At 70.2% G+C, this 459,304-nt stretch carries 398 protein-coding genes, 7 tRNA genes, 3 rRNA genes, 9 pseudogenes and 1 riboswitch (2 of these 418 running past the window's edge); of the genes and pseudogenes, 195 read left to right on the top strand and 222 right to left on the bottom strand.

The features are described from left to right. The 4 genes from ACN26Z_RS02925 to ACN26Z_RS02910 all read right to left on the bottom strand — a co-directional run. Window positions 1-980, bottom strand: partial view of a hypothetical protein gene (locus tag ACN26Z_RS02925; protein WP_421459800.1) — the 5' portion only. The gene continues 148 nt to the left of window position 1, outside the view; the window shows 980 of its 1,128 coding nt (coding positions 1-980); its start codon is at window positions 978-980; its stop codon lies off the left edge, out of view. Between the two features lie 70 nt (window positions 981-1,050). Next, window positions 1,051-1,431 carry a hypothetical protein gene (locus tag ACN26Z_RS02920; RefSeq protein ID WP_282240459.1) on the bottom strand — a complete coding sequence of 127 codons (381 nt, stop codon included), beginning with the start codon at window positions 1,429-1,431 and terminating at the stop codon, window positions 1,051-1,053. A gap of 62 nt (window positions 1,432-1,493) precedes the next feature. Next, window positions 1,494-4,085 (bottom strand): ATP-dependent chaperone ClpB, encoded by a 2,592-nt coding sequence (gene clpB / locus ACN26Z_RS02915; protein ID WP_093403761.1) that lies wholly within the window; start codon window positions 4,083-4,085, stop codon window positions 1,494-1,496. Between the two features lie 90 nt (window positions 4,086-4,175). Continuing rightward, window positions 4,176-5,291, bottom strand: coding sequence for a hypothetical protein (locus tag ACN26Z_RS02910; protein WP_282240461.1), 1,116 nt, complete (start codon window positions 5,289-5,291; stop codon window positions 4,176-4,178). A 31-nt stretch (window positions 5,292-5,322) separates the two neighbouring features. On the opposite strand from ACN26Z_RS02910, the gene ACN26Z_RS02905 reads away from it, so the two are divergent. The 3 genes from ACN26Z_RS02905 to ACN26Z_RS02895 all read left to right on the top strand — a co-directional run bounded on the left by ACN26Z_RS02905 (window position 5,323) and on the right by ACN26Z_RS02895 (window position 7,641). Next, window positions 5,323-5,823 carry a cation:proton antiporter regulatory subunit gene (locus tag ACN26Z_RS02905; protein WP_093403757.1) on the top strand — a complete coding sequence of 167 codons (501 nt, stop codon included), beginning with the start codon at window positions 5,323-5,325 and terminating at the stop codon, window positions 5,821-5,823. 6 nt (window positions 5,824-5,829) lie between these two features. Further along, window positions 5,830-7,041: a cation:proton antiporter gene (locus ACN26Z_RS02900; RefSeq protein WP_282240462.1), complete on the top strand. Its 1,212-nt coding sequence runs from the start codon at window positions 5,830-5,832 to the stop codon at window positions 7,039-7,041. A gap of 171 nt (window positions 7,042-7,212) precedes the next feature. After that, window positions 7,213-7,641 (top strand): hypothetical protein, encoded by a 429-nt coding sequence (locus ACN26Z_RS02895; protein ID WP_282240463.1) that lies wholly within the window; start codon window positions 7,213-7,215, stop codon window positions 7,639-7,641. A 54-nt stretch (window positions 7,642-7,695) separates the two neighbouring features. Here ACN26Z_RS02895 and ACN26Z_RS02890 read toward each other — a convergent pair whose 3' ends face one another. From ACN26Z_RS02890 to dnaK, 5 genes are all read right to left on the bottom strand, one after another. Further along, the gene (locus tag ACN26Z_RS02890) at window positions 7,696-7,932 is read right to left on the bottom strand and encodes a hypothetical protein (RefSeq protein ID WP_093403752.1); all 237 of its coding nucleotides are present in this window, start codon (window positions 7,930-7,932) and stop codon (window positions 7,696-7,698) included. Window positions 7,933-8,114: 182 nt separating this feature from the next. Beyond that, complete coding sequence (locus tag ACN26Z_RS02885; RefSeq protein ID WP_093403750.1) at window positions 8,115-8,552, bottom strand: heat shock protein transcriptional repressor HspR; 438 nt, start codon at window positions 8,550-8,552, stop codon at window positions 8,115-8,117. A 28-nt stretch (window positions 8,553-8,580) separates the two neighbouring features. Continuing rightward, the gene (gene dnaJ / locus ACN26Z_RS02880) at window positions 8,581-9,756 is read right to left on the bottom strand and encodes a molecular chaperone DnaJ (RefSeq protein WP_282240464.1); all 1,176 of its coding nucleotides are present in this window, start codon (window positions 9,754-9,756) and stop codon (window positions 8,581-8,583) included. Window positions 9,757-9,841: 85 nt separating this feature from the next. Further along, the gene (grpE, locus tag ACN26Z_RS02875) at window positions 9,842-10,603 is read right to left on the bottom strand and encodes a nucleotide exchange factor GrpE (RefSeq protein ID WP_093403746.1); all 762 of its coding nucleotides are present in this window, start codon (window positions 10,601-10,603) and stop codon (window positions 9,842-9,844) included. A 46-nt stretch (window positions 10,604-10,649) separates the two neighbouring features. Continuing rightward, entirely contained in the window at window positions 10,650-12,527 is a 1,878-nt protein-coding gene (gene dnaK / locus ACN26Z_RS02870; RefSeq protein WP_282240465.1) for a molecular chaperone DnaK, read from the bottom strand. 220 nt (window positions 12,528-12,747) lie between these two features. Here dnaK and ACN26Z_RS02865 point away from each other — a divergent pair, with 220 nt between their 5' ends. The 10 genes from ACN26Z_RS02865 to ACN26Z_RS02820 all read left to right on the top strand — a co-directional run bounded on the left by ACN26Z_RS02865 (window position 12,748) and on the right by ACN26Z_RS02820 (window position 27,922). Further along, a complete protein-coding gene (locus ACN26Z_RS02865; protein ID WP_421459799.1) occupies window positions 12,748-14,613 on the top strand; it encodes an ABC transporter in 1,866 nt (621 codons plus the stop codon). 5 nt (window positions 14,614-14,618) lie between these two features. Then, entirely contained in the window at window positions 14,619-16,295 is a 1,677-nt protein-coding gene (locus tag ACN26Z_RS02860; RefSeq protein ID WP_282240639.1) for a GTPase, read from the top strand. Window positions 16,296-16,346: 51 nt separating this feature from the next. Then, entirely contained in the window at window positions 16,347-17,567 is a 1,221-nt protein-coding gene (locus tag ACN26Z_RS02855; RefSeq protein ID WP_093409105.1) for a hypothetical protein, read from the top strand. A 103-nt stretch (window positions 17,568-17,670) separates the two neighbouring features. Further along, the gene (locus tag ACN26Z_RS02850) at window positions 17,671-18,507 is read left to right on the top strand and encodes a hypothetical protein (RefSeq protein ID WP_421459798.1); all 837 of its coding nucleotides are present in this window, start codon (window positions 17,671-17,673) and stop codon (window positions 18,505-18,507) included. Window positions 18,508-19,140: 633 nt separating this feature from the next. Further along, window positions 19,141-20,316, top strand: coding sequence for a pyruvate dehydrogenase (acetyl-transferring) E1 component subunit alpha (gene pdhA, locus ACN26Z_RS02845; RefSeq protein ID WP_093409114.1), 1,176 nt, complete (start codon window positions 19,141-19,143; stop codon window positions 20,314-20,316). Then, on the top strand, window positions 20,316-21,305 hold the full coding sequence (locus ACN26Z_RS02840; RefSeq protein WP_421459797.1) for an alpha-ketoacid dehydrogenase subunit beta: 990 nt from the start codon (window positions 20,316-20,318) through the stop codon (window positions 21,303-21,305). The genes pdhA and ACN26Z_RS02840 overlap by 1 nt, the downstream gene beginning before the upstream one ends. Window positions 21,306-21,310: 5 nt before the next feature. After that, complete coding sequence (locus tag ACN26Z_RS02835) at window positions 21,311-22,780, top strand: dihydrolipoamide acetyltransferase family protein (protein WP_421464502.1); 1,470 nt, start codon at window positions 21,311-21,313, stop codon at window positions 22,778-22,780. 218 nt (window positions 22,781-22,998) lie between these two features. Then, a complete protein-coding gene (locus ACN26Z_RS02830; protein ID WP_165437957.1) occupies window positions 22,999-23,136 on the top strand; it encodes a hypothetical protein in 138 nt (45 codons plus the stop codon). A gap of 342 nt (window positions 23,137-23,478) precedes the next feature. Further along, a complete protein-coding gene (locus tag ACN26Z_RS02825) occupies window positions 23,479-25,953 on the top strand; it encodes an LppU/SCO3897 family protein (protein WP_421459796.1) in 2,475 nt (824 codons plus the stop codon). Window positions 25,954-26,086: 133 nt separating this feature from the next. Beyond that, window positions 26,087-27,922 (top strand): NHL domain-containing thioredoxin family protein, encoded by a 1,836-nt coding sequence (locus tag ACN26Z_RS02820; protein WP_282240470.1) that lies wholly within the window; start codon window positions 26,087-26,089, stop codon window positions 27,920-27,922. A 29-nt stretch (window positions 27,923-27,951) separates the two neighbouring features. Here the strand turns inward: ACN26Z_RS02820 and ACN26Z_RS02815 are convergent, their stop codons facing one another. The 3 genes from ACN26Z_RS02815 to ACN26Z_RS02805 are packed head-to-tail and all read right to left on the bottom strand — an operon-like array spanning window position 27,952 to window position 30,222. After that, window positions 27,952-28,701 carry a LamB/YcsF family protein gene (locus ACN26Z_RS02815; RefSeq protein ID WP_282240471.1) on the bottom strand — a complete coding sequence of 250 codons (750 nt, stop codon included), beginning with the start codon at window positions 28,699-28,701 and terminating at the stop codon, window positions 27,952-27,954. Beyond that, complete coding sequence (locus tag ACN26Z_RS02810; protein WP_421459795.1) at window positions 28,685-29,542, bottom strand: biotin-dependent carboxyltransferase family protein; 858 nt, start codon at window positions 29,540-29,542, stop codon at window positions 28,685-28,687. Before ACN26Z_RS02810 ends, ACN26Z_RS02815 begins: the two co-directional genes overlap by 17 nt. After that, a complete protein-coding gene (locus ACN26Z_RS02805; protein WP_421459794.1) occupies window positions 29,539-30,222 on the bottom strand; it encodes a 5-oxoprolinase subunit B family protein in 684 nt (227 codons plus the stop codon). Before ACN26Z_RS02805 ends, ACN26Z_RS02810 begins: the two co-directional genes overlap by 4 nt. A 106-nt stretch (window positions 30,223-30,328) precedes the next feature. On the opposite strand from ACN26Z_RS02805, the gene trhA reads away from it, so the two are divergent. Beyond that, window positions 30,329-31,006 carry a PAQR family membrane homeostasis protein TrhA gene (gene trhA / locus ACN26Z_RS02800; protein WP_093409137.1) on the top strand — a complete coding sequence of 226 codons (678 nt, stop codon included), beginning with the start codon at window positions 30,329-30,331 and terminating at the stop codon, window positions 31,004-31,006. Window positions 31,007-31,085: 79 nt separating this feature from the next. Here trhA and ACN26Z_RS02795 read toward each other — a convergent pair whose 3' ends face one another. Then, window positions 31,086-31,370 carry a DUF6458 family protein gene (locus ACN26Z_RS02795; RefSeq protein WP_093409140.1) on the bottom strand — a complete coding sequence of 95 codons (285 nt, stop codon included), beginning with the start codon at window positions 31,368-31,370 and terminating at the stop codon, window positions 31,086-31,088. A 117-nt stretch (window positions 31,371-31,487) separates the two neighbouring features. On the opposite strand from ACN26Z_RS02795, the gene ACN26Z_RS02790 reads away from it, so the two are divergent. Next, a complete protein-coding gene (locus tag ACN26Z_RS02790) occupies window positions 31,488-32,027 on the top strand; it encodes a SixA phosphatase family protein (RefSeq protein WP_282240474.1) in 540 nt (179 codons plus the stop codon). Window positions 32,028-32,058: 31 nt separating this feature from the next. Here the strand turns inward: ACN26Z_RS02790 and ACN26Z_RS02785 are convergent, their stop codons facing one another. The 4 genes from ACN26Z_RS02785 to ACN26Z_RS02770 all read right to left on the bottom strand — a co-directional run bounded on the left by ACN26Z_RS02785 (window position 32,059) and on the right by ACN26Z_RS02770 (window position 36,377). Continuing rightward, a complete protein-coding gene (locus tag ACN26Z_RS02785) occupies window positions 32,059-32,328 on the bottom strand; it encodes a DUF6458 family protein (protein ID WP_043961115.1) in 270 nt (89 codons plus the stop codon). 184 nt (window positions 32,329-32,512) lie between these two features. Continuing rightward, window positions 32,513-34,369: an acyl-CoA dehydrogenase gene (locus ACN26Z_RS02780; protein ID WP_421459793.1), complete on the bottom strand. Its 1,857-nt coding sequence runs from the start codon at window positions 34,367-34,369 to the stop codon at window positions 32,513-32,515. A 144-nt stretch (window positions 34,370-34,513) separates the two neighbouring features. Then, window positions 34,514-35,641, bottom strand: coding sequence for a PP2C family protein-serine/threonine phosphatase (locus tag ACN26Z_RS02775; RefSeq protein WP_282240476.1), 1,128 nt, complete (start codon window positions 35,639-35,641; stop codon window positions 34,514-34,516). A gap of 100 nt (window positions 35,642-35,741) precedes the next feature. Continuing rightward, window positions 35,742-36,377 (bottom strand): septal ring lytic transglycosylase RlpA family protein, encoded by a 636-nt coding sequence (locus tag ACN26Z_RS02770; protein WP_421459792.1) that lies wholly within the window; start codon window positions 36,375-36,377, stop codon window positions 35,742-35,744. Between the two features lie 179 nt (window positions 36,378-36,556). On the opposite strand from ACN26Z_RS02770, the gene ACN26Z_RS02765 reads away from it, so the two are divergent. Next, window positions 36,557-37,108 (top strand): phosphoribosyltransferase family protein, encoded by a 552-nt coding sequence (locus ACN26Z_RS02765; protein ID WP_282240478.1) that lies wholly within the window; start codon window positions 36,557-36,559, stop codon window positions 37,106-37,108. Window positions 37,109-37,186: 78 nt separating this feature from the next. On the opposite strand, the gene ACN26Z_RS02760 is transcribed toward ACN26Z_RS02765, so the two are convergent. Continuing rightward, on the bottom strand, window positions 37,187-37,702 hold the full coding sequence (locus tag ACN26Z_RS02760) for an alpha/beta hydrolase (protein ID WP_093409425.1): 516 nt from the start codon (window positions 37,700-37,702) through the stop codon (window positions 37,187-37,189). A 108-nt stretch (window positions 37,703-37,810) separates the two neighbouring features. Between ACN26Z_RS02760 and ACN26Z_RS02755 the strand changes: the two genes are divergently transcribed. After that, window positions 37,811-38,242, top strand: coding sequence for an ASCH domain-containing protein (locus ACN26Z_RS02755; RefSeq protein WP_282240479.1), 432 nt, complete (start codon window positions 37,811-37,813; stop codon window positions 38,240-38,242). Between the two features lie 59 nt (window positions 38,243-38,301). Here ACN26Z_RS02755 and ACN26Z_RS02750 read toward each other — a convergent pair whose 3' ends face one another. The 4 genes from ACN26Z_RS02750 to ACN26Z_RS02735 all read right to left on the bottom strand — a co-directional run bounded on the left by ACN26Z_RS02750 (window position 38,302) and on the right by ACN26Z_RS02735 (window position 41,170). Continuing rightward, window positions 38,302-39,180, bottom strand: coding sequence for an LLM class flavin-dependent oxidoreductase (locus tag ACN26Z_RS02750; RefSeq protein ID WP_421459791.1), 879 nt, complete (start codon window positions 39,178-39,180; stop codon window positions 38,302-38,304). Window positions 39,181-39,286: 106 nt separating this feature from the next. After that, window positions 39,287-40,207 carry a hypothetical protein gene (locus ACN26Z_RS02745; RefSeq protein ID WP_421459790.1) on the bottom strand — a complete coding sequence of 307 codons (921 nt, stop codon included), beginning with the start codon at window positions 40,205-40,207 and terminating at the stop codon, window positions 39,287-39,289. Window positions 40,208-40,350: 143 nt separating this feature from the next. Next, window positions 40,351-40,887, bottom strand: coding sequence for a phosphoribosyltransferase family protein (locus ACN26Z_RS02740; RefSeq protein WP_421459789.1), 537 nt, complete (start codon window positions 40,885-40,887; stop codon window positions 40,351-40,353). Between the two features lie 209 nt (window positions 40,888-41,096). Continuing rightward, window positions 41,097-41,170: transfer RNA gene (locus tag ACN26Z_RS02735), tRNA-Gly, on the bottom strand. 360 nt (window positions 41,171-41,530) lie between these two features. Between ACN26Z_RS02735 and ACN26Z_RS02730 the strand changes: the two genes are divergently transcribed. Further along, window positions 41,531-42,535 carry a zinc metalloprotease gene (locus ACN26Z_RS02730; RefSeq protein ID WP_170863580.1) on the top strand — a complete coding sequence of 335 codons (1,005 nt, stop codon included), beginning with the start codon at window positions 41,531-41,533 and terminating at the stop codon, window positions 42,533-42,535. Between the two features lie 68 nt (window positions 42,536-42,603). On the opposite strand, the gene ACN26Z_RS02725 is transcribed toward ACN26Z_RS02730, so the two are convergent. Beyond that, the gene (locus tag ACN26Z_RS02725) at window positions 42,604-43,140 is read right to left on the bottom strand and encodes a pyridoxamine 5'-phosphate oxidase family protein (protein ID WP_093409162.1); all 537 of its coding nucleotides are present in this window, start codon (window positions 43,138-43,140) and stop codon (window positions 42,604-42,606) included. A gap of 77 nt (window positions 43,141-43,217) precedes the next feature. On the opposite strand from ACN26Z_RS02725, the gene dcd reads away from it, so the two are divergent. Continuing rightward, on the top strand, window positions 43,218-43,796 hold the full coding sequence (gene dcd / locus ACN26Z_RS02720; protein ID WP_093409429.1) for a dCTP deaminase: 579 nt from the start codon (window positions 43,218-43,220) through the stop codon (window positions 43,794-43,796). Window positions 43,797-43,883: 87 nt separating this feature from the next. Here the strand turns inward: dcd and ACN26Z_RS02715 are convergent, their stop codons facing one another. The 4 genes from ACN26Z_RS02715 to ACN26Z_RS02700 all read right to left on the bottom strand — a co-directional run bounded on the left by ACN26Z_RS02715 (window position 43,884) and on the right by ACN26Z_RS02700 (window position 49,317). Next, window positions 43,884-44,918: an NlpC/P60 family protein gene (locus tag ACN26Z_RS02715; RefSeq protein ID WP_421459788.1), complete on the bottom strand. Its 1,035-nt coding sequence runs from the start codon at window positions 44,916-44,918 to the stop codon at window positions 43,884-43,886. A 73-nt stretch (window positions 44,919-44,991) separates the two neighbouring features. Continuing rightward, a riboswitch (cyclic di-AMP (ydaO/yuaA leader) is annotated at window positions 44,992-45,125 on the bottom strand. A gap of 192 nt (window positions 45,126-45,317) precedes the next feature. Next, window positions 45,318-46,328 carry an NlpC/P60 family protein gene (locus ACN26Z_RS02710; protein WP_170863586.1) on the bottom strand — a complete coding sequence of 337 codons (1,011 nt, stop codon included), beginning with the start codon at window positions 46,326-46,328 and terminating at the stop codon, window positions 45,318-45,320. Window positions 46,329-46,578: 250 nt separating this feature from the next. Next, window positions 46,579-48,774 (bottom strand): (Fe-S)-binding protein, encoded by a 2,196-nt coding sequence (locus tag ACN26Z_RS02705; protein ID WP_421459787.1) that lies wholly within the window; start codon window positions 48,772-48,774, stop codon window positions 46,579-46,581. Between the two features lie 276 nt (window positions 48,775-49,050). Continuing rightward, entirely contained in the window at window positions 49,051-49,317 is a 267-nt protein-coding gene (locus tag ACN26Z_RS02700; protein ID WP_093409169.1) for a cell division protein CrgA, read from the bottom strand. Window positions 49,318-49,540: 223 nt separating this feature from the next. On the opposite strand from ACN26Z_RS02700, the gene ACN26Z_RS02695 reads away from it, so the two are divergent. From ACN26Z_RS02695 to ACN26Z_RS02680, 4 genes are read left to right on the top strand one after another with little or no spacing between them, the layout of a single operon-like run. Further along, the gene (locus ACN26Z_RS02695) at window positions 49,541-50,350 is read left to right on the top strand and encodes a DUF881 domain-containing protein (protein WP_282240491.1); all 810 of its coding nucleotides are present in this window, start codon (window positions 49,541-49,543) and stop codon (window positions 50,348-50,350) included. 7 nt (window positions 50,351-50,357) lie between these two features. Beyond that, window positions 50,358-52,961: a class E sortase gene (locus tag ACN26Z_RS02690; protein ID WP_421459786.1), complete on the top strand. Its 2,604-nt coding sequence runs from the start codon at window positions 50,358-50,360 to the stop codon at window positions 52,959-52,961. A gap of 2 nt (window positions 52,962-52,963) precedes the next feature. Further along, window positions 52,964-53,266: a hypothetical protein gene (locus tag ACN26Z_RS02685; protein ID WP_421459785.1), complete on the top strand. Its 303-nt coding sequence runs from the start codon at window positions 52,964-52,966 to the stop codon at window positions 53,264-53,266. Between the two features lie 5 nt (window positions 53,267-53,271). Then, window positions 53,272-53,922: an aminodeoxychorismate/anthranilate synthase component II gene (locus ACN26Z_RS02680; protein ID WP_421464499.1), complete on the top strand. Its 651-nt coding sequence runs from the start codon at window positions 53,272-53,274 to the stop codon at window positions 53,920-53,922. Between the two features lie 276 nt (window positions 53,923-54,198). On the opposite strand, the gene ACN26Z_RS02675 is transcribed toward ACN26Z_RS02680, so the two are convergent. The 8 genes from ACN26Z_RS02675 to ACN26Z_RS02640 all read right to left on the bottom strand — a co-directional run bounded on the left by ACN26Z_RS02675 (window position 54,199) and on the right by ACN26Z_RS02640 (window position 63,986). Further along, window positions 54,199-54,870: a DUF2690 domain-containing protein gene (locus ACN26Z_RS02675; protein WP_282240495.1), complete on the bottom strand. Its 672-nt coding sequence runs from the start codon at window positions 54,868-54,870 to the stop codon at window positions 54,199-54,201. A 125-nt stretch (window positions 54,871-54,995) separates the two neighbouring features. Beyond that, window positions 54,996-56,822 carry a Stk1 family PASTA domain-containing Ser/Thr kinase gene (pknB, locus tag ACN26Z_RS02670; RefSeq protein ID WP_421459784.1) on the bottom strand — a complete coding sequence of 609 codons (1,827 nt, stop codon included), beginning with the start codon at window positions 56,820-56,822 and terminating at the stop codon, window positions 54,996-54,998. Further along, window positions 56,819-58,195: a protein kinase domain-containing protein gene (locus ACN26Z_RS02665; RefSeq protein WP_421459783.1), complete on the bottom strand. Its 1,377-nt coding sequence runs from the start codon at window positions 58,193-58,195 to the stop codon at window positions 56,819-56,821. Before ACN26Z_RS02665 ends, pknB begins: the two co-directional genes overlap by 4 nt. A 1-nt stretch (window position 58,196) precedes the next feature. Beyond that, on the bottom strand, window positions 58,197-59,702 hold the full coding sequence (locus ACN26Z_RS02660; protein WP_421459782.1) for a peptidoglycan D,D-transpeptidase FtsI family protein: 1,506 nt from the start codon (window positions 59,700-59,702) through the stop codon (window positions 58,197-58,199). Next, a complete protein-coding gene (locus tag ACN26Z_RS02655; RefSeq protein WP_093409185.1) occupies window positions 59,699-61,186 on the bottom strand; it encodes an FtsW/RodA/SpoVE family cell cycle protein in 1,488 nt (495 codons plus the stop codon). The genes ACN26Z_RS02660 and ACN26Z_RS02655 overlap by 4 nt, the downstream gene beginning before the upstream one ends. Before the next feature lie 26 nt (window positions 61,187-61,212). Further along, window positions 61,213-62,685, bottom strand: coding sequence for a protein phosphatase 2C domain-containing protein (locus ACN26Z_RS02650; protein WP_282240499.1), 1,473 nt, complete (start codon window positions 62,683-62,685; stop codon window positions 61,213-61,215). Next, window positions 62,682-63,170 (bottom strand): FHA domain-containing protein FhaB/FipA, encoded by a 489-nt coding sequence (locus ACN26Z_RS02645; RefSeq protein WP_093409190.1) that lies wholly within the window; start codon window positions 63,168-63,170, stop codon window positions 62,682-62,684. Before ACN26Z_RS02645 ends, ACN26Z_RS02650 begins: the two co-directional genes overlap by 4 nt. Window positions 63,171-63,176: 6 nt before the next feature. Then, window positions 63,177-63,986 (bottom strand): FhaA domain-containing protein, encoded by an 810-nt coding sequence (locus tag ACN26Z_RS02640; RefSeq protein ID WP_093409193.1) that lies wholly within the window; start codon window positions 63,984-63,986, stop codon window positions 63,177-63,179. 229 nt (window positions 63,987-64,215) lie between these two features. Between ACN26Z_RS02640 and ACN26Z_RS02635 the strand changes: the two genes are divergently transcribed. From ACN26Z_RS02635 to ACN26Z_RS02625, 3 genes are all read left to right on the top strand, one after another. Further along, window positions 64,216-64,301, top strand: a tRNA-Leu gene (locus ACN26Z_RS02635). 63 nt (window positions 64,302-64,364) lie between these two features. Next, window positions 64,365-65,480, top strand: coding sequence for an NAD-dependent epimerase/dehydratase family protein (locus tag ACN26Z_RS02630; RefSeq protein ID WP_421459781.1), 1,116 nt, complete (start codon window positions 64,365-64,367; stop codon window positions 65,478-65,480). Then, entirely contained in the window at window positions 65,477-66,274 is a 798-nt protein-coding gene (locus ACN26Z_RS02625; RefSeq protein WP_282236276.1) for a WecB/TagA/CpsF family glycosyltransferase, read from the top strand. Before ACN26Z_RS02630 ends, ACN26Z_RS02625 begins: the two co-directional genes overlap by 4 nt. 56 nt (window positions 66,275-66,330) lie before the next feature. On the opposite strand, the gene ACN26Z_RS02620 is transcribed toward ACN26Z_RS02625, so the two are convergent. Further along, entirely contained in the window at window positions 66,331-68,205 is a 1,875-nt protein-coding gene (locus tag ACN26Z_RS02620) for a S8 family peptidase (RefSeq protein WP_282236277.1), read from the bottom strand. A 220-nt stretch (window positions 68,206-68,425) separates the two neighbouring features. Here ACN26Z_RS02620 and ACN26Z_RS02615 point away from each other — a divergent pair, with 220 nt between their 5' ends. Beyond that, entirely contained in the window at window positions 68,426-69,028 is a 603-nt protein-coding gene (locus ACN26Z_RS02615) for a hypothetical protein (protein ID WP_421459780.1), read from the top strand. Here ACN26Z_RS02615 and ACN26Z_RS02610 read toward each other — a convergent pair. The 3 genes from ACN26Z_RS02610 to ACN26Z_RS02600 form a co-directional block, all read right to left on the bottom strand. After that, entirely contained in the window at window positions 68,993-69,397 is a 405-nt protein-coding gene (locus ACN26Z_RS02610) for a hypothetical protein (RefSeq protein WP_282236279.1), read from the bottom strand. The genes ACN26Z_RS02615 and ACN26Z_RS02610 overlap by 36 nt on opposite strands. 251 nt (window positions 69,398-69,648) lie before the next feature. Beyond that, the gene (locus ACN26Z_RS02605) at window positions 69,649-69,870 is read right to left on the bottom strand and encodes a DUF397 domain-containing protein (protein WP_093409203.1); all 222 of its coding nucleotides are present in this window, start codon (window positions 69,868-69,870) and stop codon (window positions 69,649-69,651) included. Continuing rightward, window positions 69,846-70,721, bottom strand: coding sequence for a helix-turn-helix domain-containing protein (locus ACN26Z_RS02600; RefSeq protein ID WP_093409207.1), 876 nt, complete (start codon window positions 70,719-70,721; stop codon window positions 69,846-69,848). Before ACN26Z_RS02600 ends, ACN26Z_RS02605 begins: the two co-directional genes overlap by 25 nt. A 458-nt stretch (window positions 70,722-71,179) precedes the next feature. Between ACN26Z_RS02600 and ACN26Z_RS02595 the strand changes: the two genes are divergently transcribed. Both ACN26Z_RS02595 and ACN26Z_RS02590 read left to right on the top strand, forming a co-directional pair. Next, window positions 71,180-71,467 carry a hypothetical protein gene (locus ACN26Z_RS02595; RefSeq protein ID WP_421459779.1) on the top strand — a complete coding sequence of 96 codons (288 nt, stop codon included), beginning with the start codon at window positions 71,180-71,182 and terminating at the stop codon, window positions 71,465-71,467. Between the two features lie 110 nt (window positions 71,468-71,577). Next, window positions 71,578-72,027 (top strand): hypothetical protein, encoded by a 450-nt coding sequence (locus ACN26Z_RS02590; protein WP_170863583.1) that lies wholly within the window; start codon window positions 71,578-71,580, stop codon window positions 72,025-72,027. Between the two features lie 9 nt (window positions 72,028-72,036). On the opposite strand, the gene ACN26Z_RS02585 is transcribed toward ACN26Z_RS02590, so the two are convergent. Then, the gene (locus ACN26Z_RS02585) at window positions 72,037-72,954 is read right to left on the bottom strand and encodes a PASTA domain-containing protein (protein WP_421459778.1); all 918 of its coding nucleotides are present in this window, start codon (window positions 72,952-72,954) and stop codon (window positions 72,037-72,039) included. A gap of 99 nt (window positions 72,955-73,053) precedes the next feature. After that, a complete protein-coding gene (locus tag ACN26Z_RS02580; protein ID WP_421459777.1) occupies window positions 73,054-73,743 on the bottom strand; it encodes a PASTA domain-containing protein in 690 nt (229 codons plus the stop codon). A gap of 120 nt (window positions 73,744-73,863) precedes the next feature. On the opposite strand from ACN26Z_RS02580, the gene ACN26Z_RS02575 reads away from it, so the two are divergent. Next, window positions 73,864-75,402, top strand: a complete 1,539-nt coding sequence (locus ACN26Z_RS02575) for a hypothetical protein (protein WP_421459776.1) — start codon at window positions 73,864-73,866, stop codon at window positions 75,400-75,402. Window positions 75,403-75,475: 73 nt separating this feature from the next. Here ACN26Z_RS02575 and ACN26Z_RS02570 read toward each other — a convergent pair whose 3' ends face one another. Together ACN26Z_RS02570 and ACN26Z_RS02565 are read right to left on the bottom strand one after the other, a co-directional pair. Next, on the bottom strand, window positions 75,476-76,954 hold the full coding sequence (locus tag ACN26Z_RS02570) for a glutamate--cysteine ligase (RefSeq protein WP_282236283.1): 1,479 nt from the start codon (window positions 76,952-76,954) through the stop codon (window positions 75,476-75,478). 319 nt (window positions 76,955-77,273) lie between these two features. Beyond that, a complete protein-coding gene (locus ACN26Z_RS02565) occupies window positions 77,274-77,855 on the bottom strand; it encodes a YceI family protein (protein WP_282236284.1) in 582 nt (193 codons plus the stop codon). A 103-nt stretch (window positions 77,856-77,958) separates the two neighbouring features. On the opposite strand from ACN26Z_RS02565, the gene ACN26Z_RS02560 reads away from it, so the two are divergent. Further along, window positions 77,959-78,510 (top strand): MarR family winged helix-turn-helix transcriptional regulator, encoded by a 552-nt coding sequence (locus tag ACN26Z_RS02560; RefSeq protein ID WP_421459775.1) that lies wholly within the window; start codon window positions 77,959-77,961, stop codon window positions 78,508-78,510. Between the two features lie 312 nt (window positions 78,511-78,822). Here ACN26Z_RS02560 and ACN26Z_RS02555 read toward each other — a convergent pair whose 3' ends face one another. The 7 genes from ACN26Z_RS02555 to ACN26Z_RS02525 all read right to left on the bottom strand — a co-directional run bounded on the left by ACN26Z_RS02555 (window position 78,823) and on the right by ACN26Z_RS02525 (window position 89,002). Beyond that, window positions 78,823-81,306, bottom strand: a complete 2,484-nt coding sequence (locus ACN26Z_RS02555) for an ATP-binding protein (RefSeq protein WP_421459774.1) — start codon at window positions 81,304-81,306, stop codon at window positions 78,823-78,825. A 169-nt stretch (window positions 81,307-81,475) separates the two neighbouring features. Then, complete coding sequence (locus ACN26Z_RS02550; RefSeq protein ID WP_093409226.1) at window positions 81,476-82,630, bottom strand: acyl-CoA dehydrogenase family protein; 1,155 nt, start codon at window positions 82,628-82,630, stop codon at window positions 81,476-81,478. Window positions 82,631-82,703: 73 nt separating this feature from the next. Then, window positions 82,704-84,236, bottom strand: a complete 1,533-nt coding sequence (locus ACN26Z_RS02545; RefSeq protein ID WP_421459773.1) for an acyl-CoA carboxylase subunit beta — start codon at window positions 84,234-84,236, stop codon at window positions 82,704-82,706. A gap of 179 nt (window positions 84,237-84,415) precedes the next feature. Next, window positions 84,416-85,327, bottom strand: a complete 912-nt coding sequence (locus tag ACN26Z_RS02540) for a hydroxymethylglutaryl-CoA lyase (RefSeq protein WP_421459772.1) — start codon at window positions 85,325-85,327, stop codon at window positions 84,416-84,418. Between the two features lie 220 nt (window positions 85,328-85,547). Continuing rightward, a complete protein-coding gene (locus ACN26Z_RS02535; protein ID WP_421459771.1) occupies window positions 85,548-86,885 on the bottom strand; it encodes an acetyl-CoA carboxylase biotin carboxylase subunit in 1,338 nt (445 codons plus the stop codon). 263 nt (window positions 86,886-87,148) lie between these two features. Then, complete coding sequence (locus ACN26Z_RS02530; protein ID WP_093409235.1) at window positions 87,149-87,775, bottom strand: TetR/AcrR family transcriptional regulator; 627 nt, start codon at window positions 87,773-87,775, stop codon at window positions 87,149-87,151. A gap of 75 nt (window positions 87,776-87,850) precedes the next feature. Next, window positions 87,851-89,002: an FAD-dependent oxidoreductase gene (locus ACN26Z_RS02525; RefSeq protein WP_421459770.1), complete on the bottom strand. Its 1,152-nt coding sequence runs from the start codon at window positions 89,000-89,002 to the stop codon at window positions 87,851-87,853. A gap of 346 nt (window positions 89,003-89,348) precedes the next feature. On the opposite strand from ACN26Z_RS02525, the gene ACN26Z_RS02520 reads away from it, so the two are divergent. After that, a complete protein-coding gene (locus tag ACN26Z_RS02520) occupies window positions 89,349-89,888 on the top strand; it encodes a TetR family transcriptional regulator (RefSeq protein WP_232511402.1) in 540 nt (179 codons plus the stop codon). Between the two features lie 91 nt (window positions 89,889-89,979). Here the strand turns inward: ACN26Z_RS02520 and ACN26Z_RS02515 are convergent, their stop codons facing one another. Beyond that, window positions 89,980-90,870 (bottom strand): sulfurtransferase, encoded by an 891-nt coding sequence (locus ACN26Z_RS02515; protein ID WP_282236294.1) that lies wholly within the window; start codon window positions 90,868-90,870, stop codon window positions 89,980-89,982. A gap of 106 nt (window positions 90,871-90,976) precedes the next feature. On the opposite strand from ACN26Z_RS02515, the gene ACN26Z_RS02510 reads away from it, so the two are divergent. Next, window positions 90,977-91,492 (top strand): SigE family RNA polymerase sigma factor, encoded by a 516-nt coding sequence (locus ACN26Z_RS02510; RefSeq protein WP_093409244.1) that lies wholly within the window; start codon window positions 90,977-90,979, stop codon window positions 91,490-91,492. Further along, on the top strand, window positions 91,485-92,750 hold the full coding sequence (locus tag ACN26Z_RS02505) for a hypothetical protein (protein ID WP_421459769.1): 1,266 nt from the start codon (window positions 91,485-91,487) through the stop codon (window positions 92,748-92,750). Before ACN26Z_RS02510 ends, ACN26Z_RS02505 begins: the two co-directional genes overlap by 8 nt. A 108-nt stretch (window positions 92,751-92,858) precedes the next feature. On the opposite strand, the gene ACN26Z_RS02500 is transcribed toward ACN26Z_RS02505, so the two are convergent. After that, window positions 92,859-93,641: an SGNH/GDSL hydrolase family protein gene (locus ACN26Z_RS02500; protein WP_421459768.1), complete on the bottom strand. Its 783-nt coding sequence runs from the start codon at window positions 93,639-93,641 to the stop codon at window positions 92,859-92,861. 128 nt (window positions 93,642-93,769) lie between these two features. Here ACN26Z_RS02500 and ACN26Z_RS02495 point away from each other — a divergent pair, with 128 nt between their 5' ends. The 3 genes from ACN26Z_RS02495 to ACN26Z_RS02485 all read left to right on the top strand — a co-directional run bounded on the left by ACN26Z_RS02495 (window position 93,770) and on the right by ACN26Z_RS02485 (window position 95,396). After that, entirely contained in the window at window positions 93,770-94,408 is a 639-nt protein-coding gene (locus ACN26Z_RS02495; protein WP_421464498.1) for a formylglycine-generating enzyme family protein, read from the top strand. A 227-nt stretch (window positions 94,409-94,635) separates the two neighbouring features. Next, entirely contained in the window at window positions 94,636-95,223 is a 588-nt protein-coding gene (locus ACN26Z_RS02490; RefSeq protein ID WP_421459767.1) for a DUF5753 domain-containing protein, read from the top strand. Beyond that, on the top strand, window positions 95,208-95,396 hold the full coding sequence (locus tag ACN26Z_RS02485) for a DUF397 domain-containing protein (RefSeq protein ID WP_421459766.1): 189 nt from the start codon (window positions 95,208-95,210) through the stop codon (window positions 95,394-95,396). The genes ACN26Z_RS02490 and ACN26Z_RS02485 overlap by 16 nt, the downstream gene beginning before the upstream one ends. 33 nt (window positions 95,397-95,429) lie before the next feature. On the opposite strand, the gene ACN26Z_RS02480 is transcribed toward ACN26Z_RS02485, so the two are convergent. Next, window positions 95,430-96,359, bottom strand: coding sequence for an alpha/beta fold hydrolase (locus ACN26Z_RS02480; protein WP_421459765.1), 930 nt, complete (start codon window positions 96,357-96,359; stop codon window positions 95,430-95,432). A 102-nt stretch (window positions 96,360-96,461) separates the two neighbouring features. Further along, window positions 96,462-96,899 carry a hypothetical protein gene (locus ACN26Z_RS02475; RefSeq protein ID WP_421459764.1) on the bottom strand — a complete coding sequence of 146 codons (438 nt, stop codon included), beginning with the start codon at window positions 96,897-96,899 and terminating at the stop codon, window positions 96,462-96,464. Between ACN26Z_RS02475 and ACN26Z_RS02470 the strand changes: the two genes are divergently transcribed. The 7 genes from ACN26Z_RS02470 to ACN26Z_RS02440 all read left to right on the top strand — a co-directional run bounded on the left by ACN26Z_RS02470 (window position 96,898) and on the right by ACN26Z_RS02440 (window position 102,628). After that, a complete protein-coding gene (locus tag ACN26Z_RS02470) occupies window positions 96,898-97,026 on the top strand; it encodes a hypothetical protein (protein WP_282236301.1) in 129 nt (42 codons plus the stop codon). The two genes, ACN26Z_RS02475 and ACN26Z_RS02470, sit on opposite strands and share 2 nt — an antisense overlap. Window positions 97,027-97,030: 4 nt before the next feature. Beyond that, window positions 97,031-98,266 carry a sensor histidine kinase gene (locus tag ACN26Z_RS02465; protein ID WP_282236302.1) on the top strand — a complete coding sequence of 412 codons (1,236 nt, stop codon included), beginning with the start codon at window positions 97,031-97,033 and terminating at the stop codon, window positions 98,264-98,266. Next, a complete protein-coding gene (locus ACN26Z_RS02460) occupies window positions 98,263-98,925 on the top strand; it encodes a response regulator (protein WP_093409263.1) in 663 nt (220 codons plus the stop codon). The genes ACN26Z_RS02465 and ACN26Z_RS02460 overlap by 4 nt, the downstream gene beginning before the upstream one ends. 248 nt (window positions 98,926-99,173) lie before the next feature. Next, a complete protein-coding gene (locus ACN26Z_RS02455) occupies window positions 99,174-100,916 on the top strand; it encodes a proline--tRNA ligase (protein ID WP_421459763.1) in 1,743 nt (580 codons plus the stop codon). Between the two features lie 75 nt (window positions 100,917-100,991). After that, the gene (locus ACN26Z_RS02450; protein WP_093409265.1) at window positions 100,992-101,417 is read left to right on the top strand and encodes a CBS domain-containing protein; all 426 of its coding nucleotides are present in this window, start codon (window positions 100,992-100,994) and stop codon (window positions 101,415-101,417) included. 36 nt (window positions 101,418-101,453) lie between these two features. Next, window positions 101,454-101,882: a SufE family protein gene (locus ACN26Z_RS02445; RefSeq protein ID WP_093409268.1), complete on the top strand. Its 429-nt coding sequence runs from the start codon at window positions 101,454-101,456 to the stop codon at window positions 101,880-101,882. A 110-nt stretch (window positions 101,883-101,992) separates the two neighbouring features. Next, the gene (locus ACN26Z_RS02440) at window positions 101,993-102,628 is read left to right on the top strand and encodes a DsbA family oxidoreductase (RefSeq protein WP_282236304.1); all 636 of its coding nucleotides are present in this window, start codon (window positions 101,993-101,995) and stop codon (window positions 102,626-102,628) included. Window positions 102,629-102,682: 54 nt separating this feature from the next. On the opposite strand, the gene ACN26Z_RS02435 is transcribed toward ACN26Z_RS02440, so the two are convergent. The 6 genes from ACN26Z_RS02435 to ACN26Z_RS02410 all read right to left on the bottom strand — a co-directional run bounded on the left by ACN26Z_RS02435 (window position 102,683) and on the right by ACN26Z_RS02410 (window position 106,871). Next, on the bottom strand, window positions 102,683-103,231 hold the full coding sequence (locus ACN26Z_RS02435) for a YbaK/EbsC family protein (protein ID WP_421464496.1): 549 nt from the start codon (window positions 103,229-103,231) through the stop codon (window positions 102,683-102,685). Window positions 103,232-103,337: 106 nt separating this feature from the next. Continuing rightward, window positions 103,338-103,535 (bottom strand): hypothetical protein, encoded by a 198-nt coding sequence (locus tag ACN26Z_RS02430; RefSeq protein WP_093409275.1) that lies wholly within the window; start codon window positions 103,533-103,535, stop codon window positions 103,338-103,340. Between the two features lie 37 nt (window positions 103,536-103,572). Continuing rightward, entirely contained in the window at window positions 103,573-104,352 is a 780-nt protein-coding gene (locus ACN26Z_RS02425) for an SDR family oxidoreductase (RefSeq protein ID WP_421459762.1), read from the bottom strand. Window positions 104,353-104,422: 70 nt separating this feature from the next. Continuing rightward, window positions 104,423-105,055, bottom strand: coding sequence for a GAP family protein (locus tag ACN26Z_RS02420; RefSeq protein WP_421459761.1), 633 nt, complete (start codon window positions 105,053-105,055; stop codon window positions 104,423-104,425). A gap of 95 nt (window positions 105,056-105,150) precedes the next feature. Beyond that, the gene (locus ACN26Z_RS02415) at window positions 105,151-106,530 is read right to left on the bottom strand and encodes an MFS transporter (RefSeq protein WP_421459760.1); all 1,380 of its coding nucleotides are present in this window, start codon (window positions 106,528-106,530) and stop codon (window positions 105,151-105,153) included. 80 nt (window positions 106,531-106,610) lie between these two features. Next, entirely contained in the window at window positions 106,611-106,871 is a 261-nt protein-coding gene (locus ACN26Z_RS02410; protein WP_210936332.1) for a hypothetical protein, read from the bottom strand. A 151-nt stretch (window positions 106,872-107,022) separates the two neighbouring features. Here ACN26Z_RS02410 and ACN26Z_RS02405 point away from each other — a divergent pair, with 151 nt between their 5' ends. Then, the gene (locus tag ACN26Z_RS02405; RefSeq protein ID WP_421459759.1) at window positions 107,023-111,546 is read left to right on the top strand and encodes an HAD-IC family P-type ATPase; all 4,524 of its coding nucleotides are present in this window, start codon (window positions 107,023-107,025) and stop codon (window positions 111,544-111,546) included. Between the two features lie 15 nt (window positions 111,547-111,561). Here ACN26Z_RS02405 and ACN26Z_RS02400 read toward each other — a convergent pair whose 3' ends face one another. From ACN26Z_RS02400 to gyrB, 9 genes and pseudogenes are all read right to left on the bottom strand, one after another. Next, window positions 111,562-112,524, bottom strand: a complete 963-nt coding sequence (locus ACN26Z_RS02400) for an L-threonylcarbamoyladenylate synthase (protein WP_282240644.1) — start codon at window positions 112,522-112,524, stop codon at window positions 111,562-111,564. 155 nt (window positions 112,525-112,679) lie between these two features. Further along, window positions 112,680-113,129, bottom strand: a complete 450-nt coding sequence (locus ACN26Z_RS02395; RefSeq protein ID WP_421459758.1) for a hypothetical protein — start codon at window positions 113,127-113,129, stop codon at window positions 112,680-112,682. 565 nt (window positions 113,130-113,694) lie between these two features. Further along, a tRNA-Ala gene (locus ACN26Z_RS02390) sits at window positions 113,695-113,767 on the bottom strand. Between the two features lie 37 nt (window positions 113,768-113,804). Then, window positions 113,805-113,933 carry a DLW-39 family protein gene (locus ACN26Z_RS02385; RefSeq protein WP_210936323.1) on the bottom strand — a complete coding sequence of 43 codons (129 nt, stop codon included), beginning with the start codon at window positions 113,931-113,933 and terminating at the stop codon, window positions 113,805-113,807. 44 nt (window positions 113,934-113,977) lie between these two features. Then, window positions 113,978-114,051 (bottom strand) — tRNA-Ile (locus tag ACN26Z_RS02380). 549 nt (window positions 114,052-114,600) lie between these two features. Next, window positions 114,601-115,227 (bottom strand): annotated as a pseudogene (locus ACN26Z_RS02375) (DUF3566 domain-containing protein); the annotation flags it as partial. A gap of 68 nt (window positions 115,228-115,295) precedes the next feature. Beyond that, window positions 115,296-115,512, bottom strand: a pseudogene (locus ACN26Z_RS02370) (DUF3566 domain-containing protein); the annotation flags it as partial. 4 nt (window positions 115,513-115,516) lie between these two features. After that, the gene (gyrA, locus tag ACN26Z_RS02365) at window positions 115,517-119,293 is read right to left on the bottom strand and encodes an intein-containing DNA gyrase subunit A (RefSeq protein WP_421459757.1); all 3,777 of its coding nucleotides are present in this window, start codon (window positions 119,291-119,293) and stop codon (window positions 115,517-115,519) included. Between the two features lie 127 nt (window positions 119,294-119,420). After that, on the bottom strand, window positions 119,421-121,367 hold the full coding sequence (gyrB, locus tag ACN26Z_RS02360) for a DNA topoisomerase (ATP-hydrolyzing) subunit B (RefSeq protein ID WP_282236328.1): 1,947 nt from the start codon (window positions 121,365-121,367) through the stop codon (window positions 119,421-119,423). Window positions 121,368-121,905: 538 nt separating this feature from the next. On the opposite strand from gyrB, the gene ACN26Z_RS02355 reads away from it, so the two are divergent. Further along, complete coding sequence (locus tag ACN26Z_RS02355; RefSeq protein WP_421459756.1) at window positions 121,906-122,487, top strand: hypothetical protein; 582 nt, start codon at window positions 121,906-121,908, stop codon at window positions 122,485-122,487. 28 nt (window positions 122,488-122,515) lie between these two features. On the opposite strand, the gene ACN26Z_RS02350 is transcribed toward ACN26Z_RS02355, so the two are convergent. The 5 genes from ACN26Z_RS02350 to dnaA all read right to left on the bottom strand — a co-directional run bounded on the left by ACN26Z_RS02350 (window position 122,516) and on the right by dnaA (window position 128,996). Next, window positions 122,516-123,043 carry a DciA family protein gene (locus ACN26Z_RS02350; protein ID WP_232511406.1) on the bottom strand — a complete coding sequence of 176 codons (528 nt, stop codon included), beginning with the start codon at window positions 123,041-123,043 and terminating at the stop codon, window positions 122,516-122,518. 172 nt (window positions 123,044-123,215) lie between these two features. Next, complete coding sequence (gene recF / locus ACN26Z_RS02345; protein WP_282236329.1) at window positions 123,216-124,349, bottom strand: DNA replication/repair protein RecF; 1,134 nt, start codon at window positions 124,347-124,349, stop codon at window positions 123,216-123,218. A 16-nt stretch (window positions 124,350-124,365) separates the two neighbouring features. Next, window positions 124,366-125,238, bottom strand: coding sequence for a phosphogluconate dehydrogenase (NAD(+)-dependent, decarboxylating) (gene gnd / locus ACN26Z_RS02340; RefSeq protein WP_282236330.1), 873 nt, complete (start codon window positions 125,236-125,238; stop codon window positions 124,366-124,368). A 38-nt stretch (window positions 125,239-125,276) separates the two neighbouring features. Continuing rightward, window positions 125,277-126,410 carry a DNA polymerase III subunit beta gene (gene dnaN, locus ACN26Z_RS02335; RefSeq protein ID WP_282240646.1) on the bottom strand — a complete coding sequence of 378 codons (1,134 nt, stop codon included), beginning with the start codon at window positions 126,408-126,410 and terminating at the stop codon, window positions 125,277-125,279. Window positions 126,411-127,187: 777 nt separating this feature from the next. Further along, on the bottom strand, window positions 127,188-128,996 hold the full coding sequence (gene dnaA, locus ACN26Z_RS02330; protein WP_421459755.1) for a chromosomal replication initiator protein DnaA: 1,809 nt from the start codon (window positions 128,994-128,996) through the stop codon (window positions 127,188-127,190). 617 nt (window positions 128,997-129,613) lie between these two features. Between dnaA and rpmH the strand changes: the two genes are divergently transcribed. The 9 genes from rpmH (at window position 129,614) to ACN26Z_RS02285 (ending at window position 138,274) form a co-directional block, all read left to right on the top strand. After that, window positions 129,614-129,751, top strand: coding sequence for a 50S ribosomal protein L34 (gene rpmH / locus ACN26Z_RS02325; RefSeq protein ID WP_013736606.1), 138 nt, complete (start codon window positions 129,614-129,616; stop codon window positions 129,749-129,751). A 35-nt stretch (window positions 129,752-129,786) separates the two neighbouring features. Then, the gene (gene rnpA / locus ACN26Z_RS02320) at window positions 129,787-130,200 is read left to right on the top strand and encodes a ribonuclease P protein component (RefSeq protein ID WP_282240647.1); all 414 of its coding nucleotides are present in this window, start codon (window positions 129,787-129,789) and stop codon (window positions 130,198-130,200) included. After that, complete coding sequence (gene yidD / locus ACN26Z_RS02315; RefSeq protein WP_421459754.1) at window positions 130,197-130,484, top strand: membrane protein insertion efficiency factor YidD; 288 nt, start codon at window positions 130,197-130,199, stop codon at window positions 130,482-130,484. The genes rnpA and yidD overlap by 4 nt, the downstream gene beginning before the upstream one ends. A 3-nt stretch (window positions 130,485-130,487) precedes the next feature. Further along, entirely contained in the window at window positions 130,488-131,477 is a 990-nt protein-coding gene (gene yidC, locus ACN26Z_RS02310) for a membrane protein insertase YidC (protein WP_093409316.1), read from the top strand. A gap of 212 nt (window positions 131,478-131,689) precedes the next feature. Continuing rightward, entirely contained in the window at window positions 131,690-132,277 is a 588-nt protein-coding gene (locus tag ACN26Z_RS02305; protein ID WP_421459753.1) for a protein jag, read from the top strand. A gap of 111 nt (window positions 132,278-132,388) precedes the next feature. Then, window positions 132,389-133,069, top strand: coding sequence for a 16S rRNA (guanine(527)-N(7))-methyltransferase RsmG (rsmG, locus tag ACN26Z_RS02300; protein WP_421464493.1), 681 nt, complete (start codon window positions 132,389-132,391; stop codon window positions 133,067-133,069). Window positions 133,070-133,383: 314 nt separating this feature from the next. Then, window positions 133,384-134,676, top strand: a complete 1,293-nt coding sequence (locus ACN26Z_RS02295; RefSeq protein ID WP_421459752.1) for an AAA family ATPase — start codon at window positions 133,384-133,386, stop codon at window positions 134,674-134,676. Between the two features lie 27 nt (window positions 134,677-134,703). Next, complete coding sequence (locus ACN26Z_RS02290) at window positions 134,704-135,714, top strand: ParB/RepB/Spo0J family partition protein (protein WP_093409326.1); 1,011 nt, start codon at window positions 134,704-134,706, stop codon at window positions 135,712-135,714. 1,489 nt (window positions 135,715-137,203) lie between these two features. Then, window positions 137,204-138,274, top strand: a complete 1,071-nt coding sequence (locus ACN26Z_RS02285) for a hypothetical protein (RefSeq protein WP_421464491.1) — start codon at window positions 137,204-137,206, stop codon at window positions 138,272-138,274. Window positions 138,275-138,488: 214 nt separating this feature from the next. Here ACN26Z_RS02285 and ACN26Z_RS02280 read toward each other — a convergent pair whose 3' ends face one another. Beyond that, window positions 138,489-139,478 carry a D-alanine--D-alanine ligase family protein gene (locus tag ACN26Z_RS02280; protein ID WP_282236334.1) on the bottom strand — a complete coding sequence of 330 codons (990 nt, stop codon included), beginning with the start codon at window positions 139,476-139,478 and terminating at the stop codon, window positions 138,489-138,491. A gap of 8 nt (window positions 139,479-139,486) precedes the next feature. Then, complete coding sequence (locus tag ACN26Z_RS02275; protein WP_093409468.1) at window positions 139,487-140,800, bottom strand: PLP-dependent aminotransferase family protein; 1,314 nt, start codon at window positions 140,798-140,800, stop codon at window positions 139,487-139,489. A 318-nt stretch (window positions 140,801-141,118) separates the two neighbouring features. Here ACN26Z_RS02275 and ACN26Z_RS02270 point away from each other — a divergent pair, with 318 nt between their 5' ends. Continuing rightward, the gene (locus ACN26Z_RS02270) at window positions 141,119-141,784 is read left to right on the top strand and encodes a GNAT family N-acetyltransferase (protein ID WP_093409328.1); all 666 of its coding nucleotides are present in this window, start codon (window positions 141,119-141,121) and stop codon (window positions 141,782-141,784) included. 50 nt (window positions 141,785-141,834) lie between these two features. On the opposite strand, the gene ACN26Z_RS02265 is transcribed toward ACN26Z_RS02270, so the two are convergent. The 7 genes from ACN26Z_RS02265 to murJ form a co-directional block, all read right to left on the bottom strand. After that, window positions 141,835-143,001: an N-acetylmuramoyl-L-alanine amidase gene (locus ACN26Z_RS02265; protein ID WP_093409330.1), complete on the bottom strand. Its 1,167-nt coding sequence runs from the start codon at window positions 142,999-143,001 to the stop codon at window positions 141,835-141,837. A 210-nt stretch (window positions 143,002-143,211) separates the two neighbouring features. After that, on the bottom strand, window positions 143,212-143,535 hold the full coding sequence (gene trxA, locus ACN26Z_RS02260; RefSeq protein ID WP_093409332.1) for a thioredoxin: 324 nt from the start codon (window positions 143,533-143,535) through the stop codon (window positions 143,212-143,214). Between the two features lie 30 nt (window positions 143,536-143,565). Next, window positions 143,566-144,516, bottom strand: coding sequence for a thioredoxin-disulfide reductase (gene trxB, locus ACN26Z_RS02255; protein ID WP_093409470.1), 951 nt, complete (start codon window positions 144,514-144,516; stop codon window positions 143,566-143,568). 174 nt (window positions 144,517-144,690) lie between these two features. Then, entirely contained in the window at window positions 144,691-145,788 is a 1,098-nt protein-coding gene (locus ACN26Z_RS02250) for a hypothetical protein (RefSeq protein ID WP_421459751.1), read from the bottom strand. After that, window positions 145,785-146,525, bottom strand: a complete 741-nt coding sequence (sigM, locus tag ACN26Z_RS02245) for an RNA polymerase sigma factor SigM (RefSeq protein ID WP_093409336.1) — start codon at window positions 146,523-146,525, stop codon at window positions 145,785-145,787. Before sigM ends, ACN26Z_RS02250 begins: the two co-directional genes overlap by 4 nt. Before the next feature lie 34 nt (window positions 146,526-146,559). Continuing rightward, window positions 146,560-148,158: a protein kinase family protein gene (locus tag ACN26Z_RS02240; RefSeq protein WP_093409339.1), complete on the bottom strand. Its 1,599-nt coding sequence runs from the start codon at window positions 148,156-148,158 to the stop codon at window positions 146,560-146,562. Between the two features lie 442 nt (window positions 148,159-148,600). Continuing rightward, window positions 148,601-150,352 (bottom strand): murein biosynthesis integral membrane protein MurJ, encoded by a 1,752-nt coding sequence (murJ, locus tag ACN26Z_RS02235; RefSeq protein WP_421459750.1) that lies wholly within the window; start codon window positions 150,350-150,352, stop codon window positions 148,601-148,603. Window positions 150,353-150,477: 125 nt separating this feature from the next. On the opposite strand from murJ, the gene ACN26Z_RS02230 reads away from it, so the two are divergent. The 3 genes from ACN26Z_RS02230 (at window position 150,478) to ACN26Z_RS02220 (ending at window position 154,789) form a co-directional block, all read left to right on the top strand. Then, window positions 150,478-151,938: a CCA tRNA nucleotidyltransferase gene (locus tag ACN26Z_RS02230; protein ID WP_421459749.1), complete on the top strand. Its 1,461-nt coding sequence runs from the start codon at window positions 150,478-150,480 to the stop codon at window positions 151,936-151,938. A gap of 232 nt (window positions 151,939-152,170) precedes the next feature. Then, window positions 152,171-154,207 (top strand): S8 family serine peptidase, encoded by a 2,037-nt coding sequence (locus ACN26Z_RS02225; protein ID WP_421459748.1) that lies wholly within the window; start codon window positions 152,171-152,173, stop codon window positions 154,205-154,207. A 102-nt stretch (window positions 154,208-154,309) separates the two neighbouring features. Next, window positions 154,310-154,789 (top strand): methylated-DNA--[protein]-cysteine S-methyltransferase, encoded by a 480-nt coding sequence (locus tag ACN26Z_RS02220; protein WP_421459747.1) that lies wholly within the window; start codon window positions 154,310-154,312, stop codon window positions 154,787-154,789. Here ACN26Z_RS02220 and ACN26Z_RS02215 read toward each other — a convergent pair whose 3' ends face one another. The 4 genes from ACN26Z_RS02215 to ACN26Z_RS02200 all read right to left on the bottom strand — a co-directional run bounded on the left by ACN26Z_RS02215 (window position 154,790) and on the right by ACN26Z_RS02200 (window position 157,965). After that, on the bottom strand, window positions 154,790-155,296 hold the full coding sequence (locus ACN26Z_RS02215) for a hypothetical protein (protein WP_421459746.1): 507 nt from the start codon (window positions 155,294-155,296) through the stop codon (window positions 154,790-154,792). 364 nt (window positions 155,297-155,660) lie between these two features. Then, on the bottom strand, window positions 155,661-156,011 hold the full coding sequence (locus tag ACN26Z_RS02210) for a peptidase inhibitor family I36 protein (RefSeq protein WP_421464489.1): 351 nt from the start codon (window positions 156,009-156,011) through the stop codon (window positions 155,661-155,663). 212 nt (window positions 156,012-156,223) lie between these two features. Then, a complete protein-coding gene (locus tag ACN26Z_RS02205) occupies window positions 156,224-157,303 on the bottom strand; it encodes an inositol-3-phosphate synthase (protein WP_093409473.1) in 1,080 nt (359 codons plus the stop codon). A gap of 23 nt (window positions 157,304-157,326) precedes the next feature. Next, on the bottom strand, window positions 157,327-157,965 hold the full coding sequence (locus ACN26Z_RS02200) for a PadR family transcriptional regulator (RefSeq protein WP_093409356.1): 639 nt from the start codon (window positions 157,963-157,965) through the stop codon (window positions 157,327-157,329). Window positions 157,966-158,139: 174 nt separating this feature from the next. Between ACN26Z_RS02200 and ACN26Z_RS02195 the strand changes: the two genes are divergently transcribed. The 3 genes from ACN26Z_RS02195 to ACN26Z_RS02185 all read left to right on the top strand — a co-directional run bounded on the left by ACN26Z_RS02195 (window position 158,140) and on the right by ACN26Z_RS02185 (window position 163,452). Further along, window positions 158,140-158,601: a DUF5318 domain-containing protein gene (locus ACN26Z_RS02195; protein WP_164448785.1), complete on the top strand. Its 462-nt coding sequence runs from the start codon at window positions 158,140-158,142 to the stop codon at window positions 158,599-158,601. 196 nt (window positions 158,602-158,797) lie between these two features. Next, entirely contained in the window at window positions 158,798-161,656 is a 2,859-nt protein-coding gene (locus tag ACN26Z_RS02190) for a transglycosylase domain-containing protein (RefSeq protein ID WP_282236345.1), read from the top strand. Between the two features lie 266 nt (window positions 161,657-161,922). Then, complete coding sequence (locus ACN26Z_RS02185; protein WP_396887079.1) at window positions 161,923-163,452, top strand: glycosyltransferase family 87 protein; 1,530 nt, start codon at window positions 161,923-161,925, stop codon at window positions 163,450-163,452. Between the two features lie 18 nt (window positions 163,453-163,470). On the opposite strand, the gene ACN26Z_RS02180 is transcribed toward ACN26Z_RS02185, so the two are convergent. Beyond that, entirely contained in the window at window positions 163,471-165,816 is a 2,346-nt protein-coding gene (locus ACN26Z_RS02180; RefSeq protein WP_421459745.1) for a hypothetical protein, read from the bottom strand. Next, on the bottom strand, window positions 165,813-166,604 hold the full coding sequence (locus ACN26Z_RS02175) for a deoxyribonuclease IV (protein WP_282236348.1): 792 nt from the start codon (window positions 166,602-166,604) through the stop codon (window positions 165,813-165,815). Before ACN26Z_RS02175 ends, ACN26Z_RS02180 begins: the two co-directional genes overlap by 4 nt. A 510-nt stretch (window positions 166,605-167,114) precedes the next feature. Between ACN26Z_RS02175 and rpsF the strand changes: the two genes are divergently transcribed. The 4 genes from rpsF (at window position 167,115) to rplI (ending at window position 168,755) form a co-directional block, all read left to right on the top strand. Then, on the top strand, window positions 167,115-167,405 hold the full coding sequence (gene rpsF, locus ACN26Z_RS02170; protein WP_093409369.1) for a 30S ribosomal protein S6: 291 nt from the start codon (window positions 167,115-167,117) through the stop codon (window positions 167,403-167,405). Between the two features lie 99 nt (window positions 167,406-167,504). Beyond that, entirely contained in the window at window positions 167,505-168,014 is a 510-nt protein-coding gene (locus ACN26Z_RS02165) for a single-stranded DNA-binding protein (RefSeq protein WP_093409371.1), read from the top strand. 41 nt (window positions 168,015-168,055) lie between these two features. Beyond that, window positions 168,056-168,295 carry a 30S ribosomal protein S18 gene (gene rpsR / locus ACN26Z_RS02160; RefSeq protein ID WP_007073789.1) on the top strand — a complete coding sequence of 80 codons (240 nt, stop codon included), beginning with the start codon at window positions 168,056-168,058 and terminating at the stop codon, window positions 168,293-168,295. Window positions 168,296-168,308: 13 nt separating this feature from the next. After that, window positions 168,309-168,755, top strand: coding sequence for a 50S ribosomal protein L9 (gene rplI / locus ACN26Z_RS02155; protein ID WP_093409374.1), 447 nt, complete (start codon window positions 168,309-168,311; stop codon window positions 168,753-168,755). 78 nt (window positions 168,756-168,833) lie between these two features. On the opposite strand, the gene ACN26Z_RS02150 is transcribed toward rplI, so the two are convergent. Beyond that, entirely contained in the window at window positions 168,834-170,498 is a 1,665-nt protein-coding gene (locus ACN26Z_RS02150; RefSeq protein ID WP_421459744.1) for a hypothetical protein, read from the bottom strand. 391 nt (window positions 170,499-170,889) lie between these two features. On the opposite strand from ACN26Z_RS02150, the gene dnaB reads away from it, so the two are divergent. Continuing rightward, window positions 170,890-172,299 carry a replicative DNA helicase gene (dnaB, locus tag ACN26Z_RS02145; RefSeq protein WP_421459743.1) on the top strand — a complete coding sequence of 470 codons (1,410 nt, stop codon included), beginning with the start codon at window positions 170,890-170,892 and terminating at the stop codon, window positions 172,297-172,299. Window positions 172,300-172,303: 4 nt separating this feature from the next. Here dnaB and ACN26Z_RS02140 read toward each other — a convergent pair whose 3' ends face one another. From ACN26Z_RS02140 to ACN26Z_RS02120, 5 genes are all read right to left on the bottom strand, one after another. Beyond that, window positions 172,304-172,978, bottom strand: a complete 675-nt coding sequence (locus ACN26Z_RS02140) for a maleylpyruvate isomerase N-terminal domain-containing protein (RefSeq protein ID WP_282236351.1) — start codon at window positions 172,976-172,978, stop codon at window positions 172,304-172,306. 148 nt (window positions 172,979-173,126) lie between these two features. Further along, window positions 173,127-173,522, bottom strand: coding sequence for a zf-TFIIB domain-containing protein (locus ACN26Z_RS02135; protein ID WP_282236352.1), 396 nt, complete (start codon window positions 173,520-173,522; stop codon window positions 173,127-173,129). Window positions 173,523-173,541: 19 nt separating this feature from the next. Continuing rightward, on the bottom strand, window positions 173,542-174,174 hold the full coding sequence (locus ACN26Z_RS02130; RefSeq protein ID WP_282236353.1) for a phosphoribosyltransferase: 633 nt from the start codon (window positions 174,172-174,174) through the stop codon (window positions 173,542-173,544). Window positions 174,175-174,191: 17 nt separating this feature from the next. Continuing rightward, on the bottom strand, window positions 174,192-175,496 hold the full coding sequence (locus tag ACN26Z_RS02125; protein ID WP_282236354.1) for a glycosyltransferase 87 family protein: 1,305 nt from the start codon (window positions 175,494-175,496) through the stop codon (window positions 174,192-174,194). Between the two features lie 13 nt (window positions 175,497-175,509). After that, on the bottom strand, window positions 175,510-178,020 hold the full coding sequence (locus ACN26Z_RS02120) for a putative bifunctional diguanylate cyclase/phosphodiesterase (protein ID WP_421459742.1): 2,511 nt from the start codon (window positions 178,018-178,020) through the stop codon (window positions 175,510-175,512). A gap of 689 nt (window positions 178,021-178,709) precedes the next feature. Here ACN26Z_RS02120 and ACN26Z_RS02115 point away from each other — a divergent pair. The 6 genes from ACN26Z_RS02115 (at window position 178,710) to ACN26Z_RS02090 (ending at window position 187,970) form a co-directional block, all read left to right on the top strand. After that, a complete protein-coding gene (locus tag ACN26Z_RS02115; protein ID WP_421459741.1) occupies window positions 178,710-181,814 on the top strand; it encodes an AfsR/SARP family transcriptional regulator in 3,105 nt (1,034 codons plus the stop codon). 199 nt (window positions 181,815-182,013) lie between these two features. Beyond that, entirely contained in the window at window positions 182,014-185,085 is a 3,072-nt protein-coding gene (locus ACN26Z_RS02110) for an AfsR/SARP family transcriptional regulator (protein WP_421459740.1), read from the top strand. Window positions 185,086-185,320: 235 nt separating this feature from the next. Continuing rightward, the gene (gene moaC / locus ACN26Z_RS02105; protein WP_093409398.1) at window positions 185,321-185,812 is read left to right on the top strand and encodes a cyclic pyranopterin monophosphate synthase MoaC; all 492 of its coding nucleotides are present in this window, start codon (window positions 185,321-185,323) and stop codon (window positions 185,810-185,812) included. Beyond that, window positions 185,809-186,291, top strand: coding sequence for a MogA/MoaB family molybdenum cofactor biosynthesis protein (locus ACN26Z_RS02100; protein ID WP_421459739.1), 483 nt, complete (start codon window positions 185,809-185,811; stop codon window positions 186,289-186,291). Before moaC ends, ACN26Z_RS02100 begins: the two co-directional genes overlap by 4 nt. 9 nt (window positions 186,292-186,300) lie before the next feature. After that, window positions 186,301-187,557 (top strand): molybdopterin molybdotransferase MoeA, encoded by a 1,257-nt coding sequence (locus ACN26Z_RS02095; RefSeq protein WP_421459738.1) that lies wholly within the window; start codon window positions 186,301-186,303, stop codon window positions 187,555-187,557. Beyond that, window positions 187,551-187,970: a molybdenum cofactor biosynthesis protein MoaE gene (locus ACN26Z_RS02090; RefSeq protein WP_282236360.1), complete on the top strand. Its 420-nt coding sequence runs from the start codon at window positions 187,551-187,553 to the stop codon at window positions 187,968-187,970. Before ACN26Z_RS02095 ends, ACN26Z_RS02090 begins: the two co-directional genes overlap by 7 nt. A gap of 8 nt (window positions 187,971-187,978) precedes the next feature. On the opposite strand, the gene ACN26Z_RS02085 is transcribed toward ACN26Z_RS02090, so the two are convergent. After that, window positions 187,979-189,421: a glycosyltransferase 87 family protein gene (locus ACN26Z_RS02085; protein WP_282236361.1), complete on the bottom strand. Its 1,443-nt coding sequence runs from the start codon at window positions 189,419-189,421 to the stop codon at window positions 187,979-187,981. A 234-nt stretch (window positions 189,422-189,655) separates the two neighbouring features. After that, the gene (locus tag ACN26Z_RS02080) at window positions 189,656-190,201 is read right to left on the bottom strand and encodes a DoxX family protein (RefSeq protein ID WP_093409410.1); all 546 of its coding nucleotides are present in this window, start codon (window positions 190,199-190,201) and stop codon (window positions 189,656-189,658) included. Between the two features lie 137 nt (window positions 190,202-190,338). Here ACN26Z_RS02080 and ACN26Z_RS02075 point away from each other — a divergent pair, with 137 nt between their 5' ends. From ACN26Z_RS02075 to ACN26Z_RS02055, 5 genes are all read left to right on the top strand, one after another. Next, window positions 190,339-190,884 (top strand): GNAT family N-acetyltransferase, encoded by a 546-nt coding sequence (locus ACN26Z_RS02075; RefSeq protein WP_210936253.1) that lies wholly within the window; start codon window positions 190,339-190,341, stop codon window positions 190,882-190,884. Between the two features lie 107 nt (window positions 190,885-190,991). After that, window positions 190,992-192,446: a polysaccharide pyruvyl transferase family protein gene (locus ACN26Z_RS02070; protein ID WP_421459737.1), complete on the top strand. Its 1,455-nt coding sequence runs from the start codon at window positions 190,992-190,994 to the stop codon at window positions 192,444-192,446. 148 nt (window positions 192,447-192,594) lie between these two features. Beyond that, window positions 192,595-194,049 carry a polysaccharide pyruvyl transferase family protein gene (locus ACN26Z_RS02065; RefSeq protein ID WP_282236363.1) on the top strand — a complete coding sequence of 485 codons (1,455 nt, stop codon included), beginning with the start codon at window positions 192,595-192,597 and terminating at the stop codon, window positions 194,047-194,049. A gap of 472 nt (window positions 194,050-194,521) precedes the next feature. Then, entirely contained in the window at window positions 194,522-195,289 is a 768-nt protein-coding gene (locus ACN26Z_RS02060; RefSeq protein WP_421459736.1) for a Scr1 family TA system antitoxin-like transcriptional regulator, read from the top strand. Next, window positions 195,280-195,480, top strand: a complete 201-nt coding sequence (locus tag ACN26Z_RS02055; protein WP_093410878.1) for a DUF397 domain-containing protein — start codon at window positions 195,280-195,282, stop codon at window positions 195,478-195,480. Before ACN26Z_RS02060 ends, ACN26Z_RS02055 begins: the two co-directional genes overlap by 10 nt. Window positions 195,481-195,540: 60 nt before the next feature. Here ACN26Z_RS02055 and ACN26Z_RS02050 read toward each other — a convergent pair whose 3' ends face one another. From ACN26Z_RS02050 to ACN26Z_RS02020, 7 genes and pseudogenes are all read right to left on the bottom strand, one after another. Further along, window positions 195,541-196,782, bottom strand: coding sequence for an ATP-binding protein (locus ACN26Z_RS02050; protein WP_282236366.1), 1,242 nt, complete (start codon window positions 196,780-196,782; stop codon window positions 195,541-195,543). 134 nt (window positions 196,783-196,916) lie between these two features. Then, a pseudogene (locus tag ACN26Z_RS02045) lies at window positions 196,917-197,171 on the bottom strand (LppU/SCO3897 family protein); the annotation flags it as partial. A gap of 648 nt (window positions 197,172-197,819) precedes the next feature. Continuing rightward, complete coding sequence (locus ACN26Z_RS02040; protein ID WP_421459735.1) at window positions 197,820-201,038, bottom strand: UvrD-helicase domain-containing protein; 3,219 nt, start codon at window positions 201,036-201,038, stop codon at window positions 197,820-197,822. Window positions 201,039-201,099: 61 nt separating this feature from the next. Next, window positions 201,100-202,416, bottom strand: a complete 1,317-nt coding sequence (locus tag ACN26Z_RS02035; RefSeq protein ID WP_421459734.1) for a metallophosphoesterase — start codon at window positions 202,414-202,416, stop codon at window positions 201,100-201,102. A 12-nt stretch (window positions 202,417-202,428) separates the two neighbouring features. Next, window positions 202,429-202,677, bottom strand: coding sequence for a MoaD/ThiS family protein (locus ACN26Z_RS02030; RefSeq protein ID WP_396887393.1), 249 nt, complete (start codon window positions 202,675-202,677; stop codon window positions 202,429-202,431). Window positions 202,678-202,679: 2 nt separating this feature from the next. Continuing rightward, window positions 202,680-203,687, bottom strand: a complete 1,008-nt coding sequence (gene moaA / locus ACN26Z_RS02025) for a GTP 3',8-cyclase MoaA (RefSeq protein ID WP_282236369.1) — start codon at window positions 203,685-203,687, stop codon at window positions 202,680-202,682. Continuing rightward, complete coding sequence (locus ACN26Z_RS02020; protein WP_421459733.1) at window positions 203,684-204,598, bottom strand: fructosamine kinase family protein; 915 nt, start codon at window positions 204,596-204,598, stop codon at window positions 203,684-203,686. The genes moaA and ACN26Z_RS02020 overlap by 4 nt, the downstream gene beginning before the upstream one ends. Window positions 204,599-204,791: 193 nt before the next feature. Between ACN26Z_RS02020 and ACN26Z_RS02015 the strand changes: the two genes are divergently transcribed. Further along, window positions 204,792-205,829, top strand: coding sequence for a DUF4192 domain-containing protein (locus ACN26Z_RS02015; RefSeq protein ID WP_421459732.1), 1,038 nt, complete (start codon window positions 204,792-204,794; stop codon window positions 205,827-205,829). A 78-nt stretch (window positions 205,830-205,907) separates the two neighbouring features. Beyond that, window positions 205,908-206,618 carry a GAP family protein gene (locus tag ACN26Z_RS02010; RefSeq protein WP_093410859.1) on the top strand — a complete coding sequence of 237 codons (711 nt, stop codon included), beginning with the start codon at window positions 205,908-205,910 and terminating at the stop codon, window positions 206,616-206,618. Between the two features lie 21 nt (window positions 206,619-206,639). On the opposite strand, the gene fdhD is transcribed toward ACN26Z_RS02010, so the two are convergent. Then, entirely contained in the window at window positions 206,640-207,494 is an 855-nt protein-coding gene (gene fdhD, locus ACN26Z_RS02005) for a formate dehydrogenase accessory sulfurtransferase FdhD (RefSeq protein WP_421459731.1), read from the bottom strand. A gap of 106 nt (window positions 207,495-207,600) precedes the next feature. Here fdhD and mobA point away from each other — a divergent pair, with 106 nt between their 5' ends. The 3 genes from mobA to ACN26Z_RS01990 all read left to right on the top strand — a co-directional run bounded on the left by mobA (window position 207,601) and on the right by ACN26Z_RS01990 (window position 209,703). Then, entirely contained in the window at window positions 207,601-208,254 is a 654-nt protein-coding gene (mobA, locus tag ACN26Z_RS02000) for a molybdenum cofactor guanylyltransferase (protein WP_421459730.1), read from the top strand. Beyond that, window positions 208,251-208,535, top strand: a complete 285-nt coding sequence (locus tag ACN26Z_RS01995) for a DUF6457 domain-containing protein (RefSeq protein ID WP_421459729.1) — start codon at window positions 208,251-208,253, stop codon at window positions 208,533-208,535. Before mobA ends, ACN26Z_RS01995 begins: the two co-directional genes overlap by 4 nt. Before the next feature lie 88 nt (window positions 208,536-208,623). After that, a complete protein-coding gene (locus tag ACN26Z_RS01990) occupies window positions 208,624-209,703 on the top strand; it encodes a T3SS (YopN, CesT) and YbjN peptide-binding chaperone 1 (RefSeq protein WP_421459728.1) in 1,080 nt (359 codons plus the stop codon). Between the two features lie 6 nt (window positions 209,704-209,709). Here the strand turns inward: ACN26Z_RS01990 and ACN26Z_RS01985 are convergent, their stop codons facing one another. The 3 genes from ACN26Z_RS01985 to ACN26Z_RS01975 all read right to left on the bottom strand — a co-directional run bounded on the left by ACN26Z_RS01985 (window position 209,710) and on the right by ACN26Z_RS01975 (window position 213,221). Further along, complete coding sequence (locus tag ACN26Z_RS01985) at window positions 209,710-210,666, bottom strand: zinc-binding dehydrogenase (RefSeq protein WP_421459727.1); 957 nt, start codon at window positions 210,664-210,666, stop codon at window positions 209,710-209,712. 117 nt (window positions 210,667-210,783) lie between these two features. Next, window positions 210,784-212,703, bottom strand: coding sequence for a beta-propeller domain-containing protein (locus ACN26Z_RS01980; RefSeq protein ID WP_421459726.1), 1,920 nt, complete (start codon window positions 212,701-212,703; stop codon window positions 210,784-210,786). Between the two features lie 59 nt (window positions 212,704-212,762). Further along, entirely contained in the window at window positions 212,763-213,221 is a 459-nt protein-coding gene (locus ACN26Z_RS01975) for an Lrp/AsnC family transcriptional regulator (protein WP_093410847.1), read from the bottom strand. A gap of 59 nt (window positions 213,222-213,280) precedes the next feature. Between ACN26Z_RS01975 and ddaH the strand changes: the two genes are divergently transcribed. Further along, window positions 213,281-214,114 carry a dimethylargininase gene (ddaH, locus tag ACN26Z_RS01970; RefSeq protein ID WP_421459725.1) on the top strand — a complete coding sequence of 278 codons (834 nt, stop codon included), beginning with the start codon at window positions 213,281-213,283 and terminating at the stop codon, window positions 214,112-214,114. Between the two features lie 58 nt (window positions 214,115-214,172). On the opposite strand, the gene ACN26Z_RS01965 is transcribed toward ddaH, so the two are convergent. Next, on the bottom strand, window positions 214,173-215,372 hold the full coding sequence (locus tag ACN26Z_RS01965) for an ABC transporter substrate-binding protein (protein ID WP_282236377.1): 1,200 nt from the start codon (window positions 215,370-215,372) through the stop codon (window positions 214,173-214,175). Between the two features lie 79 nt (window positions 215,373-215,451). After that, on the bottom strand, window positions 215,452-216,249 hold the full coding sequence (locus ACN26Z_RS01960; protein WP_421464487.1) for an alpha/beta hydrolase family protein: 798 nt from the start codon (window positions 216,247-216,249) through the stop codon (window positions 215,452-215,454). 100 nt (window positions 216,250-216,349) lie between these two features. Here ACN26Z_RS01960 and ACN26Z_RS01955 point away from each other — a divergent pair, with 100 nt between their 5' ends. Continuing rightward, a complete protein-coding gene (locus ACN26Z_RS01955; protein ID WP_282236378.1) occupies window positions 216,350-216,955 on the top strand; it encodes a bacterial proteasome activator family protein in 606 nt (201 codons plus the stop codon). Window positions 216,956-217,002: 47 nt separating this feature from the next. Here the strand turns inward: ACN26Z_RS01955 and ACN26Z_RS01950 are convergent, their stop codons facing one another. From ACN26Z_RS01950 to ACN26Z_RS01940, 3 genes are all read right to left on the bottom strand, one after another. Continuing rightward, window positions 217,003-217,815: an HAD family hydrolase gene (locus ACN26Z_RS01950; RefSeq protein ID WP_421459724.1), complete on the bottom strand. Its 813-nt coding sequence runs from the start codon at window positions 217,813-217,815 to the stop codon at window positions 217,003-217,005. Further along, window positions 217,815-218,636, bottom strand: a complete 822-nt coding sequence (locus ACN26Z_RS01945; protein WP_282236380.1) for an HAD family hydrolase — start codon at window positions 218,634-218,636, stop codon at window positions 217,815-217,817. The genes ACN26Z_RS01950 and ACN26Z_RS01945 overlap by 1 nt, the downstream gene beginning before the upstream one ends. 175 nt (window positions 218,637-218,811) lie before the next feature. After that, window positions 218,812-219,525, bottom strand: coding sequence for a hypothetical protein (locus ACN26Z_RS01940; protein ID WP_282236381.1), 714 nt, complete (start codon window positions 219,523-219,525; stop codon window positions 218,812-218,814). 153 nt (window positions 219,526-219,678) lie between these two features. Here ACN26Z_RS01940 and ACN26Z_RS01935 point away from each other — a divergent pair, with 153 nt between their 5' ends. From ACN26Z_RS01935 to ACN26Z_RS01925, 3 genes are all read left to right on the top strand, one after another. Next, a complete protein-coding gene (locus ACN26Z_RS01935; protein WP_093410831.1) occupies window positions 219,679-220,110 on the top strand; it encodes an OsmC family protein in 432 nt (143 codons plus the stop codon). A 142-nt stretch (window positions 220,111-220,252) separates the two neighbouring features. After that, the gene (locus ACN26Z_RS01930; protein ID WP_170863629.1) at window positions 220,253-220,591 is read left to right on the top strand and encodes a metallopeptidase family protein; all 339 of its coding nucleotides are present in this window, start codon (window positions 220,253-220,255) and stop codon (window positions 220,589-220,591) included. Between the two features lie 67 nt (window positions 220,592-220,658). Continuing rightward, window positions 220,659-221,375, top strand: coding sequence for an AIM24 family protein (locus ACN26Z_RS01925; protein WP_093410827.1), 717 nt, complete (start codon window positions 220,659-220,661; stop codon window positions 221,373-221,375). Between the two features lie 66 nt (window positions 221,376-221,441). Here the strand turns inward: ACN26Z_RS01925 and pheA are convergent, their stop codons facing one another. The 4 genes from pheA to ACN26Z_RS01905 form a co-directional block, all read right to left on the bottom strand. Next, complete coding sequence (gene pheA / locus ACN26Z_RS01920; protein WP_093410825.1) at window positions 221,442-222,398, bottom strand: prephenate dehydratase; 957 nt, start codon at window positions 222,396-222,398, stop codon at window positions 221,442-221,444. 9 nt (window positions 222,399-222,407) lie between these two features. After that, window positions 222,408-222,914, bottom strand: coding sequence for a hypothetical protein (locus tag ACN26Z_RS01915; protein WP_232511463.1), 507 nt, complete (start codon window positions 222,912-222,914; stop codon window positions 222,408-222,410). A gap of 178 nt (window positions 222,915-223,092) precedes the next feature. Next, the gene (locus ACN26Z_RS01910) at window positions 223,093-223,551 is read right to left on the bottom strand and encodes a PAS domain-containing protein (RefSeq protein WP_093410823.1); all 459 of its coding nucleotides are present in this window, start codon (window positions 223,549-223,551) and stop codon (window positions 223,093-223,095) included. Between the two features lie 167 nt (window positions 223,552-223,718). Then, window positions 223,719-224,459, bottom strand: a complete 741-nt coding sequence (locus tag ACN26Z_RS01905) for a hypothetical protein (protein ID WP_093410820.1) — start codon at window positions 224,457-224,459, stop codon at window positions 223,719-223,721. Between the two features lie 163 nt (window positions 224,460-224,622). Between ACN26Z_RS01905 and ACN26Z_RS01900 the strand changes: the two genes are divergently transcribed. Beyond that, window positions 224,623-225,840 carry an arginine deiminase gene (locus tag ACN26Z_RS01900; RefSeq protein WP_396887407.1) on the top strand — a complete coding sequence of 406 codons (1,218 nt, stop codon included), beginning with the start codon at window positions 224,623-224,625 and terminating at the stop codon, window positions 225,838-225,840. A 51-nt stretch (window positions 225,841-225,891) separates the two neighbouring features. Here ACN26Z_RS01900 and ACN26Z_RS01895 read toward each other — a convergent pair whose 3' ends face one another. The 19 genes and pseudogenes from ACN26Z_RS01895 to ACN26Z_RS01805 all read right to left on the bottom strand — a co-directional run bounded on the left by ACN26Z_RS01895 (window position 225,892) and on the right by ACN26Z_RS01805 (window position 246,674). Beyond that, on the bottom strand, window positions 225,892-226,776 hold the full coding sequence (locus ACN26Z_RS01895; protein ID WP_421459721.1) for a DUF5926 family protein: 885 nt from the start codon (window positions 226,774-226,776) through the stop codon (window positions 225,892-225,894). A gap of 86 nt (window positions 226,777-226,862) precedes the next feature. Beyond that, on the bottom strand, window positions 226,863-227,309 hold the full coding sequence (locus ACN26Z_RS01890; protein ID WP_093410814.1) for an ATP-binding protein: 447 nt from the start codon (window positions 227,307-227,309) through the stop codon (window positions 226,863-226,865). A gap of 33 nt (window positions 227,310-227,342) precedes the next feature. Beyond that, window positions 227,343-228,800: an ATP-binding protein gene (locus ACN26Z_RS01885; protein WP_421459719.1), complete on the bottom strand. Its 1,458-nt coding sequence runs from the start codon at window positions 228,798-228,800 to the stop codon at window positions 227,343-227,345. Between the two features lie 60 nt (window positions 228,801-228,860). Next, window positions 228,861-229,652 carry a glycerophosphodiester phosphodiesterase gene (locus ACN26Z_RS01880; protein WP_282236386.1) on the bottom strand — a complete coding sequence of 264 codons (792 nt, stop codon included), beginning with the start codon at window positions 229,650-229,652 and terminating at the stop codon, window positions 228,861-228,863. Window positions 229,653-229,662: 10 nt separating this feature from the next. Beyond that, a complete protein-coding gene (locus tag ACN26Z_RS01875) occupies window positions 229,663-229,998 on the bottom strand; it encodes a rhodanese-like domain-containing protein (RefSeq protein WP_093410808.1) in 336 nt (111 codons plus the stop codon). 80 nt (window positions 229,999-230,078) lie between these two features. Beyond that, window positions 230,079-231,017, bottom strand: a complete 939-nt coding sequence (locus ACN26Z_RS01870; RefSeq protein ID WP_421459717.1) for an LCP family protein — start codon at window positions 231,015-231,017, stop codon at window positions 230,079-230,081. 196 nt (window positions 231,018-231,213) lie between these two features. Further along, window positions 231,214-232,401: an LCP family protein gene (locus tag ACN26Z_RS01865; protein WP_421459715.1), complete on the bottom strand. Its 1,188-nt coding sequence runs from the start codon at window positions 232,399-232,401 to the stop codon at window positions 231,214-231,216. A 171-nt stretch (window positions 232,402-232,572) separates the two neighbouring features. Further along, complete coding sequence (locus ACN26Z_RS01860; protein ID WP_421459713.1) at window positions 232,573-233,796, bottom strand: LCP family protein; 1,224 nt, start codon at window positions 233,794-233,796, stop codon at window positions 232,573-232,575. 64 nt (window positions 233,797-233,860) lie between these two features. Next, complete coding sequence (locus tag ACN26Z_RS01855) at window positions 233,861-234,835, bottom strand: NAD-dependent epimerase/dehydratase family protein (protein ID WP_421459711.1); 975 nt, start codon at window positions 234,833-234,835, stop codon at window positions 233,861-233,863. Window positions 234,836-234,879: 44 nt separating this feature from the next. Further along, window positions 234,880-235,416: pseudogene (locus tag ACN26Z_RS01850) on the bottom strand (flavin reductase family protein); the annotation flags it as partial. A 101-nt stretch (window positions 235,417-235,517) separates the two neighbouring features. Beyond that, window positions 235,518-236,660 (bottom strand): hypothetical protein, encoded by a 1,143-nt coding sequence (locus tag ACN26Z_RS01845; protein ID WP_421459710.1) that lies wholly within the window; start codon window positions 236,658-236,660, stop codon window positions 235,518-235,520. A gap of 474 nt (window positions 236,661-237,134) precedes the next feature. After that, the gene (locus ACN26Z_RS01840) at window positions 237,135-238,826 is read right to left on the bottom strand and encodes an ABC transporter permease (protein WP_421459708.1); all 1,692 of its coding nucleotides are present in this window, start codon (window positions 238,824-238,826) and stop codon (window positions 237,135-237,137) included. After that, window positions 238,811-239,575 carry an ABC transporter ATP-binding protein gene (locus ACN26Z_RS01835; protein ID WP_421459707.1) on the bottom strand — a complete coding sequence of 255 codons (765 nt, stop codon included), beginning with the start codon at window positions 239,573-239,575 and terminating at the stop codon, window positions 238,811-238,813. Before ACN26Z_RS01835 ends, ACN26Z_RS01840 begins: the two co-directional genes overlap by 16 nt. Before the next feature lie 156 nt (window positions 239,576-239,731). Continuing rightward, window positions 239,732-241,372, bottom strand: coding sequence for a cation acetate symporter (locus tag ACN26Z_RS01830; RefSeq protein WP_282236393.1), 1,641 nt, complete (start codon window positions 241,370-241,372; stop codon window positions 239,732-239,734). A gap of 1 nt (window position 241,373) precedes the next feature. After that, window positions 241,374-241,820 carry a hypothetical protein gene (locus tag ACN26Z_RS01825; RefSeq protein ID WP_232511461.1) on the bottom strand — a complete coding sequence of 149 codons (447 nt, stop codon included), beginning with the start codon at window positions 241,818-241,820 and terminating at the stop codon, window positions 241,374-241,376. A gap of 102 nt (window positions 241,821-241,922) precedes the next feature. Next, window positions 241,923-242,702: a LytR/AlgR family response regulator transcription factor gene (locus tag ACN26Z_RS01820; protein ID WP_282236394.1), complete on the bottom strand. Its 780-nt coding sequence runs from the start codon at window positions 242,700-242,702 to the stop codon at window positions 241,923-241,925. Further along, complete coding sequence (locus ACN26Z_RS01815) at window positions 242,699-243,925, bottom strand: sensor histidine kinase (RefSeq protein WP_093410790.1); 1,227 nt, start codon at window positions 243,923-243,925, stop codon at window positions 242,699-242,701. Before ACN26Z_RS01815 ends, ACN26Z_RS01820 begins: the two co-directional genes overlap by 4 nt. A 50-nt stretch (window positions 243,926-243,975) precedes the next feature. Then, on the bottom strand, window positions 243,976-245,547 hold the full coding sequence (locus ACN26Z_RS01810) for a sugar transferase (RefSeq protein WP_421459705.1): 1,572 nt from the start codon (window positions 245,545-245,547) through the stop codon (window positions 243,976-243,978). 266 nt (window positions 245,548-245,813) lie between these two features. Further along, window positions 245,814-246,674 carry an Fpg/Nei family DNA glycosylase gene (locus ACN26Z_RS01805; protein WP_093410788.1) on the bottom strand — a complete coding sequence of 287 codons (861 nt, stop codon included), beginning with the start codon at window positions 246,672-246,674 and terminating at the stop codon, window positions 245,814-245,816. A 24-nt stretch (window positions 246,675-246,698) separates the two neighbouring features. Between ACN26Z_RS01805 and ACN26Z_RS01800 the strand changes: the two genes are divergently transcribed. Further along, window positions 246,699-248,003 carry a glycosyltransferase family 4 protein gene (locus tag ACN26Z_RS01800; RefSeq protein WP_421459702.1) on the top strand — a complete coding sequence of 435 codons (1,305 nt, stop codon included), beginning with the start codon at window positions 246,699-246,701 and terminating at the stop codon, window positions 248,001-248,003. A 91-nt stretch (window positions 248,004-248,094) separates the two neighbouring features. On the opposite strand, the gene ACN26Z_RS01795 is transcribed toward ACN26Z_RS01800, so the two are convergent. The 5 genes from ACN26Z_RS01795 to ACN26Z_RS01775 form a co-directional block, all read right to left on the bottom strand. Further along, a complete protein-coding gene (locus tag ACN26Z_RS01795) occupies window positions 248,095-248,811 on the bottom strand; it encodes a CDP-alcohol phosphatidyltransferase family protein (protein ID WP_282236397.1) in 717 nt (238 codons plus the stop codon). Next, entirely contained in the window at window positions 248,795-249,862 is a 1,068-nt protein-coding gene (locus tag ACN26Z_RS01790; RefSeq protein WP_093410782.1) for an iron-containing alcohol dehydrogenase family protein, read from the bottom strand. The genes ACN26Z_RS01795 and ACN26Z_RS01790 overlap by 17 nt, the downstream gene beginning before the upstream one ends. Further along, window positions 249,850-250,581, bottom strand: a complete 732-nt coding sequence (locus ACN26Z_RS01785; protein WP_093410780.1) for a sugar phosphate nucleotidyltransferase — start codon at window positions 250,579-250,581, stop codon at window positions 249,850-249,852. Before ACN26Z_RS01785 ends, ACN26Z_RS01790 begins: the two co-directional genes overlap by 13 nt. 103 nt (window positions 250,582-250,684) lie before the next feature. Further along, entirely contained in the window at window positions 250,685-251,428 is a 744-nt protein-coding gene (locus ACN26Z_RS01780; RefSeq protein ID WP_282236398.1) for a hypothetical protein, read from the bottom strand. Beyond that, on the bottom strand, window positions 251,425-251,874 hold the full coding sequence (locus ACN26Z_RS01775) for an NUDIX domain-containing protein (protein ID WP_282236399.1): 450 nt from the start codon (window positions 251,872-251,874) through the stop codon (window positions 251,425-251,427). The genes ACN26Z_RS01780 and ACN26Z_RS01775 overlap by 4 nt, the downstream gene beginning before the upstream one ends. Window positions 251,875-251,991: 117 nt before the next feature. On the opposite strand from ACN26Z_RS01775, the gene ACN26Z_RS01770 reads away from it, so the two are divergent. The 4 genes from ACN26Z_RS01770 (at window position 251,992) to corA (ending at window position 255,613) form a co-directional block, all read left to right on the top strand. After that, window positions 251,992-252,384, top strand: coding sequence for a cyclic nucleotide-binding/CBS domain-containing protein (locus ACN26Z_RS01770; RefSeq protein ID WP_093410774.1), 393 nt, complete (start codon window positions 251,992-251,994; stop codon window positions 252,382-252,384). A 110-nt stretch (window positions 252,385-252,494) separates the two neighbouring features. Next, a complete protein-coding gene (locus tag ACN26Z_RS01765) occupies window positions 252,495-252,953 on the top strand; it encodes an ester cyclase (protein WP_093410771.1) in 459 nt (152 codons plus the stop codon). A gap of 128 nt (window positions 252,954-253,081) precedes the next feature. Then, the gene (locus ACN26Z_RS01760; RefSeq protein ID WP_093410768.1) at window positions 253,082-254,176 is read left to right on the top strand and encodes a PLP-dependent aminotransferase family protein; all 1,095 of its coding nucleotides are present in this window, start codon (window positions 253,082-253,084) and stop codon (window positions 254,174-254,176) included. A gap of 252 nt (window positions 254,177-254,428) precedes the next feature. After that, the gene (gene corA / locus ACN26Z_RS01755; RefSeq protein WP_421459698.1) at window positions 254,429-255,613 is read left to right on the top strand and encodes a magnesium/cobalt transporter CorA; all 1,185 of its coding nucleotides are present in this window, start codon (window positions 254,429-254,431) and stop codon (window positions 255,611-255,613) included. A 134-nt stretch (window positions 255,614-255,747) separates the two neighbouring features. Here corA and ACN26Z_RS01750 read toward each other — a convergent pair whose 3' ends face one another. Next, window positions 255,748-256,545: a hypothetical protein gene (locus tag ACN26Z_RS01750; protein WP_282236400.1), complete on the bottom strand. Its 798-nt coding sequence runs from the start codon at window positions 256,543-256,545 to the stop codon at window positions 255,748-255,750. A 59-nt stretch (window positions 256,546-256,604) separates the two neighbouring features. On the opposite strand from ACN26Z_RS01750, the gene ACN26Z_RS01745 reads away from it, so the two are divergent. Together ACN26Z_RS01745 and ACN26Z_RS01740 are read left to right on the top strand one after the other, a co-directional pair. Beyond that, entirely contained in the window at window positions 256,605-257,132 is a 528-nt protein-coding gene (locus ACN26Z_RS01745; protein WP_093410764.1) for a peptidylprolyl isomerase, read from the top strand. A 263-nt stretch (window positions 257,133-257,395) separates the two neighbouring features. Then, a complete protein-coding gene (locus ACN26Z_RS01740) occupies window positions 257,396-258,307 on the top strand; it encodes a rhomboid family intramembrane serine protease (RefSeq protein WP_421459696.1) in 912 nt (303 codons plus the stop codon). A gap of 55 nt (window positions 258,308-258,362) precedes the next feature. On the opposite strand, the gene ACN26Z_RS01735 is transcribed toward ACN26Z_RS01740, so the two are convergent. Then, on the bottom strand, window positions 258,363-258,806 hold the full coding sequence (locus tag ACN26Z_RS01735) for a PH domain-containing protein (RefSeq protein ID WP_232511459.1): 444 nt from the start codon (window positions 258,804-258,806) through the stop codon (window positions 258,363-258,365). A 135-nt stretch (window positions 258,807-258,941) separates the two neighbouring features. Between ACN26Z_RS01735 and ACN26Z_RS01730 the strand changes: the two genes are divergently transcribed. The 5 genes and pseudogenes from ACN26Z_RS01730 (at window position 258,942) to ACN26Z_RS01710 (ending at window position 263,636) form a co-directional block, all read left to right on the top strand. Next, window positions 258,942-260,114, top strand: coding sequence for a thiolase family protein (locus tag ACN26Z_RS01730; protein WP_421459694.1), 1,173 nt, complete (start codon window positions 258,942-258,944; stop codon window positions 260,112-260,114). Between the two features lie 175 nt (window positions 260,115-260,289). After that, window positions 260,290-260,799, top strand: a complete 510-nt coding sequence (locus tag ACN26Z_RS01725) for a hypothetical protein (RefSeq protein ID WP_421459692.1) — start codon at window positions 260,290-260,292, stop codon at window positions 260,797-260,799. 70 nt (window positions 260,800-260,869) lie between these two features. Beyond that, window positions 260,870-261,562, top strand: a complete 693-nt coding sequence (locus tag ACN26Z_RS01720) for a response regulator (RefSeq protein ID WP_421459690.1) — start codon at window positions 260,870-260,872, stop codon at window positions 261,560-261,562. Between the two features lies 1 nt (window position 261,563). Beyond that, a pseudogene (locus ACN26Z_RS01715) lies at window positions 261,564-262,942 on the top strand (sensor histidine kinase); the annotation flags it as partial. 103 nt (window positions 262,943-263,045) lie between these two features. Beyond that, window positions 263,046-263,636: a hypothetical protein gene (locus ACN26Z_RS01710; RefSeq protein WP_093410754.1), complete on the top strand. Its 591-nt coding sequence runs from the start codon at window positions 263,046-263,048 to the stop codon at window positions 263,634-263,636. An 80-nt stretch (window positions 263,637-263,716) separates the two neighbouring features. On the opposite strand, the gene ACN26Z_RS01705 is transcribed toward ACN26Z_RS01710, so the two are convergent. Then, window positions 263,717-265,315 (bottom strand): ricin-type beta-trefoil lectin domain protein, encoded by a 1,599-nt coding sequence (locus tag ACN26Z_RS01705; RefSeq protein ID WP_282236404.1) that lies wholly within the window; start codon window positions 265,313-265,315, stop codon window positions 263,717-263,719. Window positions 265,316-265,514: 199 nt separating this feature from the next. Continuing rightward, a complete protein-coding gene (locus ACN26Z_RS01700; protein ID WP_421459688.1) occupies window positions 265,515-267,767 on the bottom strand; it encodes a hypothetical protein in 2,253 nt (750 codons plus the stop codon). 124 nt (window positions 267,768-267,891) lie between these two features. Here ACN26Z_RS01700 and ACN26Z_RS01695 point away from each other — a divergent pair, with 124 nt between their 5' ends. Continuing rightward, entirely contained in the window at window positions 267,892-268,596 is a 705-nt protein-coding gene (locus tag ACN26Z_RS01695; RefSeq protein ID WP_421459686.1) for a glycosyltransferase family 2 protein, read from the top strand. A gap of 96 nt (window positions 268,597-268,692) precedes the next feature. Here ACN26Z_RS01695 and ACN26Z_RS01690 read toward each other — a convergent pair whose 3' ends face one another. Both ACN26Z_RS01690 and ACN26Z_RS01685 read right to left on the bottom strand, forming a co-directional pair. Next, window positions 268,693-269,580, bottom strand: a complete 888-nt coding sequence (locus ACN26Z_RS01690) for a transketolase family protein (protein WP_421464484.1) — start codon at window positions 269,578-269,580, stop codon at window positions 268,693-268,695. A 2-nt stretch (window positions 269,581-269,582) separates the two neighbouring features. Then, complete coding sequence (locus tag ACN26Z_RS01685; protein ID WP_421459684.1) at window positions 269,583-270,308, bottom strand: transketolase; 726 nt, start codon at window positions 270,306-270,308, stop codon at window positions 269,583-269,585. Between the two features lie 46 nt (window positions 270,309-270,354). Between ACN26Z_RS01685 and soxR the strand changes: the two genes are divergently transcribed. Next, on the top strand, window positions 270,355-270,792 hold the full coding sequence (gene soxR / locus ACN26Z_RS01680; RefSeq protein ID WP_421459683.1) for a redox-sensitive transcriptional activator SoxR: 438 nt from the start codon (window positions 270,355-270,357) through the stop codon (window positions 270,790-270,792). Window positions 270,793-270,838: 46 nt separating this feature from the next. On the opposite strand, the gene ACN26Z_RS01675 is transcribed toward soxR, so the two are convergent. Then, entirely contained in the window at window positions 270,839-271,816 is a 978-nt protein-coding gene (locus tag ACN26Z_RS01675) for an NAD(P)H-quinone oxidoreductase (RefSeq protein WP_421459681.1), read from the bottom strand. A 150-nt stretch (window positions 271,817-271,966) separates the two neighbouring features. On the opposite strand from ACN26Z_RS01675, the gene ACN26Z_RS01670 reads away from it, so the two are divergent. Further along, window positions 271,967-272,053 (top strand) — tRNA-Ser (locus ACN26Z_RS01670). A gap of 58 nt (window positions 272,054-272,111) precedes the next feature. On the opposite strand, the gene ACN26Z_RS01665 is transcribed toward ACN26Z_RS01670, so the two are convergent. Further along, on the bottom strand, window positions 272,112-272,840 hold the full coding sequence (locus ACN26Z_RS01665; protein WP_421459680.1) for an SDR family oxidoreductase: 729 nt from the start codon (window positions 272,838-272,840) through the stop codon (window positions 272,112-272,114). A 75-nt stretch (window positions 272,841-272,915) separates the two neighbouring features. Here ACN26Z_RS01665 and ACN26Z_RS01660 point away from each other — a divergent pair, with 75 nt between their 5' ends. After that, window positions 272,916-273,293: a MerR family transcriptional regulator gene (locus tag ACN26Z_RS01660; RefSeq protein WP_421459678.1), complete on the top strand. Its 378-nt coding sequence runs from the start codon at window positions 272,916-272,918 to the stop codon at window positions 273,291-273,293. A gap of 53 nt (window positions 273,294-273,346) precedes the next feature. Here ACN26Z_RS01660 and ACN26Z_RS01655 read toward each other — a convergent pair whose 3' ends face one another. Then, entirely contained in the window at window positions 273,347-273,514 is a 168-nt protein-coding gene (locus ACN26Z_RS01655) for a hypothetical protein (protein ID WP_421459676.1), read from the bottom strand. Between the two features lie 149 nt (window positions 273,515-273,663). On the opposite strand from ACN26Z_RS01655, the gene ACN26Z_RS01650 reads away from it, so the two are divergent. Further along, window positions 273,664-274,197, top strand: coding sequence for a YbhB/YbcL family Raf kinase inhibitor-like protein (locus ACN26Z_RS01650; protein WP_282236412.1), 534 nt, complete (start codon window positions 273,664-273,666; stop codon window positions 274,195-274,197). Window positions 274,198-274,296: 99 nt separating this feature from the next. Here ACN26Z_RS01650 and ACN26Z_RS01645 read toward each other — a convergent pair whose 3' ends face one another. Beyond that, window positions 274,297-275,007 (bottom strand): class I SAM-dependent methyltransferase, encoded by a 711-nt coding sequence (locus tag ACN26Z_RS01645; RefSeq protein ID WP_282236413.1) that lies wholly within the window; start codon window positions 275,005-275,007, stop codon window positions 274,297-274,299. 214 nt (window positions 275,008-275,221) lie between these two features. Between ACN26Z_RS01645 and ACN26Z_RS01640 the strand changes: the two genes are divergently transcribed. Beyond that, window positions 275,222-277,048, top strand: coding sequence for a hypothetical protein (locus tag ACN26Z_RS01640; RefSeq protein ID WP_421459674.1), 1,827 nt, complete (start codon window positions 275,222-275,224; stop codon window positions 277,046-277,048). A 13-nt stretch (window positions 277,049-277,061) separates the two neighbouring features. Here ACN26Z_RS01640 and ACN26Z_RS01635 read toward each other — a convergent pair whose 3' ends face one another. Next, window positions 277,062-277,778, bottom strand: coding sequence for a hypothetical protein (locus tag ACN26Z_RS01635; RefSeq protein ID WP_282240656.1), 717 nt, complete (start codon window positions 277,776-277,778; stop codon window positions 277,062-277,064). A 356-nt stretch (window positions 277,779-278,134) separates the two neighbouring features. Between ACN26Z_RS01635 and ACN26Z_RS01630 the strand changes: the two genes are divergently transcribed. Continuing rightward, on the top strand, window positions 278,135-279,649 hold the full coding sequence (locus tag ACN26Z_RS01630) for a peptide deformylase (protein ID WP_282236415.1): 1,515 nt from the start codon (window positions 278,135-278,137) through the stop codon (window positions 279,647-279,649). 157 nt (window positions 279,650-279,806) lie between these two features. Here ACN26Z_RS01630 and ACN26Z_RS01625 read toward each other — a convergent pair whose 3' ends face one another. Further along, window positions 279,807-280,928, bottom strand: coding sequence for a globin domain-containing protein (locus tag ACN26Z_RS01625; protein WP_421459673.1), 1,122 nt, complete (start codon window positions 280,926-280,928; stop codon window positions 279,807-279,809). Between the two features lie 155 nt (window positions 280,929-281,083). Between ACN26Z_RS01625 and ACN26Z_RS01620 the strand changes: the two genes are divergently transcribed. Continuing rightward, on the top strand, window positions 281,084-281,854 hold the full coding sequence (locus ACN26Z_RS01620; protein WP_093410728.1) for a CPBP family intramembrane glutamic endopeptidase: 771 nt from the start codon (window positions 281,084-281,086) through the stop codon (window positions 281,852-281,854). Window positions 281,855-281,947: 93 nt separating this feature from the next. On the opposite strand, the gene ACN26Z_RS01615 is transcribed toward ACN26Z_RS01620, so the two are convergent. After that, window positions 281,948-282,571, bottom strand: coding sequence for a hypothetical protein (locus ACN26Z_RS01615; RefSeq protein ID WP_421459672.1), 624 nt, complete (start codon window positions 282,569-282,571; stop codon window positions 281,948-281,950). Window positions 282,572-282,701: 130 nt separating this feature from the next. On the opposite strand from ACN26Z_RS01615, the gene ACN26Z_RS01610 reads away from it, so the two are divergent. From ACN26Z_RS01610 to ACN26Z_RS01600, 3 genes are all read left to right on the top strand, one after another. Then, a complete protein-coding gene (locus ACN26Z_RS01610; RefSeq protein ID WP_421459671.1) occupies window positions 282,702-283,601 on the top strand; it encodes a hypothetical protein in 900 nt (299 codons plus the stop codon). Window positions 283,602-283,923: 322 nt separating this feature from the next. After that, window positions 283,924-284,014, top strand: a tRNA-Ser gene (locus ACN26Z_RS01605). A gap of 35 nt (window positions 284,015-284,049) precedes the next feature. Continuing rightward, window positions 284,050-284,122, top strand: a tRNA-Arg gene (locus tag ACN26Z_RS01600). Here the strand turns inward: ACN26Z_RS01600 and ACN26Z_RS01595 are convergent. After that, complete coding sequence (locus tag ACN26Z_RS01595) at window positions 284,096-285,265, bottom strand: tyrosine-type recombinase/integrase (RefSeq protein WP_421459670.1); 1,170 nt, start codon at window positions 285,263-285,265, stop codon at window positions 284,096-284,098. The two genes, ACN26Z_RS01600 and ACN26Z_RS01595, sit on opposite strands and share 27 nt — an antisense overlap. A 606-nt stretch (window positions 285,266-285,871) precedes the next feature. Here ACN26Z_RS01595 and ACN26Z_RS01590 point away from each other — a divergent pair. The 3 genes from ACN26Z_RS01590 (at window position 285,872) to ACN26Z_RS01580 (ending at window position 289,794) form a co-directional block, all read left to right on the top strand. After that, a complete protein-coding gene (locus ACN26Z_RS01590; RefSeq protein ID WP_421459669.1) occupies window positions 285,872-286,015 on the top strand; it encodes a hypothetical protein in 144 nt (47 codons plus the stop codon). A gap of 690 nt (window positions 286,016-286,705) precedes the next feature. Beyond that, window positions 286,706-288,274, top strand: coding sequence for an ISL3 family transposase (locus ACN26Z_RS01585; RefSeq protein ID WP_421459668.1), 1,569 nt, complete (start codon window positions 286,706-286,708; stop codon window positions 288,272-288,274). A gap of 273 nt (window positions 288,275-288,547) precedes the next feature. Beyond that, window positions 288,548-289,794, top strand: a protein-coding gene (locus ACN26Z_RS01580) for an IS3 family transposase (protein WP_421459667.1) whose coding sequence is annotated in 2 segments (ribosomal slippage) — window positions 288,548-288,830 and window positions 288,830-289,794 — 1,248 coding nt in all. Because the reading frame shifts where the segments join, the coding sequence is not laid out codon by codon here. 354 nt (window positions 289,795-290,148) lie between these two features. On the opposite strand, the gene ACN26Z_RS01575 is transcribed toward ACN26Z_RS01580, so the two are convergent. After that, on the bottom strand, window positions 290,149-290,937 hold the full coding sequence (locus ACN26Z_RS01575; protein ID WP_421459666.1) for a group II intron maturase-specific domain-containing protein: 789 nt from the start codon (window positions 290,935-290,937) through the stop codon (window positions 290,149-290,151). A gap of 258 nt (window positions 290,938-291,195) precedes the next feature. Here ACN26Z_RS01575 and ACN26Z_RS01570 point away from each other — a divergent pair, with 258 nt between their 5' ends. The 6 genes from ACN26Z_RS01570 to ACN26Z_RS01545 all read left to right on the top strand — a co-directional run bounded on the left by ACN26Z_RS01570 (window position 291,196) and on the right by ACN26Z_RS01545 (window position 297,757). Continuing rightward, window positions 291,196-292,095, top strand: coding sequence for an ABC transporter ATP-binding protein (locus ACN26Z_RS01570; protein ID WP_421459665.1), 900 nt, complete (start codon window positions 291,196-291,198; stop codon window positions 292,093-292,095). After that, entirely contained in the window at window positions 292,095-292,889 is a 795-nt protein-coding gene (locus tag ACN26Z_RS01565) for an ABC transporter permease subunit (protein ID WP_421459664.1), read from the top strand. The genes ACN26Z_RS01570 and ACN26Z_RS01565 overlap by 1 nt, the downstream gene beginning before the upstream one ends. Before the next feature lie 87 nt (window positions 292,890-292,976). Then, window positions 292,977-294,104: a PucR family transcriptional regulator gene (locus ACN26Z_RS01560; protein ID WP_421459663.1), complete on the top strand. Its 1,128-nt coding sequence runs from the start codon at window positions 292,977-292,979 to the stop codon at window positions 294,102-294,104. A gap of 302 nt (window positions 294,105-294,406) precedes the next feature. After that, complete coding sequence (locus ACN26Z_RS01555) at window positions 294,407-296,158, top strand: carboxylesterase/lipase family protein (RefSeq protein WP_421459662.1); 1,752 nt, start codon at window positions 294,407-294,409, stop codon at window positions 296,156-296,158. Between the two features lie 670 nt (window positions 296,159-296,828). Then, on the top strand, window positions 296,829-297,212 hold the full coding sequence (locus tag ACN26Z_RS01550; RefSeq protein WP_421459661.1) for a DoxX family protein: 384 nt from the start codon (window positions 296,829-296,831) through the stop codon (window positions 297,210-297,212). A gap of 221 nt (window positions 297,213-297,433) precedes the next feature. Then, window positions 297,434-297,757 (top strand): hypothetical protein, encoded by a 324-nt coding sequence (locus ACN26Z_RS01545; RefSeq protein WP_421459660.1) that lies wholly within the window; start codon window positions 297,434-297,436, stop codon window positions 297,755-297,757. A gap of 275 nt (window positions 297,758-298,032) precedes the next feature. Here the strand turns inward: ACN26Z_RS01545 and ACN26Z_RS01540 are convergent, their stop codons facing one another. Beyond that, window positions 298,033-299,295, bottom strand: coding sequence for an MFS transporter (locus ACN26Z_RS01540; protein ID WP_421459659.1), 1,263 nt, complete (start codon window positions 299,293-299,295; stop codon window positions 298,033-298,035). Window positions 299,296-299,397: 102 nt separating this feature from the next. Between ACN26Z_RS01540 and ACN26Z_RS01535 the strand changes: the two genes are divergently transcribed. Further along, window positions 299,398-299,808, top strand: coding sequence for a MerR family transcriptional regulator (locus ACN26Z_RS01535; protein WP_421459658.1), 411 nt, complete (start codon window positions 299,398-299,400; stop codon window positions 299,806-299,808). Between the two features lie 52 nt (window positions 299,809-299,860). Here the strand turns inward: ACN26Z_RS01535 and ACN26Z_RS01530 are convergent, their stop codons facing one another. Continuing rightward, complete coding sequence (locus ACN26Z_RS01530; RefSeq protein ID WP_421459657.1) at window positions 299,861-300,835, bottom strand: LysR family transcriptional regulator; 975 nt, start codon at window positions 300,833-300,835, stop codon at window positions 299,861-299,863. A gap of 32 nt (window positions 300,836-300,867) precedes the next feature. Between ACN26Z_RS01530 and ACN26Z_RS01525 the strand changes: the two genes are divergently transcribed. The 3 genes from ACN26Z_RS01525 to ACN26Z_RS01515 all read left to right on the top strand — a co-directional run bounded on the left by ACN26Z_RS01525 (window position 300,868) and on the right by ACN26Z_RS01515 (window position 303,254). Next, window positions 300,868-301,737, top strand: a complete 870-nt coding sequence (locus ACN26Z_RS01525; protein WP_421459656.1) for a serine hydrolase — start codon at window positions 300,868-300,870, stop codon at window positions 301,735-301,737. Window positions 301,738-301,855: 118 nt separating this feature from the next. Beyond that, window positions 301,856-302,821, top strand: a complete 966-nt coding sequence (locus ACN26Z_RS01520; RefSeq protein WP_421459655.1) for an MBL fold metallo-hydrolase — start codon at window positions 301,856-301,858, stop codon at window positions 302,819-302,821. Window positions 302,822-302,831: 10 nt separating this feature from the next. Beyond that, window positions 302,832-303,254 (top strand): hypothetical protein, encoded by a 423-nt coding sequence (locus tag ACN26Z_RS01515; protein ID WP_421459654.1) that lies wholly within the window; start codon window positions 302,832-302,834, stop codon window positions 303,252-303,254. Between the two features lie 75 nt (window positions 303,255-303,329). Here the strand turns inward: ACN26Z_RS01515 and ACN26Z_RS01510 are convergent, their stop codons facing one another. Beyond that, window positions 303,330-303,575, bottom strand: a complete 246-nt coding sequence (locus ACN26Z_RS01510) for a hypothetical protein (RefSeq protein ID WP_421459653.1) — start codon at window positions 303,573-303,575, stop codon at window positions 303,330-303,332. Window positions 303,576-303,842: 267 nt separating this feature from the next. Continuing rightward, window positions 303,843-304,223: a nuclear transport factor 2 family protein gene (locus ACN26Z_RS01505; RefSeq protein ID WP_421459652.1), complete on the bottom strand. Its 381-nt coding sequence runs from the start codon at window positions 304,221-304,223 to the stop codon at window positions 303,843-303,845. Window positions 304,224-304,274: 51 nt separating this feature from the next. Here ACN26Z_RS01505 and ACN26Z_RS01500 point away from each other — a divergent pair, with 51 nt between their 5' ends. Beyond that, window positions 304,275-305,114, top strand: coding sequence for a helix-turn-helix domain-containing protein (locus ACN26Z_RS01500; protein ID WP_421459651.1), 840 nt, complete (start codon window positions 304,275-304,277; stop codon window positions 305,112-305,114). 588 nt (window positions 305,115-305,702) lie between these two features. On the opposite strand, the gene ACN26Z_RS01495 is transcribed toward ACN26Z_RS01500, so the two are convergent. Further along, the gene (locus ACN26Z_RS01495; protein WP_231928809.1) at window positions 305,703-305,855 is read right to left on the bottom strand and encodes a hypothetical protein; all 153 of its coding nucleotides are present in this window, start codon (window positions 305,853-305,855) and stop codon (window positions 305,703-305,705) included. Window positions 305,856-306,029: 174 nt separating this feature from the next. On the opposite strand from ACN26Z_RS01495, the pseudogene ACN26Z_RS01490 reads away from it, so the two are divergent. From ACN26Z_RS01490 to ACN26Z_RS01465, 6 genes and pseudogenes are all read left to right on the top strand, one after another. Further along, a pseudogene (locus ACN26Z_RS01490) lies at window positions 306,030-306,284 on the top strand (cyclic GMP-AMP synthase DncV-like nucleotidyltransferase); the annotation flags it as partial. An 80-nt stretch (window positions 306,285-306,364) separates the two neighbouring features. After that, complete coding sequence (locus ACN26Z_RS01485; protein ID WP_421459650.1) at window positions 306,365-307,036, top strand: hypothetical protein; 672 nt, start codon at window positions 306,365-306,367, stop codon at window positions 307,034-307,036. Further along, complete coding sequence (locus ACN26Z_RS01480; protein WP_421459649.1) at window positions 307,008-307,454, top strand: hypothetical protein; 447 nt, start codon at window positions 307,008-307,010, stop codon at window positions 307,452-307,454. Before ACN26Z_RS01485 ends, ACN26Z_RS01480 begins: the two co-directional genes overlap by 29 nt. Before the next feature lie 10 nt (window positions 307,455-307,464). After that, window positions 307,465-307,596, top strand: coding sequence for a hypothetical protein (locus tag ACN26Z_RS01475; protein WP_421459648.1), 132 nt, complete (start codon window positions 307,465-307,467; stop codon window positions 307,594-307,596). A gap of 254 nt (window positions 307,597-307,850) precedes the next feature. After that, the gene (locus ACN26Z_RS01470; protein WP_421459647.1) at window positions 307,851-308,231 is read left to right on the top strand and encodes a hypothetical protein; all 381 of its coding nucleotides are present in this window, start codon (window positions 307,851-307,853) and stop codon (window positions 308,229-308,231) included. A 98-nt stretch (window positions 308,232-308,329) separates the two neighbouring features. Next, on the top strand, window positions 308,330-308,833 hold the full coding sequence (locus tag ACN26Z_RS01465; protein ID WP_421459646.1) for a hypothetical protein: 504 nt from the start codon (window positions 308,330-308,332) through the stop codon (window positions 308,831-308,833). Window positions 308,834-309,577: 744 nt separating this feature from the next. Here the strand turns inward: ACN26Z_RS01465 and ACN26Z_RS01460 are convergent. Then, entirely contained in the window at window positions 309,578-310,243 is a 666-nt protein-coding gene (locus tag ACN26Z_RS01460) for a site-specific integrase (protein WP_282236438.1), read from the bottom strand. Window positions 310,244-310,375: 132 nt separating this feature from the next. On the opposite strand from ACN26Z_RS01460, the pseudogene ACN26Z_RS01455 reads away from it, so the two are divergent. Continuing rightward, window positions 310,376-311,415 (top strand): annotated as a pseudogene (locus ACN26Z_RS01455) (sodium:calcium antiporter). Between the two features lie 153 nt (window positions 311,416-311,568). Here the strand turns inward: ACN26Z_RS01455 and ACN26Z_RS01450 are convergent. The 3 genes from ACN26Z_RS01450 to ACN26Z_RS01440 all read right to left on the bottom strand — a co-directional run bounded on the left by ACN26Z_RS01450 (window position 311,569) and on the right by ACN26Z_RS01440 (window position 314,555). Then, entirely contained in the window at window positions 311,569-311,790 is a 222-nt protein-coding gene (locus ACN26Z_RS01450) for a hypothetical protein (RefSeq protein WP_282236439.1), read from the bottom strand. A gap of 105 nt (window positions 311,791-311,895) precedes the next feature. Continuing rightward, a complete protein-coding gene (locus ACN26Z_RS01445; RefSeq protein WP_421459645.1) occupies window positions 311,896-312,975 on the bottom strand; it encodes a sporulation protein in 1,080 nt (359 codons plus the stop codon). A 263-nt stretch (window positions 312,976-313,238) separates the two neighbouring features. Next, window positions 313,239-314,555 (bottom strand): hemolysin family protein, encoded by a 1,317-nt coding sequence (locus ACN26Z_RS01440; RefSeq protein WP_421459644.1) that lies wholly within the window; start codon window positions 314,553-314,555, stop codon window positions 313,239-313,241. 166 nt (window positions 314,556-314,721) lie between these two features. On the opposite strand from ACN26Z_RS01440, the gene ACN26Z_RS01435 reads away from it, so the two are divergent. After that, window positions 314,722-315,180 (top strand): hypothetical protein, encoded by a 459-nt coding sequence (locus ACN26Z_RS01435; RefSeq protein ID WP_421459643.1) that lies wholly within the window; start codon window positions 314,722-314,724, stop codon window positions 315,178-315,180. A 191-nt stretch (window positions 315,181-315,371) separates the two neighbouring features. Here the strand turns inward: ACN26Z_RS01435 and ACN26Z_RS01430 are convergent, their stop codons facing one another. Then, complete coding sequence (locus ACN26Z_RS01430; protein ID WP_396887438.1) at window positions 315,372-316,085, bottom strand: hypothetical protein; 714 nt, start codon at window positions 316,083-316,085, stop codon at window positions 315,372-315,374. Between the two features lie 225 nt (window positions 316,086-316,310). Between ACN26Z_RS01430 and ACN26Z_RS01425 the strand changes: the two genes are divergently transcribed. Then, window positions 316,311-317,003, top strand: a complete 693-nt coding sequence (locus ACN26Z_RS01425; protein ID WP_282236443.1) for a hypothetical protein — start codon at window positions 316,311-316,313, stop codon at window positions 317,001-317,003. 66 nt (window positions 317,004-317,069) lie between these two features. Here the strand turns inward: ACN26Z_RS01425 and ACN26Z_RS01420 are convergent, their stop codons facing one another. The 9 genes from ACN26Z_RS01420 to ACN26Z_RS01380 form a co-directional block, all read right to left on the bottom strand. Beyond that, on the bottom strand, window positions 317,070-317,678 hold the full coding sequence (locus ACN26Z_RS01420; RefSeq protein ID WP_093410709.1) for a GTP-binding protein: 609 nt from the start codon (window positions 317,676-317,678) through the stop codon (window positions 317,070-317,072). Further along, window positions 317,659-318,036 carry a DUF742 domain-containing protein gene (locus ACN26Z_RS01415; RefSeq protein WP_093410706.1) on the bottom strand — a complete coding sequence of 126 codons (378 nt, stop codon included), beginning with the start codon at window positions 318,034-318,036 and terminating at the stop codon, window positions 317,659-317,661. The genes ACN26Z_RS01420 and ACN26Z_RS01415 overlap by 20 nt, the downstream gene beginning before the upstream one ends. Window positions 318,037-318,044: 8 nt before the next feature. Then, complete coding sequence (locus ACN26Z_RS01410; RefSeq protein WP_093410703.1) at window positions 318,045-318,455, bottom strand: roadblock/LC7 domain-containing protein; 411 nt, start codon at window positions 318,453-318,455, stop codon at window positions 318,045-318,047. 17 nt (window positions 318,456-318,472) lie between these two features. Continuing rightward, window positions 318,473-320,863, bottom strand: a complete 2,391-nt coding sequence (locus tag ACN26Z_RS01405) for a nitrate- and nitrite sensing domain-containing protein (RefSeq protein ID WP_421459642.1) — start codon at window positions 320,861-320,863, stop codon at window positions 318,473-318,475. A gap of 185 nt (window positions 320,864-321,048) precedes the next feature. Next, on the bottom strand, window positions 321,049-322,644 hold the full coding sequence (locus tag ACN26Z_RS01400) for a prenyltransferase/squalene oxidase repeat-containing protein (RefSeq protein ID WP_282236445.1): 1,596 nt from the start codon (window positions 322,642-322,644) through the stop codon (window positions 321,049-321,051). After that, complete coding sequence (locus ACN26Z_RS01395) at window positions 322,641-323,540, bottom strand: terpene synthase family protein (protein ID WP_421459641.1); 900 nt, start codon at window positions 323,538-323,540, stop codon at window positions 322,641-322,643. The genes ACN26Z_RS01400 and ACN26Z_RS01395 overlap by 4 nt, the downstream gene beginning before the upstream one ends. Then, window positions 323,540-324,892 carry a cytochrome P450 gene (locus ACN26Z_RS01390; RefSeq protein ID WP_421464481.1) on the bottom strand — a complete coding sequence of 451 codons (1,353 nt, stop codon included), beginning with the start codon at window positions 324,890-324,892 and terminating at the stop codon, window positions 323,540-323,542. Before ACN26Z_RS01390 ends, ACN26Z_RS01395 begins: the two co-directional genes overlap by 1 nt. Before the next feature lie 241 nt (window positions 324,893-325,133). Further along, window positions 325,134-325,394, bottom strand: coding sequence for a type B 50S ribosomal protein L31 (locus tag ACN26Z_RS01385; RefSeq protein ID WP_093410695.1), 261 nt, complete (start codon window positions 325,392-325,394; stop codon window positions 325,134-325,136). Then, on the bottom strand, window positions 325,391-326,680 hold the full coding sequence (locus tag ACN26Z_RS01380; protein ID WP_282236447.1) for a CobW family GTP-binding protein: 1,290 nt from the start codon (window positions 326,678-326,680) through the stop codon (window positions 325,391-325,393). Before ACN26Z_RS01380 ends, ACN26Z_RS01385 begins: the two co-directional genes overlap by 4 nt. Window positions 326,681-326,725: 45 nt before the next feature. On the opposite strand from ACN26Z_RS01380, the gene ACN26Z_RS01375 reads away from it, so the two are divergent. Genes ACN26Z_RS01375 through rpsN form a run of 4 tightly spaced genes read left to right on the top strand, consistent with a single transcriptional unit; the run spans window position 326,726 to window position 328,000 of the window. Further along, window positions 326,726-327,247 carry a winged helix-turn-helix domain-containing protein gene (locus tag ACN26Z_RS01375; protein ID WP_282236448.1) on the top strand — a complete coding sequence of 174 codons (522 nt, stop codon included), beginning with the start codon at window positions 326,726-326,728 and terminating at the stop codon, window positions 327,245-327,247. A 44-nt stretch (window positions 327,248-327,291) separates the two neighbouring features. After that, window positions 327,292-327,528, top strand: a complete 237-nt coding sequence (gene rpmB, locus ACN26Z_RS01370) for a 50S ribosomal protein L28 (RefSeq protein ID WP_093410688.1) — start codon at window positions 327,292-327,294, stop codon at window positions 327,526-327,528. Beyond that, the gene (gene rpmG, locus ACN26Z_RS01365; RefSeq protein WP_093410686.1) at window positions 327,528-327,695 is read left to right on the top strand and encodes a 50S ribosomal protein L33; all 168 of its coding nucleotides are present in this window, start codon (window positions 327,528-327,530) and stop codon (window positions 327,693-327,695) included. Before rpmB ends, rpmG begins: the two co-directional genes overlap by 1 nt. Continuing rightward, window positions 327,695-328,000, top strand: a complete 306-nt coding sequence (gene rpsN / locus ACN26Z_RS01360) for a 30S ribosomal protein S14 (RefSeq protein ID WP_421459640.1) — start codon at window positions 327,695-327,697, stop codon at window positions 327,998-328,000. Before rpmG ends, rpsN begins: the two co-directional genes overlap by 1 nt. Before the next feature lie 144 nt (window positions 328,001-328,144). On the opposite strand, the gene ACN26Z_RS01355 is transcribed toward rpsN, so the two are convergent. Continuing rightward, a complete protein-coding gene (locus ACN26Z_RS01355; RefSeq protein ID WP_421459639.1) occupies window positions 328,145-328,348 on the bottom strand; it encodes a PDZ domain-containing protein in 204 nt (67 codons plus the stop codon). Between the two features lie 165 nt (window positions 328,349-328,513). Here ACN26Z_RS01355 and ACN26Z_RS01350 point away from each other — a divergent pair, with 165 nt between their 5' ends. Both ACN26Z_RS01350 and ACN26Z_RS01345 read left to right on the top strand, forming a co-directional pair. Next, window positions 328,514-329,047 (top strand): redoxin domain-containing protein, encoded by a 534-nt coding sequence (locus ACN26Z_RS01350; RefSeq protein WP_282236450.1) that lies wholly within the window; start codon window positions 328,514-328,516, stop codon window positions 329,045-329,047. Between the two features lies 1 nt (window position 329,048). Next, window positions 329,049-329,945 carry a cytochrome c biogenesis CcdA family protein gene (locus tag ACN26Z_RS01345; RefSeq protein ID WP_282236451.1) on the top strand — a complete coding sequence of 299 codons (897 nt, stop codon included), beginning with the start codon at window positions 329,049-329,051 and terminating at the stop codon, window positions 329,943-329,945. An 86-nt stretch (window positions 329,946-330,031) separates the two neighbouring features. On the opposite strand, the gene ACN26Z_RS01340 is transcribed toward ACN26Z_RS01345, so the two are convergent. The 8 genes from ACN26Z_RS01340 to ACN26Z_RS01305 all read right to left on the bottom strand — a co-directional run bounded on the left by ACN26Z_RS01340 (window position 330,032) and on the right by ACN26Z_RS01305 (window position 339,895). Beyond that, window positions 330,032-331,420 carry a PHB depolymerase family esterase gene (locus ACN26Z_RS01340; protein WP_421459638.1) on the bottom strand — a complete coding sequence of 463 codons (1,389 nt, stop codon included), beginning with the start codon at window positions 331,418-331,420 and terminating at the stop codon, window positions 330,032-330,034. 236 nt (window positions 331,421-331,656) lie between these two features. Then, window positions 331,657-333,027, bottom strand: a complete 1,371-nt coding sequence (locus ACN26Z_RS01335; protein ID WP_421459637.1) for a ricin-type beta-trefoil lectin domain protein — start codon at window positions 333,025-333,027, stop codon at window positions 331,657-331,659. 160 nt (window positions 333,028-333,187) lie between these two features. Continuing rightward, window positions 333,188-335,638, bottom strand: coding sequence for a non-reducing end alpha-L-arabinofuranosidase family hydrolase (locus ACN26Z_RS01330; protein ID WP_421459636.1), 2,451 nt, complete (start codon window positions 335,636-335,638; stop codon window positions 333,188-333,190). 459 nt (window positions 335,639-336,097) lie between these two features. Continuing rightward, a complete protein-coding gene (locus ACN26Z_RS01325; RefSeq protein WP_421459635.1) occupies window positions 336,098-336,643 on the bottom strand; it encodes a peroxiredoxin-like family protein in 546 nt (181 codons plus the stop codon). A 26-nt stretch (window positions 336,644-336,669) separates the two neighbouring features. Then, complete coding sequence (locus ACN26Z_RS01320; protein ID WP_421459634.1) at window positions 336,670-337,704, bottom strand: NAD-dependent epimerase/dehydratase family protein; 1,035 nt, start codon at window positions 337,702-337,704, stop codon at window positions 336,670-336,672. Window positions 337,705-337,838: 134 nt separating this feature from the next. Further along, a complete protein-coding gene (locus ACN26Z_RS01315) occupies window positions 337,839-338,399 on the bottom strand; it encodes a TetR/AcrR family transcriptional regulator (protein ID WP_282236457.1) in 561 nt (186 codons plus the stop codon). Between the two features lie 72 nt (window positions 338,400-338,471). After that, the gene (locus ACN26Z_RS01310; RefSeq protein WP_282236458.1) at window positions 338,472-338,693 is read right to left on the bottom strand and encodes a ferredoxin; all 222 of its coding nucleotides are present in this window, start codon (window positions 338,691-338,693) and stop codon (window positions 338,472-338,474) included. After that, window positions 338,690-339,895 (bottom strand): cytochrome P450, encoded by a 1,206-nt coding sequence (locus ACN26Z_RS01305; protein WP_421459633.1) that lies wholly within the window; start codon window positions 339,893-339,895, stop codon window positions 338,690-338,692. The genes ACN26Z_RS01310 and ACN26Z_RS01305 overlap by 4 nt, the downstream gene beginning before the upstream one ends. A 188-nt stretch (window positions 339,896-340,083) precedes the next feature. On the opposite strand from ACN26Z_RS01305, the gene ACN26Z_RS01300 reads away from it, so the two are divergent. From ACN26Z_RS01300 to ACN26Z_RS01265, 8 genes are all read left to right on the top strand, one after another. Beyond that, a complete protein-coding gene (locus tag ACN26Z_RS01300; protein WP_421459632.1) occupies window positions 340,084-340,863 on the top strand; it encodes a spermidine synthase in 780 nt (259 codons plus the stop codon). A 162-nt stretch (window positions 340,864-341,025) separates the two neighbouring features. After that, window positions 341,026-341,736, top strand: coding sequence for an alpha/beta fold hydrolase (locus ACN26Z_RS01295; RefSeq protein ID WP_421459631.1), 711 nt, complete (start codon window positions 341,026-341,028; stop codon window positions 341,734-341,736). Between the two features lie 199 nt (window positions 341,737-341,935). Further along, on the top strand, window positions 341,936-342,832 hold the full coding sequence (locus ACN26Z_RS01290; RefSeq protein WP_421459630.1) for a hypothetical protein: 897 nt from the start codon (window positions 341,936-341,938) through the stop codon (window positions 342,830-342,832). 121 nt (window positions 342,833-342,953) lie between these two features. Next, window positions 342,954-343,505, top strand: a complete 552-nt coding sequence (locus tag ACN26Z_RS01285) for a hypothetical protein (RefSeq protein ID WP_282236462.1) — start codon at window positions 342,954-342,956, stop codon at window positions 343,503-343,505. A 439-nt stretch (window positions 343,506-343,944) separates the two neighbouring features. Beyond that, window positions 343,945-345,732, top strand: a complete 1,788-nt coding sequence (locus ACN26Z_RS01280) for a glycoside hydrolase family 15 protein (protein ID WP_421459629.1) — start codon at window positions 343,945-343,947, stop codon at window positions 345,730-345,732. 114 nt (window positions 345,733-345,846) lie between these two features. Next, a complete protein-coding gene (locus ACN26Z_RS01275; protein WP_282236464.1) occupies window positions 345,847-346,626 on the top strand; it encodes an SDR family oxidoreductase in 780 nt (259 codons plus the stop codon). Window positions 346,627-346,690: 64 nt separating this feature from the next. Then, a complete protein-coding gene (locus ACN26Z_RS01270; RefSeq protein WP_421459628.1) occupies window positions 346,691-347,662 on the top strand; it encodes a PaaX family transcriptional regulator C-terminal domain-containing protein in 972 nt (323 codons plus the stop codon). A gap of 229 nt (window positions 347,663-347,891) precedes the next feature. After that, window positions 347,892-349,112, top strand: a complete 1,221-nt coding sequence (locus tag ACN26Z_RS01265; RefSeq protein ID WP_421459627.1) for a cellulose binding domain-containing protein — start codon at window positions 347,892-347,894, stop codon at window positions 349,110-349,112. Between the two features lie 135 nt (window positions 349,113-349,247). Here ACN26Z_RS01265 and ACN26Z_RS01260 read toward each other — a convergent pair whose 3' ends face one another. The 6 genes from ACN26Z_RS01260 to stsA all read right to left on the bottom strand — a co-directional run bounded on the left by ACN26Z_RS01260 (window position 349,248) and on the right by stsA (window position 353,639). Continuing rightward, entirely contained in the window at window positions 349,248-350,048 is an 801-nt protein-coding gene (locus ACN26Z_RS01260) for an ABC transporter permease (protein ID WP_421459626.1), read from the bottom strand. Next, window positions 350,045-350,986: an ABC transporter ATP-binding protein gene (locus ACN26Z_RS01255; protein WP_421459625.1), complete on the bottom strand. Its 942-nt coding sequence runs from the start codon at window positions 350,984-350,986 to the stop codon at window positions 350,045-350,047. Before ACN26Z_RS01255 ends, ACN26Z_RS01260 begins: the two co-directional genes overlap by 4 nt. After that, on the bottom strand, window positions 350,983-351,720 hold the full coding sequence (locus ACN26Z_RS01250; RefSeq protein WP_421459624.1) for a signal peptidase I: 738 nt from the start codon (window positions 351,718-351,720) through the stop codon (window positions 350,983-350,985). Before ACN26Z_RS01250 ends, ACN26Z_RS01255 begins: the two co-directional genes overlap by 4 nt. Then, window positions 351,717-351,998, bottom strand: a complete 282-nt coding sequence (locus tag ACN26Z_RS01245) for a PqqD family protein (RefSeq protein WP_282236470.1) — start codon at window positions 351,996-351,998, stop codon at window positions 351,717-351,719. The genes ACN26Z_RS01250 and ACN26Z_RS01245 overlap by 4 nt, the downstream gene beginning before the upstream one ends. Next, on the bottom strand, window positions 351,995-353,455 hold the full coding sequence (gene stsB / locus ACN26Z_RS01240; protein ID WP_421459623.1) for a StsB family radical SAM/SPASM domain sactipeptide maturase: 1,461 nt from the start codon (window positions 353,453-353,455) through the stop codon (window positions 351,995-351,997). Before stsB ends, ACN26Z_RS01245 begins: the two co-directional genes overlap by 4 nt. Window positions 353,456-353,528: 73 nt before the next feature. Further along, window positions 353,529-353,639 (bottom strand): StsA family sactipeptide RiPP, encoded by a 111-nt coding sequence (stsA, locus tag ACN26Z_RS01235; protein WP_348774953.1) that lies wholly within the window; start codon window positions 353,637-353,639, stop codon window positions 353,529-353,531. Between the two features lie 154 nt (window positions 353,640-353,793). On the opposite strand from stsA, the gene ACN26Z_RS01230 reads away from it, so the two are divergent. Continuing rightward, entirely contained in the window at window positions 353,794-354,429 is a 636-nt protein-coding gene (locus tag ACN26Z_RS01230; protein ID WP_282236472.1) for a DNA-binding response regulator, read from the top strand. A gap of 4 nt (window positions 354,430-354,433) precedes the next feature. Here the strand turns inward: ACN26Z_RS01230 and ACN26Z_RS01225 are convergent, their stop codons facing one another. The 3 genes from ACN26Z_RS01225 to ACN26Z_RS01215 all read right to left on the bottom strand — a co-directional run bounded on the left by ACN26Z_RS01225 (window position 354,434) and on the right by ACN26Z_RS01215 (window position 357,692). Further along, complete coding sequence (locus tag ACN26Z_RS01225; RefSeq protein WP_421459622.1) at window positions 354,434-355,774, bottom strand: sensor histidine kinase; 1,341 nt, start codon at window positions 355,772-355,774, stop codon at window positions 354,434-354,436. An 80-nt stretch (window positions 355,775-355,854) separates the two neighbouring features. Then, window positions 355,855-356,520: a response regulator gene (locus ACN26Z_RS01220; RefSeq protein WP_282236474.1), complete on the bottom strand. Its 666-nt coding sequence runs from the start codon at window positions 356,518-356,520 to the stop codon at window positions 355,855-355,857. Beyond that, window positions 356,517-357,692 (bottom strand): sensor histidine kinase, encoded by a 1,176-nt coding sequence (locus ACN26Z_RS01215; RefSeq protein ID WP_421459621.1) that lies wholly within the window; start codon window positions 357,690-357,692, stop codon window positions 356,517-356,519. The genes ACN26Z_RS01220 and ACN26Z_RS01215 overlap by 4 nt, the downstream gene beginning before the upstream one ends. 198 nt (window positions 357,693-357,890) lie before the next feature. On the opposite strand from ACN26Z_RS01215, the gene ACN26Z_RS01210 reads away from it, so the two are divergent. The 5 genes from ACN26Z_RS01210 (at window position 357,891) to ACN26Z_RS01190 (ending at window position 363,102) form a co-directional block, all read left to right on the top strand. Further along, window positions 357,891-358,907, top strand: coding sequence for an NAD(P)-dependent alcohol dehydrogenase (locus tag ACN26Z_RS01210; RefSeq protein WP_282236476.1), 1,017 nt, complete (start codon window positions 357,891-357,893; stop codon window positions 358,905-358,907). Window positions 358,908-358,951: 44 nt separating this feature from the next. After that, window positions 358,952-359,323, top strand: a complete 372-nt coding sequence (locus ACN26Z_RS01205; RefSeq protein ID WP_093411352.1) for an ArsR/SmtB family transcription factor — start codon at window positions 358,952-358,954, stop codon at window positions 359,321-359,323. 223 nt (window positions 359,324-359,546) lie between these two features. Then, window positions 359,547-361,364, top strand: a complete 1,818-nt coding sequence (locus tag ACN26Z_RS01200) for a carbohydrate-binding domain-containing protein (protein ID WP_421459620.1) — start codon at window positions 359,547-359,549, stop codon at window positions 361,362-361,364. 80 nt (window positions 361,365-361,444) lie between these two features. Next, window positions 361,445-361,717 carry a hypothetical protein gene (locus ACN26Z_RS01195; protein WP_282236477.1) on the top strand — a complete coding sequence of 91 codons (273 nt, stop codon included), beginning with the start codon at window positions 361,445-361,447 and terminating at the stop codon, window positions 361,715-361,717. A gap of 191 nt (window positions 361,718-361,908) precedes the next feature. Continuing rightward, window positions 361,909-363,102 (top strand): CehA/McbA family metallohydrolase, encoded by a 1,194-nt coding sequence (locus ACN26Z_RS01190; RefSeq protein ID WP_421459619.1) that lies wholly within the window; start codon window positions 361,909-361,911, stop codon window positions 363,100-363,102. 81 nt (window positions 363,103-363,183) lie between these two features. Here the strand turns inward: ACN26Z_RS01190 and ACN26Z_RS01185 are convergent, their stop codons facing one another. Next, window positions 363,184-364,812, bottom strand: coding sequence for an alpha/beta hydrolase-fold protein (locus ACN26Z_RS01185; RefSeq protein ID WP_282236479.1), 1,629 nt, complete (start codon window positions 364,810-364,812; stop codon window positions 363,184-363,186). Between the two features lie 518 nt (window positions 364,813-365,330). Between ACN26Z_RS01185 and ACN26Z_RS01180 the strand changes: the two genes are divergently transcribed. The 4 genes from ACN26Z_RS01180 to ACN26Z_RS01165 all read left to right on the top strand — a co-directional run bounded on the left by ACN26Z_RS01180 (window position 365,331) and on the right by ACN26Z_RS01165 (window position 369,160). Next, the gene (locus tag ACN26Z_RS01180) at window positions 365,331-366,704 is read left to right on the top strand and encodes a hemolysin family protein (RefSeq protein WP_421459618.1); all 1,374 of its coding nucleotides are present in this window, start codon (window positions 365,331-365,333) and stop codon (window positions 366,702-366,704) included. Continuing rightward, on the top strand, window positions 366,701-367,762 hold the full coding sequence (locus tag ACN26Z_RS01175) for a hemolysin family protein (protein WP_421459617.1): 1,062 nt from the start codon (window positions 366,701-366,703) through the stop codon (window positions 367,760-367,762). The genes ACN26Z_RS01180 and ACN26Z_RS01175 overlap by 4 nt, the downstream gene beginning before the upstream one ends. Window positions 367,763-368,095: 333 nt before the next feature. Next, window positions 368,096-368,677, top strand: a complete 582-nt coding sequence (locus ACN26Z_RS01170) for a lytic polysaccharide monooxygenase auxiliary activity family 9 protein (RefSeq protein ID WP_093411412.1) — start codon at window positions 368,096-368,098, stop codon at window positions 368,675-368,677. 150 nt (window positions 368,678-368,827) lie between these two features. Then, entirely contained in the window at window positions 368,828-369,160 is a 333-nt protein-coding gene (locus tag ACN26Z_RS01165) for a hypothetical protein (protein WP_093411342.1), read from the top strand. 38 nt (window positions 369,161-369,198) lie between these two features. Here ACN26Z_RS01165 and ACN26Z_RS01160 read toward each other — a convergent pair whose 3' ends face one another. Next, complete coding sequence (locus ACN26Z_RS01160; RefSeq protein WP_282236481.1) at window positions 369,199-369,714, bottom strand: DUF421 domain-containing protein; 516 nt, start codon at window positions 369,712-369,714, stop codon at window positions 369,199-369,201. Next, window positions 369,707-369,982, bottom strand: coding sequence for a BON domain-containing protein (locus ACN26Z_RS01155; protein ID WP_093411338.1), 276 nt, complete (start codon window positions 369,980-369,982; stop codon window positions 369,707-369,709). The genes ACN26Z_RS01160 and ACN26Z_RS01155 overlap by 8 nt, the downstream gene beginning before the upstream one ends. A 266-nt stretch (window positions 369,983-370,248) precedes the next feature. Between ACN26Z_RS01155 and ACN26Z_RS01150 the strand changes: the two genes are divergently transcribed. After that, a complete protein-coding gene (locus tag ACN26Z_RS01150) occupies window positions 370,249-370,917 on the top strand; it encodes a hypothetical protein (protein ID WP_282236482.1) in 669 nt (222 codons plus the stop codon). Further along, window positions 370,914-372,104 carry a DUF2254 domain-containing protein gene (locus ACN26Z_RS01145; RefSeq protein WP_421459616.1) on the top strand — a complete coding sequence of 397 codons (1,191 nt, stop codon included), beginning with the start codon at window positions 370,914-370,916 and terminating at the stop codon, window positions 372,102-372,104. The genes ACN26Z_RS01150 and ACN26Z_RS01145 overlap by 4 nt, the downstream gene beginning before the upstream one ends. 68 nt (window positions 372,105-372,172) lie before the next feature. Here ACN26Z_RS01145 and ACN26Z_RS01140 read toward each other — a convergent pair whose 3' ends face one another. Then, complete coding sequence (locus ACN26Z_RS01140; protein ID WP_421459615.1) at window positions 372,173-373,042, bottom strand: hypothetical protein; 870 nt, start codon at window positions 373,040-373,042, stop codon at window positions 372,173-372,175. An 84-nt stretch (window positions 373,043-373,126) separates the two neighbouring features. Between ACN26Z_RS01140 and ACN26Z_RS01135 the strand changes: the two genes are divergently transcribed. From ACN26Z_RS01135 to ACN26Z_RS01125, 3 genes are all read left to right on the top strand, one after another. Beyond that, a complete protein-coding gene (locus ACN26Z_RS01135) occupies window positions 373,127-373,543 on the top strand; it encodes a MarR family winged helix-turn-helix transcriptional regulator (protein WP_282236485.1) in 417 nt (138 codons plus the stop codon). A gap of 550 nt (window positions 373,544-374,093) precedes the next feature. After that, complete coding sequence (locus ACN26Z_RS01130) at window positions 374,094-375,623, top strand: non-reducing end alpha-L-arabinofuranosidase family hydrolase (RefSeq protein WP_396887478.1); 1,530 nt, start codon at window positions 374,094-374,096, stop codon at window positions 375,621-375,623. A 234-nt stretch (window positions 375,624-375,857) separates the two neighbouring features. Then, complete coding sequence (locus ACN26Z_RS01125; RefSeq protein WP_093411224.1) at window positions 375,858-377,003, top strand: carboxylate-amine ligase; 1,146 nt, start codon at window positions 375,858-375,860, stop codon at window positions 377,001-377,003. 17 nt (window positions 377,004-377,020) lie between these two features. On the opposite strand, the gene ACN26Z_RS01120 is transcribed toward ACN26Z_RS01125, so the two are convergent. From ACN26Z_RS01120 to ACN26Z_RS01110, 3 genes are all read right to left on the bottom strand, one after another. Then, window positions 377,021-378,805, bottom strand: coding sequence for an N-acetylglutaminylglutamine amidotransferase (locus ACN26Z_RS01120; protein WP_421459614.1), 1,785 nt, complete (start codon window positions 378,803-378,805; stop codon window positions 377,021-377,023). A 277-nt stretch (window positions 378,806-379,082) separates the two neighbouring features. Next, window positions 379,083-380,150: a lytic polysaccharide monooxygenase gene (locus ACN26Z_RS01115; protein ID WP_396887480.1), complete on the bottom strand. Its 1,068-nt coding sequence runs from the start codon at window positions 380,148-380,150 to the stop codon at window positions 379,083-379,085. A 197-nt stretch (window positions 380,151-380,347) separates the two neighbouring features. Then, entirely contained in the window at window positions 380,348-381,133 is a 786-nt protein-coding gene (locus tag ACN26Z_RS01110) for a pyridoxamine 5'-phosphate oxidase family protein (RefSeq protein WP_421459613.1), read from the bottom strand. 110 nt (window positions 381,134-381,243) lie between these two features. Between ACN26Z_RS01110 and ACN26Z_RS01105 the strand changes: the two genes are divergently transcribed. Further along, window positions 381,244-383,064: a carbon starvation protein A gene (locus ACN26Z_RS01105; RefSeq protein ID WP_421459612.1), complete on the top strand. Its 1,821-nt coding sequence runs from the start codon at window positions 381,244-381,246 to the stop codon at window positions 383,062-383,064. Further along, on the top strand, window positions 383,064-383,516 hold the full coding sequence (locus ACN26Z_RS01100) for a hypothetical protein (RefSeq protein ID WP_421459611.1): 453 nt from the start codon (window positions 383,064-383,066) through the stop codon (window positions 383,514-383,516). The genes ACN26Z_RS01105 and ACN26Z_RS01100 overlap by 1 nt, the downstream gene beginning before the upstream one ends. Here the strand turns inward: ACN26Z_RS01100 and ACN26Z_RS01095 are convergent. Further along, the gene (locus ACN26Z_RS01095; protein WP_421459610.1) at window positions 383,482-384,891 is read right to left on the bottom strand and encodes an NAD(P)-binding domain-containing protein; all 1,410 of its coding nucleotides are present in this window, start codon (window positions 384,889-384,891) and stop codon (window positions 383,482-383,484) included. The genes ACN26Z_RS01100 and ACN26Z_RS01095 overlap by 35 nt on opposite strands. Before the next feature lie 144 nt (window positions 384,892-385,035). Between ACN26Z_RS01095 and ACN26Z_RS01090 the strand changes: the two genes are divergently transcribed. Together ACN26Z_RS01090 and ACN26Z_RS01085 are read left to right on the top strand one after the other, a co-directional pair. After that, a complete protein-coding gene (locus tag ACN26Z_RS01090; protein ID WP_093411189.1) occupies window positions 385,036-385,413 on the top strand; it encodes an ArsR/SmtB family transcription factor in 378 nt (125 codons plus the stop codon). A 125-nt stretch (window positions 385,414-385,538) separates the two neighbouring features. Continuing rightward, window positions 385,539-385,661, top strand: coding sequence for a 50S ribosomal protein L36 (locus ACN26Z_RS01085; protein ID WP_210938615.1), 123 nt, complete (start codon window positions 385,539-385,541; stop codon window positions 385,659-385,661). Here ACN26Z_RS01085 and ACN26Z_RS01080 read toward each other — a convergent pair. Beyond that, on the bottom strand, window positions 385,621-386,625 hold the full coding sequence (locus ACN26Z_RS01080) for a DUF817 domain-containing protein (RefSeq protein WP_093411184.1): 1,005 nt from the start codon (window positions 386,623-386,625) through the stop codon (window positions 385,621-385,623). The two genes, ACN26Z_RS01085 and ACN26Z_RS01080, sit on opposite strands and share 41 nt — an antisense overlap. 138 nt (window positions 386,626-386,763) lie before the next feature. Here ACN26Z_RS01080 and ACN26Z_RS01075 point away from each other — a divergent pair, with 138 nt between their 5' ends. The 5 genes from ACN26Z_RS01075 (at window position 386,764) to ACN26Z_RS01055 (ending at window position 390,395) form a co-directional block, all read left to right on the top strand. Beyond that, window positions 386,764-387,930: a low temperature requirement protein A gene (locus tag ACN26Z_RS01075; protein ID WP_093411181.1), complete on the top strand. Its 1,167-nt coding sequence runs from the start codon at window positions 386,764-386,766 to the stop codon at window positions 387,928-387,930. Between the two features lie 153 nt (window positions 387,931-388,083). After that, window positions 388,084-388,419 (top strand): YciI family protein, encoded by a 336-nt coding sequence (locus ACN26Z_RS01070; RefSeq protein WP_282236493.1) that lies wholly within the window; start codon window positions 388,084-388,086, stop codon window positions 388,417-388,419. Beyond that, the gene (locus tag ACN26Z_RS01065) at window positions 388,416-389,741 is read left to right on the top strand and encodes an RNA polymerase sigma factor (RefSeq protein WP_421459609.1); all 1,326 of its coding nucleotides are present in this window, start codon (window positions 388,416-388,418) and stop codon (window positions 389,739-389,741) included. Before ACN26Z_RS01070 ends, ACN26Z_RS01065 begins: the two co-directional genes overlap by 4 nt. An 87-nt stretch (window positions 389,742-389,828) precedes the next feature. Beyond that, the gene (locus ACN26Z_RS01060) at window positions 389,829-390,236 is read left to right on the top strand and encodes a hypothetical protein (RefSeq protein WP_421459608.1); all 408 of its coding nucleotides are present in this window, start codon (window positions 389,829-389,831) and stop codon (window positions 390,234-390,236) included. A gap of 27 nt (window positions 390,237-390,263) precedes the next feature. Beyond that, window positions 390,264-390,395, top strand: a complete 132-nt coding sequence (locus tag ACN26Z_RS01055; protein ID WP_421459607.1) for a hypothetical protein — start codon at window positions 390,264-390,266, stop codon at window positions 390,393-390,395. Between the two features lie 44 nt (window positions 390,396-390,439). On the opposite strand, the gene ACN26Z_RS01050 is transcribed toward ACN26Z_RS01055, so the two are convergent. After that, complete coding sequence (locus ACN26Z_RS01050) at window positions 390,440-391,366, bottom strand: SDR family NAD(P)-dependent oxidoreductase (RefSeq protein WP_421459606.1); 927 nt, start codon at window positions 391,364-391,366, stop codon at window positions 390,440-390,442. A gap of 112 nt (window positions 391,367-391,478) precedes the next feature. Between ACN26Z_RS01050 and ACN26Z_RS01045 the strand changes: the two genes are divergently transcribed. The 3 genes from ACN26Z_RS01045 to ACN26Z_RS01035 all read left to right on the top strand — a co-directional run bounded on the left by ACN26Z_RS01045 (window position 391,479) and on the right by ACN26Z_RS01035 (window position 395,252). Further along, window positions 391,479-392,042 (top strand): TetR/AcrR family transcriptional regulator, encoded by a 564-nt coding sequence (locus ACN26Z_RS01045; RefSeq protein WP_198413271.1) that lies wholly within the window; start codon window positions 391,479-391,481, stop codon window positions 392,040-392,042. A gap of 103 nt (window positions 392,043-392,145) precedes the next feature. Further along, window positions 392,146-393,804 carry an FAD-dependent oxidoreductase gene (locus ACN26Z_RS01040; RefSeq protein WP_421459605.1) on the top strand — a complete coding sequence of 553 codons (1,659 nt, stop codon included), beginning with the start codon at window positions 392,146-392,148 and terminating at the stop codon, window positions 393,802-393,804. Beyond that, a complete protein-coding gene (locus tag ACN26Z_RS01035) occupies window positions 393,801-395,252 on the top strand; it encodes an ATP-binding protein (RefSeq protein WP_421459604.1) in 1,452 nt (483 codons plus the stop codon). Before ACN26Z_RS01040 ends, ACN26Z_RS01035 begins: the two co-directional genes overlap by 4 nt. 39 nt (window positions 395,253-395,291) lie before the next feature. Here the strand turns inward: ACN26Z_RS01035 and ACN26Z_RS01030 are convergent, their stop codons facing one another. The 5 genes from ACN26Z_RS01030 to ACN26Z_RS01010 all read right to left on the bottom strand — a co-directional run bounded on the left by ACN26Z_RS01030 (window position 395,292) and on the right by ACN26Z_RS01010 (window position 405,298). Continuing rightward, window positions 395,292-396,692, bottom strand: coding sequence for an MBL fold metallo-hydrolase (locus tag ACN26Z_RS01030; RefSeq protein ID WP_421459603.1), 1,401 nt, complete (start codon window positions 396,690-396,692; stop codon window positions 395,292-395,294). Between the two features lie 223 nt (window positions 396,693-396,915). Further along, window positions 396,916-401,283 (bottom strand): ExeM/NucH family extracellular endonuclease, encoded by a 4,368-nt coding sequence (locus tag ACN26Z_RS01025; RefSeq protein WP_421459602.1) that lies wholly within the window; start codon window positions 401,281-401,283, stop codon window positions 396,916-396,918. 130 nt (window positions 401,284-401,413) lie between these two features. After that, window positions 401,414-402,106 carry a hypothetical protein gene (locus ACN26Z_RS01020; RefSeq protein WP_093411163.1) on the bottom strand — a complete coding sequence of 231 codons (693 nt, stop codon included), beginning with the start codon at window positions 402,104-402,106 and terminating at the stop codon, window positions 401,414-401,416. Then, window positions 402,103-403,587, bottom strand: coding sequence for a type VII secretion protein EccE (eccE, locus tag ACN26Z_RS01015; RefSeq protein ID WP_421459601.1), 1,485 nt, complete (start codon window positions 403,585-403,587; stop codon window positions 402,103-402,105). The genes ACN26Z_RS01020 and eccE overlap by 4 nt, the downstream gene beginning before the upstream one ends. 31 nt (window positions 403,588-403,618) lie before the next feature. Continuing rightward, window positions 403,619-405,298 carry a right-handed parallel beta-helix repeat-containing protein gene (locus ACN26Z_RS01010; protein WP_421459600.1) on the bottom strand — a complete coding sequence of 560 codons (1,680 nt, stop codon included), beginning with the start codon at window positions 405,296-405,298 and terminating at the stop codon, window positions 403,619-403,621. A 187-nt stretch (window positions 405,299-405,485) separates the two neighbouring features. Between ACN26Z_RS01010 and ACN26Z_RS01005 the strand changes: the two genes are divergently transcribed. Genes ACN26Z_RS01005 through ACN26Z_RS00995 form a run of 3 tightly spaced genes read left to right on the top strand, consistent with a single transcriptional unit; the run spans window position 405,486 to window position 407,604 of the window. Further along, window positions 405,486-405,869 carry a YwqJ-related putative deaminase gene (locus ACN26Z_RS01005; protein ID WP_093411155.1) on the top strand — a complete coding sequence of 128 codons (384 nt, stop codon included), beginning with the start codon at window positions 405,486-405,488 and terminating at the stop codon, window positions 405,867-405,869. Continuing rightward, window positions 405,866-406,351 (top strand): SUKH-3 domain-containing protein, encoded by a 486-nt coding sequence (locus ACN26Z_RS01000; protein WP_421459599.1) that lies wholly within the window; start codon window positions 405,866-405,868, stop codon window positions 406,349-406,351. Before ACN26Z_RS01005 ends, ACN26Z_RS01000 begins: the two co-directional genes overlap by 4 nt. Further along, window positions 406,345-407,604 carry an SseB family protein gene (locus tag ACN26Z_RS00995; RefSeq protein ID WP_421464478.1) on the top strand — a complete coding sequence of 420 codons (1,260 nt, stop codon included), beginning with the start codon at window positions 406,345-406,347 and terminating at the stop codon, window positions 407,602-407,604. The genes ACN26Z_RS01000 and ACN26Z_RS00995 overlap by 7 nt, the downstream gene beginning before the upstream one ends. Here ACN26Z_RS00995 and ACN26Z_RS00990 read toward each other — a convergent pair. The 5 genes from ACN26Z_RS00990 to eccCa form a co-directional block, all read right to left on the bottom strand. After that, complete coding sequence (locus ACN26Z_RS00990) at window positions 407,601-408,074, bottom strand: hypothetical protein (RefSeq protein ID WP_282236503.1); 474 nt, start codon at window positions 408,072-408,074, stop codon at window positions 407,601-407,603. The two genes, ACN26Z_RS00995 and ACN26Z_RS00990, sit on opposite strands and share 4 nt — an antisense overlap. 12 nt (window positions 408,075-408,086) lie before the next feature. After that, on the bottom strand, window positions 408,087-409,385 hold the full coding sequence (gene mycP, locus ACN26Z_RS00985; protein WP_282236504.1) for a type VII secretion-associated serine protease mycosin: 1,299 nt from the start codon (window positions 409,383-409,385) through the stop codon (window positions 408,087-408,089). A gap of 105 nt (window positions 409,386-409,490) precedes the next feature. Further along, window positions 409,491-411,236, bottom strand: a complete 1,746-nt coding sequence (locus ACN26Z_RS00980) for a hypothetical protein (RefSeq protein WP_421459598.1) — start codon at window positions 411,234-411,236, stop codon at window positions 409,491-409,493. A gap of 31 nt (window positions 411,237-411,267) precedes the next feature. Beyond that, window positions 411,268-411,888, bottom strand: a complete 621-nt coding sequence (locus ACN26Z_RS00975; RefSeq protein WP_093411143.1) for a hypothetical protein — start codon at window positions 411,886-411,888, stop codon at window positions 411,268-411,270. Window positions 411,889-412,008: 120 nt separating this feature from the next. Beyond that, the gene (eccCa, locus tag ACN26Z_RS00970; protein WP_421459597.1) at window positions 412,009-415,971 is read right to left on the bottom strand and encodes a type VII secretion protein EccCa; all 3,963 of its coding nucleotides are present in this window, start codon (window positions 415,969-415,971) and stop codon (window positions 412,009-412,011) included. A gap of 141 nt (window positions 415,972-416,112) precedes the next feature. On the opposite strand from eccCa, the gene eccD reads away from it, so the two are divergent. Continuing rightward, window positions 416,113-417,501 carry a type VII secretion integral membrane protein EccD gene (gene eccD, locus ACN26Z_RS00965; protein ID WP_282236507.1) on the top strand — a complete coding sequence of 463 codons (1,389 nt, stop codon included), beginning with the start codon at window positions 416,113-416,115 and terminating at the stop codon, window positions 417,499-417,501. An 8-nt stretch (window positions 417,502-417,509) separates the two neighbouring features. Here eccD and ACN26Z_RS00960 read toward each other — a convergent pair whose 3' ends face one another. Continuing rightward, a complete protein-coding gene (locus ACN26Z_RS00960; protein WP_421459596.1) occupies window positions 417,510-418,250 on the bottom strand; it encodes an SUKH-3 domain-containing protein in 741 nt (246 codons plus the stop codon). Between the two features lie 73 nt (window positions 418,251-418,323). Continuing rightward, the gene (locus ACN26Z_RS00955) at window positions 418,324-419,064 is read right to left on the bottom strand and encodes an SUKH-3 domain-containing protein (protein ID WP_282236509.1); all 741 of its coding nucleotides are present in this window, start codon (window positions 419,062-419,064) and stop codon (window positions 418,324-418,326) included. 141 nt (window positions 419,065-419,205) lie between these two features. Between ACN26Z_RS00955 and eccB the strand changes: the two genes are divergently transcribed. From eccB to ACN26Z_RS00940, 3 genes are all read left to right on the top strand, one after another. Further along, complete coding sequence (eccB, locus tag ACN26Z_RS00950) at window positions 419,206-420,633, top strand: type VII secretion protein EccB (RefSeq protein ID WP_421459595.1); 1,428 nt, start codon at window positions 419,206-419,208, stop codon at window positions 420,631-420,633. A gap of 156 nt (window positions 420,634-420,789) precedes the next feature. Next, window positions 420,790-421,119: a WXG100 family type VII secretion target gene (locus ACN26Z_RS00945; protein WP_093411131.1), complete on the top strand. Its 330-nt coding sequence runs from the start codon at window positions 420,790-420,792 to the stop codon at window positions 421,117-421,119. A 15-nt stretch (window positions 421,120-421,134) separates the two neighbouring features. Continuing rightward, window positions 421,135-421,425 (top strand): WXG100 family type VII secretion target, encoded by a 291-nt coding sequence (locus ACN26Z_RS00940; RefSeq protein WP_093411129.1) that lies wholly within the window; start codon window positions 421,135-421,137, stop codon window positions 421,423-421,425. 97 nt (window positions 421,426-421,522) lie between these two features. Here ACN26Z_RS00940 and mycP (ACN26Z_RS00935) read toward each other — a convergent pair whose 3' ends face one another. Next, window positions 421,523-422,785, bottom strand: coding sequence for a type VII secretion-associated serine protease mycosin (gene mycP, locus ACN26Z_RS00935; protein WP_421459594.1), 1,263 nt, complete (start codon window positions 422,783-422,785; stop codon window positions 421,523-421,525). A 187-nt stretch (window positions 422,786-422,972) separates the two neighbouring features. Here mycP (ACN26Z_RS00935) and ACN26Z_RS00930 point away from each other — a divergent pair, with 187 nt between their 5' ends. From ACN26Z_RS00930 to ACN26Z_RS00920, 3 genes and pseudogenes are all read left to right on the top strand, one after another. Further along, a complete protein-coding gene (locus ACN26Z_RS00930; RefSeq protein ID WP_093411219.1) occupies window positions 422,973-423,365 on the top strand; it encodes a YbaB/EbfC family nucleoid-associated protein in 393 nt (130 codons plus the stop codon). Beyond that, window positions 423,362-423,709, top strand: coding sequence for a hypothetical protein (locus tag ACN26Z_RS00925; RefSeq protein ID WP_093411127.1), 348 nt, complete (start codon window positions 423,362-423,364; stop codon window positions 423,707-423,709). The genes ACN26Z_RS00930 and ACN26Z_RS00925 overlap by 4 nt, the downstream gene beginning before the upstream one ends. Window positions 423,710-423,862: 153 nt before the next feature. Further along, window positions 423,863-430,945, top strand: a pseudogene (locus tag ACN26Z_RS00920) (toxin glutamine deamidase domain-containing protein); the annotation flags it as partial. A 2,943-nt stretch (window positions 430,946-433,888) separates the two neighbouring features. Here ACN26Z_RS00920 and ACN26Z_RS00915 read toward each other — a convergent pair. After that, window positions 433,889-434,281, bottom strand: coding sequence for a hypothetical protein (locus ACN26Z_RS00915; protein ID WP_421464476.1), 393 nt, complete (start codon window positions 434,279-434,281; stop codon window positions 433,889-433,891). A 27-nt stretch (window positions 434,282-434,308) separates the two neighbouring features. On the opposite strand from ACN26Z_RS00915, the pseudogene ACN26Z_RS00910 reads away from it, so the two are divergent. Further along, window positions 434,309-435,274: pseudogene (locus ACN26Z_RS00910) on the top strand (toxin glutamine deamidase domain-containing protein); the annotation flags it as partial. A gap of 2,931 nt (window positions 435,275-438,205) precedes the next feature. Here ACN26Z_RS00910 and ACN26Z_RS00905 read toward each other — a convergent pair. Continuing rightward, entirely contained in the window at window positions 438,206-438,601 is a 396-nt protein-coding gene (locus tag ACN26Z_RS00905; protein ID WP_421464474.1) for a hypothetical protein, read from the bottom strand. Between ACN26Z_RS00905 and ACN26Z_RS00900 the strand changes: the two genes are divergently transcribed. Genes ACN26Z_RS00900 through ACN26Z_RS00890 form a run of 3 tightly spaced genes read left to right on the top strand, consistent with a single transcriptional unit; the run spans window position 438,494 to window position 445,520 of the window. After that, complete coding sequence (locus ACN26Z_RS00900) at window positions 438,494-443,746, top strand: C2 family cysteine protease (protein ID WP_421464472.1); 5,253 nt, start codon at window positions 438,494-438,496, stop codon at window positions 443,744-443,746. The genes ACN26Z_RS00905 and ACN26Z_RS00900 overlap by 108 nt on opposite strands. 27 nt (window positions 443,747-443,773) lie before the next feature. Then, the gene (locus ACN26Z_RS00895) at window positions 443,774-444,616 is read left to right on the top strand and encodes a DUF6406 domain-containing protein (RefSeq protein ID WP_093411125.1); all 843 of its coding nucleotides are present in this window, start codon (window positions 443,774-443,776) and stop codon (window positions 444,614-444,616) included. A 58-nt stretch (window positions 444,617-444,674) separates the two neighbouring features. Further along, entirely contained in the window at window positions 444,675-445,520 is an 846-nt protein-coding gene (locus tag ACN26Z_RS00890; RefSeq protein WP_421459593.1) for a DUF6406 domain-containing protein, read from the top strand. Window positions 445,521-445,537: 17 nt separating this feature from the next. On the opposite strand, the gene ACN26Z_RS00885 is transcribed toward ACN26Z_RS00890, so the two are convergent. Beyond that, complete coding sequence (locus ACN26Z_RS00885; RefSeq protein WP_421459592.1) at window positions 445,538-446,080, bottom strand: hypothetical protein; 543 nt, start codon at window positions 446,078-446,080, stop codon at window positions 445,538-445,540. 68 nt (window positions 446,081-446,148) lie between these two features. On the opposite strand from ACN26Z_RS00885, the gene ACN26Z_RS00880 reads away from it, so the two are divergent. From ACN26Z_RS00880 to rrf, 4 genes are all read left to right on the top strand, one after another. After that, window positions 446,149-446,400 (top strand): SCO4848 family membrane protein, encoded by a 252-nt coding sequence (locus ACN26Z_RS00880; protein WP_421459591.1) that lies wholly within the window; start codon window positions 446,149-446,151, stop codon window positions 446,398-446,400. Window positions 446,401-447,101: 701 nt separating this feature from the next. Next, window positions 447,102-448,616: ribosomal RNA gene (locus ACN26Z_RS00875) — 16S ribosomal RNA — on the top strand. Window positions 448,617-448,989: 373 nt separating this feature from the next. After that, window positions 448,990-452,101, top strand: a 23S ribosomal RNA gene (locus ACN26Z_RS00870). Window positions 452,102-452,196: 95 nt separating this feature from the next. Next, window positions 452,197-452,313, top strand: a 5S ribosomal RNA gene (gene rrf / locus ACN26Z_RS00865). Together the 16S, 23S and 5S rRNA genes form the textbook arrangement of a ribosomal RNA operon. A gap of 448 nt (window positions 452,314-452,761) precedes the next feature. Here the strand turns inward: rrf and ACN26Z_RS00860 are convergent. Together ACN26Z_RS00860 and ACN26Z_RS00855 are read right to left on the bottom strand one after the other, a co-directional pair. Beyond that, window positions 452,762-454,576 carry a VanW family protein gene (locus ACN26Z_RS00860; protein WP_282236517.1) on the bottom strand — a complete coding sequence of 605 codons (1,815 nt, stop codon included), beginning with the start codon at window positions 454,574-454,576 and terminating at the stop codon, window positions 452,762-452,764. Window positions 454,577-454,755: 179 nt separating this feature from the next. Next, the gene (locus ACN26Z_RS00855) at window positions 454,756-456,015 is read right to left on the bottom strand and encodes a polysaccharide biosynthesis protein (protein WP_421459590.1); all 1,260 of its coding nucleotides are present in this window, start codon (window positions 456,013-456,015) and stop codon (window positions 454,756-454,758) included. Window positions 456,016-456,186: 171 nt separating this feature from the next. Between ACN26Z_RS00855 and ACN26Z_RS00850 the strand changes: the two genes are divergently transcribed. Continuing rightward, window positions 456,187-456,942, top strand: coding sequence for an FkbM family methyltransferase (locus tag ACN26Z_RS00850; protein ID WP_282236519.1), 756 nt, complete (start codon window positions 456,187-456,189; stop codon window positions 456,940-456,942). 94 nt (window positions 456,943-457,036) lie between these two features. On the opposite strand, the gene ACN26Z_RS00845 is transcribed toward ACN26Z_RS00850, so the two are convergent. Next, window positions 457,037-459,304: the 3' portion of a hypothetical protein gene (locus tag ACN26Z_RS00845; RefSeq protein WP_421459589.1), read on the bottom strand. Its footprint extends 78 nt past the window's final position; 2,268 of the gene's 2,346 nt are visible here — the last part of the coding sequence; its start codon lies off the right edge, out of view; the stop codon is at window positions 457,037-457,039.

Below are 459,304 nucleotides of genomic sequence, written 5' to 3'. Positions count from 1 at the left end.
GAGGTCGCGTGGTGCGGGGGATGCCCGGCCGGACCCGGGCCGCCCTCCGCACCGGGTACGGCGTACCCGGGATGTCCGGGCACCGCATACCCCGCACCGGGCACCCCATACCCCGGTGGCACCGGATACCCAGGCGGCGGATAGCCCGGCGGATACCCCGGCTGCGGTGGATAGCCCAGCGGAAAACCGGGCTGCGGTGGGTAACCGGGCGGGGGCGGATAGCCCGGCGGCGCAGGAAAGGCGGGATAGCCCGTCGGCAAGGCATAGCCGACCAGGTGGGCGTTCGGGATGTTGCGCCCGGCGGGTGGCCAGGTGGCGGCCGGTTCGGCGCGGGGCACGAACCAGCGATGGGCCGGCGGCAGCGCCAGCAGCAGCACTACCGCCGCCGTGAGCAGGAACACCAGCAGCACCCCGAGGCCCGCCAGCGGGAAGAACATCTCGAACGGATTCGGCTGGTCGTACAGCGCCTCGATGAAGTCCGACTCCTGCCAGAATTCGTCGTCCGGCGGCGGCACGTCCTCCGGGTACGACTCATCGATATAAGGCCCCTCGGCCATCGCGAACGCCAGACCGAACGGAATCAGGAACGCGCCGGCACAGCCCTGGGCGACGCAGAGCAGCAGTTGCACGCCACCGGCGACGAAGACCATGACCCGGGCGGTGTTGCTGCCCGCGCGTACCCGGGGCGCGGTCAGGCCCAGCCAGAGCGCCAGCAGCAGGGCGGGAACGCCGAACACCGCCGCCATCATGACGCTGTTCCAGCGCTCCGCGCGTACCTGGTCCGGGTCCGCGTTCGGCACCTGCCGCACCGCCTGGTCAACTGCCTGGTTCCAGTCGATCGCCGCCAACACCAGCAGCGTGACGAGGCCGAGCAGGATCACCACGGTGGCGAGTTGCAGCCAGAAGGCCACCGTGACGGTGCCGGGACGCGGCGGACGGGGTGGGGGTACGCCTGCCGGAGCTTCGGCGGTCGCGGTCATGTCGCGGACGGTACGGCCCGATCGCAAGCCTCGGCAGCGCCGTTCGGGCGGACTCGTCCCGGCGGACGGATCAAGCTCCGTTGAGTCGCTCGACCGCGTACCCGCCGACCGTGGTGCTTCCCATCACGCAGCCGGTCATGGTGTTCAGCTCCGCCGGGTCTCCGCGCAGCGCCGTCCAGGCCGCCCGCCCGGCCGCCGGGTCGAGCCGTTCCAGCAGGGTGGCGGCGTACACGCGGCCCGCGGAGGTGCCCCCGGTGAGCAGCCGGTCGAGCAGGTCGCGTACCTCCTCCGGGTGGTCGGTCATCGCCGCCGCGACGCGCTGGTACGCCTCGGTCTCGGGCAGCAGCGTGCCCGCGATGCCGACCCCGCCGAACGCCAACGTGCTGGCGTGGCCGAGTTCCGCGACGGCCCTCGCCAACTCCGATTCCTTCTTGCGCCGCATCCCGAACATGTCTCCATCCTCGCCCCGGGAGCCCGCCTCCGCCCGTCGGAGGCGGGCCCGGTGCGACGGGTTCAGCTGGACGTGACCGACAGGCCGTCCTTGCTGTCCCGGAGGTCGACCCGCACCGCGTCGCCGTCGCGGACCTCACCGGCGAGCAGGGCTCTGGCGAGCTGGTCGCCGATCGCCGACTGGACCAGCCGACGCAGCGGCCGGGCACCGTAGATCGGGTCGTACCCGTGCTCGGCGAGCCAGCCGCGGGCGTCGTCGGTGACGTCCAACGTCAACCGGCGGTCGGCGAGACGCCGACCCAGCCGCGCCAGTTGGATGTCCACGATGGCCCGGAGGTCGTCACCGTGCAGGGCGGCGAAGACCACGATGTCGTCGAGTCGGTTGAGGAACTCCGGCTTGAAATGCGACCGGACCGTCGCCAGGACGCCCTCGCGGCGCTGCTCCTCGGCCAGCGTCAGGTCGCTGATCACCGCCGAGCCGAGGTTGGAGGTGAGGATCAGGATGGCGTTGCGGAAGTCGACCGTACGCCCCTGGCCGTCGGTGAGCCGACCGTCGTCGAGCACCTGGAGCAGGATGTCGAAGACGTCCGGGTGGGCCTTCTCCACCTCGTCCAGCAGGATCACCGAGTACGGCCGGCGGCGCACCGCCTCGGTGAGCTGGCCGCCCTCCTCGTAGCCGACGTAGCCGGGCGGCGCGCCGACCAGGCGGGCCACGGAGTGCTTCTCGCCGTACTCGCTCATGTCGATGCGGACCATGGCCCGCTCGTCGTCGAAGAGGAACTCGGCGAGCGCCTTGGCCAACTCGGTCTTTCCGACACCGGTCGGGCCGAGGAAGAGGAAACTGCCGGTCGGGCGGTCCGGGTCGGCGACTCCGGCCCGCGCGCGTCGGACGGCATCGGAGACCGCGGCGACCGCCTCGGTCTGGCCGACCACGCGCCCGCGCAGCGACTCCTCCATCCGCAGCAGCTTGGCGGTCTCGCCCTCCAGCAGCCGGCCGGCGGGAATGCCGGTCCAGGAGGCGACGACCGCGGCGATGTCGTCCGCGCCGACCTCCTCCTTGAGCATCGCACCGGCGGACTGGAGTCGCGCCAACTCCTCCTCGGCGGTGGCCAGTTCGGCCTGGAGGGCGGGGATCCGGCCGTACCGCAGTTCGGCGGCGCGTTCCAGCTCGCCGTCGCGCTCGGCCCGTTCGGCCTCGCCACCGAGCCGCTCCAGCTCCTCCTTGGCGGTGGAGAGCTTGGTGATGTGACTCTTCTCCAGTTGCCACCGCTCGGAGAGGGCGGTGAGCTGCTCGCGCTTGTCGGCCAGCTCCTTGCGTAGCCGCTCCAGCCGCTCGGCGGACGCCGCGTCCGGCTCCTTGGCCAGCGCCATCTCCTCGATTTCCAGCCGGCGCACCGCTCGCTCGATCTCGTCCACCTCGACCGGACGCGAGTCGATCTCCATCCGGAGCCGGGACGCGGACTCGTCGACCAGGTCGATCGCCTTGTCCGGCAGGAACCGGTCGGTGATGTACCGGTCGGAGAGGGCGGCGGCGGCGACCAGGGCGGCGTCGGTGATGCGTACGCCGTGGTGCACCTCGTAGCGCTCCTTGAGCCCGCGCAGGATGCCGATGGTGTCCTCCACTGTGGGCTCACCGACCAGCACCGGCTGGAAGCGGCGCTCCAGGGCCGGATCCTTCTCGATGTGCTCGCGGTACTCGTCGAGCGTGGTCGCGCCGACCATACGCAGCTCACCACGGGCCAGCATCGGCTTGAGCATGTTGCCGGCGTCCATCGAGCCCTCGCCCTTGCCGGCGCCCACGACGGTGTGCAACTCGTCGAGGAAGGTGATGACCTGCCCGTCAGAGTTCTTGATCTCCTCCAGGACGGACTTCAGCCGCTCCTCGAACTGGCCCCGGTACTGTGCGCCCGCCACCATGGCGCCGAGGTCGAGCGAGACGAGTTTCTTGTCGCGCAGCGACTCCGGCACGTCGCCGGCCACGATCCGCTGTGCCAGGCCCTCGACGATCGCGGTCTTGCCGACACCGGGCTCGCCGATCAGCACCGGGTTGTTCTTGGTACGCCGGGACAGCACCTGGATCACCCGGCGGATCTCGGAGTCCCGGCCGATCACCGGGTCGATCTTGCCGTCCCGTGCGCTCGCGGTCAGGTCCACGCCGTACTTGGTAAGCGCCTGGTAGGTCTGCTCCGGATCGGCGGTGGTCACCCGGCGGTCTCCGCCGCGCACCGTCGGGAAGGCGGCCACCAGGCTCTCCTCGGTGGCACCGGCGGCCTTCAGCGCGGCGGACACGGCCCCGCCGACCCGGGACAGCCCGGCCAGCAGGTGCTCGGTGGAGGTGTACTCGTCGCCCAGCGGGCGGGCGATCTGCTCGGCGGCGCCGATGGCGTTGACGAACTCGCGGGCCAGGGTCGGCTCGGCGATGCTGGAGCCGCGGGCGGCGGGCAGCGCGTCGACGGCCCGCTGGGTGGCCCGGCGCAGCTCGGTCGGGTCGGCCCCGACGGCGCGCAGCAGGCCGGCAGCGGTCGAGCCCTCGGTGTCCAGCAGCGACAACAACAGGTGCCACGGCTCCACCGTGGCGTGCCCGCGCTGGTTGGCCAGGGCGACGGCACCGGTGATGGTCTCGCGGCTCTTGGTGGTGAGGCGTTCGGTGTTCATGGGCTCCCCTGGATCGGCGTGTCCACTGGTACCGACAGAACCAGAGTTGAGTCTATTCCGCTCAACCTAGGGGGCGTGACCTGAGTCACATCAGTCGCTCACCAGGTTGATCGCGACCCAGCTTCGTTCGGCGTACTGGCCGGCGCCGAGCAGGACACCCTGCGGCCCCGCCGCGAAGAGCGTGCCGTCGGGCAGCAGTCGGAGGGAGTGCTCGGCCGTGACCGGCCAGGGCAGGTCCAGGTACCGACCGCCGACGACGGCACCCGCGCCGCGTGGGCTGATCACCGCCGCCGTGCTGCCACCCAGCGGCACCACCCGCCCGGTTTCCGGGCCACCGTCGACCGACACCGGCAACCAGCCCGGACCCCGCGAGACCCAGAGCGCCGGAAGGGCCGTCCGTTCGGGTCGCTCACCGACCAGCCACCGCTCGTCCTGCGTCATCGCCACGCGCAGCACGCTCACCTGCCCCTCAGGTGGCGGCAGCGGGTCCAACTCCCAGCTCCGGCCATCGTCCCAGGACGTCGCGACGGACGGCCTGCCGTTCTCGGTGAGCCCCGCGACAGTCGGCGGGTGATAGGACCCGGCAAACAGTTGCCCGCCGCCGCCGATCGTCTGCACCACCGGCACTGGCGGCTGGGTACGCAGCGCGCGCAGCCTTCGACCGTCCCAGCGACCGATCTTGCCCGAGCCCTCGATGACCTGAAACTGCCCCTGAGCCTGCCGCCAGCTGGCCGGAGCCGCCTCTCCCGGGCTGTGTCGGAAGGTCTCGCCGCCGTCGGTCGAGGTCCACCAACCGTGCGGCTCGGCCCAGAGGGCGAGCACCTCGACGGTGGCGTACATCTGTTGGTTGCCTGCCACCGGTCTCGGGTGGCGCAGCGACTGCCAGGACCGGCCGCCGTCGCGGGTCGACCAGAGCAGGGCGGGGCACTCCGGGCCACCGGGCGGGCGGCCGTCGCAGGCAGCGAAGAGGGCGTACCCGCGCTGGGCGTCGACAAATTCGACGTACGGCTGGTCGTACCGCTCGGAGACCGCGAGGCGGGTGGTGCGGGTCTCCGCGACGGGCCTCGGTGCCGGCGGCGCGGAGGCGCTGTCCGACAGCGTCGGCTCGGGTGCCGGAGCGGTACGACGCACGTCACCGATCGAACAGCCGGCAAGTGTCATCACCAGCGCGGACAGGAGCAGTAGGCGGGCCTGACGCGAGGTCATTCGGCCTCCGACGCGAGAGTAGCCTGGGCGCGTGCGAGTACGTGTCGAACAGACTGCCTTACCGGGGATCGGCGTACGTCATGACATGATGACGGAATCCGGCCGGCGGTTGGGGGTCGTCTCTCACCGCAGCGGTCGCCGCGACCTCGTCCTGTACGACCCGGACGACCCGGACGGCTGCTCGGCGGACATCCCACTCACCGACGACGAGGCGGGGGCGCTGGCCGACATCCTGGGTGCGTCGCTGATCCTCGGGCAGCTCTCCGGGCTGCGCGAACAGGCCGCCGGCCTGCTCACCGAACAGATCGCCGTCCCGGCCTCCTCCACCTATGTCAACCGGCCCCTCGGTGACGCGAAGGTGCGCACCCGCACGGGAGCCTCGATCGTGGCGATCCTGCGCGCCGGCGAGGTGATCGTTTCGCCGAGTCCGACCTTCCGCCTCGCCGCCGGCGACGTGCTCGTCATCGTCGGCAACCGGCAGGGCCTGGACGGGGCGAGCGCGATCTTCGCCGCCGACGATCCCGCCGGCTGAGCCCCGATGCACGACTTCAGCACCCTGCTCATCGAGGTCGGCGGGCTGCTGTTCCTGCTCGGGCTGCTCGGCCGGCTGGGCCGCCGGGTCGGGCTCTCGCCGATTCCGTTCTATCTGCTGGCGGGGCTGGCCTTCGGTCACGGCGGCGTGCTGGAGTTGAGCGCCAGCGAGGAGTTCTTCGCGATCGGCGCCGAGATCGGTGTGATCCTGCTGCTGGTGATGCTCGGACTGGAGTACTCCGCCGACGAACTCGTCGGCAGCCTGCGGTCGGCCGCGCCGGCAGGACTGCTCGACGCGCTGTTGAACGCGCTGCCCGGTGCGGCATTCGCGCTGCTGCTCGGTTGGGGTTGGGTGGCTGCGGTGGTGCTCGGCGGGATCACCTGGGTCTCGTCCTCGGGGGTGATCGCCAAGGTGCTGGCCGACCTGGGCCGACTCGGTAACCGGGAGACCCCCGTGATCCTCTCCGTGCTGGTGGTCGAGGACCTCGCGATGGCCTTCTACCTGCCGCTGCTGACCGCTCTGCTGGCCGGAGTCGGATTCGTCAAGGGCGGTGTCTCCCTCGCCGTCGCGGTGCTGACCGTGATCGCGGTGCTGGTGATGGCCCTTCGTTATGGGAACGTCCTCTCCCGGGCGTTGTCGGCCGGCAGCGCCGAGGCACTGCTGCTCGGGGTACTCGGACTGACCCTGCTGGTGGCCGGAGTAGCCGCGAAGTTGCAGGTGTCGGCGGCGGTGGGCGCGTTCCTGGTCGGCATTGCGCTCTCCGGGCCGGTCGCCCACCATGCCACCGAGCTGCTGACTCCGCTGCGGGACCTCTTCGCCGCCGTGTTCTTCGTCTTCTTCGGCCTCGCCACCGATCCACGGCACATCCCACCGGTGCTGCTACCGGCGCTGCTGCTCGCGCTGGCCACCATGGGAACCAAGACGCTGACCGGCTACCTGGCCGCCCGGCGGGCGGGCATCGCCGAACCGGGCCGCTGGCGTGCCGGCCTGGCGCTGGTACCCCGGGGCGAGTTCTCCATCGTCATCGCCGGAATCGCGGTGGCCTCCGGCACCGTCTCACCGAAGCTGGCGGCACTGGCGGCGACGTACGTGCTGATCACGGTCGTCACCGGGCCGGTGCTGGCCCGGCTGCCCGACCTCGCCTGGTTCAAGGGTTGGCTACGGGCCCGGGCTGCGGCGCAGCGGGTCCGGGCTGCGACCGCGTCGAACCGGGCGTGAGCGTCGGACCAGCCGATTTCACCGTCCGGAGGGCCCGTGTCGACCAAGAGATGCCGAATTGCTTCCCGTAGGGGCTACCGGTACTCACCGGTACCGCGTTAACGTGTCGCCCCAGCAGCCAGGGTTCGCGGTGGGCGGACGCCCCCGCGGGCGAGAGCGGAAGGTTGGCCGGTGAGCGTGCAGGAGTCAGCGTTCCACGGCTTCGCCAACCCCGTCGATCCAACCCCGGCGGAGTTGCGAGCGTGGGCTTACCACCCCGATTCCGTCCCGTTGACGTCGATGCCGCCGGACTGGGACCTGCTGGTCTCCGGTGACCGGTTGGTGATGACGCTGTTCGACCTCGCCATGGACACCCGCTGTCCGGCGCGCCGGTTCGCGCTGCACTGTCTCTACATCTACGCCGCCGACGGGATCCGGACGAACTTCCGGGCACATCCGAAGCGTCGCTTCCGGAAGCTGGTCGACCAGGCCGAGCGCAACGGCGACGAGATGATGCGCAACTGGGCGCACAACAGTCGGGTACTGCTGACCCGACCGGAGCTTTTCGTGTACCGGGAGTGGTGCGAGGGCGGGCTGGTGCGGGAGAATCGCCGACTCTGAACGCCGAACGGGCCGGGACCCCCCGTGGCTCCCGGCCCGCACGTCGGCGGATCGTCAGCGCGACCCGCCCCGCTCGCGACGGTGCTGATCGCTGCGTGCCTGGCCGGCGCCATGGCCGACCCGGCCGCTGTCCGCGGCGACCCGATCGCCCCGGCCGCTGAACCTGCCGGCCTGGATCTGGTCGGAGAAGCGTCCCTTGGTGATCCGGTCGAACCGGTGCTGGACGTTCTCAGCCAGGTCGTCGAGGCGTTGCTCCGTCTCCTCGGCCACCTTCCTCGCCGATTCCGTCATGGCTCCCCCCGCCAGATCGGAGTCCGGATTGAGATGGTTTAGACCTGATTTCTGAAGACTAGTCGAGACAACCTGTCTCTCGCTCGGGTTTGCGGAAACACGAGCGGCGCGGCGGCTGCGGACAAGCGAAAAGGGGGGTGTGGCCCACTCGGAGCCACACCCCCCTTTCGCCGTGGCGGGCGTCAGCGCCCGGAACTGCGTCGGGGACGCCAGACCACCAGGGCGGTCGAGGTCTGGTTGGTGGGGACGAGATCCCGACCGGGAAAGCGGGCCAGCGACTCCAGCTCGGCCATCCGGCGGTACGCGGCGTCGAGTTCCGCCTCCAGCTGGGCGACCCGCTGCTGTGCCTGCTCCAGCAGTCGCTCCAGCCCGATGATCCGCTTGATCCCGGCGAGGTTGACGCCGTCGTCCTGGCTGAGCCGCTGCACCTCGCGCAGCAGCACCACGTCCCGGACGCTGTACCGCCGCCCACCACCGGCCGCCCGGCCGGCCTGCACCAGGCCGAGCCGGTCGTACTGGCGCAGCGTCTGCGGGTGCATGCCCGCCATCCGCGCCGCAACCGAGATCATCAGCACCTTGGCCTCGTATGCCGGGTCATCCGAGCCGACGAACCCGTCCATCCCGCTCACCTCCGCACCGCTTCACCGATCAACCGAACCGACGCACCCGCGCGTCGAGATGTTCCCGCGCCGCCGGCGGAGTCTGCTCGGCGAACGTCTCCAACGCGGCCCGCGCCTCGTCCGAGATCCGCGCCGGCACCACGACGTCCAGGGTGACCAGCAGATCGCCCTGCTGACCGTCCCGGCGGCTGACCCCCTTGCCCCTGGCCCGCAGGATGCGACCGCTCGGCGTACCCGGCGGCACCCGCAGGGTCACCGGACCATCGAGCGTCGGCACCCGCAGGTCGGTGCCGAGGACGGCCTCCGCGAACGTGATCGGCACGGTCAGGGTGAGGTCGTCGCCGGTACGCCCGAAGACCTCGTCCGGGCGAACCTTCACGTGCACGAACAGGTCACCCGCCGGACCGCCGCGCTCACCCGGCTCGCCTCGGCCGGCCAGCCGGATCCGCTGGCCGTCGGCCACCCCGGTGGGAAAGCGGACGTTGAGCGTACGGGTCTTGGTGACCCCGCCGGTGCCCTGGCACTCCGGGCACTTCTCGTCCACCACCGTGCCCACGCCCTGACAGTTGCGGCAGGGCTCGGAAAAACTGAACGCACCCTGGTTCCGGTTGGTGACCCCGGCACCGTGGCAGACCGGGCAGGTGCGCGGCGCGGTGCCAGGCTTGGCACCGTTGCCGTGGCAGGTGTCGCAGACACCGGGCGCGCGCAGCGTCAGCGGCAGGGTCACGCCGCGCACCGCGTCGTCGAAGTCGAGCGCCACCTCGGTCTCGATGTCCCGCCCTCGGGCCGGACCCGGCGCGCCCGCACCCCCGCCACCACCGGAGAAGATCGAGCTGAACAGGTCGGAGATGTTGCCACCGGCGAACCGGCCACCACCCGGCTGCGCGCCACCGAACAGGTCGGAGACGTCGAACGGCGCACCACCCGGCTGGCCGCCCTGGCGGGCACCACGCCGGAACGCGCCCGAGCCGAAGAGCGAGCGCATCTCGTCGTACTCGCGGCGCTTGGCGTCGTCGCCGAGCACCGCGTACGCCTCGGACACCGCTTTGAAGCGTTCCTCGGCCTTGGCGTCGCCGGGGTTGTGGTCCGGGTGCGACTCGCGGGCCAGCTTGCGGTACGCCTTCTTGATCTCATCAGAGGGAGCGGTTTTCGCCACGCCCAGGACCGCGTAGTAGTCCTTCTCGATCCAGTCCTTCGAACTCACCCGTTCACCTCCTCCCCACCTCCGGGCCCGGTCCGCCCCGCCCACCGGGTTTCGGCGAGCGGGGCGGCCGGATCACCGTCGCGCACTATTCCGGGTCGGCGACCGCGACCAGCGCGGGCCGCAGCAGTCGCTCGCCGACCTGGTAGCCCCGGCGCATCACCTGCACGCAGGTCGGCTCGGTGACGTCGGACGAGGTCTGGTGGGCCACCGCCTCGTGCCGCGTCGGGTCGAACGGATCGCCCTGCTCACCGAACGGGGTCAGCCCGAACTTGCCCAGCGCGGTGATGAGCTGCTCGGCCACCGAACCGAACGGGCCGACCAGATCGCCATGCTCCCGGGCCCGGTCGAGATCGTCCAGGATCGGCAGCAGCGCGGCGAGCACGGACCCGGTGGCCTGCTCGGTGACCAGGCCACGGTCGCGCTCGACCCGCTTGCGGTAGTTGGCGTACTCGGCCGACACCCGCTGCACGTCGCGGGTGCGTTCGTCCAGCTCGGCGCGGAGCGCCTCCAGCTCGGCGCCCAGCCCACCTGCGGTCGGCTCGGTCGGCTCCCCGACCGGCTGTGCCGGCGCGTCCACGACCGGCGGACCCTCGGTGGACGCGTCGCTGAGCGCGCTCGCCTCGACCTCGATCGAGTCGACCACGACCTCGGCCTCCTCGACCAGGCCCTCCGCTGGCACGTCCGGTCCGGCGTCCGCCGCCGTACCGTCGGGTTCGCGGATCTGACTGATCTTGCGGTTGTTGCGGATGACGACCCGCGGCGCGTCGCCGGTGGCCGGCTCGGACGCCGAGCCACCCGGCGCCGACCCGGTGTCACCCGGGTCGGCGGCTCGTGGCTTCTCCGTCATACGACTACCTCATCCCTCTGCCCGTGCGTTCGGGTGGCCAGGACCGTCACTTCTTGTCCTCGTCCACGATCTCCGCGTCGACCACGTCGTCCGCACCGGGACGGGCGCCGCCGGCCTGCGCGCCACCGGTCGCGTCGGCGCCACCGGCCGCACCGGGACCGGCCTCGCCGCCGGCCTGGGACTGCTCGGCCTGCTGGGCGTAGAGCAGCGAGCCCGCCTCCTGGGAGACCTGCGCGAGCCGCTCGTGCGCCGACTTGATCTTCTCCATGTCGCTGCCACCGAGAGCGCCACGCAGTTCGCCGAGGGCCTCGTTGAGCTTCTCGCGGTTCTCGGCGGGGAGCTTCTCACCGTTCTCGGCGAGGAACTTCTCGGTCTGCCACTGCAGGGCCTCGGCCACGTTGCGGGTCTCGGCCTCCTCGCGGCGGCGCTTGTCCTCCTCGGCGTGCTCCTCGGCGTCCCGGCGCATCCGCTCGATGTCGTCCTTCGGCAGCGAGGAGCCGCCGGTGATCGTCATCTTCTGTTCCTTGCCGGTGCCCAGGTCCTTGGCGTGGACGTTGACGATGCCGTTGGCGTCGATGTCGAAGGTGACCTCGATCTGCGGCACGCCACGCGGGGCCGGCGGAAGGCCGGTCAGCTCGAAGGTGCCGAGCTTCTTGTTGTACGCGGCGATCTCACGCTCGCCCTGGAAGACCTGGATCAGCACCGACGGCTGGTTGTCGTCGGCGGTGGTGAACACCTCGGAGCGCTTGGTCGGGATGGTGGTGTTGCGCTCGATGAGCTTGGTGAAGATGCCACCCTTGGTCTCGATGCCCAGGCTCAGCGGCGTCACGTCGAGCAGCAGGACGTCCTTGACCTCGCCCTTGAGCACGCCGGCCTGAAGTGCGGCGCCCACGGCGACGACCTCGTCCGGGTTGACGCCCTTGTTGGGCTCCTTGCCGGTGAGCTGCTTGACCAGGTCGGTCACGGCCGGCATCCGGGTCGAGCCACCGACGAGGATCACGTGGTCGACGTCGGAGACCTTGATCCCGGCGTCCTTCACGGCCTGCTCGAACGGGCCCTTGCAGCGGTCCAGCAGATCCTGCGTCATCCGCTGGAACTCAGCCCGGCTGAGGGTCACGTCCAGGTGCAGCGGGCCGGCGGCACCGGCGGTGATGTACGGCAGGTTGATGTTGGTGGTGGTGGCGGCGGAAAGCTCGATCTTGGCCTTCTCGGCGGCCTCCTTGAGCCGCTGCATCGCCATCTTGTCCTGCGACAGGTCGATGCCGTGCTCACCCCGGAAGGTCTTCACCAGGTGGTCCATGATCCGCTGGTCCCAGTCGTCACCACCGAGGAGGTTGTCACCGCTTGTCGACTTGACCTCGATGACGCCCTCGGCCAACTCCAACAGCGACACGTCGAAGGTGCCGCCACCGAGGTCGAAGACCAGGACGGTCTGCTCCTTGGAGCCCTTGTCCAGCCCGTACGCCAGGGCGGCCGCGGTCGGCTCGTTCACGATCCGCAGCACGTTGAAGCCGGCGATCTCGCCAGCCTCCTTGGTGGCCTGCCGCTGGCCGTCGTTGAAGTAGGCCGGGACGGTGATCACCGCGTCGGTGATCTGCTCGCCCAGGTAGGCCTCGGCGTCCCGCTTGAGCTTCATCAGCGTCCGGGCCGAGATCTCCTGCGGGGTGTACTTCTTGCCGTCGATGTCGACGGACCAGTTGGTGCCGATCTCCCGCTTGACCGAGCGGATCGTCCGGTCCGGGTTCGTCACCGCCTGGCGCTTGGCGACCTCACCGACGAGCACCTCGCCGTTACGGGCGAACGCGACGATCGACGGGGTCGTCCGCGAGCCCTCAGCGTTGGCGATGACGGTGGGCTCACCGCCCTCCAGAACGCTGACGCAGGAGTTCGTCGTGCCGAGGTCGATACCGACCGCACGTGCCATCTTCGCTTCCTCGCTTCGTTACGTTGAGCAGGTGACGGGCCCTCCCGTCCCGCTGCGCGGCACCTGCCGTCCGCAGCGACCCCACCTCAAGTTGAGTGAACTTGACTCAATAGTGCCACGCCCCCGGAAATCGTCAAGTCAGGGTTGAGTCGGATCGGCGCAACTCGGCAGTCCTACCGACCGGTTGTCTTACCTTGTGTCGGTCGGGCACGCTTTAGCGGTGACGACGCATGGCGATTCCGCCTCACCGTCCGGCGCGCCCGCCGTCGCAGCCCGCACCGGGTCCACCGGCGCCGGCGAGGACCGACCCGCGCCCACCGGGGACGACACCCTGCCAGACGCCCTGACCAGCCTGCGCGCCGCGATCGGGGCGGCCCGATTCCCGCTGGCCCTGCCCTCGGCCGAGCTGGCCGCGCGCACCGTCGCCGCCCTCGCCGACCAGCTCGACGACTACCTGCTGCCCCGCCTGACCCGCCTCGACGCTCCGCTGCTTGTGGTGGTCGGCGGATCCACCGGCGCCGGCAAGTCGACCCTGGTCAACAGCCTGGTGCAGGCCCGGGTCAGCGCCGCCGGGGTGTTGCGGCCGACCACCCGGTCTCCGGTACTGGTCTGCAACCCGGCCGACTCGGCCTGGTTCCGCCGGGGGGAGCTGCTGCCCGGGCTGACCCGCACCAACCAGCCCAGCGACGATCCCCGCACCCTGCATCTGGTCACCGCCCCGGCGCTCCCGCCGGGGCTGGCATTCCTGGACGCCCCCGACATCGACTCGGTGGTCGACGCCAACCGGGCCCTGGCCAACCAGCTGCTCGCCGCCGCCGACCTCTGGCTCTTCGTCACCACCGCCGCCCGGTACGCCGACGCCGTCCCCTGGGAGCTGCTGCACAACGCCCGGGCCAGGGGCGCGGTACTCGCCCTGGTGCTCAACCGGGTGCCGGCGGAGGCGACCGACGAGGTGTCCGCCCATCTCGCCGAGATGCTCGCCGAGCAGGGTCTCGACGCCGCGCCGCTGTTCGTGCTCCCGGAGACCTGGGTCGACGGGCAGGGGCTGCTACCGGGCCGCAGCACCGCGCCGCTGGCCGACTGGTTCGCCCGGCTCGCCGCCGACGCGGAGGCTCGCTCGGCAGTGGTCCGGCAGACGCTGGGCGGCGCGCTGGCCCTGCTGCAACCGACCGTCGAGAGCCTGGCGCTCGCCGTTGACGAGCAGGTCGCCGCCGCCGACGCGCTGGACGACCGGGTACGTGCGGCGTACCGGGCCGCGAACCGGACCGTCGACCAGGGGCTGCGCGACGGTCGACTGCTCCGTGGCGAGGTGCTCGCCCGTTGGCAGGAGTTCATCGGCACCAGCGACCTCTTCCGCACCCTTGAGGCACGGATCGGCCGGCTGCGGGACCGCGTCATGGCCGCCTTCTCCCGACGCCCGGTCCCCGCCGTCGAGCTGCGGGACGCGATCGAGTCGCAGCTTGTCACCCTGCTACGGGGGGTGGCCGCCGAGGCGGCCGAGCACGCGTACACCGGATGGAAGGCGCACCCGGCCGGCGCGGCCCTGCTCGAACCCGACCTCGCCCACCATGCCACCGACCTGCCGCAGCGCGCCGAGCGCCTGGTCCGTGACTGGCAGCGCGGCGTGCTGGAACTGGTCCGGGCCGAAGGTGGCGACCGGCGCTTCGTGGCGCGGACCGCGGCGTACGCGGTGAACGCCACCGGGCTGGCCGTGATGATCGCTGTCTTCGCCTCCACCGCCTTCATCCCGACCGGGCTGGAGGTCGCCACCGGCGCCGGCACCACCCTCGCCGGTCAGGCGGTCCTTCAGGCGATCTTCGGTGATCAGGCCGTGCGTACGTTGGCCAGAAAGGCCCGGGAGGACCTGCTGGAGCGGGTGACGGTGCTGCTGGACGACGAGGCCACCCGCTATCTCGCCCGGACCAGGCAGGCCCGACCGCCGGCCCGGAACGCGACGGCGCTGCGTCAGGCGGCCGAACGGGTGGAGGCGGCCCGGTTGGGCAGCGGCTTCGCCGACGCCGCACCCGTGCTCAGCGCCCAGACGACGGGCGTCGACGCCCAGCTGACCGATGGGGAGCGGCCGTGACCGGCATGGGCGGACGCCTCCGCGAGGCGTTGCGAATCGCCGACGGGCGGGTGGACGCCGACCAACTTGTCGCCCGGCTGGAGGCGGTACGGCGGTTCCTCGGCATCGTCGACGGCCACCTGCCGGACACTCCGTTGGTGCCGGCCCGCACCCTTGTCGAACGTGCGGGGACCCGGCTGGCGCTCTCCCGCGACCACACCGTGGTGGCACTGGCCGGAGCCACGGGCAGCGGCAAGTCGAGCCTGTTCAACGCGATGGCCCGGATGGACCTCTCACCCGTCGGGGTACGCCGGCCCACCACCGGTGTCACGCACGCCTGCGTGTGGGGCCCGCTCGACGGGGGCACCCGGCTGCTCGACTGGCTCGGCGTGCTGCCCCGCCACCGCTTCGTCCGGGAGAGCCTGCTCGACGGCGAAGACGAGTCCACGTTGCATGGGCTGATCCTGCTCGACCTGCCGGACTTCGATTCCGTCGACCACTCGCACCGGCTTGAGGTGGACCGGCTGCTCGGCCTGGTGGACCTGGTGGTCTGGGTGGTCGACCCGCAGAAGTACGCCGACCGGGTGATGCACCGAAGCTACCTCCGCGAGTTCCACCGGCACCGGGACGTGACAGTGGTCGTGCTCAACCAGACCGACCGGCTGCCGCCCGCCGAGGTGCCCCGGGTCCTGGCCGACCTGCGCCGCCTGCTCGACGCGGACGGGCTGGACGGGGTACCGCTGCTGGCCACCACCGTCGCCGACCCGGAGGGCCCGGAGCGGCTGCGGGCGGCGCTGGAGCGCACCGTCGCCGAACGCCAGGCCGCGCTGCGTCGTCTCTCCGGTGACGTGGACACCGTCGTCGCCGCGCTGGACGACATGGTCGGCGCGCCCCGCACCGCACTCGCCGCCGACGATCCCGCGGTCACCGCGCTGGACCGTGCCCTGTGCCGGGCAGCCGGAGTGCCGACCGTCGTGGCGGCGGTCGAGCAGGCGTACCGGCATCGCGCCGCAGCAGCCACCGGCTGGCCGTTGCTGCGGCTCTGGCGGCGACTGCGGGCCGATCCGCTGCGCCGGCTGCACCTGCCCGACCGGCGGACCGGTGGTGACCCGGCGGAGAGCCTGGTGGCCGCCACCTCCGTACCCGAGCCCAACGCGGCCGACAAGTCCGCACTGGCCCTGGCCCTGCGGACGGTGGCCGAGCGGGCCGGGGACGGGCTGCCGAACGCCTGGCCTGACGCGATGGCCGCAGCTGCCCGGTCCCGCCTCGGTGACCTGCCGGACGCCTTGGACGGCGCGCTCGCCAGCACCGACCTCGGCGTCGACCGTCCTCGTGCGTGGTGGCGACTTGTGGGTGGGGTGCAGTGGCTGGTGACGTTCGCCGCGGTGGCCGGGCTGGGCTGGCTGGTCCTCGGCTACGCGGTGCGGGCTCTCGGGTTGCCGGAGTTGCGGCACCCGATGGTAGGTGAGGTACCGGTGCCGACCCTGCTGCTGCTCGGCGGGTTGCTGACCGGGTTGGTCGTGGCGGCCCTGACCCGCCCGCTGGTCAGGTGGGCCGCCCGGCAGGCCCGTCACCGGGCGGAGGCGCAGCTGACCCGGGCCGTCGCCAGCGTCGGCGAACAGCAGGTGCTGGCCCCGGTGCGGGCCGTCATCGCCGCGCACGCCGACGCACGCACCGTCCTCGAGGTTGCCCGACACCGCTGACCCGGCCGCTGAACGTTCCTGGACACCGCGCGATCGGCGTAGGGTCGGGTCATGGCCACGCCACAGACCCCCTACGACGCGGTGCTGCACGCCGCACGCGACGTGACCAAGCTCGACTCGGCCCTCGACGCGGAGATGCTCGGTGCGGCCCTGCTCGGCAGCGTGTACGAGGTCGCCGAGACGGACCGGGAGGCGGCGGTACGCGACTTCGTGGGCGACTTCCTCGCCGCCACCTCCAGACGACGGGCGGTCGCGGCGACGACGGTCCGGGCCGTCTTCGCGGCCCTGGTGCCGGACGCGGCCGGCGCGGACCGGGTCCGTCCCGGCGCGACGGCACCGGCCTGGTCCGGGCAGCTCGGCAAGGTGCACGTCACCGGCACCTGGTCGTACGGCGACGTGTACGGCGACCAGACCTCCTACCTGGCGACGTTCGCCTACGACGACGCGACCGGGGGGCCGGAACACGCCCTGGTCGCCCTGATCGACCACAACATCGGCATCACCAAGGACGTGTTCGTCGGCGGGCCGGCGGGCCGGATCCTGGAGCAGGTCCGACAGTTGTGCGCCGAAGACGAGTTGACCTGGTTCCGGGAGGAGAGCCCGACCCGGATGCGCGACGAGGTGAGCCGGCATCTGGCCGTCACCGACCATCTGGGTCAGCTACCCGGTGCCGCCTCGCTCGCCACCGACCGGGCGCTGGTCGGGGCTCGGCTGGCGGTCCTGCCGGCCACGACCGCACCACCGCCCCGGCAGGCCGACGACCCGTTGCCCGATGCCGAGCGGGCCGCGGAGATCCGCCGGTTCCTGGGCTCGCCGGACGCCGCCCGGGCCGGACTGGACGCGGTCGACGACGCCGAACTGGCCTCACTGCACTTCTGCCTGGGGCTGCTGCTCGACCACGCGGCCACCTTCCCCGACGCCGACCCGCTGCGGTGGAGCCCGACCGTCGCCGGGCTCTTCCTGCTCGACTGGGTGCACCGTCGGGCCGTGCTCGACATGGACGACGCGGCGATGCTGCCCCGGGTGCTGCGCGCCTGGGCCGGATACGCGGCGCACCGGCGTGGGCTGCCCGATTCGGCAGCCGCCGCCACGGACGCCGCGATCGAGGAGATGGTGCCGGAGTTCGTCCGGCTCTACGCGACCGGCGAGCGTCGCAGCCCGGCCACTGCCGCGGTGGCCCAGTTGATGGCCGACGGCATCGACCCGGATGACCCGGCGGCCCTGGACGCCTGGATCGAGGCCAACCGACACCGCCTCGCCGACGACGGCTGACCCGCACCCAACGCTCACCGAACCGTCCGCGTCCGGCACCGCCCGTCGAGCCGGCACCGCCCGTCGAGCCGGCACCGCCCTTGGAGCCGGCGGCGGGCCGGCAGTGCCCTCGCAGGCGGAACGCGCCCGGGCGCGGGGCGCTGCCGGTGCGCTCGGATGTGCCGGAGAACAGCAGCTCCATCACGAGGTGGTCGGCGGGGGCTCCGGCGCGGACCCACCGCCGCCCGGGGTGGCCGGCGGACCGCCCGGCGCGGTCGGATCGGCGGACGCGGAAGGGCCGCTGGACGTACTCGGGTCGGTCGTCGGCGACGGGTCACTCGACGTGGTCGGTTCGGCGGACGCGGTAGGACCGTCCGAGGGGCCCGGGTCGGCGGACGCCGATGGATCACTCGACGCGGTCGGACCGGCGGACGCGGAGGGATCGGTCGACGGGACCGGGCCCGCGGTAGGCGGGTCGTTGGACGCGGTCGGTTCGACCGGATCGCTCGGGGCAGCCGAGGCGGTCGGCGGGTCCGGATCGGCGGTCGGCGTGGGCGAACCGCTCGTCGGGTTCGGCGACGGTGACCGGGTCGGGGTGGGCGCCGGGCGAGGGGCCGGGGTGCTGGTGGGCGGCCGGGGAGCCGGAGCGGTGGCCGGCGCCTCGGGGCGACGGGACGGCGGGTGCTCGACCGGGGTGCCGACGATCGTCAGTCGTGGCGTCGGCACCACTGGGTTGACCGGCGGTGCCGCCGGCTCGACCGAGGGCACCGCGGTCGCGGTGGCCGTCGGCGAACCGGTGGGCGGCGGCGGGACCACCACCGGACCGATGGAGGGCGTCGGGATGAACGGCGTACTGCCGTCCGGCAGTGCCGTGCTGCCGACCGTCGCGGAGCCGGTGCTGATCGCGGCGAGGACCGGCATCGAGGCCGTGCCGGCGAGCAGCGCCACCGTCAGCAGATAGCCCCGGCTGGGGCCTGCGGTACGCACGGCGCGGTGCGCACCCACGACGGGGCGATAGCCGGACGCCCGGTGCCGGCCGAGGATCGGCGTCCCGGGACCTTCACCTGGTTCGGACACCACGCGCTCCTCGTCGTCGCCCCTGGTCAGAGCCGCCCGATGGGTACCCTGGCGAGCCGCCGAAGTTGGATCCGGCCCGCGCGATCAGCCTGGGGCAGTGACTCTGCGTCAGCCAACCCCCTACCGCGTGTCGACATGCTTATCTGGCCGAATGGTGACGAACCATCACCGGAACGGTCGCGCGTCGATCGGCCGGACACTCCGGCGCTTCAGGTAACGAAGCGGGCCGGCCACCGGATGCGGGGCGGGCGGGGTGTGGGACGCCTCACCTCTGATGCGAAACTGGAGGCACGGCGGCAGCGCAGCCGCGACCTCCGCGCACCCACGCGGTAGGCGCGACTGGGCACCGGCGCTCCCGAACCGGGTTCGGCCAGAATCCGGCTCATGCCGCGCGGCAGCCCCTACCGGGGTCAGGCGCGGCCGCCAGGAACCATCCCGGCACCAGCCGGGACGGGCGCACGAGTCGCGCGGCCGGGTGACCCCCCGGTGCCGACGCAGACACGACAGGGAGAGACGGATGGCAAAGGGCGACCCCGGGGCCCCGGCCCGCGGCCGGCGAGCCGCACCCCGATCCAGGAAGGCCACCACCGGCGATCCGGAGCTGGTGCAGTTGCTCACGCCCTCCGGCGAGCGGATCGAGAGCGTGACCGGCCCGGACGGCACCGAGTACCGCGTCGACTTCACCGACGAGGAGTACCGCGGCCTCTACCGCGACCTGGTGCTCGTCCGGAAGCTGGACGCCGAGGCGACGGCCCTGCAACGGCAGGGCGAGCTGGGCATCTGGGCGAGCCTGCTCGGCCAGGAGGCGGCGCAGGTCGGTTCCGGCCGGGCGCTGCGTACGCAGGACATGGCGTTCCCCACCTACCGCGAGCACGGCGTGCTCTACTGCCGTGGCATCGACCCGATCATGCCGCTGGGCCTGTTCCGCGGGGTCGACCAGGGTGGCTGGGACCCGAACGAGTTCAAGTTCAACATGTACACGATCGTGATCGGGGCGCAGACCCTGCACGCCACCGGTTACGCCATGGGCGTCGCGATGGACGGCAAGACCGGCACCGACGACGGCGAGGCGGTGATCGCCTACTTCGGCGACGGCGCCACCAGCCAGGGTGACGTCAACGAGGCGTTCGTCTGGGCCGGCGTGTTCAACTCCCCCCTGGTGTTCTTCTGCCAGAACAACCAGTACGCCATCTCCGAGCCGCTGGAGCGGCAGACCCGCATCCCCCTCTACCGGCGGGCCGCCGGTTTCGGGTTCCCCGGCGTCCGGGTCGACGGCAACGACGTGCTGGCCACGTACGCGGTGACGCGGCACGCGCTGGACAACGCCCGGCACGGGCAGGGCCCGAGCCTGATCGAGGCGTACACCTATCGGATGGGCGCACACACCACCTCCGACGACCCGACCCGCTACCGGATCGCCAGCGAGGTCGAGGCGTGGCAGGCCAAGGACCCGATCGCCCGGATGAAGGCGTTCCTGGAGCGGGAGAAGATCGCCGACGCCGGGTTCTTCACGGAGGTCGACGAGCAGGCCCGCCGGGAGGCGGTGGACCTGCGTGAGCGGGTGCTCGCCATGCCGAACCCGGAACCGGACACCATGTTCGACCACGTCTACCCCAACGGGTCGCCGCTGCTCGACGAGCAGCGCGCACAGTTCAGCCGGTACCTGGAGTCGTTCGAGGGGAGCGCGCACTGATGGCCACGGAGACGCTCACCCTCGGCAAGGCCCTCAACGCCGGCCTGCGCAAGGCACTGGAGAACGACCCGAAGGTCGTCATCATGGGCGAGGACGTCGGCAAGCTCGGCGGCGTCTTCCGGATCACCGACGGGTTGCAGAAGGACTTCGGCGACCAGCGGGTGATCGACACTCCGCTCGCCGAGTCGGGCATCATCGGCACCGCGGTCGGCCTGGCCATCCGCGGCTACCGCCCGGTCTGCGAGATCCAGTTCGACGGATTCGTCTACCCCGCGTACGACCAGATCGTGTCGCAGGTCGCGAAGATGCACTACCGCTCGCGGGGCAAGCTCAACATCCCGATGGTGATCCGGATCCCGTTCGGCGGCGGCATCGGCGCGGTGGAGCACCACTCCGAGTCGCCCGAGGCGTACTTCGCGCACACCGCCGGGTTGAAGGTGGTCTCCTGCGCCAGTCCGCAGGACGCCTACGTGATGATCCAGCAGGCCATCGCCTCGGACGACCCGATCGTGTTCCTGGAGCCGAAGCGGCGTTACTGGGAGAAGGGGCAGGTCGAGCTGGACGCTCCGCTGGCCGCGGCGTACCCGCTGCACGCCTCCCGGGTCGCCCGGGCCGGCACCGACGCCACCCTGCTCGCGTACGGTCCGATGGTGCGTACCTGCCTCGACGCGGCGACCGCCGCCGCGGAGGACGGGCGGAACCTGGAGGTCATCGACCTGCGCACGCTCTCCCCGCTGGATCTCGGCGTGGTGTACGAGTCGGTGCGGCGTACCGGCCGCGCGGTGGTGGTGCACGAGGCACCGTCCAACCTGGGCATGGGTGCGGAGATCGCGGCCCGGATCACCGAGGAGTGCTTCTACTCGCTGGAGTCGCCGGTGCTGCGGGTGGCCGGCTTCGACACTCCCTACCCGGCAGCCCGGGTGGAGGAGGAGTACCTTCCCGACCTCGACCGGGTGCTCGACGCCGTCGACCGCACCTTCGGCTGGTGAGCGGCATGTCACGGATCAAGGAATTCAACCTGCCCGACCTGGGCGAGGGCCTGACCGAGGGTGAGATCCTCGCCTGGCTGGTCAAGGTGGGCGACACGATCGAGCTGAACCAGCCGATCGTCGAGGTGGAGACGGCCAAGGCGGCCGTGGAGATTCCGGCGAAGTGGGCCGGCCAGGTCCAGGCGATCTTCCACCCGGAGGGCTCCACGGTCGAGGTCGGCACCCCGATCATCGCGATCGACACCGACCCGGGCGCCGGTCCGGTGGAGCAGTCCACCACTGGTGCGCCCACCACCGACCTGCCCGCCCCGTCGGCGGCGTCGTTGGCCGCCGTCGAGGTCGCGCCGACCGAGGGTGCGGTCGAGCCGGGCCTGATCGGCGGTCCCGCCCCCGGGGGCCGTACCGCCGTTCTCGTCGGTTACGGTCCGCGCACCACGGCGGCGAAGCGCCGCCCCCGCAAGGACACGACCCCGGCCGCGTCCGCACCGGCGCCGGCCGCACCGGTCCAGGTCGGCCCCGCGCGGGTCAGTCCGGCACCGGTCCAGCCCACGTCCGTGCCAACGGTCAACGGTAATGGTCGGAGCGGCGGACCGGTGCTGGCCAAGCCGCCGGTCCGCAAGCTCGCCAAGGACCTGGGGGTCGACCTGGCCACGCTGACCGGGTCCGGTCCGTCGGGCTCGATCACGCGGGAGGACGTACAGCGGGCGGCGGCCCCGGCGGCGGCCGAACCGCCGACGGTCACCACCTCGGCCAGCTCGGCCGCGAGCTTCGGCGCGGACCGCGAGCAGCGCATTCCGGTCAAGGGCGTACGCAAGCTCACCGCCGAGAACATGTCCCGCTCGGCCTTCACCGCTCCGCACGTCACCGAGTTCCTGACCGTGGACGTGACCCGAGCCATGAAGGCGCTGGACCGGCTGCGCGGGCGACGGGAGTGGCGTGACGTGCGGGTCTCGCCGCTGCTGCTGGTCGCGAAGGCGGTGCTGCTGGCGGTCCGGCGGCATCCGCTGGTCAACTCCAGTTGGGCCGGCGACGAGATCGTCGTCAAGGAGTACGTCAACCTCGGCATCGCGGCGGCCACCGAGCGCGGTCTGATCGTGCCGAACATCAAAGACGCCGGCCGGTTGACCCTGCGCGAACTCGCCGACGCGATGACCGACCTGGTGCAGACCGCCAAGGCCGGTAAGACCTCGCCGGCCGACATGTCCGGCGGCACTCTGACGATCACCAACGTCGGGGTGTTCGGGGTGGACACCGGTACGCCGATCCTGCCTCCGGGCGAGTCGGCGATCCTGGCCTTCGGTGCGGTTCGCGAACAGCCCTGGGTCCACAAGGGCAAGGTCAAGCCGCGCCTGGTCACCACGCTCGGCCTCTCCTTCGACCACCGGATCATCGATGGTGAGCTGGGTTCGAAGTTCCTCCGCGACGTGGGCGACTTCCTCGCCGATCCGGAGGCGGCCCTGCTCGCCTGGACCTGACGCGCGACGACGGCGACGGCCGGTGTGCCACGGGTTGACGCCCGGCACACCGGCCGTAATCGTTTGGCGAAGAAAGAGTTGCCATTAGGTATTGCTTACCTAAGATTCTTAGGCTGGTGGCTCAGCTCACCTAATAATCGCTGGCAAAGCGGGGCGCGGTGCGCTTCAATGGAGGGGACGACGGGACGACAACCGAATAGCCCAGGAGGAGAGACACCATGAGCATGATCGAGCGAATCCGCAACCGCCGCGACGCCAGCCGCCGCGCCCGCGCCATCGAGCGGGCCCTGCGCTCCGCCAGTTCGCCCGCGGTTCGCGACGAGATCCTCGCCATCGCCCAGCGTCACATGCACTGACGCCACACGACGTTATCCGCCTCCTCCAGATCGACGACCCGCCCGGGCGAACCGGGCGGGTCGTCGGCGTTGCGACCGCCGCTGACACCGGGATACCGCCCCGACGCAGCGCCCGGTACGGTGGGGCTCGGTCGTCGTCCGCACTCGGGGACAGGTCGAGGCGATAGAAGCACCTCGACACCGCCCGGCGACGGACAGTGATGGCCGAAGCTCCCCGGAAGCCCACCGGCGGCGACCGGGATACGGTGCGGGGAGCCGGCACAGCCGGTACGCCGGCACCGCCGGCTGCCCTGCCGAGACCATCGGCGACGGCGGCCGACATGTGATGAGGGAGGCGCACGCATGACGTCCGAGGGCCCGCACCGCCCCGGCCAGGAGCCGGACGAGGTGCCGCCGGGCGGCGGCGGATCGGCGCCGTACGGCGACCGACCGGCTCAGCAGGACAACGGGTACGGCGCATCCGCACCCGACCTCGGTTGGGCGCCGCCACCACCCGCCCGCCCGGACACGTCCGCACCAGCCTGGGTCAACCAGCAGGGCAACGCGTGGGGCAGCGCCCAGGCGACCCGGCAGGCGGAAGCCACACCCGGCAGTTGGGACCAGCCCGCCGGCAACCAGCCGGACTGGGCGTCCCAGGGAGACCAGCCGCAGCAGCCCGCCCCCGGCTGGGCACCGGCCACACCGCCCACATCGGATCGGCCGGCCTGGGCAAACGGCGCCCAGGCCGGACCCGCCTGGGCCACGGATCCCGCCACTGGGGACACCGCGCACCCCGCCGAATGGACGCCGAACCAACCGGCCACGAGTCAGCCCGACTGGGCTGCCAACCAACCGGCCACGAGTCAGCCGGGCTGGGCCGGCGAGCAGCCCGCCCCGGGCCAGTCCCACCCGGCAGCGGCCACCGGGTGGGCCGGTGGCCAGCAGCCTGACTGGGCCGCCGCGCCGAGTGCCGACGACCAGACTCCCGGCTGGGCCTCGACCGCAGGTCAGCCCCAGCCGACCCAGCCGACCTGGGCGCAGGCCGACCAGCCGCCCCCCGCCCGCGAGCCGGCAGCCCGGGCCAGCGCCCAGGTACCGGCCCCGGACGCGGGCCAGCAGCAGCGGCCCACCGACGGGTCGTCACGCGCCGAGGCATGGCCGCCCGAGCAGCCGGAGCAGTCCGGTTGGGCGACCGGCCAGCGAGGGGAGCCGGCCGGGGGCGGTTGGGCCGAGCAGCCGGCCGAGGGCTGGCACCCAGGCGGTGACCGGCCGGCGCAGCCCGACTGGGCCACGCCCGCACGGGAGGAGTCGACCGGCTGGGCCGGAGGCAATCCGGCTGCCGGCCCGCCACCGTCCTGGAGCCCGTCCGCCGAGCCGCTGCCGTCCCGCACCGCCGCCGATCGGTCCGCCGTGCCGGACGTCGAGCCGTGGGCACCCGGTGAGGCATGGGGTCAGGCGGCGGAGCCTGCCGCACCCCGAACCACCTCCGAACCCGACGCAGGCCGGTCCGAGGACGCGGTCTACCAGCCCGCGCCCGGCCCGGGTATCTCCCCCGCCAACATGGTGCCGTTGCCTCCGCAGGAGCAGCGGGTGCCGGGGGCCAGCCTGGCCGCCACACCGCCTGCGGACTTCGCTCAGCCCACGCCGTTCACCGACGACCCGGCCGGACCGCCTGGCCGCCCGGTCGCCGACCAGCCGGCCGGCGGCCCGGCCTGGGGTCACCCCGAGCCCCGGCACGACGAGCCGCAGTCGCCGGTCATCCCGGCGCCGCGTACCTCTCCGGAGGCCGAGGGCCGCGCCGCGCCGCCAGCCGGCGGCGGTGTCGCGGCGAGCGCCTCCGTGCCACTGTCCAGCCGGGTCATGCCCCCGGCCGACCACGCGGTTCGCCCGACCGGTTCGCCCGCGCCACAACCACGGGTGTACGGCCGGCCAGCCCGTCCCGAGCACACCGAGGAACCGGCCCAGGAGCACGGCGAGCAACCCCTGGTGCCCCGCTTCGACCAGAGCCCGGGGCGGTTCGACGTCGACCAGGCTGGGGCGCGCGGCGATCAGGGCCCGGATCGGTTCGAGCAGACCCCGGAGCCCCGCTTCGCCGACCGGGAGCCGCCGATGGGCGGGCCGAACGCCTTCGCCGGACCGGCCGCCCCGGCTTCGCCAGCTGCTCCACCCGCCTTCCCGCCGGGGATACCGTCCTTCATCGACGCGCCTCCGGCGAACCGGCCGGTCAACGGCGTACGGCCGCACGCCGAGCCGGAGCGTCCGGCCGACCCGTTCGGCGGCGCACCGCGTGACCCGTTCGGCGGGCCGGGCAACGATCCGTTCGGTGGGCCGTCCGAGCGCCCGGGCGGCGCCTACGGCTCTCCCGTCCGGTCCGAGCCGGGCGGCGAGCACAACTCGGCGTTCCCCCCGCCGCCGCAGTCCGCACCCCCGTGGAGCCCGGGTCCGGGCGAGGCCGAGCAGGGTCGCTTCGACGCGTTCAAGCCGGTCGCTGAGCCGGCGCCGGAAACCCCGGCACCGAAGGTACGCAACGGGCGGGTACTCGCCGCGGTGCTGGTCGCCGCCGTGCTCATCCTGGCCATTCCGCTCGGCCTGCTGATGCTCCTCGGCATGGTCGGTGGATCGGACGACTCGAATGCCTTCGACCCGCCGGTCGGCTCGTGCGTCAAGCGTTCCGGCGACACCGCCGTGGCGGTCGACTGCGCCGATCCGGAAGCCTTCAGCGTGGTGTCCAAGGTCGAGTCGAAGGACAAGTGCCCTGACCCGGCCATGCCCTACGTGGACCTCCGCGGCGCCACCGCCAACCCGGTGCTCTGCCTGAAGGAGGCAACCGGCAGCTGATCCGGCGCACACTCGACGGCGGGGTCACGGGCAACCGTGACCCCGCCTCTTTCCTGCCCGGCGCACCTCGGCCGGGCCCGGCTCGCCTCCCCTTCGAGCCGGCTGGCCTCCGCCGGTAGGGCACGATGGGGGCATGAGTGCACGCGTGCGGGCGCCCGAGCTTCGAGGTCGGGCCTGGTTGAACACCGGCGGGCGGCAGCTGACGCTCGCCGACCTTCGAGGTCGGATAACCGTCCTGGATTTCTGGACCTTCTGTTGCATCAACTGCCTGCACGTGCTGGACGAGTTGCGCCCCCTTGAGCAGAAGTACGCCGACGTTCTCGTGGTGATCGGGGTGCACTCGCCGAAGTTCGAGCACGAGAAGGACGCCGACGCGCTGGCCGCCGCCGTCGAGCGGTACGGCGTGCACCACCCCGTCCTCGACGATCCTGAGCTGGACATGTGGCAGCAGTACGCGGCCCGTGCCTGGCCGACCCTCGCGGTGATCGACCCGGAGGGATACGTGGTGGCCACCATGGCGGGTGAGGGCCACGCGGACGGGCTGGCCCGGCTGATCGACGACCTGATCGCCACCCACGAGGTCAAGGGCACGCTGCACCGGGGCGACGGTCCGTACGTCCCGGTCGCCGAGCCGGAGACCACCCTCCGCTTCCCGGGCAAGGCGGTGGCCCTGCCCGAGGGTGGCCTGCTGGTCTCCGACTCGGCGCGGCACCGCCTGGTCGAGCTGGCCGCCGACGCTGAGACCGTCGTCCGTACCGTCGGCACCGGCGAGCGGGGCCGGACCGACGGTTCCGCCGGTGCCGCAACCTTCTCCGAGCCGCAGGGGCTATGTCTGCTGCCGCCACACGTCGCCGAGGTCGCCGGCTACGACCTGGTGGTCGCCGACACCGTCAACCACCTGCTGCGGGGCGTACGACTGGCCACCGGCGAGGTGCTCACCGTGGCCGGCACCGGGCGGCAGTGGCGGTCGACGGTCGACGACCACGCGCACGACGCCCGATCGGTCGACCTCTCCTCACCCTGGGATCTCGCCTGGTACGACGACAAGATCGTCGTCGCCATGGCCGGCATCCACCAGCTCTGGTGGTTCGACCCGATCAAGCGCACCGCCGGCATGTACGCCGGCACCACGGTGGAGGCGCTGCGCGACGGGCCGCTGGCCGAAGCATGGCTGGCCCAGCCGTCCGGGCTTGCCGTCTCCACCGACGGCGACCGGCTCTGGGTGGCCGACAGTGAGACGAGCGCCATCCGCTACGTGCAGAACGGCGTGCTGGGCACCGCCGTGGGTCAGGGCCTGTTCGACTTCGGGCACGTGGACGGGCCGGCAGCGGAGGCCCTGCTTCAGCACCCGCTCGGCGTCTGTGCCCTGCCCGACGGCTCGGTCCTGATCGCCGACACCTACAACGGCGCGGTACGCCGGTACGACCCGGCCAGCGATCGGGTCGCCACCGTCGCCAGCGGCCTGGCCGAGCCCAGCGACCTGGTGCTCACCGCCGACGGCGCGGTGTTGGTGGTGGAGTCGGCGGCGCACCGGATCACCCGGCTGGCGCCCGGTGCGCTCTCGGCGGCCGGCGCGGAAACCGTCGACGGTCCACGGCACCGCACCGAGCGCCAGCCGACGGAACTGGCCTCGGGCGAGGTCGTGCTGGATGTCGTCTTCACCCCGGCCCCCGGGCAGAAGCTGGACGACACCTTCGGACCGTCCACCCGGCTCGTCGTCTCCGCGTCGCCGCCGGAGTTGCTGGTCGAGGGGGCAGGCACCGGCACCGACCTGTCCCGGCGTCTGGTGATCGACGGTACGGTGCCCGACGGGGTGCTTCAGGTGACCGCCCAGGCGGCCACCTGTGACGCCGACGTGGAGCACGCGGCCTGCCACCTGACCCGGCAGGACTGGGGCGTACCGGTGCGGGTGGTCGACGGCGGCGCCCGCCGGCTGCCGTTGGTCCTGCGCGGCATGGACGCCGGCTGACGCCCGGCCACGGTGCCCTGCCTCGCACCTCAGGCGAACGAGGCGGGGGTGACCCCGGCGTCGACGAGGGCGGCACGGACGAGTTCCGCGGCGGCCACCGCGCCGGGGCTGTCGCCGTGCAGGCAGACCGACTCCACCACGCACGGGACCGTACCGCCGTCGACGGTGACCACGACCCGCTCGGTGGCCATCCGTACCGCCCGGCGGGCGACCTCCTGCGGGTCGGTGACCAACGCGTCCGGCGACGTGCGCGGGACCAGACGACCGTTGGGCAGGTAGTTCCGGTCGGCGAAGCCCTCTGCCACCACCCGGACACCGGCACCTTGGGCGAGTTGGGCGAGCACCGATCCGGGCGGGCAGAGGACAGGCAGCTCCGGGTCGAAGTCTTCGAGGGCGGCCAGCAGGGCCGCCGCCGGCAGTTCCTCGCTGGCCGCCGCGTGGTAGAGCGCGCCGTGTGGCTTGAGGTAGCGGACCCGGGTGCGGTACGCCCGGCAGAACGCGTTGAGCGCGCCGAGTTGGTAGAGCACCTCGTCGCGCAGCTCCGCGAACTCGTACTCGATGTGCCGTCGGCCGAAGCCGGCGAGGTCCCGGTACCCGACCTGGGCTCCGACGGCGACTCCCCGTTCTGCGGCGGCGGCGCAGACCCGGCGCATGGTGGCCGGGTCCCCGGCGTGGAAGCCGCAGGCGACGTTGGCGGAGGTGACCAGGTTCAGCAGGGCCTGGTCGTCGCCGAGACGCCAGATGCCGAAGCCCTCGCCGAGGTCAGCGTTGAGGTCCATGAAATCTCACCGTAGTGCCTGGGCGGGCCTGCGCGAGCGGGGTCACGTCGTCCACCACCGCGATGACCGGGTATCCGCCGGTGGTGGGGTGGTCGGCGAGGAAGACCAGTGGTTGACCGTCCGCCGGCACCTGTACCGCGCCGAGGACGAGTCCTTCGCTGGGCAGTTCCCCGGCCACCGCGCGGGGCAGCGGCGCGCCGCTGAGGCGCGCGCCGACCCGGTTGCTCAGCGGACTCACCTGGTACGCCGTGCCGAGCAGCCGGTCCAGTGCCGCCGGGGTGAACCAGGCGTGCCGAGGACCGAGCCGCACGGTCAGCCGCAACTCCGTCGGGGACGCCACCGGCATGGTTACGTCGACCGGGGCGGGCGGGTTGGCGGGGGTGCCCAGCGGCAGCAGGTCGCCGTCGCGCAGCGGGGCCGGTCCGAGCCCGGCGAGGGTGTCGGTCGAGCGGCTGCCCAGCACCGGTGTGACGGCGATGCCACCGGCCACCGCGAGCCAGCAGCGCAGGCCCTGTCGGGCGGGGCCGATGCGCAGCGGGGCACCCCCCGGTACGGCCAGCGGGCGGCCGGTGTCACCGGGGCGCTGGCCGACCCGAACGTCCGCCTCGGCACCGACGACGGCGACGGTGGTGGCCCGGGTGGGTCGCAGCTCGCAGCCGGTCAGGGTGATCTCCAGCCCGGCCGCGTGCTCCGGATTGCCGACCAGGCGGTTGGCAAGGCGCAGCGCCGCCGGGTCGAGGGCACCGGAACGGGGTACGCCGAGGTGCGCCCAGCCGGGCCGACCGAGGTCCTGCACGGTGGTCAACGCCCCGGCCCGGAGCACTTCGAGGGTGCTGCTCACCGCTCCACCAGCCGGACGCGGGTGCCGGGGCTGAGCAGGGCCGGCGGGTCCGCCGTCACGTCGAAGAGGGGCACCTCGGTCCGCCCGACCAGCAGCCAACCTCCCGGGGACGCGGTGGGGTAGATGCCCGCGTACCGGCCGGCCAGGGCGACCGAACCGGCCGGCACCCGTTGCCGGGGCGTCGGCAGCCGGGGCACCGCCAGCTCGGCGGGTAGCCCGGTGAGGTACCCGAAGCCGGGCGCGAAGCCGCAGAATGCGACCTGGAACTCGGTGTCCCGCAGGCGACGCACCACGCCCGGCACGTCCGTGCGCCAGTGATCGGCCACCTGGGAGAGGTCTGCTCCGTCGTAGCTGACGGGTACCTCGACGAGAGGGGCGGATGCGACGGTGGGCACCGCCGTCATCGTTCCGTCGAGCGGCGCGGAGGCGGTCCAGGTGGCGATCAGGGCGGCGGTGGCCGGTGGATCGGGTACGCCGTCGAGCAACACGGTGGTGGCGGCCGGCACGATCTCGACGGCGACCAGTTCGCCCAGCTCGCGGCGGTGCCACAGCTCCGCCCGCCACGCCTCGACGGCGGCGGCCACCTCGGTGTCCCGACTCGGCGGCGCGGCGGGATCGATGTCCTCCGGTGGCGCGAGGTCGAGCAGGAGGGCGTGCGTGCCGACCGGTCTGATCCGCATTCCGCCATCCTCCCGGAAGAGTGGATGCTTTCGGGTCGGCCACTGGTCGGACAGCGTGACCAGTTGCACTACCCGAAAGTAACCTACGCTGCCGTAACCTAAGGGCGTGACCACCTCAGCACGCCCCCGGCTCAAGCCGGTCGACATCGGGAAACCCCGGATGCGCGGCTGGCTGCACACGTACGCGTTCTTCGTCGCCCTGGTCTGCGGCATCGTGCTCTGTTCGATCGCCGCCACCCGCCCGGGCTGGACCCCCCTGGTCAGCTCCGCCGTCTACAGCTTCACCGTCTGCGGCCTCTTCGGCACCAGCGCGTTGTACCACCGTCGGGTGTGGTCGACCCGCGGCTACGCGGTCATGCGCCGGATGGACCACTCGATGATCTTCCTGTTCATCGCCGGCACGTACACCCCGTTCTGCCTGCTGCTGCTGGAGACCCGGGCCGCCGTCATGATGCTGTCGATCGTCTGGGGCGGCGCCTTGGGCGGTGTGGCGCTCAAGCTGATCTGGCCGCACGCCAACCGGTGGATCTCCGCGCCGCTCTACCTCGCCCTCGGCTGGGTGTCCGTGGCGATGCTGCCCGACATCCTCCACCAGGGTGGAGTCACGGCCCTGGTGCTGCTCGCCGTGGGCGGCGGGATCTACACCGTGGGCGCGGTCTTCTACGCGCTGCGCCGCCCCAACCCGTGGCCCACCGTCTTCGGCCACCACGAGTTCTTCCACGCCTGCACGTTGGTCGCCGCGATCTGCCACCACATCGCCATCTACTTCGCACTGTTCGCCTGAGCCGACACCCGACGACAGCGGGGGTGGTGAGCCTCGTCGCTCACCACCCCCGCTGAGTCCGTCGGGCTGGGCCCTGAGGTCAGATCGTGGGACCGGGCCGGCGCACCTCGCGGTACTCCTGGACCACCCGGTCGTCCCGGACCGGCACGGCGCGCTCGGCCACCACCCGTTCCTCGCGTACCGGCGCGACGACCGTACGCCGACGCGAGTTCCAGTAGTAGAGGGTCACGATCAGCCCGGCGACGCCCGCGAACATCAGCACCCAGCCGACAACGCTCAGGTTGAGCCAGCCCAGGTCCGCCTCCACGGCGAACGCGAAGATCGCGCCCAGCGCGATCAGGAAAATACTGCCACCGATGCCCATCTGGTCGTCTCCTTGGCTATCGAAGCTGGCATTCCACTCCGCCGCGGCCACGGATGAGGTTGCGGCATCGACCGACTTACCCCGGCACGGAGATCGCCAATCCGGCAAGCTGGAGACATGACGGACAGCCCGCACGACGAGCGGACACTTGTGCTGCTGCGGCATGCCAAGGCCGAACAGCCCACCACGGACGGTCCCGACGTCGAACGTCCGCTGGCCGCTCGCGGCCGGGCGGACGCTGCGGCGGCCGGGGCGTGGCTGGCTCGACACGGGCTGCTGCCGGACGTGGTGCTCTGCTCGGCGGCCGTACGAACCAGACAGACGTGGCACGCCGTCCAGTTGGGGATCACCGGCTCACCGCCGGAGAGCGGTCCCGCAGGTCCGGCTCCGGTGATCCGCTACGAACCGGACGCCTACGAGGCACATCCGGAAGACCTGCTGCACCTGATCCGGCAGGTGTCACCGACCGCGGCCACGGTCCTGTTGATTGCCCACAATCCCGGCATATCCCTACTGTCCGAACTGCTCGATCCGGTGCGGGCCGATCCGGAAGGGCTGCGTACCGGCGGTCTCGTGGTGCACCGGACGGCCCTGCCCTGGGCGGAGCTGAGCCGCGGCGGGGCCCGGATCGAGACACGGCACACCGCACGCGGCTAGCCCGCGTGCGGTGTGCCGTGGAGGTGCTCGCTCAGCTCGGTGGCGCGGTCGGTGGCGGTGGATCGGGCGGCGGCGGCATCATCGCGGTCGGGTGCGAGAGCCGGTTCTCCTCCACGATCAAGGTCCGGGCCCGCTTGCGGCGGTCCTGCCAGAACCAGAGCGTGGTGAGCAGCACGGCCAGCCCGGCCAGGATGAAGACCCAACCGACCGCCCGCAGGTCGACCCACCAGACGTTGGCCCGGATGGCGAAGGTCAGGATCGCGCCGATCGCGATCAGGAAGATCCCACTACCAATGCCCATGTGCGCGGCACTCCCCCGTGCGGTTGCTCTGGGCGTACTCGGACTGGCCCACACCGCATACCCACCCACCCCCCAGTTACCCACCCCCGCACCCCCACGAACAAGGGGTTGATCATGAGGTGAGCGGCGATGTTGCTCTTGAACCGCCGCCCAACCTCATGATCAACGAGACCGGGTGGGTGGGTTAGAAGGCTTCTTCGGGGAGGTCCATGACGTCGAGGTCGGCGCCCTCGATGATGCGGCGGTCGGCGCCGATGCGGGGCAGCACCTCGCGGGCGAAGAACCGGGCGGCAGCCACCTTTCCGGTGTAGAACGCCTTGTCTGCCGCCGTCACCTCAGCGGCGAGAGCCTTCAGCGCCACGTCGGCCTGCTTCTGAAGCAACCAGCCGACGACCAGGTCACCGAGGGCCAGCAGGAACCGCCGGCTGCTCAGCCCGACCTTGTACAGCGCCCGGGTGTCCCCGCCCTGCGCCTCACCCAACCAGCCGGTCATCACGCCGAGCATGTTCTGGATCTCGGCGAGCGCCTTGCCGAGCGCCTGGCGCTCCTCCTTGAGCTGGCCGTTGCCCGCCTCGGTGGCGATGAACTCCTGGATCTCGCCGGCCACGGCCAGCAGTGCCTTGCCGTTGTCCCGGACGATCTTCCGGAAGATCAGGTCGAGGCTCTGGATGGCCGTGGTGCCCTCGTACAGGGTGTCGATCTTGGCGTCCCGGACGTACTGCTCCAGCGGGTAGTCCTGGAGGAATCCGGAGCCGCCGAAGGTCTGCAGCGACTCGTGTCCGAGCAGCTCGTACGCCCGCTCCGAGCCGACGCCCTTGACCAGCGGGAGGAGCAGGTCGTTCACCCGCTTGGCCAGCTTGATGGCCTTCTCGTCGCCAGCCGCCTCCGCCATGGCGACCTTGTCCTGCCAGGTGGCGGTGTAGAGGACCAGGGCTCGCAGACCCTCGGCGTACGACTTCTGCAGCAGCAACGAGCGACGCACGTCGGGGTGCGCGGTGATGGCCACCCGGGGGGCCGTCTTGTCCGCCATCTGGGTCAGGTCGGCGCCCTGCACCCGGTTCTTGGCGTACTCCAACGCGTTGAGGTAACCGGTGGACAGGGTGGCGATGGCCTTCGTGCCGACCATCATCCGGGCGTACTCGATGATCATGAACATCTGCCGAATGCCGTCGTGCTTCTCGCCCAGCAACCAGCCCTTGGCCGGTACGCCGTGTTCGCCGAAGGTGATCTCGCAGGTGTTGGAGACCTTCAGGCCCATCTTGTGCTCGACGTTGGTGGCGAAGACGCCGTTGCGCTCGCCCAGCTCGCCGGTGTTCTCGTCGAAGTGGTACTTCGGGACGACGAACAGCGACAGGCCCTTGGTGCCGGGGCCACCCACGCCCTCCACCCCGACCGGGCGGGCGAGTACGTAGTGGACGATGTTGTCGCTCAGGTCGTGCTCACCGGAGGTGATGAAGCGCTTGACGCCCTCGATGTGCCACGAGCCGTCCGGCTGCGGGATCGCCCGCGCCCGGCCAGCGCCCACGTCCGAGCCGGCGTCCGGCTCGGTGAGCACCATCGTGGAGCCCCACTGCCGGTCGATGAAGAGCTTGGCCCAGTTCTTCTGCTGCTCGGTGCCCTCCACGTGCAGCACGTGCGCGAAGGACGGACCGGAGGCGTACATCCAGACCGGCGCGTTCGAGCCGAGCACCAGCTCGGCGAGCGCCCACCACAGCGCCCGGGGGGCGTTGGTGCCGTCCAGCTCCGAGGGCAGGTCCAGGCGCCAGAACTCGGACTCCATGAAGGCCCGGTACGACTTCTTGAACGACTCCGGCAGCGGCGCGGTGTGCGTGGCCGGGTCGAAGACCGGCGGGTTGCGGTCGCTGTCCTGGTAACTGGTGGCCAGGTCCTGCCGAGCCAGCCGGTCGACCTCGGCGAGGAAGCTCCGCGCGGTGTCGACGTCGAGGTCGGAGTACGGCTCCTGGCCGAACGCCCGGTCCGCTCCGAACACCTCGAACAGGTTGAATTCGAGGTCCCGAAGGTTGCTCTTGTAGTGGGTCACGTTGCTGGCCCCGCTTCCGGACAGGTGTTACCGATCAGTAACCCTGACTCTATTACTCACGGGTAGGCAGCGACAAGCCGATCCTGATAGTGACAGGCATTACACACCTGTCGTTCAGGTCACCAACCCGGGCCCTCAGGGTCCTCACCCCTCGGCCGCACCGACCTCCCAGCTCGGCACCGCCGCCGTCGCATTGCCCGGCGAGCCCGTGTACTCCATCAGGACCAACGCGATGTCGTCGTCGAGCCGGCCGTGCACCCATTCGACCAGAGCGGTCTCCAGGGAGGCGAGGCCGTCACCGACCGTACCGTGCCCGAGCAGCCGCCAGGCCCGGTCCGCGGTGGGAAAGAACTCGCCGTCCCGCCGCGCCTCGCCGAGCCCATCGGTGAACAGCAGCAACCGGTCGCCCGGCTCCAGCCGTTCCACCCGTGGCCGGACCACAGGCATGAAGCCGAGCGGGGGCGCCGGTGCCGGCGGCTCAAGAGAGATCACCGCGCCACGCCGCAGCAGCAGCGGCGCGGGATGTCCACAGTTGACGATGGTGAGCGTGCCACCGCGCTCCTCGACCAACGCGGCCGTGACGAAGTCCTCGTCACCGACGTTGCGCGCCACTGCCCGGTCCAGATCCGTCACCACGGCCCGCAGATCGGCCCGCTCGTAGGCCACGTGCCGGTACGAGCCGAGGACGATGCTCGCCAGCCGGACCGCCTCCAGTCCCTTGCCGCGTACGTCCCCGATGATCATACGAACGCCGTACGGAGTTTCGATCGCCTCGTAGAGGTCCCCGCCGATCTCGGCCGTGGCGGTCGACGAGATGTACCTGCCGGCCACGGAAAGAGCACCCACCCGAGGACCGAGCGGGCGCAGCACCGCCTGTTGAGCCACCATGGCCAGCTTCGACAGCTCGGCGATCTGCTCCGCCTGCCGCTGCCGTACCGCCGCCACCGCCCCCGCGATACCCGTACCCAACGCGATGCCGGCCACGGCGACGGCCGTGGCGACCGACACCGTCCGCTCGGCCAGGGCGAAGGTCGCCCCCAGCACGGAGGCGGCGGCACCGACGCCGAGCACGATCCGCCAGGAGGCGAGCGCGGCGGCCAGGAACGGCGCGGCAACCATCAGCGCGATGTAGTTCGCCGTACGGCCGTCCGCCAACTCGACCGCGGACACGATTGCGAGCAGGACGAGGGCCGCGCCGAGGCCGGCGCGGGATCCGGGGCTCAGCGGGCCGCGGCCCGGCTGGAGGAGTTGCGTGCGTACATCCGACAGCATGCCCGATGTAGGTGAGCGAAAGAATGAGCCTGGCCCCTCGGACGAGACGGATCTGGCCGCGAGGATCCGGGGCCGGAGCCGATCGCGACGCTCCACCGGGTCAGCCGAGCACCTCGTAGCGGACCTCGATGTGACCCAGATCGAGTGACGCGATCTCGGCGAACGCTGCCCGGGCCAGGTCCAGGCAACGCCCCTCGATGAACGGACCACGATCGTTGATCCGGACGGTGACCGACTTGCCGTTGGCTGGGTTGGTCACCCGCACCTTCGTGTCGAAGGGCAGGGTCTTGTGGGCGGCCGTCATTCCCTCCGGATCGAACGTCTCGCCGTTGGCGGTCATCTGACCCTGCCAGTAGAAGGACGCACCGCAGGAGCCGGTGTCGACCACCGGGCGGGCCGTCGTCTTCTTGGCCGTCGGCTTCGGCTTCGGGCTGGCCGTACGCTGCTTGCTCCGCGACGGCGCCTGGACGGTACGACTCGGCGTCGGGCTCACCGTCGGGCTCGGCGAGGCACTGGCGCTGGCGGTCGGCGACGCGGTCGGCGAGCCGGTCGTGGGGACGCTCGTTCCCAGGGTGGGCGACAGGTCGATCGCGGCCGGTCGAGCCGGCTCCGCGTCGGCGGTCAGTCGTACGGCGCCGACAGTGCCTCCGACGGCGAGTGCGACCGCCACCACAGCGCTGGCCGTCAGACCGGCCGGCGAGGTGAACCTGCGGGTACGGGAGTGCTTACCAGCCACCGGCCCGGTCCTTTCTCAGCGGGTCAAACCGGGTCGGACCATAACGAGAGAAGCACTTCCGAAGTCAACGTGATCATGGCGTTATGACTGCAATTGCGGTGATACGTGCAGCCGATCATCCGAGTCGTGGTGGGCCGGGAGGGCCGGTGTTCGACTGTCGGGTGACGCAGGATGGTGACATGCCCGTTGAGCTGAGCAGACGCCTCGTCGAGCTGTTCGGGTGGGTCGACCCCGGTCCGGGCGCGAGCCACCTGGTCAGCGACACCTCCGGGTGGTGGCGGGATCCGGCGACGCTCGCCGAGCTGGGGCCGGCGCTTGTCGCGCCGTTCCGGGCAGCTCGACCCACGGTGGTCGTGTCCCCGGCGGTCACCGGGTTCCTGCTCGGGCCGCTGGCGGCCACCGCGCTCGGCGTGGGATTCGTGGCGGCGCACAAGCCGGGGGACGGACGCTTGCCTGCCGGCTCGCTGACCTGGGCGCAGAGTCCCCCCGACTTTCGCGGTCGACGGGTGGACCTCGCGGTGCGTGACCGGCACCTGGGTCCGGGCGACCGGGTGCTGGTGGTTGACGACTGGGTGGACACCGCCGCCCAGGTACGCGCGATCTACGAGATCTGTACGGCCCGGGGCGCCGACCCGGTCGGCACCGCCGCCGTGGTCGCCACCTGTCCACCAACCCTGGCGGCCACCCTACGAATCACCGCACTCCTCACCACCCCCGACCTCCCCGGCTGAAAACCCGTTTCATCGCGTTGATCATGATGTTGCTGCCCCTCGCTCCGGCGTGGCGCGACAACAACGTCATGAACGGGGTCAGCGGACGAAGTCTTCGACGACGGTGCAGACCTGGCCGAGCGCCTCGGCGGAGCGGGCCAGCGGGCCGGGCACCATCAGCGCATGGTCGGCGCCGGGGATCTCCAACACGTGCGGAGTGAGCCGCCGGGCGGCTCCGCCGTCCCAGGACGAGTCGGCGGTGCCGCCGACCAGGATGAACGGGGCGGTGGCCCGGCGCAGCGCGTCGACAACGTCGCCGCGGTGCAGCAACGGGGTGAGCCAGACCGCGGGCAGCCCCCGGCCGGCCGCGAGCGGCGCGGCGAGGGTGCCGAGTGACTTGCCGACCAGCAGGTCCGTTCGCTCGTTCAGGGCCGGGGAGACCTGGTCACACACCCATCTGCCGATGGTGTCGATGTCGAAGTGCTCCGGCACCTGCCAGGAGATCCCGTGCAGCCCGAAACCGACCCGGCGCAGCGCCTCGCCCAGGTAGAGAAAGAGGGGGTACCGGGTGTCGTACCCGCGTCCCGGGATGAGCACCGCACGTCGGTCCGCCATGGACATCTCCTTGTCGTCGGCCATCGACCGTACTCCCATTCGCACCCTTCCGGGACGACTCACTCAGGCTCCACCGGATGCCGGCGATCGGGCGGTAGCCTCGACCCGATGTGGCCACGGATCGGCGGACTCCGCGCGCTGGCTCTCGGCACCCCCGGTGAGCTACGGGCGCGCCTCAACACCCTCGTGCTGGCCGGCGTGAAGACCGCCACCGCCGGCCTGCTCAACGAGTACGCCGATGAGGGCGAGGAACTTGAGCACGTCGGAGAGCGGCTGGCCCTCGTCGACGACGCCGACGCGTTGGTGGCCGTCGTCCAGGTGACCGGCATCGAGGTGACCCGGTTCGCCGAGGTGCCGTGGGACTTCGCCCGCGCCGAGGGGGAGGGCGACCGCTCGATCGAGGAATGGCGGGCCGGACACGCCGCGTACTGGGCCCGCGTCGGCACCCCGGTCACCGACGACAGCGAGATCGTCTGCGTACGCTTCCGCCTGGTGTCCGCCGGAGCTGGCGGCATCGCCACCGGCGACCTCGGCACCTGAGCCGTCGTCCGGCTCGCAGCCCGCGCCACCCTGCGCCGACCTGGCGGCAGCGTGCAGTTTCAGCGACGCAGCTCGGGCAAGAGGCGGGTGGCGACATCCACCAGGACCGCCTCGTCACCGGCGTACCAACTGCTCTCCCGCGGCCAGTGCGTGATCACATCGGTGAAGCCGAGCTTCGCCGCCCGCTCCACCTGATCGGCGAAGAACTGCGCGCTACGCAACGAGAAGACCGGTGCCGAGTCCAGCGAAAGGTAACGGTCCAGGCTGGCCGGGTCACGCCCCTGCGCTGCCATGGTCGCGTCGCGGCGGGTGGTCAGCTCGGCCACCCCGGTCCACCAGTCGTCCAGATCGTCGGCGGCGGGCCCGGTGGTCACCCAGCCCTGCCCGAAGCGGGCCGCGACGCGCATCGACCGGGGGCCGTTGGCGGCCACCACGAACGGCACCCGGGGCTCCTGAACGCAGCCCGGATTGCTCCGGGCGTCGACCGCCGCGAACCATTCGCCCCGCCAGGTGGTGCCGTCCTGTCGCAGAATGGCGTCGAGCAACTCGGTGAACTCGGCGAACCGATCCACCCGCTGCCGTGGGGGCAGCGTCTCACCGCCGAGAACGGCCGCGTCGAACCCGATGCCGCCCGCGCCGAGGCCGAGCAGCGCCCGGCCGTCGGAGACGTCGTCCAACGCGGTCACCTGCCGGGCGAAGGCCGCCGGATGCCGGAAGTTCGGAGAGGCGACGAGCGTGCCGAGACGGATCCGGGTGGTAACCGTCGCGGCGGCGGTCAAGGTGGTCATCGAGTCGAACCAGGGCCCGTCCACCAGGTCGCGCCAGCCCAGATGATCGTACGTCCAGGCGTGGTCGAAGCCCCACTCGTCGGCTCGCCGCCAGCGGTGCCGCGCCACCGACCAGCGCTGGTCGGGCAGGATCACGATGCCAACCCTCATGATCACGATGGTACGCGGGTACGGGTCACACCGCTGGGGCACGGCGAGGGGCCCGGCCCCAGGGTCTCCCCTGGGACCGGGCCCCTCGTGCTGCCTAGACCAGCCCTCACATGAGAGCTTCGACCGCTGCCGGTGCCCGGGTCAGCGTCACCGTGGTCGGCGCGAGTTCGACCTGCACGGTCTCACCCTGGTAGTTCGGGTCGTTCGCCCAGGCGCTGCCGGTGACCTCGACCTTTCCCCGCTGGAACGGCGTGGTGCCGGTCGGGTCCGCCGTCGCGGACCACTGCGCCGTCTCACCCTCGACGCAGTCGACCCGGCCAGTGAAGGGACCACGGATGATGACCTTCTTCTTGACCTGGGTGACCAGGCCACTGAGCTGCACCGTCGCGTCCGCGTTGCAGACCACGGTGCCGTGCACCGTGGCCTTGCCGTTCAGCTTGCTGAAGACGCCGTCCGCCGCCGGCGTGACGGTGAACTCCAGCGGGGCCGGCGGCGGCGGATTGCCGATCACGACCCGGCCTCGCAGGGCCGGCTCGCCGCCCTCGCAATGCTGCTCGAAGGTGGCGTCGAGGCGCTCCACGTACCCGTGCGGGCCGAACGCCACGTCGGCGACCACGAACGAGCCGGTAATCGTGTTGCAGCCCCGGCCGTTGCCACTGATGTCGATGCCGGCGCCCGCACCGCTGAACGGCGCGCGGGTGGCGTCGGGGTACTCGCCGACGGCGAGCTGCTGGCCGGCCGGTGCCTTGAGCTCCATCGACCACCAGTCACCGTTGCTACCGTTGATCGACAGATAGACACCGCGAAGCTGGTCGTCGGCGCGGATCGACAGCTGGTCTCCCGCCCCGGCGTCGTAGCTGTAGGTGGCACCGCCGGTGACCCAGTCGCCAGGGTCACCGGTCATCGTGAAGGTGCCGGCCGTCACCGGCTCGGCCTGGGCTGCGGCCGCCCCCGTGAGCAGGCCGGTCGCGGTGACGACGCCCGCAAGGAGCGTCGCCGCGATGGCCCGACTGGTGCGCATGGTCATGGATGCCTCGTCTCCCCGAATTAGGCGCTTCTCGCCTCGCCGGGGAGAGCCCTCGCCGGGGAGAGCCTAGGAACGACGAGCCGGGCGCGTAGCCCCACCGGTCAAAGTGGACACTTCAGCCCACGCGCGAGCGGTCGGGCCCTCTAGCCGGGCCACACCGGCAACTCATCGGCCCGCACCAGGCTCATCACAGTGCCGAGTGCCGCCCGCCGATCATCACAGAGCTGATCGACCAGAACGCTGCACCCTACCCAGCTGCTGCCGCACCGCTCGACCATCTGTCTGGTGGTGAGCGCCTGGCTGCCGGTCTCGATCCAGTCGTCCACGAGCAGAACCCGGTCGTGTGATCCGAGTGAGGATCGCTGCAAGCGCAGGGTGTGCGACCGTTGGCGGTAGTCCCGATCGGCTGCCGCAATGATCTTGTCGCCGGGAAACAGCCCGTCACGCTTGCGCACCGGTATGAACCCGACGCCCAACTCCACGGCCGCAGCGCCCCCGAGAAGGAACCCCCGGGACTCGATCCCGCAGATGGCGGTGACGTCCGAGTTCTTGAACGGCTCGACCAGACCTGCGACGACATGACGGAGTGCCTTGGCGTCGCGGAATACCGCCCACACGTCAGCGTGCCCCTCGATCCATCGGAAGTGCTTCAGGAGCAGACCACGTGCGGAGTCGGACATGGTGGGATTGTGGCTGCCCAGCCTCGCGACGATCAACGCGATAGCGTCGATGCGGACCGGTGTGTCGGGAGGCGGAGACCCGCTGCCCCTGCCTTGTACAGGTCAAGACTGCTGTCCGCCGATGACCGCCGTGGCCCGTCGGCCGCTCGTGGCCCAGGAAGGGTCGAAGGCCCTGGTTGGGACTTGCGTCCTGACCAGGGCCGTTCGCATGGAGCGGGTGACGGGAATCGAACCCGCACTGTCAGCTTGGGAAGCTGATGTTCTGCCATTGAACTACACCCGCAAGCGGCATCACTCTACCCGAGTCACCCGGGCCGTCGCACCCAGGGCTCCACCCCGTCTACGAGTCACCCGCAGAACGTCTCGTCCTCGCAACTTCACCGAACCTGCTGCATGAGGGCGGTTCGGAGAGAGCGATATCCCCGAAAGTGCACGGATCTTGGCGACCTTCGACGTGCAGGCCCGGGGCGGGGCGGGGCCGGCGCGGGGCGGGCGGGTAGGCCCGGGGGTGGGGTGGGGAAGAAGTTTCACCATCGCAACATATGGCCATGTTCAAATCTGTCTATCGGTTGTAACGTCTGCCCCACGTTTTCCACACGACGCGACACAACCCCCGGTCGCGTCGCCAGAAAGAGGTGGGCATATGGGACTGCGTCCCGTCCTGCTGAACCGGCGCATGGCCGGCATCGCATCGACGTCACTCGCGCTGGCGCTCGGCGTGGCCACGGTCGGCCTACTGCCGGCCGCGACCACGACCGCGAGCCCGGCTGCGGCCGCCGTCACCGCCGACGAGGTGTGTGAGGATCCGACGGGCACCCTGGCCCGGGCCAAGGCTGGCGGTGCCGCCGGGCACGATCCGAACCAGCTGACCCTCGCCCAGGTGCATCAGCGCGAGGCCGAGTTCGCCGACATCCTGCAGGAGCGAGCCAAGCGAGTCGGCCAACGTACGCTGAACGCCCAGGCCGCTGCGGCCTCGGTAACCATCCCGGTGGTGGTGCACGTGATCCGCCGGGACACGACCCGGGCCGGCGGGAACATCCCCGACTCGATGATCCAGTCCCAGATCAACGTGCTCAACCAGTCGTTCAGCGGCGCGACCGGTGGTGCCGCGACCGCCTTCGCGTTTCAGTTGCAGAGCATCAACCGGGTGACCAACTCGTCGTGGTACCCGATCCGGCAGGGCTCGTCGGCCGAGCGGCAGATGAAGACCCAACTGCGTCAGGGCAGCAAGTCGACGCTCAACATCTACCTTGGCGCGCTCAGCAACAACCTGCTCGGCTGGGCGACCTTCCCGCAGCGCAACCTGAACGTCATGGACGGCGTGGTCGTGCTCAGCGAATCCCTGCCCGGTGGCACCGCCACCAACTACAACCAGGGTGACACCGGCACCCACGAGGTCGGCCACTGGCTGAACCTCTACCACACGTTCCAGGGTGGCTGCTCGGGCAGCGGTGACCAGGTCGGGGACACCCCGGCCGAAGCCTCGCCGGCAAGCGGCTGCCCGACCGGCCGGGACACCTGCTCCAGCCAGGGCCTCGACCCGATCACCAACTTCATGGACTACTCGTACGACGGCTGTATGTACCAGTTCACCCCCGGCCAGGCCACCCGCATGATCAACGCCTGGAACTCCTACCGCGCGGCATAGCACCAGCGCAGCACCGCGTACCACAGGTGCCGGCTCCGTCGGACGGGGCCGGCACCTGCGCATGTGGGTCAGGCGGCGCGGCGGTGATGCCTCCCGGAGTGGGCCGGCACCGGGCGTACGGCCTGAGGCGCGACACCGGCCGGGTCCAGCCAGACCTGGACCGCCGGGCTGGACGCCAACTCGCTCGGCCCGCCCACCGACTGCTCGCGCCGGGCCAGCATTGCCACGTCGACCGTGAACTCGAAGAGGCGCCAGTCGGCGTGCGGGGCGGCCCGCGCGGCGAGCGCCAACCGGGCGACCGTGGCGTCGTCGGTGACTGGCCGGGCGCGTCCGGCGACGTACGCCTCGTCGTCGCTCTCCTCCGGCGGAAACGAGTGCAGCGCGTAACGACCGTCGCGTTCCAGGTCGCGCCGCTTCGGTGAGTCGATCACGAAGCAGTAGAGACCGTCGTCGGTGATCACCGGAGAAACCGGGTGCACCCGGGGCCCGCCGTCGGCACGAACCGTGGCCAGGTAGCCGAAGCCGGGGCCGTACTGCTGCATGAGAAGGCGGATCCCGTCGGCGAGTCGAGGCTCGTCAGCGGCGAATTCGGTCCAGGAAGCCATGCCGACATCTTATCGAACACACGTTCGAAGCGGGTAGTCCGACACGCGTGTCACATACCGGCAGCTATGGTGTGGCGATGCTGCTCTCCGACCGTGACCTGGTGTCCGAGATCAAGGCGGGCACCCTGGCGCTCGAACCGTTCGAGCCCACGCTGGTGCAGCCCTCCAGCATCGACGTACGACTGGACAAACTGTTCCGGGTCTTCAACAACCACCTCTACACCCACATCGACCCGGCGACCCGACAGGACGACCTCACCTCCGCCGTCGAGGTGCCCGACGGCCAAGCGTTCGTGCTGCACCCGGGCGAGTTCGTGCTCGCCTCGACGCTTGAGGTCATCTCGCTGGGCGACCAGCTCGCCGGCCGCCTCGAAGGCAAGTCCAGCCTGGGAAGACTCGGCCTGCTCACTCACTCGACCGCCGGCTTCATCGATCCCGGCTTCTCCGGTCACGTCACCCTGGAGCTGTCCAACGTGGCCAACCTGCCGATCACCCTCTGGCCGGGCATGAAGATCGGGCAGCTCTGTATCTTCCGGCTCTCCTCGCCGGCCGAGCACCCGTACGGCTCGGCCGTCTACGGTTCCCGTTACCAGGGCCAGCGCGGCCCGACGCCGAGTCGCGCCTGGCAGAGCTGGCGCACCTGGCCCACCCGCTGACACCGCAGGGTCGCTGCGGGCGATGATTCACTGCCCGTGCCGCGACCGCCGCACCCGTAAGGGCCCGACGTCGTACGCTCCGAAGCCTCAGCCCGGCCGGCCGAAGCTGTGCACCGGGCCGCTGTCCAGTCGCTTCATCTTGACCGGCTGACCCGCCCGGGAGGCGTGCACCACCCAGCCACCACCGACGTACATGCCGACGTGGTGCAGGTCCCGGTAGTAGAAGACGAGGTCGCCGGGGCGCAGTGCGCCGCGACTGACCGACGCGGTGACCCGGCGCTGCCTGGCCGCGTTGTGCGGCAGTGCGACACCGGCCCGCGACCATGCGGCCAGCGTCAGCCCGGAGCAGTCGTACGCGTTCGGGCCTTCGGCGCCCCAGGAGTACGGCTTGCCGATCTGGGCGCAGGCGAAGGTGACCGCCTCACCGGCCGGTCCGCCGGGGTAGCTGGCCGGACAGGGTGCCGGCCGCAGCGGGCCACCGCCACCCTTGCCGTACGCCCGTAGCCGGAGCCGCTGCAACCGGTCGATTTCGGCGTCGATCCGTCGCCGCTTGTCGGCGAGGTCGGCCTCGGTGTGGGCGAGCTGATCGATGGTGTGGTCCAGCCCGGCCTTGGCCGCGGCGAGTTCGTCGCGCAGTTCACTCGCGTGCCGGACGTCCTGCTGCTGCACGCGCGCATACCGGTCGAGCAGGCCGAGCTGCTCGACGACTTCGCCCGGCGACCGGCTGCCCAGCAGCGCGTTGACGGCCCGCACCTGCTCGCCCTTGTACGCGCCGGCAGCGAGCTTGCCGACCCTGTCCATCGCCTGGTCCACCTGGCGTTGCAGCGGCGCGATCCGAGCGGCCAGCGCGTCCGCCTCCCGCCGCTTGCCGGCCAGGTCCTGCCGGGTGGCGTTGTGCTGTTCGATGACGGGTTCGAGCCGGTTCCAGTCCTCGTCGATCCGGCGCTCGATGTCGGCGACCGTGGGGTCGGCCCAGGCCGCCGCCGCACCGCCGGTCAACATCACGGCGGTCGCGGCCAGGGCGGCGGGGATGCAGCGGTACCAGCGGAAACGCGGCGCTGCCGTCGGCCGGCCGGGCAATTCCGGACGCGGTGACGGCGGCCGCGGGGCATGGTCTGCCACCGGGCTCAGCACTCCTTCTTCCCATACCGCCTACCGGGTCAGGCCCTGTGTCGGAGTCTGGACTCCGCCTCGGCTCGACCGAGGACTTCGACACAGGGCCTAGCTGACGGGTTCGGGCGAGAAGGGGCGCCCTACCGTGCCCCGCACGGATTCACCCCGGGTACCTGGTTCCCGGCTCGCTCACGAGCGATTCGGCGGTGTCGGACCGTTACCGCCCCGGATGGACGGACCTGCCAGCGGTCGACGATTACCCAGCGTAGGGACGATCAGCGTCGATACGCAACACAACCACACCGTCACTGTGGGTGCTGACATCCGACAATGGCGAGGGCCCCCGTCGACTTGACCGGGGACCCTCGGGAGATCCTGTGCGACCGCTCAGCGGGCGCTGGTGGCGGCTCAGCCGGGTCGGCGGAAACCGGCGAGCGGCATGGTCGTGATCGGCGAGACGTTTACCGGCTTACCGGCTCGGGCCGCATGCACCATCTGGTTGTTGCCCAGGTAGAGCCCCACGTGGTGCAGGTCGCTGAAGAAGAAGACCAGGTCACCCGGACGGGCGTCGGACCGCGAGATTGCCTTGCCCTCGTTCCACTGTGCGCCGGTGAAGTGGGTGAGCGAGATGCCGGCAGCCCGGTAGGCGTACTGGGTCAGACCCGAGCAGTCGAACGAGTTCGGGCCGGTGGCGCCCCACACGTACGGCTTGCCGACCTGGGCGCATGCCGTACGGATGGCGGTGCGAGCGGCATCGCTGACCACACCGTTGATGGTCGGGCAGTTGGTGGTCTTCACCGTGGTCACCGGCAGCGACCGTTCGAGCCGCTTGATCTCGGCGTCGATCTGCTTCTTCTTCGCCGCCAGCTGCTTCGCCTTCGTCTCCTGGTCGGCGATCAGGGCGTCGAGCTTGGCCTTCTGGTCGTCGTACTTCTTGCGGATCTTCATGACGCCTTCGAGCTCGCGGCGCTCCTGCGACGCGAGTCGGTCAAGGAAGGCCATCTGCTCGCCGAGCTCGTTCGGCTTGGAGTTGAGCAGCACAACACCGATCTCTTTGGACGGGCCGGTGATGTAGTACCGGGAGGCGAGATCGGCGACCCGGTTCATCGCCAGCTCGGTCTCCAGAGCCAGCGGCTGGATCTTCTTCTCCAGGCTCTTCGACTTCTGCTTGTTGACCCGCAGCTGGGAGCGCACCTTGTTGTACTGCTCGATTGTGGGTTCCAGCTTCTCCCACTGCTTGTCGATCTGGGCCTCGATCTCGTCGACCGAGGGTTCGGCGTACGCGGGGGCGGCGAGCAGGCCGGCACCGACCGCGGCGGCGGCGACGAGGACGACCAGCCCACGGGCGGCCCTACGCAGGCCACCCGGACGAGATCGCCCTGGCGCACGACGATGGAGGGGCATGGTTGCCACCGGCAGCGTCTCCTTTGCAGCCGACCACCGGGCGTCCCGCGAGCGGTAAGGGGCGGGGACAGACGACCCATGGCGGTCGGTGCCCAACATTAGGGAACGGTAGGTGGGGAATCAAGGCGACCAACGGCTCATTCACCTTTGCGCGACGGTACGCATACAAAGGGTGTCGACCAATTCGTTACAGTTACGCATGTCAATTAAAAACCGGGCGGGCGGCACTGGTTGAGGTGCCGCCCGCCCGGTGCGTTGAAGGCGGTCAACCGGCCACCGGCGTGCTGTCCCCGGTGCCGCCGACCCGCTCGGGCTTGACCGACCGGAGCAGGACGCTGGCCACGTCGATCACCTCGACCTGCTCGCCGGCACCCTTGCCGTTGACACCGTCGCTGAGCATTGTCGAGCAGAACGGACAGCCGACGGCGACCGTCCTCGCTCCGGTGGACATGGCCTCCTCGACCCGGTCCACGTTGATCCGCTTGCCGATGCGCTCCTCCATCCACATGCGGGCGCCACCGGCACCACAGCAGAAGGAGCGCTCGCTGTTACGCGGCATTTCGGTCAGCTCACCCTCGATGGCGCTGCCGAGCACCTCGCGCGGCGGGGTGAAGACCCGGTTGTGCCGCCCCAGGTAACACGGGTCGTGGTAGGTCACACCGCCGTCGACCGGCTGCACCGGGGTGAGCCTGCCGGTGGCGACCAGGTGGGCCAGCAACTGGGTGTGGTGCACCACCTCGAACTCACCGCCCAGTTGGCCGTACTCATTGCCCAGCGTGTTGAAACAGTGCGGGCAGGTTGCGACGATCTTGCGCTTGGTCTTCTCCCGACCCTCGAACGCTTCGTTCAGCGTCTCGACATTCTGTTGCGCGAGCATCTGGAAGACGAACTCGTTGCCGATCCGTCGGGCCGGGTCGCCGGTGCAGGTCTCCCCCTCGCCGAGGATGGCGAAGGAGACCCCCGCCTCGTTCAGCAGGGTCGCGACGGCCCGGGTGGTCTTCTTCGCCCGGTCCTCGAACGCGCCGGCGCAGCCCACCCAGAAGAGGTACTCGAAGTCCTCGACCTCGCCGACCCGGGGCACCTCGAAGTCGAGCCCCTTGGTCCAGTCCTCACGGGTGTTCTGCGGCGCACCCCACGGGTTGCCCTTGTTCTCCAGGTTGCGCAGCATCACGCCCGCCTCGGAGGGGAAGCTGGACTCGATGAGGACCTGGTAGCGACGCATGTCGACGATGTGGTCGACATGCTCGATGTCCACCGGGCACTGCTCGACGCAGGCGCCGCAGGTGGTGCAGGACCAGAGCACGTCGGGGTCGATCACGCCGCCGGCCTCGGCATCGCCGATCAGCGGCTTCGCCGCCTCGGCGAGGGCCAGCACGTCGACATGGGCGAGCTGCGCGGCGGTGGCCTTCTCCTCACCGGTGAGGTCCTTGCCACCGCCGGCCAGCAGGTAGGGCGCCTTGGCGTACGCATGATCCCGCAGGCTGAGCACGAGCAGCTTCGGCGACAGCGGCTTGCCGGTGTTCCACGCCGGGCACTGCGACTGGCAGCGGCCACACTCGGTGCAGGTGCTGAAGTCCAGCAGACCCTTCCAGGTGAACTGCTCGACCTGGGCGACGCCGAACTGGTCGGACTCCGGGTCGGCCTCCTCGAAGTCGAGCGGCTTGCCGTCGCTCATCATCGGCCGCAGCGCGCCGAGGCCGGAGCCGGCCGAACCCGGCTTGCGCTTGAAGAAGATGTTGGGGAAGGCCAGGAAGCGGTGCCAGGCCACACCCATGGTCACGTTCAACGAGATCACGATGACCCAGGCCATCGAGATCGAGATCTTGACGAGCGCGGCGACGCTGACGCCGGAGTCCCAGGCTGGCAGCAGGGCACCGACCGCGTGACTGAGCGGGGTGGCCCAGGTGGGGTACTCGAAGTGGTCGGTGGCCACCTTGAAGCCGCGGATCAAAAAGCCCATGACCAGTACGGCGAGGACGACCGCCTCGACGAAGTAGCCCTGCCACATGGTGGAGCCGGTGAACCGCGACCGACGTCCCGCCCGACTCGGCCGGTTCGCCAGCCGGATCCCGATCAGGACGCCGATGCCGACAACGCCCAGAATTCCGATCCACTCGGTGACCAGCCCGTAGAGGGTCCAGCCACCGATCAGCGGCAGCCCACCGGTCGGCGAGACCACCTCGAAGTACGCCTCGAGCACCAGCAGCGACAGCACGATGAAGCCGACCATCACGAACCAGTGCGCCGCGCCCACCACGCTCCAGCGGAGCATCCGGGTGTGCCCGGCGGTCTCCGCCAGCATCGTCCTGGTGCGGCTGACCTTGTCGCCGGAGCGGGTCGGATCGGGCTGACCCAGCCGGATGACGGCCACCATCTTCGAGACCGCGCGTACCGCAAGCCACACCGCGACAGCGGTGATGGCGGCCGCGAGGATCGTGGTGACGATCTGGACGCTGCCCATTCGAGTTGGCCTCCCGGTCTGCTGCCTGTCGAGCGGCTCGGCGACCGGGGCGTCGGTGCGATCGTCGACCCACGCCGCCGCACCTCAACCTGATCGGTCGATGACCTCGCTCCGCTCGGTCATGCAGTGCAGCCTACGCGCAAGGTTACCCAGCAGTAACGTGAGTCATCTCGCACCGGGGGCCACGCTGCCCTGCGCACACCTTAGGAGGCCGACGGCACCGCCGCTCGGGCGGGCCGCCGGTGGCGCCGGACAGTCAGGGCGTTGAGCTGCGGTTCAGCGCCAGCGGGAAAGCACGATCAGGGAGGCGACCATCGCGCCGAACCCGACCGCCAGGTTCCAGTACCCCAGCTCCATGACCGGGTACTCCTGCTCGGAGAGGTAGTAGACCACCAGCCAGCCGATGCCGAAGACGATCAGCGACACCGCCAGGACCGGCAGCCACACCGGGCTGGGCTTGTTGGTGGCCGCGGTCGTCGCCGTCGGGCGGACGTCCGTAGGCGGGGTGTACACCTTCTTCTTGCGGACCTGAGACTTGGGCACGGCGCTCTCCAGAGGGGTTACGACCTCGTCCGGCCTGACAACCGGGCGCGAGGGCGACGGTCCATGGCCAATAATGTTCGACAGCTAGCGTAGTCCGGAAGACCCGTCCGATCCACGAATGAGGTGAGACCGGTACCGGGCAGCACCGGAAAACCGGGCAGCACGGCCGGCGCCCCGCCCACACCGGGTGGCGTCGGAGCGCGATGACGAGGGAGACTGACCCGTGGAGTACACATCCGGCGCAGCGTCGTGGCAGAAGGCGCTGCGACGACTCGTCGCCGGGTTGCTGCCTCGACGGCCACGTCAACGCCGGCCGTTCTGGTCGGTAGGCGTACCGCTGATCGCCCTGGCGGCCGGCCTGCTCTTCACCACGACGGCCACGACGGCGGGCGGCACCGCTCTGCGCGAGGACCGCCGACCCCAACTGACCGAGCTGATCGAGGACCGCCGGGCACAGGTGGCGGCGAACGAGGAGCGGGCCGCCACGCTGCGCGGGGAGTTGGAGAACCGGACGGCCGTCCTGGCCAACTCCGACGGCCCGATCAGGGAACAGCAGCAGCGGGCCAACGCCAGTCGGGCCGCCGCCGGCTTCACCGCCCTCACCGGTACCGGCCTGACCGTCGAGCTCAATGACGCACCGCAGCTCAGCAACCTGCCCGAAGGGGCCTCCAACGACGACCTGGTCGTCCATCAGGGCGATGTGCAGGCGGTGGTCAACGCGCTCTGGGCCGGCGGTGCCGAGGCGATGTCAATCATGAACGTGCGCGTGCTGGCGACCAGCGCGGTACGCTGCGTGGGTAACACCCTGCTGTTGCACGGCCGGGTGTACTCCCCACCTTTCAAGATCGTAGCAATTGGCGACCCCGCCGCACTCCGGCAGGCCCTCGCCGCTTCCGAGGGAGTCCGGTGGTTCAGGGACGCGGTCGACAACTACCAACTCGGTTACTCAGAGACCCCAGGCACCGTCACGGTGCCCGCCTTCGAGGACTCCACCACCCTGCGATCGGCGACGGTGCCGGCGGTGCCGCAGTGAGCGCGCGGTGAGCCCGCAGTCCGACGGTCGGCACCGCGACCAGACCGACGAGCCCACCGCCTTCATCCCCAAGGTCGAGCGGGGTGGGTCCACCGACGCCCGCACGACGGGGTCCTGGCCCGACCCGGTGCTACCCACCCGGTCCGGGCCGTCCCAGGCACCGCACGATCCGCGGCCGACCGCAGCTCCGCGTCCGACCGATCAGGCTTCGGCCGAGGGTCGACCGCCGGACGGCCAGCGGCCGACCAACTCCGGCCGCTTCGACGGTGCCGCCGAGACCACCTCGCCCGTCGGCGGCCGGTGGGACGCACCAGCGCCGACGGACCCACCTGCCCGGACCGCTACCACGCCCGGCGTTCCGACCGGCTGGAGCACACCTGCGGGGCCGGAGCGGACCACCGCGCCGACGGCCGACCGTCGGGGTGCCGGCCCCCGCCAGGAGCAGCCGACCGCACCCGGACGTTGGGACACCGCCCCGGCCACCGACCGCCGGGCGAACCAGTGGGACGCTGCGGCGGCCACCGGGCGTAGCGCCAACCAGTGGGACCCGGCACCGAGCGGGCAGCGTGCGGTGGATCCCGACCGTACGGCGAACCAGTGGGACGCAGCGCCGGGTCCGGCTCCTGAGGCCGCCGGCCGGCAGCCGGACGCGACAACCAACGACCAGTGGCAGGGCGTACCCCTGCCGTCGGGTCAGCCGGACATTCCGGTGGGGCCCACGCCGTGGCGCGGAGCCTTCCAGCCGTCCCGGAGCGCGGGCGACCCGGAGCAGCGAAGCAGCACCCGCCCGGCAGGCACGGACGCCGGTCACGCCGGAACCGGTCACCCGAGTGTCACCGGCACCGCCGGCCGGCCGGGGTGGACGGGCCCGGCCGACACCGCCGCCCGACCGGGCGTCGGTCAGACCGCCGGCACCCCGCCGCCCTGGCCCGGTGCCCGAGCCCAGGAGCCCGGTCCGAACGGGCCCGGCACCGGAACGGCGCAGCCCAACGGCGGCCCGACCTGGCCCAACGGCGAGCAGCCGAGACAGTCCGCCGGGACCACGCAATCTGCCACTGTGCGGCCGGCCACGCCCCCGGCACCGCACGCGCCGCGTCCCGGTGCCGGGCAGCCTGCCGGTGCAGCGCCGGCACTGCACCCGCCGTACGCCGCCGGACCGGCGAGCAACAGCGGCCCGGCGCGGCCGACTGATCCCGGACAGCCGGGCCCGTACATCCCCGCGACGCAGCCGGCGCAGGCTGGCCAGAACAGCGCGGCACCGCAATTGTCACGCCCTGAGCCGACGGGCCAGGACCGGCCCGCTGGCAGCGGGCCGGCGTACCCGGTGCCTGGTCAGCCGCCGGCCACACCGTCCCGGTCGGCTGAGGGGCGACGCTCGCCCGGTGTCGAGCCGCCACGGCAGTCGGACCATGTACCCGGCCAGAGTGACTGGTCCGGTGAGGGGCCGACCGCGTTGATGCCCAAGGTCCGCGACAGCGCCGGCTCGGCGAACGGCGGCCCGGGGACGGTGCCGACCAGGGGGACCCAGGCGACGAACGGCCAGCCCGCCGCCGCGACCGTCCCGGGCAGCCCGGCGGCCACAGACCGAGCGGTCAACTCCACCTCCGGTCAGCAGGCCCGTTCGGCGGCACCGGGGCAAGCTTCCGCACCCGGCCAACCATCCGCACCGAGCCGATCGGCCGACCCGGCGGCGACCGCCCTCATCCCGGCGGTCACCGGGGCGCGGCCGAACGCCGCACCCGCACTGGACTCGACCGCCCTGATGGGTGCCGTACCCCGGCCGCCCAAGAGCGAGGAACCGTCCGACGGTGGCGACCAGCCCGCCGAGGCACCGAAGCCGCGGCGCGGTGACCGGGTGGTGCAACTTCGCCCCCACCAGACGGGCGAGGGCTACAAGAGCGTCTACTCGGAGCTGACCCGCCCGTCGTTGTGGTCGAGGGTGCGTACCGGTCTGCGGTTCAGCGGCGAGCTGCTGATCACCTTCGGCCTGGTGGTGCTGCTCTTCGCCGGCTACGAGATCTGGGGCAAGTCGGCGATCGTCGACGCCCACCAGGGCGAGCTGAGCGAGCAACTGGCCCAGGCGTGGGCACCCGAACCGGTGACGGACCCGACGGTGTCGGCGTCGGCCAGCCCGTCCGCCAAGCCGAAGCCGGCGGTGCAGGGCACGCCGATCGCCGGCCTCTACATTCCGAAGTTCGACAAGGAATGGATCGTGGTCGAGGGCGTCGGCCAGCAGGACATCCGGTATGCGCCGGGCCACTACCCGGACAGCGCCATGCCGGGCCAGGTGGGCAACTTCTCGGTGGCCGGGCACCGGAACCGGGCCACCTTCTGGCGGCTTGACGAGTTGCGCGAGGGCGACCCGATCCTGGTCGAAGGCCGCAACGAGTGGTATGTCTACCAGGTGACCGAGAGCCTGATCGTCAAGCCGACGCAGGTCGAGGTGGTGGCGCCGGTGCCGGGTCGGCCGGGTGAGAAGCCGACCAAGCGAATGCTGACCCTGACCACCTGCAACCCGAAGTTCGACAACTACGAGCGGCTGATCATTCACGCCGAATTGACGCGTACCCAGCCCAAGGCCGAGGGACGCCCGGCGGAGCTGGGGACCTGACCATGTACGCCTGGATCTGGCGCAAACTGCCCTTCGGGCTGCCCGGCAAGCTCGCCGGCAGCCTGCTGCTCGCCACCACGATGGTGGCGCTGCTGTGGTACGTGGTGTTTCCCTGGGCGGAGCCGCTGCTGCCCTTCGACGACGTGCAGGTCACCCAGGACGACTCCGGCGTACCGAGTGCGCCGGAGGGCGACGTCGGGCCCGGGGACGACGGCGCGGTCGACGACGCGCCACCGGGCGACGAGCACGATCTGCCGTACGACACCGACCGGAACAACAGCCCACCGCCGGACGAGGACGAGTGAGCCCGATGCGCGTCCTGGTGATCGACAATTACGACTCGTTCGTCTTCAACCTCGTGCAGTACCTCGGCCAGCTCGGTGTGGAGTGCGAGGTACGACGTAACGACGAGATCGAGGTGGCCGAGGTCGGCCGGGTCGGCGCGGCCGGCGTCCTGCTCTCCCCGGGTCCAGGTACGCCCGACCGGGCCGGCATCTGCCTCGACGTGATCCGGGAGTACGCCGGCAAGCTGCCGATCTTCGGAGTGTGCCTGGGTCATCAGGCCATCGGCGAGGCGTTCGGCGCGACTGTCGCCCGCGCCCCGGAGCTGCTGCACGGCAAGACCTCGGAGGTCCGGCACGACGGCACCGGTGTCCTCGCCGGTCTGCCCGACCCCTTCACGGCGACCCGTTACCACTCCCTCGCCGTGCTGCGGGAGACCCTGCCAGCGGAGCTGGAGGTGACCGGCTGGACGGCCTCCGGGATCGTGATGGCGATGCGGCACCGCACCCTGCCGATCGAGGGCGTCCAGTTCCACCCCGAGTCGGTGCTCACCGAGGGCGGTCACCTGATGCTGGCCAACTGGCTCGCCGCCTGCGGCCACCCTGACGCCCTGGAGCGCGCCCCGGAACTGGCCGCCGAGGTCGACGCCCGCCGCCGGGCCGCCTTCGCCACCACCTGAGGGTCAGGTCGACCACCTTCCCATCCGGGCGACGACATCCGGGACCGCCGCGGGGATCGCGGCGGTCCCGGATGTGACCGGCAAGTCGCCTGGCTGCTGGTGCCGTGGGCCTAGTGCGGTGGCCAGCAACGTTCACCGGGCCGCGCCGGGTCCAGACAACGGCCGGCGGCGTTGGAGTCGGGCCTGGATACAACACCGGTATCCGGACCCGACTCCGCCTTGCCGGATCGCCGCCTGGACCTCGCCGCGACGCCGCCAACGTTCCTGGACACCGCACTAGTAACGACTCGTGCAGGACCAGATCGACGGGCCACCGATCTGCGTGTCATAGCAGGCCTTGTAGGTGTAGCCCGCGTCGTCGAGCATGGCGGTCCAGACGTTGGTGCCGTTGAACCGGCCGTCGTAGTTGTAGACCGAGAGGCGGAGATTCCCGTTGGCGTAGTACCCGAAGCCAGCGATTGAGGTGTAGCAGCAGCCGCGGCTCCACGCCGTTCGGCAGGTCGGGCTGTATCGCAGCTCGACTCGCGAGTCGTAACCGTTGTACTTGCTGTAGATGGTGACGGCGTCGGTGCTGCAGTAGGCGTAGTTTGACGGGCCTCCCGGCATCGGTGCCAGGAACGACGCGGGATCCTTGCCGTCGCAGGCCGAGCCGCAGGCGTCGCCGACGGCGAGCGTGGAGCGGAGCGCCCGGACGGCGGCCGGGTCCGCGATGGTCTCGACGCTTCCGTCGGCGTGCCGGACGGTGCGGCTGGGCAGGCTGACCTCCGCCCGGCCGTCCCGCTCCTTGGCGATGGCTTCCTCCCGGGTCGGCTTGGCGGGTTCGGCTGGCGCGACGACAGGAGAGGCCGCCGCGTCCGACGGCCCAGCCGCCAATGACTGCCCAGGTGCGACAAAGAGGAGCGGGATCAGGGCGGCGAGCAGTAGGGATGCGCGGACAGGTTTACGCATGAATGGAACCCCCGTGCTGTGATGCGGTCGCCACGATTTGTGACGGGCCAATATCATCACGACAGGGAGCATCCGTCAAGATACTTAAATATTCGGATGGAGCCGCGTCCCGAGGCTCTACCCCGTCACTCTTCGAACAGGCGGAACGGGCTGAAGGTGGGCAGGAGCCCGCCGCCGCCACCCTCGTCGTCATCGTCCGGCGGGGGCGTGGTGGGAGCACCGGTGGTCGGCGGGGTCTGGCTCGGCGGGTCCGGGTCCTCCTCCGGCTCCGGCACCGACACGATGATCTTCACCGTGCTGCCCTTGGTGCGCTCGGCGTTGCCGTTCGGGCTCTGGTCGACCACCCGTCCGGCCTCATCCGCGGGGCGCTCCGGACCCAGCTCGGTCTCGACGTCGAAGCCGGCGCGTTCCAGGGTCCGCTCCGCCTCCGCCTGGGACAGGCCGACCACCGACGGCACCGTCGCCACGTTGCCCTTCGACACGGTGAGGATGACCTCGGTGCCCTCCGCGACCTTCTCACCCGAGGGCGGGTCGACCCTCAACACCTGCCCCTTGGACGCCGCGTTGTCATCCTCCTCGACCTTCACCTTGAGGTTGAGGTTCTCGAGCTGCGTCTTGGCGGCCTCCTGCGTACTGCCGACGAGGCCGTTCGGAATTGTCACCTCGGGCTTGCCGCCGCAGATGCGTACGGTCACCGTGCTGTTCGGTTCCGCCCGCTCGCCGGGGGGCGGGGACTGGTTGGTGACCGTCCCCTCCTTGCAGTCCGAGGTGAACTCCGGCTCGCCGCGCGCCGGCACGAAGCCGTCCCGCTGGATCTGGGCGAACGCTTCGGCCTGGGTCAGCCCGGTGACCGTCGGCACCGCGACGTCCTGGGGCTCGTCACGCTGGTTCAGCAGCAGCGCGGCGACCAGGGCGATCACCGCGAGCACGCCGAGCGCGGCGAACGTGGCAATCAGCCAGGACGACGCCTTGCGCTGGCGCGGATCACCCACCCGGGCGGGAATCTGCCGGGTCTGCGTCGCGCCCCCCGTCGGGTAGCCGGGGTGGCCGGCCGCGGCCATCGCCACGGTCTCGTCCTCGCGCATCACCGGGGTCGCCAGCACCGGCCGGCCGGCTGCCGCGCGGAGCAGATCCGCCCGCATCTCCCCGGCGCTCTGGTAGCGGTTCAACGGGTTCTTCGACAGTGCCTTGAGCACGATCGCGTCGACCGCCGGGTTGACGTCCGGGTTGAGATCGCTCGGGGTCGGCGGAGCCTCCCGCACGTGCTGGTACGCCACACTGACCGGGCTGTCGCCGACGAACGGCGGATGCCCGCAGAGCAACTCGAAGAGCACGCAGCCGGCTGCGTACACGTCGGAACGGGCGTCGACCGCCTCGCCGCGCGCCTGTTCCGGGGAGAGGTACTGCGCGGTGCCGATGACCGCGCTGGTCTGCGTCATCGTGGTGGCGCCGCTGGCCAACGCCCGGGCGATGCCGAAGTCCATCACCTTGACCTGGCCGGTCTGGGTGAGCATCACGTTGCCCGGCTTGATGTCGCGGTGGATGATGCCGTGCCGGTGGCTGAAGTCAAGCGCGGCGCAGATGTCGGCGGAGATCTCCAGCGCCCGCCGGGGCTGCAACCGACCCTCGGCGCCGAGCACCTCCTTCAGCGTGCGCCCGTTGACGAACTCCATCACGATGAACGGCAGCGTCTCGCCGGTCGGCGCCTGCTCCTCGCCGGTGTCGTAGACCGCGACGATGGCCGGGTGGTTGAGCGAGGCGGCGTTCTGCGCCTCCCGCCGGAAACGCATCTGGAAGGTGGCGTCGCGGGCCAGGTCGGCGCGGAGCATCTTGATCGCGACGTCCCGGCCGAGCCGCAGGTCACGACCGCGATGCACCTCGGCCATGCCGCCGTACCCGAGCAGCTCGCCGACCTGGTACCTGCCACCGAGCAGGCGGGCCTGCGCTGTCATCGCGTCTGTCGTCCTTCGCTCGTCGTCGTCACGTCGCCGCCCATCCGGGGCTGATCCAGTCGACGGTACGCCGTATCGACCAGATCGTCTCGCCCGTCAGGCCGCAGCGCGTCGGACGTCACCGTTGGCACGGAAACCCCATCCGGCGTGCCCGCGCCGATGTTGTTCCGCAGTTGGTAGGAAATCACGCCGGAGCAGATGAGGACCAGTGCGCCCAACATGATGGCCAGGAAGACCATGCCGGATCGTGACCGTCGGGGCACCGGTCGTGACGGTCCGGGCTGCGGAGCGTACCCGGGCGGGACCGTGGCCGCGCCACGCGGGTAGCCGGCGGCGGCCGGTGCCACCGTCGTGGGACGGTGCGGGGCCGCCGGCGGACGGGCCTGCGGATGAGCCGGCGGCGGTCGGTGCCCGACGGCCGGCGGGTGCGCCGGGGCCGGGGAGTGTGGGGCCGCGACCGGACGCGGCGGCTGCGGAACCTGCGCGCGGCCCGGTGCCGGCGAGGCCGGCGCGGCGGAGATCGGTGCGGCCTGCCCACCGGCTCGGGCCTGCCGGGACAGCGCGGTCTTCAACTGCCGGGCCACTCCGGCCAGCGCGGCGGCGCTCGGCCAACGCTCCTTCGGGTCCTTCGCCAACGCCCGCTCCACAAGCGCGCGGACCTGGGGCGGGATGTCGGAGGGCAGCGGCCGGGGCGTCTCCCGGACGTGCCGCATCGCGATGTCGAGCGGATTGTCACCCTCGAACGGCCGCCGTCCGGCGAGGCACTGGTAGGCGACCACGCCGAGCGCGTAGACGTCGGAGGCGGGGGTGGCGACCTGGCCGGTGGCCTGCTCCGGCGAGATGTACGAGGCGGTGCCGAGCACCGAACCGGCCGCGGTGAGCTGCCCGACCAGGTCCGACCGGGCGATGCCGAAGTCGGTGAGCACAAGCGTGCCGTTGGGGCGGACCAGCAGGTTGCCGGGCTTCACGTCCCGGTGCACGATGCCCTTCACGTGCGCGGCGTGCAGCGCGTCCGCCGCCTGGGCGACGAGCGCCATGGTCCGCGCCGGGGTGAGCCGACCGACCCGGCTCAGCGTGGCCGAGAGGGGGTCACCCTCCACGTACTCCATCACCAGGAAGGCGATGTGCTGGTCGTTGCCGAAGTCGTAGACGTCGACCACACCCGGGTGGTTGATCGTGGCCATGGTGCGGGCCTCACCGCGGAACCGCTCGGCGAACCCGGGCTCGTCCAACAACGCCGGGAGCAGGCTCTTGACCGCCACCGTACGACCGAGCACCTGGTCGGTGCCGCGCCAGACGTCACCCATGCCGCCGCTGGCGATCCGCTCGTCGAGGCGGTAGCGGTTACCGAGTTGTACACCCGGACTGAGCATGTCAGCGCCCCCCGGGCTCGGCGATGGCGGCCCGCATGATCTGACCGGCGATCCGGGCGGCCTCGGCGCTGCCGCCGCTGCCGGCCTCCTCCAGGACGACGCAAACGGCGGAGATCGGCTTGCCCTCGGAGTCGAGGACGAAGCCGATGAACCAACCGTGGTCGGGGCGGTCCGGCGCGGACTGTGCGGTGCCGGTCTTGCCGCCGACGGTGTAGCCGTTGATCCGGGAGTTCCGGCCGGTGCCGTTCTCCACCACGCTGACCATCATGTCTCGCAGGTCGGCGGCGACCTGACCACTCACCGGCCGGCGCAGCTCGCGCGGGTTGGCGGTGTCGTAGACGGTGGTGCGGTCCGGTGCCAGCAGCTGACGCACCAGGTACGGCCGCATCTGGCTGCCGCCGTTGGCCACCGCTGCGGCGATCATGGCGCCCTGCAACGGGGTCATCCGCACGTCACGCTGCCCGATGGAGGACTGCGCCAGCGCCGCCGGGTCGGGACTACCGTCCGGGTTCTCCATGCTGCCCGTCCGGCTGGCCGCCACGCTCAGGCCGCCCTCGCCGAGCCGGCCGACGGTCAGGTCCTCCTGCTCGAAGCCGAACTGCCGGGCCTTCTCCTTGAGCACGTCGGGACCGAGCTGGCCGCCGAGCTTGGCGAACCCGGTGTTGCAGGATTCGGTGACCGCGCTCATCAGGGTCACCTGCGACTCGGGGCAGATCGACGGCGCGGCGTTGCCGATCGGCTCGCTGGAGGTGGGCGGGGTGTAGCTCGACCCGGCCGGGATGTTTGTCTCCTTGGTGATCCCGTTCTCCAGCGCGGCCGCGGCGACCACGATCTTGAAGGTGGAGCCCGGCGGCAGCACCTCGCCGATCGCCCGGTTCCGCAGCGGGCGTCCCGCCTCCTGTTCGAGCCGGTTGTACGCGGCCGTCGCGTCGTCGGTGTCGTGGCTGGCCAGCGGGTTCGGATCGAAGCTGGGGATGGAGACCAGCGCCTGCACCGCCCCGGTGGCCGGGTCGATGGCGATCGCCGCGCCCTTGTTTGCGCCGACGTTGTTGCCCCGCAGCTCGTCGTACGCGGTGTCCTGGGCCCGCTTCGACAGGGTCAGCAGCACGTTGCCGCCGGCGGTGGTGTCACCGGTCACCATGTCCCGCAGCCGGTTGACGATGAGCTGGTCGCTGGTGCCGGCGAGGAAGTCGTTCTCGGCGCGTTCCAGACCGGTCGCGGAGCCGTTGACCGGCTCGTACCCCAGCACGTGGGCGTACTTTTCCCCGCCCGGGTAGGTGCGCAGGTACTTCAGCTCGCCGTCGGTCTCCTTGCTGACCGCCAGGGCGGTGCCGCCGGCCTCGATGTTGCCCCGCTTCCGGTCGTACTTGGCGACCTGGACCCGACCGTTGTAGTCGCTGGTGCGGTACTCGTCGGCCTTGTACGCCTGGATCCAGTTCAGGTTGGCGAAGAGCAGGCCGAACAGGACGATGACGACGACGCCGACCCGACGCAGGGGTGCGTTCACGGCTTGATCACCTCCGTGGGGGCACCGTGCAGCTGCTCGGGCGGGCCGGAGGGACGGGTCACCTTGCCACCGGCACCGTCGACCGGCCGGCGGCCGGCGTCGGAGACGCGCAGCAGCACCGCGATGAGCAGCCAGTTCGCCATCAGCGAGGAGCCACCGGCGGAGAGGAACGGCGTGGTCTGACCGGTCAGCGGGATGAGCTTGCTGATCCCGCCGACGATCACGAAGACCTGGAGCGCGAGGGTGAAGGCCAGGCCACCGGCGAGCAGCTTGCCGAACGAGTCCCGGACCGCCAGGGCTGCCCGCAGACCGCGCTCGACGATGAGCAGGTAGATCACCAGTAGCGCGGAGAGGCCGAAGAGACCGATCTCCTCACCGATGCCGGCGAAGATGAAGTCGTTGCGTACCTCCGGTAGTAGCAGCGGCTGACCGCCGCCCGGACCGGCGCCGAACAACCCGCCGGAGCCGAGCGCTAGCAGCCCCTGCACCAGCTGGTAGCCGTCGTCGTACGGCTGGGCGAAGGGGTCGAGCCAGATCTGTGCCCGCAGGTAGAAGTTCGCGAACGGACCACCCACCGCCTCGCCGAGCACGTACGCGAGGTAGGCGCCGCCGAAGAAGAGGACCAGGCCGATGAGCAACCAGCTGACCCGCTCGGTGGCGATGTAGACAGTGGCCACGAACATGCCGAAGTAGAGCAGCGAGGTGCCCAGGTCCTTCTCGAAGACGAGGACCAGCAGGCTGATCACCCAGACGACGAGCACCGGGCCGAGGTCGCGCCCCCGCGGGAAGTCGATGCCGAGAAACCGGTGACTCGCCAGCGACAGCACCTCGCGCTTGCGCACCAGGTAGTAGGCGAAGAAGACCAGCAGGGCCAGCTTGGCGAACTCGCCGGGCTGGATCGAGAAACTGCCGATGCGTACCCAGAGCTTCGCACCGTTGATCTCGGAGATGCTGGCCGGCAGCACCGCCGGCAGCATGACCAGCACGATGCCCGCCAGACCCAGGGTGTACGCGTACCGGGAGATCGACCGGTGGTCGCGCATCAACGCCAGCAGCCCGGCGGCGAGCATCACCGAGATCAGCGTCCAGGCGAGCTGCCGCCCGCCGATGCCGGCGAAGATGGCCAGGTCGGCTCGTTCCTCAGGGGCCGCATTGGCCAGGTCGAGCCGGCGGAGGAAGCCGACTCCCAACCCGTTGAGCAGGGCCACCGCCGGTAGCAGCGCCGGATCGGCGAAGGGCGCCAGGAACCGGATCACCAGATGCATGCCCAGGAACACCGCGGTGAGCGTGGCGGCCGGCACCCAGAAGCCTGGCGTGACCGTGTCGAGCACGTTCGCCTCGACCATCGCGCCGTACGCGGCGACCAGCGCCATCGCCAGCAGGAGCAGCGACAGCTCGGCGTTGCGGCGGGACCGCGCCATGCGTACGCCGGGTCGCTCGCCCGTGGTCGCGGGCGAGGATGCCGGGGTGGCCGCTGCGGTCACGATCGTCCTCGGGTGGGAGCCGGCGCCTACTCGGGCGACCGGCAGGCCGCCGGATCGACCGTGGGCGTGAAGGTGTCGACGGGGGGCGCGTCGGGGGTGCTGTCGGGTGCGGCGGCGGAGGCACCGGTCGGCGTGACCGTGGCTCCGGCCGGGGGTGATGCCGAGATGCTGCCGACCTGACTCGGTGAGCCGGCCGGACCGCTCGGCGATCCCGCCGGCGCGCTCGGCGTCGGGGACGGCGAACCCACAAGCGAGGGCGTGGGGCTCGGTGTCGGCGGACAGATCGGCTTCAGGTTCACGTTTGTCGGGCTGTCCATCGTCAGCTCGGCCAGCCGTCGTTCCGCGTCCGGCTCACTCTTGGCCGGAATGCCCTGCTTGACCTGCTCCTGCGCGGCCAGGGTGAGGTCGTCCAACTGGGCGCTGCTCTCGGAGTGCACGCTGGAGAGATCCATGCCGGCGATCTGGCCCTGGATGCCACGGAACACGGCCACCTGGCCGTTCTCGGTCGCGCCCACGTAGTACTGGCGCTGGGTGTAGCTCCAACCGGCGAACACCCCACCGCCCACGATCACCAGCAGTGCGGTCGTCATCGCGAGCGCACGCAGCGGACGTCGGCGGGCCTCGGGTTCGTCGTCGTTGTTGGCGGACTCGTCAGGCGTCGCCGGCCGGGGCGCGGAGAGCGCCGAGGCACGAGCGGCCGGAGTGGAGACGTCCGCCGAGGTGGCCATCCCCCGGTCCCGGGCCGCCGCACCGCCGACTATCGGCGCCGCCTCGACGATGTCCCGGTCGGTGGCGTCGGCGATGATCACGGTGATGTTGTCCGGACCGCCACCGCGCAGGGCGAGCTGGACGAGCCGTTCGACGCACTGCTGCGGGTCGGCGTACTCCCGCATGGTCTCGGCGATGGTCTCCGCGCTGACCACGCCGGAGAGCCCGTCGGAACAGATCAGGTACCGGTCGCCGGGCAACACCTGCCGGACCGAGTACTCCGGATCGATGTCGCGGCCGTCCAGCGCCCGGGTGAGCAACGAGCGCTGGGGGTGGCTGCTCGCCTCCTCCGGGCTGATCCGGCCTTCGTCGACGAGCATCTGTACGTAGGTGTCGTCCTTGGTGATCTGCGCGAACTCTCCGCCGCGCAGCAGGTAGGCGCGCGAGTCGCCGATGTGGACCATGCCCAGCTTGCTGCCGGAGAACAGGGTCGCGGTGAGCGTGGTGCCCATCCCCTCCAACTGGGGATTGGCCTCCACCGTCTCGCGGAGTTGCTGGTTGGCGGTGCCCACCGCGGAGCGGAGCGCGTCGACCAGGGCGTCGCCGGGGACGTCCTCGTCCAGTGGCGCCATGGCACCGATGACAATGTTGCTGGCGACGTCACCGGCGGCCATACCGCCCATGCCGTCGGCAACGGCGAGTAGCCGCGGCCCGGCGTAGACGGAGTCTTGATTACCGTCTCGGATCAGACCGCGGTCGCTGTGGGCCGCATAGCGCAGGGTCAGAGTCATGGCCGTAATTCGAGAGAGGTGCGGCCGATCCGGATCGGCACGCCGAGGGGGACGGGGGTCGGTCCGGTGACCTTAGCGCGATCCAGGTACGTCCCGTTAGTCGAACCCAGGTCCTCGACGAACCATTGCCCGTCGCGCGGCACGAGCCGGGCGTGTCGCGCGGACGCGTAGTCGTCGGTGATGACGAGGGTGGAGTCCTCGGCACGACCGATCGTTATCTGCGCCTCACCCAACGTGATCCGCGTTCCGGCCAGCTGACCTGCGGTCACCACCAACTGGTGCGCCGCCCGCCCCCGCTTCACCTTCGCCGGCTTCGCCGACGCCTGCCCCGTCGACGCGCCCACCGTCCGGGGCGCGGCTACCAGTCGACCCGAGCGGGCCCCCGCGAAGAGGTCCCGGCGGATGACGCCGACCACCGTGAACACGAAGATCCACAGCAGGACGAGGAATCCGAACCGGGCAACGGTGATAACGAGTTCCGGCAAGGCGGATCAGCCGTCCACGCGGAAGGTCAGAGTGGTCGTACCGAGCTGGATCATGTCACCGGGGTTCAACGCCACGGCGGAGACCCGCTGGCCGTTGACCATGGTGCCGTTGGTCGAGCCGAGATCGGTCAGCACGACCTGCCCACCGTCGAAGTCCAGCCGGGCGTGTCGCCGGGAGATGCCGACGTCCGGCAGGCGCAGGTTGGCCTGGTCGCCACGACCGATCACGGTCGAGCCCATCTGTAGCGGGTAGGTGCGGCCGTCGCCGGAGACCAGCCGGATGTTGCGCCCACCGCCGTGACCCGGCGGCGGGCCGTAGCCACCACCCTGGTCGTAGGACGGGTAGCCGGGCGGGCCGGCGTCGTATCCGGGCGGACCGGCGTCATAGCCGGGCGCCGAAACCGGGGCGACCTCGCCACCGGTGTAGACCTCCGCGGTGACCCGGAACATACCGGTGTCCAGTCCTTCACCGCGCTCGATCTCGACGATCACGTCCCCGTAGACCGTCCAGGCCTGCTCGCCGATGAACTCCGCCTGCGACTGGGCCAACTCCTGGGCCAGCGCGGCGGCGTACGGCGCCAGCCGACTGTGGTCGTACGGGGAGAGATCGATCACGTAGCGGTTGGGCACCAACGTGCGCCCACCAGCCAGGATGGCCTTGTGTGCCTCGGCCTCCCGCTGCATGGCGTTGAGGATCTCCACGGGGTGGACCACCCCTTTGAAGACCTTGGCGAAAGCCCCTTCGACCAGGCCTTCCAGACGCTTCTCGAAGCGTTGCAGCACGCTCACCGGCTCCTCCTCGGGTCCCGAGGACATGATGGTATCCGTCCAGAGCGCACGCAGCTCACACGCCGCTCGGCCGGCAGGCCGCGGCCCGTTCGGACGGCTTCTGATTGTCGTGCTACTCTTTCGTCCGCCACGAACGGTAACCGCTGCGAGCAGCGAAAGCCATTCGTGGCAGCAGACCAAGGTCACGTAGCATGACCGAGGCCCGCCGGTCATCGGCGGTGTCCGGCCCAGGCGACGTTGACTGAGGTCAGGCCACGGGGAAGTGGCGGAATGGCAGACGCGCACGGTTCAGGTCCGTGTGTCCGAAAGGACGTGGGGGTTCAACTCCCCCCTTCCCCACCACAGATGAGGGCTCCGCGAGTGCGGGGCCCTCGCTCCGTATCCGGGCGTGCCGGACGTCACGCTATGCTCCGATGGTTTCTGGCTCCGACGCACCAGGAGTGGCGTGTGACTGTCGCATTCGTGACCGGGTCGGGCGGGCTGATCGGCTCCGAGGCGGTCCGGCATTTCGCCGGCCTCGGTCTCGACGTCGTCGGCATCGACAACGACATGCGGCAGGAATTCTTCGGCGAGGAGGCGTCCACCGCCTGGAATGTCCGCCGGCTGACCGACGAGCTTGGTGAGGCGTACTCCCACCACAGCATCGACATCCGGGACCGGGCGGCGCTCGGCGCGCTGTTCGGCCGGTACGGCCGGGACGTGGCCGTGGTGATCCACACCGCCGCCCAGCCCTCCCACGACTGGGCGGTGCGTGACCCGTTCACCGACTTCGACGTCAACGCCGCCGGCACGCTCAACGTCCTGCAGAACGTCCGGGAACACTGCATCGACGCCCCGGTCATCCACTGCTCCACCAACAAGGTCTACGGCGACCGGCCGAACAGCCTGCCCCTGGTGGAGCTGGAGACCCGCTGGGAGATCGAGCCGGGTCACCCGTACGAGCAGGGCATCCGGGAGGACATGTCGATCGACGCGTGCCTGCACTCGATCTTCGGTGCCTCGAAGGTGGCGGCGGACGTCATGGTGCAGGAGTACGGCCGCTACTTCGGCATGAAGACGGCCTGCTTCCGGGGCGGGACGCTCACCGGTCCGGCGCACTCGGCGACCGAGTTGCACGGCTTCCTCGGCTACGTGATGCGGGCGAACATGGAGCGCCGCACCTACAAGATCTTCGGCTACCAGGGCAAGCAGGTCCGCGACGCCATCCACAGTTCGGACGTGGTCTCCGCGTTCGAAGCCTTCTTCCGCAATCCCCGCTCGGCCGCCGTCTACAACCTCGGCGGCGGCCGGCACTCGAACACCTCCAACCGGGAGGCGTTCCTGCTGGCCGAGCAGATCACCGGCCAAGAGATGATCACCGAGTACGTCGAGGCCAACCGGATCGGCGACCACAAGTGGTGGATCGGCTCCAACGAGGCTTTCCAGGCCGACTACCCGGACTGGAAGCAGGTGTACGACGTACCAATGATCATGCGAGAGATCTACGAGGCCAACGTGGACAAGTGGGTGCCGGGAGCATGACCAAGAAGAACGTGCTCGGTGTCCTGGTCGATGCGACCGACTACGCCGAGGCCACCGAGCAGGTGGTGGCCGCCGCGCAGGAACGCCGGCCGCTGGCGCTTACCGCGCTGGCCGTGCACGGCGTGATGACCGGAGTGCTGGACCGGGCGCACAACGCCCGGCTCAACTCCTTCGACGTGGTGACCCCGGACGGTCAGCCGGTTCGCTGGGCGCTGAACCTGCTGCACGGCGCCCAGCTCACCGATCGGGTCTACGGGCCGACGCTGACTCTGCACGTGCTGTCCCGCTTCGCCGACGAAGGGCTGCCGGTCTACCTGTACGGCTCGACCGAGGAGACCCTCACCCGGCTGATCCCGGCGCTGGAGCGGATGTTCCCGGCGCTCAAGATCGCCGGAGTTGAGGCGTCCAAGTTCCGCGGCGTACAGCCGGGCGAGGACGTCGAGATCGCCGACCGGATCAAGGCCAGCGGTGCCCGGCTGGTCCTGGTCGGGCTCGGCTGCCCCCGGCAGGAGATCTTCGCGTACGCGATGCGCCCGCTGCTGGACATGCCGCTGATGGCGGTCGGCGCGGCCTTCGACTACCACGCCGGGTTGTTGCGCCAGCCGCCGCCGTGGATGCAGCGTGCCGGGTTGGAGTGGTTCTGGCGCCTCGGCCTGGAACCCAAGCGCCTGTGGCGGCGCTACGTGATCCTGAACCCCGCGTACCTGGGTCGCCTGTTCGCGCAGAAGACCGGGCTGTGGAAGGCCCGGCCGCCCGCTCCGGCCACCGAACGGCCGACCACGTTCGCGGTCTGAACCGGCACAGCTGACGGGCCCCGGCGCTACGCCGGGGCCCGTTGCCGTACCGGACGTCAGAGAGTCAGCGTCCAGGTGTTGATGTAGCCGGTGTCACCGCCGTAGACGTCGCGGACCTGGAGACGCCAGGTGCCGTTCGCCGCCTCGCTGGACAGGTTCACCGTGTAGGTGGTGTTCACGTTGTCCGTGCCGTCGAAGATGCTGCTGTTCTTCAGCCGGTAGGACGAACCGTCCGGGGCAAGCAGGTCGATGACCAGGTCGCCGCGGTAGGTGTGCACGATGTTCACCGCGACGGTCGAGCTCGACGAGGCGTTCCGGTTGCAGCCGGAGATGGTGATCGAGCTGGTCACCGCCGAGCCCGAGTCCGGGATCGGCACGTCGCTGCCGTTGGTCCCGGAGCAGCCGCCGCCGCTGCCACCGGTGACCGTCAGCGAGTACGTCGCGCTCCTGGTGCCGGAGGCCGCGGTGCCGGTGACGGTCACGGGGTACGTGCCGGCCGGCGTGCTGGCCGACGTGCTGATGGTCAGCGTGGACGATCCGCCGGAGGTGACGGTGGCCGGGCTGAACGAGGCGGTCGCCCCGGACGGCAGGCCGCTGGCCGAGAGGCTGACCGACTGGGCGGAGCCGTTTGTGGTCGCCGTGGACACGGTGGCGCTCGCCGAGCTACCCGCCGTGACCGAACCGGAGGTCGGCGACACCGAGACCGAGAAGTCGTTGGCCGGCGGCGGGGTGTCACCGTTGACCACGTAGAGCAACCGGTTGGGGGTGCCGCTGCCCACGTTCGAGACCACGTTCGGGGTGGCGTTGTTGACCAGGTAGTCCCGGACCTGCTGGGGCGTCCAGGACGGGTTGGCCGAGAGGACCAGCGCCGCCGCGCCGGCCACGTGGGGCGAGGCCATCGAGGTGCCGCTGATGGTGTTCGTCGCGGTGTTGCTGGTGTGCCAGGCGGAGGTGATGCTCACCCCCGGGGCGAGGATGTCCACGCAGGTGCCGTAGTTGGAGAAGCTGGCAGCGGCGTCGTTGCTCTGGGTGGCACCGACGGTGATCGCCGCTGCGGCCCGGGCCGGCGAGTAGTTGCAGGCGTTCTGCCGCTGGCCGAAAGCGTTGCCGTTGCCGGCGGCCACCGCGTACGTGACACCGGAGTTGATGGAGTTGATGACCGCGTTGTCGACCGAGGTGTTCGCCCCGCCGCCGAGGCTCATGTTGGCCACGGCCGGCTTCACCGCGTTGGCGGTGACCCAGTCGATGCCGGCGATGACACCGGCGTTGGTGCCGCTGCCGGAGCAGTTGAGCACCTTGACCGCCACCAGGCGGGTCGCCTTGGCCACGCCGTACGCCGAGCCACCAACCGTACCCGCCACGTGCGTGCCGTGGCCGTTGCAGTCGGTGTTGTTGGAGTCGACCGTGTTGGTGCCCCAGGTCGCCCGGCCGCCGAAGTCGGAGTGGGTGGTCCGGATGCCGGTGTCGATGACGTACGAGGTCACGTTCGTGGCGGTGTTGGGATAGGTGTACGAGCTGTTGAGCGGCAGGTTCCGCTGGTCGATCCGGTCCAGGCCCCAGGACGGGGGGTTCGTCTGGGTACCCGCGAGAGACACGACGTGGTTCTGTTCGACGTACGCGACAGCGGGGTCCGCCGCGATCCGCGCCGCGGCCCGCGCGCTGACCCGCACCTCGGCGCCCCGGACGGCCGCGCTGTAGGTCCGGGCCGTGGCACCGCCGTGCCGGCGTAGCAGCCGGTCCACGGAGGAGCCGACGGCCGTACGACTGACTTCGCTGTCCTTGAACACGACGATGTAGCTGTCCTTGACGGCGGTTGCGCCGCCGGCGCTTCGGACGGTGCCGACCGGCTCGGCCGCCATGGCCGGCGTGGCCGCCGCCATCATGGCCAGCGTGGCCAGCCCGACAAGCAGCGATCTCTGTGGAAGAACCATCTTCCTACCTCCCTCCGACCGGCATCGAGCGTCCATCTGCTCGTGGCAGATTGATCGATGAATGCCGATCACGGTGAGGGTAGTCGGATGTGTGCGGACAGTTAAACATGTCGGATCCCCCATAACACTGAAGAGATGGTTCCCCTACGGGGACGAGTACGGGACGAACGGGGGGTGGGCCCGGATTCGACGAGCCCGAATTCGGGCAAGGCTGATGGACATGCAGAGCCATCTCGCCCTCCTGCTTCCGGTCGCGGCCGTCTGGTGGACCGTCGGCTACCTCGCGGACGGGTTGCCCCGCCTGAAGCACGCTCGCGAGCTGCGCCAGCACTCGGGCCGGCTGCTCGCGCTGACGTTGACCGCGCTCGGTCTGACGATGGCTCTGCCGATCGCCGGGCTGGTCACCGTCGGACCGACCCTGGCGGACCGGGCCGCCGACGGGCTGACGCTCGCCGCCGTACCCGCACTGCTGGTGGCCGGCTGCACCGTGCGCCGGTTGCGCCGGTTGTGGGCCGGGGCCGGCGCGCTGGCCGTCGCCGCCGGCACACCGGCCCCGCACGGACTGCGGGCCGCTGCTGCCCACCCGCTGATCGGGCTGCCGTTGCAGGTGACAGGTTTGGCGCTGCTGCCGGCCGTCATCGTGGCGAGCGGCGCCGGCCAGTATCTCGGGCCCTCGGCAACCGGGCCGGCGATCACCATCGCGGCACTGGCCGTCGCTTCGATCGGCGTACGCCACGCGTTGCGGCACAACCGGTTCGCCGAGCGGGCCATGCCCGAGCGGGTGTCGTCACCGCGCCCGACCGCCGGTGCCCTGCACGTATAGCAGTTCCAGGATCGCCCTGGTCGCCTCGAACCAGCGGTCGAGCCAGCCGGGTGGCGGCACGCTGCCCTTCGGTGGCAGCTCCATCAACAGGCCACGCAGCAGCGGATGGTCCACGAGGGAAGCGTCGTCGACCGTCGACCAGCCACCGGCCGGAAAGGACGGCTCGGTCAGCGGATTCGGATCCAGCGACGGCAGGGTGAGCGGCGACGGCGACTCCGTCGCCGCCGGGGTCTCCCGGCTGGCGTGCTCGGTTTCCGCCGACACCACCTCGGTCAGCACGGTGTCCCGCCGGGCCCCGCGATACTTGCCGCCGAACCGTTCCGGCTTTCCCGGTCCGTTGGTGAGGTTCTCCGACCCGATACTCGTCATCCGTCTCGCCTGCCTCGCTCGGTTACCCGCCCTGCCGGGGGGATGTCGACCAGCGCGTACCGAGAGGTACAACGACACGGGCAGGATGTGGCGACGGCAGCCGGCGGAGCACGCGTCTGCGGGCCGCACCGCAGACGCTGTTCGACGCCCGACGCCCGACGCCCGACGCCCGACGCCGGGGCCGGGTCACAACAGCGAATCCCCGCTCGGCCACCGGCCGAACGGGGATTCGTCGTCACCGCCCCCGGGCGTCAGGCCCGAGGGAACGCGCCGTCCCTGGTACTGGCGACGAAAGCGTGCCAGTCACCCGGTGCGAAGACCAGGGCCGGTCCGGCCTTGTCCTTCGAGTCCCGGACGCCGACCGCCCCGGTCACGTACGCCACCTCGACGCAGTTGTCACAGTTCGGCCCGCTCTTCGAGCTCTTGAACCATGTCGCCTGCGCCAGGTTCACGGAGAATCCTTGCGTCGCCACTTCCACAACGGCTCCTCTGCCAGTCTCGCGATGTACTCGACGGACTCCTCCGGACGCTTGGCCGCTGCTCGAATGTGATCGAAGATGAAGCTGTACTTCTGTAGTTCGTCGCTCTTCTCAAGGAAGAGCCCACCCGTGGCGTTCTCCGCGTACACGACATCCGGATCACCGGGTTCGGGGAAGCTGAGGATCGTGAAGGTGCCGTCCATGCCGGCGTGCGCCCCGACCTCGAACGGCAGGACCTGAAGCGTCACGTTCGGCAGCTGTGCCACCTCCACCAACCGGTTGAGCTGGTCACGCATGACCTTGTCCCCGCCCACCGGACGGCTCAACACCGCTTCATCGAGCACCACCCACAGATCGACCGGATCATCCTGGGTCAACAACGACTGACGGCCGAGTCGGACACGCACCCGTTGCTGTACCTGTTCCGGACTGAAGTCGGGGCGGGCCGCACGGATCATCGCGCTGGCGTAGTCCTCGGTCTCCAGCAGCCCCGGCACCACCTGCTGCTCGTACGCGCGAATCGAACTGGCCGCCGCCTCCAGGCCCACGTACGCCCCGACCAGCACCGTGCTGTAGGGATGCCACCAGCCCTTCTGCCGCGCCTCACGGGCGATCTGCACCAGCTCGTCGCTCTCGGCACCGACCACTCCGTAGATCCGGAGCATGTCCCGCACGTCCCGGGGAGTCGCGGTGGTGTGACCTGTCTCGATACGCGAAATCTTGGAAGCCGAGCATTCCAACTGCTCCGCCACGGCCTCTATGGTGATTCCGGCGGCCTCGCGCTGCCGGCGCAGTTCTGCGCCAAGCCGGCGCCGCCGGATGGTCGGGCTGCGCCGCTCGCTCACCGTGCCACCTCTCCGCTTCGACGCGCCGCGCTGACCGCCCGCCCACGGCGCGATTCTTCCGGCGAGCGTTCGCGGCGTGGAGTGTCCCGGTCCTCGGCCGGCCGCGGCGGGCGAAACCGGCTCTCAGTGTGCCGCCCGGGTGGCAGCCCGTTCAAGCGCCGTTTCGCGCGAGCCGCTCACGTATCGGCAAAAGTCGACGTGCAACTTGCATGAAGCACACTCCTCATGCACTCTGTCCGTATGACCCGGGTTACTGACCGTCTCCGATCCGTCTCCACGAGTGATCAACCTCGTGGAGAGGTGGGTCGCCGGGGAGGAGCTTCGCCACCAGCCGCTCCACGCTGACCGACCACGACACCGGCTCCGGTCCCCCGAGACACGACCTCGTCGCTGGAGCCAGCAACCCCCCATCCTCCAGCCGGCACCTTCCCCGCCGGCCGACCATTTCAGGAGCCCATGTGCTTCCCCGCTCCGGTGACGTACTGCACGTGACACGCGCGGCGAGTGTCCAGTTCCTCAGGCCCATCCTGTTCCGGGTGATCCGGGTGCTCGACCGGCCCACCTACGACGGTTGGCTCTGGCTCGAAGGCTACGAGTTGAACGCGGCGGGGGACGCGGTCAACCGTCGGTCGATCTTCGTCCAGCGGGCCGGGCTGCGGCAGGTCCAGGCGGCCCCGCAGCCGCGTCCACACACCGTACGCTCGGCCCGCCGGCAGGCCGTACGGACGCCGGTTCGGGTGCACTGAGCATCACCGACGTCAGGTGAAAAGGATTCGGGGGGCATGCCGCCGACATAGAATCGGTATGCCCACCCCGGCATGTTTCCACCCCGCGCCTCCCGGACCCCGAACCTGGGATGGCCATGGTCAACTTGTCCGCGCGGGAGCCACGCCGGTCCCGCATCGCCCACACCTTCGGACTCCTGGCGCTTCTCGGTGCCGTCACCACCCTGGTGGTGCTGGGCCGGGATCCGGCACTGTCGTCCACCCGGCTGGCCGAGCCCGTACCGGCCCCGGAGATCACTGTCGTGGAGAGCGAGCCGGTCGAGCCGGACGTCACCACCGACGACGTCTGGGACGCCTTCGCCCGCGACGGCTTCTTCGACCAGACGGCCGACGACCCGGCGGAGTCCGACGGCGTCTCCGGTCAGCCCTCATACCCGGCTGACCAGAAAGCGCCAGCCAGGGCCACGGGTGGTCACACCCGGGAGGAACTCAGCCGCTCGCTGTTCTGGTCCGGGGTGTTCGGACTGGCGATCTCCCTCGCCGGTCTCGGACTGGTCGGCACCAGACGCCGGATGTGGTGACTCTGGCGGTCACTCCGTGGGGCTCGCCGTGACGGTTGGCTCGGTGGTCGGCTCGCCCGTGCTCGGTTCCGGACTCGGACTGGCCGCAGCGACCACCAGCCGAACCTCATCGCCCACCTCCACCGACTCACCGGCCTGCGGGTCGGTGGCGATGACGGTCCCCTCCGGCTGGTCCGACGGGCGGTACTCCACCCGATAGTCGAGGTCGAGCCCGTCCAGCGCGGCCCGTGCCGCGGCTTCCGGCAGACCCACCAGCGGCGGTACCGGTACCTCGGCCGGCGCGGCGCTCGTGGTCGGTGCCGGTGACGGGGACTCGGTGGTCGGCGACGCCGACGCCGTGGTCGGCGGGGCCTGGGTGGTCGGTGAGGGCGACTCCGGTGCCGGGCCGTCGTCGTTCAGCCCCTGGCCGGCCAGCCAGAACCCACCCCCGATCAGGCCGAGCAGGAGCAGCAGCAGGACGCCCCAGAGGATCGGCAGCCACCACGGTCGGCCCGGCTGCTCGTCGGCGTACCAGTCGCCGCCGGCCAGCTCGCGGTCCACACCCGGCCGAACCGACGGCACCTCCGCGCGCCCCGACCAGGCCACCGACCCGGAACGCTGGTTCGGCGGCAGCGGCGCGGTCGCGTCCGCCGGCTCGGCGACGGCCCGGTCCAGCGGCGCGGTCTCGTCCGGCGTACGCCCCATCGGCGCGGTCTCGTCCGGCGGTCCCGCCGGCTCTACGGTCGCGCGATCCATCGGTGCGGTCTCGTCGGTAGCGCGCCCCATCGGCGCCGTCTCGTCCGGCGCACGCGGCGCGGTCGCGTCCGCCGGCTCGGCGGCGGCCAGGTCCAGCGGCGCGGTCTCGTCCGGGTTGTCTCCGGACGGCGGGATCGGACGGGTCCGGTCGTCCGGTTGCCCGTCGGTCGGCTCCTGGCGGTCGTCGCTCACGGCACGTCCTTTCCGCCGACCGGGCGGGCACCAGGCCCCTCGACGGTCAACCTAGCGGTTTCGCCGGTCATCGGTCGGCATCAGCGTGTCGGGTGCGCGTCACGGCGCCGGAGTGCTCGCATCCGCACTCGGCGGCGTGCCGCACCAGATCTGGACCACGTCGTTCCACCTGCCGACCGTGCCGCCCGGCGGTTGCTGCGACGTGACCGTGCCGGAGCGTCCGTTGGGATAGCGGGGAGAGAAGCCGTCGTCGACGAGTTCGTCCCTCGCCTCGTTGCACGTCTCACCGGTCAGGTCGGGCACCTCGTTCGGTGGGGCGGCCCCGGCCACATTGATCTTGACCGTGACACCACGCCGCACCGGTGTCCCCGGAGCCGGGTCGGTGCTTCGTACGCTGGAACTGTCACCCGTGCCGAAGACGAGCTGCCAGCCCAGGCCCAGATCCCGCAGCTCCTCCCTGGCCTCCTCGAAGTCTGCGCCGACCAGGTCCGGGACGGTGAGTCCGGTAGGCCGCGACGGGCTGGGGCTGTTGCTCGGCGTGGTCGCGGTGTTCGGTGTCGGCCGCTCCCGCGGCGGCGAGGTCCGCGCCGTTGGGCTGGAAGTGGGAGTGCCGGTGGCGGCGGAGGACACCGGGCCGGGTCTTACCTGATCGCCGGCGAGCACCCAGCCACCGGCGGCACCGATGATCGCGAGCAGGATGGCAGCAGCCCCGCCACCGATGATCAACCTCGTTCGGTCCGGGCCGGTTTCACCGCGCCCCGGCCGCCCGCCCGTGGTCCCGTCCGTCATCCCGCCCACCGCCTTATCACCCACGACCGTAGCGACCGGGCCAAGCACTTTCCGTAACCGTCGCCGGTCGGTGCCGCGCACGACTCGCCGCACCGACCACAGGACGTTACGCTGCCCGGCATGGCCAGACAGGGCTGGGGAGGATCGATCGCCACCGCGGCCGGCGTGGCAGCCGGTGCCGGTGCCGCCCAACTGGGCTTCGGATACGGCCTGGGCATTCTCAATTGGGCGCCCCCTGAGGCGACCGCCGGCACGGCGGCCTGGGTGGCGAGCCTGATCTGGGCGACCTGGATCGCGGCTACGTCGACCATCTTCGGTGCGGTCTGCGCCCAGCGGCTGCACGACCGTCGCCGGGCCGCATCCCCGTCCGACCCGATGACGGTGGTCGGTGGGCCGCCCGCCGCCGATTCCCCGGCTCCGCCGACCGGCACCGCAGCGTCGCCCATCTCCGCGACGGCGGGCAGCGGGCCGGCGACGTCCGGCAGCCCGGTTCCGCCCTCCGGTGAACTTCCGTCCGCCACCGTCAAGCAGGACGGTGGCGGACTGTGGGGAATCGCGCTGGCCGTGGCCGCCGGCCTGGGCGCGCTGATCACGGTGTTGCTGGTCGCCGTGCCGGCCCGGGTCGCGGTGGTGCCGGACACGCCGTCCCCCCGCGATATGGCCGCCGGGTACGCGGCGGTCGGCGTACTTATCGGAACGCTCGTGGCGGTCTGGGCGCTGCGTTGTCGCGCCGCCGCCACCAATGTCATCGCCACCGCTGGCTGGCTCTGGCTGCTCGCGGTCATCGCCGTGGTGGACTCGGTGCTCGCCGGTCGCGGGCTCACCACCGCGCAGCTCGGGATCTGGCAACTCAGCTCGGACAACGACCAGTTCTGGATCCGGGACTACTTCTACTGGCCCGGCGCGGTCCTGTCACTCGGTTCAGCACTGGTTATCGGTGCGCTGGCCGCCCGCCGCGGGGTCCGGGCGACCGGGCGGCGGGTCGGTGCCACCGCATCCGGTGCCGCCGGTCCGCTGTTGGTGGCCATCGCCTACTTCCTGGCCGTGCCGAGGCTCACCGCGATCAGCCCGGAACAGGTTTCCGCTCATCTCACCGCCCCGTACGCGGTGATCGTCGGCATCGGCGGGTCGGTCCTGGTGGCGGCGCTGGCCCAGCGATCGGCCCGGCTGGCGGCGCGCCGGTCGAGCGGCCCCGACGCGGCCCCGCTGGTGCCCCGGCAGCGAGTCGGTGACTCCGACCGGCACACGCCCGGGTCCGGGCCGGATGCCGCCACCCAGCCCGCGCCGGACGCCGAGCCGTCCGAGCCGTCCGCGCCGGACGTCGAGCGGTCCGGGGCGGGTGCCCCCCTGTCCCCGGCGGGTGCCACGCGGTCCTCGGCGGCCGCCGACCGGCTCGACCAGCCGGTGGCCGGCGAGGTTCCGGCGACCCGGAAGAAAGCCGCATCGGCGGGAACCCCACCGCGACCGGCAGCGGTCAAGCCAGCGACGGTCAAGCCGGCAGCACCGCAACCGGCAGCACCGCCCTCGGCAGCGCAGCCGGAAAGGCCGGCGGAGGCGGGTGGGAAATCCGGGTCGTCGCCGTCCGAGGCGTCATTCGGCAGCGAAGAGACACCCGAGAGCGGCAACCGCCGCGGCCGTCCCCGGCAGCGCGGCCGCTAGTCTGGATCTTGGCGCAAAACGGCCCACCGGGAGGGCGATTCCGCACCAAGATCCGGTGAGGTTGCCGCTTCGCTCAGTCGAGCGGCCAGGTGTGCACCGGCTCGTTTGTGTACTGCAACTCCGCGTAGCGCTGGAGCATGTGGTGCAGCGCGGCCCGGCGCTCCAGACCCAGATGCCGCTCGGCGGCCCACACGGTTGCGGTCTGCCAGACCGCGCCGTTGCGTCCGGTACGACAGCGTTGCTCGATGATGCCGAGCAACCGGTCCCGGTCGGCGGCGGCGACGCCGAAGCCGTCGAGGCCGGCGGCGGCGAGCGGCAGCAGTGTGTCGAGCACCAGCGTGGTCACCGGCACATCGCCCAGCCGCGGCCAGTGCAGGACCGCGTCCATGCCGCGGCGGGCAGCCGCGTGGAAGTTCTCCTCGGCCGAGCTGAAGGTGAGCTGGCTCCAGATCGGCCGATCGGCCTCCGCCATGCCCCGGACCAGCCCGAAGTAGAAGGCGGCGTTGGCCAGCATGTCGACCACGGTCGGTCCGGCCGGTAGCACGCGGTTCTCCACCCGCAGGTGCGGACGGCCGTTCATGATGTCGTACACGGGCCGGTTCCACCGGTAGACGGTGCCGTTGTGCAGCCGCAACTCGGCCAGCTCGGGAACGCCGCCGGCATGCAGGACCTCCACCGGGTCCTCGCTCTCGCAGATCGGCAGCAGGGGCGGGAAGTAGCGGACGTTCTCCTCGAACAGGTCGAAGATCGAGGTGATCCACCGCTCGCCGAACCAGACCCGGGGCCGTACGCCCTGGGCCTTCAGCTCGTCCGGCCGGGTGTCGGTGGCCTGCTCGAACAGGGCGATGCGGGTCTCCGCCCAGAGCTGCCGATCGTAGAGGAACGGGGAGTTGGCACCCACCGCCACCTGGGCGGCGGCGATCGCCTGGGAGGCGTTCCAGTAGTCGGCGAAGCTGTCCGGCGCCACCTGGAGGTGGAACTGGAGGCTGGTGCAGGCCGCCTCCGGCGCGATGGAGTCGTTGTGCGTACGCAGTCGCTCGACGCCCCGGATGTCGAGCTCGATGTCCTCGCCCCGGGCTCCGACGATCTGGTCGTTCAGCACCCGGTAACGCTCGTTCGTGGAGAGGTTGTCCGCCACCAGGTGTCGCTCGTTCAACGTGGGCAGGATGCCGACCAGCACGATCCGGGTGTCCGACCGAGAGGCGCGTTCGTTGGCCCGGTCGAGGCTGGCGCAGAGGTCACGCTCGTAGTCGGCGAACCCGGTGCCGGAGATCAGCCGCGGGTTGGCGTTCAGTTCGAGGTTGAACTGCCCGAGCTCGGTCTGGAACAACGGGTCGGCTATCGCGGCGAGGATCTCTTCGTTGCGCATGGCCGGTTCGGCGGCCGGGTCGACCAGGTTGAGCTCGATCTCCAACCCGGTCATCGGCCGGTCGGCGTCGAAGCCGAAGTCGTCCAACATGAGCGCGAACACGTCCAGGCAGCGCCGGACCTTCTGCCGGTACCGGACTCGATCCTCACGGGAGAAGGCGGCTCGATCGACGTCCCTGCCCATGCTTCCTCCCGGCGCGCGACGCCACGGAACGGTGCCGCTCCGCAGCGCACTGTGAACCATACTCGCTGGGAGCGCTGCGCCCAGCCGCCCCGAAGATCGGTCCATTGCCGCAGTCCACCCGTTGTAGCGGCCGATGGCGTCACCCCCCGACCAGGTTGCTAGCTCCCGCTGAAGTAGGTACCCAGTCGCACCGTCGGACCCTTGCTGCACGCGAAGAACAAGTTGTGACAATTCGCACCGGCGTCCGGGTACGAGTGAAGGTCCCCGGACAGCCGACAGGCCCGCGCGGTGCGGGCGCGGGCCTGTCGGAGCGTACGGATCAGGACTGCCGGATGGCCTCGCCCTCGATCTCGATCTTGACCTTCTTGCCGACCAGGACGCCACCGGACTCCAGGGCGACGTTCCAGGTCAGGCCGAAGTCCTCACGGTCGATCTCGGTGGTCGCCGAGAAACCGAAGATGTCCTGGCCGAAGGGGCTGCGGCCGACACCCTCGAACTCAACCTTGAGGTCGACCGGACGGGTCACGTCCTTGATGGTCAACTCGCCGGTCAGGACGAACTCGTTGCCCTCGTGCGACTTCACGCCGGTGCTGCGGTACTCCAGCGTGGCGAACTTCTCCGCGTCGAGGAACTCGGGGCTGCGCAGGTGCGCGTCCCGATCCGCCTGGGCGGTGTTGATGCTGGCGGCCTGGATGGTGGCGGAGACCGTGGACTCCAGCGGATCCTCGGCGATGGTGATGGTGGCGCTCGCGTCAGCGAACTCGCCGCGAACCTTGCTCACCATCATGTGCCGGGCAACGAAGCCGACCCGCTTGTGCGCCACATCCAGCAGGTAGGTGCCGGCCGCCGGGATGGTGAGGCCGTTCCACTCGCGGGTAACCGGCTCGGTGCTGCTGGTCATGAGAGACTGCCCTCCGGGAGATATTGTTTAGTAGCCCAACGTCTGCGTCAGCAACTATAGCCATGGCAATATTCCTGCTGTCAAGTATTGGTACGATGGTCTGGTGGAAGCGAACACGTTCGACGACCCTCGAATCACGGCCGTCGGCCTGCTCTTCGAGGTGCACGCCGGGCTGGCCGCCCGATTCGCCGCCCAGCTGGAGGAGCACGGCCTGTCATCGGTCGAGTTCGAGGTGCTGACCAGACTCACCCGGTCACCCGCCAACCAGCTGCGGATGACCGATCTCGCCGCCCAGACCTCACTGTCAACCAGCGGCGTGACCCGGGTGGTGGACCGGATGGAACGCGACGGTTTGATCACCCGCCGCGCCTGCCCCTCCGACCGACGAAGCTCGTACGCGGTGGTGACGCCGGCCGGCCTGCGCCGGCTCGACGAGAGCCTGCCCGGGCACCTTCAGCTCATCGAGGACTGGTTCACCGGGCAACTCGACCCGGCTGCGCTGGCCGCTCTGCTCGACGGCCTGCGCCGGGTACGCGACGCCGTACATCCCTGCGCGACCGCCGGCAGCCGTTCCGCCGCACCGGGCGAGCCTTCGGCCGAGTGCGACGAGAAGGAGGGCAGGCCACCTGCACCGGGCGGCCATCCGGGCCGCTGAGGCATCCCGCTGTCGCCTGCGCCGGCGGTTGCCGTCGTCCTCGACCGCCTGCGGACCCTAAGTGTGCGAACGACCAGCCGAGCGTGACGGGACCGGCAGAACCACCGGCAGAACCACCGGTTCAATAGGTGATAGCCCCCCAAACCCGACAGACGGGCCGACTGTGCCTCGCTAGTCTCGCAGCGGCGGGGGCAGCGGGGGGCACCGGCGCGGGCGATGAGCGAGGGGTGGCAACAGGGGGCTTCCTCGCCCGCGCCGACCCCGTCCCCGCCACCGGCGGACCGGTCGGCGACCGCACCGCCGTCGCCGACCTCACCGCCCCGGTTTCGTCGGGCCGTTCCGGGCCACCGACAGGACGTAGAGCAGTTCCTCCTCGTGCTCCAGCAACCGGATGCCGCCCTCCCGGCAGGCCACGTCCAGCCGATCGAGCACACTCGCGTCCAAGGTGCTCGCCGCCAAGCCCACCAGAGCCTCCACGACCGTCCGTCGGTCCCGACCGGTCTCATCCGGCTCCGCTGCGGCCGCGAACCACTCCGCCGCGACCTCCCGGTCCCCACGATGCAGCGCCAGATGCCCCTCGATCAGTGCGCCGGTGCCGTCGAGCGGACGCAGCTCGGCGAGCACCTCGGCGGCCTCGGCCGCCCGACCGTCCTGGGCGAGCGCCAGACCCAGCGTCCCAAGCACCTGTCGCCGACCGCGCGGGGTGCCCAGGTCGCCGAGGGCCGTCAACACCCGGCGAGCCTCGTCGGCGGCGTCGGCGTACCGGCCCGCCAGGCGGAACACCTCCGCGACGGTGCCCCGAGCCAGCACCCGCAGCCGCTGCTCCGCGCACTGGCCACCGAGCCGGTCCACCACCGCCAGCCGGCGACGAGCCGTGGTCAGGTCACCGAGCCTGATCTCGTGCCACGCCAGCTGATGCTGCGCTACCGCCATCTGGCGGGTCAGGCCATGCTCGGTGGCCAGGGCCAGTACCGCCTCCGCCTGCTCCCGTGCCTGACCCGGCCGACCGGTCGCGGCCAGCAGGACGCCGAGGACCGCCCGCGCCTCCAACTCGCCCGGCACGTCACCGAGCCGACGGAACTCCGCAAGCGCCGCGCGGGCCGTGGACAGCTCCGTTGCGCCCGCACCGTGCTCGCCGGCTAGCATCGCCACACCGACCGAGGCCCACGCGCGCAGGGCCGGGTCGGCATCGGCGGTACGCGGATCGGCCAGCAGGCGCAGCAGCCACTGCCGGCCGACAACGTCCCGCCCACGTAACCGCCACCACCGGGGCAGGTTCACCGCGAGACGTAACGCCGTCAAGGGGTCGTCGACCGCCGCGTACGTCAACGCGGAGCTGATGTCGCCGGTGACCTCGTCGAGACGGTGCGCGGCGGCACCGGCCCCGGCACCTGTCAACCCCGACGCGGTCCGCTCCACCAGCCGGGTCACCACCCGAGCGTGCCGACGGCGGATCACCGTCGACTCGCCGGCGCCGGACGCCTGCTCGACGGCGTAGTCCCGGACGGCGTCGACGAACCGGAACCGGAACGAGCCGCCACCTCGTACGCTCAGCAGCCCGAGATCGAGGAAGCGGTTGAGCAGCGGCACCGGATCGACGCCGGTGCCGGCGAGCATCTCCTCGGCCAACTCCACCGACCACCGGTTGCCGAAGGCGGCGAGCTGCCGCAACGCCGCCCGGTCCCCGACGGCGAGCAGCCGGTAACTGGTGGCCACCGCGTCGCGCAGGGTCTCCGCCACCGCCGTGCGGGCATCGTCACCCCGTGGCCGCGTCTCCCAACCGCTGTGCGTGGCGGCAGAGGTGTCCAGATCCAGCACCCGGTCGCCGTACCGGTCGAGCAGTTCGGTGAGATCGAGGAGCCGGCCGCGCGCCGCCATCAGTTCGATCGCCAGCGGCAGCCCGCCCAGCCGGCGTACCAGGGCAGCCAGCGCGGGCAACTCGGCGTCGGCCGGCGGTTCCCGGCGGACCTGAGCCAGTCGCGAGGTGAACAGGGTGACCGCCGGATATCCGACGAGGGTCGCCGGGTCGGTGTCGCCCGGTGGCGGCACCTCCAACGGCGAAACGGGGCGCACCCACTCGCTCGGTAGCCCGACCGGATGTCGGCCGGTGACCAGCACCCGCAGCGACGGCACCGCACCGACGAGCCGCCGCAGCGTGCCGGCCACCGGATCGGGCGCCCGCTCCACCGCGTCCACCAGCAGCAGCGCCCGCCGGTCACCGAGCCGCGCGGCCAACTCGGTGTCCCGGGCCACGCCGAAGACCGTCATGACGGCGGCGTGCACGTCGGCCGCGTCCGACCCGGCGCCGATCAGCACCCCGGCGACACCGCCGGGATGAGTGGGCGCGGCCGCGTGGACCGCCGCCAACGCCAGGGCGGTCTTGCCGACGCCGGCCAACCCCACCAGGCTCACCACCCGGGGACCACGTGGATCGTCCAACAGGGTGGCCAGCTCGGTGATGTCGCGCTCCCGGCCGATCAGTTCCGGTGGCGGCGGCAGGCCCAGCGGCGTACCGACCTCGGGCTGGACGGCCGCCGGGCTGGTGCCCCGGGCGGCGGCCAGAAACGCCGCGCGGGCGGAGCCGGTCAGCCCGAGCGCCCCGGCGAGCAGCTCGACGGTGGTGCGTTGTGGCCGGGTGGAGCGGCCCCGTTCCAGGTCACGGACCGTCCGTACCCCGACGCCGGCACGGGCCGCCAGCTCAGCCTGGGTCGCGCCAGCAGCCTGCCGGTGCGCCCGCAGCAGCTCCGGCAGACCGGCGTGCGGCGGACCGGATTGACGATCATGACCGGGAGCCATGGGCACGGACAATACGGCGCAGGCCCGACATCGGACACGGGATCGTCGGCCACCCGACGATGCCGTGCCGAAACCTGACAACCACCGATCGGCAGCCGACCTGCACCGAACCGGCATCGATGTGCGACGGCCGGCTGGCCGCCCGACGTGTCCGGCCGATCCGGCCGGTTCACATCCCCAGGTCGCGGGCGATGATCATGCGCTGCACCTCGGAGGTACCCTCGCCGATCTCCAGGATCTTGGAGTCCCGCCAAAACCGGGCCACCGGGTACTCGTTCATGAAGCCGTACCCGCCATGGATCTGCGTCGCCTCCCGGGCGTTGTCCACCGCGATCGTGCTCGCGTGCAGCTTGGCGATCGCCGCCTGCCGCTTGAACGGCTCGCCGGCCAGCATTCGGGCGGCGGCGTCGTAGTAGGCGAGCCGGGCGGTGTACGCCTTCGCCTCCATGTCGGCGATCTTGAATTGGATCGCCTGGTAGTTGCCGATCGGTTGCCCGAAGGCGTGCCGCTCCTTCGCGTACTTGATCGACTCGTCGACACAGCCCTGGGCGAGACCGACGGCCAGCGCGGCAATGGCGATCCGGCCCTCGTCGAGGATGCGCAGGAACTGGGCGAAGCCACGACCCCGCTCGCCGAGCAGGTTCTCCGCCGGCACCCGGCAGTCGTCGAAGTTCAGCTCATGGGTGTCCGAGGCGGTCCAACCGACCTTGGAGTAGCCGGGCGCGACGGTGAAGCCGGGCGTCCCGCTGGGCACGATGATGGAGGACAACTCCTTCGTGCCGTCCGGCCGGATGCCGGTGACCGCGGTGACGGTGACCAGGGCGGTGATGTCGGTGCCGGAGTTGGTGATGAACGCCTTCGAGCCGTTGATGACCCATTCGCCGGTCGCCTCGTCCAGCACCGCCCGGGTCTCGGTGCCCCCCGCGTCCGAGCCGAAGCCCGGCTCGGTCAGCCCGAACCCGGCCAGCGCCTCGCCGCTGAGCAGCCGGGGCAGCCACCGCGACTTCTGCTCGTCGGTGCCGAACCGGTAGATCGGCATCGCGCCCAACGAGACCGCCGCTTCCAGGGTGATGGCCACGCTGGAGTCGACCCGGGCCAGTTCCTCCAGAGCCAGGCAGAGGGCGAAGTAGTCGCCGCCCATACCACCGTGCTCCTCGGCGAAGGGCAGGCCGAACAGGCCCATCTTGCCCATCTGGCGAATGATCTCGTACGGGAAGGTGTGCTGCTCGTAGTGCTCGGCAATGACCGGCGCGACCACCTCGCGGGCGAAGTCCCGCACGCTGTCGCGAAGCGCCTCGTGCTCCTCGGTGAGCCGGAAGTCCATCGGGTTCCTCCTATGTGGACGGCCCGCCGGGCGCTCGTGACGCCGGGACGGGATCGTGCTGGTGCCGGACGGCTCAGACCGGGGTGACGCCGTGCCATCGCCGGGAGAAGTGCCGCTGCTTGCCCCGGGCGGCGGCGAACCGGCGCACCAGCTCGGCACGCAGTTCCTGCGGCTCCACGATCGCGTCGACCACCAGCTCGCTGGCGAGCCGGACGATGTCGATGTCCCGCTCGTACTCCTCGCGGCGGGCGGCGACGAAGGCCGCCCGCTCGGCTTCGTCCTCGATGGCCGCGATCTTGTTTGCGTACACGGCGTTGACCGCGGCCTCCGCACCCATCACCGCGATCTTGGCGGTGGGCAGCGCGATCGTGGCATCCGGCTCGAAGCCCGGCCCCGCCATGGCGTACAGGCCGGCACCGTACGCCTTGCGCACCACCACACAGATCTTGGGTACGGTCGCCTCGGAGATCGCGGTGATCATTTTTGCGCCGTGCCGGATGATGCCCTGCTTCTCCACCGCGCTGCCGACCATGAACCCGGGCACGTCGCTCAGGAACAGCAGCGGCACGTTGAACGCGTCGCAGAGCTGCACGAACCGGGTCGCCTTGTCGGCCGAGTCGACGAAGAGCACCCCGCCCTTGAACATCGAGTTGTTGCCGACCACGCCGACGACCTCGCCGTTCAGTCGGCCGAAGCCGATGGTCAACTCCTTGGCCCAGAGGGCCTGGATCTCGAAGAAGGAGTCCTCGTCGAGCAGGCCCTTGACGTACCGGCGCATGTCGAACGCCTGCCGCTCGCTCGCCGGCACCAGCGCGGCGAGGTCGGCCTTGGTCGGCGCCTCGACGGCGAGCGCGGTCGGTGGCTGCTGGGTCCAGTTCGCCGGAAGGTACGACAGGTAGCGCTTCACCACGTCGAGCGCATCGGCCTCGGTCTTGCAGAGGAAGTGCCCGACACCGGACTCGGCGCAGTGCACCCGCGCCCCACCCATCGCTTCGAGGGTGGTCTTCTCCCCGGTGACCATCTCGACCATCCGGTCCGATCCCAGGTACATGCTGGCGTTGCCGTCGACCATGGCGACCACGTCGCAGAACGCCGGAATGTACGCTCCGCCGGCCGCGCTGGGCCCGAACAGCGCGCAGACCTGGGGGATCGAGCCGGAGGCGCGGACCTGGTTCCAGAAGATCTTTCCGGCGCCACGACGCCCGGGAAACAGCTCGACCTGGTCGGTGATCCGGGCCCCGGCCGAGTCGACCAGGTAGACCATCGGGACACCGGTGTCGTACGCCCGCTCGATGATCCGGATGATCTTCTCGACGGTGCGGGCACCCCAGCTGCCGGCCTTGACCGTGGAGTCGTTTGCCATCAGGCAGACCTGACGACCGTCGATGGTGGCGGTGCCGGTTACCACGCCGTCGGCGGGCAGTCCCTCGGCGAGCGCGTTGGCGTAGAGGCCGTCCTCGACGAAGCTGCCCTCGTCGACCAGCAGCGCGACCCGCTCCCGGGCGAACAGCTTGCCCTTCGCGGCGTTGGCCGCGTGGTACTTCTCCGCGCCGCCGGCCCGAACCCGCTTGCGCAGCTGCTCCAGCGCCTCACCGTCAACCGTCACCACGGCCCCCAAACCAAGCAACCTGAACGATCGTTAGGCTACCCCACCCACACCCATCCCCGCACCACCCCGAGATCCCCAGCGTTGATCATGAGGTTAGCGGCAGTTCTAGAGATCAACTCTGCCGCTAACCTCATGATCAACCGCCGCTGGGCGGGGGTGGGTGGGTTAGTGCGGGGTCAGGTGGGCAGGGGGGTGAGGCGGGTGCGGGGGCCGGCGCGGAGGACGCCGGAGGGGAGAGTACGAGCGGTCAGGTGCTCGGCCAGCTCGGCGACCTCGATCAGGGCGTCCAGGTCGATCCCGGTGTCGATGCCCATGTCGTGCAGCATGTGCACCGCCTCCTCGGTGGCCAGGTTCCCGCTGGCCCCGGGCGCGTACGGACAGCCACCCAGCCCGCCGACACTGGCGTCGAACTCGGTGACGCCGAGCTCCAGGGCGGTCAGCAGATTGGCCAACGCGGTGCCCCGGGTGTTGTGGAAGTGCAGCAGCACCGGAACGTCGGCGTTGCGATCGCGTACGGCGGTGAGCAGGTCACGGACGCGTCGGGGCGTACCCATGCCGGTGGTGTCGCCGAACGCGACGCGGTCGGCGCCGTCGCGGACCACCCGGTCCACGATGGCGGCCACCCGCGCCGGATCGATGTCGCCCTCGTACGGGCAGCCGAAGCTGGTCGCCACGATCACCTCGGCGCGGGCACCGGCACCGTGCAGCAGGTCGATCAGCTCGGCGATGTCGTCAAGCGACTCGTCGGTGGAACGGTTGACGTTGCGCCGGTTGTGCGTGTCGCTTGCCGAGACGACCACCTCGATCTCGGTGAAGCCGGCGGCGAGGGCGCGCTGCGCGCCGCGCGTGTTCGGCACCAACGCGGAGTAACGCACCCCGTCGACCCGCTGCGCCCGTCGCCACACCTCGTCGGCGTCGGCCATCTGCGGGATCGCCCTGGGGTGCACGAACGAGACCGCCTCGATCCGCCGTACCCCCGTCTGCGAGAGCGCGTCGAGCAGCCGCACCTTGGCGTCGGTGGGGATCGGTGCCTCGTTCTGCAACCCGTCACGTGGCCCGACCTCACGAATGGACACGTAATCCGGCATCTCCACCACCCACCCACCTAGCTGTGACACTCACTGCCCCAACCCTCCCCAGCATGTCACACCCCCACCCACACCCCACCCCGCCCGACCCCACCCGACCCCACCCCGCGTGACCCCGCGTTGATCAAGAAGTTTTGGTCGGCTGCGGGCACGGATCCCGACCAAAACTTCTTGATCAACCGGCCAGGGGCGGGGGCGGGGGCGGGGCGGGGGCGGGGGGTTAGCGGAGGTGGGAGACGATGCTGGTGTCGTAGTCGCCGGAGAGGAACTCCTGGTTTTCGAGCAGCTCGGCGAAGAAGGGGAGGTTGTGCTTGGGGCCGGACAGGTCGAAGGCGGCCACTGCCGCGCGGGCGCGGGCGATGGCCTCGGCCCGGTCCTGGCCGTGCACGATCAGCTTCGCCATCAGGCTGTCGTAGAACGGGGTGACGGTGTTCCCCTCGGCGTAGCCGGAGTCGACGCGTACGCCCTCGCCGGTCGGCTCGACCCAGGTCTTGATCGTCCCGGGGCCGGGCAGGAACCGTTTCGGATCCTCGGCGTTGACTCGCAGCTCGATGGCGTGCCCGCGCACGGTCAGCGCGTCCGGGTCGAAGGTCGGCGGCAGGCCGGCCGCCACCCGCAGCTGCTCCTCCACCAGGTCGATGCCGTGCACCAGCTCGGTCACCGGGTGCTCCACCTGAAGCCGGGTGTTCATCTCCAGGAAGAAGAACTCCCCGGTCGTCGGATCGAGCAGGCACTCGACGGTGCCGGCGTTGCGGTAGTCGACCGCCGCACCCGCCCGCACCGCCGCGGCCAGGAGGCGGGACCGTAGCTCCGGCGAGACCGCCGGGGAGGGCGACTCCTCCACCAGCTTCTGGTTGCGCCGCTGCACCGAGCACTCCCGCTCGCCCAGCGCCAGCACCCGGCCGTCGGCCAGGCCGAGGATCTGCACCTCGACGTGCCGCACCCGGGGGAAGTACCGCTCCAGCAGCACCGAGCCGTCGCCGAACATCCGCTCCGCGAAGGCCCGGACCTTGTCGTACTCGGTGCGCAGCGCAGCCTCGTCGACCGCCACCCCCATGCCCATGCCGCCGCCACCGGCAGCGGCCTTCACCATCACCGGGTAGCCGATCTCTGCCGCCGCCGCGACCGCCGCCGCCACGTCGGCCGCCGGCTCGGTGGTCCCCGCCGCCACCGGCACGCCGGCCGCCGCCATCAGGTTCCGCGCATTGATCTTGTCGCCCATCGCGCTTATCGCGTCCCCGCCGGGTCCGACCCAGATCAGGCCGCTGGCCTCGACGGTACGGGCGAAGTCGGCGTTCTCCGACAGGAAGCCGTAACCGGGGTGGATCGCCTGCGCCCCTGTCGACCGGGCGGCGGCGAGGATCGCCTCGGTGTTGCGGTAGCTCTGCGCCGGGTTGGCCGGCCCGACGCAGACGGCCTCGTCGGCCTCGGCGACGAACGGCAGGTCGGCGTCGGCCTCCGAGTGGACCGCGATCGCCCGCACCCCGAGCCGCCTGGCGGTACGGATGATCCGGCGGGCGATCTCGCCCCGGTTGGCGACCAGCAGCGACTCGATCATGCTTCCTCCGCGTCCAGATGGTGGGATCGCGTGCAAGGGAACCACGCCGCCCCGGGTGCGAGGAAGGGCCCCCTCTCAACGCCTGCGGCAGAGGGGCCCTGGTGCGGTGTCCGAGCGACGCCGACGAGGGCGTACCGGGGTCGGCTCCTCGGTCGATGGCGGCCGGCGGGGATGTGATGAAGCGCACTGGTCCTGTCCGGCGAGCCGCACGCGCGACGGCCAAGCGCTAGCGGGTCAGCCCAGGACGGCCGGACGGCGACGGGTCAGGCGGGCTCGGTGGGGGCGAGCAGCGCGGCCAGCGTGGCGGCGCGCAGCAGCTCGGACCGACGCCGATGGTCGACCTCGCCGCCGAGGAACGGGGTGGAGTTCATCAGGCCGAACGCGGCGTGTGCCAACACCCGCGCCTCACCGTCCGGCAGCCCCGGGTGCAGGGCGGTCAGCACGGTGACCCACTCCTCGACGTAGAGCCGTTGGAGTCGGCGGATGTGCCGTCTGGGCTCCTCCGGCAGCCGATCCAGCTCGTGCAGGTGCAGCGCGATGACGGCCGGATTGGCGAGCGCGAAGTCGACGTGGAAGTCGATAAGCGACTCCAGCGAGGCGCGCGGGTCGCCGGGATGGGCGGCGGAGCGCTGCCGTCCGCCGTCGAGCAGCCCTTCGCTGACCGGCGTCAGCGCGGCGACCAGCATCGCCTCCTTGCCGGCGAAGTGGTGGTAGAGCGCCGGGCCGGTCACGCCGGCAGCCGCGCCGATGTCGTCCATCGACACACCGTGGTAGCCCCGCGAGGCGAACAGACCCACCGCGATCTCAAGAATCTCGTCCTTGCGGGATCGGCGTCGTCCCGCCCCCGTGGCCCCGCCGTTCGCCCCCCGGGCCTGCTGCTCCACCGTCACCGGGCCAGCGTAGACCCGACTGTCGACAGCGTGGGGCCGTGGTTACCCGCCAGTCCGATTGCCGGGAACGTCGACTCACGTCGGGCGTTGGTTGAGGCCGGAGAGCCGGAGCGCGATCCGGTGTCGCACCGGCGGCAGCACCGAGATCAGGCGTAGCAGCAGGTCCCGGGCCGGTCGGGCGGCGGGCGGCACGGTGGCGAGGCGGGTCAGTCGGTCGGCGAATCCGGCCACCTCGTGTGCGAGCGGCCGACGTCTGGCCGCGTACTCGTCCAGCCGGGTCTCGGCGGCTCCGGCGAGCACGTCGGCCAGGGTCTCGCCGAGGTCGACGGCATCGCTGATGCCGAGGTTCATGCCCTGCCCGCCGGCCGGGCTGTGCACGTGTCCGGCGTCGCCGGCCAGCAGCACCGGCCCGGAGCGGAACGTCCCGGCGACCCGTCGGTGCAGTCGGAAGCGCGAGGACCAGAGCACCTCGCGTACCTGGTCCGGCCGTTGTCGGAGACCACGCTCGTCGAGCAGGCGTTGCAGATAGGCCGCGTCCGGCTCGGCGGGCGGATCGGTGACGGTGGCGACCAGGCGTACCCGCCCGTCGGGCAGCGGCGCCCAGACCAGTGGCCCGCCCCGGGCAAGGAAGATCGACGCGCCGTCGCGGGGCAGGCCGCTGTCGACGCGTACGTCGGCAAGCACGAACGACTCCTCGGAGCCGGCCGGCCCGGTGAACGTGATGCCGGCCAGCTCACGGACAGTGCTGTTGATGCCGTCGGCCCCGATCACCCATCGGGCGCGCAGGCTCGTGCCGTCGAAGTCGGCAACCGCGCCGTCGCCGTCGCGGCGCAGGCCGGTGAGCCGGTACGGGCGCAGCACCCGTACACCGGCCTCGGCCAGTTGGTCGGTGAGCACCTCCTCGGTCACCGACTGGGACACCATCAGCGCGTACCGGTGCCGGCCGGGCAACCCGCCGAACGGCACGGTGACCAGCACCCGGTCCCGGTCGCGGACGCTGAACCGGGCCGACCGCAGCCCTCGGGCCACAAGCGTCTCGCCGGCGCCGATCCGGTCGAGCACCTCCAGGGTGTACGCGTGCACGACCGCGGCCCGCGAGGTCACCGCCGGCTTCTCCCGCTGGTCTACGACGGTCACCTCGACCCCTCGGCGGGCCAGGGTGAGTGCGGCGGTGAGCCCGGTGGGGCCCGCGCCGACGACCAGGACGTCCGTTCGTTCGGGCAGCATGGCGACCTCCTCGGCCGGATGCCAACAACTGTTGGCCAACACTTGTTGGCAACGTTAGGCCGCCCCGGAATGAGAAGTCAACAGCCGTTGGCATACCGTCGGTCACATGACGGAGGGCGTACCCGGAAGGGCTTCGAAACCTGTCGCGGAGTCGTCAGCCGACGGCGGACGCCGAAGCGCGGCGTGGGGCGGCAGCCGGCGCGACGCGGGGCCGGCGGCGTCGGGCGGCGGACGCCATGGCGGGGAGCCCGCGGCGGACGGCGAAGGCCGCAGCTCGGAAACGCCGTCCGGCGGCGTACGCCGCAGCTCGGAAACGCCGTCGGGCGGCGGACGCCGCAGCTCGGAGGTGACCCGGGCGGCCATCCTGCGGGCCGCCCGCGACCGCTTCGCCGCCGACGGGTACGACCGGGCGACGATCCGAGCCATCGCCGCGGACGCGCGGATCGACCCGTCGATGGTGATGCGGTACTTCGGCAGCAAGGAGAACCTGTTCGCCACGGCGGCCGAGTTCGACCTACGACTGCCCGACCTGAGCGGCGTGCCGGCCGATCGACTCGGCACGGCGCTGGTCAGCTACTTTTTCACCCGGTGGGAGGGCGACTCGACGCTGCCGGCGCTGCTGCGCACGGCGAGCACCAACCCGAGCGGGGCGGAGCGGGTACGCGCCATCTTCGCCACCCAGCTCGGCGTGGCGGTCGGCCGGGTGGTCGCCGACCCCGACGAGGCCCCACGGCGCGCCGGACTGGTCGCCAGCCAACTGCTCGGCGTCGCCCTGACCCGATACGTCCTGCGCCTACCCCCGATGGTCGACATCTCCCCGGCCGAGTTGATCACCTGGCTCGCCCCCACCGTCCAGCGTTACCTACGCGACCCGGATCCGCGCTGACCCCCTGCGCTACCGACCCGCCTCGTTGATCATGAGGTTAGCGGCATGGTTGATCCTGTTTCTGCCGCCAACCTCATGATCAACAAGCGAATCACTTCGGGTTGGGACCCTTGACGACGGGGGCGCGGACGAGGTTGCCCCACTCGGTCCAGGAGCCGTCGTAGTTGCGTACCTTCGGGTAGCCGAGCAGGTGCCGGAGTACGAACCAGGTGTGGCTGGACCGCTCGCCGATCCGGCAGTACGCGATCACGTCGTCATCCGGCGTCAGGCCGAGCTGGTCGGCGTAGATGCCACGCAGCTCGTCGGCCGACTTGAAGGTGCCGTCGTCGTTGGCGGCGGACTTCCATGGCTTGCTCACCGCGCCCGGGATGTGACCGCCGCGCAGCGCGCCCTCCTGCGGGTAGTCCGGCATGTGCAGCATCTCGCCGGTGTACTCGCCCGGCGAGCGCACGTCGACAAGCGGCCGGCCGGCGTCGACGTGCGCCGACACCTCCTCGCGGAACGCCCGCACCGGCGCGTCGTCGCGCTGCGGCACCGGATAGTTCGCCCGGGGCCGGGTCGGCTTGTCGCGGGTCAGCTCCCGTCCCTCGGCGATCCACTTCTGCCGGCCGCCGTCGAGCAGCCGCACGTCCCGGTGGCCGAAGAGAGTGAAGACCCAGAGGGCGTACGCGGCCCACCAGTTGAAGTTGTCGCCGTAGAAGACAACCGTGTCGTCACGGCCGATGCCCTTGGCGGCGCAGAGTTCGGCGAACCGTTCGGCGTCCAGGTAGTCCCGGGTCACCTGGTCGTTCAGCTCCAGATGCCAGTCGACCTTGACGGCACCCGGGATGTGACCGCTGTCATAGAGCAGTACGTCCTCGTCGGACTCGACGACCACGAGACCGTCGTCGCCCAGATGCTCGGCCAGCCAGTCGGTGGTGACCAGTCGCTGCGGGTCCGCGTACGACTGAAGTCGGGGATCGGGATCGTTCGGCACAGACATGGTCCCCAAAGTACGCCGCGCTTCGGCCGGCCAACGGAATTCGGGTGCAGCGGATGTGGTCCGCCAGGCGTGACACTCCTGACTGCCGCCGAACACGAGGACCGCCATGACCGCAGCGCCACCAGGTGCCGACCCACCGCCGGTGGACTTCACCGAGTTCTACCAGGCGCACTTCCAGCGGGTGGCGGTGCAGCTCTACGCGTACCTCGGCGATCACGCCGAGGCGCAGGACCTCACCCAGGAGGCGTTCTGCCGGACCCTTGAGCGTTGGGACCGGATCAGCGCGTACGACGACCCGTCGGCGTTCGTCCGCCGGGTGGCCTGGAACCTGGCCACCAGCCGGCTCCGTCGGGTCCGTACCGCCGTCCGGTACCTGGCTCGGCAGCGGGAGGAGCACGTACCGGGCCCGAACCCGGACCGGGTGGTGCTGTTGGAGGCGCTCACCATCCTGCCCGCCGCCCAACGCCGGGCGATCGTCCTGCACCACCTGGCCCAGCTCACCGTCGCGGAGATCTCCGACCAGCTCGGCGTACCCGAGGGGACCGTCAAGTCCTGGCTGTCGCGAGCCCGCACGGCCCTGGCCCGCCACCTCACCGAACGGCAGGAGGCCGGCCGTGCGTGAGATCAACCTGGACCAGTTGTTCGCCGAGTTCGAGGCGACCGCCGCGCCGACCTTCCGTCCGCCGGGCGTGGACGCCGCCCGACGCCGGGTGAACCGCCGTCGGCGTCGCCGCCGCGGCCTGCTGGCCGGGCTGGTCGCGCTGCTACTCACCGGGCCGGGCGTGTACGCCACCGCCGGTCGGGACGCCGACCGTGACCCACCCGATCCGACCCCGTCACCGGCGACCCCGTCACCGGCCCCGGACGGTCAGGTGATCGAGCGGAAGGTGAACCCGGTGGGGGTCGCCGGCAGGTTGGCCGGTTTACGCTTCGTCGACGCCCGGCACGGCTGGGCCCTCTTCGACACCTGCGGTCCCGACGACAGCGACCGGACCGGCTGCCGGCTCGACCTCGCGCGTACCGCCGATGGGGGCGCGACCTGGCAGCGGACGCCGCTGCCGGACACGGCGAACAACCCCCGGTGGGCCGGACCGTACTACCTGCTACCGCTGGACGGCCGGAACCTGACCGTGGGCGTGCCCGACGGCTACCTGGTCACCACCGACGGCGGTGCCTCCTTCACCGAGCATCCTCGGGAGTCGCCGCCCGAGGTCACCCGGCTCGCTGCGGCCACCCGGCGCGGGTACCTGCTCCAATGCCCGGGAAGCGGCGCGCTGATCAAACTGAACTGTGCCGAATTGGAACTCGCCCGGATCGACGCGGCGAAAGTGCGGACCCAGCCCCCGATGTTCCTGAGCGGTGCGGCCAGCAACGATCTGATCGACGGCGGCGACGGTCGGATCTGGGTGACGACCCGAAACGGTGACTGGCTGACCGTCGCGGTAAGCGACGACGACGGCGGGACCTGGCAGGAGCTGCCTGACGTTGCCGGTGCCGCTCGACTGCTGGTCTCACCCGACGGCAGTGACGCGTGGCTGGTCAACATCAATGAGGGTTTCGACGCCCAGACCCATAAGCGAGTGTGGCGGTTGGCTGGCGACCGGTGGCAGGAGCGGACGCAACTGCCGCCCGACACGAACTCCGCCGCCGCGGTGAACGGTGGCCTGCTGGCGGTGACCAACCCGTGGGGCAACGTGGGCTACTGGACGGACGACCGCTATCTCGACGTCCCGGAACTCCGGCGTCGCCTCACCGGCGGCGAGCACCCTCCGACGGTGCAGGTGCTCCCGGACGACACCATCGTCATCACCACCCCGACCGACACCACCCTCGGCACCGGCCCCACCCGGACAAGAACCTGGACCCGCCACCTCCACTGACACCCCACCCACCCCAACCCACCCAGCCCACCCACCCACCCACGCCCGGCCGCGTTGATCAAGAAGTTTTGGTCTAGGCAGGCGGAAAACCAGACCAAAACTTCTTGATCAAGGCGGTGGTTGGAGGGGGTGGAAGGGGGTGAGGGTGGGGCGCTTGGCGGTGCGGGTGTCGCCGGAGGAGCGGCCGGTCAGGCGGCGCTTGAGCCAGGGGGCCAGGTGTTGACCGGCCCAGCGGAGGTCGGCGGTGCGGGCGGACAGCCAGGGGGTGGGCTCCGGGTTCGGCGGGACCAGCAGCCACTCCTCGTCGCAGCCGACACCGAGGGCGGTCAGCACCTGACCGGCCACGCGGCGGTGCCCGGCCGGAGACAGGTGCAGCCGGTCGGTGCTCCAGAGCATCGGGTTCAGGTACGTGTCGTCGGCGTACAGGTCGACCAGGATGGCGCCGTGCCGCTCGGCGGTCTCCCCGACCGCACGGTTGAGCAGAGCGACCCGGGGTGCGATCAGCCGTTGGCCGGGCAGCCGCGCCATCACGTCGGCGAACCGGAACAGCAGTACGTCGGCGCCGCGGCTGCGCAGCCGGCCGACCACCTCGTCAAAGCGCGAGACCAGGGTGTCCGGGTCGAAGCTGCGCCGCAGCACGTCGTTGCCGCCCGCCGCGAAGCTGATCAGGTCGGGCTTCATCGCCAGCGCCGCCGGCACCTGCTCGGCCACCACGCCCGGGAAGGTCCGCCCCCGGATGGCCAGGTTGGCGTACGCGAAGTCAGGGCCCGCCTCGGCGGCGAGCCGGGTGGCCACCAGATCCGCCCAGCCCCGGAAACTGCCGTCCGGGTAGGCGTCGTCCAGGCCCTCGGTGAAGCTGTCCCCGACCGCGACGTAACTGCGCCAGCGCACCTGCTCACTCCTCCGACGTGCGAGTAGGAAGGAACTCCTGCCTACCACCGGAAGTTTTGCATCGGCCACCCTCGTGGTGGTGCCCCGTGCGGGGGAACGTGGCGGACGTCATCGACACTTCACGGGTGATGGTCTCCATCTCCGCCGGGCGGGTGCAGCTGACCGATCGACGGACCGAGCGTCGGTGGTCGGTTGAGGTCGAGGCGTACCGACTCGCCGCCTTTCCGGTCACCCAGGCCGAGTACGCCCAGGTCACCGGCGAGCGTCCGAGCGCCTCCACCGGTGACCGTCGGCCGGTCGAGAGCGTCTCCTGGTGGGACGCGATCCGGTTCTGCAACGCGCGCTCGGCGCAGGAAGGGCTGCGGCCGGCGTACCGGGTCGACGGCGAGCACGTCGACTGGGACGTCGCCGCCGACGGCTACCGGCTGCCGACCGAGGCCGAGTGGGAGTACGCCTGCCGGGCCGGCACGACCGGCCCCCGGTACGGGCCACTCGACGACATCGCCTGGTACCGCGACAACTCCGGCGGACACGTCCACGAGGTCGGCGGCCGACAACCCAACGCCTGGGGCCTGTACGACATGCTGGGCAACGTGTGGGACTGGTGCTGGGACGTCTACGACGCGCAGGTCTACGGCAGCTACCGGGTGCTCCGTGGCGGCGGATGGTTCGACGAGCACTGGAGCTGTCGCGCCTCGGTACGCCGCCGCAGCCACCCGACCTTCACCGTCGACGACGTGGGCTTCCGGCTGGCGCGCTCGGGCTGAACAGGGTCTGCGGTCACCGGGCCGCCGGCCGGTCCCCGGGCCCGCCGACCTCATTCGGTCGGCCCTGAACCCCGTCGGTGTCAGGCCATGCGGCAGCGGCCGGTGCAGGCCGGGGGCAGGGCGATCGAGCTGGGGCAGCGCCCGTTCGACAGGCTCTTCCTCAAGCGGGCCGACGAGGTGCTGAACAGCGACGGCGCCTGCTGCTGGGGCTGCTGCGCATCGCCGAGTTGCACGGCCAGCCCGGTTGGCTGCGGCCGTGGCTGGACGCCGAGCGCACTGCCACCCAGTTGCGCTGCTACCACCCGACGCTGATCCCGGGGCTGCTCCAGACCGAGCACTACGCCCGCGCGGTGATCCGCGCCGATGACATGCTCAGCGACGACGAGGTGGAGCGGCGGGTGGCGATCCGGATGGACCGGCAGGCGATCCTGACCCGACCGGACAACCCACCGATCCTCTTCGCGGTGATCGAGGAGGCTACGCTGCGCCGGGTCGACGAGAGCTTCCGGGGCATCATGACGCAGCAGATCGGCCACCTGCTCGACTGCGTGCAACGAGGTGGCGTGCTGATCCTCGTCATCCCGGCCGAGGTGAGCGTGCATGTGGGCCACGCCGGTCCGTTCACCCTGGCTTGTGGAGCCGACGGCGACTGGGTCGGCCACCTGGAGAACCATCTCGGTGGCGCGACCATCGACAGGGCCGAGGAACTCGCTACCCTGCACGCCAGATGGGACGGCATCCGCAGCGTCGCCCTCCCCAAGGGACACTCCGAGCTGCTGATGAAGGAAGTGATGGAGTCGTGGTCCACGATCTGACCGGCGCGACCTGGCGCAAGTCCACCCGCAGCGCGGGCGGAGAGTGTGTCGAGGTGGCCGACAACCTGCCCGGCATCGTCGGCGTACGCGACAGCAAGGACTCAACCGGCCCGGTCCTCACCTTCGCCCCGACCGCCTGGCGTCGCTTCGTCGTCCACACCAAGCTCGGCTGACCCGCCGACAAGCTGGTCCGCCGACACGCCGATTCAGCGGGAGGCGACCGCCAGCACCGCGTCGGCGAAAGCCTGCGGCGCCTCCTGCGGCAGGTTGTGCCCAACGCCACCGCCGACCGTGCGGTGCTCGTACGGCCCGGTGAACTGCTTCGCATACGCCTCGGGTGGTAGGTGGGGCGCACCGTTGGCGTCGCCTTCCAGGCTGATCGTCGACACGGTGATCGGCGGTTTGCCGGCCAGCCGTTCCTCCAGGTCTGCGTACTGCGGCTCGCCGTCGGCGAGGCCCAGCCGCCACCTGTAGTTGTGGATGACGACGTCGACGTGGTCCGGGTTGTCGAGCGCCGCCGCGCTGCGGTCGAAGGTGGCGTCGTCAAAGTCCCACCTCGGCGAGGCGGTCTGCCAGATCAGCTTGGCGAAGTCGCGGGTGTTCCGCGCGTACCCCTCCCGGCCGCGTTCGGTGGCGAAGTAGTACTGGTACCACCAGGCGTGCTCGGCCGCCGGGGGCAGCGGCACCCGACCCGACGCCTGACCGTCGATCAGGTAACCGCTCACCGCGACCAGGCCCCGACAGCGCTCCGGCCAGAGCGCGGCCACGATGCCGGCGGTGCGGGCGCCCCAGTCGAACCCGGCCAGGGTCGCCCGCTCGATCTCCAGCGCGTCGAGGAAAGCGACGGTGTCGACCGCGAGGGCGGCCGGCTGGCCGTTTCGTACCGCATCGGCGGACCGGAACCGGGTGGTGCCGTGGCCACGCGCGTAGGGCAGAAGCACCCGGTGGCCGGCGCTGGTCAGCAGGGGCACCACCTCGGCGAAGCTGTGGATGTCGTACGGCCAGCCGTGCAGCAGGAGCACCACCGGCCCGTCCGGCGGGCCGGCATCGACGAAACCGACATCGAGTACGCCGGCCTCGACCTTCCGCACGTCAGTGAACAACGCCCCCACCCCCGCCCGCTCAACGGCACCCACCCCGTCACCGAACCTAGGACGTCGCGTCGGTCACCAAGCCCACTTCCGCAGATCTTGGTCCGGGAACGCCCCTGGAAGGGCGCTGCTGGACCAAGATCCGCCTCAGGGACGCTGGCGGGAGAGGGCCCAGGCGATCACGCCCGCGACGACGCCGACGATGACGCCGGTGAAGAGGCTGCTGATCGCAGCGAAGAACCGCACGATGACGGCCTGCGCTCCCGGCGCGAGATCGGTCAGGTTGCCGCCGAGGGTCGGTTGCTCGTCGAAGGCCACGTGCCAGAGCAACTGATGGGTCAGGGCCAGCAGGACGCCGTACAGCAGACCGACTACGAGCAGGGTCAGGAACGGGTTGGGCACCCGCCGCACCAGCGCCACGGTGATCCACACGATCGGCGGTACGACCACCAGCAGCAGGTTGACGAAGGTGCGCTCGTGCACCAGACCCAGGTCGTGCAACACCACCCGGGGAAGGCCGAGCAGCGCCAACCCGAGCAGGGCGGGCAACGGAAGCCCGAGAGCCGGGCGAGGTGACATGGTCATGCCGGCAACGCTAGGAACGATCGGTGGCCGCGCCATCCGCCTGCGGACCCGCCCGGAGTACGTCGGCGGGCGACCCCGGATGTCGCCTTCCGACGACTCCGAGCGCCCCGACCTCGCCGTACGCTGAGATCGTGGCCGGCCAGTCGACGCAGCGGAGGGTACGTCCCTGGGTCGCCGACGTGCTTCTCGGCGCGGGCGTCGCCGTGACCGTGTCGATCGTCATCACCGCGAACGAGGGTGGCCGGCACGGGCCGGACCAGGTCGCGTACCTCTGGGCGGTCGGCCTGGGCGCGCTGATGCTGGTCCGGCGGCGCTACCCGGTGGTGGTGCTGGCCGTCAGCGTGCTCGGCCTGTTCGCCTACTACGCCGCCGGTTACCCGGCCATCGGGCTGGCCGTGCCGGTGGCCGCCGCCCTGTTCTCCGCGGCCGAACACGGCCGGATCGCCGCCTCCGTCGCCGCCGCCGTGCTGGTGATCGTGGTCTCGGTGGTCTTCCGGCTCGCCGAGGGGCAGGATTTCTCCTTCGTCGTCGGCTACGAGCTGGCCGGGCACGTACTGCTGATGGGTGCGGCGATCGCCCTCGGCGACAGCCTGCGGTCCCGGCGCGCCGCGCAGGCGGACGCCCGCCGGATCGCCGAACTGACCGAGGCCCGGTACCGGCATGAGGCGCAGGCCCGCCTGCGGGACGAGCGGATGGCCATCGCCCGCGACCTGCACGACTCCCTCGGCCACACCACCTCGGTGATCGCGCTGCACGCCGACGTCGCCCGGGAGGCGCTGGGCCGGGACGAGACCGCCGCCCGATCGGCGTTGGAGCTGATCCGGTCCACCGCCCGCCGCAGCATGGACGACCTACGACGGACGGTGACGCTGCTGCGGTCACCCGGCGACCCGCCGCGCACGGTCGTCTCGCTGACCAACCTCGACGCGGTCACCCGGGCCGCCTCGGCCGCCGGGTTCGACGTCGACGTGCGGGTGGCCGTCGACACGCCGCTGCCGGCGCCGGTGGAGGCGGCGGCGTTCCGGATCGTGCAGGAGGCGGTCACCAACGTGGTCCGGCACTCCGCCGGCAGCCGCGTCCAGATCCGCGCCGAGCAGCACGACGATCAGCTCACCGTCACCGTCAGCGACACCGGCTCCGATCCGGCCCCCGGTACAGAGCCGACGCGCGACGCAGGGTCAACCAGGCCGCCGACCTACCCCGAAGCCGCGAACGGCCGGGTCGAGCCGCCAGCGGTCGTCCGGTCCGGGCACGGCATCGCCGGGATGCGAGAACGGGCCGAGAGTCTCGGCGGCACACTCACCGCCGGGCACCGGCAGACGGGATTCGAGGTACGCGCGATGCTGCCCCTGCGGGAGCCGACGTGACCAGCGTGCTGGTGGTCGACGACCAGGATCTCGTGCGCGCGGGGATACGCACCCTGCTGGCGGCCGACCCGCAGCTCACCGTGGTCGGGGAGGCCGCCGACGGCCGCTCCGGTCTGCGCCTGGCCCGCCAGTTGCGGCCGGACGTCGTACTCATGGACATCCGGATGCCGGTGATGGACGGCCTGGCCGCCACCGCGGCGATCCGCGCCGACGACACGCTGGCGGCCACCCGGGTGCTGATCCTCACCACCTTCGACGACGACGAGGACATCATCGAGGCGGTCGGCCTCGGTGCCGCCGGCTACCTGCTGAAGGACACGCCCTCGGACGATCTGCGGCGGGCGGTGCACACGGCCGCGGCCGGCGGGAACCTGCTCTCGCCCACGGTCGCCCGCCGGGTCATGGAACGGCTCGCCGCCACGCCGAGACAGCCGCCGCCCGACCCTCGACTCTCCGTACTCACCGACCGGGAGCGTGCCGTGCTGGCCCGGGTCGGCCTGGGTGAGACGAACGACGAGATCGGCCGCGCCCTGTTCATCAGCCCAGCGACCGCCCGCACCTACGTCAGCCGCCTGCTGGCCAAGCTGAACGCCCGCGACCGCACCGCCCTCGCCGTAATCGCCCACCGAGCCGGGCTAACCACCCCCAACCCCACCTAACCCCCCACCCACCCCACCCACCCCACCCCCGCCCCCGCCTGGTTGATCAAGAGGTTTTGGTCGCGGATCCACCGAATCCCCGACGCATTCTTCTTGGTCAACTCCGCGTGCCGCTGATCAAGAAGTTTTGGTCGCGGATCCGCTGGCGCTGGGGCGAAAATCTCTTGGTCAACTCCGCGGAGGGCGAGGGGCGCGGGGGTGGGGGAAATGGGTGGGTGGGGTGGGGGGTGGGGTTTTAGGGTGCGGTGGTGATGCTGCGGATGTCGACGTCGCTGATTCGGACCCTGCGGGAAGATCCGGCGGACGCGGAGGTGCCGAGCCATCGGCTGCTGCTGCGGGCCGGATACATCCGGCGGGCGGCACCGGGCGGCTACACCTGGCTGCCGCTGGGCAGGCTGGTGCTGGAGCGGGTCACCGAGATCGTGCGGGCCGAGATGACCGCGATCGGCGACCAGGAGGTGCACTTTCCGGCCCTGCTGCCCGCCGAGCCGTACCGCACCAGCGGGCGGTGGACGGAGTACGGCGACGACATCTTCACCCTGGCCGATCGGCGCGGTGCCGAGCACCTGCTGGCACCGACCCACGAGGAGTTGGCCGCGCTGCTGGTCAAGGAGCTGTTCACCTCGTACCGCGATCTGCCGGTGACGCTGTTCCAGATCCAGAGCAAGTATCGCGACGAGGCCCGCCCCCGCGCCGGTCTGCTGCGCGGGCGCGAGTTCCTGATGAAGGACGCGTACTCCTTCGACCTGGACGACGCGGGTCTGCGGGCCGCGTACGGCCGGCACCGCGCGGCGTACCAGCGGATCTTCGACCGGCTCGGCCTCGACTACACGGTGGTGCACGCGATGTCGGGCGCGATGGGTGGCTCCGCGTCCGAGGAGTTCCTCGCCGCCACGCCGGCCGGCGAAGACACCTATGTGGGCTGCACCGACTGTCACTTCGCGGCCAACACCGAGGCGGTGACCACACCCGCCCCGGTGGCCGGCGACCCGCAGGCGCAGCCGGCGATCGAGGTGCACGACACCCCCGAGACGCCGACAATCGCCAGCCTGGTCGCGCTCGCCAACGACCGCAGGCTGGCCGGCCGGGACAACTGGTCGGCCGCCGACACCCTGAAGAACGTGGTGCTGACGGTACGCCGGCCGGGTGCCGAAGCGCCGGAGTTGCTGGTGGTGGGGTTGCCCGGCGACCGCGAGGTCGACCTGAAACGGCTGGCCGCCGCGCTGTCACCCGCCACCGTGGACGTCTTCGACGCCTGGGACGAGCATCCCGAACTGGTGCGGGGGTACCTCGGGCCGCAGGTCTTCGACAAGCTCGGCGTCCGCTACCTGGTCGACCCCCGGGTGGTGCCGGGTACCGCCTGGCTGACCGGGGCCAACGAGCCGGGCCGGCACGCCACAAACGCGGTGTGCGGTCGGGACTTCACCCCCGAGGGCACGGTCGAGGCCGCCGAGGTACGCCCCGGCGACCCCTGTCCGGCCTGTGCCACCGGCCGGTTGACCATGCGCCGGGGCATCGAGGTCGGGCACATCTTCCAACTGGGTCGCCGCTACACCGACGCCTTCGCGGTGGACGTGCTCGGTCCGCAGGGCAAGCCGGTCCGGCCCACCATGGGCTGTTACGGCATCGGGGTGTCCCGCGCGGTGGCAGCCATCGCCGAGCAGCACCACGACGATCGGGGACTGGTGTGGCCGACGTCTGTCGCGCCGTGCGACGTACACCTGGTGGCGGCCGGCAAGGGCCCGCAGCTCGACGCGGCGCTCGACCTCGGCGCCCGGCTCGCCGACGCGGGCCTGCGGGTGCTTGTCGACGACCGGACCGTCGTCTCCGCCGGGGTGAAGTTCACCGACGCCGAGCTGATCGGCATTCCGCGCACCGTCGTGGTCGGACGCCGCCTGACCGACGGGTACGTCGAGCTGCGCGACCGGGCGACCGGGGAGCGCACCGAGCTACCCGTGGCGGACCTGCTGGAGAAACTGTTGAACGGGTAGACGGAAACCTGGTGTAGCCGTCAGGTGACGGGGTACCGCATCCTGATCGGCTCAACTTGCTCTGGAGGGGCTCTCATGACCGGTTACCGGGTCGCTGACGTGATGACCAAGCAGGTCATCTACCTGCCGGCGGAGACCACCCTCGATGAGGCGGCCAGGGTGATGAAGGAGGCCGACATCGGCGACGTCGTCGTCACCGACGGCGCGAACCTGGCCGGCATCCTGACCGACCGTGACATCGTGGTGCGCGCGGTGGCGGAGAACGCCAACGCCAACACCACCACCATCGGTTCGATAGTCACCCGCGAGGTCGTGATGATCGAGCAGTTCTGCACCGCGGGTGAGGCCGCGTCGCTGATGCGTGAGCGCGGCATCCGGCGCGTTCTCGTCTGCGACAACGAGCGCAAGCTGGTAGGCATCGTCTCCCTCGGCGACCTCGCCATGCAGCTCGACCCCACCTCGGCGCTCAGCGAGATCAGCGAGCAGTCGCCCACGGTGTGAGGGAGGACGGCCGGCCGGCGGCGGTAGCCTGGCGGGATGCCCGAGATGCCGAGCAAGCTGGCCGAGATCGTCGACGAGTTCGCCGGGGCACCGCGTGACCTGGTGCTGGAGATGCTGCTGGAGTACTCCGACGCCGTGCCGCCGCTGCCCGCTGGGCACCCCGGCCACGAGGGCATGGAGCAGGTCGTGGAGTGCCAGACCCCGTTCTTCCTGCGCGCCGAGGTGACGCCCGAGGGCACCGTCGACACCCTGTTCGACTGCCCGCCGGAGTCACCCACCACCCGGGCGTTCGCCGGCATTCTCGCCGAAGGGCTGGCCGGTGCCACCCCGGAACAGGTTCTCGCCGTCCCGGACGACCTTTACCAGCGGATGGGCCTGGCGCAGGCGATCAGCCCGCTGCGGGTACGCGGCGGCACCGCCATCCTCGCCCGGCTCAAGCGGCAGGTCCGCGAACGGACGGCGTGACCTGGGCGCGGTCCCGCTGCCGCCGACACCGGCGGCCGAGCCACCCGGGCTCACCGTGACCTGGGCGGCAGTCGGGAACAGACCTGCCGGCCAGCGAGTTGTCTCCGGTCATGGAGATCGACATCTACGCCGACGTGGTCTGCCCCTGGTGCTGGATCGGCCGCCGCCGACTGGCGCAGGCGCTCGCGTCGTACGACGGCAAGGTGACCGTCCGGCACCGGCCCTTCCAGCTGGACCCGTCACCGGTTCCGTCCCCGCGCCCGATTCTCGACGCGCTGGCTGAGAAGTTCGGTGGCCACGAGCAGGCCCGGCAGATGGTCGCCCGGGTCGTCGAGGTGGGCGCGAGCGTCGGCTTGGAGCTGCGCTACGACCGGGCGATCGCGGCCAACACCTTCGACGCGCACCGGCTGACCAACTGGGCCGGCCGACAGGACCGCGACGGGGAGATGGTCGAGGCCCTGCACCGGGCCCACTTCGTCGACGGCGTCGACCTCGGCTCCCGGGAGGCGCTGGCCGGGGTGGCCGCCACCGTCGGGCTGGACGGCGACGACGCCCGCTACTTCCTCGACTCCGAGGAGGGCGTGGCCGAGCTGAGGGCCGAGCTGGCCGCCGCTCGGCAGCTCGGGGTGACAAGCGTGCCCACCTTCGTGCTCGCCGGCAGGTACGGGGTCACCGGGGCGCAGGAACCAGCCACCCTGCTCGCCGCCCTCGCCGAGGTGGAGCAGCGCGAGGCCGCCGCGCACTGACGGCATCGACGTCGTTGATGTTTCACGTGCAACGACATCGACACCAGTCGACGGTCAGATGGGCCTGGCCAGGTCTTCCACCACCCGCGCACCGGGCAACGCGGCCAGCGCCGCGCCGGGCAGCGCAATCTTGCTGTGCCGTACGCCCGACCCGATCACCACGTACGGCATGGCCACCACCCGCGTGTCGACCAGGATCGGCCACTGCAACGGCAACCCGATCGGCGTGATCCCGCCGTACTCCATCCCGGTCAACTCCACCGCGTCGTCCATCGGCGCGAAACTCGCCTTCCGTACGTCCAGCGCCCGGCGGGCCACCCCGTTCACGTCCGCGCGGGTGGTGGCGAGCACCAGGCAGGCGGCGTACCGGGTCACCCCCTCGCGCTTTCCGGCCACGACCACGCAGTTGGCCGACTCGTCGAGCCCGACGTCGTACGCCGCGCAGAACGCCGCGGTGTCGGCGAGCTCGGCATCGATCGGCGCGACCTGCACCGCGTCGACGTCCACCGGCGAGTCGGCCGGCCACTGCGCGAGCGCGGCGGCGACCGGCGCGGCCAACAGGTCGGTACGGTTGCGAGCGAGCTCGGTCTTCAGCGTTCCCATCACGTGTTCGATGGTCGCATCCGGAGCCGGCGACGCGGACCGGGACCAGCTTCCGGACCGGTGCGCGGGCCGACACCAGGCTGAAGCCGGGACCGGCGTCCCACGGTCAGCCCTCGTTGGTCAGGAAGCCGTGCCGTTCCAGCATCGCCCGGTCCCGGGAGGCGGCCATCTCCTCTGCCCGCGCGGCCTGTACGCGGCGCACCTCGATGTCCTCCATCGCGTGCCGCACCGCGAGTCGGATCACTCCGTAGAGGAAGACGAACCCGCAGACGTACAGGAGGCTGGTGATGACGAACGTGAGCATGGCTCGACGGTAGGGCGAACGTGAACCCGAGCAGGTGTCATCGCGTCGCTGTTCGCCCGTACGTGTCCGACAGGTAGTCGACCCAGGTCCGCCGCCCCGTCGGTTGGGCGTCGGTGACCAGTCCACCGCCGCGCAACTCCCGGCCGAGGCGACCGGGAAAACGGATCGGCAGCAGCGGGCGACGGGAGCCACGCGCCTGCCGCCAGGCCCGCACCGCCTCGTCGAAGCGCTGCACCTCAGGGCCGCCGTACTCCACGATGCCGCCGCGCGCTCCGGCCCGGAGCAGCTCGACCAGCTTGTCGGCAACCTCGCCCGGGTCGACCGGCTGGGCCAGCACCGCCCGATCGCCGATGACCGGGCCGATCTTGCTGGACAGGCGCAGCATCTCATCGATGAACGGGAAGAACTGGGTGGCCCGCAGCACCGTCCACGGCACCTTCCCGTCGGCGATGACCTGCTCGGCAGCCAGCTTGTGCCGGTAGTACGAGTAGGGCACCCGGTCCACGCCCACGATCGAGACGTACACCAGGTGCTGCACCCCGGCACCGGCGGCAGCGTCGACCAGCCGGCGGGTGCCGAGCACGTCGATCTGGTGGGTCTGCCGGGTCGGCGAGGACGCCAGGTGCAGCACCGCGTCCACGTCGGTCACCGCTGCGGCGATCCCTTCGCCGGTGGTCAGGTCCGCCACCACCCACCGGACCCCCGATCCGGTACGCGGCCGGCGGCTGGTGGCCCGCACCTCGAACCCCGCGTCGACCAGCCGGGGCAGCGCCTCCCGGCCCAGCCTGCCGCCCGCACCAGTGACCAGAACCCGCATGTCAACCTCCCTCGTCGCCTGCCCGCTCGACGGATCGGACCGTCACCGGCGTGACCAGCTGTGAGCGGCCTCACTTCATCAAATCGAGGGCGGTGATCACCACGAAGAGCACGATGACCGCCTCACTGACCAGCCAGGAGTGGCTGTTAGCCCAGTCCCGGATGCGCGGCAGCACCACCGCCGCCCGGCGGCCGAGCAGCAGCAGAGCGAACAGCGGGAGGGCGAGCAGGGTCAGGGTGAGCAGCACGAAGGGCAGCAGATGCCACCACGGCAGGTCGTGCCGTGCCGCGCTGGCCCCGACCGTGGCCATGGTCAGGTCATCGGACGGCATACCCAGGAACAGCAGCAGACCCACCTTCGCCGCGTACCCGGGGCCGGCGTGCTGGAGTTCACCCATCCATCGCGGCGGCCCCGAGTGCCGGCGCAGGAACAGGACAACCGCCAGCACCGCGAGCAGCGCCAGCACGAACCAGTCGATCCACCGTTCGACAGTGCCCCGACCCGCACCGGTGAAGTTGATTTTGAACAGGTGAACCACCAGCCAGGCCAGTGTCGTACCACCGAGGACGACGAGCGCCGCACCCGCCAGATAGCCAAGCGAGGCGGCCCGTGGCCGGTCGGACGAGGCGAAGAAGACCGCCGCCACCAGTTGCGTGCCGGCGACCATCACCACGGCCAACGGCAGCAGCGTCAGGAAGGTCATCGCCAGCTCATCCTGCCGGCTGCCACGACCGCACACGGCCGCTTTCGGGCCAATCCACCCGCCACCCGACTCCGCGCAGCGGGCCGCCGGGCCGGTCAGGCCGACGCCACTCGCGGCGAAGCCACGACCCGACCGGCGAGCAGGGCCCCGAGCAGCGCCAGCCCGGCCGCCACGGCGAGGGTGACGCCGTAGTCGAACCGCCCAGGTGCCGCCCCGGCGGCGAGCACCGCACCGGTAAGCGCCAACACCGTCGCCGACGCGAGCGAGTCGCACAGTTGCAGGGACGAGCTGTTGCGGCCCTGCTCGCCGGGGGCCGACAGCTCCAGGGTGAGCGCCGACAGCGACGGATAGAGCAGACCCATGCCGAGCCCGGCGACCGCCCAACCGAGAATCCCCACCCACACCGGCACCGCCGGGACCACGCAGCTGCCCACCACCGCGGTACCGACCGTGATGCAGGTGAGGCCGGCCCTCGGCAGGGTGCCCCGGGACCGGGGCGACCGGATCCGCGCCTGCAACCACGAGCCGAGCGACCAGGAGAGCGCGCCGGTGGTCAGCACCAGCCCCGCCGCCGTCGGCGTGAACCCCCGCTCCCGCGACAGCATCAACGGGATCACCACCTCGGCGCCGACGAACGCGGCCGAGGCCAGCCCCCGCAGGCCCACCACGGTGGGCAGGCCGCGACCGGCCCGCAGGAATCCGGCCGGCAACAGTCGCGGAACGCAACTCAGCAGGCCGGCCAGGGCGATCCCGACCAGCGGCACGGCGGCGGCGCCACGCTGCTGACCCCCGATGTGCAACAGTGCGGCGCTCACCCCCGCCCCGCAGGCCCAACCGATCCGCGCCAGCGCCCCGGCGGAGCGGCGGACCGGACCGGCCACGCCGATCGACCGCAGCCCCGGGTGGATCAAGAGCACCGCCGGCACCGCCACCGCCGGCACCGCCAGGAACACCCACCGCCAGCCGACGTGCTCCACGACCAACCCCGCCACCACGGGCCCGACCAGCGACGGCACCACCCAGGCCGCGGCGAACGCGGCGAAGATGCGCCGGTGCAACTGCTCCGGGTACGCCTGCGCGACGATCACGTACAGCGCCACCGACAGCAGACCCGAGCCGAAACCCTGCACGATCCGGCCCACCACAAGCGTCGCCATGTCGGTGGCGGCACCGGCGAGCAGCAGCCCGGCGACGAACCCGGCGAGACCGGACCACATCGACGCCCGCGGCCCTCGTGCGTCACACCAGATGCCGGAGAGCACCATCGCCACCACGCCGGCCGCGAACGGGCCGCCGAAGGCGATCCCGTACAGCGCCAGCCCGTCCAGGGCCCGGGCGACAGTGGGCATGGCGGTGCCGACCGCCAACGCCTCGAACGCCAGCAACGAGACAAGCGCCACGCTGCCCACCGTCATGGCGCGCAGTCGAGGGGCGAAAAGCGACTCGGCGCGTACCGGAGACGGGGCGATCAGCATGCGGCAAGCCTCGGACCTCAACCTGCCTTCAGGTCAAGGGTGACGCGGCTTACCCTCAGGCAGCCTCCAGCGCCTCACCCTCAGGCGGACTCCAGCGCCTCGCCTAGCCCTTTGGCCAGCCCGGACAGGTGCTGGTCGGCAAGCAGGTGCCCGGCGGTGATCACCAGCGCCAAGGGCCACTCGATCACCTGGAACACGGTCAGCACCCCGATGCCGGCGTAGTAGGTCAGCTTGTCCGGCGGCGGCACCGCCACCTCCCCCAGCCACGGCACGTTCACCCGGCGGGTGAACATCTGCAACGACTCCCGGGTCCCACTGAGCTGTCGTGTCAGCGCACTCATCTCGCCTCCCCGTAGCGATGACGCCCACCTCGGATTCCTCCGCCACGGCCGTCCATGCCCGGCCGAGCAGGAAACTTTTCCCAGCTCGGCTGGGCATAAGGGACGTCCGGCCGGGAAGCCAGGCCGCCGGGCACGAACGGTGGGAGGCAAAATGCGGTTTGGCGCCGTCGGAGTACCTCCGGTGGTGGAAGCCGCCTCCCGTCGCGTCGGTGCCACCGCGACCCGGCTCGCCCGGGCGGCCGGGCTGACCAGCCGACGGGTGTGGTCCCGCCCCGGCCGGCACCACATCGAGGTTCACGGCGTCTGCCAGGACGGCGGCGACACCCTCGCCCGCCAGGTCGAGACGGCGCTGGAACGAATGCCGGGGGTCAACTGGGCACGGGTCAACGCGCCCTCCGGACGGGTGGTCGTCGCGGTCGACACACCGGGACCCAAGGTACGCGAACTTGTCGCCACCATCGCCCGGGTCGAACGCACCTGCCCGCACGAACCGGATCCGGAGATCCCGCCGCCGCACCCACCCGAGGAAGGACCACGCACCCCGCGTACCCTCGGCGCGCTCGCCTCCGACGCGCTCGGCCTGACCATCTCCGCCGCCACCCGGATCCTGCCCGTGACCCCGGTTCCCGGTGAGGTCTCCGGACTGCTCAGCGCCATCGACCTGCACCCGAAGCTGCACGCCCTCGCCGGGCTGGGACTACGCCGCGACCCACGCGCCGAGGTTCTCTTCCCACTCGCCGAGGCGGTGGTGCAGGGCCTCACCGGCGGCTGGACGGGGATAGTGCTCGACGGCGCTCAGCGGATAGTCCAGTGGGGCGAAGGGTTGGCCCAGCTGCGAGCCTGGGAGAAGGCCGAACCCCGGCTCACCGGCGACCCGGATCGCGCCGTCGCCCGTACTCCCGCCTTCGAGCGGCCCTGCCCGAAACCCGACGGCTCCGTCGAGCGGTACATCAACCGGATGCTCGCCGGTGGCGCTGCGGCCTTCGCCGCGGCGACGCCCGTGGTCGGCCCGAAACGGGCCGCCGCCCTGGGCCTGTCCGCGCTGCCCAAGGCGCCGGGCAGCGGGCGCGAGGGGTACGCGGCCCAACTCGGCCGGATCCTGGCCCGACGCGGCGTCATCGCCATGGACCGCAGCGTGCTCCGCGAACTCGACCGCATCGACACGCTTGTGCTGGACGCTCGGATCCTCGGCTCCGACCGGGGTGTCCTGGCCGACCTGGCCCCGCTGCCCGGCCTCGACACGTCACGGGTGGCCGCCCAGGCGTTCACCCTCTTCGAACCGACCGCACCCAACGACGTACGCCACCTCGACGGATGGCGGCTCGGCCCGCTTGACCGCCTCGACGTGCGGGACCCTGGCGACACCGACGACAGCCGGCGGCTGCGCGAACGCGGCGGCACCCTGCTCGGTCTGGCCCAGGCCAACGCGCTCGCGGCCGTACTGCGGGTCGAACCCGAGCCGGCCCCCGGCGTCGAAGCCCTGCCTGCCGTCGCCCGGCAAGCCGGCCTGCGGCTCGTCGTGGCCGGCGGCGACCCGCAGCGGCACGCCTCCGCCGACGCGCTGATGCCCGGCGACGACCAGCTCACCGAGTCGGTACGCACCCTGCAACGGGAGGGTGCGGTGGTGATGCTCGTCTCCGGCGACCGCACCGCCCTCGCCGCCTCGGACTGCGGACTGGGCCTCGCCGACCCCGACGATCCGCCGCCGTGGGGGGCACACCTGCTGGTCGGCACCGATCTGCGGGTCGTCGCCCTGATCATCGAGGCGGCCGGGGTGGCCCGGCGGATGACCGCGCAGAACCTGCGCATCGGACTGGCCGGCACCGGCCTCGGCGCGCTAGGTGCCTTCACCGCCGACCCGGCCCTGCTACCGGGCCGTACGCTCGCCTCGGTCAACGGCGCGGCGGCGCTGGCCTTCGCCCACGGCGTCTGGCGGGCCGGCCGGCTGACCGAAGCGACCACTGCACCCGCGCCCGCGATCACCGCCTGGCATCTGATGCCGGTGCCCACCGTCATCGACCAGCTCGGCACGAACCACAGTGGGCTGACCGAGGTCGAGGCCCAGCGACGACAGGCCAACCGCGCAGGTGAGACCGCCGGCCCGGGCGGGCTGCTCCGCGCCTTCGTCGACGAACTCGCCAACCCGCTCACCCCGGTGCTCGCCGCCGGGGCGGTGCTCTCCGCCAGCTTCGGTTCGCTCGTCGACGCCGCCCTGGTCGGCGGCGTCGTCGGAGCTTCCGCCCTGGTCGGCGCGGTACACCAGCGCAACACCGAGAAGTCGCTGGCCCAGCTGCTGTCCCGCTCGGCGGTGACCGCCCGGGTCCGCCGCGACGGCGTCGAACGGGTGGTACCCGCCGACGACCTCGTCCCCGGAGACGTGATCGTGCTCGAATCCGGCGACGCGGTACCTGCCGACTGCCGGGTCCTGACCTCCGTCGGCCTGGAAGCCGACGAGTCCGCCCTGACCGGCGAGTCGCTGCCGGTCAGCAAGACCGACCAGCCGGTGGTCGCCGCCGCCGTGGCCGAACGCTGCTCCATGGTCTACGAGGGCACCAGCATCGCCGCCGGCCGTGGCGACGCCGTGGTCGTGGCCACCGGCGCCGACACCGAGGCCGGACGCAGTCTCGCCCTTGCCCGGCAGGCACCGCCGGTCAGCGGGGTCGAGGCCCGGCTGGGCAAGCTGACCCGCACCGCGGTCCCGATGGCCGCCGGGTCGGCGGTCGCGGTGGCCGGTGCCGGGCTGCTGCGAGGCGTACCGCTGGCCCAGACGGCCGCGACCGCCGCGAACCTGGCCGTCGCCTCGGTGCCCGAGGGACTGCCGTTCCTGGTCAGCGCCGCCCAACTGGCCGCCGCCCGACGACTCGCCGAGCACGGTGCACTGGTCCGTAACCCGCGCACCATCGAGGCCCTGGGCCGGGTCGACGTGCTCTGCTTCGACAAGACCGGCACCCTCACCGAGGGGCATCTGATGCTGGCCGGGGTCGGCGACGCCGACGCGTACGCCCCCGTGGAGCACCTCGACGACCGACTGCGACGCACCCTGGCGGCGGCGCTGCGGGCCACCCCGGCCGCCGACGACCCCGAGGAACTCTCCATGCAGACCGACCGGGCGGTGCTGCGAGGTGCCCGCGCCGCCGGTGTCACCGAGCCGGACGGCGCGCCCGGCTGGCAGGCCGCAGGTGGTCTGCCGTTCGAGCCGTCGCGCGGGTACCACGCCAGCGTCGGCGAGACCGACAGCGGGTTGCTGCTCAGCGTGAAGGGCGCACCGGAGGCGGTCCTACCCCGCTGCACGGCGAACCGGGTCGCCGGACGCGACGAACCGCTCGACGACGCGGGCCGGGCCGAACTGCACCGGCTGCTCGGCGAACGGGCCGGCGCGGGACACCGCATCCTCGCCGTCGCCGAGTGCACAGTCGCCGACCCAGACATCACCGACGAGGGTGTACGCGGCCTGGTCTTCACCGGCTTCCTGGCGATCGCCGACGGGGTACGCGCCAGCGCCGCGCCGGCCGTCCGCCGGATCCGCCAGGCGGGCGTGCACACCATCATGATCACTGGCGACCATCCGGCGACCGCCGAGGCGATCGCCGCCACCATCAGCGCCGGAGACGCCCAGCGGGTGGTCACCGCCACCGAACTCGACCAACTCGACGACACCGCCCTCGCCGAACGGCTGGCCGCCACCGACGTGGTGGCCCGCTGCACCCCGGCCCACAAGGTCCGCATCATCCAGGCCCTGCAAAAATGCGGGCGTACCGTCGCGATGACCGGTGACGGCGCCAACGACGCCCCCGCCATCCGGCTGGCCGACGTGGGCATCGCCCTCGGTCAACGGGGCACCCCGGCGGCGCGCGCCGCCGCCGACCTGGTGGTCACCGACGACCGGCTGGAAACCATAATCGCCACCCTGGTCGAAGGTCGGGCGATGTGGTCCTCGGTCCGTCACGCGCTGAGCATCCTCGTCGGCGGCAACCTCGGCGAGATCGCCTTCAGCGTGCTTACCGCCGCCGCAACCGGCCGCGCCGCGCTCAACGGACGCCAACTGCTGCTGGTCAACCTGCTCACCGACATGGCACCCGCGCTGGCCATCGCCGTGCGGCCACCCGGCGGCGACCACGCCGACGGGCTGCTCCGCGAGGGCCCGGACAGCTCACTAGGCCAGACCATGACCCGGGAGATCGGCCTGCGCGCCGCCGCCACCACCCTCGGTGCGACCACCGGCTGGACACTTGCCCGCTACACCGGCACCCGGCGGCGCGCCGGCACCGTCGCGCTGGTCTCCCTGGTCGGTACCCAGCTCGGCCAGACCGTGCTGGCCGGCGGCACCAGCCCGACCGTGCTCGCCTCCACCGCCGCGTCCTTCGGCGTGCTGGCCGCGGTCGTACAGACCCCCGGACTCAGTCAGTTCTTCGGCTGCACCCCGCTGGGCCCGGTGGGCTGGACCATCGCCACCGGATCGGCGCTCGGCGCCACCCTCGCCAACGGTGCCCTCACCCGGCTCGTCGCACGATTCCCGCAGGTCGAAGGCGAGCAGGCGACCGAGCAGGCGGACGGTGATCAGGCGACCGGGCAGCGGGTCGACGGCGGCCGAGCGGTCGAACACGCCGACAGCGAGCAGGAACCAACTGGCCTGGGCATACCCGCCCCAGCCGCACCCGGCCGACCGCCGCGGTGAGTGCCATCATCGGCGTCAGGGGGCGGGACGCCAGGTCGCGGCGGCGCGGCGCAGCCGGTCGTTGACAGCCCGCCCCACCCCGGTGTCCGGCACCGGCTCCGCGACGATCTCGGTAACCCCGACGGCGTCAAGTCGGTGCAGCGTGTCGAAGAGGCGAGCTGCCGCCTCGGTCAGATCACCGGAGGCGGAGAGCACCTCCACCGCCGCCCAGCCGCCCGCCGGCCGGTCCCGGAACGCCAGATACCCACACCCCGCACCGCCGGCCCCCGCCGACTCCGCGCCGGACACCAACCGCAACGGCGTACGCGGCGCGTAGTGCGCGGCCAACGTCCCCGGCGCGACCGGCTGCCCCGAGCTACCCGGCCGCACCGTCACCGGCCCGGCGATCTTCTCCAACTCCTCGACCGGCAACGCACCGAGCCGCAGCACCACCGGCAGGTCCCCTCGGGCGTCCACGATCGTCGACTCGATCCCACACCGGGTCGGCCCGCCGTCGAGCACCACGTCCACAGCTGCCCCCAGCCCGCGCACCACGTGCTCGGCACGGGTCGGACTGAGCTGGCCGAACCGGTTCGCGCTCGGCGCGGCCACCGGAACCCCGGCAGCGGCGATCAACCGCCGAGCGTGCTCGTGGTCCGGCACCCGCACCGCCATGCTGTCCAACCCGGAGGTCACGATCGGTGGGATTTCCTCCGGCCGGTCCACAATCAGCGTCAACGGCCCCGGCCAGAACCGGGCCGCAAGCGCCGCCACGGCCGGCGAAACCGACCCCACAAGCGGTTCCAGGTCCGCCACGTCGGCGAGATGGGTGATCAGCGGATCGAAACTCGGCCGCTGCTTCGCCTCGAAGATCCGGGCCGCCGCCCGCGCGTCCAACGCGTTCGCCCCCAGCCCGTAGACGGTCTCCGTCGGAAAGGCCACCAACCCACCCGTACGCAGCACGGCGGCCGCCTCGCCGAGGTCACCGTCGGCAGGCAGGACGCGGGGAGATCCGTTGCTCACCCCTGCGACGCTAGCCTGCCGCCGACCACCTGCCCTGCGTCACCCCGGACCACCGCTCGCTGATTTCAGCGCTGACAACGTCGGCTCCTCCGGCGGAGAGGTGAAACCCTCATCGCAGCGGTTGTTGGTCATCAGCTCGCGGAATCCGGAAACAGGAGCAGGTCGAACCACAGTCCCTGACCGTCGAGTTCCAACGGCTGGCTGCTGCCCGAGAGGCTGGGCGGGCCGGCATAGGTGCCGGTGAGGGTGTAGAGGCCCGGGTCGACGGCCACTTGGAAGATGCCGTCCGGGCCGGTGACAACCTCTACCCCAGCCGGCTCCAGTCGGATCGTCGCCCCCTCCACCGGCAACCAGGTGTTCGCGTCAATGGCTCGGCCCTGGAGACTCCAGACGGCGTAGACCGTGAAGGCGTCCTGCGTCATGGAGCTGATCCGACCTCTGCGGTCGACCGACACCGCGTACACCGGACGCTCACCGGTCACGGTGCCTACGTCGATCGTCACAGTGGCCGTTCCGTCCTGCGCAGCCGGCACCTCGCTGCCCAGGGTGGTGTTGCCGACGCTGTACCGAAACCGGGTCACCGTGGTGTCACCGCTCGCGCCGAACCGGATGGCAAGCTGTCCACCTGCAGAAACGCTGTTCCCGTTTGGGAAGTCGATTACTGGCGGACCGGGCACCTTCGCCTCAACAGCCGCCGACGCCGGCGACGCCATCAGAGTCGAGCCAGTGGCGAGCAGGAGCAGTGAGGCGGCCATCCCAACGAGCCTGCGGCGAGTTGAACGGGTGCGTGCACCCAACGTTGAATCGACAGACATCCGAGCCCCCGCGTCAGTACGTCATGGAAAGATCAACTTAGCCAAGGGAATGCCATCCGTCAATGCTTTTGGAAGGCGCCGCCGCTCGAACCGCACCTCGCCCGAGCTACTGGCGGCGGAGGGCTCAGCAGCCGAGGCGCGACGGGCGCGAATGGTCTCTGCTACCCAGCGGACACCTCTACACCTCGGGCCAGGTCCTCCACCGAAACCAGGCGGACGGAGGCCGTGGCCGTCACCCGCTCGTGGTCGTGTACCCGCCCCACCAGCTCGGAAAGCCCGATGGTTCACATGAGACCAAATATCGCAACAAACAGCGGGTCAGAAAGATGCGTGGAGCCCAGGGGACTCGAACCCCTAACCCCTGCCTTGCAAAGGCAGTGCTCTGCCAGTTGAGCTAGGGCCCCGTCACGGCGCTGCGGCCGCAGGTCGGAGCGGACGGCGTCAACGCAGGTCCGGCGAGGTGGTCGCCTCGTGCCAGAGAGCGCGCTCGTCGTTGGCTTCCTTGACCTTCTTGGCCACCACCGCGGCCACGCCGACGACACCGACCAGGATCAACAGCTTCTTGAACATCGGGGCTGCCCCTCACGCTCGACGTGCCGTCGGACCATGTGCGGTGGGGCTAGCTGGAATCGAACCAGCGACCTCAGAGTTATCAGCTCTGCGCTCTAACCGACTGAGCTATAGCCCCGCGTAGCGACGAGCAAGGTTAACCCATCCGCCCAGCGCCCCCCAAATCGGGGCCAGGCTCGCCAGCCATCCCCACGTCGCCCTCTGAACCTACCCGAGTACCGGAGGCGGGTACACCGGGTTACCGCCCCGACGGACCTCCCGCATGATGCGGCATCCCGGGCCGACCCAGCCGCCGGAGGCCCCCACATTCGGCATCCCGCGCGGACCTGACCGCCGGCCCCCGGACCTGGACGCCAACCCGCGCGGACCTGACCACCGGCCCCCGGACCTGGACGCCAACCCGCGTGCGGACCTGTCCGCCGCACGGACCTGGCCGCTCGCCCACGTGCGGCATTCCGGGCTAACTGAGCCGCCGGAAGCGCCGGCATGCGGCATCCCGCGCGGGCCTGGCCGCAGAGACGCCAGCATGCGGCATCCCGCGCGGACCGAACCGCCGCCCCGCGCGAAACCGGCCGCTGACCCCGCGCCGGCAGAGCAGCGGCTACGGGTACGGAAACGCCGGCCCGCACCACCGCGAAGGGCGGCACGGACCGGCGTCGAAGAACTGTCAGTCCCGCTCGGCGAGGGTCAGCTCGATGCCGCCGACCAGGTCGGCGCAGACGTTGTAGACGAACGCCCCGAGGGTGGCCAGCGCGGTGAACAGCACGACGTTGACCAGGCCGATCAACGCCGAGCTGAAGATCACCCCGCGTGCGGTGATCTGGAAGCCCTCCGTGCTCTGACCACCACCCGCGTTCACCAGGTCGCCGAGGCTGTCGTTCACGCTGCTGAACACGCCCATCGCGTCCAACGCCAGGTACAGCACCGAGGTCGCCACGACGATGACGATGAACAGCACCACCGACACCGCGAAGGCGAACTTCATCACCGACCACGGGTCGATCCGCTTGAGGTTCAGCCGGGCCCGGCGCGGCCCGCGTGAGGCAGCCGAGCTGACCGAGGTACGCGCGGCGCGTACCGCCTCACCGACCCGTGCGGCACCCACCGCCGTGCTCACCCCCGGGGGCAGGCCACCACCGTTCGCCGGGCGGCCGAGCCCGAACGACCGGGTCGCGTCCGGCTTCGGACCGACCCCGGTCACCCGGGGCTGGGTACCGGTAGTGCTGGTGCTGGCCGCCGGCAGGACCCCGGTCGTCCCCGGAGAGGGCTTGCCCGCTGAGGCGACCGTCGGCTGGACAGGGGACGGCTTGCCGACCGAGGTCGCGGTGGCCTCCGTGGTGCCGCCGCTCTCGGCCGACTTCTCCTCGGCGGCGTCGCCCTCCGGTGCGTCTGTCGGCTTGTCCGGGGGTGGGGCCATACCGGGAGCCCGGGTGAATTTCGGGGCAGGCGCGTCGGCAGGGACGGTGGCCCGGCCCACGGCCGCGCGGCCGGTCGCTGGCGTGCCGCTCTTCGCGGCCTCCTCGTCGACCGGGTTGGCCGAGGTCCCCGCGTTCCCCGACTTCGCCTGTGTCTCCGTCATTCAACTAGTCCTGTTCGTCAGGCTCGTCGGCATTGCGAGCAATCGCCACGATAGTCACGCCGTCCGGAAGGTCCATCAGCTTGACCCCCATTGTGTTCCGGTCACGCGTACGGCGTACAGGCTTCACCGGAGTCCGGATGACGCCACCGTTGCTGGTGATAGCGAACAGCTCATCGTCCGGGTCGATCACGACAGCGCCGACCAGACCACCGCGTCGCTCGGTGATCTTCGCAGTCAGCACACCCTTACCTCCCCGGCCCTGCACCGGGTATTCCTCGATCGGGGTACGTTTCGCGTATCCGCCGTTCGTGGCCACCAGAACGTCCAGACCCTCCCGGACGACCTCCATGGCCAACAGTTCATCTTCCTCGCTGAAGCGCATGCCGATCACACCGGAGGTCGCCCGACCCATCGGGCGCAGTGCCTCGTCCGTGGCGTTGAACCGGATCGCCTGGGCGTTCTTCGAGACCAGCAGCAGGTCGTCGCTGGGAGCGACGAGCGCAGCACCGACCAGCTCGTCCTCATCGCGCAGGTTGATCGCGATGATGCCGCCGGACCGGTTGGAGTCGAACTCCTCAAGCCGCGTCTTCTTCACCAGGCCGTTCTTCGTCGCCAGGACCAGGTAGGGCGCCACCTGGTAATTCGGGATTTCGATGATCTGTGCGATCTGCTCGTCCGGTTGGAAGGCGAGCAGGTTGGCCACGTGCTGGCCCTTGGCCACCCTACTGGCCTCCGGAAGCTCGTACGCCTTGGCCCGGTACACCCGCCCCTTGTTCGTGAAGAACAGCATCCAGTCGTGCGTCGAGCAGACGAAGAAGTGGCTGACGATGTCGTCCTGCCGCAGCGTGGCGCCACTGACGCCCTTGCCGCCCCGCCGCTGCGATCGGTAGAGATCAACCTTGGTCCGCTTGGCGTACCCGGTCCGGGTGATCGTCACGACTACGTCCTCGCGCGCGATGAGGTCCTCCATCGAGACCTCACCGTCGAACGGAATGATTTTGGTGCGTCGGTCGTCGCCCCACTTGGCGACGATCTCCCCCAGCTCCTCCGAGACGATCCGACGCTGCCGCTCCGGCTTGGCCAGGATGTCCTTGAGGTCGGCGATCTCCACCTCCAGCTTGGCCAGGTCGTCGAGGATCCGCTGCCGCTCCAACGCGGCGAGCCGGCGCAGCTGCATGTCCAGGATCGCGGTGGCCTGGATCTCGTCGATCTCCAGCAGCCGGATCAGACCCTGCCGGGCGTCCTCCACCGTCGGCGAGCGCCGGATCAGCGCGATCACCTCGTCAAGCGCGTCCAGCGCCTTGGCCAGACCGCGCAGGATGTGCGCCCGCTCCTCCGCCTTACGCAGCCGGAACGCCGTCCGCCGTCGGATCACCTCGATCTGGTGCTCGACGTAGTAGCGGATGAACTGCGCCAGGTTCAGCGTGCGCGGCACCCCGTCGACAAGCGCCAGCATGTTCGCGCCGAAGGTCTCCTGAAGCTGCGTGTGCTTGTAGAGGTTGTTCAGCACCACCTTCGCGACCGCGTCACGCTTGAGCACCAGCACGATCCGCATACCGGTACGCCCGGAGGACTCGTCGCGGATGTCGGCGATCCCGCCGAGCTTGCCCTCCTTGATCAGCTCGGCGATCCGCTCGGCCAGGTTGTCCGGGTTCACCTGGTACGGCAGCTCACTGACCACCAGCGCCGGCCGGCCCCGCTTGTCCTCCTCCACCTCCACCACGGCCCGCATCCGGATCGAGCCACGACCCGTGCGGTACGCGTCCTGGATGCCGGACTGACCGACGATCAGACCGTGGGTGGGGAAGTCCGGGCCCTTGACGATCTCCAACAGCGCTTCGAGGGTGTCGGCCTCGTCGGCCTCGGGGTGCTCCAGGCACCACTGCACCGCCGCGCCGATCTCGCGCAGGTTGTGCGGCGGGATCTTGGTGGCCATGCCGACCGCGATGCCCTCGGAGCCGTTGATCAGCAGGTTCGGAATCCGCGACGGCAGGATGGTGGGCTCCTTGGCCCGACCGTCGTAGTTGTCCTGCAGGTCGACGGTGTCCTCGTCGATGTCCCGCAGCATCTCCATGGCCAGCGGGTCGAGCTTGCACTCGGTGTTGTGACTGACGAACCCGTCGGAGACGAACGAGTGATCGTCGGTGTCGACCCGAATGCTGTAGACCGGCTGCACCCCGGCGTCCGCGACCTCGGCCACCTCGGCGTAGTAGAAGCGCCCGTCGACAAGCGGCTCGACCACGTCGAGCACCTCGGTGTTGGTGATCCGAGCGGCGATCTCGTCGCGGTCCCGCTCCCACCGCTCGACCCGGTCCACGTTGTGCCGGCGAAGCCAGTCCCGCTCGGTCCAGCGGCTCGCGCCGTGCTCCCGGATGAAGTCACCGACCAGCGGCACGTGGTCGCTGGAGAGCGCGGTGCTGCTCGCCGGCACCGACGCCAGCTCCGACTCCAGCTTGGCCTGCTTGCGGCCGAGGAAACCGACGTGAGCGGCGAAGATCCGGGCGTCGCGACGATTGGTGACGACGACCTTGATCTCGCCGCTGTCGTACCGGCACTGCTTGCTGATCACGCCGAACTCCAGCAGCAGTTGCTGCACCTCGCGGGCCAGGCGCTTGCTGCGGGTGGAGTAGCTGATCTGGATGGTGTTGCGCGGCAGCAGCGAAGAGGAGCCGTCGCCCTCGAAGATCGCCTGGAGGAAGGCCCGTTTGATGGCGGCCGGCCCCTGCCAGACGAACTCCGGCACGAACTTCGCCGCGCTCCGCGCACCAACCAAGTCACCGAGGATCGATCCCGAGAAATCGGTAGTCCAGCCGCGTAGCTTGTGCAGCGTCTTGCCGGTGATGGTCGTTTCGGTTCCGACCCAACGTCGACCACCTACGGCGAGGTCGTAAGCGGCTAGGACGCGGACAAAGAACTCCCGATCGCAGTTGTCGAAGCCGACGCGGTCAGCAGATGTCCAGCCCTCACTGACATAAGCGCCCGCGAGGACTGCGGCCTCGACGTGCTCCAGCATCGGGTAGCCGATCTCGTCCGGCACGCTGCGCTGGAGGACCACCCGGTCACCGGGGGAGATCTCGGCGAGCAGCTTCCAGAGCAGGGTCGGCACGCCTGCCACGTCCACCAGGCAGAGCACGGGGTGGTTGTGGGTGCCGGTCAGTTCGTACCCCTCGCGGGTGCGCAGCCGCAGCGTCGGGTGCTCACCTGAGTGGAAGAACTTCGAGGCGTGGACCAGGTCGCCGTTGCGGTCGCGGACCTTGAGGTCGATGTCGGTCTCGCTGCTCGACACGGCGCCGGGCACCACGTCGCCGATCCGCACGCTTCCGACAGCGGTGCGAATACGGGCATTTGCCGTAACGCAATATCTCATCGCCGCAGCCGGATCGTTTCCGGGCGAACCGAAGTTGCCGTTGCCGTCGACCAAGGGGTAGCGCAGCGACCAGGGCTGGGCCATCCGGACCAGGGCGTCGTAGATGGCCGAGTCGCCGTGCGGGTGGAACTGGCCCATCACGTCGCCGACGACCCGGGAGCACTTCACGTAGCCGCGGTCCGGCCGGTAGCCGGAGTCGAACATGGCGTACAGGATCTTGCGGTGGACCGGCTTGAGCCCGTCCCGGACGTCCGGCAGCGCCCGCCCGACGATGACGCTCATCGCGTAGTCGAGGTAGGAGCGCTGCATCTCCACCTCGAGCCCGACCGGCTCGATCCGGTCGTGCGAGACGACGGCGGCCAGCGCCTCGGGGACCTCGGGCTCGTTAGGTGTGGACTCGGGGGAATCGGTCACTGTTAACCCTTATCAGACTTGGTGTCGCTTTTGCGCTGTGGATAACGGCTGTGGATACCGGCCAAGCTGTGGATAACTCTGTGGACCCGTACCGGGCCGGTGCGCTCCGACCCGGTACGGCGATCCGTCAGATGTCCAGGAAGCGAACGTCCTTGGCGTTGCGCTGGATGAACGAGCGGCGCGCCTCCACGTCCTCGCCCATCAACACGCTGAACAGCTCGTCGGCGGTTGCCGCGTCGTCCAGGGTCACCTGGCGCAGCGTACGGGTGGCCGGGTTCATCGTGGTCTCCCACAGCTCCGGGTAGTTCATCTCGCCGAGACCCTTGAACCGCTGGATGTCGTCCGGCTTGGCGTTCGGCTTCTTCTGCTGACGCAGGGCGATCAGCCCGTCGCGCTCCCGGTCGGAGTACGCGTACTGCGCGTCGTCACCCTTCCGGTTCCACTTGATCTTGTAGAGCGGTGGGGCGGCCAGGTAGACGTGACCCAGTTCCACGAGCGGCCGCATGAAGCGGAACAACAGGGTGAGCAGCAGCGTCTGGATGTGCTGGCCGTCGACGTCGGCGTCGGCCATCAGCACGATCTTGTGGTACCGCAGTTTCTCGATGTCGAAGTCGTCGTGGATGCCGGTGCCGAGCGCGGTGATCAGCGCCTGCACCTCGTTGTTCTTCAGCACCCGGTCGATCCGGGCCTTCTCCACGTTGAGGATCTTGCCGCGAATCGGCAGGATCGCCTGGGTACGCGGATCCCGTCCCTGCTTGGCCGAACCGCCGGCCGAGTCACCCTCGACGATGAACACCTCGGACTCGCGCGGGTCGGTGGACTGGCAGTCGGCCAGCTTGCCCGGCATCGAGCCGGACTCCAGCAGCGACTTGCGCCGGGCCAGCTTGCGGGCCTGCTGGGCGGCGATCCGGGCGCGGGCCGCCTGGGAAGCCTTGGTAATGATGATCTTTGCCTCGGCGGGGTTGCGGTCCAGCCAGTCGACCAGCCGGTCGTTGCAGACCCGCTGCACGAAGCTCTTGACCGGCGTGTTGCCGAGCTTGGTCTTGGTCTGACCCTCGAACTGCGGGTTTGTCAGCTTGACCGAGATGATCGCGGCCAGGCCCTCGCGGATGTCCTCACCGGAGAGCTTCTCGTCACCCTTGAGCAGCTTCTTGTCCGTGCCGTACCGGTTGACGACGCTTGTCAACGCGGCCCGGAAGCCCTCCTCGTGGGTGCCGCCCTCGTGCGTGTTGATGTTGTTGGCGAAGGTGTAGACCGACTCGCCGTACGACTCGTTCCACTGCATGGCGATCTCGAGCGACATGCCCTCTTCTTCGGCGCCGTACTCGATCACCGTCTTGTGGATCGGGGTCTTCGAGGCGTTGAGGTGGCGGACGAAGTCGGCGATACCGCCGTCGTACTTGAAGGTGACCTCGCGGAGCTTGCCCTCCTCACCCTCCGCGACCCGCTCGTCGAGCAGGTGGATGGTGAGGCCACGGGTCAGGAACGCCATCTCCTGGAGCCGGCGGTAGATCGTCTGGAGGTCGAAGTCGACGGTCTCGAAGACGTCCGGGTCCGGCCAGAAGGAGACCGCTGAGCCGGTGCGGTCGGTCGGCTCGCCCTTCTCCAGGGCGGTCGGCTTGGAGTGGTGGTACTGCTGCCGCCAGACGAAGCCGTCCTTGTGGATCTCCACGGCCATCCTGGTGGAGAGGGCGTTTACCACGCTGACGCCGACGCCGTGCAGGCCGCCGGAGACCGCGTACGCCTTGCCGTCGAACTTGCCGCCCGCGTGCAGCACGGTCAGTGCCACCTCGACGCCCGGCTTCTTGAGCTTGGGATGCAGGTCGACCGGGAAGCCCCGGCCGTTGTCGGTGACCCGGACGCCGCCGTCGGCGAGCAGCACCACGTCGATGGTGTCGCAGTAGCCGGCCAGCGCCTCGTCCACCGCGTTGTCGACGACCTCCCACACGAGGTGGTGCAGACCGCGTTCGCCGGTGGACCCGATGTACATGCCGGGCCGCTTGCGGACCGCCTCCAGCCCTTCGAGAACGGTGATCGACTCGGCGCCGTACTGCTGATTTTCCTGCGCTGCCACCCTCGGCCACTTTCTCGCGCCCGGCGCGCCACAGGGCACGTCGAAACGCGGGTTCGGCGGACAGGCGCGACGTCGGCACGCGGACCGATACCGGGGACAATTCCGGGGTACGGGTCGAACGCGCCGGTCGCCGCGGTTGCCCGCGGATCGCGATCGGCTCGACCCGAGTCGGACGGATGATCGCGGGCCCGCACCGGACCCGTGACCCGTCACTCCGCACCGGGTCTTCGTCTCACGCCAATCTTACTGTGCGCGGGCGACAGAACCACCACTCGGCACCCCTTCGCAGCGGCTCAGATCTCCGTAGCGGGCCGAATCGCGCTGTCCGCGACTCCCCCTACACGCCATGGCATGATCAACGGATCTGTCGCGTGACGGCGCTGCCGGGTCCGGCGGTGAGAGGTGGGCGGTACCGGTTGGTACGACCCGGGACGGGCGATCCGTGACCCTCGGGTTGCCGCAGCGGCCTTGATCTTTCAACGTTGGAACCGGACGATCGACCCGATCCACTCGCCCGTGCCTTGAGAGGTGACACCAGATGGGGCTGGACAACGTCGCGGTTCAGTGGCCGCGGACCGGCCGCTTCTACGACCCGGTCGCACCGGCCGAGTTCGTCGATTTCGGCGACATCGTGGACGTGCCGGGGATTTCGGCGCCGACCGCCGCGCTCGCTGAGCTGATCGCGAAGACAGGCACGGTCCGGGCCACCGCGTACACCGAAGTGGTGGATCTGATCCTCGGACTCGATGGTGTGCTCTACGCCACAGACGCCGCCGCCGAGGACGAGGATCCGGTCATCGACCCGGACGGGTGCGGCTGGATCGCGGGCGGCATCGAACGCTTTGTCGCCACGCACCGTCCGTACGGTGAGGCGGTCACCTTCGACTCGGTGGGTACGGTGCTGCGCTCGCTGCTGGCCGACGGCCGCCTGGCCGAGCAGCAGCTACGGTGGCTGGACAGCCGGTTGGACGCGCTGCGCGACGACAGCGGTGCCGCGCCGCAGTGGACCTTCACCTGCGCTGAGCTGAGCGTGCTCGCCGCCTTCTACCGGCGCTGCGCCGACAACGGCTTCGCCGTCTACGCCGAGTCGGCGGCACCTCGCCGGGCGGCCCAGACGTAGCCACGGTCCCCGGACGCCGCCGCGACGGTCAGCCGTAGGTGTCGCGGGGTCCCCGGCCGCGCACCCGTCGTGGGCCGCGTGACCAGGATGGGGCGGCCGGGCCGTGGATGTGCAGTTTGCGGACCACGTTGTGGCCGACCTCGCGAGCGATCTGCTGCAACAGCGAGCCGGCAAGCAGCCGCAGCTGCGTCGCCCAGGCCGTGGAGCGGGCCTCCACGGTCAGTTCCCCGTTCTCCAGCTTCACCGGACGGCTGTGCTGGGCGACCTCCGCGCCGACCACCCGTTCCCAGGCGCCGAAGACGGTGGCCTCGGCGGCCGGCTGTTGCCAACCCCGGGCCTTCACCAGCCGGTTGAGCACCGCGCCGAGTGGCTGCGGGTCACGCGGGTCCGGTCCGGGCCCGGAGTAGCCGCGCAGCCGGCGCTCGCCGTCGCCGCTCCCGGTCGTGGTGCGACGGCGGGGACGGCCGGCGGCTTCCCGCCGCGCCTTCGCCGCATCCAGGACCGCACGTGCCAGCTGCGGACCGGAGACGCCCTCGCCGTCGCCGGTCACCGGCAGGGTGCCGCCGGCCTCCGCCGTGGGCGTTGCGGCTGGCGGCTCCGCCGGGCGGCTGGCGGGCTTGTCGGTTCGGCCGCCGTCACCGGTGCCGCCCTTCCTGGCGGTACGCGCACCGCGTCCCGCAGCCGAGCCACCCGGCTGCCCCTGGGGCGCGCTGTCCGGCGGCTGTGGCTCAGTCGGCACGACGCACCGCCCCCTCCGTCACCTCGTACCGGGCGCCCCGCAGTGCGGCTGGCACGTCGTCGGCGACCGCGCAGGTCACCAGCAGTTGACTGGCCCCGCCGACCAGTTCGGCGAGTCGGTCCCGCCGGCCCGCGTCCAGTTCGGCGAAGACGTCGTCGAGCACCAGCACCGGTTCGATGCCGTCGTTGCGCAGCAGGTCGTAGCCGGCCAGCCGCAACGCGAGCGCGTACGACCATGATTCGCCGTGGCTGGCGTAGCCCTTGGCCGGCAGGGGGCCGAGGGTGAGGGTGAGTTCGTCTCGGTGCGGGCCGACCAGGGTGGTGCCGCGTTCGATCTCGGCGGAGCGGGACTCCTCAAGTGCGGTGGTGAGTGCCGCCGCAAGGACCTCCCGGTCCGTGGTGGGTTCGGCGAGGTCCACCGAGGGTCGGTAGCTGATTCCCGCCGCGCCGCGGCCGGCGGCCACCGCGTCGTACGCCTTGGTGACGTGCGGGGCCAGGGCGGCGACCAGTTCCAGCCGCCCGGCGAGCAGTTCGGCGCCGTGCCGGGCCAGGTGCGTGTCCCAGACGGCGAGGGTGGACAGGTCACCGCCGCGCGACCCGCCGGTCTTGCGGGCGAGGTACGCGGTGCGCAGCAGCGCGTTGCGTTGTTTGACCACCCGCTCGTAGTCGGCGCGTACGCCGGCGTAGCGGGGTTGGCGCAGCACCAGCAGGTCGTCGAGGTAGCGGCGGCGTTCAGCCGGGTCGCCCCGGACCAGTTCGAGGTCTTCCGGGGCGAAGAGCACCAGCCGCAGTGCGCCCAGCACGTCGCGGGCCCGGCGGGCCGGGGAGCGGCCGAGGCGGGCCCGGTTGGCCTTGCCCGGGACGATCTCCAACTCCACCAGGAGTTCACGGCCGTCGTGCACCACCGCGCAGCGGATCACCGCGGCGGTGGCGCCCATCCGCACCAGCGGGGCATCGGTGGCGACCCGGTGTGAGTCGAGGGTCGCGACGTAGCCCAACGCCTCGACCAGGTTCGTCTTGCCGACGCCGTTGGCGCCGATCAGGACGTTCGGGCCCGGTTCGAGGTCGACGCCGATCCGCTCGTACGAGCGGAAGTCGACAAGTTCGAGCCGGCGGACGTACACGGGGTCGCGGTGCCGGTCAGGGCTTGCGTACGGCGTGCCCGCCGAACTGCTGCCGCAGTGCGGAGACGGCCTTCAGCGCCGGTGAGTCGTCCTGCCGGGAGGAGAACCGGGCGAACAACGAGGCGGTGATGACGTTGAGCGGTACCGCGAGCCGGACCGCCTCGTCCACCGTCCAGCGACCCTCGCCGGTGTCCTCGGTGTAGTCGCTGAGCTGGGTCAGCTCGGGGTCTTCGTCGAGGGCCCGGTCGAGCAGGTCCAGCAGCCAGGAACGGACCACGGTGCCCTCGCGCCAGGACTTGATCACGCCGGGCACGTTGGTCACCAGTTCGGAGGCGGCCATCAGCTCGTAGCCCTCGGCGTAGGCGTGCATCAGGCCGTACTCGATGCCGTTGTGCACCATCTTGGCGTAGTGGCCGGCACCGACCGGCCCGGCGTGCACGAAACCGTACTCGCCGTCGGGCTTGAGCGCGTCGAAGATCGGCATGAGCCGGTCGACGTGTTCCTGCGCGCCGCCGACCATCAGGCCGTAGCCGTTCTGCCGGCCCCACACCCCGCCGGAGACGCCCACGTCGACGTAGCCGATGCCACGTTCGTGCAGCCGCTCCGCGCGGGGGGCGTCCTCGCTGAACCGCGAGTTGCCGCCGTCGATGATGAGGTCGCCCTCGTCGAGCACGGCGGCCACCTCGTCGATGGTGGCGTCGGTGACGGCGGCGGGCACCATCACCCATACCGCGCGCGGCGCGTCCAGCTTCTCGGCCAGTTCAGCCATGCTGGCTACATCGCTGCGCTCCAGGTTGTGGTCGAGACCGACCACCTCGTGACCGGCGGTGCGCAGCCGTTCGCGCATGTTGCCGCCCATCCGGCCGAGTCCTACCAGGCCGAGCTGCATCTCTGGTGACCTTTCGTGGGTGCGGTTGGCTCTGCCGGTCAGCGGGACACGCGGATCGGCATGATGAGGTACCGGTACCCACCGATGAGCTCGCCATCCTCGCCAGCGGGGGAAATGACCGCGGGCTTGAAGGCGTCCACGAAGTGCAGCACGGCGAACTGGGTGCCGAGGTTGGACAACCCGTCGATGAGGTACTGCGGGTTGAAACCGATGGTCAGCGGTTCGCCGGTGAAGTTGGCCTCCATGGCCTCGCTGGCCCGGGCCTCCTCGGTGCCGCCGGCCTCCACCACCAGCCCGTCGGCGCTGAAGCTGAGCAGCACGGGGGTGGCGCGCTCGGCCACCAGGGCGACCCGCTTGACCACCTCGATGAGGGCGCTGACCGGCACCTGTGCCTCGGCGTTGTGGCTGGCGGGGAAGAGCGAGCGGACCGGCGGGTAGTTGGCGCCGTCGAGCAGTCGGCTGGTGGTGCGGCGGGTGCCACCGGAGAAGCCGATCATGCCTTCGCCGGCGGCGCCCTGGGACAGGGCCAGCACCACCTGGCCGCCGAGTGGGCCGAGGGTCTTGGCGGTGTCGTTGAGCGTCCGGGCAGGTACCAGCGCGTTGAGGCTGATCTCCGGGTCGTCCGGGTTCCACTCCATCTCGCGCAGGGCCAGCCGGTACCGGTCGGTGGCAAGCATGGCCAGATTGCCGCCGGAGAGCTCGATGCGTACCCCGGTCATCATCGGCAGCGTCTCGTCCCGGCTGGCGGCGATCGCCACCTGTGCCACCGCTGCGGCGAACGCGGCGGCATCGACTGTGCCGGCGCTGGCCGGCATCTCGGGCAGGGTGGGGTAGTCCTCCACCGGCATGGTGGGCAGGGTGAACCGGGCGCTGCCGCAGACCAGTTCGAGGTGCGCCCCGACGGCGGCGATGTCTACGGGCTTGGCCGGCAACGCCTTGGTGATCTCGGCGAGCAGCCGCCCGGAGACCAGCGCAGCGCCGTCGGCGTCGCCCTGCACCTCCACGGTGACCTGGCTGCTGACCTCGTAGTCGAAGCCGGAGACCTGCAAGCTGCCATCGGTGACGCGCAGCAGCACCCCGGCCAGTACCGGTACGGATGGCCGGTTGGGCAGGCTCTTCGCGGTCCAGGCCACGGCCTCGGCGAGCGCGTCGCGCTCCACTCGGAACTTCATTAATGCCTCCGCGTCGACGTCGACGTCGTCAACTCTCTCATGCCGGACGCTGCCCACCGACCCGCCTGGCGTGCGGGTACCCCTCGCACCTTAGGGCGCGAGGGTATCGGCTGTGTGCCCGACCCCGTGGATCGTGTCGCTGCTGACGGGTCTGGCCCGGCGGCTGTCGACCGATCCACAGGAAGTCCAACGGTGATGATTGGTTTTTGTTCTCTTAGAAGAGATAACTCATCGTCTTCATCGCACCTGTGCAAACTGTGGAGAACCCGAGTATGGGCAGGTCAGACAGGTTATACACAGGTGGTTTCGCTGTGGATGGGCGGGGGAAAAACCCGGTCGGCGATCCACAGGCGCTCTCCGTGCACACGGTTGTCCACCGTCGTCCACCGGTTGTCCACCGGTAATCCACCGACTTTCTCCCCAGACCTGTGGATCGTCGCGGGCGTCTCGTCCACCGTCATCCCCAGAACCTTCAACAGCTTTCCCACAGGCAGCCGTCCGTCGGTGGACAGCGCCGGTGGTTGTCCCCAGGCGTCCACAGCGGTCCACAGCGTTGTCCCCAGGGTTTCTCCACAGGCTGTGGGTAACTGGGCGCTGACGGCACGTGTTCATCCACTGCCCGTGGATAACGAGCTGTGGACAACGAGTGGCAGGCGGTGTGGACACGCCTTCAATGGTGTGGCCTGAACCTCGTTGAGGGTCAACCGATGAGCGCGAAAAAGGGTCCGACCGGAACCGGCCAGACCCTTCGCCGTGAACGTACGACGGGCGTACCCCTCAGGTGTTCTGCTTGATCCGGTTGGTCAGCTCGGCGATCTGGTTGTAGAGCGAACGCCGCTCGGCCATCTGCTGACGGATCTTGCGGTCGGCGTGCATGACGGTGGTGTGGTCCCGCCCGCCGAACGCCTGGCCGATCCGGGGCAGTGACAGGTCGGTGAGCTCGCGACACAGGTACATGGCGACCTGACGGGCGTTCACCAGTACCCGCGAGCGGGAGTGCCCACGCAGGTCCTCCAGGCTGACCCCGAAGTAGTCAGCGGTGGAGACCATGATCTGGTCAGCGGTGATCTCCGGCCCGGCGCCGTCCGGGATGAAGTCCCGCAGCACCTCCTCGGCCAGCGACAGCTCCACGTTCGACCGGGTGAGACTGGCGAACGCGGTGACCCGGATCAGTGCCCCCTCCAGTTCCCGGATCGAGTTGGACACCCGGGAGGCGATGAACTCCAGCACGTCCGGCGGGGCGTAGAGCCGCTCCTGGGCTGCCTTCTTCTGCAGGATCGCGATCCGGGTTTCCAGGTCCGGCGGCTGGATGTCGGCGAGCAGGCCCCATTCGAAGCGGGTACGCAGCCGATCCTCCAGCGTCGCCAGCTGCTTGGGCGAGCGGTCGGAGGTGATCACGATCTGCTTGTTCGCGTTGTGCAGCGTGTTGAAGGTGTGGAAGAACTCCTCCTGGGTCCGCTCGCGGTTCTCCAGGAACTGGATGTCGTCGATCAGCAGGATGTCGACGTCGCGGTAGCGGCGTTGGAAGGCGCTGGTCTTGTCGTCCCGCAGCGAGTTGATGAAGTCGTTTGTGAACTCCTCGGTCGAGACGTACCGGACCGAGCGGGCGTTGCCCAACGTCGTGGCGTAGTGGCCGATGGCATGCAGCAGGTGGGTCTTGCCCAACCCGGAGCTGCCGTAGATGAACAGCGGGTTGTACGCCTTCGCCGGTGACTCGGCCACCGCTACCGACGCGGCGTGCGCGAACCGGTTGGACGAGCCGATGACGAACGTCTCGAACATGTACTTCGGGTTGAGCCGGTTACCGCCGCTGTCCGCGCCGGTGGGTAGCCGTCGGTCGTCCCGGCCGACCGGCCGCTGATCCGGGCCACTGCGGCCCGGCCCGCTGTCGGTGCCTCCGTCGGCGGGTATCGCCCGGATCACGTGCTGGTCGCGGGGCGAGACGCCGGACCCGTCGCCGTACCGGGGCGCGAAGCCGCCCGCGCCGGTGGGCGCTCGGTCCAGATGCCCGCCCTGCTCGGTGAAGCTCAACCGCTCCGGCGCCCGCCGTCCGGTGTTCTCCGCCGGCCGGACGGGCTCGCCGAACCCGGCACCGAAGAGAGTTTCCTGACCGTCGGGGGCTGAGGTGTGGGGATCGTCCTCGACGCGCGTGGCGTCCGGCAGCGGCGGCCGGTCGAAACGGCCGGGGTGCGGCTGCTCGGGAATCAGCGGCAGTTGCCGCCCGCCGTCGAGACCTGTCGACCGGTCGTCGGCCTCGCCGGGACCGTGGTCCACCGGCTCCGATTCGGGGGTGCTGCGGTAGACGGTGCCGATGGCCCGCCCGTCCTCCGGTACCCGGACGGTGACGGCGACCTGGATCGGCCGGCCCAGCCGGCGGGTGAGCGCCTCGGTGATGGCCGGGCGCAGCCGGGACTCGATCACGTCCCGGGTGAAGGCATCCGGGACGGAGAGCAGGACGGTGTCCTCGACGATCGCCCGCAGCCGGGTCAGCCGCAGGTAGGCCCGCTGCTGCGCGGAAATGATCTCGTCAGCGAGTTCGTCGGTCGTCGCCGTCCACACCGCGGCAAGGTCGGTCGTACCGGCCACCGTCGTGCCACCCCCTCGCCTCTGCTCCCGGACGCCGCCGTCTCCCGGTGGCCCGTACCGGCGGGCGAGATCACGCCACCCACCCGGTCGCCGCACCCGGTCGTTCTCCACAAGTTATCCACAGCCTGTGTACCGACCGATTGTGGCCGCCCGCCGGGCTCGGGTCGGACCTGCCCCCTGCCGTGGCCGGGCACTGAAGCGGGGTTCACCGTGCCGAACGATTCACTACCGTGTCCGGTCTTGCCTGCCGGCGACATCGGCGCAACTCCGACGCTGACCGCAATCGGGCACGGTAACAGCGTTGTCGCTGCGTCTTCAACCGCCGACGCGGCTCACCCCTGTCGGCATTCGTGAAAACCACCGCTTCGGTCGTCTTCCGTCGCAGCTCACCGTCGGAGTGGCCAGGTTTGACGCTGATTATCCCCCGACCTAGGCTGGAGGGGCTGCTCTCACGCCCTCTGCTAGGGTGATGGGTGCTCGCTGCCTGCGGTCGCTCACCGCGCAACCGGGGTCACGCACCGACGGGCAGCACCGATCGGGGCCACCACAGCGGCGGCCCGGACCACCACGACCCGGCGATCCACTCGTCCGGGGCGTCCGACAACGGAGAGCCTGACGTGAGCAAGCGCACCTACCAGCCGAACAACCGCCGGCGCGCGAAGACCCACGGCTTCCGGCTGCGCATGCGCACCCGGGCCGGCCGCGCCATCATCTCGACCCGTCGCGCCAAGGGTCGCGCCCGCCTGTCGGCCTGAGGCCGGTCAGGTCCGCTCCGGAGGACGTGGCAGTCGTGCTGGCGGCCGCCCAACGACTGCGGCGCAGCAGCGACTTCGCCGCAGCGGTTCGCGGTGGCCGGCGAGCCGGCCGCGGCGCTCTGGTCGTTCATCTGACCGTGCCGAACGCAGCCGGATCCGACAATGCAGCGCCGAAGCCGGCGCGGGACAACGCGGAGACAGACTCCCCGCCGGTGTCCCGCGCCGGCTTCGTGGTTTCCAAGGCGGTCGGGCCGGCAGTGGTCCGTAATCGGGTGCGCCGCCGGTTGCGGCAGCTGACCCGGGAACGCCTTATCGACCTGCCGGCCGGAAGCACCCTCGTGGTACGCGCCCTGCCGGCTGCGGCGGACGCCACGTATCAACGGCTCGGCGCCGACCTGGATGCGGCGCTCGTCGCCGCTCGGTCCGGCCGGGGGCGGCGGCCTCGATGAGCGCCGAGCAGACGACGTCGCGCCCGGCTACCCCGGGTGCCCGGGTGCTGACCCTGCCCATCATCGCGTACCGTCGGTGGATAAGTCCGGCGTTGCCGGCCCGCTGTCGGTTCTACCCGTCGTGCAGCGCCTACGCCCTGGAGGCGGTGGCCCGGCACGGCGCGCTCCGGGGAGCCGGCCTGACGGTCCGGCGACTGTCGCGCTGCCACCCATTCCATCCTGGTGGATACGACCCGGTTCCGGAGCCGGGCGGCCGCCGACCTGCCGACGTGACTGGAGCCTGAGAATTGAGTCTCGACTGGATCTACTACGCGATCTCGTGGATCCTGCTGGCCTGGCACTCGGCCTGGGACGCCATCGGCATTCCGGACACTGCGGTCCTCGGCACCAACTGGGCGTGGATCCTCGCCATCGTCTTCCTGGTGGTCACCGTCCGGGTCATCCTGTTCCCGGTCTTCGTCAAGCAGATCAAGTCGCAGCGGGCGATGCAGGCGCTTCAGCCGCAGGTGAAGGCCCTCCAGGAGAAGCACAAGGGTGACCGGGAGACGCTCCAGAAGGAGATGATGGAGCTCTACCGGAAGGAAAAGGCCAACCCGCTCATGGGCTGCCTTCCGATGTTCCTCCAGATCCCGGTCTTCCTCGGCCTCTTCCACGTCCTGCGCCGCCTCAACCCGGACCCGGCGAAGAACAACAAGGACATCTACGGCTGGACCGTCGACCAGTTCAACAGCGCCTCTGACGCGACTCTGTTCACCGCCCCGATCGCCAGCAAGTTCGGCTCGACCGCGGCGGAACTGGCGCAGCTCGGCGCCAACGGCACCGTCGTGAAGATCATGGCCGGCGTTCTGGTGCTGGTGATGATGGGTACCACCTACCTCACCAGCCGCCAGATGATCCTCAAGACGGGCTGGGCGGAGGACCCGCAGCAGCGCATGATCCAGCGCCTGATGCTCTACGGCATCCCGCTGTCCCTGCTCGTCTCCGGCGCCATCTTCCCGATCGGTGTGATCATCTACTGGGTCACCAACAACCTGTTCACCCTCGGGCAGCAGCAGTGGGTGCTGCGCAAGTTCCCGCCGCCGGTGACCGCGACCAGCGGCAAGCCGGGCACCTCGGCGCGTAACGGGGCGCAGCCCGCGAAGACCGGTGGGCTGTTCGGCCGGAGCAAGCCGGCTGCCGTGCCGCCGCCCCCCGCCGCGCCGAAGATCGCCGGGCCGAAGCCGGGCGCCAAGCCGGCCAACCCGAAGAAGGGCCGCCCCGCCAAGCGGCAGGGCTGAATCGTCCGGGCCGCTGCCGGGAGACCGGCGGCGGCCCGTTGCGCGCCGTGCCGCCGCCGTCAGGCCGGCGCCGGAACGCGAAGCGCCACGCGCGCCGTGGCGGACGGGCGAGACTGCCCCTACAGACGTGCCCGTGGGCACCGGCGACGTCCCGCCGGCCGCGGGGAACCAGCGGACCCGAGGTCCGGCCGAGCGAGTACGGAGATGACACCGTGACCGACACCAGCATCCCCCGCGCCGAACAGCCCCTGGACGACGAGGAGCCGACCGCGGCGGCTCCGGTCGAGGGCGAGCCGGAGGAGACCGACGCCGAAGCGGCGCCGAGCAAGGCCCCCGGCGAGAGCGACCTGTTCCGGCAGAGCGAGATCGCGGCCGACTACGTGGAGGGGCTGCTCGACATCCTCGATTACGACGGCGACATCGACGAGCTGGTGTCGGGTGGCCGCCCGGTGGTCGAGGTCGTCGGTGGCCGCCTGCAGAACCTCGTCGGCGAGCGCGGCGCGACCCTCGAAGCGCTGCAGGAGCTGGCCCGGCTCGCGGTGTTCCGGCAGACCGGCTCGCCGAGCCGCCTGCTGCTCGACGTCGGCGGATACCGGGCCAACCGGCGTAAGGAACTGGCTGCGGTCGCCCGCAACGCCGTCGAGAAGGTCAAGGAGCACGGCGAGCCGGTGCGGCTGGAGCCGATGTCCGCCTTCGAGCGCAAGTGCGTCCACGACGTGGTCAACGCCATCGACGGGGTGGAGAGCGAGTCCGAGGGCGTCGAGCCCAGCCGGCGCATCGTCGTCCGTCCCGCGGACTGACAGGTGCGGCAAGACGACGCCAGCGGCGTAGCCGCGTCCGGCCCGGGTGGTACGCCGCCCGGGCCGGCGGCTGTCCCACCTCAGCCCGCCACCGCTGCCCTGCCGCCCGAACTGGCCGGAGCGGCGAGCAGGCTCTTCGGCGTACGCCTCGATGTCGCTGCGGCCTACGCCGAACTGCTTGCCACCGACGGGGTGGTACGGGGGCTGATCGGTCCACGCGAGGCCCCCCGGATCTGGGATCGTCACCTGCTGAACTGCGCGGCGGTGGCCGAGCTGATCCCACCGGGTGCCTCCGTGCTGGACGTGGGATCGGGTGCCGGCCTTCCCGGCCTGGTGCTCGCCATCGCCCGGCCCGACCTGGCGATGACGCTCATCGAGCCGCTGGCCCGCCGTACCGCCTTCCTCAACGAGACGGTGGAGGCGCTCGGCCTGACCAACTCCGTACGGGTGTTCCGCGGTCGAGCCGAGGAAGCGGTCGCGGTGTCGGAGGTTGGGCCTGGGGACGTGGTCACCGCTCGGGCGGTGGCACCACTGGACCGGCTGGCGGGCTGGTGTTTACCCCTCACCGGAGTCGGCGGCCGACTACTCGCCCTGAAGGGTGCCTCGGCGGCGGAGGAGATCTCCGAGCATGCCGAGGCGGTGCACCGCCTTGGTGGCGGTCAACCTGCACTGCATCGGTGTGGTGAAGGCGTCGTGGAGCCGCCGACCACGGTGGTTGAGATCGTCCGGGAGAGACTGGTCGGTCCGGCGGCCCGGACGTCGTCCAGAAAGTCGCGGTCGCGTCGACGGTAGTCGGAGCGCTCCGCTCTTGGGGTCTTCGCACGGATGACCTGGGACCGTACGCCGCAGGCAGCCGCGAATTGCAGCGTTCCGAGGCGGGTTACGCGTGCCGCTGCGCGCGGCGCGACCGGCGGGTTACGAACCCGACGTGGACCGGCCGCGCCCGTGCGCCGTAGGCTGGCCGCGCGTCGATAGTGTGGAGCGGGCGGCGATGGATCTCCCTCCGGGGCCCGTCCGCTCCCGCCGGGCGGTACCTCTGCGGAGAGCACGCGAGTGGCCCGGTTGACGGGTGCGGACCGACCATCCGAAGCGGGCAGGGATGACAGGTGCATGACGACGGCAGGTACGACGATCCGCGCGTGACCGGGTCAGCGGGTGACCCTGTTTCACGTGAAACCGAATATCCGAACTGGCGGCCCTCCGAGGTGCCGCAGAGCCCACCGGAACCCGGTCGGAACGCGCCGACGTCGGGTGTTCCGTGGTCGGGGCCCGGCGACGGACGCGACGGTACGGATACGAGTGGCCGCCCGGTCAACGCGTCTCCCGACGCGCGGGTGATCCCGATCCGCCGGAACACCTCCGCCTCTGCTCGGTTCGAGGTGGCGGCAGCACACCCCCCGACAGCCGCGGTGGTGCCGGATCCTCGACCGGCTTCCGACACGCCCGCACCGGCGGACGGGTCCTACCCGTCCGCCGCGCCCGAGGCCGCGTACGTTTCACGTGAAACCCCGACGCGCGAAGAGGATGACCCACCGTTGGCAATGGAGGCGATGCGCGCCGTGCAGATCCTGAATCCCAGTGGCGAGGTGACCATGCCTCGGCCCGACCGGACCCGGGTCATGTGCGTCGCGAACCAGAAGGGCGGTGTGGGTAAGACCACGACCACGGTCAACCTCGCGGTGGCGCTGGCCCTGCACGGCAACCGGGTGCTCGTGGTTGACCTCGATCCGCAGGGCAACGCCTCGACCGGCCTCAACGTGCCACACCACACCGGCGTGCCGGACGTCTACGACTGTCTGATCAACAGTGTGCCGCTGGAGGACGTGACCCAGGCGGTGGAGGGCATCCCCAACCTCTGGTGTGTGCCGGCCACCATCGATCTCGCCGGTGCCGAGATCGAGCTGGTGTCAGTGGTGGCCCGCGAGTCGCGTCTCGACCGCGCCATCACCGCCTACCCGGGGCACTTCGACTACGTGTTCATCGACTGCCCGCCCTCGCTCGGTCTGTTGACGGTCAACGCGTTGGTCGCCGCGCAGGAGGTGCTCATCCCCATCCAGTGTGAGTACTACGCGCTTGAGGGGCTGAACCAGCTGATCAACAACATCAACCTGGTTCGTCAGCACCTCAACCCGCAGCTTGAGGTCTCCACGATTCTGCTCACCATGTACGACCGTCGTACCCGGCTCGCCGACGCGGTCGAGCAGGACGTCCGGAACCACTTCGGCGACAAGGTGCTCCAGGCGGTGATTCCGCGTAACGTGCGGGTCTCCGAGGCGCCCAGCTACGGCCAGTCGGTGATGACCTACGATCCCGGTTCGCGGGGCGCGACGAGCTACTTCGAGGCCGCGCAGGAGATCGCCGAGCGGGGCGTCAAGGAGCCGGTGAGCCGGAATGCGTAGTGCGGACGAGGCGCTGGGAGGCGTGGCATGAAGAACCGTCCACGGGGCGGTCTGGGGCGGGGCCTGGGGGCGCTGATTCCGACCGGGCCGGCACCCAACGCCGGTGCTGCCGTCGGCGCGCCGACAGCGGGAGTGAGCGGCTCGACGGCCGTGGCGACACCGGCCCCGATGCCGGTGCCGTCCCCGACCATCGAGCCTGACGAGACGCTGAGCCCGGTGCCGGGTGCGCGCTTCGCGGAGATCCCGGTCGACTCGATCGTGCCCAACCCGAAACAGCCTCGCCAGGTCTTCGACGAGGAGGCCCTGGAGGAGCTGAAGACCTCCATCCAGGAGGTCGGCTTTCTCCAGCCGATCGTGGTGCGGCAACTCGACGGCGAGAAGTTCGAGCTCGTCATGGGCGAGCGTCGGTGGCGTGCCGCGCAGGCGGTCGGTCGGGAGAACATTCCGGCGATCGTCCGAGACACCCGAGATGACGCCATGCTGCGGGACGCGCTGCTGGAGAACATCCACCGGGCGAACCTCAACCCGCTGGAAGAGGCGGCTGCCTATCAGCAGTTGCTGGAGGAGTTCGGCGCCACCCACGAGGAACTCGCCAGGCGCATCGGTCGCAGCCGGCCGCAGATCTCGAACACCATTCGGCTGATGAACCTGCCGGCACCAGTGCAGCGGCGGGTGGCGGCCGGTGTCCTCTCCGCCGGGCACGCCCGGGCGCTGCTCAGCCTCGAGGATCCGGAGACCCAGGAGCAACTGGCACTGCGAATCGTCGCCGAGGGACTGTCGGTCCGTGCGACCGAGGAAATCGTCGCGCTCGCCCTCAATGACGGACCGGGCAAGAAGGAGTCGGCGAAGCGTCGGCCGAAGCCGCACGCACCGGCGCTGACCGACCTCGCCGACCGCCTCTCCGACCGGTTCGACACCCGGGTGAAGGTCGACATCGGGCGGAGCAAGGGCAAGATCACGATTGAGTTCGCGACGGTCGACGACCTTGAGCGGATCGTCGGCATCATCGGAGTAGAGCCCGAAGAACCGGAGAACTGAACAACCGGAACCACTAGGCCGCCTCGTCCCAATGCGACGAGGCGGCCTTGTCGTCTTCCGGGTAGTCCGCAGCGGGCCGCAGACCGGGCCCAGCCGCCACGAGCGGCCTCCGCGGGCAGACGACCATGGCACTCGGGGCGTTCCGCTGCATGGCCACGCAGACGCCGAGGGCAGCCAGCTCGACTCCCGACTTGCGGCATGTCGGGCCCTCAGGCCAGAGCTATGGCGCGACATACCGCAACCCGGGACCGTCGAGTCCGGCACCGAACGGAGATGGTCTCGGCGGGCCCTGGGGTCGCGGCTGTCGTGGGGCAGTGCCAGGGCGTCGGTGACGACACCGAGGGACGCACAGGGCGGCCGACCGACGGAAGCTCGCCCAGACAGCTCGCCCAGCCGGAGGCCGCCGGAGACGGACCTCGGCCCTGGGTCGGACCGACAGGGCAGCAGCCCGCCGGCGAGTGGGACCGGACGCAGCCCTGTCGGAGCGACCCATCAGAGAGCCGCTGAGAAGGAGGCGACCCAGTAGGGAGCGGGCTAATGGCCGCACGGCTCGTAGCTGCGCGGCTCAGAAAGGTCGGCTCAGAAGGTCCGCGGAGAAGAACTAGAGCGCACGTGCAGAAGGGGTGGGCCTAGCAGCGTCCGGTCCGAAGGCGTCGGCGCAAAGGAACCCAGAGCGCACGGCCCAGGCGAGCGGACGGGGTGGCCGTTTCACGTGAAACACGGGTGTGGGTAGAGCGACCGCTGGGCCTCCGCTCCTGGCGCGGCGGGACTGGTCGGGTTCGCCGGTGATGTGTAGCGCAGTGCCGGGCGCGGGACAGACGCCGGGTTGCCTTCCTCAAGTGGTGGCGGGCGGGGTGGCGCAGGGCCAAGGTTCGACCGGTCAAGCGATGACAGCTTCCACAGCCAGACTCGAAAGGTGGCGTTCCATTCACCCGAGCACGTCGGACCCTCCGGTCGGACCGCGCGGTGGTGCGGGGTCTGGATGAGGACCGGGCCGACCGATGATCGAACAGCGCCTCTCGGGGATCACACCGGTCGAAGAGGCGACAAGCTGAGTCCATCGGCCAGCAGGCCGGTGGCGCTCGGCCCCAGCTCTGGTCGCCATGCGCCGGGTCGTGGTTTCACGTGAAACGACGGTGTTGGGTGCGGGCGTTGAGCGGAGTGCCCAGTACTCGCCGGAGCGCGCCTCGCTCCGTTACGCCCGCGTCGGCACGTCTGCCGGGCGAGGCCGTTGGTGCGCTGACGTTATCCACATCAGTTGTCCACAGGCTCACGCCGTTTCACGTGAAACATGACCCGAAACCCCTTGTCGAAGCGCGACAGCGGTGAGAATTCGGCGACCGGCTGGCCTGTGGATAACCCTGGGGAGAACTATCTGGCGCCCCCTGTCCCGACATTCGAGCGCTGCGGAAAGTCGAAGACGTTTCGAGTAGGGACAGTGGTCGCGGACTCGGTTAGGGTCAGCGTCGTGCACGACACCCCTCCCTCAATCCCGGACTTCACCCAGTGGCCGTCCTTCCCCTTCGAGGGCGACCTCCGAGTCAAGCCACTCGCCGATCCGGTCCCTGTCGAGCCGCCCCGCAAGGGTGAGGCTCACCGAGAATGCACCGCCTGCCTGGCGCCCGACGAGGCCTACATCTGGGTCGGCGAACGCTGGCGCGTACGAGCCATGGACCGGCCGACCGGCCTGCCGATGGTCCTCATCCTGGAGTCGCGGTCGCACCTCGATCTCGGGGATCTGCCGAATCTTCTCGCCGCCGAGTTGGGCGTGATGACGGTACGGCTGGAACGCGCCATCCGCTCGCTCGACGGGGTGGCCCGGGTACACGTCAACCGCTGGGGCGACGGGTCCGCCCATCTCCACATGTGGTTCCTCGCCCGGCCGTACGGTCGGCTCCAACTCCGCGGCACCTTCCTGTCGCTCTGGGACTCGATCCTGCCGCCGATCTCGGAGGAACAGTGGCGGGAGAACCTCGCCCTCGTTGCGGCCTGGCTGGCCGAGTTCGGTGGGCGGCCGCTCGCCGAACCACCCCGCATCCAGTGGCAGGCGCCGTCCAGCCTGGCTGCGCAGTCAGCCGCTCCCGAGACGAAGCCGGTTGAGGGAGGGTCGCTCCTGGACGCTATCGGCGAGACAGCTGAACCACCTGACACCCCGGGCGCCGGTATCGATTCGGGGGCGTCGAACGCCGCGGCTTCGGGGCCGACTGAGGACCCGGCAGCGGGGCCGAATGGGGACCCGGCAGCGGGGCGAGCAAGGGACGTAGCTCAGCCTCAAGAGGAAGCAGCGGTCGTGGCCGCCAGCGAGGCGGCTGGTGCTGTGCCGACGCGACAGCCGTCCGCCGATACGGACGGCCCGCCGCAGGCCGAGGGCGGCCCACCGGCCCATAGCGATGCGCAGGGCGAGGGCGGCCCACAGAGCGAGGGCGGCCCACAGAGCGAGGCCTCCGCCAATACGCGGGGAGCGGAGACGGCCGAGACGGAGAGGGAGCAAGCGGAGACGCCTACTGCGGATCGAGCGACGCCGGCCGGCGAATCGGGCCCTCAGAGCGACCGGCAATAGGACCGCCCAGACGGGCAGCCCTGCCGAGACGGCTGGCGGAGCTACGGCGTGCCCGGCGCTTCGGCTGGCGGTGTTGTCGCGGTCGGCCGCGCGGCCAACTCGTCGCGCACCGCATGCGGTCGGGTGCTGGTGACGGTGGTGGCGGTGCCCGTGTGGCCGGCGGCGAGAGTCCGAGCAGCGGGTACCGCCGAATTCAGTGCCGGGTGGAGGAAGGTCAGCGGCCTGCGGCGCGGGCGACCAGATTTCCGATCACGCGTCCGAAATCGAGACCGGCAGCCTGTACGGCGAGCGGCAACAGCGACGTCTCGGTCATCCCCGGCGAGACGTTGACTTCGAGTACGTGTGGCTGACCGGTCGAGTCGACGATCAGATCGACCCGGCTGAGGTCACGCAGGCCGAGGGCGGCGTGGGCGGCCAGGGCGACCTGGGCCACCGATTCGGCGACGGCGGGTTCCAGGCGGGCCGGGGTGTGCCAGGTGGTGCGTCCGGCGGTGTAGCGGGCCGCGTAGTCGTACACCCCGTTGCGAGGCACGATCTCCACCGCCGGTAGCGCCTGCGGACCGTCGCCCAGGTCGACTACGGAGACCGCCACGTCCATGCCGGGAACGTACCGTTCGACGAGCGCCGTCGAGTCGTACGCGAAACAACCCACCATGGCAGCCGGCAGCGACGCCGCGTCCCGGACCACGGCGGCGCCCAGGCCGGAACCGCCCTGGGCGGGCTTCACCATGAGCGGCAGCCCCAACCGGTCGACGATGCGGTCCAGCACGGCCACCGCGCCGAGTTCGCTGAACCTGTCGTGTGGCAGGGCGACCCAGTCGGGGGTGGCGATGCCGGCCTCGCGCAGCACGGCCTTCGCCGACGGTTTGTCCCAGGCGAGGCGGGAAGCCCGAGCGTCACATCCGACGTACGGCACGCCACACAGGTCCAGGACGCCGCGCAGCGAACCGTCCTCGCCGGTGGCGCCGTGCAGGGCGATCACCACGGCGTCGGGTGGGTCCGCCGTCAGGGCGGGCAGCAGGGCCACGTCGGCATCGCGCAGCTCGGCCTGCATTCCGACGGCACGCAGCGCGTCGAGCACCCGGCGGCCGGAGCGCAGCGACACGTCACGCTCGTACGACAGACCGCCGGCGAGCACGAGCACGTGGAGATCGGTGGTCTCGGGGCCCGACACGGCGGGTTCTTCGGCAGCGGTGACACCCATGCCGGGCATCATGCCAAGTCTGGTCCTGGCGCGTCCCAGCCGGTCCGGCCTCGCCGGGCGCCGGGCTCGCCGACCGCACCGAACACCCGCCGCATGGCGATGTCCTGTTCCATCACGCTGGCCAACCGGCGCACGCCCTCCCTGATCCGCTCCGGCGGCGGGAACGAGAAGTTGAGCCGCATGTGACCGTTGCCGCTGCCGTCGGCGTAGAAACCGGTGCCGGGCACGTACGCCACCCGTGCGGCGATGGCCCGGGGCATCATCGCCTTCGAGTCCAGCCCGTCGGGCAGCGTCGCCCAGACGAAGAGCCCGCCGCCGGGTACCGTCCAGCGGGTGTCGGCGGGCATCAGGTCCTCCAGCGCGGTGAGCATCGCGTCCCGCCGCTCCCGGTAGACCTCCCGGTAGACCTTCAGCTGCTGACGCCAGGGCATGGTGCCGAGGTAGGTGCTGACGGCCGCCTGCGCGTACGCGCTGGGGCAGAGGATCTGTGCCTCGCTGGCGATCACCAGCTTGTCCCGTACCGCGTGTGGCGCGAGGATCCAGCCGACCCGCAGCCCCGGCGCGAACGTCTTGGAGAAGGTGCTGAGGTAGAAGACGCCGTCCCGCCGCCGCGCCCGCAGCGGCGCGGGTGCCTCGCTCTCGAAGCCCAACTGGCCGTACGGGTCGTCCTCGACCACCAGCAGCCCGGCGCGTTCGCAGATGTCGAGAACCTGTTCCCGTCGCTGCTCGGTCAGCGTCACGCCGGTCGGGTTCTGGAAGGTGGGGATGGTGTAGAGGAACTTGACCCGGCGTCCGGCCCGGGCCTGCTCCGCGATGGCGAGCTCCAGCGCTGCCGGGATGAGACCCTCGTCGTCCATGGGCACGTGTACGACCTGGGCCTGGGCGGCCTGGAACACGCCGAGTGCACCGACGTAGGTCGGCCCTTCGGCGAGCACCACGTCACCCGGGTCCAGGAAGAGGCGGGCCACCAGGTCGAGCGCCTGCTGCCCGCCCACCGTCACCACCACGTCCTCCGGGGAGGCCCCACAGGCGGCGTCAATGCCGGAGAGCGCCATTACCTCGCAGATCCGCTCCCGCAGCTCCAGGGTGCCCTGACCGATGCCGTACTGCAGGGTGGTGCTGCCGTGCTCGGCACCGAGCCGACCGAGCATCTCGCCGACGGCGTCCAGCGGCAACGCGGCGATGTACGGCGCGCCACCGGCGAGGGAGACGACCTCCGGTCGACTGGCCACCGCGAACAGCGCCCTGATCTCCGAGGCGGTCATTCCCCGGACCCGCCGGGCGTACCGGTCGGTGTAGTCGTCGAGTGTCGTGCCGGTCATCACATCACCCCGATGGCTGCTCGGACGGCTCCGGTCCCGGATACCCAGGACACCGGCGACCATGGCGGTACGGCGCGCCGGATGTCGATCCTAGCCGCCCTGCACCGTCCGATGCGTCTTCGATTATTCGTGCGTCCACATGCCGGACCGGCGGCAGACACCCCTGAGGTGGACGTTCATGCATGGTCTCCCCTGCCGCCGATCGGCGGCGTACGATCGCTCGTCGGGGGCAGGAACACGGCGGTGCCGTCTGGGCCGCTGCGGCGGCGGTGCCGCTCGGGCCGGTCCCACCTCCGAGCCTAGTGTGGGGAAGCGCCAATGTCGCGACGTCTGGTCAGCCTGACCCTGGACACCCTGGAGGACCTGCCCCTTCCCTGCCGGCAGTGTGTCTACTGGGAGCTTGATCCGGTTTCCGCGGACCGCGCCTGCGCTGCCGGCGACCCTGGGCTGGAGAAAGAGGCGTGGGTGTCGCAGACCCTGCTCGAATGGGGTTCCTGCGGCAAGCTGGTGTACGTCGACGGCATGCCGGCCGGCTTCGTGATGTACGCCCCGCCGGCGTACGTGCCCCGGTCGATGGCCTTCCCGACCTCTCCGGTCTCCGCCGACGCGGCGTTGCTGATGACCGCGAACGTGGTGCCCGCGTTCTCCGGCGGTGGCCTCGGCCGGATGTTGGTGCAGGGGGTGGCCCGCGATCTGACCAAGCGCGGGATCAAGGCGATCGAGGCGTTCGGCGACGCGAAGTTCGGTGACTCCGCCGATCCGGGCGGGGCGTGCGTGGCACCCGCCGATTTCTTCCTCTCGGTGGGCTTCAAGACGGTTCGCCCGCATCCGCGGTTTCCCCGGCTGCGACTGGAACTGCGGACGGCGTTGAGTTGGAAGTCCGACGTCGAGTACGCGCTGGAGAAGCTGCTCGGCTCGATGAGCCCGGAGTCGCTGCTACGCCCGGTCCGACCGACGCCGGCCACCCGTTCGACGGCCGGCTGACCACCACCCGACGTCGCGACGGGCTGACGGCCACCCAGGGTTGGGCCGACTCAGTCCACCACGGTGCCGGCGGCGACCGCCGCCCGCAGCTCGCTGACGTCGATCGAGCCGGTCGGGACGTCGCGTTCGATCGGCAGGTACATCCGCTGCACCGCAGCCACCATCGCCTCGACCAGCTTGTCGCGGAACCGGGGAGCGATCAGCCGTTCCCGGTCGGTCGGCGAGGTGAGGTAGCCGACCTCGACGCGGACCGCCGGCATCCGGGTGATCCGGAGCAGGTCCCACGCCTTGGCATGGGTGTGACAGTCCCGCAGCCCGGTACGGGCCACGATCTCCCGCTGGACCAGCCCGGCCAGCCGTTCGCCGGTCGCCGAGCTCACCCCGTTGTCGGTGCCGTAGTGGTACGTGGCGACACCCTCGGCCATCGGGTTGGCGTGGCCGTCGGTGTGCAACGAGATGAACACGTCGGCGCCGAGCGAGTTGGCCAGTTGTGCCCGGTCGATGTCGGGCAGGCAGGTCTCCGGCGACGGTCCTCGGGTGAGCTGTACCCGTACCCCGGACGCGGCGAGGCGCCCCTCCAGCCGGCTGGCCAGGTCGTGCATCAGATCCGCTTCGGTCCAGCGCAGCGGGCCGTCCGCCACCACCACGCCCGGGTCGGTTCCGCCGTGCCCCGGGTCGATCACCACGGTCCGGCCGACCAGGGTCGGGCCGGACTGTCGGATGGCGTCGGACTCACGCAACCACTGCGGCCGTCCGCCGACCACCTTGCGGCCCAGTCGGCGCAGCGCACCCATGGTGTGCGGGCCGCAGGTGCCGTCGGGGACGAGCCCCACCTCACGCTGGAACTGCGCCACCGCCCGGGATGTGCGGATGCCGTAGATGGCGTCGGCCCGTCCGGTGTCGTAGCCCATCTCCAGCAGCCGCTCCTGGAGCGACCGGACATCCTCGCCGGTGAGGGGGACCGGCACCGCGTGGTAGAGGGTGCGGGCGCCCAGCCGCCAGCGGGCGGCGTCCAGGGCCCGCCAGGTCTCGGCACCGACCCGGCCGTCGACGCTGAGACCCCGCGACTGCTGGAACGCGCGAACCGCCCGTTCGGTCGCCGGGTCGAACTCGTCGCTGTGTGGGCCGGTCGCCTTCGACAGCAGGTCGAGGCCGGTCAACACCGCACGGATCTCGGTCACTGCGGGTCCCCGGTCACCGGGACGGATCGGACGCACGCACGACCCCCTCTGCACGGTCGGTGGCTGCCAGGCCCCGCCACCGACGAGCGGGTGCCGTTGGCGGGGACCAGGTGCTCACCGGCGTCCGGCGGCCCCGGTTCGAGGTTATGCGCTAGGCGATCCGCTGGGGTGGTGGGCGGCGAAAAACGCGTCGACCCCGTGCCGGGCTCACCGGCACGGGGTCGACGGCGACGTCGTCGTTGGGGGTCAGAGCGCCGATTCGATCAGCTTGACCAGTTCGCCCTTGGGCTTGGCGCCGGCGATCGACTGCACCGGCTCACCGTTCTTGAAAACGGTGAGGGTCGGCACCGACATCACGCGGTATGTCCGGGCGGTTTCCGGGTTTTCGTCGATGTTGAGCTTGACGATGCTGACCTGGTCGCCCATCTCGCCGGCGATCTCCTCCAGCAGCGGCGACACCTTGCGGCACGGCCCGCACCACTCGGCCCAGAAATCCACCAGGACCGGCTTGTCGGACTTCAGCACGTCTGCGGTGAAACTCGCGTCGGTGACCGACTTGGTTGCTCCCACTGTTGACCCTCCTCCTGCGTTGTGTCTGGTTCAGCTCTTGGGCAGCGTGGCGATGAAGCGTTCGGCGTCCAGGGCGGCCGCGCAGCCGGTCCCGGCTGCGGTGATCGCCTGCCGGTACGTGTGGTCGACCAGGTCCCCGGCGGCGAAGACGCCGGGGATGCTGGTCCGGGTGCTGGGGGCCTGCACCTTCACGTACCCCTCGTCGTCCATCTCCACCTGCCCGCGGAACAGCTCGCTGCGTGGGTCGTGGCCGATCGCCACGAACACACCGGTGACGTCGAGCACCTTGGCCTCGCCGGTGTGGACGTTGCGCACCCGTACGCCGGAGACCTTGCCGTCCGCGCCGAGCACCTCCTCCACAACGGTGTTCCACTCGACCTTGATCTTGTCGTTGCCGAGCGCCCGCTCGGCCATGATCTTGCTTGCCCGGAACGAGTCGCGGCGGTGCAGGATCGTCACCGATTCGGCGAAGCGGGTCAGGAAGCTGGCCTCCTCCATCGCCGAGTCGCCACCACCGACGACCACGATGTGCTGGTTGCGGAAGAAGAAGCCGTCACAGGTGGCGCAGGAGGAGACACCGTGGCCGAGGTACTCCTGCTCGCCGGGTACGCCGAGCGGGCGCCAGGCGGAACCCGTGGCGAGGATCACGGCGCGGGCGCGGTACGCGGTCTCCCCGACCCAGACGGTGCTCACCGCGCCGGGGTGACCGGTGTCGGTCAGCTCGACCCGGGTGACGTCGTCGGTCAGGAACTCGGCACCGAACCGCTCGGCCTGCTTACGCATGTTGTCCATCAGCTCGGGGCCGAGGATGCCGTCGGCGAAACCGGGGAAGTTCTCCACCTCGGTGGTGGTCATCAGCGCGCCGCCGGACTGCACGCCCTCGATCACCAGCGGCTTGAGGTTGGCACGCGCCGCGTAGACCGCCGCCGTGTAGCCGGCCGGCCCGGAGCCGATGATGACCAGGTTGCGGACCTCGTCCACTGCCGTCTCCCAATCGTGTTGACTGTCGTCACCGGCGTACGGGCCGATGCCGATCCGAGTGCCGACGCGGCGGCAACTGATGTGCAGAACGTCATCGTACGAAGCGGGAATTCCCGAGCCGGTCACCCGGTGGGTCAGGTCACGTGGACGGTCAAAAGTCCGGCGACCGCTGGCTCACCCTACCCGCGTACGGTAACGGGCGTCCGAGCCGGACCCGGGTACACCGCACTCCGGGCCGCTGACCCACGCCCAGTTCGTGCCGGAGGCGTCGGTGAACCGAAGGATCAGCGCCGGCAGCCCCTGGAAGCGGGCGTAGTCGATGACCTCGAAGGTCAGCGGTCCCCCGCGGTGCTCAGCACCGATCTCGGCGAGGCAGGCGCTCAATGCGGTCTGGTCGCCGAGCCGGGTCAGATCGCCCGGGGCGGGGAGGCGCTCCTGGTTCTCCGCGCCGAGCCCCGGATCACCGTCGGTGGAGAACTGCCTGACGCTCGGGGTCAGGCCGGCCAGTGCCTCCGGCGTGTAGTCGGTGTCGCTGCGCTGGGGAGGGCCGACGACGCGGTACGGAGCGCCGGATGCGACCGCGGCACGCTCGGGCGCCGATTTGGTGCCGGGCTGCCCCGCGGAATCCTGCGGGTAGGCGTGCGGCACCGCAGGGCTGACGGCCCGCTCGTTCAGGGCGGTGTCGGTGGCGACGTCGTCCCCGCCGCCCGGCTGGAACAGCTGGAGCGCACCCAACCCGACCACCGCGGCGGCGGCGAGGGCAACCGGCCCGGCCACGCGGGCCCAGCGGCGACGTCGCCGACCCGGCCGCGACGACGAGGACCGGTCCTGGCCCGGCCGCAGCGGGCCGCCGGGCCGACGGGGACCGCCCAGCGGCTGGGTCGGTACGATCGTCAGCTTTCCGCCGGTCGGCTCCGAGCCGGGGCCCTCGACGGCCGCAATCCCGTCCCCGGTGGCCAATTCCTGCTCGGAAGCCGCGGTCGTCGGCGCGGCCTCGGTGGTGGGCGCGGTGAGCGGATCAGCCGCGGCGAGAGCGGCGCTGATCCGGTCGCTGATCTCCGGCGGAAGCTCCAGCGTCGGCTCGCCCCACCCGGCCAGCTCGGCGCGGACGTTGTCGACGGCCGGGCCCAGGAGAGCATGAGCATCGGCCCAGGCCGGGTCCTGTGTCACCAGCCGGGTGATCTCAGCGTGCTCGGGGGTGCCGTCCAGCGCGCCACCGAGGTAGTCGGCGAGCAGGTCGTGGTCGACCTCGCTGAACTCCCCGGTGCTCACGCTTCCTCCTGCTGGTTGGCGGCCGGCCGGGACCGCCCCGACCCCGATCGGACGCCCGATGGTTCCTTCGGGTTCCCGTCGGTGACCTCCGGCACGTCCGGGCGGGCGGTGGTCGCCGGCCGGGTGCCGGGTCGCAGGTGCCCAAGCGTGACCGCGAGCCGGGCTCGGCCCCGGGCGCAGCGACTCTTCACCGTCCCCTCGGCGACGCCGAGGATCCGCGCGACCTCGGCCACCGGGTAGCCCTGCACGTCCACCAGCACGAGGGCGGCCCGCTGTTCCAGCGGCAGCGCGGCCAGGGCGTCCCGGACGACCATGGCGGTGTCGTGGTCGGGTACCGGTGCGGCCGGCTCCACGCCGCCGGTGCCCGGCCCGTCCTCCGGGCCGTGCGTTCCGTCGGGCAACGGCACCGTCGGGTGGGCCCGCCGACGGCGGATCCGGTCGAGACAGGCGTTGACCACGATCCGGTGCAACCAGGTGGTGACCGCCGAGTCACCGCGGAACCGGCCGGCCGCGCGATGGGCGGACAGCAGCGCGTCCTGGAGGGCGTCCGCGGCCTCCTCACGGTCGCCGAGCGTACGCAGGGCGACCGCCCAGAGCCGGTCCCGGTGCCGGCGGAACAACTCACCGAAGGCGTCCCGGTCACCGGCGACGTGGGCGCGCAGCAGATCGAGGTCACTCACCGTGTCGTCCACGGAAGCGGTGCCCGTGTGGTTGCCTCCGGCGTCGCGTACCTCCATCACCCGACCCGGTGGTTGTCGCCGTGGCGACCTCTCATGACCCCTGGACCGTGATCTCCTGCACCCCGATCTTGAAACCGCCTCCGTTCGGCGGCAGCTCGGTGATCCAGAAAAGCAGGTAGCGGTACTTCTTGTCGGCGTCGAAGCCGTCAAAGGTCATCGTGGTGCCGTCGTGTTCCTCGAAGGGCTGCCCGATCTTGTTCTTCAGGTACGCCGTGAGGACCTCGTCGTCGCCCGAACTGGACGACGGAGCGTTTGTCGTGCCGGTGAGCAGTTCCGCCGAGGCACCCCGGTCGGAGAGGTTGACCTGTACCGACTTGACGGTCCGCTCGGCGCCGAGGTCGATCCAGACGCCCATGCCCCGCTTGAGGTTGCCGAAGTTGCTGCGGTTGTAGGTCTCGGTGGACCAGCCCTCGTCCTGGTCGCCGTCGAAGACCTTCTCGGCGTCGCGCACCTCGGTCCGGTTGTTGCTGTCCGGGTCGATGATCCGGGCGTCGCTGATCTTGAGGTTCCGGACTGCGGGTGTTGCTGGCTCCTCGCTCACCGGCGCGCTCGATGTCGGCGCCGCGACCGGGTTGGTCTCCGGGTCACCGTTGCCGTCGCCGAGGGTGCTGATCCCGATCAGCAGCCCGATCAGGGCAACCGCCAGCAACCCGGCGATGCCCAGAGCGACCTTCCGCCCGCCGGCCGCGGCCAACGGAGACGGCTCCTCGCCGGTCTCGCCGGCGAACCGCAGCGGGCCGTTGTTGTCGAGGTAGTCGTCGTCCGGCACGTCGAGCCGGGCCAGCTCCGCCGTCAGCACGTCCGACGGCGGCGGGGCGATCTCGGCGTCGAGCAGATCCATGGTCAGGTCGTCCAGGTAGGCCGGCACGCCGGCGCGGACCTGACGGGGTGCCGCGACGGCCCCGTTCGCATCGCGTACCGCGTCGGGAATGGCCGCCCGACCATGCCCGGCGGTGGCACCGCGCAGCGGCGCCTCGGCGTGCGGCCAGTAGCCGGTCATCGCGAAGTAGAGGATGCCCCCGACGGCCCGGACGTCGCTCTCCTGGCTGTCGTCACCGTCGGTGCGGGCGTCCGCGAGCACCACCCGGCCGTCATCGCTGATCATCACCGTGCCGGGGTGCACGTTTCCGTGCACCATGCCGGTGGCGTGGACGGCCGCCAGGGCGCTGGCGACGGAGTTACCGACGGCGGTCGCGCGGGCGGCGTCCAACGGCCCGCTCGCGACCAGGTCCCGCAGGGACTGACCGTCGACCCACTCGCGTACCACGTAGGCCCGCTCGGCTTCGTCGATGGCGTCGTACACGCCGACGAGGTTGGGGTGGACGACCCGGCTGGCGGCAACGGCGGCCTGGAGCATCTCGGTGGCGGAGTCGCCACCCGGGTAGCGCATGACGACCGCGACGGGTCGGCGCAGCACGACGTCGACCCCGCGCCAGACCAGACGGCCCGCGCTGTCGTTGTTGATGTGCTCGACCAGTTCGTAACGTTCGGCGAGGATCTCACCGGCCGTCGGAGCACCGAAGGTCATGACCGGCGGAGTGGTCTCGTCCGCGTCCTGACCCTCGCCGACCTGGGTCACCCGTCCTCCCTCGGTGATCGTGTCGATCGATGGACCCGCGCTGCTGGGCATCTGCTTCCCGCTCCGCCTTCGTCTGGTACCGGCCGGCCGGTCGCAGCACGGTGCCGCGCGCCGGTGTCTGCCGTACCCGTCGAGTGCGACCTTACCCGGGATGGCCCGGTCCCCGACATGTCATCTTCCCGCCGTCCGGTGACGACAGCGTCAGCAGTCGGTGGACTCGTCCCGTTACCACCGTTGTCGGCCACGTTGCTGGTACCTGTACCAGCCAATCTAGAGGTTGACCTCAACCAGTTCCGGCCGGGGCGGAGCCGGTCGCATCGGCGGGTTCGGCAGCGCCGGATTCCCGTCAATCGGCCGGGCATACTCGGCCGTACGGTTGGTTATCCACAGGCTGATCCGTCAGGTGAGCGGCGGCGCGCGGAGTTATCCACAGGGACATCCCCAGCCTGGTGATCCGCGGTCACGCTGGGTGCACGCCGAGCCGGTGGAGGGTTCAGCGGCCGAGTCGGCGGCGGACCATCCCGACCACCTCGGTGATCTCGGAGATCCGCAGCACCGTCGCCAGGCCGAGGTAGGTACCGCCGATGACCGCACCACCGACCAGCAGCTGCGCGATCGCCTCCAACCGCGTCGGCGTGTCGCCGCCCGGGAGCAGGGCCACCACCACCAGGCCGGCCAGGGCCGCGCCCAGCGCCGCGACGGCAACCCGGCCGAGAGTACGCAGGATCGCGCCCAGCCCGATACGGCCGACCCGGGGGCGCAGCAGCCAGGCGGAGGCGATTGCGGCGGCCAGGTACGAGATGGCGTTACCGATCATCATCCCCGCGCCGACGAAGCTCGCCGAGAAGATTGCGAACAGGGCGATCTGCACCCCGATCCGGAGCGCCACGATCGGGATGTTGATCAGTGCCGGAGTGCGGGTGTCCGGCAGTGCGTAGAAGGCGAAGGTGAACAGCTGGCTGATCGCGAAGGGCACCAGCGCGAGTGCGGCGGCCAGCAGCACCAGGGATGTCGCGGTGGCGTTGTCGGCGGTGAAGGCTCCCCACCGGAACAGCGTGAACGCGATCGGGGTGGCCAGCACGGCGTAGCAGACCGCGATCGGGGCAAGCACGGCCGACACGGTCCGGGTGCCCCGGGACAGGTCGGCGGCGAGATCAGCGTACCGGCCGTCGGCAGCGGCGGCGCTCATCCGAGGCATGAGCGCGGTAATGATCGACACGGCGATGATGCCGTGCGCGGTCATCAGCAGCAGGAAGACGTTGTTGTAGATAAGCGGACCGGCGGCGTTCTCCTTGCCAGCCCGGTTCAGCAGGTTGAACAGCACGATGAGGCCGACCTGGCTGACCGCGACGTAGCAGATCATCCAGGCGCCGAGCCGCCCCAGCTCGGCCAGACCGAGCTTGCGGAAGTCGAAGCGGAGCTTCCACCGGAAGCCGACCTTGCGAAGCGCCGGCAACAGACCGGCGACCTGGATGGCCACGCCGATCAGGGTGCCGCCGCCGATGAGCAGGACCCGCCCGGTCGTCATGTCATCGGGCCCGACGATGTCAGCACCGAAGATTGCGATGTAGAGCCCGGCGGTACCGATGACGACCAGGTTGTTCAGGATCGGTGCCCACATCGGCGCGGCGAAGTGGCCCCGGGTGTTGAGCACCGCGCTGATCAGCGCGCTCAATCCGGAGAAGAAGATCATCGGCAGCATTAGCCGGGCCAGGGCGGTGACCAGTCCGGAGTAGCCGTCAGCGGACTCGTCCGCGCCGTAGAGCCAGGTCAGCGGCGTGGCGAGAGCGACCGCGAGCACGGCGGCGGCGCCGAGCGCGAGCACCGCCAGGGTCAGCAACCGCTGCGCGTACGCCTGACCGCCGTCGGCGTCCGCCTTTCGCCGACGCACCAGCACCGGGATCAGCACGCTGGTGAGGATGCCGCCGAGCAGGAACTCGTAGACCATCCCCGGCAGGATCTGGGCGGTGGTGTAGGCGTCGCCGACCAACGCACCACCGAGGGCGGCGCCGATGACCAGATTGCGGAGGAAGCCGGTACCCCGGCTGACCAGGCTGCCCAGGGCCATGATCGCGCTGTTGGTGGCGGCGCTGCCCTCCGCCACCTGCTCCTGTGGGGGCGCGGTCGACTCCATCGCCGGCTGGTTGAGCGGCTCGGCGGAGATGAACGTGGCTCCGTCACCGGGCCAGCCGCCGGGCGCGCCGCCCTGCTGGGCGTTCGCGCTGCGGTAGAGCCCGCCGCTCATCTGTGCCTCCAAGGGGTACGCCGGAGCCGGCACCGGCCCACACGTCACAGACCTTAGTCAACCCCGGCCCGTTACCCGCGCCCGGCGGAGGCGATGCCGGTCAGGACCGATAGGCTGCGGATCCGATGTCCGAAACCGCCGCATCCCACGCCACCGACCGCCGCGATCTCACCGCCGCGCAGCGCAACGCCGTCGCCGAACTGCTCCGGGTCTCCCCGGTGGCCGACGAGTTGGGTCGCCGGTTCGCCGCCGCCGGTCACGAACTGCACCTCGTGGGCGGTTCGGTACGCGACGCCCTGCTCGGCCGGCTCGGCGAGGATCTCGACTTCTGCACCGACGCGCACCCCGACCAGACACTGGACATCGTGCGGGGCTGGGCCGAGGCGATCTGGGAGACCGGCCGCGAGTTCGGCACCATCGGCTGCCAGCGCGGCGGTCTGCGACTGGAGATCACCACGTTCCGCGCCGAATCGTACGACCAGGTCAGTCGCAACCCGGTTGTCGCCTACGGCACCAGTCTCATCGAGGACCTGCGACGGCGGGACTTCACAGTGAACGCGATGGCGGTAAGCGTCCCCGAACATCGGTTCACCGACCCGTACGGCGGCCTGACCGACCTGGCCGCGAAGATCGTGCGTACCCCGGGCACGCCCGCCGAGTCGTTCGGCGACGACCCGCTGCGGATGCTGCGGGCCGCCCGCTTCGCCGCGCAGCTGCGCTTCGCGGTCCACCCGGACGTGCGGGCGGCGATGACCAGGATGGCGACCGACCTGGACCGGATCACCGCCGAGCGGATCCGCGACGAGTTCACCAAGCTGCTCTGCGGCGCAGACCCGATCTCCGGCCTGCGGCTGCTGGTCGACACCGGGTTGGCCGAGCGGTTCCTGCCCGAGTTGACCGGGCTCAAGCTGGAGATCGACGAGCACGCCCAGCACAAGGACGTCTACGAGCACACGCTGACCGTGGTCAGCAACGCAGTCTCGTACGAGGAGGACGGACCGGACTTCATCCTCCGGATGGCCGCGCTGATGCACGACGTGGGCAAGCCGGCGACGAAGGCGATCGGCCCGGACGGGCGGGTCAGCTTCCACCACCACGAGGTGGTCGGTGCCCGGCTGACCAAGGTGCGGATGAAGGCGCTGCGCTACCCCAAGGACGTCACGACGAAGGTGACCGCGTTGGTCGCGCTGCACCTGCGCTTCTACGGGTACGGCCGGGGCGAGTGGACGGATTCGGCGGTACGCCGCTACGTCACCGACGCCGGTGACCTGCTGCCCCGGCTGCACAAGTTGACCCGCTCGGACTGCACCACCCGCAACCGGCGGAAGGCGGCCCAACTGGCGGCGGACTACGACGCGTTGGAGGAGCGGATCGCCCGGATCGCCGCCGAGGAAGATCTGGCCCGGGTCCGGCCCGACCTCGACGGAAACGCAATCATGGAGCTGCTGGGCGTGCCGCCCGGGCCGGTGGTGGGACGGGCCTGGAAGCACCTGAAGGACCTGCGGCTGGAGCGTGGGCCGTTGGATCGCGACACGGCCGAGGCGGAGTTGCTGCGCTGGGCCCGCGACGAGGGCATCCACGACTGACCAGCGACGCGAGTTGATCGCGCCGACCGCCGTCCACTGTGGCCCGTTTCGGGACGACAGCCGCACGTCGAAACGCTCACGTCTCGACCAAACGGTGGACGCGGTGCCAGCGAGGTTCGTCCATGATGTGTTCACGTCCATCAGCCCGCTGCTTTGCAGCTGGAGGCGGGACGATCCAGTATCGATCCGACCGCCCATCGGGCCTGGTCGACGACCGACGGGGGCACATCCAGTGAAACGCCGTGGCGCACTGCGCCGCTCGGCGGCGGCAGGGCTTGCCCTCGCCACCGCTTCGTCCATTCTCACCGTGACCGGCGGTGCCGCGATGGCTGCTCCGGCCGACCAGCCCCGCGTCGAGGTGCTCGGCAGCACGGGCGTCGGTGCCGTGCCGGACCGCTACATCGTCGTCCTCAAGGAACGAGGGACGACAAACAGATCCGTCCGGGCCGCCGCCTCGGCGCTCACCGGCGCGAACGGTGGCACGATCCGCCGGGTGTTCGGCCACGCCCTCAACGGTTACTCGGCCACCATGAGCCAGCGGCAGGCGGACAAGTTGGCCAGCCACCCCGACGTGGCCTACGTGGAGCAGGTCCGGCGGCTGTCGGCGAACAGCGGCACGCAGAGCAGCCCGCCGTCCTGGGGCCTCGACCGCATCGATCAGGCCTCGCCGAAACTGAACGGCAGCTACAAGTACCCGAACACCGGCAGCTCGGTCACCGCGTACATCCTGGACACCGGAATCAACATCGCCCACCAGGACTTCGGCGGTCGGGCGAGTCACGGTTACGACGCCATCGACTCCGACGAGGTCGCCCAGGACTGCAACGGCCACGGTACGCACGTCGCCGGGACCGTCGGCGGCACCAAGTACGGCGTGGCCAAGGGCGTGAAGCTCGTGGGCGTACGGGTGCTCGACTGCGACGGTTTCGGCACCACCGAACAGGTCATCGCCGGTGTCGACTGGGTGACCGAGCACGCCCAGAAGCCGGCCGTGGCCAACATGAGCCTCGGTGACGTCGTCGCCGTCCCGTCCCTCGACGAGGCGGTGAACCGATCCATCGCGTCCGGAGTCACCTACTCGATCGCGGCCGGTAACAGCTGGATGGACGCCTGCAAGGCGTCTCCGGCCCGGGTACCGGAGGCGATCACGGTGGGCGCGACGGACCGGATCAACATGCGGGCGTGGTTCTCGAACTACGGCAAATGCCTGGACGTCTTCGCGCCGGGCGCGAGCATCGTCTCGGCGCGGCACAACAGCAACACCAGCAGCGCGGTGTTCAGCGGCACCTCGATGGCCGCTCCGCACGTGGCAGGCGCCGCGGCGCTGCTGCTGAGCACCAATCCGGGCTGGTCGCCGAGGCAGGTCCGGGACCGGATCGTCACCACCGGACTCGCCGGCGGGGTGTACGACACGAAGGGTTCGATCGACCGGCTGCTGACCGTCGGCTCGGTCACGCCGACCCGCTACTCGCACGGCTTCAAGGCCCGTTCCAACGGCAAGTTCGTCACCGCCGCCAGCAGCACCAAGCCGCTGGTGAACAACGGGACGAGCATGGGCACGGCGCAGCGGTTCGACTTCGTCGACGCCGGTAGCGGCCTGGTCGCGCTGCGCTCCAGGGCCACTGGGCGGTACGTGGTGGCGCCGAGCAACGGCACCAAGCCGCTGATCGCGAGTCACAAGACGATCGTCACGTCGGCCAAGTACACAATCGTCAACCACACCGACGGCACGGTCAGCCTCAAGTCCAAGATCAATGGAAAATACGTCACGGCGTCGACCTCCGGCAGCTCGTCGATGATGGCGAGCAAGACCTCCATCGGCACCAACGAGAAGTTCACAATCGACGCAGCGCCGCCGATCGTCAGCCTCAGGTCGAAGGCCAGCGGCAAGTACGTGGTGGCGGCCAGCAGCACCAAGCCGCTGGTCCCCAGCAGCACGACCGTCACCAAGGCGGCGAGGTTCGACGTCATCAACGTGGGTGACGGCTTCTTCAGTCTGCGGGCCCACGCCAACGGCAGGTACGTGACCGCGGCGAGCAAGGGCACCAAGCCGCTGGTCGCCAGCAGCACGGGGCGGGGCCTCTACGAGACGTTCGACTTCGCCAACTACAACATCGACGGAACGATCTTCCTCAGGGCGGGCGACGGCCAGGCGGTCTCCGCCGGGTCGTCCGGCACCAGCCAGCTGATCTCGAACAAGACCATCAAGTGGTCGTCCTCCGGTCTGGGGCTGGGCAACGGCGAGAGATTCACCGTCTCCACCGCCTGACCAGTCGCGCACGGCCGGCGCTCGCCGGAGCTCCCGGAGACCCGGGAGGCTCCGGCGGGCGCTCGCCGTTGCGGCCCCTGCACACGAGTGGAGAATGGCGGGATGCGTTGGACCGTGCTCGACTCACCGATCGGGGAGTTCTCCGTGGCCACCGACGGGGGCAGCGTCTGCGGGGCGCGTTTCGGTCCGGTCGGTGACGGGACGACCGAGCCGGCTGACGAGACCTCCCGACGGGCGGTGGCGCAACTGCGCGCGTACTTCGCCGGCGAGCTGACCGACTTCGGGGTGCCGGTGACCGTGCCGCGTGGCTCCGATTTCGAGCGGGCGGTGTGGCGGGAGATGACCCGCATTCCGTACGGCGAGACACTTACCTACGGCGAGGTGGCCCGGCGGGTCGGTGACCCGGGAGCGGCCCGAGCGGTCGGTGTGGCCTGCAACCGCAACCCCATCCCGGTGATCGTGCCGTGTCACCGCATCATCGGTGCGGGCGGAAAGCTGGTCGGCTTCGGTGGTGGCCTGGACCGCAAGGTCAAACTGCTGGAGCTGGAGGCCCGGGTGGCCCTGCAACGCGCCTGGTCCTGATCAGTCCGGCGCGGGCAGGCAACCACCGTCGGCGATCCGGGTGCCGATCTCCACCGTGATCTCGTCCCGGACGCTGCCGAAGACGCACGCCCGGCCGGTCCACCCCGCAAAGATCAGCCCGTCGCCGGGGCCCAGATCGAGCCGCCCGGGCGGCCTGACGACCACGTCGGTGAGGCCGGTGGCGGTCACCGCCCGCCGTACTGCCTTCTCGTCGGGCTCGTCCCGGCCGCCGGCGGTCAGCAGATTCAGGCCCTTGAGCACCTCGGTGGCACAAGCCCGAGCGCCGGCAGCCGTGTCGGGTTCGAGCGTGCCGCGCTGCCGGAAGGCGTCGTTGGCGGCCTGCTGACGGCGGAGCATCTCCTCACGTACCCGTTCATCGGCCATCGGATATCCGGTGCCCAGCGGTACCGGTGCGGTCGACACGCCGGACGGGGCGGCGGGTTTCGTCACGATCTCCGGCAGTGCGGACGCCGCGGCGGCACAGCGGGCCTCGGCCACCGACGGCATCTTGGTGCTTATATTTGATCTGGATGACGGACCACTGCTCGGGGGCGCGCATGCGAAGAGGCAGAAGCATAGGGCCGCACCCATGAGAGCCACTAATGTCGGCGGCCACGACCTGTGATTATAGGCGGTGGCTGGTCCACTCAAGGGCACAGCGAACCAGCATAAACGACCTTCGGCCCGGCGAGAGGTCAAAGCTCGCGATTCCGCCATCGAATGCCTGTGGGGCCGGCTACGTGGAGCCCGACCCCAAGGCACTGGTGGCGTCAATTTCAGGCTGGCATGTAGTAGCCATACGCCATTTCAATGTCAAACCGGCACGCACAACTGGCGCTCGCTACTAACCGGGGGTCTTGATCCAAGTGTCTCACCAGCAGGCATTGGTCCGCCACCGATGCGACCGCGCGTACCCTTCGCTGGCAGAATGCCGATCGCCTTGTGGGATGCAATCGTAACTACCGGTGTAGTTAGCGCCGCCGTAGATCCATACGCCAAAGTAACTGCTACTGGTACCTCGATTCCAGACGGACCGGTAAGGCCGACTGCTTGCCCATGAACAGGCAACCGAGCCGCCGTACCAATCGTTGTCTGCGTTCGACCATGCGCACCGGGAACCCGTTCCATAGGTGCCTGTCCAGATGCAGAGACTTCCCGAGGGGCAATCCCAGGCGGCAGCCTGGGCTGCGGTAGGTGGGGACGCGAGCACGAGTGTGGACATCAGCATAGTCATGGCAATCAACTTACGTCGAATGTGCATGGACCACCTTCTCTTGTAGATCCGTTTCCCCAGCCTCCTGAAAGTGCATCATACTCGGTCAATGCATGGTCGTGTTGCCCCGTGTGTAATAAACTTCGAGGGCCGAGTCCTAGCGGACCCGGCCCTCGAGTGCTATTAGCTACATCGTCAATCCGTTGCTGGTGGTCGGCGCGTCAGCGCTCGACCTCGCCGGCGATGAACGCCTCGACGGCGGCGTGCGCGTCGTGGTCGGCGTACTGCACGGGCGGGGACTTCATGAAGTACGACGAGGCCGACAGGATCGGGCCGCCGATCTTCCGGTCCAGCGCGATCTTCGCGGCCCGGACGGCGTCGATGATGACACCGGCCGAGTTGGGCGAATCCCACACCTCGAGCTTCAGCTCCGCGTTGAGCGGCGTGTCACCGAACGAGCGGCCCTCCAGGCGGATGTACGCCCACTTGCGGTCGTCCAGCCACGGCACGTGGTCGGACGGGCCGATGTGCACGTCGCTCTTGGCCATCTCGTGCGGCACCTGGGAGGTCACCGACTGGGTCTTCGAGATCTTCTTCGAGACCAGGCGGTTGCGCTCCAGCATGTTCATGAAGTCCATGTTGCCGCCGAAGTTGAGCTGGTACGTACGCAGCAGCTCGACGCCCCGGTCCTCGAAGAGCTTCGCCAGGGCGCGGTGCACGATGGTGGCGCCGACCTGGCTCTTGATGTCGTCGCCGACGATCGGCAGGCCCGCGTCGGTGAACTTCTGCGCCCACTCGGGGTCGGAGGCGATGAAGACCGGCAGAGCGTTGACGAACGCGCAGCCGGCGTCGATCGCGGCCTGGGCGTAGAACTTGTCGGCCTGCTCCGAGCCGACCGGCAGGTACGAGACGACCACGTCGACCTGCGCGTCGCGCAGCGCCTTGGCCACGTCGACCGGCGTGGCGTCCGACTCCTCGACGATCTCGCGGTAGTACTGGCCGAGGCCGTCGAAGGTCGGGCCGCGCTGCACGGTGACGCCGGTCGGCGGCACGTCGCAGAGCTTGATGGTGTTGTTCTCGCTGGCGACGATCGCCTCCGCGAGGTCCATGCCCACCTTCTTGGCGTCGACATCGAACGCCGCGACGAACTGCACGTCAGAGACGTGGTAGTCGCCGAAGGTGACGTGCATGAGACCCGGGACGCGGTCGTTGGGGTCGGCATTCCGGTAGTACTCGACGCCCTGTACCAGGGACGAGGCGCAGTTACCCACACCGACGATGGCGACGCGGACGGAGCCCATCGCGTGTGCCTCCTTCTTCATTGTCACGGCCGCTCTGTCCTGGTCTCACCAGGCGGAGGCGGGCTGTTGTCTTGTCGTGGGCCGCCGGCCGTCCCGTCGTGCGGGACCGTCGGGGCACGGCCGGAGCGCTCGTTGGCGATGAGCTCCTCCAGCCAGCGGACCTCACGCTCACAGGCCTCCAGGCCGTGGCGCTGCAGCTCCAGGGTGTACGCGTCGAGGCGCTCGGCCGCCCGGCCCAGCATGTCGCGAAGGCCCTCGCGACGTTCCTCGATCGTGCGGCGGCGACCTTCCAGGATGCGAAGTCGGGTCGCCTGGTCGGTTCGGGAAAAGAACGCGAAGTGCACACCGAAACCGGTGTCGCCGTACGTCTCCGGCCCGGTCTGTGCGATGAGCTGGGCGAAGCGTTCCTTTCCTTCCGCGGTGATTTCGTAGACCACCCGACCTCGTCGGCTGGTCAGCGCGGGAACCTCCTCGGCGGTGGCGGGTGTCTCGTCGGCCTCGGTGATCCATCCCGCCGCCTGCAGCCGGCGCAGGGTCGGATAGAGCGAGCCGTAACTTATGGCGGCGCGGATCGCCCCGAGCTTGGCGGTGAGCTCCTTGCGCAGCTCGTAGCCGTGCATCGGGGCCTCCTGCAACAGGCCGAGGATGGCGAGTTCGAGCACCGGCCACCCTCCCTTTACCCTGTGCGTGAAGCGCTAACCGCCACGATGTATCGGACCGATACATCGCACCGTAGCCTCTCGTTCCGGTCTGGGCAAACCCCCGTTCTGATGTCCTCCGGTCACGGATCGTCACGGTGGTCGCCTCGTCAGAAGAGACCGCGTACCCTTTCCCGCATGCGTACGCAGCGCCAGGTCGTCGACTACTCGCTCCGAAAGCGAGCGGCGCTGCGTGAGCTCCTCGCCGGCCGCGTCGGCACCTATGACCTGTGCGACGCGTCGCCCTACCTGAAGAACGCGGCTCGGTTCCACGGCGAGTCCACCGACGAGCGGTGCCCGATCTGCCGCAGCGAGAACCTGACCCTGGTCCACTACATTTACGGGGACGAACTCAAGCAATCGGCCGGCCAAGCCCGTAATGTGGCTGAGCTGACCGTGCTGGCGATGACGCTGCGTGAGTTCCAGGTCTTCGTGGTGGAGGTGTGCCTCGGCTGTGACTGGAACCATCTCGTCGAGCAGTACCTGCTCGGGCGGGACGGTCTGACCGGCGTCGCCGACGGCGACCCGGAGCACGGTGAGGCGAGCGGCATGACCGCTGACGGAACGGGTGTGCGGCGAAGGCGAGAGGCGCAACGGTGATTCGAGCTCGATCGGCTGACCCCGGTCGCGTGCGACGCGGCTGGGGTGACCGACGGCTTGTAGGTCTGAATGGTCCGATTGATGCGGATCTGACGCCGGAACCGCGGCACCCCCGTGCCGGGCTCGCAGGTGTCACAACTCACGGCAAACCGGTGGCGGTGCGACTGCGCCCCACCGCGACGGCAGGGTGTGAGGAATGAACTCGTACGGCGATCCCAGCTCCTCGCGCGGCCGGGCCTGGATTCCGGGCCAGGACGACTCGGGGCAGGCGGACGACGCGTACCGCCGCCCGGGTGGTGAACCGCGCGGAGTCAACTGGTCGACCGGGCCGGAGACATCCGGCCCGTCGGCCCGTGCCTCGGTCGGCGGACGCGCCTCGGTCGGCGGCTCGGCGAGCGTTCCCCCGCGGGGCGGTTCCGCCGGCGCGGCGTCGGTCGGCCGGGCCGGCCCCGGCCGCGCCTCCGTGCCGGTCTCGCCAGCAGTCCCCGGCCGTGCCTCGGTGCCCGTGTCGCCGGCTGGTCCCGGTCGGGCCTCGGTGCCGGTCTCGCCCGCGCCGGGCCGCGCCGGCCGTGCCTCGGTGCCGGTGTCCCCGGCCGGTCCTGGTCGTGCCTCGGTCGGCGCCGCCGCTGTCGGTGCGGCATCGGCCGGTCGGGCGAGCGTCGGGTCGGCGTCCGTGGGTGGCGTCGGCGGTCGGGCCGCGGTGGCCCGGGCCAGCGTCGGTGGCCCCGGTGGGCCGGGCGGGCCGGGTGGACCGACCCGGCCCGGTCGCGGTGGCCGTGATCCGGGTGCGGTGGCCCGCGCCCGCAAGCGCAAGCGGATGAACATGCTGATCGCCGGCTTCGCGGTCTTCATCATGCTGGCCGGCATCGGCGTGGTCGGGTTCACCTACTACTCGACGAACGTGGTGCTGCCCAAGGAGATCCCGCTGCCGCTGTCCACCACCGTCTACGCCAAGGACGGCAAGACGCTTGTCGCCAAGCTCGGCAACGAGAACCGCACCTTCGTCACCATCGACCAAATCCCCCAGCATGTGCGGGACGCCGTGGCCGCCGCCGAGGACCGGAACTTCTACCGGCACTCGGGCGTCGACTACAAGGGCATCGCCCGGGCCGCGTGGAACAACCTCTCCGGCGGCGACAAGCAGGGCGCCTCGACCATCACCCAGCAGTACGCCCGCAACGCCTACGAGAACCTCCAGGACGACAGCTACGCGCGGAAGGTGAAGGAGGCGATCCTCGCCTCCAAGCTGAACGACAACTACACCAAAGACCAGATCATGGAGAACTACCTCAACGTGATCTACTTCGGTCGTGGTGCGTACGGCATCGAGGCGGCGGCCCAGACGTACTTCGACACCAGCGCGAAGAAGCTGACGGTGGCGCAGGGCGCGGTGCTGGCCGCGCTGATCAAGCAGCCGGTCGCCAGCGCCACCCACAAGGGCTTCGACCCGGAGACCAACGAGGTCGACGCGAAGTCCCGGTGGGAGTACGTCGTCAACGGGATGGTCGAGGAGGGCTGGCTCAACGCCCCGGGCAAGCCGGAGCGGCCCACCGAGTACCCGAAGGTCGAGAAGTCGAAGAAGGACAACGGCTTCGGGGTCGCCACTCCGCGCGGCAACGTCATCAACTACGTCCGCAAGGAGATGGAGGAGTGGGGCCTCTGCTCCAACTCCGGTGCCGAGGGCATGCCCAGCTGCGTGGACGAGCTGCGCGAGGGCGGTTACCGGATCACCACCACCATCGATCCGAAGATGCAGAAGGCGCTGGAGGCGGCGGCCCAGCCGGATCGCAAGGGCTCGGTGCTCAAGGGGCAGCCGAAGAACCTGATGGCGGCGGTGGTCTCCGTCGACCCGAAGACCGGCCGCGTGCTCGCCTACTACGGTGGTGACAGTGGTGCCGACTTCGACTACGCCGGCCTCAACACGGATCAGAACGGCAACCTCGTCGGTGGTCACCCGCCGGGCTCGTCGTTCAAGGTCTACACCCTGGCCGCGGCAATTGACGCGGAAATCTCGGTCAAGTCGCACTGGGACGCCACCCCGTTCAAGCCAGAGGGCTTTGACGATCCGATCGTGAACGCTGGCCGGAACGCCGGCTGCAAGAAGTGGTGCACCCTGCAGGAGTCGACGGTGCAGTCGTACAACGTGCCGTTCTTCCACGTGACCGAGGACATCGGCCCCGACAAGGTCCTCGACATGGCCCGCCGCGCCGGCATCCGCACCATGTGGGACGACAAGCAGAAGGTCTACGACCTGACGAAGGAGAAGCCCGAAGAACTCGCACCGAGCAAGTTCGACCGGGTAATTGGCTACGGCCAGTATCCGGTCACGGTTCTGGACCACGCCAACGGCCTGGCCACCCTCGCGAACAAGGGCAAGTACAACAAGGCGCACTTCGTCCGGATGGTGGAGAAGCAGAACAAGGCCACCGGCAAGTGGGACAAGGTGCGCGGCGCCGGCGAGAAGCTCAAGCCGCAGCAGGTGATCCGGCCGGAGGTCGCCGACGAGGTGACCGCGGTGCTCAAGGAGATCCCCGGTAAGAACAATGCCAGCCTGGTGAACCGCGAAGCCGCCGGCAAGACCGGCACCTGGCAGCACGGCAAGACCGACAAGAACGCGCACGCCTGGATGGTCGGTTACGACGAGAACGTGGCCACCGCGGTGTGGATCGGCAGCCGCGACCCGAAGAAGCCGGCGATCGTCGACCGCAACGGCAGCAACGTCGGCGGTGGCAACATCCCCGCCGCGCTGTGGAAGCGGTACATGGACGACGCGCTGAAGGGCTACGACCCGTCCGACCTGCCCGACGTGACCGGGGTGGGCGATCAGGACGCCGGAAACGGCGAGGAGCCCGCCCCACCACCGCCCCCGCCGGGCGGCAACCAGCAGAACTGCAATCCCATTGACTTCCTCTGCCAGCTCAATGGTGGGAACAATGGCGGCCCCGGCGGTGGGGACAACGGTGGCAACAACCCCGGCGGCCCGCCCGATCGTGATCAAGAGCAGGGCGGCGGCGGTGGCGGTCTGCTACCACCCAGGACGACGAGCCGGGAGTAGCTCCCGCTGACGCCACGGGCGGCCGGAGAACCATTCCGGCCGCCCGCAGCGCTGTACTGGCTCGTCAGATGCGGCATGTCGGGGTTTCCGGTGTCCGGGATACCGCGACATGCCGCAGACCGCGAGCGCCGAGGGTCGATTGCCGAGCGTCGGTCGCCGGTGCCCAGGTGACTGAAGTGCCCATCCCTCGGCAGGCGGCAGTGCCTCGGGGATTCGCTGTGGTTTCGGCTTCAACGCGGTCGCCGGATACGGCAGGATGCACGGTCATGAGCACGAAGTCGACGCCAGGCATCGATGAATCGGGTGCCTCCGATCACCCGTCCCGCTCCGACGGCTTCGTCCGGGGGCTCTCCGGGCTGATCGGCGGCCCGCTCGGTGACCACGCGGTCGCCCGCGACCGGCCCGTCGGCGCGGAGAATCGGTTCTGGACGGCGGTACGGATCGTCCTGGCGCTGACCTGCCTGACGCTGGCCCTGCACTGGGTGCAGAAGTCGCCCTGTCAGGATGGCGCCTGGGTGAACAACGAGCAGTACACCCGCTTCTGCTACACCGACGTGTTGGCGCTCTACTACGCCGAACGGCTCAATGAGGGGGCGGTGCCCTACCGGGACCACCCGGTCGAGTACCCGGTGCTGACCGGGTACTTCATGGGGGCGCTCGGGTTGCCGGTCCACTCGGCCGGCGACGGCAACCCCGACATGAACCAGGGCCAGTGGTTCTACAACCTGAACGCCCTGGTGCTCGGTGCGCTCGCGGTGGTCACCGTGGCGGTGATCCTGGCGCTGCGCCGTCGCCGCCCCTGGGATGCCGCGCTCTTTGCGCTCGCCCCGGCGCTGCTGCTCACCGCCACCGTCAACTGGGACTTTCTCGCCATCGGGCTCGCCGCGTTGGGCCTGCTGGCCTGGGCGCGCTCCGGGCCGGGCCCGAAGGGGACGATGCTTGTGGCACTCTCCGGAGTGCTGCTCGGGCTCGGTGGCGCGGCGAAGATGTGGCCGTTGTTCATTCTCGGGCCGATCCTGGTGCTCGCGTTACGCGCCAACCGGATCCGGGCCGCGCTGCTGTCCATCGCCACCGCCGCGGTGACGGTGGTGCTGGTGAACCTACCGGCGGCGATCCCGTACCGGGACAACTGGGACCGCTTCTTCGAGCTGAACACCACGCGTCCGATCGACTGGGGCACCTTCTGGTACATCGGTCGCTACCTGGACGGGAAGTTCGGCGACCCCGCCAGCATCGGGCCCTTCCAGTGGCTGGACGCCAACATCCCCACGCTCAACTACCTGTCGTACGCCCTGTTCGGGCTGGCCTGCCTCGGCATCGGCGCACTGGCGTTGCTGGCACCGCGACGTCCCCGACTCGCCCAGCTCGCCTTCCTGGTGGTCGCCGCCTTCCTGATCTTCAGCAAGGTCTGGTCGCAGCAGTTCGTGCTCTGGCTGCTGCCGCTGGTGGTGCTCGCCCGGCCCAGGTGGGGAGCGTTCCTCGTCTGGCAGGCCGCCGAGGTCTGCTACTTCATCGCCTTCTACGGCCAGCTGCTCGGCGCGTCGACCGGCACACCGGTCTTCCCGGAGGGCGTCTTCGTGCTGGCCGCGAGCCTGCGCCTCGCCGCCGTGGTGGCCCTGGTCTTCCTGGTCGTACGCGAGATCCTGCACCCGGAGCAGGACGCGGTACGTCGCACCTACGCCGACGACCCGGACGGCGGCCTGCTCGACGGCACCCCCGACGCCCCCTGGCTCGACCGATGGCGAAGCCGCCGGGCCGCCGACCCGACGCCGACGCCCGTGGCCGCCACCACGTGACCCGGTGACGCTTGACGTTCAGAGGCGGAAGACGACGACGTCGTCGATCTCCTCGCGGGTGATGCCCAGCCCGTCGACGGGTGCGTCGACGCTGACCTCCCACGGGGTGCCGGCGATCTCGTCGCGCAGCACCAGCACGTTGTGCACGCCCAGCGTGCGCAGGTAGTCGACGCTGGTCTGGTCGGGAAAGGTCATGGTGACCCGGCGTACGTCATCGAGCTGACGTGGGGTGAAACCACTGCCGCCATTGACGATGTCCTGGAATCGCGTGGTCGACCACAGCATCACCGGTTGGTCGTGGTTCTGCCCGCTGGGCAGCACGAGCAGCGGGCCGTCGACCGAACGCATCGCCGCTGGCTGCGCCGGCACCACCGGATGAGGTGTGGTGTTGGTGCCCTCGGCGATCACCAACAGCAGCGGCACCAGGGTCGCCAGGCGCAGCCAGGGGCTCGGCCATGAGGGGATCCGTTCGGCGGAAATCTCCCGGACCCGCTCGGCGAACGCGCTGACCGCCCCCGCCGCGAGCAGCCCGAGCAGCAACGTTGCCCAGAGCATCAACCGGCCCGGCGTCCGGATGCCGCTCCAGCCGGGCAGATGGTCGAAGAGCGGTACGTAGGTGAAGCGACCGCCGAACAGTTCGGTACCCATCGACAGAGCCATCGCGACAAGCACCCCGGCGAGCAGCAGGAGCCGTTGGCGGACCTTCCAGATGGAGAAGAACAGCCCGCCGAGGGCCAGCGCGTACAGCACGAAGCCGGGCAGCAATGTCATCTCCGGGTGCCACGGCAGTAGCGACCGGGCACCTTCGTGCAGCCCACCCCAAAGGCGGGACTCGGCCGGGGCGGTGACGAAACCGGTCGCGGGTGGCGAGAAGATGGCGATGTCGCCGATCGTCCGTTCCGCGTTGGGGTGCAGCTGCGTGACGGTGAAGTACGGGATGGCCATCAGGACGCCCACCCCTGCGAAGATCAGCCCGCCGATCAGGTCGGCGACGAACAACCGCTGGCCGAAGGGGCGCTTGAGCCGCCAGAAGATTCGTTTCGCGTACCAGATGACGGCGGCCACCAGCACGGTGCCGGCGAGGACGTACGCGAACGGCAGGCCGATCCCGAACCCGAGGCTGAGCTGCCAGGCGGCCACCAGCCAGCCGGCGTACACCCAGCCCTCGTGCCGTCGCTCCGGTCGGTAGCCGTGCCGCAGCGACCAGCCGTGGCCCCGGGCCAGCATGGCCAGCGCCAGCGGAATACCGCCGTTGGAGACCACGTGCAGGTGGCCGGCCTGGGACAGCAGCCACGGCGCGTAGGTGTAGGCCGCACCGACCACCGCGGAGCCCGTCCGGCTCGCACCGAGCTGCCGGGCCAGCACGTACGCGCCGAAGGTGGCGAGGGCGTGCGCCAGCACGAACATGATGTTGTAGCGAACGAGGGCGGCCTCGGGGCCGCTGCCGATCATGCCGGCCGGCGCGTACCCGAGCAGGGTGTCCGAGAAGGCGAAACTCCACCGTTCCGGGAAGAACGCGTTTGCGTGCCAGAGCTGGGCCGGTTCGGTCAGCAGGATGTGCCCGGACCAGGCCATCTGCCAGGCCTGGAGGCTCGGGTCCCAGTAGTCCTGCGGCAGCGTGTGTGCCGGGTAACGCATCGTCGGCCAGGTCATCAGCACGGCCAGCGCCAGCGACGCGATGGCGGCCAGCGTCCACTCGTGGATCAGCAGCCGGCCGGCCCACCGGCCCAGCCGCCCGTACCAGGTGGGCACCGGCTCGGGTGCGGGCCCGAAAGCGGCCCACGGGTCCGGCTTGCTTTCACCCTCCGCCGGAGTGCCGTCGGGCTTGCTTCCGTCCGTTGCCGGTTTGCCATCGGGCGTGCCGCTGTCGCCCGCGCCGGCCCCACCACCGCTCGCCTTCTTCCTGCCCCTGTCCTTCTTTCCAGCCTCGTCCTGCTGCCCTGTCCCGTCCTCGTCGCCGACCTTGCTCTTGGCTTCGGCCTCGCTCCCGGCCTCGGCCTTGTCCTGGTCGGTGGTCTTCCCCAGGGCGACCTCGTCCTGGTCGGCAACCTTGCCTGTGGCGGCGGCCTTGCCCGCGGCAACCCCACCCTGGTCGGCGGCCTTGCCAGCGGGGGCCTTCTCGGCAGCATTCTTGCCCGGAGCATCGTCGGCGCTGGTGCGCTTCCGTGTCGTGCGATCCGCGTCGGCCGGGCCGCTCCCGGTGGCCTTGCCCTGGCCAGCCTCGTCGGAGGCGCTCGCCCGGACCTCGTCGCCCGGGTCGCGCCGGTACCGCTGGTCGGTGCCGCCGGGCGCCGGACCTCCGGTGGCCCGAGCGTTGCGCGAGGTCGGCCTGGGGCCGCCGGGGGCGGACTGGTCCGTGGTCATCGTGCTCCGGTCTCCCCGTCGAGTTGCCGACGCAGGAAGGCGATGTCGTTGCCCTGCCCCTCGACGCCTCCCGGCGTCTCCACGATGACCGGCGCGTCCGCCGCGCGGATCACCGCAACCAGGAGCTCCGGGTCGATCGTGCCGCCCGACAGGTTGTCGTGGCGATCCCGCCCCGACCCGAACCCGTCCTTGGAATTGTTGGCGTGTACCAGGTCGATCCGGCCGGTGATCGCCTTCACCCGATCGACCAGGCCGAGCAGTTCCTCCCCGCCGGCATGGGCGTGGCAGGTGTCGAGGCAGAAACCGACCTCCTGGTCACCGACGGCGTCCCAGAGCCGGGCGAGCGCATCGAGCCGCCGGGCGCAGGCGTTCTCGCCACCGGCGGTGTTCTCGATCAGCACCGGAAGCCCGAAGCCGCCCGACTCGGCCGCGTACGACAGCGCCTTGCGCCAGTTGTCGAACCCGGTCGCCGGGTCGTCACCGGCGTTCACGTGCCCGCCATGCACCACCAGGCCCTTGGCGCCGATCGCTGCGGCCGCTTTCGCGTGCGCGAGCAGCAGCTTGCGGCTGGGGATGCGGATGCGGTTGTTGCCGGTGGCGACATTGATGACGTACGGCGCGTGCACGTAGACGTCGACATCGGCATCGATCAGCGCTGCCGCGTCGGAGCGGGGCTGCGGCGACTTCCAGCCCTGAGGGTCGGAGAGAAAGAACTGTACGGCGTCCGCTGCTCGGGCGGTCGCCTCCGCCAGCGGGTCGGTCGGATCGACGTGGGCTCCGATACGCATGCAGGCGAGCCTACGTCCCGCCACCGACGGGCGGGCCGACCGCCCGCTACCTGGCCGCGTCACCGGCACCCGGTGGCAGTCGTTGATGCCAATGGATCCTCAGGTCAAGACGACACAACAGCGCTCGGGACAAAAATGTCGGCAATTCTGGTATTTGCCCCATGAAGCACCGGCTGCCACGATAACGTCAGGTAACAACGTGATAAAGCTCCGCGGGGCGTCTCCGGTCCAACCTCATCGGTGTGGTCGTTCCTCCCCAGGTCCCACCCAAGGAATGCGGACCAGGCGCCCCGCGGCCCCGTGGCCGGGGGTCCGTGCCGACAGCGACGTCGGCACGGACCCCCGGTTCGCTCTGCCCGTCACCTCGGTGATGGTGATCGTCAGGGCCGGGTATCCTGGTCCGGTTGTCCGTCCCCGGTCGGGTTCCCCCGATACCGGAACGGGCCACGACGCACGACCTCCTGCCACGGAAGGACCGTGGCCGCCTAGCCCACAGGAGGTGAGCACGTCTTGCGTCATTACGAAATCATGGTGATCCTCGACCCCAGCCTCGAGGAGCGCACCGTCGCCCCGTCGCTCGACACGTACCTGAACGTGATCAGGACCGCGGGTGGCTCGGTGGAGAAGACCGATGTGTGGGGCCGCCGGCGCCTCGCCTACGAGATCAACAAGAAGGCCGAGGGCATCTACGCCGTCATCGACCTCCAGGCGACGCCGGAGGCGGTGGCCGAGCTGGACCGCCAGCTGCGGCTCAACGAGTCCGTGCTGCGTACGAAGGTCCTCCGGCCGGAAATGCGCTAGCAAACCCACCCCGGCCCCATCCGGAACAGCCTCACCGTCACTGTCGGAGGGTTCTGAGAACCTGTACGGCGGAACGGATGAGCGCGCGAGGAGTTGGTCATGGCAGGAGACACCACCATCACGGTCATCGGCAACCTGACCGATGACCCCGAGTTGCGGTTCACCCCCTCCGGTGCCGCGGTCGCCAAGTTCCGGGTCGCCTCGACGCCCCGGTTCATGGACAAGGCCTCCGGCGAGTGGAAGGACGGCGAGCCGTTGTTCCTCTCGTGCACCGTCTGGCGGCAGGCCGCCGAGCACGTGGCGGAGTCGCTACAGCGCGGCGCCCGCGTGATCGTCTCGGGTCGGCTGCGTCAGCGGTCCTACGAGACCCGCGAGGGTGAGAAGCGCACCGTCATCGAGCTGGAGGTCGACGAGATCGGCCCGTCACTGCGCTACGCCACGGCGAAGGTGCAGAAGATGTCCCGGTCCGGTGGCGGTGGCGGCGGCTTCGGTAGTGGTGGCGGTGGTGGCCAGGGCGGCGGAGGCAACTTCGACGACCCCTGGGCTTCGGCCGCACCGGCCCCCTCACGTTCGGGTGGCGGCAACTTCGACGAGGAGCCTCCGTTCTAATGGCGCCGAGCGCCCGTGATCGTAAACCAGGAGCAAGAGCAATGGCGAAGGCTGCGGCACTGCGCAAGCCGAAGAAGAAGGTGAACCCGCTCGACAAGGACGGGATCACGTACATCGACTACAAGGACACCGCGCTGCTGCGCAAGTTCATCTCCGACCGCGGCAAGATCCGCGCTCGGCGGGTGACCGGCGTCACCTCGCAGCAGCAGCGGCAGATCGCCCGTGCGGTCAAGAACGCCCGTGAGATGGCGCTCCTGCCGTACACCGCGACGGCCCGCTGAGAGAGGCACCGACATGAAGATCATCCTGACTCAGGAGGTGTCCGGGCTCGGTGCCCCGGGCGACATCGTGGAGGTCAAGAACGGCTACGGCCGTAACTACCTGCTCCCGCAGGGCTTCGCGATCGCCTGGACCAAGGGCGCGGAAAAGCAGGTCACCCTCATCAAGCGGGCCCGTTCGGCCCGCGAGATCCGCGACCTGGACCACGCCAACGAGGTGAAGGCACAGCTCGAGGCCCTCAAGGTGACCCTGAAGGCCCGCGCCGGTGAAGGTGGCCGACTCTTCGGCTCGGTCACCCCGGCCGAGATCGTCGATGCGGTCAAGGCGGCCGGTGGTCCGGCCCTCGACCGGCGGCGGCTGGAGGTTTCCGGCCACGTCAAGTCGATCGGGTCGCACCCGGTGCGGATCAAGCTGCACCCCGAGGTGACCGCCACGTTCAACCTCAACGTCGTGCAGGGCTGAATCCCGGCCGGCGAATGACGCAGGGCCCGCACCGTCCACCGGTGCGGGCCCTGCGTCGTCGTTCGTCCAAGTGAGCGATCAACCGATGGGTTGACCGGTCACCGCGCTGATCATCACCGTCGAGAGACCGCCACCCACCACGGCGGCGGCGAGCGCCACAGTGGTCGGACGCCAGGTCGTACCCACCCGACGCAGCAGCGTCGCGATCGCCAGGCTGCTGGCCAGGGCCAGGCCGAAGCGCGGCAGCCCGCCCACCATCGCCCCGAACGCCCGCGCCCGGGGCGACTCGCAGCCACCGCCGCTGATGTCGGTCACACAGCCCACGGGTGGGGCACCGTCCAGGGTCAGCAGCCAGACGAAGACCACGACCGCCGGAAGGACGTAGCAGGCCGCGGTGTAGAGCAGCGGCAGCCAGGGGCCACCCGGATCGGGATCAAGCAGGTCGTCTTCCAGCCGGCGGTTCCAACTGGCGTTGCCCACCGACTCGATCCGACGCCGTACCGCCGCCATACCCACCGGCCGAGCCGGCGGGACCGCAGCGGTACGCCGCCGTGACACCGGGCGGGGACGCGGTGCGGTGTAGCCCACCACCGGCGACCGGGGGGCCGAAGCGGGCGCGTCCACCCAACGCGGATCGTCACCGGCCAACCTGGTACCCGGCCAGAAGGTCTCCTGCGGCGGCTCCGGCTCGGGTCGACTGCTCCAAGACCACTGCTGCGCACCGGGTGCACCATCCGACCGGGGACGCTCCGTACGATCCCAACGGTCCGGCTCGGAGTAGTCCTCCCACCTGTTGCGGTCCCGCTGCCGTTCCCGTCGATCAAGCGCGGGATCGCGGTCCCACTGACCCGTGCTGTCCGGCTCCAGCCACTGCTCCGACGGCGACGACTGAAGCCACTGGCTCGTACTGTCGGCGTCCCAGGGATCGACCGGGCCGGAATCGGCACGACGATCCCGGCCGGCGGGCTGCTCCCAGGCGTGCAGACCTGAGGCATCCCACGGATCCACCGCAGGTCGGGGCGGTGCTGGCTCCGCCGTCCGCTCCCACGGTTCCGCCGTCCGCTCCCACGGGTCCACTGCGGGACCGGGCGTCGGCTCCACCGCCCGCCGCCGACGTCGAGGCGTCGGGTCGGCGGCCGGCTCCGAGTCGGAGGTCTGCTGACCCTCGTCCTCCAGGCCGGACCAGGTCACCTGGCGTTGGCGGGACTGTGCGCGGCGAGGCCGACTCTGTGGCGCCACACCCGAGACCGGATCGTCCTCCTCGGCTCGGCGGCTGCCGACGTACCCCTCCTCCTGTGGACGGTCGAAGGTCCACTCACGGGTGTGGTCGGACTGCGGCGCCACCGCTGGCGACGAGGCGATGGCGCGGGGTGGCGGATCACGCCAGTCAGCTTCAGGGGAGCGCCGGCTCCGGCTGGCCCGGGAAGCGGAAGCCCCCGATGCTCGCCAGCCGCCATCGCCGTAGCGCGGCCGGTCGTCATCGTCATCGTCGTCCGGCGCGGCATGCCGACCGCCACCGTCGACGCTGCTGACTCCCGACTCCAGCGCCCAGCGCGGCAGATACGGCTCGGCTGGCTCCTCCTGGCCGCGCTCGACGGCTCGCCGACGGCTCGGGGTGCGGTAGCGCTCGACCGCCGAGCCGTAACGGTCGGCCCGTGAATCCTCGACGGGCTCGGCCCACGAAGCGGTCGGTCGCCGCTCGCGCGGACCGTCCTCCCCGCGTGCCCAGTCCCGGTAACTCACGGCCGGAGCGTGACCCTTCTCAACCGAAGATGCAATCCGCTGTCCAGGTGTAGCCGTAGGGCACCGATCTTACGGGAGGTTCAGGACAAAGCCCTACCCGGAAAATCCCTCCACAGGCTGGGGAAAATGTTTCCGCAGGTCACTGGCTTGGCGGGGAGAATTCCCCATCCGTTATCCACACCCTGTGCACACGCTGCGCACATGGTTGTCCACCTGAGTCCACAGGTTGTCCCGAGGCTCGTCCACCGCCACGGTTGAGCGGCTGACCTCGGAGTCCGTATGGTTGCCACCGACCTGCCGACCCGATGGCCCCCGATCGAAGCGGCCGGTCGACGATGTCGCACCCGGGCGGTAAGCCTGGAACCGATCCGACGCAGTGGAGGGGGGCCCGGTGTCGGTCACCGACGACAGGCGGACGGAGTCGTTCCCGGGCGGCGGGCAGCAGTCCGGTGACGGGCCGCGCGCCGGTCAGTTCGACAAGACGCCGCCGCAGGATGTCGCCGCGGAGCAGTGCGTCCTGGGCGGCATGCTGCTCTCCAAGGACGCCATCGCCGACGTCGTCGAGATCCTCAAGACCAACGACTTCTACCGGCCGGTGCACGCCACCATCTTCGACACCATCCTGGAGATCTACGGCAGGGGCGAGCCGGCCGACGCCATCACCGTCGCGGCGGCGCTGGCCGACTCCGGCGACCTGGCCCGCGTGGGTGGCGCCCCGTACCTGCACACGTTGATCGCGAGCGTGCCGACCGCCGCGAACGCCGCCTACTACGCGCGCATCGTCAGCGAGCGCGCGGTTCTCCGGCGTCTGGTCGAGGCCGGCACCCGGATCGTCCAACTCGGCTACGGCACCGCGAGCGGTGGTAGCCGGGACGTCGACGACATCGTCGACCTGGCTCAGCAGGCCGTCTACGACGTCACGGAACGCCGGGTCAGCGAGGACTTCGCGGTCCTGGCCGACATGCTGCAACCGACACTCGACGAGATCGAGGCGGTCGGTGCCCAGGGCGGCGTGATGACCGGTGTGCCGACCGGCTTCACCGACCTGGACCGCCTGCTCAACGGCCTGCACGCCGGTCAGTTGATCATTGTGGCGGGGCGACCTGGCCTCGGAAAATCCACTGCCAGTATGGACTTCGCCAGAAACGCGGCTATCCGGGCAAATCAGGCGTCGGCGATCTTCTCGCTGGAAATGAGCAAGGTCGAGATCGTGATGCGGCTGCTCTCGGCCGAGGCCCGAGTGCCGCTGCACGTGCTGCGGAGCGGGCAACTGTCCGATGACGACTGGACGAAGCTGGCCCGATGCATGGGTGAGATCAGCGAGGCGCCGCTGTTCGTCGACGACACGCCCAGCATGAACCTGATGGAGATCCGGGCGAAGGCCCGTCGGCTCAAGCAGCGGCATGACCTCAGGTTGATTGTGGTCGACTATCTCCAGCTGATGACCTCGCCTAAGCGTACCGAGAGCCGGCAGCAGGAGGTCGCGGACCTGTCGCGTGGCCTGAAGCTGCTGGCCAAGGAGGTCGAGTGTCCGGTCATCGCGGTCAGCCAGCTGAATCGTGGCCCGGAGCAGCGCACCGACAAGCGTCCTCAACTCTCTGATCTGCGGGAATCTGGGTCTATTGAACAAGATGCGGACGTTGTCATACTTCTGCATCGCGACGACTACTACGACAAGGAGTCACCCCGCGCCGGAGAGGCGGACTTCATCGTTGCCAAGCACCGGAATGGTCCGACCGACACGGTGACCGTCGCCGCCCAGCTGCACCTGTCGCGCTTCGTCGACATGGCGATCGTCTGACCGGTCACCCGAGCACCGGGAAGCGGGCGGCCGATGCACCGAGATCGCCTCGCTCCGGTTCGGTGAGCGGCAGCCGCCCGGTCGCCTTGAGCAGGTAGTCGTGGTCGTTCCAGCCGTCCGGTCGGGTAACGGTGCCGCCGAGCAGGGCGTCCACGGTGGCCACCGCGACCCGGGTCGCGGCCGGTCCGGGTACGGGCGCATCCGGTAGGTCCAGCACCAGGTCAAGGTGGTGGATCACGGCTTCGGTGGTGAGGGTGTCCAGCAGGTCGGCCACCCGCAACACGTGCCCCTGGGTGGTGACGAAGCCAGCCGGATCCGCGTTGCCGGCGGCGCGTACGGCGGCCGGCGCGGTGTCGGCCCAGAGCCGGACCACTCCGGACGGGCTGTCGAACGCCGCAGCGGAGCGGCGGGCCCACCAGGCGTGCCGGACGTTCCCGTCGCCGCCCGGAAACGAGTGCCAGTAGCTGACGGAGTCGACGGTGGCCGGTGGTTCGGCGGGGCTGGCCAGTGCGACGAGTGCCCGCTGGGCGTCGCAGAGCACGTGAAAGAGGAGGTCAGCGACCAGCCACCCCCGACACCGGGTGGGTCGTTGCAGATCGACGTCGTCCAGGTCGGCGACGGCCGAGGTGATTCCGTCGTACGCATTGGCCAGTGCGATGTGCGCAGCTCGCGACCCCATGTGGGCAGCTTCCCACAGCTGAAGTCGGCCGGCGCGTTCAGCAGCGGCGGGCACGGCGACGCCAGCGCGGCCGGTCACGCTCGGTCTGGTGCAGCGCAGCGGACCGGGCCGGCCGGTCGGACGGCCCGGTCGCTCAGGGGCGTGCTGCTCAGCCGAACATGTCGTCGAGGAAGCTCTTGCGCTTCTTCCGGCGGTAGTGCCCGTGGTAGCCGTAGTGCTGCTGGCTGTGGCCGTAAGCAGGGGCCGGGGCCGGGTAGCCGTGCTGCGGTGGCGGTGGCGGCGGCACGGCGCCGTAACCCGGCTGGTGCGGCGCAGGCGGCGGAGGCGGAGGCTGGTAGCCGCCCGGCTGCGGCGCGTGCTGGGTCGGCTGCGGTGCGGGGGGTACCTGCTGCGCGCTCCAGTTGGCCTCCGCCTCGAACAGCTTCTCCAACTCACCGCGGTCGAGGAAGATCCCCCGGCACTCGCCGCACTGGTCGATGACCACGCCACTGCGCTCGTACTGACGCATTTCTCCGTGACACTTGGGACAGGTCAGGCTCATCACCCGACGGTACCTGGTCGACTCACGGGGTAGCGGTCAGCGCCTCCGTCACCTCGTCGTCGGACACCTCGTGGAAGTCGTCGTAATACGCCCCGACGGCGGTGAAGGCATCCGGCCGCTGCGCACAGATGACCTGGTCGGCCTCGGCGGCGAGCATCTCGTACGCCTGCTGGGCCCCGACCGGTACGGCGACCACCACCCGCCGGGCACCGAGATGACGGGCCACCTGCACGGCGGCTCGGGCGGTGGCCCCGGTCGCCAGGCCGTCATCGACGATGACGGCGGTACGCCCGGTCAGCTCCAGCGGCGGCCGGCCGGCCCGGTATAGCTGTTCGCGTCGATCCAGCTCCGCCTGTTCCCGGCGCTGCACGTCGGCGATGTCGTCGGGGCCGAGCTGCCCGGCCACCACGTCGTTCACCACGCGTACGCCGGCCGGACCGAGCGCACCGAAGGCGACCTCGGGGGCCCACGGCATGCCCAGCTTGCGTACCACCAGCACGTCCAGTGGCGCGCCGAGGCGTTCGGCGACTACCTGGGCGACCGGCACGCCGCCGCGTACCAGGCCCAGCACGACGACGTCCGGTTCGCCGATCAGGGCGGTGAGTCGGTCGGCGAGCACCCGGCCCGCCTCGCTGCGGTCGCGGTAGGTGGTCATGCCCTCAGGTCTACGCCCTACCGGCCGTCTTCGCTCGCCGGTTGCCGGATCCCGGGAACGTCAAGTGCGGCTGCCCAGACGAGGAACGCCGCCGGATAGAGCAGATAGCCGAACCTAGTGCTGGGCATCAGCAGGATCGCGACGAGCAGCCCGTACCCGCAGACGAGCGCCGCGGCGCGGGCGGTGCGGGGCGGGTGGCGGACGAGTCGGACGGCGATCGCCGCTGCGGCGGCGACCAGCAGCGCCGCCGCCACACCCCGGCCGGCCGGCAGCGCGTTCGCGATCAGGTAGCCGGGAAACGGGGACTGCGCCGGGCTGGAGACCAGGCCGTGGCCGAGGGGGAACCGCAGTACGTTCTCCACCAGGGCGTCCCGGTCCACCAGCAGGGTGGGTAGTAGCGCGGCGGCGGGTAGGCCGAGCGCGCCGGCGGCGACGCGCAGGCCGGCCCGCCGGGAGATGCCCCAGACGACCAGGACCGCGGCGACCGGCCAGGCAAAGAGTTTGAGTGCCCCGGCGAGTCCGACGGCGACGCCGGCCCAACCGGGTCGGGCGGTGGCGGCGAGCGCGAGGGCCAGCAGGCAGAGCGCGAGTACGGGGAGGTCGTCGCCGCCGGTGGCGAGGGTCAGCGCACAGATCGGCAGGACGGTGGCCGCCTGCACCCCGCGCAGCACGGCGGCGTCGTGCCCGACGGCTGCGCCCACACCCTCCGGTCGGCGCAGGACGCGGACGGCGAGGAGGAGAGCGAGGGCGGTGCCGATCGCGAACCAGACCCGCGCGTCGCTCCACCAACCGTCGGTGGCCGCGCGGGGCAGCCCGAACAGCGCCATTGCCGGTTGGTACGGCGTGTAGCCGAGCAGTTGTTCGCCGGGCGGCAGCGCGGCGATGGCGTCCGGTCCCAGGTAGGGCGTGCCGGTCTCCACCAGCCGCCGCCCGGAATCCTCGACGACGAGCACCTCTTCCTGGGCCCGGTCGGTGCGTCCCGCCGCGCGCTGCGCGCTCTGCCAGAGCAGCGGTAGCAGGGCGACGGCGATCCAGGTGAGGACGGTGACCAGCCAGCGTGCGGGAAGTCCGGCCAGCGCCGAGCCGGGCCGGTGCCGCCGCAACAGGAGTTGACCGAGCGCGACGATCGCCGCGCCGAGGTAGCCGAGTGCGGCGATGCCGCCCCAGGCGCGGTGTGGCAGGAGGGTGGAGGTGGCTGCGGTGACCGCGGCGAAGGCGGCGGATACCGCGTAGAGGCCGAGGTCGAGAGCGAGCCCTCCGGCGGCCGTGTCGATCCGGAGCCACCACCCGGTACGGCGGCTGGTCGGGGTGGTGGTGCTCACCCGGGCAAGTGTGTCAGGCCGGCTGGTGGCGACCCCGGCCGCCCTGTCGACGCCCCTGCGGCAGCCGAACCACCGCGCCGGCGTCGTGCAGAGCGACCGCCAGGCAGCCGGCCCGGTCGCCGGTGCCGCGCTGGAGTGCGGCGAGCAGCGTTCCGGCGGGCAGTGGACGGGCGAAGAGATGACCCTGGCCAGCGGTGCAGCCCAGTTCCCAGAGCGTACGTCGCTGCGCCTCCCGCTCGACGCCCTCGGCCACCACGGCGAGGTCGAGGCTGCGACCGAGATCGAGGGTGGAGCGGATGATCGCGGCGGCTTCGGTGGAGGATTCCATGGCGGTGACGAAGCTTCGGTCGATCTTCAGCTGATGCACCGGAATCCGGGAGAGCAGGGAGAGCGAGGAGTAGCCGGTGCCGAAGTCGTCCAGGGCCAGCCGGACGCCGGCGTCGCGCAGTCGGGTGAGCACCTGGTCGACGACGTCGAGCTGACTGAGGGTGAGGGTCTCGGTCAGTTCCAGGATCAGCCGGTCGGGTGGCAGGTCGTGGGCGCGCAGGCGGGCCAGCACCGAACCGGGGAACCGGGCGTCGAGCAGGCTGCGGGGGGAGACGTTCACCGCCACGGGCACGTCGAAGCCGGCGTCCCGCCAGGTGCCGGCGGCGATCAGGGCCTGGTCGAGGATGGCTTCGGCGAAGGCCGGTAGCAGTCCCGACCGCTCGACGGTCTCCAGGAAGCGCAGCGGGTCGATCATGCCGTGGGTGGGGTGACGCCATCTGGCCAGCGCTTCGGCGGCGATGACCGCACCGCTGCCGAGCTCGACGATCGGCTGGAACTTGACGGTGAACTCGTGGTCGGCCACGGCTCGGGTCAGGTCTCCGCCGAGCGTGAGGCGACCCAGGTCGGCGGTGTCCCGGGCGGACGCGTAGCTGGCCAGCCGCTGCCCGGCCCGCTTGGCCTGGTACATGGCGACGTCGGCGCGGCGTAGCAGTTCGACCATGCCGCCGGTGGCGGGAGCGGCGGCGATACCGCCGCTGGCCTCCACGTTGAGCCGCATGCCGTCGATGTCGAAGGGTTCGTGCAGCGCCGCCAGCAGCGTCTCGGCGCGGTGTGCGGCGACCGCGGGCGCGGGCAGGGCACGCAGGAGTACGGCGAACTCGTCGCCGCCGAGCCGGGCGACCAGGTCCTCGGCGTGGGCGGCGGCGCGCAGCCGTTCGGCGACGGCGGCCAGCATCTGGTCACCGGCGGTGTGGCCGAGGGTGTCGTTGACCTCCTTGAAGTGGTTCAGGTCGATCAGGACCAGGGCGGTCACCCCGTCGGCGTGCCGTTGGTTCAAGTGGTCGTTGCCCGCGTCGAGCAGGTGACGCCGGTTCGGCAGACCGGTAAGCGCGTCGTGCGTCGCGTCGTGCGCGTGGGCCTGGGCCACCCGAGCCAGTTCGGCGTACGCCTGGGCGTTGCGGATGGCGGTGCACAGCGCCGAGGCGAAGGTGTAGAGGGTGTAGTGCTCCCGCTCGGAGAGTTTCACCGGTCCGCGGAAGCGCAGCCGCAGCATGCCCACGTCGACCGTCTTGTCGTGCCCTTCCAGGCGGGCAGGGACCACCGCGCCCTGGACGGTGGTGGGCTCGGCTGCCGGACCGTCATATGTGACGCCGTCGGCGCCACCGCGTACCACCCGGTCGTCGTCGCGCAGCTCGACCTCCACCTCGTCGGCGGAGAAGAGTTCCGCCGCCCGGGTGACCGCAGTGGTGAGGACGTCGTCCAGTTCGACCACGTTGAGCGCGTCGGTGGTCTGAGCGAGCCGCTGCCACACCTGCTGCTCGGTGCGCTGCCGAATCCGGCCGGAGTACGCCAGATGCAGGCTCAGCACGAGCGGCGGAACGGCGAGTAGCAACCGAGTGTCGATCTCTAGCAGTAGGAGAGTGCAAAGGGCAACGGCGAAACGTACGCAAAAGCCGCCAACGCGGAGATCGAGGTTATTCCGGAACTGTCGCGCGATCCTGGTTCCGGTGGCGAGGGCGATGACCGGGATGGCTAGGAAATCATCGACAAGCGCGGCGGCGAGGTAGGCCAGCGCCAACGTCAGCGACATGCGGATCAGGTCGTCCGCTGGCCGGGACCAGTCCAAGAGAGCCAGCGTCGCTCCGGCAGCCCCCGCAACGAGGATGTTCTTGCCAACGCTGAAAGCCATCTTGATGACTGGCAGCCGGAACGATGCGATCGCGACACCAAGTCCGGTACACAGCACTACCCAGGTGGTCGGAGCGACGGCCACGCCGATCACGATGGCCATCTCGTTCCAGTTGATCTGGTGGGTGGTCGACCGGATGCGAATCCGCGCCTTGACCGACGTGCCCACCGCGATCATGAAGACCACCGTCGCGATGGTTGCGAAGTCGTCTAGAGACGTCGGTGTGGTAGAGGTCAGGACGAGTCTTGTCGATGCGAGGACGACGATCCCCGCAGATACGACGACGAGACCGACGAGCAGCCGTAGCCGCCGATCGGTCTCAGTGCCGCCTTGCCCGAAAAGTGTCATGACACCTTAGGTCGCGCCTTACCTCAGGTCACCCTACCTTGGTAAGGCCGGTCGGGAAGTTTGTTAGAGCCTCAGGCCCACTCGCTGCCTTTCACGCCCTGCTCCTCACTCGATAGGAAGCGGGAATCTGATGAACTGCCCGCCTCGTGGCTTCTGATGGAGGAGCTTAAGTAGAGAACGTGACGTTTAGCGATATTAAATGTCGCTATGCTCTCTATCAGCCAATACCGTCCTGATTCGTGACGTTCTGTCTATGATGTCCATGCGCAGCGTTCGATCAGAGCCGCGCATACAGGCTGTTTCGGTGTTGGCTGAACGCAAAGAAGATCCTGCTACCCGTCAGTGTGACGCGTCAAACAGGCGTCGTGCACCGGCGATGCGGGTCGCGTCAATGTCGGTACGGCCACTGCTTGGTGTCGGCGGTAACGATCTATGTGCGCGCCGTTCAGTCGCTGCCTTCGGGCCGCCCCCCACTATTGTCCGCTGCGGCGCGACGAGAGGGCATGTGAGGATTAGAGGTACCTGCGGTCTTCAAGTGTTCGCTACGGCGTAACCCGTTTTTCTGCCCAGAGGGCCTTGCTCCGTTCCTCGTCGCTTCTGTTGACCAAGCAGCGACCGAGTGTGACGTACTGGTGTCGGCATCGCTAAGCTGCATACAGTGATCCTTTGAATGCGGTCAGAGGAGCCGGGTGCAGATTCAGGTTCTCGGCGGTCTCGCGGTGCGCCTGGGCTCACAGGCGCTACCGCCTGGAACGCCCAAGCAGCAGACCGTCCTGGCCATGCTCGTGTGCAACGCCGGGCAGTTGGTGTCGGTCGAACAACTCGTCGATGAACTGTGGCTCGAAGACCCACCTCCCTCGGCTATACCGAATGTCCGTACTTATGCGGCTAATTTGCGACGGAGCCTGGAGGCGATGCTTCCCGATCGGGAAGTGCTGATCCGCAGTCGTGACGGTTACCGGCTCGATGTCGAGTGCTCGGACGTGGACCTTTGTGCCTTTCGAGCAGAGGTGGCCGAGGCTCGGCAACTCCTCGGAGCCGACGAGCGGGAGGCGGTGCGACTGGTGTCCCGAGCGCTGGCCCGCTGGCGTGGGCCGATGCTCACCGGGATCGCCCTGGGGCCCCGGCTCTCCGCCCAGGTGGCCGCCGCGACCGAGGATCGGCTGCTGGCCACCGAGCTGTACGCCGAGTTGCAGATCCGGCTCGGCCGCTACGACGAGGCCCTGCCGGTACTGCGGGAGTTGCTTATCAGACATCCGCTGCGGGAACCGGCCCACCTGTTGCTCATGCAGGCCCTCCACGTAGGAGGAGATTCCGCCGGTGCCGTGGCGGCCTATACCGCAGCTCGTCGAACCCTGCGTCAGCAACTGAACGTCGAGCCGGGGGAGGAACTGCAACGGTTGTATCGCCGTATCGCCCGGCCCGACGGCCAGTCTCGCCGAGTCGACACCGCCGGAGCGCCGGGTACGGAGCCATCCGTTGCCGTCGACCAGGAGCAACGACTGCTCTCGCACCTCCCGCGGACGGTCCCGGACTTCGTGGGCCGTGCCGACGCCGTTGAGCACCTACTGTCCACGACTCAGCGGGCCGGCGAGCACAACTGCGCAGTCCACCTAGTCGATGGCATGGCTGGCAGCGGCAAGACGACACTTGCGGTACACGTCGCCAACCGGCTTACCGACCGATTTCCGGACGCCCAGCTGTTCATCGACCTCAAGGGCCACGAACCTGCCGAGAAGCTGGACAGCGCGACGGCTCTGGCGACCTTGCTGCGGCAACTGGGCACACCCGCCGGCCGGATACCGTCGGACCCCGGAGACCGGCTCGACCGGTGGCGCCGCGACCTGGCTGGTCGCAGGGTGATCATCGTGCTGGACAATGCGGCCGACGCCGCGCAGATCCGGCCGCTGCTGCCCACGGTGCCGGGAAGCCTGGTGATCGTGACCTCGCGCCGGCGGATCAACGGGCTGGATGTCGATCCGCCGGTGTCCCTGCCGCTGCTCAAGCCGGCGGAGGGCGTCGCCCTACTGGCCTCAACGGCAGGGGCGGAGCGGGTGGCTGCGGAGCCCGAGGCGGCAGTGGCCGTGGTGGAGAGCTGCGGTCACCTGCCGTTGGCCATCCGGCTGGCCGGTTCGCGGCTCGCGCATCGTCCCAACTGGCAGGTGGCGGATCTGGCGAAGTTGCTGGCAACCAAGGCCCGCCGGCTGGACCACCTCACCTCAGGTGACCGGAGTGTGGCCGGTGCGTTCGCCGCTTCGTACGCCTTGCTGAACGAGCCCGCGCAGCGACTGTTCCGACTGCTCAGCCTGCATCCGGGAGACGAGTTCGGCGTGCTGGCCGCCAGCGCGCTGTCGGGCCTGCCGCTCGACGGCACCGCCGACCTGATCGACGCCCTTCTGGACTCCCACCTGATCGAAGAGTTGACGGCGGGGCGTTATCGGATGCACGACCTCATCCGGCACTACGCCCACGATCTGTCGAATCGCGTAGACCAGGTGAATGAGCGAATGCTGGCGGTGGCGGGCCTTCTCGATCTGATGCTGCATCTCTCTTTTTCGGTGGCCGATATCCTTGAACTGGGCCGCATTCGCCTTCACGTCTCTCTCGATGCTCCGCGTCGACCCGACCTGATTGAGATGGAGAGCGACTCTGCCGAGAAGTGGATGGAGGTCGAACGGGCCAACCTCGTGTTGCTCGTCGATAGAGCCCACGAGTTGGGATTTCGCCAGGAAGCGTGGCGGCTGGCGCGGATTCTGTGGCGGTTTTTGTACACTCGGGGCTGCTACGACGATATCGTCGTGACCAGCCTTCAAGGGCTTGCGGCTGCTGAAGAGATTGGTGACGAGCGGGCCGTGGCCGTGATGCACAACTATCTTGCCTCCGCCTATTTGCGGACCGGAAGCTATCCAGGCGCATTAACGCATCTGAAGAAGGCTGTCGAGATTTGTGAGCGCTGTGGTGATCGATTTAACCTTGCGCGTTATCAGGCTAACCTCGTGGCGGTATATTGGATTCTCGGTGAACCCGAGAAGGCGGTTGCCGTGGCGTTGGAGCGAATGCGGAACCAGATCGTTCCGGACGCTCATGAGACCGCTACCCACCTGCCGAACCTCGGTCTCGCGATGGCACTGCTCGGGAGATACGACGAGGCCCTGCGCGCGCACCGCCTCCACCTGTACCTCGGACGCCAACTTGGTAGCCAGTTCCATATTCTCAACGCGCTCGGTCACATCGGTGCGGTGAAGTGTCGCATGGGGCAGTATGACGTGGCCGCGCGAGCGTTGCGGACGGCCCTCGTCATGCGGCAACGCACCGGACACCGTTACGCGGAACCTGAGGTCCGGAACGACCTTGGGATCGCCCTACGTGGTCTCGGACGCATTACGGAAGCGGTGCTTGAGCATGAAGCCGCCCGGAAAATGGCAGTCGATGCCGGCGAACCTCACGTGGAGGCGGCGGCTTTGAACGATCTCGCGTTGACTCTCGGCGGTTCGGCCGGGGCCGCGAGGTTGATCGAATTGCACCGCGAGGCGCTGCGGGTGGCCACCCGGATAGCTCATCCCTATGAACAAGGGCGAGCCCTGACCGGATTGGCCGAGCACATGTGGTCCATTGATCCGGCGGAGGCACGCCGTCACTGGACACGGGCGTTGGCGATCTTCCGGCGGATGGGGGTGCCAGAGCGGTTTGACGTCGCTCGGCGCTTAGCCGAGGCCGAAGCTCAGGATCCGCCGGGGAAAGAGCCGTCAACTCCGGGTCCGCGAGCCGTCCCCAGCCCGGCGCATCGCTCCTAGACCTTGTCCGAGTGGCTTGTCCGCTGCCGCCTGCCGGCTTGCCAATTCGGCATGGCTAGTTCGCCGCCATTTCGGGCTGTGGCCACGCATTGCCGATGTTGCTGCTGACGTGACCGAGTGTTTGATGCGGCTCGCCTGATCCGATGCGGATTGTTAAGGTGCGCTCACGCGAATGCCCGCCTCACAAGGGGTTCGAGAAGTGAAGATTGAGGTGCTTGGCGGCTTTCGGGTCTCGTTTGGTGCCTCCGAGGTGCACCTCGGTACGCCGAAGCAACGAACCGTCCTGGCCAAGCTGGTGATGAGCCCGAGCCGGACGGTTTCCCTGGAGGAACTGATCGATGAGATCTGGCCCGACGACCCACCGCGTTCGGCCGTACCGAACGTTCGGACCTATGCCGCCAACCTGCGGCGCACCTTCGGGGCGCACGATGCCGGCCAGGGGGTGCTGGTACGTCAGCGCGGCGGGTACCGATTGGAGGTCGCGGCCGACGACGTGGATCTGTTCCACTTCCTTGACCGGGTCGAGCGGGCTCGTCAGCTCAACCACCGCGACGACCCGGGGACCGCGCGGTCGTTGCTGAGCGGTGTGATGCCGCTCTGGTGCGGGCCACCTCTGCTGGGTGTGCCTCTCGGGGCTTCGCTGGCTGCTCACGTGGCGGCCGCCCAGGAACAGCACCTTCTCGCCGTCGAACTCCTCGCGGACCTTCACCTCGCAGCGGACCGCGTCGAGGATGCCGTACCGCTGCTGTGGCGAACGGTTGCGGCCCATCCGACCCGTGAGCCGGCGCTGCTACTGCTGATGAGGGCGCTGCATCGGCGCGGCGACGTAGCCGGCGCGATCTCGGTGTTTCGATCCGCTGCCCGAGTCATGCGGGCCGAACTCGGCGTCGAGCCGGGATCCGATCTTCGGCGACTGCATCAGGAAATGGTCGGGCATCGAGCGGCCCCGGTGTCGGTCTCACCCGGGGCGGGATCCGGAGGCAGCGACGATTCGAGCGCTAGGACCTCGACGACACCTGAGATCGATGGGACGGACTGGGACTGGCTACCGAGACCGGTAGCTCACTTTGTTGGCCGGGAGGCCCTCGTCGAGCGAATGATCGGCCGGAGCCGAGCCGCCGCAGGCCCGGCACCGGTCGTTCACCTGATCGACGGGATGGCGGGAAGCGGTAAGACGACGCTCGCGGTGCAGGTCGCCAGACGCCTGGCCGCTACGTACCCGGATGGTCGACTCTTCATCGACCTGCGCGGTCACGATGAGGGCAACGCGATGGATTCCGCCACGGCCCTCGTGGTGCTTCTCCGCCAGTTGGGTGTGCCGGCCCCCCGAATTCCAGTGGATGTCGATGAACGACGAGGGTTGTGGCGCAGAGAACTGTCCGCCCGCAGTGCGGTCGTCGTGCTCGACAATGCGGCTGACAGTGACCAGGTTGCTCCGCTACTGCCGGTCACCGCCTCGTCGGTCATCCTGGTCACTTCCCGTCGGCGACTTCTCGACCTGGATGTCGGGCCTCCCGAGTCCCTGTCCGTGCTGTCGCCAGAGGAAGGGCTCCGCCTGCTGGCGATCAGCGCTGGAAAAGAGCGGGTGCACGCCGACCCTGAATCCGCCGCAGAGATAGTCCGCAACTGTGGTTATCTGCCGCTGGCGATCCGGTTGGTCGGGTCGCGGCTCGCTCACCGGCGCAATCGCCGGCTTGTCGACCTGGCCGGTCGTCTGGCCGCGAACGAGTCAGGGCTGGCCAGCTTCGGCACGGGTGAACGCAGCGTCGCCGCCGCCTTCACCGCCTCGTACGAGCCGTTGAACGAGGTGAGTAAACGGGTTTTCCGCCTACTGGGTCTCCATACCGGGCACTACTGCATCAGCATGGTCGCGGCGATGTCCGGTCTGTCCTACGCGAAAGCCGGGCAGATCCTCGACGATCTGGTCGACCGTCACCTGCTGGAAGAATCGGATAGTAGTCGCTTTCGAATGCACGACCTGGTTCGACAGTTCGCTCGCGAGAAGTGCCTGGAGACAGATTCAGAGGAGATGCGAAGGGCTGCACTCGCCAGTCTGCTTGATCAGGTCATGCAACTGTCGATCGCCGCCACGAAGTCATTGAACAGTATCATGGACATTTACGCGGACATCGGCGACGTGGTGCCGGAGCGCCCCGATCTCTCACCCGGATCCGAGACGGTCGATATCAACTGGGTCGAGCGGGAGCGAAGTAATCTGAATCTCCTCATCGAGCTGGCGGCGAAAAATTCCTTCCATGGTTATGCTTGGAAGATAGCGCGAGTGCTGTGGCGCTTCTACTATGTGCGCGGGTACTTCGAAGATATTCGGCGAACGCATGAACTGGGGCTCGCCGCCGCAGAGCAATTGGGGGACAGTCGGGCAGTAGGCATCATGAACAACTATCTCGCCTCGGCGCTGACCAAAACCGGTTTCTATCACCCGGCGATTAAGTGTTTGGAAAGAGCGTTGGTGGCGGCTGAAGCGGCAGGCCGCCGTGAAGACATCGCCCGGATCCGGGGAAACCTGAGCGTGGCACACTGCATGATGGGTGATTTCCAGGTGTCCGCCGATCTCGCACTGGCAGCACTGCGCGACCTTCCGATGCGGCAGATCGGTCGGGTTCGGACACATCTGCCGAACGTCGGTATCGCCCTCACCTGCTTGGGGCGCTATGAGGAAGCGCTGCGGGTACATCGCCTTCATCTGCTCTTGGCGCGGGTGGAAGGCGACCGCTACCAGATCGCCAACACGTTGAGCCACATCGCCGCCGTTCGGACCCGAAAGGGCGAGCACGTTCAGGCGCTACGGTTGCTGCGATCCGCCATGATCCTCTACGCCGAGACGGGCCATCGATACGGAGAGGCCGACGCGCGCAACGTGATGGGTGTGGCTTATCGCGGCGTGGGCCGGCTCGCGGAGGCCCGGCGGCAGCACGAACTGGCGCTGGAACTCACCGGCCATTCGGCCGAGCGGCAGGCGGAGTGCACTGCGTTGAACGAGTTCGGCCTGACGCTGGCGGCCGACGGCGACATCGACGGCGCCTTGCGGGCACACCGGCGAGCGCTTGATCTGGCGGTGCGGATCGACAACCGTTACGAGCAGGCCCGGGCGTTGGCCGGTCTGGCCGAGCACCTGTTGAGCGTGGACCCGACCGAAGCCCGGCGACATCTGGAACGGGCACTGGTGCTCATCGTGGCGACCGGAGCACCGGAGCGGTTCGAGATCGAGCGCCGTCTCGCCGCGCTGAAGCAGGGCACACCGATCTGCTGATCGCCGGATCTCGCTGGCCATCGTCCTTATCGATTTCTTATCGCCGAGGTCGCTAGCCTCCCGGATGTTCGCCGACGGGGGGAGATCCGACAGTTGCCGGATCTCGTCGCGACCCCTGCCGCCGGGTGTTCCCCAGCAGCCCGAGGCAGGCTGGTGAGGAAGGGGCGGCGTCCCCGCGCCGCTCCTTCCGAGCCACGGAACCGTCCTGTCACACGACGGGGATAGGCTCGCGACCGTGACCGAACCCGCCCAGCTCACCCACGTCGACACCACCGGCGCGGCGCGCATGGTCGATGTCTCCGCGAAACAGGTCACCGGCCGGGTGGCGACGGCCGCCGGCCGGCTGCGGACCACCCCTGAGGTGATCGACCTGCTCCGTGGGGAGGGGCTGCCCAAGGGCGACGCCCTGGCGGTCGGGCGGCTGGCCGGGATCATGGGGGCGAAGCGCACTCCCGACCTGATCCCGCTCTGCCACCCGATCGCGCTCCACGGAGTCACCGTCGACCTGGCGCTTACCGACGACAGCGTAGAGATCACCGCCACCGCCCGCACCGCCGACCGCACCGGCGTGGAGATGGAGGCGCTGACCGCGGTCGCGGTCGCCGGGCTGGCTCTCGTCGACATGGTCAAGGCCGTTGATCCGGCAGCCAGCGTCGACGCGGTCCGGGTGCTACGCAAGGAGGGCGGGAAGACCGGTCTGTGGGAGCGCCCGGAGGACCGGTCGTGATCCGCGCCCGGGTGGTGGTTGCCTCCAACCGCGCCGCCGCCGGTGTCTACGCCGACACCAGTGGTCCGCTCCTCGTCGCCGGTCTGCGGGAGTTGGGCTGCACGGTGAGCGAACCGGTGGTCGTGCCGGACGGCGAGCCGGTCGGCCAGGCAGTCCGGGCGGCCGTGGTGGACGGCTTCGACGTGGTGCTGACCAGTGGTGGCACCGGGATCACCCCCACCGACCGCACCCCCGACGTGACCCGGGCCCTGCTCGACTACGAGATTCCCGGCATCGCCGAGGCGATCCGAGCGTACAGCCGCGACAAGGTGCCCACCGCCGCGCTGTCCCGCGGGGTGGCCGGCGTGGCCGGTCGCACGCTCGTGGTCAACCTGCCCGGGTCGACCGGCGGAGCGCGGGACGGTCTCGCCGTACTGGGGCCGATTCTGGCCCACGCCATCGACCAGTTGCGTGGTGGCGACCACTTGGCGGCCGGTTAGGCTCGGCCGGTGAGAACGGAAGCCGCCTCCACCGACGAGGTCTCCGCGCCACCACCGGCAGACTGGGCGCAGGCCCGATCCCTGGTGTACGCGGCCGGCCTGGCCGCCGCGCTGCCCGCCGTCGAGCGTCTGCTCGCCGGGACTGACGGGCACACCCTCGCCGAACCGCTCACCCCGCGGACCGACCTGCCGGCGTTTCCGACGTCGAGCGTGGACGGCTGGGCGGTGCGTGGTGCCGGCCCGTGGCGGGTCGTCGGGCGCGTCCTGGCGGGTGGTGCGCCTGCCCCGTTGACCGAGGACGGGACGACTGTCGAGATCGCCACCGGGGCGATGGTGCCGGCGGGTGCCTCCGCAGTGCTCCGGGTGGAGGAGTCGAGGCGTACGCCGGAGGGGTTGGTCGACGGCGTGCCACGCGCCACGCCGGAGTGGCGGCAGCCCGGCGAAGAGGCCACCGCCGGTGAGGAACTGCTGCCGGCCGGGACACCGGTCGACCCGGCGGTGATCGGCCTGGCCGCCTCCTGCGGCCACGACACGCTGCGGGTACGCCGGCAGCCCCGGGCCGCGCTGCTGGTCTTCGGCGACGAGTTGCTCACGGCAGGACAGCCGGGTGCCGGGCGGGTCCGTGACGCGCTGGGCCCGGCGGTGCCGGGTTGGCTCCGCCGGTACGGCTGCCAGGTGGATCCGAACAGCGTGGTCGGCCCCGTCGCGGACACGCTCCCCGCCCACGTGGCGGCGCTGCGTGCCGCCCTGGACAACGCCGATCTGGTCTGCACCACCGGCGGCACCATGCACGGTCCGGTCGATCACCTGCACCCGGCGTTGGCGTCGTTGGGCGCCGACTACGTGGTCAACACGGTCGCGGTGCGTCCCGGCTTCCCGATGCTGCTGGCCCGGTTGGTCGGTGCCGACGGGCAGGTCCGGTTCGTGGCCGGGCTGCCGGGCAATCCGCAGTCCGCCGTCATCGCGGTGGTGTCGCTTGTCGCCCCGCTGCTGGCCGGGCTCGCGGGTCGGTCGTTGCCGACGCTTCCGCACGCCGTCCTCGCCGAGCCCGTAGCCGGTCGTGGCGACCACACCCACCTGGCGCTGGTCCGACTCGACCGGGCCGCCGGGACAGCCCATCCGGTCCGGCACGTCGGTTCGGCCATGTTGCGTGGGCTCGCCAGCGCCGACGGGTTCGCGGTGATCGACCCCGGCACCACCGGCTCGGTGGGTGACCGGGTTCCGATCGTGCCGTTGCCACTGCTACCCGGGGAGCGGGCATGGTGACCGTCATCAGCAGCGTCACCGACCAGCCACTGGATCTCGCCGCGCACGAGGCGGCGGTCGCCGACCGTCGGGCCGGTGCGGTGGTGTCGTTCGTCGGGGTGGTACGCGATCACGACCACGGACGGTCGGTGGACAGTCTGGAGTACGAAGGCCACCCGAACGCCGAGAAGGTGCTCCAGGAGGTTGCCGACGAGGTCGCCGCCGACCCCGACGTGTACGCCGTGGCGATCTCACACCGGATCGGCCCCCTGGCCATCGGCGACGTGGCCCTGGCGGCGGCGGTCAGCACCGCCCACCGGGCCGCCGCGTTCGCTGCCTGCGCCCGGTTGGTGGACGAGGCGAAGGCCCGGCTGCCGATCTGGAAGCGGCAGGTCTTCACCGACGGCACCGAGGAATGGGTCAACTGCCCCTGACGGGTGGGCTACCGCCGTCCGTACAGCATCGACGCACGTGCCGCCCGGTCGGTGTGGAACGCCGGTTCCGCGCCGGGCCGCCAGGGCAGTGCGGCGACCAGCAGGATCAGCGCCAGCGCCAGAGAGTTCTCCATCAACGCGCCGAACAGACCGTCCTGGTAGTGGGAGACCTCCGGCAGCTGGTGTTCGTACGGCCAGATCGGGGAGATCAGGAAAAGCAGGTAGAGCCCGATCGCGGCGAAGCCGTGGCGGAACCCGGTAAGCGTCGGGTACCAGATCGGTGGACGGAGAGTGGACACTCCCGGCGGACCGCCGTACGGCGCTGACGTGGATCGCGCAACCGGTGCTCGGCTGGCTTCGTGCCGACGGATCGCGGCGTCGGCCAGGACGATGATTGCCGGGATCACCCAGACGAGGTGGTGCGTCCAGGAGATCGGGCTGATCACGTTGGCGGTCAGGCCCACAAGCGTGAAGGCGGTCAGTTCGTCGCCGTCGGAGTGGGCGTTTGAGGCCCGGGACAGGCCGAGCGCCAGCACCAGCACGGAGAAGGCGAGCCAGAGCAGGCCGGGGGTCTCGATCGAGTCGTAGAGCCGGGCCAGCAGGCCGGCCAGCGACTGATTGGGCGTCATGTCGGCGGCGCCCACCCGCTCGGTCTGCCACAGCACGCTGCCGAAGTAGTCCCGGGACTCGGCGCCGACGATGCCGAAGCTGCCGATGGTCACCCCGACGGCGGTGCCGATGGCCGTCCAGGCCACCCGCCACTGTCGAGTGATCATCAAGTAGAAGATGAAGAGGGCCGGGGTCAGCTTGACGGCGGTGGCGAGGCCGATGCCCACGCCGGCCCACGCGCCGCCGTAGATGAACCGCAGCAGCGGGCCGTCACCCTCGGCCTGGTGGGTGCCCCGGCGCGACCGCCAGCGCAGGGCGATCAGGTCGGCCAGGATCAGGGCGAACAACAGCAGGTTGACCTGCCCGTAGCCGAGGGTCTCCCGGGTGGGTTCGATGGCAGCGGCCAACGGCGTCGCGATGGCCACCGTGTACCACAGTGGCCAGCCCAGCCGGTCGACGATCGGGCGTAGCAGCGCGGCCAGCACCACGGCCAGCGCGGCGATGCTCACCGCGGCGTTCACCAGACCGGCCAGGGTGACCGGCAGGTGCGCCATCGGCAGCATGGCCAGCCCGGCGAAGGGTGGGTAGGTGAACCCCAGGGTTGTGTCGGGCGCGACGAACTCGTACAGCTCGTGACCGCTCGCCCACCAGACCACCGCGCCGTGGTAGATCTTCATGTCGAAGAAGTTGTACGGACGCCCGAAAGCGCCGATGGCAAGCCATGCGGCGTAGGCGACGGCGGCCACGATGCCCGCCCGTACGACTGTCCTACGATCGATCCCACGCGTTACGCGACGGACTGTGGCGAGGCGGTCCAGCCCTCTACCGACGATCGTCGGCATGGCGTGGCCACCCCCGTACCAAGGTCGTCCTACCCGTCCAGGTCCAGTACGGAGCCTAGAACGGCGCCTCACGTCAGTGCCTCCCGCGTTATGCGACCGTGTCCGATCCCACACATTCTTTTGACATTTCCACCGCGTTAACGCCTACCGGGCGGTTCAGGTGATTCGCGGCCTTAGCCCAGGTGGGGGTGGTTGGATCGCAGCTCAGCGGGGGTGGGGTGGCACGCGTACGGCTCAGCCGGGGAGTCGCCGGGCGGCGGAGGCCGATCGCACGGCGATCCGGGCCTCCCGGCGGGCGGTCCGGACCGCGCGGCGTACCGACCGTCGTGAGTGGCCGATGCGGTGACCGGCCCGCCAGCGTAGCCCGGGCTTACCCTCCGTGTCCGCCGCAGCGAGCAACAACCCACCGAAGAGACCGAGGTTCTTCAGGAAGTGGATCTGGTTGTTGTTCTTCGCGATCGGGTCGTCGTTGCGCCAGAAGGGGTGCCCGGCGAGGGTGACCGGGATCAGCGTGCCGGCCAGCACCAGGGCCGCCGGCCGGGTGAACCGCCCGGTGGCCAGCATCAGCCCGGCGCCGAACTGCACGGCCGAGTTGGCGCGGATCAGGGTTTCAGTATCCGTGGGGAGCTGCGGATGCACCCGTTCCAGCAGCGGTGTCACCCGATCGGTGACCGGTTTCGCGGTGGGTGCCAGGCGGCCGGGGTTGGCGAAGTTGCGGGCGCCGCTGACCACGAAGATGCCGCTCAACATGGCGCGGGCGAGGGATCGTACGGGCGTCATGGAACAGTCATACCCTGTCCAGGGTGTTGCTACGCCCCGCAACGGGGTATGTCGATCGATCGAGTGCGTTGGTGACGGCGCGCCCGGGTTCGAGGACCGTCGCGGATGGACGCGTCCTCCGGGGTACCCTACGCCGCGTGACGACCCTGCGGCTGCGACCCGAGGACCCGGCCGACACCGGCGCGATCCGTCGGGTGCTGGCCGCGGCCTTCGCCCGGCCCGACGTGGCCGTCCCGCCGGAGGTACGCCTCGTCGATGAGTTGCGCGGCAGCGACGCGTGGCTGCCGGAGCTGGCGATGGTCGCCGAGTACGGCGGGGAGATCGTCGGTTGTGCCCTGCTCACCCGGGTGGTGGTCAACTCGGGCACGGCCAGCACGCCAGCGCTCGCGATGGGTCCGGTTGCGGTGGCGCCGCACCGGCAGCGGATCGGGCTCGGCACGTCGGTGGTGCAGGCCGCCCTGGAAGCGGCGACCGAACTCGGCGAGCGGCTGGTGGTGGTGCTCGGCGATCCGGCCTACTACCGGCGCTTCGGCTTCAGCCGCGCGGACCAGTTGGGCCTGACCAGTCCCTGGTCCGGCCTTGGTGAGCCGTGGCAGGCGTTGATCTTGCCGCCGGCGACCAGCGGCGAGCCGTCGCCTCCCCGGGGCGAGGTCATCTTCCCGCCGCCGTGGTCGAAGGTCTGACCTCTTCCTTCTCACCGGCAGCAGGTGGCGGGCGACGACGGGGTTGGCTAGCATCGAGCATCTTTCGGCTACCCCCCTCGTACCCCGCACCCGGAGGCTCCGACCCGATGACCCGTGTCCTGCTGCGCTCTGCCAAGGACCCCTTCACCCCGGTCAGCCCGGAGCACTCCCTCGCGCTCTACAAGCAGGGCATTTTCGGGCGGAACGTGGGCAACCTCGTCTTCACCGAGGCGGTGCACAAGCTGATCAGCGTGCCGGGGACGGAGGTCGTGTCCAACTCCTTCCTCAGCGAACGGCCCGGCGTGGACCAGGCGTACGTGGACCGGATCAACGAGCAGTTCGACATGTTCGTGGTGCCCCTGGCAAATGCCTTCCGGCCGACCTTCCTGGAAAACCTCAAGCGCCTCACCTGGGTGATCGAGAACCTGCGGATTCCGGTCGCGGTGGTGGGCGTCGGCGTCGCGGGTGCCGGAGGGAGCCTCGACAACCCGTTCCCGCCGGCTACCGACGAGATGAGCGGGGCGGTGCGCCGATTCGTGCGCGCGGTGCTCGCCAGGTCGGCGACGATCGGCGTACGTGGCGAGATCACCGCCGCCTACCTTGCCGAGCTGGGGTTCGGTGACGACGTGGTCGAGGTCGTGGGCTGTCCGTCGCTGTTCCGGGACGGCCCGAACCTGAGGATCACCAAGCGGGTGGCCGAGCTGACGCCGCAGAGCAGCTTCACGATCAACATCTCCCCGTACGTGCTGCTGATGGACGAGGTCGCGACCCGACACGCCAAGCGCTACCCGAACATGGTCTACCTGCCGCAGGACGACACCGACCTCAGGCTGTTGCTGTGGGGGGTCGAGCCGGACAACGTCCGCCCGGGGATGCCGCACCACACCGCCCACCAGCTCTACCGGGAGGACCGCATCCGGTTCTTCGTCGATGCCTCGACCTGGATGCGCTACCTGTCGGAGCGGGAGTTCTCCTTCGGCACCCGGATCCACGGCAACATCGTGGCGCTGGCCGCCGGGACGCCGGCCCACGTCCTCGTGCACGACAGCCGGACCCTGGAACTGGCCCGGTACCACGACATTCCGCACACCATGGTCCCCGGCCTGAGTCCGGAGGTCGACGCCGCGGACCTCTACGCGCAGTCCGACTACACCGCGTTCAATGCCGGGCACACGCAGCGCTGGGACCGCTTTGCCGGCTTCCTGGAGCGCAACGGCATCGAGCACATCTTCCAGCCCGGAAGGGCCAACCCGGATTACGACAAGCGGCTGGACGCCGTTGGGCTGGCGCCGCCGGTGACCACGCTGATGACCACCGATCCCGAAGCCCGGGAACGGATCACCGCCCGGGTTGCGGAACTCTACGCGCTGGGTGGCCTCCGCTCGCTGCGCAAGGCACACAAGCCGCATATCCCGTTCCCACACACCGCTGCGCCGAAGGAGGCGGTGGCGTCCGGCGAGCGGCGGCCCGTACCGTCCGCAGTGCGGCACCTGCCGGCACCTGTGCGGTCCGCGCTGCGCCGCAGTCGCGCGCTCGCTGGTCGGCTCCGCCGCCAGTCCTGAAGGCACCGCGCGCCCTGGGCCCGCGACACTGACGCGTGCCCAGGGACTCGGGATGGTCTCATCTGCGCGCTCAACGGGCAGGATCGCCGGTGCGTTGTTAACGTCGAATGCCTCGCCCGACCCACACCCCTCGGCGTGGAGATGACCAATGCCTCGTGTTCTGCTGCGTTCCGCCAAGGATCCCTTCACCCCGGTGAGCCCGGAGCTCTCCCTCGCGCTCTACAAGCAGGGCATCTTCGGGCGCAACGTCGGCAACCTCGTCTTCGCCGATGCGGTGCACAAGCTGATCAGCGTTCCGGGGACCGAGGTGGTGTCCAACTCGTTCCTGAGCGAACGGCCCGGCGTGGACCGCGCGTACGTGGATCGGGTCAACGAGCAGTTCGACATGTTCGTGGTGCCGCTGGCCAACGCCTTCCGGCTGAGCTTTCTGGAGAATCTCAAGCGCCTCACCTGGGTGATCGAGCGGTTGCGGATCCCGGTCGTGGTGATCGGCGTCGGCGTCGCGGGCGGCGCGGGCAGCCTCGACGATCCGTTTCCGCCGCCGACCGACGAGCTGCGTGTGGCGGTGCGCCGGTTTGTCCGCGCGGTGCTCGACAAGTCGGCGACGATCGGCGTACGCGGTGAGTTCACCCGCGCCTACCTCGCCGAGCTGGGCTTCGGTGACGACGTGGTCGACGTCGTGGGCTGTCCGTCGCTGTTCCGCGACGGCCCGAATCTCCGGATCACCAAGCGGGCGCCCGAGATCACCCCGGAGAGCCGTTTCACGATCAACATCTCGCCCTACGTGAAGCTGATGGACCGGATCGGTACCCGGCACGCCAAGCGCTACCCGAACATGGTCTACGTGCCGCAGGGCGACGAGGTGCTCGAACTGCTCCTGTGGGGGGTCCACCCGGGCAACGTGCGCCGAGGGCTGCCGCACCACCCCGGTCACCAGCTCTACCGGGAGGACCGCATCCGGTTCTTCGTCGACACCTCGACCTGGATGCGCTACCTCGCGGAGCGCGACTTCTCCTTCGGCACCCGGATCCACGGCAACATCGCGGCGCTGTCCGCCGGCACGCCCGCATACGTGCTGGCGCACGACAGCCGGACCCTGGAGCTGGCCCGATACCACGACATCCCGCACAGCCTGGTCCCCAGCCTGACTCCGGAGGCCGACGCCGCCGATCTTTACGCCGCGGCCGACTACACCGCCTTCAACGCCGGGCAGGCGCAGCGCTGGGACCGCTTTGCCGACTTCCTTGAGCGCAACGGCATCGAACACATCTTCCAGCCCGGCAAGGCCGACCCCGGATACGAGGCCCGGCTGGCTGCTGCGGACCTGCCGCCGCCGGTGACCACGCTGATGACCACCGATCCGGAGGCCAGAGAGCGGATCGTCGCCCGGGTGGCGGAGCTTTACTCGCTCGGCGGCGTCCAGGCGTTGCGCGAGGCGCATCAGCCGCAGATCCCCTTTCCGCACACCAAAGCGCTGCGCAAGGGGCAGGCACCGGGTGAACGGTTGCCCGCTGGCACCGCCGTGCGGCATCTACCGGTCCCGGTGCGGTCCGCGCTGCACCGCAGCCGTACGCTCACCGATCGAATTCGCCGCATGCCCTGAGGAAGCGCGTACGCGCTCCGAGACGGACCTCCGGGCGGCTCACCGGGTTGATCTCGCCGCCGGGCGTCGGGCGGCGTACGGGACCGGTGGCACGTTGACCTGGCGCATCCCCGCCGGCATGACGAACAACTGGCGCTTCTCGATCGCGTCGCCGTGCCGGTCGAGCTGGTAGCAGTCGATCCACGCCGGGCGGGACGGTCGGAGTGCCGTCCTCCCGCCGGCCGGTCACCGGCCATCGCGGTGGGGCTGTCGTGCGGGCACGCGTGCCTCCTCGTCGCCAGGAGATCTGGGAGGGGCCGCCCCGGGAGGTGCTCGCCCGGCGGGGCGGCCCCGACAAGCACGTCCAGCGGGTTCGGGGGAGTCCACTGGCTCGTGCCGTCCTGGTTTCCACCTTTCCGGCGTGTGTCTGCCGCATACACCGCGTATCGGAGTGGATGCTGAGTGTCCCCGGACGTGCAGGAAGGAATGCGGAATGAATCGTGCCGTCGTCGCCGCCATGACCGAGGCGGGCGAGACCGCCGACACCCTCGCGGAGCGGGTCGGTGTCGACCCGAAGACCGCCGCGCGGTGGGCCAGCCATGGACGCATTCCGCGCCCGCAGACCCGTAGGCGGGTCGCCGAGGCGCTCGGCCGAGAGGTGACCGAGCTGTGGCCGGACGTCCTCAAGCGGCGCGAGCCGGCGTGGTTCCGGCGGTGGGTGGACATCGAGCGCGAGGCGGTCGCGCTGCGCTGGTTCGAGCTGGCCTGGGTGCCCGGGCTGCTCCAGACCGAGGCGTACGCGCGGGCGACGCTGGCCGGGGAGACGCTTACCGCCGACGACGTCGGGCGGCTGGTGGAGGCACGCCTCCAGCGGCAGGCCATCCTGCGCCGGGACAACCCGCCGATGCTTGTGGTGGTGCTGGACGAGTTGGTGCTGCGTCGGTCCGCGTACGGCGACCGGGCCCTGATGCGGGAGCAGTGCGAGCATCTGGTGGCGTGCGGCGCGCAGCCCACCACGGCGATCCATGTCGTGCCCGCGTCGGTCGGCATGTACGCCGGGCTGGGCGGGCCCCTCATCCTCGCCGAGCTGGACGACGGCAGCGTGCTCGGGCACGCCGACAGCCAGACCGAGGCGAAGATCGTCGATCAGTCCGCCGACATTGCTACCCTGGGCCGCAGGTGGGAACGCATCCGTGGCGAGGCGCTGTCACGGACGCAGTCCCTGACACTCCTCAGGGAAGCGGCAGCATCATGGACATGACCGGCGCGCAGTGGCGTAAGAGCAGCAAGAGCGGCAACAACGGCGGCGCTTGTGTCGAGGTCGCCGACAACCTTCCCGGCGTCGTCCTGGTCCGGGACACCAAGGACCGGGCCGGCGGCACGCTCAGCTTCCGACCGGCGGCGTGGCGCGGCTTCGTCGAGCTGGCGAAGGCCGCCCGCCCGACCGCCTGACGCACCTCACACGAAGCCCTCGGCCACCGGCCGAGGGCTTCCGGCTGGGTCGGACAGCGGTCAAGCGGGTTGGGTGCGCAGGTAGCGGCCGAAGTGCGGGACGGTGAAGGCGACCGTGCCGCGCTCCCCGGAGTAGATCAGCCCCTTCTTGATCAACGCATCCCGGGCTGGGGAGAGGCTTGCGGGTTTGCGGCCGAGGGCCCGGGCGATCTCCGAGGTCGGCACCGCCGCGTCCATGTCGTCCCGGCCGCCGCCGTCGGTCTCTGCTTCGACGAGCGAGAGCGTCGCCATCGCGCGCATGTACTCGCGCTCGGCGGGAGTGGCCCGCTCGAAGCGGGAGCCGAAGAAGCCGACGGCCAGCTCCGCCTCGGCCTCCGGCGCGGCGACGCGTACGTCGGCCGGGGTGATCGGTGACCGGGGCGCATGATCCCAGGTGGCCTTCCCGTACGCCTGCACGAAGTACGGATACCCGCCGGACTTCTCGTAGAGCAGGTCGAGGGCCTTCGCCTCGTACTCGACGTCCTCCCGCTCGGCCGGCGCGCAGAGCGCGTGGTCGGCGGCGATCCGGTCGAGACGGTCGATGCGTTGGTAGCGGAACAACCGCTCGGAGTACGACTTCGCCGCGCTCAGCACCGCCGGCAGGTGCGGCAGGCCGGCGCCGACCACGATCAGGGGCGCGCCGAGCTGCGAAAGCTCATGGCAGGCGGCGCAGAGCGCGGAGACGTCCTCCGGGCCGAGGTCCTGCATCTCGTCGATGAAGATGGCGACGCCGGTGCCGACGTCGCTGGCGACTGAGGCGGCATCGGTGAGCAGCTCCACCAGGTCGATCTCGATGTCGCCCGAATCGGCCCGGCCGCTGGCCGCCGGTACGTCGATGCCGGGCTGCCAACGGTCGCGCAGTTTCGGAGCGGCCCCGCCGCGACCGGTCGGAGCGCCCCGTTGGGCGAAGGCCTTGAGCACCCCGAGGAAGGCGTCGATCCGCTCCGGTGCCCGGTGCCTCGGTGCCAACTCCCGGACTGCCATGTGCAGCGCGGCGGCGATGGGTCGGCGCAGCGACTGATCCGGCCGTGCCTCGATCTTGCCGCTGCCCCAGAGCCGGTTGATGGCCTGGGAGCGCAACGTGTTGAGCAGGACGGTCTTGCCGACGCCGCGTAGCCCGGTGAGCATCAGGCTGCGTTCCGGCCGGCCCCGTGCGATGCGTTCCAGCACGATGTCGAAGACGTCCAGTTCCCGCCCCCGCCCGGCGAGTTCGGGCGGACGCTGGCCGGCGCCCGGCGCGTACGGGTTGCGGACCGGATCCACGCATCGCAGAGTATCGGGCCGTCTAGAGGAGAGGCTAGACATGGATAGACGGCGGTACCGGCGTGTTGCCCTCGACCAAAAACTAGTGCCGTCTAGCCTCCAAGCTAGACAGCACTAGTTTTGGCAATCGGTAGTCAGTCGCGCTGTTTGAGGCAGAGCACGAAGTCGAGCGAGTCCAACTCGCTGTCGTAGAAGTACCAGTTGGTGTAGCCGTCGACCCCCGCGCACTTCTCCTCGGCGTCACGCTCGCCGCCGGTCTTACCGTCGAACCGCCGCAGCACCTCGTACGACCTCGGCGCGCACTCACTGAGCAGCAGCCTGGGCTTGCCGCCAGCTGCGGCGTCGTTGCGTACGCACTGCCCGGCCTGCACGAAGCGGGGGTCGGCGGACGGTGCGGTGGCCGGATCGTCGGGCGGGGCTTCCTCGCCCTGCGGGCCCGGCGTGGACGCCACCTCCTCGGTCGGTGCGGCCACCGGAGTCGGTGTCTGGTCGTCCCGCCCGACCAGATACAACGCCGTCGCACCGCCCAGCACCAGCACCAGGACGGCCGCCAGCACGACGAGCATCCGCCCGCGCCGACGCTGCGGCGGCGGTGTGGGTGCGCCGGCGTACCCGGTTTCCGCATCGTGCTGGTAGGCGGACTGCGCCCAGGCATCCGGCGGAAGGTGTCCCGACCCGGTCGTGCCGTACCGGCCGCCGCCGTGCCCCCCGGCGTCGTGGGACTCGCCGGACCGGTAGCCCTGGCCGCCTCCGTACACCTGGCCGTAGCCCTGATCCTGGCCGTACCCCTGGTCCTGGCCGTACCACTGGCCGGGCTGTGGCTCGGGCCATGGCTGCTCGCCGGGCTGCGGCTCGTGCCACGGCTGCGGGCCTGGGCCCGGTGGTCCGTAGTTCGCCATGCGCACGCCCTCCTGAGCCGTCCCGTGAAGCCGGTGGGTGGCCGGTCGACCACCGGCACCGCCAACCGTCACCGTAGTGCCTACGGCAGGTCACCGGTGCCACACTGCCCGGCCGGTCGGCAACCCGATCGCCCTCCGTCAGATCAGGCGTAGCTGGCGGTCCTTGGGTCGCCGGGGGCCCTCGCTGTCGCCGAGGCGTTCGAACAGGCCCGGGTCCACCACGTCGAGGAACGGCGACGGGCGGCAGTCCCGCTCCGATCCGTGCCGGAATCGGCGGGCGGCGTGGCTGACGTAGAGCCGGTCCTGGGCACGGGTCAGCCCGACGAAGAAGAGTCGCCGTTCCTCGGCCACCGCGGCCTCGTCGGGCGTGGTCCCGGGCCAGCGCAGCGGCAGCAGTCCGTCCTCGGCACCGACCAGGAAGACCACCGGAAACTCCAGACCCTTCGCGGCGTGCAGGGTCAGCAGGGTGACCGCCTCGGCGCGTGGGTCGAGCGCGTCCACCTCGGCGCCGGTGGCGAGCTGGGACAGGAACATCTCCAGGTCGTCACCGCAGCGACGGGCCAGCGGTGTCAGCAGGTCGACGGCGGTCCGGACATCCTCCGGGCGTACCCCGCCGGACCCGTCCAGGGTCGGGGCGGCGAACCGGTCCGCGAGCACCTGGCCGGTGAGGCGTACCCGCGCGGGCAGGGCACCCTCGACACCGGGGGCGTGCCGCAGCTCACGAGCGATGGCGGCCACCCCGGGACGGTCCCGCAGCCGGTCGTGCGAGCGCTTCTGCACCGGGATGTTGGCCCGGGCCAGGGCGTCCACGATCGGCGCGGCCTGCGAGTCGGTGCGGTACAGCACCGCGATGTCCGAGAAGGACAGCGCGGTCGACCGTCCGTCGATCCGGCCGGAGTCCAGCGACCGGTGGGACAGGCCGCCGACCAGCTCGTCCACGGTGCGTACCACGAAATCGGCCTCGTCGGCGACGGAGGCCGCGGCGTACCGGCCGACAAGCGGCGCCTCCGGGTCGAGCCGGGCCGGATCCAACCGGCGACCCCGCACCAGCGATGACGGCGCGATGGCCTGCACCGCGGCGGCCAGGATCGGCGCGGAGGACCGGTAGTTGCGGTTGAGCCGGACGAGGCGGGCGTCGGTGAAGTCCTGCGAGAAACGCAGGAAGTACCCGACGTCGGCGCCCCGGAAGGAGTAGATGGCCTGGTCCGGGTCGCCGATCGCGCACAGGTTCCCGTCGGCCGGACTGAGCAGGCGCAACAGCTCGTACTGCACCGCGTCGACGTCCTGGTATTCGTCCACGAAGATCCACTGCCATCGCTGCCGGTAGCTGTCGACCAGCCGCCGGTCCTCCCGCAGCAGCGCCACCGGCAGGGTGAGCAGCTCGTCCAGGTCCACCAGGCCCTGCTTGCGCAGCAGCGCGGTGAAGCGGGCCGGGTCGTCTCCGGCCTCGGTCCGCGCGGCCGTCCGCTCCGCGTCGTCGGCGATCCGGAAGTCGTCGGGCAGGCCGGCGGCTTCGGCGTGCTCGCGCAGAATGGTCAGCCCGAGCGAGTGGAAGGTGCCGACTGTGACGTCCTCGGCGACCGGGCCGAGCAGGCCGTCGAGGCGGTGTCGCAACTCCTCCGCGGCCCGCCGGGTGAACGTGATGGCCAGGCATCGCTCGGGGAAGACGTTCAGCTCAGCGCAGAGATACGCGATGCGGTGGGTGAGCGTCCGCGTCTTGCCGGTGCCCGGACCGGCGACGATCAGCAGCGGACCCCCGGGTGCCGATGCGGCCACCCGCTGCATCGCGTCGAGCCGGTCGAGCAGGCCGGTGCCCACCTCCTCCATGCCGGCGAGCATCGGTTCGAACGGTTCGTGCGGGGAGGGCGCCGGCGCGATCGGCGGTGCCGGGGCCGCCGGCTTCCGCTTCGGCTCGGGCTTAGCCGACGGACGCTTGACACCGGCCGCCGTCCTCGCCGCAGCGCCCGCCTTGGCCGTGGTCTCCGAAGGCCGCCGTTGGGCGGGCACCGGCACGTCGAACAGCGTCTCCTGCCCGGCGGACACGCCAGCCCCGCCGCTCAGCTCGGCCGGGTCGAACAGGGTGATCACGCCGTACTCGCCGTCGTACCCCGGCACCCGGCGGACCTCGCCGCGACGGAGCCGGCCGATCGCCTCGGTGAGCAGTTCGCCGCCGACCCGGCCGATCTCGTCCAGCGGAACGCGCGTCAGGATCTCCAGCTCGGGGCCGAGCGCGGCGACCAGCTCGGTCAGCTTCCCCTCGACCCGCTTGGAGCGCGGACCGACCTTGTTGATCTCGCCGAGGATCTCGGCGAGCTGGATCAGGTGGGTCACCTCGGGGGCGTGCTGCGGCCGGTACCCCTCGGGCCGGTCGGCCAGATCCTCGACCCGGCTGAGTACGCCCACTGTCAGCGGTTTGCCGCACTCCGGGCAGCGTCCGCCGGCCTCCCGGGTCCGCTCCGGTGCCCAGTTCACCCCGCACAGCCGGTGGCCGTCGGCGTGGTACTTGCCCTCCTCCGGGAAGAACTCGATCGTCCCGGCCAGCCCGGCACCGGTACGCAGCGCCTCCCGGATGCCGAAGTAGTCCCGGGCCGAGGCGAAGACGGTGGCCTCGCGGGCGAGCGCGGGCGGCGAATGGGCATCGGAGTTGGAGACCAGCCGGTAGCGGTCCAGGCTGCCCACCCGCCAGTTCATCTCCGGGTCCGAGGAGAGACCGGTCTCCACCGCGAAGATGTGGTCGGCCAGGTCGGCGTAGCAGTCGGCGATCGCGTCGAAGCCGGACTTCGAGCCGAGGGCCGAGAACCACGGGGTCCAGATGTGCGCCGGTACGAGATACCCGTCCTCGCTCGCCTCCAGCGTGATCTCCAGCAGATCGCGCGAGTCCAGACCGAGGATGGGTCGACCGTCCGAGCCGAGGTTGCCGATCCGGCCGAGCGCGGCGTTGAACCGGCCCACCGCGTCCAGGTCCGGCAGATAGATCAGGTGGTGGACCTTGCGGGTCCGGTCGTCCCGCTTGTAGATCGTGGAGATTTCCACGCTGAGCATGAACCGGACCTGGTCACCCTCTGCCTCGCTGGCCAGCCGGGGCGGTAGCCGACGGGCGATGTCCCGCTCCGCTTCCGGTGACAGCCGGTGCAGGCCCGGCTCGGCGGGATGCAAGGTCTCCCGTAGGTGGTCGTACCAGGCGGGATGGGTGAAGTCGCCGGTGCCGAGGACGGCGATGCCCTTGCGGCGCGCCCACCAGCCGAGGTTCGGCAGGGTCAGGTCACGGCTACAGGCCCGCGAGTATTTCGAGTGGATGTGCAGGTCCGCGACGAAGGGCGAAAGGCCACCGGGGGGTACGGCGCTGAACGGGGGCACGCCGCATCCTGTCACGATCGGCCGCGCTCCCGCGCGTCGCCACGCGTGAAGGTGAGCTGCGCTATGCCGAACGAAGCTCGACCAGGGTGACCTGAGGCTCCGCGCCGACCCGTACCGGCGGCCCCCAGAAGCCGGCGCCGTTTGTCACGTAGACCTTCGTCCCGTCCACCTCGCCGAGCCCGGAGACGACCGGCTGTTCGAGCCGGACCAGCAGGTTGAAGGGAACGATCTGGCCGCCATGGGTGTGGCCGGACAGTTGCAGGTCGACCCCGTACCTGGCCGCCTCCAACGCGGCCACCGGCTGGTGCGCCAGCAGCACCACCGGTCGGGACGGGTCACGGTCGCCCAACGCCGCGTCGTAGTCCGGTGGCGCGGAGACGCCGTCGCCGACGGCGGAGACGTCGTTGACCCCGGCCAGGTCGAGCATTCCGCCACGGGTGGCGATCTCCAGCCGCCGATTCTGGAGCACTCGCAGCCCGAGCCGGTCCACCTCGGCCACCCACTCCTCCACCCCGGAGTAGTACTCGTGGTTGCCGGTGACGAAGTAGCTGCCATGGCGTGCTCGCAGGTCGCGCAGTGGTGCGGCGTCGTCGCCCAGCTCGGCGACCGTGCCGTCGACGAGATCGCCGACCACGGCGACGATGTCGGCGTCCAGCCGGTTGATCGCGGCCACGATCCGCTCGGTGTGCGCCCGGCCGGTCAGCGGGCCGATGTGGATGTCCGAGACGGTGGCGATGCGCAGACCGTCCATGCTGCGGGGCAGCTTGGCCAGCGGGATCTGCACCCGGTCCAGCCGGGGCGGCCCCAGCGCGGTGCGTACGCCGTAGCCGACCAGGCCGGTGGCGGTGAGCCCGGCGAAGATCGCGGCACCACGGGCGAGCAGCAGGCGGCGGCCCGGATCGTGGTCGGGGCCGACGGCGCCGGCGGCCGGTCGCTCCGTCGTGCCGTCGGCGGTCGGCTGGGCCGGTGCGCTCGGCGCGGCCGGCTCCTCGGCCGCGGTCGCTTCGTCGGCGGACGGCCCAGCAAAGGGCGTGGCGGCAGGGCCGACCAGGACCGGCTCCGGGGCGGCCAGGGTCGACCGGCGGCGCAGCGCCAGCCGCGTCACCAGCATCGGAACTTCCAGCACGACGAGCAGCACCAGCAGGTAGAACATCAGCGCGAGCCAGAGGTAGCCCGGCCAGGCGAGCCAGTACATCCCGGCCCGGGTGCCGAGCATCGTCGCTGGCACCAGCAGGGCCAGCACCACGGCGGTGACCGTGCCGGCCCGCCGCCAGCGCCCGGCGGTGGTGGTGTCCTTCACCAGGCGTTTCCACAGGTAGAGATGGATCAGCCCGGTGATCACGGCCAGGGTGGTGACGAAGCCGAGTACCGCGAACACGTGGGATCCCCCTCAGCCGCCGGCGAAGGGAGGCAGGACGTCGATCGTCGCCCCGGCCGGCAGCGGCTGCTGCCGATCATGACAGGTCACGCCGTCGATCAAGAAACTCGACACCGCCAGTACGGATACCAACCGTCCGCCGTGCCGCTCGGCCAGCTCCGCCAGCAATTCGTCGAGCGACCGACCCGCGGCGGTGGTCTCCTCAGCGCGGCCGGCCGCAGCCCGAGCCCCAGCGAAGTAACGGACGGTGACGCTGGCCATGGTCAGCCTCCGATGGCCGACATCGGCCGGGTCGGTTGCAGGAAGGACGGGTCGTCGATGCCGTGCCCGGCCCGCTTGGTCAGCGTCGCCGCCCGCCAGCGGCGGGCAAGCTCCTCGTCGTCGGCTCCGGCCCGCAACGCGCCGCGCAGGTCCGACTCGTCGGTGGCGAACAGGCAGTTGCGGATCTGCCCGTCGGCGGTGAGCCGGGTCCGGTCGCAGTCGCCGCAGAAGGGCCGGGTCACCGTGCCGATCACGCCGACCCGGGCCGGACCACCGTCGACCAGCCAGGTCTCGGCGGGGGCGGTGCCGCGTTCGGTCGGGTCCGGGTCGAGGTCGTACGCGGCCCGCAGCGTGGCCAGGATCTCGTCTGCGGTCACCATGGCCGCCCGGTCCCAGCCGTGCTGGGCGTCCAGCGGCATCTGCTCGATGAACCGCAACTCGTAGCCGTGGTCGAGGGCGAAGCGCAGCAGCGCCGGCGCCTCGTCGTCGTTGACGCCGCGCATCAGCACCGCGTTGATCTTGACTGGGGTTAGCCCGGCGGTGGCCGCGCCGGCCAGGCCGGCCAGCACGTCGGCCAACCGGTCCCGGCGGGTGAGCCGGGTGAAGCGTTCCCGGTCCAGCGTGTCGAGTGAGACGTTCACCCGGTCCAGACCGGCGGTACGCAGCGCGGGGGCGAGCCGGTCAAGGCCGATGCCGTTCGTGGTCAGGGATATCCGGGGTCGCGGTTCGAGGGCCGCGACGGCTTCGACGATGCCGACCAGACCGGGGCGGATGAGCGGTTCACCACCGGTGAACCGCACCTCGTCGACCCCGAGCCGGCACACCGCGACCCGGATCAGCCGGACCACCTCGTCGTCGGTGAGCAGCTGCGGTCCGGCCAGCCAGGGCAGACCCTCGGCGGGCATGCAGTAGGTGCAGCGCAGGTTGCACTTGTCGGTCAGCGACACCCGCAGGTCCCGGGCGACGCGGCCGTACCGGTCGACGAGGCCGGTGGGCGGGGGCAGGCTCACCGGTCGACGGTAGCGCGACCCGCCCCGCTCAGGGCGTCCCGGGCGCTCCTGGTTACCGAATCGCGGTACGCCGCACCGAACAGCGCGGTGTGCACGAGCAGCAGATGCAGTTGATGCAGTGGCACCCGGGCCCGCCACCCGTCGGCCAGCGGCCAGCTCTCCTGGTACGCCGCCATGATCCGGTCGTGGTGCGGAGGGCCGCCGAAGAGCGCCAACTGGGCCAGGTCGGTTTCCCGGTGCCCGCCGTGCGCCGCCGGGTCGACCAGCCAGACCCGGTCGTCATCGCCCCAGAGCAGATTGCCCGGCCAGAGGTCACCGTGGATGCGGGCGGGCGGCTCGTCAGCGCCGAACTCGCCAATCCGGGTGATGACCTGCTCGACCAGGGTGGCGTCGGCGCTGGTCAACGCACCCCCGTCGACCGATCGGCGCAGGTAGGGCAGCAGTCTGGTCCGGGCGAACCACTCCGTCCACGGGCCGTCGTGGGGCGTGTTGTCCGCCGGCAGGGCACCGATGAACCCCGGCCACCGCGCGCCGAACGCATCAGCGCCGGTCCGGTGCAACTCAGCCAGCTCCCGCCCGAAACGGTCGGCCGCCTCCGGAGTCGGCTCACCCGGGTCGACCCACTCCAACGCCAGCATTTCCGGCAACGTGACAAGTACCTCCGGTACGGCGACGGCATCGGCCTCGCGCAGCCACCGCAGACCGGCCGCCTCCGCGGCGAAGAAACCCTCCGGCACCGGCCGCTCCGCAGCTTCCGGCCAGGTTTTGGCGAACACCGAGTGACCGTCGTCAAGGGTCAGCCGGGCAGCCGCACAGATGTCGCCGCCGGACACCGGCGTCTCCCGGATCCGCTGATGGGTCAGGAAGGTGGGCAACTGCTCCGGATGCGCCCGCAGGTACGCCAGATCCATCCCCGCAACGTATCGCTAACCGACGGCGATCACGTGCATCGCGTACCCCTCGTACTGTTTTGGCTCGGTCGGCGCTCAGACAAGTGACGGTCGATCGGGCGTGAGCTGCGAAACTACGTTGTGTAGCTGTGGATAATCGGCGTGTCGTCCACAGGGGCAGCGCCGCCCGATCCCTGGCTCGCAGGCTGCCTGCATGAACTCGACCGAGCTGCCCCGACTGTCCGTACGCTCTCCCGCCGACCTCATCGCCGCCGTGCCGTATCTGCTCGGCTTCCATCCCGCCGACAGCATCGTGGTGGTGGCGCTGTCCGGTAAGCGGATCGTCTTCGCCGCGCGCGGCGATCTGCCCGGCGACGCCGACCCCTACGAGCCCGGTCAGCACATCGCCGCGGTGACCGCCCGACAGGGTGCCGACTCGGCCACCGTCGTCGGTTACGGCCCGGCCGCCCGGGTGACCCCGGCGGTGGACGCCGTCCGGGCCGCGCTGGCCGAGGCCGGGCTGGCCGTGCTCGACGCGCTCCGGGTCACCGACGGGCGGTGGTGGTCCTACCTCTGCGAGGAGCCGGAGTGCTGCCCGCCGGAGGGCACCCGGTACGACCCGCAGGCCAGCGCCGTCCCGGCGGCGGCGGTCTTCGCCGGGCAGGTGGCCCTACCGGACCGGGCGGCACTCGCCGCGCAGGTGGCTCCGGCCGGCGGGGAGGAGATGCGGCACGCGGTCGACCGGGCGCAGCAGCGGCTCACCGACCTGTTGGCCGCCGCCCCCGCCACCGACCTGCTCGGCGCTCGGGCGCTCCGGGCGGCCGGCACGGCGGCGCTGCGGGCCACGGTCCGGCGGCACCGCGCTGGCGAACGGCTGACCGACGACGAGGTGGCCTGGCTCTGCCTGCTCCTGACCCACCTGCCGGTACGCGACCACGCGTGGGAACGCACCGACGGCCGGGACGAGGACGTCGCCTTCTGGGCCGAGGTGCTGCGCCGGGCCGACCCGGAGCTGATCGCCGCTCCGGGTGCGCTGCTCGCGTTCGCCGCCTGGCGCGACGGGCAGGGCGCGTTGGCGGCGGTGGCGTTGGAACGCGTGCTGGCCGAGCATCCCGACTACTCGCTCGCCGTGCTGCTGGACGATCTGCTCCGCCGGGGAGTGCCGCCGTCCCGGCTGGACGGCTGGCCGGCGACAGGTCTGCCGAGAGCGCGGCGCCGGGCGAGGCGACGCGCCCGACGGCGCCCTCGATGACCGTCTCTGCACCGGGGTCACCGCCCCGGCGGTGGTGCCGGATAATCGCCGCATGTCCGAGCTTGCCGCCGGTACGGCATGAGCGTTGCCCTGCTGCTGTCCCTCGTCGGCCTGGCGCTGGTGGACAGCACCAGCATCGGCACCCTGTTCATTCCGGTGTGGCTGCTGCTCGCTCCGGGGCCGGTGAGCGTCCGGCGGGTGATGATCTACCTCGGCACCATCGCCGGCTTCTATTTCGTGGTCGGGTTGCTGCTGTACTTCGGTGGCAGCGGCTTGGCCGAGCTGCTGGGCGGTGCGCTGGACAACCGGCCGGTGCTCTGGGGTCAGCTGGTGCTCGGGGTCGGCCTGTTCGTGCTGAGCTTTCGTTACGACGGCAAGCGTGGCACCGGTACGGGTCGGGTGTTGCGCTGGCGTGACCGGGTGACCGCCGGTGACTCGTCGGCTCGTTGGCTGGTGGGGCTGGCGCTGTTCGCGGCGCTGGCCGAGGTGGCGACGATGCTGCCGTACCTCGGCGCTCTGGGCCTGCTCACCACCTCCGGCCTGGCCGTGCCCACCAGCGTGGCGCTGCTCGGCGGCTACTGCCTGGTCATGGTGGTGCCGGCGATGCTGTTGCTCGGTGCTCGGGTGGTCTGGCCGAGTTGGGTGGAGCCGGTGCTGGCCCGGCTCAACGCGTGGATCGTCCGCACCTCGGGCAGCATGCTCGGCTGGGTTCTGGGCATCGCCGGCTTCCTGATCGCCCGCGACGCCGCGGCCCGGCTGGAGCTGTTCGAGATGCTGGCCAACCGCTGACGGTGGCCGCCAGGAGCGGAATCAGGCGACGACCCGGTGGCCGCAGGTGTAGACGTTCATCGTCCGATCCCGTAGGAACCCGACCAGGGTCATTCCCGCCTCGGTGGCCACGTCGACCGCGAGCGTGCTCGGTGCTGAAACAGCGGCGAGCAGAGGAACACCGGCCATCCAGGCCTTCTGGGTCAGCTCGAAACTGGCCCGGCCCGACACGAGCAGCACCTGACCGCTCAGCGGCAGCCGGTGTTCGCGTACCGCCCAGCCCACCACCTTGTCGACCGCGTTGTGCCGACCCACGTCCTCGCGCAGCACCACCAGCTCGCCGTCCGTGGAGAACAGGCCCGCGGCGTGCAGCCCGCCGGTGCGATCGAACCCCCGCTGCCCGGCCCGCAGCCGCTGCGGCAACTCGGCCAGCAGCTCCGCCGGCACGCTGAGCGGGTCGTCGCTGACGTCGAAGATCGACCGGGTACGCACCGCGTCGATGCTCGTCTTGCCGCACACCCCGCAGGCGCTTGTGGTGTGGAAGTGCCGGGTCGCATCGGCGACCGGGTCCGGTACCCCGGGAGCGAGGGTCACGTCGACCACGTTGTAGGTGTTCGGGGTGTCGGTGCCGGCACACAACTGCGCGGTGGACACGTCGTCCGCGGAGCGGATCAGCCCCTCGTTGAACAGGAAGCCGACGGCCAGGTCGAGGTCGGCACCCGGGGTACGCATGGTGACGGTCAGCGGCGGACGTCGCCCAGGTCCGGCGGGACCGACCCGGATCTCGAGCGGCTCCTCGGCGGCGATCGTGTCCGGCCGCCGCACCCGGCGCCGGCCGGCGTCCGTCGCGTCCAGATCCACCCGCACCACACCACGCCGATCCGAAGCCCGTCCCACGTCCCCCATCCTGCCCCGCATCGCCGGACGTCCTCCACGCCGCCCTCGATCCGTGCCCGGCCACCACGACTGCCGCCGGGGCCGGGCCGGCGGCTAGCGTGGCGCCATGACGGCGTACGCGGCGGTGGTGCTCGCGGGTGGTGCGGGGCGTCGGATGGGCGGGCGGGACAAGCCGGCGTTACCGGTCGGCGGGGTGCCGATGCGTGAGCGGGTGCTGTCCGCGGTGGCCGATGCGTCGCCCCGGATCCTGGTCGGCCCCGGACCGGCGATCACCGGAGTGCGGCTGACCCGGGAGGTGCCGCCTGGCGGCGGGCCGGTGACCGCCGTCGCGGCCGGGCTGGCCCTGGTCGACACCGAGGTACCGGCCGTCGCCCTGCTCGCCGCCGACCTGCCCCTGCTGACCCGGTCGGCTGTCGGCGGCCTGCTGGACCACCTGCACGGCACCGGCTACGACCGCTCCCGGTCCGCCGGAACGGCGAGCATGGAAAGGCCGGGTTCGGCGGCGTTCGACGGGGCCTGTTACGTGGACCGGTCGGGGCGGCGGCAGACGCTGTGCGGGGTGTGGCGGCCGGCCGCGCTGCGGGCCGCCCTGGATCGACTGAGGGTTCGGCGCGGCGGCGACGTGACCGGTGCACCCCTGCGGGAACTGCTTGCCGGCCTGATCGTGTGCGAGGTGAGGTGGCACGGTGACGGCCCGGAGCCCTGGTTCGACTGCGACACTGAGCGTGACCTACACCGGGCGGAGGAGTGGACGCGATGACGGTGCTGGACGACTGGGTCACGGCCGCCTGTGCGGAGCTGGGTCTCGATCCGACGCAGGTGCCGGTGCCGACCGTGCTGGATCTGGCCCGGGACGTGGCGCATCAGGTGCTGCGGCCCGGTGCGCCGGTCACCGCGTACCTGCTCGGTCTGGCCGTCGGGCGGGGCGCGGATCCGGCCGTGGCCGTGGCCCGGCTCTCCGGGCTGGCCGCCACCTGGCCGGTGGAACTGGGTGGCGAACCGCACTCCCGCGCCGACCCGGCCGGACCCGACCACGGCTGACCGCCCCCGGGGGTTGTCCGATCACGGTCCGCGCTGATCCGTGCCGGCAGCCTGCTGGGTAGGGTGACCGGAACGGACGGAGGCGATCATGACGGCTGACCACCCCTCGGCGCCGCCCGGCACGCCGGTGCACCACGAGTCGATCCTGCTCGACGAGCCGAGCACGGCCGACCTGCGGGCGAAGGTGACCCAGGCGTGGCGGGATTTCGCCCGGGCGCTGGCGGAGCGGCTGACCACGCTGCCGCCGGGCGCGGAGGTGGCGTTGACCCTCGACCCGACCGCCTCCGGCACCGACGACGCCGTCTACTCCGTCTATGTCGAGGTGAGCAGCGACGGCCGGTTCGCCGCCCGGGCGGTGGGCAACGCCACCCTGCCCCAGGGATACCGGCTGGACCGTGCGGCGGTCGCCGACATGATCGCGTTGGGCTGGTCACCGCCGGGCGTGGTCGCCGGTTCGGGGGACCAGTTCGGCTTGGACTATTCGGCGGACGAGGCCACCCGGCTGGCCGCGCTGCTCTCCCGCACACTGCGCGACATCTACGGTGCCCCACATCCGGCTTTTCTGGTCTACGCGATCGAGGACGGCGAGGGTGAGCCGATCCCCGGAGAGGCGCTGGGTACCGCCCGCAGCGCGGCGAACCTGGCGCGGGAGATCGGCACCGAGCTTGAGAAGGCGCTGGCCGCAACCGACGAGGCCGATGCCGACACCGAGGTGCTGGATCTGGCCGACCGGGTCCGCACGGTCGTCTCGACCATGCTCAAATCGGACTCCGACCGGCTCCAGGTCGACTCCGACGGTGACATCAACATCCGCGCCGGCTCAGCCATGGTCTTCGTCCGGGTGCGGGACAATCCGCCGCTTGTCGACGTCTTCTCTCCGGTGCTGACCGAGGTCGAGCCGACCGAGCGGCTTTACGTCAAGCTCTCCGAGCTGACCAACCGCATGCCGATCGGCCGGCTCTACTGCGCCGACGACACCGTGTGGGCGTCGATCCCGGTCTTCGGTCGCAACTTCCAGCCGACCCACCTGATGCTGGCGGTACAGGTGATGACCGGGCTCGCGGACGAACTGGACGACCGTCTGCACGGCGAGTTCGGCGGCAAGCGGTTCTTCGGCGAGGGAGACAAGCCGGGACGCGGCGAGCATCGCACCGGCATGTACCTCTGAGGGCGGTCAGCGCACGTCGAGTAGGGTCTTACCGACCGTCGAGCGGGCCTCGATCGCCGCGTGCGCCTCGGCCGCCCGTGCCAGCGGGAAACGCTGGCCGATCACCGCGCGCAGCCGCCCGGCCGCCCCCTCCGCCAGCGCCCGTTCGGTGTACGCCCGCAGCTGGGCGGGGGTCGGCGTCGGCCGGACCAGGGTCACGCCCCGCTCGGCGGCGGACTCCGCCTCGATGCCCGCCCACTCGCCGCTGGCCAGGCCGAAGCTGAGCATCCGACCACCCGGGTCGAGCAGCTCGAACGCGTCCCGCCCGATCGGGCCCCCGACCCCGTCGAAGACCACGTCCACGGCACCGGTCGCCGACCGTACCCGGCCAACCCAGTCCGGTGCCCGGTAGTCCACGGCGATCTCGGCGCCCAGCGGGGGTAGCAGCTCGACCTTGCGCGTACCGCCGGCAAGCCCGACCACCCGTGCTCCGGCACCGGCCGCGAGCTGGACGAGCAGGCTGCCCACCCCACCGGCGGCGGCCTCGACCAGCACCCGGTCACCTGGTTTGAGCTCGGCCGCCTCCGCCAGCAGCAACGCCGTACGTCCGTCGGCGAGCAGGGCCACCGCCTGATCGAGCGGCATCCCGTCCGGTACCGCCACCGGCAGCGCCGCGTCGACGACGACCCGCTCGGCGTACGCGCCGGAGCCGCCGGTGCTGCTGACCACCCGCCGACCGACCAGTCCCGGGTCGACGCCCGGCCCGACGTCGCTGATCACACCGCCGACCCCGTTACCCGGAATCACCGGCAGCCGCGCGCCGGATGGGCCGAAGCCGGTCGCCCGGAACTGGGTCTCCACGAAGGTGATGTTCGCGTGCACCACGTCGATCAGCACCTGTCCCGGCTCGGGTACGGGATCGGGTGCGGTGCCGGGCACCAGCTTCTCCGGCCCGCCGAACTCGTGAAGCCACACCGCGCGCATGTCTCCCCCTCACCGCCGCTTCCCCCGGGAGTCGATCAGTTGAAGCGTGGTTGAGGTCAAGGCGGGTGGGGCCCGGAAACCCCGAGAAACCGGACCCCACCCGCGCGGGAGGAAGGTTCAGGTGGCGGCGATCCAGGCCAGGCTCCGGGCCGAGGCGGGGTCGGTGGCGCGCAGGCCCGCCTCGGAGACCGTCCAGAGCACGTCGCCGACCACGAGTGACCGCCGTACCGGCTGTCCCCACTGCCGTCGGCCGCTGTCGCCGCCGACCGGGTGGGTCACCTCGCCGATCTCGCTTATGGTGTCGCCGCTGACGCGCAACAGCCGGACACCGGCGTCGACGGGCAGCGCCACCAGGCCGGTGTCCGGGCGGTACAGGAAGGCGTGCGGGTCGTGCTCGGCATGGGACCATCCGCCGGGCAGGTGCCACTGGTCCAGCCGGTCCGGCCGGCCGGGATCACGGACGTCGAAGAGTGACACCTGTACGCCCTTGGTCCGTCCCTGGCGGTCGGCCTCCTGACCGACACCGAGCAGGCGTTCGTCGGGCAGCGGATGCAGGTACGCGGAGTAGCCGGTGATCTTCAGCTCGCCGGTGACCCTGGGCGCGGCCGGATCGGCGAGGTTGAGCGCGTAGAGCGGATCGGTCTGCCGGAAGGTCACGACGTACGCGACCGGGCCGAGGTAGCGCACCGAGTAGATGCGTTCACCCCGCCCGAGGCCGCCGACAATGCCGACCGGTACCAGCGCCCCGTCGTCGTGACGCAGCACGCGAACCGCCGACTCGGAGGTGGAGCCGTCGTCCCGGAATTCGCCGGTGGTGGTGGCCACCCGCAGGTGCCCCGCCCACTCGGAGAGCGCGTACTGGTTGATCAACCGGCCGGGCACCGAGCCGGTGGCCAGGAAGCGGGGACGCCCGGGCGCGGCGGTGTCGAACTGGTAGATGTCGGTGATCGGCTCGGCCGGCGAGGGCCGCCAGCGGGGTAGGCCGGTGATCGGTGTCGGACGCTGACCCGCCAGGTACAGGCTGGTCGCCGTGCCGTAGACGGTGTCGGCGTCGGCGGCCACCGCCACCGGGTCACCATCACCCAGCCGGTCGCTGGTGAGGTCGAAGCTGAGCACGGTGAGGGTGGCCGCGCCGGTCATCCGGTCGGGCCGGCTGAGTCGGTCGCAGCCGACCCGACCGGTGTGCAGCTCCGGCCCGGCGGTCCACTCGTACTCCGGCAGCCATGCCTCGACACCGGCCCGGGCGATCACCTTGCGGTTCCGTTCGGTGCGGACCTGGTCGGTGCCCTCGGACGCCAGCGGAAACTCCAGTCGGGCCGGTGCCCGGACCGCCACCCGGGCCGTGTCACCGGTCAACCGGGCGTCGACCGTGCTGCCCTGGATGCGGTACGTGCCGAGCACCAGGGGACGGCCGGCCAGGTCGATCAACAGTAGGCGGGTACCACCGGGACGCCTGATCGAGCGCAGCGCGTCGGCCGGGCGCGGCGGATCCTCGCCGAGTACCAGCGCGTGGTCGCCGAGCAACAGCAGGCGGTGCTGCTGCCAGCGCAGTTCCTCCCGGCCGTCGGCCAGGTCGAGTCGCCCGGTGACGCGGCGGCTCACCGGATCGACCACCCGCAGCACCCCGCCGGTGACGGTGACGATCCGTCGGCCGTCGGTCTTCACCAGGTCGGGTTCGTCCGCGCCGGCCTCGTGGTTGTTGGTCGTCGAGTAATCCGTCCCGGCATCTTGGCCAGCGGCGTCGCCCGGCGCTCCGGCGAAGGTGCGGGCCATCGACTCCGCGCCGCCGATGGCCGCCGTCTTCAGCCCCCAGTCCTCGGCGAGACCGTACGGGCCGACCGAGGCGTTGGCCGCCGCCCGCAGCTCCGTGAGGGCGTCGGCGCAGGAGTCGAAGGAGACCAGGCCGACCGGCACCATCGGTGTTTCGGCGGTGTCGGGCCCGGTCGGCGGAGGCTGTGACACGGCCATGTTGCCGGCGAGCAGCGCGAGCGCGACCAGCGAACCGCCGGCCGTGGCGAACTTGGTGCCCCGTCTCATGGCCGGTTCGACGTGGCGAATTCGGGTTCGGTTCCAGCCGGAGACCGGCCGTTACGGCTTCAGGCGGTGGAGGGGCCGACGCCGGGGGACTCGACCAGCCGGGAGAGCACGATGGTGCTGCGGCTGGAGGTCACGAACGTCTCGGCCCGCAGCCGCTCCAGCGCCTCCTCCAGGTGGGCGATGTCGGCTGCACGCAGGTGCACCAGCGCATCGGCCTCGCCGGAGACGGTGTACGCGCCGACCACCTCGGGGTGGCGGCGCACGGCGGCGCCGATCTGGGCCGGGGTGGTCCGGCCCGCGCAGAACAACTCCACGAACGCCTCCGTGGTCCAGCCGACCGAGGCCGGGTCCACGATGGCCGTGAATCCCCGGATCACCCCGGCGGACCGCAGTCGATCGACCCGCCGCTTGACCGCCGGAGCGGAGAGCGACACGCGGGCGCCGATGTCGGCGTACGAGGCCCGGGCGTCGGCCACAAGCAGCGCAATGATTCGCTGGTCAACGGCGTCGATCTGCAATGTTCCGCCTCTGGGAAGCAATGTTTGCGGCTGTTACCAAAGTTCTACCGTACCTACCCTTGGTCACCGTGAACCAGCAGCGAGTGCCGCGAAAGCGGACATATCTCATGTGCTCCCCCGAGCACTTCGCGGTCGAGTACGCGATCAATCCGTGGATGGACGTGACCGCCCCGGTCGACGCGGAGCTGGCGGTCAAGCAGTGGGACCGCCTGCGGGAGACGCTGGTCGGCCTCGGCCACGAGGTGCACCTGCTGGTACCCGAGCCCGGCCTGCCCGACATGGTCTATGCGGCCAACGGCGCGTTCATGGTCGACGGCACGGTCTACGGGGCGCAGTTCAAGCACCAGCAGCGGGCCGCCGAGGCGGCCACGCACCGGGCCTTCTACGAGTCGCAGGGCTGGCGGTTCATCGCGCCGAACGAGACCAACGAGGGCGAGGGGGACTTCGCGTACCTGCCGGAGGCGCACGGCGGGCTGATCCTCGCCGGGCACGGCTTCCGTACCGAGTTGCCGGCGCATGCCGAGGCGCAGGAGGCGCTTGGCCGGCCGGTGGTCTCGCTGCGGCTGGTCGACCCGCGCTTCTACCACCTGGATGTGGCGCTCGCCTCGATCGACGACGGCAACATCGTCTACTACCCCGGTGCCTTCTCCGCGGCCAGTCAGCGGGTGCTCGCCCAACTCTTCCCGGACGCGGTGCTGGCGGACGACGAGGATGCCCTCGCCTTCGGGCTGAACCTGGTCAGCGACGGGGCCAACGTGATGCTCAACAGCGAGGCCACCCGGCTCGCCGGTCGGCTCAAGGCGGGCGGCTACACGCCGGTGCCGGTGGAGTTGGCCGAGCTGAAGAAGGGCGGTGGCAGCGTGAAGTGCTGCATCGCCGAACTACGATACTGAGCCCGGATCGAGCGACGAGGCCGTCCCTGTCCGGGGACGGCCTCGTTTCGTCGCACCCTCAGCCGAGCGTGGCCAACTCGTTGACCAGCACGTTCGACACCACCTGGCCGTCGCGCTGCACCTCACGCAGGTACCACTTCTGCTGTGGCGTACGCGGCTGGTTGAACTGCCAGGCGCCGCGTGGGCTGTCGATCTGCCCGATCCGGCCCAGCGCGAGGTTGACCTGCTGCGGGGTGGGTGCCGGGCCGGCGAGCCGGATCGCCTGGTCGAGCACCTTGGCCGCGTCGTACGAGGCCATCGCGTACGTGGTCGGGGAGGTGTTGTGCTTCTTGCGGTACGCCGAGGCGAACCGGCGGTTTGCCGCGTTGTTCAGGTCGGCGGAGTAGTTCAGGGCGGTACGGATGCCGAGGGCGTCGCTCGCCGGCCGGATGTTCTCCAGCACCGAACCCTCGGTGAGGAAGCCGGGGGCGTAGATCCGGCCCCGGAATCCGGCGTCGCGCAGCTGCATGATGAACTCCACGGCCGCCGTGCCGGAGTAGAAGCAGAAGACGACCGAGGGGTTGCCGGCCAGCGCGCGGTTGATGTCCGAGACGTAGGCGGTCCGGCTGGGGCTGCTGCTGCCGGAGGTCCAGACCACCTCGGAGGCGAGCCGCGGGTCGGACGCGCCGAACTCCTCGCGGAAGCCACGAAGCACATCCTCGACGCCGACGACCCCTTCCGGCAGGATCGTCGCGATCCGGTCGGAGGCGGCGAGCTCGTCCTTCAGGTAGCGGCCGAGCGCCCGGCCCGCCTCGTCGAGCACGTACGAGGTACGCCAGATGTAGACGACGCTCTGCAGGTTCGCAGGCGAGGCGTTGGAGCCGATCAACGGCACCCGGGCCTGCTCCACGATGTCCTTGATGCCGAACATGACCGACGAGCTGGCGACCCCGGTCAGGGCGAGCACACCCTGCTTGAGCAGTCCCTCGACGGCACCCTGACCGGACTTGACGTTGTCACCCTCGTCGGCCGTGACCACGTCGACCGGGTGGCCACCGAGTCGCCGGTCGTTGAGGTCCAGGTACAGCTCGAAGCCGTTGCTGAGTTCGTCGCCGACCGCCTTGCTCGGGCCGGACTGTGGCGCGATGAGCCCGATCTTGATCGGGCTCTCTGTGCCGGCCACCTCCGGCTCGGCGTCGGAGCCGCATGCGGCGACGAGCCCGCCCGTACCGAGCGCGGCCAGCAGCTGGAGTGCCCGCCTGCGGTTCATCTGCGACACCGAGTTTCCCTTCGAATGTGTTGCCGGGGCGCATCCGCCCCTTCGGCGTTCTACCTGCTCGGCGACGCTGCGTCAATGGCTAATGATCTTCGTGCAGAGACCGCAACGCGTCGGTAACCTGCGGCCATGCTGGCGAGTCCGGAGCGATAAGCCCGAAATGCTCGCAATCTGGTAGCTCAATCAGGCGGATTTCGGTGCCGGCGGCGCGGGCGGCAGCCACGTAATTTCGAGAGAGGTCGATGGGTACCTGCTGATCGAGCGTGCCGTGTATCACTACCGTGCGTGGCCGGAGGGGAACCAGAGCCCGAGGATCCGTCGTCGCGTAACGCTCCGGCACATCGGCCGGTCCGCCGCCGAGCAGCGCGGCCACGGCACCGGCGTCGAGATCCAGCCGGTACGCCTCGGCCAGGTCGGCGACCGGTGCGAGGGCCAGCACCCCGGCGACGGCACCGGGTGCGTGGGCCGCCGCGTACAGCGCGAGGTGCCCGCCGGCCGAGTGGCCGACCAGCACCGGTGGCGTGGCGGTGACCCGCCCCGGCAGCGCGACCTCGGCCAACCCGGGCAGCGCGGAGACTCCGCCCAGCACGTCGGTCAGGGTGCCGGGCCAGCCGCCGCCGGGCTGACCGGTCCGCCGGTACTCCAACTGGGCGACCGGGTACCCGAGCGCGGCCAGTGCGGTCGCCAGTGGCCCGGTGTGCCGCCGGTCGTACTCCGCGCGCCAGAAACCACCGTGCACCACCACCACCAGCGGACGGGGCGGTCCGGAGCCGGCCGGGCGGCGCAGGTCGGCGATCTGGTCCGGGTGTTCGCCGTAGGCGACGGTCGCGTCCGGTTCGGGCGCGGGGCGGGTCAGCACCGTACGGGGATCGGAGTGCATCGGGCGACGGTAGCGCGGCTCACCGGCCACCGTCAGATAGGTGCCGCCCGGGTAACAGGGCAGCGGGCCGCCGGACGCTGACGGGTACCGCTGGGTAAAGATGGAGGGCATGACCGAAGCGCGCTCCGCTGGACAGAACGACGAGCCCGACCGGGACGGTACCGGGCACTCCGGAACCGTGGTGGTGGTCGGACCGGACGGCCGGCCCGTCGGCACCGTGCAGACCGACGAAGGATCTGGTGAGGATCCGTCGCGCCTGGTCGAACAGCCGGCCAAGGTGATGCGGATCGGCAGCATGATCAAACAGCTGTTGGAGGAGGTCAAGGCCGCTCCGCTGGACGATGCCAGTCGGCACCGGATGCGGGAGATCCACCAACGGTCGATCGTCGAGCTGAAGGAAGGGCTCGCCCCCGAGCTGCGGGAGGAGCTGGAACGGATCTCGCTGCCCTTCTCCGAGGACCAGGCACCGAGCGAGGGCGAGCTGCGCATCGCCCACGCCCAGCTGGTCGGCTGGCTGGAAGGGCTGTTCCACGGCATCCAGGCAGCTCTGGTCGCGCAACAGATGGCGGCCCGGGTGCAGCTGGAGCAGATGCGTTCCGGTCGGCAGGCGCTGCCCAGCGGACCGGCCGGGGCGATGCTGCCGGGCATGCCCGGCATGGGTCAGCCGGGCGGCGGTGAGGGACACAGCACCGGCCAGTACCTCTGACCATGAGTCCGGCTGCGGCGCGCTCGTCGCGCGTCGCAGCCGACGGCTCAGTCCGCCCCGAAAACCTTCTCCAGGTACGCGGCCACCCCGTCGGACGAGTTCGCCGGGGCGACCTCGTCGGCGACCGCCAGCACCTCCGGATGCGCGTTGGCGACCGCCACCGCCCGCCCTGCCCAGGTGAGCATCGGCAGGTCGTTGGGCATGTCACCGAAGGCCAGCACGTCCGGCGCGGCGACACCGAGGCGGTGGCAGTACCAGGCCAGGCCCGCCGCCTTCGTCACCCCGGCGGCCGAGATCTCCACCAGCCCGGAGTGTGAGGAATGGGTGGCCTCCGCGAGCCCGGTGAGGGCGGCGGCGACCAGTCGGGTGAACCGGTCGGGGTCCTGCTCACCGGCCCGCGCCAGCAGCTTCACCGCGGGGGCCGACAGCAGTTCCTCGGCGGTCTGCACCGCCCGGATCGCCTCGTCGTCGGCGTCCCACCGCAACGGGTAGTGCGCCTCGTGACGCATCTCGCGGCCATCGACGATCTCCACGGCGAGGCTCACCTCGGGTACCTCGGCACGCAGGCGTCGGACCACCTCGGCGAGCAGTTCCGGAGCCAGCGGGTCGGCCCGCAGTACCTCGTCGGTGCTCGGGTCGTAGACCACCGCGCCGTTGGCGCAGACCGCCGGCAGCGGCTCGGCCAGCTGGTCGTACACCAACCGGAGCCAGCGGATCGGCCGGCCGGTGACCAGGACGACCGGCGTGCCCTGGGCGGAGATCCGGGCCAGCACGTCGGTGGTGCGGGCGCTGAGGGTGCGGTCGTCGCGCAGCAGTGTCCCGTCGATGTCGCTGGCGACCAGGTGCGGCGTGGAATCCATCACCGGGACAGTAGCCGGTCGAGATAGATCGCCACCCCGTCGTCGTCGTTGCGCAAGGTGACCTCGTCGGCGACCGCGCGCAGGCTCGGGTGGGCGTTGGCGACGGCCACCCGACCCCAGCCGGCCCACTCGAACATCGGCAGGTCGTTGGGCATGTCACCGAAGACCAGCACGTCCGCCGGGTCCACCCCGAGGGTCTGTGCGATGACGCTGAGCCCGGAGGCCTTGTCCACGCCGGGCGGGCAGATCTCGATGAAGCCCAGGCCCGCCTGGGTGAGGGTGGCCAGATGCGGCGGCACGATCTCCCGGGCGACGGCCAGCAACTCGTCCACGTGGTGATCGGCGGTACGCGCGAATGCCTTGATCACATCGTCGGCGAGGCACTCCGTGCGGCTGCGCACCTCGAACGCGTCCTGATAGGGCCACGCGGGGTGGTAGTCGCCCCAGAGCGGCGCCTCATGCTCATCCGACGCCTCCACCATGACCGTCAGCGGGCCGACCGCGGCCTCCAGTTCAGCCAGCAGGACGGCTAGCACCTCGCTGGAGAGGCGCTCGTCCCGCAGCACCACCGGCCCCTCCGGGTCGCTCTGGTCGACCACCCGGCCGCCGCCGGCCAGCACGAGGAAATCGGCGGCGCGGATGTCGTTGCGGGTCAGTTCGGTCAGCCGAGGGCCGCGACCGGTGGCGCCGACCACCGGGATACCAGCGGCGCGTACCCGGTCGAGCACCTCGTGGGTGAAGGCCGACACGGTGTCGTCGCTGCGGACGAGCGTCCCGTCGAGGTCGGTGGCGATCAGCTTGGGCAGTCCCGGGCGGGTCATGGTTCCTCCTTCGCCCGCCGCCGTCGCGACCAGCCGTTCACCTCGTCGATCGGCGACCCGGCGTGACGGCGGGCAGCAACCGTACCTCGCACAACCGGTCGCAACCATGGCTTCCAGGCGAATCGGGTGCCAACGGGCGACACACCGGAGGTGACCTAGTCACCGGGTTCGGTGTTCAGTCGGTCGGTGCCTCCCGGGCGAAGGGCACCGTCGGTGTGACGGTTATGTCCGCAGGTGGGCGTTCCCCCTCCGGCTCCGCGTCCATCGACGGCCGTCGGCCGCGCCGTCGCGGGCCGTCCGACCCCGGCCGGGCGTCAGCCGGTCCGGGAGAGGTCCGGAGGAGCGCAGCGGCGAACAGCCCGACGGCGACGAAGCCGGTGATCAGACCGCGCCCGTACTCGACGTCGAAGGTCAGTTCCGGGTTCAAGTACATTCCCCGGCCCAGGGTGTCGTCGAGTGCCGTCGCGGTCGTCGCCAGCAGCGCGAGCACACCCGCGGCGAGTGCCAATCCGGCCACCCGGGCATTCGCCCGGACCGCGTCCGTACCGCGCACCGCGAGCGCCACCGTGGCACCGAGCGCGAGCAGCCCGACCAGGTATGCCGAGCCCAGCCCGAGGTCGGAGATGCCGCTGGTCACCTGTAGCGGGGTGTCCGGATCCGGCCCGCCGTTGGGGATCGTGATCGTCGACCACTCGCCGAGCAGCGACGCCAGAGCCGCCACCGCGCCGAGCCCGGCCAGCAGCACCGGCACCCGGTGGTCACCGCCGAGGCCACCGAGAGCCCGCCGGAACCGGCCGGTTGCCGGCGACTCGTCCTCCGCCCCCCACTCGATGACGCTGGCACCGTCGGTGCGGTCGTCCTGACGGGGAATGGGGAGGTCGTGGGTCATCACTCACCCTCTCCTGATGGCCGGGACGCGCGTCCGCCGCGCCACGAGGTCCGGGTCGCATCATGACACAGCCGGGTCGCGACGCCGGGGAACAGCCACGCGGCCGGGGGCGGTCGGTCGCCTGCCGGCCCTCGGTGGACTAGCGTCAGGTGCATGCCTATCCGTACCGCTTCCGCACGCTGGCAGGGCAACCTCACCGAGGGGTCCGGCACCATCCGCACCGGCAAGGGCGGGCTGGAGGGGAACTACTCCTTCAAGTCCCGTTTCGAAGAGGGTGAGGGCACCAATCCCGAGGAACTGATCGGTGCCGCGCACGCCGGCTGCTTCTCGATGGCCTTCTCCAAGGCGCTCGCCGACGCCGGCACGACGCCCACCTCCGTGGAGACCACCGCCAAGGTGCACCTCGACAAGACCGACGCCGGGATGACCGTGACCCGGATCGAGCTGGACACCGTCGGTGCGGTGCCCGGCATCGACGAGGCGCAGTTCGCCAAGCTGGCCGAGGCCGCCAAGCAGAACTGCCCGATCTCGCGCCTGCTCTCCCCCGGCGCCGAGATCACCCTCACCGCTCGCCTCACCTCCTGACCTACGCCCAGCCCACTCCACTCCCATTTCGCGCCGATCTTGCACTTTCGGTCTCCGTTACGCGGCTTCTGTGCCGGTTTGCGGCGACCGGAAGTGCAAGATCGCGGATGGGGTGGGGGAGAATGGGAGCGTGGCGGTCGAGATGGAGCGGGAGCGGTTCGAGGAACTGGTCGGGGAGGCGCTCGACGAGGTTCCGGAGGAACTGCTGGCGCTGATGAGCAACGTGGTGATCCTGGTCGAGGACGACCCGCCGCCCGGCGAGGATCTGCTCGGCCTGTACGAGGGGCACGCGCTGACCGAACGCGGCTGGGACTACGCAGGCGTACTGCCCGACCGGATCCTCATCTACCGCAACCCCATCCTGCGCATCTGCCACAGCGACGAGGACGTCGTCGACGAGGTGGCCGTGACCGTGGTGCACGAGATCGCCCACCACTTCGGCATCGACGACGCGCGCCTACACGAGCTGGGCTGGGGTTGACGTCTGCGTCCGGGGTTGCGGGCTGGCCCTACCGTCTCGGCCAGGTACGGCGAGTACGGGAGGAACCATGCGCAGCGAGCTGTTCTCGGCGGCGAATCTGGAGCAGGAGTCGACGCAACCCGGCATGCGGTTGCAGAACTCCAAGATGTTGAAGATCGAACTCGACGGTGAGGCGATGGCCCGGGTCGGTTCGATGGTGGCGTACCAGGGGCAGGTGCAGTTCCAGGCGCTCGGCTCCGGTGGGCTGGGCAACTTCCTCAAGCAGAAGCTCACCGGCGAGGGTGTGCCGCTGATGAAGCTCACCGGACGCGGCGACGTGTTCCTGGCCGACTTCGCCAAGGACGTGCACGTCATCGACCTGGAGCCGGGCGACGCCCTCTCCATCAACGGCTCCAGCGTGCTGGCCTTCGACGCCACGCTGCGCTACGACATCAAGATGGTCGGCGGGGCGGGCATGGCCTCGTCCGGCCTGTTCAACTGCGTCTTCACCGGGCACGGCAGGATCGCCGTCACCACCCGGGGAACGCCGGTCGTGCTCAACGTCGACGCGCCCACCTACGTGGACCCACAGGCCGCCGTCTGCTGGTCGGCGAGCCTACAGACCGGCTACCACCGGGCCGACCAGATCGGGCTCGGCACGCTGCTGGGCCGCACCACCGGTGAGGCGTACACGATGAGCTTCGCCGGCCACGGCTTCGTCGTCGTCCAGCCCTCCGAGGAGCCACCGATCATGGGCAGCGGCCAGCAGGACCAGGGCGGTGTGCTCGGCGGCCTGTTCCGGTAGGCCGCGGCGCGCCGGGCTCGCGCGCAGTCGGGGCCCGGCTACGCCGGCCGGCGGCACCCGGGTCGCTCAGGTCAGCTCGCCCGCGCGTAGGCGGGCGAGCCAGGCGGCAGCATCCGTGTAGTCGGCGTCGGAGAGGCCCGCCGGGGCGGTCACCGGCCGTACCGGCGCCGATCCGTCCCATCGGTGCCGGGGGTACGAGCCGAGGAAGCGTACGTCGGCGCAGACCCGACGTAACCCCTGCAACGCCTCACCCAGCCGGACGTCCGCGACGTGACCGGTGCAGTCGAGGAAGAAGACGTAGCGGCCGAGGGCCTCGCCCGTTGGTCGGGACTCGATCCTGGTCAGGTTGACGCCCCGGACCGCCAGTTCCATAAGCACGGACAGCAGCGCGCCCACCCGGTCGTGCGCGATGTAGACGGCGAGCGACGTCACGTCGTCGCCGGTGGGCGGCGGAGGCGGACCGGGCCGCGACAGCAGCGCGAAGCGGGTCACCGCGTCGGGATGATCGGCGATCTTGTCGGCCAGGACGGCGAGCCGGTGCCGGGTAGCGCCGATGGGTGCGCAGATGGCCGCGTCGTACTCACCGTTTGCCGCGCCGGCCGCCGCCGCTCCGTTGGACAGCACGTCCACCACGACCGCGTCGGGCAGGTGGGTACGCAGCCAGCCCCGGCACTGGGTGGACGCCTGCGGGTGTGCGGCGATGCTGCGCACCGACGGCAGCAGGGTTCCCGCCCGTGCCCCGAGCACGAACTCCACCGGCAGGATCACCTCCCGGGTGATCACCAGCGGCTCTCCCTCGGCCAACTCGTCGAGGGTGACCCCGACCGCGCCCCCGATCGAGTTCTCCAATGGCACCAGAGCCGCGTCGGCCTCGGCGGCGCGGACGGCCTCCAGCGCCTCGCCGACGCTGCGGGCCGGCGTGCGGCTGCCCCGCTCGGCAGCGGGCACGGTGCGTAGTGCCTGCTCGGCGAAGGTGCCCTCGGGCCCGAGGTAGACGAAACGGGTCGGCGGCGTTCCCGGCATGCCTTCAGCCTACGCACCCGGAGTCGGCGACGGGCCCGACGGACCGCCACCGTCACTGCCACAGGCCAGGGTCTGGATGCCGGCCGGGCTGGCGACCCGCACCTCGGCCGTGCACACGTCGGTACCGGCGGTCACCAGGCGCAAAGATCCGGACCGGTCCCGGCTGACCACCTGGAGCGGTTCGTATCCGGAGACGTCGAGGGTGGTCAGGTGCCAGTCGGCGGCACACAACGGACCGTTGCGGACGCTGACCCGAGCGCTGCCGGGCAGCAGCCCACGACGGCCACGTACCAGCTCGATGATCTGCTTCCCGGACGGCTCGCCGGGGCAGGCCACCGCGACCAGTCCCGGGTCGGCCGACGGCGTGGTCGGCACGGCACCCGGAAGTGCACCGAAAGACGGCGTGGCGGAACTGGTGGGGCTGCTCGTCGCCCGGCTGGGCGGCAGGGTCGGCAGACCGCCGCTGTCCCGTACCTCCGGGGGTGCGCCACATCCGACGGCCAACACGATCAGCACGGCAAAACCGATCAGCCGGCCGTGCCGCCGGCACGGTCGGAGGAAGACCCCGGCAGGGGACCGGAAGCCAGCGGTGGGCCGATCGGGGTCCACGGGGAACGGCGAGGTGGGCGGCACGGGGTGGTCCTCAGGGCGGGAACTCTGGATGGCAGGTGGCCGAGCCCATGGTAGGAGGAAGTCAGACCTCGGAGAAGAAGGTGAGGGAGCCGGCCACTGTGCCGTCGGCGACCACGGGAGTGGAGATGGCGTCCACCGTCGCATCGGCCGCGTCCTCCGTGGCCGCCTCGATGCGTAGCAGGCCCCGGGCCAGTCGGCCGGAGGTGAGCGCCAGCAGCGGGGGGATCTTGTCGATCTCGGGCTCGGCCAACTCGCCCCGGTAGGCGGTGAAGTCGAGCAGTCGCAGCCCTCCGTCGAGCAGCGGCAGGCCGATCACGTCTTCCGGCGCACCCAGTTGGAGCAGCTCGCAAGCGGCGGTGGAGACGGCCAGCACCCGGGTCTCGGCGTCGATCAGCAGGCAGGGTTCGTCGGCGCTGGAGACCGTCGCCGACCACCGGCCGATGTTGTCGCACTCCGGCTCTGGCGGTGTCTCCCCGGAGGGCGCGAACACTTCCGAGAGCGAGAGTTCGACGTGGGCCACCGAGCCTCCTATGCACACCGACGGTACGTCCACGCTAGCCGGTCGCGGCAGCGACCGCCGACCGCGTTGGGCGTACGGTGCCGTCGGTGTTGATCAGTGCCCGGTCGGCGACGGCGCGGGCCGGCGGGAGCTGAGCCGTGCCCGGCCGCGTGGCGTCGCCGCTGACGTTACCGGCGGCCGGTCGGCTTGTCAGCGGCCATTCGGCCGTCCTCGTACCACCGGTAGTCCGCAGCCGGCGGGTAACCGCTGTCGCCCCAGGTGCCTGGGTGCTGCGCGACCCGGGACAGCTTCTCGGCGGTGGCCGGGCTGATCCGGTTTCCGCCGGCCACGAGGAGCCGGTCCAGCTCCCGGTGGGTCGCCATGAGGCAGTCCTTCGGCAGACCGTAGACGCTGATCACCCCGGAGCCCACGAAGGTGAGCACCGGGGTCACCGGGATCGGGTGGCCGACGGCCGCGGTCAGCGCCTTGCTCGCCCGTCGGGCGTCGCGACGTGCCTCGGCCACGTAGGGCGGGCGCTTGCCGTTGATCTGCACCACGTCACCGGCGACCAGGACGCGGGCCCGGCCGTGGTCGGCGATGGTGACGGCGAAGAGCCCGCTCGGGCCGATGGCCAGGAACCCGGCCCGGTTGTCCGCATGGTCGTCGAGGAGGGCATCGGCCACGTCGGTGCGGGGCCAGTCGATGACGTGCCAGGCCGGCCCGAGATGGTCGAGTTGACCGAGAGCGCGGGCACCGGCCGCTTCCAGCCGTCGCGCCCCCCGCTCCGCCCGGCGGCGGCGGGCCCACTCCAACGGAGACGGGCGAGGAGCTGCGACCACCCCGGGAGACTCGACCCGGGGGTGCGGTACCGCCACTGGCGGCAGCGCCCTGGCGGACGGTACGGCTCGACGTGCGGGGAAGACAGTCATCGCGACCTCCGGCAAAAGGTCCCTCGAAGTTACGTTCTCACTACCCTACGTTGCCAGTCCCGGTGGTCGGCAAGCCGGAGCGCCGGAATGACTGTGGATGAATGCCATATTCACCCACGGTTGTTTTACCGGATGCCGCCAAACCCTGCCCTACGCTGCGGGGGTGAGCCACCACGTGGACAGTGAGGTCGGCCGGCTCGGCACCGTCCTTTTGCACCGGCCGGGGCCGGAACTCGCCCGGCTGACCCCGCGCAACAACGATTCGCTGCTCTTCGACGCGATCCCGTGGGTGGGTCGGGCGCAGGAGGAGCACGACGCCTTCGCGGGAGCCCTGCGGGAACGCGGTGTCGAGGTGCTCTACCTGACCGACCTGCTCACCGAGACGCTGGCCGTGGCGGAGGCCCGGACGGAGCTGACCGACGAGGTGCTCAACTCGCCCCGGCTCGGCGACACCCTGCGCGCGCGGGTCGCCGCACATCTGGCGTACCTCGACCCGGCCGCGTTGGCCAGTGTCCTCGTCGCCGGCCTGGCCCACGAGGAGTTGCGGCTCGGCCGGGACCGCCGGGGTGGGCTCGTCTACACCCTGATGGACCGCCACGACTTCATCATCGACCCGCTGCCCAACCTGCTGTTCACCCGCGACTCGTCACTGTGGATCGGCGACCGGGTGGGTGTGACGAGTCTGGCGATGCCCGCCCGGCGGCGGGAGACCACACTTACCGACGCGATCTACCGTCACCATCCCCGGTTCGCCGGCACCGAGTTCGTCTACCGCCCGGGCCTGGAGCCCCTGGAAGGTGGGGACGTGCTGCTGCTGGCACCCGGCGTGCTGGCCGTCGGGGTCGGCGAGCGGACGACACCCGCCGGCGCCGAGCGGCTCGCGCGTCGGGTCTTCGCGGCCGGGCTGGCGCACACCATCCTCGTCGTACCGATCGCCCAGGAACGGGCCACCATGCACCTGGACACGATCTGCACGATGGTCGACGTCGACGCGGTGCTGATGTACCCGAACGTGGCCAGCAGCCTGTCGGCGTACACCGTCATCGCCGGTGCCGACGGTGCGGACCCGCGGGTCGACGGGCCGGCGCCGTTCCTGCGGGCCGCTGCCGACGCGATGGACCTGGACCGGCTACGGGTGATCGACACCGGGCTCGACCCGGTGACCGCCGAGCGGGAGCAGTGGGACGACGGCAACAACACCTTGGCGCTCGCGCCCCGACTCTGCGTCGGCTACGAGCGCAACGTCGAGACCAACGCCCAGTTGGAGCGGGCCGGCATCGAACTCATTCCGATTGCCGGCTCGGAGCTGGGCTCGGGGCGCGGCGGCCCCCGCTGCATGTCCTGCCCGCTGCTGCGGGAGCCGGGCAGGGCACCTTCCTGACGGCCGGGTGGAGCAGGTGCCCGGCGGGCGAATCAACAGTCGGGGTCGCGGTCAGCGCAGGGTGAGCTGGCGGCCGAGCAGCCCCTGGCGGGACCGGCGGGCGTCGGCGTCGAGCGGGCCGGTCTCGGCCAGGGCGTCGGCGTACCGCTTGGCGAAGTCGGCGACCGGCTGCTCCCAGTCACCGGCCGGGATCTCCTCGGGCAGGTCCCAGACCGGCACCAGCCGCCCGTGGGCGCGGAACATGCCGGCGAACCGGGTCTGGTCGCCGAGGGTGAGCGAGCCGGCCGCGCCGAGCCGGGCCAGCGCGTCCAGGGCGGCCTCCTCGGCCTCGGGCAGCACCCAGCGGACGTGGGCCTTGTCCGTCACCTGGCACCAGTACGCGGCACGCGCGGCGGTCAGTCGCACGGTGGGATAGATCGCCGCGTTGGCCCGCTCCAGGGAAGCCCGCACGGTCGGGTCCTCGGCGGCCGCCGGGGCCAGCCAGAACTCGAAGCCCTCGTGCAGGCTGATCTCCAACGGCCCGTCGACCAGGATGTCCTGCAACCGGGAACCGGGGCCGGGCAGCGGCGGCACCGCGACCTGGGCACCGGGGGCGGTACGCAGTGCGCAGAGCAGCGATTCGGCCAGGTCACGGGAGACGTCACCGGACTGGAGATGACGCTGGAGCCCGATGAAGATGTGGCCGTCCTCCCGGCTCATCGCGGGGGCGGCCATCGGCAGCACGGTGGCCAGCGTCACCGGCCGGTCGCCGTGCTCCTCGACGAGCGCCGGGGCGAGCCGCAGCGGCGCGGAAGCGGCTGGCACCAGCTCCCGCAGGGCGATCCACTCGGGCTCGTCCACCAGCCCCTCGAAGGGCCGGGGCACGAAGACGTCCCGGACCCGTTCCCGCTTGCCGGACGCAGCGGCGGCCCGCTGGTTCTTTCGACGCTTGCTCACGGCGACACAGCCTAGCGGGTGACACAGGCGCCGGAGCCCTCTGGTGGAGGGTGGGGCCGGACCCGACAACCGGTCGACCGACCGGCTCAGCCGGAGGTCACCAACGCCGTCTGGTCGGCGACCGGTTCGAAGTCGGCCCAGACGCTCTGACCGAGACCGTCGCGCTCCACGCCCCAACTGGTCGCCAGGCCGGAGACGATGTGCAGGCCCCGACCGTCGGCCGCGTTCGGGTCCGGCGGGCGGATCCGCGGGCCACCCGACGCGCCGCCGTCGGTGACCCGCAGCCGGAGCTGCGGCCCCTCGGGAGCGTGGCGCAGCCGCCAGGCGACCCGGACCACGCCGCCCGGCAGCGGGTCGGCATGCCGGACCGCGTTACCCACCAGCTCGGCCAGGACCGCTACCAGATCCGCCAGCATCGCCGGGGAGACGCTGCCGGCCAGCTCGGCGGCGAGCCGGTGCCGGGCGATCCGCGCCCCACTGGCATGGTGCGGCACCACCACGCACCACGCCCGTTCGACAGCTGTCGTCGCCACCTCTGCCCCTCTTTCGCCCCGTGACCCCCACTGTCACCTGCGGGGCAGCCGCACCTCTGCGACCGTACCCCCACCATTTCTCGGGCGAAGGAATACCCACCCATTCTGTTGTTCAACGATCCGGCGCACGAGATAGAGGCCGAGACCGGTGCCGGGATAGCGACGTCGGTCGCCGGAGTCGCCCTGCCAGAACCGGTCGAAGGCCCGTTCCACGTGCTCCGGGCGTACGCCGATGCCCCGGTCGCTGACCCGGAAGCAGACGGTCTGGCCGTCGGCACCGGCGGCGACGTCGATCGGCGAGTCGGGCGGGGAGTACTTTCCGGCGTTTGTGACGAGTTCGGTGAGCACGGTGGCCAGGCTCTGCCGATGGCCGATCGCCCTGGGCAACTCGGCCGGCACTTCAAGGGTGATCCGCCGCCGCAGGTCCGTGGGCAGGTCGGCGATCGCGACCCGGAGCGTCTCGGTGAGGTCGAAGGGCGCTGGCGGCCCGTCGCCCGGCCACGCCTCGGCCGCTGAGGCGAGCAGCCGGTCGAGCAGCCGGGCCAGTTCGTTGGCCCGCTGGCCGATCACCCGGGCGGCCTGCCGCCGGTCGGTATCGCTCAGCGACTCCCAGTGGTCGGTGAGGGTGTCCGCGTAGCCCTTGATGACCGTGACCGGGGTACGCAACTCGTGGCTGGTGACCGCGACGAAGAGATCCCGCTCGTGGTCGTGCCGCTGCTGGTCGGTGGTGTCCCGGAAGCTCACCACCCGCAGGGCGCCGGGGCCCGGCAGCTCACCCGAGGTGATCCGCAGCCAGCGCCCGCTCGGCAGGCGATGATCGAGGACCTGCCCGGAGGGCGGGAGCGGAAAGGGCAGCGGCTGGTTGATCGCCTCCGCGGTGGACCGGCCGGTCACCTGCGCGGCGGCCGGATTCCAGAGCCGGACCGTGGCGTCCCGGTCCACCACGGCCAGACCGTCGGCGAGCGCCGCGACCACCGGACCGTCGCCGTGCACCGGCAGGCCGCTCTGATCGCCGTACATGTGGGCGATGCAGGAGCCGAGGTAACCGACCACGCCACGGTGCTCGGCTGTGGGTTCCTCGTCGCCAGCGAGGTAGAGGGCGTGCAGGCTGCCGACGGTGTGGCCAGCGATCTCGGCCCGGGAGACGACCATCCGCCGCAGGCCGCGCTGGGCCAGCTCGCTGGTGAGCGGGTTGGTGAACTGGTCGGTTCGGACGCACTGCACCCGGGGGCCGGCGAGCAGGCAGCTGGTGACCGGATCGTTGGCCGGCAGCGGCCGGCCGACGGTCCACTCGGCGGCGCCGGTGGCGGCGATCACCCGGCCGCCGCTGGGCGCGAACTCCACGAACGCCATCCCGGCGGCACCGAGTGCCGGCTGGGCCACCCGGAGCAGCTGGGTCAGCACCGGCAGACCCGCGTCACCGGAGTTGATCATCTCGATGACGGCTGTGTGCCCGGCGATGAGAGCGGAGTAGTCGGTGCGGTCCGGCATGACCCCGAGTCTGCCTGCCGTCCGCGTTCCCGGGCACCCCCGAGCGGCCTCAGGCTCTGACTACCTGTGCAACCGGGCGAGAGTCTGCGCCGGGCGGTCGGTGATCACGCCGTCCACCCCCGCCGCCAGCACGAGGTCGAGATCGGCCGGCTCGTTCACGGTCCAGACGTAGACCTGGTTGCCGGCTGCCCGCAGCGCCGGCACCAGGGCGGGACGGGCGCGGACCAGCGCGATCCCCGGTCCGGCGATGCCGGCACCGAACGGCAGCCGCCCCATGGGCAACCAGCGAGGCAGCACCTCCAGCAGGAGCACGGTCGGTAGCGCGGGGGCCAGTGCCCGGATCCGGCGTACCGCCAGCGGGGAGAACGACATCACGGTGACCCGTACGAGTGCGTCCGGGTGCGGGTCGACCAGACCGTACCGGCGCAGCAGGGCGACCAGCCGCCGCTCCACGTTGCCGCCGTAGCGGGACGGATGTTTGGTCTCCACCAGCAGCCGGACGGGCCGACCGGCGGCCAGCACCGCCGTCAGCAGCCGTTCGAGGGTGAGCAGTCGGGTGTGCGAATCGTCGAGCACCTCGTCGCCGTTGGCCGGAACACCTCCTGGATGCCAGGAACCGAAATCCAACTGCTCCAACTCGGCGAGCGTCCGGGCACTGACCAGACCCCGGCCGTTGCTGGTCCGGTCCAGCCGCCGGTCGTGTACGCAGACCAGGTGCCCGTCGCGGGTCAACCGGACGTCGCACTCCAGCCCGTCGGCACCCTCGTCGAGAGCGCGCAGATAGGCGGCGAGGGTGTGCTCGGGCAGGTCGTACGAGGCGCCACGGTGGGCGAAGACGAGGGGTCCGTCCACGGCTCGCTTCCTACAGGACCCGGCCCGGCTGCCCGTCCGAGCCGACCACCGGTCGACCGGCCGCCGCCCAGTCGTCCATCCCGCCGGCGACGTTGCTCACCTGCTCCCAGCCGTTACGCAGCAGATACGCGACGACCTGAGCGGAGCGACCGCCGGAGCGGCAGATGACGGCCACGTCCCGGTCGGTCGGCACCTCGGCCAGCCGGGCCGGTAGTTCCATCATCGGCAGGTGGTGGGCGCCCGGGGCGTGACCAGCGCGCCACTCGTCGTCCTCCCGGACATCGAGCAGGTACGTCTGATCGTTGATCTCGGGAACGGTCACGGTGGGTATCTGAGGTCCGAACACGGGTACCAAGCCTAGAACCTCGTGGGGCGGCGGCCCGCGACCGGACGGCGTTGCCCCGGCGGGCCCGGTCCCCGGGCCGGTCAGAGCCGGGTCACCCAGCGCGGATGCGCACCGGCCCACTCCGACATCCGGCTGCCGCGCACCGCCTCGAACAGCCCGTCACCCTCGTCGTCGAGCCGGACGTAGGACACCTGGTCGATCATCTGGGGGTAGGACGGTACCTGCACGCCCCGTAGCCCGTCGGTGGCCAGTCCGTGCAGCGCGAGCAGCAGGTCCTCCACCGGCACGCCGTTGGTGTCCAGGGTCAGGGAGCCGCCGACGGCCCCGATCAGCCGGTGCAGCCGTACCGGGTCGGTGCGGAGTCGGGTCTCACCGGCCTGCGCCAGCATCGCCCCCAACAGCTGTTGCTGGTGGGTCTGCCGGTCGTAGTCGCCGCCCGGCAGGTCGTAGCGCTGGCGCACGTAGTCAAGCGCCTGGTCGCCGTCCATCCGCTGGCAGCCGGGACGGAAGACCCGGTCGGTGTGGATCGACTTCACCTCGTCGCGTACGCACATGTCGACCCCGCCGAGCAGGTCGATCACGTTCCGGAGACCGGCGAAGTCGACGAGTGCGGCGCCGTCGAAGCGGATGCCGGTGAGCCGGGTCAGGGTGGCCGAGAGCAGGTGCGCACCGGGCCGGCCGCCGCCACCGTACTCGTACGCCGTATTGATCTTGTCCTCACCGCCGGGGTAGCCGCCGCCCGGCGGGATCGTCACCAGCAGGTCGCGCGGCACGGAGACCAGATAGCCCTCGCGTAGCCCGGGCGGCACGTGCACGATCAGGATGGTGTCGGTGCGCTGCTCGGATCCGGCGTCACCGGGCCGGCGGTCCGAGCCGACGAGCAGGTAGTTGAGCGGGCCGTCCAGGTCGGTACGGTCGGCGCGGGCGCTCGGGTCGAGCAGCTCCGCCCGGGTCATGGTGCTCTCGTACCGGTCGGTCAGCATCCGGAGCCCGACCACCGCGACCGTGGCCAGCAGCATCGCCGCCAGCCCGATACCGAGCAGTACGCGAGGCCACCGCGGTCGCCGGGTACGCGCGCCCGGTGCCCGCTCTCCGCTCGTACGCCTCCTGGCCGTGACGTTCCTCCCGCGAACCTGACGTGAATCTGACTCACATCAGGCTACGGAAGTGTCACGAAGAGTGACGGTGGTTTCGGCTATCGCGCTGCCCCACCCGTCACTTCCGTGAAGAGATCACCTCGGGGTTGTAGAAGACGAACTCGGCGAGCTTGTCCTTCCGGACCGCCTGGAACATGTCCAGGGTCTGCTCGCTGAGCGCCTCGGTGCCGTTGCCCTTGGCGTTGTACGTGCCGCCGTTGGTCTTCAGCATGATCAGCTCGTTGCCGGTCACTCCGCGCATGGTGAAGACGAAATCCTCCACCGGCACGCCACCGGTGTCCAGGATGAACGCCTTGCCGGCCGCCTTGATCAGCTCGTTCAGCTTGACCGGGTTGGTCAGGCTCCCGTTCTGGGTGGCCTTCTTGGCCATCGCCTTGATCAGCTGCTGCTGGTTCTGCTGGCGGTCGTAGTCGCTGTTCTTGAGGCCGTACCGCTGGCGGGAGAAGTCCAGGGCCGCCCAGCCCTCCATCTCCTGGCAGCCCTTCTTGTGCACCACCGGGGTACGCGACTTGCCGGTCTTCTTGGCGTCCGCGTTCCACATCGGCTTGCCGTCGACGTACGACATGTGGATCGAGGTGACCTCCTGCTTCGGGCAGATGCGCACCGAGCCGAGGGCGTCGATGACGTTCTTGAAGCCGCCGAAGTTGATGATCGCCGCACCGTCGAAGCTGACCCCGGTCATGCCCTTGATGGTCTGCGCCATCAACTGGGCGCCGCCCTCCCAGCCGCCGCCGTTCTGGGCACCGGCCTGGAACGCGCCGTTGATCTTGCCGACGCCGCCCGGGTAACCGGTCTTCTCGAACGCCGGGATCCGCGCCTCGGTGTCCCGCGGGATCGAGATCAGGTACGCCTGGTCGTGGGTGGCCGGGATGTGCAGCACGATGATGCTGTCCGCGCGTACGTCGTCCGCCGCCCACCGCTCCCGGGCGTCGACCCCCAGCAGCAGCATGTCGATCGGACCCTTGAGATCGGCCCCACCCTCCGCGGAGGTCTTACCGGCCTCACCGAGCAGGTTGCGCTGGGAAATGCTGCCGGTGGCCTGACTGATCAGCGCCTTGCTGCCGACGATCGCCACACCGCTGGTCATCATCAGCGCGGCACCGAAGATCACGGTGAGCCGGGCCCAGAGCGGATCCTTGCGCCGGCTGCGCTTCTTGCCGGACTTGCCGGGACCCTCGTTCGTGCGGGTCGGCGGGGCGGCGGACGCACGCGGCGGCTCAAGCAGGGAGGGGCTGTGAACCGGCATGCGTGCTCCAGCTCGTGTACGCAGAAGGGGGCGGGAACACTTTACGTTCGCATTCCGGTGCTGGCGAGTTCGTGTGGTGTCCAGTTCACGTTCTCCGCCGCGTCATCCTGCTGGTTTGGCCGATCGTCCACAACTAAGTGGACGATCGGCCGTTCCGGTGGTCGCTGGTGCTCAGCCGTTGCCGTTCGTCGGCTGCTTGTTGGCCTGCATCCAGTCGGCCATCGTGTCCGCAGCCATCGCCCGGTACATGGTCAACGCCTTCTCCCGGTCCGAGACGACCACCGACTCGCCGTTGATGGTCTGGCTGCCCAGGTGCGGGCTGGTGACGAAGGTCAGGTTCTCGCCCCGCAGGTTGCGGAACTGCACCGCCATGTCGGTGAGCGAGAAGCCCTGGTCGACGGTGACCGCTTCGGTGACCGACTGGAGGAAGGCGTTGAGCTTCTTCGGGTTGGTAAGCGTGCCCGAGCTGGCCGCCTTGTCCATCAGCGCCCGCAGGAAATCCTGCTGGTGGCGCATCCGGGCGAAGTCGCCGTCCGGGAACTGCTTGCGCTGGCGGATCCAGTCCAGGGCCTCGGTGCCGTTCATGTGGTTGGTGCCCTTGGTGAACTTCCGGTACGGCTTGTGGATCGAGGTGATGGTCCGCTCCACCTCCAGGTCCACCCCGCCGAGGGCGTCGGTGACCTGCTTGAACCCGGCGAAGTCGATGGCCATCACGTGATCGATGTGCACGTCGGTGAAGCACTCGACAGTGCGTACCGCCAGGGGCAGTCCGCCGAACGCGAAGGCGGCGTTGATCTTGCGTCGTTGGCCCGTCTCACATCCGGCCCCGGCGCTCTCCGGAATCGGCACGTAGAGATCCCGCGGGATGGAGACGAGGTACGCCTGCTTGTGGTCGGCGGGGATGTGCATGACGATGATCGTGTCGGCCCGCCACTCGCCGGCCCGGTCCATCGGCGCGTCCGGATCCCGTGAGTCGGTGCCCACCATCAGGATGTTCAGCGCGCCGTTGACCGCCTTCGGCGGCCGGTCACCGGTGATCTCCGAGAATGGGTCGGTCCGCGCCATGTTGTTGTCGAGGCTGCGGGCGTAGAACCAGGCTCCCGCGCCGCCGATCAGGGCCAGCACCAGCACGGCGACCCCGGCCACCAGCGCGATGCGACGCCAGTGCGGTCGGCGCCGCGGTGACGGACCGCCGCCCGACCCGCCCGGACCCAGCGGACCGCGTGGTCCTCCCGCGCCGCCGGCCGGACTCGGCTCATCGTCGTACGCCGGGTGCCACCGGGTGTCGGCCGGCGGGTTGGCTCGGCTTCCGCGTCCCGGGCCCGGCACCGCTGCCCGGCCGGCGCTGCGGTGCAGGCGGAGGGCCGGTAGCGCGGCGGGAATGGCTGCTGACATGTAACTCAATGTACGCAGCACGAGCCAGTCCCGCCCCTACCGAGCGGTGCGCGGTCGGTGTCGACTACCCCAGCCGCTGGCGGAAGTGGTCGATGGTGCGCCGCAGTCCCTCCTCGGGAGCGACGGTGGGCTCGTAGCCGAGTGCTTCGCGGGCGAGGGTGAGGTCCGGACGGCGCATCTCCGGGTCGTCGGCACTGCGCGTGACGTAGGTCACCTCGGACCGGCTGCCGCAGAGTGACACGATCGTCTCGGCCAGCTCCCGCATGCTCATCTCGTGCTCGGTGCCGCAGTTCACCGGCCCGCTCTCGGTGGAGTCCAGCAGCAGCAGGATGCCCCGGACCAGGTCGGCGACATAGCAGATGGAACGGGTCTGGTTGCCGGTCCCGTGCACGGTGATCGGCTCGTTGCGTAGCGCCTGGGAGATGAAGGTCGGGATGGCCCGCCCGTCGTCCGGCCGCATTCTCGGCCCGTAGGTGTTGAAGATCCGCACGATCGCGGTGTCCACCCCGCGACTGCGGCGGTACGCCATCGTCGCGGCCTCCGAGAACCGCTTCGCCTCGTCGTAGACGCTGCGAATGCCGATCGGGTTGACGTTGCCCCAGTACGTCTCCCGCTGCGGGTGTTCCTTCGGGTCGCCGTACGCCTCGGAGGTGGAGGCCATCAGGAACCGGGCGCCGTCGGCGGCGGCCCGCTCCAGCAGGTGCAGGGTGGCCACCGAGCCGACCCGAAGGATCTCCACCGGCAGCTTCTCGAAGTCGGTCGGGCTGGCCGGTGAGGCCATGTGCAGGATGGCGTCGAATCGTTCCGCCAACGCCGGATGGCTGGGCAGGCCGTCGGCGATGTCGGCTTCCACCAGGGTGAAGTTCGGCGTGTCGAGCAGGTGCGCGACGTTTTCCTTGGACCCGGTGACGAAGTTGTCGAGGACGACGACTGTGCAGCCGCGTTCGATCAGGGAATCCACCAGGTGCGACGGAACAAAACCGGCGCCGCCGGTGACCAGGATCCGATGACCGGGACCGAAGCGCTGCTCAACCTTCATGACTGGTCAGCCTAAAGCAGCGGGTGGTGGGCCCGTCGTGACGGTCAGGCCAGTTCCCGGTAACGGCCCCGGTGGTGCAGCAGCGGCTCGGCGTCGTCGGTCAGCTCCACGCGCTCGATGGTCGCCTCCACCAGCAGGCCCCAGCCGTACTCCCGGCTGCCGTCGAGGCGGCAACCGGCCCAGCCACCCGCGTCGCCCGGCACCGGACCGTACGGCGTGTCGAGCCAGGTGCCGGTGGCGAAAAGGCCACCCGGGGACGGGAACAGACCGGCGAACCGGTCGGCGAGCTGCCGATGTGGTGGACCGAGCGGGGTCACCGCGAACCGGCCCGTCTCCTCGACCGCCGCCCACAGCTCCGACTCGGCGTCGACCAGTCCGAGCAGCCGTCCCGGCTCACCCTCGGCGACCAGGGTCGACGACACCGTCAGCCCGGCCGGCCCGGGTGCCGTCCAGAGGGTCACCGGCGCGGCGAGCCGCCCCCGCAGCCGGCGTACGGGCGAACGTTGGTCAGCCGGCGCGGCGAACGGGTCGGTGTGGTGGATCCGGGCACCCGGCTCATGATTCACGTGAAACATTGTGACCCGTCTGCCCGGTTCTCGGCCTCGGCTACCGCTGGCGAGATGCGGCATGTTGGGGTATCTCCCGGTAGGGATGCCGCGACATGCCGCATCTGGCGCGACGGTCAGCGGCGGCGGGTGAACGCGCGTGCGGCGAGGGGGAACAACGACAGGCTGATTCCCGCGACGAACACGCGCACGGTCGGGTCGAAGCTCAGCGCCGAGCCGAGTTCGGGTGAGACGTGCGTGCCGATGAAGGGCGGCACCGCGGGCCACACCGTGACCGCGAGTAGGAGCAACGCGGTGATCGCGATGAGGCCGGCGAGCGCGCACCGAAGTACGTACCGAGCGAACTGTCTGCCGCCGACCCACAGCCGACCGATTGTGGATGTCGGTGGCCGTCGCCAACTGCCGTGTCGGGTCCACGCCTCCTCGTGGCTGGTGAGCGGATAGCGGTTGACGATCGCCTGGATCAGTTCGTAGGTGGACATCAGCAGGGGAACCGTCTGCGGGACGCCGAAGGCGAACAGGCGCTGTAGCTCTCGTGTCTCGGCGCGGATCCGGCCGGCCCACGCACGCAACTGCCGGTCGGTGATGTCGACGCCGGTACGGTTCACACGCGGCCACGACAGCTCGAATCGCTGCGCGGCACGGTCGAGTTCCGCCACCGCCCGGCGTCGGTCCGGCGGGGTGGGATCCGACTCGACACGGTCACCGAACTTCAGGAGTGCGGCGACCAGAGCCAATTCGGGATCTTTCCATCGGAGCCGCTCGGCCCACCAGGACCGCGCGTAGGGCCACAGTGCTGCGGCGACCAGACCGGCACCGGCGAAGGCGACTCCCACCAGGAGGTCGTACCACCGCGTTTCGCGGACCATCGGCACGGTCGACACCGCGACGCACGCCACGGCCGGGACCGCGGCGCTGAGGGCCGTGGTGCGGGACGAGAGGGCGAAGTGCAGGACGAGCACGACGAACATGACCCCGAAGACCAGGCTCGTGGCGGAGGCCACCAGCCCGGCGACGGAGGGCCCACCGACAGTGCCGAACGCGGCTGCGGCGGCCACCACCACGCCGAGCTCCAGCGGACGTACCCACGGTTCGTTCAGTCGCTGAGACTCGCGGTCCCGCCAGAGCAGAATCGCGGTCCGGACGGTTGGCAGCACCGACACTGGTTCGGCGGCCACGAGGCCCCAGAAGGTGTCGTAACCTGCCGGCCCACCGAGCCGCCTGACCCGCTCACGCAGATTCCCCTGGTTCTCCAGCACGATTCCGTCGATCTCCTCGCCGCGCTTGATCCACCAGGGGACCAGATCCGGAGGGACGAAAAGCTCCTCGTGGGTCAGCGGCTCGTCTGCGTCGAACAGGTCGTCGTCGTGCCGGGGGACGAACTCGTCATCCAGAAACGGTGCCCGGCCGTCGGCCGCCCGGTCCAGTCGATCGAGTCCGGTTCGGGTTCGGGAGCTGCGGCCGTCCAGGAGCGAGGTCGAGGTCGAGGTCCTGCGTCGTCCACGCGATCACCACCAGGTCGCGGTTGTGCCTTCACCTGGTAGCACGACATGGCAAGTCCGAGGCCACCGCCCGCTGCCGCTTCGAGTCGGCGAGCCCGGCGTCACGCGGCCTGTTGCTCGCAAGATGCGGCATGTTGGGGTGTCTCTCGGAAGGGATGCCGCGACATGCCGCATCTGGCGCGACAGTCAGCGACAGTCAGCGACGGTCAGCGGCGGTCCAGCAGCCGGCGGTCAGCGGCGCGGGGTGACCAGGGCGAGCAGTTCGGGTTGGCGACGGTCCAGCACGTCGCCGGCCAGGTAGGCGCCGAGCAGCGCCGCGCCGACGCCGTAGGCGACGCCCAACGGCAGGCCCAGCCAGAGCCAGGCGTCGCCGAGCAGTGCCGCGGCGAGCACCATCGGTGCGGCGAGCGCGCTGGTGGCCACCATGGCCAGCAGCGTCAGCATGCCCTTCACCACCCCGGCCCCGCTGTTCATCGCGAACGGGTTGCTCATCTCCGGCAGCGAGTAGGCGCCCAGCACGGAGACGAACGAGTTGACCGCCAGCCCGGCACCGTAGGTGGCGACCAGCGCACCCGCCATGAATCCGATCCAGGTCGGCTCGCCGAGCACCAGCGCGATCACCACGGCGACCACAGCCAGCATCGGCAGCACGTAGAGCGAGAACCCGGTGATCCGGGCGCGCAACTCCAGTCGACCCGGTACGCCGGCCACCACGTTCGCCGCGTACGCGCTGCCGTCGAAGCCGAACTGGTTCGCCAGGGTCACGGCGGCGAGCAGCCCGACGAAGAGCATCGAGAGGCTGACCAGCACCGGCGAGGATTCCCCCGCGGCGCTGAAACCCTGGTCGCTGTCGAACGTGAAACCCTGTCCACCGAAGTTGACGATCACCGGTACGAAGAGACCGACCACCGCGATGGTGATCAGGTTGGCGCGTCGCCGGGCGTCCCGCCACCAGTAGCGGGCCTCCCGGGCGACCAGGGCACCGAAGCGATCCCGGCGCAGCCAGCCGGCGGCCCGGGGAAAGAGCTGGGCCACCACGCCGCCGGTGACTCCGGGCCGCGCCCGGGTGGGTCCGGCACTCGCCGCGCCCACCATCGCCGACTCCAGAGAGCGTGACCACCAGGCCAGCAGCGCGACGATCGTCACCACGGTGATCAGCAGCTTCACGGGTGCGGCCCAGGCCCGGCCCTGCGCCACGTCGATGCCCGCCGTCCACGGGGCACCGAAGGGGGTCCAGCCGATCACCGTCGCCACGCCGGTCAGCCGGTCCCAGTCGGTGTCCTGGATCGCCGCCACGCCGGCGAGTTGCAACGGGCCGAGCGACGCGGCGAGCACCGCGAGCAGGACGGCGGCCAGGTCGCGTACCCGGCGGGAGCGCAGCATGGAGGCGAATGCGCTGGTCACCGCTCGGGCACCGGCGACGCAGAGGAGCAGCCCGCAGACCACCCCGACGGCGCTGACCAGGGCAGCCGACCAGCCGCCGAACACCCCGGCGGTGACCACCAGGCCGGAGAGGCCCAGCAGCACGGCGACAGTGGGTACGCTCACCAGCGCCGCCGCGAACAGCCCGGTCACCAGGGTGCGTCGGGACAGCGGCAGCAGCGCGAACCGGGCCGGGTCGAGTGTCTCGTCGACGCCGAAGAAGACAAGCGGCAGCAGCAGCCAACCGAGCACCGTCAGCCCACCGGCGAACGCGGCGACCAGCAGGGCATACCGGTCGTCGCCAACCAGCCCGGGAGCCGCCAGGCCGAAGAAGGCACCGACCGCGAACCAGAGCCCGATCAGCGAGCCGACCAGGAACAGCGCCACCCGCCAGCCCTGACCGCGGAAGTTGTTGCCCATCACCCGCAGCTTGAGCCGGACGAAGTGACGCGCCGAGACCGGCCGCACCCGGTTCGCCGGTGCGGTCACCGGGACAGCCACGCCAGCTCCTCACCGGTGGCGGTACGCCCGCCGACCACCTCGACGAAGACGTCTTCCAGCGAACGGTCGCCGCGTACCTGCTCCAGGGTGCCGACCCGCTTGATGGTCCCCTCGGCGAGGATCGCCACGTGTGAGCAGAGCCGTTGCACGACCTCCATGACGTGGCTGGAGAAGACCACCGTCCCGCCGCCGGCCACGTACCGCTTGAGGATGTCCCGGATCAGCGCCGCCGAGACCGGGTCGACCGCCTCGAACGGTTCGTCAAGCACGAGCAGCCGGGGCCCGTGCAACAACGCACAGGCCAGCCCGATCTTCTTCTTCATGCCGGCGGAGTAGTCGACCACCAGCGTCCGACCGGCGTCGGCGAGGGCCAGCACGTCGAGCAGCTCGGCCGCCCGCTGGTCGACCACGGCAGGCTCCATGCCGCGCAGCAGACCGTGGTACGCGAGCAGCTCGGCTCCGCTGAGTCGGTCGAACAGGCGTACCCCGTCCGGCAGGACGCCGAGCAGTTGCTTCGCGGTGACCGGGTCGGCCCACACGTCATGGCCCAGCACCCAGGCGCCGCCGGCGTCGGGCCGGAGCAGCCCGACCGCCATGGACAGGGTGGTGGTCTTACCGGCGCCGTTCGGGCCGAGCAGCCCGTAGAACGAGCCGGCCGGGACGTCGAGATCCACGCCGGCCACCGCGACCTTGCCGTCGAAGCTCTTGGCCAGGCCGCGTAGCGCCAGCGCCGGGTGCTCACCAGTCATGCGCCCGACCGTATCCCGTGCCGACCAGCCCGCCGCCCGACCGGAGGAGGATCCGCAGCTCATCCCCGAGTCGGACCAGCATGGAAGCCCGGGCCACCGCGCGGGCAGCCGGTCGGCCACCTGCCGCAGCAGGGCCTGCTCCGGAAGGGTGCTTCCTCACGAGCGGAGGGCGTCGGGGGCGTGCAGGCGGAGCATGGTGCGGCCGATGTCGGCCGGGGCACGGCGGCGGGTGGCCAGCGAGACCGCGATCATCACCGTGAAGGCCAGCGGCACCGTCCAGGCGGCCGGCTGGGCGATGAGGGTGGCCGGCCAGCCGGTCATGGCCGGACCGAGGACGGTGATCAGGACCGAGGTCACGGCGGCGCCGCCGCCGACCAGAATGCCGGCGGCGGCACCCGCGTCGGTGAGGCCCCGCCACCAGATGCCGAGCACCAGCAGCGGGCAGAAACTGGACGCGGCGACCGCGAACGCCAGGCCCACCACCTGCGAGACGTCCAGGCCGGAGACGTTGAGGGCGAGGACCGTCGGCACCACCCCGGCGATCACCGTCGCCAGCCGGAAGCCGCGCACCGAACCTCGACCGAGCACGTCGGTGGAGATCACCCCGGCGACGCTTGTGAGCAGCCCGGACGAGGTGGACAGGAAGGCCGCGAACGCCCCGGCGGCGACCAGCGCGGCCAGTAGGCGACCGGTGGTCCCGGCACCGAGTGCCGCCTCGGGCAGCAGCACCACCACCGCGTCGGTCTGACCGGTGATCAGCAGTTGCGGTGTGTAGATCCGGCCCAGCACGCCATAGATGGTGGGCAGCAGGTAGAAGACGCCGACCAGAGCCAGCACCACCAGGGTGGTCCGGCGGGCGGCGGCTCCGTCGGGATTGGTGTAGAAGCGCACCAGGACGTGCGGCAGCCCCATGGTGCCCAGGAAGGTGGCCAGGATCAGCGAGTACGTGCCGAACAGTCCCCGATCGTCGGAACCGGCGTCACTGGGCAGCAACCAGTCGGTGGCCCCGTTGGCCACCCCGGAGACCTTCGGCACCGGTTCGCCCTGGGCGAAGCTCAGCTCGTCGCCGGGGCGTACCTCCAGGGTCTGGCCGTCGGCGAGGGTGAGCACGGCCTGCTGCTCGACCACGACTGTGGTTGCCGTCCGGAACGTGGCCCCGTCCGGCGGGGTCACCGCCGGACGGCCGTCGGACTGCCACTGCAGGGCCAGGAAGATCGCCGGTACGGCGAGCGCGGTCAGCTTGAGCCAGTACTGGAACGCCTGCACGAAGGTGACCGCCCGCATCCCACCCAGGGCCACGTTCGCGGTCACGACGGCGGCCACCACAAGCGCACCGACCGGGTACGGCGAGCCGGCCAGCGTGGCCAGCGTCAGGCCGGCGCCCTGAAGCTGCGGCACCAGGTAGAGCCAGCCGATGAAGATCACGAAGACGGTGGCCAGCGTCCGTAGCCGGCGGGATCCGAGCCGCAGCTCGCAGAAGTCGGGCAGGGTGAACGCGCCGGACCGGCGCAGCGGCGCGGCCACGAACAGCAGCAGGGCCAGGTATCCGGCGGCGAACCCGACCGGGTACCAGAGCACGTCCACGCCGTACTTGAGGATCAGCCCGGCGACGCCGAGGAAACTCGCCGCCGACAGGTACTCGCCGCCGATCGCGGCAGCGTTCCAGGTGGGGCTGACCACCCGGGAGGCGACCAGGAAGTCGGAGGTGGTGCGGGCCAGCCGCAGCCCGTAGAAGCCGATGGCGACGGTGACCAGGGTGACCGCCACGATCGCCGGTACGACGAGATCGTTGCCCACGTCAGCGCTCCGGCCGCTGGACCAGGTCGGTGAAGTCCTGCTCGTTGCGCTCGGCCAGTCGGACGTACGTCCAGCCGACGGCCACCAGGAACGGGAAGGAGAGCACCCCGAGCAGCAGCCACGGCAGGTTGACGCCGAGCACTGTCATCCGGCCGACCGAGGGGGCGATGGCGAACAGCCAGGGCAGCCCGCCCAGCCCGACCAGCACCACCGCCGACAGTTGCAGGGCCAGGGCCAGTTGCGCGCGGACCAGACCGCGGACGAGCGCCTCACCGACCCGGGTCTGCTGGGTCAGCTCGGTGTGGGTACCCGCCGGCCAGTGCGGCCGGCGGGACACCTCGGCCAACACCACCCGGGTACGCGCGGGCGGCCCGGACCCGACGCCCTCGTCGATGGTTCCGGGCGGATCGGGTCGGCGGGGTGCCGGCAGTGCATCCTCGGCGGCCATCCCGGCAGTCTCGTCCGCCCGGCGGGATTGTCAAGCGGCCTGTGGACAACGGTGTGGACAACGAGTCGGGCCTGTGGACAACCCGGTGGACAACGCCGCCGATCAGCGGCTCCACTCCTGCTTGGCGGCCCGGACCAGCTTGTCCTTCAGCTCCCGGGTGTGCCGGCGGCTCACCGGCAGCTCGGTACCGTCGATGACCACCACGTAGCCGGAGTTGACCAGGCGGAGTTCGGCGATCAGCCGGAGCTGCACCAGGTACGACCGGTGGATCCGGACGAACCCGGCGTCGGCCCACCGTTCAGCGAGTGTGGCCAGCGACACCCGCACCAGGTGTGACCCGTCCGCCGTGTGCAGCCGGGCGTAGTCGCCCTGTGCCTCGACCCACCGCACGGCGGACCGGGGCAGCATCCGGGTGGTGCCGGCCAGTTCGACCGGGATGGTGGGATCCTCCTCGGCCCGGGCCAGCGCGGCGGGATGGGTGGGCACCACCCGCGAGCCGACCACCCGGCGCAGCGCCTCGGCCAGCCGCTCGGCGCGTACCGGCTTGCGCACGTAGTCGGTGGCGCCCACGTCGAAGGCGTCCGCGGCACCGTCGTCGTACGCGGTGACGAAGACGATCGCCGGAGGGCGGGCGAAGCGGCGCAGCACCCGGGCCAGCTCCATGCCGTCCAGGCCGGGCATCCGGATGTCCAGGAAGACCACGTCCACGTCGTCGTCGCGGAGCACCCGCAGCGCCTCGGTGGCGTCGCCGGCCGTGTACAGCCGGGCCACCCGGGGATCGGCCCGCAGGTGGTACGCCAGCTCGTCAAGCGCCGGTGGCTCGTCGTCGACCGCCAGCACCCGCAGGAAGCCGGTGGGGGCGGCCGGGCCGGAGCCGGTCACGAACCCGCCCGTACGCCGGGGTGGAACTTCGGCACCCGCATGCTCACCTTCGTACCCGAGCCGACACCGGTCTCGACGACCAGGCCGAAACCGTCACCGAAGACCGAGCGCAGGCGCTCGTCGACGTTCGACAACCCGACGTGCTGGCCCGGATCGTCCCCCGGGTCGCCGGTCGACCCGGCCAGCTCGGCGATTCCCGCGGTCAGCGTGGCCGGATCCATCCCCACTCCGTCGTCCTCCACCGTTATGTGGCATTCAGCGCCCGCATCCCGAGCCTCGATGCTCACCATGCCCGTGCCCGGCTTGCGCGACAACCCGTGGCGAACCGCGTTCTCGACAAGTGGTTGCAGGCACAGGAACGGCAGGGTCACCGGCAGCACCTCGGGGGCGATCTGGAGCCGCACCTGAAGCCGGTCGCCGAACCTGGCCCGCTCAATGGTCAGGTAGCGGTCGATCGAGCGCAGCTCCTCAGCCAGCGTGGTGAACTCGCCGTGCGCCCGGAACGAGTACCGGGTGAACTCGGCGAACTCCAGGATCAGCTCCCGGGCCCGTTCCGGATCGGTGCGGACGAAGGAACCGATCGCGGTCAGCGCGTTGTAGATGAAGTGCGGGCTGATCTGGGCGCGCAGGGCGCGTACCTCGGCCCGGGCCAACCGCTCCCGGGACGAGTCCAGCTCCGCCAGGGCCAGTTGGCTGCCGGCCCAGTGGGCGGTCTCCAGGGTGGCCTGGACCAGACCGGGCGCCGGAGCGCCGTCGGTGACGGCGACAAGCGCGCCGGTGATCCGGCCGGACGCCCCACCGAGCGGGGCCACCACCGCGCCCCGGACCGGGCAGTCGATCCGGTCGCAGGTCAGCTCCGCCTCGCCCAGCACGGTGGAGCGCTCGGATGCGATCACCCGCCGGGCGGCGGTCCGCAGCTGGTCCCGGTGGTGTGCGCCGCGTCCGTCGAGCGCGAGCAGGTCGTCGGTGTCGGTCAACGCCAGCCCTTCCGCGCCGACCAGGGTGCGCAGGTGGCGGGCGGCCTTTGCCGCGCCGGCCGGGTTCAGCCCGGCCCGCAGGGGTTCGGCCGCCAGCCCGGCGGTGTGCAGTACCTCGTAGGTGGCCCGTTGTCCGGGCGTGGCGATGCCGCGCCGCCCGCGTAGCCGGCCGACCGCGAACAGCGCCCCGGCCAGCACACTGACCAGGGAGAAGACGCCGATCACGGCGGATATGTTGCCACCCACGTCGACGATCCTGCTGGTTGCGGACGCTGCGGGAAAGGGGTGGGCACCGGTCAGTACGCGCCCTTGCGCGCCACCACCACGCCGACCGTGCGCCACAGGATGCTCAGGTCGTACGCCAGCGACCAGTTGTCGACGTAGTACAGGTCCAACCGGACGGCCTCGTCCCAGGAGAGATCGGAGCGGCCAGACACCTGCCACAACCCGGTCATACCCGGGCGGACCAGCAGCCGGCGTCGCACATCACCCAGGAAGTCGCCATCGTCGGCGGGCAGCGGACGCGGCCCGACCAGCGACATCTCACCCTTGAGCACGTTGATCAGCTGCGGCAGTTCGTCCAGCGACGAGGCGCGCAGGAAGCGGCCCACCGGGAAGACCCGGGGATCCTGCTTCATCTTGAACAGCATGCCGTCGGTCTCGTTCTGGTCGACCAGGCTGGCCAGCCGGTCCTCCGCGTCGACGTACATGGTCCGGAACTTCCACACCCGGAACGTGCGCCCCTCGTGCCCCACCCGGGGTTGGCGGAAGAAGACCGGACCCGGATCGGAGATCCGGATGGCGATGGCGATGGCGATGAAGACCGGGATCAGCGCGAGCAGGCCGAGCCCGGCGGCGACGCGGTCCATCATGTTCTTGGCCAGCAGCGCCGGCCCGGACAGGGTGGGTTCCTCGACGTGCAGCAGCGGCAGGCCCTCGATCGGGCGGATGTGCACCCGGGGGCCGGCGATGTCGGTCAGTTGCGGCGCCACCACCAGATCGACGCCGGAGCCCTCCAACTGCCAGGCCAGGCGACGTAGCTCACCGGGCTCAGCGCTGGCCGAGCCGCAGACCGCGATGGTGTCCGCGCCGACCTCGCGTACCAGGGCCAGCACGTCGCGGCCCGCGTACACCGGAACCGGGGTCTGCACGCCCTTGGCCGCCGCGTAACCGTCGGTGATGTGGATGGCGACCGGAACCAACCCGGCGGCCGGGGTGCGGGTGACCGCCGTGTACACCTCCAGGCACTCCGGCAGGGTACCGACCAGCACCATCCGGTGCGCCGCCTGCTGGATGTTGCGCCGGACGGTGTGCAGCACGAAACGGGTCAGGATCCGTCCCAGCAGGATCAGCAGCAACGCCAGCAGCAACGCCGTGCCGACGGTGAACCGGGACAGGTCGGTCTTGGTGGCGAAGGCGAGGAACGACACCGCCGCGCAGACGGTCACCCCGGCCCGGATCACCCGCTTGAACTCGTCCGGCCCGAGCCCGAGACAGCGTCGGTCGTAGGCGCCGTTGAACCAGAGGATGACCAGCCAGCCGAGTGGCAGCAGCAGGAACGCGACGGTGTAGAACCAGGTCGGGTCGTTCTGCGCCTGATGGAAACCTGCGGTGGCCTGGTCGAAGGTGCGGATCGCGGTGTAGCTGGCGAAGGCCGCCGCGGCGAAGTCGAGTAGCAGCAGGATCGCCGTGTAGGGCCGGTGCCAGCGCGACACGCGCCGCCGGGCCCGGGCCCACGCCGATCGGGGTACGCCGTTCGGGGATGGCGGGTTCGGCGGCTGGATCTCGAAGCTGTCGACGTGCCGCACGAGTCTGCTCCGGCCTTCGTTGGTCACCGGGCGCTGGAGGCTGGTCGTCACCTCACTCATGTCCTCCCGCATGCCCCGCCGCGTTCACTCGCCGTGACCGCCCGGGTCGCCCACCGTTCCAGTTTCCCACGCGAGTTCCGTTCCGTTGCCGACCCGAGGGACTTTGCGCGGCGGCCACCTACCGCCTGGGATCTGGCCGGCCCCACGCCTTTCTTAGGCCGGGGACCGGGCCACTATACCGATGGATGACGGCCCGGGTAGAGCGCCGGACCGGTGGTTGCGCACCGCGCGTCCGATTCCGCTCCGTAATCAGCGAGTGGTGTTACTCACCGTACAAGTCGGGACAACCTTCGGTCAGCAAGGGGCTTGCCGCCGGTCTGGCAGGTCGGGCAGTACTGGAGGCTGGAGTCGGCGAACGAGACCTCCCGGACGGTGTCTCCGCAGACCGGACAGGGCAGCCCGGTGCGGGCGTGCACCTTGAGGCCGGACCGCTTCTCGCCCTTCAACTCCGCGGCCCGCTGCCCCAGCGACCGGGTCACCGCGTCGCCGAGCACCCGGCGGGTCGCCGCGTGCAGGGTCGCCATCTGGTCGTCGGTCAGCCGGTCGGTCAACGCGAACGGCGACAGCTTCGCGGCGTGCAGGATCTCGTCGGAGTACGCGTTGCCGACCCCGCCGAGCACCGCCTGGTCGGTGAGGACCCCCTTGACCTGGCCCCGGCGGCCACGCAGCGCACCGGCGAAAGTGGCGAGGTCGGCCGAGAGCGCGTCCGGCCCGAGCTTGGCCACCCCGGGCACCGCCTGTGGATCCGTCACCAGGTAGGCGGCGAGTTTCTTCTGCGTACCGGCCTCGGTCAGGTCGAAGCCGGAGCCGTCGTCGAGGCGTACCCGGATCGCGATCGGCCCTTTGCCGGGTCGCAACGGAACGGCCGAGGCGAACGCCTCCCGATAGTGCAGCCAGCCGGCGCGGGCCAGGTGGACCACCAGGTGCAGCCCGCCGTCGAAGACCACGTCGAGGAACTTGCCGTACCGTCGCGCGTCGGTCACCGCCCGGCCCGCGACGGCGGTCGGCGGCGGGTCGTACGTCTTCAGGGCGCTGATCGCGGCGACCTCCAGGCGGTCGACCCGCCGGCCCACCGCGCGCTGTCGCAGGTAACCGGCGAGCGCCTCCACCTCCGGTAGTTCGGGCATCGTCCAACGGTAGCCTTCTTTCCCGTGAGAATCGTGGTGGCGCACAACCGGTACCGGGAAGCTCAGCCCTCCGGTGAGAACACCATCGTCGACGCCGAGATCACCCAGCTCGCCGCCGCCGGGGTGGAGGTGCTGCCGTTCCTGCGCAGTTCCGACGAGATTCCGGCGATGCCGAAGACGGCGAAGGCGCTGCTCCCGATCTCCCCGATCTATGCGCCCCGCGCCCAGCAGGAACTGGGTCGGCTGCTCACCGAGCACCGACCGGACGTGCTCCACCTGCACAACCCGTACCCCCTGCTGTCGCCCTGGGTGGTGCGGACCGCGCACCGGCACGGGGTGCCGGTGGTGCAGACGGTGCACAACTACCGGCAGGTCTGCTCATCGGGGCTGTACTTCCGGGACGGCGTGATCTGTCAGGACTGCCGGGGTCGGGCCCTGGGCGTGCCAGCGGTGGTGCACCGCTGCTACCGGGGGTCCCGGGCGCAGAGCGCGCTGATGGCCACCACCCTGGCCGTGCACCGGGGCACCTGGAAGTCGGTGGACCGGTTCATCGCCCTGACCACGGCGGTCGCCGATCACCTGCGGGACTACGGCATTCCCGATTCGCGGATCGTCGTGAAACCGAACGGGATTCCCGACCCGGGCACGCCCGCACCGCTCGGCCAGGGTTTCCTGTTCCTCGGCCGGCTCTCTCCCGAGAAGGGTCTCGACCTGCTCGTGGAGGCCTGGCGTCGGCACCCCGACGGCACGCTCGGGCCGCTGCGGATCGCCGGTGACGGTGAGTTGCGTCCACTCGTCGAAGCGGTGGCGGCAGAGCGCTCCGACGTCACCTACCTCGGCCCGCTGGACCGGGCGGGCGTCCGGCAGGCGCTGGCCGCCAGTGCCGTGGTGCTGGCGACATCCACCTGGCACGACGTGCTGCCTACCGTGATCATCGAGGCGCTGGCCAGTGGTCGGCCGGTGCTCGGCACCGCGCTCGGCGGCATCCCGTACCTGGTCGGCGCGGACACCCCCCGGGAACCCGCCGGCACCGGCCCGGCCGCCGTCGCCTCAGCCTCCGCCCCCGTCGTCTCTGGTTCCGTGGCCGGCTCATCGGCTCCCTCCCGCGATGGTCTTGACACCGGGTCAGCGGTGCCGGCCGGTGTGGTGACCGGCGAGGCGGGCTGGGTCGTGCCACCGGATCCGGCCGCCCTGGCCGCCGCCCTGCCGATGGCCGCCGCCGGCGCCTCGGCGCTCTCGGCTACCGCCCGGCTGCGCTACGAGCGCAATTTCCACCCGGACGCCGTGACCAAACGCCTGATCGACATCTACGCCGACCTGTGCCGCTGACGGCGGGCACAGTTTGCGGGATGTCGCGGTTTCCCGGCGATGGGAAGCCGCGACATCCCGCATCTCGCGCATCGGGTGCCGCGACCCTCGGTCAGCGGAGGCTGGCGCGGGCGGAGAAGGCGATGCTGGCCAGCAGGAAACCGCCGTTGACGGCGGTGAAGGCGATCATGACCCAGAGGGTGAGCGCCGGGGCGAGCGCCAGCACCAGGGCGGCCACGAAGATCACCGCGCCGTAGTCGCGGACCAGCTTGACCAGGCGTACCGGCAGGCTGGTGGAGGTGACCATGCTGGCCGCGTTCGGGCCGGACTGCATCACCGAGGTGACCAGGTTGACCATCCAGGTACCGGCGAAGGCCGCCACCAGCCAGGTCGGCGTTGCCGGCTGCTGCGCCACGGCGGTGGCGGACAGGGCGGCGACCAGGGCGATCTGGGCGGCCACGTCACAGAGCACGTCGACCCGGGCGCCCGCCGCGCTGCCCTGCCCGGTCACCCGGGCCAACTGACCGTCGGCGCAGTCCAGGGCGTACGCGATCTGCCAGCCGAAGAGCGCGACCAGCCCGACCACCGGAGCCGGCACGTCCCCGGCGGCGACCGGGCCGGCGAGGGCAACCACGGTGACCGAGGTGGCCAGCCCGAGCAGCAGGTTGGTGATGGTCAGCGCGGTCGGCCGGAGCCCGAGACGCTGGGCGACAAGCGCGAAGACCGCGCCGATCCACTGGCTGACCGACTCGCTGAACAGGCCACCGCCCCGGTTCACCCGGTGGAAGTCGGCGACCGTGGGGTGGGACGGCTCAGCCAAGGTGCTCACGGAGGGCGTCAACGTAGTCTCCCAGCCGGGTACGAAGGTCGTCGGCGGACAGCGCCAGGTGTTCGAGGATCGTGTAACGGTCGGGCCGGGTGTGCGGGGCGAAGGCCACCGCCTCGACGAACTGCTCGTCGGTGAGCCCGAGGTCGGCGGGTCGGGTGGACAGCCCGTGCCGGTGCAGGCAGCGGGCGAGCTGACCGAACCGTTCCAGGTCGCCCCGGAGGAAGGTGCAGAACAACGCGCCGAGCCCGGCCTGCTCCCCGTGCGAGGCGGTGCTCGGGAAGAGGTGGTCGATGGCGTGCGAGATCTCGTGGTCACCGCCGCTGGCCGGCCGGCTGGAACCGCAGATCGACATCGAGATGCCGCCCAGGATCAGCGCCTCGGCCAGCGTGGTGAGGAACCCGTCATCGGTGATCTTGCCGGGATGGTTGACCAGGGCCTCCGCCCCGGTGCGGGCCAGCGTCACGGCCAGCCCGTCGATCGGCTCACCGCGCACCTGGTGGGCCAGTTCCCAGTCGGCGCAGGCGCTGAGATTGCTCACCGCGTCGCCGATGCCGGCCTGGGTCTGCCGGTCCGGCCCGTTCTCCACGAAGTCGAGATCGACAAGCACGGCGATCGGGATGTGCACCCCGTACGAACCCTTGCCGCCCTCGTGGGCCAGCGACGCCACCGGAGAGGCGATCCCGTCGTTGGCGAGGCTTGTCGCCACGGTGACCATCGGGATGCCGTAGCGGGTGGCGGCGTACTTGGCGGTGTCGATGGTCTTCCCGCCGCCGATCCCGACGACGGCGTCGTAGCTGCGGCGGCGTAGCTGGTCGCCGAGTTCGATTGCGGAGTCGACGCTGCCACCGGCGACCGTGAACACGTCGGCCGACCCGAGTGAGGGCCGGCACAGCTCGACGATCTTCTCGCCCTGACCCGGGCCGACCACCACCGCGACGTCGCCGCCGCTGGAGATCCGGCGGTCGGCCAGCAGCGAGCCGAGGTCGGCCACCGCGCCCCGGCGGACCTCGATCGACAGCGGCGTCGCGACGGTACGGGCTAGTAGCGGCACGCGATCTCCCGCGCCCGGGTCAGGTCGGCGTGGTTGTCGACCTCGACCCACGCCACGTCGCCGATCGGCGCGGCCCGGACCTCACCGCCACGGTCGGCGAACTCCTGGTATCCGTCCTCGTAGTACAGGTTCGGGTCGCGCCGCCAGGTCGCCTCCAGGGCGTCGGCGAGCGCCTCGGCCACCTGCGGCTCGATCAGAGTGGCCCCGATGTACTCGCCGTACGCCTCGCCCGGGTCCATCAGCTTGGTGATCCGGGTGAGCTGGCCGGCGGCGTCGAAGGTGGTCTTCATCTCCTCCTCGGCCAGCGGCTTGAGGGTGTCGACCGCGAGCAGCACGCCCGGCCCCCGCTCGGCCAGCAGGGTCTTCTCGATGCTCACCGGGTGCACGGTGTCGCCGTTGACCAGCAGAACCCCCCGGGAAAACCAGTCACGCGCCAGCCAGAGGGAGTACGCGTTGTTCCACTCCTCGGCCTTGTCGTTGGGCACCAGGGTGATCGTGACGCCGTACCGGCGCTCCAACTCGGCCTGGCGTTCGCGGACGGCATCGGCGGCGTAGCCGACCACCACCACGACCTCGGTGAGCCCCACCTCGGCCAGGTTGCGCAACGCGATGTCGAGGATGGTGATCTCGCCATCCACCGGCACCAGCGCCTTGGGCAGCGTGTCGGTGTACGGGCGCAGCCGGCGACCTGCGCCAGCCGCCAGCACCATTCCGACCATGCCGGCATCGTTTCCTGTTCTCGCGGCGTTCACCGAAGGAGGATAGCGCCGCCCGTGGCGGCGCTGCCGCCGGTCAGCGGCCAGCGGCCGGTGCGCACCCCGGTCAGCCGGGCAGCGCCGCCAGGTCGGCGAGCATGGTCAACCGTTCCTCGGCGGTCAGCACGGCGTACGGGCCGGCCGCTCGGCGGTCGGTCTCCAACTCGATGGCCTGGCGCTGCGGACCGTTCGGCAGCTCCGCGATGCTCGCGGCGGTGTGTCCGGCGGCCTCCCAGGCGGCGGCGTGTGCGTCGGCCCGGTGGTAGCGCAGCGCGCCGAGCCGGTTGAGCAGCAGCAGGCCGGGAGGGGCGCTGTCCGGCTCGTACGGGGGTGCCACCGCGTGGAATGCCTTGCCGCCCTGCGTGGCGCTCAACAGCCGGCCGGCGACCTGCACCAGCCGCAGCACCCGGTCGTGGTGTCCGGCCCACAGCTCCTCGGTCACCTCGGCGTGCACCTGGTACAGCTCGGCGAGGAAGGCCAGGCCCCGCTCGGTGGCGGCAAGCCCGCCGTCCGCCCGGCGGTGGATCATGCCGTACGCGACGTGCCGGTCAAGACTGCGCCGGCAGGCGGTCGGGTCCCGGTAGCGGGTCACCGCGGCGAACCCCGGACCGTCGACCGTGCCACCCGGTACGGCCAGCCGGGTGCGCAGCTCCACCAGGAAGCCGGTGGCGGGCGGTCCGCCGTACCGCTGGCTCAGCTCGGCCCCGCCGCCGTGCCGACCGGCCTGCATGGCCGCGGTGAAGACCCGGTCCACGGCGGGCGCCACCAGCGCCGCGTACCGGTGCGGAGCAAGCCCGACCGTGTCGCTCACGAACCGATGGACCGCAGCACGGCGAAGGCCCGCTCGGCGATGTGCCGAATCAACCCGTCGTTGACGTCACGGTGCTCGTCGAGCAGGTCGAGGTCGTCGGGGCCGAGCCAGCGGTACTCGGTGTGCTTGCCCGCCTCCAGTACGGGCGCGGTCAGCTCGCCGTCGACCCGGACCAGCCAGTCGCTCTCGATCCGGGCCAGGCCGTCGTCTCCGACGTAGCGGTACTCGCCGACCTCGGCGAGCACCTCGGACACCCGCCAGCCGGTCTCCTCGGTGACCTCCCGGTGCAGCGCGTCGTGCACGGACTCGCCCGGTTCGAGGTGCCCGCCGACGATGTCCCAGCAGTTGGGGAAGAGTCGCCGGTGCGGCGAGCGGCGTTGGAAGAACAGGCGTCCGTCGGGGGCGACGATCAGCGCTCCCGCGCAGCGCAGCGGCTCGGTGGACACGTCAAGAACAGTAACCGCGACCGTCCCGCCGCGACGATGTCCGGTCTTGTCCTGGAAACCTACGGGGCTCACCATTGCGGGTAACCGGGTGCAGCCGTCCCAAAGGGGTGATGTGTCATGCAGGTTCGGGAAGCTATGTCCAGTGAGATCCTCGTGGTCGGTCCGGAGCACACGCTGCGGCAGGCGGCGCGGATGATGTCGGAGCGCCGTATCGGGTCGGCGGTGGTGATCGACCCGGATTCCGAGGGCATCGGGATCATGACCGAGCGGGATGTGCTCAACGCGATCGGAGCCGGTCTTGATTGCGACGTCGAACGGACCGGGGCCCACCTGACCTGGGACGTCGTCTACGCGGGGCCGGAATGGACGATCGAGGAAGCGGCGGCGGCGATGGCCCGGGGTGGCTTCCGGCACCTGGTCGTCCTTGACGGTCGGGAGGTCGCCGGCGTCATCTCCGTACGCGACATCATGCGGGTGTGGGCGGCCAGCCGGATGGTCGGCACCGGCTGACCAGGTCGCCGATCGGCGGTCGATCGATCCGTCCCGGGTTGGGCGGGCCGGTCGGCGGGTAATGCCCCTGTTGCGGGCGCGGGCCGATCGTGCCCGCGCGGGGAGGCGTGATGCGTGGCGCGGACCGGTTGATCCAGCAGCAGTACGAGATGCTCCTGCGGCGCGACGTGGCTCGCCTGCCGGAGCTGTACGCGACGGATGCGCGTTACGCCATGCCCGGCGTCACGGTGCGTCCGACCGAGTTGCCGGCCCTGCTGCGTACCTGGACGGGTGCCTTTCCCGACCTGCGGGTCGATCCGCTCGGTGCGGTACGCACGGCCGGTGGCGCGGCGGTCGAGCACCTGCTGACCGGCACCCACACCGGCGTGCTGCACACCCCGTTCGGGACCGTCGCACCCACCGGACGGGACGTCGCCTGGGAAGTGGTGGACGTGGTCCGGGTGCGACGGGGACGGATCGCCGCCTGGCGGTCCTACTTCGACTGGGGGCAGCTGATGACTCTGCTCGGCCTGCGGGTCGCGGGGACATCACGCCGGCCGCAGGACGAGCCGGTCGGCCTTCCGGCCTGATCTGCCGCACAGTCGGCGGGTGCGGGTCGGCCACCGGACGTGCCCGTTCACCCGACCCGGTGGCTCAGGATGCGGACATCGCCGTGCCTTCCGCGCACGTCCCACCTCCGCCCGTACGCTGAACAGCCATGACCGCCGAGCAGCTGATCTCCTTTGCCCGTGGCGCCCCCTCACTGGACATCGTCGATGTCGAGGGGCTCAAGGCCGCCGCCGTCCGCGCCTTCGACGCCGACCCCGCCGGGGTGACCGCGTACGGCACCTCCGTCGGCTACGTCCCGCTCCGGAAGTGGATCGCCGAGAAGCACGGTGTCGAGGCGGAGCAGGTGCTGGTCACCAACGGATCGTTGCAGGCCGACGCCTTCCTCTTCGATCACCTGGTCCGCCCCGGCGACGCGGTGGTGGTGGAGCGTCCCACCTACGACCGCACCCTGCTGAACCTGCGGAACATGGGCAGTGAGCTGCACGCTGTCACCATCCAGCCGGACGGTCTGGACACCGCCGAGTTGCGCAAGCTGCTGGAGTCCGGGGTACGTCCTCGGCTGGCCCACGTGATCCCGAACTACCAGAATCCGGCCGGCGTGACGTTGTCCCTGGAGAAGCGCCGCGAGCTGCTGGACCTGGCTGCGGAGTTCGGTTTCACGATCTTCGAGGACGACCCGTACGCGGACATCCGGTTCCGGGGCGAGGCGCTGCCGTCGATGCTGTCGATGGACACCCGCAACGTGGTCGTGCACGCCTCCAGCTTCACCAAGACCGTCTGCCCGGGGGTGCGGGTGGGTTACCTGGTGGGCCCGGCGGACCTGATCGGCGACATCGCGAAGAAGGCGACCAGCCTCTACATCTCGCCCGGCATGGTGTCCCAGGCCATCGTGCACCAGTTCTGCGTGTCGGGGGACATCGGGCGTTCCATCGAGACGGTCCGGGCGGCCCTCGGCGAGCGCGCCACGGTCCTCGCCGAGTCGCTGCGCCGGCACATTCCGGAGGCCCGGTTCGTGGAGCCGGACGGTGGCTACTTCCTCTGGGTCGAGTTGCCGGAGGACGTGGCGGTCGACCGGCTCGCCCCGGCGGCGGCCGAGCGTGGCGTCGCGGTGGTCAAGGGCAGCGACTTCGTGATCGACGGCGGCCGGTCCGCGCTCCGGTTGGCCTATTCGGCGGTCACCGCGGATCGGATCGACGAGGGAGTTCGACGGCTGGCCGAGGCGATGAAGGCGGTGCGCGGCTAATTTCTGTCGGCTTTCCGACAGTACGGCGATACCGGCCGGCCCGGGTCTCCCGCTGAGGCGACTCGGGGCCCACAATGCTGCGAGCGTCTCACCACGCGTACGCACAACCCCCGCCCCCACGGCGCCGGGCGGGCCGGGTCGCCCCCTCACCCCCCCCGATGCGGTCCGGTCCGTCCGGCGCCACCCCTGCCGCCCGGTCATGATCACTGCGGCGGCGTAACCTGCAAACCGCAGCCGGCGGGGGAGGGCGTTATGACGGAGCGGACGCAACGCGCGGGGACGACCTCCCCGGACGGCCCGGCCACCACTGGCAACCGGAACGCGGGCGCCACCGGGGGCCGCGCCCTGCGGCCCCGCAACTGGTCACCCGTGCGGGCCGTGACGCGCCGGCTCAGCTCGGACGGAGCCCAGTCGGGTGAGCCGTCGGCCGACCGGCGACGTAGCGCGGTGGTCGACTGCGCGCTCTATCTCGACGGTCAACGGCAGGCCGGCGACTGGGACTACGCCGACGCGCTGGCCGCGGCTCGCAGCGCCGAGGCCGGCTTCGTCTGGCTCGGCCTGCACGAGCCGGAACTGGCCGAGATGACCGAGATCGCCACCACGTACGGGCTGCACGAGCTGGCCGTGGAGGACGCGGTCAAGGCCCAGCAGCGTCCGAAGCTGGAACGTTTCGGCGAGGTCAGCTTCCTGGTGCTGCGTACCGCCCGCTACTGCGAGCACACCGAGCTGACGGAGAACTCCGAGGTGGTGGAGACCGGGCAGGTGATGCTCTTCATCGGCCCGCAGTTCGTGGTCAGTGTCCGGCACGGCGACGCCTGCCGGCTCGCGCCCGTACGCGAGGAGTTGGAGGCTCGCCGGGAGTTGCTGCTCAACGGTCCCTGGGCGGTGGCGTACGCGATCACGGACCGGGTCGTCGACCTCTACCTGGAGGTTGCCGACCAGCTTGAGGACGACATGGACGTGCTGGAGACGGAGGTCTTCGACCGCCAGACCAGCGGCCGGATCCAGCGGATCTACCAGATGAAGCGGGAACTGGTCGAGTTCAAGCGGGCGGTGATGCCGTTGCAACGGCCGCTGGTGACGCTGACCTCGCAGATGAACCGGGACGTGCCCAAGGAGGTGCGCCGCTACTTCCGAGACGTGCAGGACCACCTCAGCCGCACCGTCGAGCAGGTCAACTCCTACGACGACCTGCTCAATTCGATCCTTCAGGCGCGGCTGGCCCAGGTGACGGTCGACCAGAACAACGACATGCGCAAGATCGCGGCCTGGGCGGCCATCGCCGCCGTGTGGACCGCGATCGCCGGCATCTACGGCATGAACTTCGACTTCATGCCGGAGCTGAGGATGACCTACGGCTACCCCGTGGTGCTGGCCCTGATGCTCAGCATCTCGCTGGCCCTCTACCGCTGGTTCCGCCGCAACGACTGGCTCTGACCCGACCCTCCCTTCCCCCGACCGCCCGCGTCGCTGGCTGCGCTGACCATGAAGTTGTCGCCGCGACACATCGGTGTGCGCGGCGACAACTTCATGATCATCCTTGATGGGGGTGGGGGCGGGAGGGGGAGTGGTCAGGCGCGGGTGTTGGACTTGTGGTTGGTGGCCTTGCTCAGGTCGTCGGCGGGGCGGCCGCTGCTGGTGCGGGCACCCTCGGCGACCGAGGGGACCTTCCCGGTGGCGGCGACCCCGGACGGCGCGGTCGCGGTGGGAGTGGTGGAGGCGCTGTCGCCGCTGGCCACCGCCGAGCTGCCCGCTCCGGTCGAGACCTTGCCGGCACCGGCCGGGCCGGTCGTACGCACCTCGATGGTCTCCACCTCCTCGTGCATCGGCTCAAGCGCGGCACCCGCGTCGTACTCGGCCCACTCCTGCTGCTCGCGGTGCCGCCGCAGGGCCATCGCGCCGGCCAGCCCGGCCACCGCACCGGCGGCCAGCAGGCCGACCATGGTCCCGCTCCGGCGGGACTTCTTCTTCGCCTTCATCTTCTTCGCCTTCCTACTGACCGCGGCCTGCTTGGCGACCGCGGCCTTCTTCCCCTTGGCGGCCCGATCGGCCGCGTCGGACTGCGCGTGACGTACGGCCAGAGCAAGCGGCGCGAGGGCTGCGGCCGTCGATGCGAGGCCGTTCGATGCCCGGTCCCGGACCACGACGGCGGTCGGTGCCACCGCACCGCGGGCCGCCTGGAATCGCGGGCCGACCGTGTCGCCGGCGCCCCTCGCGGCATGCGTGGCGGCCTGCCTCAGGTGACCGATGCTGCGGTTCAATTCGGCCCGGGCCAACTGCGCCTGGGTCTTTCGCCGCCAGTTTCCAAACACGGTCCCACCTCCTGGGAGTTGCTCTGTCTCATCCTCCACCTTCGGATGCCTCCGCATGTCCAGATCGGGCACATGGGAGGATCCGCATGGAACTGACCAACGAATAAGGAGTACCCGTGGCCGAGGCTGTCTACGCCACCCTGCACACCAACGCCGGCCCGATCCGGCTGGAGCTCTTCGGTAACCACGCCCCGAAGACCGTCCGCAACTTCGTCGAGTTGGCCGAGGGCACCCGCGAGTACACCGACCCGCGGACCGGGCAGCCGGGCAGTGGTCCGTACTACGACGGCACCATCTCGCACCGGGTGATCAGCGGTTTCATGATTCAGATGGGTGACCCGACGGGCACCGGCCGGGGCGGGCCGGGCTACACCTTCGCCGACGAGTTCCACCCCGAGCTGCGGTTCGACCGGCCGTACCTGCTGGCGATGGCGAACGCCGGGCCCGGCACCAACGGCTCGCAGTTCTTCATCACCGTCTCGCCGACGCCGCACCTGAACAACCGGCACACCATCTTCGGGCAGGTAGCCGACGAGCAGTCCGCGAAGATCGTCGAGGCGATCGCCAACACCCCGACCGGCCCCAGCGACCGGCCGCTCCAGGACGTCGTCATCGAGCGCGTCGAGATCGAGCGCTCGGCCTGACCGGGCGTCTGCGGGCGGTGCCGAAGGGCCGGCTCGCCGTGCGGGTTCATGGTCTGGTCGACCAGATCGCCGAGTGCCAGCTCGGGCACGTCGACGGCGACCGGCGGCTTGCAGACTGGTCCGGACACCCCACCGGTGTCCGGACCAGTCTTCGCTCTGCCGACGGCCGCCAGCACTTCGCCGGGTACGCCTCGACCCGCCTGAGTGGCGGCTCGGGGTACCTTTGCTCGCATGACTGAGCGCTCGGGTGTCTGGGGCCAGCGATGAGCGAGTCCCCGCCGACCACGCCGGCCTGCTACCGCCACCCCGGCCGGGAAACGTATGTCCGCTGCACCCGCTGCGACCGTTCGATCTGCCCGGACTGCATGAACGAGGCGTCCGTCGGGTTCCAGTGCCCGGAGTGCGTGTCGGAGGGACGCCGCAGCGTGCGTCCGGCGCGAACCGCCTTCGGTGGCGGGGTCGTCGGCCGACACGGTTACGTGACCAAGACCCTGATCGCCCTCAACCTGCTGGTGATGCTGGTCTCGATCGCCTCCGACCGGGGCGGGGACGCGGCGGCCGGCGGTAACGGCTTCGGCGGGCTGATGGGCGGCAGCACCCCGTTGACCGAGTGGGGTGCGGTGCTGGGCCGGGCGATGTTCCTCGACGGCACCATCGGCGGTGTCGCCGAGGGTCAGTGGTACCGCCTGATCACCGCGATGTTCCTGCACTACGGCGTGGTGCACCTGCTGCTGAACATGTGGGCGCTCTGGGTGCTCGGCCGCTCGCTGGAGGCGGTGCTCGGGCCGCTGCGGTTCGCCGCGCTCTACTTCATCGCCGGCTTCGGCGGCAACGTCGCGGTCTACGTGTTCAGCGCGCCCAACCAGATGTCGGCGGGAGCGTCGACCGCCATCTTCGGCCTCTTCGCGGCGATCTTTGTGATCATGCGACGCCTGGGTCGGGACACCTCGGCCATCCTCCCCATCCTCGTGATCAACCTGATCTTCACCTTCACCGTGCCGCAGATCTCCATCGCCGGCCACCTGGGCGGCCTGGTGGTCGGCGCGCTGATGGCGCTGGTGCTGGCCTACGCGCCGCGGTCGCGCCGGACCCTTGTGCAGTTCGGCGGCGGCGCGATCATCGTCGTGGCGCTGCTCGGGATGGCCCTGGTACGCACGGCCGCGCTGCTGGGCTGACCGCTGCCCGACACGGCACCGGCGAAGCGGTCACATCGGCTGCCCAGGGCGTGGATCACCCGGGGCCGCCGGGGCTTCCCGCCCGGGCGGTGCGCAACGCGTCGGCGACCTCGGCCGGATCGGCGCCGAGATCGAGGCGGCTGAACAGGTGCAGTGAATCGCCCGTGTCGATTTCCAGGGTCGGTCCGGCCAGTCCGCGCCCGGACCGGCGGTGCACCTGGATGGTCTCCACCATCGACCAGGCCAGATGCCGCCGACTCAGCAGCCCGGCCGGTACGGTGATGCCGGTCGGGTCCACCGCCAACCGCACCGGCGCGACCAGATCCCGCAGGCCCCACCCGGTGAGAACCGCCGCGGCCAACCCGCCGAGCACCGGCCGGAGCGGGTCACCCGCGGCGAGCAGGATCCCCAGGGCGAGCACGCTGGCTGCGGCAGCCAGCTTGAGGAACGGCAGGCCCAGGGGCACCCGCCACTGCTGTGCGATGGTGTCGTACGCCACGGCACCAGCATGCCAGCGCCGCCGGTCACCGGCATCAGCCGCGGAGCGCCGCCCGGCGTTCGCGTGGGCGGGGGCGTGGCGGTCGACCCGGGTGGGCGTAGGATCGGGACCAGCCCAAGTTACCGGGGAGTAAACATGAGTGACGCGGTTATCGTCGGTGCGGTGCGCACCCCGGTCGGGCGGCGCAAGGGCAGCCTGGCCACGGTGCACCCGGTGGATCTGTCCGCGCACGTCCTGCGTGCCCTCGCCGAACGCACCGGGATCGATCCGGCTCAGGTGGACGACGTGGTCTGGGGCTGCGTCTCCCAGGTCGGGGAACAGTCGTGGAACGTCGCCCGGAACGCCGTACTGGCCGCCGGCTGGCCCGAGTCGGTACCCGGCACCACCCTGGACCGGCAGTGCGGGTCCAGCCAACAGGCCCTGCACTTCGCTGCGGCCACCGTGCTCTCCGGTCAGGCGGACCTGGTCGTCGCGGGCGGCGTCGAGTCGATGACCCGGGTGCCGATGGGCGCCAGCGTGGCCGGTGGGATGCCGTTCAGCGAGCAGATTCTGACCCGCTACCGAGGGGTCGAGGGAGTCGCCGAGGACTCCCCGCTCCCCTTCAACCAGGGCGTCGGGGCGGAACTGATCGCCCAGCGGTGGCGCCTGTCCCGCACCCAGCTCGACGAGTTCGCGTTGACCAGCCACGAGAAGGCTGCCGCCGCGCAGGACGCGGGCGCGTTCGAGGCCGAAGTCGCCCCGGTGGCGCTCGCCGACGGCGGCAAGTTCGCGGTCGACGAGGGCATCCGGCGCGACACCTCGCTGGAGAAGCTGGGCGAGTTGTCCACTCCGTTCCGTCCCGACGGTGTGGTCACCGCCGGTTCGGCCTCGCAGATCTCCGACGGTGCCGCCGCACTGGCGGTCACCACGAGCGAGTGGGCCAGCCGGCACGGGCTACGCCCGCTGGCCCGCGTCCACACCGCCGTGGTCGCGGCCGACGACCCGGTCGCCATGCTGACCGCGCCGATTCCGGCCACCGCGAAGGCACTGCGTCGCGCGGGGCTGGGCATCGAGGAGATCGGGGTGTACGAGGTGAACGAGGCGTTCGCCCCCGTACCGCTGGCCTGGTTGGCGGAGACCGAGGCGGACCCGGAGCGGCTCAACCCGCGCGGCGGCGCGATCGCCCTGGGGCATCCGCTGGGCGGCTCCGGTGCCCGCATCATGACCACGATGCTCGCCCACATGCGCGACAACAACATCCGCTACGGCCTTCAGACCATGTGCGAGGGCGGCGGAATGGCCAACGCCACCATCCTCGAACTCCTCTAACCCCCCACCGATCCCGGTTGATCAAGGAGTTTTGGTCTCCGTTCGGCGCTCAGGCGACCAAAACTTCTTGATCAACTCGGTCGGGCGGGCCGGTGGGTAGGTGGGGTGGGGTGGAAATTGCAGAAAGCATGTCTGTCGGCCATGTCACGGTGGGGGCAGGGTCGTTGGGCAGGTCATGGACGTCTTCTCCCGAACGTTCCTTCCGGCTGCGGCCGAGGCCGGCTTGGCGGTGCAGACCGCCAGTCGGCACATGCCGGTGTTCCGCCGTTGCGTGGGCTCCGGCGACGCCACCATCCTGGTAACCCGGTGCAGCCGGCCCGACCGACCGGTCGACGGGGATTATCTGCTGCTGCTCACCCACCGGAGGCTGGTGGTCACCCGGCAGACCCGGGTGCTGCATCGGCTTCGCCTGCACCTCAACACGGAGCTCCGCGAGCTGAGCCACGTCACCTGGAGCGCCGACCCGCGCCTGCACTGCGTGGAGCTGGCCGCCACCGCGATCGACGGCATCCGCGAGCGCTTCCTGATCCGCACCCAGCAGCCGAAGCAGGTGTGGCAGCTGGACGCGTTGCTCAATCACGCCTTCCGCACCCGCGTACGCAGCGCACAGCCGCGGATCGTGGCCACCGTCGCCGAGGCGCCCGCCGCCCGACCGGGTGCCTTCCAGCCCGTCGTGGCCCACTGACCGGGTCTTCTTACCGAATCCGAACACAGCCTGACGCTGCCGGGTCTCGTCGATCGGCAATCATGGCCCAGTGACCGCCGAGAACCCGCAACGCGGGCTGGTGCTCGTGGTGGAGGACGAACCGAGCATCGCCGACCTGGTCCGGCTCTACCTCAGCCGGGACGGCTTCGGCGTACACGTCGAACGGGACGGCAGTGCCGGCCTCGCGGCGGCCCGCCGGTTGCGTCCGGTGGCCTGCGTGCTGGACATCGCCCTGCCGGGGCTGGCCGGCACCGAGATCTGTCGTCGGTTGCGGGAGGCCGGCGACTGGACGCCGGTCATCTTCCTCACCGCTCGCGACGACGAGGTGGACCGTGTCGTCGGCCTGGAACTGGGCGCCGACGACTACGTCACCAAACCGTTCAGCCCTCGCGAACTCGTCGCCCGGCTGCGGGCGGTGCTGCGCCGGGCCGCCGGCCCGCCAGGCGGCGTCGCGCAGCCCGTCGTGCTCGGCCGGGTCACCGTCGACCCCGACCGCAGGTCGGTTACCGCCGACGGCGTCCCGGTGCAGCTCACCTCCACCGAGTTCGACCTGCTGGCCCACCTGATGAGCCGGCCGGGCCGGGTCTTCTCGCGGGAGGAGCTGATGGCCGCGGTCTGGGGATACGCGGCGCACGCCGGCACCCGCACCGTCGACGTGCACGTCGCGCAGGTTCGGGCGAAGCTCGGCGCGGCGAGCGTGATCCGGACCCATCGCGGAGTCGGGTACGCCGCCGATGGCTGACCGTCCCGGCCGTACGCTCACCGCGCGTGCGGTGCTGGTGACCTGTGCGGTGGCCCTGGTGTCGGTTCTGGTCACCGCGGTGGTCGCGGTGCCGGTGGCGGTCCGCGCTGCCGAGCGGCGGGACCGGCAGGCGCTCGCGGCGCAGGCCCAGGTCGCCGCCGAGCTGCTGCGGGCACGCCCCGGTCGGGTCCGGGAATTGGCCGGCGAGCGGTTGATCCGCCAACTCGGCAACCAGGGCACCACCATCTACCTGATCTCGGGTGGTGCTGTCGACCGTGCCGGCCTGCCTCCCCAGGTGGTGAAGCGGGTGTCCAACGGGCGGAACTTCTCCGGCCGGCGGCTTGTCGACGGGCAACGAGCACTCGTCGAGGGCCGGGCGCTGGCCGCCGGCGACGGCGTGGTGCTGACCCGTCCGCTCGGGGCGGGCGTGTGGCGTCAGGTGCTGCGCGGCCTCTGGCTGCCGCTGCTGGCGGGGCTGGCGGCAGGCGCGGTCGCGGGCCTCCTGCTCGCCCGGCGCCTGGCTCGGCCGATCCGCCGGGCGGCCCTCGTCGCGACCCGGCTGCGGGCCGGCGATCGCAGCGTCCGGGTGCCGGTCGAGTCGCCGGCCGAGGTGGCCGACCTGGCGTACGCGTTGAACGGGCTGGCCGCCGCGCTGGCCACGAGTGAGGGACGACAGCGGGAGTTCCTGCTCTCCGTCTCGCACGAACTGCGCACCCCGCTGACCGCGATCCGTGGCTACGCCGAGGCGCTGGCCGACGGGGTGATCGAATCGTCGGCGGCGGCCGACACCGGCCGGACCATGCTCGCCGAGGCGGAGCACCTGGACCGGTTGGTCACCGATCTGCTCGCCCTGGCCCGCCTGGAGGCGGTCGACTTCCCCCTCGAACCGGTGCCGGTGGATCTGGCCGGCCTGGCCGCTGACGCCGGTCGGACCTGGGCGGACCGGTGCGCCTCGGTAGGGGTGACGTTCCGGGTCGAGCTGCCGGGGCAGCCGGTGCCGGCGTACACCGACCCGGGGCGGATCCGACAGGTGATCGACGGCCTCCTGGAGAACGCGCTGCGGGTGGTGCCTCCCGGTGCGCCGGTGGTGCTGGCGGTCCGACCGGCCGGTGCCGACCCGGGCGCCGGTGGCGTGATCGAGGTTCGCGACGGCGGACCGGGGCTGACCGACGACGACCTGACGGTGGCCTTCGAGCGCGGGGCGCTGCACCAACGCTACCGAGGGCTACGCAAGGTCGGCAGCGGGCTCGGGCTCGCGCTCGCCGCCGGCCTGGTCCGCCGGCTCGGCGGTGAGATAGGCGCCGGGCACGCGCCCGAGGGCGGGGCCGCGTTCACCATCCGGCTGCCGGGATCCCTTACCTGATCCGAACGTCGGCCTGACGGTCGGCGCATCCGGCGGGTCCAGGCTGGGTGCACGGATCCGCGCCGGCCGTGACGCGGCGCGACGAGATCCGGCAGACCGGCACCGACGAGAGGACGAGGAATGGCACGCAGGGGATCCTTCACCGCCACCGGCGCGCTGCTGGTGACGGTCGCGTTGGCCGCCGCCGGTTGCGGGGTGGGCCAGGCCGAGCGGGGCGCGATGCAGGAGAGCGCCGTCGAGGTGGTCGCCGCGATGGGCGCGGAGGGCCAGGCACTGGCCGCGCTCGGTCTCGACCCGGCAGAGCTGGATCCCGACGCGACCGTGGCCGCGCCGGTGGAGCCGACCCCGAGCGCGGCGAACAAGCGCAAGGAGCGGGTCGAGGAGTGGCGCAAGCGTCGGGCAGCCCGGGTGCTGCTGCGCAAGAACACCCTGCACGGCGACGTCGTGGTGCAGACCAAGGACGGCGGCACGAAGACCGTCTCCGTGCAGCGCGGCGAGGTGACCGACCTCGCCGACGACAAGATCACGGTCAAGTCGACCGACGGCTTCACCCGGACCTGGACCTTCACCGACGAACTGCGGGTGATCGAACGGCGCAAGTCGATCGCCGCCACGGACATCAAGGTCGGCACCAAGCTGGGCGTGGCCGGCACCGTGAACGGCGAGCAGGCACAGGCTCGCCTGATCGTCGTCCCGTTCAACCAGAAGTGACAGCGGACCCGCCGGACCCGGCGCGGTGATCGATGCGATCACCCCGTTGCCGGGCCCGGCGGGCCGGCCTGCCCGCGGCGTCAGTAGACCCGGGAGCCGATGAAGTCGTCCCGCCCGTACCCGACGGGCTGGGCGAACGACCGCGACTCGAACGACCACTGCTGCCGGGAACTGCTGGAGCAGTTGGCCAGGCGCAGTCGGGGGGTGCCGAGCAGCGGGTTGTCGAAGGCCAGGCAGAGGTTTGTGGCACCGGCGGCGCGGACCTGGTTGCCGGAGATGGTGAACTTCTGGTTGGTGCCGCCATGGCAGTCGTGGATGTTCACCGCCGTGCCCGACCGCAGCGAACCACCGGCCACGTCCAGACAGCGGTCGTGGGAGAGCTCGGAGTGCAGCGACTGTCGGGTCGGGTCGTACCAGAAGCCCTGGTTACGCCCGCCATGGCACCGGTACGACTGCTGCGCCGTGCCGTTGCGTGAGTTGTACCCCTTGCCGTCCACGCAGGTGCCGGTGGCGGCGTTGCGCAGCTGCCGGAACTCCATAAGTCCGGGGTAGAGCTGGCCGTTTCCGGTGCTGGCCGGGTCGACGCAGGTGCCCTGCTGCTGGCCGGAGGCGTAGAACTGGGTGATGCACTGGGCGAACATGCCGTGTCCCCGGTAGTTCGGGTGGAACGACTGGCGGGCCGCGTTCTCGTCCCAGATCCCCACCTCGATGTAGAGCCCGCGTACCGAGGTGTTGTCGGTGCACACCTCGTGGCCGTGGAAGAGGCGGCTGGCGTCGAGGTAGCGGGTGCCGGTGTTGGCCGCCGCCGCCCGCAGCGCCGACTCGAACAGCGGCACCGCCTTGTTCCGGGCGAACGCGGCGTCGGCGAGGTAGAGCAGGCAGCCGCCCGAGTACCAGCCGGGGAAGTTCGGGTTGTCCTCCACGTCGGGGCTGGCCGGGCTGGAGTACGACATGAACACCAGTTCGTAGTCGGAGCCGAGGTAGCCGGCGTTCGTCATGGTCCGGCGGATGTCGGTGAGTGCCTCCTCGACGGCTCGGCGGCTGCCGTCGGTGCGTACCGTCCATTGGTCGGTGTAGGTGGGCCAGCAGGGGCCCTGGAAGAAGACGCGGCGGACGGCGCAGTCGGTGGCGACCGGGCCGAACTGGATCGTGCCGTCGCCGTTCGCGCCGGCCACCACCCAGATCAGCTTGATGTGCGTGTTGCGTGCCTTGATCGCTAGATGGTCGCCCTGGTTCAACTCGTTGTGCTGGGTGGGACCGCCGACGATCAGATTCCACGGTGTGGCACCCGAGCAGGCGATGTTGTAGCGCTCGTCGGCGGCGATGCCGGTGCGGAAGACCGCCTGATCGTACGAGCGGTCGCACCAGTTGCCCGGCTGGTGGGTGCCGGGTACGTAGTTGCCGACCCCCTCACCGGAGATCTGACTGTCGCCCATGGTGATCAGTGCGGTGCGGCGCTGGTCGAGCGGGCGGATGCCGGGAGCGCCGTAGAGCGCGGTGGCCTCGGCGGCGCGGATGGATTCGAGGTGGGCGGGGAGCGGCTGGACGGCGGGACGGTCGGCTGCGGCGGCGGGTGAGGCCGTGGCCAGCATCGGCAGGACGAGAGCGGTGGCGAGGACGGCGACCTCGGCAAGGCGCCGTCGAGGTGTCCGTTCACGCCTGGCGTGGGTACCAGACATCGACGCACTCCTTTCGGTCCGATCGCGGGACGTCGATCGGGTTACCGGACGGTAACGCGTGCGATGCAGGTATGTGAATACGTCTCGGAATACTTACGTGCTGCGCCGAACCGGGCCATTGGCCCCTTTTCCGCCCGGACCGCTCGGCGTGCCGCGCGGCCCGGTCACCGCCGCCTGCCGGTCACCGCCGGCTGCCCGGTCACCGCTGCTCGGGCAGGGCGTAGCCGACGTAGCTGCGGAACTCCAGCCGCCAGCCGGCGGGCAGCAGGTCGGTGCAGATTTTCCGGCTGCCGACACAGAGGATCGCGTCGACCGAGGCCGGATCGGCAGGTGGTCGGTCGTCCAGCACCGACTGGAGCGCCAGTAGTTCCGGCGGCGTGCCGTCCGCGTCGCGGAGCAGCAGCCACCAGGGGTACTCCCAGTCGTCGTTGCGCTGGGACAGCCCGATTCGGCGCGCGTCGGCGGCCCGGACCGCGTCGGCGGCCCACCGGTACTCATCCGCCCACTGTGGACGCCGTACGAACCGGCTCTCCCAGTCGGAAGTGGTGAAGACCGAGCCCGTGCCGACCAGCCGGCGCGGGAAGCCGTACGACACCGACAACACCCCGGCCAGTGCGCAGGTGGCCAGCACCGTCACCGCGAGCCCGGCGGCCACGGGCCGTCGGCCATCGCTGTCCGCCGGGCCACCGCGCCGATCGCGGACGCGGAAGCCGAGCTGACCCGAGCGACGGAAGAGCGCGTCGAGCCAGAGCCCGGCCAGCGGCACCGAGGCCGCCAGGGCATAGAGGATCAGGCGGTTCCCCCACGGCTGCCACTTGATCATCGCGGTGTGCAGCACCACGGCGACGACCACCACCAGGGCGTACCCGCGCAGCGCCCCCGCCGCGCCCGGACTGACCCGGGCCGGGCGACGCAGCGCCGCCACCGCACCGATCAGTGCCAGCGCACCGGCCAGCGGGAAGGCAACCCGGTCCTCGTCGGGATACCAGGACGCGACCGGGAAGATCTCCCGCCCGAACGTGATCGCGCGGTCCTGCGGGTCGACCCCGATCAGTCCGGCCACCCCGATGATCGCCTCGGCGGACACCTCGCGCAGCGGTGCCAGCGGAGTGTCAAGTGCGGTGTGTGCGATCCGGAGCGCGTTCACCAGCACCGAGGGTGGGTCGTGCCGCTCCATCGGGACCGACTCGCGCAGCCGCTCCGGCCCGAGGGGGTGGCCGAACTCGGCGTACACCCGGCCCAGAAAGGGGCCGACCACCGCGGCGGCGACCAGCAGGATCAGGACCGAGGCGCCGACGGTACGAGTGATCCCGGCGACCGGAGTCCGGCGGTGCGTGGCCGGCCGGTCGGCGTACGCCAGGCGTAGCTGGCCCACCCCCCAGAGCACCAGCAGCGGACCGACCGCGAGCAGGCCACTGGTCTTGGTGACCGCGGTCAGGCCGGTGGCCGCCCCGAGGACCAGCAGGTCACCCAGGTGCGCACGGCGGCGCAGCCCGTCCAGCGCGAGCGTGCCGGCGCAGAGCACCCAGGCGGCGCAGACCAGATCGGTCTGGGTGCTGGTCGCCTGCAGCGTCACCATCGGTGTGCTGGCCAGCAGGAACACGGTGAGCAACTGGGCCCGCCGGCCGCCGCCGAGCTGCGCGGTCACCCGGGCGGCCGCGAGCAGGCAGACCAGTCCGGCGGCCCACTGCACCAGGTGGTGCAGCGCGTCGCCGCCGGTGAGCAGCCGCAGGTGCAGCAGCAGGTACTCGGCGCCCGGCGGAATGGTCACCTGGCGGTGGATCGCGGTCGCCCAGAACGTCAGGTCGCCCTGGGCCACCCAGCGTTCCACCTTGGGCAGGTGGTAGGTCTGCGAGTCGTAGTTGTTGGGTGCGGCCAGCAGGGCGATCAGCAGTTCGACAAGGAGCAGTCCGGCGACCGTACCGGCCAGCAGCCGCTCACCACGGCTCGCCGTACGCCAGAAGGCGCTGGCGGCGCTGCGCCAGCCGCCGGCCAGCGGTCGGTCCGGTCCGGACGGTGTCGACGGCCGGTCCGGTCCCACAGCGACCGTGGCAACCCGCGCGCCCGACGGCTCGGCGAGGACGCCCGCTGATCCGGGCGGAATGGAGTGGGGGGAGTCCGGTGACGAGGCACCGGCACCTTCGACCGGGACCCTGGCAGGCACTTCGGCCTTGCGAGCCGTGGCGTCGGCCCGTCGGCGCCACCCGGCGGCCGCTGCCGCCACCGCGAGGAAGAGCAGCCAGGCCAGGCCGAAGGCGGGCGCGGTGAGCAGCCGCAGCGCGCCCAGCACCTCGACGGTGGTCACCGCGAAGGCACCGACGGCGAGGGTCGCCCGGAGCGCCGCGAGTCGCCGCGGCGCCACGGTCTCCACGTTGCGTGGTCGTAACGCCACGCTGAGCAGAATGAGGGCGGCGACGGGAACCAGGACGAACGGGAAGCCGGCGGCCGACATGGCGGAAGTAAACACCATCAGCCTGAGTGCCCGGCCGTGGATCGCCATTGGTGGTCGTCGCCACTCGACTGACCTGCCGGGCTAGGCTATGGCCGACACATTACCCGCCCTCGTGGAGATTCCCGTGAAGCTGTCGATCCTCATGCCGGTCTACAACGAGGAAGAACGCATCGCGGATGCCCTCAAGCAGGCGCTGGCGGTCGAATACCCATGCGCGATCGAGCTCGTGGTGGTCGACGACGGCAGCCGCGACGGCACCGGGGAGATCCTCGGGCGCGCCGACGACGCCCGGCTGCGGGTCATCACGCACCAGCGCAACGCGGGCAAGGGCGCGGCCATCCGCACGGCGGTGGCCAACGCCGAGGGCGAGTACATGGTCATCCTCGACGCCGACCTGGAGTACGACCCACAGGACATCCCCAAGCTGCTCGCCCCGGTGCTGGACGGGCGGGCGACGGTGGTTTACGGCAACCGCACCTTCGGCAGCCACAGCGCCTACAGCTTCTGGTACGTGATGGGTAACAAGGGCGTCACCATGGCGGCGAACGTGCTGTTCAACTCCTACATCGGAGACCTGGAGACCTGCTTCAAGCTGATGCCTGTCGCGTTGTACCGCTCGCTGGACGTCCGATCCCGAGGGTTCGGCATGGAGGCCGAGGTGACCGGCAAGCTGCTGCGTCGCCGTATCCGGCCGTACGAGGTGCCGATCAGCTACCGGGCCCGGGGGCGCGAGGAAGGCAAGAAGATCACCTGGCGGGACGGCGTCGAGGCGATTTGGATCCTCGGCCGGGAGCGCACCCGCCGTAACCCCGACGCCTCGGCCCGCTGACCGTCCCGCCGGCTGCGACGGGACCGGTGCCGGTTGCGGCATGTCGGGCCGTACGTCGGCCTCGGAGACCGCGACATGCCGCGGACCGGCACGCGCTCAGACCAGCGCCGGCGACAGGAAATCGGTGATCGAGCGGCGTAGCCCGGTCGCGTCCAGCCCGTGCCACCGCGCGTGGTCCGCCGCCGAACCGTACCGCCGCAGTTCCTCGCGGCGGACCCCGAGCGCCAACAACCGGTGCGGCCGGTCGGCCAGCGCGTCCGAGACCAGCCGGGTCGAGGTGCCCGCCAGGTACGGCTCGACCAGGATCACCGCACTGTTCGCGAGCGCCCGCAGGCCGGTGGTGTCGAACGGGCGCGGGCGGTGGGTGTACGCCACGGTGACCGGCAGGTCCGAGGTCGCGTCGAGGGCCGCGTCCAACGTGGGACCGACCGCGACCAGCAGCGCCGCCCCCGGGCCGGCGTCCCGGAGCACCCGCAGGTCGCCCGCTTCCGGGTACGCCTGCGCGTTGCTCTGGGTGGAGAGCCGCACGTATGCCGAGTCCTGGCCGCAGACCACGTCGCGCAGCAACCCGGGTACCTCGTCCCGATGGCCGGGGGCGTGCACCGTCCAGTCGTGCAGGGTGTCGACAAGTGCGACGTCCGCCGGGCCGAGGTGGGTGCGGCCGGCTGCCGCGCGGTCGTACGACGCCCCGACGCTGACCAGCACCGCGCCCACCCCTTGGTGGTCGAGGTCCAGCTTGATCTGCTCGTACGTCCGCTCCACGAGGAACGGCGCGTAGCTGTGCACGATGGGGCGCAGCCCGGTCAGTGCCAGGCCCCCCGCCACTCCCAACATGAGCTGCTCCCGGATGCCGACGTTGACCACCCGGTCGGGGTGTTGAGCGGCGGCCGGAGCGAACGCCGCGGCGGAGATGTCGGCCAGCACGATGACGGTCCGCGGGTCGTCCAGGAAGGCGGTTGTGGTGGCCACGAAGGTGTCCCGCACGATCACTCACCGTCCCTGACGAGCGCTACGACGGCGTGCGGCCGGTGGCCGTGGTGCCCGGTCAGCGCCGGGTGGAGAGCGTCCCGGTCCCGCCCGTCGACAGTCGCGGCGGTCCACCCGTTGACCGTGAACCGGGTGGCCACTCCGCCCGGCCAGCCGTGGGTGGCGGAGGAGTTGTCCACCACGATCGCGGTCAGATTGCCGAGGCCGACCGCTCCGGCGTACGCGATCGCCTCGTGGTTGGAGCCCTCGTCGAGTTCGGCGTCGCCGAGCAGCACGTACACCCGGGGTTCGGGCCGGCCCTGGGCGCGTAGCCCGAGGGCGGTGCCGACGCCCAGCCCCAGGCCGTGCCCGAGCGAACCCGAGCCGATCTCCACGCCGGGGATCAGGGTGCGGTCGGGATGGTCGCCGAGCCGACTCGACGGCCCGCCCTGGTCGTCCAGCCAGTCAGGCGGGATGAAGCCCTTCGCGGCGAGCAGCGCATAGTAGCCAGCTACGGCGTGCCCCTTGGAGAGCAGGAAACGGTCGCGGTCGGGGTCGTCGACGGTCGCCGGGGTGATCCGCAGCACCCGGTCGTAGAGCACCTGGAGCACGTCGAGGGTGGACAGGACGTTGGCACCGAACTGCCGGCCGGCGCGAACGCGCTCCAGCAGCGGTGCGACCGGATCGCGCCCGTCGAGCGGCGCGGCGGCCTCGGCGACCCGGGCCGTGGTAGCGAGTGTGGTCATACGGATAGCCTGCAAGTTGAAGCGAGGTTCAACTCAAGGCGACGTGATGCAGGAAGCATTGACCATCGGTCAACTCTCCGCCCGCAGCGGGATGGCACAGTCCGCGCTGCGCTACTACGAGCGGCTGGGGCTCATCCGGGCCGAGCGGACCAGCGGCAACCAACGCCGCTACCACCGCACTGAGCTGCGCCGGGTGGCGTTCATCCGGATCGCCCAGCAGGTAGGCATCTCACTGGAGGAGATCCGGTCCGCGCTCGACTCGCTGCCGGCCGCCCGTACCCCCACCGCCGAGGACTGGGCCAAGCTCTCCACGACCTGGCGGGCCCGGCTGGACGAAAAGATCAGGTTGATGAGTCGGCTCCGCGACGACCTGGACGCCTGCATCGGTTGCGGCTGCCTCTCGCTGCGCCGCTGCACCCTCTACAACCCGGAGGACAATCTGGGCGGTGAGGGCCCCGGCGCCCGACTCGTACTGCCCGGCTAGTTTCCCGGGCTGGCTGCCCGTGTCGGTGGCCGGCACGTGATCAGGCTCAGCCGACGGTGAGCAGCACCTTGCCGACGTGCTCGTTCGACTCCACGAGCCGGTGCGCCTGCGCCGCGTCGATGATCGGCAGCCGCCGGTCGATCACGGGACGCACCCGGCCCGCCTCGACCAGCGGCCAGACCTGTTCGCGTACCCCGCGTACGATCGCGGCCTTCTGCTCCAACGACCGAGAGCGCAGCGCGGTGGCCGCGACCGTGCCGCGCTTGGCCAACAGCGCACCCAGATCCAACTCACCCTTGCGGCCGCCCTGCATGCCGATCACCACCAGCCGCCCGTCGGCGGCCAGGGCGGCCACGTTCCGCCCCAGGTACGACGCGCCCATGATGTCCAGGACGACATCCGCGCCCCGGCCGTCGGTGGCCTGCCGAACCTCCTCGACAAAGTCCTGCTCCCGGTAGTCGACAAGCAGGTCGGCGCCCAGCTCACGCAGCCGCTCGTGCTTGGCGGCCCGTGCGGTCGCCACCACTGTCGCGCCGAGCGCGGCACCGAGCTGGATCGCGAACGTGCCGATTCCGCTGCCACCGCCGTGCACCAGCAGCGTCTCTCCCGCCGTCAGACGGGCCACCTGCACCACGTTCGACCAGACCGTGCACGCCACCTCCGGCAAGCCGGCGGCGTCGACCAGATCGACGCCGGCCGGCACCGGCAGCAACTGCCCGGCGGGCACGGCCACCCGTTCGGCGTACCCGCCGCCCGCCAGCAGCGCGCAGACCTGGTCTCCCACCCGCACGCCGGCCACGTCGGGACCGGTCGCGCTGACCACCCCCGAGCATTCCAACCCGGGGTACGCGGGCGCGCCCGGCGGAGGCGGATAGTGCCCCTGCCGCTGCAACAGGTCGGCCCGATTCACCGCAGTGGCCCGCACGTCCACGACCACCTCACCCGGACCCGGCTGCGGGTCCGGCACCTCGCTCCAGCTCAATACGTCAGGTCCGCCGGGCTCCGCAATGGTGATCGCTCGCATGGCCCAGTCTTACCCGATCCCGGGCCTACTCCACGTCGGCGACCCCGGGCCACCCTCCACCGTCAGTGGTCACGGCGCACCGGGTAGCTCGGCCGTTCGCTGACGTACGCGGCGTGGCAGACTAGGCACGGCCACGCACCGCGTGGTCCAGGAGGGTTCGCCTAGTGGCCGATGGCGCTGGTCTTGAAAACCGGTAAGGCAGCGATGTCTTCGTGGGTTCGAATCCCACACCCTCCGCTCACCTGGACAGCGAGCAGGAGCCCCAGCGGCGGTCCGGAAGCTCGTGGAGAGCGGCTCAGGCCGCCGTCAGCGCCGCCAGGGCGCGATCCATCGCGGCGTTGAACTCTTCCGGCCTCAGCGTCAGTCGGGACTTGACGTCCCGGCTCCACTGGTCAGCGAGGACCTCGGCGGATCCCGCCTCGACGCCGTCGAGCGCCGCGTCGGCCAGATCCGACGGTGCGATCTTGACCACGGGCCAGTCCGCGGACATGTCGGTGTCGGCGAGGCCGAGGTGGACCGCAGTCACGAGGGTGCCCTGCTCGGCGAGTTCCAGGCGAACGCCGTTGGTCATGGCCCACGCGGCGGCCTTGGTCAGGTGGTAGGCGTTGGCGCCCCTGACCCCGAACCACGACATGGCGGAGAGGACGTTGACGATCGCGCCCCCGCCGTTGCGGGCGAGCGCCGGCGCGAACTCCCGGATCATTTCCAGGTGGCCGAGCACGTTGGTTTCCAGCTCGTGCCGCACCGCGTCCAGTGAGCCGGTCACCAGGTCGGTGCCGGTCTGGATGCCCGCGTTGTTGACGAGCAGCGAGACGTCCGGGGCGGCCTCGGCGGCGGCGCGTACGGAGGCGGCGTCGGCGATGTCGAGCGGCAGCACCTCGACCCCGGGCAGATCGACGGTCTCCGGTCGGCGGGCTGTCGCGTAGACCTTGCGGGCGCCCCGTTCGAGCAGGCGCTTGGCGAAGGCGCGGCCCAGGCCGCGATTGGCTCCGGTGATGAGGGCAACCGAGTTGTTGATATCCATGCCCGCTACGCTAGAACCTGACGTTGACGTCAGAGGCAAGTGCTGCGCGTCAGCGCCGGAGTGAGAGGAGTCACCATGACCGCCACGGGGACCGCAGCCGAGCGGCTGATCCGCATCGGCGAGGTGGCGCGGGCCGCCGGCGTCTCGGTACGCGCCGTGCGCTACTACGAGCAGCAGGGGCTGCTCACCGCGGAGCGCAGCCCGTCCGGCCAGCGCCGCTACCGGCCGGAGGCCATCACCCTGGTGCGCTTCTTCCAGCAGATGTACGCCGCCGGCCTGACCAGTCAGCGGATCGCGGAACTGCTGCCCTGCTGGCGAGCCGGGCACACCGACGCCGAGCAGCGAGCCATGCTGCGCGCCGAGCGCGACCGCATCCAGGCCAAGGTCGACGACCTGCAGGCGGCTCTGGACCGCCTCGACGAGGTCATCGCGATCACCGACGAGCATCCGTAGGCGCTGCCGGTCGGGTCGTGCCAGCGACAAGCGGCGGCAGGTCGAGGTGACCCTCAGCCGCCTGAGCTGCTTTCCGGAGGGCGTTTCCGCTGCTCCTCGCGGATCTTCTGGTCGGCGAGCCGGTCCAGTGCCCGGCGGCGTTCGTCGCTGAGGGCCGCCTCGTCACGTCGACGCACGGCATCGACGACGGCGGTGATGAAGTCACGCCAGACCCCGGCCAAGAGACTCCTTCGCTAGATGTTGCAGGGTGACAACCGCTGTGAGGTGCTCTCGGTTACGGCGGACTCGGGGCCGGTTCTGTCGAATGTCAGCGCGTCACAGGGTATGAAAGGGGCGCAGAACACCACTTCCACCGGAAGGACCTGTGTCGATGACCCTGGAACGTCCCATCGCTCCGGACCCGTACGAGCTGCTGCCGACCGTCGCCTCCTTCACGCTGACCAGTGAAGATGTGCGGAACGGTGAGCCGATGGACGCGGCGCACGCCCACGGCAGCACTGGTGGCGACAACGTCTCGCCGCACCTGGCCTGGTCGGGCTTCCCGGCGGAGACCAAGGGCTTCGTGGTGACCTGTTTCGACCCGGACGCGCCGACCGGCAGTGGCTTCTGGCACTGGGTGCTGGTCAACCTGCCGGCCGACGTGACGGAACTGCCACGCGGCGCGGCCGAGCAGGACCTGAAGGGCGCATTCACCGTACGCAACGACTACGGGGAGCACGGTTTCGGCGGTGCCGCGCCGCCGCCCGGTGACCGCCCGCACCGGTACGTCTTCGCGGTGCACGCCCTCGACGTCGAACGTCTCGACGTCACCCCGGAGGCGACCCCCGCCTACGTCGGCTTCAACCTGGCCTTCCACACCCTGGCCCGAGCCACCACCCGCCCCACCTACCAGATCGCCGGCTGACCCGCCCCCATCCCCAGGTTGATCATGAGGTTGGCTCTGAAAGTGCCGCCAACCTCATGGTCAACGGGGACGCTGCGTCGGGACCAGCCGGGGGGTTGGTCAGCCGGGGGTACGGGCTACGGCGAAGACGGACTGGCCGAAGGGCGGTCGCACCAGCTGCTCGGCGGCCTTGGTGGCGGGGAGGACCAGAGTGTCGTAGACCTTCACCATCGGGCCCTCCTTCGGCATCAGCCGGAAGACCTTCGTGGCCATGAAGTAGCCGATCAGGCCGAGCGCGTTCGCGTAGTGGATCTTCTCCACCCGCAGGCCCGCCTCGGTCATCGCGTCGGCCAGGGTCTTCTTCGTGTACCGCCGGACGTGGCCGGTGGCGATGTCCGCCGGGCTCATCGCGAACTGGAACGCCGGCACGATGATCACGACGGCTCCGCCGGGCCGGACCAACTGGCCCATGCTGCGCAGCGCCCCGACGTGGTCCTCGATGTGCTCCAGCACGTTGTAGGAGACCGCAGCGCTGTAGTCGCCTTGCTCGGGGTTGGGCAGCAGCATCTGGCGTACCTCGATCGAGGGCCGGTCAGCCAGGCGCTCCTTGAGGGCCACCAGGCGGTCCGGGTCGGCCTCGGTGGCGGTGAACCGGGGGAAGTTCTCGCTCCACTCCAGGGCGTAGTCGCCGAGGCCGCTACCGATCTCGATGGGGTTGTCACCCAGGTAGGGCACGGCCAGCTCGACGAACCAGCGCCGGTGATTGACCGCCGTGGCGAGGCCCTCCAGGACCTCGGACTGCACGCGCTGATCCCCAGTGATTTCTGCCATGCGTCGATTCCTCACGATACGACTCGACCCGTGCCGGGACCGACTGAGTGAACCATCCGCCCGGACGGCGGGGATATCGGGGCCCGTGATGGCCGAATTAGCGGTCGGGGGTGGGGGTGCACGATCGGTGATAGCCAGAGAACTTGACCGATACTACGCCAGTGCCCCGAACCCTGCACGCTGACCACATGGGCCGACTACGCTGCGAATTGTTATGACTACTCCCGATTCGGGCCGACCTGACGCGCAGTCCGAGGCGGGAAGTGCCGCAGTCCAGGCGGGACGCGTACGGGGCGAGGGCGGCTCGGGGCGATGGAAGGATGCCCTGGCGGTGGCGAGCTTCGCCGCGTTCGGCTTCTGGGTCACCGGACGGATGTGGCTGAATCCTGGCGATGGTATTCGCGACAATCCGACCGACATGGCGCAATTCGAATGGATGTTCGCGCATGGTGCCCGGGTTGTCACGGAATTGGCCTATCCGTTCTCGTCGGACCGGATGAATGTCCCGGAATCCGTCAATTTGATGGCAAATACGTCTGTTCTGTCCGTATCGCTGCCGATGACTCCGATAACCCTGCTGTTCGGCACTCGGGCCGCGTTCCTGCTCTTTCTCACCCTCGGCATGATCGCCACCGCCACCGCCTGGTATTTCCTGATCTCCCGGGTGGTGGTGCCCGGTTCGCGCGGGCCGGCCTGGCTGGGGGCCGCCTTCTGCGCGTACGCCCCAGCCATGGTCTCCCACGCCAATGCGCATCCGAACATCGTGTCGCAGTACGTGGTGCCGCTGATCATCTGGCGTACTCTGCGGCTCGCCGAACCCGGGCGGTGGCTGCGCAACGGTCTGCTGCTGGCCCTGGTGATCGTCTGGCAGGCGTTTCTGAACCTGGAGATCCTGCTGATGACCGCGATCGGCCTCGCCGTGGTGGTCGTCGCGATGGTGATCGGCCGGCCCGAGCTGCGGGCCCGGGTCCGACCGTTCGCCGCCGGGCTCGGGATGGCTGCCGTGGTCTCCGCCGTGCTGCTGGCCTACCCGCTGTACGTGCAGTTCTTCGGCCCCGGCGCCTACCACGGGCTGCCCTGGCTGATCCGGGGCTACTCCACGGACCTGGCCTCGTACTTCGCCTACTCCCGCGAGTCGCTGGCCGGTGACGCCCGCAGCGCCGCCGGACTGGCCAAGAACCCGACCGAGGAGAATGCCTTCTTCGGCTGGCCGCTGGTGATCCTCGTGGTGGCGCTGGTGTGGTGGCTGCGGCGCAGCGCCGTGGTGATCGGTCTGGCCGTGCTCGGGCTGCTCTTCGCGGTGCTCTCGCTCGGCCGGGAGATCCGCTTCGACCGTCGCGGAACCGGGGTGCCCGGGCCGTGGGCGCTGCTGGAGGACCTGCCGGTGCTGCACTCGGTGGTGCCGACCCGCTGGGCGCTGGCCATCACCCCGATCATCGGGCTGATCCTGGCGTACGGCGCGGCGAAGGTCCGCGAGTTGACGGCCCGGTATCCGGACCGCCGGTCGCAGATCCGCTTCGCGGCAGCGACCGGACTGGCGATGGCGCTGGTGCCGGTGCTGCCCACCCCGCTGCCGACGAAACGGCTCGAACCGGTGCCCGAGTTCGTCACCTCGGGTGCCTGGCGTCCCTACCTCACCGGTGGGCGCAGCGTGGTGACCCTGCCGCTGCCTGACACCGAGTACGCCGAGCCCTTGCGCTGGTCCGCCCGTACCCGCCAGGAGATGCCGATCGCTCGTGGCTACTTCCTCGGACCGGACACCCGGCCGGGCCGGAACCGGGTCGCCCTCTTCTCCGCGCCCCCGCGCCCCACCAGCACCTTCTTCGGCACCATCCGACGCACCGGCGAGGTGCCGCCGATCACCGAGTGGACCCGCCGGGAGGCGGTGGAGGACCTGCGGTACTGGCGGGCCGGCGTGGTGATCCTTGGGCCGCACGAACACGCCGGCGCCCTGCGTACCGGGATGACCGAGCTGACCGGCATCGAACCCGGATACGCCGGTGGTGTCTGGATCTGGGACGTGCGCCCGCTGACGGGATGAGTGACGGGCCGACTCAGCTGCGGATGCAGCAGCCCTGGCAGACCTTCGGCTGGGGCAGGGTGAAGGCCAGGCAGCAGGTGCGGCGCTGCACGATCGGCTCGCCGTTCGGGCCGGGCACCAGCTCCACCAGGTCGGCCAGGCCGAGCGCGTCGAGCAGCGTGTCGATCGCCTCGACCGCAGAACCGGGCAAGCCGTCGGCGGCCCGCAGCAGCCCGTGGGCGACGCCGGACGCCACCGAGCCGAGGAGGGTGCGGGCACCGATGCGGACCTCGCCCTGGATCGCGGAGATCACCGGCGACAGGTGCCCGTCCAGCAGCGTGGCGCGCAGTGCGGCGAGCAACTCCCGCTCGTCGGCCACCACTCGGACCTGGGGCAGCCCGGCGAGCGCCAGCGGATCGTTGGGCAGCACCGCGACCGGGATCGACTCGCGTAGGCCGACGGTCACCAGGGCGCGCCGATCGGCGAAGTGGATCAGTGCCTCGGTGTGGTCGAGCAGCGGCACTCGCCGAGCGGCGGCCCAGCCGAGCACCACCGGGAGCGCCGCCCAGTAGCTGTACGCCTTCCAGGCGAGCGCGGCGGAGGCGTGTGGGGTGCCACCCCACAGCCGGACCGCCGATTCGAGTAGCTCCGGCAGTCGCGTACCGGTCAGGGCGGTCGCCGGGGCCCAACCGGCCTCGTCGGCGACCAGCAGGCCCGGGGCCAGCCCGGGAAGGTCGTCGGTGCCGAACATGGCCCGCAGGGTCGCGGTGACCGGCGTCAGGGGTGTGGCGGCTGGATCCCGAAGGGGCAGCACCGCTGTCACCTGATCCACCCCCGCGTCACCTGACCCACTCGATCCGAAGCGTCCATGGTCGTACTAAGGCTAGCCTAACCACACTTTCGGGCGCAGGGGAACCCGACGGTGGGGTGAGGCGGGCAACCCGGGTCGCGGGCGGGGGGAAAACTACTGTCGGTGTCGGCCTGGAGACTCGGGGCAGTATCGGTATGAAACGTTCATCAGTCAAGGTTCTTGTCGACTAGGTGCCAGATGTGTGTGTGGCCGGCGACTCAACGTGAAACTTGGTACTCCCGGCCACGAGGAAGCTGATGACGACCTCACCGCTCGATCGGGCTGCCGACTCCTTCGCCGCCGAACTCGCCCGGCACCGGACGGAGCGGGGGCTGTCCAAAAAACAACTGGCCACCCTGATGGGCTTCGACCCCTCGTACGTCAGTCACGTCGAGGGACGCCGGCACCGACCGACGGAGGACTTCGCCCGTCGCGCCGAGGCCGTCCTGGAGGCCAGCGGCGCGATCTGGCAGCGCTTCCGCGAGTACGACGACCTTCGCCACGCCCGCAGCGACCGTAACCACCGGGAAGCCAGCCTGCCCGGCCAGTGGATGCCGCCCGGCACCGGTCTGATCGTCGAACGCGAGACGGCCGTCCTCACCCACACCGACGACGCCTACCGCTGCGTCATCCGGCGTGAGCTGTACAACGCCGGTGTCGAGCCGGTCACCCGATACCTGATCCGGGTGGCCGTCGACCGTTACCCCAGCGACCCGGGCCGCTCCAACCGCCACCACCGGGAACACCCGCTCAGCTTCGCCGAGCTGCAACTGGTCGCCTGCCGCGAAGAGTCCGGCGAGCGGGAGACCATGCACTGGCGCGCCAAGCACGACCGGGACGCGTTCAAGGAGATCTGGCTGCTCTTCGAGAACGGTGAACGTCGCTTCCCGCTCTACCCCGGCCGCCGCGCCACCATCGAGTACGCGTACACCGTCGGGCGGGACAAGTGGGGGCCGTGGTTCCAGCGCGCGGTCCGCGTACCGACCCGGCACCTCGCCGTACGCCTGGACCTGCCGGTGGCCCTGGACCCGCAGGTCTGGGGCGCGGAGACCTCGCTCTCGGCGGAGGAGGGCCCGCTGCGGACGGCGGTGACCCGCCGCGACGAGGGCGACCGGGCGATCTTCGACTGGGCAACCGACGAGCCACCGCTGAACGCCAGGTACCGCTTGCAGTGGCGATTCCGGGCCCAACCGGAGCCCGAGGCGGAGGGCGGGCGCGTCCGACCGTCGGACCGGATGCGTGGGCTCGGCATCGTGCAGCGCGGCGCCGATCTGCTGCGCCAGCCGGCCCGCCCGTTCGACCTGCCGCGCGAGGAACCGCTCGCCCGGGAGATCGTCGACCGGTTGATCACCGCGTTGGCCCGGCTGGACGAACTGCACCCCTTCACCAAGGGGGTGGGAATCGCCGCCCCACAGCTCGACATCGACCGAGCCGCCGCGGTGGTCCGCCCGCCGGACCGCACCGCCGAGCCCGTCGTGCTGCTCAATCCTCGGGTGGTCGATGCGGCACCACACACCGACGAACAGTACGAGGGGTGCCTCTCCTTCTTCGACCATCGCGGGCTGGTGCCGCGACCGCTACGACTGGACGTGGAACACGCGCAGTTCGACGGCGGTCGGATCATCACCTCCTTCGAATTCGGCATGGCCCGGCTGGTCGCACATGAGATCGACCATCTGGAGGGCCGGCTCTACGTCGACCGGATGGCACCCGGAGTGCCGCTGGTGCCGATCGAGGAGTACCGCGAATCCGGCCACCCGTGGCGCTACTGACCGGGCACGACTCCGGGGCGCGACCCCGCCCGCCCGGGTGGGAACGACGGCCGGACGGACGAGGTGGCGCGGGGCGGTGCCGGTCCGCCCGATCGGGGGCCGGGGCGCGTGCCCCAGGGGGCAGGGGCACGCGCCCCGGTTCGGGGGGAGCAAAGCTCTACAGGTTGCCGAACGTGTCGTACCGGGTCCGCTGCGCCGGTACGTCGTCGGCGGCCAGCACTCGAAGTGTGGCGCGCACCATCGATGCCGATCCGGAGACGAAGCAGTCGTGCGTCGTCCACGGCCCGTACCGGGCCACCACGTCGGAGATGTCGCCCTGCTCGCCGTCGAATTCCGGGTCGTCACTGCACGCTGGCGTCACCGACAGCCACGGGTGGGCGGCCACCAACTCCCGCAGCCGGTCCAGACCGTAGAGGTCCGCCGCCGTGCGGGCGCCGTAGAAGACATGCACCCAACGGGCCCGGTTGTAACCGGCCAACTCCTCGACGAGCGCCTTGATCGGGGCCAGTCCGACGCCACCGGCGACGCAGAGAATGTCCCGCTCGGACGAAAGGTCGACGGTCATCGACCCCATCGGCGCGGCCACCCGCAGCAGGTCGCCCGGCCCGGTCCGCCGGACCAACGCGCCGGAGACCCAACCGGCGGCGTCGGCCGGCGTACGCACGTGGAACTCCAGCACGTTGTCATCGTTCGGCGCGTTGGCGATCGAGTACGTCCGCCACACCCGGGGATGATGACGGGGCACCTCCACGCTGACGTACTGACCCGCCTTCCAGGTCAACGGGTGCTGCAACGCCCGGCAGGTGAGGATGGCGGTGTCCGGGCCGTACCGCTTGTGGGTCAGCACCTCGGCGTGCCAGAACGGTGGGTCGTCGTCCGCCGCCGCCCCGGCGAGCATCTTCTCGGCGATCGCCGCGTACGCGTCCCGCCACGCCTGGTCGTACTCCAGGTTCCAGCCGTCGCCGGCAGTGCTGCGCAACGCGTCCAGCAGCGCCACGCCCATGGTGTCGTAGTGGGCCGCCTCGACGTGGTACTTGCGGTGGTCCCGGCCGAGCGCACGGAGGAACTCGTCGAAGCCCTCCGGGTCGTCCACCGTGTGGATCGCCGCGATGATCGCTTCGAGCAGCCGGTCGCCCTGGCCGGTCATCTGCACCGGGAAGAGCTTGCGCAGCTCGGGATCGAGGAGGAAGAGCCGGGCGTAGAAGTGACCGCTCAGCCGGACCCGGTCCTCCTCGACCAGGGTCCAGCTCTCCTTCAGCAGCCGCGCGAAGTTGTCCACCGGGGGCGCTCCTTCTTCTGACGGCGGATCGGGCCCAGACAGAATCTCCACGGAGCGTGCATGAAGGTCGCACAGAATGTGCGATCGCATCGTGAGGGCTGTTCGCCGGTGGGCGGGTGTCACCGGGAGCGCCTCCGGTCGGGCAGAGTGGTCCGGTGACAGTTGAGCTCACCCGTCCGGTGTCCCGCCGGACACTCGGCGTCGAGACGATGCTGGTACTCGGCCTCTCCCTCGGCCAGTCGGCCGTCTACGCCGCCGTGTCGATCATCGCGAAGTTGACCGCCGAGGGGGGCCTGTCGCGGCAGACCGCCGCCTTGAACACCTCCGCGTCGGCCCGCCCCTACCTGGACCTGACGTACCAACTGCTCGGCATCGTCTTCGCGCTGCTGCCGGTGCTGCTCGCCGTACACCTGCTGGCGCGGGACCCCGGCGATCCGGTACGGACCCTCGGCCTGGACTTCGGACGACCCGGGTCCGACCTGGCCCGGGGCGCCGGTCTGGCGGCGCTGATCGGCCTCCCCGGCCTGGCGCTGTTCTGGGCGGCGGCCCAGCTCGGCATCAACGCCACCCTGGTGCCGGCCGCCCTGCCCGACCTGTGGTGGACGGTGCCGGTACTGATCCTCGCCGCGTTCCAGAACAGCATCCTGGAGGAGGTGATCGTGGTCGGCTACCTGATGACCCGGCTGCGTCAGCTCCAGTGGCGGGTCGGCGCGATCATCGCCACGAGCGCGCTGCTGCGCGCCTCGTACCACCTCTACCAGGGGTTCGGCGCGTTCCTCGGCAACGCGGTGATGGGGGTGGTGTTCAGCCTCTTCTACCTGCGTACCCGCCGGGTGATGCCGCTGATCGTGGCCCACGCCCTGCTCGACATCGTCGCCTTCCTCGGCTACGCCCTGCTACCCCGAGAATGGTTCACCTGGCTCTGACCAGTCCAGCCCCGGGCCGCCTTTCGAAGTTGATCAAGAGGTTTACGTCTGTCCGCCTGGCGTGCCGTGACGAAAACTTCTTGGTCAACCGGCTCACGGGGTGGGGTGGTGGGGTGGGCGGTAGAGGGTGGTGGCTCGGGCGGCCAGGCGTTCGGCCCCCGCCGAGTTGCCGGCCGCTGCGGTCAGTGCCGCCGTACCCGGCAGCAGCCGGGACACCAGCCGCAGCGCCAGCCAGCCACCCGCCTGCGCGGCCAGCGGGGCCGCCAGCCGCCAGGCCGCCTCGACCGCGCGGAGTCCGGGCTTTTCCTCCGGCCCCTGCGCCGCCCGCGCCGCCGCCACCGCCGCCTCCGCGCTCGCCAGGTCCGGGTGTACCTGGGCCAACATCAGCAGTTCCGCCGCCCGGTCCGGATGCGCCGCATCATGGCCGTACGCCGCCGCCAGGTGCAGCACCAGGTTCGCCTGCGACCAGAGCACCGCCGCCAGTTCGACCACCGGCGCGAAGACTCCGCTCAGCGCGGCGGTCGCCCCACCGACGCCGGCCTGCCGGACGAAGCGTCGGTTGGCCAGCCGGGCCAGCCCGTCCGCCCGCGCCCCCGGGTACAACTCCCGCAGCCGCCGGCCCCACTCGGCCGCGCCGGGCCCGAGGACCTCCACCGCGGTCAGGGCCAGTAGCTCCGGGGCGAAGCCCGGATGGTCGACGACCCGCGTCACGAGCATCCCCAGCTCCGATTCCGGCGTACGCCCCGAAATGTCGCGCCCGCTGCCGTCGCCGAACGGTGCGGCCCCGGCCGCCGGCACCAAGACGGCACTGCCCGGCGCTGACCCGGGCTCGCCAACCACTCCGTCGGTGGTCGTCGCGCTCGTGGCCGGTCCGCTGGCCGTCGTCTTTCTGGTGGTCGTGCCGCTGATGGCTGTCTCGCTGGTGGTCGCCGTGCCGCTGGTGGCGGTCGTCTCGCTGGCGGTCGGGTTGCCGCTGGCCGCTTCGCTGGTGGTCCTCTTACGGGGAGCCCGCTTCGTGGCTTTCCGGGCTGCCTTGACCGGTGCTGCCTCGGCCCTGGCCGCCGCCGTTTCGGTACCCGACGCCGTCGGACCAGCCTCGCCCGGGGCGGTAACCGCGCCGGTTGCCGTTCGCCGGGTAGCCTTCCTCGTCGCCTTCTCGACACCGGTCGCCTCGGGTGCCCCCTCGTCGCTCGCCCGCACCCTTCTCTGCGCCGCCGTCGTCTTGGCCGCTTTCCGTGCCGGAGCCCTTCCGGCCGCAGCGGGGCCGGCCGCTGCCCCGCCCGTCCCCTCGGCGGCCGGCTTGCCAGTGTCAACGGAGGGGGAATCGGTCGTCCGGGCGGTCCTTTCGGCGTCGGTAGTCCCGCTGTCCGTCTCCGTGGTGTCGAAGGCTGAGGTGTCGGTGGCCGGGGCTCCAAGGCTGGAACCGGGGTCGGCAGATCCAACCTGCTTCGGCGATGTCTCGCGCCTGGTTGACTTCCGGCGGGCGGGTCGGGCGTCAGCCGGAGTCACGTCCGTTCCAACGGAGTCCGAACCCGCTGCCGGCGGCTGGCCGGTGCTACCACGGCGACGCGACGCAGGTACCGACGTGGCTTCCCCGACCTTTCGGCTCGCCGGTGAAGCCGTGCGCTCGCTCTGGCCCGCCGCCTCCGTCACACCGGTGAACGGCGGCACCGGCGTGGCCGAAGGCCGGGACGCGGCCGGCCCGGACTGGCGCGGCAGCGGCTGCTCCGGCGTCGGTGGCGGCTGAAAGAGCACGCTCGGTGCCGCCTTCGACCGTCGAGGACGGGACCCGGTCGGGTCCTCCTGCTCCTCCGGTGGCGACGGTGCCGGTGCCGGAGGCGGCGTGAAGGTCGCCTTCGCGGTGCGTCGGCGGGCTCCCTCAGCAGGCTCACGGCGGTTCTGCTCGCTGGGCGGCTGCTCCTGCATGTCGATGGAGCGTAGTCCTGATCACACCAACGCACAGCGGGGAGCCGTCCGGGGATCACTGGGCGCAACTCGTTCCGGTAGTCGCTTTGCTCCCGGCCGGGCGCGGCCTGTATCCTCGGGCGCGGTGGTCTGCGGGCCACCTGGGAGACTTCGCCTAGTCTGGTCTATGGCGCCGCACTGCTAATGCGGTTGGGGTCTTAAAGCCCCTCCCGGGTTCGAATCCCGGAGTCTCCGCGCGAAGGCCGGGTGTGTAGACTGGCCGAGCACCAGCGCCCGTAGCTCAACGGATAGAGCATCTGACTACGGATCAGAAGGTTAGGGGTTCGAGTCCCTTCGGGCGCGCAAGATCATAAGGGGTCCGGGCTGCGGAAACGCGGCTCGGACCTTTTTGTTGTTCGCCTGCTGTGGACGGTGGGTGTCGCGTGGGTGCGATGTGGGTGCAGCCCAGGAAGCGGCGTTTTCGGGGGTGTGTCGGGATGTGACCTGCGGCTTTGCGGCGGGCTTGCGCTTCGTTGGGGCGGGAGCACCCGTTTTCGGTTTCGTCGGTGCTGGGGTGCCGGCTTTGGGGCCGCGGTCGGGCCGGTTCTTGCGGGCGCTGGCGTTGATCTTTTTCCGGGTGCGGCGGGCGGCGTTGAGGACGAGTTGGGCGGCGGCGTCGGCGCAGCGGCGTTGGATCTGCGGTAGGACGCTGGTGTAGGTGTCGGCGGTGACGACGATGCTGGAGTGCCCGAGGAGGTCCTGCAGGGTCTTCAGGTCGGCGCCGGCTTGGTGGGCGAGGGACGCGGCGCCGTGGCGCAGGTCGTGCAGCCGTACCGGGGGCAGCCCGGCTCGGCGGACGAGGATCCGGAATCGGGTGGTGGCGTAGTTCGGGTTGATCGGTTTGCCGTCGGATCGGGTGAACACGTATCCGCTGTCGGTCCAGGGCTTGCCGTTGTCCGCCGCCTCCGCCTTGCGGTCCTGCTCGTGGCGGCGGTGCACGCGCAGGATCTGCACGCTGCGTTTGTCGAGGGCGACCGTCCGCCGCCCGGCCGGGGTCTTCGGCTCGCCTTCGATGACGTGGTAGCTGGCGGTGGTGCGGTTGCGCTCGATGGTCAGGGTGCCCCGGTCGATGTCGATGTCGGTCCACCGCAGCCCGCACAGCTCGCCGCGGCGGAGTCCGCGTAGCCCGGCGAGCCACCAGAGGGCGAACAGAGGCTCGTCGTTGACGGCGCTGAGGAACTCGGCGAGGTGGTCGGCGGTCCAGACCGCCACGGCCGGCCGGGCGCCGGTCTGTTCCCAGGACTGCACGCGGGCGTCGGTCCAGACCTTGGCGTGGGGTTGCTGGTAGCCGGTGATCTCGATGTGCCGGGCCGGGTTGCGGTCCAGGATGCCTTCCTTGACGGCGAGGTTGAGGGCAGCGCGCAGGGTGGTGCGCAGGTGGTGCATCGCCGAGGCGGACTGGGGACGGCCCTTGCTGTTCCTGGTGGCCGCTATTTGGGCGAACACGGTGCGCAGGAGTGGGGCGTCGAGGTCGGCCAGGCGGTAGTGGCCGAGCTTTGGGATGAGGATGGTGTCGATGTCGCGGGTGTAGTGAAAGCGCGTGGTGGGCCGGATCGTGGTGCGGTTGTCGAGCCAGTGACGCAGCCACCGCTCGACCGTCCAGCCCTGTGCCGTCCGGTCCGCCTCGGTGCTGTTCAGCCATTCGTCGCGGGCGTGGCGGGCGGCGGCCTGCGATGGGTAGCCACCACGACGGGCCCGCTCCCGCTGGCCGAGCAGATTCGTGGCGGAGCAGTGGAGTACCAGGTGCCGTGGTCACGTTCGCCCAATCGGGGGCAGGACTGCTCCAATCGCCGCCGCTGGTCGTCCCGGCACCCGCACCGTTTGAAAATCACCTCTGACCTCGCCATGACCGTGCCCTTCTTGTGGAGTCACGTGTTCCACCGATGCCGGCTCACCTGGGGATACGGGACCGTCGACCGGGGCTCGCCACGTGCGCCTTCCGGCGATCCGCCGGCTGGCGGGGCGGCGGACCACCCGAGGGCCGGGTAGTGGCTGCCGTCGAAGGCCGGAGCCCGGCTGCTGGGCATCTCCAGTGCGTCGAGGTCAGAGTCGATGGGCCATCACTCCGGGCTCGCGGTCCACCATCTCGGATTTCTGGATCGCGATGCGAAGACGGAAAGCGACGCGCCTGTTTACACAGTCAGCGGCCACGGCTTGTTGCGCATCGAGGGAGACCTTGGCGGCTCGACCAACTGAATACTGCAGGCTCCCTCGCAAGCGAACGGCTTGGCTGAGAGGCCGTTGGTGCCGGCGTCGCTGAACTCGCCGTTGGCCGCTTCGACGTGGACGTTCAGATGCGGGCGCCCCCAACGCGGTCCAGGACCGCCTACCGTTACTGAACGGCCGCCATGAACGTAAGGATCTCGTTCACGTAGTCGGTAAGTGCTGCTTCGGTTGCTGTCTTTTCGGGAACCGCTGGCGCGTGGACTGTAAGAGTCACCCATACCTTCGCGGTTCCGTGAACTGCTGCGAGGCGGTCGATGCGGGTGGTGATCTGGCCCCCCAAGTGTTCGCTCGGGCCTGTGACGGGCTCCCCGAACTGGATCCGCGCCTGGTCTCCTAGACCGTCAAATGGCTGCGAGGATCCGGGCAGGGCGGCCTGGCCGTCCGAGGGCGTTGACGTATCGATTTGCACCTGGACCAGGGTGCGCCGATGTTTGTCGAGTGCCGTGGTGAAACACCGCCGATGGTCCTTGCCGGCAGGTAGCGATGGGATCGACCTGTGCCTGGGGGGCGTTTCGGCGAGGTCAGTCATCCAGCTGTGGTCGAGTCGCTCGCACAGGTCGTCGACCAGGTGGTAGGTCGGGGTGTCAACGCCGGCTGAACTTTGGCTCTGGCACACATTTTGTGAGTCGCGCTCGCCGGTAGTTCGGGTTGGGTGCCCAGGTGGAGATCATTCCGGCGTTGTTGCCGCACCTGACGGGCCTGCGGTTGGAAGCGGTGGTGGTTCGGGGCATCACGGTCAGGATCGACGCGGCGACGCAGACGGTGCGGGCGTCGTGCGGGGTCTGCGGCGCTTGGTCGACCACGGTGCACGGTCGCTATCTGCGGCGGCTGGCCGATGTCAGGTTGGGTAGCCACGAGGTGCTGGTCGCGTTGACGGTCCGCCGATTCGCCTGCGTGAACGCCGAATGCAGACGGCAGACGTTCGTCGAGCAGGTGCCGGGGTTGACCCGAAGGCATGCCCGCCACACGGTCCTCGCGACAGGTGATCTGCAAGCAGTCGCGGCGGCGTTGGGCGGCCGACCGGGAAGCCGGTTGGCGCAGCGGTTGGCCGTGTCGGTGTCCCGCTCCACGTTGATCCGGATGATCCGCCGGATGCCCGACCCGTCGCCGGTGACGCCGACGGTTCTGGGCGTCGACGACTTCGCCCGCCGCCGTGGGCACCGATATGCGACGGTGCTGCTCGACATGCACACCCGCCGGCCGATCGACGTTCTGCCCGATCGCACCGCCGACACCCTCGCCGCCTGGCTGCGCGACCATCCTGGTGTTCAGATCATCTGCCGCGACCGAGGCGGCAGCTACGCCGAGGGCGCCCGCAAGGGAGCACCTGACGCGATCCAGGTCGCCGACCGGTGGCACCTGCTGAAGAACCTCAGCGACACCGTCGAGAAAGTCATCCGTGGACACCGCCGTTGCCTACGCACCCACACAGAACCGACATCTGCCCTGGTCGCCCCAGCCGACGAGCCGGTCAGGACGGGACGGCGGGCGGCGAACACCCGCCAACGCCACGCGGCCGTGCACGCCCTGCGAGCCGAAGGACTGTCGATCAGCGCGACCGCCCGCCGGCTCGACATGAACGTCAGAACCGCCCGCAAGTACGCTCACGCCGCCACCGCCGAGGCGTTGATCGGCCCGAACGCCGCCAGCCGACCCAGCGTCCTCGCCCCGTTCCACCCCTACCTGCGGCAACGCCTCACCGACGGCGTCCACCAGACAGCCGTGCTGCACGCCGAGATCGTGGCCCGCGGCTACCGGGGCAGCTTGCGGGTACTGCGGGACTGGCTCGCCATCAACCGCACCCGCCCCACCCCTGCGACCGCAGTACGGGTGCCGTCGGCCCGGCGGATCACCGCCTGGATCATGCGACCCGGCCACAAACTCACCGACGACGACCGCATTAACCTCACCGACGCCCGCCGCCGCTGCCCCGACCTCGACACCGTCGCCGACCTCGCCCGCGGGTTCGCCACGCTGGTCCGCCACCAAGGCACCGGGCAACACCTCGACGCCTGGATCAACCGCGCCCGCCATGCCGGATACCCCGAGATCCGCGGCTTCGCCGCCGGCCTGGCCAGCGACCGTGACGCCGTCGTCGCTGGCCTCACCCAGCCCTGGAGCTCAGGCCCCGTCGAAGGCCAGGTCAACCGCATCAAGACGATCAAGCGACAGATGTATGGCCGAGCGAACCTCGACCTCCTCCGCAAACGCGTCCTGACCAAGTCGTGAGCCACCAACAAGATCAATCACAGAATGTGTGCCAGAGCCAGTTTTCAGGCGGAGCCGACACGGGGGTGTCGGCTCGGCTTGCACTGGGGCGCCCTGGTTGGCGCAGCCAGTCAGCAGGAGCGTAAGGGCGAGCGCGGAGGCGCTCCGTCGGGCAGCTGGTGTGGACACGCGCGAATCATGGCATGACGTCGCCCGATGGGTGGTCCCTTCTCAGGGTGTGACTGAACCGCCCCGGATCTTGTAGAGACTTCCCCGCTTGGGAAGGATCGAGAGATGGCAGGAACGAAGCCGTATCCGCAGGAGCTGCGTGAGCGCGCGGTGCGGATGGTCGTGGAGGTGCGGCCGAACTACGAGTCGGACTGGGCGGCGATCACGGCGGTGGCGGCCCGGCTCGGGATCGGCACGGCCGAGACGTTGCGCAAGTGGGTCCGCCAGGCGCAGGTCGACCAGGGGCAGCGGCCCGGGGTCACGTCGGAGGAGTCGGCGGAGCTGAAGCGGCTGCGGCGGGAGAACGCCGAGCTGCGTCGGGCGAATGAGATCTTGAAGGCCGCGTCGGCTTTCTTCGCGGCCGAGCTCGACCGGCCTACGACACGCTCGTGACCTTCGTCGACAAGCATCGGGACCGCTTCGGCGGAGTCGAGCCGATCTGTCGCGTGCTGCGCCAGCACGGGTTGCAGATCACCCCGAGTGGCTACTGGGCGGCGAAGAAGCGTCCGCCGTCGAAGCGACAGGTCCGCGATACGCAGCTGAGGGAACTGGTCCGCGAGATCCACTCGGCGAACTACGGCGTCTACGGAGCCCGTAAGATCTGGCACGAGCTGCACCGCCGTGGTCACCCGGCGGCCCGGTGCACGGTCGAGCGGTTGATGCGTGACGCCGGCCTGGTTGGTGTCGTGAGGGGCAAGAAGATCCGCACGACGGTCGCTGACCCCGGGCATGAACGGGCCGCCGATCTGCTCAACAGGGACTTCACCGCCGCCCGCCCGAACCGGTGCTGGGTCGCGGACTTCACCCACGTCGCCGCCTGGTCCGGCGTCGTCTACGTCGCGTTCGTCGTCGACGTCTACTCCAGGGCGATCGTCGGCTGGTCCGCCGCGACGACCAAACGCACCCCGCTGGTCCTGGCAGCCCTCGACATGGGGCTATGGCGCCGAGACCGCGCCGGCCAAACCGTCGGGGCGGGCCTGGTACACCACAGCGATGCGGGCAGTCAGTACACGTCGTTCCGGTTCACCACCCACCTGCTCGACGCCGGTATCGACGCCTCGATCGGCAGCGTCGGTGACGCCCTGGACAACGCCCTGATGGAGTCCACCATCGGCCTCTACAAGACCGAGCTGATCAAACCCCGAGGTCCGTGGCGCAGCCTCGCTCAGATCGAACTGGCCACCGCCGAGTGGGTCGACTGGTACAACAACCAGCGCCTGCACTCAGCCATCGGGCACGTCCCACCCGCCGAACACGAATCGGCGTTCTACGCTCAACCCCAGCCCCGCGAGATGGTTGGAGCCAACAGCTGAGGTCTCCACAGAACCCGGGGCGGTTCAGGCTCCGGATTCGCTGCCACGAGAAGCACGACACTGCAATCTACAGCAGGCAACCAACTAGCCTCGGAACGTGAGCATCTCACGAAGGCTCGTTGACTGCTGCCGTCCAGCGGTCGGTATGCGCAAGCAGCGACTACCAGCAAGTAACCTTCGCGCCGGTGGTTACCAGCTAGTTGAGTCGGCCTGGAGCGCGGTGTCAGCGTTGCCGCTGGTCCGTTTCTCCAGGCCGCTCGCCGAACCCGCCGTGCGCGTTTCCGCGCAACGGGCTCTCTACGGTTGCTGTCGTCAGGCGTTGTCGGGTGCGGGCCAGGGGTTGGGGATCGTGCGTTACCGGTAGCGGGTCACCGGGGTGTCCGTGATCGGCTGGTGCTCGGTCCCGTCCGCGGTGATGGTCAGCCACCTGCCGGTCGGCGTGGTGAATTGCCTGCGGACGGCCTTCCAGTTCCAGCGGTGGCGATGCATGAGCATCGTGATCAGCCGTTGCCAGGCGAACCGGTCCAGGGTGTGGAAGGTGTGCTTGGCGACGGAGTGCCAGAAGTAGTTGGCCCAGCCGTGCGTGACCTGGTTGAGCCTGGTCAGCACGGATCTCAGGTCCTGCTGCGATGTCCTGCGGGTCAGTGTGCGGATCTTCGCCTTCAATGACCGGATCGGCCGTGCGGCGATGAACGTGTGCACGTACCAGCGGTTCGAGCCTCGCTTACGCTGCCACTGGATGTGGAAGCCGAGGAAGTCGAACCCGTCGCTCATGTGCACGATTCGCGTCTTGGTCGGCGACAGGCGCAGGCCCAGCGGTGCGAGCACAGCGGCGACGTCCTCGCGCAATGCGGCCGTGTGGTCCTGGGTTCCGTGGACCAGGACCACGAAGTCGTCGGCGTAACGGACCAGCCGCCACGTCGGCAACCCTCGGCTACGCCGGTAGTTGCGGCGTCCGCTGGTCGACATCGTCCCGCCCGGCTTCCACGGTGCCATTAGGTGCTCGTCGAGCACCGACAACGCGATGTTGGCCAGTAGCGGAGACAGGATGCCGCCCTGCGGTGTGCCGGTGTGCGTGTCGCGCCGGTGACCGAGTTCGGTGAGGATCCCGGCTTTGAGGAACGCCTTCACCAGCGCCAGCACGCGTTTGTCCTTCACTCTTGCTCGGACGCGGTCCATCAACGCGCTGGTCGGTCCGTCAGTGCCGAGCCGACGGGGATCGTCGACAGTGGTCTTTGCCGGAGTTCGGCAAGGAAGTGCCCCTGCACCTGTCACGACATCGATCTGGAATATCCCGATGGCGCGGATGAGGCTTCCCGGCATGGCTGAGTTCCACTGCGGGCCCGCCGAGGCCAACGGGTCGCTGTTCCGCATCGTCCCCACCGAGACAAGGGGTGTGTCGTGACATCAGCGATCGAAACCCAGGGTCTGACGAAGTTCTACGGCAACCGCCGCGGATTGGAAGATCTCGATCTGCGTGTCCAGCCGGGTGAGGTGTTCGGCTATCTCGGTCCGAATGGGGCCGGGAAGACGACCACGATCAGACTGCTGCTGGACTTCATCCGTCCCACCCGGGGCGCCGCCACGGTGCTCGGCACCGTCCCCCGGCGCGGCGTCGACAACCGCCGCCGGATCGGTTACCTGCCTGGCGAGCTGTCGTTCGAGGGACGGGAGCGGGTGGCTGAGCTGCTGCGATTCTTCGGCGACGCCCGTGGCGGCGTCTCGGGCCGACGCATCGCGGAGCTGGCGGAGCGGCTGGAATTGGACCTGTCCCGCAGGATCCGCAGCCTGTCGAAGGGCAACAAACAGAAGGTCGGCCTGGTGCAGGCGTTCATGCACGAGCCGGAACTGCTGATCCTCGACGAGCCGACCACCGGCCTGGACCCGCTGATGCAGCAGGAGTTCCTGGAGATGGTGCGCGAGGCTCGTGCGAACGGGCAGACGGTGTTCATGTCCTCACACATACTCGCCGAGGTGCAGACGGCGGCCGACCGGGTCGGCATCGTCCGCGCCGGCCGGCTGGTCGCCGTCGAACGGGTCGAGTCGCTGGGCAAACGAGCCGTCCGGCAGGTCGAGGTGCACTTCGCCGAGCCGCCCGTGGCGGCCGACTTCACCGGCCTGCCGGGCGTCACCGATGTCAGCGTCGAAGGACCGGTGCTGCGCTGCACCGTCGACGGGCAACTCGACCCGCTGATCAAGGCACTCGGCCGGCACACCGTCGTCGACCTCATCAGCGCCGAACCCGATCTGGAGGAGACCTTCCTCAGCTACTACCACCAGTCCGAGGAGACGACGTCGTGATGCCCAGCCTGGTCCGCAAGTCCCTTCGCGACTACCGGCGAGCGGTCGCCGGCTGGATGGTCGGTGTCGGAGCCTTCGTCACCATCTACGTCTCGTCCTGGTCCCAGTTCAAGGGCGATCCGGACGCCGCCGAGTCCGCTGCCGAGCGCATCCCGCAGGGGATGCAGACCGCGCTGGGGTTCCAGGATCTGTACAGTGGCGCCGGCTATCTGCAGGCCGTCATCTACACCGTGTTCGTACCCTTGCTGCTGATCATGGCAGCGACCGTGTTCGGCACCCGGGCGATTGCCGGGCCCGAGGATGCCGGTGTGCTCGATCTGCTGCTGGCCAACCCGATCAGCCGCCGCCGGTTCGTCCTGCAACGCTTCGCTGCCCTCGCCGCTGCCGTCGTTGCCGTCAGCGCGGTCGCCTGGCTGTTGGTCCTTGCCCTTGCCGCCGCGTTGGACATGAACGTCGGCGTCAGCAGGATCAGCGCCGCGTCCCTCGGCCTGCTGTTGGTCGGGCTCTGGTTCGGCACTCTCGCCCTGGCCGTCAGCGCGTTCGTCGGACGCCGTCCCGTGGTGCTGGCCACCACCGGCAGCGTCGCCGTTGCCACGTACCTGTTGCATGCCCTCGGCAACCAGTTCGACGCCATCCGACCGTTGCGGTGGCTGTCGCCGTTCCACTACTACCTCGGTGCCGACCCGCTACACACCGGCTTCCACGTCGGCTACCTCCTCGTCCTGGCCGGCACCATCGCCGTCCTTGTCGGCGTGGCCGCCGCGGCGTTCGAGCGACGCGATCTCGCCGTCTGACGTTTCGTCCGGTGCCGTCGGTCGCGCGTCGGCACCGGACGAAGCGAAACCGCCCGTGACCATACAGTTCTTGCTGTGGAGCCAGGTGTGAGTGACGAGCCGTCCAGCCCGACAGCTGACCTTGGCACCCCCGGCCTGCCCACCGAACTGCTGCACGGTTACCTCGACGCCCTCGCCACCGCCGCAGCGACCGGCCGCCGCCCGCAACGCGCCGACCTCGACAGGTGCCGGCGGCATGGCGAGCGGGCTGCGGACCTCAACATCACCCTGCGTGCCCTCACCGCCGGTTACCTGCACGCCGCCGAGACCCTCCTGCCCACTCTGCCCGGCCTCGCCGACGCCCCCACCCCCAGCGCCGCCCGCGCCGCCACCACCGCCGTCTGGGCGGCGGCCCGACGCCTCCTCGACGCCGCCGCAGAGGGACACGAACGTTCACACCTGCACGCCGCCCGCCGCGACCACACCGCCCGCCGCGAGTTCATCGACGATCTGCTCTACGGCCACGGTCACCCCGGTCGGCTCGCCGAACGTGCCCACCGCTTCGCGGTCCAACTCGCCAGCCGGCACCAGGTCATCGTCGCCCGCGCGGCCACCGCGTTCACCGACCCGGTGCTCGACCGCGTCGAGGCAGGACTCGCCGCCCGGTTCGGTAGCCGGAACATCCTGATCACCAGCCACGATGACCTGCTGGTCTGCATCACCCCGGCAGCGCTTCGCGGCACCACCGGCGAAGTCGCCCACCACCTCCTCACCGCCCTCGGCACCGACAACCGATGGCAGATCGGTGTCGGCCGCCCTCATCCAGGACCAAGCGGCATCCAGCAGTCGTACGAAGAAGCCCGCGACACCCTGCAACTCGCCGACCGACTCGGCCTCACCACTCCCGTCCTGCGCGCCGCGGACCTGCTCGTCTTCCCCGTCCTCCTGCGCGACCGCGCCGCCATCACCGACCTCGTCCACACCGTTCTCGCGCCACTGACCGAAGCGCGAGGCGGCGCCGTACCGATCCTGGACACCCTCACCGCGTTCTTCGCCTGTCACGGCAACACCACAGCCACCGCCCGACAGCTACACCTCAGCGCCCGCACCGTCGCCTACCGACTCGACCGGGTCCGCCACCTCACCGGGTACGACCCCGACGACCCCACCCAACGCTTCACACTGCAAGCCGCCGTCCTCGGCGCTCGTCTACTCAACTGGCCCGCCGAACCGTAAAAACCCCCACCCGGAACCAGACCACGCCACAGGTGCGGGCACGACGCCGCCAGCGGTGAGCGTCGAAGGACGAAGCGTCCGTCGACCCCGTGTGCGAGCCCCACGGGCACCGCCATCCCTGAGCCAGACCGTATTCGCCCGAGACCCGACGCCGACCAGACAACCATGACGCAGTCCCACGACCCACCGGGAAGGGTCTCGGACGATCGCTGTCCATTGCTGAGGTTCGGCAAGGAACAGCACTGTCCGGTGTCAGGACATCGACCTGGAAAGACGGGGAAACCGGGGCGAGGGTGGTCGGCATGGCTACGTTCCACCGGGCGGCCGCAACGACCGGCACACCGCTCCCACGCACCGTCGAGGGGGAACACTCCGTCGCGCCGAAGTCCCGTACGTCGCCGCCGACGAGCGGTGTCAACCGGAGAGCACTTCTCGCTGCTGGTCTGGGCCTACCCTTGACGACGAGTTGGGGCCGCCCCGCCGCAGCGGCCCCGAATTCGGGATCCCTAACCGATCCGATCGTTCGCACCACCTGCGGCAAGCTGGAAGGGTCGGAGGAAGCGGGGCTCTTCGTCTTCCGTGGTGTGCCCTACGCCGAGCCTCCGGTCGGGGCCCGGCGGTGGCTGCCGCCGCAGCCGAAGAAGCGGTGGCGTGGCGTACGGCCAGCCAAGGCATTTGGCGCGGTCGCGCCGCAGCACGGGCAGCCGCCCACCGAGTTCTCCGCGGCGTACCTGACAGTGCCCGGCGAACGCAGCGAAGACTGCCTGTTCCTCAACGTCTGGACACCAGGTTTGGACAGGGCCTGCCGGCCCATCATGTTCTGGATCCATGGCGGCGGGTACGAGTACGGTTCCGGCGGACAGCCCAACTATGACGGCAGCTCGCTGGCCCGCCGTGGGGACGTCGTCGTCGTGACGGTCAACTTCCGGCTCGGCGCGCTCGGCTATCTCAACCTCAGCGAGGTGACCGGGGGTCGGATCCCGTCAACCGGCAACGAAGGCCGACTCGATCTGATCGCCGCGCTTCAGTGGGTGCGAGAAAACGCCCGCTCGTTCGGCGGAGACCCGGACAACATCACGGTCTTCGGCCAGTCGGCCGGCTCGGTTGACTGCACGTTCCTGATGGCCTCCCCGCCTGCCAAGGGCCTGTTTCGTCGCGTGATCCTGCAGAGCGGCGCCGGACACACCGCGCAGACCGTGGAACGGGCGACGCTCATAGCGGATATCTACCTCAAATCCCTCAACATCAGGCCGAGTGACGTGGCGGCGATCAGGGCGCTCACGCCGCAACGGATGGTCGAGGCGTCGTCGGCCATCGTGCAGCACATGGCGGAGGTCGATCCACACCTCGGCGCAATGCATTACCTTCCCGTCATCGACGGAGTCAACCTGCTCGAGCGGCCCATTGACGCTATCCGCAACGGTGCCTCCTCCGATGTCTCGCTGCTCGCCGGATCGCAGCTCGACGAGCACCGGCTGGCCATGGGGCACGGTGCGCTGCCCCCGATGTCCGAGGAACAACTCGTCCAACGACTGGGGATCCTCATCCCCGGCGAGCATGTCCGGCCGCTGATTGACACGTACCGTCCGTTGCTGGCCGCCCGAGGACATGGCTGGACCAGCCCCCTGGACCTGCACATGGCGATCGAGGGTGACCGGGCGGTTCGGATGCCGACGTTACGCATCGTCGAGGCCAAGCAGCAGCACCGTGTTCCCGCCTACCACTTCCTCGGCATCTATCCGGCCCCGGTCCTGGACGGCCTGTTGGGCTGCTGCCACGCGCTCGACCTGGGACTCGTGTTCGGCACCTACGACCAGCGTTTCAACGGCACCGGCCCGGCGATCGACGCGCTGTCTGCCAGCATCCAGGACGCCTGGCTTGCCTTCGCCCGCACCGGCAACCCCTCGAACAGCCGGACCGGGCGTTGGCCGACCTACGGGATGAGGCGACATACGATGCTTCTCGACTACCGTCCGCAGCTAGTGGATGACCCGTATCCTGCGGAACGTTTGGCTTGGGAGAACTTTCCGGACGAGAAGCTCGGCCTACTCTAGCCAGACACGGCCGCCGATACCGGCGAGGCGAAGGAGGGCATTCACACGGTCGGGGCGCAGCGGCAGTACCCGGGCACGGCTGAGCGGATCGAGAACAGCCAGGTCGGGCGGTTCCTGGGCGACGCCGGCGACCTGCCCGCCACCGGCCTGGCAGCGCCAATCGGCCGGCGTCGGCTCGACGGGCCACCGCTACTACGGCGGGGCTCGGCTCGACGACGGCACCATCGCCGACCCCGACGATGGCAGCTGCCACAGCTTGCCGATCCGCCGCAACACCACTTCGGGCTAGCTGGCCTTTCTGCCGCTGCTGTACCTCCACGCCGGGCCCTCTCGCTCAACTTGTCCGCGTCGCGGCATCCGATGAACCGGGGCAGTGGCCTGCACTGAGGGGACCTGTTCTCCGCGTTCCCCGGAGCATCCGCTCCGCCCGTGATGACTCCGCGTGTTGGCGCCCACGCCGGTGCAGTTGTCTGCCTCACACCCTGTCAGAAGGATCAGTCCCGCGGTGTCTTGAGGCTGAGCCCCTGGAAACGAAACGGAGGGCCTGCCCTCTTGGTCACGCATCGGCGATCTCACCTCGAACGGCTACCGAGGGTGCCCATTGGAGATCCATCGTGCCGGACGGCTTCCAGGACATCGGAGTCGCTTACACCTGGCAAGGAGAGACCGGATGAACCTCGCCCTTTGGATTGCTGCCGGACTGTTGGCAGCAGTCGCCCTAGCCGGCGGAATCAGCAAGACATTCGTACCCAAGGAGAAACTGGCTGCGCACAGTGGGGGGGAGTGGACCGGACACGCCAGCGTCGGCTTCGTCAAGACTCTCGGGGTCCTCGAACTCCTGGCTGCGGTTGGCCTGATCCTGCCCGCCGTGCTCGACATCGCGCCGTTCATGGTGCCGGTGACCGCCGTCTGCTGGATCTTGCTCATGGTCGGCGCGATGATCACCCATGCCCGCTTTGGTCAGCCCAAGTTGGTAATGCTGAACTTGGTCTATTTGTTGCTTGCGGCCTTCATCGCGTGGGGCCGCTTCGTCCTTGAGCCCTTTGCCGGCTGACGAAGATGTGTCGCTGGCCGGGGTGGTGTCCTGTTCGCGGGGGTAATCCGCAGCACGGGCCGCCCCGGCGGTGGCTTCGGCCGGATTGACCGGCTGCCTCGCCGGCCAGGCGCATCCGACAGCTCTCGATCAGGGTACGAGCGCGGTGTCGCCGGTCCTGCCAGAAACCAGAACGTCACCGCCCATCAGGCAAGGTCGCGCGGAACATCCAAAGAGCCAGCATGGGGATCAGCAAGCAGGCGTTCTCGTTCGTGACGGTCGTTTCCGCCCTTGTGCTGGGGTCCTCGTCACGCGCGGCTGGCGGCGCAACGTTCAAGGTGTTCTATGGCAGGGCTGCGACCAATGAGGTTGTCGGCGAGTTCGAGGGGAGCATCACCTGCCTGACGGCGGCCGGTGAGGTGGCGACCGCCACCGGCGTCATCACCGAGGGGTGCGTGAACGTCCCCGGTGTCGACAAGGACGTCACCGGTCAGAAGGTCTCGTTCAGGGTGCACGATGACGGTCGCAACGACCGGATGTTTTGGATGTGGTGCGCCGATCAATGACCGTCCGGGGATCGCTCCGGGCTTTCAGCCCAGCCGCGACGATTTCCCGGGTACGCGACTGACCACTCCGGGCAAGGCCGGTCCGCGGCCTGCGTGGCGTCGGATTGGCCTCGCCCGGCGGAGTGCGTCCCGTCAGTCGTCAGTCCTGCCTCCACCGTGGCCCCGGGCCTGTATCCGCCCGTCTGCCGAGCGCCGGAACCACACGACTGGTCAGCGGCTTTCCAGGCAGCCTGTCGCGGCAGGGAGCTGACCGCGGCAGCCGACCACCAGGATCGCTAGCCAAGCGGTGCCGTCGACCTCGTCTCGTCGGCGGGACTCGCGGACACGGCGACAGCGTCCGGGAAAGCGTGCCCGCGAGCCATGACGACGACGAGCAGCGCAGGGAGGCTCAGCAGGGCCGTGGCGGCCGGCAGAGCGACGACACCTCCCACTGAGAGAATGATGCCTCCGGCGCTCCCCCCGATCGCCATGGCGGCGTTCCACAGAGTGACCAGCATCGCTTGGGCCCCCTCGGCGGCGACGGTGCTGTGGCGACTGCCCGCCCGCGCGCCCGCAGTCTGGAGGAGGGTCGGAACACCACCCCAGCCCAGACCCCAGATGGCCGCAGCCGCATAGATGGCTACCGGCGAATCGGCGACCGCGAACACCACAGCGGCACCGGCGACCAGGGCGACACTACCGGTGGTGAGCTGCCGGAGGCTCCGGTCGACACGTCGGCCGACGAACCAGATGCTGACCAGGCACGCGAGACCGAAGACGAGCAGGGCCAGATCCGTGCTGTCCGCCATGCCCGCATTGTCGAGATAGGTAGCGATGTACGTGTAGTTGATCGTGTGGGCTAGGACGAACACCAGGGTGACGGCGAGGACGGCCGCGACGCCGGGAACGCTGGCGGCCGCCAGCATCGACGGACGCCTGGCTTCTGATGAAGGGCCGCGGGACACGCCGGGGAAGTCCGCAAGACTGGCGATGATCCAGACGATGACGAGCACGGTGAGCACGCTCATGAGACCGAACGCTGCTCGCCAGCTCAACACCTGGCCGATGAAGGTGCCCAGCGGAACCCCGAGAGACAGGGCGAGAGGGATCCCCGTCATGGCGACGGCGATCGCACGACCCGCCAAATGAGGCGGGGCGAGCCGGCGCGCGTAGCCCGCCAGCAGAGCCCAGGCCACGCCGGCCGCCACGCCGGCGAGGAACCTCCCGGTCATGCTGAGGGCGTAACTGGGAGCCAGGGCGGTGAGGGTGTTGGCCGCCAGGAAGCCCACCATGGCCGCGAGCAGGAGTCGCTTGCGCCTCCAGTGCGCAGTGACCGTGCTCAGCGGGACGGCCGTGAGAACCGTGCCGACCGCGTAGATGGTGATCGTTTGGCCCATGGCGGAGTCGCTCACGCCGAAGCCGGCGCTCATCGGGGTGAGGAGCCCGGCAGGGAGCGTCTCCGTCAGGGTGGTGATGAACACGGCCGTGCTCAAGGCGAGCAGCGGAGAGAGCGGAAGACGGTCAGTTGTCACCGGCGGGATGGGGTCAGTAGTGGTCACGCCGCCAATGGTGAAACCTCCCATGGGTGGGAGAATCAAGTCAGCGCCCGCCGTGACCGTTGAGCGCCGAGGTCCACCACCTGTCAAGGAGCGGAGACTCACATGCGGATCGGGGAACTGTCAGAGCGTACGGGGGTGAGCATCCGCTCGCTGCGGTACTACGACGACCAGGGCCTCCTGCCCACAGGGCGGACATCGGGTGGGCACCGGACGTATCCGGAGGCAGCGATCGACAGGGTCATTCGGATCCAGGAATTGTTCGCCGCCGGTCTCAACAGCTCCAAGGTCAGGGATCTCCTGCCCTGCATGCGTGATTCCGATGGCGGTCCCAGCGAACGGGCCACCCCTCTGCTCGTCGAGCATTTGCAGGCCGAACGAGACAGGATCGACCGGCAGATTACCGAGATGCGGCGCACCCGCGAGGTGCTGGATGACGTTATTGCTGCCGCATCGTCGGCGTCTTCCGGCGAGTCTCCTAGCGGGCCCGCTGCCCGGACGCCCGCAGTGGCCTGACTCCCCTGCGGGACGGGCCTGTCAGCCATGACGGAGCGGGGCGGGCCATTGCTTATTCACCGGTGCCGGCCGTGCGGGCGGCGTACACGATGCTCCAGGGGCGTGCCGCGTCCGGCGCCGGGACGGTAATCGGCGGTGGCGCCGTTTCGTCCAGCGTCTCGGCGGCGATCTCGGCGAACCGCTCGGCTGCGGGATGCGGTGACTGCGCCGCCCACGCTGCGGCGGTCGTCTTGTGCAGTGGGTGACCGGTGAGAGGACGCCAGACCACACGTGGTTCGCGTCGAGCGGCGTTCTCCGGTTCGAATGCGACGCCGTGGCCGGCGAGCACCAGGCCCAGCAGGAACTCGGGATTGCGGGCATGCCGGATGCGTGCCGGCGTGTAGCCGTGGTGGCGGCACACGTCCAGGACATGATCGTGCCAGCCCGGTGCGGTGGGGCGCGGGGGCAGGACGAGGTCGTGACCGGCGAGGTCGGCGAGGGCGAGCTCGGTTGCCGCGGCCAGCGGCGAGGCGCGCGGCAGGACCACGCCGAGCCGTACCTGTGCGGTTGGCCCGAATCGCAGGTCGGGGGCATCGACCGGGTGATGGATCAACCCGATGTCGAGCCGGGCTTCGGCGAGCATCCGCAGCTGCTCGCCGGTGGTCAGCTCCTGCAAATCGACGTCGAGGCCGGGTATCTGGTCGGCAAGGCGCCGTAGTAACGCCTGGAGGGTCACCGCGGGTGTCTCCGGCGGCACGCCGGCGCGCAGCGTGCCCAGCGTGCCATCGTGCACCATCCGCATGAGGGTGCGCATCCGTTGCTCGCCGACGAGCAGGGCGCGCGCCTCGTCGAGCAGCAGCCGGCCGGCGGGGGTAAGGTCGACCTGGCGGCGGGACCGGTCGATCAGCTGGATGCCCAGCTCCCGCTCCAGCCGCTGGATCGACTGGCTCAGCGGGGGTTGCGCGATGCCCAGCCGCTCGGCAGCCCGGCCGAAGTGCAGCTCTTCTGCCACCACCGTGAAGTAGCGCAGGTGCCGGAAGAGATCCACGCCCCGACGATAGGCGTACTAGGGTGGCGGCCGTGCTGGCGGGGGAGATCTTCGACAAGGTGGGCGTCGACGCGCGCCTGCACGCGGTCGACATCGACAGCGGCCGCGAGGTCGGGACGCGCGCGGACGAACAGGTCGTGATCGCATCCGTGTTCAAGATCCTTCTGGTGCTGGAGTTCGCGCGACAGGCCGCGGCCGGGCAGCTCGACCCCACCGAACGGGTGCTGGTGCGCGCTGAGGACCGGCTCGGCGGCTGGGGCACCGCCGGCTGCGCCGACGATGTGCAGCTGTCCCTGCGCGACCTGGCGTACTTCGCCATGTCGGTCAGTGACAACACAGCGGCCGATCTGCTTCTGCGCCGGGTCGGCCCGGATCTTCTCCCGCTGCTCGCAGGCGAGTTGGGGCTCACCCGCACCCGGGTTGTCGGAGGCCCCCGGCAGTTGCTGGAGTCGATGTTCGCCGATGTCGGCGCGCGGGACGCGACCGAGTTCGCCCGCGCTTTCGCCGCCCTGCCCGAGGAGCGGATACGGGCCATGCGGGTCTTCGACCCCGCCCACACCACCTCCAGCACCGCACGGGAGATCACCCGGCTGCTGACCCTGATCTGGCGGGACGAGGCCGGCCCGCCCGCCGCCTGCGCGATGGTGCGTGACCTGATGGCGCGGCAACTGTTCTGGACCCGGCTGCCATCCGGCTTCCCGCCCGAGGTCCGGGTGGCCGCCAAGACCGGCACGCTACCCGGGCTGCACATCGAGGCCGGGGTGGCGGAGTATCCCGACGGCGGCCGCTACGCGGTCGCGGTCTTCGCGCAGACCCAGCGGCTGACCACCCGACGGATCGACATTGACCTGGCGATGGGCGAGGCGGCCCGGGCGGCCATCGAAGCGCTACGGACGATGTGATCGACATCTCGGCCGCCGCTGTGGTGAGCCGCCCTGCTGGGGCGATACGCGCTCGCGTATCACCCTCGCGCAGGATGGTCTTGGACGCCGAGCCTGGCGCGATGGTTGGCTGCGCGTCATGACCGAACCACCACTGAGCCGCCGCCGATTCCTGGGTACCACCGCCGGCGCCGCCCTGGGCACCGTGGCCGGTACCACCGTGCCGCCGGCTACCGCGACCGCCGCTCCCCGCCGCCGTCCACCACGTGGCGTGCCGGCGACGTTCCGCTGGCTCGGCACCTCCGGGTGGCGGGTCGACCTCGGGGCGAAGACCCTGCTGATCGACCCGTATTTGAGCCGTTTCCGCACCGGGCTGTTCGACGGGCAGTTCAACCCTGACACCCCGCTGACCGTCGACGTCGAGCGCATCGCCGACCATCCCGGCACCCCGCAGGCGATCCTGGTGACTCACACCCACTGGGACCACTACAACGACGTACCACACATCGCACAGCGGTCCGGCGCCCGCGTGTTCGGCACCCTCACCGCGTACCACCTGGGGCTGGCCGGTGGCCTGCCGTCCTCCCAGCTCAGCCCGGTCAAGGGCGGCGAGGTGCTCGACTTCGGCGAGTACACAGTCGAGGTGGTCGCGGCGCTGCACAGCCGCAACGCCTCCTATTCGATGGCCTTCCCCGGTGTCCGCACGGCGGTGCCCGACAAGCCGGCCACGATCGCAGACCTCCCCGAGGGCGACACACTCGCCTACCAGGTCACCGTCAAGGGCGGGCCGTCGGTGTTCTTCATGGGCGCGAGCGACTTCGTCGAACGCAACCTCACCGGCCTGAGCCCCGACGTCGCCATGGTCGCCGTGCCGAGCACCGACGTCACCCACACCTACGTGCCGCGCCTGCTCTCGGCGCTCGGCCGGCCGGCGACCATCGTGCCGGTGCACTGGGACAACTTCGAGGTCCCGCTGACCAACCCGCCGACGACTACACCCGGCGACCAGAAACGGCTCGACGCGTTCCTCGCCGCCGTACGCGAAGCCGCACCGCGCACCAAGATCCTGCTACCGCGGTACCTGACCCCGTACACATTCGCTTAGCACCGGAACCATGTCGCTCATCGCCTGCTCTCTCCTGGTCGCTGCACCCGCCCTCCTCGTGCTGTGGCTGTGGGGCAGACCGCTGCTCGCCGGCCGGTGGAAAACCCCCGGCTGGTTCCTCGCAACAGCCGCGCTTTGCGCCGTCGCTACCGTGGTCACCTGGTTCATCGGCGCCTTTCCGGGTTCCTCCCTGGACGCGGAAGAGTCCTGCCGCGCGGCCGGTGCCACCTATGACGACGCCTACCGTTCCACCCATTGGCAGGAACCGTCGCGATGGTTCCCCCTGCGCAACAAGTGCAACGCCACCTACGACCTGGTGCCGGCATGGGTGAACCCGACTCTGGTGCTCCTTCTCCTGCTCACCACCACCTGCCTGGGCGCGACCGTCTGGCTGGGGATCGCAAACCAACGAGCCAAGACGCGCGAAGCGTGAACGAACCGACCGTTGGCTTGGCTCACCGCGGGCTGCGAGAACAGGACGTCCGCATGCGACTCGCGAACAGGTAGATCAACTGGATCGCTGGGACGTGGCGTAGCGTCCTGCGGCCGTTCCTTCGAGCGTCCAGCAGGATGGGACGGTCCGCGATGGCGGACCACCCCATCCTGCTGGGGTGACGTTGAGCAGAATGACGCCGAGCAGTTCGGTCGCCTCCAGTCCGATTTCCGCAACGCAACAGCAGTCCTGCCGCCAGTCGTTCACATCGGCGATGCGATCGAGGTTGCTCGCCACCCACGCCCCGACCGGCGTGTCCACTTCATGACTTGACTATCCCATGCTGGTTGTCTTTTCAGGGCGCGTAGACGCCGCCCCCGGCTCTAGCTCACTGGCCAGTGAGTATGAAACAAAGTGCCGATTTGCCTATAAGGATGAAGGTTACTGCCAGCGGCAGTCAATACCTACCGACATCTACGTATGCGATTCCTCGCGTGGGAGCGGTTGACCTAGCGCACGGGCTCGGGCAGGTTGCGGCCATAGCAGGGGACACGGCACTGCCGACGTGCGGTTGCCGTCCCCGATGGGTTAGAACATCCCGTTCGGGATTCTGGACAGATCGGGAACGGATTGGACGACGTCCCAGTGTTCAACGATCTGTCCGTCTACGAGCCGCCAGATGTCGACGACGGCAGTACCGCGCTCATCTTCCGGAGTATGCACGTGGTAGTGCATGACGACGTACTCGTCGTCAGCGACGATCCGCTTGAGATCCAGCTTCGCGCGCGCGACCGGCGCGGTGGCGATGAACTCGACGAAGGCGTCACGGCCCGACGGATTGTCCGGGCTGTGCTCGATGAAATCCTCCCGCAGCAAGGTCCGCAGCACCTCGATGTTGCCGGCAGCGAATTCGGCGAAGCCACGCAGGACCAGGTCCTTGTTGTTGTGGGCGGCGGTCATGTCAGTCATGCCGCAGACGATCGCAGCCACACCCACCCGCCGTCGATTACCCCAGAGGTAATGGCCAAGGCGGCGATCCTCCGCGACACTCGGGACGTGCCCCCCGACGAAACCGCCGGTCAACTCCTGCGCGACTGGCGCCGCACGCGCAAGCTCAGCCAACTCGACCTGGCGATCCAAGCCGACGTCTCAACCCGACATATCAGCTTCGTCGAAACCGGGCGGACTGTCCCCAGCAGCGCCATGGTGCATCGGCTGGCCGAGTACCTGAATGTGCCTTTGCGTGAGCGAAACCGCCTTCTGGTCGCCGCCGGCCACGCCCCCGTCTACCGGGAGCGGCTGCCGGACGATCCGGACTTCGATCGTGTGCGCGAGGCGCTGGGCAGGATCCTGCGGGCGCATGAACCGTACCCGGCGATCGCGCTCGACCGCCGGTGGAACGTGCTGATCGCCAACGGAGCGTTCGACCTCCTCGTCGAGGACGCCGACCCCGAACTACTGCAACCGCCGGTCAACATGATGCGGCTCGGCTTTCACCCCAAGGGGCTCGCGTCACGGTTGCGCAACCTCGCCCAGGTCCGTGCCCACTTGCTGCCCAGACTCGGCCGTCAAGCGGCGCACACCGGCGACCCGCAACTGATGGCGCTATATGAAGAACTGATCGCCTACGGGCAGGACGAGTACATGCGGCCACCGGACCCTGCCGACATCGCCCTGCCGATCCGGCTTGACTACCGCGGCGCCGAGTTGTGCTTCATCAACACCGTCACGACGTTCGGGGCCGCATTCGACCTCACGCTTGAGGACGTCACCGTAGAAACCTACGTGCCCGCCAATGAGGCGACGGAACGTCAATGCCACCAGTTCAGCCGAGCAGGCGCCCACAACAGCACGGAATAGGGCCATTCCCGGCAACACCGTACCGTGGCAGAAATCCGAGGGCACTCAATTCGGCATGTCCGGACACTCCGAGGGCTGCTGCTGGGTGGTCACGCTCCGCAGCGCGCAGATCATGACGACTACGGGCCGTGTCATTCCCAATCTCTGCTGTGCAGAGTGGACCATTGAACTGCTACGGTTGCCCACCGTGGCTGAGTGAGCCTTCCACATCGAAGTCCGTTGTGAGTAGATTCGGAATCGTGAGATCAGCGACATCTTAGGCTGAGTGGCCTCGACCTATCCCAACTCGGCCCGATCCGCCGCCTCGCGGTCCGTCAGGAACAAAACCATCCATGCGCATGAGCCCGGTTCCATTGTCCTCCGTTGACGCCGAAAACTCTGACCGGCTCACCCGCGGCGCCGTGGATGTAGATGACAAGGGGCACCTGACCGGACGAATCGGTCGGGCGCACGATGCGGGCGCGACCCGTTCGCTGATCAGCTCCGCGGCGAACCGGCGTCGGGCCTTGCCGACCGCGTCCCCGTCTGACCGTGATCAGCAGTGCCTTGGCCTGGCGGCGGACAGGCTCTTCTTCGCTCTACTGGGAATCAGCTCAGCAGCAGCTGGTGTAGCTGGGAGACCATCCGGGTGTGATCCTCACCGAGGGAGCGGCGTCGGTCGACCAGGATCCGCAGCAGAGCTAACTGCTCGTCGTTGACGACGGGGCGCAGCCCGGGCCATCCGAATGCCGACCAGCGCAACGGAGTGGGCGTCGCTGGCGTCGGTCCTGCGTCCCCGCCCGGAGACGAACACCCCCGCCCGGGCGTACGACTTCGGCGGGACATCCACGACCTGTTCGCCGTCGGCAAGCAGTCGATTAGCGATGTGTCGACCAATGCCCTGGCAGCCCTCGATACGGCACCCCGGACTGGCGCATCTACCCGCAGGGCTCGTTCCGGCTCGGCACCGTTGTGCGGCCGAACACCCCGACCGGGGAGTACGACATCGACCTGGTGTGCTGGCTGCCGATCGCCAAGGAGTCCACCACCCAGGCCGAACTCAAAGAGCGCGTCGGGCGCATGCTGCACGCCTTCGTGCGGTTCAAGCACCGCCAAAGCCACGGTGACGGCCCCGCCAGATGCGAGTCCACCCGCCGCTGCTGGACCCTGAGCTACCCTGACGACGGCTTCCACCTCGACGTCCTGCCCACCATCCCGGACGCCGACCTGCCGCCCACCGGCATCCTGCTCACCGACAAGCAACTGCGGCTGTGCAACACTCCAACCCGATCGGCTACGCCACCTGGTTCCAGCAGCAGTCGCAGCTCGATCGCCGCCTCGTCGAGGCGAAGCGGCACGCGAACGTCGCCGACGTGCCCGACTGGCAGGTGCGCAGCACCCTGCAGCGGGCCGTGCAGATCCTCAAGTGGCACGCCATGCTGTACTTCGCCGACGACACCGACCACCGGCCCCCGTCGATCCTCATCACCACCCTCGCCGCCCGCGCCTACCTCGGCGAGTCCGACCTCTTCACCGCCACCCGCGCCGTCATAGACGGGATGAACGCGTACGTCGAGAACCGCCACGGCCAGTTCTGGGTGCCCAACCCGGCGCACGAGGACGAGAACTTCGCCGACAAGTGGAACGAATATCCGGAGCGGCGCAAAGCCTTCCTCCGCTGGCACAACGACCTCGCCGTGCTGCTCGACGAACTCGTGCATTTGCAGCACAAAGGACTCCCGGCCCTCGCCGCCCGGATGTCAGAAAGCTTCACCGCCGACGCCGTGCAACGCTCCTTCCAGCGGCTCGCCGAGCGCCGGACCACCGAGGTCAAGACCGGCAAGTTGCACATGGCCACCGGCGGCCTGCTCACCACGACCGCGTCCGGACCGCGCGTCCCACGACACACATTCCATGGTCAGCATCCCCACCCGCGCGGTTAACCTCACCCGGCAGCTCGTCGCGATCACCACCGTGCTACCTGACGCCGAAGGCGCCGTCCGCGGCGGCGAGCTCACCTGCACCGGCCGGCTCCAGCCGTCGCCGGCCAGCCGGACCTACACCGTGCACCTGACCTACCGGCACGGACTCCGTCCCAAGGTCACCGTCATCGACCCTCCCGTGCTCGAGTTACACCCAGACGCGGAGGCGCTCCCGCACGTCTACCCCGGCGACGAGCTGTGCTTGTACTACCCAGGTGAGTGGAAACACCACATGTTCCTGGCGACCATGATCCTGCCCTGGACCACCGAATGGCTCTTGCACTACGAGCTGTGGCTCATCATCGGGTATTGGGCGGGCGGCGGCGATACTCACGCGACCGGAGAGGCAGTGCACTACCGACCGAACCGTGGCGCCTGACCATCGACGTGTGGACAGGCCCGCCGGGCTCGGGCGACGCAACCACAACCCGCACTACGGATCAGAAGTCAGGACCTGGACGGCGGGCATTCTCGCGGTGTTCGCCCCACTCGCCGTCCGCGCGTACCGCCGCATCACCTGACCGCTGGACGAGCCGCTGCGGTCAATGGGCAGTGTTGGCACTGCGAAGTCGGCCGACGCGAGTCGGGTACCAGGCTTCGTGCCATGGACTGGCCCGGCGTTGATCGCTCATCCGACAGCCCATGGTGGGCTCGCTTCACCGCACACGCATAACCTCCAGATATGTATCCGCGTGGGCTCACTGATGATCACGAAGCGGCCGTGCGTGCGGCAGCGTCCGCCTTTCGTGCCGGGCTGGAACGAGGCGGTCTTCGGATGATCAGCCTCGCGGATTTCCCAAAGGGCTCTTGCGGAGACACGTGCAAACTGCTGGGTCAGTTCCTCGCCGACTCGGGACTCGGCGACTGGCAGTACCGGTCGGGTCAGCGAGACGACCCGTTCCACACCCATGCGTGGCTCGAGCAGGACGGGCTGATCCTGGACATCACTGCAGACCAGTTCCCGGATGTCGACGAGCCGGTGCTCCTCACCCGGGACCCAGGCTGGCACGCACAGTTCCAACTCATGGCGGGGCAGCGCGTCGCAAACCTCACCTGGTTCGACGGTCACGACCATATAGGCGACGTGCGGTGGACGTACGGCGAGTTGGTACGGTGCGCCGCCCACTCTCCAACGGCCGAAACCACACCATCGTGAGCCGCCGACCCGATGGCGAGGCTGCCCGTGCATGTCTCACGCGAGCCGGCTTCGTTCGTTGAGCCAGTCATACGTGATGACCATGAGTGCGAGGCAGCGTGCCGACCTTCCTGGAGAACCTTCCCCCGGCCGACCGGGACCAAGACCTTCGGGTCTTTCTGCAGTTGGAAGCGATCGCGAACCTGCGGTGGCCCGACGAGGTGGTGCGTCAGTGGCTCTACGACCATGGCCGACATCTTGAGTTCCTCAGGGACTACGAGGACCTCGACCTCGAACGGATCCGTTGGAAGCTCGAGGACGTCCCCGTCACCGAACTCGAGTCGATTCCGACCGGTCCCAGCGACCAGGGATTCCTTGAAGACGTCGCGGCGGACCACGTGTACTGGCTGAGCAAGCGCCCGCAACGAATTCGGGACGCCTGGGAGACTGAAGGAACGTGGCTCGTACCGCCGATCATGATCTCCCGCGACCTTCTTCATCCGGCGAGCCGTGGGTTGCAGGTGATCGAAGGGCGGATGCGCACCGGAATCCTGCAAGGGCGCCGGTCCGATGGCCTGCATGTCGGCGACAGGCACGCGGCATGGGTAGGACGGCCGGGCTGATCCGTGCCGTGCCGGACAGCGCCGAGGGGGTGGCCGTCGTCGACCGTCGACCGGTCGTGGGGATCGCGATGTGTTCCGAATGTGATCGGACGTAGCGCAACCGTCGAGCACAACCCGCACCGAACCAGCACGGACGCGCAGCACCCGCGAGCCCGGTAGTGCCGACCGGAAGCGAGATCGCGTGGACCTGCGGATACGCGCCGCACCTACGGATCAGAAGGTTAGGGATTCGAGTCTCCTCGGAGCTCGGACCAGCTTGGGCCGCCGTTGAGCGCCCGGACGTGGGAGCCGCCGATCACCGCCCGGGACATGTCCAACTGCCTCGTGGCGCGGTAGCCGCCGATCGGTGGTCGGCTTGCTTCTGTTTCGGCGATGGGGAAGGTGTTCGTGTGGTGCTCCGATGGTGCTCGGATGTTTGGCACCTGATCAGCACGGACGCGACTGTTCCAGCATCGCAGCAGTTTCACCGCCCGCCGGCTGTGGCGGCCCGTTGAGTGCGACGCCTGGACCAGCAGAAACGAAACATTGCCGCCTGGACGGAGGCGGTTGAACCAGTACGTTATAGGAGTCCGCGACAGCTTTAGAGATGTTTTGACCGGTTCCCTACGGATCAGAAGGTTAGGGGTTCGAGTCCCCGGGCGCGCAAGATCAAAAGGGGTCCGGGCTGCGGAAACGCGGCTCGGGCCTTTCTGCTGTCCGGCCTGTTCGGACGGTGGGTGTCATGTGGGCGCCACTCGGGTGTTGTCACTTTCCGTGACGATAGGTTTCGTCGTGAAGTGTTGACCTGCGGCTTCTTGTGCTTGTCGGGTGCCTTGCGGCTGGAGTATGTGCCGCCGCTCGGGGTTGGTGGCGGTTGCGACGACAGTTCTTACGGATCTTGGCGCGGGTGCGGTGGGCGGCGGCGAGGACTAGGTGGGCGGTGGCGTCGGCGCAGCGGCGCTGTGCCAGGGGTAGGACGCTGGTGTAGGTGTCGGCGGTGACCAGGATGCTGGAGTGTCCGAGCATGTCCTGCAGGGTCTTGGGGTCGGCGCCGGCTTCGTGTGTGAGGGACGCGGCGCCGTGGCGCAGGTCGTGCAGCCGTACTGGCGGGATGCCGGCGCGTTTGACCAGGAGCCGGAATCGGCCGCTGGCGTAGCCGGGGTGCAGGGGGCTGCCGTCCTTGCGGACGAACACGTACCCAGAGTCGACCCACGTCTTTCCGGCCGCCTTCCGGCGGGCTTGCTGGTCTCGTTGGCGCTGCCGGTGGTCGCGTAGGACCTGGATGGTGCGTTTGTCGAGGGCGACTGGGCGGCGTCCGGCGGCGGTTTTGGGGTCGCCTTCGATGACCTGGTAGCCGGCGGTGGTGCGGTTGCATTCGACGTAGAGCATGCCGCGGTCGAGGTCGATGTCGGTCCACCGCAGTCCGCACATCTCGCCGCGGCGTAGGCCGCGTAGGGCGGTTAGCCACCAGAACGCGAACAGTGGGTCGTCGGTGACGGTGTCGAGGAACGCACCGAGCTGCTGCGCGGTCCATACCGCGACGGTGGGGTGTTCGCCGGTGGTCTGCCAGGCGTGGACACGGTCGTCGGTCCACACCTGGGCGTGGGGTTTGCGGTAGCCGGCGACGGTGATGTGCCGGGCCGGGTTCGCGGCGATCAGGCCGTCCTCGGTGACACCCTGGCGGACCGGACCGGCTGGGGGGAGGCGGTGTTCGGGGCGGTGTCTTCGGGCTCGCCACCTCATTGTCCGGGATCGTGATGACCGCGGTCACCGCAGCGAGCGATCAGCCGCAGTTGGCCTACAGCAATGCCGTGGGCGGGATCGCGGCGCAGACTGCGGCGGTGGCCGTGGCCGACATGTTCTACCGGCGGGTGAATCTCGAGCACGCGTCGGCGTCGATGTCGAACATTCTGTTCGGCTGCCTGCTGATCGCCTTGCTCGCCCTGGCGCTGCTGGCGACCTATACCCCGGATGTCACCGTGGCCGGGGTGCACCCGGTTTCCCTGGTGATGATCGGTTGCTACCTCGGGGGGATCCGGATGGTCCGGGTCGCGGATGCCACCCCGATGTGGGACGCGGTGGACACGCGCGAAACCCGCCGCGACATTCCTCAGCCACATGGGTCGCTCGACCGCATGTCGACCCGTGGCCTATGGGGTCGCTTCCTTGCCGTCGGCCTGACCGTCGGCCTGGGCGGCTGGGCCATCGGCACCGCCGCCGAGGGGATCGTGGAGGCGACCGGGCTCAAGGCCGGCTTCGTCGGCGGCGTGCTCATGGGAATGGTCAACGCCCTGCCGGAAACCGTCACCGCCGTCGCGGCGGTCCGCCGGGGCACCATCACCCTGGCCATCGCCGCGATCATCGGAGGGAATTGCCTCGACGCGCTCAACCTTGTCATCGGAGACGCCGCGTTCCGCGGTGGTTCCTTGTTCCACGCCGCGCAGACCGACGAACTCTTCGTCACCGCCGCAGGTCTGTTCATGACCGCCGTCGTCCTCGCCGGCATGCTGGTCCGCCAACCCCGAGGCTGGGGCCGCGTCGGCTTCGAAGGCATTCTGCTGTTGGGCAGTTACCTCGCCATCGTCGCCGTCCTGGCCACCTGAGCCCGAGCTCGACCACCTGCGCAGCCGTCGGCTCGGCTGGCATCCGGGCCTGCTCGCCGCAGGTGGGAACGCGGAACCCGGCGCGCGGCCAGGCCGGCAGCGGACACCCGTGGCGGCGTGGTGCCGAAAGCCCGGCACCACGCCGCGAGGGAGCTACTTGCTGCCGGTGAGGGCGACCAGGGCGTTGGCGGTGCGGAAGTACGGGTTACGGCCCAGATCGCCGACGGTGGTGATGTTGAAGGCGTCCTTGAGCAACTTGGCGTCGCCGTCGCTGACCCCGGCGAGGGCGGACACCGGGGCGTCGACGATCTCGGTGAGGGTCTTGTCCTGGTAGGCCTTGTCGACCAGCTTGGTGAGGTCGGCGGTGACGGGCATGCACACTCCTTCGAAATCCGACCAGACAATCCGGTCGGCTGCGGACAAACCTGTCAAATTAGATCATGGGGCGGGTGCTCGGCTCCACTGTGGATCAGAGGCGGTTCACTCCTCCTCGTCGCTGCCCTCGTCGTCGCCGAAGGAGTCGAAGACCTCCTCGGCGACCATGCCGCCGGCGAAGCCGAGCGCGGCGCCACCGACCACACCCGCGGCGACGGCACCCATGCCGGGGCCGCTGCGATGTTCGTGATGCTCCTCCTTGTAGTGCCCGCCCGGGTGGCCGTATCCCGGGTGTCCGTATCCGGAAGCGCCGTAGGCGGGCTGCCCGTAGCCGGGCGGCGGGGGCGGGTAGCCGGGGGTGCTGTAGCCCTGGGCGGGTGGGGCGTAGCCCTGGCCGGCGTGCAGGCTCTGGTATCCGTCGAGGGACTGACGGAGCCAGGTGTCGACTTGAGCGGCCCAGTCGAGGCGGTCGGTGTCGGCGTGCGTGGCGTGGTAACGGCCGAAGGAGTCGTGTCCGCCGGTGAACAGGCCGCCGCGCTTGTCGAACTCCAGCACCACGTCCACGCCGTGCTCGTTGGCCACGAAGGTCAGCTCGACCTCGTTGACGCCGTGGGCGTACTGCGGCGCGGCGTAGTACTCGATCTCCTGGTAGAACGGCAGCGTCTGGTGCAGCCCGGCGATGTGGCCACGCTCGAGGTCGGCGCTCTTGAACTGAAAACCGAGCCGGCCGAACGCGTCCAAAATGCGTTCCTGCACCGGCAACGGGTGCACGTACACCGAATCGAGGTCGCCCTTGTCGACCGCGCCACGGATGGCCACCTCGGTACGCAGGCCCATGGTCATGCCGTGCAGGTGCTGCCCGTACAGGTCGGTCACCGGGGTCTCCCACGGCACCGCCACCTGCAACGGCAGCGACAGCTGCTGACCTTCGCGCAGGTGCAGGCCACCCGCGACCTGAACGCGGTGGAACTCGATGAGGGCGTCGTAGTCCTCGTCCGCGCCGTCGATCTCCACCCGAGTGACCAGACCGACGGTGATGTGGTCGATGTTCACGTCGTGGCTGCCGCCGGTCAGGTTCACCTGCCCGCCCAGCATCAGCCCTGGGCGGGTGCTCGGATTGGACAGGACGGTATCGACGCTCGGGCCGCCCACCCCGAACGTGCCCAGCATCTTCTTGAACACCACGAACCTCTCCCTCGACGACCACCGAACGCGCGGCAACCGCAGATCCGGTGGAACTTCCACACGGAACCCTTGTGCCGCAACACAACTGACGACGTCCATAATGGAAGCCGCCGTGCCGGGAACCTACCAACGCCACCTGAGAAATAGCTGATTGCATCCACGCGGTCACTCTCGGGTGGAGCTGTGGCGGATCGGATCTGGCCTCGGTGGAGCGTGACGCCATTCCCACATCACGTGCCAGTCAGCCGTCGGCCGGGGGCCCGTCAGGAGGTTGTCTGGTCCTCGCCGGCCTCGTGCCCGTCGCCGCGCGCCGGCATGGCGCGCAGGCGCACCCGGGTGATGGCCCGCCCGGTCACCTCCGCCACCTCGGCCGTCAGGCCGGGTAGTTCGATCATCTCGCCGGGCGTCTTCGGGATGTGGCCGAGGTGCGCCAGGACCAGGCCCGCCACGGTCGTGTAGTCCCCGGTCTCGAGTGTGTCCTCGTCGAGGTCGATGCCGATGTCGGTCAGGTCGTGCAGCGGGAAGCCGCCGGGCAGCAGCAGTGCCCCGTCCGGCTCGCGTACGACGGCCTGGACGTCCCGGTCGGTCTCGTCGTAGATCTCCCCGACGATCTCCTCGACCAGGTCCTCCATCGTCACGATCCCGTCGATGGATCCCCGCTCGTCGACGACGAGGGCGAACTGCTGCCGTTGGGCGCGCATTTCCCGGATCGCCTCGGTGACCTTCAACGTCTCCGGCAGATACACCGCCGGGCTGACGTACTGGGCGACCGGGCCCTCCTGGTCGAGCAGGTCCCGCATGTGTATCACGCCGACGGTGTCGTCCAGGCCGCCGCGACCCACGACCGGGGCTCGGGTCTGTCCCGACTTGCCCAGCTCGCGCAGCGCCTGCGGTGCCGTCAGCGACGCAGAGAGGGTGACCACCTCGCGACGCGGGACGAGGATCTCCCGCAGGATCCGCTCGGCCACCTCGAAGGCGCCAGAAATGATCATCCGGTGTTCGGGAGTGAGGTTGCGCTGGGCGGCGACCATGTCTCGCAACTCCTCGGTGGTGACCTCCTCCCGCCGGGCGCGGGGGTCACCGCCGCTCAGGCGTACGACCGCATCGCTGGCCTTGCTCAGCAGCCAGACCGCCGGCCGGGAGAACGCCGACAACGCATCGAGGGGGCGGGCGACGAGCAGCGCCCAACCTTCGGCGCGCTGCATGGCGATCCGCTTCGGTGCCAGCTCACCCAGCACCAGCGTGATGAACGTCAGCAGGACGGTCACCACGACGATGGACACCGGCTCCGCCGCGCCGCCGAGAAATCCCAAGGGGCCCACGAGCGGCTGGGCCAGGGACACCGCCGCCGCGGCCGACGCCAGGAAACCCGCCAGGGTGATGCCGATCTGAATCGTGGCCAGGAAGCGATTCGGGTCCCGCGCCAACTTCGCCAGCACCCGCCCGCCCCGGGAGGTCCGCTCCAGGCGCTGTAGCTGGCTTTCCCGCAGCGACACCAGCGCCATCTCGCTGCCCGCGAACACCGCGTTTACCAACACCAACACGAACACGAGCGTGACCTGCACGCCATAGCCACCCACGGCCTGTTCGACGCCTCCTCCAGCGGACCCTCCGGAGCATCAACCGTAGCCGCCGCGTACATTCCATCCACCAAGGGCTGGCTAACACGAAGGGCATTCGCCACCCATCGGGGGATGCGCCACCGGTGCCCGACATGTGCACGTCAATTGACGAACGGGAGCGCACATGCTGATCGACCGTCTCGACGAACTGGTGACGATCGTCCGTGAGCTAGGTCGTCCAGTCGCCTCGTTGCTCGTGCCGGGTACTTCCCGCGGGGAGGTGGAGCGCGCGTACGGTGCGCCCGTGCCCGAGGACGTGGCCACCTGGTTCGGCTGGTGTAACGGAGTTCGCTCCGAGCCCGGGCAGATCCAGGACACCGTGAACCTGGTCCCCGGCTACCGGCCGCTGTCGGCGGCTGAGGCCGCTGCCCTTCGGCCAACGTATGAGGACGATCCGGTGCTTGGTACGCGGTGGATGCCGCTGCTCGGCGGACCGAGTGGTGACCTCTACGCGGCGGTGTGGTCCGGGAACGAGCGGCCCGGCATCGCCGGAGTGCTGATTGGTGAACCGACCGAGATTGGGCTGTTTCCATCATGCGCCGGGATCCCCACAGGACCTCAGGGGGTTAAAGATCAAGCTTAGAGTGGGGGGTTGCTGGTGTACATCTGGCCCGAATGATGGCAGCCGGAAGGGGCCCATGCCGCCTCCCCCGCACGGACTCTGCTCGCGACCCCGATACATCGCCCTCAGCGCTATCAATGTCCACGCGATTCGCGCGCCAAAGTCGTTGCGCCAAGCGGGGCGCTCGGCCCCAGACCGGCTCACTTCGGGTTCTACACCAGCAGAGTCTCCCGCATCCGCGCGCCCAGGTTGATGCCGCCGACCACCCGAGGACCGGTTGGATCGTGGACGTCGAGGGTGTTGTTGCGGCGCATCGCCTCGCGTACCGGCGGCGGTAGGCGGGGCGGGTCGTCGATGGCGGCGAGAACCTGCCCGGCGGTCGAGATCAGGCGGTCGGCCAGCGCTGCGACGTCGGTGTCCACCCGCACCTGGCCGTACTCGCAGCCGATGATGGTGAGATCGAGCACCTCGAACACGCGGGCCAGGAACAGATCCGGGTCGGTCACCTGGCCGAGCCGGGGCGCGCGGCTGCCGACCACTGAGACGGCGGCGCTCACCTGCACGTACGGGTGAAGCCCGCCCGGCAGCGCGAACAGTGGCCACCGCAGCGCCGGCCCGGCCTCCTTCCACAGCGGTCGGTAGCTCCGGCGGTGCACCAGGAGTCGCCGGCCCGTACGCCGGTGCACGTCGTGGGCTTGGGCCTGCAGGTCCGCGTGAGCCTCGTCGGCGACCTCGCTGACGATCCGGGCCGCCACGACCAGGCCGTCGTCGTCGTTCAGTATCCGCGTGATCGCTTCGACCTGCTCGGAGAACCGGGCCGGCGAGCCGACGCCGTACCGGTGCCGGACATCCCGTAGCAGTGCCTGCTGCCGCCCTGGATCGAGCTGGACCCGCTTGCTACCCAGCAACTGCCGGAGCCAACGCATCTCGCCTCGTTTCAGCCGCTGGAACGCAGCAATGCTAGTGCGCCGGATACCCCACGTACCGCATGGGGTGCCGAGTAATTCCTAACCTTGCGCGCGGAGAACGGGTGCAGATGGCGAGGCGACCGGCACTGAACCGGCTGCTGACGAAGCCAACCGTCCGCCTGCCGCCGCCGGTCGCACGCTCCGGGAGGGGACGCGGTCGCGGACGACTGGGATCATGGGCCGATGATGCATTCGTTCCATCTCGCACTGCTTCCGCCGGCCTTGACCTTGCGCACCCTGCGTCGCAGGCCCCGGGCGGCTGGGCTGCGGCACGCCGAATGCCTCGCGCTCATGCGACTCGGCTCCCCGGCGTTGTCGGTGGAACGGATGCAGTTGCGACGCCTGGCGATGTTCGCCGAATGGGACGACGAATCGGCGTTGGATCGGTTCCTCGCAGACGACGATCTAGGGCGGCGGCTCGACGGCGGATGGCATGTGCGACTGCAGTACCTGCGGCGTTACGGCGAGGTGGCCGCCCTCGCCGGCCTGCCGATGCAAGCGGGCCGATGGGATCCGGAGGAGCCGATCGTGGCCGTCACCCTCGCCCGGCTCAAGCTTCCCGAACTACCCCGGTTCCTGAAGTGGGGGCGGCCGGTCGAACGCTTGGTCGCCCGCCACCCCGGCACCACGTTCGCCACCGCAGCGGTACGCCCGCCCAACACGTTCTCCACCTTCACGATCTGGCGCAGCGTCCGCGAGATGACCGACATGGTGTACGGCCGCAGCGCTGTCCCACAGGCACAGACACATACCGTCGCCATGGCTGAACAGCATCGCCGGGACTTCCACCACGAATCCGCGTTCATGCGGTTCCGCCCGTTGTCGGAACATGGAACCTGGGAGGGGCGCAGCCTTCTCCCTGACGTTGGCGCGTGAGGCGCCTGCGAACCTGGTTTGGGTACTCCGCGAGCGAGTGTGAGGAGTGTGGCGGCAGGCCGCCGGTCAATGACCTACCGGCTCGGGTCTGCGGCTGAGCCCTTGCTTCTTGACATGCTCGATCAGCGCTACGAGGACCTCTTTGGATGACTGCCGCTCTCGCGCGTCGCACAACATGACAGGCACGTCCGGGTCGAGGTCCAAGGCCAGTCGCACCTCGTCAAGGCTGTACTGGCGGGCATTCTCGAAGCAGTTGACGGCCACGATGAATGGCAGCCTCGTCCGCTCGAAGTAGTCGACGGACGGAAAGCAGTCGGCGAGCCGCCGGGTGTCTGCCAGGACCACGGCGCCCAGGGCGCCGATCGTGAGTTCGTCCCAGACGAACCAGAAGCGGTCTTGGCCTGGGGTGCCGAACAGGTAGAGAACGAGTTCCTCGCTGATGGTGATCCGGCCGAAGTCCATCGCCACGGTCGTTGTCGATTTCGTCTCGACGCCGGAGATGTCATCGACACCCACGCCCTGCTCGGAGAGAACCTCCTCAGTGCGTAGAGGCTTGGTTTCGCTGACGGATCCCACGAGGGTGGTCTTGCCTACGCCGAAGCCACCCGCTATGAGGATTTTGATGGCGGTGGGAAGGGTCACTTGGCCCGTCCGCTCAGAGTTGACGTAGTCCATTGATGAGCGCCTCGAATACGCTGTCGTCGGGAAGGGTGGCGGCTTGACGAGGATCGTTGACCTGGACAAATCCCTGCGCGATCAGTCCGTCCAGCAGCACTCGGACGGTGCCAAGAGGCAGGCTGAGATGCGCGGCCACTTCTGCGAGTGCGAGCGGTCGTTGACAGAGGTGAATGATCCGCGCCTGTTCTGGTGCAATCCCCACCTCGGATGGCGGGGCCGATCGCGTCGAAAGGACCAGAGCGACCACATTGAAGCTGTTGGCTGGCTTGGCTCGTCCGCCCGTAACGGCGTATGGCCGGACCACCGGCCCGGCTTCGTCATCTAACCAGACTGGTTCTTCGTCGGGCATCGTCATGGCGGCCCCTAGTTGTTGGTGTGCTGGCTCGGCCGGGTCGGAGAGGCGAGGAACTTGCCGGCTCGCGCAACGACCATTGCCATCTCGTACGCGACAAGTCCGACGTCGGTGTCTTCGGCCGCAAGGACGGCCAGGCATGCGTTGCTTCCGGCCGCGGTGACGAACAGGAACGACGACTTCATCTCGATGATGGTCTGTTGCACGGGTCCGCCGCCGAACCGCTTGCTGGCACCCTTCGCGAGGCTCTGGATGCCCGATGCCATCGCGGCCAGATGTTCCGCGTCGTCTCGGCTGAGCTGGGCGGAGGAAGCCATGAGCAGTCCGTCAGCGGAGAGCACGATGGCATGCTCAGCCTGCTTGACGCGCCCGACCAGGTCGTCGAGCAGCCAGGCCAAATCGCCCGTGGAATTCTGCTGCACTTGCCCGTTCCTCTTTCTTACCGGTCGGTTTCGGCCGCGGACGTGTTGTCGGCGGCGTTGCGTTGCTCGTCCTCGTCGGCGTCGACGAGACGTGCGGCGTCATCGCGCCCTCGGCGGGTGCCGGATTGGTACGAGGCCATCATCCGGCGAATGTCGTCGGGGGATCGCCCCGCCTCGTCGTCCTCCGGTGGCTGTGGTTGGCCTGGTGACGAGTCGCGTAGTTGGCGCGCGATGTTGGCCTGACGGACTCTCATCGGCAGGCCGTGCTCAGTGTGCTCGGTGTGTTCGGCAGCAGGTTCGGGCCGCTGCCGTACGCTGGGCGCGCTCTTGACCGGTCCTTCGGTGACGGTCGCGGCGGCGTCAGCGGCGGCACGCAGCGGGCGCACTGCGGGCAGTTCCATCGTTTCGCCGTGCACGGGCGTGGGCTCCGCGACGGCGACAGAGGCAGGCCGGGGGGTGGGGACGCGCTGGGCGTCGCTGGCGCCAACCGCGTCTCGGGACATGCCCACCGTCGGCGAGGAGGCCGCGCCGATCGGGTCGGCGGTCGTGACCAGGTCCTTGGGGAGGAGCACGACTGCCGTCGTCCCGCCGTACGGTGACGGCTTCAACCGCACTGCGAGGTGGTGTTTCGCGGCCAGCCGGCTGACGACGAACAGCCCCAGTTTCTTGGCGTCGGCGAGGTTGAATTCGGCGGCGGTGGCGAGGTCGGCGTTGGCGGCGGCCAGATCGTCCTCGGCCATGCCGAGACCTCTGTCCTCGATCTCGATGGCGAAGCCGTTGGCTACGAGTTGTCCACGCACCTCGACAGGGGTGCTCTTCGGCGAGAAGGTCAGGGCGTTCTCGATCAGCTCGGCGAGCAGATGGATGATGTCACCGGCGGCCCGGCCGGCGAGCGCGACCGACCCGAATGGCATCACCTTCACCCGCGTGTAGTCCTCCACCTCCTGCACGGCGGCGCGGGCGACGTCGACCATGGGCACGTTGCGGCGCCAGCCACGGCCGGGCGTCGCGCCCGAGAGAACGATGAGGTTCTCGGCGTTGCGCCGCATCCGGGTGGCGAGGTGGTCGACGCGGAAGAGGTCTTCGAGTTCGTCGGCGTCCTCCTGACGACGCTCCATCTCGTCGAGGAGGGTCACCTGGCGGTGGACGAGGGCCTGGGTGCGCCGGGCCAGGTTCAGGAACACGTCGCGTACGTTGCGGCGTAGTTCCGCCTGCTCGACGGCCGTACGGACAGCCGTCTCCTGAACGGCGTTGAAGGCCTGGCCGACCTGCCCGATCTCGTCAGCGCCGAAGTCGAGCGGCGGTGCCTCGGCGGCGACGTCCACCTTCTCGCCACGCTGAAGGCGTTCCACCACCGCGGGGAGTCGTTCGTCGGCGAGTTGATGGGCCGCGTCACGGAGTCGCTGCAGTTGAGCTACGAGAGCACGCGCGGTGGTGATGGAGACAACGATCGACGCGATGACCGCCAGCAGACCCAGGCCGGCGGCGAGGACCAGCCGGACGATCACCCCGACCGCGACAGGCACCGCGCGCTGCACCAGATTGTCACCGCTGCCGAGAACCATCTCCTGCAGATGGGTCAACGCCGCGGGTGCGACCTCGTTCCATTCCTCAGCGGTAACGTCTGGACGGGCCGATCCTCGAGTGCTGATCACCCGGTCCTCGAGCTGACGCAGGCTCCGGAACGCATCTCCGTTGAGGACCTGGTTGAAGGCGGCCTGGTCGGAGTCGTTCAGCTGGGTGCGATCCGCGACGAAGCGTTGCGCGATGACCAGCTCAGTGAACCGAACCTGTTCACCAGCGGTGATCCGTTCGGCGGCGAGAGCGCCGGTGAGCAAGGCGTCCTCCTGCGAGATGATCTCGCGGAGACGGTACAGCTCGATCAAATTCTGGGTGTCCTGCTGGATTTCGGGATCATCGAGCGTGCCGACGACATCGTAGACGGCGAACATCGACTCGACGAGGTCGCTGTAGGTGCCGATGGTGCTTGCCCGGTCGACTGACCGATCGTCGATTGACTCGCGGACTTCCGGCAGTCGATCGAGCTGGGCGATCGCCTCATTCACGCGTTGTTCGGCGTCGCTACTGCTGGCCATACGGGCTAGCCAGCTACGCGCGGTGGACTTGAAGGCGGCGGCGTTCTTGTCGACCGCCAGACGGGCGGCGTCGAGTGCGTTCTTCCGGTCGGCACTGGGACCACCGAGGTAGACGACGGCTAGGCGTCGTTCAACCTGGAGGTCCAGCAGCAGCGGCTCACTCGGGGAGACGATCTGGCTGTCGATCGCTTGGACGCCAAGGAGGTCCACACCGTCTCGGAGGGTAACCCAGGCGGCGAATGCCCAGAGAGCGACGAGTGAGGCGAGGAGCGCGATGACCTTGGTGCGCAGATTGGCGCTGCGAGACCGCATTGAACCGTCCGATGCCGAGCAGAGGAACTTGTCGGCAGAGGCATGCCGACCAAGCCGCCGGTGTAGGCAGACCGACGCACGCTAGCAGTTATCTGACTATTGACTCAAGACCGTCACTAAGTGTGACGTCCACAAAGGACTCGTGTGTCCTGAGGCGAATGCTGTCAGTCGTGACCGCCGAACATCTACGCGCATTCGGACAGGTAGGTCAGCAGCCTCCCGGCACTGTGCTGGGCTGCCAGAACTGTGGCGCGGACGATCAAGGTGGGTTGGTACAGATCCTTGTCATGCCACAGCGCCGGTCCCGTTGTGCCCTCGTGTTGACACAGGTAGGCGTGCCCGCGACCAACCGCGTCAATTACCTTGGGTGTCCGGGTGCCGCTGGCCAGCAAGATGTGCAACGCGTAAGCCGTTTCCTCTGCGGTAGCACTCCAGGTGCCCCAGCCGCCGTCGGTGCGTTGGGCGGCAAGTGTCCACTCGACCGCGCGATCCAGCGGTTTCGCCACTGTCGTCGGCTCCCCGAACTCTGCCAACGCCTGCACGCAGCAGGAAGTCGCGTAGTAGTGCGAGGCGTGCCACCTGTCGGCCCAACTCCCCTGGAGTTCCTGACGATCCAGCAGGGCCGCCACCAGCCGTCGCACAGCAGCGCGATGGCGCGGCTGCGCGCCCGGCTGCTCCGCCAGTCGCTGGCCCAAAGCGTCGAGCACGTGGGCGTTGGTCGTGGTGCTGAAACCGTCCTCACCTGGCCACGTGGCGAAACCCTCGGGTGTCTCGTAAGGCCACAGACAGTCGGTTGACGCCGAGACGCCGAGGCGGCCGAGAGCGGCCAGAGTCACGGCGGTGGTGTCAGCGTCGGTCGGCAGCCCAGGACCCGTCGGCGTTCCGGTCGCCCCCAGGTCGGCGGTCAAGCTGCCCACCAGCCCCTGGGATCCGGTCAGGTCGATGCCGGCGCGAGCCAGGATGGTGGTCACCCAGGCTCGTTCGAAGACGGTGATCGGGGCTGCGCACGGCACGGGACCGCCGTAGCGATCGACGGCGCCTTCCAGGTATGCCAACGCCCCGTGGCCGCCGGGACGGTCGGGCCTGCCGAGCCACGCGGCGGTGGCCGCCGGCGAGGCACCCACCGTGCCCGAGGCGTTTGGTACGACGCCGCCCGCGGCGGGGGCGAGGTCGGCCACGACCTCCAACGCGTGCAGCAGCTTGTCGGGGATAGGTGCGCCGGTGGCCACCAGGTGACGTACGGCGGTGAGTCGCTGTCGGGTCACGCCACGTGGTAGGCCGAGCGGGGTGGAGCGCTGCCACCGTTCCAGAGCGGCTGGCGGCGGCATGGCCGGGCGGTGAATGTGGTCGTTGATGCGATCAGCGAGTGCGGGGACGATCATGTCGAGGGCCGGGGTGTCGGGTAACGGACCACCGTCGTTCACGAGCCCGGTCAGGGCGACCAGAGCCCGGTCGACGGCGTGAACCAGACGCGCCCGGTCCGCCGGTGGATCGGCGTGCAGGACCGTCAGTAGTGCCTCTGTCGCGCTCAGGGTGGGGACGAGACTGTAACCCCCCGGGGGGCCCCAGCCGCCGTCGGCCCGCTGGGTGTCGAGCAGATAGCGCACCCGGTCGCCGTGTCCGATCAACCACGGGGCGAGGCTCACCAGCCGGGCGGTCTCGTACGGTGAGGGGGATGTGCGGCCAGCTGGATCGCGCATCATCTCCGCGACGAGGTCGCGGACCTGCCCGCGTACGGCGGCGGTCTTGCTGGTCGGTCTCCGCCCGCTGACGGTTGTCACCGGGATGCCCAGAAGTCGGTCCCGTGGTAGAAGCCGGCTGTGAAGCCGAGCACACGCCGCAGGTAGGTCACCTGCTGCGGGCTGACCTCGGCCAGCGGGTCGAGCAGTTTCTGGCACCGGTCGGCCAGGTCGATCGCCTGCTGGCGCACCTCGTGTTCGCCGACGCCCAACATCAGGATGTTCAGATCGCCGGCCTTGACGTCCCGGTTGTAGCTGGCCAGGTCGTTGACCAGCCGGAGAACCTTCTCCACCTCGTAGCTGGCGGTGACCAGCGCGGTCAAGTGCTCCTCGGTGTCCACCGCGTTCGTGGCGATCCAATGGGAGATGTTGACCCAGGTGGCGCCGTAGCCGGCGGCGTTGGCCAGGTAGTCACCGGCAGACGGCAGCTCGGCCATCTTGTTGTTTCGGTCTGTTCTCCACCGCCACTCCCGTAGCTCGGCGTCGAGCATGCGACGCAACTCGTCCTGCCACAGGTGACCCAGGCGTGGGAACAGCGGTGTAGCTGCCAGATCCTCGCGGATGTCCGCCAGGAACTGCGTGAGTTGGTCGCGGTCGGCTGGCGCGGAACCCGCCGCTACGGCGATACAGGCGGTGGCGGTGGCAGTGGCTTCTTCCAGGGAGCCGAGCTCCGAGTCGATCCGCCAGTCCTCTGCCGTTACCCACAGCGATGCGCGGTTCGCGGTACGCAGTTCGGCGGCGGTGCACCACGGGGCGATGAAAGCGGTGGACAGTGCCAGAGCGCTCAGCATGGCGGCATCGACGGGAGGATCAGGAAAGAGAGCGGGATACGTGGCGACCCGGTCCTGCAGGTCGCGTTGCCCTCGCACGGCCACGGAACAGATCCGTCCCTGTTCGGCGCTCTGCTCAAGCGTGGCGGCCAGGGTGTCCGAGGGCATCAGTGGCTCCTGCTGGCGACGGAGTGCTCGCGACGCGACAGGGTCAGCTCGACTCGCCGTCGGGGGCGCAGTGAGGCGGCGACCCGTGGTGCGGGCACTGTGGGATCAGTCAGTGTGAAGCGGAACCTACTGATCAAGGTCGCCACGATCAACAGGGCCTCCACGTTGAACAGGTGTTCCCCGAGGCATCTGTGCATGCCGAGCCCGAACGGGTAGTAGGCATGGCGGTGAGGCGCGTCCGCGTCGACGCGGCCGGGTGCGAAGCGCTCCGGATCGAAGGATTCGGCGGTGGAACCCCAGTAGATCTTCATCCGCTGGGTGGCGTACGGGGAGAGGATGACGGTCGCGCCCTGCTCAATCCGCACTCCGCCCAGCACGTCGGCAGCCAATGCGCGCCGGGGGACGATCCAACCCGCCGGGTACAACCGAAGGAGTTCGCTGAGCACCATCTGGGTGTAGGTGAGCTGAGGCAGGTGCTCCGCCCGCACCGGCCCGGCACCGACAACCTGATCGACCTCTGCGTAGAGCCGGTCGGCGACGTGGGCGTGGTTGGCGAGGACCGGCCAGAGCCATGTCAACACGACGTAGCTCGTCTCCGTGGTGACCGCCACCATCGACACCAGGTCGTCGCGCATCTGCCGTTCGGACAACGGCTGGCCGTCACGTTGGGCACGTGCCAGCGTCGACAACACGTCGTCGCCGTCGCCGGGTTGGCGCACCGCGGCGCGGAGGACCGGCAGCAGGATTCCGTCGATGGTCTGCACGGAGCGGCGGAAGCGACGGTCGCCCGGCATCGGGATCCACCACGGTGCGAAGGGAGCCAGCAGACGTGGTGCCATGGAGGTGACGATGTCCTCCTGCGCCGCCATGATGCGCAGCGCGTCGTCGACCGAGACCCGGGAGTCGAAGAAGACCCGCATGATGGCGGCGCAGACGAGGCGGGACAACTCTGCGCCGATGTCGACGACGCTGCCCGCTGCCGCCGCCGTGTCCAGCCGACCGGTCGTCTCGTCGATGGCCTCCGCCATCGTGTCGACAAGCGCGTCGATGCGGCCACGCCGGAAAAGTGGGGCCAGTGTCCTACGTGATGCCAGCCAGGTGTCGCCCTCGGCGAGGATGCCGTCGCCGACCAGTTTGCGGACCGAGCGCCAGAGTGCGGTGTCATCGCCTCGGGGGTAGTTGGCAGCCCGGTCCTGCAACACCTGCCGTACATGGTCGGGATGGGTCACGAGGTACGGACTGGAGACGCCGAGCCCGAGACGTACGACCTCACCGCCGGCGGCCTCACCGGCGTCCACCAGGGACTGATGTGCGTCACGGAGGAAGCTGGGCAGCGCCTTCCAGGCCGGCACAGACATGGGTCTGCCGGCGGCTCCTGCCTTCGGTGCCCCCATCGCGGACCCCTTCCTGTGGCTGGCCTCGAAGTTGCCGAGCGCGCAACTTCCAGGACTTAATGCAGCCTCAGTGTGCAATTTGTGAAGGCAGTCTCGCAATGGGTGACCAGCTTTGTCACTCGGCCTTGCGCCACCACCGCCGGCCTGCAGGTCGCTGCCGCGACTCGGGTCCTGCCGCTCCCACCGGTAGCAACCGTGCTCATCTGCCCTTGGGGCTGTGGCGGGCGTACTTGTTGCGGAACTTCTCGACGCGGCCGGCGGTGTCGAGCAGGCGCTGCCTCCCGGTCCAGAAGGGGTGGCTGGCGGAGGAGATCTGGACGTCGATGACGGGGTAGGTGTTGCCGTCGGTCCATTCGATGGTCTGGTCGCTGGTGGCGGTGGAGCGGGTGAGGAAGGCGAAGTCGGCGTCCTTGTCGCGGTAGACGACGGGCCGGTATTCGGGGTGGATGCCGGGCTTCATGCGGGTCGTGCTCCTTCGGTGTCGGTCAGTTCCGCCGTGGCGAGGGGGAAGCAGCCGGTGAACGGGTCGGGGTAGGTGCGCCAGGTCTGTTCGCCGTCGGCGAGTTCGGCGTCGGTGAGCAGGCAGCCGGAGAGGGTGCGGTGCAGCTCGGCGGGGTCGGTGTCGAGGCCGATGAAGACCAGGTGCTGGTGGCGGTCGCCGTAGTAGGGGTCCCAGTCGAGGGTGGCGGCGAGGCGGCGCTGGACCTCGACGTGTTCCCAGCGGTCCTCGGGCAGGCTGACCAGCCAGTGCCCGAGGGAGCCCATGGCCAGGCCGCCGCCGGCGAAATCCCAGGCGATGACCGTGTCGGGTTGGCTGGCCAGCCAGAGGTGGCCCCGAGAGCGGATCATCTCGGCGTTGACGTCTTCGAGGACGTCGTGCAGGCGCTGGGGGTGGAATGGGCGACGGGCCCGGAAGACGGCGGAGACGACTCCGCAGTCGGATTCCGGCTCGTGCGCGCCGAGGGTGTAGCCCTGCAGGCCACGGGCGAGGACCCCGGGAGTCTCCGGCCGGTGTCGGTGGGTGTGGCGCAGTTGTCGGGTGAGCGTGTCGGCGTCGACGAGGTCGCCGTCGACGCGGATGTGGGTCGCCCAGGGCGCCATCCGTTGCAGGAGAACCGCCAGCCGGCTGGTGTCGAACGCCCCCTCGCGGGACTGTCCCCAGAGGACGAGGGTGTCGGCGTACTCGATCTGCCGGACGACGACGTCGGCGAGCGCGCGGTGGTCGTCGTCGGCGGCCTGGATGCCGAGCGTGGCGAGGTCGTCGGTGCTGGCCAGGCCGTCGAGCAGGTGCTCGGCGTCGAGGACGGTGACGTAGGAGTCGACGCGCAGCAGGTCGGTGATGGGTGCGCCGTCGACGAGGCAGTGGGCGCAGGCGGCGGCGACGGCTTCGGGTTCGACCACCTCGGGCAGCATCAGCACCTGGTCCCGGCCGGGGTGGCTGCGGCTGAGCCGGACGAGGGTTGGTAGCACGTCCTCGCGGAGTGTGCACGAGACACAGCCGTGTCGCAGGGTGACCTGCTCGTCCTCGATGATGCCGGCACCGGTGCGGACCACCCGCCGAACGACGCCGTCGCGGATGCCGGTGAGGTCGTGCCGTACCAGCAGCAGCGAGGTGTCGGCGGCGAGCAGCGTACGGGCGACGGCGAAGGTCGCCGCTGGCCAGAACCCGGACAACACGGTCAGCGACGGACGGGTGTCGGCGTCCGATGTCACCGCACGGGTCGGGGCCTGTGGTGACGACGACATGGGATTCCTCTCGACTTAACTGAAAACGATTGTCATTCTATACACATGCTAGCTCCGGAAGTGAACAGGGCGGTGTCGGCGGAGGGGTGCCAGGTCGACGAGGTCCTCACCGTCACGGTCCACCTGACGCTCGCCCCGGGCGCGCGCGAGCAGGACGCAGACCGCCTCGCCGCCCTGCTCGCCTTGCTCGGTGGTGACCCAGGGCGGGTGTCGCCGTCGCGTGACACGGACCCGGATCTGCGGATCCATCCGCATGCGCGAGCGGTGTACCGCGGTGGTGCCGAGGTCGTGTTGACCCGACGGGAGTACGACCTGCTGTGGTGTCTGGTCGAGCATCCGCGCCAGGTGTTCACCCGGATGCAACTGCTGGACAAGGTCTGGGGTCAGCCCTACACGAGCCTCCGCAGCGTGGACGTCCACGTCCGGCGGCTGCGCGCCAAGATCGGAGTCGATCTGCCGGTGGTGACGACACTGCGCGGAGTCGGCTACCGCCTCGGCTCCGACTGTGCCGTCGAGATCGTCACCGACCCCGGCGCGGAACCGGCCGATCGGCTGATGCGATACTGAAAACCGTTGTCGTTATCGTGGCACCTGACCTAGGAGCGATCACTGTGTCCAGACGTTGCGACGTCACCGGCGCGGAGCCGAGTTTCGGCAACGCCGTGTCCCACTCCCATCGGCGCACTCGCCGCCGTTGGAACCCGAACCTGCAGAACCACCGTTACTGGCTGCCGTCGCAGCGGCGGTGGGTCAGCCTCACCCTGACGGCGAAGGCGTTGAAGACCGTGGACCGTAAGGGCATCGAGAAGGTCGTCGCCGAGCTGCGTAGCCGGGGAGTGAAGCTCTGATGGCCCGCCAGACAGATGTCCGGCCGATCGTGCGGCTGCGCAGCACCGCCGGTACCGGCTACACGTACGTCACCCGCAAGAACCGCCGCAACGACCCCGACCGTCTGACCCTGCGCAAGTACGACCCGATCGTGCGCCGGCACGTCGAGTTCCGCGAGGCACGCTGATGGCCAAGAAGAGCCTGGTCAACCGGCAGGCCCGGCGCGAGGAACTGGTCGCTCGGCACGCCGAGGCGCGGGCGGAGCTCAAGCGGGCGGTCGCCCACCCGGACACCGACCCGGACGTACGCGCCGAGGCGGTCCGCCGGCTCGGCCGGCTGCCGCGCGACTCCAGCCCGGTGCGACTGCGCTCGCGGGACCAGATCGACGGCCGCCCACGCGGCGTGCTGACCCGCTTCGGGCTCTCCCGCGTCCGGTTCCGCGAGATGGCCCTGCGCGGCGAGCTACCCGGAATCCGTAAAGCGTCGTGGTGATCTCACGGACGCCGGGGCGCCTCGGGTCGTAGCGCGGCCGTGGTCCGAGACCCGTGCGAAGGAGCCGGTCGCGCGCAGACACGCCATCACACTCTGGGAATGCCCGCGAACCCGCGCTTGCGGTGACCGACGGGCACTGTGACGTCAGCGGGTGGCGGCGGTCGGTACGACATTGCTCTGCCGGGCGTCGCCGGCGCGCAGGTAGGTCACTGACACGGGTTGGCCGGGTTCGGCGGACCGCAACGCGCCGATGAACGCCTCCAGCGTGTCGGTGCGCTCATCGGCCATCTGGATGACGATGTCGTCCGGGCGCAGGCCGGCCGTGGGGTGCTGGGCGGCAACCGTCATCCATTCGTCGTGTTGCCCGCCGCGCGATACTGGCTCAGCTACGCCGAACCCCGGGCGACCCCACCGGCACCCGTCGTCCCAAGCGGCATGGTGCACCGCCGCCACTACCCGTGTCCGGCGGACGGAGGTCCCAGCGCCGTCCGACCTAGCGACGAAGGAGTACCGATGAAGGCACGGCAAGCACTCCTCGCCTTGATGATGGTCGGCGTGCTGACGCTGGCCGGCTGCGCGAACGACAGCGGTGATCAGGCGGCCTCGTCGCGAAGCTCGTCCGACGGGTCCACAGACGTGGGAACCGACAGCTACGACTTCACCGTCCCGACGCTCGACGGCGGCAACTTCGACGGCCGCAGCCTGGCCGGCAAGCCGGCGCTGCTGTGGTTCTGGGCCCCGTGGTGCCCCACCTGCCTGGGGCAGGCCAAACCGGTCACCGATCTCGCGACCAGGTACCAGGGCAGAGTTGCCGTGGTCGGGGTGGCTGGTCTGGACAAGGTCCCGGCGATGCACGACTTCGTGCGGATGGCCAAGATCTCCGGCTTTCCGCAACTGGCCGACGAACAGGGCCTGGTCTGGAAGCGGTTCAAGATGACCGAGCAGAGCACCTTCGTGGTGCTCGACAGCCAAGGAGCGGTCGTGTCCCGCGGCCGTGTCGATGTCGACAAGCTGCCCGAACTGCTCGATCCGCTGCTGGTGGGTTGAGATGCTGGACGCACCGCTGGGCTTGGCGGTCGCCGCCGGGATGCTCGCCGCGGTCAATCCGTGCGGGTTCGCGCTGCTGCCGGCGTACCTGTCGCTGCTGGTCGCGGGCGAAGCGGAGACCGACCGTGGGGCAGCCGTCGCCCGGGCCCTGGCCGCCACCGCCGCGATGACCGTCGGTTTCGTCGCCGTCTTCGGCCTGTTCGGTCTCGTCCTCTCTCCCGTAGCCGGCTCGGTGCAGAGGCACCTTCCCTGGGTGACCGTCATTCTGGGTCTGCTGCTGCTCGCATCGGGTGGTTGGCTGCTGGCCGGCCGGCAACTGCCGGGACTGCGGCTGGCGGTCTGGCGCGCCCCGACGGTGCGCCGGTCACTGCCGTCCATGGTGGTGTTCGGCGCCGTATACGCGGCGGCATCGCTGTCATGCACGATCGGCCCGTTCCTGGCCATCGTCGTGAGCAGCTTCCGCGCCGGCTCGATCGTCGCCGGGGTCGGGCTGTTCTGTGCGTACGCGGCCGGCATGGGCCTGACCGTCGCGGTGGCCGCTCTCGCCGTGGCCCTCGCCCGCGACGGCCTGCTCCGCCGGATCCGTCGCGCCGCACCACTGCTGTCCCGCCTCGGTGGCGCGCTGCTCGTGGTCGCCGGTGCCTACGTGGCCTGGTACGGCTGGTTCGAGATCCGGATTCTGCGCGATGTCACGACCGACGACCCGATCATCGCCGCTGCCGGCGCGGCGCAACGCTGGTTGGCCACTCAACTCGACCGCACCGGGGCCACGACTCTCACGGTGATCCTGGCCGCCCTCCTGGCCGGCGCGGCGATCGGCTGGTGGCGCCAACGACGACGGCAGAACCACCCGACCCGGCAGCCCGCGGGGACGAGCACGGCGGAGCGACCGGACTGAGCAGTCCGCTCTCGCTCTGACGTGGCCGGGCGGGCTCGGCGTGCTGCCGGGCCCGCCCGATCAGTTGGTTGGTTGGGTGGTGGTGGTTATGCGAGGGGTGCGAGTCGGAATTGTTGGTTGGTTTGTCCGTGGCAGTCGTAGAGCTGGATCTGTGCTCCGTTGTTGCTGCTCCAGACGTCGAGGCAGCGTCCGGACTGGACGCCGGTGATGGTGCCGTTGGAGTTGATGTTCCATTGTTGGTTGGTGCCGTTGTGGCAGGTGTAGATCTGGATGGCGGTGCCGTTGCCGGAGCCTGCGGCGTCGAGGCACATGTCGCCGTAGACGCGTAGTTGTTTGTTTGTGGTGTTGTAGGTCCAGGACTGGTTGGTCTGCTTGTTGCAGTCGTAGAGCTGGACGCGGGTGCCGTTGTTGCGGGAGGCGTTGGGTACGTCGATGCAGCGGCCGGACTGGGTGCCGATGATCTCGTTGGCGGAGCCGGACGGCGGCGGGGTGGTCGGCGTCGGCGTGGGGGTCGGAGTCGGGGTGCCGGTCGGCGGCGGAGTGGTGGTGGGTGGGGTTGAACCGTCCAAGCCGAAGAACTGGATGGCGACCCGCGCCATGCCGCTGGAGGGCAGACTGTGCCCGGCACCCTGGATGGCGTACGCCTCGACCTGAGTGCCGAAGCGGCGGCGGTTCCAGTTGGCCTGCGGGGTGTCCGTGGACGTCGGCGTCTGGCTCAGGCCGTGCACATTGGTCCACTGCTCGATCGACTCCTGAAGCAGCGAGTACGGCACCAGGGTGTCGTTGGTGCCGTGCCACAGCTGGATCGGCGGGCGAGGGCCGGTGTAGCCCGGGTACGCCGCTCGGACCATGTCGCCCCACTGCTGCGGGGTCCGGTTCATCGAGCCGTTGGTGCATGGACCACCGGGAGGGTAGGCGGCCGCATTCGCGAAGCAGTTGAAGGGCACACCCATGAAGGACGCACCCGCCTTGAACAGGTCGGGGTAGACCGCGAGCATGTGCTGGGTCATCATGCCGCCGGACGAACTGCCGGTGGCGTAGACCCGGTTGATGTCCCCGCCGTGCTGTGTCCGGGCGTAGTTCACCATCGACTCGATGGAGACCGGGTCGCTACCGCCGCCACGCCGCTTGGACGCGTCCGACCAGGTGTCGAAGCACCTGCCGAACCCGGCCTCCTGCATGGCGCTCGGGTAGATGACGATGAACCCGTACTGGTTCGACAGCGAGGCGAATTCGCTGCCCGAGTAGAAGCCCGGACCCGACCCGCCGCAGCCGTGCATGGCGACCACGATCGCCGGGTTGGCGGGTCGGTTGTCGGGCACGTAGATGTGCATTCGCATGCCGCCCGGGTTGTTGCCGAAGTTGGTCACCTCGACCAGCGACGCGGCGGAAGCCGGCGACGACAGCGCCACAAAACCCAAGCTGAGGAGCAGGAAGCTGGCTAGGCCGGCCAGCGCCGCCCTGGTTTTCCTCATGGTACCTCCATCGATGGTGGTGGATACCTAACGTTAAGCACTTTCCTGACGACCGTCAATGAAGCGCCTAATGTCGGGCCGGGAGGTCGATGGAGGGGTGTCGGTGTGGTTCGGGCGGGCCCGGCATGATGCCGGACCCGCCCGATTAGTGCCGATTCGCAGGAGCCGGGGGTAGCTCTAGAGCCGGTAGAGCTTTCCGGCCTCGAACGGGTTGTTGGTTGGTTGGGTGGTGGTGGTTATGCGAGGGGTGCGAGTCGGAATTGTTGGTTGGTTTGTCCGTGGCAGTCGTAGAGCTGGATCTGTGCTCCGTTGTTGCTGCTCCAGACGTCGAGGCAGCGTCCGGACTGGACGCCGGTGATGGTGCCGTTGGAGTTGATGTTCCATTGTTGGTTGGTGCCGTTGTGGCAGGTGTAGATCTGGATGGCGGTGCCGTTGCCGGAGCCTGCGGCGTCGAGGCACATGTCGCCGTAGACGCGTAGTTGTTTGTTTGTGGTGTTGTAGGTCCAGGACTGGTTGGTCTGCTTGTTGCAGTCGTAGAGCTGGACGCGGGTGCCGTTGTTGCGGGAGGCGTTGGGTACGTCGATGCAGCGGCCGGACTGGGTGCCGATGATCTCGTTGGCGGAGCCGGACGGCGGCGGCGTGGTCGGCGTCGGCGTCGGCGTCGGGGTTGAGGTCGGGGTCGGAGTCGGCGTGCCGGTCGGCGGCGGCGTGGTCGGGTTCGTCGGCAGCAACGGGCAGGTGCTGCGGTAGGTGACCACGCCGCTGCTGTCCAGCAGCGGGCAAAGGAACTGGCTGTACCGAGAGTCGTTGTCGACGAACATCTTCAGGAACGGCAGCATGGTCCGGATCAACACCGGGTTCGACCGCCCGACCATGAACCCGTGGTCCCCGCCGGCGACCTCGAGGTAGACGCTCTCGGTCGAGGCCGGAAGGCTGTTGTACAGGCCGAGGGCGTAGGACGGGGTGACCACCGTGTCGGCCTGCCCGGAGATGACCATAGTGGGTACCCGGTCGTTCGCCAGGTTCTGCGACGGCGAGTACGGCGTGATACCGACCGCTGCCTTCAACGACGAGCGCCGGATGGCTGCGCTCAGCGCCCCGCCGCCGCCCATCGAGTGACCGGAGACGGCCAACCGGTTCGGGTCGACCCGGTCGCGTACCGGGCTCTGCTGCGTCAGGTAGTCGAGCGCGGCGAGCAACTGGGTACCTCGGGCCGTGTCGAAGTCGTTACGGCTGTTGGTCTCGATGCCGATCACGACGAACCCGTGCGACGCCAGCCACGGGCCCATCCAGGCCAGTTCCGCGGAGAACAACGCGGTGTAGCCCGGCGAGATGGCGATGGCACCGAAGGTGCCCTGGCTGGTGTCGGTCGGGTAGTAGATCCTGCCGCCGTTGAAGCCGTACCCGGTCGGGACACTGACCGACGTGTTGGCGAAGGGGCCGTTGACGGCCGCGACGCTCGCCCGGGTGGGGTCCGGGCCCCGCTGGTACGGATTGTCGGCGGCCGACGCCGAGCTGGTGGCCACCGTCACGGTGAACATCCCGACGGCGGCTGCGATCCCAGCCGTGGCGAGCTTGAACAGTCGTCGCCGAATGCCGGGGGACACTCGGCCGGCATGGGCTTCCCCTGGGGGCGGGGGGTGGGGTGCGTGTCCTCGCACTGTCGATACCTCCTGGTGGTGGGGTGGGGTGTCCTGCGGGATGGGCGGGCTCGACGTACGCCGAGCCCGCCCGCGCCGGCTGTGCCCAAGCCGGACCTGCACGCCGTCAGCGCTGCAGGGTCAGTACTCCCGGCCGGTACGGCAGGAGGCCGTAGTCGCCGCCGGAGTTGGGTGAACGGCCCTGGTAGAGCAGTTGCAGGTTGCAGGGGTCGATGGTCATGGTCTGGTCGGCGTTGGTGCGGATGAGCTCGCCGTGGCTGATGTCGTTGGTCCAGGTGGCGCCGCTGTTGGCCTTACCGGCGAACGGGTTGCTCTCGCTGGTGGCCTGCGGGGTCCAGTTGCCGCCCAGGCTGGTGGCGGTGAACGACCGGAAGTAGCGGCCCTGGGAGCCGATCGCCTCGACGATCATCAGGTACCGCTGCTGGCCCTGGAGCTTGTAGACCTGCACGCCTTCGAACAGGTTGTTCGTGGTGTCGGTCATGATCGTGGTGTAGTTCGACCCGAAGCTGCCCGGGAAGTTCCCGATCGGCATGCTGGCCCGGTAGATGCGGCCGTTGTCGCCGGCGAAGAACAGGTACATGTTCTGGTCGTCACCGATGAGCGCCTGGTCGATCGGACCGGTGTTGGAGTTGGAGATGCTTCCGGTGAACAGCGTCTGGTGCGCCGACCAGCTGTTCACGTTGGTGGGGTCGGTCGAGGTCCGGTACGAGAACGCCGGCCCGCCCCACTGGTACGCCAGCACCCAGACGTTGCGGGGAGCGAAGTAGAACAGCGACGGCGCGACGGCCGCGAAGGGCATCTGGTTCTGGCTTGCCGAGCCCATCTGGTTCCAGTTGGAGAACAGGCCGAAGTTCATCGAGCCCCAGGTGGTGCCGGTGTCGTGCGTGGTGCCGTAGACCAGGTGCTGACCGTTGTACGGCGCGTGGGTGAAGTCCTTCAACGACACCCAACCCGACCGCGGCTGCGCCAGCGCACCCGTCGACGACCACCGGTACGACGACGGCAGGTTGCAGGTACCGGTCGGCGGTGGCGAGGTCGGCGGCGTGGTGGTCGGCGGCGGCGTGGTGGGACCGCCGAGGGAGACGAGCCGGAACTGCTGGTTGCTCTGTCCGTGGCAGTCGTACAGCTGAACCTGCGCGCCGTTGGAGGTGCTCCACACGTCCAGGCAGCGCCCGGACTGGACGCCACTGATGGTGCCGTTGGAGTTGACGTTCCACTGCTGGTTGGTCCCGCTGTGGCAGCTGTAGATCTGGATCGCGGTGCCGTTGCCGGAGCCGCCAGCGTCCAGGCACATGTCGCCGTAGACGCGTAGCTGCTTGTTCGAGGTGTAGGTCCAGGACTGGTTGGTCTGCTTGTTGCAGTCGTAGAGCTGGACGCGGGTGCCGTTGTCGCGGGAGGCGTTGGGTACGTCGATGCAGCGGCCCGACTGGCTGCCGACGATCTCGCTGGCGGAGTCGGAGGGCGGCGGCGTCGTGGGGGTGGGGGTGGGACCCGGCGTGGTGGGAGTGGGAGTGGGACCGGGGTCGGCGCTGTTCAACGCGTCCAGGGTGGCCGTGTACGCCTGCTTCTTGTTGCCGTTGTTGTCGAACAGCAGCGGGGTGCCGTACGAGCGCCACGAGTCGCTGTCCCGGATGCCCCAGACCGTGATGCCGTTGCAGCGGGGCACCGCGAGGCAGTCGTTGACCACGTTGCGGTAGGTGTTGGCCTGCTGGGTGCCGGAGCCTTCGATGTCCAGCTCGGTGATCTGCACGTCCACCCCGAGGGCGGCGAAGCTGGACAGCGTGGTGCGGTAGTTGCTGTTGTACGCCGACTGCGCGTTGAAGTGCGACTGGAACCCGACGCAGTCGATCGGCACGCCACGCTGCTTGAAGTCCTGCACCATCCGGTACACGGCCTGGGTCTTGGCCCAGGTCCAGTTGTCGGTGTTGTAGTCGTTGTAGCAGAGCTTGGCGTCCGGGTCGGCGGCCCGGGCGGCCCGGAACGCGGCCTCGATCCAGTCGTTGCCGGTGCGCTGCAGGTTCGAGTTACGGCGTGCGCCGCTGTTGCCGTCCTCGAACGCCTCGTTGACCACGTCCCAAGAGTCGATCTTGCCCCGGTAGTAGGACGCGACCCGGGTGACATGGTTGAGCATGGCCGACCGCAGCGCCGAGCCTTCCATCTGCTGCATCCAGCCAGGCTGCTGCGAGTGCCAGGCCAGGGTGTGACCCCGGACCTTCCAGCCCCGGGAGAGGGCGTGGTTGACGATCCGGTCCGCGTTGCCGAACGTGAAGTTGTTCTGCTGCGGCTCGGTCGCGTCGATCTTCATTTCGTTCTCGGGCGTGACGCTGTTGAACTCGCGGTTCAGGATCGTCGTGTACGCGCCGTCGCTGAGCTTGTTCGCCGCTACCGCGGCACCGAAGTACCGGCCGGACTGGCCCGCAGCCGCAGCCAGGGTGGTCTCGGCGGCGTGGGCGAGACTGGGCAGCAACGATACGACGAGGGCCGCAACTATCGCGGCACTTCCGGAGACAGAGAGCGTTCGAAGTCGACGCCCGGAGGGACGGGTCCGGGAGATCATGCTGATCCTCCAGTGATGGGATACGAAACTCGGTCGCTGTGTGGTGGCAGGCTCCGCTCGGACGGCGGGCAACCACGATGCTGAGACCGCCGGCCGGAGCCGGGACTCACGCCCGACTACCGCCCGGAGGCGAGTCGGCTCTGGTCACCTGACCAGTAGGTGGTGGGTGCGATGAGTTGGCCAGGTCGGCCGCCGGGGTGATGGCGGACGTTGGGCCTGAGGTGGTGGATGTGGTGACCTGGCAGGTGGTGGGGGCCTGGTGTGCTAGTGCGGTGCCTCCAAGGGGCTGGGCGGCATGTTAGCGATCACATCGATCGATGGCTCTCAGGCTGGCAGATAGATCCATGGTTTTCAACCGGTAGTTTCGGTGGTCGACCGGTAGTTTTTCGGCCGTTGATCGGTAGCGAGGCGGTGCCGCCAGCCACGACGCTTCGAAGGGCTGACGGCCGCCACTCGGTCCTAGGACGTGGGGTACGACCGGCGGTGGGCGAGGTCGAGCAGGTCGTCGACGCTCCATTGATCATCGGCATGGTGGCCGTACTTGTGGGCGAGGACGTGGCCATCGGTGTCGATGAGGAAGTCGGCGGGCAGGCCGAGAGCACTTTCCCCGCGCCCAGGGGGTGCGGTCTTGCCGGTGGCTACCCCACGCAGGGCTGCGATCCAGGTTCGTGGGTGCAGCACCGCCCACGGGGAGGTGTCGACGCCGAAACGGACGTAAAGGCGACGGTCGGGATCGGCGACGGTGGCGAACGGCAGGTCGCCCTGGTACGGCTGCATGGCGGCGACGGTGGAGTGGAAGACGACGACCTCGCGGACGCCAGCGGCGACGATCTCGTCATGTCGTCGGATGATGGATCGCAGGTGCAGGTTGCAGATGGGGCAGCCGGCGAAGCGGCGGAATTGCAGGTGGACCAGGTGATCCGGGCCGGGAATCTGGACCGGTTCCCCGGTTATGGTGGTGAGGTCGAGTCGGGCCAGGAGCTGTCCGTTGTGGATTTTTCCCATGGCGACGGTGTCGTCTCCTTCGTCGCTTACGCGGGTTGAGCGAGGCGGGGCCAGGGGTAACCGGCGGCCCCGGCTTCGCTGAGGGATGCGCGGACGGCGTTCCGCCAGTCCTCGCGCGGGGTGTAGCCGAGTGTGCGAGCGGCGTGGTCGGAGGGGCAGTCCCAGTCCTCGGAGACGTGCACGAGAGAGCGGGTCAGGAAGGGTTCGGAGCCGGGCAGGACGGGGTGCAACTTCTCCATCAGCCAGGCGAAGGCGTAGCCGGCGGCGTACGGGACGCTGAACCAGGGGCGCGGGGAGCCGGTCTCGTCGGCGATGAACTGGATGACTTCGCGGGCGGTGGGCGAGGTCGGGCCGCAGATGTTGAACGATTCATAGTCGTCGAGCCCGTCGGCGGTCGCAGCCAGCGCGAACGCCTCCCCCAGGTCGTTGCCGCCAACGAGTGCGAGCCGAGCCCGTCCCCCGGCGAGCCAGGGCACGAGGCGGGTGCGAAGCCGGGGTACGAGAGCCGGCACCATACCGAGGGCGTTGCCGGCGCCGACGAAGTGCCCGAGGCGCATGGTGACCATCTGCGTGCCACGATCGCTGCGGCGGCGCATGTAGTCGTCGAGGTCGATGAGCCGGTCGAGGTGGGGCCAGAAGCCGGTGCGGCGGGTCGGGGCGAAGTCGTCGATCGGGCCGCCGTCGGCGGGGCGCGCGGCCATCGCGATCGTGCTGGTCTGGACGAAGCGGCGGACGCCCCGGTCGATCGCCTGGTCGATGAGGTCCCGATTGGGCTCGAAGAACTGGCGGCGCTCCAGCTCGGCGTGGCCCCAGAAGGCACCCCAGGTGCCGGCGTGGCAGACGACGTCCACGTTGTCGACGACCGCTCTGCGGTACTCGGGGTCGCGCAGGTCGCCGACCCGGGTCTCGCCGGAGAAGGCCGCGGGAAGCCGATCGGGCGTGCGGCAGGCGGCGATGAGGGTGACATCGGGCCGCGCGGCCAGCGCGGCGAGGATGTTGCGGCCGAGGAATCCGGTGGCGCCGGTGACCAGGACTCGCGTGGTACGCGGTTGTTGGCTCATGCCGTCGCCTCGGTCGGGCTGCCGGCCGACATCGGCCGGATCGGCAGGGCGATGTCCATCCTGACCGGCGCCAGGACACCGGTCGGGTCGGGCTGGGAAACAGTCACGGTTGCTCCTTGCGGTAGCCGAGGGGATCACAGGTTTTCGATCCAGGCGGTAAGCCTGGAGGTCTCCCGGTTGACGTAGTCGGGGTCGCCGAGGCTGTGGGCGATCAGCGACACGCCCTGCAATGCGGACAGCAGGTGCAGGGCCAGGTCGGCCGCGTCGGCGTCCCGACCGAGCACGCGGAACTGCTCCTCCAGCCAGCCGAGCAACTCGCCGAAGATGGCGCCGGTCTGCTCGGCGAGGGGGCCGCCGACCTTGTTCAGCTCGGCGCAGAGGGTGCCGACCGGGCAGCCGCTGCGGGCCAGCGCCGCGCGGTTGTCGACCGTCATCTGCACGAACGCCACCAGTCGTGACCGCGCATCACCGCTCTGGGTCCACTGCTTACGCAGCGTGGCGTAGTGCCCAGCGTGTTGGGCGACGAGAGCTTCGCCGATGGCGTCCTTGGTCTTGAAGTAGTAGTAGACGTTGCCCAGCGGCACCTCGGCCGCGCCGGCGATGTCCGCCAGCGTGGTGCGGGCGAATCCCTGCTCATGCACGATCCGGACGGCGGCGTCGATCAGCCGGCTGCGTTTGTCGGGTTGGCGATTCACCAACCTCTCCCTTCTCTCAGTTAGTTAGCTAACTTACTGAGCGGAGGGAGAGAGGGTCAAGCGTCTGTCGGGTCAGGACGGTGCGATCACCGTGCCGTCGTCGTCGCGTACGGCGATCGCCTCGACCGGGCATGACTCCGCAGCGTCGATCACCGCCTCGTTCGGCTCGACGGTGGCCGATACCGGGGCGGCCAGTCCCGACTCCATCCGGAAGTGGGCCGGTGCCATGCCCACGCAGCTGCCCGAACCGATGCAGCGATCGGTGTCGACCTCGATCCGCCAGCCGGTGCTCACCAGGTCACCGGCATCCGCGCCAGACCTCGGACGATCATCCCGCTTTTCCAGGTCAACTCCGACTCGGGCACGGCGATCCGCAACTCGGGCAACCGAGCCACCAGGGTGCCGATCCCGACCTGTAGCTCCATCCGGGCGAGCTGGGCGCCCAGGCAGTGGTGGACACCGTGCCCGAATCCGATGTGCGGGTTGGTCGCGCGGCCGAGATCGAGTCGATCGGGGTCGGCGAACACGGTCTCGTCCCGGTTCGCCGACGAGAGGGAGCCGATCACCGGCTCCCCGGCCCGTACCAGCACCCCGCCGACCTCGACGTCCTCGGTGGCGTACCGGGCGAACGCGGACGCCACCCCGAGCGGGACGTACCGCATCAGCTCCTCGATCGCGGTCGGTAACCGGGCCGGCTCGGTCCGCAGCCAAGCCAGCTGCTCCGGGTGGGTGAGTAGGACGTACGCAAAGTTGGGCAGTTGGGTGACGGTGGTCTCGTGGCCGGCGGCGAGCAGCCCAGCGGCAAGCTGCACGACCTCCTGCTCGGTGAACCGGTCCTGGTGCTCGTCGCGCGCCCGCACCATCGCGCAGATCAGGTCGTCGGTGGGCTCCCGGCGCCGTTGCTGGACGAGTTCGCCGATGTAGCCGTACAGGTTGTCGAGGTATTCGTGAATCTGTTCGGGCGACAGCGAGGTGGTCGAGACGATCGCCTCCGACCAGACGTGGAACAGGTGCCGGTCGGCGAACGGCACCCCGAGCAGCTCGCAGATCACCTGGATCGGCAGCGGAGTGGCGAAGTGCTCGACCAGATCGGCCGGTGGCCCGGCCGTCACCATGGCGTCGACCAGTTCGTCGGCGATCTGCCGGGTCCGGGGCCGGAGCTGCTCGACCCGACGCGCGGTGAAAGCCTTGGCGACCAGTCGCCGTAGCCGGGTGTGCTCCGGCGGGTCCATGGACAGGATGCCGCCCTCGATCTGCCTCGGGGTGAGTCGCGGCTCGTCCCGACCGACGCTGGCCGCCCGACTGAATCTTGCGTCACCGAGGACCATCCGCACGTCGGCGTACCGGGTGGCGAGCCAGGCCGCCTCGCCGAACGGCAGGCGCACCCGGGTGAGCGGTTCGACCCGCCGCAACTCGGCGTAGAGGGGGTCGAGGTTGAGTCGGTCGGGCGGGCTGAACGGGTACGGCCGCGCGGTGACCCCGGTGACGTCTGGCATTGGTCAACCCCCAAAGCAGACCGAATCACCCGTAAACCAGCCGGATGATCGACTCATCGTGACGTTTCGATGGCTGATGGTAGTGGAGTATGTGGATCCGTACCAGTGCGCGGCCTCGGAAGGTCAGTCGACCGGCGCCGCCCACCCAGCCTCGCCGGCCTGCCGAGTGCCCACTAGCCTGCGTGTGCATGGAGGCCGACGAGCGCCTTGAACTGGCCGTCGATCCGGCCCGGCTGACCGGGCGCACGCTGCTGGCCGGCGGCGTCGAGCAGTCGTACGTGGATGTCGTCGATCCCACGTACCTGCACTTCGAGTACGTCCGCCGGATGGCCGCCGTGATCGACCTCGCCGCGCCGGCCGGTGATCCACTGGACGTGCTGCATCTCGGCGGCGGTGCGCTGACGCTGCCGCGCTTTGTCGCCGCGACTCGGCCCGGCTCGGCGCAACTGGTGGTGGAGCGGGATCCCGCTGTGGTCGAGTTGGTGGCACGCGCCCTGCCGCCGCGTCCGGTCGGCGTCGAGCTCCACGTCGCAGATGCTCAGGAGGCGGTTGCCGCCGCGCCCGCCGGGGCGTACGACCTGGTGCTCGCCGACATCTACCGGGCGGCCCGGATGCCGCCGCACGTGGCCACCGTGGCCTTCGCCGCCCAGGTGGCCCGGGTGCTGCGGCCGGACGGCATCTACCTGCTCAATGTCACCGACCTGCCGCCGCTGTCCTTCACCCGGGTGCAGGCGGCCACCCTGCGGTCGGTCTTCGCCGACGTCTGCGTGGTCGCCGACCGGCGGATGTTGCGCGGCCGGCGGTACGGCAACGTGGTGCTCGCCGCGGCGGCACGCCCGCGCCGACTGCCCGTTGCCCGCCTGGTGGTACGGGCGCTGCGCGATCAGCTGCCCGGCGGCGTGCTGCACGGGCCGGCCCTCGACACGTTCATCGCCGGCGCTCGGCCGTATTCCGACACCGCGCCTTGATCCGCGATTCCGGTACCGCCGTCGACATCGCACCAGCCCTGTGCTGACACCCGGTCGCCCTGCTGAGCCCTGCCGGCCGGTTTCACCCCTGTCTGGCGGGTATTCAGGCGCACCGTCGAGGCCGGCGGTGAACATCGTCACGGAGTGAGGGAGCGCAGCGTCATGCCCGATTCTCAGCCCACTGTCGTCCTCGTGCACGGCGCGTTCGCCGAGTCGGCGAGTTGGAACGGCGTGATCGAGCGGCTCGGCGCTGGCTACGACGTGGTGGCAGCCGCCAATCCGCTGCGGGGCGTCGCGGGCGACGCCGCGTACGTGCGAGACGTGATACGGGGGATCGGCGGGCCGGTCACTCTGGTCGGCCACTCGTACGGCGGGATGGTGATCACGCAGGCTGCCGCTGACGAGGCATCGGTGCGCGCCCTCGTGTACGTCAACGCATTCGCGCCGGAAACCGGTGAGTCGGCCTTGTCGCTGTCCGGCAAGTTCCCGGGCAGCACGCTCGCCGGCACGCTGGTGCAGTACCCGGTGTCGACCGGCGGCAACGAGGTGGCGATCGGCCAGGACGCCTACCACGCGCAGTTCGCCGCCGATGTGCCGCCCGACCTTGCCGCGCTCATGGCCCGGACCCAGCGGCCGATCACCGAACAGGCCCTGGGCGACGGGCTCTCCGGAGCCCCCGCCTGGCGATCGCTGCCCAGCTGGTTCATCTTCGGGGACGCCGACCGGAACATCCCGGTCGCCGCGCACCGATTCATGGCCGAGCGGGCCGAACCACGGGGCCAGCGGGAGATCGTCGGCGGCTCGCACGCGATGGCGGTGTCCCAGCCGAGCGAGATCGCCGAGACGATAATCGAAGCGGTCCGCGGGTCGTGAGTGAGCCATGAACCGGTGGACTGGGGCAGCTTCGCTCCGGTTACGTCCGGCACGGAGGTCACCGTAGCAACGGGCGGTTGCGCGATGCCGTATGCGCCAGATGTGCGGGGATTGTGCGGGCGCCGCCGTAAGGTTCGGCGGTCCGGATTTCCTATCCGAGTGCCCGCCTGCGGCGCACCATCTGGAGGATCTGTCCCTCATGCCCAAAACCATCGCGGCTGCCGCCACGGCGTTGACCGTTCTCGCGACCGGTCTCGCCGTGGCCGGAGTCGTCGGGTCAGCCCGGCCGGCGAACGCGGCGCTCAGTGACGTCCCGGCGGACTGCAGTGCCTTCACCGCGGCGTACCGATCCGACGGGCAGCGTCTCAGCTACGGCTACTCGGGCGGCGAGACCAGCATCACGGCCTACACCGACGACGTGCTCGGCTGGGTGCCGTCGGCGCATCAGCAGCTCGGCGGCTCTGGTGACGACACCATCTTCCGCAGCACCGAGTACGCCGTGCACCCGACCGACGGCTGGCTGTACCTGGTGCGACGCCAGGGTGAGCTGGTCGACGGCGAGTGGCGAGTCACGGCGAAGAGTGCCACCCGCCTCAAGAGCGGGTTCGCCGACACCCGCATCCTCGCGACGGCGTCGCCGTACCTGTACCGGGTGGCGGGCACGTCGCTCTACCGCTACACCGAGACCTACGTGGATGGTGAGTTCACGCTTTCGGCGCCGGTGAAGCTCGCCAGCACCGGCTGGAACACCGTAAACACCCTGGTCTACGAGCGCAGCGGGGGCACGGGCAACGCTGCGGTGGATGTCCTGATCGGCACCAAGACCAACGGACAACTGAAGGAGTGGCGTATCAACCGGGCCACCCCGAAGACGATCACCTCGAAGGTGCTGCGGTCGGTTGGTTGGGCACCCTTCACCAGTCTCAGCACGGGCTACTGTGCGGAGCACCCCAACGGTCGGCCGCTGCTCGGGATCAAGGCCAACGGGTCGGTCTCCGTGCACTTCGACGCCAACAAGACCGACGGAGACGGCACGGACATCCAGGGCGGTCCGATCGGTTCGCTCGGCTGGACCGAGAAGGCCTACGGTCAGTAGGCGGTGATCCTCCGCGAGCCCGTCCGATGCGCGGCTGCGCTCGGACGGGCTCGTCCGGAGCCTGGTGCCGATGATCCTGGCTCGGGTGCGTACGGGGCGCGGTCGCGGGTACCCGGCGCACATGGCGCGGTACACGAAGCCCGAGCTGCGCGAACAGCTCAAGGAAGAGATCAAGGCGTCCGACCGGGGCGGCCGTCCGGGACAGTGGTCGGCGCGCAAGTCGCAGCTGCTCACCAAGGAGTACCAGAAGCGCGGCGGCGGCTATCAGGGCCCGAAGGACGAGCGGCAGAAGTCCCTGCAGCAATGGGGGGACCAGAAGTGGCGGACCAGGCAGGGCGGCACGCGAGCGCGACACGACGGCGAAACCGACCGTTACCTGCCTGACCAGGCTTGGAACCAGCTCTCCGCGGAGCAGCGACGCGAGACCGACGTGAAGAAGCGGAAGGCGTCGAAGTCCGGCAAGCAGTACGTCGCCAACACCGGCCCGGCCAAGCGCGCGCGTCGAAGCGCCGCGTCGTCCGTGTCGCTCACCGACCTGCCGGTCGCCGAGGCGACCCGGCACGTTCGCGACCTCGACACCGGTCAGCTCAGGGCGGCGCTACGCGAGGAACGCGCAGGCAAGGGCCGCAAGACGCTCATCCAACGCCTACAGTCGGCCCTCGACCGCCGCTGACCAAGCCAACAGCAGATACGCGGGGTCCGGTTCGGAACCGGCCAGGGGGTATCGCGGACGCCGGAGGCGGGTACTGTCGGTGTTGGCGGACAGTCGTCCGCGACCGGGAGGCCGCCTGTCAGGCTGGTAACGAACGTCGGAGGTCACGACGTCCCCGGCGGTTCATCTCGCGCAGCACCTGCGCTCCGCTCTCCAAAGAAGGATCTGCATGGCATCGAAGGGCAAGCCCGGTTCGGCGCTGTTTCTCGCCGTACCCACCCTCGACGAGTCCGACGTTTCGGGCGCTCGTGTCGATGGCAGCGAAGAAGCGATGCGGCGGCTCCGCCACCCGTTCGCAGTAGGCTCGCCCGCGGCTCGGGGGCGCACGGAAAGCGCGGGCGAGCGCCCGGAGTAGCGCCGCCGATGGCATATCGGGCATCACCGCGGGTACGCGCGGGGTGTGGCTGTGATCAGCGACTACGCGCTGCTCGGCGACTGTCAGGGCAGCGCACTGGTCTCCTCGGACGGGTCGGTGGACTGGTGGTGTCCGCCCAGATTCGATGCGCCTAGCGTCTTCGCGCGTCTGCTCGGCGCTACCGGTGGTCACTGGTCGATCCGGCCGGCCGGACCGTACACGACCGTCCGGCAGTACCTGGACGGGACGATGGTGCTCCGTACGGAGTTCCACACCCAGGACGGTGTCCTGCGTCTGACGGACGCCCTCGGTCTCGGCTTCGGTGAACGCGGTCACGGGATCGGCTTCACGTCCCCGCACGTCCTGCTGCGGCAACTTGAGACGATCTCCGGCACGGTGGAGGTCGTGATCGAGGTCGCGGCCCGGCCGGAGTACGGGCTGACAAGTCCCTCGATCGCCGAGGTGCCGGCGGGGATCGAGATATCCGGGGGAGCCGACCGCCTGGTCCTGACCGGCGATCGTGAGCTGGACATCGACGGTCCAGTGGTGACCGGACGATTCACGCTGGCCGAGGGGGACAGCGCGCTGCTCGCGCTGCACCACCGCCGCGCCGCCGACGAGCAGATCGTGCCACTGGACGGGCGTGCCGCCCTACGCGACACCATCGAGGCCTGGCAGTCGTGGGATCGCATCCACCAGGGCTACCAGGGCCCCTACCGCGAGCAGGTCCGGCGTAGCGCCCTGGTGTTGCAGGCGTTGACCTACCAGCCGACCGGTGCCGTGGTCGCCGCGGCCACCACCTCGCTGCCGGAGGAGGTCGGCGGCACGGCGAACTGGGACTACCGGTTCGCCTGGCTACGCGACGGCAGCTTCACGCTCAAGGCGCTGTGGGTCGCCGCCTGCCCCGACGAGGCGCGCAGGTTCTTCGACTGGATGGCCGCGTCGATGGGGTCGGTCAGCGGGGACGACCACGTACCGATCATGTTCGGCGCTGCCGGCGAGCGTGATCTGACCGAGCACACCCTGGAACACCTGGCGGGCCACCGCGGCAGCCGGCCGGTGCGGATCGGCAACGACGCCTGGCAGCAGAAGCAGCTCGACGTTCTCGGTGAGGTGCTGGAATGCGCGTGGGTGCTGCGGGACCAGATCGCGGACCTGTCGCCCGCTGCCGTGGACCTGCTTCGGTCACTGGCCGACCGGGCCGCCGACACGTGGCGGCAGCCGGATGCCGGCATCTGGGAAGGGCGCGAGGGCGAGCGGCACTACCTGACCTCGAAGCTGGCGTGCTGGGTGGCCCTGGACCGGGCCGTCAAACTGGCGCGGGATCTCAACGCCGAGGCGGCAATCCCCCGGTGGTCGAAGGCCAGGGAGGAGGTACGCGCGGCGATCCTCGATGAGGGTTGGCACGTGGCGAGCGGGGCCTTCACCGGCGCGTTCGGGTCCGACCATCTCGATGCCAGCGTGCTCGGCATGCCGATCCTCGGGTTCCTGCCCGGCGACGACGAGCGGGTCCTCGCCACGGTGCGGGCCATCGAACGCGACCTGACCCGGGACGGTCTTGTGCAGCGCTGGACGGGAGCGGGAGATGAGGGTGCCTTCGTCGTCTGCTCGTACTGGTTGGTCGAGGCGTTGGCGCTGGCCGGGCGGATCGACGCGGCCCGGCAGATCTTCGACAGCGTGACCGCCCGGGCGAACGATCTCGGCCTGCTGTCGGAGGAGATCGACCGCAGCGACGGTAGCCAGATCGGGAACTTCCCCCAGGCGTTGTCCCACATCGGCTTGATCAACGCCGCCTGGGTCATCGACCAGGTGGAGACCGGGATCGCACGGTAGGGACGCACCGCGGTGGGACGGCGGCACGGAACACCGTGCGCCGGCTGCCATCCCGCTCGGTTAGGACCGGGGCGGGCGGGTAAGCCGCGACCGGCAGCGAGGGAGGGAGTTCTGATGACCGGACGGCTGGCGGGCAGGACCGCTTTGATCACCGGCTCGGACTCGGGAATCGGACAGGCCACCGCGATCGAGTTTGGCCGCGAGGGTGCCGACGTCGTGGTGCACTACCTGCACGATCACGCGGGCGCGAACCACACGAGGGCCGAGATCGAGAAGGCTGGTCGGCGGGCCGTCGTGGTCCAGGGTGACATCAGCGTCGAGCATCAGGTCGAGGCGATGTTCGACGAGGCCCTTGCGGAGTTCGACCGGCTGGACATCCTGATGAACGATGCGGGCGTGGACGCCTCCGGTATCCCGGTTGCCGACCTGGACACCGAGACCTGGGACCGGGCGATCCGGACCAACCTGTACGGGATGTTCTTCTGCTGTCGGCGCTTCATCCGGCACCGCCGCGACCAGGGCGGACACGGCAAGATAATCAACATCACCTCGGTACACCAGGAGGTGGCCCGGGCCGGCGGCTCCGACTATGACGCCAGCAAGGGCGGCATGCTCGAACTGGCCAAGAGCATCGCCCTGGAGGTCGCTCCGATGCACATGAACGTCAACAACATCGGGCCGGGCATGGTGCTCACCCCGTTCAACCAGCAAGCCATCGACGACCCGAAGTTCCTGGAGGAACAGGTGCAGTCGATCCCGTGGAAGCGGGCCGCGCAGCCGGAGGAGATCGCCAAGCTCGCCGTCTTCCTGGCCAGCGACGACGCCGACTACGTGACCGGCTCGACGTACTTCATGGACGGCGGCCTGATGCAGAACCAGGGGCAGGGCGCGTAGCCGTCACGGCCGGTTCACCACGGCCGGCGAGCTGATGAGCCAGGGGGTGATGCAGGCTGTTGAGGTGAACGCCCAGGAGCCCGCCGACGAGGTCCGAATTCCCCGGGCCCAGATCGGTTCCAGTCCGCAACATCTGCTGACCACCCTGCTCGGCGAGTATCTCGACTCCTCGGATGCCGATCTGCCGTCGACGGCGGTCATCGCGATGCTGCGTGAGTTCGGGGTGAGCGAGGCCAGTGCCCGGGCGGCGTTGTCCCGGCTGGTCAAGCGCGGTCTCATCGCGACGCGAGGCAACGCACGACCACCGGTCTATCACCTCACCTCGCAGGCGATCGCCAAGCATCGCTCCCGGATGCAGCACTTTCTGAACTTCGGTGCCCAGCCGCCACGGTGGACCGGTGAATGGGTGATGGTCTCCTTCTCGCTTCCAAGCTCCGGCCAGGCGGCTCGCCACGCAGTGCGCAGGTCGTTGAGCGCACTGCGGTTCGTGGGCCTGTACGACAGCGTGTGGATCCGGCCCGGACGCGAGGCCGGGCCGGTGCGGGAGGCGCTCAACGAACTGCTGCACTCCGTCGGGGACGCCCGGTGGTCGATCATGCACGTACGCTTCGACGAGGAGTCAGGGCCCCACGGTCCGGCCTCCGCGTACGACCTGACCGCACTCGCCGCTGCCTACACGGCTTTCATCGAGCAGTACGCGGAGCTGCGAGCAGCCGCGCGTAACGGTGAGGTGGACGCCGCCCGGGCGCTGGTCGCCCGAACCTCCGCCATGGATTCCTGGCGGAAGTTCCCGGACATCGATCCGGATCTGCCGAACCATCTGCTGCCCACGCCCTGGCCTCGCCAGCAGGCCAGAGACACGTTTCTCGACATCCATTCCGCGCTCGGGGCGCTCGCCCAGGCGCGTCTGGTCCAGGTGGCGACGCCGTACTGGCCGGACGCCGCCTCGTGGATCACACACTTCCAGGCCTCGCGCGACCCCACCCGGCCGGAGCCGACCGGTGGAAGTACGGCAGCTCACCCCCTGCGGGGCTGACGGCGACCGGGGACCGGGTGGCGAGGCCGAACATTGACACTTTTCGTTGCGGGAGTGATAGTAACTGCACACAGCTCCCATCGGATTGCCTGTGGGGACCGCGGCCGGGCGGTCCGCGCGCGCATCGACCTGACCCGTGGCCAGCGCTGGTCACCGGGGTCGGGATGCGAATGAACCACCGCCACCACCACCGCAGGGAGCGCCCGTCCCGACATCCGCTGGAGGGTGCATGAGCAGGAGATCGAAGATCTACGCCGGCCTGGTGGCCGCGATCGTCCCGGCCACCGCCGTGATCGTGGCGCTGGGCGCGTCACCGGCCGGTGCCGCGGTCGGTGGTTCCGGTCCCTATCCCGCCGATTACGAGACCTCGGCCAGCCTGGCCAATCACACCATCTTCCGGCCCCAGACACTGCCGGCCGAGCGCCTTCCCATCCTGGTCTGGGGCAACGGCGGTTGCTCCGCAAACGGCCTGTCGCAGGGCAACTTCCTCCGCGAGATCGCCTCCCACGGCTTCCTCGCCATCGCCAACGGCGCCCCGAACGGATCCGGCTCCACCACCTCCCAGATGCTCACCCAGTCCATCGACTGGGCCGTCGCCGAGAACTCCCGGCAGGGCAGCAAGTACTACGGCAAACTCGACACGTCCAAGGTCGCCGTGGCGGGCTTCTCCTGCGGAGGGTTGGAGGCCTACGCCGTCTCGAACGACCCGCGCGTCACCACGACCGGCATCTTCAGCAGCGGCTTGTTGAATGATGCCGACGACTACCAGCTCCGCAGACTGACCAAGCCGATCGCATACTTCATCGGCGGGCCCAGCGACATCGCCTACCCGAACGCCATTGACGACTGGGGCAAGCTGCCGGCCGGGCTGCCCGCCTTCATGGGCAACCTGAACGTCGGGCACGGCGGCACCTACGACCAGCCCAACGGAGGCGAGTTCGGCCGGGTGGCGGTGCTCTACCTCAAATGGCGGCTGAAGGGCGACACCACCGCCGGTACCAACTTCGTCGGGTCCAACTGCGGCCTGTGCCGCAGCCAGTGGAGCGTCCAGCAGAAGAACCTGACCCTCGACGGCGACCCGCCGCCCACCACTCCGCCCACGACCCCACCCACGACCCCGCCGACCACCCCGCCGACCACCCCGCCTGGCGGGACCCCCGCCTGTACCGCCGTCTACGCGGTGCAGGACCAGTGGAACGGTGGATTCGTCGCCAACGTCAACGTCACGGCTGGAAGCACCGCACTCACCGGCTGGCGGGTCACCCTCAACCTGCCGAACGGAGCGTCGGTCAGCTCGATGTGGAACGGTGTGAACAGCGGCACCAGCGGCACCATCACCGTCACGAACCAGAGTTACAACGGACGACTGGCCGCCGGTCAGACCACCAGTTTCGGATTCCAGGGCACCGGTAACGGCAGCGGTGCCACCGCCACCTGCACGGGAAGCTGAGCCCTTACAGACCAGCCACTGGGCGGGCGGTGCTCCGGCACCGCCCGCCCAGTTGCGGTTGCGGCCCATCTCGACGCGCTCGCGGCCTGATCCGTCCGAGCCACGCCGGGCACCGCCCCGGTTCGGCGCAGCCTGTCAGAGACCGCGGGCCTGCCGGGCCAGCGACCTGCCGACGAGGGCGATCGAGACCAGGGCGGCTGCGGCGAGCAGCAGCAGGTACGGGAGCGCGGACGCGAAACCGTACAGCAGCGCCTCGCGTAGCGCTGTCACTCCGTACGTCACCGGGTTGATCGCGGCCAGCCAGCGTTGCGGCGTACCCATCGCATCGATCGGGTAGAACGACGGGCTGGCGAAGAGCAGCACCGGCGCCAGGACGTTGATCAGTACGGTGAACCGCTGAAAGTCCTGTACCAGCGTGGCCAGCAGCAGGTACAGCCCGTTGAAGGCGCACGCCGCGACCAGCGCGCCACACAGCAGCGCGAACCACCTGTCGGCCGCCCAGCGTCCCTGATACAGCAGCGCGGTCACCGCGAGCGCGGAGAGTGTCTGGGCGAGCACCAGCGCCGAACCAGCCAGCAGCTTGCCGAGCACGTACTGGCCTCGGGTCAGCGGATAGGACCACAGCTCCAGCGACATGCCGCTCATCCGTTCCTGGAAGAGCGCGGTCCCGGACGTGGTCGCGGCAGCGAGCAGGGACGAGAACATCAGCGCCGGTACCGCGAAGTCGGCGTACCCGATCTGCTGTCCCCGGTAGGTGACCGTGCCGATCAGGTCGGTCAGGGAGGTGGCGAACAACGTGATGTAGACCGCTGTCGGCACGATCGCCAACAGCAGGTTGGTGCGGTTGCGGGTGAGCAGCAGGAACTCGCGGCGCAGGGTCGCGGTCAGGCCGGTGCCGTGCCAGGCGGGTGCGGCCGGCCCAGTGGTCGTGGTCATCGGTTCGACACCTCCGCGCGGGTCAGGGCCAGGAACGCGTCCTCAAGCGAGGAGCTGGTCAGCGCCACGCTCTCGATCGCCACCTGACGCTCGGTGAGCGCGGCGATCAGCGCGGGCAGCCGGCGGCGCAGGTCATCGCCGGTGAGCACGAAGAGTTCACCGCGGTACTCGGGGGCAAGCCCGGTGAGCCGGGCGCACTCGGCCACCGCCGCCCAGTCGTCCGGGGAGCCGGTACGCAGCTCGGCCGTGACCTGGCCCGCCTCGTCCTTGAGCTGCTCGGAACTGCCGTCGCGCAGGATCCTGCCGTGCTGCACGACCAGGATCCGCTCGCAGTTGCGCTCCAACTCGTCCATGTGGTGGCTGGTCCAAACCAACGTCAGGCCGTGCGTCCGGCGCAGTTCGTCGAGCAGGTCCCAGACCCGACGCCGGCCTTCCACATCGAGCCCGGCGGAAGGCTCGTCCAGCAACAGCAGCCGGGGCACCCGCAGCAGCGCGCGCACCACCTGGAGCCGGCGACGCTGGCCACCGGAGAGCGTGAAGACCAGGTCGTCGCTCTTGCCGGCGAGGTCGAACTCGTCGAGCAACGCGGCGGCGCGGGTGCGCACCCGGCGCCAGCTCAGCCCGCGGAACCCGGCGGCGATCCGCAGGTTGTCCCGCACGGTGAGCATCATGTCGAAGGGGCCGCTCTGGTGGACCACGGCGAGGTCGCGCTGCGCCGCGCCGTCGGGGGCGGCACCGTGCACAAGTATCTGACCGGAGGTGGGCGGCGAGACACCGCAGACGAGCTTCAGCAGGGTGGTCTTCCCGGCGCCGTTCGGGCCGAGCAGCCCGATCGACTGCCCGGACGGCACGCTGAAGGTCATCCGGTCCACGGCCGGCGTCGACGCGCCCGGGTAGGTCTTGGTCAGGGCGGTCGCGGTCACTGCATCCTCGGTCACCGCACCGTCCCCTCGCTGTGGCCGAGCGTCTCGGCGACGGCCCGGACCGCGTCGTCCGGGCCCACGTCGGAGAGTGGGTCACCGGCGCGCACGTGCAGGTGGACCGCGTCCGGCGGCAGCACCGGCAGGCCACCGGGGTCGTACCCGGTCCGGCTGGCACCGCTGCGCCCGAACCGGATCCCGATCACCACGGTCAACGGACCGGGAGGGGCGCTGCGGAGAGCGGTGAGCGGTCGCACGGCGGCAGCCGACACCCCGGCGATCGTGCCGGTTACCGAGCGCAACGCGGCGGCGAGTTCGGTCGGCGCGATCCGGCGCAGGCGTACGCCAGGCGGCGCGACCGCCGCCCGGTCGCCGACCACCCACACCGTCGCTTCGGCGGCGGCTGCCGACGTCGGCGCGAGCGGTGCCACCGGGTCGGGGACCCCGGTGACCCGGCCGAGCAACGCTGCCGCGGCGACCGGTGGGTCGAACAGCGGTTTGTTGTCGCCGGCCGTGATCAGGTGGTCGTCGCGTCGCTCGATCACCCGGTGCACGATGACGGTGTCCTGATGCCGGTACGCGACCACGTCGCCGGGCCGGATCTGCGGCCAGGCGGCCGGTTCGACAGTCACGACCGAGCCCGGGTCGATGGCTGGCCACATGCTCGAACCGGTCACCGGGATGCGAGCCGTCCGGCCGGCGGAAAGAGCATGTGCGATCAGGTCGGCGAACCCGGCGACGGCCGTCGTCATCGGCCCGCCTCCGCAGTCCGGCTGGGCCCGAGCATGCCCAACTGGCCCAGCTCGGTGACGAACTCCCGGACGTCCCGGTCGATCTGCCGTCGGTCGTGCTCGTCCTGCGCGTCGAACTCGGTGGCCAGGTCACGCACCACGTCGTCGATCTGAGCACCGTTGGCGAGCTTGCGCCAGATCCGCGCGGCGGTCGCGTTCAAGGTCTGGAACTCCCCGGTACCAGGGTGGTAGATACGCACCTCGTCGTCGTTGTCCACCCACACCACTTCTGGATTCACGCTGAGCACGACGAAGCCCCCGTTCGGTTGGTCAGCACCGGCAGGGCCCGGCGGTGGACCGCGTCGGCGGGATCGGTGTCGGTGCGCCAGTCGTCGTACACCGGGTGCACCGTGCCGTCCCGGATCAGCCGGGGCACCGTCATGGTGGACTCGTTCTCCAGCAGGTCGACGCCGGTAAAACCGTTCGAGCGCCAGATGTTGGTGATCATCGAGTGTCGCAGGATCCGGCAGTGGTGCCGGCTGTTGCGGGTGATCGATCCGGATTCAGCCGCGTGGTACGCGCGGCAACCGCCGCCGCACGCGGCCCGGATGTAGCAGCGCCGGCAGTCGGCCAGGTTCTCGCCCTCGAACACGGTGTTGGTGCGCAGCTGGGACAGCGCCGGATTGGCGAACACGTCGGCCAGGCGCTGCGCGCGCACGTTGCCGGCCTTGTGCAGTGGACCGGTGACCAGCTTGCACGGGTAGACATCGCCGAGCGAGTTGATGTAGATCTCGGTGCCGCCGAGCCCGCAGTTGCCCCGGATCGAGCACGGTTTGACCGCCTTGGGGCCCTCGGTGAGGATCTTCTGCGCCACCGGGTTGGTCCAGGTGAACCGCTGCACGTCGCGATGGTGCTCCCAGGCGAAATGCACCCCGTCCTCGGCGCCACGGCCGATGCCGGTGTGGTTCATCAGCCGTACGTTGCCGAACTCGATGCCGTCCAGGAACGTCATGAGCTGGTCCAGGGCGCCGATGTTGTCCGGCGACACGACGTGGTTGATGTCGGGTCTGACGCCGGCGGCGTTGAGCAGCGCGAGCGCGTTGGCGGTGCGCGCGAAGGTGCCCTTGCCCCGGGTCCGCTCGTGGACCTCCGCCACACCGCCGTCCAGGCTGACCGTGATCTTGCCAAAGGTGTCCGCCATCCGTCGGGCGGTCGCCTCGTCCGGGATGCGGGTGCCGTTGGTGATGCAGTTGACCCGCAACCCCCGTGATCGGGCGTGGTCGGCAACTGTGAAGAAGTCCGGGCGCAGCATCGGCTCGCCACCGGTCAGGATGAGCAGTTCTGCGCCCATGTCGGCGATCTGGTCGACCAGGTCGAGCGACTCGTGCGGCTCCAACTCGCCGGGCAGCTTGCGGGTGGAGGAGGCGTAACAGTACGGGCACCGCAGATTGCACCCGTCGGTGATCGCGTAATAGACCATGCGCAGCGCTGGCTCAGCCGGCCGAATCCGGGGTTGCTGCCCGGGGAGGTAGACCAGCCAGTTGAGGACCAGCGTCGCCAGCGCCCGCTCGGTCGTGGCCGGGTCGGCCGGGGACTCGACGCCGGACGCGAGCGCCCGGAGCACGTCAATTTCTCCGTCGCCGACGACCGCCCACGCGGCGATGCCGGGGTTCTCCACGAGATAGCGGTCCCGGCACTGAAAGTAAACGAGGTCGTCCGGGACGACCAGCTCTGACCACATCCCCGACAGCTGCATGACGGGATCCACCTTCCGCGTTCCGAGCGGGGGCCACGGCAGGCGTGGCCCCCGCCACCGATGTCGGGTGTTGTTAGTTGGCGTGCCCGGAACCCGCGCCGGCCAGCGCCCCGCAGGCGCAGGCGCAGCCGAGCTGCGCCGCGAACTCGGCCTTACGGATGCTGGGCTTCTCCCACTTGAGCATGTGGGCCCTCCTTTCGCTGCTGCGGCCGGGCAACGGGCCACTCCCGCGAGACGCCCCGACCACGCGCAGAGGGTTGCTCAGAGTGTCTATGCCGTTCCAGAGGGCAAAATTGACGTCTTGACAGGACAGTCGCACCGGGGAGACGGTGTCGCACGTGCGTCCCGAGATCTCGGTGTCCGTGATCGACGACGACCGGATGCTGCTGGACGGCATCAGGGCGTGGCTGGCCGAGGCCCCCGACCTGCGGCTGGTCTGCACCGCCGGGACCGTCGACGAGTTCTTCGCGGCTGAACCGGCTCCGGCCGACGTGGTCGTGCTGGATCTGCTGCTCGCGGACCGGACCGAGCCGGTCGAAAACGTGCGTCGGCTGGCCGTCCGTGATCGGCAGGTGCTGGTCGTCAGCGCTGTTCCGTACGTGACCCATGGCGTCGACGTGCTGCGGGCGGGCGCACTCGGCTACCTGACCAAGGACAACGACCTGTCCACCCTCGCCGCCGCGATCCGCGACGTCGCGCAGGGCCGGGTCGCCCATTCGCCGGAACTGGCGTACGCCTGGTCACACGATTCCCGACCCGACCGGCCGAAACTGTCACCGCAGGAACAGGCCGTCCTGGTGGCGTACGCGTCCGGTATGACGCTGACCGCGGCGGCGCGGCGCGTCGGCGTCCAGCCGGCCACCGCCCGGCGGTACCTGGACCGGGTGAAGGCGAAGTACGGCGAAGCCGGCCGACCCACCTACACGAAGCTGGACCTGGCCAACCGTGCCCGGGAGGACGACCTGATCCGGTAGCCGGTCACCCGTCCCACACCAGTTCGACGCAGGTGCCGTCGCCGGGGTCGGAGAAGACCTGAGCTGAGCCACCGACCTCGCGCATCCGCTGCTTGATCGAGCGCCGCAGCCCGGAACCGGAGGTGGCACGATCGGGTGTGAAGCCCAGCCCACGGTCGACGATCCGTACGGTCAGCGTCCGGTCGGTCCAGTCCGCGGACACCCAGGCCCGCCCGGTCCCGGCATGCCGCGCCACGTTGTTCAGGGCTTCCCGGGTCGCGTCGCCGATCCCGTCGACAATCCGGTCGGGGATGTCGTCCGGCAGTTCTCCGATGAGCAGGTGCACCCGCAGGCCGAGCGCGTCGGCTGCCTCAGCCGCCTCGGTCAGCCGGGCGCCGAGCGAGGTGGTCTGCTCCGGGCGTTCCTCGGCGATCAGGCGCCGCACATAGTCGGCATCGCGACCGCACCGGGCCCGGACCGCCTCGGTGCGATGGTCGAGACCGCCACGGGAGATCGCGGTGAGGGTGGCCAGCACCGTGTCGTGCAGGTGGCGGAACTGCCGGAGTCGTTCGGCGAACCGGGCCTGGCTGGCCGCAGCCGCGGTCTCGGCGGTGATCCGCCGGGCGGTGGCCGCGTCCACCGCGTCCGCCTGGGCGGCGAGGTAGCGGCGCATGAAATGCAGCAACAGGGCGAACCACAGGCTGGAGTTGACGTGGTTGAGGAAGCCGGACTCCAGCGGTGGCAGCCCTCCGGTGCGCAGGGCGATCGCGGCGACGGCGGCCAGCAGCAGCACCGCCAACGCGACGAGCATCCGGGACACGCTCAACACCGCACCGGCCAGAGCCGCGGTGCCGAGAGCGAATTTCGCCATCCAGTTGGCGGCGCTCAGCTCGAAGCCGTCCCGTAGGTTGGCGTTCGCCACGAAGAGCAGCACGCAGGTCACGGCGATGTCGACGAGGACGTGTCGGATGGTGAACCAGCCGCGCCGCCAGACCGCGACGGCCAGGATGGCGTTCCAGGCCACCACCACAGTCACCATCGTCAGGTTGAGCGCCGGGCTACGGTAGTGGGTGGCGCCGGTGGAGCCCAGGCTCGACGCGGCGGGCAGCAGGTAGCTGGCGCGCTGGGCGAACAACAGTACGGCGACGAACCGGAGGGCCCGGTCGAGGCCGGGCAGCGTGGCCATGGCACGAGCGTCTATCCAGCCCTGCCGGGCCTCGACGAAACGCCGCCTCAGACGGCCGACGAGCCCGCGTACGGGCGCGGCGGCAGCGTCGGGGCCGGCACCCTCCCCACGGCTCGCTGCCTCGCCGTCAAGGCGCGCGCCCGCTTCGTGGAGCGGTGTGGAGCGGCGACCGATGCTCATGCGAGAAATCCTCGATGAGCCGCAGAGGGCCTACAACGATCGACATTGTCGGGTGTCGGTCTGTCGATCGGGGTTTGACGTCAGGGCAGCCAGCCGGGCCGGACCAGACCGGCCTCGTACGCGAACACCACCAGCTGGGCGCGGTCCCGGGCGCCGAGCTTGACCATCGCCCGGGACACGTGTGTCTTGGCGGTAGCCGGACTGACCACCAGCCGCGCGGCGATCTCGTCGTTGGACAGCCCGGTGCCGACCAGAGCCACCACCTCCCGTTCCCGTTCGGTCAGCTCGGCCAGCCGCCGAGGTGCGACAGGCGTGGCGGTACCGGCGGCGAACTGCTCGATCACCCGCCGGGTCACACTCGGCGACAGCAGCCCGTCGCCGGCGGCCACCACCCGTACCCCCTGAATCAGCTCGGCCGGTTGGGTGTTCTTGACCAGGAACCCGGCGGCACCGGCGCGTAGCGCCTCTCCGACGTACTCGTCCAGCTCGAACGTGGTGAGCACGACGATCCGTACCCCGGACAGCTCCGGGTCGGCGGTGATCTGCCGGGTGGCGGCCAACCCGTCCACCCCGGGCATCCGGATGTCCATCAGGACCACGTCCGGAACGGTCTGCCGGGTCAGCCGGACCGCCTGCGCACCGTCGCCGGCCTCGGCGACGACGGTGATGTCCGGCTCCGCGTCCAGCAGCGCGCGAAAACCGGCCCGGACCAGCACCTGATCATCGACGAGCAGAACCCGGATCACGATGTCGCCTCCCGCGTCTGGTCACGCCCCAGCGGCAGGGTGGCGCGTACCCGCCAGCCGCCGCTGCCGTCCGGCGCTGGCCCGGCGGTCAGCTCACCGCCCAACGAGGCAGCTCGCTCCCGCATCCCCGTGATGCCGTTCCCCGCAGGTGCCGGCGCCGGCTGCCGCACACCGCCACCGTCGTCGTCGACCTCGACCACCAACGCATCCTGCCGATACCCGATGGTGACGGTGGCGGCGGCACCCGTACCGGCGTGCCGGCGGATATTTGTCAACCCCTCCTGCACGATCCGGTACGCGGCCCGGTCCACGGCCGCGGGCAGCGGCTGGACCGTACCGTCGATCACGGTCCGGGTCGGCAGCGCGGCGTCTCCGGTCAGCTCGGCGAGCCGGTCCAGCCCGGGCGCGGGGGCTCGCGGGGCGGCCTCGCCGGTCGGGTAGAGCGTGTTGAGCACCGCCTGCACCTCGCGCAGCGCCTCCGCGCTGGACTGCGCTATCGCGTCGAGCGCCGCCCGGGCCTGCTCCGGGTCGCGATCCATCAGATGCAGACCGACGCCGGCCCGCATGTTGATCAGCGAGAGGTGGTGACCGAGTACGTCGTGCAGTTCGGCGGCGATAAGCAGCCGCTGCTCACTGGCTCGGCGGCGTTGCCGCTCCTCGGACAGCCGGCGCTGCTCCGCGATGCCGTTCTGGACCTCGGCGGCGACCAGGATGCCGATCTCGGTGACCAGGCCGGCGCCGGCGATCAGCGCCAACGCCGTCAACGCCTGGTTCAGGGTGGCGCCACTGACCAGCACCCAGACTGCGTACGACCCGGCGGAGGCCGCCGCCACCAGCCACCGGTGGCCGGCGACCATGGCCACCGCCGCGCCGATCATCGGCGCCAGCAGACTCACCCCGACCGGCCGATTCAGCAGGTGGTACGCCAGGGTGGCGGCGACCACGATCAGGAAGTTCCGCCGTGGGAACCGGTGCCGGTCGGCCAGCGCCAGCCCACTGAACACCAGCAGCACGTACCCGACGACCCCGACGCTGGCGTGCTGCCAACCGGCGACGATCGCGGTGCCGACCGGCTGTGCGAGCGCGGTCAGCACCGCCAGGCCCGGCCCGGGCCGCGACTTCGGCCGCTCGCCGGGGAACGCCATGTCGGCAGCGGGGCTGGACCGGCTCATGCTCGCACTGTAGGCCGATCGGCGTCGACCTCGGCAGCCCCGACGGTGGCAGTGCGGCGTACTCCCCGGGGAGTAGCACGGCCCGCCCGCTGCCGCGCGGGGAGTAGCAACGGTGCCGCCGGCACACCGACGTATTGCCCGACCCGTGCCGACAGGCTCAGTGGCAGAGCATTCGACACGCGACGGCGAGGAGTTTCGATGAAGGCGATCGTGCAGCACCGGTACGGTTCACCCGACGTCCTGCGGCTGAGTGAGGTCGACGTACCGACACCCGGCGACGACGAGGTGCTGGTCCGGGTGCGGGCGAGTTCGGTCAACGCGTACGACTGGCACGCCATGCGGGGCGACCCGTACCTGTCCCGGCTGACGTTCGGGCTCCGTCGGCCCACCGCGCCGATCCGGGGCCAGGACTTCGCCGGTCGGGTCGAGGCGGTCGGCCGGGCGGTGACCCGCTTCCGGCCCGGCGACGAGGTGTACGGCGAGGCCGGCCCCGCCGGTGGCGCGTTCGCCGAGTACGTGTGCGTGGCCGAGAACCTGGTGGCGGCGAAGCCGGCGAACCTGAGCTTCGAGCAGGCGGCGGCGATCCCGTTGGCCGCCACCACCGCCCTGGTCTGCCTACGCGACGCCGCCGAACTCCGGGCCGGGCAGCACGTTCTGATCAACGGGGCGTCCGGCGGGGTGGGCACCTTCGCGGTGCAGTTGGCCAAGGCGTACGGCGCGCAGGTGACCGCGGTGTGCCGGTCCCGCAACGTCGAACTGGTCCGGTCGCTCGGTGCGGATCATGTCGTCGACTACACCAGGGAGGATTTCACCCGCACCGACGCCGTCCGCGCGGGCCGCCGCTACGAGGTGCTGCTCGATCTGGTCGGCAACCGGTCGTTGACCGACTGTCGGCGGGTGCTGACCACCGACGGGACACTGCTGCTGTCCGGCGGCGGCGTGTTCACCGGCGGCAGTGTCTTCGGGCCGATGAGCATGCTGATCCGGGGACCACTGGTAGGGCGTTTCGTCCGGCACCGCATCGTCGCGCCGTCCGCGGCGGCAGGTCGGGGGCACCTCGCGACGCTGCGGGAGTTGGCCGAGTCCGGCAGGTTGGCCCCGGTCATCGATCGGACCTACCGGCTGGACGAGGTACCCGACGCGATCCGGTATGTCGAGACCGAGCACGCCCGCGCCAAGGTCGTCATCAGCATTTTCTCGGACAACTCACGGTGATCCAGCCCTCGTTTCACCACCGATCGGTGCTTGTTGCTGCAACGATGCAAGGCGTGGGAACTGCGAAGACTACGACGCCCGCCATCTCGCCCCTCACCGGCGAGCCGATCAAACCTGCCGATGCCGAGCGCCTCGCGGGAGTGCTGAAGGCATTTGCCGACCCGGCGCGGCTGCGGCTGCTCAGCCTCATCCAGTCGTCTCCGACCGGGGAGGCGTCCGTGAGTGACCTCACCGCGCCGCTCGGGCTTTCCCAGCCGACCGTGAGTCATCACCTGCGGATTCTGACCGAGGCTGGCCTGCTGGAGCGGGACAAGCGTGGCGTCTGGGCGTACTACCGCCTGGTGCCGTCCGCGATCGCCGCGATCGCCGACCTGTTGACGCCACCCCGAAAGCGGGCGGCGAAGAAGAGCCGCTGACGGGCCGTCGAAGGCCGGCCTCCGAGCCGGCCGACCCGGCACCCGTCCTGCGGTACGTCACTGAGCCGATGGCCGTTCTCATGGCCATCGGCCCGTCGGCGTTTCCAGCCGACGACGGATGCGGTGGCCACATTGTGGGCGATCAGGGAAAACCCATCGACGTTCATCTATAGTTTACCGAACGCGTGGATCCCGTCCCATCCATCCGAGTCAGGACAGAGCCATGAAACGCATCCCGCTGAGAGCCATTCTCCCCGTCGGGCTCGCGATCGCACTGATCGCCGGCCCACTGGGGGCACCGGCCACCGCGCAGGCGACCGTACCCATCACGCTGACCGGCGCCAGCGCCACCAGCCCCAGCGCCGACGTCACCATCGCCGGACGGGCCGTGACGATCACCGCGCCGGGCACCTACGAGATCAGCGGCACCCTCAACGACGGCTATCTGAACGTCGACACCGCCGCCTCGGGTGCCGTCGAACTGATCCTCAACGGCGCCACGATCAGCAACTCCAGCAACGCGCCGTTGCAGGTCGCCGACGCCGACCAGGTCGTGATCACGCTCGCTGCCGGCACCACCAACCGACTCTCCGACGCGACCAGCTACGTCTATCCGGACCCGAACACCGACGAGCCGAACGCCGCCCTGTTCAGCAAGGCGGACCTGCGGATCACCGGAACCGGTGCGCTGACCGTGCGGGGCAACGCGTACGACGGCATCACCAGCAAGGACGGCCTGGTCATCGAGTCCGGCACGATCACGGTGAACGCGGTCGACGACGGCATCCGGGGCAAGGACTTCCTCGACATCACCGGAGGCAACCTCGACGTCACCGCCGGCGGCGACGGCATCAAGTCCGACGACACCGAGGCGGACCGGGGACGACTCGCCATCACGAACGGCACCGTGCGGGTGAACGCCGGGGACGACGCCATCAAGGGCGAGAACACCGTCGCCATCTCCGGCGGCGCCGTCACCGTCACCAACTCCTACGAGGCGATCGAGAGTCGGCAGGTCACCATCAGTGGCGGCACCGTCAACGTCACCGCCCGCGACGACGCGATCAACGCCGTCGAGGAGGGGTACGGCGACTTCGATGTGGCACCGAACGCCTTCGTCCGGTTCACCGGCGGGACCACCCTGGTCAACTCCAGCATCGACGGCATCGACTCCAACGGTTCGGTGACCTTCGCCGCCGGCACCGTCGTGGTCAGCGGACCGAGCACCGGCAGCCCCGGTGAGGGCGCGATCGACTCGAACGGCCCGGTCCACTTCAACGGCGGCACGATGCTCGGGGCGGGCTCGACCTCGATGGCGGTGCTGAGCCTGCCGCCGACGTCGGGTCAGGGTTGGGTCGCTCCCCAGTTGTCCAGCAGCCAGCCGGCCGGCACCCTGCTTCACCTGGTCTCCGCGGGGCAGGTGCTCGCCTCCTACCGCTCCCCCAAGAACTTCCGGGAGGTGGTCTTCTCCTCCAACCGGATCCAGCACGGACAGACCTACGAGGTCTACCTGGGCGGTAGCCTCTCCGGCACCACGGTCGGCGGCATGGCCACCAGTGGCGGCAGCATCGCGGGAGCCACCCGACTGATGACCGTCGTCGCCGGCCAGTACCGCGGCGGCCTGGTGGGCTGGCCCCCCGGCGGCCCGGGCTGGCCGCCGCCGACCACCCCGCCGCCCACCACCCCGCCCCCGAGCCCGACCACCCCGCCGCCGAACCCGACGACCCCGCCACCGAGCGCTGGGGGCTGTACGGCGACCTACAGCGTCGCCGGTCAGTGGCAGGGCGGATTCCAGGGTGAGGTGCGGGTCACCGCCGGCTCGTCCGCGATCAACGGTTGGCGGGTGTCCTGGACCTTCGCCAACGGCCAGACGATCAGTCAGGCGTGGAACGCGACCATCAGCGCCAGCGGTTCGGCGGTGACGGCGACAAACGTCTCCTTCAACGGGTCACTCGGCGCCGGAGCCAGTGCCACCTTCGGATTCCTCGGCAGCTGGAACGGCAGCAACAGCGTACCGACCCTGTCCTGCACCGCGAACTGATCGGTATCCACCGCCCATCAGGGGAGCCCGGCACCACCTGGTGCCGGGCTCCCCTGGCCGTGAGCTGCCAGACTGCTCGCATGCTGCCCCCGCGCTGTCACGTCTGTCACCTCGAACCAGCTCAGTCACCGCTCGGCGACGCGCGCAGCGACTTCGTGCTGGTGTACTTCGCCGACGCCGTCAACCCCCCACCCGGCTGGGTGGGGCATCCGGCAGGTGCGGTGTGGTTCTGCGGGGAGCACGCGTCGCTCGGCGAGGAGCGGGAGCATCTGGGCAGCGACACTGCACTGCGCGACATCGACGCCGTGCTCGGCCGGCTGCCCGGACGACTGTCGAAGACCGACCGTCAGTGAACCCCCGGCGTCGGTAAGGGCCGGGGAAGCTCTGTACGGCAGGTGTTCGCCTGAACGATGACCCAGCTTTGTGGCATCGTCCAGTAGAGACATGTTCATGTTTGCCTATGAGTGGACACCACCCCCATCACTGTCATCACGACCACCGACCCGCCGACGAGGTGCCGTACGGTCAGGTCAACGTCCCGCCGATGCTTGGCCGACGGGCGCTGCTGGCCGGCACCGGCGGCGCGCTGATGCTGGCCGCGCTGCCGGCCTCGGCCCAGGCGGCCAGCACGACGATGGCCAGCGCCCCGACCGCTACCACGGCGGCGGGCGCCGCTCGGACCTCCCTGGTCAGCCAGGGCACGATGCTGGTCCACGCCGACATGCACAACCACACCGTCGTGTCGGACGGTGACGGCAGCCCCGAGGCCGCGTTCGCCTCGATGCGCGAGGCCGGTCTGGATGTCGCCGCGCTCACCGACCACGCCACGCTCTTCGCCATCGAGGGGATCAGCTCGTCCGAGTGGCGGACCACCGGCGACCTCGCCAACGCCGCGAACGACCCGGGCCAGTTCACCGCGATCCGTGGATTCGAGTGGTCCCATCCGTTGCAGGGTCACATGAACGTGTGGAACACCTCTGACTTCGCCGACCTGTGGCGGGCCGGCAGCACCGGCAGCCTGTACCGCTGGCTGACGGGTCGGCCGGGCGGGCTGGCCAGCTTCAACCACCCCGGCCGTGAGCTGGGCCGGTTCGACAACTTCTCGTTCAACGCCTCGGCCCGTGACCAACTGGTGGGGTTGGAGATGTTCAACCGTACCGACGACTACCTGTTCGAAGGCTGGTCGTCCGGGATGACGTCGCCGCTGGTGGCCTGCCTAAACGCCGGGTGGCGGCCCGGCCTCACCGGCGTCACCGACGAACACGGCACCACCTGGGGTTTCCACGAAGGCAAGGGGCGCAGCGGCCTGTGGGTCACCGAGAACACCCGGGCCGCGGTGTTCGAGGCGATGGCGGCCCGCCGATCCTTCGCCACCCGCGTCTCCGGCCTGCGGGTGGACGCCACTGCCAACGACGTACGCATGGGTGGCGTGCTGAACGTGACCTCCGGCGACGTGCGGTTCCTGTTGGACCTCGACCGTGGGCCGGTCTGGGACGGCAAGCCGCTGCGGATCCAGGTCCTGCGGCCCGGCACCTCCGCGCCGACCGTCGTCGATGTCATCGACACGGTCAACGGTCGGGTCACCGACTTCACGGTGCCGCTCAACGTCGCCGACGGCGACTGGGTGGTGCTCCGCGTCTCCGATCCGTCGCTGCCCAACGGCACACCCGGGCCGGCCGGTCACCCGTGCAACGACTTCGGAGTGGCGTACACCAGCCCGTGGTGGCTACGCCCCTGAGCGCGAGCGTCCCGTCCCGGCGGGGCCCGGGTCACCAGTGGTGGGCCGACGACGGGAGTCGCCGGCCCACCACATCGCGTGTCAGCGGACTCGTAGCTGCTGGTGGACTCCAGCGGCGGGCGCGTAGTTCCGGTCACCGGAGTAGGCGACGTGGACCGGGTACACACCTGCCGACAACCCGGTGGTCGGCAGCTTCACCACGGCCTTGCCGCCGGCCAGCGGCACCACGTGGGTGCCGCCACCGAAGGTGACAGTGATTTCGCCAGTCACCTTCGGCGCCTTCTTGTGCCGGGTCTGTGCCCGCACGTCGACGTGCAGCTTGAAGATGCCACCACTGGCGATCGACGCCGGCGTGGCCTTCGCCTTGACCACTGTCCGCGCCGTGCCCACGGTGTCGACTTCCGACCAGAGGTGGTCACGGGCGAAGATCGTGAACAGTTGGCTCGCCGTCATGCCGTCGTGCGCACCGGGGACCTGGGTCGTCCTGGCGGCGTATCCCCGAGCCCGGAAGTTGTCCGCGATGGCGTTCTGGGCGTTGAGGTTGCCCTCGAAGACACCGTTGCCGAGGAACACGAAGAGGTCGTCGTCCCCGACCGCGGCGGCGACGTTGTCGTAGTCCTGAGCGGACAGCGACGGGTTACCGGAGAAGTGCCCGTAGTAGGCGAACGTGGTCGGGTAGCCCCTGATGACGTGGGCGCCCGTCATGCCGCCGTAGGAGAACCCGGCGTAGGCGCGACCTTCCCGCTCGGTCGAGACGTTGTACTTCTCCTCGATGAGCGGAAGGATCGTCTGGACCAGGTTGTTGGCGGCGTTCGTCTGGTTGTAGGAACCGAAGCCGAGGCTGGTGCCGGTGAAGTGGTTCCCCATGGTGACCACCACGGTGGGCTCGATCTCGCCCTTGGCCGTCATGTTGTCCAGGATGTTGGGGACGTTCGCCGGGACCATGAAGTCGGTCTCGTCACCGAAGATGCCGTGGGCGAGGTACGCCACCTTGTACGGCTCGGCCCGCTTCGGGTCGTAGTTGGCGGGCAGGTAGACACCGAGGTAGTGGCCGCTGTCGCCGAGAATCGTGGTGTAGGGGATGTAGTTGACGGTGCCACGCTTCTTGCGGTTCGCGATCGGGAGTTCGTACTCCGCACGCGCCTTCAGCACCGGGTCGTTCTGCTTCTTGGCGTACGGCACGTACACCGCATCGAGGACGTCGTTGTTCCTGACCCGGAACGACGACTCACCCGGAGGGCGAGGGTTCGTCGAGGCGGGATCCCAGATGCGCTTGTTCTCCCAGCCCTGGGTGGGATCCCAGACCCGGTACCAGTAGCTGATCCCACCAGCGTGCAACGGCAGCGAGACCGACCAGTATCCCTTCGAGTCCCTGGTCATGTCCCGGAGGAACTCGGTGCCTCCGGCGTGGTACCGCCCTGGTTGCCACTCTTCAGGCTGGTACCGGGTGTTGCCGGTATCGAGGTCGAGCAGCGTCAGGTCACCGGCCAGGCGAACCTGCGTCGCATTCGGGTTGTGGTAGACGAACGTGACGGTGTACCCGGTCGGTGAACCGTGGTCCGGCTTGACGGTCGCGCCCTCGACAACCGGGCGCTTCCCGGCGACGGCCGCTGGTGCGGAGAGGGTGGCGCTGGCACCAGCGCCAAGCGACATGATCGCGAGTAACGAGATCGCACGGCTGAGCCGGCGTCTTCCGATCGCTTTCCTCATCTGGGACTACTCCTCTGTGGTCTCTCGCAGCCTCATGGGGATCTACAGCCTTTTTCGGACATTGGCGACCGAGGGACTTCCCGCCTCGCCTCCCGCCGAGTGCGGGGCGCGGCCGGGCGCTTGTTCCGGCCCGATGTGGACGACCCGTGCTGGGTACGGCGTAAAGCTAAATCGAATTAGCTTCGGTAGTGTGGCCGGGCTCACCTTCGGGTGTCAAGGGTGTTGCCGCGGTGTTAAGTGATCGGTCGCTCCTGGTCACGGCCCGACCGGGGTGGTGCGGCGGCTCGAACCGCACCCACCTGACCGCGTCACCTGATCACCGAGCCGGCATGGGCGACCGCTACCAACCATGAATCTGGTGGTGACGGTCGGTGGCCCGCAGCCCCGGCAATGATCAGGTCGGCGTGGCGTCGGGCACACAGCAACGACTCAGCATCCCTGCCTACGCTGGCCGGCATGTCCAGCGACGGTGAGCCTCCCAGTCCTGACCAGCCCGAAGGCCGAGAGGGGTTCTGCTGGTGACTGAGTGGCTACTGTTGGCCGTCGCGGTTTTGCTGATCGCGGCCAACGCGCTGTTCGTGGCTGCGGAGTTCGCCTTCGTGACGGTCGACCGGGCCACCGTCGAGCGCGGAGCGGAGGCTGGCGACCGCCGGGCCGTCGGCCTGCTCAAGGGGCTACGGACGTTGTCCACCCAGCTTTCCGGGGCGCAGTTGGGCATTACCGTCACCAGTCTGGTGGTCGGCTTCCTGGCCGAACCGTCCCTGGCCACGCTGCTGCGTGGCCCACTCGGGATGGCAGGTCTGTCCGATTCTGCGGTCACCGCTCTGTCGGTGACCCTGGCGTTGGCACTGGCGACCGGCTTCCAGATGGTCTTCGGTGAACTCGTCCCGAAGAACTGGGCGATCGCCGAACCGTTACGTGTCGGCCGTGCCGTGGCGGGAGCACAGCGTGGCTTCACGACCGCCGCCGGGCCGCTGATCCGGTTCCTCAACGGCACGGCCAACCGAATTCTGCGCCTGGTGGGCATCGAACCGACCGAGGAGCTGGCCTCGGCGCGCTCTCCGCAGGAACTCGCGTCGCTGGTCACCCGGTCCGGCCGGGAGGGCACGCTCGATGCGCGGACCGCGGAACTCGTCGCGCGTTCGATCGATTTCGGCGAGCGCACTGCGGCCGATGTCATGACCCCGCGCAACCGGGTTCAGTTCGTCCCCGCCGACGCGCCCGCAGGGGATGTACTGCGCCTCGCTGCCGACAGTGGTCACGCCCGATTCCCGGTCACCGGTGCCGGCGTGGACGACGTCGTCGGCGTGGTGCATTTCAAGCACGCCCTGGCGGTACCCGCCGAACAGCGGCAGACCCGGCCGGTCCGGGCGATCATGGCGGACCTTCCCGAGGTGCCCGAGACCATGCCGCTCGACCCGCTGCTGGCGGTACTGCGAGGGCACGGGTTGCAGGTGGCGGTCGTCGTCGACGAGTACGGGGGCACCGCCGGTGTCGTCACCCTGGAGGATCTCGTCGAGGAGATCGTCGGTGAGATCGCGGACGAGCAGGACGCTCCCCACCGCCGCCACCACCGGGCCGCCGACGGCACCTGGACGCTCTCCGGTCTGCTGCGTCCCGACGAGGCGTCCCGACTGATCGGCCTCGATCTACCGGAGGCGCGGGACACCGACACCCTCGGCGGGCTGGTGACCGAGCGTCTCGGCCGCTTCCCGCAGGTCGGCGACACCATCACCGTGCCCGTGGCCGACCGGAACCACCCCGACGCCGACGGGCTGCCCACCTCCGCTTCTGCGGAACTTGCGGTCATCCGGCTCGACGGCCGCCGGGTCGACCGACTCACCCTGCGTCCTTCCGCCGTCCACCAGCCCAGCGAGGGAACCCGGTCATGAGTGACGTCACCGCGATTTTGCTGGCCGTGGTGCTGCTGGCCGGCAACGCCTTCTTCGTCGGGGCGGAGTTCGCCCTGATCTCCGCCCGTCGTACGCAGATCGAACCTCGTGCGGCGGCTGGCTCCTCCATCGCCCGCGTGACGCTGCGGGCGATGGAGAACGTCTCCCTGATGATGGCCGGTGCGCAACTCGGCATCACGGTCTGCTCTCTCGGCCTCGGCGCGATCGGTGAACCCGCCGTGGCGCACCTGCTGGAGAAGCCTTTCGCCGCCGTTGGAGTGCCCGAGGCGCTGCTGCACCCGATCGCGTTCACCATCGCCCTGGCCGTCGTCGTGTTTCTGCACATGGTGCTCGGTGAAATGGTGCCCAAGAACATCGCTCTCGCCGGTCCGGAACGCTCCGCGCTGATCCTGGGGCCGGTGCTCTACGGCATCGTCAACGTTCTCCGCCCGCTGATCTGGCTGCTGAACCAGATCGCCAACGCGGTTCTGCGGCTGCTCCGGGTCACGCCGAGAGATGAGGTCGCCTCCAGCTTCACCAACGAGGAGATCGCCGGTTTCATCGCCCAGTCCCGGCAGGAGGGACTGATCGACCAGCACGAGCACGACCTGCTCACCGGCGCGCTGGCCTTCAACGACCAGGCCGCCGCTACCGTGGCGCTTCCGCTGGCAGCCTTGGTCACCCTGCCTCAGGACACCACCGTGGCGGAACTGGAACGCCAGTGCGCGATAACCGGATACTCTCGGTTTCCGCTTACCGATCCGGAGGGCAGGCTCACCGGGTACGTCCACGTCAAGGACATCCTCGGGCTGCCGGCGGAACAGCATGACGAGCCGCTCGACCCGGAACTGATCCGTCCGCTCGTCACCCTGGACGCCGCACGACCGTTGCGCGACGCGCTCACCGTCATGCAACACCGGGGCGCCCACCTCGCCACCGTCGTCGACTCGACCGGCCAACTCCTCGGCCTGGCCGCCCTGGAGGACGTGGTGGAGAAGCTCGTCGGCGAGGTACGCGACGCGACCCAGCGCACCACCGACCCCGCGTTGGCCCACTGACAAAGGGCGCCAGTGGAGGCGCGGCACGACCGGTCCCGATGACCGCGCCAATTGTTGATCGTTGTATGCCGCCTCTCCCTGCACGTTCCGGGGCGGGAGTCGTGCTGATCAGGACGGCGACTCCGGCGATATTTGAACAACGGATATCAATAGACGATCATTGATATCTTGTCCGATTGGTGTGATACTCGCTGGAAGCGCTCCCAAACCCGTCCCGGTGAGCGCGTCAGAAATGGAGGATGCATCGTGCGTTCACACCATCCCCACCAATCAGGCCGGCAATCCCGGCCCGCCGTCCGGGCGCTGCTCCTGGCACTCACAGTGGTGGCCGCCATGCTGCCCTGGACGGGTGCCGCCCAGGCCCACGGCACTGTGATCAACCCGGCGACCCGCGCCTACCAGTGTTGGCAGAACTGGGGCCACCGGCACATGGATCCGGCGCTGCAGACGCAGGACCCCATGTGTTACCGGGCGTTCCAGGCCAACCCCGACACCATGTGGAACTGGATGAGTCAGCTGCGGGACGGCCTCGGCGGGCAGTACCAGGCCCGTACGCCCGACGGACAGCTCTGCAGCAACGCGCTCTCCAGGAACGACGCGCTGAACCAGCCGGGAGCCTGGAAGGCGACCACCGTCAGCCGCAACTTCACGCTCCAGTTCTACGACCAGGCCAGCCACGGCGCTGACTTCTTCCGGGTCTACCTCACCCGGCAAGGGTTCAATCCGAACACGCAGCGCGTCGGTTGGGGCAACATCGATCTGATCACGCAGACCGGGCGTTACGCGCCGACGCAGAACATCTCGTTCAACGTCTCGACGTCCGGACGCTCGGGACAGCACGTCCTCTTCGTGATCTGGAAGGCGTCGCACATGGACCAGACCTACATGTGGTGCAGCGACATCAACATCGTCTGATCCACCCGATCGCCAGGCGCAGCTCGGCTCCGGCCCGGACGGACGGGTCGGAGCCGAGGCCTGTCGGAGCTGGTGGTATGGCCTGTCCGGTTCTCCGGTGAGGTCCTCGTACGCTGCACCACCGGCCGGCAGCGGGGTAGCCTCGGGCGGGTGCGGATCATCGCGTTCCTGGCCATCTCCGTCGTCGTGCTGATCGCCGTCCTGCTGGTTTCCGTGGTTCTGACGGGCGGTGCGCGACGCCGACGCCATGCCGCGCAGATGTCCGCCCGCTGGGCGGTGCGCCACTACGCCATACCGGGGCGTGGGCACACAGTCGTCGGTGTCACCCTGACCGACGCGGACGGGCGGGTGCACGGCGAGCACGTGGTCGCCCGCATTCCGGACGATGCCCAGGACTGGCAGCGCGACTTCGTCGCCGCCCGTCAGGAGGCCGAGGAGCGCGCATTCCACCTCAACATCGACCGTCCACCGATCGAGGGCTGACGCCGGCTGTGCGGCGAAACCATGCGTTGACCGACCGGCTACCGTCCCTCGTCGCGTACGTCGACGAGGGTGCTGCCGTCACCGAGCTGGTCGCGGGTGATGATGCTCAGGCTGCCGTCCGTCTCCAGCACGACAGCGGCAAGGTCGTGGAGGTCACCCGCGCCCTGGCTGCGGGCGGCCTGCCGGATCTCACTCTCCGCCACCCGGGTGGACCGCAAGGTCTCGCTTCGTAACTGCCCGTCCCGGAGCAGCATGGTGGGCCGGGCCTTGAGCACCTTCTGCGACGGTGGCCAGCGTACGGCGAGCAGCGCGACCGCGTACTGCAACGCCACCAGCAGGATCAGGGCGAGGATTCCCTCCACCAGCGACACGTCCCGCGACAGCAGGATGGTCGCCAGCGTCGAGCCCAACGCGACCGTGACCACGAAGTCGAAGGCGTTCAGCTTGGACAGGGTCCGCTTGCCGGAAACCCGCAGGATCACCACGAGCGCCGGATAGATGATCGCCGCGACCACGAGCAGGCGTACCAGGTCGGCGGTGTTCAGGTCATTCACCGAGGTGGCGGAGCCGATTGCTGACGTCGTGCACTCCCGGTGTACGCCAGGCGAGGGCATGGGCCTCGGCACTCATCTCGGCCGTGCTCACCGTGCCGTCGAGCACCACCACCCGGTTCTGCACCTCGATGCAGATTCGCTCCTGACGCAGGCGTGAGTCCTGCTGCATGCTCGCGAGCAGCTGACAGGCCAGTCGGGTGTCTTCGCTTGTGGGCTCGGCGTAGAACAGCGGCGGCAGGTCGTGGGGAAAGAACCAGGGGTGGGTCATGGCTGACTCCTTCAGGGGATTCGTCTACTACGACTGCCCTACCCGGCGGCCACGGCGGACAACACGACGAACCCATGACGGTCTCTGCCCGTGGCTGTGACGGTCGGCGGAGATCGGCAGCTCGACGTTTGCGGCAGTGGATTTCGGGTACCGGTCCGCGTGGTCGACGTACCTGTGAACGGGCGGCACCGGTCAGGCGGTCGTGGCCACGACCGCCGACATCCGAGCGGGCCGTCAGTGCCCGTCCCCGCCAGGCCGGCGCAGCGATGAGCCGGCCCACCGACGAGCAGGCACCGGAGGACGCGGTACTGAACGGTGTCGCCCGCCGGCTCGACAAGCCGATGGGTGCCCTTGGCGTGCTCTTCGTGCTGGTCGTCCTCGGGCAGGCGCTCGCCGGACATCCCACGCTGTCCACGGCCCTGACCGTGCTGGGCTGGGTGCTGTGGGCGGTGTTCGTGGGGGAGTTCGCCCTGCGCGCCTGGCTGGCCCGCCATGACGCCCGCCGGTTCTGGCGACGCAACTGGTGGCAGCTCATCTTCCTGGCCGTGCCGTTCCTCCGGTTCGCCCGGGCCGCCTCCGCCCTGCGTGCGGCCCGAGCCGGCGGCGTCATCACCGCCGCCGTCCGCGGCTCGCGCTCCGCCGGTAGGTTGCTGACCGACCGGATCGCATGGCTGGCGATCATCACCGCGACGGTCGTCCTCAGCGTCGGCCAACTGCTGGTCGTCACCGGCACCTACCGGTCGTACGGACCGGCGCTGCACGATGTCGCCATGACCACCATCACTGGTGAACCACTCGGCGTCGACGATCCGCTCGCCCAGGTCGTCGAACTGGTACTCGCGATCTACTCGGTGGTCGTGTTCGGCACGCTTGCGGGGGCGTTCGGCGCCTTCTTCCTGAGTGCCGACCGGGAGCGCAAGGCCGCGGCGACGTGAGCCGGCCCCGTACAGCCGCGGCCCGACTCGCCGAGATACGGCAGAGTTTCTGGCTCATCCCGGCGCTCTTCGCGGCGAGTGCTGTGGTGGTGGCCATCGGGCTGTCGGTGCTGGAGCTGCGGCTGCGGCTGCCGGTCGAGACCATCCTGCCGAGCGGGCCCGCCGGGGCCCGGTCCCTGCTGTCGTCGATCATCACGGCGATGATCTCGTTCACTGCGCTGGTCTTCTCCATCACGGTCGTCGCGCTGCAACTGGCCAGCAGCCAGTACTCCCCGCGGGTGCTGCGCACGTTCCTGCAGGATCGGGTCATCCAGTCGACGCTCGGAACGTTCGTGGCGACTTTTCTGTTCGCGATGGTGGTGCTGGCGGCGCTGCCGGCCCGCGACAGCGAGCGGCTGCCCGAACTCTCGCTCGCCGTGTCGATGTCGCTCGTGCTGGCCAGCACCGCCATGTTCATCTACTACCTGCACCACATCACCACGGTGATGCGGGTGTCGCACATCATCGTCGCCATCGGCGCGCAGACCCGACGCACGATCGATCAGCACGTGCCGGACCGCGAGGAGCCGGCCGAGGTCCCGGGCGAGGTGGTGCAGGTCGTGCCGGCCGCAGCGGCGGGCCTGGTCACCAGCGTCGACCTCGCTCTGCTCGCCCGGCTGGCCCGCGAGCACGACTGCGCGATCACAGTCGTACCGGCGCCGGGAGACTTCGTGGTCACCGAAGCACCGCTGCTGCGCTGCCACCGGCTGCCCAGCGGTGAGCCGCGCCCACTGCCCGTCGAACGCGTCGCCCACTCGGTCACCATCGACGTCGAGCGCACACCGGGCCAGGACGTGGGATTCGGTCTCCGCCAGTTGGCGGACATCGCCACCCGTGCGCTCTCTCCCGCCTCGAACGACGTCACCACCGCGGTTCGCGCCGTCCAGGAGGCACACGAACTGCTCCGTCGGCTGGCGACCCGGCCCGATCCGGTGGGGATCGTGCGGGACGACGACGGCACGGTGCGGGTGCTGGCGAAGCGTCCCACCTACGACACCTACCTGGCGATGATCATTGACGAGCTGCGGAACGCCGCTGCCGGGGAACCACGGATCAACCGGCTGCTCGACGCCGTCGTCGCCGACCTCGACTCGGTGGCACTCCCTGCCCACCGGCCGGCGATCCGGCGGCGGTTGCCGACGAGATGACGGCGGGACCCTTGAGCCCTCGCCGCTGACCACCCGCACTCGCCGCAGAGCACCTGCCTGCCGAGGCGTCAGATCCCGTGTCGGAACGGCGGCCCGGCGTCGGCCAGGAAATCCCGCAACGATCGCGCGGGCCGTCCGGTCACCCGCTCGACGGAGTCGGTGACCTGCGCGAAGCTGCCTGCCCGTACGCGTTCGAAGGTCAGCGCGAAGAGTTCCCGCTCGAAGCCGGTGGTCCCGTCCACGACCTCGTCAATGGTCAGCTCGCGAACGGTCACCGTACGACCTGCCGCGGCGGAGAGCAGCTCTGCGGTGTGCGGCAGGGAGAGTGCCTCCGGGCCGGTGAGCTCGTACACCCGGCCGGCGTGCTCCTCGTTGCGCAGCGCCCGCTCGGCCACGGCGGCGATGTCCCGGGCGTCGATCCAGGCCAGGCTGGCACCACCGCTGGAGAACGGCAACAACCCGTCGGTGATCTGGTCACGGTAGAAGCGCGGGTCGGTGAAGACCTGCATGAACCAGCTGGGCCGCAGGATCGTCCACGCGTGACCACTGTCGCGTACCGCCTGCTCGGCACGCGGCGCCCATCCGTCGGTGCCCATGTAGTCGGCGTCCTGCTCGGACAGCAGGACGATCCGGGCCCCGGCGGGCGTCTCGTCAAGCAGTGCGCCGATGAGGTCCGGCGCGTCCGCACGGTCCGGTCGGACGATGTACATGGCGTCCACGCCCTCGGTCGCTGCCTTCCACCCGGATCGGTCGTCCCAGGAGAAGGCGGTCGGGCGGACGCCGTCGATGTCGACCGAGGTCGGGTTGCTGCTGCCGCCGAGCACGTCAACGCCCTCCTGCGCGACAAGCAGCCTGGCTAGCGGCATCCCGGTCTTGCCACGGACCCCTGTCACCAGTACGCGGGGCCTGCCGGCCCCCACCGAGCGCGGACTCTTCACGTCGAACCACCCTTTGGTTGATTCACTAAAGTTCCTCGACCCACTAAAGCAGCGTTACCTGAGGGAGTCAACTAATCTGTGCTCATGACCGAGGTCGCGGACGCCCTTGCCCAGCAGGTATGGGACCTCGTCCTCGCCTACGACGCAGCCTACGACCGCGCGGCGCAGGTTGCCGGGCTCAGCGCCGCACAGGCGTGCCTGCTCGAACACCTCTCGGGGGACAGTCGCCCGATGGGGGAACTCGCCTCGGAGTTGCAGTGCGACGCCTCGAACGTCACCCAGCTCGTCTCCCGGATGGAGACCCGTGGCCTGGTGACGCGGGCACCCGACCCGGACGACCGGCGGATCAAGCGCGTGTCGATCACCCCGGCCGGCCGTGACGTGCGCCGCGTCGTCCGGGGCGCGTTCGGGTTCCCGGCCGAGCGGCTGGCGCTGCTCACCGACCAGGAGCGGCGCCAGCTTTCCGGCCTGCTGGGGAAGATCTTGGGCACCACGTCGTAGGGCCGTGCTGGTCGCGCCCGGCCTCGAACTCGCCCGGCCGCCGCCCCGGCCTCATGCCCGCCCGGCCGCCTCCCTGGCCTCGAAACCGCCCGGCCCGCCCGGCCCGGCCGGGTGCTGGTGGGTGCCCGACCGGCTGGCGTACGCACCCTTGCGAGTCGCCAAACAGATGGGTGAATATCAATGTTAGCGTCATCATGCCGGCGGGGTGTTGGGTGCTCGGTGGGTTGTTCGGCCGAGTGGGGCGGTGTGGGTGTCGCAGGCGGGCGGTGAGTGGCGATAGCAGGTCAGGTGTCTGATAATTCCGGAACGTCACGGCCTCGTGATTCCGGAACATTACGTCTTGACGAACGACGTGTTATCGCCCACAGTCGATGGTCAAGGACGGCGATGCCTACGGCTTACCGGGCGAGCCTGCTTCGTCCGGCCGGTGAACCAGGCGTGTGCGGGGACGCGTCGACGTTGATGTTAGCGCTAACAAATCGGCGCAGATGTTCGGCGGTGTGCCCATCCTCGGGCGGACCGGTCGGCTCTCGGTCATTGAAGGAGGAACATGTCTGCCTTTGGTAGATCTCCCGCTCTCCCGCCGCCCTCGCGGCCACGTAGGTGGTTGTTGCGGGCCGCCGCGGCGGGTGTCACTGCGGTCGTCGCCGGTAGTGCCGCCGCCGTGGCGGTGTCGACACCGGCCGCCGCCGCGACTGTCGACACGAACGCGTGGTACGTGTTGGTCAACCGCAACAGCGGCAAGGCCCTCGACGTGTACAACCTGGCCACGAACGACGGCGCCCGGATCACCCAGTGGTCGCGGAACAACGGCAACCAGCAGCAGTGGCAGTTCGTGGACTCGGGCGGTGGCTACTACCGGCTGAAGTCGCGGCTGTCCAACAAGGTGCTTGACGTCTACAACTGGTCGACCGCCAACGGCGCCGCCATCGTGCAGTGGTCCGACCACAACGGGGCGAACCAGCAGTTCCGGTTGGCCGACTCCGACGGCGGTTACGTCCGGTTGATCAACCGGAACAGCAACAAGGTGATGGAGGTGCAGGGCGCCTCGACCGCCGACGGCGGGAACATCGTGCAGTACGACGACTGGAACGGCGCCAACCAACAGTGGCAGCTGGTCCGGATCGATGGCGGCGGAAACCCGACGCCGACCACGCCGCCCCCGTCGGGCACCTGCAACCTGCCGTCGAGCTACCGCTGGTCGTCGACCGGGCCGCTGGCGCAGCCGCGGTCGGGTTGGGTGTCGTTGAAGGACTTCACCCACGCGCCGTACAACGGTCAGCACCTGGTCTACGGGACCACGCATGACACCGGCACGTCGTGGGGTTCGATGAACTTCGGTCTGTTCTCGAACTGGAACCAGATGGGCTCGGCAAGCCAGAACGCGATGCCGTTCTCGGCCGTCGCGCCGTCGTTGTTCTACTTCGCTCCGCGTAACGTCTGGGTGTTGGCGTACCAGTGGGGTGGGCCGGCGTTCTCGTACCGGACCTCGACGAACCCGACGAACGTGAACAGCTGGTCGGCGCACCAGACATTGTTCACCGGGTCGATCTCGAACTCCGGTACCGGTCCGATCGACCAGGCGCTCATCGGTGACGACCAGAACATGTACCTGTTCTTCGCCGGCGACAACGGCCGCATCTACCGGGCCAGCATGCCGATCGGGAACTTCCCGGGCAGCTTCGGGTCGAACTACACCACGATCATGACCGACTCGACGAACAACCTGTTCGAGGCGGTGCAGGTCTACAAGCTCCAGGGCCAGCAGCGGTACCTGATGATCGTCGAGGCGATTGGCTCCCAGGGCCGCTACTTCCGGTCGTTCACCGCCACGAGTCTTGGTGGCAGCTGGACCCCGCAGGCGGCGACGGAGAGCAACCCGTTCGCGGGCAAGGCAAACAGCGGTGCCACCTGGACCAACGACATCAGCCACGGCGAGTTGATCCGCACCAACGCCGACCAGACCATGACCGTGGATCCCTGCAACCTGCAACTGCTGTACCAGGGCCGTGACCCCAACTCCGGCGGCGACTACGGTCGCCTGCCCTACCGTCCCGGCCTGCTCACCCTGCAACGCTGACGACACGACACAGATCCGGCGCGAAAGATGCCTGATCGTCGCGGATGAGGGCGCTCGCCGAATCGGATGAGCGCCGGCACGCCCCGCGATCGATCGGGTGGGGCCGGAACGGGCGGGCTCGGTCCACACCGAGCCCGCCCGGTCAGTCGGTGGATGTCGTTTGCCGGCCCCCTGGCGGGGAAGTCCCGCGAGTGCGGCGGCGGTGACCGTCGCCGGCAGGAGGGGATGCCGACGATGACGAACCACCCGTCCATCGCCCCGCCCCTGAGTGCCGTGGACGCGCCAGCGCGCCTCACCCTCGGGGTGGAGGAGGAGTTCCTGTTGCTGGACCCCGAGACGGGGGAGAGTCTGCCAGTTGCCGACCGGGTGTTGACGGCCCTGCTCGGTGCGGCCCGGAAGCAGAGCCGGCAGGAGTTCCGACACAGCATGGTGGAAATGGTCAGCCCGGTCTGTGCCGACCTGGCCGATCTTCGGGCGCACCTGATCACCTTGCGGCGGGCCGCGGCGGAGGCGGCGCGGTCGGCGGGAGCGCAGTTGGTCGCGGTGGGAGCCACTCCGGTGCACGAGTCGCACCGGACAGTTCCGGATGAACCTCGCTATCACGCCATGTCTCGCCGTTTTGGTCCGGTTGCGCACGATCCAGCCGTGTGCGGCTGTCACGTGCACGTTGGCCTGCCGGACCGGGAACTGGCGGTGCAGGTCTGCAACCACCTGCGCCCGTGGTTGCCGGTGGTACAGGCGCTCACCGCCAACTCGCCGCTGCACGACGGCGTGGACACCGGCCATGCGAGCTGGCGTTCCATGCAACTGGAGCGCTGGCCGAGCATCGGGCCCACCCCGTACTTCGCCTCGTTCGCCGACTACGACGCGACGGTGGCGGAACTCGTCGACGCGGGCATCATGCTCGACGCGGCGATGGTCTACTGGTACGCCAGACCGTCCGCCACCTACCCCACCGTGGAAATCCGGGTCGGGGACGTCTGCCCGGGGGTGGACGACACGGTGTTGGTCGCGGCTCTGGTGCGAGCCCTGGTCGCCACCATGGTCGGCCAGGTGCGTGCCGGCGTTTCCGCACCCCGCCTACGTAGTTGTCTGCTCGCGGCGGCCCACTGGCGAGCTGCTCACGAGGGGTTGGACGGCCGGCTGATCGATCTGCGTGGCGGCGGCGCGCGTCCGGCGTGGGACCTCGTGGAGGAGCTGTTCACCACGGTGACTCCCGCGCTGATCCGGCACGGCGACTTGTCGTACGTCCAGCAGCAGCTGGCCCGGTTGCGCCGCGACGGCACCGGCGCGGCCCGGCAGCGGCGGGTCATCGCACGCACCGGTGGGGACGTGCGGGCGGTCCTCGACCACCTCGCCGCCGAGACCACCGCCGGTTGAACCGGCAGCCGGCACGGTCAGCGGATGCCGTGGGTCTGTAGCCAGAGTTCGAGCAGGCCCAACTGCCACAGCTTGTTACTGCCCGCGGCGGCCTGCGCCTGTTCGGGGTCGGCGAGCAACGCGTCCACGTACGCCGGCCGGAACAGCCCACGCTCGCGCGCTTCCGGCGCCCGCAGCGCCGCCACCACGAGGTCGCGGACCGGGCCGTCGACGTTGCGTAACGCGGGCACCGGAAAGTAGCCCTTAGGCCGGTCGATCACCTCGGCGGGCAGCACCTCGCGGGCGACCTCCTTGAGCACGCCCTTGCCACCTTGGGCAACCTTGTGCTGGGGCGGGCAGGCTGCCGCGAGCGCGACCAGATCCTGGTCGAGGAACGGAGTACGCACCTCCAAACCCCACGCCATGCTCATGCTGTCGACCCGTTTGACCGGATCGTCGGGAAGCATCAGGTGGGTGTCCAGCCGCAGCACCGCGTCCAGGGCGGTCTCCGCGCCCGGTGCGTTCAACTCCGCCGTCACCAGATCCCGGCTGGCGTCGACGTCGACGGCGTGTGCCGGACCGACCACCCGGATCAGCTCGGCGTGGTCGCGGTCGAAGAAAGCGGCGGTGAAGGTTCGCGCCGCCTCGGACCGCGGCACCTGGGTCAGGGGCTGGTGGTAGCCGTATCCGGCGAACACCTCGTCGGCGCCCTGCCCGGACTGCGCCACCTTGACATGCGCGGCCACCTGCTCGGAGAGCAGGTGGAAGGCGACCACGTCATGGCTGCCCATCGGCTCGGTCATCGCCTCGACCGTCCGGCGGACGGCCGGTACCAGGTCGTCGTTGGCGAGTTGGATGCGGAGATGGTCGGTGTCGTACGCGCGGGCGACCAGATCGGAGTAGTGGAACTCGTCGCCGGCCTCGCCGTGCCGGCCGTCGAAGCCGATGCTGAAGGTGCGGAGGTGCTGCTGACCGGCCTCGGCGAGTAGAGCCACGATGAGACTCGAGTCGAGCCCACCGGAGAGCAGCACGCCGACCGGCACGTCGGCGACGAGCCGTCGTCGCACTGCGGTACGCAGCGCGTCACCGATCGCGGCCAGCCAGTCCCGATCGTCCCAACCGGCGTGGGCGGGATCCCGGACGTAGTCCGGCCGCCAGTAGACGCGATCACGGCTACGGCCGTCGGCCTCGACGACCCGCACGGTGGCCGGTGGCAGCTTTCGTACGCCGCGCAGGATGGTGCGGGGCGCCGGCACGATCGAGTGCCAGGACAGGTAGTGGTGCAGCGCCACCGGGTCCACGCTGGTGTCGATGTCGCCCGCCTTGAGCAGCGCCGGCAACGTCGAGGCGAACCGCAGCCGGCCCGGCGTCTCGGCGAGGTAGAGGGGCTTGATACCGAGTCGGTCCCGGGCCAGCACGAGCCGACGCCGGGTGCGGTCGATCAGGCCCACGGCGAACATGCCGACCAGATGGTCGACGAACTCCTCACCCCACTGTGCGTACGCCACCAGGATCACCTCGGTGTCACTGGTGGAGTGGAAGGTGTGCCCGGCGGCGCGTAGCTCCTCGCGCAGCTCCGGGTAGTTGTAGACGCACCCGTTGAAGACCAGGGCGAGGCCGAGATCCTCGCGCACCATGGGCTGGCCGCCCGCGTCGGACAGGTCGATGACGGTCAGCCGACGGTGCCCGAGGGTCACCCAGCCATCGCTCCACAGGCCCTCGCCGTCCGGGCCCCGGGACCGCATCGCCTCGGTCATTCGGGTCACCGCGTCGGCGTCGGGCGTGGTGCCGTCGAACCTCGCCTCACCGCTGATGCCGCACATCACGTTCCGTCCCTCGCCCGCCATCAGGCGTTTCGGGATGGCCGGTATGCCACGACGCTACGTGGCAGAGGTTCTCGGCGGGGCCGGATTGCGGAAGGGGGACCGGAGATCCCCCTGCAAGAGGATCAGGTCAGGCCCGACGAGCGGGTGTGTCGAGGTGAGTGCGCCGCCGATGTAATCGACCGTCGCCGTACGGGTCGGGCGGCAGCGCCGCCGGGGCGTGGAGGAGCAACGTGTGGGGGTGGCGCTGGTCGGCGCCACCCCCACACAGAGGTTGTTACCGGGCGGTGCAGGAGAGGGTGGGTGTGCCGTTGGTGCCGTTCCAGGAGCCGTTGAATCCGAAGGTGGCGCTGCTGTTGGCGCTCAACGAGCCGTTGTGGCCGACGTTCGAGGCGGTGACCGAGGAGCCGCTCGAGGTGATCGACGCGTTCCAGGAGTTCGTGATGCTCTGGCCGTTGGGCCAGGTCCAGTTCACCGTCCATCCGGAGATGGCGGCGTTGCCGGCGCGGACGGTGACCTCGCCGCCGAAGCCACCGGGCCACTCGCTGGTCGTGCGGTAGGTGGCGGTGCAGGCACCGTTACCGGTCGGCGGCGGCGTGGTGGGCGGCGGGGTCGTGGGCGGGGGCGTGGTGGGCGGCGGAGTGGTCGGCGGCGGGGTGGTGGGCGGCGGGTTGCTGCCTCCCCCGAAGGTCACGTCGCTGCAGATGTAGTACGGCTGGTCGAGGTGGGACGCCTGCCAGATCGTGTAGACCACGTGCCGGCCGGTGCGGTTGCCCGCGTTGACCTGCGCCTCGTAGAGCCCGGTGGTGGGGTACGAGCCGGTGCGGAGCACCAGTTCCAGGCTGTTCCAGGTGAGGGGCTGCGTGGTCGGATCGAAGCCCTGCTTGGTGATGTAGATGAGCATGTAGTCGGCACCGTGCCGGGCGCCGTCGGTAAGCGTCAGGGTGAAGTTGTTGGGCATCGGCTTGGCGGTCCAGGCACCGACCGTGTCGAGCGAGGCGTACAGCCCACCCTGGGTACGGCCGCCGCTACACAGCTGCCCGTCGGGGATGACGGCCTGGTGGTTGCCGCCGACGTTCTCGCGGTACAGGCCGTTCCAGTTCCACATGGTGTTCGGGTTGGCCTGGAAGGCCTGCCAGCACATCGGGTCGCTCTGGGCCATGGCCGGGTTGAGGTGGTCGCCACCCCAGCGCTCATAGCAGCCGTAGTTGCGGGACGGCGGGTTCGTGACCGAACCGTGCGCGGAGGCCGGGCCGGGCTGATTGACGACGACCATGGTGAACGCGGCGACGAGGACGGAGGCCGCGCCGAGTCCTAGTCGACGTGCTGTTCGTGCGAGTTTCATTGATGCTCCAGTTGATCCGCCGACGCCGGTGTCGCTCGCCGGGGTGCCCAAACCCCGGGAGGAATGCGTCGATCGATATGACGATCTCAAGAGGGCAGGCGTGTGATCACGCTGCCTGCGACGGCTTGGCGGCTCCCGACCGCGATAGTACCCATCGTATCCACCCGTGTGAATCTTTTCCGGAAGGGGTCGGTGGGTCAGCCGTTGAGGGCGTCCTGACAGGCCCGGGCGAGTCGACGCTGGCGGGTCAGCCGTCGCCATAACCCGAGCGGCGGTGCCACGGCGGTACGCGTAGGTGCCGCCGTGACGGTAAGCAGGCCGTCGGTCAGCTCGCCCCGGGTCGTCCACGGGGTCCACCGTTCGAGGTCGGGGGCGGCGAAGTCGTGCCCCAGCAGCACCGCCGGGCCGTTGCCGGGTACGCGACCCGCGAGGCTCTCCACCCGGACCGCCCTGCTCCCCTCGCGGTCGGGCCGCGTCACCGAATCCACGTACAACTGCTGATCGTCGCGGGCGACCGCCAGCACCTCGCCGACCCCGCCGACGCGGGCGCCGACCTCAATCGTCGTGACGACGTCCAGCACCACTATCAGTCGGGGCAGGTACCACCAGTGCTCCCGGCGCAGCAGTGGCGAGTCGATCAGCGCGCGGGCCGGCGGGTACTTGCGCAGTTCCTGGTTGAGCAACTGTTCCGCGAAGAGCGTGCCGTCGCGATCCTCGGTCAGCCGGGGCCGGCCGGTCGCCGCGACCGGCCGCCAGCCACGCCCGGTGAGCCGGTCGTCGGAGACGACAAGGGCCGCGACCGGCGCGGCGGCCAGCCGGCGGGCGAAGGAGACCTCGGCGTACGGGAAGGCGACGGCGGGCCGGTCGTCGAGCAGCAGCGGCGTGACCGGGCGGGCCTGCGGCAGGCCCGCCCGGTCGAGCCAGGCCAACTCGCCGACGGTGGCGGCCTGGATCGCGCGCCGAACATCCGTACCCACGTCCATGTGATCGAGCCGTTCGGTTGACCTTGGAATGTGATCCCCGTTACATTACCGGCAGGTTTCGGGATCTGCACACGAGCGCCCGCCCCCACGGGCCGCAAGGAGGCAGCCGTATGCCCGCCATCGTCGTCGTCGTCGCAGTCATGGCGATGTTCGCCATCGGCTACCGGTACTACTCGCGATACCTCGCCGACCGGGTGTACGGGTTGGACCCGGCATACGTCACCCCGGCGCACCGGTTCTCCGACGGAGTCGACTTCGTCCCCACCAACAAACATGTGCTCTTCGGTCACCACTTCACCTCGATCGCCGGAGCCGCCCCGATCGTCGGCCCGGCGATCGCGGTGTTCTGGGGGTGGGGGCCGGCGTTGGCCTGGGTGGTCCTCGGCACCATCTTCGCGGCGGGCGTACACGACTTCGGGTCGCTCGCGGTCTCGGTGCGCCACCGCGCGCGCAACATCGGCACCCTCGCTGCGGACGTGATCAGCAAGCGGGCCCGTACGCTCTTCCTGCTGATCATCTTCTTCCTGCTCACGCTGGTGAACGCGGTCTTCGCGGTAGTGATCGGCAACCTGCTCGTGGCGTACCCGGGCGCGGTCATACCGATCTTCGTGGAGATTCCCCTGGCCATCGCGATCGGCCAGTACATCTATCGCACCCGCAGCGCGGCGCTGGTGCCGTCACTCATCGGCGTGGCCGCGCTCTACTTCCTGATCTGGGTGGGCAACCTCTACCCCATCGAGATCACCGGCTTGGCCGACGCGCTGGGCTTCGAACGGACGCGTGACCTGTGGGTGATCATCCTCTTCGTCTACGCGTTCATCGCCTCCCGGCTGCCCGTGTGGCTGCTGTTGCAGCCGCGCGACTACATCAACTCGCACCAACTGTTCATCGCTATCGCGGTGATCTTCGCCGGGGTGCTGGTCGGGATGGACCGGATCGTGGCGCCGATGTTCAACGACGTGCCGGCCGGTTCCCCGAGCATCTTTCCGTTCCTGTTCATCACCGTCGCCTGCGGTGCGATATCCGGGTTCCACTCGCTGGTGGCCTCCGGCACCACCTCCAAACAGCTCGACAAGGAGACCGACGCCCGGTACGTCGGCTACGCCGGGGCGATCGGCGAGGGCAGCCTCGCCCTCGGGTCGATCATCGCGGTCACGGCCGGGGTCGCCGCCACGCGCGCCGAGTGGGAGGGGCTGTACGCCAGCTACGCCGAGGCGTCGGGCGGCGCCACCCGCAACTTCGTCAACGGCATCGCCAGCTTCGCCACAAACCTCGGCATCGAGTTCCAACTCGCGACCGTCTTCGCGGCAGTTGTGGTGATCTCGTTCGCGGCCACCACCATGGACACCGGTGTCCGGTTGCAGCGCTACATCGTGCAGGAGATCGCCGAGTTGGTCGGCTGGCGGCGGCTGTCCCGTCACCTGACCCTGGCCGGCCTGCTGGCGATCGCCGCACCACTGACGCTCGCCCTGCTGCCGGGCGGCGGGGACGCCGGCTACACCTTCGGGGTGCTGTGGCGACTCTTCGGCACCACCAACCAGCTCACCGCCGGGCTCGCCCTGGCCGTCATCGCGGTCTGGGTGCTGCGCCGTCGACGCAACCCGGTCGCGGTCATCGTGCCGCTGGTCTTCCTGCTGGTGATGACGACCTGGGCGCTGATCGTGCAACTGCGCGAGTTCGTGGCGGCCGACGAGTGGGTGCTGGCACCCCTGGACGCCATCATCTTCGTCCTCGCCCTCTGGCTGATCGTGGAGGCGGTGCTCGCCCTGCGCCGCGCCAGCGGCCAGCCCGTCGAGGCGGAAACGGATTCCGGGCCCGGCCCGGATAGCGACGGTGCGGCCGCCACCGACTCCGAGCCGGCCGACCAGTCGCAGCGGGCGGTCGGTGCCGAGTCAGCAGCCGGTGCCGGTGCCACCGACGAAGGCCGCTGATGACCCGGCACCGGGTCCTGCTGATCCGACCGTGGGATGCGCCCGGTGCCGGGTCCGGCTGCTGCACCGGCGCGGCCGACATCTGCGTCGAGGGCCGGCACGAGGATCCCGCGTCGGCGCGGCAACGGGCCGACCAGCGCCCGTTGGGCGAGGTCTACCAGGCGGTCCGCGCCGGTCTGCCAGCCGAGATCGAGGTGGAGATCGTCGACCCGCGTAACACGCTGTTCCTGCTGCCGGCGATCGTGCACGATGGTCGCCGGCACCGGCGGCCCTGGCGGGCCCTGTTGCGAGACCTGGTTCGGGGCACCGGATACGCGGCGATCATCGTGGACGGCCGGGTGGTAAGCGAGTCCGGCCTACCCCCGGCGGAGCAGGCTCTGCACATCGTCCGGCGGGCGATCGACTCGTCGGCCGACCTCAGTTGCCGCAACAGCCGCCAGCCCGGTCGGTAGCCGGCCCGCCGGTGCTCACCAGGTTCAGCGGTGCGGCGAGCAGACCTCCGCTGACACCTGTGGCGAGGCCCTTGCCGGTCCGCTCGGGTGCTGGGCCACAGCAGTCGTCACCGGCGACCGAGTCGGCCGGGTTGCTGTTGCAGACACCGGTTTCGGGCAGTTCGAGTCGTACGTCGCGGGCGGCCTGCCAATCGCCGGCGAGGGCGGCGACCACGGACCGGGTCTGCTCGTAGCCGGTGGCCATGAGGAAGGTGGGCGCGCGGCCGTAGCTCTTCATGCCGACGGCGTAGTAGCCGGGTTCCGGGTGGGCGAGTTCGTCGACGCCGTGCGGCGGGACGGTGCCGCAGGAGTGTTCGTTGGGGTCGATGAGCGGAGCCAGAGCACGGGTGGCGCCCATGATCGGATCGAGATCCAGACGCAGCTCGGCCGCGATCGAGTGATCGGGCCGGAAGCCGGTCGCGGCGACGATCCGGTCCACCGTGATCTGCTCCTGGGCGTCGTCGGCGCGCCGGACGGTCACCGCGACCCGACCGTCGGTAGGGGTGATCGCGTGGACGGAGAATCCGGTCAGCAGGCGGATGCGGCCGGCGTCGACGTGCGCCCGCAGCCGCGTGCCGAGCGCGCCGCGAGCGGGTAGTGCGTCGGCGTCGCCGCCGCCGTAGGTACGCGTTGGTGACAGCGATCGGATGGCCCACGTCACCTCGGTGCCGGGTGCGGCGGCGGCGAGCTCGGCGAGCGAGAGCAGGGTGTTGGCGGCGGAGTGGCCGGCACCGACGACCAGGGTGTGCCGACCTGCAAAGCGGGCCCGGTCGGTGCCGAGGACGTCGGGCAGGGCATGCTCCAGGTAGGCGGCGGCGTCGGTTTCACCCTGGGCGGGCAGGCCGGAGGTGCCGAGGACGTTCGGGGTGTACCAGGTGCCGGAGGCGTCGATCACGGCCCGGGCGAGGATCTCCCGTCCGTCGGTGAGGCGGAGCAGGAAGGGAGCGGACTCCCGACCGGTGGTGCGCAGCCGGTCGTAACCGAGTCGGCTGATCGCCGCCACCCGCGCGCCGTAGCGCAGATGCGGCTTGAGCTGCGGCAGGTTCGCGAGGGGCTGAAGGTAGTTCTCGACGAGGTCCGCCCCGGTCGGCAGGGCGTCCAGGTCGGGTGCCACCCAGCCGGCCTCGTCGAGGAGCCGACGGGCGGCCGGATCGATGTTGTACCGCCACGGCGAGAAGACGCGGACGTGGGCCCACTGGCGGACGGCGGCACCGGCGCCGTCGCCCGCCTCAAGGACGGTGTAGGGCAGGGCGCGCTCGTGCAGGTGCGCGGCGGCGGCGAGGCCGACCGGCCCGGCACCGATGACAGCGACGGGCAGCTGGTCCAGGTCGCTCATCAGGACTCCTCAGGTTTGATGGTTGTCGAAACAGCTTGTCGTGCGGGTCCCTCATGTGCGGACAGGGATGGCGTCCACCGGCTGTCTCGACGTTCTTCGAATCAGAGAGTTGCACGTTGATTAGACAGGTGTCAACCTAGAGGCATGTCGAATCAGGCGGTGCCGCTTTCCCTGGATCTGACCGCCGTCCCCTGCTGCCCGCCCCTGACGCAGCAGCGGGTGTCAGGTGAGACCGCCGCGCTGCTGGCGCCCGCGTTCAAGGCCCTCGGCGATCCGGTTCGGCTGCAACTGATGTCGATGATCGCCTCGGCCGAGGGCGGAGAGGCGTGCGTCTGCGATCTGACCCCGGCCTTCGACCTGAGCGGCCCGACGATCTCGCACCACCTACGGGCACTGCGCGAGGCGGGTCTGGTCGACTCCGAACGGCGCGGAACCTGGGTCTACTACCGCGCCCGGCCCCAGCTTCTGCGACAACTCGCCGCCCTGCTCGCGGTCGAACCGACCGCTCCAGCCGACAGTTAGGGCGGCAGGTCGCCGGGTGGAAGGTCGTGGCACGGGGACCTGCGCCCGGCGCCGGGAATCCCACCCTCAGGGTCGGCGTTTCTCCGGTGCGTACGACGTGAGACCCGAGCCGAGGAGAAACGGACATGAAGGTACGTAGTTCCCTCCGGTCGCTGAAGCGGAAGCCGGGTTCGACGGTGGTACGCCGCCGTGGTCGGGTGGTCGTGGTCAACCGGCTGAACCCGCAGTGGAAGGGCCGCCAGGGCTGACCTGCTGTTCGAGAGGCGACCGGCGCCGCTCCTGCTGGCCGACCGGCAGCCCGCCATCTGCGGTCTCGTCGGTGCCGCGGGGTGGCTGCCGGTCGTCGTCGGGTGGTTGCGGCGGCGAGATCCAGGTGACAAGCACCACCGAAATGATCATCAAGAGGAACCACGACGTCAGCTTCGTCAGTGACACCGGATGCCAACCATCCACCTGGCTCGGGTAGAGCCACGCGTTCGACCAGGTGGCGATGTTCTCCGCGAGCCAGATGAAGAAGGCGACGAGGACGAAGGCCAACAGCAGCGGCATGCGCCATCGTGCCCGGAATATCCGGAAGTGCATCACACAGCGGCCGAAGACGAGTGCGACTGCCGTGATGAGCAGCCATCGCACGTCCGGCAGGTAGTGGTTGGCGAAGAAGTTGAGATAGATGGCGACCGCCACCACGGCCGTCAACCAGCGTGGCGGGTAGCGCGTGAAACGCAGGTCGAACAGCCGGTTCACCCGGACCAGATAGGAGCCGACCGCGGCGTACATGAAGCCGCTGAACAGGGGCACCCCGCCGAGCCGGAGCACGCCGTCGGGCTCGTACGTCCACGAGCCGACGTGGGTCTTGAACAGCTCCATGACCGTGCCGACGAGGTGGAACAGGACGATCACCCGTAGTTCGCGCAGGCTCTCCAGCCTTCCCGCGACCATGGCGACCTGGATGGCGACGGCGGCGACGGTGAGGGCGTCGTTTCGAGCGAACGCGGCGTCGTCCGGGTACCAGAGGTGTGCCGCACAGATGATCGCCAGCATGGCGGCACCGAAGACGCACGCCCAGGCCTGCTTGAGCCCGAAGACCACGAATTCGGTAAACCACCCGCCCGGCCCGTGACGCGGTAGCCGGGCCAGCCGGGCGCGGAACCGGGCGTCGATCGCGCGTTCGGCCGTGGTGAGGGTTGGCCGCCCGTCGGGGGTGTGCTGCATCGCTCCGAGGTTAGTGCGCGCCGGCCGGCGCGGACCGAGGGCTCGGTGCAGCGCGCTGACCTCGCTGTTCGGGGTCGGAGTGGGACCGTTCGGTGGTACGACTGGGGTGCGATCACCGGCGACGCGCGGAGGGCGAGGATGTCCAGTGGGTTGCCGGCGCGGCTGCTGCGGCGGCGCGAGGTCTCCCGGCGGCCGTCGTTCCTGGAACTCTTCTTCGACCTGGCCTTCATCCTCGCGCTGAACCGGTTGTCCCGCGCTCTTGAGGACGACCTCGGCGTGGGCGGGGCGTACCGCACGGCGCTGCTGCTGGCCGCCATCTGGTGGGTCTGGTTCGTAACCGCCTGGTCGACCGACTGGTTCGAGCCGCGGACGCCATTGATCAGCGGGCTGCTGCTCTGGGTGATGTTCGGCGGGATGCTGATGGCCGCCGCGGCGCCGACCGCGTACGCCGGACATGCGCTGGTGTTCGCCGGTGCGTACGTGGCGATCCATCTGGGGCGGGCCGCCCTGTTGCTGCCGGCCCTGCGCGGGCATCCGCTGCAACTGCGGACCCTGCGGGTGGCGATCTGGTTCGCCGTCTCCGGGGTGCTCTGGCTCGCCGGTGCGTTCGTCGGACCGGCCCAGGTGCTCCTTTGGACGGCGGCGGTGGTGCTGGACTACTCGATGGCGCGACTGCGGTGGCCGACACCAAGACTGGGGCGCAGCAGTTGGGAGAACCTTCAGATCATCGGGGAGCATCTCTCCGAGCGGTACCAGCAGATCTTCATCATCGCCCTGGGCGAGCTGATCCTGACCGCCGGCATCACGTTCAGCCAGAGCGGGTTCGACCTGGGCCGGAGCGCGGCGTTTGCGCTGATGTTCGTCAACGCCGTCAGCCTCGGTCGGCTCTACCTGGTGCCCGGCGGGATGCGGCTCGGCACCGCGATCGAGGCCATGGGACCGCCCGGCAGCCGGCTCGGCCTGCTCGCTGGCTACCTGCACCTGGTGATGATCGCCGGCGTCCTGGCGACCGGGGTCGGATCGCGGTTGATGATCATGGAGCCGTTCTCCCATGAGCTGGCCGCCGTCGTGACGATGGCGGCCGGGCCGACGCTCTTTCTCACCGGCTGGATCCTGCTGGCACTGGCCGTGCACGGCAAGTTCTCCTGGCAACGGCTGATCGGGATGGTTGCCATTCTGATCGCCGCCGTCGCGGGTCACGAACTGTCGTTGCTTGTCAACTCCGCGATCATCACCGGACTGCTGATCCTGATCGCGCACGGCGACACGCTGGCCAACCGCGTGCGCCGACACCGGCAATCGTGACCGGTGGTGCGGACGAGGCGACGCCCGAGGCCGACCGAACGCGCCCGACGGCGAATCCGGGCAAGATGAAATCCTCCGGTTGTCCGGAAGCCGGTTCGCCGTTCGTCATGTCGGTGGAACCACCGCTGGGACGATTCGACGAAAGGCACCTACATGAAGTACATGATGCTGGTCTGCACCGATCCGGAGCCGGACCCCGAGCCGAGCAACCACCCGGACGTCGAGGTGTGGGTGGCGGAGAACGACGCGGCCGGCCGACGCCTCCAGGGCGCCCAACTGGCTCCGGCGTCGGCCGCCACCACGGTACGGGTACGCAATGGCCAACTGCTGGTCTCCGACGGGCCGTTCGCCGAGGTCAAGGAGATGATCGTCGGCTTCGACCTGCTGGAGTGCGCCGATCTGGACGAGGCGATCGAAGTGGCCCGTGCGCATCCGATGGCCTGGGCCGGGCGGATCGAACTCCGCCCGTTCGCCGACTTCGAGCAGTGACGGATCCGGCCGCCGAGATCGCGGTGCCGCGGGCATCGACCGACGCCGACGGCGCGGCGGCGCAGCGGCGCGTCGGGAACGGGGGTACGGCGGCCGGCCGGGCCGCGGCGGCGCAAGCCGTCGCGGCTACTGCCGTCGAGGCGTACCCGCGGATCGTGGCCGCCCTGATCCGGATCACCGGCGACTGGACGCTGGCCGAGGACTGCACGCAGGAGGCGCTGGAGCGGGCGCTGGACCGCTGGCCGGTGGACGGGGTGCCGACCAACCCGGCGGGCTGGCTGATGGCGGTCGCCCGTAACCGGCTGCTCGACGTGCTGCGGCGGGCCTCGGTCGAACGGCGCAAGCTGCGTGACGTGGCGGTGCTGGCGCTCACGGCCGCCACCGCCGAACCAATGCCGGACGAGGAGGTGGTGGACGACCGGCTGCGGCTCATCTTCACCTGCTGCCATCCGGCCCTCGCGCCGCAGGCGCGGATCGCGCTTACCCTCCGGACGATCTGTGCGGTGCCGACCGCCGACATCGCCCGGGCGTTCCTGGTCAGCGAGTCCACCATGACCCGGCGGCTCACCCGGGCCAAGACGAGGATCGCCGAGGCGGGTATCCCGTACCGGGTGCCGCGTGGGCGCGCCCTGACCGAGCGGCTGCCCGGGGTGCTGGGCGTGCTCTACCTGCTGTTCACGCAGGGCTACGACGCGGACGGCGAGCCGGCCTTTGCCGAGGAGGCGATCCGGTTGGCCCGGTTGCTGGTCCGGCTCATGCCGGAGCAGGAAGAGGTGACGGCCTTGCTGGCGCTGTGCCTGCTGCAACACTCCCGCCGTACCGCCCGACGGGACACCGACGGGGAGCTGATCCCGCTCGATCGACAGGACCGGTCCCGGTGGGACCACGCGGCGATCGCCGAGGCCGACCGCCTGCTCACCGGCCTCACCGGGTCCGGCCCGTACGTCTGGCAGGCCCGGATCGCGGCGTGCCACGCCACCGCGCCCAGCGCCGACGCCACCGACTGGCGACGGATCGCCGAGTGCTACGACCAACTCGTCCAGGTGCAGCCCACCCCGGTGGTCGCCCTGAACCGGGCCGTCGCGCACGGTTACGCGTACGGGCCGGCGACCGGGTTGGCCCTGCTCGCCGAGGCGCGCGTCGGTGGCGGGCTCGACGGTTATCCGTTGACCCTGGCGGTGGAGGCGGATCTCGTCGCCCGACAGGGCGACCGGGAGCGGGCAGCGGAGCTGTTCTGCGCGGCGGCCGACCGGGTGTCCGGCGATGCCGAGCGTAGGGCGCTGCTGAAACGGGCGCGTCGGACGTCCGGGCCCGCCTCGTAGCAACCGCGGAACCGGAAGATCCGGGTGAAGGGGGCTGCGCGGATGAACCGACCGGTCGATACTGCGGAGATGATGCGGTGGGCGAGGGTGAGCGCCGTCGTTCTGCTCGCGTCGAGCGCGGCCTGCGACGCCGCGCCGCCGGACGCGTCGCCGGTGTCTCCGGCACCGGCGACCTCGCCCAGGGGGTGGACGGCACCGCCGCTCCAGCTGCCCAACGCCGGGACCGGCGACGCCTGTCCGGTCACCGAGCCGCAACCCTGGCCCGACCCCGACCAGGCGTCCCGGGTCCTCGGTCCCGGCCCGCTGTACCCGGTCGCCGACTACTTCGCCGACGGTGCCCTGCAACTGCGCGACGAGGACCGGGAACCGGACGGCACGTACTCGAAGAAGGTCCGGTGGATCGGTTCCGGCTACACCGGGCCGGTGCTGGTGAGGGCAGCGCGGATCGACGCGCCAGGCGACGCGACGGCGGCGTTTTCCTACACCGGCGAGTAGTCCCGCGACGACGGGCATCACGCCGTGTTGACCAGCCAGGAGAGCGACCTGCCAGGCGTCACCACCGTGGACGGGCCGGGCTGCTACGCGTACCAGGTGGACGGGAGCACATTCAGCGTGACAGTCGTGTTCCGCGCCGTGCTGGCGAGTCGACCCTGATCACCAGGCGTTCGTCCGGTCAACGGGCACCCGACCAACGCCACTCAGGACCGTAGTTCGACGTACGGGCTCAGGTAGCGGACTCCGGTCGCGGCCTCGGAAACCTGCCAGAGCCGGCTGGCGAGGCCACTGTCGTTGCCGGGCGCGACGATCGGGCGGGCGTGGACCCGGTCATCCCACTTGCGCAGCGAAGGGCCGAGCAGGACGCCGGTCTGCGCGGTCGGACTCGTCGCGGCGTAGAGCAGCGGAACGGTGCCTCGCACCGCACTACGGGCTACCAGGAGACCCTGGAAATTGACCACGGCACGCTCGGCCCAACCGCTGGCCTGAGCCGGCATCGACGTACGGGCCATGCCGGGATGGGCCAGGAAGCTGCGTACCGGGCTGCCGGCGTGGCGCAGTCTACGGTCCAGTTCCATGCCGAACAGGACGTTCGCCTGCTTGGAGCGGATGTACCGCTCGATCCGCGAGGTTGCCGGGGTGCCGGCGAGGTCGTCCAGATCCGGCCCGCCGCGCAGCAGGCGGTAGTAGGCGGAACTGACGGTCACCACCCGTGGATCGCAATCCGTCCGGAAGAGGTCCAGGAGCAGGCCGGTGAGGGCGAAGTGACCGAGGTGATTGGTGGCGAAGACCCGCTCGTACCCCTGCGCGGAGTGCGCGTGCGGGACGGCGCCGACCCCGGCGTTGTTGAGCAGCAGGTCGATCTCGTGACCCTCGTCGCGTAGCTGCGCGGCGAAGGCCCGGACCGAGTCGAGGTCGGCGAGGTCGAGTCGCCGCACCTCGAGGTTGCCGGACATGCCGGAGCGGGCCAACTCACCCTTGGCCGGGTCGCGGACCGCCATGATCACGGTTGCGCCGTGGGCAGCGAGGTGTTCGGCGGCGACCAGGCCGAGGCCGCTGCTGGCACCGGTGACGACGGCGGTGCGGCCGGTCTGGTCGGGTATCTCGTCGAGCGTCCAGGCAACGGGCATGGCACGCCTCCAGTCGGGTCAGGAGCGGATTACTTATCCGCTCTCAGGTGACGACCGTAGCATGTCAGCGGATAGTTCATCCGCTAAGTTCCGGATGGATTATCCTCGTACCGTGACGGGTGGGCCGAGGACCAACACCGATTCCCTCCGGGCGGACTCGGCCAGGGTGCGTGCCCGGATGCTGCGGGCCGCCCGCGACCGGGTCGCCGCCGGCGACCTGGACCTGCCGATGAATGCGGTCGCCAAGGCCGCCGGGGTCGGCGTCGGCACCGTCTACCGGCACTTCCCCAGCCGGCAGGCGCTGCTGGAGTCGCTGGCCGCCGAACGGTTCGCCCTGCTGGTGCAGGCGGCCGAGCAGGCCCTGGCCTGTCCCGACGTCGCCGCCGGCCTGGCCCGCCTGCTCCGAGCCGCACTGGAACACCAGCGCGACGACCCGGCGCTAGCCGTCGTGCTGGCCACCCCCGACACCGCCAACCCGCAGACGACGGAGCTGGTGCAAGCGCTCGCCGAGGCTGTCGACCGGCTGCTGGAGCGGGCCCGCGAGGCCGGGGCCATCCGGCCGGAGATCACCGCCGATGACGTCCGGGCGCTGTTCTGCGGGTTGCAGCGCACGGTGCAGGTCGGGGGGGACACCGAGCTCTACATCGACATCCTGCTGCGCGGCATCCGCACCTAGTGCGACGGACCTCGTCACCGGGGGTTGCGGCGTGGCACACCGTCCGACGGCCGTGGCTGTCGCGGCAACGACGACGGAAACACCGGCGTGGTTTCATGGGCCCATGGCGAACCCGGTGATCCTTTCCGTCGACGACGACCCGGCGGTCTCCCGGGCGGTCGCACGGGACATCCGGCGCCGCTACGGCGACCGGTACCGGGTGGTCCGGGCCACCTCCGGGCCGGAGGCACTGGAGGCGTTACGCGAGGTCAAGCTGCGTGGCGAGCAGGTGGCGCTGCTGCTGGCCGACTACCGGATGCCGGAGATGACCGGCATCGAGTTCCTGGAAGCCGCGATGGACCTGTTCCCCGCCGCGCGCCGGGTGCTGCTGACCGCGTACGCGGACACCGGTGCGGCGATCGACGCGATCAACCTGGTGGACCTCGACCACTACCTGCTCAAACCCTGGCACCCGCCGGAGGAGAAGCTCTACCCGGTGGTCGACTCGCTGCTGGAGGCGTGGGCGGCCAGCCCGGCCGCCGGGGAGAGCGAGATCCGGGTGGTCGGGCACCGCTGGTCCGCCGAGTCGTTCACGGTACGGGACTTCCTCGCCCGCAATCTGGTCCCGTACCGGTGGCTGCTGACCGACGACCCCGAGGGCGGCCGGCTGCTCACCGCGGCCGGAGTGACCCCGGCCGACGTGCCGTTGGTGGTCACCACCGACGGCAAGGCGCTGGTGGCGCCCTCGGAGGCGGAACTGGCCGGGCTGGTGGGACTGGAGGTCACCCCCACTGCGGACTTCTACGATCTGGTGGTGGTCGGCGGCGGGCCGGCCGGCCTGGGCGCCGCCGTGTACGGGGCGTCGGAAGGGTTGCGCACCGTGCTGGTGGAGCGGCTGGCCACCGGCGGGCAGGCGGGGCAGAGCAGCCGCATCGAGAACTACCTCGGCTTTCCGGACGGGGTTTCCGGAGCGCAGCTCACCGACCGGGCCCGCCGGCAGGCGTTGAAGTTCGGCGCGGAGCTGCTCAGCACCCGGGAGGTGGTGGGCCTGGAGGAGGCCGGGTCGGCGCGGCTGCTGCGGTTCAGTGACGGCCAGACGCTCGCCGCTCACTCGGTCGTGCTGGCGACCGGCGTGTCGTACCGGATGCTCGGCGCGCCCGGCCTGTCCGACTTCACCGGCCGAGGTGTCTTCTACGGTTCGGCGGCCAGCGAGGCGCCGAGCTGTGTGGGCGAGGATGTCTACATCGTGGGCGGGGCAAACTCGGCGGGACAGGCCGCCGTCTACTTCTCCCGCTACGCGAAGCGGGTGCACCTGCTGATCCGGGGCGCGGACCTGACCGCGTCGATGTCCCGGTACCTCATCGACCAGCTGAGCCGGATCGACCAGGTGATCGTGCACCCGCACACCGAGGTGGTGGGTGCCGCCGGTGACGAGCACCTGCAACGGCTGACCCTGCGGGACAACCGGACCGGTGAGCAGCGGGAGGCGGAGACGTCGTGGCTCTTCGTCTTCATCGGTGCCGAGCCCCGTACCGGCTGGTTGGACGGCACGCTTGTCCGCGACGAACGGGGGTTCGTGGTCACCGGACCGGACCTGGTCGCCGGGGGTCACCGACCGTCGGGCTGGTCGCTGCCACGCGAGCCGTACCACCTTGAATCGAGCGTGCCCGGGGTGTTCGCCGCCGGTGACGTACGCGCGGCCTCGGTGAAGCGGGTGGCCTCCGCCGTCGGCGAGGGTGCGATGGCCGTGTCGCTGGTGCACCGGTACCTGGAGACGCAGTGACCAGCGGTGATCCGGGCACCGGCCCGCTGCGGCGGCTGACCGCGGACGACCTGCGGACGCTGTTCCTCTTCGAGTCGCTCGACGATGCGCAGTTGAGCTGGCTGGCCGACCAGGGTCGGGTCGAGCGGCGGGAAGAAGGCGACCTGGTCTACTCCGAGGGTGATCCGGCGGAGTGCTTCTTCGTGCTGCTCGACGGCACGGTACGGCTCTGCCGCACGGTGCACGGTGACCAGGTGGAGATCAGCCGCACCGCCCAACGCGGCGTCTACGGCGGTGCCACCCAGGCATACCTCGGCGACGATCGGCAGTACCGCAACAGCATGTGGGCGCTGACCGACGCCGAGTTCTTCGTGTTGCCGGCGGAGCAGTTCGCCCATGCGGTGCGTACCTGGTTTCCGATGGCGATGCACCTGCTGGAGGGCATGTTCATCGGGATGCGGGACACCCAGACGCTCATCGGCGAGCGCGAGCGGCTGCTGGCCCTGGGTTCCCTGTCGGCGGGCCTGACCCATGAGCTGAACAACCCGGCGAGCGCGGCGGTGCGGGCGTCCACCAGTCTGCGCGAGCGGATCGCCGGGATGCGGCACAAGCTTGCCATGATCGCCGACGGCCGGCTCGACGGCCGGCGGCTGCATGCTCTGGTGGGGCTCCAGGAGGAGGCGGTCGAGCGGGTGGCGAAGGCGCCGACGCTCTCGCCGTTGGCGACGAGTGACGCCGAGGACGAGTTGACCGACTGGCTGGACGACCGGGGCCTGACCGCCGGTTGGGAGCTGACGTCGACGCTGGTCAGCGCAGGGCTGGACGTCGACTGGTTGGAGCGGGTCCGCGCGTCGGTGGGCGAGGAGGATCTGGAAGCGGCGGTGCGCTGGTTGACCTACACGGTCGAGACCGAACTGCTCATGCGGGAGATCGCGGACGCCGCCACCCGGATCTCCACCCTGGTCGGTGCCGCCAAGCAGTACTCCCAGCTCGACCGGGCGCCGTACCAGGTCGTGGACGTGCACGAACTGCTCGACGCCACACTTGTGATGTTCAAGGGGAAGATCCCCGCCGGGGTCCGGCTGGTCCGCGAGTACGACCGGGGTCTGCCGCCCATTCCGGCGTACGCCGCCGAGTTGAACCAGGTGTGGAGCAACCTGATCGACAACGCGCTCGGTGCGATGGGTGGCGACGGATCGCTCACCGTCCGCACTCTCCGCCAGGACGACTGGTTGATCGTTGAGATCGCCGACACCGGGCCGGGCATTCCGGACGACGTCCGGCCCCGGATCTTCGAACCGTTCTTCACCACCAAGCCGGTCGGCGAGGGCACCGGCCTCGGTCTGGACATCTCCTACCGCATCGTGGTCAACAAGCACCACGGGGACATTCGGGTGACAAGCACGCCCGGCAGCACCGTGTTCCGCGTCCTGCTGCCGCTCAGTCCGCCGGAACCGCCGGCCGGCTGACCCGACCGACGGCGGCGTTCGGGCCAGTCCGGCCCGCGGTCAGGCGTTGCGGTCGAGTCGTACGCCGGCCGACTCGGCGTTGCCGAAGGTGTCGTTGATGAGCACCACGTCGCGGCCGACATTGGCCAGCAGGGAGGCGGCGAGGGCGGCCCGGTAGCCGGACCCGCAGTGCACCCAGACGGCACCGCCCGGAATGTCGGCCATCCGGCGGGGCAGCTCGGGCAGCGGTACGTGCACGGCACCCTCGACGTGGCCGTCCCGCCACTCGTTGCCCAGCCGCACGTCGAGGACGACCTGCGGGGCGGGCAGCCCGGCCGGCGGGTTCCCGGCCTGCGCGGCAGCCAGCGCCGGGAAGTCCGCGACGAGCAGCTCCCGCAGCTCGGCGGGCTTGTCGGCCCACTGCCCCGGAGTTCCGGTCGCCTGGGCGGCGGGCCGGTCGATGCCGATCCGGACCAGCTCGCGCTGGGCGTCGGCGACCTGCTCCGGCGTCTCGGCCAGCAGCGTGACCGGAGTGCCCCAGTCGATCAGCCAGCCGAGCCAGGTCGACATGGGGCCGTCGAGACCGAGGCTCACCGTGCCAGCCAGGTGCGAGACCGCGTACGCCTTGCGGTGTCGCAGGTCGACCACCCACTCCCCGGCGGCGATGCGTTCCCGTAGCTGCGCGGCGTCGGCCCGGGCCACCGGGGTGAGGTCCACCGGTGCCGGGCCGGCGCTGTTGGCCACCCCCATGTGCGCGTAGTACGCCGGGTAGGCGTCCAGACCGGCCAGGGTTTCGGTGACGAACTCGGTCGCGGCCAGCCGGAAGACCGGATTGACCTGCTTCTCCCGGCCGATTGTCGAGTCCGGGGCGTCGGCCTGGCTGGCCGAGCAGAAGCTGCCGAAGCCGTGGGTGGGCCACACCTGCGCACCGTCGGGCAGCAGGTCGGCGAGCCGCTTCGCCGAGGTGTGCTGACGCTGGGCCAACTCGTGTGCGTGCTCGGCACCGAGCAGGTCGGTGCGGCCGGTGGTGCCGAACAGCAGCGATCCTCCGGTGAAGACCCCCGCCGGGGTCCAGCCCGCCCCGGTGGCCTCGTCGAGTACGTACGACAGGTGGTGGAAGGTGTGGCCAGGGGTGGCCACGGCCCGCAGTCGCAGCGCCTCCGACACCTCGATGACGTCGCCGTCGTCGACCGGTACCCGGTCGAAACCGACCTCGTCGGCGGCGGCCACCAGGTAGCGCGCCCCGGTCAGCCGGGCCAGGTCCAGCCCGCCGGAGACGTAGTCGTTGTGCAGGTGCGTCTCGACCACGTGGGTGATCCGCACGCCGGCCGCGCCGGCGAGGTACAGCACCCGGTCGATGTCGCGCTGCGGGTCCACCACGACCGCGATCCGGCCGTCGGTCGCCAGGTAGCTGCGGTCGCCGAGGGACGACGTCGTGATGACCGACACCTGCACCGTCATGTCCAGCTCCTCGATTCCTCGTCTTCAGCGGGTGGTTACCCGACCGGGCGGCGGAGATGCGGCCTCGATCGGGGTAACCGTCTCCGACTATACCCCGGGGGGTATGTGTCGCCCACTCGGACGGGTTGGCCGGAGCGAACCGGGGGCTGGTCCGCGGCCGGAACAGGGGGCCGGTCCGCGGCCGGAACAGCTCCGACCGCGGACCGGCGTTGTCACCCAGCGGTCACAGGCGTGCGCACTGACCGGCCGCCGGGCCCCGCACCGTGTTGGCCCGACCCTCGTTCACCGGGGCGGGCGTGTTGCCGGAGCAGGCCAGCGGGCCGCTGATGGTGTTGGCGGCGACGACCACCGGCTGGCTGCCGGAGTTGCCCGTCACCACCACCGGGCCGCTGACGGTGACCCCGTCGACCCGTACCCCGCCGAGGTTGGCCACCAGCGACAGCGGCCCGTTGATCCGGGCCTTGCTGATCTTCAGGTCGCCGGTGGCGCCGGCCACCGTGACCGGACCGGAGACCTTCGTGCCCGACAGCTCGAACAGCACCGGCCGGGTGGCGGAGACCGGGCCGTTGATGGTGCCGCCGGTCACCCGCAGCGAGGCTCCCGCGGCGATCGACACCGGGCCGGCGATCGTGGCGTTCTCCACGCAGGTCAGGCCGGTGGTCACGAGCAGCGGCCGGGAGTGCTTGCCGGTGATCGTGGTGGTGCACTGCGGCCCGCCCTGACCGACCGACGACCGTGGTTCGGTGTCCGCCGTCACCGGTGAGTTGGCGGCGAAGTAGCTCACCAGCATGGTGAGGTCGTTGTCGCCGGTGGTCACCAGGTTGGTGCCCCCACCCAGGGTGGTGAAGTTGTCCCCGCCGGCGGCGAGGAACGAGTTCACCGTCACCCGGTAGCTGCCCGCCGGGTCGATCGGCGTGCCGTTCAGCTCCATCGAGGTGATCCGCGAGCCCGGTGCGGCCTCCGGGTCGTAGGTGTAGCTGAAGCCCTCCGACACACCGAGCCACAGCACCGGGCGGGACGTGCCCGCCGGCTGCCACTGCTGCTCCAGCACCTGCTTGATCTCGGCACCGGTGTAGGTCTTGGTGACCACGTCGTTGGCGAACGGCTGGACGGCGAAGGCCTCGGCGTAGGTCACCGTGCCGTCCTCGCCGTACAGCAGGTCGGCCCGCAGACCGCCGGGGTTCATGAAGGCGATCTGCGCCCCGCCCCGACCGGCGTCACGGGTACCGGCGAGTTGCACGTCGGCGATGAAGTTGCCAAGCGTCGACTCCTTGCCCCGATCCTCGTTGCCGTCGGTGTAGGCCCGCCGGATGTCGGCGGTGATCTCACCGAGCTTCCGCTGACCCAACTCCTGCGCCCGGACCTTCGCCGCGGCCACGATCTCCGCCACCGCCGGGTCCTGCGGTGCGCCGACGACGTCCACCAGGGACGCGTCGGCGGAGGTGATCGAGCCCGTCTCCGGGTCGAAGGTCAGCGTGACCTTGCCCAGACGCTTGCCGTAGTCCTCGGCCTGCACGATCGGCCGTAGCTTGTCGGTGCCGGGCACCGGCACCTCGAAGGCGTACGGCTGGTGGGTGTGCCCGCTGAAGATGACGTCGATCGCGGCGTCGGCACGGGTGAAATCGCCGAAGACCGGGTCGTTCGCCAGCGCCTCCGGGGAGTCGATGTTCTCGGTCGCGGCGCCCTCGTGCGCGAGCAGCACCACCACCTCCGCCTCGCCGTTGTCCGGGTTGCCGTCCTTGAGTTGGCCGGCGACCAGATTGGCCTCGGCGACCGGGTCGCGGAAGGTGATGCCGGCGATGCCGTCCGGGCTGACCAGCGAGGCGGTCTGCTCGGTGACCACGCCGATGAACCCGACGCGGACGCCGCCGATGGTGTCCACCGAGTACGCCGGCAGCGCCCGGGTGTCACCGCGGTACACGTTGGCGCCCAGGTGCGGGAAGTCGGCCCGGTCGGTCACCCGGCCGGTCAGGTCCGCCATGCCCTTGTCGAACTCGTGGTTGCCCACCGCCGAGACGAGCAGGCCGGCCTGGTTCAACGCGTCGATCGTCGGGTTGTCGTCGTCGATCGCCGAGATGAAGGTGGAGGCGCCGATGTTGTCACCGGCGGAGACGAACGCGGTGTTCGGGTTCTCCGCCCGCAACTGATTCACCAGACCGGCGACCTGAGCCGCGCCGCCGACCGGCTGACCTCCGACGGTGGCTGGTGACTCCAGCCGGCCGTGGAAGTCGTTGATGCTCAGCAGTTGGAGGTCCACCGGGCCGGTGCCGGAACCGGTGTCGAGGCCAACCACCAGCGGGTTGTGGTCGCTGGCCCGGTACGGGTCCGGCGCGAAGAACGCGGCCAGGCCGTCGTACTGGAAGGCGTACGACTCGACCGCGTTGATCTGCCACACGTCGACCCCGGTGACCCGCGACGCCAGCGACGGCGAGGCGAGCGCGTGGTCGAGTGAGCCGGACTCACCGTTGAAGACGTAGCTGGTCTTCCCGGTGTCGTTGAGGTTGCGGTAGTCCTCGTCGTAGAGGACCTGCATCGGGTCCTCCTGGGTGTACGCGTTGAAGTCACCCAGGAGCAGCACGTTGTCGGTCTCGCTGTCCGCCTTGACCTGCTCCACGAAGGCAGCCAGCGCCCCGGCCTGCCGGACCCGGTCGCCGTTCCAACCGCCCTGACCGTCGCCGGCGTCGGCGTTGTCACCGCTGCCGGCACCACTCTTGGACTTGAAGTGGTTGGCCACCACGATGAAGTCCACCGAACCGGCGGTGAACGTCTGCGCGATCGGCTCGCGTGCGTTGGACCACACCGTCTCGTCGTTCACCGACCGTGACGGGCCCTTCGGCTGCGCCTTGGCCGGCTTGAAGATGATCGCGGTGGTGATGACGTCCTGCTCGGTCGCGCCGGGCAGCTCGGTCGGAGTGCGGACGTAGTCCCAGGTGCCCGCGCCGTCCTCGCCGTTCAGGGCGGCGACCAGGCGCTTGAGGGCCTGTTGCGGATCCTCGGCGTTGAACCGGACCGAGTTCTCGATCTCCTCCAGCGCGACCACGTCGGCGTTCAGCGCGGTGATCGCCGAAACGATCTTCGCTTCCTGCTTGGCCAGCGCCGCCTCGTCGGCCGCACCCCGGGCGTCGCCGCCGAAGTGGACGAAGTAGTTCAACACGTTGAAGCTGGCCACCCGCAGGTCGCCGCCGACGTCGACGGGTCCGGCGGTACGCGGGTTGGTGGTCTTGAACGTGGTCCGGGCGGCCGGCGCGGTGTCCGCGTCGACCGGGCGGGTCGGTTGTAGACGCCACTCGTTGAAGCCGTAGGACAGCACCGACGGGCCGAACGCCTCCACCTGGTCACCGACCCGCAACGGGCTGGCCGGCGAGACGTACGGCGGCAGCAGCCCGGCGGTGGCCAGGTTCGTCGTCCTGCCGTCGTCCACCAGCAGGCGCCGCAGCTTGTTCTCGGTGGCCAGGGCCTGCGCGGTGTCCGAGCCGGGACGGGCCACATCGGTCGGCGTCCGGGCCGGCTGGTCGCCGGCGGCGAGCGCCACCTCGCCGTACCGGTTGGTGTTGTAGACCTCCGAGACGGCGTACGCGCCGACCGGTGCCACCAGCATCGACTCGACCGACTCGCGAGCGGCCTCGTCCAGCGGCAGCTCAACCGGGACCGGTGCCGGCAGCGGTGCGCCCTGCTCGCAGACCTGGACGTCGGTCCGGGCCGCGATGGTCAGCTGGGTGAGACCGTTGAACTCGCTCGCCGTACCGCTGACCCGGACCCGGTCGCCGATCGCGACCGTCGGGTGGTTCGCGGTGTTTGTGGTGAGGTAGACGAAGATGCCGTCCGAGGCGCTTCCGGCGGCGACCGGGCGCTCGGCGCCGCTGCCCGCCGTCTGCACGTACACCCCGTTGTAACCACCGGTGCGGTGGTCGGCGGTGACGATGCCCTCCACGGTCACCCGGCTGCCGGCCAGCGGCGTGGCCGCGCCGGTGCCCTGCACCTCGGCGATGGTGTGGTCGACGGTGACGGTGCAGCCGGTCGGGTCCGGGTCCGGGTCCGACGCGGCGTTGCGTACCCCGAAGGTGCTCGCCGCGGGTGCCTGCCAACTGCCTTCGATCTTCTGGAGCGAGTGGCCCGTCGGGGTCGAAGCGGTCTCCTGCACGCCGACGTCGACGCCGTCCCGGCCGTCCGCTGGCCCGCCGACCGCAGTGAAGGTGCCCTCGTAGGTCAGGAACTCGGCGACGTCACCGTCGGGCGCGACGAGCGCGACACCGTCGGGCGAGCCGTTCTGGATACCGTTCGACGGATACGTCTCGACGATCACACCGGCGGCCGGCACCACGCCGGTCAACGTCCTGGTGTCGTACGCCGCGCCGTTGGCGCCGTTGTACAGGACGATCTGCCAGCCGGTCAGGTCGAAGCCGACCGGTCCCTCGACCTCGATCGCCTCGCCGGTGTCCGTGCCGACGTTGTCGTAGTGGATCTCACTGATGAACGGCGTGGTGGGCGCCGGGTCCGCGAAGGCGGTGGTGCCACCGGAGAGGATGAGCGTGGTGGCGGTGACCAGTACGCCCGGGATTGTGAGTAGTCGGGTACTTCTTGCGCGCTGCATGTATGCGGCCTCCGAAGGGAGTAGACCGTCGGAGGATAAGCGGCACCGGTGTCCATGCGGGAGCCACCAGGTGTACCAATGCGGCAAAGACCGGGTAGCTCAGCCGCCCTGGGCGGCAGGACCGGGTAGCTCAGCCGCCCCGGGCGACCGGGCCGATCAGCTGCCGCTCGGTGCCGGTCATGCTGAGCATCACCCACTGCACCTTGCCCTTGGTGATCAGGCCGACCATCTCCGGGTGCAACTGGGTGAACCAGCTCTGCACGCTGGCCAGCCCGAGGGCGTTCGCGGCGGTGGCCGCTTCGGCCTCGGTGAGCCGCTGAAGCACCACGATGTCGCTGCGGACCAGGACCTCGACGTCCCAGCCGGCCAGGTCGTCGCGGACCACCAGGGTGGCCCGCCAGGGTGCGCTGAGATTGGTGTCCGGCCCGGTCACCGGACCAGTGTCGATCACCACGAGCTGTGGTTCGGTAGGTGTGGCCGGCACCGGCGGAGCGACACCGGGCGGCAGGAACGAGGCGATCTCCCGGCCGATCACGCAGCGTCGCAGGAAGGCGTCCCACTCCTGCTCCCGGGCGGTCTGCACGAACAGCCGGGCGCCGAGCGCCAGTGACCGGAAGGCGAGCAGTTCGGCGGCGCGTACCCCGCCGGTGAGCATCAGCCGGGTCGGCTCGGCCCGGAACACCCGCAGCCCCACCGGCTCCTGCTGACGGTTCCGGCCGACGACCAGCCCGCCGCCACCGGCGACCAGCCGTAGCCCAGCGACGGAGGCAGCGTCCGCGACGTGCAGCCCCATCCGACTGCCGGGAAAGGCGACGCCGTTCATCGCAGGAAGCCTCCCAACGGCAGGGTGGCGGCCACGCCGTGGGCGTGCTCGCCGTCGAGTCTCTGCAGGCGACCACCGTGATCGCGGATCGCCTGGTCGAGTGCGCGATCGGCGGTGGCCAGTGCGGCCGGGTCGGTGCCGATGAGCCGGAACGCCACCTCCACCAGAGCGTCGTCGTCACCAGGGCGGTCGTTCTCCCGAGCCACCGAGATGGAGACCACGCCAGCCGCGGCGGGTATGCCACGCAGCAGCGGATCGATCTGCCACGCCCGGCTGGGCCAGGCGAGCAGTCGATGACAGCTCTGGGGTACACCCTGAACCGTCCAGCTGCGCCAGCTTTCCCGGGCCAAGGGGCGGTCGGTGCTTTCGGCCGCGCCTCCGGTGAGATGGGTCAGCTGGGCGACCGCGGCGAGCACCTCGTCCCGGTTCAGCAGACGGGCCGTCGCCCGTTCCTGCCGCAACTGACGCCGGGTCCGGCGGATCGCCGCAGTGAGCGCCGGCCGCAGGTCGCGGTCGGCGTGAAAGTCGGGGGTACGCGGCGCATGGAGCACCACCCACGCCTGCCGGCTGGCCGGGACGCCACCGTTCGTCAGTTCGCGGTACGCGCGGTCGACCGCCGCCGCACGGGCGCGCGGCGCCGGTGTCACCTGGATCAGCACCTGCACCGTCACGACGGGCGTCTTCGGGTCGGCCGCCGGTAGCAACGCCACCGGCGAGGGCAGGGCCTGCGGGGCCCCCATGAGCAGCGCGCCCTCGGTCGGATCGACCTCCAGCACCGCGCTGAGCCCGCCCCGGTGGGTCAGCAGCACGGCCGGCTGATCGTCGATCTCGACCTGATCCAGCTCGACGGTGCTTTCCAGGTGGCTCAGCAGCTGCCATGGGCCGTCGGACCCGGCACTGACAAGTCGTCGGCTCCGCCCCCGGTACGCCCACCAAACCGCCAGCCACTGGTGAAGCCATCGGCCCTGGTGGCGCACCATCGTCGGAGCGAGCACCAGCACCGTGGCGGCGGCCACGGCGACGGTCAGCGGCAGGCCGTGCGGCGTGGCCGCCAGCACCGCCGCCGCACCGGCCTGCCAGGCCACGAGTTGGGCCACATGGATCCCACCGACGCGCGGCTGCCGTCGGTGTGGGCGTACGACCGGAATCGCCGCGGCGTCCCCGGCCGCGCCTTCGGTGACGGCCTGTCCCGTCGGGGCGGCCGTGGCCTGCGCGCCGGCCCGGCTCTGCGGTGCCCGGGCGGCGGGCGCGGCGACGGCGGCCGATGCCGCAGCGGCGGCCCGACTGGTGTACGCGGTGCCGACCGTGGCCCGCCCCTGCCCACGCTGGGTCGCCCAGGCGTGGCCGGGCCCGGTACCGCCGAGCGTCGGTGCCGGCGCTGCGCCCTGCTGGGGCGTGCGCTGCTGTGGCGGCGGTGCCGCCGCCCCCGGGTGATGCTGCCAACCCGGCTCGCCCGGCTGAGCCGCACCCGGATGCGTCACCGCACGTCCCTCCCTGACCAGCGCGGCATCGTCATCGCCCGATCGCGGTGCGTACGTCGGCCACGGTCACGGTCCGCAGCTCGTCGAGGCTCGGACGTTGCCCGGACTGGCGCAACCGCTGCGCCTGCGCCTTGCGGACACCCTCGAAGAGCTTGCGAGCCTCCCGGGCGTTGCCGAAGTTCTGGTCCCGTTCGATGGTGCCGAAGTGCTCGCGGAGCACCTCCGAGACGCCATCGGCGAGGAGGTATTCGTCGCCGCCGGCCATCCGCTCCACGATGACCACCAACTGCTCCGGGGAGTAGTTGCCAAACTCCACAGTCTTGGCGAAGCGGGAGGCCAGACCGGGGTTGGCGTCGAGGAACTGCAACATCTCGCTGGTGTAGCCGGCCGCGATCACCGCAATCTCGTCGCGGTGATCCTCCATGAGCTTGACAAGCGTGTCGATGGCCTCCTGCCCGAAGTCGCCGCCGGTGCCCGACGACCGCGAGAGGGTATACGCCTCGTCGATGAATAGCACGCCGCCGCGCGCCAGCTCGAACGCGGCGGCGGTCTTCTCGGCGGTGTGGCCGATGTACTGACCGACCAGGTCACGTCGGGAGACCTCGCGGAAGGCGCCGCCGGGCAGTGCGCCCAGCGCTGCCAGCAGGTCACCGTAGATACGCGCCACAGTGGTCTTACCGGTGCCGGGGGCACCCGCGAAGATCAGGTGATGACTGACCGCGCCGACGGGCAGCCCGGCGCTGCGCCGCCACTCGTTGACCTGGATCTCGTCGATGAGGGCGCGGACCTCCTCCTTCACCGATTCCAGGCCGACCATGGCCGCGAGCTCGCCCAGCAGCTTGTCCACTCGGGCGGCGTCCTGGCCGCTGGTGGCGCGGGCGGCGTCGGCGCCGAAGGCGGCCTTACGGTTGACGGTGCCCTCGACGATTGTCGGGTCGGCTCCCTCGGCGATCTCGATCGCCGGCTGGCCGGTGTTCTCCGTGGTGCACTCCTCGACACTGCCACGGCAGCCCCGGGCGAAGGAGACCGCCGGCCCGCGGGTGTCGCGGATCCGGCAGCGACGCAGCACCGGAGCGCTCTGATGGACCACCGCCACACCGGCCTGCCCGGTCTGGGAGATGTCGCAGGTCTCGATGGTGGGTCGGCCGTACTGATAGATGTAGATGCCCCGGTTGCCGCAGCGGGTGACAGTGCTGGTGCGGATGGTCGGGGCCGCCCCGATCCGCACGATGATGCCGTCCTCGCTGAGATCGGTGAACTCGCACCCTTCGACGTTGCCGTCGGAATCCTCCACCACCAGGCCGTACCGTCCGCCGGTCACCCGGCAGCGGGTGAGCGTGAACTCCGAACGGCCGGCCACCTGGATCGCCGCACCGAAGCCGGCGCTCAGCTCGCACCCGGTCATGGTGAGCCTCGCCCGGTCGGCCACCACGACCGGCGCGTCACCGGCCTTCAGGACCAGGTCGCGTAGTTCCAACCGGCCGGAGTTGCAGGAGACCGTCGGGTACGTCCCGGAGGACGCGTCGATGGTGACCGTGCCCGGGCCCTGCGCGGCGACCACACTGATGCCGCGGTCGTTGATGAACAGGGCCTCGTGGTAGGTGCCGGGGCTGACCGAGACGACCGTGTCGTCGCTGGCCACCGCCAGCGCCTCCCCGATGGACGGGTAGGCGCCGGGCTGATCCGGGGAGACGAGAAGGGTGCGCGTCATGGCTCCGGCTCTGGACGGCGAAGAGGGGGCGGAACCGACGATATCCCAGCCGGTCGACGCGGTGTGAGCCCCTCGATGTCAGTGGTGCCCGGACACCACCCCCGTCGGACGGACGGTGACGGTTAGGCTCGCTTGCGGGCCGGGCGAAAATTCGCCGGGAATCCCCTGTCGACAACCGGGAGGACGGATGGCGCAGCCACGGATGCTGCCGCTGGCGGCTGGCGCGCTGCTGGCCGACGGCACCGTCCACACGCACACCTCTGTACGCGGCGATCTGACCCCTGACCTGCATCCCGTTGTCCGGCGTTTCCTGCACGGGCTGCCTGTCGAGCAGCGCGAGCGCTACGCCGGCTGGTGCGCCGAGGCGGTGCTGATCTCCGACCGGCTCTATGCCGCCGAGGCCGGCGGACCACCACTCGACGCCGCCCGGTCCCGCGCGCTGCTCTGGGGCGCGAAAGTCCGGGTCACCCGGGTACGGGAGGAGGGCGACCCGCGCCACGGCGAGGTGCAGCCGCCCTGTCGCTCCTGCGCCGCCCTGCTGGACTGGTTCGGCGTGGAGGCGCTGACATGAGCGAGCGCTTTCCGCCGCTGGTGGCGCAGACCCTCGCCGCCGCCGGCTGGTCGCCCGACCGCTCCGACGAGAGCCGGGGCCGCGAGTGGGGACTGCGGATCGCCGCTCACGCCACGCCCGGCGGTCGCCAGCACACCGTGACGGCACGGGCGATCGAGGCGTACGCCGAGTTCGGCGGGTTGCGGGTGCGCCCGCAGGGGGAGGGTGAGCAGGTCGTACCGAGCGAGTTCCACCTCGACCCGTTCCTGGTGCGGCATTCGGTGGAGACCCTCGCCGAGCTTGCCGAGGCGATCGGCGCGCCGCTGAGCCCGCTGGGCGAGGAGGGCGACGGCACCGGGATCCTGGCGCTCGATGAGCACGGTCGGGTGTTCGTGCTGGACCACACCGGGGACTGGTTCCTCGGCGCGGATATCGACGAGGCGCTCACCACGCTGGTGCTCGGTCGTCGACCCCAGCGGGTACGCGCGGACGGCACCTGGTGACCGCCTGGCAGCCCACCACGGCCACCGAACGCGCGCTGCTGGCCGCCGCTGAGGCCGACGACCGGGAGGGTTTCCTCACCGAACTCGTCGCCGGTCCGCTGCTCCTACCCGTGTCGCCCGCTGCGGCGGCCGGACGGGAGCCGATGGCGTGGCCGACTGCGCAGCACGAGGGCGTCACCCACGTGCTCGCGTACACCTCACCGGCGGCGATCGCCGCCGGCATGCCCGGTCGGTCGGTGAGCTACCGGGTCTCGGGACTTGCCGACATCGCCGTCGACTGGCCCGACGACGAATGGATGCTGGCGATCGACGCCGGGTTGCCGATCGGCGTACGGCTGACCGCTGACGAGCTTCGAGCGCTGAGCGCGCCGGTGATGGAGGCCGAGCGACCGCTGCGTGAGGCGATCCGGCTTCAGGACCCGAACGCCCTGATGTCCACCCTGCTCCGGGCCGAGCTGGTACTGCCGGTGGATCCGGAGGGTTCCGCGACGCGGGACCTGTCCGATCCGGACTTTCCGTGGTGGGTCGTTCCCGACGAGCAGGGCCGGCCCAGTCTGCCGGTGTTCAGCTCGGAAGGCCGCCTGCGGCAGGCGCTAGGTGAGCGGGACCTGGTGCTGGTCAGCAGCCTTCAGCTCACCGAACACTGGCCGGACCTCTCCTGGCAGTTGCTGCTCAACCCGGAGACGCCGCTGGCGGCGGCACTGCCCGGGGAGGCGCTGCTGACGTTGCGCGACTGGCTCGGCGAGTTGCGGCAGGTGCTCCACGAGGCGGCCGAACAGGAGCAGCAGCGACGGGACGCTGCCCGGTACGCCGACCCGTCGACTGCGGGCGTACCGGCGCCCCGCCCGGCACCGGAATCCACCGCCGACGACGGACCCGACCCCAACGCGCCGCTGCTGCTGCAACTGGTCATCCCGCACCGCTATCTGACGTCCTACCTGGACGATGGGTACGACCGGGCGGCCGGGCTGGTGCACGCCTGGCACGGACCTGGACGGGACACCCCGATCCGGCTGTACCGACGGCTGGGGCTGCTCGGTGAGGGCTCTCCGTTCGAGGAGTCGGACGAGTGGGTGGCGGTGCTGCGCTGGCCTCCCGGCGAGGCGACGCCCGAGGAATGGGGTCAGGGGCAGCCCCGAATGGAGTCGCTTGTCGTACCGGACGGGACCGAGCTGCACTGCCTGCACGCCGACGGCCGGGACGAGCTGCTGGCCCGCTTCGACGCCACCGGCCGCCGCTGGTCCCCGGCTTAGCCGCTAGCGCGGCTGGCGAACCAGGCTCGCGCCGGTGGACTCTTGATCAGGATGAGCGACACGCCGGCCAGCCCGCCCACCACCAGCGGCGTGACCATCGTCGGGTGATAGCTGAGCTTGCCCTGCGCCAGCAGCGTGACGATGACCACGACGAAGAGTCCGAAGGTGAATCCGGCCGGCACGGCCAGGCCGGCCGCGTTGTCGCCCGTCCAGGCCATGAAGATCCCCATGGCCGCGAGCAGCACCACCAGCAAGGCGATCGCCAGTACGCCAGCACCGATGCCCACCACCAGGAACTTGCCCAGCCCGTCGCCCTCGGTACGCAGCATCGCCAGGAAGAAGGCGACCCCGGCGATCAGCCAGATGACGATCGAGGGCACCATCAGTAGGGCGGCGATGATGACGACGACAGGTCGGCGGCCTGGCGTCGGCATGGACGCGGAGCCGGACTCCGCTGACGTGTTCAGCACCTGTCCGTCCTGCTACTCATTCGACGGGCGGCGCCAGACGGCGTCACCAGCCCGAGCGGGATCAGACAAGGTCTGATCGCCGACCGTCCCGCCCGGCGTTGCCGGCGCGGCAGGCCCACTGCCGGCGAGCGCGGGCTCTGCGGCCAGGCCGGTGTCTCGGTGGCGGCGCGAGCGGCGACGAAGCTTGACGATGGCCACCACTCCGCCGACGAGCATGGCCAGGAAGACCACCCAGACCAGCACAACGATCACGATTTCCGCGTAGTCGGGACCGTCGCTTCCGGCTGCTCGCGCGGCAGCGAGTGCTTCGTCGATCTCCGGCTCGCCGGTTGCCGCGCTGCGGCTGCCCCGCCCGTCGGGTTCGCCGGTCAACGCCTCCCGCAGGTCGAGTATGCCCCAGCCGTAGTACTCGTCGCGGCCCGGCTCACCGGCGTCCCTGGTGGTCTCAAGCAGCCGCTGGAACGTCTGGTACGCGCTCAGGTCCGGGTACTCCGCCTTGATCAGGGCCACCGCACCGGAGACGATCGCGGTGGCGCTGCTGCTGCCGGTCGCGGTGATGTACCGACCACCGGGGCGAGCCATCGTCAATTCCTGACCGGGGGCGGCGATGCTGATCGGTAGGTCCAAGGTTCCCGGTACCGAACCTTTTTTGCTGATGACGCCCTTACGGTCGACAGCGTTGACGGCGATGCTGCCGGGATGCGAGGCCGGCGCGCCGACGAGGATCTGGTCGTCGTTACCGGCCGCGGCGACCACGATCACGTTGTTCTGGTAGGCGCGCTCGACCGCCCGGTTCAGCTCCTCGTTGAAGCTGCTGGAAAGAGAAACGTTGATCACGTCGGCACCGGCGTCGATCGCCCAGTTGATGCCGGCGGCGAGGGCCGTCGGTGCGATCAACGGGGCGCCGTCCTTCTTGATCGTCACTGGAAGGATCTTGGCTTTCGGTGCCACGCCGAGCACCCCGTCACGGCCGCCAGGGCCATGCCCGCGACCGGCGATCAGTGAGGCCATGCCGGTGCCGTGTCCCTGACGGTCGAGGCGGCCCTTGGTGCCGTCGTCGTAGAGGTCGACGCCGGGCAGGACGTTGCCGCGCAGATCCGGGTGTGTCGCGTCCACCCCGGTGTCAACCACCGCCACGGTGACGCCCTCACCCTTGGTGATGTCGTGGAGTTCGGCCAATTCCAAGCTCTTGACGTGCCAAGATCTGTCGCGGACGGAGTCGGCGTGGGCGGGTGCGGCGGGCAGGGCGACGGCCGCCAGAACGCTCGCGGTGGTGAGCGCGGCGGCTGCCGATCGTGTGAGGACACGCATGCCCGTCAGCCTTCCTCTGTGCGCCGCCACGGGACGGCTGCGAATAGACAGTCACCGCATGGTACGGGCCGACCACCCAGGGTTGGGTGACCGGCCCGACTGCGGTCAGCTCTGGCCGAGCGTCCTGCCCTGCTCCCGGGGGCGGTGTTCGACAGGGGCCTCCACCACACCAGCGGCGGACGACTCGGTGACCCACAACTCGTCGTCACCGTCGCCGTACTCCCAGGTCTCCTGCTCTGCGTCGCGGGGTGCACCCTTGCGTGGAGACGGGGTCGTTGAGCCGCCGCGCCGACCGCCCAGCGACGGAGCCGGCCCCGTCGTCGGCGCAGGTCGCCCGGTGCCCGCAGCGGCACGTCCGCTCAGATCGGGTCGGGCGCCGGCAGCGCCTCCGCCGGTCACCGGCTTACCGGCGGCCGATCTGCCGCTCGGTGGAGCGCTGGCCTTGGGCGGCCCGCCCGGCGCGGCACTCCTTTGACCGCCGAGGCTCGGCGGAGGTGCGGCGGGCCGTCCGGGGGCGGCACCGCGCTGACTCGGGCGGGCGGTGGAGCCGGGCAGCCGCGGACTCGACGGCGGCGGAGTGGCCGAAGCGCCCGGCCGGTTGCCCAGACCCGGCCGACCGCGGCCACCGCCGGGAGCGCCAGCGCCGGTGTTGCCGGGCAAGGTCGGGCGGCTCGGCGCGGGACTTTTCCGGCCACCCGGTGCCCCGGAGCCGCTACCCGGGCCGCCGGCCCCAGGAAGGGTGGGCCGGTTGGGCCCCGGCCCACGGCCACCGGGCGCGCCGGGACCGCCCGCACCCGGCAGGGTGGTCCTCGGTGCGTTAGGTCGCGCTGAGTTCGGTGCGTTCAGCCCAGGGTTGCCCGGTCGCGGCCCGGGCGGGGCCACCGGCGGCACCACCGGACCGGGAGTCACGGGTGCCGTGGGTGCGGTGGTCACCGGCGGTGCGGTCGGCGGTGGGGCGACCGGCGCTGCGGCGCCACCTGCCAGACCGACGCCCTCCGGAAGATTTGGTGGCGGCGGTGGCGCGGCGTCGGTCGGCGCGTCGGCCCCACCGGGTCGGGTCGGCAGATCCGGCCGGCCGGGCATGGCCGGACGGTTTGGGGCGGCCCCGTTCATGGGTGCGCCGGGCGGGGGAGCCCCCGGAGCGCCAGGGCGGGGCACGTTTGACGGATTGGTGATAACCGCGTCCGTCGGACCCTTGAACTTCCCGCCCCGCGAGATGTTTGAGATGTAGACGTCGATGTAGAGGTCGGCCAGCGGCTTGGCGATGTTCTTGGCGCGCTGGTGGTACTCGTTCTGCACGTCCTCGTACGACTTGCCGTCGTTGCCTGTCACACCCGGGACCCATTCGACCAGGTCGACAGCCTGGACGCCCGCGTCATCGGTCCGGCGCTCCCCCTGCCGGATCTGCTCGGCGCGGTATTCCTCCCAGAGCGTCTTCATCTCCCGCTGGGCAGTGCCGATCTTGCTGGCGAGCTGGTCCAGACCGGTGGCGTTGTCGCTGGCCACGGTTTTCCACTCATCGAGTGAGTGCAGCGTGGCGCCCACGCGGGACATGAAGACCCGTGCCGCGGGCGACTGCCAGCGGGCATCCAGGGAGTCGGCGTGACGCTTGAGATTGTCCCGAGTGGTCTGCAGCAGGCTCGCCGCTCGCCGCCACATGTCGGCGAGGGCAGTCGTCCGCTCGTCACTCTCCTTGCGGACGTACTCCCACATCTGCTCGATGTTCACCGAATCCCAGGCCGTGGGCTCGTACGGCGTGGCCCCGGCGGCCCGCTCGGCCGCGTAGTCATCCGACACGCCGGCGTACATCGGGTAGCTGACCGGCTGCCAGCCGTAGTAGTCGTCGCTCATCCCCGCTCCTCAGGCCTCGCCTGTGCCACCGTCACCGGAGATCCGACTGGTCCAGCCGGAGATCTTCGCCGTGCATGCGTTCGCCGTCACCGTGAATCACGTACGCGCCGGCCCCCTCACCGACGACTTCCGACTGCGCCCACGCCGGAGTCTCCTCGCGCTGCTCACCCGTCGGGCAGGAGTCCAGGCCGTGGTAGGGATTCATCGGCGCCGGGTTCAGGGCCGACTCCGGCACCGAGTCCGCCGGGTTCTCCGTGCCCTCCTGCCATCGGCCGCTGAGCGTGTCCTGACCGTCGACGGCGGTGAACGCGTTGTAGACGTCCTCGTTGGTGGCCTGGGCCAGCGCGTCGCCGGTCAGGTACTCGGCCGAGATGGACATGGCGGCCATGCTCAGGGCGGTGAGCCCCTTCATCACGTCGCCCATCAGATGGGAGATCGCCATCCGGCTCTCGTCGTGCCGGCCCCGGAAGAACGCGGCTTCCTTCATCCCGCCGCCACCGAACGGTGCCTGAACCGTGAGCATGGGGCGCAGGCCGTTGTCGAAGCTGGGCTGGAAGTTGGTCTCCATCTCCCGCTGGATGGCCAGCGCGAAGTCCTTCAGCTGCTGGATGTCGACGTCGATCTGTTCGTCGACGAGCCACTCGTCGCCCATGTTCCCTCCCCCGTCAGCTCACACGATGCCGGCGCGGCTGCTGCCCCCTGGGGCCCGTAGCCGCGCACCGTGAGTCCACTCTGGCCGACAGTAGCCTGATCGGGCAACCCCGTACCGGGCTCAAGAGCGTGGCGGAAGGTGCACCAGTTGCACCAACCGGGTACCACCACGCCGGGACACCAGCCAGCCCCGTCCCGGTGGCAGCGGCCCGGGCCGGACGGTGCCGAGCAGCACCCCCTCGTCCCGGTTGCCGGACATCACGATGCCCGGCGTGCTGATCTCCCGCAGCCGCATCAGTACCGGCTCGTAGAGCGCCCGACTGGCACCGCCGGTACGCCGGGCGATGACCACGTGCAGGCCGATGTCCCGAGCCTGCGGCAGGAACTCCAGCAGCGGTGTCAACGGGTTGCTGCCCGCGCCGGCCACCAGGTCGTAGTCGTCGACCAGCACGTACAGGTCGGGACCCTTCCACCAGTCGCGTGCCCGCAGCCGTTCGGCGTTGATGTCCGGCGGTGGCAGCCGGTCGCGCATCACCCCAGCCACCTCGGCGACGATGCTCTCGGTGACCTGCGCGGTCGACCCGTACCCGATCAGGTGCGGCGTGTCGATGTCGCCGAGCAGGCTGCGCCGGTAGTCGACGATGACCAGCCGAGCCTCGGTCAACTCGTTGCGGTCGACGATGGTCTGCGCCAGCGCCCGCAGGAAGGTGCTCTTTCCCGACTCGCCGTCACCGAACAGGATGAAGTGCGGGTCGGCGGCGAAGTCCACCTGCACCGGCTGGAGGTCCACCTCGGCGATGCCGATGGGAATTCCCGGGCGGCCGGTGCTCGGCAGGCTGCCGTACGGCACCACGGGCGGCAGCAACCGGATCGGCGGCGCTCCCGGCCCCTGCCAGGCGGCGGCCAGGTCGGTGACCAGCTTCCGCGCGCCCTCGGGCAGGGTCTCCGCCTCCTGCGCGCTGTCCGCTCGGGGTAGCGCCGCCAGGAACTGTTGCCCGTCCGGGGTGATGCCCCGGCCCGGTGACTTCTCCGGCACGTTCATCGCCGCCCGCCGGTCCAGGTTGGAGTCGCTGGCGTCGGCCAGCCGCAACTCCAGCCGGGTGCCGAAGACGTCCCGGACGGCCGGTCGCAGATCCATCCAACGGCTCGCGGTCACGATCAGGTGGATCCCGAAGGACAGCCCTCGGTTGGCGATGTCGTTGATCGTGGGCTCCAGGTCCTCGAACTCCGCCCGCAACGTCGCCCAACCGTCGATCACCAGGAACACGTCGCCGAACGGGTCGTCGTCGTGCTGGCCGTGCCGCCGGGCCCGCCGGTACTCGGCCATCGAGTCGACCCCGCGCTCGGCGAACCGCCGCTCCCGCTCGCCCATCAGCAGTTGCAGCTCGGCGACGGTACGCCGGACCAGGCCGGAGTCGAGGCGGGTCGCCACCGAGCCCACATGCGGCAGGTCGCGCAGCGACGACAAGGCGCTGCTGCCCAGATCGAGGCAGTAGACCTGGGCCTCACGCGGAGTGTGCGTCAACGCCAGGGCGGTGACGACAGTCCGTAGCAGGGTGCTCTTGCCGCTCTGCGGACCGCCGACGATCACCGCGTGACCGGCCGAACCGGCGAGGTCGAACCAGAGCACGTCCCGACGCTGGTCGAAGGGCTTGTCGACGATGCCGACCGCGACCTGCAACTCGCCGAGCAGGCCGGCGTGCGCGACGGTGATGCCACGGGCGGGATCCGCGGTCATCGGAGGCAGCAACTGGTCCAGCGTCGGCGGCTCGGCCAGCGGCGGAAGCCACACCTGGTGCGCGGGCTTGCCTCGCCCGGCGAGTCGACCGACCAGGATGTCGAGCACACTCTCGCCCATCCCGTCGTTCGGTTCGGGTGCGGTCTCCTCCTTGGGCGTACGGGTCACCGGCGGGGCGACGTAGGACGTGGTGTACTCGCGTACCCGGTCCTCACCGTCACCGGCCGCGACCGCCGCCGCGGTCTTGCTGCGATAGGTGCCGGAGACGTACGCGGCCTTGAACCGCACCAGCGGCTCGGTGCCGAAACGCAGGTAACCGTGCCCCGGCGACCGGGGCAACTCGTACGCGTCGGTGGCCCCCAGCACCACCCGGGACTCCATCGCCGAGAAGGTCCGCAGACCGATCCGGTACGACAGGTGGGTGTCGAGTCCCCGCAGCCGACCCTCCTCCAGACGCTGGCTGGCCAGCAGCAGGTGCACGCCGAGCGAGCGACCGACCCGGCCGATCTGCACGAACATGTCGATGAAGTCCGGCTTGGCGGTCAACAGCTCGGAGAACTCGTCGCAGATGATGAGCAGGCTCGGTAGCGGAGACAGCGGCGCGCCCGCCGCCCGGGCCTTCTCGTAGTCACGCTGCGAGGCGTAGTTGCCGGCCGCGCGGAGCAACTCCTGCCGACGGACCAGCTCACCGTTGATGGAGTCGGTCATCCGGTCCACCAGCGGCAGCTCGTCGGCCAAGTTGGTGATCACCGCGCTGGTGTGCGGCAGACCGTCCAGCCGGGTGAAGGTGGCACCACCCTTGAAGTCGACAAGCACGAAGTTGAGGCTCTCCGAGGAGTGCGTGGCCGCCAGCGCCAGCACCAGGGTGCGCAGCAGCTCCGACTTGCCGGAGCCGGTCGCGCCGATGAGCAGGCCGTGCGGCCCCATGCCGTCCTGCGCCGACTCCTTCAGGTCCAGTTCCACCGGCCCGCCGTCGGCACCCACCCCGATCGGCACCCGCAGCTTGTCGCGGTTGGGCCGTGGCTGCCACGCCCGATCCACGTCGAACTCGTAGGGATCGCCGATGTCGAGCAGCTCGGCCAGGCCCAGCTCCGTGGTGAGTGGCGTGTCGCCGCTGCCCCGGGAGGCGGCGGAGAGCCGCAGCGGGGCGAGTTGCATGGCCAACGCCTCAAGCTCGGCCACCCGGCACTCGTCGGCCCGGCCGATCTCGGCCGGACCATCCACCGTGATGCTGTGCAGCCGGCGCTCCGCCGACACCTCCAGCACCAGCCGCGCCCGGTCGAGCAGGCGCGGTGCCGGAGTGGACAGGTCGAGCAGGGTGACACCCTCCACTCCGCCCTCGGTCATCAGGTGATCCGACCCGGCGGTGTCACCACCGTCGATGACCACCAGCACGTGCGGGCCGGCGACCTGCGGCGTACTGCCACTGGCGTTGAACCGGGGCCGGCTGGCCAGCACGTCGTCGAGCATCGCCTCCAGGCCGGTCACCGAGGGTGCCACCAGGCGCAGTTGGCCGAGCGCGTCGGTGCGCGACGGGTGCAGGGCGTGCGGCAGCCACTTCGTCCACTCCCAGTCGGCCCGCCGGTCCGGCGCGACACAGATCGCGACGAGCATGTCGTCGGGCGCGTGAAACGCGGTGGCCTGGGCGAGCACCGCCCGGACCATGGCCCGGGCCGCCTCGGTGTCGCCACGCAGGTGCACCCGGGCGAATCCGTTCAGCGCCATGGTCACCGGCAGGTCCGGTACCTCGCCGTAGGTGGTGAGGAACCGGCGCAGCGCGAGTGCGCACATCGGCTCCAGCTTCTCCAACGACGTGGCCGGTGGCGGCACCAGCGGCGTCGCCAGTTCCTGCGGCCCGAGGCCGATGCGTACGGTGGCGAAGTCCACGTCGCCGCGTCGCCGCTCCCACAGCCGGGGCCCCAGCGGCAGGGACCAGAGCACATCCGGGTCCGGGTGCCGGTAGAACGCCGCCTCGCGCTGCTTACGGATCGTCTTGAGTACGCGACGCCGCTGACGGGACAGATGCGTCATGTACTCGCGGCGCTTCTGCAGCATCTCCTGCTTGCCCGGGCCGCCGGAGTTGTTGGTCAACTGCGATGCGAGCATCCCGATGGCGGAGAGTCCGAACAGGCCACCGGTGACGTAGCCGAGAGTCGACCCGCCTCGACCGGCGAACATCAGGGCCATCGCGAACGAGCCGGCGAGCATCGGCAGCAGCATCAGCATCTGCCCCCACGCCTTACCGCTCGGCGCGGGCACCTCGGGCGGCGCGTCCAGCAGCACCTCGCCGGAGGGATACTCCGGCTCCGGCTGGCGGGCGGGTCGCTTGACGACCACCGTGCTCACGTGACAGACCTCCGTCGCCTCTCCTGGGTCTGGGTGCGCCGCGGTGAACCGCCCCCCGCGTCACCGGCACATGGTAGGTAGCCTTTGCCCGTCAGGACAGCCGCGGGCCGCTGGCCCGCTCCTCGTACCGAGGGGTCGTTAGTGGTCACCCAGGCCGGAACCGGACTCGCGCGCATCGCCGTCATCGCCCCCAACCGACGGTTGGACCTCGCCCTACCTGAGCATTTGCCGCTCGTCGGGCTGCTACCCGCCGTGCTGCGGCAGGCCGACGAGGAACCGTCGGACGGCACCAGCCACGGCGGCTGGATGCTGCGGCGCAGCGACGGTAGCCCGGTCGACCTGACCCGTACGCTGGCCGCACAGAACGTCCGCGACGGCGAGACGCTGCACCTGGTGCCGCGGCGCACCGAGTGGCCGGAGCTGGCGTACGACGACCTGATGGAGGCCGTTGCCGACGGTGCCCGACGACGCGGGGTGGTCTGGAGCCCGTTCGCGACCCGGCTGACCGGTCTGATCGTGGCCGGCGTGCTGCTGCTGCTCGGCCTCGTCGTGATCGTGACATCCGAGGAGCCCGGCTGGCTCGGTGGTGCGGTCGCCCTCGGCGCGGCCGGGCTGCTGCTGGTCTGCGGGATCGTGCTGTCCCGGGCGATGGCCGACTCCCTCGCCGGCGCGGTCGTCGCCGCCGCCGGCCTGCCCTACGCCTTCGTCGGCGGCGTCCTGGTGATCGGCACCGGCGAGTCGGTCTGGGCGCTGGGCGCCCCGCACGTGCTGCTCGGCTCCGCGGTGCTGCTGCTCTCCGGGCTGCTCGGGCTGCTCGGGGTGGGCGACGCGACGCGGGTCTTCGTGGCGGCGGTCTTCGTCGGCTTCTGGGGCATGGCCGGCGGGTTGCTCGCGCTCGGCTCCATGGATGCCGCGCAGGGCAGTGCGATCGTGGTCGGTGCGGTCACGTTGCTGCTGCCGGCGATGCCGCTGCTCTCCGTGCGGCTCGGGAAGATGCCGATGCCGGCGCTGCCGCGTACCGCCGCGGACCTGCTGCGCGACGAGCCGCAGCCGAAGCGGGAAGTCATCTACCAGGCCACCGCCCGGGCCGACGAGGTCTTCACCGGCATGATCTTCGGGGCGTTCGTCATCACCATCGCCGGCCTGATCGTGCTCACCGCGACCGGCACGCTCTCCGCGCTGCTGCTCGCCAGCATCATCTCGCTGGGCTACCTGCTGCGCGCCCGACTGGTGTCGACGGTCCGGCACCGGGTGCCGATGCTCGCCGTCGGCCTGGTGGGCCTGGGGCTGCTGCCCCTCGTCGGTGCGACCGACGCGTCGACCGGCGCCCGGGTGCTGGCCGTCCTGCCGGTGGCCCTGGTCGCGGCCGGGCTGTCAGCCGCCGCCGGGCTCGCCTACAGCCGGCGTGCCCCGTCTCCCCGACTGGCCCGGCTCGGCGACACGTTCGACATCCTGCTCCAGCTGGCCGTGGTCCCGGTCGCGTGCAGCGTGCTCGGCCTGTACGCGTTCATGCGCGCCATCAACGGCTGACGGTTCCGTCACCAGTCGCGGTCGCTGGCCTCGGACATTTCATTGCCGCGGATCAGGTTGACGATTGCGGTGTCGATGTCGGGGCCGACGAAGAAGTCGTCGGCCCAGTGCAGCATGAACACCCGCCCCTGCGCGTCGGCAACGAGTTCCGATGGTCCGTCCTCGTTGTTGCCGATCGGGTAGACCGGGTTGTCGAATTCCTCGGCGAAGGCCCGGGCAGCCTCCGTCACCACGCCGCCCTCTGTGGGATGGATGTAGCTGGTGAATCCGCCGCCCACGTCGCCGTCATTGCCGAACTGGGGCAGATGCAGGCCGCCGAATTCCACAAGCGCAGCACGTACGACGGGTGGGCATTCCAGTCCGGCGAGTTCGTCGGCGAAGCGGACCATCCAGTGGTCGACCGCGGCGCTGGCATCACGGCCCGGAAACCAACCGGCTTGCTCCAGCACGTACCGGACGTCTGGCGGGAAGCGTCCCTCGGCGGCGCGGCGTTGCGCGTACCGCTCGGCGATGGTCTGCCACGGCAGTGAGGGCCATTGGGAGACTTCGCCGCTCTCTCGGTCGATGACGGCTCGGGGGTAACCGGTGGCCGGGGGCGGTAGGGGTGGACCGTCGGTCGCGGCGGCGACCGGTTCGACGAGGCAGGCGACGTAACCGAGGTCGAACTCGAACAGGGTCACGTCGAATGCAACCCGGCGCTCGTCGGCCCATTCGCGGGCGATGGCCAGGGCCTCGTCGCGGCTGATCATCGAAGGACTCCTCGGGCTGCCGCAATGATGGACGCCGGCCACGGTGGCTGCTACGTCGGCGGTCAGGCCAGGTTCACCAGCTGCGGTCGCTGGCCTCAGCCATCGGGCCGCCCCGGATCAGCTTGACGATGGCGGAGTCGATATCCGGGCCGACGAAGAAGTAATCGGCCCAGTGCAGCATGAACACCCGCCCCTGCGCGTCGGCGACCAGTTCGGACGGTCCGTCCTCGTTGTTGCCGATCGGGTAGACCGGATTGTCGAACTCCTCGGCGAAGTCTCGGGCCGCGTCCGTGACCACCCCACCACGAGTGGGGTGGATGAAGCTCATGAAGCCGCCGCCCGGACGGCCGCTCCGACCGAACTGAGGCAGCCGTAGACCGCCGAATTCCACAAGCGCAGCACGTACGACGGGTGGGCATTCCAGTCCGGCGAGTTCGTCGGCGAAGCGGACCATCCAGTGGTCGACTGCGGCGCTGGCATCACGGCCCGGAAACCAACCGGCTTGCTCCAGCACGTACCGGACGTCTGGCGGGAAGCGTCCCTCGGCGGCGCGGCGTTGCGCGTACCGCTCGGCGATGGTCTGCCACGGCAGTGAGGGCCATTGGGAGACTTCGCCGCTCTCTCGGTCGATGACGGCTCGGGGGTAACCGGTGGCCGGGGGCGGTAGGGGTGGACCGTCGGTCGCGGCGGCGACCGGTTCGACGAGGCAGGCGACGTAACCGAGGTCGAACTCGAACAGGGTCACGTCGAATGCAACCCGGCGCTCGTCGGCCCATTCGCGGGCGATGGCCAGGGCCTCGTCGCGGCTGATCATCGAAGGACTCCTCGGGATGCCGTCGTCGGTTACGCAGGCCGACTCCGGATGCGGGCACCGGTCGGCTCGACGCCGTGCCTATGGTAGGCACCGCGGTCCGGAGTTCGTGACCGTGCCGGCGTACGCCAGGGGAGGGGTGCCATGCCGTCGCGGCGGGACCAGGTTCAGTCGTACCAGTTCTTCGTCCAGCGGATGACCTCCGCGCTGGTGGCGCGCGAGCCCGATCCGGAGGCGGCGCCGTTCCGCCGGCTCGGTGGTGCCGGCTTCGCCAGCATCATGGTGGCCGTGCTCTGCCTGGCCGCAGTGGGGGTGTACGGACTGCTGCGTCCCGGCGGCGCAACCAAATGGAAGGAGGGCGGTGCGGTCATCCTGGAGAAGGAGACCGGTACCCGCTATCTGTACCGGGAGGGACGGCTGCACCCGGTGCTCAACTACGCGTCTGCCCTGCTGGCCATGGAGACTGCGGCACCGACCGTTTCGGTTTCGCGCAATTCGCTGGTCGGCACCCCGCGCGGCCCGCGCATCGGCATCCCGTTCGCTCCGGACGCGCTGCCTCCGGCCGGCCGCATCCTGGACGGACCCTGGACCCTCTGTACCCAGCCGGCGCGTAACGCGGCCGGCGGTATCGTCGCCACCACCGTGCTCACCGTCGGGCGGGCACCCGGCGGCGGGCGTGATCCGGGTGACAGCGCGCTGCTGGTGCGCGACCGCAAGACTGATCAGCTGCATCTGGTCTGGCGTGACCATCGGTACGAGATCCGCAGCGAGAAAATCGTGTTGGAGGGTCTCACCATGAGCGCCGAGCCAGTGGTGGAGGTGGGTGGGGCGTGGCTGAACGCCTTGCCGGCCGGAGAGCCGATCGCGCCTCGACGGGTGGCCGACCGGGGGACTCCCTCGACGGCGTTGCCGGACGCCCGGGTCGGCCAGGTCTTCGTGGTGGAGAGCCAGGGCGGCAGCCGCCAGTACTACCTCGCCGAACGGACGAGGCTGGCGCCGATCACCCCACTTCAGGCGGATGTGGTGATGGCCGACGGGGAGACCCAGTTGGCGTACCCGGGAGAGGCGAGGCCCTTCCCGATCGAACTGGCCGCCGGTACCGCCGCCTCGGCGCCCAAGGCAGCCGCACCGGCCCAGGGGCGGCATCGCGCGCCGGAGCAGCGGCCGGAGATCGCTCGGTTGGCCGGCGACCAGCCGGCGATCTGCGCGGCCTACCAACCGGGCGCCGATGAACCGACACTGCTGCTCGACGCGCAGGTCCAACCGGTTCGGGAGCCGGTACGCACCGGTGAGCAGACGGGTGACGGGATCCCGCTCGCCGACCGGGTCGTGATCGAGCCGGGTCACGGCGTTCTGGTCGCTGCGGTCTCCTCCCCTGACCAGGAGACGGGAACTCTGAACCTGGTCACCGACCTGGGTCACCGTTACCCGCTGGCGTCCGAGGGCGTACCTGCCATTCTCGGCTACTCGGAGGTGCGGCCGGTACGGCTGCCTGCAAGTTTGGTGGTCCGCCTGCCTGCCGGGCCGGTACTCGACCCGACGACGGCGAAACTCGCCCTCGACCCGGAGTGACCTGACCAGCCACAATGGAAATGCGGGTCGAGCAACGGTCTAGCGCGGGCTGGACACGACCCGTTACCGTTCGTACGACGATGGTGCGCGAGCACCGACTGACAGGACGCCCCGGTGAGTCGGGGCGATCAATTGAGGACGGGGGTGACTTCCGCCATGTCGATGAACACCGACACCGGCTTGATGCTGAAGACCGAAGGTGACGTCGATGCCGTCGCCGATCGGCTCACCGGCAACCTCAACTCGCTGATGGACCAGCTCGCGCCGCTGTACGACCAGTGGAAGGGCGCTGGTGCCGGTTCCTTCCAGCAGGTGCGTGAGCGGTTCGACCAGGACATGGCCCGCCTCAACGTCGCGCTGCGGGCGATCGCCGAGGCGGTCGGGTCTGCGGGTAAGGACTACGACGTCAGCGACGAGGAGATCCGGGCCGACATGGATGGCGCGGGTGCCACCGCCGGTCAGATCACCGCGGCGCTGAAGCTCTGACGGGGGAGAAGACTCATGACGGAGATTCGGTACAACTTCGCCGGGCTGAACGCCGCCGCCGACAGTTGCAGCGGTGCGGTCCGGAACATGACCGGTGAGCTGGACGGGCTCAAGTCCGGCATCGCGCCGCTGCTGGCCACCTGGGACGGCGACGCCCGGGAGGCGTACTTCCAGCGGCAGACTGAGTGGGAGTCGGCCGCCAACGACCTTCGTGACCTGCTTGGGCGGATCGAGAAGGCGCTTCGTGAGTCGGCTGCGAAGATGCAGGCCCGCGAGGCGGCGAACCGCGCGAAGTTCGGCGGCTGAACCGAGATCGCAGCACCGATGGCCCGGCCCCGCGCCGGGCCATCGCCGTCTGCGCCGCAAGACAGCACTCGCCGTCCGGTGACTGGCGACGCCGCGCTCAACCGCGCGGCATCGAATTGGGTACCCGGAAGAAAACCTCCTCGGGTTCGTCGATCTCGGGCTCGGTCGGGGGCGGTGCCGACGGGCGGGTGGGCCGCCAACGGGTGCGACGGCCGCGCGGTAGCAGTGTGGCCAGCACCCCGACACCGACCGCGACCATGGCCAGCGCAAGGCCGATCCAGAGGGCCAGCCGGCCGAAGACCGCCCAGCGGTCCGCGCGGGCCTGCGCCGCTGCGTCGTACGGCACCTCGGGCAGGGGCGGTTGGGCCACCGGGTCCCCGGTGGTCAGTCGTTCGGTGACCGCCCGGTACGGGTTGACCACGCCGCTGCCGTAGCCGCGTGTGGCGTCGCCCCGGGCCGGATCGGCGGTGGCCAGGAGGCGTCTGGTGACTTCCCGGGCCGACAGGTTCGGCTCCGCCGCGCGGATTAGTGCGGCGGTCGCACTCACCATCGGGGCGGCGAAACTCGTCCCGTCGTAGGTGTTGTGTCCGGCCAGTCTGGTCGCCGCCACCACCGCACCGCCCGGAGCGCTGATGTCCACGTACGGCCCGATCTGGGACTGCCGGATCCGGGCCCCATACTGGTCGATTGCGCCCACGCCGATCACGCCGTCGTAGGCCGCAGGGTAGGGCACCGGATCGGGGCGGGCACCGTCCTGGTGCTGGTTGCCGGCGGCGGCGACCAGCACGACGTCCTTCTCCAGCGCGTACCGGACGGCCTGCTCAACGTCAGGATCCGGCTGGTACAACGTCACCGACAGGTTGATGACATCGGCACCGTCGTCGACCGCGTGGCGGATGGCCTGCGCAAAGACGGCCCCGGTGACGGTCTCGCCGCCAGCGCCCGGGCCCTCGTTCGCGTTGCGTTCACTGACCCGGACCGGCACGATCGTGACGTCCGGCGCCAGACCGTGAAAGCCCACTCCGTCCTGGCGGCGAGCGGCGATGATGCTGGCCACGGCGGTGCCGTGGGACACGCAGTCCACGTCGCCCCCCGGCGTGCCGCGCAGGGCGTCGAAGCCGGTGGCCACCCGACCGGCCAACTGCGGGTGACTGCTGTCCGTGCCGGAGTCGACGACCGCGACCCGCACTCCCGTGCCGGTGCTGAACGGCCACACCCGCTGCGGGGCGAGCCACCGCTGGTGCCAGGGAGTCTCGGTGTTGACCTCTCCCGGATCGCTCGGATTATCGCAAATCGCCGGTGCGGCAGCCGCCGGGCTCGCGACGGGAATCGTCAGAGCCGTGGTCAACAGCGTCCCCATCAGCGCAAACGTCGCGACAGGACGGTCCCGGAACATGTCTGCACGCCTCCCGTCAACCGGTCCCGCTGCATCCTAGCGGCGGGCCGCCGCCAGACCGGGCACACCGATGTCGTGCCCATTCAGTATGGTCGAGTTGTCACGCCCGGGCGTGGGCGGCGGATGGGACCTGCGCGGGGAGGAACACGCCATGGACGTACAGGCGCTGCGCGCCCGTGCCGACGAGCTGATGGCGCAGTTCGAGCGGATGCGCTCCGGTGTCGGCGACCTGCAACAGCAGATCAAGACGGTGAAGGCGACCGTCACCTCCGAAGACGGCCTGGTGACCGTCACGGTCGGTCCTCGTGGTCAGGTGACGAAGGTCGAGTTCGATCCGCGTATCTACCGCCGGCCCAACTCGAAGGAGCTTTCCGCCACGGTCACCGAGACGATCCGGCGGGCTACCGAGCAGGCCATGGCCGAGGTCGAAAAGCTGCTCCGTCCATTCGTACCGGACAGTCAGTTCCAGGCGTACATCGATCATGATCTGGACGGCATCTTCCGTCAGTTGGACAGCGATCTGCCCGGGGAGGAGAGACGATGAGCGACCTTCGCGAGACCTTCGTCAAGCCCGACGCTGCCCTGGAGGGCGCCAACGAGCTCGGCGCGGCCGGTGCTCGGTTGGCTGCGGCCTGGAGCAATGTCGCCGCCACGATCAACACTCTCAACGCCGCCAGGCCGAGTCCCTGGGGTGACGACGAGCCGGGCAACGAGTTCAACAAGAACTACCTCGGTGGTGACGATCAGCCGGCGCAGCGGGTCCTCGACCTCGCCGCGGATCTGGTGCCGCTGGTCGAGGTGCTGGGGCCCACCGTCAAGGGGGCGGTCGAGGGCACCGTCGACACCGACGACATGGTCAAGACGCTGTTCGGCGGAGACGACAAGTAGCAGCTCACCCGCTACGGGTCGACATCGGACAGAGGGGCTTCAGGGGTGGCGATACCCAATCCCAGGAACTCGCTGGGCGAGTACGCGTGGGTCTGGGACGCCATCTGCTGGGTGAGCGCCGGAGAGGCCTGGCCCAGCGGCGACGAGGACCGGATGCGGGAGTTGGCCGACGCGTGGCAGGCGTTGGCCGACGCGGTGAGCGAAACACTTGGCCAAGCCGATCCGGCGGTCATGAGGATCCTGCAGAGCTGGGGCGGCGGCGCCGGCGAGGCGTTCGGCGGGTTGTGGAACCAGATCGGTGTGGACCCGAACACCGGCCTGCCACTGATTCAGGAGATCTCCGCCGCGTACGCAGCCGGCTGCGACCAGGCCGCTCTGGAGATCGAGTACGCGAAGCTGACCGTGCTGATCGCGGTCATCATCACAGTCATCGCGGTTTTCGTCGCGCTCCTGATGGCCTGGTTGGGCGGGGTGTCCGCCGGCGCCATCCCGGGCATCCTGGCTGGCGGCCGGCAGGCGGTGACGATCGCCTTCCGGCGACTGATCGCTCAGATGGGTCGGCAGCTGTTGACCCGGGCGGGAATGCGAGCCGCGCTGCGGCTGGCGGGCACCCGGCTCGGCCAGATGGCCACCAGCCAGGGCTTCCGGCAGGGCCTCAATCGCCTCGGCCGTGAGTTGGTGGAGGAGATCGGCGAGGAGCTGATCATCGACGTCGGTGCCCAGGCGTACCAGATGCACACCGGCACGCGGCGGCAGTGGGACGGCAACCGGACCCTCACCGCCGGCGTGGGTGGCGCCTACGGCGCGGTACTCGGCACCGGCATGAACTGGGCCGGCCGACGAGTGGCACCCCGCATGCCGTTCTCGTTCAGCCCTTCCCAGCTCTCCTTCCGAGGCAGCGGCGTGGTTCGCTGGGGCAGCACGAGCCTCGCCTCCGGTGCCCAGAACGCCGTCATCTCGCCGGCCGCCAGTGTGCTCGCCAACGGCACGATCAACGGGCAGTGGGCGATGCCGGGCGCGGACGCGTTCCTGGGCGGCTTCGCCAGCGGTGCCGGCCGCACCGGAGCGACCCTCGCCGGTGGTGCCACCGGCAACCTGATGGCGCGGGGCACGAACGCGATCCTCGGCGGGATGGGGCTCGACGTCGCGCCGAATGCCGGCCCCGTCGGCGGGACCGGTCCCGGCGTCGGCGTCGGAGACGCAAGCGGCGTCGGTGGCCTGGGTGACCTCGGTGGAGGTGCCAACGGCGCCGGTGCCGGCTCGACCGGCAGTGGCTCCACGTCGGGTGCCGGCGCAACCGGTGGCGGCACAGGCTCGGCGTCGGACGGCGGTTCGGCCGCCTCCGGGGGTAATGCTGGGACGAGTGTCGGCGGCTCCGGCTCGGACGGTGCCGGCACCTCCAACGGTGCGGGCGGTACCTCCGGTGCCGGGACGAGCGACACGGGCGGCGGCACGAGCCAGAACGGCACCGGCACGGTCCCCGACAGCGGAGCGGGCTCGATCAGCCTCGCGCCTCCGTCCGCGGACGGTTCGGTGACGCCGACGAACGATGGTTCCGATGCACCCGCAGCGGATGCCGGGGCGCCGACCGGGGACACGGCGACGGTCGCCGACCCGTCGCGGGTCGACGGCTCCACCGGGACCCCGGTGGGAGTGCCCGGCGACGTGGCGGCCACGACGCCGGACGGCACCCCGGCCGTCAGCGACGGCATCGGGGACGGCGGCACTGCCACCAACGACCAGAGAGGCGGGTCGGACGGCCGGAGTGCGCCGGTCACCGAATCACCTGGCACTGACCGGACCAGCACGAACACCGACACCAGCGTCAGCGACCGGACGACGAGCGAGGCGACGGTTCGGGCCGACGGTGGGCTGGTCACGGGCGCACCGTCGGACGTGAACGCCGCGCCGCCCGCCGACAGCTCGACCGGGACCGGTGCAACGGTGACCGACAGCCCGGTGCCTGCCGTCACCGACGCCGGGCCGGTCGACACCGCTGGCCCGTCCGTCTCCCCGGATGCGCCACCCACCGTCCTACCGGGTACGACAGCCCCGGTGACGACGCCACCAACCGCCCCGGCGGTAGGGACGCCTCCCGGCATGGCCGCGCCCACGGGACCGACCACCGCGACGAACCCGACGCCCACCACCGGCACACCCGCCACGACCGGCCCGCAGGTGGCGAACACCCCAAGCGCCTCGACGCCGACCACGAGCAGTACACCGACCACGAGCAGTACACCGACCACGGGCACGAACACCCAGCAGCCCTCCGGCAACACCACGCAACCGACACCCGGCCGGGGTACGCCGGTCGGGCCGGCGGTCAATCCGACAGCGGCGAACACGGCAGGCTCGATCTCCCTCGCGCCCGCTGCGGGCCCGACCACGACGAACCCGGCCCAGCCCGCCGGACCCACCCAGCAGGCCGGGCCTACCCAACAGCCGGCTACGCCCGCCCAACAGGCCACCCCGGCCCAACCGGCGCAGTCCATGCCTCGGCCGGACGCGACACCTGCGCCAGCAGACCCGCTCACCCCGACGGTGCCGGCACAGACCGCGGGCATCGAGCCGACGACGCCCCCTGTCGACGCCACTCCCCCCGCCGGCACGGACACGGTCGCGGACCCGAACCCTGAGCGGACCGACCAGGCGCAGCAGAGCACCGACGGGCCGGTCGTGATCCCGGTGCCGACCAGCAGCGGCACCCTCCAGAGCGGGCCGACAAACCCCGGTCCCGAGACAGCGACCGGCCCGGTCGACCCGCAGACCCTCAAACGGTCCGAGGGGCCGACCGGCCGCGGCACCTACAGCTGGCAACTGGCTCCGACCTCGGTCGACGGTGATCCGAACGGCCCCGAAGCCGAGCGCGCGCTGATCGAGGCGTCACGGACGCTTGCCGAGACTGTCCGACGAGAGGTGAAGGCCGGAACGATATCCAAGGGCAAGCAGCCCGGCATGGCCGGTGCGCTGCTGATGCCCGACGGCAGCATCACCACGCACACCAGCATGACCACCGACCGAGGCACGAAACCGCCCACACAGCCCCGGGTACATCCGCTCGCCCAGGCCGCACTGGACCGCATCGCGGCGACCCTTGTCGACGGTGTGGGTGGCGGGCACGGAAAGTGTGCCGAGGTCGCCCTGGTTTCCGACCAGCTCTACCTACTGGAACAGCAATGGCGGAACGCCGGAGAGCCCGGCACCTTCGAGCAGTACGCCCAGGATGCTCTGCAAGGCGCAAAGATCGTTACTCACCAGGTCAAACAGGCTAGATCGGACGGCGTCACCTACGATCTCGGCCATTATCGACCGCCGTGCCGATCTTGCGCACATTTCCTGCCGCAGTTCAACGTCGAGCCCATAACGGACCCGGATCGGGACGTTAGTGCTTACCAACCTCCTGTACCGGGTGGGGTTGGCGTCGGCCCACCGCTCAGCGACAGCCGCCCCTACGGCCAGCCCGAGGGCCTGGTTCCGCCTGACCCGATCGACCAGCAGGCTCTGGAAGATGCCATTCCAGCCGATCAGGCGACAGGGCGGCCTTTGGTACATCCGGATCCGCGTGGCCAATGGACCGGGTTGATCAATGACGGTGGGCCAACCGTGCCTGGCCGGGACACCAACTGCGCCGACGTCGGACTTTCGGTGCTGTCTACCTGGTTCGGTAGGCCAGAGGCGGCCGCAGCAACTGCGCCGTCGACGACGGTTGAGACCGGCAGCACCGGGCGGCAAGAGCGAGCACTCGGAGCATCATTCGCCCACCAGGGTGTCGGAACATCTGGGCTGGACGCGATCGCCGAGGCCCTCCGCGCGGCAGGTCCGGGGTCTGCGGCGTTGATCGTCACCAGCTGGGCTGACGGATCTGGCGCACACACCTGGAATGCTGTCAATCACAACGGCACCATCATCTGGCTTGACGGTCAGAATCAGATGATCTCCGACAGCGGCCCACTGCACGCCGGCCGAGTGGACGGCGTCTGGTCGATCGTGCTGGATGCCGAGGGCGATCCGATCAGTAACGCTGTGCCCGAAGCCAGCACGCCGGCGCCGGTCCCGCCGGCCTCGACCGCCGACGTGCCGACGGGAGGTCGGGACCAGAATGACTCCCCGACCGGCCGGCCGGGCACAGTCGCCGACCCGAACAACCCGGACCGTACGCCGGGCGGCGACCTGAACAGTTCCGACGGGACGATCGACCCGAACAGCCCGGAAGGACCGCCGCCCGACGCGGACATCGCCGGGACACCGGCCGACCCGCGTGACTCGGGCATGACACCGGGCGATCCGAATCCTGAGGGTGATCCCGACCCGGGCCCCGAGGGCACCCCGGATCCGGACGTTGATGGGAACCCCGCTCCGGCCGTCTGGCCGGACATGCAGGGCTGGCCCATGCCGGACACGCGCCAGTTCGGGCCGGACCAGTTGGCGCCACTTGAGGATCCGCAGTACCAGGACGATGTCGAGGACAGCCTGCGAACCCCGGAGGGGTACGAGGTCTACGCCGACCCCTCGACCCACCCGTACGGTCAGTTGATCAACGATGGCGGGCCGGACCAGCCTGGCCGGGCCAACAACTGTGTCGACACGATCCTCGCGGCGCTGGCCAGCTTCTACGGGGATCCCCAGGTCTCGCATCCGCGTTGGCCGGACCGGCTCGACGACGGGACGGTCGACACCACGCTCGGTGAGTTGAACGGCTTCGGCCGGATCGAGAGTTGGATCGGCGGCGAGTGGACCGGCGACAACGACGCCCTACCGGGTACGCCCGCCGAGCGTTCGGCCGCACTCGCCGAACAGTATGAGCAGCTGTACCAGCGGGTTCTCGACGCGGGCCCGGGCGCGGCAGCGGTCATCGCCGTCGACTGGATCCAGTTCGACGAGAACACCGGGGATCCGCTGCTCGACGCCGAGGGCAACACGCAGCCCGCCGGTGAGCACGTCTTCCTGCTTGTCTTTCCGGAAGGCGCGGACGGGCCGGTGTGGTGGGATCCGCAGTTCGGCAGCACCACCACCGATCCGCTGCCCGGCGACTATGTTGGACTGACGCACAACCTGTGGTCGATGGAGGTGCAGCCCGCCCATGCCGATGAGCAGGGAGGAAGCCCGGCAACTGATGACCAGGCTGCTGGGGACGGACAACCCGGTGGCGGTGTTCCCGTTCGAGTTCGGCTGGGCAGCCCAGGAGACGCTCTCCCCGCAGCAGCGGACGCAGGGCCGGCAACTGGGTCAGGGGGTCTTCATCATCGACCAGACGGGAGTAGTGACGGTGCATCCCAGCCTGCCACCACCGTTGATCATGAGGCGGTACGCGGCGGCCCGCCGGGAGGGCCGGATCACCGGCCGGCAGGTCTGGCCGGCCCCGGATCCGACGGACTGAACGACTCTGACGCCGCACCTGACAGTCCTTACCTGGACGGGCTGCCGGACACCGACCAGGCCGCTCTGCTCGACGCGCTGACCGAGGCGCAGATTGAGGCCGACCAGATCCTGGCCGACCTGCACAGCGTCAACGCCGAGGTCAACGCGCAGCTCGGGCTGACCGGCGCGGATGTGCTCAGCACGCTCGGCGAGCAGCACCGCGTCAAGGGTGCCGAGTCCTTGGCCCGCAAGTTCCGCACCGAGCTGGAGCCTCTCGGGTACGACATCGGTTCGGCGCTGGACACCATCAACGACGTGGTGCGGTTCTCGGTGCGGGGACCGGAGTCCGAGGCGTACGGGCCAGCGGTGGACGCGCTCCTCACCTCGTTGGAGGCCCAGGGCTACCAGGTCACCGACCTGAAGAACTTCTGGCACCCCGGCAATCGCTTCTTCGGCCTGAACTGCACGCTCACCGCACCGTCCGGGCGTACCTTCGAGCTGCAGTTCCCGACCGACACCAGCTACAACGTCGGCAAACAGACCCATGACCAGTACGAGGTGATGCGTGACCCGGCGCAGTCGCCAGCCGCCCGCGTACACGCGTTCCTCGACATCCTGGCCGTCAACAAGGCCAACGGCATCGCGGCGAGCATGCCGGGGGGCATGGACAGCGCCCGGTTCGACACGCCGAAGGACACCAGCTTCGCCAAGTGGATGGCGTCGCCCCGGCAGGCGAGTATCCGGGAGTCGTACCTCGACTGGCTCGGGCAGCAGGGCCTGACGTTCGCCGACGTGCTCGCCGCGCGAGGATTGGCCGCGTCCGACCTGCCGGGTCTGGACCCTGACCTGATGGGGGGCGTGCATGGCAGCGCTGACGTTCGGCTACTTCCTCCTCCGGAGACCGGAGGATCCGGACGGCCCGCCGGTGAACCTGATCGTGGAGGCGGACAGCACCGGGCCGACCCAGGCGGTGATCTGGGATCGACCGAAGCGAGCGTGGACGTTCCGGCCGGACGTGGCAGCAGCGATCCTGTGGGCGAATCCGGAACGCCACGAGATCCAGCAGGTCGACCGGGCGACGGCCGAGCGCCAGGTGGCGCACTTCGCGACGGTGCCGTTGCCGACGGAGGACGAGCTGACGGAGATCTGCCGCTCGGGGGGCTGACCGCGGCCGCCCCAGGTGCCCAGAGCGGCCCGGCAGCGTTTGGCGACGTTGGCCCGGGTTCGCCGGATGTGCCGGGTGTTCCGTCGTCGGTGCCGCTCGACACCGATCACGGGTTGGCGCAGACCCGGCGGCTCGGGCCGGGTGAGCTGGCACCGTTGGAGGATCCGGGTTACCAGTGGGACGTCGAGCAGAGCCTTCGTACGCCCGACGGGTACGTCCTGTTCGCGGACCCGTCCACCCACCCGTACGGGCGGTTGGTCAACGACGGTGGCCCGAGCCAGCCGGGGCGCGCCAACAACTGCCTGGACTCCGCGCTCTCGGCGCTGTCCAGCTTCTTCGGAGACCCCCGGGTGTCCTTCCCCCGCTGGCCGGACGTCCGCCCGGACGGTTCGATCGAGACCGTCACCGGCGAGGCGAGCGGGCTCGACCGAGCCGAGGAATGGCTCGGCGTCGACTGGTCCGGCGGATCGGAGGGGCTGCCCACGACCCCGGCCGAGCACGCTGCGGCAGTCGCCGAGCAGTATGCGCAGCTTCATCAGCGTGTCGCGGCGGCCGGTCCGGGCTCGGCGGCCCTCGTCGTGGCCGAATGGGTCAGGACGGATCCCCGCACCGGGGAACTCGTCCTCGACCGAGGCCAGGTCCAGCTTCAGGACTCGCACGCCTTCGTCGTGGTGTTTCCGGAGGGCGCCGACGGACCGGTCTGGTGGGATCCGCAACGAGGGACGACGTGGCCGCAGCCCCCGGCCGCGTACCTGTCGCAGACGTATGCGCTGTGGTCGATGGAGACCATGGCGGAAAGGGTTTCGGATGACGGAGGACGAGGCGCTGACGCTGATCAGACGCCTGCTGGGCACGGCGAACGAGATCGAGCTGCATCCGTTCGAGTTCGGCTGGCTGGCGAAGGAGCAGCTGTCACCACAGGAACGGGCGGAGGGCAGGCAACTGGGCCACGGGAGCTACATCATCGACCGGACGGGAGTGATCACAGTTCAGATGAGTCTGCCGGTACCGCTGCTGATCACGGAGTACACGCAGGCCCGCCAAGAGGGCCGGATGACGGGTCGACAGGTCTGGCCGACGGAGGAACCGACGGCCTGACGCCGCCGGTCGGAACGGCCGGGGACGCCGCGCCGTCAGGTGTGGACGGCCCGCCGCCACCGGGCGACTCCAGGCCCGCAGCCGACCCAGACGGCCCGGACCTGCGGCAGGCGGCAGCCGGTACGACCTTCGGTGGCGCGCTGCTCGACGCCGACCCCGGGCGTACCAGGATCGCCGTCGAGGCGGCCCTGACCACCGGGCCACTGCCGGACGGGGCCAGTGCCGACCCGGCCGCCGCCACGGTCACCCTGGCCACCCTCGACGGCCCCTATCCGGTACGCGTCGAGTTGACCCCGGCCGCAGCGGACGCGTCGGTCGCGCCGGTGGCCGCCATCCGCTACACCAGCGACGGGGCCGTCGTACAGGTCTCGACGAGCGCCCACCCGGATCACGTCCGGCGGGCGGTGGCGGCGGCACTCGCCGAAGTGGACACGCTCGCCCAGCAACGGGCCGAAGGACTGCGGTTCGACGCCACCACCGCACTCGCCGAGGGCGCCCGGCCGGAGGGCGACGGCACCCGCGTGCTGACCGCGCGTGACATCGGCCGGCTGGCTGAGCTGCGGGTGGTGCTCGCCGACAGCTCCGCCGCCAACGATCCGGGAACCGCCGGGCAACTCCGCGCCGAGGCGCTGAGCCTGCTCGTCGCCTCCGGCCTCCTCGAACAGGAACCGGCGCACCTCGTGCACGGGCTCGGCAGCAACACGCCGGTCGTGGGGCCGGAGGCGGCCCGCGCCCGCCTCGACCTGATCCACCATCACCTGGGCCCGCTCGCCGCCGAGGTGGAAAGCCTGATCGGGCTCGCGCACAGCGACGGGCAGCAGCTCGTGGCGGACATCCGGGCGGCCCAGTCGGCTGTCCGCGCCGAGGCGCGTGCCTGGGCGCAACAGGCCACCGAGCTGCGTGATCAGGCCGACCTCGCACTTACCGCCAGGGTGGACGCCACCCTGGGGGTGGCGCCTGACCATGTCTTCGACCGGCTCGTGATCGGTGGTGGCTGGGCCGCGACCGCCGATTTCGTCACCATGGGGGCCGCTGCGGACGCTGGCCACGGCCTGCCGCCGGTGCTCTGCATCTCGCAGGGACACGACCCGTGGGCGGAACGCCAGGCGCTGCTGATGGGACAGATCCCGTCGGAGCTGGAGCTGCCTGGCCTGCCGTTCCAGCCGGGCGACCTGGCCGAGGAGGGCACCCAGTTCACCCCCTCCGACGTTTTCGCCGACGCGGTGGGCGCGGCGCGGGCGCTCTCCGGCATGCCGACCTACCAGGGCACCGCCACCTCGATCACGCCCCGGCCGGCCGACGCCACGGGCTGGCCCGACGGTGCCAACTTCCGGGTGACAGTCAACGGCCGGGACGTTTACACCACCTCCGTCGACATCGCCAGCGGGCCGGGACCGTCCCGGGTGCCGAGCGTGCCGGCCGACGCCACCGGCAGCTACGTCGACCCGACCACCGGCTACCGGGTCGACCGCTCCGGCAGCACACCGCTGTTCCGGGACCCGGACGGCAACCCGATCGCACCGGAGAGCGTGCCGCCGCCCGTACGAGCCGTTCTCGGTGGCCCCGGCGACAGCCGGTCGGATCTGCCGCTGCTCGCGGATCTGACCGGGCGACCCACCGATCCACTGGTGGTCGACCCGACGTCCGGCTACGCCGTGGACGTCACCATCGGTCAGGTTCTCGACCCCGACGGTACGCCGGTGGATGCCGGTACCGTGCCGGCCGAGGTCGGGGCCCGGCTGGGCTTCGCTCCGGACGGATCGTTCAGTGATCCCCGGCCGTCCGCGCCGCCTGTCGACTTCGGTGGGCAGAACCTCGCCGACGCGTACCGCCCCGGTGACCGGGTACTCGTCTTCGGCGCGGGTGCCTCCGGCGCGTGGGACATCGAGCAGGCAGTGGCGTCGCCCGCCGCGAGCGTCGACTGGTCGGCCCGCGCCATGGACCCGCCGCCCGACCAGCTCACCGGTGACCCGGATCAGGACGCCGAGGCACGCCTGCGGCACAGCTTCGGCGGTGGCTACAACCGGCGGAACACGCTGCCCGACGTCGGTGCCTACGCCGAGACGGTGCAGAGCCAGGTCGACCGATCGCTGCGGGAGATCGTCAGCCTCCGGCACACCGTCGACGGTGGCTTCCTGGTGGAGTTCACCGACGGCAGCCGGCAGACGTACGACCGGGTGGTGCTCTCGATCGGCCAGGCGGCCGAGTTCCCGGGAGGCGTCGCCGGCCTGCTTCCCGACCTCGACCTCGCCCCTATCGAAGGGCCGGCGACCGATCCGGTAGGCGGTGCCGACGTGCTGGGACTTCACGACGGTAGTGGTCAGCTACGCGTTCTGGGCGCGGCAAGTGTGGCTGGCCCGGTGCTCGGCAGGGTCGACGAGACGGTGGGGGAGGCGATCCGTCGTCAGGCCGGGGCGCTGCCGGCCGACTCTCGGGGAATCGCGCCCAGCATCCGGTTCCACGCTCAACGGATCGCCGAGGCCAACCGGCCGGCGCCGCCGGCCGCACCAGGTGACGGTCCGACCACCCCTGGTTCCCCGTCCGAGCCGGACGCCTCAGACCTCCTCCCACCCGACACCGAGCCAGCGCCATCCCCATTGGACGTCCAGCCAGGGCAGGGCTCCGTACCGGGCGATCAGTTCCCGCCCGAGCGGGGGCATCTCGACCGAGATGGGCTTGCCGTCGATGTCCTGCCCGGATCCCTGGGCGGTGACCTCCACGGGGTTGCGTCGCAGGTCGACGTAGCGCAGAGCGGGGAGGTTACGGGTGGCGGCCAGGGCCTCGGCCCCGGCCCGACCGATGCCGCAGCGCGCCAGACCCAACCAGCGGAGCCGACGCAGGTACGGCGAGTCGACGAGGATGGCGAGCCCGTCGTCGCCGATCGGGTTGCCCCGCAGGTCGAGGGCGACCAGGCGGTCGAGGTGGGCGACCTGGGCGACGTCCGACATGAGGCCGGTGGCCTCGACCAGGACCAGATGGCGGACGGGATGGTGGGCCCAGACCTGCTCGCTGTGGTCGATGAAGGCACGGGCGGTCATGGTGACCGATTCGATCAGGCCGTTGCGGATCCGCCAGTCGACGAGCAGGTGCGCGACGCCGGCGGCGAGCCGCTGGCGGAGTCGCCGGTGCAGGAGCATCACCTCCCGGGTGTTGCGGATTCCGTCGAGGTCGAGGCGGATCAGCGCGGCGTGCTCGGGGTCGGTGGTGCCGACGGCGTCGGCGTAGCGTCGCCGCAGGTCGAGGTCGTCGGGATGGGCGAGGATGGCGGCGTAGAGGTCGGCGGGCGTGGCCATGACGGCAGCGTATCGACGGATGGCGCGCTCACCACCACCCCGGCCCCGTCATTGCCGGAGAGCCGCCGGTTCGGGCCTGGTGAGCTGGCGCCGCTGGAGGATCCACGCTTCCAGGACGATCTCGCGGCGAGCCTTGAGACCCCGCAGGGGTACGCGATCTTCGCGGACCCGTCGACCCATCCGTACGGGCGACTGGTGAACGACGGCGGACCGGAGCAGCCTGGCCGCGCCAACAACTGCATCGACTCGTCGCTGGCAGCACTGGCCAGCTTCCACGGCGACCCGCAGGTGTCCGTACCGCGATGGGCGGACCGGTTCGACGACGGCTCGATCGACCGCGTCACCGGCGAGCGGGGCGGACCGGAGCGCGCCGAAGCGTGGATCGGCGGGGAATGGATCGGCGGTCCCGGCAGCCTGCCGATGGACCCGTCCGCCCGTGCGGACGCGGTCGCCGCCCAGTACGCGGACCTTTACCGGCAGGTGGCGAATGCCGGCCCGGGAGCGTCGGCGCTGGTGGTGGCGGACTGGCTGCTCCTCGATGCGGCCGGAAACGTCGTGCTCGACGATGCTGGCCGGCCCGAGGTCGACAGCTCGCACGCCTTCGTGATCGTCTTTCCGGCGGGCGCCGACGCGCCGGTGTGGTGGGATCCGCAGACCGGGACGACGTCGGTGGAGATGCCGGCCGCCGATGTGCGGGAAACCCACGCCCTCTGGGCGATGATAGTGCCTGACGGAGAGGGGCGAGTTGACCGAGGACGAGGCGCTGACGCTGATCAGCCGACTGCTGCGAACCGGGAATCCGATCGTGCTTCGGGAGTTCGAGTTCGGCTGGCTGGCCCGGGAGAGACTCTCGGAGCGGGAGCGGACCTCGGGGATGCACGTGGGCCAGGGCAGCTACATCATCGACCGGTCGGGAGTGATCACAGTGCATTCCAGCCTGCCGCCGCGTCGGGTGATGGAGGAGTACGCGCAGGCGCGACGCGAGGGCAGGATCAAGGGCCGGCAGGTGTGGCCCGAGGCGGACCCGACCGCCTGACGCAACCGGACGGGGCGGCTGGGGACGTCGGGCCCACGGGCCCGGGTGACCCTCCGGGACCGGGCGCTGCCGGCCCCGCGACCGCTGCTGACGGGCCCGATCTGCGGCGGGCTGCCGCCGGTACCACCTTCGGCGGCGCGCTGCTCGTCGCCGACGCAGGGCGTACCTCGGCCGCCGTGGAAGCCGCACTGACGGCAGATCCGTTGCCCAGCGGGGCGAGTGTCGACCTGGGCGCCGGCACCATCACCCTGAATACGGTCGACGGCCCCTACCGGGTACGCATCGAGCTGACCGACCCTCCGGCGAACGCGCCACTCGTGCCCGTCGCCACCATCCAGTACGCCGTCGATGGCGCCGTGGTGCAGGTGTCGACCGGCGCACACCCGGATCATGTCCGCCGCGCGGTGGTCGCAACTCTCGCCGAAGTGGACACCGTCGCGCAGGATCGGGCCGCCGGGCTGCGGCTCGACGCGACCACGGCCCTCGCCGAAGGGGCCCGGCCGGAGGCCGGCGGCGTCCGGATCGTCACCGCTCGGGACGTCGGTCACCTCGCCGAGCTGCGGGTCGTGCTGAGTGACAGCTTCGCCACGACCGATCCGGCCCGGGCCAGCCAACTGCGGGCCGAGGCGTTGAGCCTGCTCGTCTCCTCCGGCCTGCTGGAGCAGGAGCCCCTCCATCCGGTGCACGGACACGGTGACAATGTGCCGGTGGCCGGGCCGAAGGCGGCCCAGGCCCGCCTCGATCTGATCCGGAACCAGCTTGGTGACCTCGCCCCGCAGGTCGAGAGCCTGATCGGGCTGGCGCAGAGCGACGGGCAACAGCTCGTCGCAGAGCTGCGCGCCGCTCAGTCGGCCATTCGCGCCGAAGCCCGGGCCTGGGCCCAGCAGGCCACCGCCCTGCGTAACGAGGCCGATCTCGCGCTGACTGCCCGAGTGGACTCCGCGCTGGAGGCAGCACCGGACCACGTCTTCGGCCGGCTGGTGATCGGTGGAGGCTGGGCCGCCACCGCCGACTTCGTCACCCTGGGAGCCCCGGCCGACACCGGGACCGGCCTGCCGCCGGTGCTCTGCGTCTCGCAGGGACACGACCCGTGGGCGGAACGGCAGACGCTGCTCATGGGGCAGGTCCCCACGGAGCTGGAACTCCCCGGGCTGCCGTTCCAACCGTCCGAACTGGCCGAGGCGGGTACCCAGTTCACTCCGTCCGACGTGTTCGCCGACACCGTGGGCGCGGCCCGGGCGCTCAGCGGCATGCCCACCTACCAGGGCTTGGCCACCTCGGTCACGCCTCGTCCTGCCGATGGCGCCGGGTGGCCCGATGGCGCGAACTTCCGGGTGACCGTCAACGGACGCGAGTTCTTCACCGCATCGCTGGACATCGCGGCAGGTCCCGGCCCGGCCCGGGTGCCGAGCGCGCCGGCCACCACCGATGGTCAGTACGTCGACCCGACCACCGGCTACCACGTGGACCGGTCCGGAGCGGCTCCGGTGTTCCGCGACGCCACCGGCGCGGTCGTCGACCCGGATGGCCTTCCGCCGGCCGTGCGAACCGTCCTCGGCGGCCCAGGTGCCGCGGACCTGCCGCTGCTCACCGACCTCACCGGGAATCCGACGGATCCGCTGGTGGTCGACCCGTCCTCCGGCCACGCGGTCAACATCCTGACCGGGCAGGTTCAAGACCAGGCGGGCAACCCGGTGGACCCCCGGGCATTGCCCGAGGAGGTCTCGGCCCGGCTCGGCCATGCCCCGGACGGCTCGTTCGTCGATCCTCGCCCGGCCGCGCCACCTGTCGACTTCGGCGGGCAGAACCTGGCCGACACCTACCAGCCGGGCGACCGGGTGCTGGTCTACGGCGCGGGTCCGTCCGGCGCGTGGGACATCGAGCAGGCCGCGGCCTCCGCGGCGGGGCGCATCGACTGGTCGGCTCAGGCCAGGCCACTACCGGCGCACCGGGTGACCGGTGATCCCGAAGTCGATGCCCGGGCGCAACTGGAGTTCAGCTTCAGCGGCGGGGACAACCGGCGGAACAACCTGCCGGGCCTCGGTGCGTACTCGGACGCGGCCCAGGCGCGCGTGTCGGACGTGTCGTTGCGCAGCGTCGTCGGCATCCGACACACCGTGGACGGAGCTTTCGTCGTCGGGTTCAGCGACGGCACCGAGCAGATGTATGACCGGGTGGTGCTGTCCATCGGTCAGGAGCCCCGGCTTCCCGGCGGCGTGCACGCCATGCTGTCCGAGGTGGAGCTGTCGGCGCTTGAGGGGCCGCCCCTCGACGCGGACAAACCCGTTCCCGACCTGCTGGGCCTGCGAGACAACACTGGCCAGCTCAGGGTCCTTGGCGGTGCCGCTGTGGCCGGTGCGCTCCTGGCTGAGACCGGTGCCGCCGTCAGACGGGCTGTGCAACTTCAGGCCAATGCGCTGCCAGACGACTCGCGGGGTATCCCGCCCAGCATCCGTTTCCACGCCCAACGGATCGCAGAGGCCAACCGTGGCGTCCCGCCCGTGCCGTTGCCCGACGACGGCGGCACCGCACCGCTGGAACCGTCAGACCTCGTCCCAGCGGACGACGCCGAGCAGTCTCCATCCCCACTGCTCGTCGAGCCAGGGCAGGTGTCCGTACCGGGCGATCAAGTCCTGCCCGAGCGCGGGCATCTCGACCCAGACGGGCGATCCGTCGATGTGCTGCCCGTAGCCCTGAGCGGTGACCTGAACGAGATTGTCGGACAGGTCGACGTAGCGCAGGGCGGGCAGGTTGCGGGTGGCGGCCAGGGCCTCGGCCCCGGCCGCGCCGATGCCGCAACCCGCCAGCCCCAGCCAGCGCAACCGGCCCAGATGGGGGGAATCGACAAGCGTGGCGAGCCCGTCGTCGCCGATCGGGTTCCCGCTCAGGTCGAGGGCGACCAGCCGGTTGAGGCAGGCGACCTGGGCGACCTCGGTCATGAGCCCGGCGGCCTCGACCAGGACCAGGTGGCGGACGGGATGGTGGGCCCAGACCTCCTCGCCGTGGTCGACGAAGGTGCGGGCGGTCATGGTGACCGACTCGATCAGGCCGTTACGCAACTGCCAGGTGTTGAGCAGGTGGGTGACCGGCTCGGCGAGCCGGGGGCGGATGCGCCGGTGCAGGTACACCGACTCCCGGGTGCCGTAGGACCTGGCCAGGTAGAGACGGATCAGCTCGGCGCGTTCCGGGTCGGTGGCCTCGATGGCGTCGGCGTAACGCCACCGCAGGTCGAGATCGTCGGGGTCGGCGAGGATGGCGGCGTAGAGGTCGGCGGACGTGGCCATGACGCCAGCGTATCGACGGGTGACTCGATAACTGCCGGTGCCGTTCCGGGCTCCACCTTCCATGGTCTGGGCCGCCCGGTCGCCGACGCGGTAGCGGTGCTGGATCTGGCCCGGTCCGTGCTGCCGCAAGTGGCGCCGTACGCCCAGGTGGACGCGGTGGTCGCGGTCGGGCCGGAGCTGTTCGAGATCCGCTCCGCCGGGCAGCACCCGCTGACCGTACGGCTGACCAGTGGCCCGTTGACCGACGGCCTGGTGGCCCGGTCGCACCGTGACCCCGACGGCGCCTTCACCGTCACCGTGTCCGACCGGGCCGCCGACCAGGTGGTGGCACGGGCGCTCGCGCACGAGGTCGCCGAGCTGGTGGCGCTGCACGAGACCGGTCGGGCGCTGGTCGGCCCGCTGGACCCGGGCAACATCCACGGCCCGATCGATCCGGCCGGACTGACCGCCCACGACCGAGGTCGGATGGCGGAGATCCGGCTGCTCGCCGCCACGTACGCCGCCGACCCGGCCGCCCGACCGGCCGTACGCGCCGAGATCGACGCGCTCGCCGGTCACCTTGGCCTGCGCGTCGGTGATCCGGACGTCCGGTCGCGATGGGCGCTGCTACCTCGGGACGTGCTGGCGCACCTGATGCAACTCAGCGTGCCGTCGATCACGCCTGACGCGGTCTCGACGGTGCTCGCCGGTGCCGCCACCCTCACCGAGGTCGAGCGGATCAGGATGATCGACTACCGGGCCCGGCTGGCACCGGAATTTCAGGTTCCGCAACAGGCGGAGCTGGACGCGAGGCTGCGGGAACTGGCGACCGAGGCCGAACACGCACAGTCCGGCATGCCTCGGATGCCCGCCTTCGCCGGGCGGATCGTCGGTATCCCGCAGGCACAGCTCGACCGGATCCGGGCTGTGGATCCGCAACTCGCCGACCGGCTCGCCACCGAGGGCATCTATGTCGACCTGACCGGGCGCTACGACCTGCGCCCGTACATGGTGCCGAGCGTGCCCGCCGTCGACCTCGGCGCTGCACGGCCGGCGTTCGACCTGACCACCGAGGCCGGGCGGCGCGCCCAACTGCACGAGGATCGGCAGCGGGCCCGAGCGGCACTGCGCAGCCTCCGCAGCGACCAGGCAGCGGCCCTGCTCACCGGGCACGACTTCCACTACCAGGGAACCGCCAGGTGGATGGGGCTGGTACCGGACGTTCTGACCGAGGCACTGCGCAGCATCACCCCGGCGTCGACGGCCACCCCCGCCACCGTGGAGAGCTCCGCGACGCAGGAGACCACCGGAGAGATCCGGGTCGTGGCCGACCGGGTGACCCTGCCACCGGAGTCGGCAGGCCAGCCAGGTCCGGTCTACGGGCCGGCGTTGGACGCCCGCACCGGGCAACCGCCGCCGTTGTTCGACGGAGCGCCGAAGCGGGAAGACGTGCAGCAGGGGGCGCTCGGCGACTGCGGCATGATCGCCGTGATCGGCTCGGTCGCCGGCCAACTGCCGGACATCGTCGCGCAGATGTTCCACCCGAACCCGGACGGCTCGGTCGACGTGCTGCTGCACGAGACCAGTGGGCCCGACCGCGCGGTCACACCTACCGGCCGACAGTTGCGGGTGACCGTCTTCCCGGACGTGCCGTTGCATCCGAACTCGAACGGTCGCAGCGCGTACGCCGACCAGTCCGTGGTCGGGGCGTCCTGGGCGTCGCTGCTGGAGAAGGCGATCGCGGCGATCGACCGTACCTGGACCCAGCAGCGCCACGACCAGTGGCAGCAGCAGTGGACGGCCCGACCGGGCGTGGACGCCACGCAGGCCGCACCGCTCGGCTACGCCCGGCTGGACAACGGCAGCAGCCGGCTGGTGCAGGCGGAGCTGCTCAGCCAGCTCACCGGCCTGCCGACCGGAGTCAGTGAACTGGACCCGACACCGGGACGGGAGGCCGACGCCGAGGCCCGGCTGGCGGCCCTGCTTGCCGCCGGCAGCCCACTGATCACCGGCACCCGGCCGGCCAGCGCCTACGCTGCCCAGCCAGGCGGCAAGCCACCGTACGGACTTGTCGCGGGGCACGCGTACGAGATTGTGTCGGTGTTGAACGGTGAGGTGCAGCTGCGCAACCCGTGGAACTCCCGCCACCCGGCACCGATGCCACTGCGCGCCTTCCTCGACCTGATGAGCCCCTGGTACGCCCACGTCGAGCCGGCACGCAGCACGGTGGCCGCGCTGCCCGGCTCGGAGTTCCACGGTCAGGGCCGTCCTACCGCCGACGCCCCGGCCGTGCTGGACCGGGCCCGGACCGTGCTACCCACCCTGGCGGAGACGATCGGCGCGGACCAGATCGTGGCGGTCGGCCCCGACGTCTACGAGCTGCGCGCGCCCGGCCTGGAGCCGCTGCGCGTGCGGGTCACCGCCGCCGCGCTCGCCAGCGGCGTCGTGGCGCAGACCATCCGCAACCTGGACGGCACCTTCACCCTGACGATCTCCGATCGTGCCTCGGACCTGGCGGTCGACCGCGCGGTGGCTCACGAGACCGCCGAACTGCTGGCCCGGCACGAGTCCGGCGCCGCCCAGGTGGGGCTCTTCGATCAGGGCGCGGCGGAGGGGCCGATCGATCCCGCCGGCCTTTCGGTCCGGGACCGGGGCCGGCTGGCCGAGCTGCGGCTGATGGCCGCCTGGTACGCGCAGGCTGATCCCGCCTCCCGGCTGGCGCTGCGAGCCGAGATCGACACCCTGGTCGACCGGCTGGGCCTCCGCTGGGGTACGCCCGACGCAGCGGCCCGGCTCGCGGTCCTCCCCGCCGAGGTGTGGACCCAGGTGATGCAGCTGAGCCTGCCGGTGATCACGCCGGAGGCGGTGGCCGGCGCACTGGCCGTCAACCCCAACCAGACGATGGTCGAGCGGTTCCGCGCGATCGATTACCGCAGCCGGCTCGCTCCCGACTTCCAACCGCCACCCGCCGCCGACCTGGCCGCGAAGCTGCGCGAGTTGGCCGTACACGGAGAGCAGAGCCAATCCTCGCTGCCCCGGATGCCCGCCCTCGCCGGGCAGCTCATCGGTCTGCCGCCGAACCTGCTTGACCAGGTCCGCCGAGTCGACCCACGCCTCGCCGACCGGCTCGCCACCGAGGGCATCTACGTCGATCTGACCGGCCGCTTCGACCTGCGTCCGTACACCCTCGAAGGCGCCCCCGAGTTCAACCTGGAGAGGTCGGCCCCCGCGTACGACCTGAACACCCCGGCCGGCCGAAGCGCGCTGCTGATCGAGGACCGGACGCGGACCTACGCGGCCTTCCACGTGGAGTACGGGTCGAATCCCGCCGCCGTCGCGGTGCTCACCACGCACAGCTTTCATTACCTGTCCGACGCGCGGCGGATGGGCCTGGTGCCGACGGCGCTCACCGAGGCACTGCGGGCGATGATGCCGCCCGAGCCGTCTGTCCAGACCGAGGTCATCCCGAACGTGACCACCGACGAGATCGCCGTGGCCGCCGACCGGGTGACCCTGCCCGACCCGAAGCCCAAGTATCCGATCGAGTACGGGCACCCCCTGCTCCCGGCGACGGATCAGCCGGCACCGCTTTTCGACGGCCAGCCCCGCCGGACGCAGGTGCAGCAGGGCTTGCTTGGCGACTGCGGGATGCTGGCCACGATGGCGGCCCTCGCCGGGCATCGACCGGAGATCATTCCTCGGTTGTTCGAGCCGAGACCGGACGGCACCGTGGATGTTCTGCTGCACGAGAGCGTGTTGCGCGGGGACGAAACGGCAGCCACCGGCCGGCGCATTCGGATCAACGTGCGACCCGATGTTCCAGTGCACGTCGGCAGTTCGTGGGCGGCGTATGCGAACCAGGCACTTGTCGGAACGAGTTGGGCGTCCCTATTGGAGAAGGCGCTCGCGGCGGTCGACAGAACCTGGACCAAGGATCGGCATGAGCAGTGGCAACGTGAGTGGCGCGGATGGGAGAGCAGGGACGATCCACACCGCGCTGCACCTGTCGGCTACGCGCGGCTCAACGTCGGCAGCACCACCCTGATGCAGGCCGAACTGCTCACCCAGCTCACTGGTCTGCCGGCTCGACAGACGTCGCTGGACGGCACACCGGGGCGAGAAGCGGAGGTCGAGCGACAACTGGCTGCCCTGCTCGCGGCCGGCAGCCCGGTCACCATTGCGACGTGGCCGCAGGAAATCTATCCCGGGCGCACATTGCCGTATGGGCTGAAGGCGAAGCACGTCTACGAGATCCGCACGGTGCGGGATGGCCAGGTGCAGCTACATAACCCCTGGAACAAGGAGCATCCGTCGCTAATGTCGGTGCGAGAGATGCTGAACCTGATGCAGCCGTTGTGTGCGCACCTGGAGCAGTCACCGGCTGCCGCCCTGCCGTCGCCTTCGGCGGGCGGCGGGCCCGCAGCGAACGTCCCGCCACCCGTGCCGTCGCCCCGATCGTCCGTCGAGCAGCTCGTCGACCGTCCGCTGGTCGTTCCGAGCCCGGCCTCTCCGCTGATCGATCAGCCCGGTCCGCCGGCTAAGCCCGCGTCGCCGCGCACCCTTGGTCGCACACACCTCGATGACGAGCCGTACGTGATCGGTTACTTCGCGTTGCTTGCTTCGGACGGTAGCGTGGCTGGCCTGATGGTGTCCGAGGTCGGCGGCCCGGGACGTTCGCTGCACTGGACGGCCGGTGGCGTGGTGCCGGCGCAGGCTACTCCGGCACCGGTGGACCGTGCGGAGGCCGAACGGATCGCCCGCGACGTGCTCGGTTTCGTGCTTCCCGCCGAGCCGACGCTGTACGACATGCTTGACACCTGATCGTGCCCGAGGAACCGGAGAGAGCTGGTGCGCTCGTTTACTCATGTGGCCGTCGTTCAAAACAACGCGACGACGGAGGTCGGGCTAGCGCGGTTCGGGGTGCGCTGGGTCGATGTGGGGCCGCCGGTATGCGCCGAGATCATCGTCATGCCGTTCCAACGGGACGAGAGCTTCACCCACGAGGTCACGCTCGGTGAGACCTTCCCGGTGGGCGAGGAGACCTGGCGCTTCGCGGATCTGGACATGGCCAGTGCGGACGACTGGGAGGTCACCGTCCGTCGGGTGGACGAGAACGAGGTGATGGAACCGCCGACCGGTCGGCTGTGGAAGAGAGCACGGCTGCGACCCTACGGCCAGTTGGACGAAGCCCAGCTCCAGTCCTTGGAGGCCGCGCTCGGTGCCCAGTTACCGCGTGGGTACCGCCACTGGCTGGCGCGGAACAACGGTGCGCAACCTGAGGTGCCACACCACATCCCCGGCATGCCTGTCGCACTGCTTCCGTCGGGTCCGCTGTTCGGCGTTCATCCCGAATACCCCCCGTTCGATCTGGTGCATGCCCAGCGTCGACACCGGGATCCGTGGCTCTCGCCGGCCTGGCTCGTCATCGCGAATACGGCCGCTGGGTTACTGGTCGTCTCGGCAGAGTTGGGGAACGAGAGCGTTTACTTCGTGAACGAGCTCGACCTGGTCGGCCCACCCGACCCGACCGCTGCGGCCGCGCGGGAACGGAAGCTGAGGGCGGTAGCCTGGTCGATGTACGAGTTCATCGGCCGGCTGACCCCGATGGAGCTGGACCACCTTCCACCCGCAGAGATTCACCCGCCCGGGACGTTCACGGACCCTGCTAACTACGAGAACGGGCAGCTCTGAGCAAGGTGCGGCCCGGCCGTTCGTTACGCCACCTGAGCTAGAACCGGGAGGGGAACTGGTGCGCTCGTTTACTCATCTGGCCACCGTCCGGAACAACACGACGACGAGCGTCGGCCTGGCCCGGTTCGCGGTTGGCTGGGTCGACGTGGGGTCGTCGGTGCGGGCCGAAATCATCGTCATGCCCGTTGCGGGCGGAGATGACTCCGCCCACGAGGTCACCCTCGGCGGGACCTTTCCGGTGGGAGAGGAAACCTGGCGCTTCGCAGATCTGGACATGGCCAGTGCGGACGAGTGGGAGGTCACCGTCCGTCGGGTGGACGAGAACGAGGTGTTGGATCCGCCCACCGGTCGGCTCTGGAGGCCGGCCCGGCTACGGGCCTATGGCCAACTGGAGGAAGCACAACTCCAGGCGTTGGAGGCAGCCCTTGGCGCTCGGCTGCCAGCAAGCTATCGCGACTGGCTTGGCCGGACCAACGGCGCACAGCCTGAGACGGAACATCACATCCCAGGCGTGCCGTTCACCCTGTTGCCGGAGCGCCCGCTGTTCGGGGTGCACCCCGAACGCCCCCCGATCGACCTGGCACACGGCCAACGTGTGCACCGGGATCCCTGGCTGTCGCCGGACTGGTTGGTGATCGCCAATCCGTCGGGCGGGCTGCTCGTGGTCTCAGCCAGCAGAAGGGGCGACGAGTCGGTCTACTTCGTGCACGAGTTGGACCTGGTCGGCCCTGCCGGGCCAGCCGCCTCGGCCGGCCGGGAACGGAGCCTCGCTGAGGTGGCCGGGTCGATGTGGGAGCTGATCGGTCGGCTGACACCGACGGATGAGGCAGATCATCCGGCGGCACGGCTCGTACCCCCCACTGCTGTTTCGAACTCCAGCCACGACGAGGGCGGGCAGAAGTAGCCGGACAACAGTGCTGTTCAGCTGAGCCGGGAAAGCATGCCCGCGTACGCGTCGCGGACGGCGGTGAGGCGGTCGCGCCGGAACCGGCCGGGCTCGCGCTGGTGCAGCTGGCGGCCGCGGTCCGTGGTGAAGGCGTTCGCTGGGACGACGGCTCCATCTGGCGGGATGAACTTGCCGACCTCGTCAAGTGCGGCCACGGCCCGGGTCAGCGCGGCCCGCGCCCGCTGACCGGCCTCACCGCCCCCGGGGTCGGCCGGCACCTGACCGGCGTACGCGTCAGAGACCAGCAGCCATTCCCCCGGGTCGAGTAACTGGGAGGGCTCGTCCCCGCCATAGCGGACACCACCGCCGGCCGGCGGTGCCGCTGGCGGTAGCCGAAAGAGGAACTCCCGTTCCTGGCCGCATCCGACGCAGGCGCCCGTGTACCGGCTGGCCAGATCACCGTCGTCGAGGGCCACCACCGCGCTCTGCCGGGGGAAACGCGTCTCCCCGCAGTTGCACGGGTGCAGATCCATGTAGAGGTGCGCCTCCGCGTTGGTGCGGCTCCGCAGGGGGTTCATGCGACCCACCGTACCGATCGGAGGCTTCCGCCGACGTCCCGGTCCGGCCGCTGGCATACTCGCCGACCATGGTGCTGTCACGCGGCTGGGCATTGTTCCTCACCGGCGTGGGGATATGGACCTGGGTGATCTGGCCAAGGTTTGCGGTAGCCATCTGGAACGACCCGAGGTCGTGGGCGAGCGGGGTTGCCGGGGCCTGGCCGGCGACCGCGTTCCTGTGGGTGCACGCACTGCTCATCGCGGCGTCGTTGGCTATCGGCACGGCTGTGGGTCTGCTGGGCCTTCGCGGCTGGCGGGCGTCCCGACGCGGTACGCCTTGAGCCGCCGTCCACGCGCCGCTCGGTTGTCTCCGTTGGCGTGTGGAGGGTGGGCTGGACGCACCGAAGCCGAGGCTTCAACGAGTGTGACGGGGACCGCTCCGCGCCGATTTGACGATCACTCCGCCGGGCGCGTAACTTTCTCTCTGCCAGCGCGGAACGGGCAAACAGGGCGAAAGCACTGAGAGTCAGATTCCGACTGGCACCGGGTTCGCGAGGACATCGTCCTCTGTGGACTCGGCCGGGTGGGGCTCGACCGGGCCGCCGAGGGGCGGATTTGGTGGGGCGGAACCGACCGGGTAAGGTTTACGACCGGCAGGGAACCGGGCGAGCGTGCGGGAAACCGCAGCGGCCGGCCTGCCAAATCCGATGACCGAGTCGAGCGGGTGACCGCTGTGCTCGGTCGCGGGTGCCGAACCACCTGAAGCGTGACGGACCGGGACAAGCCGGTTTGACTCGCCGCAGACGGTGAGGTAACGTAGTAAAAGTGCCCGGCGCGGTTGTGGCGGGTGTGGTGCCCCGGATGGTGGCCCTTTGTGGGGTTGTCTGATGGTGTGTGGTTGTTCTTTGAGAACTCAACAGGGTGCTTGATATGCCAGTGCCAAATTTTTGTTTGATTCCCGGGCTGGCCAGTTTTTCTGGTTGGTTTGGATTCCTTTGGCAACAATTTTGTTTGTTGCTGGGATGGATTTTCCTTCAGGTTTTTGTTGGAGAGTTTGATCCTGGCTCAGGACGAACGCTGGCGGCGTGCTTAACACATGCAAGTCGAGCGGAAAGGCCCTTCGGGGTACTCGAGCGGCGAACGGGTGAGTAACACGTGAGCAACCTGCCCTAGGCTTTGGGATAACCCCGGGAAACCGGGGCTAATACCGGATATTCACTTGCGGACGCATGTTTGTGGGTGGAAAGTTTTTCGGCTTGGGATGGGCTCGCGGCCTATCAGCTTGTTGGTGGGGTGATGGCCTACCAAGGCGACGACGGGTAGCCGGCCTGAGAGGGCGACCGGCCACACTGGGACTGAGACACGGCCCAGACTCCTACGGGAGGCAGCAGTGGGGAATATTGCACAATGGGCGGAAGCCTGATGCAGCGACGCCGCGTGAGGGATGACGGCCTTCGGGTTGTAAACCTCTTTCAGCAGGGACGAAGCGCGAGTGACGGTACCTGCAGAAGAAGCGCCGGCCAACTACGTGCCAGCAGCCGCGGTAAGACGTAGGGCGCGAGCGTTGTCCGGATTTATTGGGCGTAAAGAGCTCGTAGGCGGCTTGTCGCGTCGACTGTGAAAACCCGTGGCTCAACTGCGGGCCTGCAGTCGATACGGGCAGGCTAGAGTTCGGTAGGGGAGACTGGAATTCCTGGTGTAGCGGTGAAATGCGCAGATATCAGGAGGAACACCGGTGGCGAAGGCGGGTCTCTGGGCCGATACTGACGCTGAGGAGCGAAAGCGTGGGGAGCGAACAGGATTAGATACCCTGGTAGTCCACGCTGTAAACGTTGGGCGCTAGGTGTGGGGGGCCTCTCCGGTTCTCTGTGCCGCAGCTAACGCATTAAGCGCCCCGCCTGGGGAGTACGGCCGCAAGGCTAAAACTCAAAGGAATTGACGGGGGCCCGCACAAGCGGCGGAGCATGCGGATTAATTCGATGCAACGCGAAGAACCTTACCTGGGTTTGACATCGCCGGAAATCTCGCAGAGATGTGGGGTCCTTCGGGGCCGGTGACAGGTGGTGCATGGCTGTCGTCAGCTCGTGTCGTGAGATGTTGGGTTAAGTCCCGCAACGAGCGCAACCCTCGTCCCATGTTGCCAGCAATTCGGTTGGGGACTCATGGGAGACTGCCGGGGTCAACTCGGAGGAAGGTGGGGATGACGTCAAGTCATCATGCCCCTTATGTCCAGGGCTTCACGCATGCTACAATGGCCGGTACAATGGGCTGCGATACCGTGAGGTGGAGCGAATCCCAAAAAGCCGGTCTCAGTTCGGATCGGGGTCTGCAACTCGACCCCGTGAAGTCGGAGTCGCTAGTAATCGCAGATCAGCAACGCTGCGGTGAATACGTTCCCGGGCCTTGTACACACCGCCCGTCACGTCACGAAAGTCGGCAACACCCGAAGCCGGTGGCCCAACCCTTGTGGAGGGAGCCGTCGAAGGTGGGGCTGGCGATTGGGACGAAGTCGTAACAAGGTAGCCGTACCGGAAGGTGCGGCTGGATCACCTCCTTTCTAAGGAGCACCATCCAGCGAAGGCTGGTATGGAGCCCGCGGCCCGCGGATGTCGGGTCGGGGTGCTCGATTGGCGGAGACACTGGCGAGTTTTCCTCGGCAACGGCCGGAATTTCCTAGTACAGCTGCCCTGTGGGGTGGTGGGAACGGGGTTGTGGTGCGGCTGGGGGAGGCGTAGGGCACCCTGTTGGGTCCTGAAGGAACAACCCGTGGTGGTTGTCTTTCAGAGCCGATGCTTGGGACGTGGTGTCCTGAGTGGCGCCAGGCATGGCCTGGTTTCTCATACCGCCGGTGGTTGCCGGGCTGGTGGGAGACGGTGGGTTGTGGGTTGGTTGTTTGTTGAGAATTGCACAGTGGACGCGAGCATCTTTGTGGTCAAGTTGTCAAGGGCGAACGGTGGATGCCTTGGCACCAGGAGCCGATGAAGGACGTGGGAGGCCGCGATAGGCCTGGGGGAGCTGTCAACCGAGCTGTGATCCCAGGGTGTCCGAATGGGGTAACCCGGCATCAGTCATGTGGTGTCACCTGCACCTGAACTCATAGGGTGTGTGGAGGGAACGCGGGGAAGTGAAACATCTCAGTACCCGTAGGAAGAGAAAACAACATGTGATTCCGTGAGTAGTGGCGAGCGAAAGCGGATTGAGGCTAAACCGGTTGCGTGTGATACCTGTCAGGGGTTGCGTGGTCGGGGTTGTGGGACCCTGCTACACGAGCTGACACTCGTGTGAGGAGTGATAAAGCCAGTGGTTAGCTGAATGGTCTGGAAAGGCCGACCGTAGACGGTGATAGTCCGGTAGGTGAAAGCTGCTGGTCTTCTGTGGGTGTTCCCGAGTAGCGGCGGACTCCTGAAATCTGCCGTGAATCTGCCAGGACCACCTGGTAAGCCTAAATACTTCCTGGTGACCGATAGCGGACGAGTACCGTGAGGGAATGGTGAAAAGTACCCCGGGAGGGGAGTGAAATAGTACCTGAAACCGTTCGCCTACAATCCGTCGGAGCCTTGCGGGGTGACGGCGTGCCTTTTGAAGAATGAGCCTGCGAGTTAGTGGCATGTGGCGAGGTTAACCCGTGTGGGGGAGCCGTAGCGAAAGCGAGTCTGAAGAGGGCGTTTGAGTCGCATGTTCTAGACCCGAAGCGGAGTGATCTAGCCATGGGCAGGCTGAAGCGCGGGTAAGACCGTGTGGAGGGCCGAACCCACCAACGTTGAAAAGTTGGGGGATGACCTGTGGTTAGGGGTGAAAGGCCAATCAAACTCCGTGATAGCTGGTTCTCCCCGAAATGCATTTAGGTGCAGCGTCGTGTGTTTCTTGCCGGAGGTAGAGCACTGGATGGTCTAGGGGGCCTACAAGCTTACCGAAATCAGCCAAACTCCGAATGCCGGTAAGTGAGAGCGCGGCAGTGAGACTGCGGGGGATAAGCTTCGTAGTCGAGAGGGAAACAGCCCAGATCACCAGCTAAGGCCCCTAAGCGTGTGCTAAGTGGAAAAGGATGTGGGGTCGCATAGACAACCAGGAGGTTGGCTTAGAAGCAGCCACCCTTTAAAGAGTGCGTAATAGCTCACTGGTCAAGTGGTTCCGCGCCGACAATGTAGCGGGGCTCAAGCACACCGCCGAAGCTGTGGCACTCACACAATGACTTCGCATCACTCTTTGGGGTGGTGTGCAGGTGTGTGGGTGGGTAGGGGAGCGTCGTGCCGGGGGTGAAGCAGCGGGGTGACCTAGTTGTGGACGCGGCACGAGTGAGAATGCAGGCATGAGTAGCGAAAGAAGGGTGAGAAACCCTTCCGCCGGATGACCAAGGGTTCCAGGGCCAGGTTAATCCGCCCTGGGTGAGTCGGGACCTAAGGCGAGGCCGAGAGGCGTAGTCGATGGACAACGGGTTGATATTCCCGTACCCGCGAAGGAGCGTCCCTGATGAACCTCGTTGTGCTAACCACCCGAGCCTGGTGCGGTCTTCGGACCAAGCTGGGGGAGCGTGGGAACCTGGCGGGTAGTAGTCAAGCGATGGGGTGACGCAGGAAGGTAGCTGAGCCCGGCCGGTGGTTGTGCCGGGGTAAGCGTGTAGGCCGACGTGTAGGCAAATCCGCACGTCATGAAGGCTGAGACGTGATGCCGAGCCGATTCAGGTGAAGTCAGTGATCCTATGCTGCCGAGAAAAGCCTCTAGCGAGTTCCGAGCGGCCCGTACCCCAAACCGACACAGGTGGTCAGGTAGAGAATACCGAGGCGATCGGGCGAACTGTGGTTAAGGAACTCGGCAAATTGCCCCCGTAACTTAGGGAGAAGGGGGGCCGGAGACGTGAAGCCCCGCGCGGGTGGAGCGTTGTATGGCCGCAGAGAGCAGGGGGAAGCGACTGTTTACTAAAAACACAGGTCCATGCGAAGAAGTAATTCGATGTATATGGACTGACGCCTGCCCGGTGCTGGAACGTTAAGGGGACCTGTTAGCTCTTCGGGGCGAAGCGGAGAACTTAAGCGCCAGTAAACGGCGGTGGTAACTATAACCATCCTAAGGTAGCGAAATTCCTTGTCGGGTAAGTTCCGACCTGCACGAATGGCGTAACGACTTCCCCACTGTCTCAACCACAGGCCCGGCGAAATTGCAGTACGAGTAAAGATGCTCGTTACGCGCGGCAGGACGGAAAGACCCCGGGACCTTTACTATAGCTTGACATTGGTATTTGAGTCGGCTTGTGTAGGATAGGTGGGAGCCGGTGAAGCTCATACGCCAGTATGGGTGGAGGCAATCTTGAAATACCACTCTGGTTGATTCGGGTATCTAACTTCGGACCGTTATCCGGTTCAGGGACAGTGTCTGGTGGGTAGTTTAACTGGGGCGGTTGCCTCCTAAAGGGTAACGGAGGCGCCCAAAGGTTCCCTCAGCCTGGTTGGCAATCAGGTGTTGAGTGCAAGTGCACAAGGGAGCTTGACTGTGAGACTGACGGGTCGAGCAGGGACGAAAGTCGGGACTAGTGATCCGGCACTTGCGTGTGGAAGCGGTGTCGCTCAACGGATAAAAGGTACCCCGGGGATAACAGGCTGATCTTCCCCAAGAGTCCATATCGACGGGATGGTTTGGCACCTCGATGTCGGCTCGTCGCATCCTGGGGCTGTAGCAGGTCCCAAGGGTTGGGCTGTTCGCCCATTAAAGCGGTACGCGAGCTGGGTTTAGAACGTCGTGAGACAGTTCGGTCCCTATCCGCCGTGCGCGTAGGATACTTGAGAAGGGCTGTCCCTAGTACGAGAGGACCGGGACGGACGAACCTCTGGTGTGCCAGTTGTCCCGCCAGGGGCACGGCTGGTTAGCTACGTTCGGAAGGGATAACCGCTGAAAGCATCTAAGCGGGAAGCCTGCTTCAAGATGAGGTATCCCACCCCACTTTGTGGGGGTAAGGCCCCCAGCTAGACGACTGGGTTGATAGGCCGGAAATGTAAGCCCGGTAACGGGTTCAGTTGACCGGTACTAATAGGCCGAGGACTTGACTATCAAAGTTGCTACGCGTCCACTGTGTAACTCACAACAAACAAACAACACCCCGACAAGCGTGTTGGTGTTGGTGTTGTTTGACATGTTGATAAGGTTACGGCGGTCATGGCGGAGGGGAAACGCCCGGTCTCATTCCGAACCCGGAAGCTAAGCCCTCCAGCGCCGATGGTACTGCACCCGGGAGGGTGTGGGAGAGTAGGACACCGCCGGACATTCTTCGATTCAGGGCCACCCCAAACGGGGTGGCCCTGAAGTCGTTTCCACGTACCGAAACCGCCCCGGCCCCTGGAATCGACGTCCCGCATCGTTCACTCGACGTCCCCGAATCGCGGCACGTATGGGTCTCTGCGGCGGTGAGAGCCCCGACTTTCGGTATGCCGGAGTCTCCCGGGCGGGGGATCACCTGGGATGCGGCATCCCGCGGAACGCCACGGGCTGGGACCCGTGAGGGTCGGGGAACGGCCGGGGAACGGCCGGGACCTGGGTTCGGCGCGGGCCCTTGATGTCTGCCACAGGGCGTGAACGTGGCGGCAGCGGGCGCGGCAGAACCCTGGACTGGGCGAGCCGGGCAACGGGACAGCGGGCTGCGGGGTACCTGAGGAAACGGCCCCGCCGGCGCGAGGCTGGCGGGGCCGTGACGGAGCTGGTGCCCGGTGGACGTCAGGTGGGTTCCTTGGCGCAGATGAAGCGCGGCTCGGCGCTGTAGGTCCAGCTGAACTTCTCCCGCTTGACGACCTTGCCGTCCTTCTTGATGACCCGGAACGCGTCCTGCGTGAAGCCCTGGCTGCCGCTGGCGGGAATGCAGGTCGGCCCGGGCTCCAGGTAGACGGTCTTCGGCGAGGTGATGTTGCGCCGGGGACCGTAGTCGGTCTTCACGCTGTCCCAGATCTTCGTGCTCCAGATCGACACCGTCACCGAACTGCCGGTGTAGGAGGTGTCGATCAGGACGCCGTAGTCGGTGTTGTTGCGGAACTTGAAGTCGAGGTTGGGCCAGAAGATGGTCGACTCGATGACCGCCGGGTAGCGGCTGAAGTAGTATGAGTGTGGCTTGTGCTCGACGTCCTCCAGGCCGGCGTAGTACGTGGCGTTGAAGAGGGTCGTGGTGAACTGTGAGGTGCCACCGCCGACCCCCGGCACCAGCTTGCCGTCGAGGATCACCGGCGCGTCACGGTAGCCCTGTGCGTAGCCGCGCTCGCCGGTGTGACCGTTCAGCGAGAACGTCTCGCCCGGCAGAACCACAGTGCCCTTCACGTCGTTGGCGATCGTCACGATGTTCTGGCTGCGCGGCGAGGAGAGCCCGCCGGTGAAGTTGGTGGTGAAGGAGGACACCTTCTCCTTGATCCCCAGGCTGCGCAGTTTCGCCGCGGTGAGCTTCGGCTCGACCGGCTTGAGGTCGGCGGAGACCGTACGACCCTCGCCGCGAGGGAGTACGGCGAGCAGGTCAGGGCCGAGATCGCCGGTGTCGACCTGCTTGCCGGCCCGCCCGTCGACCACCTTCGGCTTGCCGCCGGAAATGGTCATCGTGGCGTCCTTCGGGGCCACCTCGACGCTGTCGAGCTTGCTTCCGAGCGCGGCCTTCAGCTTCTTGACGTCCACGCTGGGCGTGAGCTTGCCGGTCTTGTCGGCCTTGAAACGGAGGCCCTTCGCGATGGCTTCCGGCGGGATGGTGACCGAACCACGCTCGGTGGTCAGCTTGACCGGTGCCGCCACCGCCGGCTCGGCCAACTCGGCGACCAACCGGTCCACCTCCTCGGCGGTGGTGGCCGGGTGGTTCTCCACCAACGGGACGGTCACCGGCTGCCCGCTCAACCAGCCCTGCTTGACGGCGTCGGCGGAGTGCTCCGGGTCGATGGTGAGTGCGGGCTTCGGGTAGCGCACCTTCGGTTTGGTGCCGGAGAAGGTGATCGCCGGCATGGTCATCTTCCGGCCCTGGTCGCCGACGAGCTTCTTCAGCGCGGCCTCCAGCTTCGGCACGTCGACCGCGACCACCGGCTCGATCTCCCGCGAGCCGACGAGGCGGTCCACGGCGTGGGCGTTTGTTGCTGCGGCGGCGGCCACGGTGGCGTCCACGTCGACGGTGAGCCCGACCTCGGCGGGATTGATCTCTGCCGTCCGCTCGCCGACGCGTACCTGGATGGGGGCCTGAAGTTCGGCGGCCCGGCGGTCCAGTTGCGCCCGCAGCTCCCGCGCGGCCTCCGTCCGGCTGCGCCCACCGAGCTCGGTGCCGAGCACGCTGGTGCCGCGTGGCACGTCGCCCGCGTACGCCCAGACGGCCACCGCGCCCACCGAGCCGAGCACGGCGGTGGCCACGCCGGCGGCGAGTAGCAGCCGGAACCGGCTGAACCGGGGGCGGTCACCGCCCGGCGGGACGGGTGCCGGGCGCGCCGGCTCCTCGATCGGCCAGTTGACCGCAGTCACCTGCACCGTGGGCCGGTCGTCGGCCGGCGGGGGACGTTCTTCGCCGTACAGCGTCACAACTACCTCTTAGCGACATACCGCATGCGGAGCCGGGGTTCCTTCTCCGGAAGAGAACCACGGTAGCCAACCAGACCACCGTCGGGGAGCCCGAGTGGGCACGGATCCCCAGTCGTGCCCGTTCGGCGTGGCGAGCATGCCGAATTATCACTCATGGTGACGGTCGGATCTCCCGCGTGTCAGCGCCGACCGCGCCCGAACACCAGCCAGGCCATCACCACGGCAGCCAGGGTGGCGACGGTCAGCGAGCAGGTAAGCACTCCCGTCACGGTGCGTGGCGCGATCAGCGCGGCTGCCGCCGTCAACCCTGCCGTCGCCAGCCACAGCGGCGCGGCGGGCCAGCGGGCGGCGGTCGCCACCCGATCGTTCACCAGCATGAACACCACCGCGTAGAGCGCTCCGACGGCCGCGAACATCGGCGCCGTCCCGGCCAGGTGCAGGTAGTCGGCGCCGCCGACGAGCCGGAAGGCCAACTCACCGGCGACCGCCGAACTGACCACCAGGACCGCCCCGCACGTCAGGATCAGCGCCAGTGCCACCAGCCGGGCCCGGCGATCACCCTGGGCCAACCGGGGCAGCACCAGCAGCGTGACGACCTGAGGCGCCCAGAGGGCACCCTTGGTGAGGACCGCGCCGACGGCGTACGCGCCGGAAGCGGCCGCCGGTAGGAGTTGGCGGGCCAGGATCAGGTCCGCGTACGAGATGGTGAGCATCGCCAGCGTCGCTCCGCCCGCCGTCATCACCTGCCGTGCCCCCAGCCGCCGCGCAGCAGGGCTCGGATCCGGGGATGTCCCGGTCGCGTCGACGTCACCGGGGCCGGACGTGGCCGGGTCGACTGGTCGTGGGTACTCGGGGGAACTGGCGAGACGGGCCACCAGCGGCAGCGCGAACAGGCCGGTCACGGTGGTCAGGAACAGGCACATCTCCGGTCCCCGACCGAGCAGCAGCCCGGCGACCAGTCCCCCGTAGCGGCCGACGGCCACCGCGACCATCGCCGCGGCGAGCCGCAGGAAACGCTGCTGCCCCTGGAGTTCTCCGAGCCACCGGCCGCTGAGCACGGTGGCGAACGTGGTGGTCGCGAGCAGCAACGTGAGTGCCAGCGGCAGCCGCAGGGCGATGGTCAAGATCGGTGCCGCGGCGACTGTCACCCCAGCCGTGAGGGCTGCGGTTCGCAACCCGAGAGGGCCGGTGTCACCAGCGCCCCTCCGCGCGCGGTGGGCGGCGACCGCGATCTGCAGACCGAAGCCGGGTACCGCCGCGATCGCGGCCAGCGCGAGCACCGTCGCCAGCGCGCCCAGGTCGGCGGGAGTGAGCCGGCGCGCACCGAGCATCGGAACGACGTACGCCAGCGCATTTGTCACCACGGTCGCTACGGTGACCGCGGCACCCGCCGCGCCGAGTCGCACCCGTGCGACGTCCCTGCTCGTGGTCTGGGCCATGCCACTCCGCGTCGTGTCGGTCGTCCGCGCGGACGACCCGGCGTCTTCGGGCCGCGATCCGGTCGGGACGGCGGCCCGACCGGAAGACGGTATCGGCAGCTCGACGGTTCCGACAGCCCCGCACCGGTGGCCCCTGCCCAGCAGGCCCGGAAACGTCTAGTGTGCTGCCCCATGGCGTCGACGAAGCTGGCCCCCGCCGCGACCTCCGGACTGGCGGCGCTGCTACCTGCCCGACTGCTGGCGGGAGCGATCCGCCGCGCGTACCCACGGGTGGAGCCGGAACTTGCCCGGCTCACCGATTTCGTTCCGGCCGGGGGCACCGCCGTCGACGTGGGCGCCTGGTACGGGCCGTGGACGGCCCGACTGCTCCGCCGGGCCGACCGGGTGGTTGCGGTGGAGCCGACCGCGGCGCTGGCCGGGCAGCTCCGAGTGGCCTTCCCGCAGGTCGAGGTGGTCGAGGCAGCCGTCTCCGACCACGAGGGCACGGCCACCCTCTACCTGCCGGAGGGTGGGGCGATCGTCGGCACCTCCTCGCTGGAGGACGCGGCCCAGGGCCCTGCGGTCTCCGTCCGAAGGATCACGCTGGACTCGCTGGACCTGACCGACGTGCGTTTCATCAAGCTCGACATCGAGGGTCACGAACTACCCGCCCTGCGTGGTGCGGAGCGGACCGTCCGGCGGGACCGGCCGGTGCTGCTGATCGAGGTCGAGGAGCGGATCCAGCCGGTGGAGCCGCTGCTGGACCTGCTGACCGGCTGGGGCTATCGCGGGTACGTGCTGCCGGATCGGACGTGGGTGCCGTTGGCCGACTTCGACCTCGGTGGGCATCAGCGCGCGGCGATCGCCCGGGTGGGTCAGGGCTTCGCGCGCCGGGTCGTATGGCCCCGCCCCCGGTACGTCAACTCGGTGCTGTTCCGGCCCGAGTGACCGAACTGTTGGGGCCCGGGTGACCGAGCTGTTCGGGCCCGGGTGACCGGCGGGCGGCGGGCCGAGGCTCGCCCCGCCGCCGACCGGCTTGGGCCTACTCGGGCTTGGGCGCCGGGTTGCCGATCGCGATCTCGTTGGTGCAGAGCGACACGTCGCTACCGGCCACCGTCAGTTCGACCGCGTCCCCGCCACCGACGATGCGGAAGAAGCGCTGGTTGAGGCCCTTCTTGACGGGGAACTCGGCGGTTCCGGTGCCGAACCGCAGGGTGGCTGTGCCGTCCGCCGAGCTGAGGTAGCCGATACGGGCCACCCAGTGCCAGTCGTCCCGGGGCTCGTTGAGTGGCATGCGTACCGTCTGCCCGCTGGCGACCAGGTAGCCGCAGCCTTCCTGCGGCCCCGGCTGGATCGTGCTACCGACGATCGTGGCCACCTGGATCCGGCCGAGGGCGTCCAAGACCGAGACGTGGTCGGCCTCGTCCACGTACGTGGGACGGGTGCCGAAGGCACGGAAGAAGCGTGACTGCAGGTTGTACGGCCAGGACAGGCTCGGTACGACGTTGTCCGGGACCGGAGCGTCGAAGAACACCGTGTCGGGCGGCGCGCTGGCCATCTCGATCCGAACGGTGTCGATGTACGACCGGCTCGACTTGACTGCCCACTCGTCGCTGTACCGGGACGTGGTCCACACCGTGCCCAGGCAGACGGCGACGAGCATCAGGGCAAGCATCACGTTCACCGCTTCCCGGTAGCGCTCGGGCAGTGGGCCGAGCAGCCCGGGAGGAGGAGGCCCGAGCGGGTCGGACGGAGCGGCGGCCGGCGGTCGCCGGTCCGGCCCGGTCGGTCGGTCGTCGGCGTCGCGTGGCGGTGGGCCGGCGGTCGAGGCGTCACCGGCATCCGGGGAACTGCTGGGGTGCGGCTCGACGACCGGGTCAGGGGCGCGGACGGCACCGGCCTCGGCGTCCGGCACCGAGTCGGCGACGGATGCCGTCGGCGGGGTCACGTCCGGCGCGGTCGTCGATGCCGGATCCGGCTCGGGGTCGACGGGGGCTTCGGCGTGGATGACGCCGAGCCGGGCCACCACCCGCGCAGGCCGACCGGTCCGGACCGCCTCGGCCAGCACCGGCGCGGTCGGGTGTTCCGGGGGTGCGGTCGGGTGTTCCGGGGGTGCTGTGGCGCTCGGCGCGGCCACGGTCTGCGGGACGCCGCTGTCCGGGGCCCGGCCGTCTCTCGGCTCCGGGAGGGCCATGGGCGTCGTTCGAGGCGTGTCGACGGTGGGTGGCTCGGTCGCGCCGGCAAAGCGGGACGGCCGGGCCAGCCCCACCACGGCGACGCCGAGACAGATGGCGGCCACCACGACGACGTCACTTACGTAACGGGGGACGCCGCCGGCGACCCCACTGAAGGTCGAACCGAGTCGGGTTGCGGCAAGCATCGCGGCCACCAGCACCAGGTACGACCCGAGCAGCAGCCAGGCGCGTCCGGCGCGACGGCGACGGCGGACGGTCGCCACGACCAGGGCAACGAAGATCGTCCAGGCCACCCAGGTGCCGAGTTCCGGTGGTGCCGCGACCGGGGCACCGTCGCCTGCGCCCAGCCACTGCCATGGGCCGCCCACCAGTCCCGGTACCACGGTGGACCCGAGCATCTGGGTGAGGAAGGAGAACACCTCACCGGCCGATGCCGGCCGGCGCAGGGAAGACTCCGAGTTGCCCAGGTAGGCGGCGAGGAAGCCGAGCGACAGGACGGTCAGCAGCAACCAGGACGGCCACCAGCGGCGGATGGTGGTCCAGATGGTGCGGAAGAAGCCGCCTTCGGCGTAGAGGGCAGCGGTGAGCAGGAAGACGAGCGCCACGACCAGAATCGCCTTCTCGAAGAAGACGAGGCCGAGCAGTACGGAGAGGGCCAGTGTGACCAGGTGCCGTTTGCGTCGGGTCTGCACATAACTGACCTGCGCGCCCACCGCGAGCACCATGGCGATCTGCATCGGCAGCATGTTGACCCCGACCGCCCACCAGGACGTGGCTTCCAGGGTCAGCGGGCTGAACATCAGCGCGCCGAGCGGCAGGAGCAGCAGCCAGGACGGTTGCAGCAGTCGACGCAGCAGCCGGAAGAAGGTGATGCCGAGGATCGCCTGGCCGATCGCCATCAGCAGCACGTACGGCCAGTAGGCCATGCCGACGTGTTCGGTGATCAGCCAGGTGAGCAGCCGACCGCCGGGCATGAGATGGTTGTTGTAGAGGGCGAGCAGGTGCTCGACGGTCAGGTTCGACTCGGCCGCCTGCGTGATCATCACGTAGTCGTCGGCCGCCAGGAAGCCGCCGGAGGCTACCTGAGCACGCCACAGCACGCTGAGCGCGACGAT

Origin of the sequence: Verrucosispora sp. WMMD703 (assembly GCF_049178935.1) — a bacterium.
GTDB classification, from domain to species: Bacteria; Actinomycetota; Actinomycetes; order Mycobacteriales; family Micromonosporaceae; genus Micromonospora; species Micromonospora sediminimaris.
Note: the sequence above shows the minus strand (reverse complement) of the source record. Positions and strands in the feature narration are given on the sequence as shown.

Coding starts and splice junctions, on each gene's coding strand:
- ACN26Z_RS02920 (WP_282240459.1), bottom strand. CDS start 1,431: ATGTTCGGGATGCGGCGCAAGAAGGAATCGGAGTTGGCGAGGGCCGTC.
- clpB (WP_093403761.1), bottom strand. CDS start 4,085: ATGAACACCGAACGCCTCACCACCAAGAGCCGCGAGACCATCACCGGT.
- ACN26Z_RS02910 (WP_282240461.1), bottom strand. CDS start 5,291: ATGACCTCGCGTCAGGCCCGCCTACTGCTCCTGTCCGCGCTGGTGATG.
- ACN26Z_RS02900 (WP_282240462.1), top strand. CDS start 5,830: ATGCACGACTTCAGCACCCTGCTCATCGAGGTCGGCGGGCTGCTGTTC.
- ACN26Z_RS02890 (WP_093403752.1), bottom strand. CDS start 7,932: ATGACGGAATCGGCGAGGAAGGTGGCCGAGGAGACGGAGCAACGCCTC.
- ACN26Z_RS02885 (WP_093403750.1), bottom strand. CDS start 8,552: ATGGACGGGTTCGTCGGCTCGGATGACCCGGCATACGAGGCCAAGGTG.
- grpE (WP_093403746.1), bottom strand. CDS start 10,603: ATGACGGAGAAGCCACGAGCCGCCGACCCGGGTGACACCGGGTCGGCG.
- dnaK (WP_282240465.1), bottom strand. CDS start 12,527: ATGGCACGTGCGGTCGGTATCGACCTCGGCACGACGAACTCCTGCGTC.
- ACN26Z_RS02860 (WP_282240639.1), top strand. CDS start 14,619: ATGGGCGGACGCCTCCGCGAGGCGTTGCGAATCGCCGACGGGCGGGTG.
- ACN26Z_RS02855 (WP_093409105.1), top strand. CDS start 16,347: ATGGCCACGCCACAGACCCCCTACGACGCGGTGCTGCACGCCGCACGC.
- pdhA (WP_093409114.1), top strand. CDS start 19,141: ATGGCAAAGGGCGACCCCGGGGCCCCGGCCCGCGGCCGGCGAGCCGCA.
- ACN26Z_RS02840 (WP_421459797.1), top strand. CDS start 20,316: ATGGCCACGGAGACGCTCACCCTCGGCAAGGCCCTCAACGCCGGCCTG.
- ACN26Z_RS02835 (WP_421464502.1), top strand. CDS start 21,311: ATGTCACGGATCAAGGAATTCAACCTGCCCGACCTGGGCGAGGGCCTG.
- ACN26Z_RS02830 (WP_165437957.1), top strand. CDS start 22,999: ATGAGCATGATCGAGCGAATCCGCAACCGCCGCGACGCCAGCCGCCGC.
- ACN26Z_RS02825 (WP_421459796.1), top strand. CDS start 23,479: ATGACGTCCGAGGGCCCGCACCGCCCCGGCCAGGAGCCGGACGAGGTG.
- ACN26Z_RS02820 (WP_282240470.1), top strand. CDS start 26,087: ATGAGTGCACGCGTGCGGGCGCCCGAGCTTCGAGGTCGGGCCTGGTTG.
- ACN26Z_RS02815 (WP_282240471.1), bottom strand. CDS start 28,701: ATGGACCTCAACGCTGACCTCGGCGAGGGCTTCGGCATCTGGCGTCTC.
- ACN26Z_RS02805 (WP_421459794.1), bottom strand. CDS start 30,222: ATGCGGATCAGACCGGTCGGCACGCACGCCCTCCTGCTCGACCTCGCG.
- ACN26Z_RS02795 (WP_093409140.1), bottom strand. CDS start 31,370: ATGGGCATCGGTGGCAGTATTTTCCTGATCGCGCTGGGCGCGATCTTC.
- ACN26Z_RS02790 (WP_282240474.1), top strand. CDS start 31,488: ATGACGGACAGCCCGCACGACGAGCGGACACTTGTGCTGCTGCGGCAT.
- ACN26Z_RS02785 (WP_043961115.1), bottom strand. CDS start 32,328: ATGGGCATTGGTAGTGGGATCTTCCTGATCGCGATCGGCGCGATCCTG.
- ACN26Z_RS02775 (WP_282240476.1), bottom strand. CDS start 35,641: ATGCTGTCGGATGTACGCACGCAACTCCTCCAGCCGGGCCGCGGCCCG.
- ACN26Z_RS02765 (WP_282240478.1), top strand. CDS start 36,557: ATGCCCGTTGAGCTGAGCAGACGCCTCGTCGAGCTGTTCGGGTGGGTC.
- ACN26Z_RS02760 (WP_093409425.1), bottom strand. CDS start 37,702: ATGGCGGACCGACGTGCGGTGCTCATCCCGGGACGCGGGTACGACACC.
- ACN26Z_RS02755 (WP_282240479.1), top strand. CDS start 37,811: ATGTGGCCACGGATCGGCGGACTCCGCGCGCTGGCTCTCGGCACCCCC.
- ACN26Z_RS02750 (WP_421459791.1), bottom strand. CDS start 39,180: ATGAGGGTTGGCATCGTGATCCTGCCCGACCAGCGCTGGTCGGTGGCG.
- ACN26Z_RS02745 (WP_421459790.1), bottom strand. CDS start 40,207: ATGACCATGCGCACCAGTCGGGCCATCGCGGCGACGCTCCTTGCGGGC.
- ACN26Z_RS02740 (WP_421459789.1), bottom strand. CDS start 40,887: ATGTCCGACTCCGCACGTGGTCTGCTCCTGAAGCACTTCCGATGGATC.
- ACN26Z_RS02730 (WP_170863580.1), top strand. CDS start 41,531: ATGGGACTGCGTCCCGTCCTGCTGAACCGGCGCATGGCCGGCATCGCA.
- ACN26Z_RS02725 (WP_093409162.1), bottom strand. CDS start 43,140: ATGGCTTCCTGGACCGAATTCGCCGCTGACGAGCCTCGACTCGCCGAC.
- dcd (WP_093409429.1), top strand. CDS start 43,218: ATGCTGCTCTCCGACCGTGACCTGGTGTCCGAGATCAAGGCGGGCACC.
- ACN26Z_RS02705 (WP_421459787.1), bottom strand. CDS start 48,774: ATGGGCAGCGTCCAGATCGTCACCACGATCCTCGCGGCCGCCATCACC.
- ACN26Z_RS02685 (WP_421459785.1), top strand. CDS start 52,964: ATGTACGCCTGGATCTGGCGCAAACTGCCCTTCGGGCTGCCCGGCAAG.
- ACN26Z_RS02680 (WP_421464499.1), top strand. CDS start 53,272: ATGCGCGTCCTGGTGATCGACAATTACGACTCGTTCGTCTTCAACCTC.
- ACN26Z_RS02675 (WP_282240495.1), bottom strand. CDS start 54,870: ATGCGTAAACCTGTCCGCGCATCCCTACTGCTCGCCGCCCTGATCCCG.
- pknB (WP_421459784.1), bottom strand. CDS start 56,822: ATGACAGCGCAGGCCCGCCTGCTCGGTGGCAGGTACCAGGTCGGCGAG.
- ACN26Z_RS02665 (WP_421459783.1), bottom strand. CDS start 58,195: ATGCTCAGTCCGGGTGTACAACTCGGTAACCGCTACCGCCTCGACGAG.
- ACN26Z_RS02650 (WP_282240499.1), bottom strand. CDS start 62,685: ATGACTCTGACCCTGCGCTATGCGGCCCACAGCGACCGCGGTCTGATC.
- ACN26Z_RS02640 (WP_093409193.1), bottom strand. CDS start 63,986: ATGTCCTCGGGACCCGAGGAGGAGCCGGTGAGCGTGCTGCAACGCTTC.
- ACN26Z_RS02630 (WP_421459781.1), top strand. CDS start 64,365: ATGCTCCGATGGTTTCTGGCTCCGACGCACCAGGAGTGGCGTGTGACT.
- ACN26Z_RS02625 (WP_282236276.1), top strand. CDS start 65,477: ATGACCAAGAAGAACGTGCTCGGTGTCCTGGTCGATGCGACCGACTAC.
- ACN26Z_RS02620 (WP_282236277.1), bottom strand. CDS start 68,205: ATGGTTCTTCCACAGAGATCGCTGCTTGTCGGGCTGGCCACGCTGGCC.
- ACN26Z_RS02615 (WP_421459780.1), top strand. CDS start 68,426: ATGCAGAGCCATCTCGCCCTCCTGCTTCCGGTCGCGGCCGTCTGGTGG.
- ACN26Z_RS02610 (WP_282236279.1), bottom strand. CDS start 69,397: ATGACGAGTATCGGGTCGGAGAACCTCACCAACGGACCGGGAAAGCCG.
- ACN26Z_RS02590 (WP_170863583.1), top strand. CDS start 71,578: ATGGCCATGGTCAACTTGTCCGCGCGGGAGCCACGCCGGTCCCGCATC.
- ACN26Z_RS02580 (WP_421459777.1), bottom strand. CDS start 73,743: ATGACGGACGGGACCACGGGCGGGCGGCCGGGGCGCGGTGAAACCGGC.
- ACN26Z_RS02575 (WP_421459776.1), top strand. CDS start 73,864: ATGGCCAGACAGGGCTGGGGAGGATCGATCGCCACCGCGGCCGGCGTG.
- ACN26Z_RS02570 (WP_282236283.1), bottom strand. CDS start 76,954: ATGGGCAGGGACGTCGATCGAGCCGCCTTCTCCCGTGAGGATCGAGTC.
- ACN26Z_RS02565 (WP_282236284.1), bottom strand. CDS start 77,855: ATGACCAGCAGCACCGAGCCGGTTACCCGCGAGTGGAACGGCCTCACC.
- ACN26Z_RS02555 (WP_421459774.1), bottom strand. CDS start 81,306: ATGGCTCCCGGTCATGATCGTCAATCCGGTCCGCCGCACGCCGGTCTG.
- ACN26Z_RS02550 (WP_093409226.1), bottom strand. CDS start 82,630: ATGGACTTCCGGCTCACCGAGGAGCACGAGGCGCTTCGCGACAGCGTG.
- ACN26Z_RS02540 (WP_421459772.1), bottom strand. CDS start 85,327: ATGCCGGATTACGTGTCCATTCGTGAGGTCGGGCCACGTGACGGGTTG.
- ACN26Z_RS02535 (WP_421459771.1), bottom strand. CDS start 86,885: ATGATCGAGTCGCTGCTGGTCGCCAACCGGGGCGAGATCGCCCGCCGG.
- ACN26Z_RS02525 (WP_421459770.1), bottom strand. CDS start 89,002: ATGCTGCCCGAACGAACGGACGTCCTGGTCGTCGGCGCGGGCCCCACC.
- ACN26Z_RS02515 (WP_282236294.1), bottom strand. CDS start 90,870: ATGTCTGTGCCGAACGATCCCGATCCCCGACTTCAGTCGTACGCGGAC.
- ACN26Z_RS02510 (WP_093409244.1), top strand. CDS start 90,977: ATGACCGCAGCGCCACCAGGTGCCGACCCACCGCCGGTGGACTTCACC.
- ACN26Z_RS02495 (WP_421464498.1), top strand. CDS start 93,770: ATGGTCTCCATCTCCGCCGGGCGGGTGCAGCTGACCGATCGACGGACC.
- ACN26Z_RS02470 (WP_282236301.1), top strand. CDS start 96,898: ATGCCGGCAACGCTAGGAACGATCGGTGGCCGCGCCATCCGCCTGCGG.
- ACN26Z_RS02475 (WP_421459764.1), bottom strand. CDS start 96,899: ATGACCATGTCACCTCGCCCGGCTCTCGGGCTTCCGTTGCCCGCCCTG.
- ACN26Z_RS02450 (WP_093409265.1), top strand. CDS start 100,992: ATGACCGGTTACCGGGTCGCTGACGTGATGACCAAGCAGGTCATCTAC.
- ACN26Z_RS02445 (WP_093409268.1), top strand. CDS start 101,454: ATGCCCGAGATGCCGAGCAAGCTGGCCGAGATCGTCGACGAGTTCGCC.
- ACN26Z_RS02440 (WP_282236304.1), top strand. CDS start 101,993: ATGGAGATCGACATCTACGCCGACGTGGTCTGCCCCTGGTGCTGGATC.
- ACN26Z_RS02435 (WP_421464496.1), bottom strand. CDS start 103,231: ATGGGAACGCTGAAGACCGAGCTCGCTCGCAACCGTACCGACCTGTTG.
- ACN26Z_RS02430 (WP_093409275.1), bottom strand. CDS start 103,535: ATGCTCACGTTCGTCATCACCAGCCTCCTGTACGTCTGCGGGTTCGTC.
- ACN26Z_RS02425 (WP_421459762.1), bottom strand. CDS start 104,352: ATGCGGGTTCTGGTCACTGGTGCGGGCGGCAGGCTGGGCCGGGAGGCG.
- ACN26Z_RS02420 (WP_421459761.1), bottom strand. CDS start 105,055: ATGACCTTCCTGACGCTGCTGCCGTTGGCCGTGGTGATGGTCGCCGGC.
- ACN26Z_RS02415 (WP_421459760.1), bottom strand. CDS start 106,530: ATGCTGATCGCCCCGTCTCCGGTACGCGCCGAGTCGCTTTTCGCCCCT.
- ACN26Z_RS02410 (WP_210936332.1), bottom strand. CDS start 106,871: ATGAGTGCGCTGACACGACAGCTCAGTGGGACCCGGGAGTCGTTGCAG.
- ACN26Z_RS02405 (WP_421459759.1), top strand. CDS start 107,023: ATGCGGTTTGGCGCCGTCGGAGTACCTCCGGTGGTGGAAGCCGCCTCC.
- ACN26Z_RS02385 (WP_210936323.1), bottom strand. CDS start 113,933: ATGTTCAAGAAGCTGTTGATCCTGGTCGGTGTCGTCGGCGTGGCCGCG.
- ACN26Z_RS02355 (WP_421459756.1), top strand. CDS start 121,906: ATGGGGCTGGACAACGTCGCGGTTCAGTGGCCGCGGACCGGCCGCTTC.
- gnd (WP_282236330.1), bottom strand. CDS start 125,238: ATGCAGCTCGGCCTGGTAGGACTCGGCCGGATGGGCGGCAACATGCGC.
- dnaN (WP_282240646.1), bottom strand. CDS start 126,410: ATGAAGTTCCGAGTGGAGCGCGACGCGCTCGCCGAGGCCGTGGCCTGG.
- yidD (WP_421459754.1), top strand. CDS start 130,197: ATGAGCGCCGAGCAGACGACGTCGCGCCCGGCTACCCCGGGTGCCCGG.
- ACN26Z_RS02290 (WP_093409326.1), top strand. CDS start 134,704: ATGAAGAACCGTCCACGGGGCGGTCTGGGGCGGGGCCTGGGGGCGCTG.
- ACN26Z_RS02280 (WP_282236334.1), bottom strand. CDS start 139,478: ATGGGTGTCACCGCTGCCGAAGAACCCGCCGTGTCGGGCCCCGAGACC.
- ACN26Z_RS02275 (WP_093409468.1), bottom strand. CDS start 140,800: ATGACCGGCACGACACTCGACGACTACACCGACCGGTACGCCCGGCGG.
- ACN26Z_RS02270 (WP_093409328.1), top strand. CDS start 141,119: ATGTCGCGACGTCTGGTCAGCCTGACCCTGGACACCCTGGAGGACCTG.
- sigM (WP_093409336.1), bottom strand. CDS start 146,525: ATGGAGGTACGCGACGCCGGAGGCAACCACACGGGCACCGCTTCCGTG.
- ACN26Z_RS02240 (WP_093409339.1), bottom strand. CDS start 148,158: ATGCCCAGCAGCGCGGGTCCATCGATCGACACGATCACCGAGGGAGGA.
- murJ (WP_421459750.1), bottom strand. CDS start 150,352: ATGAGCGGCGGGCTCTACCGCAGCGCGAACGCCCAGCAGGGCGGCGCG.
- ACN26Z_RS02230 (WP_421459749.1), top strand. CDS start 150,478: ATGTCCGAAACCGCCGCATCCCACGCCACCGACCGCCGCGATCTCACC.
- ACN26Z_RS02220 (WP_421459747.1), top strand. CDS start 154,310: ATGCGTTGGACCGTGCTCGACTCACCGATCGGGGAGTTCTCCGTGGCC.
- ACN26Z_RS02215 (WP_421459746.1), bottom strand. CDS start 155,296: ATGCCGTCGGTGGCCGAGGCCCGCTGTGCCGCCGCGGCGTCCGCACTG.
- ACN26Z_RS02210 (WP_421464489.1), bottom strand. CDS start 156,011: ATGTCCACACTCGTGCTCGCGTCCCCACCTACCGCAGCCCAGGCTGCC.
- ACN26Z_RS02205 (WP_093409473.1), bottom strand. CDS start 157,303: ATGGGCTCCGTCCGCGTCGCCATCGTCGGTGTGGGTAACTGCGCCTCG.
- ACN26Z_RS02195 (WP_164448785.1), top strand. CDS start 158,140: ATGCGTACGCAGCGCCAGGTCGTCGACTACTCGCTCCGAAAGCGAGCG.
- ACN26Z_RS02190 (WP_282236345.1), top strand. CDS start 158,798: ATGAACTCGTACGGCGATCCCAGCTCCTCGCGCGGCCGGGCCTGGATT.
- ACN26Z_RS02185 (WP_396887079.1), top strand. CDS start 161,923: ATGAGCACGAAGTCGACGCCAGGCATCGATGAATCGGGTGCCTCCGAT.
- ACN26Z_RS02180 (WP_421459745.1), bottom strand. CDS start 165,816: ATGACCACGGACCAGTCCGCCCCCGGCGGCCCCAGGCCGACCTCGCGC.
- ACN26Z_RS02175 (WP_282236348.1), bottom strand. CDS start 166,604: ATGCGTATCGGAGCCCACGTCGATCCGACCGACCCGCTGGCGGAGGCG.
- ACN26Z_RS02165 (WP_093409371.1), top strand. CDS start 167,505: ATGGCAGGAGACACCACCATCACGGTCATCGGCAACCTGACCGATGAC.
- rpsR (WP_007073789.1), top strand. CDS start 168,056: ATGGCGAAGGCTGCGGCACTGCGCAAGCCGAAGAAGAAGGTGAACCCG.
- rplI (WP_093409374.1), top strand. CDS start 168,309: ATGAAGATCATCCTGACTCAGGAGGTGTCCGGGCTCGGTGCCCCGGGC.
- ACN26Z_RS02140 (WP_282236351.1), bottom strand. CDS start 172,978: ATGGGGTCGCGAGCTGCGCACATCGCACTGGCCAATGCGTACGACGGA.
- ACN26Z_RS02130 (WP_282236353.1), bottom strand. CDS start 174,174: ATGACCACCTACCGCGACCGCAGCGAGGCGGGCCGGGTGCTCGCCGAC.
- ACN26Z_RS02120 (WP_421459742.1), bottom strand. CDS start 178,020: ATGACACTTTTCGGGCAAGGCGGCACTGAGACCGATCGGCGGCTACGG.
- ACN26Z_RS02090 (WP_282236360.1), top strand. CDS start 187,551: ATGGTGACCGTCATCAGCAGCGTCACCGACCAGCCACTGGATCTCGCC.
- ACN26Z_RS02085 (WP_282236361.1), bottom strand. CDS start 189,421: ATGCCGACGATCGTCGGTAGAGGGCTGGACCGCCTCGCCACAGTCCGT.
- ACN26Z_RS02080 (WP_093409410.1), bottom strand. CDS start 190,201: ATGACGCCCGTACGATCCCTCGCCCGCGCCATGTTGAGCGGCATCTTC.
- ACN26Z_RS02070 (WP_421459737.1), top strand. CDS start 190,992: ATGACCCGTGTCCTGCTGCGCTCTGCCAAGGACCCCTTCACCCCGGTC.
- ACN26Z_RS02065 (WP_282236363.1), top strand. CDS start 192,595: ATGCCTCGTGTTCTGCTGCGTTCCGCCAAGGATCCCTTCACCCCGGTG.
- ACN26Z_RS02060 (WP_421459736.1), top strand. CDS start 194,522: ATGAATCGTGCCGTCGTCGCCGCCATGACCGAGGCGGGCGAGACCGCC.
- ACN26Z_RS02055 (WP_093410878.1), top strand. CDS start 195,280: ATGGACATGACCGGCGCGCAGTGGCGTAAGAGCAGCAAGAGCGGCAAC.
- ACN26Z_RS02030 (WP_396887393.1), bottom strand. CDS start 202,677: ATGGCCAGCGTCACCGTCCGTTACTTCGCTGGGGCTCGGGCTGCGGCC.
- ACN26Z_RS02020 (WP_421459733.1), bottom strand. CDS start 204,598: ATGGATCTGGCGTACCTGCGGGCGCATCCGGAGCAGTTGCCCACCTTC.
- ACN26Z_RS02015 (WP_421459732.1), top strand. CDS start 204,792: ATGAACTCGACCGAGCTGCCCCGACTGTCCGTACGCTCTCCCGCCGAC.
- ACN26Z_RS02010 (WP_093410859.1), top strand. CDS start 205,908: ATGAGCGTTGCCCTGCTGCTGTCCCTCGTCGGCCTGGCGCTGGTGGAC.
- mobA (WP_421459730.1), top strand. CDS start 207,601: ATGACGGCGTACGCGGCGGTGGTGCTCGCGGGTGGTGCGGGGCGTCGG.
- ACN26Z_RS01995 (WP_421459729.1), top strand. CDS start 208,251: ATGACGGTGCTGGACGACTGGGTCACGGCCGCCTGTGCGGAGCTGGGT.
- ACN26Z_RS01990 (WP_421459728.1), top strand. CDS start 208,624: ATGACGGCTGACCACCCCTCGGCGCCGCCCGGCACGCCGGTGCACCAC.
- ACN26Z_RS01985 (WP_421459727.1), bottom strand. CDS start 210,666: ATGCGCGCGGTGTGGCTTCACGAGTTCGGCGGGCCGGAGAAGCTGGTG.
- ACN26Z_RS01980 (WP_421459726.1), bottom strand. CDS start 212,703: ATGAGACGGGGCACCAAGTTCGCCACGGCCGGCGGTTCGCTGGTCGCG.
- ACN26Z_RS01960 (WP_421464487.1), bottom strand. CDS start 216,249: ATGCACTCCGATCCCCGTACGGTGCTGACCCGCCCCGCGCCCGAACCG.
- ACN26Z_RS01955 (WP_282236378.1), top strand. CDS start 216,350: ATGGAGGGCATGACCGAAGCGCGCTCCGCTGGACAGAACGACGAGCCC.
- ACN26Z_RS01950 (WP_421459724.1), bottom strand. CDS start 217,815: ATGGATTCCACGCCGCACCTGGTCGCCAGCGACATCGACGGGACACTG.
- ACN26Z_RS01945 (WP_282236380.1), bottom strand. CDS start 218,636: ATGACCCGCCCGGGACTGCCCAAGCTGATCGCCACCGACCTCGACGGG.
- ACN26Z_RS01940 (WP_282236381.1), bottom strand. CDS start 219,525: ATGACCCACGACCTCCCCATTCCCCGTCAGGACGACCGCACCGACGGT.
- ACN26Z_RS01935 (WP_093410831.1), top strand. CDS start 219,679: ATGCCTATCCGTACCGCTTCCGCACGCTGGCAGGGCAACCTCACCGAG.
- ACN26Z_RS01930 (WP_170863629.1), top strand. CDS start 220,253: ATGGAGCGGGAGCGGTTCGAGGAACTGGTCGGGGAGGCGCTCGACGAG.
- ACN26Z_RS01925 (WP_093410827.1), top strand. CDS start 220,659: ATGCGCAGCGAGCTGTTCTCGGCGGCGAATCTGGAGCAGGAGTCGACG.
- pheA (WP_093410825.1), bottom strand. CDS start 222,398: ATGCCGGGAACGCCGCCGACCCGTTTCGTCTACCTCGGGCCCGAGGGC.
- ACN26Z_RS01905 (WP_093410820.1), bottom strand. CDS start 224,459: ATGACTGTCTTCCCCGCACGTCGAGCCGTACCGTCCGCCAGGGCGCTG.
- ACN26Z_RS01885 (WP_421459719.1), bottom strand. CDS start 228,800: ATGCCGGACCGCACCGACTACTCCGCTCTCATCGCCGGGCACACAGCC.
- ACN26Z_RS01870 (WP_421459717.1), bottom strand. CDS start 231,017: ATGCTGCTGGCCACGGTCGCGGTGGTCGGGCTCCGGATGCTGACCGAC.
- ACN26Z_RS01865 (WP_421459715.1), bottom strand. CDS start 232,401: ATGCCGGTTCACAGCCCCTCCCTGCTTGAGCCGCCGCGTGCGTCCGCC.
- ACN26Z_RS01860 (WP_421459713.1), bottom strand. CDS start 233,796: ATGTCAGCAGCCATTCCCGCCGCGCTACCGGCCCTCCGCCTGCACCGC.
- ACN26Z_RS01855 (WP_421459711.1), bottom strand. CDS start 234,835: ATGAAGGTTGAGCAGCGCTTCGGTCCCGGTCATCGGATCCTGGTCACC.
- ACN26Z_RS01835 (WP_421459707.1), bottom strand. CDS start 239,575: ATGACTGGTGAGCACCCGGCGCTGGCGCTACGCGGCCTGGCCAAGAGC.
- ACN26Z_RS01825 (WP_232511461.1), bottom strand. CDS start 241,820: ATGGCCGCCGAGGATGCACTGCCGGCACCCCGCCGACCCGATCCGCCC.
- ACN26Z_RS01810 (WP_421459705.1), bottom strand. CDS start 245,547: ATGAGTGAGGTGACGACCAGCCTCCAGCGCCCGGTGACCAACGAAGGC.
- ACN26Z_RS01805 (WP_093410788.1), bottom strand. CDS start 246,674: ATGCCCGAACTACCGGAGGTGGAGGCGCTCGCCGGTTACCTGCGACAG.
- ACN26Z_RS01785 (WP_093410780.1), bottom strand. CDS start 250,581: ATGGTCGGAATGGTGCTGGCGGCTGGCGCAGGTCGCCGGCTGCGCCCG.
- ACN26Z_RS01770 (WP_093410774.1), top strand. CDS start 251,992: ATGCAGGTTCGGGAAGCTATGTCCAGTGAGATCCTCGTGGTCGGTCCG.
- ACN26Z_RS01765 (WP_093410771.1), top strand. CDS start 252,495: ATGCGTGGCGCGGACCGGTTGATCCAGCAGCAGTACGAGATGCTCCTG.
- ACN26Z_RS01760 (WP_093410768.1), top strand. CDS start 253,082: ATGACCGCCGAGCAGCTGATCTCCTTTGCCCGTGGCGCCCCCTCACTG.
- corA (WP_421459698.1), top strand. CDS start 254,429: ATGACGGAGCGGACGCAACGCGCGGGGACGACCTCCCCGGACGGCCCG.
- ACN26Z_RS01750 (WP_282236400.1), bottom strand. CDS start 256,545: ATGCGGAGGCATCCGAAGGTGGAGGATGAGACAGAGCAACTCCCAGGA.
- ACN26Z_RS01740 (WP_421459696.1), top strand. CDS start 257,396: ATGAGCGAGTCCCCGCCGACCACGCCGGCCTGCTACCGCCACCCCGGC.
- ACN26Z_RS01730 (WP_421459694.1), top strand. CDS start 258,942: ATGAGTGACGCGGTTATCGTCGGTGCGGTGCGCACCCCGGTCGGGCGG.
- ACN26Z_RS01725 (WP_421459692.1), top strand. CDS start 260,290: ATGGACGTCTTCTCCCGAACGTTCCTTCCGGCTGCGGCCGAGGCCGGC.
- ACN26Z_RS01710 (WP_093410754.1), top strand. CDS start 263,046: ATGGCACGCAGGGGATCCTTCACCGCCACCGGCGCGCTGCTGGTGACG.
- ACN26Z_RS01705 (WP_282236404.1), bottom strand. CDS start 265,315: ATGTCTGGTACCCACGCCAGGCGTGAACGGACACCTCGACGGCGCCTT.
- ACN26Z_RS01700 (WP_421459688.1), bottom strand. CDS start 267,767: ATGTCGGCCGCCGGCTTCCCGTTCGTCCTGGTTCCCGTCGCCGCCCTC.
- ACN26Z_RS01685 (WP_421459684.1), bottom strand. CDS start 270,308: ATGACCACACTCGCTACCACGGCCCGGGTCGCCGAGGCCGCCGCGCCG.
- soxR (WP_421459683.1), top strand. CDS start 270,355: ATGCAGGAAGCATTGACCATCGGTCAACTCTCCGCCCGCAGCGGGATG.
- ACN26Z_RS01675 (WP_421459681.1), bottom strand. CDS start 271,816: ATGCGAGCGATCACCATTGCGGAGCCCGGCGGACCTGACGTATTGAGC.
- ACN26Z_RS01665 (WP_421459680.1), bottom strand. CDS start 272,840: ATGGATATCAACAACTCGGTTGCCCTCATCACCGGAGCCAATCGCGGC.
- ACN26Z_RS01660 (WP_421459678.1), top strand. CDS start 272,916: ATGACCGCCACGGGGACCGCAGCCGAGCGGCTGATCCGCATCGGCGAG.
- ACN26Z_RS01650 (WP_282236412.1), top strand. CDS start 273,664: ATGACCCTGGAACGTCCCATCGCTCCGGACCCGTACGAGCTGCTGCCG.
- ACN26Z_RS01645 (WP_282236413.1), bottom strand. CDS start 275,007: ATGGCAGAAATCACTGGGGATCAGCGCGTGCAGTCCGAGGTCCTGGAG.
- ACN26Z_RS01640 (WP_421459674.1), top strand. CDS start 275,222: ATGACTACTCCCGATTCGGGCCGACCTGACGCGCAGTCCGAGGCGGGA.
- ACN26Z_RS01635 (WP_282240656.1), bottom strand. CDS start 277,778: ATGTTCGGCACCGACGACCTTCCCGGGCTGGCCCCGGGCCTGCTGGTC.
- ACN26Z_RS01630 (WP_282236415.1), top strand. CDS start 278,135: ATGACGACCTCACCGCTCGATCGGGCTGCCGACTCCTTCGCCGCCGAA.
- ACN26Z_RS01615 (WP_421459672.1), bottom strand. CDS start 282,571: ATGCTCGTGACGCGGGTCGTCGACCATCCGGGCTTCGCCCCGGAGCTA.
- ACN26Z_RS01590 (WP_421459669.1), top strand. CDS start 285,872: ATGGGCCATCACTCCGGGCTCGCGGTCCACCATCTCGGATTTCTGGAT.
- ACN26Z_RS01565 (WP_421459664.1), top strand. CDS start 292,095: ATGCCCAGCCTGGTCCGCAAGTCCCTTCGCGACTACCGGCGAGCGGTC.
- ACN26Z_RS01555 (WP_421459662.1), top strand. CDS start 294,407: ATGGCTACGTTCCACCGGGCGGCCGCAACGACCGGCACACCGCTCCCA.
- ACN26Z_RS01550 (WP_421459661.1), top strand. CDS start 296,829: ATGAACCTCGCCCTTTGGATTGCTGCCGGACTGTTGGCAGCAGTCGCC.
- ACN26Z_RS01545 (WP_421459660.1), top strand. CDS start 297,434: ATGGGGATCAGCAAGCAGGCGTTCTCGTTCGTGACGGTCGTTTCCGCC.
- ACN26Z_RS01535 (WP_421459658.1), top strand. CDS start 299,398: ATGCGGATCGGGGAACTGTCAGAGCGTACGGGGGTGAGCATCCGCTCG.
- ACN26Z_RS01520 (WP_421459655.1), top strand. CDS start 301,856: ATGACCGAACCACCACTGAGCCGCCGCCGATTCCTGGGTACCACCGCC.
- ACN26Z_RS01515 (WP_421459654.1), top strand. CDS start 302,832: ATGTCGCTCATCGCCTGCTCTCTCCTGGTCGCTGCACCCGCCCTCCTC.
- ACN26Z_RS01505 (WP_421459652.1), bottom strand. CDS start 304,223: ATGACTGACATGACCGCCGCCCACAACAACAAGGACCTGGTCCTGCGT.
- ACN26Z_RS01500 (WP_421459651.1), top strand. CDS start 304,275: ATGGCCAAGGCGGCGATCCTCCGCGACACTCGGGACGTGCCCCCCGAC.
- ACN26Z_RS01480 (WP_421459649.1), top strand. CDS start 307,008: ATGGTCAGCATCCCCACCCGCGCGGTTAACCTCACCCGGCAGCTCGTC.
- ACN26Z_RS01470 (WP_421459647.1), top strand. CDS start 307,851: ATGATCAGCCTCGCGGATTTCCCAAAGGGCTCTTGCGGAGACACGTGC.
- ACN26Z_RS01460 (WP_282236438.1), bottom strand. CDS start 310,243: ATGTGCGGACTGCGGTGGACCGACATCGACCTCGACCGCGGCATGCTC.
- ACN26Z_RS01450 (WP_282236439.1), bottom strand. CDS start 311,790: ATGCCCGTCACCGCCGACCTCACCAAGCTGGTCGACAAGGCCTACCAG.
- ACN26Z_RS01435 (WP_421459643.1), top strand. CDS start 314,722: ATGCTGATCGACCGTCTCGACGAACTGGTGACGATCGTCCGTGAGCTA.
- ACN26Z_RS01430 (WP_396887438.1), bottom strand. CDS start 316,085: ATGCGTTGGCTCCGGCAGTTGCTGGGTAGCAAGCGGGTCCAGCTCGAT.
- ACN26Z_RS01425 (WP_282236443.1), top strand. CDS start 316,311: ATGATGCATTCGTTCCATCTCGCACTGCTTCCGCCGGCCTTGACCTTG.
- ACN26Z_RS01420 (WP_093410709.1), bottom strand. CDS start 317,678: ATGGACTACGTCAACTCTGAGCGGACGGGCCAAGTGACCCTTCCCACC.
- ACN26Z_RS01415 (WP_093410706.1), bottom strand. CDS start 318,036: ATGACGATGCCCGACGAAGAACCAGTCTGGTTAGATGACGAAGCCGGG.
- ACN26Z_RS01405 (WP_421459642.1), bottom strand. CDS start 320,863: ATGCGGTCTCGCAGCGCCAATCTGCGCACCAAGGTCATCGCGCTCCTC.
- ACN26Z_RS01395 (WP_421459641.1), bottom strand. CDS start 323,540: ATGCCCTCGGACACCCTGGCCGCCACGCTTGAGCAGAGCGCCGAACAG.
- ACN26Z_RS01385 (WP_093410695.1), bottom strand. CDS start 325,394: ATGAAGCCCGGCATCCACCCCGAATACCGGCCCGTCGTCTACCGCGAC.
- ACN26Z_RS01380 (WP_282236447.1), bottom strand. CDS start 326,680: ATGTCGTCGTCACCACAGGCCCCGACCCGTGCGGTGACATCGGACGCC.
- ACN26Z_RS01375 (WP_282236448.1), top strand. CDS start 326,726: ATGCTAGCTCCGGAAGTGAACAGGGCGGTGTCGGCGGAGGGGTGCCAG.
- rpmG (WP_093410686.1), top strand. CDS start 327,528: ATGGCCCGCCAGACAGATGTCCGGCCGATCGTGCGGCTGCGCAGCACC.
- rpsN (WP_421459640.1), top strand. CDS start 327,695: ATGGCCAAGAAGAGCCTGGTCAACCGGCAGGCCCGGCGCGAGGAACTG.
- ACN26Z_RS01355 (WP_421459639.1), bottom strand. CDS start 328,348: ATGACGGTTGCCGCCCAGCACCCCACGGCCGGCCTGCGCCCGGACGAC.
- ACN26Z_RS01350 (WP_282236450.1), top strand. CDS start 328,514: ATGAAGGCACGGCAAGCACTCCTCGCCTTGATGATGGTCGGCGTGCTG.
- ACN26Z_RS01345 (WP_282236451.1), top strand. CDS start 329,049: ATGCTGGACGCACCGCTGGGCTTGGCGGTCGCCGCCGGGATGCTCGCC.
- ACN26Z_RS01340 (WP_421459638.1), bottom strand. CDS start 331,420: ATGAGGAAAACCAGGGCGGCGCTGGCCGGCCTAGCCAGCTTCCTGCTC.
- ACN26Z_RS01330 (WP_421459636.1), bottom strand. CDS start 335,638: ATGATCTCCCGGACCCGTCCCTCCGGGCGTCGACTTCGAACGCTCTCT.
- ACN26Z_RS01325 (WP_421459635.1), bottom strand. CDS start 336,643: ATGGGAAAAATCCACAACGGACAGCTCCTGGCCCGACTCGACCTCACC.
- ACN26Z_RS01320 (WP_421459634.1), bottom strand. CDS start 337,704: ATGAGCCAACAACCGCGTACCACGCGAGTCCTGGTCACCGGCGCCACC.
- ACN26Z_RS01305 (WP_421459633.1), bottom strand. CDS start 339,895: ATGCCAGACGTCACCGGGGTCACCGCGCGGCCGTACCCGTTCAGCCCG.
- ACN26Z_RS01300 (WP_421459632.1), top strand. CDS start 340,084: ATGGAGGCCGACGAGCGCCTTGAACTGGCCGTCGATCCGGCCCGGCTG.
- ACN26Z_RS01295 (WP_421459631.1), top strand. CDS start 341,026: ATGCCCGATTCTCAGCCCACTGTCGTCCTCGTGCACGGCGCGTTCGCC.
- ACN26Z_RS01290 (WP_421459630.1), top strand. CDS start 341,936: ATGCCCAAAACCATCGCGGCTGCCGCCACGGCGTTGACCGTTCTCGCG.
- ACN26Z_RS01285 (WP_282236462.1), top strand. CDS start 342,954: ATGGCGCGGTACACGAAGCCCGAGCTGCGCGAACAGCTCAAGGAAGAG.
- ACN26Z_RS01275 (WP_282236464.1), top strand. CDS start 345,847: ATGACCGGACGGCTGGCGGGCAGGACCGCTTTGATCACCGGCTCGGAC.
- ACN26Z_RS01265 (WP_421459627.1), top strand. CDS start 347,892: ATGAGCAGGAGATCGAAGATCTACGCCGGCCTGGTGGCCGCGATCGTC.
- ACN26Z_RS01260 (WP_421459626.1), bottom strand. CDS start 350,048: ATGACCACGACCACTGGGCCGGCCGCACCCGCCTGGCACGGCACCGGC.
- ACN26Z_RS01250 (WP_421459624.1), bottom strand. CDS start 351,720: ATGACGACGGCCGTCGCCGGGTTCGCCGACCTGATCGCACATGCTCTT.
- stsB (WP_421459623.1), bottom strand. CDS start 353,455: ATGCAGCTGTCGGGGATGTGGTCAGAGCTGGTCGTCCCGGACGACCTC.
- stsA (WP_348774953.1), bottom strand. CDS start 353,639: ATGCTCAAGTGGGAGAAGCCCAGCATCCGTAAGGCCGAGTTCGCGGCG.
- ACN26Z_RS01225 (WP_421459622.1), bottom strand. CDS start 355,774: ATGAGCATCGGTCGCCGCTCCACACCGCTCCACGAAGCGGGCGCGCGC.
- ACN26Z_RS01215 (WP_421459621.1), bottom strand. CDS start 357,692: ATGAGCCGGTCCAGCCCCGCTGCCGACATGGCGTTCCCCGGCGAGCGG.
- ACN26Z_RS01210 (WP_282236476.1), top strand. CDS start 357,891: ATGAAGGCGATCGTGCAGCACCGGTACGGTTCACCCGACGTCCTGCGG.
- ACN26Z_RS01205 (WP_093411352.1), top strand. CDS start 358,952: ATGCAAGGCGTGGGAACTGCGAAGACTACGACGCCCGCCATCTCGCCC.
- ACN26Z_RS01200 (WP_421459620.1), top strand. CDS start 359,547: ATGAAACGCATCCCGCTGAGAGCCATTCTCCCCGTCGGGCTCGCGATC.
- ACN26Z_RS01195 (WP_282236477.1), top strand. CDS start 361,445: ATGCTGCCCCCGCGCTGTCACGTCTGTCACCTCGAACCAGCTCAGTCA.
- ACN26Z_RS01190 (WP_421459619.1), top strand. CDS start 361,909: ATGCTTGGCCGACGGGCGCTGCTGGCCGGCACCGGCGGCGCGCTGATG.
- ACN26Z_RS01185 (WP_282236479.1), bottom strand. CDS start 364,812: ATGAGGAAAGCGATCGGAAGACGCCGGCTCAGCCGTGCGATCTCGTTA.
- ACN26Z_RS01175 (WP_421459617.1), top strand. CDS start 366,701: ATGAGTGACGTCACCGCGATTTTGCTGGCCGTGGTGCTGCTGGCCGGC.
- ACN26Z_RS01170 (WP_093411412.1), top strand. CDS start 368,096: ATGCTGCCCTGGACGGGTGCCGCCCAGGCCCACGGCACTGTGATCAAC.
- ACN26Z_RS01155 (WP_093411338.1), bottom strand. CDS start 369,982: ATGACCCACCCCTGGTTCTTTCCCCACGACCTGCCGCCGCTGTTCTAC.
- ACN26Z_RS01150 (WP_282236482.1), top strand. CDS start 370,249: ATGAGCCGGCCCACCGACGAGCAGGCACCGGAGGACGCGGTACTGAAC.
- ACN26Z_RS01135 (WP_282236485.1), top strand. CDS start 373,127: ATGACCGAGGTCGCGGACGCCCTTGCCCAGCAGGTATGGGACCTCGTC.
- ACN26Z_RS01130 (WP_396887478.1), top strand. CDS start 374,094: ATGTCTGCCTTTGGTAGATCTCCCGCTCTCCCGCCGCCCTCGCGGCCA.
- ACN26Z_RS01125 (WP_093411224.1), top strand. CDS start 375,858: ATGACGAACCACCCGTCCATCGCCCCGCCCCTGAGTGCCGTGGACGCG.
- ACN26Z_RS01120 (WP_421459614.1), bottom strand. CDS start 378,805: ATGTGCGGCATCAGCGGTGAGGCGAGGTTCGACGGCACCACGCCCGAC.
- ACN26Z_RS01115 (WP_396887480.1), bottom strand. CDS start 380,150: ATGAAACTCGCACGAACAGCACGTCGACTAGGACTCGGCGCGGCCTCC.
- ACN26Z_RS01110 (WP_421459613.1), bottom strand. CDS start 381,133: ATGGACGTGGGTACGGATGTTCGGCGCGCGATCCAGGCCGCCACCGTC.
- ACN26Z_RS01105 (WP_421459612.1), top strand. CDS start 381,244: ATGCCCGCCATCGTCGTCGTCGTCGCAGTCATGGCGATGTTCGCCATC.
- ACN26Z_RS01100 (WP_421459611.1), top strand. CDS start 383,064: ATGACCCGGCACCGGGTCCTGCTGATCCGACCGTGGGATGCGCCCGGT.
- ACN26Z_RS01095 (WP_421459610.1), bottom strand. CDS start 384,891: ATGAGCGACCTGGACCAGCTGCCCGTCGCTGTCATCGGTGCCGGGCCG.
- ACN26Z_RS01090 (WP_093411189.1), top strand. CDS start 385,036: ATGTCGAATCAGGCGGTGCCGCTTTCCCTGGATCTGACCGCCGTCCCC.
- ACN26Z_RS01085 (WP_210938615.1), top strand. CDS start 385,539: ATGAAGGTACGTAGTTCCCTCCGGTCGCTGAAGCGGAAGCCGGGTTCG.
- ACN26Z_RS01080 (WP_093411184.1), bottom strand. CDS start 386,625: ATGCAGCACACCCCCGACGGGCGGCCAACCCTCACCACGGCCGAACGC.
- ACN26Z_RS01075 (WP_093411181.1), top strand. CDS start 386,764: ATGTCCAGTGGGTTGCCGGCGCGGCTGCTGCGGCGGCGCGAGGTCTCC.
- ACN26Z_RS01070 (WP_282236493.1), top strand. CDS start 388,084: ATGAAGTACATGATGCTGGTCTGCACCGATCCGGAGCCGGACCCCGAG.
- ACN26Z_RS01050 (WP_421459606.1), bottom strand. CDS start 391,366: ATGCCCGTTGCCTGGACGCTCGACGAGATACCCGACCAGACCGGCCGC.
- ACN26Z_RS01040 (WP_421459605.1), top strand. CDS start 392,146: ATGGCGAACCCGGTGATCCTTTCCGTCGACGACGACCCGGCGGTCTCC.
- ACN26Z_RS01030 (WP_421459603.1), bottom strand. CDS start 396,692: ATGACGGTGCAGGTGTCGGTCATCACGACGTCGTCCCTCGGCGACCGC.
- ACN26Z_RS01025 (WP_421459602.1), bottom strand. CDS start 401,283: ATGCAGCGCGCAAGAAGTACCCGACTACTCACAATCCCGGGCGTACTG.
- ACN26Z_RS01020 (WP_093411163.1), bottom strand. CDS start 402,106: ATGAACGGCGTCGCCTTTCCCGGCAGTCGGATGGGGCTGCACGTCGCG.
- ACN26Z_RS01010 (WP_421459600.1), bottom strand. CDS start 405,298: ATGACGCGCACCCTTCTCGTCTCCCCGGATCAGCCCGGCGCCTACCCG.
- ACN26Z_RS01005 (WP_093411155.1), top strand. CDS start 405,486: ATGGCGCAGCCACGGATGCTGCCGCTGGCGGCTGGCGCGCTGCTGGCC.
- ACN26Z_RS01000 (WP_421459599.1), top strand. CDS start 405,866: ATGAGCGAGCGCTTTCCGCCGCTGGTGGCGCAGACCCTCGCCGCCGCC.
- mycP (WP_282236504.1), bottom strand. CDS start 409,385: ATGCGTGTCCTCACACGATCGGCAGCCGCCGCGCTCACCACCGCGAGC.
- ACN26Z_RS00980 (WP_421459598.1), bottom strand. CDS start 411,236: ATGAGCGACGACTACTACGGCTGGCAGCCGGTCAGCTACCCGATGTAC.
- ACN26Z_RS00975 (WP_093411143.1), bottom strand. CDS start 411,888: ATGGGCGACGAGTGGCTCGTCGACGAACAGATCGACGTCGACATCCAG.
- ACN26Z_RS00960 (WP_421459596.1), bottom strand. CDS start 418,250: ATGATCAGCCGCGACGAGGCCCTGGCCATCGCCCGCGAATGGGCCGAC.
- ACN26Z_RS00955 (WP_282236509.1), bottom strand. CDS start 419,064: ATGATCAGCCGCGACGAGGCCCTGGCCATCGCCCGCGAATGGGCCGAC.
- eccB (WP_421459595.1), top strand. CDS start 419,206: ATGCCGTCGCGGCGGGACCAGGTTCAGTCGTACCAGTTCTTCGTCCAG.
- ACN26Z_RS00945 (WP_093411131.1), top strand. CDS start 420,790: ATGTCGATGAACACCGACACCGGCTTGATGCTGAAGACCGAAGGTGAC.
- ACN26Z_RS00940 (WP_093411129.1), top strand. CDS start 421,135: ATGACGGAGATTCGGTACAACTTCGCCGGGCTGAACGCCGCCGCCGAC.
- mycP (WP_421459594.1), bottom strand. CDS start 422,785: ATGGGGACGCTGTTGACCACGGCTCTGACGATTCCCGTCGCGAGCCCG.
- ACN26Z_RS00930 (WP_093411219.1), top strand. CDS start 422,973: ATGGACGTACAGGCGCTGCGCGCCCGTGCCGACGAGCTGATGGCGCAG.
- ACN26Z_RS00925 (WP_093411127.1), top strand. CDS start 423,362: ATGAGCGACCTTCGCGAGACCTTCGTCAAGCCCGACGCTGCCCTGGAG.
- ACN26Z_RS00915 (WP_421464476.1), bottom strand. CDS start 434,281: ATGTCGGACGTCGCCCAGGTCGCCCACCTCGACCGCCTGGTCGCCCTC.
- ACN26Z_RS00900 (WP_421464472.1), top strand. CDS start 438,494: ATGGGGGGAATCGACAAGCGTGGCGAGCCCGTCGTCGCCGATCGGGTT.
- ACN26Z_RS00905 (WP_421464474.1), bottom strand. CDS start 438,601: ATGACCGAGGTCGCCCAGGTCGCCTGCCTCAACCGGCTGGTCGCCCTC.
- ACN26Z_RS00885 (WP_421459592.1), bottom strand. CDS start 446,080: ATGAACCCCCTGCGGAGCCGCACCAACGCGGAGGCGCACCTCTACATG.
- ACN26Z_RS00880 (WP_421459591.1), top strand. CDS start 446,149: ATGGTGCTGTCACGCGGCTGGGCATTGTTCCTCACCGGCGTGGGGATA.
- ACN26Z_RS00855 (WP_421459590.1), bottom strand. CDS start 456,015: ATGGCCCAGACCACGAGCAGGGACGTCGCACGGGTGCGACTCGGCGCG.
- ACN26Z_RS00850 (WP_282236519.1), top strand. CDS start 456,187: ATGGCGTCGACGAAGCTGGCCCCCGCCGCGACCTCCGGACTGGCGGCG.